Annotated in this window: 468 protein-coding genes, 6 tRNA genes and 1 pseudogene (1 of these 475 only partly in view); 253 read left to right on the plus strand and 222 right to left on the minus strand. The window is 64.9% G+C overall.

What is annotated here, in order from left to right:
• Positions 1-22: 22 nt before the first annotated feature.
• The 4 genes from DV733_RS03305 to DV733_RS03320 all read right to left on the minus strand — a co-directional run bounded on the left by DV733_RS03305 (position 23) and on the right by DV733_RS03320 (position 3,700).
• A complete protein-coding gene (locus tag DV733_RS03305; protein ID WP_049993772.1) occupies positions 23-886 on the minus strand; it encodes an ATP-grasp domain-containing protein in 864 nt (287 codons plus the stop codon).
• 120 nt (positions 887-1,006) lie between these two features.
• Positions 1,007-1,282: a ubiquitin-like small modifier protein 1 gene (locus DV733_RS03310; RefSeq protein ID WP_049993773.1), complete on the minus strand. Its 276-nt coding sequence runs from the start codon at positions 1,280-1,282 to the stop codon at positions 1,007-1,009.
• A 37-nt stretch (positions 1,283-1,319) separates the two neighbouring features.
• Positions 1,320-2,468 carry a hypothetical protein gene (locus tag DV733_RS03315; RefSeq protein ID WP_049993774.1) on the minus strand — a complete coding sequence of 383 codons (1,149 nt, stop codon included), beginning with the start codon at positions 2,466-2,468 and terminating at the stop codon, positions 1,320-1,322.
• Positions 2,465-3,700 (minus strand): potassium channel family protein, encoded by a 1,236-nt coding sequence (locus tag DV733_RS03320; protein ID WP_049993775.1) that lies wholly within the window; start codon positions 3,698-3,700, stop codon positions 2,465-2,467. Before DV733_RS03320 ends, DV733_RS03315 begins: the two co-directional genes overlap by 4 nt.
• Positions 3,701-4,099: 399 nt before the next feature.
• Between DV733_RS03320 and dpsA the strand changes: the two genes are divergently transcribed.
• The gene (gene dpsA / locus DV733_RS03325) at positions 4,100-4,636 is read left to right on the plus strand and encodes a DNA starvation/stationary phase protection protein DpsA (RefSeq protein WP_049993776.1); all 537 of its coding nucleotides are present in this window, start codon (positions 4,100-4,102) and stop codon (positions 4,634-4,636) included.
• A gap of 25 nt (positions 4,637-4,661) precedes the next feature.
• Here the strand turns inward: dpsA and DV733_RS03330 are convergent, their stop codons facing one another.
• From DV733_RS03330 to DV733_RS03390, 14 genes are all read right to left on the minus strand, one after another.
• Positions 4,662-4,970 (minus strand): amphi-Trp domain-containing protein, encoded by a 309-nt coding sequence (locus tag DV733_RS03330; RefSeq protein ID WP_049993777.1) that lies wholly within the window; start codon positions 4,968-4,970, stop codon positions 4,662-4,664.
• A complete protein-coding gene (locus tag DV733_RS17230) occupies positions 4,967-5,134 on the minus strand; it encodes a hypothetical protein (protein WP_170178682.1) in 168 nt (55 codons plus the stop codon). Before DV733_RS17230 ends, DV733_RS03330 begins: the two co-directional genes overlap by 4 nt.
• Before the next feature lie 49 nt (positions 5,135-5,183).
• Positions 5,184-5,591 carry a metal-dependent transcriptional regulator gene (locus tag DV733_RS03335; RefSeq protein WP_049993778.1) on the minus strand — a complete coding sequence of 136 codons (408 nt, stop codon included), beginning with the start codon at positions 5,589-5,591 and terminating at the stop codon, positions 5,184-5,186.
• Positions 5,592-5,747: 156 nt separating this feature from the next.
• Positions 5,748-6,650 (minus strand): ornithine carbamoyltransferase, encoded by a 903-nt coding sequence (argF, locus tag DV733_RS03340; RefSeq protein ID WP_049993779.1) that lies wholly within the window; start codon positions 6,648-6,650, stop codon positions 5,748-5,750.
• 2 nt (positions 6,651-6,652) lie between these two features.
• Positions 6,653-7,771 (minus strand): [LysW]-lysine hydrolase, encoded by a 1,119-nt coding sequence (locus DV733_RS03345; protein WP_049993780.1) that lies wholly within the window; start codon positions 7,769-7,771, stop codon positions 6,653-6,655.
• Positions 7,771-8,901 carry an aspartate aminotransferase family protein gene (locus DV733_RS03350; RefSeq protein ID WP_049993781.1) on the minus strand — a complete coding sequence of 377 codons (1,131 nt, stop codon included), beginning with the start codon at positions 8,899-8,901 and terminating at the stop codon, positions 7,771-7,773. Before DV733_RS03350 ends, DV733_RS03345 begins: the two co-directional genes overlap by 1 nt.
• On the minus strand, positions 8,898-9,758 hold the full coding sequence (locus tag DV733_RS03355; protein ID WP_049993782.1) for an acetylglutamate/acetylaminoadipate kinase: 861 nt from the start codon (positions 9,756-9,758) through the stop codon (positions 8,898-8,900). Before DV733_RS03355 ends, DV733_RS03350 begins: the two co-directional genes overlap by 4 nt.
• Positions 9,755-10,792 (minus strand): N-acetyl-gamma-glutamyl-phosphate reductase, encoded by a 1,038-nt coding sequence (gene argC / locus DV733_RS03360; protein ID WP_049993783.1) that lies wholly within the window; start codon positions 10,790-10,792, stop codon positions 9,755-9,757. Before argC ends, DV733_RS03355 begins: the two co-directional genes overlap by 4 nt.
• Entirely contained in the window at positions 10,789-11,667 is an 879-nt protein-coding gene (gene lysX / locus DV733_RS03365) for a lysine biosynthesis protein LysX (protein ID WP_049993784.1), read from the minus strand. The genes argC and lysX overlap by 4 nt, the downstream gene beginning before the upstream one ends.
• Positions 11,668-11,705: 38 nt before the next feature.
• Positions 11,706-11,870, minus strand: coding sequence for a lysine biosynthesis protein LysW (gene lysW, locus DV733_RS03370; RefSeq protein ID WP_049993785.1), 165 nt, complete (start codon positions 11,868-11,870; stop codon positions 11,706-11,708).
• A 186-nt stretch (positions 11,871-12,056) separates the two neighbouring features.
• Positions 12,057-13,553 (minus strand): argininosuccinate lyase, encoded by a 1,497-nt coding sequence (gene argH, locus DV733_RS03375; RefSeq protein ID WP_049993786.1) that lies wholly within the window; start codon positions 13,551-13,553, stop codon positions 12,057-12,059.
• Between the two features lie 3 nt (positions 13,554-13,556).
• On the minus strand, positions 13,557-14,798 hold the full coding sequence (locus DV733_RS03380; RefSeq protein ID WP_049993787.1) for an argininosuccinate synthase: 1,242 nt from the start codon (positions 14,796-14,798) through the stop codon (positions 13,557-13,559).
• Positions 14,799-15,083: 285 nt separating this feature from the next.
• The gene (locus DV733_RS03385) at positions 15,084-15,860 is read right to left on the minus strand and encodes a hypothetical protein (RefSeq protein ID WP_049993788.1); all 777 of its coding nucleotides are present in this window, start codon (positions 15,858-15,860) and stop codon (positions 15,084-15,086) included.
• Positions 15,861-15,993: 133 nt separating this feature from the next.
• Positions 15,994-17,079 carry a DUF7345 domain-containing protein gene (locus tag DV733_RS03390; protein WP_049993789.1) on the minus strand — a complete coding sequence of 362 codons (1,086 nt, stop codon included), beginning with the start codon at positions 17,077-17,079 and terminating at the stop codon, positions 15,994-15,996.
• Positions 17,080-17,176: 97 nt separating this feature from the next.
• On the opposite strand from DV733_RS03390, the gene DV733_RS03395 reads away from it, so the two are divergent.
• Together DV733_RS03395 and DV733_RS03400 are read left to right on the plus strand one after the other, a co-directional pair.
• On the plus strand, positions 17,177-17,356 hold the full coding sequence (locus DV733_RS03395) for a DUF7554 family protein (RefSeq protein ID WP_049993790.1): 180 nt from the start codon (positions 17,177-17,179) through the stop codon (positions 17,354-17,356).
• Between the two features lie 40 nt (positions 17,357-17,396).
• Entirely contained in the window at positions 17,397-17,897 is a 501-nt protein-coding gene (locus DV733_RS03400; protein ID WP_049993791.1) for a 2'-5' RNA ligase family protein, read from the plus strand.
• Between the two features lie 29 nt (positions 17,898-17,926).
• Here DV733_RS03400 and DV733_RS03405 read toward each other — a convergent pair whose 3' ends face one another.
• Complete coding sequence (locus tag DV733_RS03405) at positions 17,927-19,138, minus strand: site-2 protease family protein (RefSeq protein ID WP_049993792.1); 1,212 nt, start codon at positions 19,136-19,138, stop codon at positions 17,927-17,929.
• 317 nt (positions 19,139-19,455) lie between these two features.
• On the opposite strand from DV733_RS03405, the gene DV733_RS03410 reads away from it, so the two are divergent.
• The 3 genes from DV733_RS03410 (at position 19,456) to DV733_RS03420 (ending at position 22,382) form a co-directional block, all read left to right on the plus strand.
• The gene (locus DV733_RS03410; protein WP_049993793.1) at positions 19,456-20,076 is read left to right on the plus strand and encodes a hypothetical protein; all 621 of its coding nucleotides are present in this window, start codon (positions 19,456-19,458) and stop codon (positions 20,074-20,076) included.
• A 142-nt stretch (positions 20,077-20,218) separates the two neighbouring features.
• Positions 20,219-20,512, plus strand: a complete 294-nt coding sequence (locus DV733_RS03415) for a hypothetical protein (protein ID WP_049993794.1) — start codon at positions 20,219-20,221, stop codon at positions 20,510-20,512.
• Between the two features lie 4 nt (positions 20,513-20,516).
• A complete protein-coding gene (locus tag DV733_RS03420) occupies positions 20,517-22,382 on the plus strand; it encodes a right-handed parallel beta-helix repeat-containing protein (RefSeq protein ID WP_049993795.1) in 1,866 nt (621 codons plus the stop codon).
• Between the two features lie 29 nt (positions 22,383-22,411).
• Here DV733_RS03420 and DV733_RS03425 read toward each other — a convergent pair whose 3' ends face one another.
• Complete coding sequence (locus tag DV733_RS03425; protein WP_136342273.1) at positions 22,412-24,190, minus strand: hypothetical protein; 1,779 nt, start codon at positions 24,188-24,190, stop codon at positions 22,412-22,414.
• 155 nt (positions 24,191-24,345) lie between these two features.
• Between DV733_RS03425 and DV733_RS03430 the strand changes: the two genes are divergently transcribed.
• A complete protein-coding gene (locus DV733_RS03430) occupies positions 24,346-26,004 on the plus strand; it encodes an asparagine synthetase B family protein (RefSeq protein ID WP_049993797.1) in 1,659 nt (552 codons plus the stop codon).
• An 18-nt stretch (positions 26,005-26,022) separates the two neighbouring features.
• Here DV733_RS03430 and DV733_RS03435 read toward each other — a convergent pair whose 3' ends face one another.
• Positions 26,023-27,150, minus strand: a complete 1,128-nt coding sequence (locus DV733_RS03435) for a sugar-transfer associated ATP-grasp domain-containing protein (RefSeq protein ID WP_049993798.1) — start codon at positions 27,148-27,150, stop codon at positions 26,023-26,025.
• Between the two features lie 91 nt (positions 27,151-27,241).
• Here DV733_RS03435 and DV733_RS03440 point away from each other — a divergent pair, with 91 nt between their 5' ends.
• The 4 genes from DV733_RS03440 (at position 27,242) to DV733_RS03455 (ending at position 30,813) form a co-directional block, all read left to right on the plus strand.
• On the plus strand, positions 27,242-28,369 hold the full coding sequence (locus DV733_RS03440) for a GNAT family N-acetyltransferase (protein ID WP_049993799.1): 1,128 nt from the start codon (positions 27,242-27,244) through the stop codon (positions 28,367-28,369).
• A gap of 79 nt (positions 28,370-28,448) precedes the next feature.
• On the plus strand, positions 28,449-29,561 hold the full coding sequence (locus tag DV733_RS03445) for a GNAT family N-acetyltransferase (RefSeq protein WP_049993800.1): 1,113 nt from the start codon (positions 28,449-28,451) through the stop codon (positions 29,559-29,561).
• 80 nt (positions 29,562-29,641) lie between these two features.
• Positions 29,642-30,481: a BKACE family enzyme gene (locus DV733_RS03450; protein ID WP_049993801.1), complete on the plus strand. Its 840-nt coding sequence runs from the start codon at positions 29,642-29,644 to the stop codon at positions 30,479-30,481.
• 83 nt (positions 30,482-30,564) lie between these two features.
• Complete coding sequence (locus tag DV733_RS03455) at positions 30,565-30,813, plus strand: hypothetical protein (RefSeq protein WP_049993802.1); 249 nt, start codon at positions 30,565-30,567, stop codon at positions 30,811-30,813.
• On the opposite strand, the gene DV733_RS03460 is transcribed toward DV733_RS03455, so the two are convergent.
• The 3 genes from DV733_RS03460 to DV733_RS03470 are packed head-to-tail and all read right to left on the minus strand — an operon-like array spanning position 30,810 to position 35,425.
• Positions 30,810-32,291, minus strand: coding sequence for a lipopolysaccharide biosynthesis protein (locus DV733_RS03460; RefSeq protein ID WP_049993803.1), 1,482 nt, complete (start codon positions 32,289-32,291; stop codon positions 30,810-30,812). The genes DV733_RS03455 and DV733_RS03460 overlap by 4 nt on opposite strands.
• A 33-nt stretch (positions 32,292-32,324) precedes the next feature.
• Entirely contained in the window at positions 32,325-34,181 is a 1,857-nt protein-coding gene (gene asnB / locus DV733_RS03465; RefSeq protein WP_049993804.1) for an asparagine synthase (glutamine-hydrolyzing), read from the minus strand.
• Positions 34,181-35,425 (minus strand): glycosyltransferase, encoded by a 1,245-nt coding sequence (locus DV733_RS03470; protein WP_049993805.1) that lies wholly within the window; start codon positions 35,423-35,425, stop codon positions 34,181-34,183. The genes asnB and DV733_RS03470 overlap by 1 nt, the downstream gene beginning before the upstream one ends.
• Before the next feature lie 131 nt (positions 35,426-35,556).
• On the opposite strand from DV733_RS03470, the gene DV733_RS03475 reads away from it, so the two are divergent.
• Positions 35,557-36,690, plus strand: coding sequence for a glycosyltransferase family 4 protein (locus DV733_RS03475; RefSeq protein ID WP_049993806.1), 1,134 nt, complete (start codon positions 35,557-35,559; stop codon positions 36,688-36,690).
• A gap of 62 nt (positions 36,691-36,752) precedes the next feature.
• On the opposite strand, the gene DV733_RS03480 is transcribed toward DV733_RS03475, so the two are convergent.
• Together DV733_RS03480 and DV733_RS03485 are read right to left on the minus strand one after the other, a co-directional pair.
• The gene (locus DV733_RS03480; protein ID WP_049993807.1) at positions 36,753-36,947 is read right to left on the minus strand and encodes a cold-shock protein; all 195 of its coding nucleotides are present in this window, start codon (positions 36,945-36,947) and stop codon (positions 36,753-36,755) included.
• 71 nt (positions 36,948-37,018) lie between these two features.
• Positions 37,019-37,783, minus strand: coding sequence for a glycosyltransferase family 2 protein (locus DV733_RS03485; RefSeq protein WP_049993808.1), 765 nt, complete (start codon positions 37,781-37,783; stop codon positions 37,019-37,021).
• Positions 37,784-37,906: 123 nt separating this feature from the next.
• Here DV733_RS03485 and DV733_RS03490 point away from each other — a divergent pair, with 123 nt between their 5' ends.
• The 5 genes from DV733_RS03490 to DV733_RS03510 all read left to right on the plus strand — a co-directional run bounded on the left by DV733_RS03490 (position 37,907) and on the right by DV733_RS03510 (position 42,698).
• Positions 37,907-38,464 (plus strand): metal-dependent hydrolase, encoded by a 558-nt coding sequence (locus DV733_RS03490; protein ID WP_049993809.1) that lies wholly within the window; start codon positions 37,907-37,909, stop codon positions 38,462-38,464.
• Between the two features lie 47 nt (positions 38,465-38,511).
• Positions 38,512-39,495 (plus strand): NAD-dependent epimerase/dehydratase family protein, encoded by a 984-nt coding sequence (locus DV733_RS03495; RefSeq protein WP_049993810.1) that lies wholly within the window; start codon positions 38,512-38,514, stop codon positions 39,493-39,495.
• Positions 39,496-39,568: 73 nt separating this feature from the next.
• Positions 39,569-40,672: a GNAT family N-acetyltransferase gene (locus DV733_RS03500; RefSeq protein ID WP_049993811.1), complete on the plus strand. Its 1,104-nt coding sequence runs from the start codon at positions 39,569-39,571 to the stop codon at positions 40,670-40,672.
• On the plus strand, positions 40,669-41,676 hold the full coding sequence (locus DV733_RS03505) for a glucosamine inositolphosphorylceramide transferase family protein (RefSeq protein WP_049993812.1): 1,008 nt from the start codon (positions 40,669-40,671) through the stop codon (positions 41,674-41,676). The genes DV733_RS03500 and DV733_RS03505 overlap by 4 nt, the downstream gene beginning before the upstream one ends.
• Positions 41,677-41,726: 50 nt before the next feature.
• Positions 41,727-42,698 (plus strand): DUF1616 domain-containing protein, encoded by a 972-nt coding sequence (locus tag DV733_RS03510; RefSeq protein WP_049993813.1) that lies wholly within the window; start codon positions 41,727-41,729, stop codon positions 42,696-42,698.
• Positions 42,699-42,702: 4 nt separating this feature from the next.
• Here DV733_RS03510 and DV733_RS03515 read toward each other — a convergent pair whose 3' ends face one another.
• Positions 42,703-42,972 carry a hypothetical protein gene (locus DV733_RS03515; RefSeq protein WP_202594275.1) on the minus strand — a complete coding sequence of 90 codons (270 nt, stop codon included), beginning with the start codon at positions 42,970-42,972 and terminating at the stop codon, positions 42,703-42,705.
• A 116-nt stretch (positions 42,973-43,088) separates the two neighbouring features.
• Here DV733_RS03515 and DV733_RS03520 point away from each other — a divergent pair, with 116 nt between their 5' ends.
• The 4 genes from DV733_RS03520 (at position 43,089) to DV733_RS03535 (ending at position 47,658) form a co-directional block, all read left to right on the plus strand.
• Positions 43,089-44,033, plus strand: coding sequence for a glycosyltransferase family 2 protein (locus DV733_RS03520; protein ID WP_174876512.1), 945 nt, complete (start codon positions 43,089-43,091; stop codon positions 44,031-44,033).
• Positions 44,026-45,417 carry a right-handed parallel beta-helix repeat-containing protein gene (locus DV733_RS03525; protein ID WP_049993814.1) on the plus strand — a complete coding sequence of 464 codons (1,392 nt, stop codon included), beginning with the start codon at positions 44,026-44,028 and terminating at the stop codon, positions 45,415-45,417. Before DV733_RS03520 ends, DV733_RS03525 begins: the two co-directional genes overlap by 8 nt.
• Positions 45,418-45,500: 83 nt before the next feature.
• The gene (locus DV733_RS03530; RefSeq protein WP_049993815.1) at positions 45,501-46,298 is read left to right on the plus strand and encodes a hypothetical protein; all 798 of its coding nucleotides are present in this window, start codon (positions 45,501-45,503) and stop codon (positions 46,296-46,298) included.
• Complete coding sequence (locus DV733_RS03535; RefSeq protein ID WP_049993816.1) at positions 46,291-47,658, plus strand: glycosyltransferase family 61 protein; 1,368 nt, start codon at positions 46,291-46,293, stop codon at positions 47,656-47,658. Before DV733_RS03530 ends, DV733_RS03535 begins: the two co-directional genes overlap by 8 nt.
• A gap of 2 nt (positions 47,659-47,660) precedes the next feature.
• Here DV733_RS03535 and DV733_RS03540 read toward each other — a convergent pair whose 3' ends face one another.
• The 7 genes from DV733_RS03540 to DV733_RS03570 form a co-directional block, all read right to left on the minus strand.
• The gene (locus DV733_RS03540; protein ID WP_049993817.1) at positions 47,661-48,779 is read right to left on the minus strand and encodes a glycosyltransferase; all 1,119 of its coding nucleotides are present in this window, start codon (positions 48,777-48,779) and stop codon (positions 47,661-47,663) included.
• Positions 48,779-49,435 (minus strand): DHHA1 domain-containing protein, encoded by a 657-nt coding sequence (locus DV733_RS03545; RefSeq protein WP_161569335.1) that lies wholly within the window; start codon positions 49,433-49,435, stop codon positions 48,779-48,781. The genes DV733_RS03540 and DV733_RS03545 overlap by 1 nt, the downstream gene beginning before the upstream one ends.
• Positions 49,436-49,437: 2 nt before the next feature.
• Positions 49,438-50,472: a lipid II:glycine glycyltransferase FemX gene (locus tag DV733_RS03550; protein ID WP_237560483.1), complete on the minus strand. Its 1,035-nt coding sequence runs from the start codon at positions 50,470-50,472 to the stop codon at positions 49,438-49,440.
• A 315-nt stretch (positions 50,473-50,787) separates the two neighbouring features.
• A complete protein-coding gene (locus DV733_RS03555; protein ID WP_049993820.1) occupies positions 50,788-51,918 on the minus strand; it encodes a serine hydrolase domain-containing protein in 1,131 nt (376 codons plus the stop codon).
• Positions 51,919-51,930: 12 nt separating this feature from the next.
• On the minus strand, positions 51,931-52,353 hold the full coding sequence (locus DV733_RS17845) for an AbrB/MazE/SpoVT family DNA-binding domain-containing protein (RefSeq protein ID WP_336884734.1): 423 nt from the start codon (positions 52,351-52,353) through the stop codon (positions 51,931-51,933).
• A gap of 45 nt (positions 52,354-52,398) precedes the next feature.
• Positions 52,399-53,544: a pyridoxal phosphate-dependent aminotransferase gene (locus DV733_RS03565; RefSeq protein WP_049993821.1), complete on the minus strand. Its 1,146-nt coding sequence runs from the start codon at positions 53,542-53,544 to the stop codon at positions 52,399-52,401.
• Positions 53,541-54,029, minus strand: coding sequence for an Lrp/AsnC family transcriptional regulator (locus tag DV733_RS03570; protein ID WP_049993822.1), 489 nt, complete (start codon positions 54,027-54,029; stop codon positions 53,541-53,543). The genes DV733_RS03565 and DV733_RS03570 overlap by 4 nt, the downstream gene beginning before the upstream one ends.
• A 134-nt stretch (positions 54,030-54,163) precedes the next feature.
• On the opposite strand from DV733_RS03570, the gene DV733_RS03575 reads away from it, so the two are divergent.
• Together DV733_RS03575 and DV733_RS03580 are read left to right on the plus strand one after the other, a co-directional pair.
• Positions 54,164-55,222, plus strand: coding sequence for a glycosyltransferase family 2 protein (locus DV733_RS03575; protein ID WP_049993823.1), 1,059 nt, complete (start codon positions 54,164-54,166; stop codon positions 55,220-55,222).
• Positions 55,223-55,225: 3 nt separating this feature from the next.
• Positions 55,226-56,059 (plus strand): polysaccharide deacetylase family protein, encoded by an 834-nt coding sequence (locus DV733_RS03580; protein WP_049993824.1) that lies wholly within the window; start codon positions 55,226-55,228, stop codon positions 56,057-56,059.
• Positions 56,060-56,068: 9 nt separating this feature from the next.
• Here DV733_RS03580 and DV733_RS03585 read toward each other — a convergent pair whose 3' ends face one another.
• The 3 genes from DV733_RS03585 to DV733_RS03595 all read right to left on the minus strand — a co-directional run bounded on the left by DV733_RS03585 (position 56,069) and on the right by DV733_RS03595 (position 57,818).
• On the minus strand, positions 56,069-56,842 hold the full coding sequence (locus tag DV733_RS03585; RefSeq protein WP_049993825.1) for a GIDE domain-containing protein: 774 nt from the start codon (positions 56,840-56,842) through the stop codon (positions 56,069-56,071).
• Positions 56,843-57,011: 169 nt separating this feature from the next.
• Positions 57,012-57,085, minus strand: a tRNA-Ile gene (locus tag DV733_RS03590).
• 79 nt (positions 57,086-57,164) lie between these two features.
• The gene (locus tag DV733_RS03595) at positions 57,165-57,818 is read right to left on the minus strand and encodes a helix-turn-helix domain-containing protein (protein WP_049994317.1); all 654 of its coding nucleotides are present in this window, start codon (positions 57,816-57,818) and stop codon (positions 57,165-57,167) included.
• 84 nt (positions 57,819-57,902) lie between these two features.
• Between DV733_RS03595 and DV733_RS03600 the strand changes: the two genes are divergently transcribed.
• Positions 57,903-58,844, plus strand: coding sequence for an alpha/beta fold hydrolase (locus DV733_RS03600; protein WP_049993826.1), 942 nt, complete (start codon positions 57,903-57,905; stop codon positions 58,842-58,844).
• Here the strand turns inward: DV733_RS03600 and DV733_RS03605 are convergent.
• Positions 58,775-59,347 (minus strand): FxsA family protein, encoded by a 573-nt coding sequence (locus tag DV733_RS03605; protein WP_049993827.1) that lies wholly within the window; start codon positions 59,345-59,347, stop codon positions 58,775-58,777. The two genes, DV733_RS03600 and DV733_RS03605, sit on opposite strands and share 70 nt — an antisense overlap.
• 117 nt (positions 59,348-59,464) lie before the next feature.
• Here DV733_RS03605 and DV733_RS03610 point away from each other — a divergent pair, with 117 nt between their 5' ends.
• Together DV733_RS03610 and DV733_RS03615 are read left to right on the plus strand one after the other, a co-directional pair.
• On the plus strand, positions 59,465-61,075 hold the full coding sequence (locus DV733_RS03610) for a DUF255 domain-containing protein (protein WP_049993828.1): 1,611 nt from the start codon (positions 59,465-59,467) through the stop codon (positions 61,073-61,075).
• Positions 61,076-61,116: 41 nt separating this feature from the next.
• The gene (locus DV733_RS03615; RefSeq protein ID WP_049993829.1) at positions 61,117-61,920 is read left to right on the plus strand and encodes a TrmB family transcriptional regulator; all 804 of its coding nucleotides are present in this window, start codon (positions 61,117-61,119) and stop codon (positions 61,918-61,920) included.
• A gap of 2 nt (positions 61,921-61,922) precedes the next feature.
• Here DV733_RS03615 and mptA read toward each other — a convergent pair whose 3' ends face one another.
• Together mptA and DV733_RS03625 are read right to left on the minus strand one after the other, a co-directional pair.
• Positions 61,923-62,867: a GTP cyclohydrolase MptA gene (gene mptA, locus DV733_RS03620; protein ID WP_049993830.1), complete on the minus strand. Its 945-nt coding sequence runs from the start codon at positions 62,865-62,867 to the stop codon at positions 61,923-61,925.
• Between the two features lie 48 nt (positions 62,868-62,915).
• Positions 62,916-63,515 carry a HalX domain-containing protein gene (locus tag DV733_RS03625; RefSeq protein ID WP_049993831.1) on the minus strand — a complete coding sequence of 200 codons (600 nt, stop codon included), beginning with the start codon at positions 63,513-63,515 and terminating at the stop codon, positions 62,916-62,918.
• A gap of 151 nt (positions 63,516-63,666) precedes the next feature.
• Between DV733_RS03625 and DV733_RS03630 the strand changes: the two genes are divergently transcribed.
• Positions 63,667-64,728: an anthranilate phosphoribosyltransferase gene (locus tag DV733_RS03630; protein ID WP_049993832.1), complete on the plus strand. Its 1,062-nt coding sequence runs from the start codon at positions 63,667-63,669 to the stop codon at positions 64,726-64,728.
• A 5-nt stretch (positions 64,729-64,733) separates the two neighbouring features.
• Here the strand turns inward: DV733_RS03630 and DV733_RS03635 are convergent, their stop codons facing one another.
• Positions 64,734-65,339 carry an HAD family hydrolase gene (locus DV733_RS03635; RefSeq protein ID WP_049993833.1) on the minus strand — a complete coding sequence of 202 codons (606 nt, stop codon included), beginning with the start codon at positions 65,337-65,339 and terminating at the stop codon, positions 64,734-64,736.
• Positions 65,340-65,997: 658 nt separating this feature from the next.
• Positions 65,998-66,291, minus strand: a complete 294-nt coding sequence (locus DV733_RS03640; RefSeq protein ID WP_049993834.1) for a hypothetical protein — start codon at positions 66,289-66,291, stop codon at positions 65,998-66,000.
• A 73-nt stretch (positions 66,292-66,364) separates the two neighbouring features.
• On the opposite strand from DV733_RS03640, the gene DV733_RS03645 reads away from it, so the two are divergent.
• Together DV733_RS03645 and DV733_RS03650 are read left to right on the plus strand one after the other, a co-directional pair.
• Complete coding sequence (locus DV733_RS03645) at positions 66,365-66,910, plus strand: peptidylprolyl isomerase (RefSeq protein WP_049993835.1); 546 nt, start codon at positions 66,365-66,367, stop codon at positions 66,908-66,910.
• Between the two features lie 54 nt (positions 66,911-66,964).
• Positions 66,965-67,537, plus strand: coding sequence for a cupredoxin domain-containing protein (locus DV733_RS03650; protein ID WP_049993836.1), 573 nt, complete (start codon positions 66,965-66,967; stop codon positions 67,535-67,537).
• 29 nt (positions 67,538-67,566) lie between these two features.
• Here the strand turns inward: DV733_RS03650 and DV733_RS03655 are convergent, their stop codons facing one another.
• From DV733_RS03655 to DV733_RS03665, 3 genes are read right to left on the minus strand one after another with little or no spacing between them, the layout of a single operon-like run.
• The gene (locus DV733_RS03655) at positions 67,567-67,869 is read right to left on the minus strand and encodes a hypothetical protein (protein ID WP_049993837.1); all 303 of its coding nucleotides are present in this window, start codon (positions 67,867-67,869) and stop codon (positions 67,567-67,569) included.
• A gap of 55 nt (positions 67,870-67,924) precedes the next feature.
• Positions 67,925-68,206: a winged helix-turn-helix domain-containing protein gene (locus tag DV733_RS03660; protein WP_049993838.1), complete on the minus strand. Its 282-nt coding sequence runs from the start codon at positions 68,204-68,206 to the stop codon at positions 67,925-67,927.
• 44 nt (positions 68,207-68,250) lie between these two features.
• Entirely contained in the window at positions 68,251-69,090 is an 840-nt protein-coding gene (locus tag DV733_RS03665; protein WP_049993839.1) for an alpha/beta hydrolase, read from the minus strand.
• Positions 69,091-69,204: 114 nt separating this feature from the next.
• Here DV733_RS03665 and DV733_RS03670 point away from each other — a divergent pair, with 114 nt between their 5' ends.
• Positions 69,205-69,546: a hypothetical protein gene (locus tag DV733_RS03670; RefSeq protein WP_049993840.1), complete on the plus strand. Its 342-nt coding sequence runs from the start codon at positions 69,205-69,207 to the stop codon at positions 69,544-69,546.
• Here DV733_RS03670 and DV733_RS03675 read toward each other — a convergent pair whose 3' ends face one another.
• The 7 genes from DV733_RS03675 to DV733_RS03705 form a co-directional block, all read right to left on the minus strand.
• On the minus strand, positions 69,547-70,098 hold the full coding sequence (locus tag DV733_RS03675; RefSeq protein ID WP_049993841.1) for a DUF7529 family protein: 552 nt from the start codon (positions 70,096-70,098) through the stop codon (positions 69,547-69,549).
• Positions 70,099-70,151: 53 nt separating this feature from the next.
• Positions 70,152-70,571 carry a DUF7555 family protein gene (locus tag DV733_RS03680; RefSeq protein WP_049993842.1) on the minus strand — a complete coding sequence of 140 codons (420 nt, stop codon included), beginning with the start codon at positions 70,569-70,571 and terminating at the stop codon, positions 70,152-70,154.
• Complete coding sequence (locus tag DV733_RS03685; RefSeq protein ID WP_049993843.1) at positions 70,568-71,929, minus strand: ABC transporter ATP-binding protein; 1,362 nt, start codon at positions 71,927-71,929, stop codon at positions 70,568-70,570. The genes DV733_RS03680 and DV733_RS03685 overlap by 4 nt, the downstream gene beginning before the upstream one ends.
• Entirely contained in the window at positions 71,926-73,272 is a 1,347-nt protein-coding gene (locus DV733_RS03690) for an ABC transporter ATP-binding protein (protein ID WP_049993844.1), read from the minus strand. Before DV733_RS03690 ends, DV733_RS03685 begins: the two co-directional genes overlap by 4 nt.
• Positions 73,272-75,035 (minus strand): ABC transporter permease, encoded by a 1,764-nt coding sequence (locus DV733_RS03695; RefSeq protein ID WP_049993845.1) that lies wholly within the window; start codon positions 75,033-75,035, stop codon positions 73,272-73,274. Before DV733_RS03695 ends, DV733_RS03690 begins: the two co-directional genes overlap by 1 nt.
• Entirely contained in the window at positions 75,032-76,033 is a 1,002-nt protein-coding gene (locus DV733_RS03700) for an ABC transporter permease (RefSeq protein WP_049993846.1), read from the minus strand. Before DV733_RS03700 ends, DV733_RS03695 begins: the two co-directional genes overlap by 4 nt.
• 112 nt (positions 76,034-76,145) lie before the next feature.
• A complete protein-coding gene (locus DV733_RS03705; RefSeq protein WP_202594276.1) occupies positions 76,146-78,086 on the minus strand; it encodes an ABC transporter substrate-binding protein in 1,941 nt (646 codons plus the stop codon).
• A gap of 236 nt (positions 78,087-78,322) precedes the next feature.
• Between DV733_RS03705 and DV733_RS03710 the strand changes: the two genes are divergently transcribed.
• The 3 genes from DV733_RS03710 (at position 78,323) to DV733_RS03715 (ending at position 79,676) form a co-directional block, all read left to right on the plus strand.
• Positions 78,323-78,407: transfer RNA gene (locus DV733_RS03710), tRNA-Leu, on the plus strand.
• A gap of 556 nt (positions 78,408-78,963) precedes the next feature.
• Positions 78,964-79,113, plus strand: coding sequence for a hypothetical protein (locus tag DV733_RS17030; RefSeq protein WP_154019524.1), 150 nt, complete (start codon positions 78,964-78,966; stop codon positions 79,111-79,113).
• Between the two features lie 44 nt (positions 79,114-79,157).
• Positions 79,158-79,676: a DUF5813 family protein gene (locus DV733_RS03715; RefSeq protein WP_049993848.1), complete on the plus strand. Its 519-nt coding sequence runs from the start codon at positions 79,158-79,160 to the stop codon at positions 79,674-79,676.
• 14 nt (positions 79,677-79,690) lie between these two features.
• Here DV733_RS03715 and DV733_RS03720 read toward each other — a convergent pair whose 3' ends face one another.
• Positions 79,691-79,921: an Lrp/AsnC family transcriptional regulator gene (locus DV733_RS03720; protein WP_049993849.1), complete on the minus strand. Its 231-nt coding sequence runs from the start codon at positions 79,919-79,921 to the stop codon at positions 79,691-79,693.
• Position 79,922: 1 nt separating this feature from the next.
• Entirely contained in the window at positions 79,923-80,606 is a 684-nt protein-coding gene (locus DV733_RS03725; RefSeq protein ID WP_049993850.1) for a potassium channel family protein, read from the minus strand.
• Positions 80,607-80,746: 140 nt separating this feature from the next.
• Here DV733_RS03725 and DV733_RS03730 point away from each other — a divergent pair, with 140 nt between their 5' ends.
• The 12 genes from DV733_RS03730 to DV733_RS03785 all read left to right on the plus strand — a co-directional run bounded on the left by DV733_RS03730 (position 80,747) and on the right by DV733_RS03785 (position 95,243).
• The gene (locus DV733_RS03730; protein ID WP_049993851.1) at positions 80,747-80,977 is read left to right on the plus strand and encodes an Lrp/AsnC family transcriptional regulator; all 231 of its coding nucleotides are present in this window, start codon (positions 80,747-80,749) and stop codon (positions 80,975-80,977) included.
• Between the two features lie 65 nt (positions 80,978-81,042).
• Positions 81,043-81,390, plus strand: coding sequence for a hypothetical protein (locus tag DV733_RS03735; RefSeq protein ID WP_049993852.1), 348 nt, complete (start codon positions 81,043-81,045; stop codon positions 81,388-81,390).
• A 54-nt stretch (positions 81,391-81,444) separates the two neighbouring features.
• The gene (mvk, locus tag DV733_RS03740; protein WP_049993853.1) at positions 81,445-82,434 is read left to right on the plus strand and encodes a mevalonate kinase; all 990 of its coding nucleotides are present in this window, start codon (positions 81,445-81,447) and stop codon (positions 82,432-82,434) included.
• Entirely contained in the window at positions 82,431-83,207 is a 777-nt protein-coding gene (locus DV733_RS03745; RefSeq protein WP_049993854.1) for an isopentenyl phosphate kinase, read from the plus strand. The genes mvk and DV733_RS03745 overlap by 4 nt, the downstream gene beginning before the upstream one ends.
• Positions 83,208-83,262: 55 nt before the next feature.
• Entirely contained in the window at positions 83,263-83,883 is a 621-nt protein-coding gene (locus DV733_RS03750; protein WP_049993855.1) for a hypothetical protein, read from the plus strand.
• An 82-nt stretch (positions 83,884-83,965) separates the two neighbouring features.
• Positions 83,966-85,636: a glucodextranase DOMON-like domain-containing protein gene (locus tag DV733_RS03755; RefSeq protein WP_049993856.1), complete on the plus strand. Its 1,671-nt coding sequence runs from the start codon at positions 83,966-83,968 to the stop codon at positions 85,634-85,636.
• Positions 85,637-85,839: 203 nt separating this feature from the next.
• Positions 85,840-90,642 carry a glucodextranase DOMON-like domain-containing protein gene (locus DV733_RS03760; RefSeq protein WP_161569336.1) on the plus strand — a complete coding sequence of 1,601 codons (4,803 nt, stop codon included), beginning with the start codon at positions 85,840-85,842 and terminating at the stop codon, positions 90,640-90,642.
• Positions 90,643-90,720: 78 nt separating this feature from the next.
• The gene (locus DV733_RS03765; RefSeq protein ID WP_049993858.1) at positions 90,721-92,313 is read left to right on the plus strand and encodes a glucodextranase DOMON-like domain-containing protein; all 1,593 of its coding nucleotides are present in this window, start codon (positions 90,721-90,723) and stop codon (positions 92,311-92,313) included.
• A gap of 115 nt (positions 92,314-92,428) precedes the next feature.
• Positions 92,429-92,959: a transcription factor E gene (tfe, locus tag DV733_RS03770; protein WP_049993859.1), complete on the plus strand. Its 531-nt coding sequence runs from the start codon at positions 92,429-92,431 to the stop codon at positions 92,957-92,959.
• Positions 92,959-93,630 carry a DUF2110 family protein gene (locus tag DV733_RS03775; RefSeq protein WP_049993860.1) on the plus strand — a complete coding sequence of 224 codons (672 nt, stop codon included), beginning with the start codon at positions 92,959-92,961 and terminating at the stop codon, positions 93,628-93,630. Before tfe ends, DV733_RS03775 begins: the two co-directional genes overlap by 1 nt.
• Before the next feature lie 79 nt (positions 93,631-93,709).
• On the plus strand, positions 93,710-94,465 hold the full coding sequence (locus tag DV733_RS03780) for a DUF5803 family protein (protein WP_049993861.1): 756 nt from the start codon (positions 93,710-93,712) through the stop codon (positions 94,463-94,465).
• A gap of 58 nt (positions 94,466-94,523) precedes the next feature.
• Positions 94,524-95,243, plus strand: a complete 720-nt coding sequence (locus tag DV733_RS03785) for a competence/damage-inducible protein A (RefSeq protein WP_049993862.1) — start codon at positions 94,524-94,526, stop codon at positions 95,241-95,243.
• On the opposite strand, the gene DV733_RS17600 is transcribed toward DV733_RS03785, so the two are convergent.
• Positions 95,231-95,359 (minus strand): hypothetical protein, encoded by a 129-nt coding sequence (locus DV733_RS17600; protein WP_257217572.1) that lies wholly within the window; start codon positions 95,357-95,359, stop codon positions 95,231-95,233. The two genes, DV733_RS03785 and DV733_RS17600, sit on opposite strands and share 13 nt — an antisense overlap.
• 68 nt (positions 95,360-95,427) lie before the next feature.
• Complete coding sequence (locus tag DV733_RS03790; protein WP_049993863.1) at positions 95,428-95,826, minus strand: hypothetical protein; 399 nt, start codon at positions 95,824-95,826, stop codon at positions 95,428-95,430.
• A gap of 177 nt (positions 95,827-96,003) precedes the next feature.
• Between DV733_RS03790 and DV733_RS03795 the strand changes: the two genes are divergently transcribed.
• From DV733_RS03795 to DV733_RS03825, 7 genes are all read left to right on the plus strand, one after another.
• Positions 96,004-97,083 carry an ATP-NAD kinase family protein gene (locus DV733_RS03795; protein WP_049993864.1) on the plus strand — a complete coding sequence of 360 codons (1,080 nt, stop codon included), beginning with the start codon at positions 96,004-96,006 and terminating at the stop codon, positions 97,081-97,083.
• Positions 97,084-97,186: 103 nt separating this feature from the next.
• A complete protein-coding gene (locus tag DV733_RS03800; RefSeq protein ID WP_049993865.1) occupies positions 97,187-98,236 on the plus strand; it encodes a PhoU domain-containing protein in 1,050 nt (349 codons plus the stop codon).
• Between the two features lie 30 nt (positions 98,237-98,266).
• Positions 98,267-98,455 carry a DUF7525 family protein gene (locus DV733_RS03805; protein WP_049993866.1) on the plus strand — a complete coding sequence of 63 codons (189 nt, stop codon included), beginning with the start codon at positions 98,267-98,269 and terminating at the stop codon, positions 98,453-98,455.
• A gap of 53 nt (positions 98,456-98,508) precedes the next feature.
• Complete coding sequence (locus DV733_RS03810; protein WP_049993867.1) at positions 98,509-98,733, plus strand: DUF7123 family protein; 225 nt, start codon at positions 98,509-98,511, stop codon at positions 98,731-98,733.
• A gap of 67 nt (positions 98,734-98,800) precedes the next feature.
• Entirely contained in the window at positions 98,801-99,235 is a 435-nt protein-coding gene (locus DV733_RS03815) for an SRPBCC family protein (RefSeq protein ID WP_049993868.1), read from the plus strand.
• Positions 99,232-100,041 carry a carbon-nitrogen family hydrolase gene (locus tag DV733_RS03820; protein ID WP_049993869.1) on the plus strand — a complete coding sequence of 270 codons (810 nt, stop codon included), beginning with the start codon at positions 99,232-99,234 and terminating at the stop codon, positions 100,039-100,041. Before DV733_RS03815 ends, DV733_RS03820 begins: the two co-directional genes overlap by 4 nt.
• A 231-nt stretch (positions 100,042-100,272) precedes the next feature.
• Complete coding sequence (locus DV733_RS03825; RefSeq protein WP_049993870.1) at positions 100,273-100,716, plus strand: NUDIX hydrolase; 444 nt, start codon at positions 100,273-100,275, stop codon at positions 100,714-100,716.
• A 95-nt stretch (positions 100,717-100,811) separates the two neighbouring features.
• Here DV733_RS03825 and DV733_RS03830 read toward each other — a convergent pair whose 3' ends face one another.
• Positions 100,812-102,332, minus strand: coding sequence for an aldehyde dehydrogenase family protein (locus tag DV733_RS03830; RefSeq protein WP_049993871.1), 1,521 nt, complete (start codon positions 102,330-102,332; stop codon positions 100,812-100,814).
• A 120-nt stretch (positions 102,333-102,452) separates the two neighbouring features.
• Here DV733_RS03830 and DV733_RS03835 point away from each other — a divergent pair, with 120 nt between their 5' ends.
• A complete protein-coding gene (locus DV733_RS03835) occupies positions 102,453-103,559 on the plus strand; it encodes a YihY/virulence factor BrkB family protein (RefSeq protein ID WP_079979417.1) in 1,107 nt (368 codons plus the stop codon).
• Here DV733_RS03835 and DV733_RS03840 read toward each other — a convergent pair whose 3' ends face one another.
• Positions 103,560-105,662, minus strand: coding sequence for a CDC48 family AAA ATPase (locus DV733_RS03840; protein WP_049993872.1), 2,103 nt, complete (start codon positions 105,660-105,662; stop codon positions 103,560-103,562).
• 78 nt (positions 105,663-105,740) lie between these two features.
• Between DV733_RS03840 and DV733_RS17605 the strand changes: the two genes are divergently transcribed.
• Entirely contained in the window at positions 105,741-105,875 is a 135-nt protein-coding gene (locus tag DV733_RS17605) for a DUF7128 family protein (protein WP_049993873.1), read from the plus strand.
• Positions 105,876-105,890: 15 nt separating this feature from the next.
• Here the strand turns inward: DV733_RS17605 and DV733_RS03845 are convergent, their stop codons facing one another.
• On the minus strand, positions 105,891-106,811 hold the full coding sequence (locus DV733_RS03845) for a sodium:calcium antiporter (RefSeq protein ID WP_049993874.1): 921 nt from the start codon (positions 106,809-106,811) through the stop codon (positions 105,891-105,893).
• 334 nt (positions 106,812-107,145) lie between these two features.
• Positions 107,146-107,571 (minus strand): DUF5796 family protein, encoded by a 426-nt coding sequence (locus DV733_RS03850; protein ID WP_049993875.1) that lies wholly within the window; start codon positions 107,569-107,571, stop codon positions 107,146-107,148.
• 397 nt (positions 107,572-107,968) lie between these two features.
• Here DV733_RS03850 and DV733_RS03855 point away from each other — a divergent pair, with 397 nt between their 5' ends.
• From DV733_RS03855 to DV733_RS03865, 3 genes are all read left to right on the plus strand, one after another.
• Positions 107,969-114,283: a PKD domain-containing protein gene (locus DV733_RS03855; protein WP_161569337.1), complete on the plus strand. Its 6,315-nt coding sequence runs from the start codon at positions 107,969-107,971 to the stop codon at positions 114,281-114,283.
• Between the two features lie 78 nt (positions 114,284-114,361).
• Complete coding sequence (locus tag DV733_RS03860) at positions 114,362-115,240, plus strand: shikimate kinase (protein WP_049993877.1); 879 nt, start codon at positions 114,362-114,364, stop codon at positions 115,238-115,240.
• Entirely contained in the window at positions 115,198-115,503 is a 306-nt protein-coding gene (locus tag DV733_RS03865) for a chorismate mutase (protein ID WP_049993878.1), read from the plus strand. The genes DV733_RS03860 and DV733_RS03865 overlap by 43 nt, the downstream gene beginning before the upstream one ends.
• Before the next feature lie 6 nt (positions 115,504-115,509).
• On the opposite strand, the gene DV733_RS03870 is transcribed toward DV733_RS03865, so the two are convergent.
• The 5 genes from DV733_RS03870 to DV733_RS03890 form a co-directional block, all read right to left on the minus strand.
• Entirely contained in the window at positions 115,510-115,764 is a 255-nt protein-coding gene (locus DV733_RS03870; protein ID WP_049993879.1) for a DUF7123 family protein, read from the minus strand.
• Between the two features lie 171 nt (positions 115,765-115,935).
• Positions 115,936-116,331 carry a TRAM domain-containing protein gene (locus tag DV733_RS03875; RefSeq protein ID WP_049994318.1) on the minus strand — a complete coding sequence of 132 codons (396 nt, stop codon included), beginning with the start codon at positions 116,329-116,331 and terminating at the stop codon, positions 115,936-115,938.
• A gap of 96 nt (positions 116,332-116,427) precedes the next feature.
• Positions 116,428-117,102, minus strand: coding sequence for a YkgJ family cysteine cluster protein (locus DV733_RS03880; RefSeq protein ID WP_049993880.1), 675 nt, complete (start codon positions 117,100-117,102; stop codon positions 116,428-116,430).
• 36 nt (positions 117,103-117,138) lie between these two features.
• Positions 117,139-117,909: an MBL fold metallo-hydrolase gene (locus DV733_RS03885; RefSeq protein WP_049993881.1), complete on the minus strand. Its 771-nt coding sequence runs from the start codon at positions 117,907-117,909 to the stop codon at positions 117,139-117,141.
• Positions 117,909-118,187 (minus strand): helix-turn-helix domain-containing protein, encoded by a 279-nt coding sequence (locus DV733_RS03890; RefSeq protein WP_049993882.1) that lies wholly within the window; start codon positions 118,185-118,187, stop codon positions 117,909-117,911. Before DV733_RS03890 ends, DV733_RS03885 begins: the two co-directional genes overlap by 1 nt.
• Positions 118,188-118,443: 256 nt before the next feature.
• Between DV733_RS03890 and DV733_RS03895 the strand changes: the two genes are divergently transcribed.
• On the plus strand, positions 118,444-119,148 hold the full coding sequence (locus tag DV733_RS03895) for a class I SAM-dependent methyltransferase (protein WP_049993883.1): 705 nt from the start codon (positions 118,444-118,446) through the stop codon (positions 119,146-119,148).
• A gap of 76 nt (positions 119,149-119,224) precedes the next feature.
• Complete coding sequence (locus DV733_RS03900) at positions 119,225-120,799, plus strand: hypothetical protein (RefSeq protein ID WP_049993884.1); 1,575 nt, start codon at positions 119,225-119,227, stop codon at positions 120,797-120,799.
• 585 nt (positions 120,800-121,384) lie between these two features.
• Here DV733_RS03900 and DV733_RS03905 read toward each other — a convergent pair.
• Both DV733_RS03905 and DV733_RS03910 read right to left on the minus strand, forming a co-directional pair.
• Positions 121,385-122,428 (minus strand): dipeptide epimerase, encoded by a 1,044-nt coding sequence (locus DV733_RS03905; RefSeq protein ID WP_049993885.1) that lies wholly within the window; start codon positions 122,426-122,428, stop codon positions 121,385-121,387.
• The gene (locus DV733_RS03910; RefSeq protein WP_049993886.1) at positions 122,425-123,441 is read right to left on the minus strand and encodes a DUF1611 domain-containing protein; all 1,017 of its coding nucleotides are present in this window, start codon (positions 123,439-123,441) and stop codon (positions 122,425-122,427) included. Before DV733_RS03910 ends, DV733_RS03905 begins: the two co-directional genes overlap by 4 nt.
• A 99-nt stretch (positions 123,442-123,540) precedes the next feature.
• Between DV733_RS03910 and DV733_RS03915 the strand changes: the two genes are divergently transcribed.
• The gene (locus tag DV733_RS03915; RefSeq protein WP_049993887.1) at positions 123,541-124,290 is read left to right on the plus strand and encodes a nucleoside phosphorylase; all 750 of its coding nucleotides are present in this window, start codon (positions 123,541-123,543) and stop codon (positions 124,288-124,290) included.
• Between the two features lie 40 nt (positions 124,291-124,330).
• Here DV733_RS03915 and DV733_RS03920 read toward each other — a convergent pair whose 3' ends face one another.
• The gene (locus DV733_RS03920) at positions 124,331-125,227 is read right to left on the minus strand and encodes a Vms1/Ankzf1 family peptidyl-tRNA hydrolase (protein ID WP_049993888.1); all 897 of its coding nucleotides are present in this window, start codon (positions 125,225-125,227) and stop codon (positions 124,331-124,333) included.
• 25 nt (positions 125,228-125,252) lie between these two features.
• The gene (locus tag DV733_RS03925; protein WP_049993889.1) at positions 125,253-125,615 is read right to left on the minus strand and encodes a DUF5802 family protein; all 363 of its coding nucleotides are present in this window, start codon (positions 125,613-125,615) and stop codon (positions 125,253-125,255) included.
• Positions 125,616-125,842: 227 nt separating this feature from the next.
• On the opposite strand from DV733_RS03925, the gene DV733_RS03930 reads away from it, so the two are divergent.
• Both DV733_RS03930 and DV733_RS03935 read left to right on the plus strand, forming a co-directional pair.
• Positions 125,843-126,760: a hypothetical protein gene (locus tag DV733_RS03930; protein ID WP_049993890.1), complete on the plus strand. Its 918-nt coding sequence runs from the start codon at positions 125,843-125,845 to the stop codon at positions 126,758-126,760.
• A 120-nt stretch (positions 126,761-126,880) separates the two neighbouring features.
• Complete coding sequence (locus DV733_RS03935; protein WP_049993891.1) at positions 126,881-127,534, plus strand: ArsR family transcriptional regulator; 654 nt, start codon at positions 126,881-126,883, stop codon at positions 127,532-127,534.
• On the opposite strand, the gene DV733_RS03940 is transcribed toward DV733_RS03935, so the two are convergent.
• Positions 127,531-128,088, minus strand: a complete 558-nt coding sequence (locus DV733_RS03940) for a hypothetical protein (protein WP_049993892.1) — start codon at positions 128,086-128,088, stop codon at positions 127,531-127,533. The two genes, DV733_RS03935 and DV733_RS03940, sit on opposite strands and share 4 nt — an antisense overlap.
• 113 nt (positions 128,089-128,201) lie before the next feature.
• Here DV733_RS03940 and gatD point away from each other — a divergent pair, with 113 nt between their 5' ends.
• Entirely contained in the window at positions 128,202-129,446 is a 1,245-nt protein-coding gene (gene gatD / locus DV733_RS03945) for a Glu-tRNA(Gln) amidotransferase subunit GatD (protein ID WP_049993893.1), read from the plus strand.
• A gap of 20 nt (positions 129,447-129,466) precedes the next feature.
• Here gatD and DV733_RS03950 read toward each other — a convergent pair whose 3' ends face one another.
• A complete protein-coding gene (locus tag DV733_RS03950; RefSeq protein WP_049993894.1) occupies positions 129,467-129,793 on the minus strand; it encodes a helix-turn-helix domain-containing protein in 327 nt (108 codons plus the stop codon).
• Positions 129,794-130,269: 476 nt separating this feature from the next.
• On the opposite strand from DV733_RS03950, the gene pyrF reads away from it, so the two are divergent.
• Positions 130,270-131,103 carry an orotidine-5'-phosphate decarboxylase gene (gene pyrF / locus DV733_RS03955; protein WP_049993895.1) on the plus strand — a complete coding sequence of 278 codons (834 nt, stop codon included), beginning with the start codon at positions 130,270-130,272 and terminating at the stop codon, positions 131,101-131,103.
• A gap of 53 nt (positions 131,104-131,156) precedes the next feature.
• Entirely contained in the window at positions 131,157-131,840 is a 684-nt protein-coding gene (locus DV733_RS03960) for a YIP1 family protein (RefSeq protein WP_049993896.1), read from the plus strand.
• On the opposite strand, the gene DV733_RS03965 is transcribed toward DV733_RS03960, so the two are convergent.
• Positions 131,837-132,031 (minus strand): zinc finger HIT domain-containing protein, encoded by a 195-nt coding sequence (locus DV733_RS03965; RefSeq protein ID WP_049993897.1) that lies wholly within the window; start codon positions 132,029-132,031, stop codon positions 131,837-131,839. The two genes, DV733_RS03960 and DV733_RS03965, sit on opposite strands and share 4 nt — an antisense overlap.
• A gap of 82 nt (positions 132,032-132,113) precedes the next feature.
• Here DV733_RS03965 and DV733_RS03970 point away from each other — a divergent pair, with 82 nt between their 5' ends.
• Positions 132,114-132,719, plus strand: a complete 606-nt coding sequence (locus tag DV733_RS03970) for a J domain-containing protein (RefSeq protein ID WP_136342275.1) — start codon at positions 132,114-132,116, stop codon at positions 132,717-132,719.
• A gap of 12 nt (positions 132,720-132,731) precedes the next feature.
• Here the strand turns inward: DV733_RS03970 and DV733_RS03975 are convergent, their stop codons facing one another.
• Positions 132,732-133,352: a nitroreductase family protein gene (locus DV733_RS03975; RefSeq protein ID WP_049993898.1), complete on the minus strand. Its 621-nt coding sequence runs from the start codon at positions 133,350-133,352 to the stop codon at positions 132,732-132,734.
• A gap of 250 nt (positions 133,353-133,602) precedes the next feature.
• Here DV733_RS03975 and DV733_RS03980 point away from each other — a divergent pair, with 250 nt between their 5' ends.
• Entirely contained in the window at positions 133,603-133,875 is a 273-nt protein-coding gene (locus DV733_RS03980; RefSeq protein WP_049993899.1) for a type II toxin-antitoxin system HicB family antitoxin, read from the plus strand.
• On the plus strand, positions 133,876-134,127 hold the full coding sequence (locus tag DV733_RS03985) for a type II toxin-antitoxin system HicA family toxin (protein WP_049993900.1): 252 nt from the start codon (positions 133,876-133,878) through the stop codon (positions 134,125-134,127).
• A gap of 205 nt (positions 134,128-134,332) precedes the next feature.
• On the opposite strand, the gene DV733_RS03990 is transcribed toward DV733_RS03985, so the two are convergent.
• The 7 genes from DV733_RS03990 to DV733_RS04020 form a co-directional block, all read right to left on the minus strand.
• Positions 134,333-134,404: transfer RNA gene (locus DV733_RS03990), tRNA-Ala, on the minus strand.
• A gap of 109 nt (positions 134,405-134,513) precedes the next feature.
• Positions 134,514-134,825, minus strand: a complete 312-nt coding sequence (gene rpsJ / locus DV733_RS03995; RefSeq protein WP_202594294.1) for a 30S ribosomal protein S10 — start codon at positions 134,823-134,825, stop codon at positions 134,514-134,516.
• Positions 134,822-136,093, minus strand: coding sequence for a translation elongation factor EF-1 subunit alpha (tuf, locus tag DV733_RS04000; RefSeq protein WP_049993902.1), 1,272 nt, complete (start codon positions 136,091-136,093; stop codon positions 134,822-134,824). The genes rpsJ and tuf overlap by 4 nt, the downstream gene beginning before the upstream one ends.
• A gap of 198 nt (positions 136,094-136,291) precedes the next feature.
• On the minus strand, positions 136,292-137,239 hold the full coding sequence (locus DV733_RS04005) for a homoserine dehydrogenase (protein ID WP_049993903.1): 948 nt from the start codon (positions 137,237-137,239) through the stop codon (positions 136,292-136,294).
• Positions 137,239-137,772, minus strand: coding sequence for an amino acid-binding protein (locus DV733_RS04010; protein WP_049993904.1), 534 nt, complete (start codon positions 137,770-137,772; stop codon positions 137,239-137,241). Before DV733_RS04010 ends, DV733_RS04005 begins: the two co-directional genes overlap by 1 nt.
• A gap of 86 nt (positions 137,773-137,858) precedes the next feature.
• Complete coding sequence (locus DV733_RS04015; protein WP_049993905.1) at positions 137,859-138,752, minus strand: DUF7537 family lipoprotein; 894 nt, start codon at positions 138,750-138,752, stop codon at positions 137,859-137,861.
• Between the two features lie 53 nt (positions 138,753-138,805).
• Positions 138,806-140,077, minus strand: a complete 1,272-nt coding sequence (locus DV733_RS04020; protein WP_049993906.1) for a hypothetical protein — start codon at positions 140,075-140,077, stop codon at positions 138,806-138,808.
• 156 nt (positions 140,078-140,233) lie between these two features.
• Between DV733_RS04020 and DV733_RS04025 the strand changes: the two genes are divergently transcribed.
• The 5 genes from DV733_RS04025 to DV733_RS04045 all read left to right on the plus strand — a co-directional run bounded on the left by DV733_RS04025 (position 140,234) and on the right by DV733_RS04045 (position 145,223).
• A complete protein-coding gene (locus DV733_RS04025; RefSeq protein ID WP_049993907.1) occupies positions 140,234-141,673 on the plus strand; it encodes a peptidoglycan DD-metalloendopeptidase family protein in 1,440 nt (479 codons plus the stop codon).
• Between the two features lie 437 nt (positions 141,674-142,110).
• Positions 142,111-142,332: a hypothetical protein gene (locus DV733_RS04030; RefSeq protein ID WP_049993908.1), complete on the plus strand. Its 222-nt coding sequence runs from the start codon at positions 142,111-142,113 to the stop codon at positions 142,330-142,332.
• Between the two features lie 120 nt (positions 142,333-142,452).
• Positions 142,453-143,103, plus strand: a complete 651-nt coding sequence (locus DV733_RS04035) for a lipoate--protein ligase family protein (protein ID WP_049993909.1) — start codon at positions 142,453-142,455, stop codon at positions 143,101-143,103.
• A gap of 489 nt (positions 143,104-143,592) precedes the next feature.
• On the plus strand, positions 143,593-144,852 hold the full coding sequence (gene thrC, locus DV733_RS04040; protein ID WP_049993910.1) for a threonine synthase: 1,260 nt from the start codon (positions 143,593-143,595) through the stop codon (positions 144,850-144,852).
• A gap of 98 nt (positions 144,853-144,950) precedes the next feature.
• Positions 144,951-145,223 (plus strand): hypothetical protein, encoded by a 273-nt coding sequence (locus DV733_RS04045; protein ID WP_049993911.1) that lies wholly within the window; start codon positions 144,951-144,953, stop codon positions 145,221-145,223.
• Position 145,224: 1 nt separating this feature from the next.
• Here the strand turns inward: DV733_RS04045 and DV733_RS04050 are convergent, their stop codons facing one another.
• Both DV733_RS04050 and serA read right to left on the minus strand, forming a co-directional pair.
• Positions 145,225-147,093 (minus strand): ATP-binding protein, encoded by a 1,869-nt coding sequence (locus tag DV733_RS04050; protein ID WP_049993912.1) that lies wholly within the window; start codon positions 147,091-147,093, stop codon positions 145,225-145,227.
• 75 nt (positions 147,094-147,168) lie between these two features.
• Entirely contained in the window at positions 147,169-148,758 is a 1,590-nt protein-coding gene (gene serA, locus DV733_RS04055) for a phosphoglycerate dehydrogenase (protein ID WP_049994320.1), read from the minus strand.
• A gap of 294 nt (positions 148,759-149,052) precedes the next feature.
• On the opposite strand from serA, the gene DV733_RS04060 reads away from it, so the two are divergent.
• Positions 149,053-150,222 (plus strand): type I restriction enzyme HsdR N-terminal domain-containing protein, encoded by a 1,170-nt coding sequence (locus DV733_RS04060; RefSeq protein WP_049993913.1) that lies wholly within the window; start codon positions 149,053-149,055, stop codon positions 150,220-150,222.
• Positions 150,223-150,248: 26 nt separating this feature from the next.
• Here DV733_RS04060 and DV733_RS04065 read toward each other — a convergent pair whose 3' ends face one another.
• Positions 150,249-150,956: a hypothetical protein gene (locus DV733_RS04065; protein ID WP_049993914.1), complete on the minus strand. Its 708-nt coding sequence runs from the start codon at positions 150,954-150,956 to the stop codon at positions 150,249-150,251.
• Between the two features lie 123 nt (positions 150,957-151,079).
• Entirely contained in the window at positions 151,080-151,508 is a 429-nt protein-coding gene (locus DV733_RS04070) for a hypothetical protein (protein ID WP_049993915.1), read from the minus strand.
• 262 nt (positions 151,509-151,770) lie between these two features.
• Here DV733_RS04070 and DV733_RS04075 point away from each other — a divergent pair, with 262 nt between their 5' ends.
• On the plus strand, positions 151,771-152,544 hold the full coding sequence (locus tag DV733_RS04075; RefSeq protein ID WP_049993916.1) for a TrmB family transcriptional regulator: 774 nt from the start codon (positions 151,771-151,773) through the stop codon (positions 152,542-152,544).
• Positions 152,545-152,588: 44 nt separating this feature from the next.
• On the plus strand, positions 152,589-154,739 hold the full coding sequence (locus DV733_RS04080) for an alpha-amylase family glycosyl hydrolase (RefSeq protein ID WP_049993917.1): 2,151 nt from the start codon (positions 152,589-152,591) through the stop codon (positions 154,737-154,739).
• 49 nt (positions 154,740-154,788) lie between these two features.
• On the opposite strand, the gene DV733_RS17240 is transcribed toward DV733_RS04080, so the two are convergent.
• Positions 154,789-154,908 carry a DUF7556 family protein gene (locus tag DV733_RS17240; protein WP_449267309.1) on the minus strand — a complete coding sequence of 40 codons (120 nt, stop codon included), beginning with the start codon at positions 154,906-154,908 and terminating at the stop codon, positions 154,789-154,791.
• 217 nt (positions 154,909-155,125) lie between these two features.
• Here DV733_RS17240 and DV733_RS04085 point away from each other — a divergent pair, with 217 nt between their 5' ends.
• The 4 genes from DV733_RS04085 (at position 155,126) to DV733_RS17035 (ending at position 158,586) form a co-directional block, all read left to right on the plus strand.
• Complete coding sequence (locus DV733_RS04085) at positions 155,126-155,974, plus strand: CBS domain-containing protein (RefSeq protein ID WP_049993918.1); 849 nt, start codon at positions 155,126-155,128, stop codon at positions 155,972-155,974.
• A complete protein-coding gene (gene glyS, locus DV733_RS04090) occupies positions 155,971-157,728 on the plus strand; it encodes a glycine--tRNA ligase (protein ID WP_049993919.1) in 1,758 nt (585 codons plus the stop codon). The genes DV733_RS04085 and glyS overlap by 4 nt, the downstream gene beginning before the upstream one ends.
• 23 nt (positions 157,729-157,751) lie before the next feature.
• Positions 157,752-158,345 carry a lyase family protein gene (locus DV733_RS04095; RefSeq protein WP_049993920.1) on the plus strand — a complete coding sequence of 198 codons (594 nt, stop codon included), beginning with the start codon at positions 157,752-157,754 and terminating at the stop codon, positions 158,343-158,345.
• 76 nt (positions 158,346-158,421) lie between these two features.
• Complete coding sequence (locus tag DV733_RS17035) at positions 158,422-158,586, plus strand: hypothetical protein (protein ID WP_154019525.1); 165 nt, start codon at positions 158,422-158,424, stop codon at positions 158,584-158,586.
• A 58-nt stretch (positions 158,587-158,644) separates the two neighbouring features.
• Here the strand turns inward: DV733_RS17035 and DV733_RS04100 are convergent, their stop codons facing one another.
• Complete coding sequence (locus DV733_RS04100) at positions 158,645-159,214, minus strand: hypothetical protein (RefSeq protein WP_049993921.1); 570 nt, start codon at positions 159,212-159,214, stop codon at positions 158,645-158,647.
• A gap of 94 nt (positions 159,215-159,308) precedes the next feature.
• Between DV733_RS04100 and DV733_RS17610 the strand changes: the two genes are divergently transcribed.
• Positions 159,309-159,440 (plus strand): hypothetical protein, encoded by a 132-nt coding sequence (locus DV733_RS17610; protein WP_257217573.1) that lies wholly within the window; start codon positions 159,309-159,311, stop codon positions 159,438-159,440.
• Between the two features lie 73 nt (positions 159,441-159,513).
• The gene (locus tag DV733_RS04105) at positions 159,514-160,209 is read left to right on the plus strand and encodes a hypothetical protein (protein WP_049993922.1); all 696 of its coding nucleotides are present in this window, start codon (positions 159,514-159,516) and stop codon (positions 160,207-160,209) included.
• A gap of 31 nt (positions 160,210-160,240) precedes the next feature.
• On the opposite strand, the gene DV733_RS04110 is transcribed toward DV733_RS04105, so the two are convergent.
• The gene (locus DV733_RS04110; RefSeq protein ID WP_049993923.1) at positions 160,241-160,999 is read right to left on the minus strand and encodes an SAM hydrolase/SAM-dependent halogenase family protein; all 759 of its coding nucleotides are present in this window, start codon (positions 160,997-160,999) and stop codon (positions 160,241-160,243) included.
• Between the two features lie 53 nt (positions 161,000-161,052).
• Positions 161,053-161,607, minus strand: a complete 555-nt coding sequence (locus tag DV733_RS04115) for a nicotinamide-nucleotide adenylyltransferase (protein WP_049993924.1) — start codon at positions 161,605-161,607, stop codon at positions 161,053-161,055.
• A gap of 210 nt (positions 161,608-161,817) precedes the next feature.
• Here DV733_RS04115 and lonB point away from each other — a divergent pair, with 210 nt between their 5' ends.
• Complete coding sequence (gene lonB / locus DV733_RS04120) at positions 161,818-164,052, plus strand: ATP-dependent protease LonB (protein ID WP_049993925.1); 2,235 nt, start codon at positions 161,818-161,820, stop codon at positions 164,050-164,052.
• Positions 164,053-164,844, plus strand: a complete 792-nt coding sequence (locus DV733_RS04125; RefSeq protein WP_049993926.1) for a CPBP family intramembrane glutamic endopeptidase — start codon at positions 164,053-164,055, stop codon at positions 164,842-164,844.
• 21 nt (positions 164,845-164,865) lie between these two features.
• Here the strand turns inward: DV733_RS04125 and DV733_RS04130 are convergent, their stop codons facing one another.
• Both DV733_RS04130 and DV733_RS04135 read right to left on the minus strand, forming a co-directional pair.
• Positions 164,866-165,327, minus strand: a complete 462-nt coding sequence (locus tag DV733_RS04130; protein ID WP_049993927.1) for an MGMT family protein — start codon at positions 165,325-165,327, stop codon at positions 164,866-164,868.
• A gap of 43 nt (positions 165,328-165,370) precedes the next feature.
• Positions 165,371-165,751, minus strand: coding sequence for a DUF4260 domain-containing protein (locus DV733_RS04135; RefSeq protein ID WP_049993928.1), 381 nt, complete (start codon positions 165,749-165,751; stop codon positions 165,371-165,373).
• Between the two features lie 79 nt (positions 165,752-165,830).
• Here DV733_RS04135 and hmgA (DV733_RS04140) point away from each other — a divergent pair, with 79 nt between their 5' ends.
• On the plus strand, positions 165,831-167,042 hold the full coding sequence (gene hmgA / locus DV733_RS04140; protein ID WP_049993929.1) for a hydroxymethylglutaryl-CoA reductase (NADPH): 1,212 nt from the start codon (positions 165,831-165,833) through the stop codon (positions 167,040-167,042).
• A 295-nt stretch (positions 167,043-167,337) separates the two neighbouring features.
• Positions 167,338-168,549 carry a hydroxymethylglutaryl-CoA reductase (NADPH) gene (gene hmgA / locus DV733_RS04145; RefSeq protein WP_049993930.1) on the plus strand — a complete coding sequence of 404 codons (1,212 nt, stop codon included), beginning with the start codon at positions 167,338-167,340 and terminating at the stop codon, positions 168,547-168,549.
• 5 nt (positions 168,550-168,554) lie between these two features.
• Here the strand turns inward: hmgA (DV733_RS04145) and DV733_RS04150 are convergent, their stop codons facing one another.
• The 3 genes from DV733_RS04150 to DV733_RS04160 form a co-directional block, all read right to left on the minus strand.
• Complete coding sequence (locus DV733_RS04150; RefSeq protein ID WP_049993931.1) at positions 168,555-168,917, minus strand: hypothetical protein; 363 nt, start codon at positions 168,915-168,917, stop codon at positions 168,555-168,557.
• A 42-nt stretch (positions 168,918-168,959) separates the two neighbouring features.
• Entirely contained in the window at positions 168,960-169,379 is a 420-nt protein-coding gene (locus tag DV733_RS04155) for a hypothetical protein (protein ID WP_049993932.1), read from the minus strand.
• Between the two features lie 70 nt (positions 169,380-169,449).
• Positions 169,450-169,974 (minus strand): DUF5817 domain-containing protein, encoded by a 525-nt coding sequence (locus tag DV733_RS04160; RefSeq protein WP_049993933.1) that lies wholly within the window; start codon positions 169,972-169,974, stop codon positions 169,450-169,452.
• A 74-nt stretch (positions 169,975-170,048) separates the two neighbouring features.
• On the opposite strand from DV733_RS04160, the gene DV733_RS04165 reads away from it, so the two are divergent.
• Positions 170,049-170,387 carry a cupin domain-containing protein gene (locus DV733_RS04165; RefSeq protein ID WP_049993934.1) on the plus strand — a complete coding sequence of 113 codons (339 nt, stop codon included), beginning with the start codon at positions 170,049-170,051 and terminating at the stop codon, positions 170,385-170,387.
• On the opposite strand, the gene DV733_RS04170 is transcribed toward DV733_RS04165, so the two are convergent.
• Positions 170,384-171,103, minus strand: coding sequence for a hypothetical protein (locus tag DV733_RS04170; protein WP_049993935.1), 720 nt, complete (start codon positions 171,101-171,103; stop codon positions 170,384-170,386). The two genes, DV733_RS04165 and DV733_RS04170, sit on opposite strands and share 4 nt — an antisense overlap.
• Positions 171,104-171,145: 42 nt before the next feature.
• Positions 171,146-171,577, minus strand: coding sequence for a GNAT family N-acetyltransferase (locus DV733_RS04175; protein ID WP_049993936.1), 432 nt, complete (start codon positions 171,575-171,577; stop codon positions 171,146-171,148).
• Between the two features lie 81 nt (positions 171,578-171,658).
• On the opposite strand from DV733_RS04175, the gene DV733_RS04180 reads away from it, so the two are divergent.
• The gene (locus DV733_RS04180; protein ID WP_049993937.1) at positions 171,659-172,747 is read left to right on the plus strand and encodes an aminopeptidase; all 1,089 of its coding nucleotides are present in this window, start codon (positions 171,659-171,661) and stop codon (positions 172,745-172,747) included.
• A 77-nt stretch (positions 172,748-172,824) separates the two neighbouring features.
• Positions 172,825-173,121, plus strand: a complete 297-nt coding sequence (locus tag DV733_RS04185; protein ID WP_049993938.1) for a hypothetical protein — start codon at positions 172,825-172,827, stop codon at positions 173,119-173,121.
• 224 nt (positions 173,122-173,345) lie between these two features.
• Here DV733_RS04185 and DV733_RS04190 read toward each other — a convergent pair whose 3' ends face one another.
• The gene (locus DV733_RS04190) at positions 173,346-175,532 is read right to left on the minus strand and encodes an elongation factor EF-2 (RefSeq protein ID WP_049993939.1); all 2,187 of its coding nucleotides are present in this window, start codon (positions 175,530-175,532) and stop codon (positions 173,346-173,348) included.
• A 312-nt stretch (positions 175,533-175,844) separates the two neighbouring features.
• Here DV733_RS04190 and DV733_RS04195 point away from each other — a divergent pair, with 312 nt between their 5' ends.
• A complete protein-coding gene (locus DV733_RS04195) occupies positions 175,845-176,597 on the plus strand; it encodes a DUF5781 family protein (RefSeq protein ID WP_049993940.1) in 753 nt (250 codons plus the stop codon).
• 9 nt (positions 176,598-176,606) lie between these two features.
• Here DV733_RS04195 and DV733_RS04200 read toward each other — a convergent pair whose 3' ends face one another.
• From DV733_RS04200 to DV733_RS04215, 4 genes are all read right to left on the minus strand, one after another.
• Positions 176,607-177,683, minus strand: coding sequence for a histone deacetylase family protein (locus DV733_RS04200; RefSeq protein WP_079979420.1), 1,077 nt, complete (start codon positions 177,681-177,683; stop codon positions 176,607-176,609).
• Positions 177,680-178,120 (minus strand): histone, encoded by a 441-nt coding sequence (locus DV733_RS04205; RefSeq protein WP_049993941.1) that lies wholly within the window; start codon positions 178,118-178,120, stop codon positions 177,680-177,682. The genes DV733_RS04200 and DV733_RS04205 overlap by 4 nt, the downstream gene beginning before the upstream one ends.
• A gap of 74 nt (positions 178,121-178,194) precedes the next feature.
• Positions 178,195-179,625 (minus strand): single-stranded DNA binding protein, encoded by a 1,431-nt coding sequence (locus tag DV733_RS04210; RefSeq protein ID WP_049993942.1) that lies wholly within the window; start codon positions 179,623-179,625, stop codon positions 178,195-178,197.
• Positions 179,626-179,679: 54 nt separating this feature from the next.
• The gene (locus DV733_RS04215) at positions 179,680-180,195 is read right to left on the minus strand and encodes a hypothetical protein (RefSeq protein WP_049993943.1); all 516 of its coding nucleotides are present in this window, start codon (positions 180,193-180,195) and stop codon (positions 179,680-179,682) included.
• Between the two features lie 137 nt (positions 180,196-180,332).
• On the opposite strand from DV733_RS04215, the gene DV733_RS04220 reads away from it, so the two are divergent.
• The 3 genes from DV733_RS04220 to DV733_RS04230 all read left to right on the plus strand — a co-directional run bounded on the left by DV733_RS04220 (position 180,333) and on the right by DV733_RS04230 (position 182,513).
• Positions 180,333-180,405: transfer RNA gene (locus DV733_RS04220), tRNA-Arg, on the plus strand.
• 141 nt (positions 180,406-180,546) lie between these two features.
• On the plus strand, positions 180,547-181,782 hold the full coding sequence (locus tag DV733_RS04225; RefSeq protein ID WP_049993944.1) for an RNA-guided endonuclease InsQ/TnpB family protein: 1,236 nt from the start codon (positions 180,547-180,549) through the stop codon (positions 181,780-181,782).
• A gap of 119 nt (positions 181,783-181,901) precedes the next feature.
• On the plus strand, positions 181,902-182,513 hold the full coding sequence (locus DV733_RS04230) for a DUF309 domain-containing protein (RefSeq protein ID WP_049993945.1): 612 nt from the start codon (positions 181,902-181,904) through the stop codon (positions 182,511-182,513).
• Between the two features lie 33 nt (positions 182,514-182,546).
• Here DV733_RS04230 and DV733_RS04235 read toward each other — a convergent pair whose 3' ends face one another.
• The 3 genes from DV733_RS04235 to thsA form a co-directional block, all read right to left on the minus strand.
• Positions 182,547-183,089 (minus strand): redoxin domain-containing protein, encoded by a 543-nt coding sequence (locus tag DV733_RS04235; protein WP_136342277.1) that lies wholly within the window; start codon positions 183,087-183,089, stop codon positions 182,547-182,549.
• Between the two features lie 137 nt (positions 183,090-183,226).
• Positions 183,227-185,737 carry a DEAD/DEAH box helicase gene (locus DV733_RS04240; RefSeq protein ID WP_049993947.1) on the minus strand — a complete coding sequence of 837 codons (2,511 nt, stop codon included), beginning with the start codon at positions 185,735-185,737 and terminating at the stop codon, positions 183,227-183,229.
• A gap of 983 nt (positions 185,738-186,720) precedes the next feature.
• Positions 186,721-188,274, minus strand: coding sequence for a thermosome subunit alpha (gene thsA / locus DV733_RS04245; RefSeq protein WP_049993948.1), 1,554 nt, complete (start codon positions 188,272-188,274; stop codon positions 186,721-186,723).
• A gap of 159 nt (positions 188,275-188,433) precedes the next feature.
• Here thsA and DV733_RS04250 point away from each other — a divergent pair, with 159 nt between their 5' ends.
• Positions 188,434-189,252 (plus strand): amidohydrolase family protein, encoded by an 819-nt coding sequence (locus DV733_RS04250; RefSeq protein WP_049993949.1) that lies wholly within the window; start codon positions 188,434-188,436, stop codon positions 189,250-189,252.
• A 29-nt stretch (positions 189,253-189,281) separates the two neighbouring features.
• Here DV733_RS04250 and DV733_RS04255 read toward each other — a convergent pair whose 3' ends face one another.
• From DV733_RS04255 to DV733_RS04265, 3 genes are all read right to left on the minus strand, one after another.
• Positions 189,282-190,205 (minus strand): glycosyltransferase family 2 protein, encoded by a 924-nt coding sequence (locus DV733_RS04255; RefSeq protein WP_049993950.1) that lies wholly within the window; start codon positions 190,203-190,205, stop codon positions 189,282-189,284.
• Between the two features lie 95 nt (positions 190,206-190,300).
• Positions 190,301-191,872, minus strand: a complete 1,572-nt coding sequence (locus DV733_RS04260; protein ID WP_049993951.1) for an HVO_2922 family protein — start codon at positions 191,870-191,872, stop codon at positions 190,301-190,303.
• Between the two features lie 161 nt (positions 191,873-192,033).
• Positions 192,034-193,338 carry a hypothetical protein gene (locus tag DV733_RS04265; RefSeq protein WP_136342278.1) on the minus strand — a complete coding sequence of 435 codons (1,305 nt, stop codon included), beginning with the start codon at positions 193,336-193,338 and terminating at the stop codon, positions 192,034-192,036.
• A gap of 291 nt (positions 193,339-193,629) precedes the next feature.
• Here DV733_RS04265 and DV733_RS04270 point away from each other — a divergent pair, with 291 nt between their 5' ends.
• Complete coding sequence (locus DV733_RS04270) at positions 193,630-194,250, plus strand: DUF4255 domain-containing protein (protein ID WP_049993953.1); 621 nt, start codon at positions 193,630-193,632, stop codon at positions 194,248-194,250.
• Here the strand turns inward: DV733_RS04270 and DV733_RS04275 are convergent.
• Entirely contained in the window at positions 194,247-194,702 is a 456-nt protein-coding gene (locus tag DV733_RS04275; RefSeq protein ID WP_049993954.1) for an NYN domain-containing protein, read from the minus strand. The two genes, DV733_RS04270 and DV733_RS04275, sit on opposite strands and share 4 nt — an antisense overlap.
• A gap of 28 nt (positions 194,703-194,730) precedes the next feature.
• Here DV733_RS04275 and DV733_RS17850 point away from each other — a divergent pair.
• The 4 genes and pseudogenes from DV733_RS17850 to DV733_RS04290 form a co-directional block, all read left to right on the plus strand.
• Positions 194,731-194,877 (plus strand): annotated as a pseudogene (locus DV733_RS17850) (hypothetical protein); the annotation flags it as partial.
• Between the two features lie 24 nt (positions 194,878-194,901).
• The gene (locus tag DV733_RS04280) at positions 194,902-195,462 is read left to right on the plus strand and encodes an HNH endonuclease (protein ID WP_049993955.1); all 561 of its coding nucleotides are present in this window, start codon (positions 194,902-194,904) and stop codon (positions 195,460-195,462) included.
• Positions 195,463-195,548: 86 nt separating this feature from the next.
• Positions 195,549-195,623, plus strand: a tRNA-Glu gene (locus tag DV733_RS04285).
• A 314-nt stretch (positions 195,624-195,937) separates the two neighbouring features.
• Complete coding sequence (locus tag DV733_RS04290; protein WP_049993956.1) at positions 195,938-196,690, plus strand: SDR family NAD(P)-dependent oxidoreductase; 753 nt, start codon at positions 195,938-195,940, stop codon at positions 196,688-196,690.
• Positions 196,691-196,867: 177 nt separating this feature from the next.
• Here DV733_RS04290 and DV733_RS04295 read toward each other — a convergent pair whose 3' ends face one another.
• Entirely contained in the window at positions 196,868-198,112 is a 1,245-nt protein-coding gene (locus DV733_RS04295) for an aminotransferase class V-fold PLP-dependent enzyme (protein ID WP_049993957.1), read from the minus strand.
• Between the two features lie 87 nt (positions 198,113-198,199).
• The gene (locus DV733_RS04300; RefSeq protein WP_049993958.1) at positions 198,200-198,802 is read right to left on the minus strand and encodes a hypothetical protein; all 603 of its coding nucleotides are present in this window, start codon (positions 198,800-198,802) and stop codon (positions 198,200-198,202) included.
• Positions 198,803-199,048: 246 nt separating this feature from the next.
• Here DV733_RS04300 and DV733_RS04305 point away from each other — a divergent pair, with 246 nt between their 5' ends.
• The 3 genes from DV733_RS04305 (at position 199,049) to DV733_RS04315 (ending at position 201,434) form a co-directional block, all read left to right on the plus strand.
• Positions 199,049-200,125 carry a hypothetical protein gene (locus DV733_RS04305; protein ID WP_049993959.1) on the plus strand — a complete coding sequence of 359 codons (1,077 nt, stop codon included), beginning with the start codon at positions 199,049-199,051 and terminating at the stop codon, positions 200,123-200,125.
• An 87-nt stretch (positions 200,126-200,212) separates the two neighbouring features.
• Positions 200,213-200,743, plus strand: a complete 531-nt coding sequence (locus DV733_RS04310; RefSeq protein WP_049993960.1) for a CoxG family protein — start codon at positions 200,213-200,215, stop codon at positions 200,741-200,743.
• A gap of 31 nt (positions 200,744-200,774) precedes the next feature.
• The gene (locus tag DV733_RS04315) at positions 200,775-201,434 is read left to right on the plus strand and encodes a flavin reductase family protein (RefSeq protein WP_049993961.1); all 660 of its coding nucleotides are present in this window, start codon (positions 200,775-200,777) and stop codon (positions 201,432-201,434) included.
• Here DV733_RS04315 and DV733_RS04320 read toward each other — a convergent pair whose 3' ends face one another.
• The gene (locus DV733_RS04320; protein ID WP_049993962.1) at positions 201,435-202,223 is read right to left on the minus strand and encodes an ABC transporter ATP-binding protein; all 789 of its coding nucleotides are present in this window, start codon (positions 202,221-202,223) and stop codon (positions 201,435-201,437) included.
• 369 nt (positions 202,224-202,592) lie between these two features.
• Between DV733_RS04320 and DV733_RS04325 the strand changes: the two genes are divergently transcribed.
• Positions 202,593-203,747, plus strand: coding sequence for an ABC transporter substrate-binding protein (locus DV733_RS04325; RefSeq protein ID WP_161569339.1), 1,155 nt, complete (start codon positions 202,593-202,595; stop codon positions 203,745-203,747).
• Positions 203,748-203,754: 7 nt separating this feature from the next.
• Positions 203,755-204,528 (plus strand): ABC transporter permease, encoded by a 774-nt coding sequence (locus DV733_RS04330; RefSeq protein WP_049993964.1) that lies wholly within the window; start codon positions 203,755-203,757, stop codon positions 204,526-204,528.
• Positions 204,529-204,596: 68 nt separating this feature from the next.
• Here DV733_RS04330 and DV733_RS04335 read toward each other — a convergent pair whose 3' ends face one another.
• The 6 genes from DV733_RS04335 to DV733_RS04360 are packed head-to-tail and all read right to left on the minus strand — an operon-like array spanning position 204,597 to position 210,434.
• Complete coding sequence (locus tag DV733_RS04335; RefSeq protein ID WP_049993965.1) at positions 204,597-205,238, minus strand: MarR family transcriptional regulator; 642 nt, start codon at positions 205,236-205,238, stop codon at positions 204,597-204,599.
• Positions 205,239-205,288: 50 nt separating this feature from the next.
• The gene (locus DV733_RS04340) at positions 205,289-206,284 is read right to left on the minus strand and encodes a substrate-binding domain-containing protein (RefSeq protein ID WP_049993966.1); all 996 of its coding nucleotides are present in this window, start codon (positions 206,282-206,284) and stop codon (positions 205,289-205,291) included.
• Positions 206,285-206,339: 55 nt separating this feature from the next.
• The gene (locus DV733_RS04345) at positions 206,340-206,801 is read right to left on the minus strand and encodes a (2Fe-2S)-binding protein (RefSeq protein ID WP_049993967.1); all 462 of its coding nucleotides are present in this window, start codon (positions 206,799-206,801) and stop codon (positions 206,340-206,342) included.
• A complete protein-coding gene (locus DV733_RS04350) occupies positions 206,798-207,655 on the minus strand; it encodes an FAD binding domain-containing protein (protein ID WP_049993968.1) in 858 nt (285 codons plus the stop codon). The genes DV733_RS04345 and DV733_RS04350 overlap by 4 nt, the downstream gene beginning before the upstream one ends.
• Complete coding sequence (locus DV733_RS04355; RefSeq protein ID WP_136342279.1) at positions 207,652-209,988, minus strand: xanthine dehydrogenase family protein molybdopterin-binding subunit; 2,337 nt, start codon at positions 209,986-209,988, stop codon at positions 207,652-207,654. The genes DV733_RS04350 and DV733_RS04355 overlap by 4 nt, the downstream gene beginning before the upstream one ends.
• The gene (locus tag DV733_RS04360) at positions 209,985-210,434 is read right to left on the minus strand and encodes a CoxG family protein (protein ID WP_049993972.1); all 450 of its coding nucleotides are present in this window, start codon (positions 210,432-210,434) and stop codon (positions 209,985-209,987) included. The genes DV733_RS04355 and DV733_RS04360 overlap by 4 nt, the downstream gene beginning before the upstream one ends.
• A 99-nt stretch (positions 210,435-210,533) precedes the next feature.
• On the opposite strand from DV733_RS04360, the gene DV733_RS04365 reads away from it, so the two are divergent.
• A complete protein-coding gene (locus tag DV733_RS04365; RefSeq protein ID WP_049993973.1) occupies positions 210,534-211,646 on the plus strand; it encodes an XdhC family protein in 1,113 nt (370 codons plus the stop codon).
• Positions 211,647-211,656: 10 nt separating this feature from the next.
• On the opposite strand, the gene DV733_RS04370 is transcribed toward DV733_RS04365, so the two are convergent.
• The 3 genes from DV733_RS04370 to DV733_RS04380 all read right to left on the minus strand — a co-directional run bounded on the left by DV733_RS04370 (position 211,657) and on the right by DV733_RS04380 (position 214,562).
• Positions 211,657-212,286, minus strand: coding sequence for a nucleotidyltransferase family protein (locus tag DV733_RS04370; RefSeq protein ID WP_049993974.1), 630 nt, complete (start codon positions 212,284-212,286; stop codon positions 211,657-211,659).
• Between the two features lie 56 nt (positions 212,287-212,342).
• On the minus strand, positions 212,343-213,788 hold the full coding sequence (locus DV733_RS04375) for a hypothetical protein (RefSeq protein ID WP_049993975.1): 1,446 nt from the start codon (positions 213,786-213,788) through the stop codon (positions 212,343-212,345).
• A 228-nt stretch (positions 213,789-214,016) separates the two neighbouring features.
• A complete protein-coding gene (locus tag DV733_RS04380) occupies positions 214,017-214,562 on the minus strand; it encodes a DoxX family protein (protein WP_049993976.1) in 546 nt (181 codons plus the stop codon).
• A gap of 139 nt (positions 214,563-214,701) precedes the next feature.
• On the opposite strand from DV733_RS04380, the gene DV733_RS04385 reads away from it, so the two are divergent.
• Positions 214,702-215,247, plus strand: coding sequence for an NUDIX hydrolase (locus tag DV733_RS04385; RefSeq protein ID WP_049993977.1), 546 nt, complete (start codon positions 214,702-214,704; stop codon positions 215,245-215,247).
• Positions 215,248-215,269: 22 nt separating this feature from the next.
• Here the strand turns inward: DV733_RS04385 and DV733_RS04390 are convergent, their stop codons facing one another.
• Together DV733_RS04390 and DV733_RS04395 are read right to left on the minus strand one after the other, a co-directional pair.
• Complete coding sequence (locus DV733_RS04390; RefSeq protein WP_049993978.1) at positions 215,270-216,130, minus strand: ABC transporter permease; 861 nt, start codon at positions 216,128-216,130, stop codon at positions 215,270-215,272.
• Entirely contained in the window at positions 216,127-217,146 is a 1,020-nt protein-coding gene (locus tag DV733_RS04395) for an ABC transporter ATP-binding protein (RefSeq protein WP_079979424.1), read from the minus strand. Before DV733_RS04395 ends, DV733_RS04390 begins: the two co-directional genes overlap by 4 nt.
• Before the next feature lie 90 nt (positions 217,147-217,236).
• Here DV733_RS04395 and DV733_RS04400 point away from each other — a divergent pair, with 90 nt between their 5' ends.
• The 6 genes from DV733_RS04400 (at position 217,237) to DV733_RS17040 (ending at position 221,733) form a co-directional block, all read left to right on the plus strand.
• Positions 217,237-218,139, plus strand: coding sequence for an SDR family oxidoreductase (locus tag DV733_RS04400; protein WP_049993980.1), 903 nt, complete (start codon positions 217,237-217,239; stop codon positions 218,137-218,139).
• A gap of 20 nt (positions 218,140-218,159) precedes the next feature.
• Complete coding sequence (locus DV733_RS04405) at positions 218,160-218,555, plus strand: NAD(P)-dependent oxidoreductase (RefSeq protein WP_049993981.1); 396 nt, start codon at positions 218,160-218,162, stop codon at positions 218,553-218,555.
• 57 nt (positions 218,556-218,612) lie between these two features.
• Entirely contained in the window at positions 218,613-219,218 is a 606-nt protein-coding gene (locus DV733_RS04410; RefSeq protein WP_049993982.1) for a TetR/AcrR family transcriptional regulator, read from the plus strand.
• Positions 219,219-219,261: 43 nt separating this feature from the next.
• Positions 219,262-220,116, plus strand: a complete 855-nt coding sequence (locus DV733_RS04415; protein WP_049993983.1) for an aldo/keto reductase — start codon at positions 219,262-219,264, stop codon at positions 220,114-220,116.
• Between the two features lie 84 nt (positions 220,117-220,200).
• Entirely contained in the window at positions 220,201-221,376 is a 1,176-nt protein-coding gene (locus DV733_RS04420) for a M24 family metallopeptidase (protein WP_049993984.1), read from the plus strand.
• A gap of 189 nt (positions 221,377-221,565) precedes the next feature.
• Positions 221,566-221,733, plus strand: coding sequence for a hypothetical protein (locus DV733_RS17040; RefSeq protein ID WP_154019526.1), 168 nt, complete (start codon positions 221,566-221,568; stop codon positions 221,731-221,733).
• 11 nt (positions 221,734-221,744) lie between these two features.
• Here the strand turns inward: DV733_RS17040 and DV733_RS04425 are convergent, their stop codons facing one another.
• Positions 221,745-222,185 (minus strand): DUF5518 domain-containing protein, encoded by a 441-nt coding sequence (locus DV733_RS04425; protein ID WP_049993986.1) that lies wholly within the window; start codon positions 222,183-222,185, stop codon positions 221,745-221,747.
• Between the two features lie 101 nt (positions 222,186-222,286).
• Here DV733_RS04425 and DV733_RS04430 point away from each other — a divergent pair, with 101 nt between their 5' ends.
• On the plus strand, positions 222,287-222,496 hold the full coding sequence (locus DV733_RS04430) for a ribbon-helix-helix domain-containing protein (protein WP_049993987.1): 210 nt from the start codon (positions 222,287-222,289) through the stop codon (positions 222,494-222,496).
• A 13-nt stretch (positions 222,497-222,509) separates the two neighbouring features.
• Here the strand turns inward: DV733_RS04430 and DV733_RS04435 are convergent, their stop codons facing one another.
• On the minus strand, positions 222,510-222,926 hold the full coding sequence (locus tag DV733_RS04435) for an MPN domain-containing protein (protein WP_049993988.1): 417 nt from the start codon (positions 222,924-222,926) through the stop codon (positions 222,510-222,512).
• Positions 222,923-223,603 (minus strand): hypothetical protein, encoded by a 681-nt coding sequence (locus DV733_RS04440; RefSeq protein ID WP_049993989.1) that lies wholly within the window; start codon positions 223,601-223,603, stop codon positions 222,923-222,925. Before DV733_RS04440 ends, DV733_RS04435 begins: the two co-directional genes overlap by 4 nt.
• 85 nt (positions 223,604-223,688) lie before the next feature.
• On the opposite strand from DV733_RS04440, the gene DV733_RS04445 reads away from it, so the two are divergent.
• Together DV733_RS04445 and DV733_RS04450 are read left to right on the plus strand one after the other, a co-directional pair.
• Positions 223,689-223,868 (plus strand): ribbon-helix-helix domain-containing protein, encoded by a 180-nt coding sequence (locus DV733_RS04445; RefSeq protein ID WP_049993990.1) that lies wholly within the window; start codon positions 223,689-223,691, stop codon positions 223,866-223,868.
• Positions 223,855-224,562 (plus strand): queuosine precursor transporter, encoded by a 708-nt coding sequence (locus DV733_RS04450; RefSeq protein WP_049993991.1) that lies wholly within the window; start codon positions 223,855-223,857, stop codon positions 224,560-224,562. Before DV733_RS04445 ends, DV733_RS04450 begins: the two co-directional genes overlap by 14 nt.
• Before the next feature lie 318 nt (positions 224,563-224,880).
• Here the strand turns inward: DV733_RS04450 and ileS are convergent, their stop codons facing one another.
• From ileS to DV733_RS04475, 5 genes are read right to left on the minus strand one after another with little or no spacing between them, the layout of a single operon-like run.
• The gene (gene ileS / locus DV733_RS04455; protein WP_049993992.1) at positions 224,881-228,087 is read right to left on the minus strand and encodes an isoleucine--tRNA ligase; all 3,207 of its coding nucleotides are present in this window, start codon (positions 228,085-228,087) and stop codon (positions 224,881-224,883) included.
• A gap of 55 nt (positions 228,088-228,142) precedes the next feature.
• A complete protein-coding gene (locus DV733_RS04460; RefSeq protein WP_049993993.1) occupies positions 228,143-229,492 on the minus strand; it encodes a PAS domain-containing sensor histidine kinase in 1,350 nt (449 codons plus the stop codon).
• Between the two features lie 47 nt (positions 229,493-229,539).
• Positions 229,540-232,230: a glycoside hydrolase family 31 protein gene (locus DV733_RS04465; RefSeq protein ID WP_049993994.1), complete on the minus strand. Its 2,691-nt coding sequence runs from the start codon at positions 232,228-232,230 to the stop codon at positions 229,540-229,542.
• A gap of 56 nt (positions 232,231-232,286) precedes the next feature.
• On the minus strand, positions 232,287-234,959 hold the full coding sequence (locus DV733_RS04470) for a glycoside hydrolase family 31 protein (RefSeq protein ID WP_049993995.1): 2,673 nt from the start codon (positions 234,957-234,959) through the stop codon (positions 232,287-232,289).
• 26 nt (positions 234,960-234,985) lie between these two features.
• Positions 234,986-235,936: an oxidoreductase gene (locus DV733_RS04475; RefSeq protein ID WP_049993996.1), complete on the minus strand. Its 951-nt coding sequence runs from the start codon at positions 235,934-235,936 to the stop codon at positions 234,986-234,988.
• Between the two features lie 86 nt (positions 235,937-236,022).
• On the opposite strand from DV733_RS04475, the gene DV733_RS04480 reads away from it, so the two are divergent.
• Positions 236,023-236,289, plus strand: a complete 267-nt coding sequence (locus tag DV733_RS04480; protein WP_049993997.1) for a glutaredoxin family protein — start codon at positions 236,023-236,025, stop codon at positions 236,287-236,289.
• A gap of 15 nt (positions 236,290-236,304) precedes the next feature.
• Here the strand turns inward: DV733_RS04480 and DV733_RS04485 are convergent, their stop codons facing one another.
• The gene (locus DV733_RS04485) at positions 236,305-236,826 is read right to left on the minus strand and encodes an archaemetzincin family Zn-dependent metalloprotease (protein WP_049993998.1); all 522 of its coding nucleotides are present in this window, start codon (positions 236,824-236,826) and stop codon (positions 236,305-236,307) included.
• Between the two features lie 117 nt (positions 236,827-236,943).
• Between DV733_RS04485 and DV733_RS04490 the strand changes: the two genes are divergently transcribed.
• The 4 genes from DV733_RS04490 (at position 236,944) to DV733_RS04505 (ending at position 239,428) form a co-directional block, all read left to right on the plus strand.
• Positions 236,944-237,810, plus strand: a complete 867-nt coding sequence (locus DV733_RS04490; protein ID WP_049993999.1) for a TIGR01548 family HAD-type hydrolase — start codon at positions 236,944-236,946, stop codon at positions 237,808-237,810.
• The gene (locus tag DV733_RS04495) at positions 237,811-238,224 is read left to right on the plus strand and encodes a hypothetical protein (RefSeq protein WP_049994000.1); all 414 of its coding nucleotides are present in this window, start codon (positions 237,811-237,813) and stop codon (positions 238,222-238,224) included.
• 46 nt (positions 238,225-238,270) lie between these two features.
• Complete coding sequence (npdG, locus tag DV733_RS04500; protein ID WP_049994001.1) at positions 238,271-238,939, plus strand: NADPH-dependent F420 reductase; 669 nt, start codon at positions 238,271-238,273, stop codon at positions 238,937-238,939.
• 69 nt (positions 238,940-239,008) lie between these two features.
• On the plus strand, positions 239,009-239,428 hold the full coding sequence (locus DV733_RS04505; RefSeq protein WP_049994002.1) for a CopG family ribbon-helix-helix protein: 420 nt from the start codon (positions 239,009-239,011) through the stop codon (positions 239,426-239,428).
• Positions 239,429-240,065: 637 nt separating this feature from the next.
• Here DV733_RS04505 and DV733_RS04510 read toward each other — a convergent pair.
• Positions 240,066-240,332 (minus strand): thioredoxin family protein, encoded by a 267-nt coding sequence (locus DV733_RS04510; RefSeq protein WP_049994003.1) that lies wholly within the window; start codon positions 240,330-240,332, stop codon positions 240,066-240,068.
• Between the two features lie 142 nt (positions 240,333-240,474).
• Between DV733_RS04510 and DV733_RS04515 the strand changes: the two genes are divergently transcribed.
• The 3 genes from DV733_RS04515 to DV733_RS04525 all read left to right on the plus strand — a co-directional run bounded on the left by DV733_RS04515 (position 240,475) and on the right by DV733_RS04525 (position 242,560).
• Complete coding sequence (locus DV733_RS04515) at positions 240,475-240,630, plus strand: preprotein translocase subunit Sec61beta (RefSeq protein ID WP_049994004.1); 156 nt, start codon at positions 240,475-240,477, stop codon at positions 240,628-240,630.
• Positions 240,631-240,779: 149 nt separating this feature from the next.
• Positions 240,780-241,154 carry a DUF7532 family protein gene (locus DV733_RS04520; RefSeq protein WP_049994005.1) on the plus strand — a complete coding sequence of 125 codons (375 nt, stop codon included), beginning with the start codon at positions 240,780-240,782 and terminating at the stop codon, positions 241,152-241,154.
• A complete protein-coding gene (locus tag DV733_RS04525) occupies positions 241,151-242,560 on the plus strand; it encodes a DUF402 domain-containing protein (RefSeq protein WP_049994006.1) in 1,410 nt (469 codons plus the stop codon). The genes DV733_RS04520 and DV733_RS04525 overlap by 4 nt, the downstream gene beginning before the upstream one ends.
• 4 nt (positions 242,561-242,564) lie before the next feature.
• Here DV733_RS04525 and DV733_RS04530 read toward each other — a convergent pair whose 3' ends face one another.
• A complete protein-coding gene (locus tag DV733_RS04530) occupies positions 242,565-244,079 on the minus strand; it encodes an LVIVD repeat-containing protein (RefSeq protein ID WP_049994007.1) in 1,515 nt (504 codons plus the stop codon).
• Between the two features lie 70 nt (positions 244,080-244,149).
• Positions 244,150-244,860 carry a TIGR00266 family protein gene (locus tag DV733_RS04535; RefSeq protein WP_049994008.1) on the minus strand — a complete coding sequence of 237 codons (711 nt, stop codon included), beginning with the start codon at positions 244,858-244,860 and terminating at the stop codon, positions 244,150-244,152.
• 83 nt (positions 244,861-244,943) lie between these two features.
• Here DV733_RS04535 and DV733_RS04540 point away from each other — a divergent pair, with 83 nt between their 5' ends.
• A complete protein-coding gene (locus DV733_RS04540; protein WP_049994009.1) occupies positions 244,944-245,351 on the plus strand; it encodes a hypothetical protein in 408 nt (135 codons plus the stop codon).
• A 31-nt stretch (positions 245,352-245,382) separates the two neighbouring features.
• Entirely contained in the window at positions 245,383-246,120 is a 738-nt protein-coding gene (locus DV733_RS04545) for an SDR family NAD(P)-dependent oxidoreductase (RefSeq protein ID WP_049994010.1), read from the plus strand.
• Here DV733_RS04545 and DV733_RS04550 read toward each other — a convergent pair.
• Positions 246,117-247,427, minus strand: a complete 1,311-nt coding sequence (locus tag DV733_RS04550) for an MFS transporter (protein WP_161569340.1) — start codon at positions 247,425-247,427, stop codon at positions 246,117-246,119. The genes DV733_RS04545 and DV733_RS04550 overlap by 4 nt on opposite strands.
• A 109-nt stretch (positions 247,428-247,536) precedes the next feature.
• Between DV733_RS04550 and DV733_RS04555 the strand changes: the two genes are divergently transcribed.
• Both DV733_RS04555 and radA read left to right on the plus strand, forming a co-directional pair.
• The gene (locus DV733_RS04555; protein ID WP_136342280.1) at positions 247,537-247,971 is read left to right on the plus strand and encodes a hypothetical protein; all 435 of its coding nucleotides are present in this window, start codon (positions 247,537-247,539) and stop codon (positions 247,969-247,971) included.
• Between the two features lie 131 nt (positions 247,972-248,102).
• Complete coding sequence (gene radA, locus DV733_RS04560; RefSeq protein WP_049994011.1) at positions 248,103-249,152, plus strand: DNA repair and recombination protein RadA; 1,050 nt, start codon at positions 248,103-248,105, stop codon at positions 249,150-249,152.
• Between the two features lie 9 nt (positions 249,153-249,161).
• Here the strand turns inward: radA and DV733_RS04565 are convergent, their stop codons facing one another.
• Positions 249,162-249,914, minus strand: coding sequence for an MBL fold metallo-hydrolase (locus DV733_RS04565; RefSeq protein ID WP_049994012.1), 753 nt, complete (start codon positions 249,912-249,914; stop codon positions 249,162-249,164).
• 87 nt (positions 249,915-250,001) lie between these two features.
• Here DV733_RS04565 and DV733_RS04570 point away from each other — a divergent pair, with 87 nt between their 5' ends.
• Complete coding sequence (locus tag DV733_RS04570) at positions 250,002-250,706, plus strand: hypothetical protein (RefSeq protein ID WP_049994013.1); 705 nt, start codon at positions 250,002-250,004, stop codon at positions 250,704-250,706.
• 21 nt (positions 250,707-250,727) lie between these two features.
• Here DV733_RS04570 and ligA read toward each other — a convergent pair whose 3' ends face one another.
• Genes ligA through DV733_RS04585 form a run of 3 tightly spaced genes read right to left on the minus strand, consistent with a single transcriptional unit; the run spans position 250,728 to position 256,559 of the window.
• Positions 250,728-252,377 carry an ATP-dependent DNA ligase LigA gene (gene ligA / locus DV733_RS04575; protein WP_049994014.1) on the minus strand — a complete coding sequence of 550 codons (1,650 nt, stop codon included), beginning with the start codon at positions 252,375-252,377 and terminating at the stop codon, positions 250,728-250,730.
• 38 nt (positions 252,378-252,415) lie between these two features.
• Positions 252,416-254,926, minus strand: a complete 2,511-nt coding sequence (locus DV733_RS04580) for a type II secretion system F family protein (protein ID WP_079979426.1) — start codon at positions 254,924-254,926, stop codon at positions 252,416-252,418.
• Position 254,927: 1 nt separating this feature from the next.
• A complete protein-coding gene (locus DV733_RS04585) occupies positions 254,928-256,559 on the minus strand; it encodes a type II/IV secretion system ATPase subunit (protein ID WP_049994015.1) in 1,632 nt (543 codons plus the stop codon).
• 186 nt (positions 256,560-256,745) lie between these two features.
• Here DV733_RS04585 and DV733_RS04590 point away from each other — a divergent pair, with 186 nt between their 5' ends.
• Positions 256,746-257,369: a hypothetical protein gene (locus DV733_RS04590; RefSeq protein WP_049994016.1), complete on the plus strand. Its 624-nt coding sequence runs from the start codon at positions 256,746-256,748 to the stop codon at positions 257,367-257,369.
• A gap of 26 nt (positions 257,370-257,395) precedes the next feature.
• Here the strand turns inward: DV733_RS04590 and DV733_RS04595 are convergent, their stop codons facing one another.
• Positions 257,396-257,980, minus strand: coding sequence for a DUF7549 family protein (locus tag DV733_RS04595; RefSeq protein WP_049994017.1), 585 nt, complete (start codon positions 257,978-257,980; stop codon positions 257,396-257,398).
• Positions 257,981-258,092: 112 nt separating this feature from the next.
• On the opposite strand from DV733_RS04595, the gene DV733_RS04600 reads away from it, so the two are divergent.
• Entirely contained in the window at positions 258,093-258,512 is a 420-nt protein-coding gene (locus tag DV733_RS04600) for a DUF5793 family protein (RefSeq protein ID WP_049994018.1), read from the plus strand.
• Positions 258,513-258,740: 228 nt separating this feature from the next.
• On the opposite strand, the gene DV733_RS04605 is transcribed toward DV733_RS04600, so the two are convergent.
• On the minus strand, positions 258,741-259,493 hold the full coding sequence (locus DV733_RS04605) for an NAD-dependent deacylase (protein ID WP_049994019.1): 753 nt from the start codon (positions 259,491-259,493) through the stop codon (positions 258,741-258,743).
• A 256-nt stretch (positions 259,494-259,749) separates the two neighbouring features.
• Between DV733_RS04605 and DV733_RS04610 the strand changes: the two genes are divergently transcribed.
• The 10 genes from DV733_RS04610 (at position 259,750) to DV733_RS04655 (ending at position 269,924) form a co-directional block, all read left to right on the plus strand.
• The gene (locus DV733_RS04610) at positions 259,750-260,325 is read left to right on the plus strand and encodes a PH domain-containing protein (RefSeq protein WP_079979427.1); all 576 of its coding nucleotides are present in this window, start codon (positions 259,750-259,752) and stop codon (positions 260,323-260,325) included.
• A 167-nt stretch (positions 260,326-260,492) separates the two neighbouring features.
• Positions 260,493-261,644, plus strand: a complete 1,152-nt coding sequence (gene sucC / locus DV733_RS04615; protein ID WP_049994021.1) for an ADP-forming succinate--CoA ligase subunit beta — start codon at positions 260,493-260,495, stop codon at positions 261,642-261,644.
• Positions 261,644-262,516 carry a succinate--CoA ligase subunit alpha gene (gene sucD / locus DV733_RS04620; protein WP_049994022.1) on the plus strand — a complete coding sequence of 291 codons (873 nt, stop codon included), beginning with the start codon at positions 261,644-261,646 and terminating at the stop codon, positions 262,514-262,516. The genes sucC and sucD overlap by 1 nt, the downstream gene beginning before the upstream one ends.
• A gap of 112 nt (positions 262,517-262,628) precedes the next feature.
• Positions 262,629-264,005, plus strand: a complete 1,377-nt coding sequence (locus DV733_RS04625; RefSeq protein ID WP_049994023.1) for a PAS domain S-box protein — start codon at positions 262,629-262,631, stop codon at positions 264,003-264,005.
• 69 nt (positions 264,006-264,074) lie between these two features.
• Positions 264,075-264,311, plus strand: a complete 237-nt coding sequence (locus DV733_RS04630; RefSeq protein ID WP_049994024.1) for a hypothetical protein — start codon at positions 264,075-264,077, stop codon at positions 264,309-264,311.
• Positions 264,312-264,441: 130 nt separating this feature from the next.
• A complete protein-coding gene (locus DV733_RS04635; RefSeq protein WP_049994025.1) occupies positions 264,442-265,359 on the plus strand; it encodes an ABC transporter ATP-binding protein in 918 nt (305 codons plus the stop codon).
• Between the two features lie 2 nt (positions 265,360-265,361).
• Positions 265,362-267,203 carry an ABC transporter permease family protein gene (locus tag DV733_RS04640; RefSeq protein WP_049994026.1) on the plus strand — a complete coding sequence of 614 codons (1,842 nt, stop codon included), beginning with the start codon at positions 265,362-265,364 and terminating at the stop codon, positions 267,201-267,203.
• Complete coding sequence (locus DV733_RS04645) at positions 267,193-268,245, plus strand: ABC transporter permease (protein WP_049994027.1); 1,053 nt, start codon at positions 267,193-267,195, stop codon at positions 268,243-268,245. Before DV733_RS04640 ends, DV733_RS04645 begins: the two co-directional genes overlap by 11 nt.
• A gap of 79 nt (positions 268,246-268,324) precedes the next feature.
• Complete coding sequence (locus tag DV733_RS04650; RefSeq protein WP_049994028.1) at positions 268,325-268,909, plus strand: hypothetical protein; 585 nt, start codon at positions 268,325-268,327, stop codon at positions 268,907-268,909.
• A gap of 37 nt (positions 268,910-268,946) precedes the next feature.
• Positions 268,947-269,924, plus strand: coding sequence for an aldo/keto reductase (locus tag DV733_RS04655; protein ID WP_049994029.1), 978 nt, complete (start codon positions 268,947-268,949; stop codon positions 269,922-269,924).
• Position 269,925: 1 nt separating this feature from the next.
• Here DV733_RS04655 and DV733_RS04660 read toward each other — a convergent pair whose 3' ends face one another.
• From DV733_RS04660 to DV733_RS04670, 3 genes are all read right to left on the minus strand, one after another.
• On the minus strand, positions 269,926-270,423 hold the full coding sequence (locus DV733_RS04660; protein WP_049994030.1) for a macro domain-containing protein: 498 nt from the start codon (positions 270,421-270,423) through the stop codon (positions 269,926-269,928).
• 255 nt (positions 270,424-270,678) lie between these two features.
• A complete protein-coding gene (locus tag DV733_RS04665; RefSeq protein ID WP_049994031.1) occupies positions 270,679-271,410 on the minus strand; it encodes a DUF5806 family protein in 732 nt (243 codons plus the stop codon).
• Positions 271,411-271,461: 51 nt separating this feature from the next.
• Positions 271,462-271,866, minus strand: coding sequence for a hypothetical protein (locus tag DV733_RS04670; RefSeq protein WP_049994032.1), 405 nt, complete (start codon positions 271,864-271,866; stop codon positions 271,462-271,464).
• A gap of 88 nt (positions 271,867-271,954) precedes the next feature.
• On the opposite strand from DV733_RS04670, the gene DV733_RS04675 reads away from it, so the two are divergent.
• Together DV733_RS04675 and DV733_RS04680 are read left to right on the plus strand one after the other, a co-directional pair.
• Positions 271,955-272,323 (plus strand): universal stress protein, encoded by a 369-nt coding sequence (locus DV733_RS04675; protein WP_049994033.1) that lies wholly within the window; start codon positions 271,955-271,957, stop codon positions 272,321-272,323.
• A complete protein-coding gene (locus DV733_RS04680) occupies positions 272,320-272,850 on the plus strand; it encodes a GNAT family N-acetyltransferase (RefSeq protein WP_049994034.1) in 531 nt (176 codons plus the stop codon). Before DV733_RS04675 ends, DV733_RS04680 begins: the two co-directional genes overlap by 4 nt.
• A gap of 11 nt (positions 272,851-272,861) precedes the next feature.
• On the opposite strand, the gene DV733_RS04685 is transcribed toward DV733_RS04680, so the two are convergent.
• Positions 272,862-273,302 (minus strand): universal stress protein, encoded by a 441-nt coding sequence (locus DV733_RS04685; RefSeq protein ID WP_049994035.1) that lies wholly within the window; start codon positions 273,300-273,302, stop codon positions 272,862-272,864.
• A 140-nt stretch (positions 273,303-273,442) separates the two neighbouring features.
• Between DV733_RS04685 and DV733_RS04690 the strand changes: the two genes are divergently transcribed.
• Together DV733_RS04690 and DV733_RS04695 are read left to right on the plus strand one after the other, a co-directional pair.
• Positions 273,443-273,907, plus strand: a complete 465-nt coding sequence (locus DV733_RS04690) for a universal stress protein (protein ID WP_049994036.1) — start codon at positions 273,443-273,445, stop codon at positions 273,905-273,907.
• Between the two features lie 3 nt (positions 273,908-273,910).
• A complete protein-coding gene (locus DV733_RS04695) occupies positions 273,911-275,026 on the plus strand; it encodes a DHH family phosphoesterase (protein ID WP_049994037.1) in 1,116 nt (371 codons plus the stop codon).
• Positions 275,027-275,434: 408 nt separating this feature from the next.
• Here the strand turns inward: DV733_RS04695 and DV733_RS04700 are convergent, their stop codons facing one another.
• Positions 275,435-275,872: a DUF5807 family protein gene (locus tag DV733_RS04700; RefSeq protein ID WP_049994038.1), complete on the minus strand. Its 438-nt coding sequence runs from the start codon at positions 275,870-275,872 to the stop codon at positions 275,435-275,437.
• 112 nt (positions 275,873-275,984) lie between these two features.
• Here DV733_RS04700 and aroC point away from each other — a divergent pair, with 112 nt between their 5' ends.
• A complete protein-coding gene (aroC, locus tag DV733_RS04705; RefSeq protein WP_049994039.1) occupies positions 275,985-277,184 on the plus strand; it encodes a chorismate synthase in 1,200 nt (399 codons plus the stop codon).
• On the opposite strand, the gene DV733_RS04710 is transcribed toward aroC, so the two are convergent.
• The gene (locus DV733_RS04710) at positions 277,181-277,432 is read right to left on the minus strand and encodes a hypothetical protein (RefSeq protein ID WP_049994040.1); all 252 of its coding nucleotides are present in this window, start codon (positions 277,430-277,432) and stop codon (positions 277,181-277,183) included. The two genes, aroC and DV733_RS04710, sit on opposite strands and share 4 nt — an antisense overlap.
• A 76-nt stretch (positions 277,433-277,508) precedes the next feature.
• On the opposite strand from DV733_RS04710, the gene DV733_RS04715 reads away from it, so the two are divergent.
• Positions 277,509-278,138: a uracil-DNA glycosylase gene (locus tag DV733_RS04715; RefSeq protein ID WP_049994041.1), complete on the plus strand. Its 630-nt coding sequence runs from the start codon at positions 277,509-277,511 to the stop codon at positions 278,136-278,138.
• A 183-nt stretch (positions 278,139-278,321) separates the two neighbouring features.
• On the opposite strand, the gene DV733_RS04720 is transcribed toward DV733_RS04715, so the two are convergent.
• The 13 genes from DV733_RS04720 to DV733_RS04785 form a co-directional block, all read right to left on the minus strand.
• Positions 278,322-278,654 (minus strand): hypothetical protein, encoded by a 333-nt coding sequence (locus DV733_RS04720; RefSeq protein ID WP_049994042.1) that lies wholly within the window; start codon positions 278,652-278,654, stop codon positions 278,322-278,324.
• A gap of 162 nt (positions 278,655-278,816) precedes the next feature.
• On the minus strand, positions 278,817-279,248 hold the full coding sequence (locus tag DV733_RS04725; protein ID WP_049994043.1) for a CBS domain-containing protein: 432 nt from the start codon (positions 279,246-279,248) through the stop codon (positions 278,817-278,819).
• A 42-nt stretch (positions 279,249-279,290) separates the two neighbouring features.
• On the minus strand, positions 279,291-280,799 hold the full coding sequence (locus DV733_RS04730; RefSeq protein WP_049994044.1) for a PH domain-containing protein: 1,509 nt from the start codon (positions 280,797-280,799) through the stop codon (positions 279,291-279,293).
• Between the two features lie 2 nt (positions 280,800-280,801).
• Positions 280,802-281,284 (minus strand): PH domain-containing protein, encoded by a 483-nt coding sequence (locus DV733_RS04735; protein ID WP_049994323.1) that lies wholly within the window; start codon positions 281,282-281,284, stop codon positions 280,802-280,804.
• Between the two features lie 212 nt (positions 281,285-281,496).
• Positions 281,497-282,174 (minus strand): YqjF family protein, encoded by a 678-nt coding sequence (locus DV733_RS04740; RefSeq protein WP_237560484.1) that lies wholly within the window; start codon positions 282,172-282,174, stop codon positions 281,497-281,499.
• Positions 282,175-282,262: 88 nt separating this feature from the next.
• On the minus strand, positions 282,263-283,552 hold the full coding sequence (locus DV733_RS04745) for a dihydroorotase (protein ID WP_049994046.1): 1,290 nt from the start codon (positions 283,550-283,552) through the stop codon (positions 282,263-282,265).
• A gap of 46 nt (positions 283,553-283,598) precedes the next feature.
• Positions 283,599-284,513 (minus strand): hypothetical protein, encoded by a 915-nt coding sequence (locus DV733_RS04750; protein ID WP_049994047.1) that lies wholly within the window; start codon positions 284,511-284,513, stop codon positions 283,599-283,601.
• 3 nt (positions 284,514-284,516) lie between these two features.
• A complete protein-coding gene (locus tag DV733_RS04755) occupies positions 284,517-285,677 on the minus strand; it encodes an eCIS core domain-containing protein (protein ID WP_237560485.1) in 1,161 nt (386 codons plus the stop codon).
• A gap of 232 nt (positions 285,678-285,909) precedes the next feature.
• A complete protein-coding gene (locus tag DV733_RS04765; protein ID WP_049994048.1) occupies positions 285,910-286,764 on the minus strand; it encodes a CheF family chemotaxis protein in 855 nt (284 codons plus the stop codon).
• Between the two features lie 46 nt (positions 286,765-286,810).
• Entirely contained in the window at positions 286,811-288,046 is a 1,236-nt protein-coding gene (locus tag DV733_RS04770; RefSeq protein WP_049994049.1) for a HEAT repeat domain-containing protein, read from the minus strand.
• On the minus strand, positions 288,046-288,861 hold the full coding sequence (locus DV733_RS04775; RefSeq protein ID WP_049994050.1) for a CheR family methyltransferase: 816 nt from the start codon (positions 288,859-288,861) through the stop codon (positions 288,046-288,048). Before DV733_RS04775 ends, DV733_RS04770 begins: the two co-directional genes overlap by 1 nt.
• Positions 288,862-288,900: 39 nt before the next feature.
• Positions 288,901-290,883: a chemotaxis protein CheA gene (gene cheA / locus DV733_RS04780; protein ID WP_049994051.1), complete on the minus strand. Its 1,983-nt coding sequence runs from the start codon at positions 290,881-290,883 to the stop codon at positions 288,901-288,903.
• A 1-nt stretch (position 290,884) separates the two neighbouring features.
• Positions 290,885-291,958 (minus strand): protein-glutamate methylesterase/protein-glutamine glutaminase, encoded by a 1,074-nt coding sequence (locus DV733_RS04785; protein WP_049994052.1) that lies wholly within the window; start codon positions 291,956-291,958, stop codon positions 290,885-290,887.
• Positions 291,959-292,198: 240 nt separating this feature from the next.
• Here DV733_RS04785 and DV733_RS04790 point away from each other — a divergent pair, with 240 nt between their 5' ends.
• The 23 genes from DV733_RS04790 to DV733_RS04900 all read left to right on the plus strand — a co-directional run bounded on the left by DV733_RS04790 (position 292,199) and on the right by DV733_RS04900 (position 310,357).
• A complete protein-coding gene (locus DV733_RS04790) occupies positions 292,199-292,627 on the plus strand; it encodes a chemotaxis protein CheW (RefSeq protein WP_049994325.1) in 429 nt (142 codons plus the stop codon).
• A gap of 93 nt (positions 292,628-292,720) precedes the next feature.
• On the plus strand, positions 292,721-293,452 hold the full coding sequence (locus tag DV733_RS04795; protein ID WP_049994053.1) for an RAD55 family ATPase: 732 nt from the start codon (positions 292,721-292,723) through the stop codon (positions 293,450-293,452).
• 151 nt (positions 293,453-293,603) lie between these two features.
• Positions 293,604-293,939: a winged helix-turn-helix domain-containing protein gene (locus DV733_RS04800; protein ID WP_049994054.1), complete on the plus strand. Its 336-nt coding sequence runs from the start codon at positions 293,604-293,606 to the stop codon at positions 293,937-293,939.
• Between the two features lie 120 nt (positions 293,940-294,059).
• A complete protein-coding gene (locus DV733_RS04805) occupies positions 294,060-294,338 on the plus strand; it encodes a DUF7521 family protein (RefSeq protein WP_049994055.1) in 279 nt (92 codons plus the stop codon).
• A gap of 209 nt (positions 294,339-294,547) precedes the next feature.
• Entirely contained in the window at positions 294,548-295,156 is a 609-nt protein-coding gene (locus DV733_RS04810) for an archaellin/type IV pilin N-terminal domain-containing protein (RefSeq protein ID WP_049994056.1), read from the plus strand.
• A gap of 208 nt (positions 295,157-295,364) precedes the next feature.
• The gene (locus DV733_RS04815; RefSeq protein WP_049994057.1) at positions 295,365-295,997 is read left to right on the plus strand and encodes an archaellin/type IV pilin N-terminal domain-containing protein; all 633 of its coding nucleotides are present in this window, start codon (positions 295,365-295,367) and stop codon (positions 295,995-295,997) included.
• A gap of 85 nt (positions 295,998-296,082) precedes the next feature.
• Positions 296,083-296,739 carry a DUF7500 family protein gene (locus tag DV733_RS04820; RefSeq protein ID WP_049994058.1) on the plus strand — a complete coding sequence of 219 codons (657 nt, stop codon included), beginning with the start codon at positions 296,083-296,085 and terminating at the stop codon, positions 296,737-296,739.
• Between the two features lie 3 nt (positions 296,740-296,742).
• On the plus strand, positions 296,743-297,240 hold the full coding sequence (locus DV733_RS04825) for a hypothetical protein (protein ID WP_049994059.1): 498 nt from the start codon (positions 296,743-296,745) through the stop codon (positions 297,238-297,240).
• Positions 297,237-299,330, plus strand: a complete 2,094-nt coding sequence (locus DV733_RS04830) for a hypothetical protein (RefSeq protein WP_237560486.1) — start codon at positions 297,237-297,239, stop codon at positions 299,328-299,330. The genes DV733_RS04825 and DV733_RS04830 overlap by 4 nt, the downstream gene beginning before the upstream one ends.
• 126 nt (positions 299,331-299,456) lie before the next feature.
• Positions 299,457-299,816, plus strand: a complete 360-nt coding sequence (gene cheY / locus DV733_RS04835) for a chemotaxis protein CheY (protein WP_049994060.1) — start codon at positions 299,457-299,459, stop codon at positions 299,814-299,816.
• Positions 299,817-301,034, plus strand: coding sequence for a chemotaxis protein CheC (locus tag DV733_RS04840; RefSeq protein ID WP_049994061.1), 1,218 nt, complete (start codon positions 299,817-299,819; stop codon positions 301,032-301,034).
• Positions 301,031-301,549, plus strand: a complete 519-nt coding sequence (locus DV733_RS04845) for a chemotaxis protein CheD (RefSeq protein ID WP_049994062.1) — start codon at positions 301,031-301,033, stop codon at positions 301,547-301,549. Before DV733_RS04840 ends, DV733_RS04845 begins: the two co-directional genes overlap by 4 nt.
• A 261-nt stretch (positions 301,550-301,810) precedes the next feature.
• Positions 301,811-303,550, plus strand: a complete 1,740-nt coding sequence (locus DV733_RS04850; protein ID WP_049994063.1) for a FlaD/FlaE family flagellar protein — start codon at positions 301,811-301,813, stop codon at positions 303,548-303,550.
• Entirely contained in the window at positions 303,534-303,965 is a 432-nt protein-coding gene (locus tag DV733_RS04855; protein WP_049994064.1) for a hypothetical protein, read from the plus strand. The genes DV733_RS04850 and DV733_RS04855 overlap by 17 nt, the downstream gene beginning before the upstream one ends.
• The gene (locus tag DV733_RS04860) at positions 303,965-304,420 is read left to right on the plus strand and encodes a hypothetical protein (RefSeq protein ID WP_049994065.1); all 456 of its coding nucleotides are present in this window, start codon (positions 303,965-303,967) and stop codon (positions 304,418-304,420) included. Before DV733_RS04855 ends, DV733_RS04860 begins: the two co-directional genes overlap by 1 nt.
• A 54-nt stretch (positions 304,421-304,474) precedes the next feature.
• Positions 304,475-304,927, plus strand: a complete 453-nt coding sequence (locus DV733_RS04865; protein WP_049994066.1) for a flagellar protein G — start codon at positions 304,475-304,477, stop codon at positions 304,925-304,927.
• A complete protein-coding gene (locus DV733_RS04870) occupies positions 304,924-305,685 on the plus strand; it encodes an ATPase domain-containing protein (protein ID WP_049994067.1) in 762 nt (253 codons plus the stop codon). Before DV733_RS04865 ends, DV733_RS04870 begins: the two co-directional genes overlap by 4 nt.
• Before the next feature lie 2 nt (positions 305,686-305,687).
• Complete coding sequence (locus DV733_RS04875) at positions 305,688-307,367, plus strand: type II/IV secretion system ATPase subunit (RefSeq protein WP_049994068.1); 1,680 nt, start codon at positions 305,688-305,690, stop codon at positions 307,365-307,367.
• The gene (gene flaJ / locus DV733_RS04880) at positions 307,367-309,112 is read left to right on the plus strand and encodes an archaellar assembly protein FlaJ (RefSeq protein WP_049994069.1); all 1,746 of its coding nucleotides are present in this window, start codon (positions 307,367-307,369) and stop codon (positions 309,110-309,112) included. Before DV733_RS04875 ends, flaJ begins: the two co-directional genes overlap by 1 nt.
• Before the next feature lie 57 nt (positions 309,113-309,169).
• The gene (locus tag DV733_RS04885; protein ID WP_049994070.1) at positions 309,170-309,349 is read left to right on the plus strand and encodes an HVO_2753 family zinc finger protein; all 180 of its coding nucleotides are present in this window, start codon (positions 309,170-309,172) and stop codon (positions 309,347-309,349) included.
• 2 nt (positions 309,350-309,351) lie between these two features.
• Positions 309,352-309,618, plus strand: coding sequence for an elongation factor 1-beta (locus tag DV733_RS04890; RefSeq protein WP_049994071.1), 267 nt, complete (start codon positions 309,352-309,354; stop codon positions 309,616-309,618).
• 95 nt (positions 309,619-309,713) lie between these two features.
• Positions 309,714-310,004, plus strand: coding sequence for a 50S ribosomal protein L21e (locus DV733_RS04895; RefSeq protein WP_049994072.1), 291 nt, complete (start codon positions 309,714-309,716; stop codon positions 310,002-310,004).
• Positions 310,001-310,357, plus strand: coding sequence for an RNA polymerase Rpb4 family protein (locus DV733_RS04900; protein ID WP_049994073.1), 357 nt, complete (start codon positions 310,001-310,003; stop codon positions 310,355-310,357). The genes DV733_RS04895 and DV733_RS04900 overlap by 4 nt, the downstream gene beginning before the upstream one ends.
• Here the strand turns inward: DV733_RS04900 and DV733_RS04905 are convergent, their stop codons facing one another.
• A complete protein-coding gene (locus DV733_RS04905) occupies positions 310,358-311,719 on the minus strand; it encodes a RimK family alpha-L-glutamate ligase (RefSeq protein ID WP_049994074.1) in 1,362 nt (453 codons plus the stop codon).
• 94 nt (positions 311,720-311,813) lie between these two features.
• On the opposite strand from DV733_RS04905, the gene DV733_RS04910 reads away from it, so the two are divergent.
• The 8 genes from DV733_RS04910 to DV733_RS04945 all read left to right on the plus strand — a co-directional run bounded on the left by DV733_RS04910 (position 311,814) and on the right by DV733_RS04945 (position 320,186).
• Positions 311,814-312,821, plus strand: a complete 1,008-nt coding sequence (locus DV733_RS04910) for a succinylglutamate desuccinylase/aspartoacylase family protein (protein WP_049994075.1) — start codon at positions 311,814-311,816, stop codon at positions 312,819-312,821.
• Between the two features lie 49 nt (positions 312,822-312,870).
• Complete coding sequence (locus DV733_RS04915; protein WP_049994076.1) at positions 312,871-313,452, plus strand: DUF655 domain-containing protein; 582 nt, start codon at positions 312,871-312,873, stop codon at positions 313,450-313,452.
• A 1-nt stretch (position 313,453) separates the two neighbouring features.
• A complete protein-coding gene (locus DV733_RS04920; protein WP_049994077.1) occupies positions 313,454-314,341 on the plus strand; it encodes a 16S ribosomal RNA methyltransferase A in 888 nt (295 codons plus the stop codon).
• Positions 314,338-315,486 (plus strand): mechanosensitive ion channel family protein, encoded by a 1,149-nt coding sequence (locus DV733_RS04925; RefSeq protein ID WP_049994078.1) that lies wholly within the window; start codon positions 314,338-314,340, stop codon positions 315,484-315,486. The genes DV733_RS04920 and DV733_RS04925 overlap by 4 nt, the downstream gene beginning before the upstream one ends.
• A complete protein-coding gene (locus DV733_RS04930; RefSeq protein ID WP_049994079.1) occupies positions 315,486-316,082 on the plus strand; it encodes a HemK2/MTQ2 family protein methyltransferase in 597 nt (198 codons plus the stop codon). Before DV733_RS04925 ends, DV733_RS04930 begins: the two co-directional genes overlap by 1 nt.
• A gap of 95 nt (positions 316,083-316,177) precedes the next feature.
• Positions 316,178-318,058, plus strand: a complete 1,881-nt coding sequence (locus DV733_RS04935; RefSeq protein WP_049994080.1) for a restriction endonuclease — start codon at positions 316,178-316,180, stop codon at positions 318,056-318,058.
• A gap of 62 nt (positions 318,059-318,120) precedes the next feature.
• On the plus strand, positions 318,121-319,122 hold the full coding sequence (locus tag DV733_RS04940; protein WP_049994081.1) for a 5-methyltetrahydropteroyltriglutamate--homocysteine methyltransferase: 1,002 nt from the start codon (positions 318,121-318,123) through the stop codon (positions 319,120-319,122).
• Entirely contained in the window at positions 319,119-320,186 is a 1,068-nt protein-coding gene (locus DV733_RS04945) for a methionine synthase (RefSeq protein ID WP_049994082.1), read from the plus strand. Before DV733_RS04940 ends, DV733_RS04945 begins: the two co-directional genes overlap by 4 nt.
• Positions 320,187-320,457: 271 nt before the next feature.
• Here the strand turns inward: DV733_RS04945 and DV733_RS04950 are convergent, their stop codons facing one another.
• Entirely contained in the window at positions 320,458-320,931 is a 474-nt protein-coding gene (locus DV733_RS04950) for a hypothetical protein (RefSeq protein WP_049994083.1), read from the minus strand.
• A 342-nt stretch (positions 320,932-321,273) separates the two neighbouring features.
• Here DV733_RS04950 and DV733_RS04955 point away from each other — a divergent pair, with 342 nt between their 5' ends.
• From DV733_RS04955 to DV733_RS04970, 4 genes are all read left to right on the plus strand, one after another.
• A complete protein-coding gene (locus tag DV733_RS04955) occupies positions 321,274-322,179 on the plus strand; it encodes a methyl-accepting chemotaxis protein (protein ID WP_049994084.1) in 906 nt (301 codons plus the stop codon).
• 73 nt (positions 322,180-322,252) lie between these two features.
• Positions 322,253-323,284, plus strand: coding sequence for a DNA-methyltransferase (locus DV733_RS04960; protein WP_049994085.1), 1,032 nt, complete (start codon positions 322,253-322,255; stop codon positions 323,282-323,284).
• A gap of 36 nt (positions 323,285-323,320) precedes the next feature.
• Positions 323,321-324,037 (plus strand): type I 3-dehydroquinate dehydratase, encoded by a 717-nt coding sequence (locus tag DV733_RS04965; protein ID WP_049994086.1) that lies wholly within the window; start codon positions 323,321-323,323, stop codon positions 324,035-324,037.
• Between the two features lie 6 nt (positions 324,038-324,043).
• Positions 324,044-324,472, plus strand: a complete 429-nt coding sequence (locus tag DV733_RS04970; RefSeq protein WP_049994087.1) for a DUF7575 domain-containing protein — start codon at positions 324,044-324,046, stop codon at positions 324,470-324,472.
• Here DV733_RS04970 and DV733_RS04975 read toward each other — a convergent pair whose 3' ends face one another.
• The 4 genes from DV733_RS04975 to DV733_RS04990 form a co-directional block, all read right to left on the minus strand.
• Positions 324,473-325,690, minus strand: a complete 1,218-nt coding sequence (locus DV733_RS04975; RefSeq protein ID WP_049994327.1) for a cation:proton antiporter — start codon at positions 325,688-325,690, stop codon at positions 324,473-324,475.
• Positions 325,691-325,780: 90 nt separating this feature from the next.
• Positions 325,781-326,269 carry a cation:proton antiporter regulatory subunit gene (locus DV733_RS04980; protein ID WP_049994088.1) on the minus strand — a complete coding sequence of 163 codons (489 nt, stop codon included), beginning with the start codon at positions 326,267-326,269 and terminating at the stop codon, positions 325,781-325,783.
• A 46-nt stretch (positions 326,270-326,315) separates the two neighbouring features.
• The gene (locus DV733_RS04985; protein WP_049994089.1) at positions 326,316-327,491 is read right to left on the minus strand and encodes a 3-dehydroquinate synthase II; all 1,176 of its coding nucleotides are present in this window, start codon (positions 327,489-327,491) and stop codon (positions 326,316-326,318) included.
• Positions 327,492-327,585: 94 nt separating this feature from the next.
• Positions 327,586-327,996, minus strand: a complete 411-nt coding sequence (locus tag DV733_RS04990) for an SHOCT domain-containing protein (protein ID WP_049994090.1) — start codon at positions 327,994-327,996, stop codon at positions 327,586-327,588.
• A gap of 111 nt (positions 327,997-328,107) precedes the next feature.
• Here DV733_RS04990 and DV733_RS17045 point away from each other — a divergent pair, with 111 nt between their 5' ends.
• Both DV733_RS17045 and DV733_RS04995 read left to right on the plus strand, forming a co-directional pair.
• On the plus strand, positions 328,108-329,052 hold the full coding sequence (locus tag DV733_RS17045) for a hypothetical protein (protein WP_049994091.1): 945 nt from the start codon (positions 328,108-328,110) through the stop codon (positions 329,050-329,052).
• Positions 329,053-329,110: 58 nt separating this feature from the next.
• The gene (locus DV733_RS04995; protein WP_049994092.1) at positions 329,111-329,785 is read left to right on the plus strand and encodes an HAD family hydrolase; all 675 of its coding nucleotides are present in this window, start codon (positions 329,111-329,113) and stop codon (positions 329,783-329,785) included.
• On the opposite strand, the gene DV733_RS17050 is transcribed toward DV733_RS04995, so the two are convergent.
• Both DV733_RS17050 and DV733_RS05000 read right to left on the minus strand, forming a co-directional pair.
• Positions 329,782-329,952: a hypothetical protein gene (locus DV733_RS17050; protein ID WP_154019527.1), complete on the minus strand. Its 171-nt coding sequence runs from the start codon at positions 329,950-329,952 to the stop codon at positions 329,782-329,784. The genes DV733_RS04995 and DV733_RS17050 overlap by 4 nt on opposite strands.
• Positions 329,953-330,078: 126 nt before the next feature.
• Complete coding sequence (locus DV733_RS05000) at positions 330,079-330,873, minus strand: 2-amino-3,7-dideoxy-D-threo-hept-6-ulosonate synthase (protein ID WP_049994093.1); 795 nt, start codon at positions 330,871-330,873, stop codon at positions 330,079-330,081.
• Between the two features lie 124 nt (positions 330,874-330,997).
• On the opposite strand from DV733_RS05000, the gene DV733_RS05005 reads away from it, so the two are divergent.
• Positions 330,998-331,447, plus strand: coding sequence for a peroxiredoxin (locus DV733_RS05005; RefSeq protein ID WP_049994328.1), 450 nt, complete (start codon positions 330,998-331,000; stop codon positions 331,445-331,447).
• A 755-nt stretch (positions 331,448-332,202) separates the two neighbouring features.
• Here DV733_RS05005 and DV733_RS05010 read toward each other — a convergent pair.
• From DV733_RS05010 to DV733_RS05020, 3 genes are all read right to left on the minus strand, one after another.
• Positions 332,203-332,442 carry a hypothetical protein gene (locus tag DV733_RS05010; RefSeq protein ID WP_049994094.1) on the minus strand — a complete coding sequence of 80 codons (240 nt, stop codon included), beginning with the start codon at positions 332,440-332,442 and terminating at the stop codon, positions 332,203-332,205.
• Positions 332,443-333,276, minus strand: a complete 834-nt coding sequence (locus tag DV733_RS05015; RefSeq protein ID WP_136342282.1) for a hypothetical protein — start codon at positions 333,274-333,276, stop codon at positions 332,443-332,445.
• 79 nt (positions 333,277-333,355) lie between these two features.
• Positions 333,356-334,051, minus strand: coding sequence for a DUF7509 family protein (locus DV733_RS05020; protein WP_202594279.1), 696 nt, complete (start codon positions 334,049-334,051; stop codon positions 333,356-333,358).
• Positions 334,052-334,145: 94 nt separating this feature from the next.
• On the opposite strand from DV733_RS05020, the gene DV733_RS05025 reads away from it, so the two are divergent.
• Entirely contained in the window at positions 334,146-334,511 is a 366-nt protein-coding gene (locus tag DV733_RS05025) for an ArsR/SmtB family transcription factor (protein ID WP_049994095.1), read from the plus strand.
• Between the two features lie 47 nt (positions 334,512-334,558).
• Here DV733_RS05025 and DV733_RS05030 read toward each other — a convergent pair whose 3' ends face one another.
• Positions 334,559-335,455 carry an alpha/beta hydrolase gene (locus DV733_RS05030; protein ID WP_237560487.1) on the minus strand — a complete coding sequence of 299 codons (897 nt, stop codon included), beginning with the start codon at positions 335,453-335,455 and terminating at the stop codon, positions 334,559-334,561.
• Positions 335,456-335,494: 39 nt separating this feature from the next.
• A complete protein-coding gene (locus DV733_RS05035; RefSeq protein WP_049994097.1) occupies positions 335,495-336,040 on the minus strand; it encodes a hypothetical protein in 546 nt (181 codons plus the stop codon).
• 107 nt (positions 336,041-336,147) lie between these two features.
• Here DV733_RS05035 and leuS point away from each other — a divergent pair, with 107 nt between their 5' ends.
• Positions 336,148-339,033, plus strand: coding sequence for a leucine--tRNA ligase (leuS, locus tag DV733_RS05040; protein ID WP_049994098.1), 2,886 nt, complete (start codon positions 336,148-336,150; stop codon positions 339,031-339,033).
• Here the strand turns inward: leuS and DV733_RS05045 are convergent, their stop codons facing one another.
• The gene (locus DV733_RS05045; protein ID WP_049994099.1) at positions 339,034-340,446 is read right to left on the minus strand and encodes a sensor histidine kinase; all 1,413 of its coding nucleotides are present in this window, start codon (positions 340,444-340,446) and stop codon (positions 339,034-339,036) included.
• An 85-nt stretch (positions 340,447-340,531) separates the two neighbouring features.
• Between DV733_RS05045 and DV733_RS05050 the strand changes: the two genes are divergently transcribed.
• Positions 340,532-340,747 (plus strand): DUF7535 family protein, encoded by a 216-nt coding sequence (locus DV733_RS05050; RefSeq protein WP_202594280.1) that lies wholly within the window; start codon positions 340,532-340,534, stop codon positions 340,745-340,747.
• A gap of 108 nt (positions 340,748-340,855) precedes the next feature.
• Here the strand turns inward: DV733_RS05050 and DV733_RS05055 are convergent, their stop codons facing one another.
• From DV733_RS05055 to DV733_RS05065, 3 genes are all read right to left on the minus strand, one after another.
• A complete protein-coding gene (locus DV733_RS05055; protein ID WP_049994100.1) occupies positions 340,856-342,370 on the minus strand; it encodes a hypothetical protein in 1,515 nt (504 codons plus the stop codon).
• A 64-nt stretch (positions 342,371-342,434) separates the two neighbouring features.
• The gene (locus tag DV733_RS05060) at positions 342,435-342,806 is read right to left on the minus strand and encodes a universal stress protein (protein WP_049994331.1); all 372 of its coding nucleotides are present in this window, start codon (positions 342,804-342,806) and stop codon (positions 342,435-342,437) included.
• Positions 342,807-342,862: 56 nt separating this feature from the next.
• A complete protein-coding gene (locus DV733_RS05065) occupies positions 342,863-343,954 on the minus strand; it encodes a cache domain-containing protein (protein ID WP_049994101.1) in 1,092 nt (363 codons plus the stop codon).
• A gap of 83 nt (positions 343,955-344,037) precedes the next feature.
• Between DV733_RS05065 and DV733_RS05070 the strand changes: the two genes are divergently transcribed.
• Positions 344,038-344,790, plus strand: coding sequence for a ribonuclease H-like domain-containing protein (locus tag DV733_RS05070; protein ID WP_049994102.1), 753 nt, complete (start codon positions 344,038-344,040; stop codon positions 344,788-344,790).
• 111 nt (positions 344,791-344,901) lie between these two features.
• Here DV733_RS05070 and DV733_RS05075 read toward each other — a convergent pair whose 3' ends face one another.
• From DV733_RS05075 to DV733_RS05085, 4 genes are read right to left on the minus strand one after another with little or no spacing between them, the layout of a single operon-like run.
• On the minus strand, positions 344,902-345,525 hold the full coding sequence (locus tag DV733_RS05075; RefSeq protein ID WP_049994103.1) for a rhomboid family intramembrane serine protease: 624 nt from the start codon (positions 345,523-345,525) through the stop codon (positions 344,902-344,904).
• Between the two features lie 37 nt (positions 345,526-345,562).
• The gene (locus tag DV733_RS17245) at positions 345,563-345,721 is read right to left on the minus strand and encodes a hypothetical protein (RefSeq protein WP_170178684.1); all 159 of its coding nucleotides are present in this window, start codon (positions 345,719-345,721) and stop codon (positions 345,563-345,565) included.
• The gene (gene feoB, locus DV733_RS05080; RefSeq protein ID WP_049994104.1) at positions 345,718-347,598 is read right to left on the minus strand and encodes a ferrous iron transport protein B; all 1,881 of its coding nucleotides are present in this window, start codon (positions 347,596-347,598) and stop codon (positions 345,718-345,720) included. Before feoB ends, DV733_RS17245 begins: the two co-directional genes overlap by 4 nt.
• The gene (locus DV733_RS05085; RefSeq protein WP_049994105.1) at positions 347,595-347,828 is read right to left on the minus strand and encodes a FeoA family protein; all 234 of its coding nucleotides are present in this window, start codon (positions 347,826-347,828) and stop codon (positions 347,595-347,597) included. Before DV733_RS05085 ends, feoB begins: the two co-directional genes overlap by 4 nt.
• Positions 347,829-347,943: 115 nt before the next feature.
• Between DV733_RS05085 and DV733_RS05090 the strand changes: the two genes are divergently transcribed.
• Positions 347,944-348,372 (plus strand): GIY-YIG nuclease family protein, encoded by a 429-nt coding sequence (locus DV733_RS05090; RefSeq protein ID WP_079979432.1) that lies wholly within the window; start codon positions 347,944-347,946, stop codon positions 348,370-348,372.
• Between the two features lie 9 nt (positions 348,373-348,381).
• Here the strand turns inward: DV733_RS05090 and DV733_RS05095 are convergent, their stop codons facing one another.
• The 4 genes from DV733_RS05095 to DV733_RS05110 all read right to left on the minus strand — a co-directional run bounded on the left by DV733_RS05095 (position 348,382) and on the right by DV733_RS05110 (position 350,680).
• Positions 348,382-348,678, minus strand: coding sequence for a DUF7521 family protein (locus DV733_RS05095; protein WP_049994106.1), 297 nt, complete (start codon positions 348,676-348,678; stop codon positions 348,382-348,384).
• Between the two features lie 66 nt (positions 348,679-348,744).
• Complete coding sequence (locus DV733_RS05100; RefSeq protein ID WP_049994107.1) at positions 348,745-349,053, minus strand: DUF7521 family protein; 309 nt, start codon at positions 349,051-349,053, stop codon at positions 348,745-348,747.
• Between the two features lie 2 nt (positions 349,054-349,055).
• Positions 349,056-349,397 carry an ArsR/SmtB family transcription factor gene (locus DV733_RS05105; RefSeq protein WP_049994108.1) on the minus strand — a complete coding sequence of 114 codons (342 nt, stop codon included), beginning with the start codon at positions 349,395-349,397 and terminating at the stop codon, positions 349,056-349,058.
• 179 nt (positions 349,398-349,576) lie between these two features.
• The gene (locus tag DV733_RS05110) at positions 349,577-350,680 is read right to left on the minus strand and encodes an ABC transporter ATP-binding protein (RefSeq protein ID WP_049994109.1); all 1,104 of its coding nucleotides are present in this window, start codon (positions 350,678-350,680) and stop codon (positions 349,577-349,579) included.
• 227 nt (positions 350,681-350,907) lie between these two features.
• Between DV733_RS05110 and DV733_RS05115 the strand changes: the two genes are divergently transcribed.
• The 3 genes from DV733_RS05115 (at position 350,908) to DV733_RS05125 (ending at position 355,059) form a co-directional block, all read left to right on the plus strand.
• Positions 350,908-352,122 (plus strand): ABC transporter substrate-binding protein, encoded by a 1,215-nt coding sequence (locus DV733_RS05115; protein WP_049994110.1) that lies wholly within the window; start codon positions 350,908-350,910, stop codon positions 352,120-352,122.
• Between the two features lie 354 nt (positions 352,123-352,476).
• Positions 352,477-353,991: an ABC transporter permease gene (locus DV733_RS05120; RefSeq protein WP_161569341.1), complete on the plus strand. Its 1,515-nt coding sequence runs from the start codon at positions 352,477-352,479 to the stop codon at positions 353,989-353,991.
• Positions 353,992-354,066: 75 nt separating this feature from the next.
• Positions 354,067-355,059, plus strand: a complete 993-nt coding sequence (locus DV733_RS05125) for a substrate-binding domain-containing protein (RefSeq protein WP_049994112.1) — start codon at positions 354,067-354,069, stop codon at positions 355,057-355,059.
• 196 nt (positions 355,060-355,255) lie between these two features.
• On the opposite strand, the gene DV733_RS05130 is transcribed toward DV733_RS05125, so the two are convergent.
• Positions 355,256-355,328 (minus strand) — tRNA-Gln (locus tag DV733_RS05130).
• A 26-nt stretch (positions 355,329-355,354) separates the two neighbouring features.
• Entirely contained in the window at positions 355,355-356,197 is an 843-nt protein-coding gene (locus tag DV733_RS05135; protein WP_049994113.1) for a homing endonuclease associated repeat-containing protein, read from the minus strand.
• Between the two features lie 112 nt (positions 356,198-356,309).
• Between DV733_RS05135 and DV733_RS05140 the strand changes: the two genes are divergently transcribed.
• The 3 genes from DV733_RS05140 to DV733_RS05150 all read left to right on the plus strand — a co-directional run bounded on the left by DV733_RS05140 (position 356,310) and on the right by DV733_RS05150 (position 360,664).
• On the plus strand, positions 356,310-356,921 hold the full coding sequence (locus tag DV733_RS05140) for an IMP cyclohydrolase (protein WP_049994114.1): 612 nt from the start codon (positions 356,310-356,312) through the stop codon (positions 356,919-356,921).
• Positions 356,922-356,993: 72 nt separating this feature from the next.
• Positions 356,994-358,448, plus strand: a complete 1,455-nt coding sequence (locus DV733_RS05145) for an ATPase domain-containing protein (RefSeq protein WP_049994115.1) — start codon at positions 356,994-356,996, stop codon at positions 358,446-358,448.
• Positions 358,449-358,459: 11 nt separating this feature from the next.
• On the plus strand, positions 358,460-360,664 hold the full coding sequence (locus DV733_RS05150; protein ID WP_049994116.1) for a PAS domain-containing protein: 2,205 nt from the start codon (positions 358,460-358,462) through the stop codon (positions 360,662-360,664).
• 15 nt (positions 360,665-360,679) lie between these two features.
• Here DV733_RS05150 and DV733_RS05155 read toward each other — a convergent pair whose 3' ends face one another.
• Positions 360,680-361,690 carry an AAA family ATPase gene (locus tag DV733_RS05155; protein WP_049994117.1) on the minus strand — a complete coding sequence of 337 codons (1,011 nt, stop codon included), beginning with the start codon at positions 361,688-361,690 and terminating at the stop codon, positions 360,680-360,682.
• A gap of 669 nt (positions 361,691-362,359) precedes the next feature.
• Here DV733_RS05155 and DV733_RS05160 point away from each other — a divergent pair.
• Positions 362,360-364,015, plus strand: coding sequence for a bifunctional N(6)-L-threonylcarbamoyladenine synthase/serine/threonine protein kinase (locus tag DV733_RS05160; protein ID WP_049994118.1), 1,656 nt, complete (start codon positions 362,360-362,362; stop codon positions 364,013-364,015).
• Positions 364,016-364,060: 45 nt separating this feature from the next.
• Here the strand turns inward: DV733_RS05160 and DV733_RS05165 are convergent, their stop codons facing one another.
• Complete coding sequence (locus DV733_RS05165; RefSeq protein WP_049994119.1) at positions 364,061-367,291, minus strand: glycoside hydrolase family 97 catalytic domain-containing protein; 3,231 nt, start codon at positions 367,289-367,291, stop codon at positions 364,061-364,063.
• A gap of 86 nt (positions 367,292-367,377) precedes the next feature.
• Here DV733_RS05165 and DV733_RS05170 point away from each other — a divergent pair, with 86 nt between their 5' ends.
• Both DV733_RS05170 and DV733_RS05175 read left to right on the plus strand, forming a co-directional pair.
• Entirely contained in the window at positions 367,378-367,662 is a 285-nt protein-coding gene (locus DV733_RS05170) for a DUF5808 domain-containing protein (protein ID WP_049994120.1), read from the plus strand.
• Between the two features lie 60 nt (positions 367,663-367,722).
• Positions 367,723-368,367 carry a non-canonical purine NTP pyrophosphatase gene (locus DV733_RS05175; RefSeq protein ID WP_049994121.1) on the plus strand — a complete coding sequence of 215 codons (645 nt, stop codon included), beginning with the start codon at positions 367,723-367,725 and terminating at the stop codon, positions 368,365-368,367.
• A gap of 50 nt (positions 368,368-368,417) precedes the next feature.
• On the opposite strand, the gene DV733_RS05180 is transcribed toward DV733_RS05175, so the two are convergent.
• Entirely contained in the window at positions 368,418-369,011 is a 594-nt protein-coding gene (locus DV733_RS05180; RefSeq protein WP_049994122.1) for a MaoC family dehydratase, read from the minus strand.
• A 230-nt stretch (positions 369,012-369,241) separates the two neighbouring features.
• Between DV733_RS05180 and DV733_RS05185 the strand changes: the two genes are divergently transcribed.
• The 6 genes from DV733_RS05185 (at position 369,242) to DV733_RS17615 (ending at position 372,771) form a co-directional block, all read left to right on the plus strand.
• Entirely contained in the window at positions 369,242-369,556 is a 315-nt protein-coding gene (locus DV733_RS05185) for an AbrB/MazE/SpoVT family DNA-binding domain-containing protein (protein WP_049994123.1), read from the plus strand.
• Positions 369,549-370,109, plus strand: a complete 561-nt coding sequence (locus DV733_RS05190) for a hypothetical protein (protein WP_049994124.1) — start codon at positions 369,549-369,551, stop codon at positions 370,107-370,109. The genes DV733_RS05185 and DV733_RS05190 overlap by 8 nt, the downstream gene beginning before the upstream one ends.
• A 39-nt stretch (positions 370,110-370,148) precedes the next feature.
• Positions 370,149-370,694, plus strand: a complete 546-nt coding sequence (locus tag DV733_RS05195; RefSeq protein ID WP_049994125.1) for a poly(R)-hydroxyalkanoic acid synthase subunit PhaE — start codon at positions 370,149-370,151, stop codon at positions 370,692-370,694.
• A gap of 7 nt (positions 370,695-370,701) precedes the next feature.
• Positions 370,702-372,069, plus strand: a complete 1,368-nt coding sequence (phaC, locus tag DV733_RS05200; protein WP_049994126.1) for a class III poly(R)-hydroxyalkanoic acid synthase subunit PhaC — start codon at positions 370,702-370,704, stop codon at positions 372,067-372,069.
• Between the two features lie 50 nt (positions 372,070-372,119).
• On the plus strand, positions 372,120-372,563 hold the full coding sequence (locus DV733_RS05205) for a TIGR00725 family protein (protein WP_049994127.1): 444 nt from the start codon (positions 372,120-372,122) through the stop codon (positions 372,561-372,563).
• Between the two features lie 85 nt (positions 372,564-372,648).
• Positions 372,649-372,771, plus strand: a complete 123-nt coding sequence (locus DV733_RS17615) for a hypothetical protein (RefSeq protein ID WP_257217574.1) — start codon at positions 372,649-372,651, stop codon at positions 372,769-372,771.
• Between the two features lie 42 nt (positions 372,772-372,813).
• On the opposite strand, the gene DV733_RS05210 is transcribed toward DV733_RS17615, so the two are convergent.
• Positions 372,814-372,948, minus strand: coding sequence for a 30S ribosomal protein S27ae (locus DV733_RS05210; protein ID WP_049994128.1), 135 nt, complete (start codon positions 372,946-372,948; stop codon positions 372,814-372,816).
• A gap of 1 nt (position 372,949) precedes the next feature.
• Positions 372,950-373,258, minus strand: coding sequence for a 30S ribosomal protein S24e (locus DV733_RS05215; RefSeq protein WP_049994129.1), 309 nt, complete (start codon positions 373,256-373,258; stop codon positions 372,950-372,952).
• A gap of 107 nt (positions 373,259-373,365) precedes the next feature.
• Here DV733_RS05215 and DV733_RS05220 point away from each other — a divergent pair, with 107 nt between their 5' ends.
• The 4 genes from DV733_RS05220 (at position 373,366) to DV733_RS05235 (ending at position 375,545) form a co-directional block, all read left to right on the plus strand.
• The gene (locus DV733_RS05220) at positions 373,366-373,638 is read left to right on the plus strand and encodes a DUF7577 domain-containing protein (protein ID WP_049994130.1); all 273 of its coding nucleotides are present in this window, start codon (positions 373,366-373,368) and stop codon (positions 373,636-373,638) included.
• A 34-nt stretch (positions 373,639-373,672) separates the two neighbouring features.
• The gene (locus tag DV733_RS05225; RefSeq protein ID WP_049994131.1) at positions 373,673-374,377 is read left to right on the plus strand and encodes an Nmad3 family putative nucleotide modification protein; all 705 of its coding nucleotides are present in this window, start codon (positions 373,673-373,675) and stop codon (positions 374,375-374,377) included.
• 75 nt (positions 374,378-374,452) lie between these two features.
• Positions 374,453-375,139, plus strand: a complete 687-nt coding sequence (locus DV733_RS05230) for an RAD55 family ATPase (RefSeq protein ID WP_049994132.1) — start codon at positions 374,453-374,455, stop codon at positions 375,137-375,139.
• Position 375,140: 1 nt separating this feature from the next.
• Positions 375,141-375,545, plus strand: coding sequence for a hypothetical protein (locus tag DV733_RS05235; RefSeq protein WP_049994133.1), 405 nt, complete (start codon positions 375,141-375,143; stop codon positions 375,543-375,545).
• Here DV733_RS05235 and DV733_RS05240 read toward each other — a convergent pair whose 3' ends face one another.
• Positions 375,546-375,830, minus strand: coding sequence for a DUF5789 family protein (locus DV733_RS05240; protein WP_049994134.1), 285 nt, complete (start codon positions 375,828-375,830; stop codon positions 375,546-375,548).
• A gap of 131 nt (positions 375,831-375,961) precedes the next feature.
• Here DV733_RS05240 and DV733_RS05245 point away from each other — a divergent pair, with 131 nt between their 5' ends.
• From DV733_RS05245 to DV733_RS05255, 4 genes are all read left to right on the plus strand, one after another.
• Positions 375,962-376,753, plus strand: a complete 792-nt coding sequence (locus tag DV733_RS05245) for a PHP domain-containing protein (protein ID WP_049994135.1) — start codon at positions 375,962-375,964, stop codon at positions 376,751-376,753.
• 96 nt (positions 376,754-376,849) lie between these two features.
• A complete protein-coding gene (locus tag DV733_RS17250) occupies positions 376,850-377,014 on the plus strand; it encodes a DUF6757 family protein (RefSeq protein WP_170178685.1) in 165 nt (54 codons plus the stop codon).
• A gap of 37 nt (positions 377,015-377,051) precedes the next feature.
• The gene (locus tag DV733_RS05250; protein WP_049994137.1) at positions 377,052-377,534 is read left to right on the plus strand and encodes a cupin domain-containing protein; all 483 of its coding nucleotides are present in this window, start codon (positions 377,052-377,054) and stop codon (positions 377,532-377,534) included.
• A gap of 80 nt (positions 377,535-377,614) precedes the next feature.
• Complete coding sequence (locus DV733_RS05255; RefSeq protein ID WP_049994138.1) at positions 377,615-378,538, plus strand: hypothetical protein; 924 nt, start codon at positions 377,615-377,617, stop codon at positions 378,536-378,538.
• Here the strand turns inward: DV733_RS05255 and DV733_RS05260 are convergent.
• From DV733_RS05260 to DV733_RS17055, 4 genes are read right to left on the minus strand one after another with little or no spacing between them, the layout of a single operon-like run.
• Positions 378,497-379,015: a hypothetical protein gene (locus DV733_RS05260; protein ID WP_049994139.1), complete on the minus strand. Its 519-nt coding sequence runs from the start codon at positions 379,013-379,015 to the stop codon at positions 378,497-378,499. The two genes, DV733_RS05255 and DV733_RS05260, sit on opposite strands and share 42 nt — an antisense overlap.
• A gap of 4 nt (positions 379,016-379,019) precedes the next feature.
• The gene (locus DV733_RS05265) at positions 379,020-380,015 is read right to left on the minus strand and encodes an ornithine cyclodeaminase family protein (RefSeq protein ID WP_049994140.1); all 996 of its coding nucleotides are present in this window, start codon (positions 380,013-380,015) and stop codon (positions 379,020-379,022) included.
• A 56-nt stretch (positions 380,016-380,071) separates the two neighbouring features.
• Positions 380,072-381,376, minus strand: a complete 1,305-nt coding sequence (gene aglM / locus DV733_RS05270) for a UDP-glucose 6-dehydrogenase AglM (RefSeq protein WP_049994141.1) — start codon at positions 381,374-381,376, stop codon at positions 380,072-380,074.
• Between the two features lie 52 nt (positions 381,377-381,428).
• Positions 381,429-383,015, minus strand: a complete 1,587-nt coding sequence (locus tag DV733_RS17055) for a hypothetical protein (RefSeq protein WP_049994142.1) — start codon at positions 383,013-383,015, stop codon at positions 381,429-381,431.
• A gap of 108 nt (positions 383,016-383,123) precedes the next feature.
• Here DV733_RS17055 and DV733_RS05280 point away from each other — a divergent pair, with 108 nt between their 5' ends.
• The 8 genes from DV733_RS05280 (at position 383,124) to DV733_RS05315 (ending at position 393,098) form a co-directional block, all read left to right on the plus strand.
• Positions 383,124-384,713: an Hsp70 family protein gene (locus DV733_RS05280; RefSeq protein WP_049994143.1), complete on the plus strand. Its 1,590-nt coding sequence runs from the start codon at positions 383,124-383,126 to the stop codon at positions 384,711-384,713.
• A 74-nt stretch (positions 384,714-384,787) separates the two neighbouring features.
• Entirely contained in the window at positions 384,788-384,997 is a 210-nt protein-coding gene (locus tag DV733_RS05285; protein ID WP_049994144.1) for a hypothetical protein, read from the plus strand.
• A 203-nt stretch (positions 384,998-385,200) separates the two neighbouring features.
• Positions 385,201-386,397: a substrate-binding domain-containing protein gene (locus DV733_RS05290; RefSeq protein ID WP_049994145.1), complete on the plus strand. Its 1,197-nt coding sequence runs from the start codon at positions 385,201-385,203 to the stop codon at positions 386,395-386,397.
• A gap of 93 nt (positions 386,398-386,490) precedes the next feature.
• The gene (gene pstC, locus DV733_RS05295; RefSeq protein WP_237560488.1) at positions 386,491-387,750 is read left to right on the plus strand and encodes a phosphate ABC transporter permease subunit PstC; all 1,260 of its coding nucleotides are present in this window, start codon (positions 386,491-386,493) and stop codon (positions 387,748-387,750) included.
• A complete protein-coding gene (pstA, locus tag DV733_RS05300; RefSeq protein WP_049994146.1) occupies positions 387,747-390,473 on the plus strand; it encodes a phosphate ABC transporter permease PstA in 2,727 nt (908 codons plus the stop codon). The genes pstC and pstA overlap by 4 nt, the downstream gene beginning before the upstream one ends.
• Positions 390,466-391,401: a phosphate ABC transporter ATP-binding protein PstB gene (pstB, locus tag DV733_RS05305; RefSeq protein WP_049994147.1), complete on the plus strand. Its 936-nt coding sequence runs from the start codon at positions 390,466-390,468 to the stop codon at positions 391,399-391,401. The genes pstA and pstB overlap by 8 nt, the downstream gene beginning before the upstream one ends.
• A gap of 5 nt (positions 391,402-391,406) precedes the next feature.
• Entirely contained in the window at positions 391,407-392,084 is a 678-nt protein-coding gene (gene phoU / locus DV733_RS05310) for a phosphate signaling complex protein PhoU (protein WP_049994333.1), read from the plus strand.
• Positions 392,085-392,216: 132 nt separating this feature from the next.
• A complete protein-coding gene (locus DV733_RS05315; protein ID WP_218960985.1) occupies positions 392,217-393,098 on the plus strand; it encodes a PhoU domain-containing protein in 882 nt (293 codons plus the stop codon).
• Positions 393,099-393,201: 103 nt separating this feature from the next.
• Here the strand turns inward: DV733_RS05315 and DV733_RS17255 are convergent, their stop codons facing one another.
• From DV733_RS17255 to DV733_RS05345, 8 genes are all read right to left on the minus strand, one after another.
• The gene (locus DV733_RS17255) at positions 393,202-393,342 is read right to left on the minus strand and encodes a hypothetical protein (protein WP_170178686.1); all 141 of its coding nucleotides are present in this window, start codon (positions 393,340-393,342) and stop codon (positions 393,202-393,204) included.
• Between the two features lie 203 nt (positions 393,343-393,545).
• Positions 393,546-394,685, minus strand: coding sequence for a PQQ-binding-like beta-propeller repeat protein (locus DV733_RS05320; RefSeq protein WP_049994149.1), 1,140 nt, complete (start codon positions 394,683-394,685; stop codon positions 393,546-393,548).
• Between the two features lie 132 nt (positions 394,686-394,817).
• Positions 394,818-396,005, minus strand: coding sequence for a hypothetical protein (locus tag DV733_RS05325; RefSeq protein ID WP_136342285.1), 1,188 nt, complete (start codon positions 396,003-396,005; stop codon positions 394,818-394,820).
• Positions 396,006-396,155: 150 nt separating this feature from the next.
• Entirely contained in the window at positions 396,156-396,977 is an 822-nt protein-coding gene (gene nadC, locus DV733_RS05330) for a carboxylating nicotinate-nucleotide diphosphorylase (RefSeq protein ID WP_049994150.1), read from the minus strand.
• Between the two features lie 7 nt (positions 396,978-396,984).
• The gene (locus DV733_RS05335; protein WP_394346229.1) at positions 396,985-398,502 is read right to left on the minus strand and encodes an L-aspartate oxidase; all 1,518 of its coding nucleotides are present in this window, start codon (positions 398,500-398,502) and stop codon (positions 396,985-396,987) included.
• Positions 398,503-398,506: 4 nt separating this feature from the next.
• Complete coding sequence (gene nadA, locus DV733_RS05340; RefSeq protein WP_049994152.1) at positions 398,507-399,637, minus strand: quinolinate synthase NadA; 1,131 nt, start codon at positions 399,635-399,637, stop codon at positions 398,507-398,509.
• A gap of 185 nt (positions 399,638-399,822) precedes the next feature.
• Positions 399,823-399,969, minus strand: coding sequence for a hypothetical protein (locus DV733_RS17060; RefSeq protein ID WP_154019528.1), 147 nt, complete (start codon positions 399,967-399,969; stop codon positions 399,823-399,825).
• A 25-nt stretch (positions 399,970-399,994) separates the two neighbouring features.
• Entirely contained in the window at positions 399,995-401,518 is a 1,524-nt protein-coding gene (locus DV733_RS05345) for an amidohydrolase (protein WP_049994153.1), read from the minus strand.
• A gap of 157 nt (positions 401,519-401,675) precedes the next feature.
• Here DV733_RS05345 and DV733_RS05350 point away from each other — a divergent pair, with 157 nt between their 5' ends.
• Positions 401,676-402,614, plus strand: coding sequence for a spondin domain-containing protein (locus DV733_RS05350; protein WP_049994154.1), 939 nt, complete (start codon positions 401,676-401,678; stop codon positions 402,612-402,614).
• Positions 402,615-402,633: 19 nt separating this feature from the next.
• Here DV733_RS05350 and DV733_RS05355 read toward each other — a convergent pair whose 3' ends face one another.
• The 3 genes from DV733_RS05355 to DV733_RS05365 are packed head-to-tail and all read right to left on the minus strand — an operon-like array spanning position 402,634 to position 404,882.
• Positions 402,634-403,377, minus strand: coding sequence for a hypothetical protein (locus DV733_RS05355; RefSeq protein WP_136342286.1), 744 nt, complete (start codon positions 403,375-403,377; stop codon positions 402,634-402,636).
• Positions 403,370-404,116: a hypothetical protein gene (locus DV733_RS05360; protein ID WP_136342287.1), complete on the minus strand. Its 747-nt coding sequence runs from the start codon at positions 404,114-404,116 to the stop codon at positions 403,370-403,372. The genes DV733_RS05355 and DV733_RS05360 overlap by 8 nt, the downstream gene beginning before the upstream one ends.
• The gene (locus tag DV733_RS05365; RefSeq protein WP_049994157.1) at positions 404,109-404,882 is read right to left on the minus strand and encodes an ABC transporter ATP-binding protein; all 774 of its coding nucleotides are present in this window, start codon (positions 404,880-404,882) and stop codon (positions 404,109-404,111) included. The genes DV733_RS05360 and DV733_RS05365 overlap by 8 nt, the downstream gene beginning before the upstream one ends.
• A gap of 55 nt (positions 404,883-404,937) precedes the next feature.
• On the opposite strand from DV733_RS05365, the gene DV733_RS05370 reads away from it, so the two are divergent.
• On the plus strand, positions 404,938-405,462 hold the full coding sequence (locus DV733_RS05370; protein ID WP_049994158.1) for a GbsR/MarR family transcriptional regulator: 525 nt from the start codon (positions 404,938-404,940) through the stop codon (positions 405,460-405,462).
• Between the two features lie 6 nt (positions 405,463-405,468).
• Here DV733_RS05370 and DV733_RS05375 read toward each other — a convergent pair whose 3' ends face one another.
• Positions 405,469-405,666, minus strand: coding sequence for a hypothetical protein (locus DV733_RS05375; protein WP_049994159.1), 198 nt, complete (start codon positions 405,664-405,666; stop codon positions 405,469-405,471).
• A gap of 94 nt (positions 405,667-405,760) precedes the next feature.
• Between DV733_RS05375 and hisS the strand changes: the two genes are divergently transcribed.
• From hisS to DV733_RS05415, 9 genes are all read left to right on the plus strand, one after another.
• Positions 405,761-407,050 (plus strand): histidine--tRNA ligase, encoded by a 1,290-nt coding sequence (gene hisS, locus DV733_RS05380; protein ID WP_049994160.1) that lies wholly within the window; start codon positions 405,761-405,763, stop codon positions 407,048-407,050.
• A gap of 100 nt (positions 407,051-407,150) precedes the next feature.
• Entirely contained in the window at positions 407,151-408,158 is a 1,008-nt protein-coding gene (locus DV733_RS05385) for a hypothetical protein (RefSeq protein ID WP_049994334.1), read from the plus strand.
• A gap of 80 nt (positions 408,159-408,238) precedes the next feature.
• Positions 408,239-408,484 (plus strand): DUF7120 family protein, encoded by a 246-nt coding sequence (locus DV733_RS05390; protein ID WP_049994161.1) that lies wholly within the window; start codon positions 408,239-408,241, stop codon positions 408,482-408,484.
• Positions 408,485-408,528: 44 nt separating this feature from the next.
• Positions 408,529-408,804: a hypothetical protein gene (locus DV733_RS05395; protein WP_049994162.1), complete on the plus strand. Its 276-nt coding sequence runs from the start codon at positions 408,529-408,531 to the stop codon at positions 408,802-408,804.
• Positions 408,805-408,866: 62 nt separating this feature from the next.
• Positions 408,867-409,814 carry an NAD-dependent epimerase/dehydratase family protein gene (locus DV733_RS05400; RefSeq protein WP_049994163.1) on the plus strand — a complete coding sequence of 316 codons (948 nt, stop codon included), beginning with the start codon at positions 408,867-408,869 and terminating at the stop codon, positions 409,812-409,814.
• Between the two features lie 370 nt (positions 409,815-410,184).
• Positions 410,185-410,538, plus strand: a complete 354-nt coding sequence (locus DV733_RS05405; RefSeq protein ID WP_237560489.1) for an ArsR/SmtB family transcription factor — start codon at positions 410,185-410,187, stop codon at positions 410,536-410,538.
• A gap of 96 nt (positions 410,539-410,634) precedes the next feature.
• Positions 410,635-410,940 (plus strand): DUF7521 family protein, encoded by a 306-nt coding sequence (locus DV733_RS05410; protein WP_049994335.1) that lies wholly within the window; start codon positions 410,635-410,637, stop codon positions 410,938-410,940.
• 70 nt (positions 410,941-411,010) lie between these two features.
• On the plus strand, positions 411,011-411,169 hold the full coding sequence (locus DV733_RS17260; RefSeq protein WP_170178687.1) for a DUF7563 family protein: 159 nt from the start codon (positions 411,011-411,013) through the stop codon (positions 411,167-411,169).
• A 122-nt stretch (positions 411,170-411,291) separates the two neighbouring features.
• Positions 411,292-413,136 (plus strand): UvrD-helicase domain-containing protein, encoded by a 1,845-nt coding sequence (locus DV733_RS05415; RefSeq protein ID WP_049994165.1) that lies wholly within the window; start codon positions 411,292-411,294, stop codon positions 413,134-413,136.
• A 1-nt stretch (position 413,137) separates the two neighbouring features.
• Here the strand turns inward: DV733_RS05415 and DV733_RS05420 are convergent, their stop codons facing one another.
• Positions 413,138-414,610 carry an MATE family efflux transporter gene (locus DV733_RS05420; RefSeq protein WP_049994166.1) on the minus strand — a complete coding sequence of 491 codons (1,473 nt, stop codon included), beginning with the start codon at positions 414,608-414,610 and terminating at the stop codon, positions 413,138-413,140.
• A 103-nt stretch (positions 414,611-414,713) separates the two neighbouring features.
• Between DV733_RS05420 and DV733_RS05425 the strand changes: the two genes are divergently transcribed.
• Positions 414,714-416,543 carry a hybrid sensor histidine kinase/response regulator gene (locus DV733_RS05425; protein ID WP_049994167.1) on the plus strand — a complete coding sequence of 610 codons (1,830 nt, stop codon included), beginning with the start codon at positions 414,714-414,716 and terminating at the stop codon, positions 416,541-416,543.
• A 152-nt stretch (positions 416,544-416,695) separates the two neighbouring features.
• On the plus strand, positions 416,696-418,543 hold the full coding sequence (locus tag DV733_RS05430; protein WP_161569342.1) for a PAS domain-containing sensor histidine kinase: 1,848 nt from the start codon (positions 416,696-416,698) through the stop codon (positions 418,541-418,543).
• On the opposite strand, the gene DV733_RS05435 is transcribed toward DV733_RS05430, so the two are convergent.
• Both DV733_RS05435 and DV733_RS05440 read right to left on the minus strand, forming a co-directional pair.
• Positions 418,540-418,887 carry a hypothetical protein gene (locus tag DV733_RS05435; protein ID WP_049994169.1) on the minus strand — a complete coding sequence of 116 codons (348 nt, stop codon included), beginning with the start codon at positions 418,885-418,887 and terminating at the stop codon, positions 418,540-418,542. The genes DV733_RS05430 and DV733_RS05435 overlap by 4 nt on opposite strands.
• A 70-nt stretch (positions 418,888-418,957) precedes the next feature.
• Entirely contained in the window at positions 418,958-419,782 is an 825-nt protein-coding gene (locus DV733_RS05440; RefSeq protein WP_049994170.1) for a DUF7537 family lipoprotein, read from the minus strand.
• Positions 419,783-419,939: 157 nt separating this feature from the next.
• Here DV733_RS05440 and DV733_RS05445 point away from each other — a divergent pair, with 157 nt between their 5' ends.
• Entirely contained in the window at positions 419,940-421,052 is a 1,113-nt protein-coding gene (locus tag DV733_RS05445; protein WP_049994171.1) for a tRNA (guanine(26)-N(2))-dimethyltransferase, read from the plus strand.
• A gap of 20 nt (positions 421,053-421,072) precedes the next feature.
• Here the strand turns inward: DV733_RS05445 and DV733_RS05450 are convergent, their stop codons facing one another.
• On the minus strand, positions 421,073-421,459 hold the full coding sequence (locus DV733_RS05450) for a hypothetical protein (protein WP_136342288.1): 387 nt from the start codon (positions 421,457-421,459) through the stop codon (positions 421,073-421,075).
• Between the two features lie 104 nt (positions 421,460-421,563).
• Here DV733_RS05450 and DV733_RS05455 point away from each other — a divergent pair, with 104 nt between their 5' ends.
• A complete protein-coding gene (locus DV733_RS05455; protein WP_237560490.1) occupies positions 421,564-422,796 on the plus strand; it encodes a YihY/virulence factor BrkB family protein in 1,233 nt (410 codons plus the stop codon).
• A 2-nt stretch (positions 422,797-422,798) separates the two neighbouring features.
• Positions 422,799-423,746 (plus strand): phosphatase PAP2 family protein, encoded by a 948-nt coding sequence (locus DV733_RS05460; RefSeq protein ID WP_049994173.1) that lies wholly within the window; start codon positions 422,799-422,801, stop codon positions 423,744-423,746.
• A gap of 85 nt (positions 423,747-423,831) precedes the next feature.
• Here the strand turns inward: DV733_RS05460 and glnA are convergent, their stop codons facing one another.
• The gene (gene glnA, locus DV733_RS05465; protein ID WP_049994174.1) at positions 423,832-425,190 is read right to left on the minus strand and encodes a type I glutamate--ammonia ligase; all 1,359 of its coding nucleotides are present in this window, start codon (positions 425,188-425,190) and stop codon (positions 423,832-423,834) included.
• 128 nt (positions 425,191-425,318) lie between these two features.
• On the opposite strand from glnA, the gene lrp reads away from it, so the two are divergent.
• The 3 genes from lrp to DV733_RS05480 all read left to right on the plus strand — a co-directional run bounded on the left by lrp (position 425,319) and on the right by DV733_RS05480 (position 427,573).
• Positions 425,319-425,774: an HTH-type transcriptional regulator Lrp gene (lrp, locus tag DV733_RS05470; protein ID WP_049994175.1), complete on the plus strand. Its 456-nt coding sequence runs from the start codon at positions 425,319-425,321 to the stop codon at positions 425,772-425,774.
• A gap of 70 nt (positions 425,775-425,844) precedes the next feature.
• Entirely contained in the window at positions 425,845-426,087 is a 243-nt protein-coding gene (locus DV733_RS05475; RefSeq protein ID WP_049994176.1) for a hypothetical protein, read from the plus strand.
• Positions 426,088-426,199: 112 nt separating this feature from the next.
• The gene (locus tag DV733_RS05480; protein WP_049994177.1) at positions 426,200-427,573 is read left to right on the plus strand and encodes an ATP-binding protein; all 1,374 of its coding nucleotides are present in this window, start codon (positions 426,200-426,202) and stop codon (positions 427,571-427,573) included.
• Here DV733_RS05480 and DV733_RS05485 read toward each other — a convergent pair whose 3' ends face one another.
• Positions 427,574-429,313 (minus strand): radical SAM protein, encoded by a 1,740-nt coding sequence (locus DV733_RS05485; protein WP_049994337.1) that lies wholly within the window; start codon positions 429,311-429,313, stop codon positions 427,574-427,576.
• A gap of 161 nt (positions 429,314-429,474) precedes the next feature.
• Here DV733_RS05485 and DV733_RS05490 point away from each other — a divergent pair, with 161 nt between their 5' ends.
• The 4 genes from DV733_RS05490 to DV733_RS05505 all read left to right on the plus strand — a co-directional run bounded on the left by DV733_RS05490 (position 429,475) and on the right by DV733_RS05505 (position 433,230).
• Positions 429,475-429,663 (plus strand): hypothetical protein, encoded by a 189-nt coding sequence (locus tag DV733_RS05490; RefSeq protein ID WP_049994178.1) that lies wholly within the window; start codon positions 429,475-429,477, stop codon positions 429,661-429,663.
• 90 nt (positions 429,664-429,753) lie between these two features.
• The gene (locus DV733_RS05495; protein WP_049994179.1) at positions 429,754-430,656 is read left to right on the plus strand and encodes a DUF4129 domain-containing protein; all 903 of its coding nucleotides are present in this window, start codon (positions 429,754-429,756) and stop codon (positions 430,654-430,656) included.
• Positions 430,649-432,703, plus strand: a complete 2,055-nt coding sequence (locus tag DV733_RS05500) for a DUF58 domain-containing protein (protein WP_049994180.1) — start codon at positions 430,649-430,651, stop codon at positions 432,701-432,703. The genes DV733_RS05495 and DV733_RS05500 overlap by 8 nt, the downstream gene beginning before the upstream one ends.
• Entirely contained in the window at positions 432,700-433,230 is a 531-nt protein-coding gene (locus DV733_RS05505; RefSeq protein ID WP_049994181.1) for a DUF7519 family protein, read from the plus strand. Before DV733_RS05500 ends, DV733_RS05505 begins: the two co-directional genes overlap by 4 nt.
• Before the next feature lie 48 nt (positions 433,231-433,278).
• On the opposite strand, the gene DV733_RS17265 is transcribed toward DV733_RS05505, so the two are convergent.
• From DV733_RS17265 to DV733_RS05515, 3 genes are all read right to left on the minus strand, one after another.
• On the minus strand, positions 433,279-433,425 hold the full coding sequence (locus DV733_RS17265; protein WP_170178688.1) for a DUF7331 family protein: 147 nt from the start codon (positions 433,423-433,425) through the stop codon (positions 433,279-433,281).
• Between the two features lie 316 nt (positions 433,426-433,741).
• The gene (locus DV733_RS05510) at positions 433,742-434,401 is read right to left on the minus strand and encodes a potassium channel family protein (protein ID WP_049994182.1); all 660 of its coding nucleotides are present in this window, start codon (positions 434,399-434,401) and stop codon (positions 433,742-433,744) included.
• 67 nt (positions 434,402-434,468) lie between these two features.
• Positions 434,469-435,350, minus strand: a complete 882-nt coding sequence (locus DV733_RS05515) for a DUF4382 domain-containing protein (RefSeq protein ID WP_049994183.1) — start codon at positions 435,348-435,350, stop codon at positions 434,469-434,471.
• 117 nt (positions 435,351-435,467) lie between these two features.
• On the opposite strand from DV733_RS05515, the gene rnz reads away from it, so the two are divergent.
• Positions 435,468-436,391, plus strand: a complete 924-nt coding sequence (gene rnz / locus DV733_RS05520; RefSeq protein WP_049994184.1) for a ribonuclease Z — start codon at positions 435,468-435,470, stop codon at positions 436,389-436,391.
• Between the two features lie 24 nt (positions 436,392-436,415).
• On the opposite strand, the gene DV733_RS05525 is transcribed toward rnz, so the two are convergent.
• On the minus strand, positions 436,416-437,486 hold the full coding sequence (locus DV733_RS05525) for a radical SAM protein (RefSeq protein ID WP_079979437.1): 1,071 nt from the start codon (positions 437,484-437,486) through the stop codon (positions 436,416-436,418).
• 97 nt (positions 437,487-437,583) lie between these two features.
• On the opposite strand from DV733_RS05525, the gene DV733_RS05530 reads away from it, so the two are divergent.
• Genes DV733_RS05530 through lpdA form a run of 4 tightly spaced genes read left to right on the plus strand, consistent with a single transcriptional unit; the run spans position 437,584 to position 441,733 of the window.
• Positions 437,584-437,958 (plus strand): hypothetical protein, encoded by a 375-nt coding sequence (locus DV733_RS05530; RefSeq protein ID WP_049994185.1) that lies wholly within the window; start codon positions 437,584-437,586, stop codon positions 437,956-437,958.
• Between the two features lie 48 nt (positions 437,959-438,006).
• Positions 438,007-439,992, plus strand: a complete 1,986-nt coding sequence (locus DV733_RS05535) for a DUF460 domain-containing protein (protein WP_049994186.1) — start codon at positions 438,007-438,009, stop codon at positions 439,990-439,992.
• A gap of 38 nt (positions 439,993-440,030) precedes the next feature.
• Positions 440,031-440,264 (plus strand): hypothetical protein, encoded by a 234-nt coding sequence (locus DV733_RS05540; RefSeq protein WP_049994187.1) that lies wholly within the window; start codon positions 440,031-440,033, stop codon positions 440,262-440,264.
• A gap of 53 nt (positions 440,265-440,317) precedes the next feature.
• Positions 440,318-441,733, plus strand: a complete 1,416-nt coding sequence (gene lpdA / locus DV733_RS05545; RefSeq protein ID WP_049994188.1) for a dihydrolipoyl dehydrogenase — start codon at positions 440,318-440,320, stop codon at positions 441,731-441,733.
• On the opposite strand, the gene DV733_RS05550 is transcribed toward lpdA, so the two are convergent.
• Complete coding sequence (locus DV733_RS05550) at positions 441,727-442,200, minus strand: pyridoxamine 5'-phosphate oxidase family protein (protein ID WP_049994189.1); 474 nt, start codon at positions 442,198-442,200, stop codon at positions 441,727-441,729. The genes lpdA and DV733_RS05550 overlap by 7 nt on opposite strands.
• Before the next feature lie 128 nt (positions 442,201-442,328).
• Between DV733_RS05550 and DV733_RS05555 the strand changes: the two genes are divergently transcribed.
• Both DV733_RS05555 and arsM read left to right on the plus strand, forming a co-directional pair.
• On the plus strand, positions 442,329-442,667 hold the full coding sequence (locus DV733_RS05555; RefSeq protein ID WP_049994190.1) for an ArsR/SmtB family transcription factor: 339 nt from the start codon (positions 442,329-442,331) through the stop codon (positions 442,665-442,667).
• Positions 442,667-443,434 (plus strand): arsenite methyltransferase, encoded by a 768-nt coding sequence (gene arsM, locus DV733_RS05560; RefSeq protein WP_049994191.1) that lies wholly within the window; start codon positions 442,667-442,669, stop codon positions 443,432-443,434. Before DV733_RS05555 ends, arsM begins: the two co-directional genes overlap by 1 nt.
• Before the next feature lie 262 nt (positions 443,435-443,696).
• Here arsM and hisH read toward each other — a convergent pair whose 3' ends face one another.
• Both hisH and DV733_RS05570 read right to left on the minus strand, forming a co-directional pair.
• The gene (hisH, locus tag DV733_RS05565) at positions 443,697-444,347 is read right to left on the minus strand and encodes an imidazole glycerol phosphate synthase subunit HisH (protein WP_049994192.1); all 651 of its coding nucleotides are present in this window, start codon (positions 444,345-444,347) and stop codon (positions 443,697-443,699) included.
• Positions 444,348-444,478: 131 nt separating this feature from the next.
• A complete protein-coding gene (locus DV733_RS05570; protein WP_049994193.1) occupies positions 444,479-444,646 on the minus strand; it encodes a DUF1931 family protein in 168 nt (55 codons plus the stop codon).
• A gap of 133 nt (positions 444,647-444,779) precedes the next feature.
• On the opposite strand from DV733_RS05570, the gene larB reads away from it, so the two are divergent.
• From larB to DV733_RS05580, 3 genes are all read left to right on the plus strand, one after another.
• Positions 444,780-445,547, plus strand: coding sequence for a nickel pincer cofactor biosynthesis protein LarB (gene larB / locus DV733_RS05575; protein ID WP_049994194.1), 768 nt, complete (start codon positions 444,780-444,782; stop codon positions 445,545-445,547).
• 115 nt (positions 445,548-445,662) lie between these two features.
• Positions 445,663-445,812, plus strand: coding sequence for a DUF7563 family protein (locus tag DV733_RS17910; RefSeq protein WP_449267307.1), 150 nt, complete (start codon positions 445,663-445,665; stop codon positions 445,810-445,812).
• 4 nt (positions 445,813-445,816) lie between these two features.
• Entirely contained in the window at positions 445,817-446,068 is a 252-nt protein-coding gene (locus tag DV733_RS05580; RefSeq protein ID WP_049994195.1) for a GIY-YIG nuclease family protein, read from the plus strand.
• A gap of 34 nt (positions 446,069-446,102) precedes the next feature.
• Here the strand turns inward: DV733_RS05580 and DV733_RS05585 are convergent, their stop codons facing one another.
• Positions 446,103-446,284 carry the 3' portion of a TrmB family transcriptional regulator sugar-binding domain-containing protein gene (locus tag DV733_RS05585; RefSeq protein ID WP_049994196.1) on the minus strand. It continues 559 nt past the right edge of the window, so the window shows 182 of its 741 coding nt (coding positions 560-741); the start codon falls outside the window, past its right edge; its stop codon occupies positions 446,103-446,105.

Raw genomic sequence — 446,284 nt, forward strand, 5'->3', positions numbered from 1 at the left:
GGCTCCCTTCGGTCGCCGTATGCTACGACTCCGCCGCCTCCCGAATCAGTCCAGCCAGATTGTCCCAGAACCCCTCTTCGTACTTCGTCGCCGAATCGATCGTCGGCCGAGCGTTCGTCTCGTTGACGACGGCCCGATCGTCGGTCACCAGCAGGTCCACGCCGAGGTAGTCGACGTCTAAGACCTCGGCCGCGCGCTCGGCGAGATCGCGGAGTTCGGCGTCGAGGTCGACACCCGTCGCCTCGGCACCGCGGTGGACGTTGTGCTTCCACTGGCCGCGCTCGCGATCCTCGGCGGGCAATCGTCGTTCGACCGCGCCGGCGTACTCGCCGTCGACGAGCATGACCCTGTAATCGCGGGCGTCCGGAAGGTACTCCTGCAAGAGATACGACCGATCCCCAGTCGCCTTGTAATCGTGCACGAGGTCGAGATAATCCGTGACGCCGAGCAGCGAATCCAGATCCATGACTTTCGCCACGCCAGTCCCACGTGTCGTCGAGTTGGGTTTGATCACGACTGGCGGGTCGAACTGCCGGGCAGCGGCCGCGACGGCCTCGTCACTCACGGGATTGGAGACGAACGTGGTCGCGGGGACGGGAATCCCCGCCTGGGAGAGACGCGTGAGCACGTCGGCCTTGTTGCGCGACCGGAGGATCGCTTCGCGGCTGTTGACCCACGGCACGTCGAGGAAGGCGTCGATCACGCCGCCCTCCATGAGCCGCGAGGGATAGACGAAGCCGACGTCGGCGTCGGGAAGGTCGGGCTCCGAGAGCGAGAGAGTACGTTCCTCGGGCTGGACGGCGACGACCTCGATTCCGCGGTCGGCCAGCGGGTCACGCATGCGCTCGAAGGTCTCGGCCTGGGTCGTGACCGCGAGCCGGAGCATACCCTCGCGTTATCGCCGCCGGGAGAAAAGCTACCCGTTCATACGGTCGGTTGTAACGATTTACCAGTATGATCGCACGGCTCGTGCGGTCAATCAGGAACAGACTTACAACCGACCGTATCACCCACCGCTCACGGGCGGAAAGAGCGCGAGTTCGGCGTCTGCGTCGAGTACCGTCTCGTACCCCGCGGCAGTTTCGAAGGGATCAGCGCCGTCGACGAGCAGCCGGATGTGTTCGGCCAGTTCGCCGTCTTCGCGCACTTCGGCTTCGAGTTCGGGGTAGCGCTCGAACAGCGCGTCGAGGGCCTCGGCCACGGTCGCGCCCGAATCGAGATCGAGAACGACTTCCTTCTGGTCGGTGACCTCGGCCAGATTGGCGAACAGCTTCCAGTGCATAGCTGGATGACGGCGACGCGACACAAAGAGCGTTCCGCTACGCCGGCGTCGTCGCTGCGGCTTCGACTTTCCGGAGAGCCTCCGGCGTCGCGAGCACGTAGATCGACTCCTCGGCGTCGAGAACGCGTTCGCGGTCGGGGATCGTCTCGACGCGCTCGTCGGCGACCACGCTAGAGACAGCGATCACGGTCACGTCGAGCGAGCCGACAGGTGCTCCATCGAGGGCGCTTCCAGCATCGATCTCGACGACGCCCAGCGTCTCCGTGGCCGCCCGGAGCAACGAGGCGAACTCCCGATCCGGCCTGGAGTCGACCGACAGCGTCACGAGTCGGTAGCGCTCGCTGGAATCGAGTTTCGGTGTTTCGGCCGCGTCGATCGCGACCGTGACGATCTCGCCGGCGGTTCCCCGAACCTCGGCGTTGCAGATCCGTTCGCTGCCGTCACCGCGCCAGATCTGAACGATGTCACCCGCGCCGGCCGCGTAGGCCGGGTCGGCCCGGATCGCCATCGCCGCACTCTCTGGTGGGAGTGTGGGTCCGATCCCGGCTGCCCGGCGGCCCAGCGCGAGGTAGGTGACGGTCCCCTCGTCGTCGAGTTCGACGTCGACGTGGCCGACACCGTAGTCGGCCTTCAGGCGGGCGGTCAGGCGCTCGCGGAGCTCGGCGACGGTGAGTCGCCGCGGGAAGATGAACGACTCGCCGGCGATCTTCGTTTTGGTCTCCTCGGAGACGGGATCGTAGCCGACGATGTCGTCGATCTCCGCGGGCATCTCGACGGTGAGCACTCGCCCGACCGCCTTGACGACGCGTCCGACTTCGCCGGAGATCGTCGGGACGCCGGTCGTGGCGAACACGTCGGCTGCGAGTCGGTCGCCGGCCCGCTGGCCGGCCGCGCTGGCGAACGCGCCCGCGGCGATGACGCCGATGTGATAGAGGACTGTCCCGACGTCGACGACCGCCTCCTCGTTGATCACTGTGCCGAGTGCGACCCGCGTGTTGAGATCGATCGCGATCACGCTCAAACCGACGAGGACGACCAGCCCCAGCGGGGCTCGCTGGTCGGCGTACCAGCGATAGACGAACGCACAGATCCCGGCCACGAGACCAGCACCGATCGCCAGGCCGCCGGCACGAGCGACCGTTCGCAGCACCTCGCCCGTCACTTCGATCGTCTGGAGGGCGATCACGCGACCACCTCCCCAAACCGGTCCAGTGCGGCACTCGTCCCGACGACGAACAACTCGTCACCGGCCGCCAGCGTCGTGGTCCCCGGTGGCGCGAACTGCCAGCCGCTCGCCGTCCGGACGACGAGAACAGCGACGTCGTAGTTCTCTCTGGGCTTGGCGAGGCCGATGGAGATGCCGTCGAGCGCGCCGCCAGCCCGAACCGTCAGCCGCCGAAACCGCTTCCCGGAGCGGCGCAGCAACGAGAGTACCTCGTATTCGTGGCGTGTACCCTGGGACTCGACGACCAGCTTCGCGCTGTCGGTGCGGAGCAACGGACCCGCGTCCGTTCGCGAGACAGCGATAGTCGCCTGACCCTCCCCGCCGCTGGTCGTCGGTGCGCGGGACGGCGGCGGGGTCACCTCGGGCTCACCGGCCTCGCCCTTCGACTCGGTGGATGGCTCGGGCTGCGTCTCGGCGCTGGCTTCCGAGGAGCGCGCACTGACGATCTGACCTCGAACCTGTGCGCCGTCGGTGATCGCCGTGACGACGTCGCCGCGGGCGAGTCCAGTCGGCACGAGGCCGTCGACCGAGACAGCACGTCGCCCCGATTCGACGCGGCGGGACAGGCCCGAAAAGGGTGGCGCGGCCGCGACAGTCGCCCGGCCGCGTTCGTCGATCGAAACCGTCACGTCACCGAGATCGAACTCGGTGCGGAGACGCTCGGCCAGCCGTGATTCGAGTTCGGACACCTGCAGATCCGCGGGAAAGCGCCAGTCGGTGTCGCGGAGCTTCGCCCGGAGGTCATCGGGTAGCGGCGGGTAGCCTTCGATGTCCTCGATCTCGCCGACGACGTGGATCCGAATCTCGTTGCGTCCGGCGACGACGTCGACCAGATCCGTCGAGAGCGTCTGCTCGCCGAGTTTGCGCAACGAGATTCGTCGCGGGACTGACGCACCGAGCTGGTCGCCCTTGGCGTGGGCGTACAGCGACATCATCATCACGACGAGCAGGCCGGTCATGATCGTCGGCGCGTTGGCCGAGTCCAGGATCGTCGGGTCCGCCAGCGCGAGCAGCCCGCCGTTGATCCCCGCGAGCGCGACCGCGAGCACGACCACACCGAACCCCGGAAGGGTGACGTTCGTGATGTACTTGAACAGAAACCCCAGTGTGCCCGCGACCAGCGACGGGATGATCCCGGTCAGCACGCCGAGGTAGATCCCGTAGATGATCGCGATAGGAAGCGAGGTCGCCATACGACTCAGCCTCGGCCGCCCGGGGTTTAGCTTCTGCGACACCACTTTTTCCCGCTCGGGTATCCTCGGGCCTTCGGCCCTGTGGGTACCACTCGCGGCAAAAACATGGGGAAAAAAGGCCGCTCGCGCTCGGTAGAGCGCTCGCGGTGGTCCACGGAGTGCAGCGACGTGGACGTCGTCAGAGCGAAGCTCTGACGGAAAAACGCCTCGCGTTCGCTCGGCGTATGCTCGCCACTACGCCTGCTCGCTCAGCCACACGCAACCACTGTTTCCTCCGTCAGAGGGCGTCATAGAATAGTACTCACACCGTGGAAAGCCACCCGCATAAATTTAGGCCGTGCGAAAAATTGTTTGATGTCTGAAAGATATAAGAGGACGGAGTGCGAACAGAAAACTGTAATGAGCACCCAGAAGACCGTTCGTCAGGAGGCAGGGACCGTCGAGGAGAACCCGCTCCGACTCGACAGCGAAAAGGCCGAACAGATCATCGAAGCGCTGAACACCGACCTCGCGGACGCGTACGTGCTGTACCACCAGCTCCACAAACATCACTGGAACGTCGAGGGTGCGGAGTTCCGCGACATCCACGTCTTCCTGCAGGAAGCCTACGAGAACGTCGAGGCGGCCGCCGACGAGGTCGCCGAGCGTCTGCAGGCGATCGGTGGCGTCCCCCACGCCAGCATGGACGCCCTCTCGGAACACGCGACCGTCGAGCCCGAGGACGAGGACGTCTACGACATCCGGACCTCGCTCGAAAACGATCTGGAGATATACGGCGACATCATCGAGAGCTACCGCGATCACATCGAACTCGCTGAAGGGCTGGGCGACCACACGACGGCGCACCTCCTTCGCGAACAGCTCGAAGTCATCGAAGAAGACGCCCACCACTTCGATCACTACCTCGAAGACGACACGCTCGTCACCGGCAACTGAGCGGCACGCAGTAAAAACCGCCCTTCTATTCGACGTTCGGCGCGGTTTCGTCGGTCCGACCCGGAAGCGCCAGTTCGATCTCCAGTTCCGGTTCGTCGACGCCCTCGAAGTCGATTTCGAGTTCGACCGGCTCGCCGAACGCGAACGGGAGTTTCCACTCGTCGGTCGTGATCGTCAGTTCGTCCTCGGTCTGCAGTTGCTCGCCGAGATCGATCAGGAACTGCCCGGCTTCGCTGGCGTCGAGCCGAAACGTCTCCTCGTAGTCTCGACCCTGGCGGATGAGCGTCCGCTCGTCGTCCCGATGCTCGACGTCGCCCGCCCCCGCATCGCTCATCGTCGCACCTCGATCGTCGTGTCGCTGGCGATCCACCCGTCGGTGTTGTCCGATTCGAGAAACACGGACCTCCCGGGCGTGCTCTCACAGACGGCGATCTCCGGTCGCTCGTCCGACGCTCCTTCCACATCGGTACCAGGGCGTGACTGCGTCCCAACTGTCATTGTCCATTTTTAGGCTAGCCTAAAGAAAAAGGATGCGGTTCGAACGATGTCAGGTCGTCTCCGACTGTTGGCGTCTCGAGTGCGGTCGCTCGGCGAAGTCCTCCGTGTCGAGGAGGGTCGTCGCAAGCCGATCGGTGACGGTCTTGCTGAGGACGCCCACGAATTGGTGTGCCTCGGCCTCGGTGTCGTCTAGTTCCAGTACCTCTTCGAAAAACTGGACCAGGACCACGTAGGTTTCGTAGTACTCGCCAGCGCGCGCCCGGCCAGTAGGTGTGAGCGTCGCGCCTTCGTAGGGCTCGTAGGTGAGCAGTCCCCGGTCAGCCATCCGCTGGAGCATCTCCGTGACCGCCGCTGGCGAGCGGTCTAACCGCTCCGCGATCCGGCCCGGAGGCAGCGGCGGCGACCGCGCTCGTTCCTCGCGGTAGAGCGCGAGGAGATAGCGAGACTCGTCGCTCATCCCGCTGGCGCACCCGCGGGTACTCGGTCTCCGTCGCCCATACTTTTTAGGCCGGCCTAATACCATTTGAGTGTTCCGGAATTTTGGCGAGCCTAAATACTGGCACGTCAGCGGCGAGAACCCAAAGACGATCAGGATGTCACTCGCGATCCGCACTCACTCCTGCTCGCTCATCCACACCAGCAGCCCCTTCTGGGCGTGGAGCCGGTTCTCCGCCTGGTCCCACACGATCGCGTTCTCGCTCTCGATGGACTCGTCGGTGACTTCCTCGCCGCGGTGGGCCGGCAGGCAGTGCATCAGTTTGCGGTCGCCGATCAGGTCGGTCGTCACCTGGAACCCCTCGAACTCCGCGAGTTTCTCCTCGCGGCGGTCCTCCTGGCCCATGCTGACGAACACGTCGGTATAGACGACGTCGGCGTCCTCGACCGCTGCTTCCGGGTCGTGGGTCGTCGCTGGAGCCTCACCAACCGCGTCGGCTCGGGCCAGCACCTCGTCGTCTATCTCGTAGCCCTCGGGCGTCGCCACAGTGAGATCCAGCCCGACCATCGCCGCGCCGAGGACGAACGACTGGGCGACGTTGTTGCCGTCGCCGACCCACGCCACACGCACCTCCTCGAACCCGCCGAAGTGCTCGCGGATGGTCAGTAGATCCGCAAGCGTCTGGCAGGGATGGGCGTCGTCGGTGAGACCGTTGACGAACGGCACAGTGGCGTACTCGGCCAGTTCCTCGGCGTCGTCGTGATCGAACAGCCTGGCCATGACGACGTCGACGTACCGCGAGAGCGCGCGGGCGGTGTCTTTGACCGGCTCGCCGCTCCCGAGGTGGATGTCGTCGGGCCCCAGGAAGATAGCGTGGCCGCCGAGCTGGGTCATGCCGGTCTCGAAGGAAACCCGCGTGCGTGTACTGGGCTTCTCGAAGATCATCCCGAGGGTCTGGTTATCGAACGGTTCGTCGCCGTGCCCGGCCGCCTGAGCGGCTTTGATGTCGGCCGCGCGGTCGAGCACGGTTTCGAGTTCGGCTGGCGTGAGGTCGTCGACGTCGAGCAGGTGGCGTACCATTGTCAGTCCTCCAGTAGCGTCTCGGTGGCGTCGCGCAGGACCGCCACCGAGTGGTCGTACTCCTCCAGGGGAAGGTGTTCGTTCGGGGCGTGATCGAGGTCCGAGTCGCCCGGACCGTAGGTGACCATCGGGCAGTCCCAGACCTTCGCGTAGACGTTCATGTCGCTGGTGCCGGTCTTGCGGAGCAGTCGCGGGTCGCCCCCGCGCTTGCGGATCGCCGCCCGGAAGGCCCGGCCCGGTGCAGTTCGGGGGCTCATCATCACCGGTTCGACCTGGTCGTCCCAGTGCACAGTTCCGTTTTCGAGGTGGCCGTCGGTGATTTCGCGGATCTCCTCGGTGGTATACTCGGGCGGGACCCGGAGCTGGAGTCGCATCGTCGTCTCGACGGAGAGGCCGTCTTCGGAGACCCCGCCGTCGATACTTGTGGGTTTGGGCGTCACGCGCTCGAAGACGGGGACCCAATCGTCCGGTTCGAACTCCTCTTCGACCCGGTTCCACCAGTTGATCGCGTCCTGGATCGCGTTGTCGTCCGGTCGCGAGGAGTGGCCCGACTCGGAGGTGGCGACGTAGTTGCCACCCAGCAGGCCACGGTAGCCCAGCGTGATCCCCTCCCAGCCCGAGGGTTCGCCGTTGATCACGGCGTCCGGTTCCGAGTCGCGGTCGTCGACGAGGTGGAGCGCGCCGCGGGAGTCGACCTCCTCGCCGACGACGCCGACGAAGGAGGCCCCCGTCTCGACGGCGACGACGGCCATCGCCGCCAGCGGCCCCTTGGCGTCGACGCTGCCCCGTCCCCACAGCACGTCTACCTCCTCGCTCGTATCCTCGTCGGTGGGTTCGCCACCGAAACGGGCGTCCTCCCGGGGCAGCCGTTCGACCCGGACCGGGATGTCGCCCGGGACCGTGTCGATGTGGCTCGTCAGCAGTGCCCCGTCGTCGGCGGGCGCGCGGACGTTGCCGACGTCGTCGACCCAGACCTCCCGGTCGTGGGCCGCGAAGAACTGGACGAGTACCTCGCCGGCGTCTTCTTCTTCCGGAGTTACCGAGGGCGTCTCGACGAGGTCCACGAGCAACTGTCGGGCCTCGTCGGTCGGAACGGTCGTGGTGGGGATCGTGGTGCTCATTACTCTGTCAGCAGGTCTTCGAGGGCGTCGACGACCTGATCTGCCTCCGATTCGGTGATCGTCAGCGGCGGGAGCAGCCTGATGACGGTGCGTCCCGCCGGCAGCGCCAGGATCTGGTGTTTCATCGCGAGGTTCTTCAAATATCGGTTCGCCCCGCGCTTGACCTCGACGCCGATCATCAGGCCCTCGCCGCGGACGTCACGCACCTCTTCGCCGAGGGTGGCCTCGAGCTCGTTCACGAGGTAGTCGCCCACCTCGCCTGCGTGGGCGGGAATCTCCTCCTCGACCATCGTCGAGACGGTCGCGCCCGCTGCGGCCGAGATCACGGGCCCGCCCGAGAACGTCGAGGCGTGGCTGCCGTAGTTCTCCGCAACCCAGTCTCTGACGAGGGTCGCGCCGACCGGGAAACCATTGCCCAGACCTTTCGCGGAGGTGAGCATGTCCGGGACGACGCCGGCCTGTTCGCAGGCCCACAGCGACCCCGTACGACCCATGCCGGTCTGGACCTCGTCGAAAACGAGGGCTGCACCGGCGTCTTCGGTGATCTCGCGGGCGGCCTGGAGGTAGTCGTGAGAAGCGGGGTTGATCCCGCCCTCGCCCTGGACCGGTTCGACGATGAAGGCGGCGGTGTCCTCGTCGACGGCCTCGTCGAGTGCTTCGGCGTTGTCGTAGGGGACGAACTCCACGTCGCCGATCAGCGGCTCGTAGGGCTTCTTGTACTTGTCTTTCCAGGTCGTCGCGAGTGCTCCCATCGTCCGCCCGTGGAACCCCTGCATCGTCGCGACGATCTTCGAGTTGCCGGTGGCGCTCCGGGCGAATTTGAGGGCCGCTTCGTTGGCCTCGGTGCCCGAGTTACAGAGCCAGGTGTTGTCGAGGTCGCCAGGCGCGGTCTCGGCCAACAGTTCGTACAGCGCCGTGCGCTCGGCGTTGGGGTAGGATGCCTGGACGTAGGTCAGTTTCTCGAACTGCTCGGTGACCGCCTCGTGTACAGCGGGGTGGCTGTGACCCAGCGGGACGCAGGCGTAGGACGCGCCCATGTCGAGGTACTCGGTGCCCGAGTCGTCGTAGACGAAACTCCCGTCGCCGCGTTCGATCTGGATCGGCTTTTCGTTGAAGACGAATCCGGTCATGCATCTACCTCCTGTGTGTCGTCGACGTCGTCCGCGAGTGCACTCGCGTGGACGTGCGTGCCGCTTCCGTCGAGGGCAGACGTGATCGGCGCGTCGGCGTTGGCGTCGGCCACGACTGCCTCGGGAGCCCCCTCCGAGAGGGCCTCCTCGACGGCCATGATCTTCCGACCCATGAAGCCCTCCGCAGCGGCTTCGAGGGCGTCCCAGCCCTCGTCGGTCTCGACGCTCTCGATGAGGGTCGAGGAGTCGTCGGGATCTTCGTAGACGCCCTCGACGTCGGTCAGCAAGACCAGCGTCGCGTCGAGCGCGCCGGCGATGGCCGCCGCCGAGCGGTCGGCGTCGGTGTTGACCGGAATGATCTCGTCCTCGTCTTTTCCAGCCATAGGGGGAGCCGCCACGGGCGTGTAGCCGTCATCCAGCAGCGATCCGAGCAGGTCCGAATTCACCTGCTTGATCGTTCCGGAGTGGTCGCCGCGCTTGATCTTGCGCTTGCCGTCTTCGACGACGCGCACGGCCGACTTCCGGGGGCCGTACAGCAGTTTTCCGTCGACGCCGTTGAGTCCGACCGCGTCGACGCCCTGGGTCTGTAGCCCGGCGACCAACTGGGTGTTGAGGTGGCCGAAGGCCATCTCGAAGACCTCCATCGTGGCCTCGTCGGTGAACCGCCCGACGACGCCGCTGGGCGTCTCGACGTACTCGGGTTCGATACCGAGACGTTCCAGGGTGTCGTCGACCTTCGTGGAACCGCCGTGGACGACGACCACGTCTTCGCCCTGCTCAGTGAGACTGGCGACGTCCGCCAGCGCCCCTTCGGGATCGACCGCACGGGCGCCGCCGACCTTGACGACTACCGTCATGGTGCCCCCACGGGGTGTAGACCCTGGAAGTCCAGACCTGCGGTCTCCTCGATTCCCAGTGCGACGTTGGCGGCGTGGACGGCCTGGCCGGCCGATCCTTTCATCATGTTGTCGATGGCCGAGAACACGACCAGGCGCTTGTTTCCGGGGTCGAGTTCGAAGCCGACCTCGGCCTTGTTCGTGCCCGCGATGGCCTTCGGCTCGGGGTAGCGATAGACGCCACCGCCGCCCGCGACCATCTCGACGAACGGCTCGTCTTCGTAGGAGCCGCGATACGCTTTCCAGAGGTCCCCCTTCGACACCGGGCCGTCGGGGAAGACGTGACAGGTCGCGCTCGCGCCGCGGATCATATCGACCGCATGCACGGTAAAGGAGACGTCGATACCGAGGAACTGCTCGATCTCGGCCTCGTGGCGGTGGCCCGTCGGCGCGTAGGGACGGACGACGCCGCTGCGCTCGGGATGGCTGGAGGCTGCGCCGCCACCCGCGCCACCTTCCGAGGAGCCGACTTTCACGTCGACGACGACCTGCTCGTCGCCGGAGAGGATGTCGGCCTCGAACAGCGGCAACAGACCCATGATCGTCGCCGTGGCGTTGCAGCCACCGGAGGCGATCAGGTCCGCGCCTTCGAGGTTCTCGCGGTTGAGTTCGGGCAGGGCGTACTCGCTCTTCTCCAAGAGTTCGGGGCGGCTATGGCCGTCGTACCACTCGTCGTACTGTGCCTCCGTGTCGAGGCGGAAGTCAGCCGAGAGGTCGACGACGGTGTCGGCGGCGTCCTGGAAGGCGTCGATCTGCTCCATCGAGACGCCGTGGGGCGTCGCCGCGAACAGCACGTCGACCGATTCGAGGTCCTCGGGATCGGAGAAACGGAGGTCCAGCTCCCGGAGGTTCGGGTGGGAGTGACCCACGGTCTTGTTGGCCTTCGAGCGGCTGGTCGCCTGTTCGATCTCGAACTCGGGGTGGCCGGCCAGCAGGCGGAGCAGTTCCCCGCCCGTGAAGCCCGTGCCACCGACGACGCTTGCGGAATACGTCATGTTGCGTCCTCCTGTGCCTGCGTCTCGAGCCAGTCGACGACAGTCCCCGGGACGTCGACCTCGGTCACGTCGTTGAGGGCTTTGAATTCCACCGTGTGGTTGACCTCGTGGACGGTGTAGCCGGTCGGCTCACCGTTCTCGTCGACGCCAGTTTCCATGAGATCGATACCGAGAAGCCCCCCACCAACTGCTTCCGAGGCGCGTTCGACCAGGTCGAGCGCCTCGTCGTCCAGTTCGAACTCGGCGGTGTCGGCACCCTTCGCGGCGTTGGTCAGCCAGTGATCGGAGGAACGGACCATCGCGGCGACGGGTTCGCCGTCGGTCGCCAGCACGCGGATGTCGCGGCCGGGCTTGTCGACGAACTCCTGGACGTAGAAGATCTTGTGCTCGTAGTGACCCAGCGTCTCCTTGTGTTCGAGGACGGCTTCGGCCGCATCCCGGGTATCGAGTTTGGCCATCAGGCGGCCCCAGGAACCCACGACGGGCTTGAGGACGCAGGGATAGCCGAACTCCTCGACGATCTCGAGGGCGGCGTCCTTCGTAAAGGCGACTTCCGTGTTTGGCGTCGGGATATCCGCTTCTTCCAGTGCGAGACTGTTTTTCACCTTGTCCGCACAGATTTCAGCGGTCTCGGGCGAATTGACGATCGGCACGTCGTAGGCTTCGGCGAACTTCGTGGCGTAGAGACTGCGGGAGGTCGCGAGACACCGGTCGAGTACGAGATCCAGGCCCTCGAACTCGCTCGGCGGGTCAGAGAGGGAAAACTGCTGGCGGCGAACGTCGATCTTTTCGATCTCGTGGTCGCGCTCGCGGAGTTCGTTCAACAGGAGCTTCTCGTCCTTGCGGATGCGCGAGTAGAGAAGTCCGATCTTCATGGTGTCACCGTCCCGGGCGGGCCGCCCTCGAACATCGCTCACTCACCCCAGTCCTCTTGCAGTTCGGGTGCCGTGTCGAGTTCGACGGGATCGATCCCGACGACCTCCAGTTCGGCACCGCAGGTCGAACAATCGACGATCTCTCCCACTTCGAGGTTCTCGTGCAAGGACACCTCGGCCCCGCACTCGACGCAGTCTGTCATGGTATCCCCACCTCACGCGCGTATCTACTTAAAGGCGTCGAACCTATCAGGAAAAAGTATTGATCAGAGTGCCGACTAACGGCTATTTAGGCCGAATTAGCGCAACTCCAACGAAACAGTATACGTATTCTGGTATGTTAGGCCCCCGACGGGGGTCGTCGGTGTCGGGGTCGCCCGTGGAACGTCTCAGACATAGGATTCGACCTCCGAGTCGAGTTCGGCAGCGGCGGCCGCGAGTGCGTCCTGGCGTTCGGCCAGCGCGGTACCGTCCTCGTCCAGGCGTTGCTGGGCGGTGTCGAGCGCTTCGGTGACTGCCTCGGGGGCCGGCCCGCCACGGGAGTCGCGCATCGCGACGGACTGTACGGGATCGAGCGCGTCTTCGACGGCCTCACGGTCGACGAACTGCGAGAGTGGCTCTCCGACGATGTCCGCACAGACCGCATCCAGCGTCTCGTAGTCGGGAGCGTTCTCCTCCGGGCCGAGCGTCTCGGCCGCTTCTGCAACGACTTCGTGGGCCGTCCGGAACGGCATCCCCGCCATCGCCAGCAGATCCGCTACCCCTGTCGCCGTCGAGAATCCTTCGCCAGCGGCATCTCGGAGCGTCTCGACTGGCCACTCGGCCGTCGTAACCGCCCCGGCAGCGACTTCGACGCTCTCGGTGACGCTGTCGATGGCGTCCCAGGCGTGACGACCCGCCCGCTGCAGATCACGGTTGTACGCGCGGGGCTGGCCCTTCAGATTGGTCAGCAAGCCGTTCAATCCGGCGGTGGCGTCGCCGGAACGTCCACGGACCAGTTCCAGCGTGTCGGGATTTTTTTTCTGGGGCATGATCGATGACGTCGAGGAGTACTCGTCGGCCAACTCGACGTGGCCCTTGCTGGCCATGACGATGACGTCCTCGGCGAGTCCCGACAGCGTGGTCGCCAGGTTGGCGAGCGCTGCGGTGACCTCGACGAGGAAGTCACGCGTCGCCGAGGCGTCCATGGAGTTCTCGGCCACCCCGGCGAACCCGAGCAGTTCCGCGGTACGCTCGCGGTCGACGTCGAACGGCGTCCCCGCGAACGCCGCCGATCCGAGCGGGTTCTGGTTCACGCGACCGTAGGCGTCGAGTAGGCGGCTGGTATCGCGCTGGAGTGCCTGCTCGTAGGAGGCGATCCAGTGGCCGACCGTCGTCGGCTGGGCCGGCTGGAGGTGGGTGTAGCCGGGCATCACGATGCCACGCGTCTCCAGGGCCATCTCGACGAAGCGCTGGCGGGCCTCGATCACGGTCGCGATCGTCGCCAGCAGGTCCGCGCGCATGCGATAGCGGATGCAGGCCGCGACCTCGTCGTTGCGCGAGCGGGCCGTGTGCATCTTGCCACCGGCTGGTCCGACGCGCTCGATGACCGCCGACTCGACGGCCTCGTGGACGTCCTCGCCGTCAGTGAGCGCGTCGTGGCCGTCGGCCTCGATCTCGTCGAGCGCCGCCAGAATCTCGCCCGTTACGTCGTCTTCGATGATACCCTGCTCTGCGAGCATCACGACGTGAGCGCGGTCGACGGCCAGATCGGCCGCGAAGATGCGCTCGTCGTCCGAAAGAGAAGAGAGGAACCCGCGGGCGGGACCGCCGCTGAAGCGGTCCCGGCGGACTACTGTTTCGTCCGAGGACTCACGACGTTCGCCCTCGCTGGGTTCCTCTGCCATCGTTCACTCCTCCTGGCCGCCGTCGGTCGCCGCCTGCTTGGCCTTCAGGTCCTCGGTGACCTTCTTGGCGAGGCGGGACTGGAAGCCGTGGTACTTCGCGACGCCGGTGGCGTCCTGCTGGGTGATCCCGCCCGTGACGTCCGACTCGTCGAAGGAGGCCGCCGATTCACTGTAGACGGCGTAGTCGGACTCGCGCGAGACCGGACGACAGTGCCCGCCTTCGAGTTTGACGGTGACGGTGCCGTTCACGCGAGTCTGGGTCTCGTCGATGAACCCTTCCAGGGCGTCGACGATTGGCGCGTCGATCAGGCCCTGGTAGCCCTTCTCGGACCACTGCTGGTCGATCTGCTCTTTGAACGCGCGCTCTTCCTGAGTCAGGACGAGCCCTTCGAGTGCTTCGTGTGCGGTGAGGAGAACGGTGGCGGCGGGATGCTCGTAGTTCTCGCGCACCTTGAGTCCGAGCATGCGGTCTTCCATCATGTCCGTACGGCCGACGCCGTGGGACCCGGCCTGGGAATTGAGCTGTTCGATGAGTTCGACCGCGCCCAGATCCTCGCCCTCCAGTGCGACCGGAACGCCGTCCTCGAACTCGATCTCGACGAGCTCTGCCTCTTTGCCGGAGGGGTTCTCGGTCCACTTGTAGATGTCGTCCTCGGGGATCGTACTCGGATCTTCGAGTTCCGAGCCCTCGATGGAGCGACTCCAGAGGTTCGTGTCGATGGAGTAGCGACCACCGTCGCCGCCTTCGACTGGGAGGCCCTGCTCTTTGGCGTACTCGTTCTCCCACTCGCGGGTGAGACCGAGTTCGCGCACGGGTGCGATGACGTCCAGCTCGGAGTCGCGCCAGATCGCCTCGAAGCGAAGCTGGTCGTTGCCTTTCCCCGTGCAGCCGTGGGCGACCGCCGAGCAGCCCTGCTCCTCGGCGACTTCGAGGATCGACTTGGCGATGACCGGGCGTGCGAGGGCGGTCCCGAGCGGGTAGCCCTGGTAGTCGGCGTTGGCCTTGACGGCGCGGAGGCAGAGGTCGGCGAAGTCCTCGCGGGCGTCGACGACGAACTGCTCGACGTCGAGGGCCTCGGCGGTCTCTTCGGCCTCTTCGAACTCGTAGTCGGGCTGGCCGACGTCGACGGTGACGCCGATGACCTCGTCGAAGCCGTACTCTTCTTTCAGTAGCGATACGCAGACTGTGGTGTCGAGCCCGCCCGAGAAGGCGAGCGCGACGGTTCCTGAGTGTTCACCTGGCATTGTTGTTGATGTCGGGGTTCGGTTTTCCCGCCCAGAACCCGACGGGTGGGCGGTAGCAAGCGCGTGAGACGAATCCGTCGTGGGAAGTAGTGTAGTAGGGCCTAACGGCCCCGTCGTCGTCGGCGTCGGATGCCAAAGAAAGAGGCAGACGCCCCGCTGGAAGCCTCGCGAGCACCAGCCGAGTCGATCTGCGTCATGTACCCGTTGCTATCCCCAGAACAGTACTAATATCTTCCGAGACGCCCACCGCCGTGTGGCGTGTTCTCGTAGCACAGCAGAGCGGCACTACCTGGTCGACGTGCGGTTTCCGTGTCGATCAGAACCGCGGTCGCTTCCGGGGCCGCGATCGTTCGACGGACCCGTGTCATCGGAGGGGCCAGCATCGTCCGGCGGGCCACCCATGCCGGGGCCGCGCGTCCAGTTGCCGGGGACGCCCTCGGGCGGGCCGCCGCGCGGGACGTCCGGGATTCCGTGGCCGACGCCACGCCCGACCATGCCGCGGGCGATCTGTGCGACGTCACCGCCGCGGAGGGCACCGGCCTGCGATCGCAGCGTCTCGATGGCCGTGACGTTCAGCCCGGCCGCGTTCCGAGCCTGTGGCGGGAGCGCCATCGCCGTCCGCTGACTGCGATTCAGCTGGCGTTCGACCTGCTGGATCTGGGCCGCCAGCGCGGCCGTCCGCGCCCGGTAGGCCTGCCGGTTCATCGTGCCGTCCTCGGCCGCCGCCGTGAGGTTCGCGCGGCGCTGCTGCAGTCGGTCCAGGCGCGATTCCAGTCGCTGGACGTGGGCCTCGACGACAGCCGCCTTGCTCTCGTTGCTCTGGGCGGCCGCGATCGCCTGTCCGAACGCGCGGCCCTCGACAGCGCCGTCGATCTCGGCGTCGCCGACGCCGACGACGCTCGCCATCTGTGCGCCCGGCTGGGCGGTCTCGTTTGCCTGACTCGTCTCGGGGGTCGCCTGCTGGGCGGACTGACCCGGGAGCGCCATGGCGGCCGCTGGCGTCACGAACAGCGCCGCGACGAGCATCACGAGCACCGGCCGGGGAAGCGGAGTCTCTCGCATCGTATCTACACCTCGTACCGCTATCCCCCTATAAACACGAGTTTCTCACGCCCGATTAAGCTGGATTAAGCGGCCTTCGAGACGGCCCCAGTCGTGCGGTTTCGATACTGGCGAGCGTGAAAGGACGAAACAGTTATAACTCACTTTCCTCGGGATCGACGAGGACGTTCTCCCGGCCCAGCCGGAAGACGTCGATCTCGTCGTCTTCACGCAGACTCTTGACGACCTGGCTGGTCTTGGCGTCGGTCCAGTCGAACTCGCTGGCGACTTCCTGCTGTTTGACGCGGCCGCCGCGCTCGTCCAGCAGCCGGAGGACGCGCTCTTCGTTGCTCAGCAGTTCCTCGTCCGGCTGTGGATTCTCGCTGGCCGTCTCCGCGTCGGCTCGGTCGGCACCCGACCCGGGGGCGATCGCCTCCGTGTCGGCTCCGCCGCTGGAATCGGGAGTCGTGTCCTCGGCATCCGCAATGTCGAACAGGTCACGAGTGAACACGAGCCAGATCGTCCCGACCATCCCGACCGCGAGGAGAGCGGCAAACGCCAGCAGCGCTATGGGGAACGACGACCCAGAGGAAGCGGGACTGGCCGTGACCTGCGGACCCGCAGCACCGAACTCGATGGGGCCGCGCCAGGTGACGGTCTGATCCCGGCGGTCGTCCGGTTCGGGTGAGACGGTCGTCGCGTCGTATCCGTCGGGCCAGGTAGCGGTCAGTCGGGTGTTCGATTCGAGGAAGAAGCCGGCGAGTGCGTCGCCCATCCGGATCGTCTCGCCGTCGACGGCGGCGAAGTTCGTCCACCGGAACCGGTAGGTGACGGTGCCGTACTGCTGGACCGACTCGATACTGGTCGAGACGGAGAGTCCGCGGATCGACATCTCGCGGCCGGTGGTGTTCTCGGCGGTCCTGGCAGTGCGTTCCATCCGGTCACGAAATGCAGAGAGGTACGCCGAGGTGTTGGCCTCGATGTCGGACTGTAGCGACTCGAAGGCGGCCGTCTCGTTGTCGGTCGTGAGTTCGACCCGGTAGGAGACCTCCCAGGAGGCGGTCCCGTTCTCGGCGAGGTCGATCCCGAGGACGACGCTGTCGGGATCGACTTCAGTCTGGGCGAACGTCTCCGAACCGAGACCCGACTGGTGGGGATCGTCTATCGCGACAGCGACGCCGCTGAGGGTGCTTACCACGAGTGCGGCAACCAGGACTACGCGGGCGGCGTGACCAGTCATCGCCGGAGCGTACGAGCCCTCTCGGGAAAGGCGTAGTGGCCACCTCCGGGCTGGGATAGCCACAACACCTTTAGTTCTGCGGCGAGCACCGCCGAATATGGCCCTCGACGCAGAAGACGTCCTGAAGATCGTCCTCGTCCTCGTGGTGATCTGGCTCGCCCTCGAAATCGTCGGTGAAGTTCTCGGTATTCTCGCCTGGGTCCTCGGCCCGTTCCGGCCACTGCTGGGACTGATCGTCGCCGTCCTGATCGTGCTGTGGCTGCTCGATCGGATCTGAGGACGAGTGCTTTATTCGATGACAAGGGCTACACAACCGCGTGTATAGTCTGAACGTCCCGCTACCGTCCTCAGTGACGCGACTGGCGAGCCGCTTGGCCCGTGATCTCCCGCGGGCGCGGGCTCGACCACGTGGCGAGCACACGCTGGTCGTCAAACGACTCGGAAGTGGCGACGGTGCACGGCTCGCGACGTCCGTCGACGAGCACCTCTCGGATGTCGCACCGTTCGAACTCCGCGTTCGAGAGGTAGACTCCTTCGAGACGGCGGCGACGGGGGGAAGTCCCGTGAGCTATCTCCGTGTCGAAAGTCAAGAATTGCGGCGGCTCCACGAGCGGCTCTGTTCGCACTTCGAACCAGTCGACGGGATCGAGGGCAACGACTACGTCCCGCACGTCACGATCGCTCGCGGCGGCGACCTCGCCAGTGTGCGACGACTGGCCGACAGGGAGATCGATTCGATTCGCTGGACGGCCGAGGAGCTGGTCGTCTGGGACAGCGAGCGGAATCTGGATGTGCGACAGTTTTCGTTGCCGCGGTGAACGTCTGAGAGTCGTCGCGGGACAGTCGTCTAGCGCTGGTCGGACCCGCTCTGGGGGGTAGTTGTCTCGCCTAGCTCTTCGGGGAGGCGGCGACGGTTGATGTCGCCGCTCTCTTTGATGATGTTCAACGCGGTCAGCAGGTCCGAGCGGGTGAGCAGGCCGACGAACTCCTCGCCGTCGTAGACCAGCAGCCGGCCGATGTTGTTGCGCTGGAGTCGTTCCATGGCGTCCATCGCGCTGGCGGTCGGCTCGATCGTGTGGAGATCGGCCGTCATCACTTCCTCGACGCGATAGGCCTCGCGTTCGACCTCCCGGACTGCGCGGGCGTCGTCGAGCGTCACGAGGCCGACGATCCCGCCGTCGCGTGCGACCGGATAGCCAGTGTGGCGCTGTCTGAACATCTGCTCGATCAGATCGGCGACGGACATCTCCGCGTCGACGGTGTCGATCCGATCGGCCGGCGTCATGATGTCCTGGACCTGAAATCCCTCGAAGGCGGCTTTCATCATGGTCTGCTGGGCCTCGCCCGAGGCGCCGATGTAGATGAAGAAGGCGATCGCGACCATGAACAGCCCGCCCGGCCCGAACAGCCCGAACAGCCCGAGCAAGATCGCGAAGATCTTGCCGACCTCGGCGGCGATCTTGGTCGCGCGCGCATAGCCACGTCTGCGGGCCAGCAGCGCACGCAGGACGCGGCCACCGTCCATCGGGAAGCCCGGCAACATGTTGAAGATAGCCAGCGCGAGGTTCATCAACGCGAGATATCCGAGGACGAACTTGGTGGCTGCGAGTGTGACGCCGCTGCCGGCAGGGACGGCGAGAAAAGCCCCATACGAGAGGACTGCGAGGGCGACGCTGACGAACGGCCCGGCGAGAGCGATGAACAGTTCGTGCTTCCAGTCTTCGGGCATCTCGTCGAGCTGGGCGATCCCGCCGAACAGCCACAGCGTGATCGAAGAGATCGGATACCCGTACCGGATCGCGACCAGCGAATGGCCCAGCTCGTGCAAGACGACCCCGACGAACAGACCCAGGGCGGCCGTCAGTCCGAGCACCCACCTGATCGCACCCTCTTCGAGCGGGCCGACGGGCAGCCCCGCCCCCCAGACGTCGTTGAGCAGGCCAACGGTCTGGCCGACCTGTGCACCGATGATCCAGGCGAAGAGCGGAAGCACGAGCAGGAACGTGAGATCGAGTTGAATCGGAATGCCGAACGCACTGCCGATCCGGAAACGTGCCATGCTCGTGGATTGTCACGGAACCCCCATAAGCACGTGTGTCGAGTCGTCGACTCTCGACAACTCGTATATAGTTTCGAAGCGTTTTCTGACAATAGAACGTGTCTAGACACCAATAACAGCCGTTTCAAATTATCTCGATTGATATTTTCGGAGAGTATCTTAAGTAAGGGAAGTTGGTATCCGCAACTACCGGTCGCCGGGGATAGGGCGACCATGAACAACCGTGATCGACATCGTTTCACACGGCTGCGGCGCTGGCTGGTGGCCCACAGAGGTCCACGAGCGACTGTGAGACGAGCGTCATCACAGAGAGACGCATGAAACGACACCCAGAGCGGGACGAGAAGACGGGCATAGACAGACGAACGTACTTGCAGATCGCGGGTGGGGCCGCGATCGTCGGTGGAGCAGCCGGCTGTCTGGGTGGAGCACGGGCCGAAGAAGTCCGGTATGGCTACGGTGGCGAGCGATACGTGCTCGACTCGACAGCGCTCGACGCGGAGTCGCTCAACCTCACAGCCGAGAGCGAGCCGAACGACGCCTGTGCCGACGCGAATCCGATCGAACTCGACACGGACATCAGTGGAACGCTGGAGACGGCCGGCGTCGACTGGTACTCGTTCGACCTGAGCGCCGACACGGCCTTCGAGGTCGTCTTCGATCGCATCCCAGAGACCGGCGTCACCGGCGTCGTGGTCTACGGGCCCAACTGTGAGTTCATGCAGTTGCGCCAGGTCGGAACCTCGCAGTCGGTCCGACTGGCCGCGACCGCGAGCGAGGCCGGCACCTACACCGTCGAAGTGACGGACATCAACAGTGCCGACGGCGAATATACGGTCGCGGTCGACACCGGGTCGTACAACACGCCGACGCCGACACCCGAAGACGACTACGGCGAGGCTGGCTTCGGCGAGGCCGGCTACGGGGGCACTGCGTAAGCGCCAGCCCCATCGGTCGTACCCACAGCTGGACCCAGCGGCGTACCTGGTTCCGGCTGTGGTTCGGTACGTATGTGTTAGAGAACAACAATCAAACGATCACGATACATATCCTGACGACGTAGATAACCCACAACCACCCATGACAGACAATCACAACTACAAGACACCTGCACAGGGGACACTCGACTGGCACGTCCCGCTCAACGATAACTTCGCGTCACTCGACATCGACGTCGAGATCCGTGATACGGACGCGAACAAGGAGAACTACGAACCGAAACAGAACGCCAAGTTCCTCGCGACCGACACCGGCGACGTCTACCTCGGTGACGGGAGCGCCTGGCAACAGCTCGGCTCGATGACGAACGTGAACGTGGGGTCGACGGCCCCATCGAATCCGTCTGAAGGCGATCTCTGGATCGACACGAGCTAGGATCATGGCCGAGTACTACCTCGCGCCGGACGGCGACGACGCCAATCCCGGGACAGAGACCCAGCCGTTCGGAACGCTCCAGACACTCCTGAGTTCGCTCTCGGCTGGCGACACGGGATACGCCCGCGGCGGGACCTACTATCCGACGGGCTACGCCGATGGCTCCGCCCAGGAGGGGACGTCCGGCTCGCCCATCCGACTGGAGGGCTACCCGGGCGAAGATCCAGTCTTCGACTTCGGCAACGACACCTACGGCGGGCTCCGGCTGTGGAACTGCGCCTACTGGGAGCTCCGGAACTTCACCGTCCGCAACGCCCCGAGCTACGGGGTCTACCTCTTCGGCGGCACCCAACACTGCCTGCTGGAGGACCTCACGGTGATCGGGTCGGGCGGCGATTCCAGCGCCAGCGGTGCCGGGATCAACCTCTACAACGCCCCCGACACGACCGTCCGCAACTGCGTCTCCCGGGACAACTACGATCCCTCGAGCGGCGGCGGCAACGCCGACGGCATCGCCGCCGAGTCCTCGCCGCGCTGTGTGATCGAAGACTGTGTGAGCCACGGCAACTCAGACGACGGGTTCGACCTCTGGAAGGCAGAGGGCGAGACGATCCGCCGATGCGTGGCCTACGACAACGGCTGGGATCCGGACGGCAACACCGCCGGCGACGGCAACGGCTTCAAACTCGGCGGCGGATCGACCAGCGGCGGCCACCGCATCGAGCGGTGTGTCTCCTACCAGAATCGCTCGCGCGGGTTCCACTACAACGAGGCGAACATCCCCGTCGAACTGTTCAACTGCACCGCCTGGGACAACTCGACGAACTACTGGTTCGCCGAGGTCGAACACGTCCTCCGGAACAACCTCTCCTACCAGGGGTCGGTCTCGATGAGCAGCGCCACCGACCACCAGTTCAACTCCTGGAACCTCGGGATCGACGACCCCTCCTTCGAGAGTACCGACCCGACGAGTTCGGACTTCCTCCGGCTCTCGCCGGACAGTCCCGCTATCGACGCCGGGACCGACGTCGGTCTCGACTTCGCCGGCGACGCCCCTGATCTCGGTGCCTACGAGACCGACGGCGGGACAGATAGCGGGACGGCGACGAGCCCGACGCTGAAGGTCGCGACGGCCGACGGCAGCGGCGGCGTCGGGTTCCAGACGGCGACGGCGCGATACTACGACGGCAGCCAGTGGGTCGCCCCGCCAGTCTCCTACTACGACGGCAGCCAGTTCGTCACCGTCGCCGAGGGCGAGACGAGTGACAACAGTGGAGGTGGCTCGACCGACCCGAACCTGGTCGAGAGCTTCGAGAGCGGCGACCTCTCGGCGTACAACGGCGACACCGGGGCCTTCGCCGTGGCGTCCGACCGGGCCACCGACGGCTCGAACGCGCTCGTCAGTACGGCGGGCCAGTCGGCCTGGCAGAGCATCCGCTCGACGAGCGGCCTGGAGACGTACGTCCCACACGGCTCGACGGTTGCGGTCGACGTCTACGTCACCGACAGCAGCGACTGTGCGATCGTGCGCTTCGGCGTCGGTGGCGCGAACAACTGGATCGGCGCCGGCTGGAACGGCAACAACGGCGGTATCCAGGTCTCGGAAGCCGTCTCCGGCAGCTGGTCCCAGCTCACGATGGGATCGATGAGCGCAGTCCCCGGCGAGTGGATGACCTACGAAATCGCCTGGGGCGTCTCCGCGGACGACGCCGTCGACGTCACCATCACCGACGCCGCCGGCGAGGAGATCGGATCGGCCAGTACGAGCGCCGACGCCAGCCACCAGGGCGACGACGGCGTCGGCTTCGAGTACACCTTCCAGTACGGCGGCAGCGGGCCAGTGTACTTCGACAACATGCGTCTGGTCTAGGTCGGGACGCACTCTCTTCGGGCACGTACTCAGGACACACTCCCTTCAGGCACGTACCACAACTCGTAGCCGCCGTTGTCGTAGACGCGAGCGGCGGTCGGATCGGCGTTCAACCAGCGTAGATCCGACTGGCGGTAGGGAATCAGCGTCTCCCGCTGGGCGGGCGTGAAGTACGCGTCGGTGTAGAACACCCGGTCGAAGCGGTGGGTCGCGATGTACGTCTCGTTGTAGCGTGTGCCGACCGTCGTGTTGACCGCGTCGTAGCCGAATCCCCTGGGCAACCCGGTCTGGTAGTTCGGCGGCCAGAGATTGGGGTCGACGCTGCCGCGGACGTACCACTCCATCTTGTGACTGATCGAGTAGGTTCGGATCGGCAGCGTCTGGTCGCCCTCCGTGAGGACGAACTCGCTGCCCTCGTACTCGGCGTCGGTGAGTTGCTCGTTGGGCCAGTAAGCCCCGTGTGCGCCCAGGAGGGCCGCGACGACGATCCCTGCACCGAGAATGGCCACTGCGAGGTACTGTCGCCGCGGCCGCCACTCGGTCGTTCGTGCGAGCAACAGCCCGTAGAGGAAGACGGCCATCACGATCATGTATCGCGCGACCCGGATCGGCTCGAACTCGATGAGATACACCAGCAAGAACGCGACGGCGAGTCCGAAGCCGACGCCGAACTGTGCCGTCGCGAACGCCTCCGGATACCGCGAGCGCCGCCGCAGCACCTCGGAGACGACGAACAGGCCGAACAGCCCCGCCACGACGAGGTAGACGAACACCATCCCGTACAGTTCGACGAATCGGACGAGGAGTTCGGCCATCGAGAGCGGTGCCGAGGCGGCCTCCTCGGCGACGGCCTGGCCCGGCGAACTGCCCCCAGAGAGCCACGTGCCGACGATCTGCTCGATCGAGGTCCGGGTCTCCCGGAAGTTGATGTACCAGAGGTACGTCGCGGGGGCGACGACGAACGCCAGCGTCGGGCGGATCTTCCGGACCGACGCGCCCCGCAGCCACTCGTAGACGTACCCGAAGGCGGTCGTCGAGAGGATCAACACGACCAGAAAGCCCGCCGTCACGGGGTGGAAGAAGACGATCCCGATCCCGAAGACCACGAACAACAGCAGATACGTGTGTGAGTTGCTCCGGCGGTACTGTTCGAGGATCGCGAGCACTATCGGAAAGAGAAAGAGCGAGAGAAACGAGGGGATGATCGTCGTCTGGAATATCGTGAACACGAGCGGCGTCGCCGCCACCAGCCCGTAGACGACCGTCTCCCGGCGGCCAGTCGCGACCCGGACGAGATAGCCCATCGAGAGAATATACATCGCGGTGAACGCGAACTCGACGACGTACTCCGCACCTTGCAGGGGAACCCCGAGCAGGACCAGCTCCGAGACGAGGGTGTGCTGCATGGGATACCACGATCCCGCGGCGATCGTCCCCGTCTGGAGGATCCCCTTCACGTCGCCGATGTGGACGAGGATGTCCGACGCACCACGGCCGTACAGGCGGTAGCCGCGAGCCAGCGGCAGGAAGAAAAACAGCGCGTAGTCACCCAGTGCGAGCGCGACGGCGTGTCGCCAGTAGCCCGAGCTGTCGATCGCCGAGAGCAGCGCCACGACAATCGAGACGACGAGCACGCCGTAGAAACACAGCCAGAACAACAGGGGAAACTGCGCGGTCAGCGACGTCTCGAAGTCGGGAGCCGGCTCGACGGTCACGAACAGCCAGGTCGCGACGAGCAGGCCGAGGGCTGCGGCGACGAGCAGTCCCTCCTGAATTCGTCCAGACCGGGAGACGGGCACGCCGCTCACAGTCGGCTCCCCCTGCCCGAATCGCCGTCCATACCCGCTGTTCTCCACGGAGGCAGTTAACCCTTCGTTGCCGATCGCCACCTTTGGGCGGACATTAAAGCCCTCGCTGTCGTAGCTGTGGCCGTGAGAATCTCCGAACGTCGAGGTCGGGAAGCGTGATCGACGTCGTCTCCACGTCGTACCGCGAGTGGAACGAGTTCGACGGCGTCACCGTCTGCGGGTTCGCCTTCGACGGCGAGACGCTGCTCTCCGAGCAGTCGCTGTGTACGCACTTCGCCGACGTGGAGACGCTTTCGGGGTTCGCCGACGCGCTGGACGCGCTCGACGGCTTCTTCGCAGTCGCCCTCGAAGGAGAGGATGGACTGTTCCTGGGTGTCGATCACGTCCGCTCGATCCCGCTTCTGTACGCGCCCGAGGCCGGCCTCGCTGGCGACGACGCCGCAGGGATTCGCAAGCGACTGGGCGACCCGCCGAACGACCCGCTCGCCGAGAGCGAACTGCTCGCCGGTGGTACGGTACTGGACAACCGGACGCTCGTTTCCGACCTGTTCACGGTCCGCCCGGGCGAAGCGGTCGAACTACGTGACGGCGAGGCCGAGACCGAACGGTACTTCGAGTACTGTCCGACCGGCGGGACGGGCGTCGGTGACCGCGAGGCTCGCGAGCGCCTGCACGAGGCCCTCGACACGTCGTTCGATCGCTTCGTCGACTTCGTCGGAGATCGGCAGGTCGCCCTCTCGCTGTCGGGCGGGACAGACTCGCGGCTGCTCGCGACGGAACTCGCCCGCCGTGACTGTGACGTGCTCGCCTATTCGTTCGGTCGGCCCGACTGTGCGGACGTGACGGTCGCAGCAGAGATCGCTGCGGCACTCGACATCCCCTGGACGTTCGTCGAGTACACGATGGAGGGCTGGCGCGAGTGGTACTGCTCGCCCGAGCGCGAGGCGTTCGTCGCGGCGACGACCACCGACGACAGCATCCCCAACTACGGGCTCATGCCGGCGCTCGCCCACCTCCGGGAAGTCGGGCTACTCGACGACGACGCCGTCTGTACCGCGGGCCAGACCGTCGTCGGGATGAGCGAGAACGTGCCCGACCAGTTGACGGTGCCGGAGCCGACAGTCGACAGTCTCCGCGACGCAATCGTCGACTACTGGGCGCGCTGGCAGTGGGACAACCCGGCGTTCGATCGGGCCGTGCGCGAACGGATCGCCGACAGCGTCAGCGCCGAGGTGACGTCCCTGGAGTCAGGATTCAGCCAGTTCGAGCGCTGGAAGATGGCCGACCGCCACGTCAAGTACTTCATCGCAGAGGCCCGCCAGTACGACTTTCACGGACTCTCGTGGTGGTACCCGCTGTGGGATCGCGAGCTGGTCGCGGCCTGGGAGGCGACCTCCTTTTCCGATCGCCGCGGCAAGCAGTTGTACACGGCGGTCGCCGACGAGCGGTTCACCGACGTCGCCGGCGTCTCACCTGCAGCGGCGGCCGGGACCGTCGCCGGGACGGCCGCACCGTCGCTCGCCGGCCGGGCGTTCGACAGCGTCGCCGAGACCCTGGCGGACAGTCCGATCGCCCCCCTGATCGCACCCGTCTACTGGTGGCTCCAGCGCCGACGATCGACCTACGGCGACCACCCGCTGGCGTGGTACGGCATGATCCCGCCGGACCTGTTCGCCAGACTCTACAGCGGGCGCGAGGACGTCCACACCCTGCAGACGCTGGACGCCGTCGACCGAGCCTCGTTTCTGGACGGGACCGTGACCGATCCACCGAAAGACGGCGTGCTGTCGCTACCGTACGACGGACGCGAGTGATCTCTGCGTTCGTCTCGATCAGCAGACGCCGTGGCGTTCGTAGAACCGCCGGACCCGGGCGTCGGCGAGTAGCGGGCCGTGGACCTGCAGGCTCTCGACGCCGACGAGGTTGTTCAGTTCGAGCACCCGAAACGTTTCCTCGCCGGTGACGACGAGATCCCAGCCGAGATATGGGAGATAGGGCAGGTCGGCCGCGATGGCCGTGACGCGCTTGCGGATGCGGTCCCATCCCGGAACAGTCGTCCCCTCGATCCGCGCGTCGCTCTCGGGATGACTTGCGAACCACGGACGCTCGGTCGGGTCGATGGTCGTCGCCTCGCTCAGCCGGCCGGTCTCCAGGTCGATCGCAGCGGTGAGTCCGCCCTGCGAACAGTTGTCCGCCGGTGCCGATTCGGCAGTCCCGATGCGGTGGATGGACGCGGCGACGAACGCCTCGCCGTCCTCATGCACGGTCAGAACTCTGACCGTGTTCGTCGCGTCGGGATAGAGGGCGTCGGCGTACTTGGCCTGCTCGACGAACCCGGCGACGAGATAGCCGTCGAGGTCGCTCATCCGCCGGCGGAATTCCCGGTCGGTCACGAGTTCGTCGTTCAACCGGTAGCTGTCGTCCTCGCGGCTCGCGAAGTCGATTCCCTCGCCACGCCCGCCGAAGACGGGCTTGAGGACGATCTCGCCTTCCTCGTCGATCCGGTCGGCGACGAACTCGGTGGCCGGGGTCGCGTTGGCGACCCGGGGGGTGGTCATCTCGACGCCGTCTTCGGTTGCGACGCGATCGGCCGGGAACGCGCGGCCGTCGATCACGACGCCGTGGACGGGCTGGCGTTCGGCCTCGAAGGGAGACAGCAGCCAGTGGCCAGCAAGCTTGTTCTCGACGAGGTGGCGCCAGTGGCCGTTGATCTCCCTGGTCCGAACGTGCTGGCGCGTCGAGAGATAGGCGTCCACGCTGTGGGTCTCGAAGTCGTAGAGCCCGTCTGCAGAGGGCACGAATCCGCGCCGCCAGAGCCACGCGCGACGGCCGAGCGACAGGGCTGGCGAGTTCGCCCTGCGGGCGTACCGGGCCATCGCCACCTGTTCGCGGGCGGCGTGATACAGCGGTGCGGCGAGATTCTGCCGGAGTGCATTCCCGACAACGGATCCGAGTGTCATTCCTCTCACCGAGGTGCGAAGCGGTGTTGAAGGTCACGGTCACAGGAGGCAGTTTAATGGCCGCTGGCCGTCTCCATCTGGCAACTCACGCATGGATATCGAGCCGATCGGAACGGACGCCGGCGGCTACACCTACCGTCCGTACGAACCCGGGGACGAGGAGGCGATCGTCGACCTCCACAACGCGGTCTGGGACGGCGGGCGGACGCTGGCGTGGTTCCGCTGGAAGTACGTCGAGACGCCCGCCGTCGAGCACGTCCCGGTGTTCGTCGCCGAGCACGAGGGCGAGATCGTCGGTGCGCTGGGGTTGGCCGCCTATCAGATGTGGGGCGACGGCGAGGGCGGCCTGGGCGTCCTCGGGAGCGACCTCGTCGTCGCGGAGTCACACCGCAGGCGAGGGATCTTCACGTCGCTGTACCGCGACGGGACGGGTCGCTACCGCAGGGGAAAAGGCGTCCCCGACGCGGAGTGTCCGGACTTCTTCTTCGGGTACGCCAACCCCTCCTCACACCCGGGGATGCGGAAACTCGGCGCGGTCGACGTCGAGCCCCGTCGCTCGTTCTACCAGGTTCGACGACCCCGGTACTACGTTCGGGATCAGTTCGGGTCGACAGTTGCACGCGTCCTGGGACCCGTCGTCGACGCCGGCGCGCGCCGCTGGCTCCGGCGTCACGATCCGACACCGTCGGCCGGCGTCACGGTTCGACGTCACGAGGACGTCCCTGCCGAGACGCTGGCGACGCTCGCGGACGCCGCACGACCTACTGGCGTCTCGCCGCTGGCCGACGAGCCGTTCTATCGCTGGCGTTTCGACGGACCGCGCTGGCGACCCGACGGGACCTACGTCGCCAGTCGCGACGAGCGACCGGTCGCCGCGACGATCACCCGGACGACCACCGAAGCATCGACTGGCGCGGAGACGGTCTCACTGATCCACACCGTTCCATTCGGTCGGAGCGACGACCGTGACGAGGGTGTTGCTGCGATCCTGAATCGCGTCGCCGCCGACAGCCCCGACGCGGCGTTCCTCCGGGCGTGGAACCCCGTCTACCCGGAGCGCCTGCTCCGCGAGCGTGGATTCCTCTCCGATCAGCGTCGCCCGCTCTCGTGGGCCACTGGTTCGGACCTCCACCTCGTCGCCTTCGACCTGCCCGAGAGTCGCTATTCGAGGTCGAACTTGGAGGGCAGCGGCCCTGCACTCTGGTCGCTCGATAAGTGATCTCGAATGCTGATCTCGACCACACAGCTATGGGACAGGGAGTCGTTAGTTGTCCCATCCGACTGGAAAATCGTTCTACATGACAGACTCCGAATATACGATCCGACCGATAGAGCCGGACGACGGGGACGAGTTCATCGAGATCTTCAACCGGACCTGGTCGGCCGCAAAGACGAGCGAGTGGTTCGAGTGGCGCTACCTCGACAATCCCTACGTCGAGGAGATCCCGGGCTACGTCGCCGAACACGAGGGCGAGATCGTCGCCACCCGACCCTACAAGGCGATCACCGTCCGGTCGGGTGACGTCGAACGACTGGCCTTCCACGGCGTCGACTCGATGACCCTGCCCGAGCACCAGCGAAAGGGGTTGTTCACGCGGCTCAACGAAGCGGCGATCGAGGACTTCACGGATCGACCCGAGGGCGAACGCCCGGCGTTCGTCTTCACCCACTCCAACGAGAATTCCAAGCCGGGCCACCGGAAGATGGGCGTCAGGTACTTCGGCGAGATGGTGCGACACACGCGCGTCCAGCGTGCCGGGTCGTACGTCCGCGACCAGATCGGTGGTCTCCCAGGTCGAGTCGGCAGTGGCGTCGCGAACGCGCTCAACAGGGCCTATCTCCGGTCGCGTGACCGTCGCACCCCCTTCGAGACGGAACAGTTCGACGTCGAACGCCACGAGTCGGTCCCCGTAGCGACGCTCGCGGGGATCGCCGAGTCGAACCGACCCGACACCGCCCACGTCGTGTTCGACGAGGCATTTCACGACTGGTACTTCGCCGAGCCAGACAACCAGCCCGAGGCAACTTACGTCGTCCGGTGGGACGGCCATCCGATGGCGGGCGTGGTCCTCGGCCGCGACTACGACGAGCGCAACGACACGACGATGGTGCGGATCCGCCACGCCGTGCCCGCCGCCAGTACGCCGGAGCACGCCGCGGCGTTTGCGGCCGCGTTCGAGGTCCTGCTGGGCGACTATGGGGACGTCGATCTGCTCCGGACGCAACTGGACGTCGTCCCCGAGTCGGTGTTGCAGGCGTACGGATTCGTCCCCGACGACCGCTTCCCGATGTCGACACTGGCCGATCGCGCGGGCCTGACCTTCGGGTTGCGGCCGATCCCCGAGGAGTCCTGGAAACTCGACGGGCGGCCGATCCAGAGCGCCGAGTCGACCCTCTGGACGATTGCCTGACAGGAATCGAGGTCGGCGACGAGCACCCGACCTGCTCGCGTGGGACTACTGTTTTGTATCTCGCCTCCGTTGACCGGCCAATGGCCTACAAGGACTACCTCGCGGGGAAGAAGGTCATCCTCACCGTGGCGACGACCGGCGGGGTCCACGGGAAAGAGACCAACCCGAACGTCCCGGAGCAGCCCGAGGAAATCGCCTCGGAGGCGCGCCGCTGTGAACAGCTGGGGGCGGCGATCGTCCACGTCCACGGCCGGGACGAGCACGGCGAGAACAGCGCCGCGCACCTCCAGCAGGTCGACGACGCGATCCGCGAGCGCTGTGAGAACATCATCGTCCAGAACACGACCGGCGGGCAGGCGCCCTACGAGGAACGGGTCAAGGGGATCCGGACCGACCCCCGGCCGGAGATGGCCAGCCTCGACATGGGGCCGTTCAACCGCGGCCAGCACCTGACGACGACCCACACCCGCCACAACGTCGAACGCCTCGCCCGGGAGATGGTCGCACACGACATCAAACCCGAGATCGAGGTGTTCAACAACGGCCACCTCAACGAGCTCCACGGCCTCATCGAGAAGGACATTCTCGAAGAGCCCTATTACGTCAACCTCATCTTCGGCCGCGGGACCTTTGCGCCCCCTTCGCCGGAGAACGTGATGAACGCGGTCCGGAACCTCCCGGAAGGGACGATCTTCAACGTGCTGGCGACGGGGCCACACCAGTTGCCCCTGACGACCCAGAGCGTGCTGCTCGGCGGGCACGTCCGGGTCGGCATGGAGGACAACCTCTACTTCCGGCGGGGCGAGCAGGCCCGGGGCAACGCTCAGCTGGTCGAGCGCACAGCCGAGATCATCGAGTCGCTGGGGTGTGAGCTGGCGACGCCCGACGAGGCTCGCGAACTGCTGGGTCTCGCCCGCTGAGTGACGAGACATCTGGTGACGCCTCCTGGGCCTTCCGGGATCAGCTGAGGTACGTTGATACGTCTGGCGCACGACGTTGTGGTATGACCTGCCCACACCTGTCCTACCGCACGGAGGCCGGGGGCAAATCCTTCGATCACGAGCGCGCCTACTGTGCCGTCATGGAGGCGTTCTGCACGCCGATGCAGGCCGACGTCTGCAACGATCGGTTCGCGTTCGACCACCGAGATCACTGCGAGATCTTCCAAGAGCACGAGGCGGAGGAGTACCCGGTCGGAGAGACGACGCGCCCGCCGGAAGTCGAGGTGCTGAAACCCGATCGAGAGGGCTAACCACCCAGTGCCGAGCCGACCGACCTGACGTTCTGTTCGATCTCCCAGCCGGCAACGCGGACGAGCACCGCGGCGACGAGCAGATAGACGATCCCTCCGAGCGCGACCAGCCCGAGCAGTTCGACCAGCGGCGAGTCGACGACGACCGTCTCGCGGACGGCCCAGACGACCGCCCCCATCGTCCCGGCGGCGACGATCGGGTAGCTCACTTCCCTGAAAAAGCGTCGGAGTCGCATATCTAGCAGCCGCCGCGAGATGAGCAGATCCAGCGGCAGCGCCCCCAGGCCGAAGGCGGCGACGACTGCTGCACCCGTCCCGACCAGTCCGTACTCGGTGGTGGCCGGAACGATCAGCACTGCCATCACGATCACCCGGACGGCACCGATCTTCGCCGCGAAGTCCGGCCGCCCCATCGCCAGCCAGACCGGACCGAACGAGCCAGCCATCGAGAGGAGCAATCCGTAGACCGCGAGGATCTGCAGTGCGGGGATCATCGGAATCCACTGGGGGCCGAGGATCGCCTCGACGAACGGCGGGGCGACGACGAAGACCCCGACCCCCGCGGGGAACGTGAACGCCGTCACGAGCTGCAGCGTCCGGAAGTACGCCTCCCGCACGGCCGCCACGTCGTCCTGCAGTTTCGAGTACGCCGGGAACATCACCGTCCCGATAACTCCTGTGACTTCAGTCGCAGGTGTGAGTGCGAGCCGATAGGAGAGGCGATAGAACCCCAGCGCGGTGGTCCCCAGCAGCGCCCCGACGACGAAGTCGTCGCCCTCGTCGGCCAGGAAGTAGACGATGCCACTGGCGAAGATCCACTTGCCGAACCCGAACATCTCGCCGGCGGCCTCGCGGTCGAACGACGGACGCGGCCGGTAGTCGTGGACGACGAACGAGACCAGCAGGTTCGAGATCTCCGCGAGGACGCGGCCGACGACCAGTGCCCAGACGTTCCCCCACGCGAACGCGAGCGTGATCGTCACGGCCACGTAGACGAGCGTCGTGCTGGAGAGGTGAACGAACTGCTTGTGAAACTCCAGGTCCTTCTGGAAGTAGACGACGCCGGGATTCTCCAGACCCTGGAGGATCGGGACGACGGCGATTACCTGGATGATCGGCTCGACCTCGGGCGCACCGAAGAACTGTGCGGCCGGGCCAGCGACCACGAACAGGACGGCAGCCAGCAGGAAGCCACGGGCGATCTGTAGCGTCCAGGCAGTGTCGAGATAGCGGTCGACGTCGTCCTCGCGGTTCTGGATGAGCGCGCTCGTGAACCCGAGCTGGGAGAACCGCTCCAGGCCCGTGAGGATGAGCAAGGCGACGCCGATCAGCCCGAAGGCCGCGGGGCTGAGCAGCCGCGCGAGCACCAGCAGCGCGACCAGTTCGAGGACGCGCTGACTGATGTTCGTGACCGAGAGCCAGACGCCCGACCGGGCGGTCCGGGTCGCGAGGTCGCCCGTCGGAATCACAGCGCGCATCGCAGCACGCAAGCGGTTTCGTATCACGAGTGATCAGTCATCGATGAACCGCTGGTACCACAACTCGAGCCAGACCAGATCCCACAGTCGGAACCCGTGGTCGGCCCGCCCGGCGACGTGTTCGTCGAGCAGCCCCTGCAGGGCGTCCCGGTCGAAGGGCTCGCGCTGACCCAGTCGTTCGAGGTGCTCGCGGGCGAATCCCCGTAGCTCGCCGCGGAACCACTCGGTGATCGGGACGCCGAAGCCCTGCTTTGGTTTGTTGCGTACCTCCTCGGGAATCTCGGCCTCGAAGGCGCGTTTCAGGAGCCACTTGCCCTCGCCGTCGCGGCGTTTGTACTCCGCCGGCACGCTGGCCGCGAACTCGACCAGTTTGTGATCCAAGAAGGGTGAGCGACCCTCGACGGAGTGGGCCATCGTCGCCCGGTCGGCCTTCACGAGCAGGTCGTCCGGGAGGTAGGTCTCGATGTCGACCGAGAGAAGTCGGTCGAGCCGGGTCGGGCCGTCCGCGCGGTCGAACGCCGCACGCATCCGCGCGAGGTCGTCCTCGTGTTCAGGTCCCTGCCAGACTTCCCGGAGGTCGTCTTCGAGTGCGTGGCAGATGAACTCGGCGTAGCGTTCGACCTCGTCTCCCGCGGCCGCCCGGAGGAAGCGCCGGCCGTGCTGGACCGGGGTCTGTCGCTGGAGCCCCGTCGGCAAGTCGGCCGCGAGGTCACGGGCGTACTCCCGGAGCCGGCCCGGCGCTCTGCTGGCCAGCCCGGCAAGCCGGTCGTAGCGATAGCGGTCGTAGCCCGCGAAGTTCTCATCGCCGGCGTCGCCGTTGAGCGCCACGGTGATGTCGTCGCTGGCGACCTGCGCGACGTAGTAGGTTGGCAGCGCCGAGGGATCGCCAAACGGTAATTCGAACTCCTCGACCAGTTCGGGCAGCACGGTCGCGGAGTCGGTCGTAACGGTGAACTCGTGGTGGTTAGTGTCGTAGGCCTCGGCGACGACGCGGGCGTGTTCGAGTTCGTCGAACGCGGTCTCGTCGAAGCCGATGGAGTAGGTCTCGACGGACCGATCCGTGAGACTGTCCATCAGCGCAGCCACGATGGTCGAGTCGATCCCACCAGAGAGAAACAGGCCGACGGGGACGTCAGAGCGCATTCGCAGGCGGGTCGACTCCCGGAGTTCGTCCCGGAGGCGGCGAGCAAGCGATGCGGGCGAGGCGTCGTCGAGCTGGTCGGCGTAGGAGAGCGACCAGTAGCGCTCGGTTTCGAGGCCGTCCTCGTCGACGAGCATGTAGTGGCCCGGTTCGAGCGTCGCGATTCCCTCGAAGCCGGTCGCGGGCGCGGGGACGTAGCCGTAGGTCAGGAACTCCCGGATCGCGGGCAGGTCCGGTTCGGCCTCGACGGCGCTGTCGCTCAAAAGGGTTTGAATCGTCGAGCCGAACCACAGGGTCCCGTCGTCGTAGCGGTAGAACAGCGGTTTCTGGCCGAGTCGGTCTCGGGCGACGAACAGCCGCTCGCGCTCGTGATCCCAGATGGCAACGGCGAACATCCCGCGGAAGCGTTCGAGGCAGTCGACGCCGTACTCCTGATAGGCTGCGAGGACGACCTCGGTGTCGGTCCCGGAGTCGAAACTGTAGCCGTCGAGGTCCTCGCGGATCTCCTGATAGTTGTAGACTTCGCCGTTGAAGACGATGGTTGCGCTGCCGTCGTCGGCGTGCATCGGTTGCGCGCCGGCGTCCGTGAGGTCCAGAATGGCGAGCCGTCGGAAGGCCAGACAGACGGGGCCGTCGGCGTAGACGCCCTGTTGGTCGGGCCCGCGCTGGGGCATGCAGGCGGCCATCGATTCCCCAAGTTCGGCGGGCGGGTCGGTCTCGAAGTCCAGCTTCCCGCCGATTCCACACATTACCGGCCGTTCTCCCGGTCCCGACTTAGTTCGTCCGGCTGGGACCCGTCCTCGTCGACGTCCCTCGCCGTCCGCTCGCCGACCTCGAGGACGCGGTCGTACACCGCCTCGAAGCCCGCGACCATCGAGGTCACGTCGAACCCCTCCCGGGCGCGCTCGTGGGCCGCCGCGCCGAGGTCGTTCGCGAGGTCTGGGTGGGTCACCACCAGTCGCAGGGCGCTGGCCATCGCCTCGCTGTCGCCGGGATCGAAGAACAGCCCCGACTCGTAGGCCTCCAGTAGTTCGCTGTTACCGTCGACGGGCGTCGCCACGCAGGGCAGGCCCGCCGCCATCGCCTCCAGCAGCGCGCCCGGCAACCCCTCGTAGTGCGAGGGGAAGACGAAGACGTCCATCGCGGCCAGACAGTCCGGGACGTCGTCACGAATCCCCGCGAAGTGGACCGACGTCTCGATGTCCAGCTGTGCCGCTTGCGCTTCCAGCGCCGACCGCTCGGGTCCGTCACCGACGATCAGCAGGTGTGCGTCGGGCACGTCCTCCCGAACCGTAGTCCAGGCGTCGAGCAGTTCGTCGTGGCCCTTCCGGTCGATGAGTCGGCCGACTGTGCCGACGACCGGCGCGTCCTCGGGAATGCCGAGCGACGCACGAGATCCTGCGGGCGGGTCGTGGCCGAACCGCGAGAGATCACGGCCGTTGTTGACGACGCTGACTCGATCCTCGGGCGTCCAGTAGCGCTGGACGAACCGCTTGCCTGACTGGGAGTTCGAGACGACGTGATCCGCGAATCTGGTAGTGAGGTTATCCAGCCGCTGGGCCAGGTCGTGCTCGCCCGTCGGGACGAGCCGAACGCCAGTGATGACCTTCGTGTCGGGTGCGACGACGCCCGCCGCCCGGGCGATGAGGTTGTCGTAGGTCAGAAACGACTGGATGATATCGGGTCGCTCGCGCCGGACGATCCGGAGGAATCTGAGGGGCGCGGTGACGTACTCGCGGGGGTTCGCGGCCCCTTCGACCGCGAAGGCGTGGGTCTCGGAGGTGACGCCCTCGACGCCGAGCGTGCGAAGGGTCACTCGGTCGTCGAGGCGGTCGGCGAGGGGGTTCTGCTCGAAGATAGTCCAGACGGTGACGTCGTAACGGTCGTGGTCAAGACCGTTGGCGAGGTCGACGAGCGTGCGCTCGGCCCCACCGACCGACAGCGCAGTGACGAACAGCCACAGATCCACCCTGTCTTCGCGCCCCGGTTTCATTACCGCCACAGAGACGGCCCGACTGAAAATAGGTGCCGGTCGGTTCGTCGGTGGGCCGCGACGCTTCTCATCGCTGTTCACGGTCGCGCCGCGGGGGGAACTGTCATTAGGTGGCCAGTCGACGTCTCGCTATGGACGTCACGCAGATCACGCACCTCTATCACCCCTCTTTCGGCGGGATCGAGAACTACGTCGCCCGCCTCAACGCCGCGCTGGAAGCCGACGGCCACACCGCGCGCACGGTCACGACCGACCAGAGCCTCTCGCCGGCCGACGACCCCGCCGACTGGCCGGGCGTGACCTACTGCGAGACGACGTTCTCCATCGTGCGCAATCCCTTCTCGATCGAGCTCTATCGCCATCTGAAGCGGGACAAGAGCGACGTCTATCACCTCCACAGCCCCTGGTTCTTCCCGAGTCTCGAAGCCGTCCTCGCGCTGCCCGACGACGCCGCGATCACGATGACCATCCACGGCGTCCACGTCCCACACACCTCGCTCCTGTCCCGGGTCCTCGATACGGCCTACAAACCGATCGCCCAGTTCATCCTCGACAAGGTCGACCGGATCTTCGTCCTCGGGCCCGCAGAACGTCGCCGGCTGACCGACCGCTTCGACGTCTCCGACGAGCAGGTCGTCGTCGTCCCCAACGGGATCGATCCCGACGCCTACGACGTGCCCGACGAGCGTGTCGACGAGTTCCGCGAGCAGTACGGACTCGATCCCGACCGCCCGACGATCCTGTTCGTCAGCCGGCTCATCCCTGCCAAACAGCCCGAGATCCTGCTCGACGCCGTTCGAGACCACCTTGAGGAAGACGTGCAGGTACTGGTGATCGGCAAGGGCGACGACGAGTACGCCGGCTCGCTCCTCGGGCGCGCCGACGAGCGCACTCGCTTCCTCTCGAACCTCTCGTTCGGCGACCTCAAGGCCGCCTACCACGCCGCGGACTGCTTCGTCGCCCTGGGCACCTCCGAGGGACTTTCGACCGTCCTGCTGGAGGCCATGAACGCCCGCCTGCCCGTAGTCACGACGCCAGCCGGGGCCAACGCTGACGTCGTCTCCGGGCCCGAACACGGCCGCGTCGTCGAGATGCATCCCGACCCGCGCGAAGTGGCTGCTGCGATTCTGGAGATTCTCGCAGACGAGGACGAACGCCAGGCGATGGGCGAACGCAACCGCGATCTCGTCCGCCAGGAGTACGCCTGGGAGGTCGTCTACGAGCGAATCAGGGAGACGTACGAGGAACTACTCGACGAGCAGTAGCACCGCTACCGGGCTGAAATACGTGAAAAGTGTGGTCTCGTCTGCCGTGAAGCGAGAAGAGATTAGTTTCGAACGACGTTGGTCGCGCGCGGACCCTTGGGGGCCTGCTCGATGTCGAATTCGATGTCCTGTCCTTCCTCGAGGTCCGGTCCGCCAACGTCTTCCATGTGGAAGAAAACGTCCTCGTCCGCGTCCTCAGTCTCGATGAAACCGTAACCGCCTGTGTCGTTGAAGAAATCAACCGTTCCGTTTGCCATTGCCTTTGTTTGGAAGGGCGAGGGGTATGTAAGGCTTCTGAGGGTCGCGTTACCACGACCACCGATCCCCGCTACTCGGCGAGCCACGTCCGCAGGTACGCGAGACTCCGGTAGACGTTGCCGACGGTCGCGACTGCGGCGGCAGCGGGCGTCGGCCCCAGCCGCACGGGAAGCAGCGTCTCGACGACGCGCTCCGAAAACGGGGTGTCCCACTTGCGGTCGTACTGCAGGTCCGCGGGGCCGAACCGAGCCATCTTCCGCCAGTAGTCCCGCAGCGAGGTGGCGTACCAGTGCGTGACGGTCGCGTCCGGCTCGTAGAGGACGCGATAGCCCGCCTCCAGCGCACGGCGCGCGAGGTCGGTCTCCTCGTGGCCCCACAGGAACTGCTCGTCGAAGCCGCCGACGGTCTCGAACACTTCGCGACGGAAGGCCATGTTACAGCCCGTCAGGCCGGTCGACCCGCGGCGGAACGACGCCGGGACGGCCCGGACGTAGTGGCGGCGGTCGCCCTGATCGTAGCTCCCGACGAACCGCGAGATGACGCCGTCCCCGGGGTGGATGACGCGCCCGGCGACGATGGGGTTGGCCTCCAGGGCGTCGACCATTGCGGGAAGGTAGTCGGCGTGGGGGATCGCGTCGTCGTCGAGAAAGACCAGCCGATCCGAGCGAGCGGCCTCGATCCCGGCGTTTCGGGCGACCGAGATCCCCTTGTCGTCCCGGAGGATCACCTCGTAGTCGTCGAACGCCTGGGCTTCCAGAATGCGCAGGCAGTCGATCTGCTCGCGTGGCGCGAGCGAGCAGACGATCACGCTGACTGCGGGTGCGTCGTCGGTCACGGTCGACCTCGTGTCGTCACAGACGTCGTCGGCATGTCGATACAGGGCCTTCGTCGCCAGCGCATATAATGGCAGGCCCCAGCGGTCACGACGCTTATCCTCGCTGGACGCCTCCGAGAGGCTATGTGGCCCTGGGGACACCTCGCTTTGGGATACGTGCTGTACTCGCTCGGTCGCCGAGCGGGCCGACGAGCACCCCCTACGGACCAGCAAACCCTCGCACTCGCGCTCGGGACCCAGCTTCCGGATCTAATCGACAAGCCGCTGGCGTGGTGGGTCCCGATCCTTCCGGGCGGGCGAACGCTCGGACACTCGCTGGTGTTCGCGGTCCCGCTCGTGCTCGTCCTCGGCTGGGTCGCCCACCGACGTGGCCGACGCTCCTGGGTCGTCGCCTTCGCCGTCGGCTACGCGAGTCACCTCGCTGGCGACCTGTATCTGGCCGTCGCGTGGGGCAACTACTACGAACTGAACATCCTCCTGTGGCCGCTGACGCCGACCGTGCTCTACGACGCCCAGCCCAGCGTCCTGTGGCACCTCTCGTCGATCACGCTGACCCCGCTGTTCCTCGCGGAACTGGCACTGGGCGCGTTCGTCGTCGCGCTCTGGCTGGCCGACGGTCGTCCCGGAATCGGGTCTGTTCGGCGGCTGCTCCGTCGGGCGGGCCCCACTCCGAGCAAGTGACGACGGGGATTGGCAGTTTTTTGTACCGGTGGCGTCTCCCCACAGGTATGGATATTCTCGTCACCGGCGGTGCGGGCTTCATCGGCGGCCACCTCGCCGAGCGGTTCGTCCGCGACGGCCACGACGTCGTCGTGCTCGACAACTTCGACCCTTACTACGATCGGCGGCTGAAAGAGCACAACGTCAAGGTGGCCCGCGAGGCCACCGAAGCGAGCGAGGGCACCTACGAACTCGTCGAGGGCGACGTCCGCGACGAGAATCTGGTCGCCGACCTCGTCGGCGGTGTGGACTACGTCTACCACCAGGCCGCCCAGGCGGGCGTCCGGGCGAACATCGAACCCCGGAAGTACCACACCGTCAACGTCGACGGGACGCTGAACGTCCTCGACGCGGCGCGTGAGACCGACCTCGAACGGATCGTCTTCGCCAGTTCCTCCTCGGTCTACGGCAAAGCCCGCTATCTCCCCTACGACGAGGCGCACGTGACCGAGCCCGTCAGCCCCTACGGTGCCTCGAAACTCGCCGCCGAGCGCTACGGCCTCGTCTACGGCGACCGCTACGACGTCCCGTTCGTCTCGCTGCGGTATTTTACCGTGTACGGCCCCCGGATGCGCCCGAACATGGCCATCTCGAACTTCGTCTCCCGCTGTACGAACGGCGATCCCCCAGAAATCTACGGCGACGGCTCGAAGACGCGGGACTTCACCTACATCGAGGACGTGCTGGACGCCAACCGGACGCTCCTGCACGAAGACGCCGCCGACGGGGAGATCCTGAACATCGGGAGCACCGACACCATCTCGATCGAGCGACTGGCCGAAACGGTGCGAGACGAGCTCGCGCCCGACCTCGATATCGTCTACAGCGAGGGCTACGATATCGACGCCGAGCACACCCACGCCGACATCTCGAAGGCCAGCGAGCTGCTCGGCTACGAACCCTCTCGAACGATCGAGGAGGGCGTCCGGGAGTTCATCGCATGGTATCGCGACAATCGCGCGTGGTACGAGCCACTGGTTCGGGGCGAGTAGCCGGGATAGATCGACTGCCCGAACCCCGCGCCGAACGCTTATCCCCCAGTCCATCGAACACCGCTGACAACAGATGTCTTCGACGCTCTCACTCGACGTTCACGCCAGCGCGGCGACGCTGCCGCCGGCCTGGAACGACGTCGTCGCCCGCTCGCGCCTCGGAACGGTCTTCGCCCGAACGGAGTGGCTCCGCGCGGTCGAGCGCGGCACCGGCGCCGAACCCAGACACGTCGCCGTCTCGCGGGACGGGACTCTCGTCGGGATCTGCCCTAACTTTGTCTCCGAGCTCGACCTCCCGGTCTCGCTGCCCGCGGGGCTCAGACCGCGCGAACTCGTCTCGGTGTCGCCCGGCTTCGGCGGTCCGATCGTCACGGGCGACTACGACGCGGTGTTCGACCGGCTGCTGGAGGGCGTTCGAGCGGCCGCGACCGGCGGCGTCTGGGACCACCGGATCCGGGCGCTCGATGGCGACGTGAGCCAGTATTCCGAGCAGCTGGACGCTCGTGGCTACGTCCCGTCGGTGCCGACCTGCCAGCTTGTCGTCGATCTGACCCAGCCACTGGACGCCATTTTCGAGTCCTGGGACAAAGACCGACGCCGGACCGCCCGCAAGGCCCGCGAGGCCGGCATGTCCGTCAGCCAGCCCGACCCGACCTCTGGTGAGCGCGAGGCGTTCTACGACGCCTACGCGGCGATGATCGACCGCGTCGACGGCGTCCGCTTCGCGCCCGCGTTCTTCGACGCGCTGTTCGAAGCGCTCGGCGATCGGATCGTCCTCTTCAGGGCAGACCTCGACGGCGAGGCCGTGGGCTGGCACTGCTATCTCCGGGACGACGAGCAGGACGACCTCCATCACTTCTTCTCGGGACTGCGCGAGGAGCACTTCGGCCACCACCCATCCAGTCGGCTCCACGAGGCCGCCATGGAGTGGGGCCGCGAGCAGGGCTTTTCGACGTACAACTTCGGCGAGTCAAACGCCGACGTCACCGAAGGGGGCTTTCGCTACAAGTCCCAGTACGGCGGTGAGGTGCTGCCGGTACTGACGTTCGAGCGGGGGCTCGCACGCGGGCGCTGGGCGGTCTACCGCGCCGCGCGGCGGGCCTATCGAACGCTCGGCGCCCGCTCGGAACGCCGTGTTCGGCTGGCCGGACGGACGCCGGACCCGGGCGAGACATGACCGGCTGGCGCTGGCGAGCGGGACGAGCGGTCCACCATCGCCTGCCGGCCGCAGGTGGAAGCAGTCGTTCGTACCAGCCACCGACGGGGGCGCCGATTCCCGCCAGCGACGCCCGCGCGGCGACCGCCCCGCCGCCGATCGACCCCCAGCCCGCCGCCACGAATCCGATCCTGACCGCGAGTGATCTGGGAACCGATATCGAGTTCGTCGCCGACCCGTTCCTCTATCTCGACGACGACTGGCATCTGTTCGTCGAGGTCTACCGGCCCGCCGTCGACCCGCCCGCAGCCATCGCGCACCTCCAGAGCAGCGATCGCGGGCGCTCGTGGACCTACTCGGGCGTCGTCCTCGACCCCGGCGTCCACCTGGCGTTCCCCTTCGTCTTCGCCTGGGACGGCGAGCGCTACATGCTCCCGGACCCGTGGTCCGAGCGGCCGGGCGTCCCCGCGGATTTCACACTGTATCGGGCCAGCGACTTTCCGACGGCGTGGGAGCCGGTCGCGACGCCGATCTCACCCGAGCAGGAGTTGCACGATTGCGTCCTCCTCCGACACGAAGGACGCTGGTGGGCGTTCGCGGGCGAGGGTGGCGAGCTCTACGCCTTCTACGCCGACACGCTCGAAACGGACGACTGGACGCCCCACGCGGACAATCCTGTCGTGACGAATCGCCCCGAGGCTGTCCGGCCTGCGGGACGACCGATCGCTCGCGAAGACGGCTTCGTCCTCCTCTTTCAGGACTGCGCCCGGCGCTACGGCGAGCGCGTCTGGGCCTACGAGATCACCGAGCTGTCGCCGTCGACCTACCGCGACGAGCGCGTCGGAAGCGGCCCAGTGGTCGGGCCTGCAGGCGGAATCGGCTGGAACTCGGGGCGGATGCACCACGTCGACGCCTGGCTGTTCGAGGATCGCTGGCTCTGTGCCGTCGACGGGAACGTCGGCCTGGGTAAGCCGCTCTTCGGCGATCACTGGGCGATCGGACTCTACGAGCAGCGGCTGGCGTGACGCAAGCGACGACCGACACCTTTTCGCGCCGGCCATCGTAGAGGCAGTCAATGGGAACGGGCGACTCCTCGACGGCCAGCCTGCCAGCCGACCTTCTGCTCGTCGTTACGCTGGCGCTGTCGGTCGTCGCGGCGTGGCTGCTGGACGCGCCCGAGGCGATCCGGCTCGTGCTGGCGGTGATCGCCGTGTTTCTGCCCGGCTACGCGCTGATCGCGATGTTGTTCCCCCGTCGCCGACTCGGAACCGACGAGTCACCCGGGACGCTCGCCGAGCGCGTCGAGCAGCTGGACGCCTTCGACCGGGTCGCGCTCTCGGTCGCGGCGGGACTTGTCGTCACGCCGCTTCTGGGGATCGCACTCGATTTCACGCCGTGGTCGCTTCGTGAGGGACCGACGATTGTGACCATCGCCGGCTTCGTCGTCGTGACCGCCGCCGTCGCCGCAGTGCGCCGGCGTCGACTTCCCCCCGATCAGCGATACGCCCCGACGACGCGGTGGCGAGACGTCGTCGCCGATGGCGACCTCCTGTCCGGACAGGCGATCGTCACAGGAGTGGTCGCGCTCGCGGTCCTCGTGGCCGCTGGCGGCGTCTTCGGCGTCGTGGCCACCGACCAGCAGGGCGAACGATTCACCGAGTTCGCCGTCCTCGGTAGTGAAGACGGCCAGCCCGTCGCCGCGTCCTATCCCGACTCCGTGACCGCTGGCGAGGAGGTGTCGATCCGGCTGGAGATCACCAACCACGGGGGGGGCCAGCAGACCTACACCGTCGTCCCGCGCCTGGAGAACGTGACGCGATACGGCAATCAGACCGCCGTCCTGAGGCACGAGCGCTTCGAGTCCGTGACGATCACGGTCGACGAAAACGAGAGCGTCCAGTTCGAGCACACAGTTCGACCGACGATGACCGGCGAGGGCCACCGGCTGACGTTCCTGCTCTATCGGGGTGCCCCGCCCGAGCAGCCACGGACGGGCAACGCCTACCGGTGGACCCATATCTGGCTGGACGTGGCGCCAGCGGAGTAGGACCTCACGCCCCGCCCGCGACGATCTGCTGGATCTGCCAGCCGACGAGTACGACGAATCCCAGCCCGAGCAGAACCCCGGCGACCCTGACGCGGCGTCGCCAGGCCAGCTCCAGCCCCTCGGCGACGGTGAGTTCGGCGATCAAAAAGTAGCCGATCAGCGCGATGACGTAGAACTGCGTGAGCGAAAACTGTCCGAGAGAGACGAGCACGAGGATCGTCGCGAGCATCCACGCGACGTGATAGCGGACGAACTGCAGGCGCGACTCGGCCATATCGAAGTCTCTGCCCGGAGCCGACAAGGGTCTTCCCCTAACCGCAGCCACCAGTTGCGACCAGGCGCTTGCCCCAGTCGAAAGCGGTTTCGTCGGGCAGGCTGAATGACAGCAGTATGGAGACGCCGCTGGTGAGCGTCGTCGTCCCGACCTACAACCGGCCGGAAAAACTCCGCCGGGCGGTCGAGACGGTCCGCGCCCAGACCTACCGCCCCATCGAGCTCGTGGTCGTCGACGACCACTCCGCCGAGCCAGCGGCCGACGCCCTCGACGAGATCGCCCTCGACGACATCTCACTGACGGTGATCCGCCACGAGCAGAATCGCGGCGGCAACGCTGCCCGCAACACCGGAATCCGCGAATCGACCGGCGGGTTCGTCGCGTTTCTCGACGACGACGACCGCTGGGAGCCCGCGAAGATCCAGCGCCAGGTCGAGACTTTCGAGGCCAGTCCCGATTCGGTGGGCTTCGTCTACACCGGGTCGCGGTACGTCTACGACGACGGCGAGCGCGTCATCTGCAACGATCTCAGCGGGGACGTCACGCGGGCAATTCTGGAAGGAGCAAGCGTCGCCGAGTTCTCGGCGGTGATGGTCCGCGCGAGCGTCATCGAGGCGGCCGGGCTGCCCGACGAACGCTTCCCGAGCTGGCAGGACCAGGAGTGGTTCCTTCGGCTGTCGCTGCACTGTGCGTTCGCGGCGGTCGAGGAACCCCTGACGATCCGCCACTGGGACCACCCGGGTCGGATCGGCCAGAACTTCCAGAAGCGCCGCGACGTCTCGTTTCCGCTGTTCGTCGAGAAACACCGCGACCTCGCCGCCGAGTACGACCTGGAGCAGCGGTTCGTCGCCTCGCTGCTGGAGACGCTGGTCATCGACGCGGCCCAGAATGGCTACTACGGCGACGCCCGCCGGCTGGCGGTTCGAGCGATCCGCACGGATCCGACGCTGCCGACACCGTGGCTGTACCTGCTGTCGTGTCTCGGTGGCCGGGTGACCTATCGGCCGGCCCAGCGGCTGATGGCGCTGGTCCAGTCGAGTGGAGGCCGCGACGGTGACTGAGGACGACTACTCCCGGCGGAGATTTCTCAGCGCGATCGCAGCCGGGACGGCGACCGGGCTGGCGGGCTGTTCGTGGTCGGACGGCCCGACGAACACGCCGATCGGCGAGACGCCGACTGCGGCACCGATCCCGACGACGGCGGAGCCGCCGCTCTCCCCGACACCCACACCCGAACCGACACCCGGCCCGACGCCGACGCCGGAACCCACACCCGAGCCGACGCCAACGCCCGAGCCGACGCCAACGCCCGAACCGACGCCAACGCCACAGACGAAGCTGTACGTCGCGCCGGACGGTCGTCCGGGGGCGGCCGGGACCCGCGAAGATCCGCTCGACGACGTCCCGAGAGCGCTCAGATGGGCGGAACCAGGTAATTCAGTCGTCCTCCGAGGTGGGACCTACAGACCCACTCGACCGGTCGACGTCCGCGGGCTGGGCGGTGACGACGGTGAGCCAGTCACCCTCCGGGCGGCATCGGGCGAACGGCCGATCTTCGACTTCGAGCGTTTGGACGTCGGGGGTTTCCGCTTTCGGGATTGCCACTGGCTCGATATTCGCGGGATCGAAATCCGCCGTGCACCGAGCCGGGGGCTGTTCGTCGAGGCGGGATCGACGCACGTCACAATCGAGAACGTGACCGTCCGAAATTCAGGCGGCGATCCCGACGCCAGCGGCACGGGCCTGTTCGTCTTCAACTCCGAAGCGGTCACGATTCGAAACGTCGTCTCTAGCGGCAACTACGACCCGTCCTCTGGCGGCGGGAACAGCGACGGGATCGACGTCGAGGCCTCGCCCGGAACGCTGGTCGAACAGTGCGTTGCCGCCGGCAACAGCGACGACGGGATCGACCTCTGGGCGACGACCGACGTCACGGTCAGAAACTGCGTCGCCTACGACAACGGCTGGAAACCCGACGGGTCGAGAGGCGGCAACGGCGACGGGTTCAAACTCGGTGGCGGTGGTGACAGTGGCGACGCGCTGGTCGAGCGCTGTGTGGCCTACAACAACCGATCGCGTGGCTTCGACGACAACAGCGCGACGCGGAAGCTCACCCTTCACAACTGCACGGCCTGGAACAACCCCGTCAACTTCCGGCTGGGTTGTGTCTTCGACGCCATGCCGCCGCGCTGTCCGGCCCACCGGCTGCGCAACAACCTGAGCCACGAGGGGCTGGCGGTGCTCTCGCCGCTGGTCGACAGTCGGCGCAACTCCTGGGACCTCGACATCGACGATCCCGAATTCGCCTCGGTCGACCCGCGAGACGAGTCGTTTCTCCGCCTGCGCACCGACAGCCCGGCCGTCGACGCGGGCGTCGACGTCGGGCTTCCATACAGCGGTTCGGCACCGGACCTGGGAGCGTTCGAGTTCGAATCCGGTCGGTAGGTTTTATTCCCCGCTGGCCGTTGCCTCTACCAACGATGCAGCAAGTGTGGGCGCAGTCGATCGGGGACAGGTGGTTCGCGTAGATGGTGGCACGCGACGCGGGCCGACAGACCAGCAGCGTTCGGGCGTGGTACGCGAGCCGCCCCTATCGACTGACTGCTGTAGGACTGTTCCTGCTGGGGAGTGCAGCGGGTGCCCTCGCGATCGTCGGACCCTCCGACGGACCGAGAGACGTGTTGACGGCGTTCGCGGGCGTCGGGCTGTTCGGCGCACTGCTGTTGTTTTTTCTCCGTCCCAGCGCGACGAGTGCGACCGATCCGGTCGAAGAAGTCTACAGAGCCTACGCCGCAAACGCCGACGCGCTGGCTCGAAACGTTGATCTCGGCGAGCGCCGCGTCTACGCCCCGACGACCTACGCGACCGAGGGATTCACTGCAGTCGCGCTGACCGTGCCCACCGAGGAGCGCGAGCGGGTTTCGATCGATCGGAATCGCCGACCGGTGTTCGGCACAGCCGATCACGATGACTGGTCGGCGATCACGCTCTATCCGACGGGGGCAGCGCTGTTCGACGCCTTCGAGGGGATGGTCGTCGCCGACCTCTCGACGGATCCGGTCGAACTGGCCACCCAGCTCGCCGACGGTCTCGTACTCGGTCTCGAACTGGTCGAAGCCGTCGAGCCGGACGTCGACATCGAGACCGGGACGGCGACAATCGACGTCGTGGACCCACGATTCGGGTCGTTAGAGCAGTTCGACCACCCGGTCGCGTCGTTTCTCGCCGTCGGCTTCGCGCTCAGTCTGGACGTTCCCGTGACTGTCGAAACCGAGTCAGACCGCGTCGTCTGTCGGTGGCCATCCGACGAGGTGGGCGATGACTGATCCCCGGGAACGGCGGTCGCTTCGACGGTGGCTCGGAGACGTGGTCGGACACACCTATCGCGAGCGTGGCCTGCTGGGGTTGCTCGCCCGCGGCCCGCGGTTCGTCCGGGACGACCTCCTTGGCGAGCGTCTCCGATGGTGGCTGCTCGTCCACCCACTCCGGGGCCGACTCCTCGATCGCGGGACGCTGCGGTCACGCGCCAGCGAGGCCGAGCGGCTCTGGGACGGAGCGCAGCAAGAGCCGGTCACGGTCGAGGCCCCCACGGGGACGGAGGTGCCGAAACCCCTGGCCGAGACCACCGGAACGTACGACCCGGAACGACCGTTCGTCGCCGAGGTGGAGGACGCACGAGTGCTCGGCGAGCGTGGGATCGGACTGGTCGACGACGAAGTCGTGCTGGAGACGACCAACGCCAGCAGGATGTACCTCTACTTCGCGCTGGAGAATCTCTACGACGCGATCGAGGCCGGCCGGTCGACGCGTGACGCATACCGATCCTACCGTGCGGTGGTGCACGGGGCGTCGTCGCTCGAATTGCCCGACTCCATCGATGGAACGCCTCCCGAGACGGCCGCCATCATGCTCCCACACTGGCGAAGCTACTACCACTGGGTGATCGAGTACCTGCCGCGACTCAGAATGCTCGAACGCTACGAGACCGAAACTGGGCGGCGGCCGACGCTGTTGGTCCCGCCGGAGCCGAAACCCTGGATACGCGAGACCCTGCGACTGTGTGGGTGGGGGCCGGACGACTGTACCGAGTGGATCTGGCCCGAGGCACGGATCGAGCGCCTGGTCGTGCCGAGCCATCGCAACCAGTTCGTGTCACCCCACGACAGCCACTTCGGCGACGACTTCAACCCCGCCCCCGAGGACGCCCGCTGGGTCGCCGAGCGGATGCGCTCGAACGTCGACGGACTCGACCCGGGCGAGGGCAACCTCGACGCCGGGGCGTTCTCCTCGCGAGTCTACGTCTCCAGACGGGACACCGGAACGCGGCGTGTCGCGGACGAGGCGGCCGTTCTCGACGCGCTCGAACCGCTCGGCTTCGAATCCTACGCCCTCTCGGAGCTGTCGATTCCCGACCAGATACGGCTGTTCGCCCACGCTGACGCCGTCGTCGGACCTCACGGAGCCGGACTCGTGAACCTGATCCACTGTGAGGACGCGGCCGTGTTCGAGTTCTTTCCCGACGATCACGTCCAGCCCTATTACTTCTCTCTCGCCCGCCAGCTCGGGTTCGAGTACGACTGTGCCGTCTATCCCTCGCGAGACGACGAGACGGTCGTCGATCCCGAGGACCTCCGCGAGCGCGTCGCGGCGTTTCTCGATCGCTCGGGGCTCATCGAGCGGTCGTGAGATCAGCGATCAGCCTTTCCCGTGAGATCAGCGATCAGCGACTCGTACTCCCCGAGGACGCGGTCGCTGGCGAAGTTCTCGGCTCGCTCGCGAAGCAGATCCGGATCCGGCGGCTCGTCGAGGCTCGCAGCCAGCGCGTCGGCCAGCGCGGCGGCATCACCTACTGGAACGAGCCGCCCCCACTCCTCCTCGCCCAGAATCTCCCGGGGGCCGCTCGGACAGTCCGTCGAGACGACGGGACAGCCACACGCGAGTGCCTCGACCAGCACCGTCGGCAGCCCCTCGTAGGTCGAGGACAGGGCGAACACCGACGCCCGGGCCATGTACGGCGCGGGGTCGACGTACCCCGGGAAGGCGACGGCGTCTCCGAGGCCGCGCTCGCTGACCAGCCGCTCGACGCGCTCGCGTTCGTCTCCGGTGCCCGCGAGGACGAGTCTCGTCTCCGGCCGCCGGTCGTGCAGGCGGTCGAACGCAGCCAGCAGGGTCGGCAGGTCCTTCTCGGGCGCGAAGCGGCCGACCCACAGCACCACGTCGAGATCCGGATCGTCGAGCCACGGAACGATCACATCTCCGTCGGCTCGCTGGCGAATCGTCTCGACTGGCACGGGATTGGGGAGGACGACGACCTGATCGGGATCGACGCGGGTCCGCTCGCGAATGCTCTCGGCGACCCCCTCGGAGACGGCGATCACCCGATCCGCGAGGGGATAGATCCAGCGAGCGAGGTGGTTGGTCACGTCGCGTTTGCCCCCCATCTCCATCCCGACAGTGGTGTGCTCGACGATCGCGACGGGTGTTCCGCTGGCGGAGAGTCGCGCCGCGAGCGTCGCGACGACGTTGGCGTAAGTCATCGCCGAGAAGAGGATCCGGGGGCGCTCGCGCCGGAGATACCGGGCGAGCGAGGGGATACTGGCGACGATCCCCAGGCCCGGAATCGCTGGCGTCGCTAGCTCGACTACCGCGACGCTGTCGTCGACTTCCGGGCGCAACTGCCCGCCGGGGTAGGAGACGAGCAGGGCGACATCGTGACCGCGCTCGGCCAGCCCGTTCGCGAGGTCGACGGTCACGCGCTGGGCTCCGCCGGGTGTCAACTCCGGCAGGTAGATCGCGACGCCGGCCATCAGACCGCGAACCCGGCCTCAGCGCCGAGTCGATCCCGGACCGTTTCGGCCGCGTCGGCCAGTTGCTCGGCCTCGCCGCCGCCGGTCGCGAACTCCGCGCCGCCGCCCGCACCGCCGCCGGCAGCCTGGGCGACCTCACGGGCGATCTCGTCGGCCTGCTGGTCGAGGTCCGAGCCGACCGCGACCGCGAGCGAGCCGTCACCGCTGGCAGTGACGATGGTCACGCCGAGGCTGTCGGTGAGCGCCGCTTTGGCCAGCGCCTCGGCGTCTTCGAGCACACCGTCCGAGAGGTCGATCACGGTGACGTGTGGCTCGTCGGTCGCCGGCGGCTCCGAGCGACGGGCCGCCCACCAGCGAGCGACCCACGCCGAGCGGTTTTTGTCGAGTGTGCTGGTTAGCTCTCGGACCTTCGTATCGAGCGATTCGACGCGATCAGGGACCTCCTCGGGCCGGGCGTTCAGCAGCGTCGCGGCCCGTTCGAGTGCACTCGGATCGGTCGTCGCAACCGATTCGGGCGTGTGGCCCTCCTGCGGGGCGGCCCACTGCTGGCTGAGCGTGAGGCTCTCCCTGATCGTCTGTTCACGCCGTCGATAGTAGACGACGGCGGCGACGAGCGCGAGCGCGAGTACGAGCGTCTGGAATCTGTTTCGGGACATGGTCATTCGTGGATGAAGCGCTTGAGTTGCGGGCCGACGACGGGGTTGGTGACGACGGGGCTGAGTCGCTCTGCGATGGCTGCGGCGCGACCGTATCCCTCCAGCGAGGCGCGATTGGCACGATGGGGCGGCGTGACGAAACTCGACAGCGGCGAGGCCGTGCCACCGAACTGGCGCTTGAAGCCGTGGACGCCCGTTCCGGGGCGCGAGCGGCCGAAGTCGACGACGTCGATCCCGGTCGCGCAGGCGTCCTCGATGGCCGCGGCGTACAGCCGGTAGTTGGGATGATACTCCCAGGCGTCTTCTCGAGAGGCGTTCGACCAGATCATCCGGGTGTCGTCGAAGTCGAGCATGAGGATCCCGCCGATCGCGTCGCCGTCGTGTTCGACGACGAAGACCGCCAGGTCGTCGCCCAGTTCGCCCGCGAGGTCGACGAAGAAGTCCTCGGGAAACTGCGGGCTGCCGAGCCGACGCATCGTCGCCAGGTAGAGCGGATAGTACTCGGTCACCGTGGCGGGCCTGACGGTCACGCCGGACTCGACGGCCGAGCGGACACAGCGGCGGGCCTCGCCGCTGAACGAGCGCTCGCGCACGGCGTCGAACGCCCGGTCGGTGTCGAGACGGATGACTTCGCCCGTGCGGACGGCTCCGTAGCCTGCCGGATTGTAGCCCGAGACACCGGTCCAGCCGGCGTCTTTGACGATTCGCGCGCCGAGTCGGCCGAGGCCGTTCGCGAGGTCTCGCAGGACGGCAACGGTATCGACACCCTCGCCGAGCAGGGGAAAGCCGTACTCACAGAAGGGGTTGACCACTGTTCGGCCGCCGATGCCGGGGATCGCAAAGCCGGGGACGACGCCCACTGGTTCGTCCTCGCCGCGTTCGGTGACGACCCGGAAGGCCGGTTCGTAGCCGAAGGCGTCGCCGACAGCCTGGTGCCACTCCCAGGTGTGAAAGACCGTCGCCGCCGGGTGGTCGGCGACGAACTCGCGCCAGCGGTCGCGGTCCTCGGCCGCGGCGGGCCGGCTCTCGTAGGTCACGGCCGCTCCCCCGCGCAATGGCCCCGTTGCATACAGGCAGGATTCTCAGCAGACACACATAATCGTTGTCGTGGGTGGGTCGGCCGTTCGAATGGATTGTGGAAGTGGTGGGTAGTCTGGGCTATCGAACCGTCGTTTCGACGAACGGTGTCGCGATCCGTGCTGCATAGAGGGCGCCAATGAAGAATGGGGCGACGCCCGAGTCGGACTATTCGATTTGGGAGATACGGCCACCGTTCCGAATACTCACCGATGTGCCCTTGATGCTGGGACTCCTGACTGCGAACTCGAAAAGTGAGTCGAGGACCTGCGATCCTACTGTCCGGGTCGCTCTACCTTCGAAATCGAACGCAGGGTTTGGAAGAGGAACATCATGCTCTTTCGCATATACGACCACTGGTTGAAGGTCCCGATCAGATAGACGTCGATCGTGGGATTGTACACCATGAAGGCACTGCTCGCACCCAACCCGCCCCAGCAGTGGAAGCGTTTGAGAAACGGCAACGGGCGGATGCGGACGATGCCGTAGCCGTAATCGATTCCCTGCCATAGTTTGTTCCACTGCTGCATCTTCTGGAGCGTCTCCTCGGATACGAGCTCCCCCTCGACCAGGGCCCGATGGAACCGGAATAGTTCTTCTGCGGTGTTCACCGTCTGCCCGCCGGCGTAGAACGCGCTCAACGAGGGCACGTCGTCCACATCGATTTTCTTCTCGTCGATGTAAAACGGGGCCGTGGGAAGCTCATTTTCGACAGCAGGGTCAGAGAACGGCGGTAAGTACGAATGCTCCATCTCCAACGGATCAAAAAGGAACTCCGCCAGAGCCTCGTGATACGGTTGCTCAGTTACGTTTTCGATGAGCAATCCGAGCAGGTTGTACCCGAACTCCGAATAGTAGCAGTCCTCCCCGGGCGAGAAATGCGATTCCAGATTGTGTTTTGCCCACTCGATCGTCTCTTCCGGTTCCCATATCCGGTCGGGTTCCGCCATCATCTCGTCGAATAGCGTCTTCCCCTCGGGAGATTCCTCCAATCGCGTGTTGAAGAACATCTTTCCGCCTTCGGGAAGTGAATGGGGCAGTCCGGACGTGTGACCGAGGAGATGACGGATGCGGATATCGTCTGTGTAGTCTGTGCCGTTGATCGTGTGAAGACCGTCCAGAAGTGACTCGGACAGGTACTCCGATATCGGGTCATCAAAGCTCAGTTGCTCGTCCTCGGCGAGCATAGCCACAATCGTCGAAGTAAATGTCTTGCCAATGCTGGCTGCGTAGTATGGTTGCTCTGGATCGGCTTCGATACCCGCCGTCTGGCCGGTGGCAAGGTTCCAGTGGAGATCACGACTGTCGGAATGGACCAACAGGTACGCGGAGTGGAGCTCGGAGTTGTCTTCGACGGCAGATTGTAACCTGGATTCCAGACGGGATTTAGCTTCTTGACATTCCATAATGTTAGAATATTAGATATTGAGAATATTAAACGGTGGTATGGTTCCCGACTTCGAAGAAAGTCTTCTACAAAAACTCATACTCAGAGAGATTCTCGGGAAAGTCGGAGAATGAGTGGTTGCGTCGATAGTGGCCCGAACCGATGAGGACAAGGTGTCTCTGGGACTTTGCCGGCCCCTAGTAGAATGATCGTGTTCTACAGAACTATCGACCGGTTCGAGTTCGGAAAACGCGCCGAAATACTGCTCGACACGTTCAACAGAGAGTGTTCCGGCATCGTCAACACGCCAACGGAGCGGGTCGCCCGCCGAAAGACTAGCCTCCTCTCTAACGGAGGTGGGAATCGTCACAGAATAGTCCTCACCGACCGTCGTTTCGACTTCGATCTCGCGAGACATACGAGGCGGTCCGACCTGCGCGAAAAAGTACTTCATTCCGCGAAACACAGCCGAGCCGCTTTCCGAGAACCGACCCCTCCGTCAGGAGATGAACGCCTCGATCCGGTCCATCGCTTCCTTGAGATCCTCCAGCCCCGTCGCGTACGAAACCCGGAGGTGGCCCTCGCCGCCCTCGCCGAAGGCCGTGCCGGGGACCAGAGCGACTTTCTGCTCCTGAAGCAGCGCCTCGGCGAACTCGCCGCTGTCCTCCCACGGGCATTCCGGGAAGGCGTAGAACGCGCCTTTCGCGCGGAAGCACTCGATCCCCATGTCGTCGAACCGCGAGAGGACGAGCCGGCGACGGCGGTTGTACTGCTGGCGCATCTCCGCGACGGCATCCTCGCAGTTCTCCAGGGCCTCGATCGCCGCGAACTGCGCGGTGGTCGGTGCGGACAGCATCGTGTACTGGTGGATGCGGTTCATCGCGTCGATCGCTTCCGGTGGCCCCATCGCGTATCCGAGTCGCATCCCCGTCATCGCGTAGGCCTTCGAGAAGCCGTTGAAGACGACCGTCCGCTCGCGCATACCCGGGAACGTCGCGATCGAGGCGTGGTCGTGCTCGTAGGAGAGTTCGGAGTAGATCTCGTCGCTCAGGACCACGAGGTCGTGCTCGCGGGCGAACTCGGCGATCGGCTCCAACTCCGCGGCGGTCATCGTCGCGCCTGTCGGATTGTTCGGGTAGCAGAGGATCAGCACGTCGGCTTCCTCGGCTCCGGCCTCGTACAGTGCGTCGACGGTGAGCTTGAACTCCGTCTCCTGTGTGGTCGGCACTGGCAGGGGATCGCCGCCGGCGAAGATGACGCCCGGGACGTACGAGACGTAGCTGGGCTGGACAACTGCGACGGTGTCGCCGGGATCGACGACGGCTCGCAGCGCCAGATCGACGGCCTCGCTCGCGCCCGAGGTGACGAGAATCTCCTCGTCAGGGTCGTAGTCGAGTCCGTAGCGCTCGCGCTGGTCGTCGGCGATCAGTTCGCGGAGTTCGCGCTTGCCGCGGTTGGCAGTGTAGGAAGTCTTGCCCAGTTCCAGGGAGGTGATCGCGGCCTCGCGGGCCGCCCAGGGCGCGGAGAAGTCCGGCTCGCCCACGCCCAGGGAGATGATGTCGTCCATCTCCTCGGCGAGTTCGAAAAAACGCCGGATACCCGACGGCGGCACCGTCTCGACGCGATCGGAGGGCTCGATCGTCATGGCGAGATCGACAGGCGGTCGTCGTCGTCACCGTCGCCCATGACGATCCCCTGTTTCTTGTACGAATCCATGAGGTAGTGCGTCACTGTCTGGGTGATCTCGGGGATCGGCGCGATTTTGTCGCTGATGAAGTGGCTCACCTCGCGCATGGAGTCGCCCTCGACCTCCATGTCGAAGTCGTAGTCACCGCTCACGAGGCGGAGTTCCCGGACCTGTGGGAACTTCACGATGCGGTCTGCGATGTCGCTGTAGCTGGTCTCGCGATCGAGCGTGACGTTGAGTTCGACGATCGCGTGGACGCGCTCGCGGTCAGTCTCCTCGAAGTCGACGACAGCCTGGTAGCCGCGGATGACTCCCGATTCTTCGAGGTGTTCAATCGTGTCCTCGACTTCCTCGGGGTCGGCGTCGGTGAGTCGCGCGAGGTCGTCGATGCTGTAGCGGGCGTTCTCCCGGAGCAACTCCAGGATCTCCTCGCTGGTGTCCATACCGGGTGAGAGGCCACCGCGGACAAAAGGATTTGCCCCTTCGTGTGATGGATTTGCGGGGTGACTCGCGAATGCTGACCCAGTAGGCGGTCTTTAAGAGAGTTCCCGACGTACTCAGATGTAGTAGGTGGGACATGACTGACTTTGCTGTTACGGGGATCGGAGAAACGGCAGTTCGACGGGACGTCGAGGTGGACCTCACGTCGGTCGACGAGACGCTTTTGGATGAGGCCGGCTCGATCATGGTCGCCATCCCGGCGTTCGACGAAGCCGCGACGATCGCTGACGTCGTCGCGTCGGCAGCGATACACGCCGACACTGTGCTGGTCGTCGACGACGGGAGCAGCGACGAGACTGGCCGCGTCGCCAGCGAAGCTGGCGCGGACGTCGTCCGCCACCCCACGAATCGTGGGTACGGCGGCGCACTGAAGACGATCTTTCGGGAGGCCGCGCGGCGAGATCCCGTACACCTCGTCGTCATCGACGCCGACGGTCAGCACGACCCCGACGACGTCGTGTCGCTGGTGGCCGCCCGCCTCGAAACCCAGGCCGACCTCGTGATCGGGAGTCGCTACGCGAACGTCGAAAGTTCGATTCCGGCCTACCGTCGGCTCGGCCTGTGGCTGGTCAACGGTGCGACCAACCTCAGCCTCGGCACGCGCGGGGACGCCCGAATCACCGACACGCAGAGCGGCCTGCGCGCCTACGGCCCCCGTGCCTACCACTCGCTGGCGACCGACGCGACTATCGGCGAGGGAATGAGCGCGAGCACGGACATCCTCTATCACGTCGTCCGACGGGGCTACCGTGTCGTCGAGGTTGGTGTCACCGTCCGCTATGACCTGCCCGACACCAGCACGGAAAACCCGCTGGTCCACGGTGCCGAGCTCATGGCCAACATCGCGCGACTGACTGCCAGCGAACGGCCCGGGACAGTCGTCATCTTGCCAGTCGTAATGGCATCACTGCTCGGGATGCCATTCGCCCGCCGATTCAAGGGCTCCCCAAGCGAGCGGACGCGGCGCTGGACCGCCACCGCACTCGTGGGTGCGCTCGTCGGCCTCTGCACGTATCTCCTGCTGACCAGGCCACGTCAGGTTCCCGAGACGGCCGCTCCCCACGAGCTACAGGTCCGCCGGGTCGTTCGTGCAGCCGATCACCTCGAACCGGACGTCGACGTCGCCAGGAACTGACGAATGCCGGTACTCGACTGGCCGTCACGGCAACGCGCGTATCTCACACTCGACCTGGAGTGTGACTTCGGGACGCTGCTGGCCGCGAACGTTCCCTCACCCGGCGCCAACAGCTACGCCGCGGCCGCCCACACCGACCGCCTCGCCGACCTGCTCGATCGCCTGTCGGTTCCGCTCACCTGTTTCGTCCAGACGGACCTGCTCGACGAGCGCCCCGAGACCGTCGAAGCCCTGCAGCAAGCGGGCGTCGAGGTTCGCTTTCACCCCCACTCACACACCCACCGCCACCGCTCGCGGACGTCGATCGAATACGAAGTCGAGACCAGCACCGAGCGCTACCACGAGTTTTTCGGCGAGGAGCCTGTCGGCTATCGCTTCCCGAACGGTGACGTTCGGCGCGAAGACTACCGGCACCTCGCCGAGGCCGGCTACGAATTCGACGCCAGCGTCTTCCCGACCTGGCGACCCGGCCACTTCGACAACACCGACCAGCCCAGGACGCCCCAGTACCTCCCCGAGTTCGACCTCTACGAAATTCCCTTTACCGTGTATGCCTCCTGGCTCCCGATCCCGACGGCCCTGTCGTTCTGTCGGGTGTTCGGCCGGCCCTACACCGAACTGCTGGTCCGTCGACCGCCGCCGGTCGTGGTCTTCAACATCCACATGCACGACCTGGTGACGCCCCCGACCGTTCGAAATCTGCCACGGAAGTACCGGGCCGTGTATTCGCGCAACGACCGCGGGTTCGAGATGCTGGCGTCGATCCTGAAACGGCTGCAGGAGCAGGGGTATCAGTTCGGACACGTCGACGACGTCCACGACACGTTGCGTGAGTGAGGCTGGCGGTCAGCCGGCCACCCAGGGTCCGACCGCGACGGCGAGTCCGACGAGGGTAGAGATCCCGCCGAAAGCAAAGTAGACGAGCCCTGCTCGCTTGCCCTCACTGATGAGTTCGCGCTCGGACTTGTCCGAGAGGATGAAATCTCCGGACTGGGTGGGTTCGTCGATCACGTAGTCGCGTTCGCCCCAGCCAGCCCGCTCCTCGCGGGCCGTCCCGAGCACGTAGATCTCCTCGCCGGGCTCGATGACCCCCTCGGAGTAGCGCCGGCGGTCGCCGTAACTCAGCGGGCCGATACTCCCCCGGGAGGCGTGGTCGATCGCGCCTTCCCTGTCGAGAAACCGCGTGATCATCTCCGGTGGTTCGTCCCCGGCCCCGACCTTCGTCTGTGTCGTCTCGACGTTCAGATGTCCGTCAGAAGCGAGTTCGACCTGAACCTCGCCGGTGCCGTCGTCGACGAGAAACGGGACCGCCGTCGTATCCGCGTATTTGGTGTTCCAGCTCCCGCCGCCATCGCCGCTGCTCTCGTACTCCTCGACCTCGACGTAGGTCGCCAGCGACTCGGTCCGGGTGATCGGCGAGTTCAGGAGCGACTCTCCCTCGATCGACCGAGAAACACCCTTGATCTCGACCGTTCCGGGCCTGATTTCGCGGATCGGTGTCGTCTCGGTCTCGGCGATACGCTTGCTCTGGGCGCGCTGGGTGCGCCCCTTGTTTACCAGCAGGAGTCCAACGACGACGAAGACCGCGCCGAACCCCGAAATAAAGAGCCGCTCGATCATGTATCGGCGCTGTTCTGCTGGCACCGACAAAAATCCGGGTGGCGTGCGGCAACTCGGAAGTGTCGGAACCAGACGCGAGCAACCGCGCCAATCGATCGATGCGTCTCCGGAACGTGGATCAGAGATGAAGTGGCCGGGGAGGATTTTCGACCTGTCAAATTCTCGACAGTGGGCCAAACCGGATTTGAACCGGTGACCTCCCGGTTATCAGCCGAGCGCTCAACCTGACTGAGCTATTGGCCCAGGCGAGCGCAACTTCACGTACCGGGCAGGTATGTTTAAGCGTTACTTTTCGGCTCCCGTCCCGGGGACGGCTCCCGTGTCACTGTGGCCCATCCGTCTCGACGGCGCTGGTAACCAGCGTCTGCTCGGCCCGCCGGAGCAGTTCCCCGGCTGTACTGCTCGCACACCCCAGGCGGGCGGCCACGTCGTCGACGCTCCCGGCCCGAGGAATTTCGTAGTAGCCGACGTCGACCGCGGCCTCCAGCGCGGCTCGCTGGCGGTCGGTCAGCCCAGCAGTGGCGGGCCGCTGCTCGAAGGGACGGACGTGCTCGATCTCGACGATGAGTTCGTCGACGAGAGCGTCGTGGAACTCGCTCAAGGCAGCCTGTTCGCCGACGGCCTCGAAGCGGGCCACACCGCTGGCCTCGAAGACCACAGGTGGCAGAAAGGCCACCCGCGCCTGCCCGATCAGTTCCAGCACTGCGGCGTCGAGCCCGAACCGCTCCTGGATAGTGAACGCGTAGGTCCCGCCGTCGCCCTCGACGAGATGGGCCGTCTCGACGATGTCGACCGATTCGAGCAACTCTTCGACGACCGGGCGCGCGGCGTCGTACCAGACCAGCGACGTCACCGACGCCGTCGGTCCCCAGCCCAGCAACTCCATCCGCGTTACGACTGAGCCCTTCAGAATTTTGCGATGTATCGGATGGGCTCGCTCGGCCGGATAGGTCACCGCGAACGTGACTCGGCGCACGGCCGCCGTTCGCTCGGCCACTATTTAAATGGCCGGACGAGTCCGGGGACACGCTCTCCCCGATCGCGTCGCTACGGAGCAGCGATGGCAGTCGAGACGACCCGTCAGAAGAGTAGCGACGAGCGCGCGGCGACGCGGACAGTACAGACGCCGGAGGGGCGAACGGTCGCGTACGCGACGTTCGGATCGGCGTCGGGAGCGCCGTTGCTCGCGTTCCACGGAACGCCTGGGTCGCGGCTGTTCGGTCGCCTGCTCGACACGCAGGCTCGCGAGCAGGATGTTCGTGTGGTGGCGATCGACCGCCCAGGCTTCGGCCGGACGGAATCCGTTCCCGGGTTCGGGCCTGCCGACGTTCCCGACCTCGTCGATCCGGTTCTCGATTCACTCGGGTGCTCGCGGGTCGGCGTGCTCGGTTTCTCCGGCGGCGCGCCGTACGCGCTGGCGCTGGCTGCGGCGCGGCCCGACACGGTGCGGTCAGTAGACGTCGTCTCGGGGGCGGTCGCGCCGTCGCTCGTCGAGGAGCCGCCACGGCAGATGCGACTGCTCTCGGGGATGGCTCGGCGAACGCCGCGGGTGCTCGGCTGGCTGCTCCGGGGCCAGTCCTGGCTCGCTCGCCGCCGACCTGCGATCATTGCCAGCCAGTACACTGATCCCGAAGACGTCCGGGAGAGCGTCGTCGAAACCGTCGCTGCGGAGTTTCGTGAGGCGATGGCCGAGACGCGAGCGGGGACGATCCGTGAACTCCAGGCGGTCGGGACGACGTGGCCCGTCGATCTGGAGACGGTCGAGCCGTCGGTGCGGCTGTGGCACGGCGACCGCGACGAGAACGTCCCGATAGAGGGCGCCCGGCGACTCGAAACGCGCCTGCCGAACGCGACGCTGCTGACAGTCGAGGGGGCCGACCATCTACAGACGTTGCTGGAGTGTCGCGAAGAAGTTCTCGAAGGGGACGGCGATCAGCGCGAGTCGTCGTCGGAGTCGACGTCGTACGCGTCGTCGTCGACGTCGACCGTATCGTCGTCGTAGGGCTTTTGATCCTGCTGTCCGGCCTGATGCTGGCCGGGCTGGTTCTGCCCGGTGAACACCTGACCTTCGACGTTGACGTCGACGTTACCGGGGAAACCGCCGGTGTAGACCTTACCAGTGGCGAAGCCGCCGGTCTTGGCGTCGACGTAGGGCGTGACGACCCATTTCTTGATCGCGAGGCGAATCGGATACCGCGTGAACGGGACCACGAGCAGGAACCCGAGGACGTCCGTCACGATCCCCGGGGTCAGGAGGAACGCGCCCGCCGCAATCAGGAGCGCGCCGTCGATCAGCTCGTCGGTCGGCGGCTCCCCCTGGGCGAGTTTGCGCTGGATCTTCCGGATCGTGTGTCGCCCTTCGGCTCGAACGAGGAGCATCCCGATCAATCCCGTGAGGACGACGATGAGTACCGTCTCCAGTCCGCCGATGATACTCGCCACCCCCAGCAACAGCAGCATGTCCAGCAGCGGGATGAGCAGCAGGACCGCGATCAGCCGGAGCATTACCCTCACCTACCAGTCCGTGATGTATCAACCTTTTCGAGTGTGTCCGGGGGTGGAACATGGAAATAGTCGCCCAGGAGTGCAAGACTCTTTTCGGCGCGCCACCGAGTCGGGGGCATGGACGAGGACACGAAAGTCGAGTGGCGCGAGTGGGGCCCCGACGCCTTCGCGGCCGCCGAGCGCGCCGGCAAGCCGATCTTGCTCTCGCTGGCGGTTCCGTGGTCGCCCGAATGTGCCGAGATGGACCGCACGACCTATTCGGAGCCGCGAATCGCGGCCAACATCAACGACGGATTCGTTCCGGTCCGGGTTAACGCCGACCGAAATCCCCGGGTCCGGGACCGCTACACGATGGGGGGCTTTCCCTCGACGGTGTTCCTGACCCCGGAAGGCAAGGTCCTGACTGGCGCGACCTTCCTGGGGGTCGACGGCTTCCGCGGAATCCTCGACACCGTCCGGGAGACGTGGGACGCCCGCGGGGAGTCCGGCGGGTCGATCCCGCGAGCGCTCCGGGATCGGGAGCAGCCGGGAGGCGAGCTGACTCCGAGAGTGGAAGAACACATGATCGAACAGCTGCTCGCGGCCTACGACGAGGAGTTCGGCGGCTGGGGAAGCGACGTGAAGTTTCCCCTTCCTCGGACAGTCGAATTCGCGCTCGTCCGCGCTCGTGAGCAAGCCACGCGGACGCTGGAGGCGATCCGGGCACATCTGCTGGATACCTACGACGGCGGGTTCTATCGCTACGCGAGCGAGCGCAACTGGGCCAACCCGCGCCGGGCGAAGTTACTCGACGACAATGCGGCGCTCGTTCGAGCATTCGCCTACGGCTATCGCTACACCGGCGAGGGGGCCTATCGCGACGCCGCCGAGCGCACCGCCGAGTATCTGACGACGACGCTGTGGACCGACGACGCACCCGCGGGCGGCGCGTTCGCGGCCAGCCAGGCCGGCGACGACAGCTACTACCGCATGGAAGCGACCGAGCGCGAGGGGGCCGACCCGCCCGCGGTCGATCCGACTGTCCTCGCGGATCGCAACGCCCTGGCCGTCGACGCACTGCTGACCTACCACGGCTACGTCGGGGACGAGCGATCGCGACGCTACGCCGAGCGCGCGCTCGAGTCCGTCCTCGAACTCGTCGACGACGAGGGAGCGGTCGCTCACTACCCCGACGAGGGGAGTCCGCGCGGCACGTTGCTCGACCAGGCACGCGTACTCACGGGGCTGACGACGGCCGGGCAAGTGCTGGGCGAGCGCGGGCCGGCCGACGCGGTCGCCGACTGGACTATCGAGAACCTCGGCGAGGGCGGCCCGCTCCGGGACGGCCCGCCCGAGGACGTTGGCCTGCTCGACCGACCGCTCTACCCACTGGACTCGGCTGTGGAGTTCGCCGACGCGGCGCTCGATCTGGCGGCGTTGACCGGCGAGGATCGCTACCGAGAGGCTGCGCGTCGCGCTGTCGGGACCTATGCGGGCGCGGCCGAACGGATGGGCGTCGAGGCCGCCCACTACGCGACGGTGGTCGCCCGCGTCCGCGACCCACAGGTCGTCCGCGTCGGCCCCGACGCGGGCAGCGACCTCCACCGCGCCGCGCTCCGACTGGCCGACCACGAGACGACCGTCGTGCCGAGTGTCGGTGGCGAGACGGCGACGCTCATTTCGGATGGATCGCCTGCCGGCGAGGCGACGACACCGACCGAGTTGGAATCGCTGCTCACGGACGTGTAAACTCCCGGTGTGTTTTTAAACGTGGAACGTGTTTCGCCAGTATGGCGAGTCTGCGAGACCTGGGGTTGTCCGAGTACGAGACGCGGGCGTATCGATCCCTGTTAGAGACGGGGCCGACAACGGCCAAGGAGTTGTCCCGAGCCAGCGACGTCCCGATGGGGCGGATCTACGACGTGCTCAACAGTCTGGAGACGCACAACCTCGTGCGGAGTCAGACCGCGAGCCGGCCGAAGAAGTACGTCGCAGTGGAGCCGGAGACGGCGCTAGATCGATTGTTGGACGACAAGAAACGTGAACTCGAAGAGAAGGCCAGCCAGTACGAGGAGATCGTCGACACGCTGGCCGACGACCTGGAGACGGCCGAACCGGTCGGCGAGACGTTCTGGACGGCCGCGGTCGGCCCGGAAGAGACCTCGGACCTGCTCGTCGAGCGGTTGACCGCCGCCGACGATCGGATCGTCGTCGTGGTCTCGCAGTTCTCCCAGCAGTTCGACCTGGACGAACTGGGCGACCGCGTGGTCGAAGCGCTAGAAGACGCCCTCGACCGGGGTGTCGACGTCTCACTGCTCATGCGACCCAGCATGGTCGAGGCCCTGCCCCGCAGCGTCGGCGAGCGCTATCGGCAGTCACTGCAACCACACGAGAACTTCGAGACGCGCACCAGCGAGGACGTCATCGGGACCTTCGAGTTGATCGACGACACCGAGGTCTGTATCGAGGTCCCCCACCCGCTCCGCGCGGGCGAGACCTTCGCCGTCATCGACTTCAAGGACCCCGAGTTCGCCTCGACGGTCGAAGACGAGTTCGCCGAGCGGTGGGCTGGCGCGAAAGAACTGCGATTGTAGTATCAGTCGTCCGCGGGCGCGTCGCCGTTGACCTCGCCCTTCAGATCTTCGAACGTCGCGAGCCGTTCTGCGTGGGCGTTGTGCTGGTGGATCGACTCGTCGTTGGATTGCTTCATTCGGATCACGGCGTCCTCGGGGAGATCAGGGTAAGTCTCGATGACGCCCTCGGCCATCGCGCGGACGCAGTCCTCGACGAACTTCGCGTCGGCGTGTGACTCGTAGGTCATGTGGTCCTCGTCCGGTCGTTTCGCGAGGTTGTAGATCCGGGCGCTCATCGAGTCCCGGGCGACCTCGATGAGTTCGTTGAGGTCGACGGGCGGATCACCGTCAGTCTCGACGGTGAGCGTGGCGTGGCCGCGCTGGGAGTGACCCGGCTGGGGCACTTCATCGAGGAAGTCGTTGATGACGTCTTCTTCGACGTTCAGGTCTTCGAGTGTCTGCTTGGCGCGAGCGACCGACATCCCCTGGCTACAGGGACAGACCGTCATTCCCGTGACTCGAGCGCCGATCTCCTCGCGAGTCCCCTCTTCGGTCGCTGTCGCCGAGGCGATGATGTCGGCGGTCGATTGGGTGGGTCGATGACTCTCGGGCGTCTCCTCACGGGTGACGTACTCGGCTTCCATTCGCACCTCGGCCTTGCTGGTGTAGTCGTGCTTGTCGAGGAGGCGTTCTGCGGCCTCGCCACAGACTTCTTCGACGTGATAGGCCTCGTCGGCGACGGCGGCTTCGAGCGTCTCGTCGATGACCTCCATGTTGCGGCTCATGTCCGCGCCCTTGCGCCAGGACGGCAGGTCGACGAAGACTTCGAACTCGGCCATCAGGACGATGGGGCGTTTGTCCTCGCGACCGAGTTTGACGAGCTTCTCGACGCCGGTGACACCGACGCGGTTCAACCCCACGGTCACGTCCGGGCTGCTCGCCTGAACGTCCGGCAACTGCTTGCTCATTCGAACCCTCCTATGGAAGAAACGTGGTTAGGGCTTTCGGAAGCGTCGTTACTCCCCGAGTTCGTCCAGCGCGGACGGCCGCGGATTCATCTCGCGGAACATCGCCGCGAACCCCTCGTCGTCGAACTCCGCAATGGTCTCGTCCAGTTGATCGCGGACACGTTCGCGGTCGTCGTGAAGGTGTTCGAACTCCTCGCTGTTTTCCAGCTCGGCCTCGCTCTTGTTGGCCCGCAGGGTCGCGATCTTGCTCGTCAACGAGTAGAACTCCTGAAATTGATCCTCGTATTTCGCACACGTGAGCAGCCGCTCGACGGTCCGAAAGAGGTCCTCCCGAGAGACGGGCTTGGTCAGGTAGTCGTCGAACGGCATCTCGATGATGTCGAAATCGGGATCGACCGCAGTCACCATCGCGATCCGGGCATCGACGCCGCCTTCACGGAACTTGTCGAGGACCTCGTCGCCGGACTCGCCCGGCATCCGACGATCCAGCAAGACGACGTCGATCCCCTCGTCGATCACCTCCAGGGCTTCCCGTCCGCTGTAGGCAGTACGCACCGCATAGCGCTCTCGCAACTGTGCTGCGTACGCGTCGGTCACGTCCGGCTCGTCGTCGACGACGAGGACCGTCGGCACGTCACTGTCTGACATCCAATCATACAGTATACTCGTCCCAAGACGCAAAAGACTTCCGGCAATCCGAACCGAATCCGGCTTCCTTCCCCGACTCCGTGTTCCGTATTGACACGGAGTATTCGCCGCGAACACGGCCTCTTTAGGGTATGGGGCCGGACGTTCGGATATGACCGATACTACCGAGAAATGGCCGTTGAAGCGCCTCATGACCGAGGTCGTCGGCTCGGGACACAAGTCCGCCGACGACATGAGTCGTGAACAGGCCCGCGAGGCCTTCGCTCGAATCCTCTCGGGCGAGCCGGATCATACCACTCTGGGTGCGTTCTGGCTGGCGAACCGCTGGAAGCGAAACACCCCCGAGGAACTGGCAGCTTTCGTCGACGTCATGCGCGAGCAAAGCGTCGAGACCGCTGCACCTGAAGCCGACCCCGTCGACTGCGGCGCGAACTACGACGGCAAAGATCGAACGGCACTGCTCGGCGTCGCGGCGGGGGTCGTGGCTGCGGCAGCGGGCACGCCCGTCGTCGTCCACAGCGGCGATCGGGTCCCCACCCAGAAACACGACGCCTACAAGCACGTCCTCGATTCGTTGAGGGTTCGGACGGATCTCGAACCCGACGAGAGCGCCGCGATGGTCGACGAGGTGGGATTCGGCTTCTACTACCAGCCGAACTTCAATCCCGGCGTCCACGGACTGTTCGACCGACGCGACCAGATGGGCGTGCGCACGTTCGTCAACACGATCGAAACGCTGGCGAACCCGTCCGGGGCGCGGGTCCACCTCGGGAGTTTCTACCACCTCGCGTTCGCCAAGCGGATGACCGAGACGCTCGGGGCCTGCGAGACGCAGGACTTCGATCGTGTGCTCTTTTTCCAGGGTCTGGAGGGTTACGACGACGTCCGTCCCGGCGCGACGACTGTGGCCGAGTGGACGTCTGCGGACGGACTGGAGGACTACACCATCGAGACGGCCCAGTACGGGATGGACTTCACCGAGGAGGACGCACTGGCTGTCGAGGACGTGGCCGAGGATTCTGCCGAGATTACCGAATCCGTGCTGGCTGGCGAGCGGACGGATCAGTTCGCCGACGCCGTGGCGCTGAACGCCGCGTTGCGGATCTACGCGCGTGGTGATGTCGAGTCGCTCGACGATGGGCTGGAGACGGCTCGGAGTGTGCTTGAGGATGGGCGTGCCGCTGACGTGCTGGCGGATCTGCAGGCCTTCTGAGCCTCTCAGAGGACGGCCGGTAGCTCGGTCAGGTCCGCGATCCGAGTATCGGGCTCGCGGTAGGGCGTCTCCTCCTCGGTTTCGACCCAGATCGACCGCATTCCGAACGTCTCGCCCATCAGCAGATCCTCGTTGTACTCGTCGCTGACGAACGCGACTGGTCGGTCATCCTCGGGAAGGCACTCCACGTAGCCCTTCGGATGTGGCTTTGGCCGCTGGATGTCCGAGGAGACGACCAGCTCGTCGAAGCAGTCGAGGATTTCGTGTTCTTCGAGCACCGTCTCGATCCACGGCCGCGCCATGTTCCCGAACAGGACGAGTCGGTGCTCGCTGGCGAGGTCCCGGATGACGTCGGCGTGTTCGTCCGGAACGTCGGGATCGAGCCACGTCCGGTCGAGATACTCCCGACAGGCGTCGCGGGAGGCTCCAGTGAGCGTTTTCAGGAGGTCGAGATAGCCGTCGGTAGTCTGGACGAACCCATCACGGAACGCGAAGTAGGCGATCCAGCCAGGGTACGGGTCGCTGTTGGGATCGACGCCGAGAATGTCCGCATGGTCGCGTTCGTCGCCGTGCTCGACGATGACGCCGCCGTAATCGAGAACGAGCTGCATTGGAATTGTGAGAGACTGTCGTCGTCGTGATCAAGTCTTCGATACGGCGACTCTGGAACCTCCTCGACTCGCGGCTAGGACTCGGAGACAGCAACGTCACCAAGCAGGGAAAGCCCTCAACTCGCTGGCGGCCACTGAGCGGCATATCCTCACACCGTTCGGATAGGGGCCGCTCAGTGACTCTCTTCGCTTCGCTCAGCGCCACGCGAGTCTCGCCCTTTCATCCGCCAGGCTTCTACCGCAACAGCACCACCCCGCAAAGCAGGCCTGCCCTTCCCCGAGTCGGCCGATAAACGGCCTCCCGGCCACCGCGGGGCAGTCAGGAAGCGTGTCGCGCGCAGAACTGCGCGCGACCGGGGAGGTGCGGGAGGCGTGACCGAAGGGAACGCCTCCGGATGTCCGAGCGGGGAGGAACGACCCGCGAGGAGTGGGGACACGATAATGCGGTGCTGCCCTGGAGGACTGAAAGGGCGAACCACGTCTTCGAGCGGGCCAGCCGCCCGCTCGAATGGTCTGAGAGAGCTTTGCTCTCTCACTAGTCGCGCTGAAAGAGAGTCGCTGGGTGGGCACTATCCGAGTGGAGCGAGGGTATCCCACCCAGCGACCGCGAGCGTGGTGAGGGTTTTCGAGGAGTTGTCGCTACTAGTAGTGTCAGTTCCTAGCGGGCGTTTCGAAGATGCGTCAGCGCCTCCTCGTGAGTCATCCCGCGCACGCCACACGCACACGAGAGCAGTTCAGGATCGTTCAGTTCGTCCACTTGCTCGCGTTCGTCACGCACCAGCACCTCATTTTCTTCATCATATTCGAACGTCACGCGATAACTCACCTGTGCGACACCCTCGATCTCGTGCGCTTCCTCGGGATCGGGGTTCTCGATGGCCTCGGCGTGCTCGGCCTGCATGCTTTCTTTCCACTCCTCCAGGGTCGCCTCGGGATCACGACCGTCAGCCATACCAGAGCAGTCCCCAGCCGAGGGAGAAAAGCCCACCGCCACCGTTATGCCCGCCGGCCGTCCACTGGAGCACATGAGTGACCTGACTGCGACACTGCACACCTCCGAAGGTCCGATCGAAGTTCGACTGTTCGACGAGCGCGCCCCGCGCACAGTGGAAAACTTCGTCAATCTGGCCGAACACGACCCGGCAGCCGACGACGAACCCGGCGTCGAGACGACCACGTGGGAAGACCCCGAGAGCGGCGAGATCCGCGGCGACTCCCTGTACGCGGGCGTGGAGTTCCACCGCGTCATCGAGGACTTCATGGTCCAGGTCGGCGACCCGCTGGGCAACGGCAAGGGCGGCCCCGGCTACACCTTCGACGACGAGTTCCACGAGGACCTGCGCCACGACGGCCCCGGCGTCCTCTCGATGGCAAACCGCGGCCCCAACACCAACGGCTCGCAGTTCTTCATCACGCTCGCGGCCCAGCCCCACCTCGACGACAAACACCCCGTCTTCGGCGAAGTGATCGACGGCATGGACGTCGTCGAGAAGATCGGATCGACCAGCACCGACATGCACGATCATCCGACGAGTCCGATCACCATCGACTCCGTCGAGATCAACCGGTAGAATCAGGACGAATTTTGGACAACGCATTTGGGGATACAGTCACCAGTCAGCGGTATGCAACGACGAAAATTCCTGGCCGGAACGGCCGTCGCACTGAGTCCAGCGATCGCCGGCTGTGGCGGCGACGACAGCGGAAACGGAAATGGCAACGGCAATGGCAACGGCAACGGAAATGGTGGCGGTAATGGCAACGGCAACGGCGGAATGACCACCACGGATGGGAACGGAATGACCACTACCGACGATGGTGGAATGACCACGACCGACGGCGGTGGGACGACCACGACCGAGCCGCCGTCGGAACTGACGGTTACGCTGGCCAGCAGCACCTTCGACCCGATCGAGGCGCACGTCGCGGTCGGCGGCACCGTCGAGTGGGTCAACGAGGACGGCTACGGCCACGACGTGACCAGCGCCCAGTACTCCGACTCGGCCGAAAGCTGGGACTACAGCGAGTCACTCTCGGGTGGCGAGTCGGTCTCGCGAACCTTCGACAGCGCGGGCGTCTACGAGTACTACTGTACGATCCACGGCGAGAGCACTATGTGCGGGGTCGTGCTGGTCGGCGACGTCTCCTACGACGGGAGTCTCCCGTGCCGGGACGGCGGGAACGGGACGAACTACTGACTGAGACAGCGCCGGCAGCGAGTGGGCGACTACCGCCAGGTGATCCGCGCGACCGCCAGCAACGCGATTGTCTCCAGACCACAGAGCGCGGCCATACTCAGCTGGATCGTCGGCGTCGTGATCTCGTACCACCTGATGAACGCGTCGTCGAGCAGATAGAGGTACAGCCAGACGATGTTCTCGACGAACAGGAACGTGGCGAAGACGAGATACGCGAGCGTGTGACTCGCGCCGTGGCTGCGATAGTTGCCGACCCAGACCCAGCCGAGCGCGCCCAGCAACAGGAGGTTCGCGACGGCCGCGGCCTGCGCGACGGTCATCCAGACGCCCATCGATTCCTCCTTGTTCGTTCGCGAGTAAAGGTGCTTTCCAAAATTCCTCCCATAACTACGCCTCCGAGACGGTGTCGAAGATTTCCTCGACGGTCTCCCAGTGTGTGCGCACCTGCTCGGTCGGCAGGTAGACCGCCCCGTAATCGTCCGAGGAGGCCGTGACGACGTTGTTCTCTTCGAGCACGCGCAGGTGATGGGTGATCGTCGTGTAGTCCATTTCGAGGGCCTCTGCCAGCTGATTGGGGTTTCGCGGCCGCTCGTCGATCGCCCGCAGAATGCGGACGCGCGTGTCCGCCCCCCGGGAACTCGCGAGCAGCTGCCAGAGGATCCCCTCCATCGACTGGCGATTTTCCCGCCGCTAATGTAAAACAATCCGTTGCCCTACCCGAGCAAGAACCTGATCGCCTCGGGGAAGCGCCGCCCCCACGCGTCCTCGTGATGGATCGCACCGGGTTCGTGAACGTATCGCAACTGCTCGTCGTAGCCGATGTCTTCGAGGAGCGCCACGAGGCGCGCTGCACCGGCTTCGAACCGTTCGGATCGCTCGGGGTTGTCGGGGAATTCGTCGCCGCCGACGTCGACGTAGAGCCTGGCGTCGACGTACCCGGTCGACTCGATGTAGTCGAAGATTCCCGCCCAGGGACCGCCGGCAGCCGGGCTCATCGCGCCCGCGAACCCGAAGACATCGGGGTCGCGAAACAGCGAGTAGAGGCTCATCAGCCCGCCCATGGACGAACCGAAGACGCCGCGGTCGCTCCGATCCTCGCTCACTCGGAAGCTGTCTTCGACCAGCGGGACGACCGTCTCGACCAGCCACTCGGCGTATGCCTCCCCACACGAGTCGACCCCGCCGTAGCGGTCGCGTTCCTCTTCGGGAAGCGCCGAGGCGTCGAAGAACGGCGAATACTCGATGGTCCGATGCTCCCCGGCGTTCGGGATCGCGATCACGATCGCTTCGAGATCCGGGGCGAGTCGCTGCATCGTCTCGTCGACCTCCCACTCGCCGTCGTTGCTGGTCGCCTCGTCGAAGACGTTCTGTCCGTCGTGCATGTAGACGACCGGATAGTCTCGGTCGCTTTCGGCGTACCTCGGCGGAAGATACGCCAGCAGTTCGCGTTCGAGATCGAGATACGGGACATCGAGGGAGTCGGAGACGCGAACGTCGCCCGCAACAGTACTGTCGGGACCGCCGTCGTACGGGTGCCACGAGAGCTGTGCCATAGCGGTCGATCCGTCGGCGGACGCTTGAAGACTTGGATCGCAATCCCGGGTCGCCCGTGGTCGCATATTCGCCGTGACCGACACCCCGAAGAGGACCCCACTCCGAGTGAGACTATGAGCGACGCGGACGACCCGATCGATCCGGCCGACGTCGGCGAGGCAGACGCCCCGCCGATCGGCGAGAAACCCTACAAGGTGCTGTTCGAGGCCAACAAGTGCATCGGCGCGGGCAAGTGCGCCTCGGTCTCCCCGAACTGGTCGCTGGATATCGAGACGGGACTGGCCGTGCCCGAGACCTACTTCATCGACGAATCGGACCTCGACCACAACGTCCGCGCGGCGGAGGTCTGCCCAGCCAAGAAAGACCGGGGCGTGATTCACGTCATCGATCGGCGCACGGGCGAGGAGATCGCTCCCGACCCCCACGGCGACGGAACGGTCTCGGTCGAGTGGTAACTACTCGTCGGGGTTCTCCGAAGGGCGAGCGCCCTCCGGCGGCCGGGCCTGTTCGGGAAGCAACGGCCGGTACTCTTGGTGCTCGAAGACGGCGATTTCGGTCCCGTCGATCGTGCGAACGTACGTGAAGATCGTGTCCTCCTCGTAGACCGATTTGAACATCCCGCGCCCGATCGTCAGATCGTAGCGGAGTGCCAGCAAGACGCTCGTCTTCGAGTCGAGGTCGAGCACCTCGATGACGAGATACAGGTACCCCTCGACCTCGCTGCTGTACACCTGATACTGGTCGAGGTCGTGTTCCTCGTAGAGTTCGCGAAACTCCTCGGCGTGGTTGTCCGGGAGGACCGTCGAGATGCCGAACCGATCGGGGTTGTCGTTGTCGGCACGGCTGACCGGCGCGGTCTGGATCGTCTGGAAGGTCGCCGCCTCCCAGCCCTCCTCGCGACGTGTCTCGGCGATCGACTCCATGTCATCGAGCGTCCGCTGCCAGGCCTGATTGTGCAGGCCGGCGTTCTCGGTGACGCGTTCGATATACTCCGGCTTGTCCTCCATATGCCCAGTTGGGAGATGCGGATGGATAACTTTTGTCGCTGGTCGTGGACCGATCAGGCGACGACGCCACCGATCTCCATGAGAAACGACGCCACGAGGACGCCGACGCCACTGACGAACAGCTTCGTCGGGGGCGTGAGCCGCTCGTTCGGCCGAAGTTCCGATCGGAGCCAGCGCAGCGGTGAGATCCGATCGACATACTGCTGAAAGCGCCCCGGATTCCGTCCTGTCTTCGTCGGAGGTCCGACGTCGTCGGGCGAACTGGGCCACATCCGGGCCGTCGCGTAGCCGATCACCAGCCACCCGGACACGAACAACAGCGTCTTGACGAGCACGAAGTCCCCGCCGAGAACGATCGCCAGCAGGGTCGACGTGACCGTCATCACGACGACGACGCTCAGCACGTACGCGGCCGTGTCGAGGGCGACCAGCGCCGCGTGGCGAACCCGCGTGCCGGTCGAACGGGCGCTCATCGATGTCGGTTTTCGAGGACCGAGCTGACGTCGCGATACGCGTCGTCGTGGCGATGACAGAGGCTCTCTCGCCCCGACTCGCTGACCGTATGATAGTCGGGCAGGATCGGTTCCTCGCCCTCCGCAGCGTCGACGCTGTGACCCTCACAGACGCTCCCGAACTCGTCGTCGAGCAGCTCCAGTGCGTCTTCCTCGCGGTTGTTTCGAGCGAATTCCGCGACGGTATCCAGCAACTCCTGAACGTCCGCCGAGAGGTCGACACCGTCGAACAGTTCCTGGTAAGCGTCTTCGATGTTGCGGAACCGCGTCTCGCGACCGAGCGCCTCGCCGATCCGCTCGCGGACCGAGCGCTCCGCGCGCTCGCGCTCGCGCATGACCTCCCGAAGTGTGTTGATCCCCTCCCAGAACTCCTCGCTCTCGTCTTCGTACTCCGGGGGACGGATCCGAGCCGGACACCGCGTGCTGAACGGACACCCTGCGGGCGGATACCGCGGATTCGGCGGCGTCCCACGCAGCGTGAATCGTTCCTTGTCACTCTTCGGATCCGGTTCGGGAATCGCCGACAGCAACGCCTGCGTATACGGATTGGCGGGATCTTCGAACAGCTCTTCGGTCGGCCCGATCTCCATGATGTGTCCGAGATACATCACCGCCACGCGATCGCAGATGTGCCTGACGACCGAGAGGTCGTGGGCGATGAACAGGTACGTGAGGTCGAACTCGTTCTGGAGATCTTCGAGGAGGTTGATGATCTCGGCCTGGACGGAGACGTCCAGGGCCGAGACGGGTTCGTCGAGCACGATGAATTCGGGGTTGAGTGCGAGCGTCCGGGCGATCCCGATCCGCTGGCGTTGGCCACCGGAGAACTGGTGGGGATACCGGAAGTAGTGTTCGCGGTCGAGGCCGACGGTGTCCAGCAGATCACGGACTTTCTGCCGGCGTTCGCGCGGCGTCTTCCAGTCGTGGACGTCCAGCGGTTCGCGGATGATCTCGCCGATCGTCATCCGATCGTTGAGGCTCGAATCGGGATCCTGAAAGACCATCTGGGCGTTGCGCCGCCACTGGTAGAGGTCGTCCCCGCTCAGGGTAGTCACGTCCCTGCCGTCGAAGCGGATCGTCCCAGCGGTCGCGTCTTCGAGCTGGAGGAGTGTCCGACCGAGCGTCGTCTTCCCACAGCCCGACTCGCCGACCAGTCCGAGCGTCTCGCCGCGTTTGATGTCGAAATTGACGCCGTCGACGGCTTTCACCGGCCGGCCGCCGAAGATGCCGCCCTCCTCGTAGTAGGTCTTGAGATCACGGACCTCGACCATCGTGTCCGAGTCTGACTGTTCGGCCTCTTCGATTGCGTGCTGGCTCATTCGTCGTCACCTCCGTCCTGTAGCTCGACGTGTCTCCTGACTGCTGCGCCCTCGGTGAGATCCTCGGGGTAGAGGAGGCAGGCAGCGCTGTGTTCGCCGTCGCCGGCGTCGTCGACCGGTACCCGAACCGGGTGGACCTCCGTGCAGTCGTCGAAGGCCTTCGGACAGCGCGGGGCGAACCGACAGCTCGTCGCCTGCTCGTTGGGCGTCGGGACGCTTCCCTCGATCGTTCGGAGGCGCTCGCCGGGATGTTGGCCCGGGATCGACTCCAGTAGGCCCTGCGTGTAGGGGTGTTTCGGATCCTCGAACAGCGTCTCGACACCGGCCCGTTCGACGATCTCGCCCGCGTACATCACGTTCACGTAATCGGAGACGTCGGCGATGACGCCCATGTCGTGGGTGATGAACATGATCGCCAGATCCCGCTCTTCTTGCAGCTCCGCGAGGAGATCCAGAATCTGGGCCTGGATCGTCACGTCGAGCGCCGTCGTCGGCTCGTCACAGATCAAGACCTCCGGATCGCAGGCCAGCGCCATCGCGATGACCGCGCGCTGGCGCATCCCGCCGGAGAACTGGTGGGGATACTCCTTGACACGGCGGCGCGCGTCGGGAATCCCGACGTCTTCGAGCAGGTTCGCCGCGGCCCTGGTCGCTTCCTTGCCGCTGATCCCCTGGTGGAGGGTGAGCGCCTCCTTGATCTGGTTGCCGACCGTGTAGACGGGATTGAGGCTCGTCAGCGGATCCTGAAACACCATCGCGACGCGGTCGCCGCGCATCTGTCGCTGGGCCTCGCCAGTGAGTCTCGTGACCTCGACGAATCCCTCTGTGATGGTCTCGGGATCGTCGGGATCACCGCCGGTGACGAACACGCAGTCGTTGTCGTCGACGAGGTCGAACTGCTCGCCGTAGCCCGCAGCGACGATGTCCGCGATCGTGACTTCCCGGCGGGTGTCGCGATCGAACTCGCGCGGAGAGAGCCCCCCGCGTTCGCACAGCTCGGCGGGATCGTACTGCTGTTCGAGACGGCCGAGATCGACGGTCCGCTTCGGGAACGTCGCGGCGTAGTCCCGGACGGCCTCGAGGTGCTGGAATCGGATGCTGCTACCCTGGATAATCCGCCCCGGCGAGTCGACCAGGCCCATCAGCGACCGCGCAGTGACGCTCTTTCCGGACCCACTCTCGCCGACGATCCCGACCGTCTCGCCGGGGAAGATGTCGAAGCTGACACCGTCGACGGCCCGAATCGTCTCTTTCTCCGTGAAGAACGTCGTCTGGAGGTTCCGCACGTCGAGGATCGGGACCTCCTCGGACTCGGGAGACGTCTCGGGGGCTTCCATCGACATCAGCCACCACCTCCTCCGGCAGTAGCTCCGTCACCGATGTCGGCTTCGGGGTCGACGGCGTCTCGGATTCCGTCTCCGAGAGCGTTGAAACCCAATACGACGAGCGCGATCATGATGCCCGAAATCGTCGAGATGTGCACAGAGTCGCCCCCGATGAACGACCGCCCTTCGTTGATCAATCGCCCCCATTCTGGCGTCGGCTGAGCGATGCCGAGCCCCAGGAACGACAGTGCTGCGACGGTGATGATGATACCGCCGAGCAGGAGCGACGCGTAGATCATAATGTAACTCATGATGTAGGGTGCCATGTGTTTGCGCATGATGTTTCGAGGTGTCTGTCCGTACGTCTTGGCGGCGTCGACCCACTCTTCTTCCGCGACCTGTAAGGACGGCCCACGTATCGATCGCCACATCCCGGGCCAGTATGCGAACCCGAGAACTATCGCCAGCAACAGCCCGCCGTCCATCGGTTCTGCGAGCCAGTGCCCGGAGTCCTGGAAGACGACCAGGATCAACATCACGAGCACGAGTGCTGGAATCGAGATGATGGTGTCACTGAGGAAGATGACGACCACGTCTATCAGCCCCTTGTAGTAGGCTGTCAACAGCGACAGCGTGACCGCGACAGCGACGCCGATCCCGACGGCCGACAGCGCGATTACCAGTGACGTCCGTGCACCGAAGGCGAGATGCGTGAGCATACTCTGGCCACTCGGTGTCGTCCCGAGAGGCATCCACCGATCGTAGTTGTCGTAACTCCAGGGTCCGATGGTCTGTTCGTTGTCGGATTGGCTGAACAGGTTCGCTTCGAAGTGCTTCACAGTGACAACTTCGCCGCTCTCCTCGTCGAAGTGTTGGAACTCGTGGTTGTTCGGTTCGTAGATGTGCTCCTGTGCACCGACTGGGCTCACCGCAGGTGCGAACAGGGCGAGGACGACGAACCCGAAGACGACGAACAGGCCGAACAGTCCCCAGTAGTGGTTTCGGAACCGACGGACTGTGTCGTCACGGGGCGTCCAGTCGAGTTCACGATAGTGGTTCCGGTAGACGTTGTAGCCTTTCCAGGCCCAGACGAAACAAGCGAAGGCGTAGATCCAGACGAGTGCGAACCGGATCGCCCAGGCCCACTTCGGTTCGAGGCCCAGGAACGTGCCGTCCCAGCCGCCGGATTGCGTCTGGTGGCCCAGATTCGGAATCACCTCCCGGCTGGTCATCGTCGGGAGGTCAGAGAGTGCACCGACGACGCTCACCCAGGCACCGACCTCCTGATCGACGATGCCGCCGACGGGCGTGTACAGCAACACCGCTGCCAGCACCGCCAGCACGCCCGTCAGGATGAACCGCTCGGCGTATAGTTGTGCCCGCCGACTCAGATCGTGCTCGAAGAGGTCGTCGAGTCCTATCGGGGAGTAATCCCGCAGGAAAAACGCGACGAGGTACAACAGTAGCAGTCCCACGAGGTCGTGAGCCAGCGAACCAGCGACCAGACTGAGCGTCTCGCCGCTGAAGAAGCCTGCGACGTTTCCTTCGATCCAGCGTGGTATCGTCGTGATGCCGTCGAACAGGAAGTTCAGGCCGACGCCGAGTTTCAACACGCCGTCGAGAATGCGACCGAACTCCAGCGCGACGAGCACGAGCGCGCCGACCACCCAGACGAGGGCTGGAGCCGGGTTCGCTCGCACTCGTGCGCGAAGCGAGCGCATCTCTGCTTCGGCGTCCGATGCAACCTCGCCGTCCGGATCAGAGCTGAGAGAGTTACTCATTGTTGGGTACTGACTCGTGGGTCGACGATCGTATACAGGAGGTCCTGCACGAGGTTCAGGAAGATGATGAGCAGTGCGAACAGGAACACCAGCGCGGCCGCCAGCGGCAGGTCACCCTGGGTCAGCGAATCGAAGTACAGTCGCCCGATCCCGTTGAGATTGAAGATACTCTCGACGATGACCGAGCCACCGATCAGGATGAACGCCTCGTTGCTGATGATCGGGATCAGCGGGATCAGGGCGTTCCGGAAGATGTGCTTCCAGACGATCGTGCGGCCTTTCAGTCCCTTGGCCTTGGCCGTCTCGACGTAGTTGGCGTTTGCCGTCTCCAAAATTGCCGTCCGGCCGATCCTGAGTTCGGACGCCATGGCCGCCGAGCCGAGGATCAACGCCCCCGGTAAGATCAGTTTGATGTCGGCGGCGACGACCCATAGCGAGTCGAACGTCAACTGCGGATTCCCGATGATCGACTGGGTGTCCGGCCCGAGCGTATACCAGTTGAACAGACCGCTATCGGCTCGTCGGAGGACCGCAAGCGCCATGATGCACAACCAGAAGTTCGGCATCGACAGCCAGACGATGCCACTGACCGACGCGACGTAATCGCCCAGCGTGTTCGGGTTGAGACCGGCGTAAAATCCCAGCGGGATCCCGACGAACAGCGGGAGCATGATCGCCCAGAACCCGAGCCACATCGTCACGGGCGCGACCGACGTGATCGCTTCCGGGATGGGCTGGCCCGCGCGGACGACCCAGGATTCGCCCGAGAACGTGAGCAGGTCGCCCACGTATTCGACGTACTGATCCCACAACGGATCGTTGAGACCGAGTTCCTCCTCCAGCCTCGCGACGTCCGCCGGGTTCGCGTTTTGACCCAATCTCGCTGCGACCGGATTCAACGGCCCCATCCGGAGCATGACGAACAGAAATGTCATCACCGAGAACAGAATAGGGACCGAGAGCAGGAGGCGCTTGAAGAAGTACCTCCAGCGGCTCATACGATCTCACCCGCCGATTGTCTATACCACGGCGTACCGTGCATACGTATCATCTGAGAGCCTCCAAGTAAAATCTGTCTCACTCGAAACGGAGAGCGAGGTGGTTACGGCGTTATTCTTCGTAGTTTTCCGAGAGTTCGACCTGCCAGTCGAGGTAGTACCCGTTGTTTTCTTCAGGCATCCCGGAGGTGTCGGTGTTCTTCGGCTCGAAGCCGAAGTGGCCGTAGGCGACGCTCTGCCAGCTCCAGCCCCAGCCGAGGGTGTACATCTCCAGGTTCCCGTTGTACCCACGTTCCTGAAGGATGGCGAACCCTGCCGGGTCAACTTGGATTTCGACGCCGTTGCCCGCGAGGGAGTCACGCAGGTACCCGACTGCGTCCATGTATGTCTGGCTGTCGTAGGTCGTCGCCGTCATGCTGAACGGGTTGTCCGAGGAGTAGTCGCTCATCTCCAGCACCGCCTGGGCGCTTTCGAGATCGTTCTCGTTGGGGCTGAACGGATACTCGTCGGCGAACTCCTCGTAGCCGTCCTGTCCCGTGGGCCAGATACCACGCGGCGTGAAGCTGTACGCCGGGACCCCGCGTCCCGAGAACAGTTCGTTGACGATCTGCTCCTGGTTCAGCACGAACGCACACGCCCGGCGGACCTCGATCGGGACGCTCCGTGCGTTGAACGCCAGGTAGCGAGTGACCAGTTCCGGGACGCCGAGGTAGTTGACCGTCTCGCCGTTCTCCAGTTCGCCGTACGTCCCAACATCGCGACCGCGGTCGTCCGTCTCCGAGACGCTGACTTTGTCCGGATCGTAGTACTGGGTCGGCAGGCCGAAGATATCGGCGTTCTCCTCGATCGCGTAGGTGTAGGTCGGCTCGGTCCCCTCGATGATCGCCCAGTGGAGCGAATCGATACTCGCGGTCTCGCCGTGGTAGTCGTCGAACGTCGTGACGCGGAGTTCTTCGTCGAGCGTGAAGTAGTCGAACTGGAACGGGCCGGTCCCGTTGCCCATGTTCTGCCGGAATTCGTCGTGGGACACCTCGCCTTCGTAGCCGTCGATGTCGCCGACGATTCCCTCGGGGACGATCGAGAACGCCGTGTAGGTGAGCACGTCAAGCACCGACGGGTTCGCGGTCGTGATCTCCAGTTCCACGGTGTAGTCGTCGACGGCCGTCACGCCCAGCGAGTCCGGCACGACGTTGCCCTCGTCGTCGGTCTCGTGGACCGCGCCGACGCCTGTCGCGCTGGAGAGCATGAAGTTCGCACGGACGCTGTTGCCCGACTCGACGACGCGCCGCCAGGAGTAGACGACGTCGCCTGCCGTCAGTTCTTCGCCGCCGTGGAACGGCACGCCCTGTTTGAGGTTGAACGTGTAGGTCAACCCGTCGTCGGAGATGTCGACGCTCTCGACGAGCTTGTTGTTGACTTCTGCGACCCCATCGGGGTAGTTGACCAGCGGTTCGTAAATCTGGGTGATCACGTTCGACGAGGCTTCGTCGTCGGACTCGATGGGGTCGATGTAGTTGTGCGTGCTGTTGATCAGGTTCAGTTCCGTACTGTCGTCGGTCAGCTGCGTGCTATTGTGCTGCTGATAGGACGGCCCGAGGGCCCCATACTTCGGGACTTCGACGTGATCATACCAGAACCGCTCGCCGATGTCGTGCATGAAGTTCAGCATGATCGCGCTGTCCCGTGCCGCCTCCTCGATATCTACGAACGCCTGGTTGCGCGTCTCCTGGGCGTCGGGGGCGGGGTTGTTCTCTACTGTCTCCCAGGCGTCCTGGGCTTTGTCGGCGTAGATCGTCGGGTCCAGCGACAACCCGGACGGGGTGTCGGCGTTACCGTTACCGTTTCCGTTGCCGTTTCCGTTGCCGTTTCCGTTACCGTTGCCGTTACCGTTGCCGTTGCCGTTGCCGTTGCCGTTGCCGTTTCCGTTGCCACCATCGTCTCCGCCGAGGAACGCTGAACACCCGGCGAGGCTGGCTGCGGCCCCTCCGCCGAGGAGGGAGAGCATCTTGCGGCGCGTACTTCCTGTTTTTTCATTATCGTTTGGTCCCGACATACTGGACACACCTTCAAAGAGAGAAGATAAAAACCTGTCGCCGATTCTGGTTTCGAACTGCTATCCACCGGTTTCATAGGAAGGAGGGTAAATAAAGGAGATATTCAGGCGTGATAAGTGGAAGAATTATAATCAGACATCCCTGTTATTCGAGGAGATAATAATAAGAAAAACAGATTCATAGTTTCGAGGGGATTCGAAACCGCTTTTCGGCTGCCACTGTGAGAGAGGGGTGCGCGAGGGTGGCTGAGCTAGGCCAAAGGCGGCGGGCTTAAGACCCGCTCCCGTAGGGGTCCAGGGGTTCGAATCCCCTCCCTCGCATCTGCGACGAACGGACGTGAGGAGCGATGCGAGCGGGATTCGAATCACGGCAGACCGAACGCAGTGAGGTCTGGCATCGGGTTCGAATCCCCTCCCTCGCACTCCGTGGCGAACAAATCCGTGAGCCACGGGTGCGCTTGTGGGGATTCGAATCAGGGAGCGGGAGGTGAACGAGCGAAGCGAGTGAGCGGGAGCGACCGTGGTTCGAAACCCATCCCTCGCATGTTCCGACTCGAACGAACGTGAGAGTCGTGAAAATCGACTGGATGGGTTCGAAGTGGAGAAGACGCAGCGTGAGCGAAGCGAACGACCGTCTTCGCGTAGTTCGAGATCCCCTCCCTCGCATCGCGAGACACGAACAGGGTGAGCGTCTCGAAGAAAGCGAACGGCGAGCAACGCGAGCCGTGAGCAGCGCGACTCACGAGACACCGCCGAGGCGTCCGATTCGTCGACAATTTCCTTCAAACGCGTAAGTGACAATCAGATGTATAAAATGACTTTTACTACGTCAGTGAGTAGATCTACCACGGACAGAACTTCGTCCGGGGGAGATCAGATGGAGGCTGAAACACGCAAGCGTATGACCGAAGGACGTGGGGTATCCGAGCATCTCGAACAGGCACTCGACTGCACGGACGAGCAGACCAAGCACTATCACATCCGGCAGGCGCTCCAGTTACACATCGCCGAGAACGACTCGGAGTGATCGACACGACGTGCTTTTGAGGCGGAGACGCTTACAGCGGAGCGATGAGTGAGCTACTGCCGTCGGACGCCCGGGAGGCGTTCGAATCCCACGACGCGTACACGATTACCGACGATGCGGCGACAGTGACGACGACCGTATTCGACGGCGAGGTCACGGTCGAAGAAACCGAGCCCGAGTGGGCTCACAGCTACGTCGTGACTGTGACAGTGCCGACGCTGGCCGCGGCTGTCGCCGACGACGTCGGGGCAGCGGTCGAGTCCGGCTGGCTGGACACCTTCGAGCGCCGGCTCGAAGACGCACCGAAGGCGACCCGGGCGTCGGTCGACCTCGAAACCTTCGACGTCGAGACACGCGTTGGGGAGGTCGTGGTGACCTACGCGTTCACCAGCGGGACGCCCGCGCAGGCGGCCGCTATCGCGAAGGCGTTCGTCGAGTACGTCGAGGGAACCTACGTCGAGGGGATCGTGCCGGGCTACGACTACCAGCCACCGGTCTCGAAGCTATTGCAGCAGGCCCAATCCGGCGGTTCAGACGGCGAGCGCGGTGGGACGCCGCTATAGAATCAGAGCGATTGTTAGTCCATCGCGATGTAGGTCTGGGTGTCTTCGACGCCGTCGACCGCCTGGATGTGTGTCGCGGCGACGTCTTTGACTGCCGCTGGAGAGTCGACTTCGACTTTCGCGATGAGGTCGATGTCGCCAGCGACGATGTGGGCGCTCAGGACGCCTTCGACGGCTTCGATCTCTCGTTTGAGACGGTCCGCTTCACCAGTGTGAGCTTTGACCATGACGTATGCGATAACCATGTTAGGCACCTCCGACGGCCGCGCGGCCGGTTTCACCGACGACGATACTCCGGACGTCACCGAGCACGTCGAACCCGGCGACGATTACCAGTCGGTCGCCGTGCTCCAGGGAGACGTCGTCTGTCGGAATGTCGAGGGCTTCGTCGTCTTTCCCGAACGCGAGCAGTCGCGAGTTCGCGGGGAGTTCGAGTTCGCTGATGCTGTAGCCGCGGACGGGCGAGGCGTCGGTGATCGTAAATTCGACGAGCTGGACGTCGTGGGCGATGTCGGCGATCGCCCGGATGTTCCCGCCCAGGAGGGCGTTTTTCGCGGCGATCGCGCCCAGTCGCTCGGGGTAGATAACCTCGTCGACGCCGTCGGCGTACTTGCGGTAAATCTCCTCGCGGTAGTCCTCGTCGATGCGCAAGACGGTCCGGCAGCCGTAGTGGTTGGCGACCAGACAGGCCACGAAGTTCGTGTTGAGATCGCCCGTGAGCGCACCGAGCGCGTCCGCGTCGTCGACACCGGCTTCGAGCAGTGTCGCCTCCAGCGATCCGTCGCCTTCGACGACCTCGAACTCGGCCGTCCGTGCGCGCTCGACCTTCTGTTCGTCCCGCTCGACGACGACCACGTCGTGACCACTCTCCCGCAATGCACGGGCCGTCCTGAGCCCGACACGTCCCGCGCCCACGATAACGAATCGCATGTGCTACCGTATGACTACCCGAGGGATAAATGTATCCACGGGATAGCGAGACTCCGAGCGAAGCGAGGGCCGCGGGTCGTGTGTTCGCCCCGCCGACGGTCGCAAACTACTTGCCGTGCGGTGTTGTATCATGCGACACGATGGTGCGGGCATTTATCATGGTCAAGACGGCCGCAGGGAAGTCCGAGGAATTACTGTCGGCGATTCGAGACGAAGACGGAGTCGAGGAGGCACATATCGTCGCTGGTAAGTACGACATCATCGTCGAGGCAGTCGGACAAGAGGTCTACGACGTGATGCAGTCGGTCGCGACCGGGATCAGGAACATGGGTGGGGTCGCAGACACGCGGACGTACATCTGTCTGGAGTAGTTCGCGGCCCTGTCTGACCCGCACGTGAGCGACATGGCAAAGAACCTCCGGGACAAAGGACGAGTATGGTCAGTGCGGCCGACGCCATTGGACTCGTGGTCATTCTCCTGGTCAACAGCGCCGTCGCGGCGCTCCTGACGCGGTTTTTCCGGGTTCGTCTCCACACTGCCTGGGGCAGCGCGATCTACGTGCTGTTGCTCGGCCCCGTCGTGTTGCTCGGGCTGACACTGATCCTCAGTGGGGTCTTGAGTCTGGGCGCGAACCTCGGATCGCCAGCCGCCGTCCTCCTCCTGACGATCGCGCTTCCGCTGTCGCTCGGGGCGACGTTCGACTACTTCTGGATGCCAGCGCCCGACGAGGTCGAACTGCCGGGGACACGAGATTCTGACCGACGGGAAGAATCTCGCTTGTAGCGACTGGGAGAGAAACACGCAACACACTTTGCGTTCGGGCCTGCAACGACGGGCATGGTCACATCGAGCGCCCCCGGAAAGGTGTATCTCTTCGGGGAACACGCGGTCGTCTACGGCGAGCCCGCGGTCCCGTGTGCGATCGAGCGCCGGGCGCGTGTCACCGCCGAACAGCGCGACGACGACAAGCTCCGGGTCAACGCGACGGATCTCACACTGGACGGATTCACTGTCGAGTACGACGGCAGCGTCGCCGACACGCCAGATATCGACGTCGCAGAACCCCTGCTCGAAGAGGGGATGGGCTACGTCAATCAGGCGATCGAGCAAGCCCGCGACGCAGCCGGCGCGCAGGACGTCGGCTTCGACGTCACCGTCCAGAGTGCGATTCCACTCGGGGCCGGGCTGGGTTCGTCTGCAGCCGTCGTCAACGCCGCGATCGACGCCGCGACGCGCGAACTGGGCGTCGAACTCGACCCCCGCGAGATCGCCGATCGCGCCTACCGGGTCGAGTACGAGGTCCAGGACGGCCAGGCCTCACGGGCGGACACGTTCTGCTCGGCGATGGGCGGCGCTGTCAGGGTCGAAGGCGACGACTGCCGGCAGATCCCCGACGTCCCGAATCTGCCGTTCGTCGTCGGCTACGACGGTGGCTCGGGCGATACGGGCAAGCTCGTCGCAGGTGTCCGAGACCTCAGAGAGGAATACGGCTTCGCCGCCGACACCGTCGAGGCGATCGGCGATATCGTCCGCGAGGGCGAGGCGGCCCTCGAAGCCGACGACCTCGACGAGCTGGGCGAGCTGATGAACTTCAATCACGGCCTGCTCTCGGCGCTGGGCGTCTCCTCGCGGTCGCTGGACGCGATGGTCTGGGCCGCCCGGGAAGGCGACGCTCTCGGCGCGAAACTCACTGGTGCGGGCGGCGGTGGCTGTATCGTCGCGCTCGACCCCACGGAGGGCACCGAGACGGCGCTGCGGTACACGCCGGGCTGTGAAGCGACCTTCCGGGCCGAACTGGACACCGACGGCGTCCGGGTGGAGTCGTGACGACAGTCCTCAAACTCGGCGGGAGCGTCGTCACCGACAAGTCCGAACCGGAAACCGTCGACCGCGAGGCCCTCGACGACGCTGCAGCGGCAATCGCGGCCGCTGACACGACCGGCGGTTCCGACGCAGTTGGCACGGCCGACAGCGACGGACTGGTCGTCGTCCACGGCGGCGGCAGTTTCGGCCACCACCACGCCGCGGCCCACGGCGTCACCGACACCGAGGGAACCCACGACGTCGAGGGGGTTCTGGCGATTCACGACGCGATGCGGGAGCTGAACGACGCTGTCGTCGGAGCCTTACAGGACCGAGACGTTCCGGCACTGCCGGTCCATCCACTCTCGACAGCCCACCGCGATTCCGCGGGGGAGACGACACTCCCCAGCGAACAGGTCGAGACGATGCTCGCGGAGGAGTTCGTCCCCGTGCTCCACGGTGACGTGATCGCACAGTCGAACGAGGGGGCGACCGTCCTCAGCGGCGACGAGATCGTGACGCTGCTCGCGAGGCAACTCGCAGCCGACCGCGTGGGACTCTGTTCGACTGTCCCGGGCGTGCTCGACGCCGACGAGGTGATCGATCGGATCGAGCGCTTCGAGGCGGTCGCGGACGCGCTCGGAGCCAGTGACGCGACCGACGTCACCGGCGGGATGGCCGCGAAGGTGCGGGAGTTGCTCGACCTCGACACGCCGGCGTCGATCTTCGGGCCGGCGGATCTGGCGGCGTTTCTCGCGGGCGAGCAGCCGGGGACGCTCGTCCAGCGGCGTCGGTAGAAGTGGGCCAGCGAGAGGCACAAGGTACTTGCCACTTACTTCCGACGTCACACGCATGGCTGCCCTCTCTGTACGTGAGTCGGTTCGATACGGAGTGCGACTGTTCGGCTACTTGCTTGCGACGACGATCCTCGGCGGTGGACTACTCGCCGGCGGGGTCGTACTCTCGACGCGCGTCGACGTCCTGGGGACGCTCTCGGGGACGGGGAACGCCAGTTACGCTCTCGTCGCAGCCGCGATCGGTCTGTCGGCGCTGGGCGTGCTGGTCTTCGCGACTGGGCTGTTCGTCGTCGGATTCGTGGCCGTCGCCGACGCCGTCCGAGTCGGTGTCGAACGCTCGTCGCCCGGTCCGAGTGCGGTGGGGTCGCTCGAACCTGAGGCCACCGAGTCCCGATCCGACGAGACGACCTCGGACGACCAGTCTGACGCGGAGTCGAACGACGCCCAGTCGGACCCACTCGGGGGCGACACCGACCCGTTCGACGAGCGAGACGATCCGTTCGACGAACCCGAAACTGAGGACCCGCTCGGGAGGACGAACGACCAACCGCAGAACCCCCAGCGCGAGACGAGTCGCCAACAGGCCGGCCCGACGCGGAGCGGCGACGACGAAGCCTGGCGACGAGAGATCGAAGCCAAGCTCGACGAGGAAGAACAGTCCAGTCCACGGGAGTAGGAGTCGAAATCGACGTCCAACCTGCGCCTGCGGCCAAGTAGAGAACGGATGGTTTTACGTTCTACAGGTAGTTGACAGAAGCATGAATCGACGGCAGTATCTCGGAGCTGTTGCAGCCGGTTCGATACTGGGGCCGGCGACCACGTCGGTCACGACAGCGTCGACCGGATCGATGGCGAGCGATCTGACGATCGCCGACCCGGACGGTGACGACGACGGACCCGGGACCTACACCTATCCAACAGAGGATGCGTTCCCGGACGGATGTTACGACGTCTCAGAAGTCGTCATCACGGATACGACGACCCACTGGGAGTGGACTGTCCATATGAACGGTCCCGTCACGAACCCGTGGGGCGGCGACGAGGGGTTCAGCGTCCAGGCGTTCCAGCTGTATCTCCGTGACCCCGACGCCCCGAGCGACGTTCCACAGTCGATCACAGCACGGGCTGGACTGACCTCGACCTTCCAGAACGGCTACCACTACCGCGTGATCGTTCACGGCGCCGATGGACAGAAAGCCGTCGAGAGCGCGGACAACGAGCTGCTCGTCGACGGTATCGAAACCTCGGTCGACCAGCAAGCAGATACGATCGGCTTTCGCGTACCCAAATCAGCGTTCGAGACCGACGATATCGAGCGGATGAAAGCCGCATTTCTCGTGTTGAGTCAGGATAGCTTCGGGACCGGTGACGTCCGTCAGGCGTTCGGCGAAGAAGCCGGCGACTGGACGTTCGGCGGTATCAAAGAGGGGACAGCCGAGACTGCACCACGGATCGTCGATCTCGTCGGGCCGGAGACAGTGCTCGATCAGCAACGCCTCCTCTCGGAGTACGATGCCGGGTCCTCGCCGACGATTCCGCTGTATTCGGTCGAATCGCTAGTCACGGGCGAACCGCCCGACAGAGTTCGCGCGGTTGCGTCGCCGGGACCGACGCTGTTCGGCGGAACGGAGGGACGACTCGACGCGTCTGACTCCACTGACCCGAGCGGACAGGAGTTGTCCTTCCAGTGGGAACAGACGATGGGGCCGAGCGCGGAGTTGAGCAACGCCACGTCGCCACGGGCGACGGTTACCGCTCCGCGGGTCGACTCGGAGACGCGCGTGGAGTTCAGAGTGACGGTGACCAACGAGGACGGCGTTTCGGGGACTGCGACCACTGCCGCGGTGATCCGACCACAATCCGAGAACCCCGCTCCGGTCGCCCGAGTAGTAGTCGGCGACCGGGCAGTCGACCCCGGCGAGGTCGTTCTGTTGGACGGTGCACCCTCGGAGGATCCGAACGGCGGTGAGCTGGCCTTCCAGTGGGAACAGACCGGCGGCGAACCCACCGTCGACCTGTCCGCCGCCGACAGTTCCGGTGCAGCCTTCACCGCTCCCGACGTAGACGAAGACGCCACGCTGGAGTTTACGCTCGCCGTCAGCGACGGCCAGGGGAAAGTCGACACCAGGACCGTCCTCGTCACCGTTCGTGGCACGAGAACCGAGACGACGACCGTGCCGTCCACCCCACCAGAGACGACAGCCAGGCCACAGAAGACGACTGAACGCGGCGGCGGAAACGCCGTGACCAAAGACCCGATCGACAACTCGAAGACGCCGCCGAATCCGGACGACACCGCCCCGCTAGCCGATCCCGGTGAGGCAACCACCGGAAGCGGCTCCGGGCCAGGATTCGGCAGCCTCCTCGGCATGCTCGGTATCGCAGGCGGTGCGGTATACACACTGAAGCGACGCCTCAGCGACGAATAGGGGGATAATCCTGTTTCGATCCGCGACCGATTGTAATTATAGATGGACACTTTTATTTGGGTCCTCGTGAGAGACGGGAACACGATGCAGCACCCGTTGGTTCTCGGTGCCGCTCCGAAACCAGCCACTGCACGAAGCCCTAACAGGGAATGAAACGACGACAGTACCTCGGCGGCATGGCCACCCTCGGCACGTTTTCGGCCATGTCCACAGTTACAGAAGGCGCACAGTCACTGGCAACGACCCGATCGGTCGGCGACAGCCACCACCCGGGCCCGCCGCGTGTCATGCACGCTGGCGAGCGACTCGTCGATCCGCTCACCCCCGACTACAAGGGCGACGGCGCACCGGACGGCCGGAGCGCACTCGCGCCGCGGATCCCCGACCCCGAGCGCGACCCGGCCAATTACGGCGCTGATGCGTTCACCTGGCGCGTCGTCGACACGCCAGCCGACAGCGACGTCTCGCAATTTCACTCCAGAGACGAGGAGTACGACTACGGGACGAACACCGTGGAGTTCGACCCCGACGTGCCCGGGACGTACACGCTGGAGCTGGACGCGCCGGACGGCACCCATCGATTGACAGTCCGCGTGTTCCCCGACCCCGCCGACGGCGCGGCCGGCCCGCCGCGAGTCGACCCCGTCGCCACACTCGAGGACGGCGAGTTCGTCCTCGAAGCCAACGCCTCGCCGGCACCGGAGAGCGACACCGCTCCCGAAGCACTGGACGTCGAGTTCCTCGTCGACGACCGGGATGGCGTGAGCGAGAGCGACCTCACGATCGAGGGCGCGACCGCCCGAGTTCCAGAGAGTGCGATCGACGGCACGGCTCGCGTCCACGTCGTCGCGGCCGACGACCAGCCCGGGATCCTCGGGACGGTCGAACTCGACGCCGACGCGGGCGAGGCCACGCGGCCGGACACGCCCCCGGAGTGGATCCACGACTCGGTGATGTACCTGATCTTCGCTCGGTCGTTCGGCTCCGAGGCCGGCGAAGTTGACTTCCAGTACCTCCAGGACAGGGTCGACTACCTCGCCGACCTGGGCGTGGACATCGTCTGGCTGACGCCGATCGTCGAGGCGACCAGCCACCAGGAGGACAACCCGCCCGGCGGCCCGCACGGCTACGACACGACGAACTACTTCCAGACGACCGACGCGCTGGGCAGCGTCGAGGCCTACGAGGCGTTCATCGATGCCTGCCACGCCCAGGACATCAAGGTGTGTTTCGACCTCGTGATCAACCACACCGACGCCCAGCACCCCTTCTTCGCCGACGCCGACGCGAACGGCGAGTCCTCGAAGTACTACGAGTGGTACGAACGCCTCGCAGACGGCACACCGAACAACTACTTCGGGTGGACCGACCTGATGAACATCAACTACCAGGACGTCGCGATGCGCGAGCACGTCCTCAGCGTCGTCGACTACTGGGCCGACATCGTCGACGGCTTCCGGTGTGACATCGCCTACGGCGTCACCCACGACTTCTGGAAGGAAGTCCGGCAATTGGTCCGCGCCAAAGACAGCGACGTCTTCCTGCTCGACGAAGCGATTCCGTACGGTCCGCGCTTCAGCGAGGGCGAGTTCGACATGCACTTCGACGAGGTCCTCACCGAGCGCGTCCGCTCGATCGGGAAGGGCGGCGTCGACGCCGAAGAGTTGCTGGACGCGGTCAGCGAGCGCAAGAACCGCGGCGTCCCCGACCACTCCGTCTTCCTGCAGTACGTCGAGAACCACGACATGACGCGGTATCTCGACGAGGCCCCGAAGCCGGCCGAGCGCGCGGCCGCCGGCGCGACGTTCACGCTCCCCGGGATGCCGATGCTCTACTACGGCCAGGAACGAGCGATCACCGAGTACAGCGAGCCGCGCATCGAAGAGCGCGGTCACTTCCGCTCGTTCATGAACTGGGAGGAGTACGACGCCGAGCACCTGGCGTTCTACAAGGACCTCGTGACCGCACGGAAGGACGTCCCGGCACTCAGAGACGGGTCCGAACTCGTCGGCGCCTACTACGAGAGCGACAGCGAGCAGGTCGTCGCCTACGGCCGCGACGCCGGCGCCCAGAAAGTCGTCGTCGTGCTCAACTTCGCCGACGGCACCGAAGAAGTCGCGCTGCGCGGCCCGGTCTCGACGACCGACCTCGTCTCGGGCGCGGACGTCGGCGTCGACAGCGATGACGGGCGAACTCACGTCGCAGTCGACTCCGTGGCCGTGCTGGAGACGCCGTCGCTGTCGGGGCTGGGGAGCCACGTCGCCGGTATCGACGACGAGACCGGCGACGACCACGGTCCCGGATCGTACACCTATGCCAGTGCCTACCCCGAGGGCGCGTTCGACCTCACAGGAGTAGACCTCTACGAGAGCGAGACGAGCTACCAGCTTCGGTTCACGGTCGACGGCCCCGTCAGGCTGGACGACGGGCTCGCGGGCCAGCACTTCCAGATCTACGTCCGCGACCCGACCGACCCCGACGGCTGGGAACAGGCTCGCGAGGGGCTGGACGCACTGCTGACGGAGAACTACCAGTACCGGATCGTCGGTAACGAGGGCGACGGCGTCCGCGTCGAGACAGCCGACGGCGAACTCCTCGCCGGCGGCTCGCTGTTCGCCAGCCCGTCGACGAACTCGATCCGGCTCGATATCCCGAACCACGCCATCCCCGGCGGCCTGAGCGACAAGGAACTCGCGCCGCTCGTGCTCGGGTACGACCCCGACGCCCCCGGCAAGGTCGCTCGCGTCGGCGAGTCCGCGGGCGACCGTCAGTTCGGCGGTGGCGGCGAGAACTCCCCGCAGGTGATCGACCTGGCGACGCCCGACGACCGGAGTCAGTCCGAAGCGCTCGACCCCGGCGACGACCTGGCCGAGATCCCCTACGTCGTCCTCGCGGATCCCTTCGACGGCGAACTCGTCGAGCAGTGGGACGACGCAACCGGCGACGACCACGGCCCCGGCAGTTACACCTACCCGACCGACGAGGAACTGACGCAGGGCGAACTGGACGTCGAGGCGTTCGACATCCGCGAAGACGGTGATCGCTACCGGTTCACTTACCACTTCGCCGACGACATCTCTAATCCCTGGACCGGCCAGCACGGCTTCTCGTTCCACCACCTGCAGGTGTATCTCGACAATCCCGCAGCCGAGGCCCCGACGGCGACCGAGGGCCGTGCGGGGACGAACGTCGCCTTCGAGTCGCCGTACACCCATCGGATCAGAGTCGAGGGCTACGAGGGCGAGAGCGTCGTCGAGGACGGCGCTGGCGAGGTCGTGACCGAGGACGTCTCGGTCGGGGCGTATCAGGCGCTGAACGCGATCACAGTCACCGTCCCGCGAGAGGCACTCGGCGGCGAGATCGACAGCGCGTCGGTCGCGCCGCTGGTCTTCGGCTTCGACCCCGAGGCTCCCGGCCGCGTCATGCAGGTCGCGCCGGAGGCGACGGAGACGAGCTTCGGCGGCGGCTCGACGGGCGAGGACCCCGCAGTCGTCGACATGGTGACGCCGGAGGGAGTTTCCCAGAGCGACGTGCTCGCTGACGGGCAGTCGATCCCGTATCTCTCGCTTGCCGGATTCTCCGGGACGCTCGTCCACGCGTGGGACGACCCGTCCGGCGACGACCACGGTCCCGGTAGCTACACCTACCCGACCAGCGAGCAGGTCCCGGAGGGGACCTACGACATCCGATCGGTCGAACTCTACGAAGTGAACGACCGCTACCGGTTCGTCTACTACCTCAACAGCGAGTTGACCAACCCGTGGGCCGGCGCCGACGGCTTCTCGCTGTACGACCTGCAGGTCTACATCCGGGACCCCGCGGCCGGCAGTGGAGTCGCGAGCTCGACCGAAGCCCGCGAGGGAGTCAACGCGAAGTTCACACAGCCCTACCACTACCGCATCGCGGTCAACGGCTACAGCCGGCGCGTCGTCGAATCCGCGGACGGCTCTGCGATCACCCAGGACGTCGCCGCGCAGGGACATTCCGACCTGCAGGCCATCGCTTTCGACGTGCCCGCAGACGCCTTCGAGGGCGACCTGAGTGAGATGCGCTTCGCGCCGCTGTGTCTCGCTCACGACAACTACGGCACTGGCAAGCTCAGGGCCGTCAACGCCGAGGCCGGCGAGTGGCGCTTCGGCGGCGGCCGCTCGGACAGCATGAACCCCAACGTGATCGACATGATCACGCCCGAGGACGTTCCCCAGTCCGAGGCGCTCGCGTTCTCCGCCGAGAGTCAGGCCCGCCTGCCGTTCGTCCCCGAAGCACAGACGAATCCCGGCAAGCCGGTCGCGCTGGCGGAAGCCCCCGGCACCGCGTTCGCGACGACCGAAGTGACGCTCTCGGCTACGGGGTCGAGCGATCCTCAGGACCAGGACCTCGACTTCGAGTGGGCGCAAACTGGCGGCCCCAGCGTCGAACTCTCGAACGCGACGGCGGCCCAGCCGACGTTCACGGCGCCCGAGGTCGAAGAGTCGACGGACTTCACGTTCGAACTCACGGCGACCGACCCCGACGGCAACAGCGCCACCTCCTCGACGACCGTGACCGTCGAACCGCAGTCCGCCAACGCCGCACCGGTCGTCCAGACGAACGGTGCTCAGACGGTCTCGCCGGGCGACCCAGTCCTGCTGGACGGAGCGGCCTCGAACGATCCCAACGGCGGAACCCTGTCCTTCCAGTGGGAACAGACCGGCGGTCCGAGCGTCGACCTCTCGAACGCCGAGACCTCGGGCGCGGCCTTCACCGCACCCGACGTCGACGGAGAGACGACGCTGACGTTCGAACTCACGGTCGCGGACGGCCAGGGCAAGACCGTGACCGACACCGTCGCGATCACCGTCCGCGGAAGCGGTGACGGCGGCACGGAGACCGACGACGGCGGCGACACCGGCAGCGGGTTCGGGCCCGGCTTCGGTGCCGCTTCGGGCGCGCTCGGAACGGCCGGTGGACTCGCCTACGGTGCCCGCTCGCTGCTCGACGACGCGGGCGGGTCCGAAGACAGCTGAGATCGGCAGCAGAGCAGGGTAGCGCACCCCATTCATTAACCGTGATATTTATACCATCTATCTGTGTGGGATGCACTCATGAAACGGCGACAGTACCTCACCAGCGTGGCAGCGATCAGTGCGATTTCGACCGTCGGCGCGGTGCCGGCGAGCGCCCAGGAGTCACAGACGATCTCTGACCCGGAGGGCGACGACTACGGCCCTGGGACGTACACCTATCCGACGACAGACCAGCTTCCAGTGGGGTGTTTCGACGTGACGGGAGTCGACATCGTGAGCACGGACAGCGCGTGGGAGTTTACCTTCCAGATGGGGACCGTGCCCAACTCCTTCGGATCGAGCAGTGGATTCAGCGTGCAGGCGTTCCAGTTGTACTTCCACGACCCGAACGCGCCCGACGACGCGCCAGCGACGACCGAAGCCCGAGAAGGGGCCGTATCGACGTTCGAAGAGCCCTACCACTACCGCCGGCACGTCACTGGATTCGGCGAGGCATTCGAAGACGCCGAAGGCAACAGCGTCGGCGGGGACGTCTCCTCCTCGGGCAACACGAGCGAGAACACTGTCACCGTCCCCGTCCCAAAAGGTCCCTTCGAGACCGACGATGTCTCCGAGCTCAAAGTCGCCATCCTCGTGTTCAGCCAGGATGGGTCCGGAGGAGTTGGTGGGATCAGACAGAACCTAGCTGCGGAAGCCAGCGACTGGACGATCGGCGGGGTCAACGAAGACGCAATCGACAGTGCTCCCAGAGTGATGGATCTCGTCGCGCCCGACAGTGTCCTCGATCAGCAGGAGGCGCTGAGTTACTCCGCCGGCTCGCCGCCGGTCATCCCGCTGGTGCCGGTCGCGAATCTCGTCTCCGGGGAGGCTCCGAGCAGTGGAAGTCCGCCGACGGCGGCTGCGACGGCCGATCCCGGTTCGGTCTACGGTGGCGAAGAAGTCACCCTGGACGCCTCGGACGCGACAGACCCGGACGGCCAGACCCTTTCGTTCCAGTGGACCCAGACCAGCGGCCCGGAGGTCAGCCTCTCGAACGCCAGTTCAGCCCAGGCGACGTTCACCGCGCCAGAAGTCGACGCGGAGACGACCATGGAGTTCGAGGTCGAGGTGAGCGATCCCGACGGAAACGCCGCCACCGCCTCGGCGAGTGTCACCGTCCAGTTCAACGCGGCACCGACCGCCGACGCCGGCGAGAGCGTGACCGCCAGTCCCGGCGACTCGGTGACGCTCGACGGCAGCGGGTCGAGCGATCCCGAGGGGGGTTCACTGACCTACGAGTGGTCCCAGACCGGCGGCCCCGACGTCGAACTCAGTGATTCGACCGCTGCGAGTCCGTCGTTCACAGCGCCGGACCTCGACAGCACGTCGACGCTGACCTTCGAACTCACGGTCGAAGACGGGCAGGGCAAGACCGCGACTGCGACCGTCGAGGTGACCGTCGAAGTCGAGACGACGACCACGACGATGCCGACAGAAGAGCCAACCACCGACGAGCCAACGACTGACGAGCCGACTACCGAAAGCGGAGACGGCGACGGCGGTTCGGACGACACTGGAAGCGGGTTCGGGCCCGGATTCGGCGTCGTCTCGGCAGCAGTCGGGACCGCTGGCGGGGCGGCCTACGCGGCGAAGCGAGTGCTCGGAGACGAGCCAGCCCCCGAGGACGAATAGAGCACACGATCGGCTCGCCCCCTCGCGGCTTCGCCGCTCGGAGTGTCGAACGTCCGTGAGAGTCACGCGGGACAAAGCTAAAGACTTAACCGCCTTACAGGCCCAAGTACGGACAATGGCTTTTGAGGATCTCCTGGAGGACCCCGTCATACAGAAGTACCTCCACGAACTCGTCGGACCGAAAGGGATGCCCGTCGCCGCCGCGCCGCCGGACGGCGAAGTGACGGACGAAGAACTCGCCGAAGAACTCGGCCTCGAACTCAACGACGTGCGGCGTGCGTTGTTCATCCTCTACGAGAACGACCTGGCGAGCTATCGCCGGCTGCGCGACGAGGATTCGGGCTGGCTGACCTATCTCTGGACCTTCGAGTACGAGAACATCCCCGAGCAACTCGAAGAGGAGATGTATCGCCTGCTGGACGCGCTCGAACAGCGCCAGGACTACGAGTACAATCACGAGTTCTACCTCTGTGAGAACTGCGGGATCCGCTTCGAGTTCGGCGAGGCCATGGACTTCGGCTTCGAGTGTCCGGACTGTGGCTCCCAGCTGGAGGCCATGGAGAACACGATGCTCGTCGACGCGATGGAAGACCGAATCGAAGCACTGCGCGACGAACTCAACGTGGAAAACGACATCGAGGCCTGATGGTCGTCCTCGCTACCAAGTGTTACGTCGCCGGCGACGCCCGCGAGCGGACGATGGACTCGCTGCGCTCGCAAGTCCAGAACCTGCTGGGCGATCTGGACGTGACCTACGACGTCGGCGTTCGTGACGACGATTTTCCGACGGTGCCGGTCGAAGGCCCCGACGAGACGATCGCTCGAAATCTCCTGCGCGAGGAGTTCGGCGAGATTACGCCCCACCTCACGGCCGGGGAGGTCCACGTCGGAACCCTCGAACGCTGGGACGACGACGGCTTCTACCTGGACGCTGGTCAAACCGTGCAGATTCCGAGCGCGGAGATCGGCCTCGGTCCGGGGTCACCCGAGCAGATCCGAACCCGGTTCGGCCTCGTCCAGCACCTGCCGCTGCGGTTCGTCCCTCAGGAAGACGGCCCGGCGCGACTCGCGGACGAAGAGCGTGACCGGCTGTTCGAGTGGACCCGTGGGACGGGGCGCGTCAACGTCAACAGTGCGACGCGGGCGGAGGTTCGAGCGACGGTCAACCGGGCCGGCCACGCCCAGGACATCGTCACCGTCGAGCGACTCGGCCTGCTCGAACAGAGTATCGTCTGCAAGGAAGGGACCGATCCGCCGGGGCTGCTGTCCTCGATCGGCTCGTATCTCTCGGCGGAGTTGCTCGCAGTCGTTCCATGATAGTGGTTGCTGTACCGATGTGTCGGTACGACTGTGCGAGTTCGTGCAGTCGGTCCAAAGTCTACGGAGAGGAGCCACTATGAACCGTCGGTATCTCGTCCTGTTCGGACTCGGCGCGCTGGTCGTGCTCACGGGCTGTCTCGGCGGGAGCGGGCCGTCCGACGAGCAGTTGAACGAGAACGCGACCTACGACTGGGACACGAGCGCCAACGCGACCATCTACCTCTCGGGCAACTCCTACGCGTCTGTCTATCGACTGGACAACCGGTCTGGGCTCTCGATCTACCAGCGAGACACCTTCAACAACCGCGAGTCGATCTCGATCCGGGCGGTACAGTTCCGCTATCCCAACGGGACAGTCGTCAACGCGACGGCGTTCGAGGTCGATAGCAACGACGAGCGCGTCCGCCTGACCCCGCCGAATCGGACCGGGCAGGTCGCGTTCACCGTCGAGCAGTCGGGCAAGAACTTCCGGACACCGACGTTCGTCGGCGGCAGTTACGAAGTCGTCCTCCCGCCGAACACCGACGTCGGCATTCCGATCCTCTCACACGTCGTTCCCGGGGGCTACGAACGTGAAGTGATCGACGGACAGGTCCACCTGACCTGGGACGAGGTCGACGGTGACACGCTCGTCGTCGAGTACTACCTCGACCGGGATCTACTCATCTTCGGGGGGATCTTCGGTATCCTGCTGATCGTGGCGATCGGTGGGAGTGTCTACTACTGGCGACAGATCCGCGACCTGGAGAAACGCCGCGAGGAGGTCGGACTCGACGTCGAAGACGAAGACGACGATCCACGAGATCAGGGCCCACCGCCGGGAATGAAATGAGGCACTGGTCCGCCAGCCCGGTCGTCACGCCTTTGACGGCCGTCCACTTACAGAAGGTATGCGCGTCGCGCTGGTGACCGTCGGCGACGAACTGCTGGCCGGCGACACCGTCAACACCAACGCCGCCTGGCTGGCCCGTCAGTTGACCGACCGCGGGGTCACCGTCGAGCGAGTCACGGCCGTTCCCGACCGCGTCAGCGACATCGCCGCCGTGGTCAACGAGTATCACGCCGAATACGACGCCGTGCTCGTCACCGGCGGGATCGGGCCGACCCACGACGACGTGACCATGGACGGCGTCGCCGCCGCGGTCGGGCAGGAGCTCGCCCAGAGCGAGCCAGCCCTGGAATACATCGAGTCCCACCGCGGGTACGCTCGGGCGGATCTGACAGCGGGCACGGCGAACATTCCCGCTGGCGGGGAGTTCATTCCCAACCCTGTGGGAGTCGCGCCTGGCTGTCACGTCGAGAATATCTACGTCCTGCCGGGCGTCCCCGAGGAGATGCGGGGGATGTTCGGCGAGATCGAGGCACAGTTCAGCGGGACGATCCAGCACACCCGAACCGTCGCCGCCGCCGAACCGGAGAGCGCCCTGCTTGATCGGATCGAACAGCTCCGCGAGCGCTTCGACGTCACCGTCGGCGTCTACCCGGGCGAGCACGTCCGTGTGAAAGTGTCGGGGCCTGCAGAAGAGGCGGTCACGACCGCTGCGCAGTGGCTCGAACAGCGGGTCGAACCACCAGAGCAGTCGACGGATGTCGACGATCAGTCCCGGTAGAGATACGCGAGCCAGCCGACCGTCAGCGCGAGGCCGCCGACGCCGACGACGAGGCCGGCGAGGTTGACCAGCGGTTCGTTGACGGAGACCGCCGATTCTGCGAGTGGTGTGAACATAGTCGATCCTGCGAGCGCGGGGCTCAAAAAGTGTGCGTCTCGACCCCATCCCACGACGTCACGGCCGGTCACCCGGCTCGTCGGGAGCGTGCCTGCTCGTGGTGATGAGCTGCCTTGCGCGTCTCGCCTTTCTCGGCCAGCAACGCAGCGAACTCCTCGTGGACGGTGGCGTCGGGTTCGAGGTCGAGCGCCCGTTCGTAGTGGCAGGCCGCGCTCTCGTGATAGCCCGCCGCCGCGAGCACGTCGGCGTACTCCCGGTGGACGACGGCGTCCTCGGGCCGTTCGTCGAGCACCTGCTGGAGATGGTGGGCGGCCCGGGCGTGGTGGTCCGCGTCGGCGAGCGAGCGCGCGTGATCGAGCCGCGCCGCTTGATCGTCGAACTGTGCTGTGTGCGTCTGTCGTCCGTCGGATTGCTCCGAGGCCCCACCCCGGAGTCGATCGGCGAACTGCTTGAGTTTCGAAAGCATCTGTCCCCCCAGACGAGCGCGAATTCGACGACGTGATTGTTAAGTGTTCGTCATAGTGGTTGCTGTAGCGATTTACCGGTCCGATGGCACCGTTCCGTGCGATCGATCCGGAACAGACCGACAGCAACCACTATCAGACACCGAGGGGCTTTCCTGCCGGCGCACACAGGAGTGGATATGCGCAGAATCGGCGTCGTCGTCAACCCAATCGCCGGCATGGGTGGCCGGGTAGGGCTGAAAGGGACCGACGGAAACGTCCAGCAGGCGCGCGAGCGCGGTGCCGAGCCACGGGCGACCGACCGCGCCCGCGAGGCTCTGGAAGCGATGGCCGCGACCGACGCCGATGTCGAGATCGTGACCTACGCCGGCGTCATGGGCGAGGCCGTCGCCCGCGAAGCGGGATTCGACCCCGAGATCGTGGGCGAGGCCGCCGCCGGCCGCGACGCCGACATCGTGGAAACCACGGCCGACGACACTCGCGCGGCAGTTCAGTCGTTTCTCGATCGCGGGGTCGATCTCGTGCTGTTCGTCGGCGGCGACGGGACGGCCGTCGACGTCGCCGAGGCACTGGAGGGTGCGGAGGCCCCGATCTTCGGCGTTCCCGCGGGCGTCAAGGTCTACTCGTCGGTATTCGGGGTGACACCGCGAGCAGCCGGCCGGATCGCCGCGACCTTCGACGCCGTCGAGGAGGGCGAGGTCAACGACATCGACGAGGACGCCTATCGCGAGGGGACGGTCCGTTCGGAGTTGCGCGCGGTCGTGAACGTTCCCCGGGCCGAGGAGCGCCAGGCGAGCAAGCAACTGGCCGCCGGCACAGTGGAAGCCGTCGCCGAGGGCTTCGCCGACGAGATTCGAGCAGATGTGACCTACGTGTTCGGCCCCGGCAGCACCGTGGGTGCAATCGAACGCGAACTCGACTTCGAGGGGTCGCCGCTGGGCGTCGACGTCTGGCGCGACGGCGAACTCCTGGTCACAGACGGGAGCGAGCAAGAGATTCTGGACGCGCTGGGCGAGGAGAACGTGATCGTCGTCTCGCCGATCGGCGGCCAGGGGTTCGTCTTCGGCCGCGGCAACCAGCAGCTCTCGCCGGACGTGATCCGCCGCTGTGAGATCGAGGTCGTCGCCTCACGCCGGAAGGTCGACCAGCTCGGCGTCCTCCGGGTCGATACCGGCGACGCCGAACTCGACGGGCAGTTACGCGGGTGGCAGCGGGTTCGCGTCGGTCGGTTCGAACGGCGACTCATGGAAGTCGTGTAAGCTACCAGCAGGCGGTGGCGTCGTCTAGGTCGCGGGTGGACGAACGACCAGATATAGTCGTGTATGCACAAGGTTAAGGTACACTGCCGATCATAAAGGACGTATGGAAACCAGGAAAGTGCAGCGGCTGGGGCCATCGACGCTGGCGATGACCCTGCCGGCGGAGTGGACCTCCAACCAGGGCGTCGAGAAGGGCGACGAGGTGTCGCTGCGGATCGGCGACAAGGGAACGCTGACCGTCCTCCCCGAATCAGTGCAGTCCGAAGAGTCCGAAGCGATCATCCACGCGGCGGGGCTGGACGCCGACAGTCTCGAACGCGCGATCGTCGCCCAGTACGTCCTCGGGCGGCGGATCATCCACGTCGATGCCGGCGACGGCGCGACGCTGGCGAGCGAGCACATCAACGCCGTCTACAACGCCGAGACCCAGCTCATGGGCCTGGGCGTGATCGAGGAGACGCCCGAGCGGATCGCCATCCGCTGTTCGGTCGACCCCGAGGACTTCACGCTGGACAACCTCATCGAGCGGCTGGAATCGACCGGCTCGACCATGCGAAACGAGGCGATCAAGGCGCTGGCTCACGGCAACCCGGATCTCGCTCAGCGAGCGCTCAACCGGGAACGACAGGCCAACAAGATCTTCGTGCTCATGCTTCGGTTGATCTTCACCTCCTACCAGAATCCGAATCTCGCCCGGGCGGTCGGGCTGGATGACGGCTTCCCGCTGATCGGGTATCGCTCGATCGCGAAGAACCTCGAACTGACGGCGGACAACGCCGAGGACATCGCCGAGATCGCGCTGGAAGCCGAGGACCACTCGCTGAAGGTCGACTCCTCGACGATGCAGCGGATCCGCGAGTTCACCGATCAGGTCAACGAACTCACCGAGCAGGCCGCCCACGCGGCCGTCCAGCGCGACTACAACGACGCGATCGAGGTCCGCCAGCGCTACTCGGAAGTCGAGAATCGCGTTCGTGAGATCCTCGACGACCTCCCGGAGATGGCGAACACGGACTTGCTCGAAGTCCGGGAAGTGCTCGTGAGCCTCCAGCAGACCGCCGAGTACGCCGTCCGGAACGCCGAGATTGCGACGAACCTCGCGCTGAACGAGGAGAGCGAGCACACGACGATCCAGACGCCCGCCAGCGAATGACTTAAGTTTCGACTGGCGGTAGCGACGACCATGACCGAAACGGCGACGGGCTCAGACCTCGGAATCGGCCTCGCGATGGCCTTTGGCGCACTCGGGCTAGTCGGTGCGGCCGTAATGTATCTCGCAGCCGAAACACAGGAGATTGCGGCCGGCGGGTTCGCGCTGGCCGTCATCGCTGGTGGTCTGGCGGTCGCAGCGCTGCACGTCTACGGCGGGTAGGGCAATCCTGCCACAAACAAACGATTTTTACCGCCCAGCACGTACACGTAGGCATGGGCGAATTCAGCGAGGAGGAACGGCGCATTCTGGAGTACGTCCGCGAACGCGCTGCCGGTGGCGAGGCCTACCTCCGCGCCAAGCAGATCGCCGAGGGGATCGGCCTCTCGGCCAAACAGGTCGGCGTCCGCCTGCCCCGACTCGCGGAGAAGTCCGAGGATGTCGACATCGAGAAGTGGGGCCGCGCCCGGTCGACGACCTGGCGGGTCACCCGCGCGTGACAGCCGCCGTGCGGCGGACGGCTGGTCGTAGGCAGGCTTTTTTGCTCCCGGGACCCCTACGCCCGGTATGACGATTCGGGTCGAGCGCGTCGTGTCCGTGCCTGCACCGCCAGAACGGGTCTGGGAATTCATCGTCGACCCCGAGAAGCGCGCTCGACCGATCAGCGTCGTCGTCGACTTCGAGTTGAAAGACGGGGACGGACGAAAGGCGACCTGGCAGATCAAACTCCCGATCCCGGTGATCAACCGAACGATCACTATCGAAACCGAGGACGTCGAACGCGACCCACCCCGGTACGTCAAGTTCACCGGTCGCTCGAAAGTGATGCGCGTCGTCGGCGAGCACGAACTCGAACCCACCGAGGAGGGCACGCGACTGACCAACCGCTTCACCGTCGAGGGGCGGGTCCCAGGTGTCGAACGCTTCTTCAAGCGGAACCTCGAAACCGAGTTCGACAACCTCGAAGACGCGATCTTCGAGGATCTCGGACTGCGGCCATGAAGCTCGCGCTCGCCCAGCTGGAGATCGAGCCAGCCGCGAGAGACGAAAATCTCGAGCGAGCGCTCACAGCGATCGAATCGGCCGCAAGCGACGGTGCGGACCTCGTAATTCTGCCCGAGCTGTTCTCCGTGGGCTACTTCGCGTTCGATTCCTACGCTCGCGCGGCCGAGTCGCTCGTCGGCCCGACGCTCGAACGGCTCCGAGAGACGGCTGTCGAGCAGGAGGTTGCACTCCTCGCTGGGAGCGTCGTCGAAGATCTGGCCGAGACGGCTGCCGAGACCGATGTACTCGTGCCGGCCGGCGAGGGGCTCGCCAACACCGCGGTCCTATTCGATAGCGAGGGCGAGCGCCGGCTCGTCTACCGAAAGCACCACCTCTTTGGCTACGACTCGGCCGAACAGGAGCTGCTCACGCCGGGCGAGCGACTCCCCGTGGCCGACCTGGGCGGGCTCGGCGTGGCCGTCACGACCTGCTACGACCTGCGCTTTCCCGAACTCTATCGCGAGTTGGTCGAAACAGGGGCCGAACTGGTGCTCGTCCCGAGCGCCTGGCCCTATCCCCGCGTCGAACACTGGCGACTCCTTCCACGGGCGCGAGCGGTCGAGAACCTCTGTTACGTCGCCACGACCAACGGCGTCGGGACGTTCGACGACGCAGAACTTCTGGGCCGGTCGGCAGTCTACGATCCCTGGGGGACGACACTGGCCAGTAGCGGGGACCAGCCAGGGCTCGTGACGGCGACCGTCGAGGCCGAACGTGTGAGCGAGGTCAGAGCGGAATTCCCAGCGCTGGCGGACAGGCGATAGGTGAACAGTCGAGACACCCTCTTTTATGATGGCGTAGTCCTTACGCCTACTCGCCGGCACGACGCTTTTCTCGTCATCGCCGGCGAAAACCACGATCCGCCTCGCTGCTCGGCCGCGTCGCTCGCCTCGGCCACAGGTCGTCCGGACGACCTCTCCCGGTCGTCTCTCGTCCACCACGTCTCCTGTCCTCGCGGTCGTCAGGCTTAGTTCCCTCCCGCGACAGCGTTCGGTATGTCCTGGCGTGAGATCCGACCCGTCGCCCTCGGCGTCGTGCGGCGCGGCGACGAACTGCTCGTCGGCGAGGACTCCGATCCGGCGACCGGCGAGACGTTCTACCGGCTGCTCGGCGGCGGTGTCGAGTTCGGCGAGCACAGCCGCGAAGCCGTCGTCCGTGAGTTCGCAGAGGAGATGGGCGTCGAGTTTCGAGTGGAGCGCCACGTCGGTACTTTCGAGGACGTCTTCGACGTCGACGGCGAGACGGGCCACGAAATCTGGCGGGTCTACGCGGGCGAAATCGTCGAGGAGTGGCCCTACGAACGCGAGCAGTTCGAGTTCGACGAGCGCGAGCGCGGAGAGACGTGTCTCGCGCGGTGGCTGTCCGTCGAGACGCTTCGAAACGAGGTGACGTTCTACTCACCGGCGGTGCTGGACGCGCTGGAGGAATCTGCCCGGTAACACGGGGTCAGAAGAACTCGGGGCGGTGGCCGTGCGAGCGTTTCATCGCTCGCGTCGGGGAAAGGCAGGTCCGTTGTGGCGGAACCAGTGAGGTCCTACTCGTCGGTCTTGATCTCCGCGCTCAGCCCCTGAGCCATCTCGATCTCCTTGGAGTTGTTCAGCGTCCAGGCGGTGCGCTCGGTGACGGCCTCGATGACCTCGCGGGCGTGTGGCGGGCCCGACCCGGACATCTTCACGCCGCCGAAGGGCAACTGGACCTCCGCGCCGATACACGGAAGGTTCCCGTAAGCCAGGCCGACCTCGGCGTTGTCACGGTAGTAGTTGATCTGTCGGTAGTCCTCCGAGATGACCGCGCCCGCCAGGCCGTAGTCGACGGCGTTGTGGATCTCGACGGCGTCCTCGATCGTACCCGAGTACTCGATCAGCGCGACGTGCGGGCCGAACACCTCCTCGCGGATACAGCGCAGGTCGGGGTCGTAGTCGACCTCGTAGACGAACGGCCCGACCCAGAACCCATCCTGAAAGCCGTCCGGGATCTCCGCGTCGTCGAGTCGCTCGCGATCGACGAGGACGTTCGCGCCCTCGGTCCGGGCCAGATCGTTGTAGCGGCCGAACTTCTCGACCTGGCTCTCGTCGACGACCGGCCCCATGAAGGTGTCTTCATCGAGGGGATCGCCGACAGCGACGTCCTCGGCCAGATCGACGAAGCGGTCTTTGAACTCGTCGTAGACGTCCTCGTGGACGATCAACCGCTCGCTCGACACGCACCGCTGACCCGTCGTCTTGAAACTCGACATCACGGCGGAGTGAAGGGCGATATCGAGGTCGGCGTTCTCGGTCACGATGATCGCGTTCTTGCCACCCATCTCACAGCAGGCGCTTCTGCCGGGCTGGCCGCCGATCTTGCCTGCGACCTTGTGACCGACCTCCGCCGAGCCGGTGAAGAGAACGGTGTCGACGCGCTCGTCCTCGACGATGGCGTTGCCGGCGTCCCCGTAGCCCTGGACCATGTTGAACACACCGTCAGGAATACCGGCGTCGTCGAACATCTCGGCGATGGTCTGACCACACCACGGCGTCTGCTCGGCGGGCTTCCAGACCACGGTATTCCCTTCCACCAGTGAGACGGCCATGTGCCAGAACGGGATCGCGACCGGGAAATTCCAGGGCGTGATACAGCCGACGACGCCCTTCGGTTTGCGGCGCATGTAGCTGTCCTTGCTGGAGATCTCGCTGGGCACGATATCACCGTGGGGGTGGCGAGCGTTGCCGGCGGCCCACTCGACCATGTGCCAGGCCTCGGTCACGTCGGCTTTGCCCTCGCTGATCTCCTTGCCGCACTCTCTGGTGACGATCTCGCCCAGTTCCTGGTGGCGATCCCGGAGTTCGTGGAAGACGTCCCAGAGGTACTCCGCGCGGTCGATGTAGGACTCTGCACGCCACTCCTCGACGGCGTCTTCGGCAGCTGCGACGGCCTGCTGTACGTCGTCGGGCGTCCCGCGTGGGAACGTCCCCAGTGTCTCTCTGGTGGCCGGATCGACGCTGTCGAAGGTCTCGGTTCCCTCGCCGTCGATCCATTCGCCGCCAACGTAGTGCTGATAGGAATCTGACGCCATGCTCGGGAATTGGACGCCGGCTGATATAAAGATCATTATAAACCACCATGATAAAATCGCCGCTCGATATGCGCGGCGGGGGACGGCCATCCTTTTGGTCCGAGCAGCGAATCGGATAGTATGCAGATCGATCGGGCGCGGGTCGAGCGCGTGGTTCGGGCGATCGTCCACGAGGCCCGCGTCGAGAAGATCCCGTTTCTCGCCGGGAGTATCGCCTATCACGCGTTCGTCTCGCTGTTGCCGCTGTTCGCGCTCTTGCTGTACGTCGCCTCGGGCCTCGGAAATGCGTCGATGGAGGCCGGACTCATTCGATTGAGCCGCGCAGTCTTCACCGAGGGCGCCCAGGAGGTGCTAATCGCGGAGATGCGCGACGCCAGTCGCTCGACCGGCGTCTCGGTCCTCGGGATCGTCGTGTTGATCTGGGGGACGTTACGAATCTTCCGCGGGCTGGATACGGCGTTCTCGGACATCTACGAGACAGAAGCCGAGAACACCTTTTTCGACCAGCTCACCGACGGCGTGCTCGTGCTGGGCACGTTCGCCATCGCGATCCTGCTCGCGGTGCTGGTCTACCGGGTCGTCCCGACGGAGGGCGCTCTGGCGTTCGTCGAACCAGTGGTGGTCGTCTTCGGCCTGACGCTCGTCCTCCTGCCAATGTACTACGTCTTTCCGGACACGGACGTCAGCGTCCCCGAGATCCTTCCCGGGGCCGTCTTCGCCGCGGTCGGCGTGACGACCTTCCAGGCGGGCTTTCGCTTGTACGTCAGTTCGGGCGAGCAGAACGTCGTCGGCGGCATCCTGCTGTTGTTGACCTGGCTGTACGTCACCGGCCTCGTCATCCTGCTCGGGGTCGTCGTCAACGCGGTCCTCTCGAACCGGAGCGCGGACGTGAGCATCCGGCCTGTCATCGGCGGTATCAGCCCGATCGACGAGACCGGACGCTGGACGAAGACCGAGTTGCAGCACGCCCTCTCGACGATCGACGCACGAACCACCTCGCGGACGCCGCTCGGGCTGCGAATCGACGAGGAGACGATCGAGCTGCCGGCCCCCCAATCGATCGAGATCGCGAGCGAGGACGGACTGCTCGGGAGCGGGCCTGAATCGTCGACACTGACGCTCCGGTGGACGCCCGCAACGTTCGACGACGCGGCCGATGAGACGGCCGGAGACGAAGCTGACGAGGCATCCGAAGACGGAGGCGACGACGCACCCGACGACACCTGATCAGTCTTCGAGCGCTTCCTCGAAGTGAGCGGTCGTGATCGAAATCTCGTCGGCGTACTCGTTTGCTTTCTCGGGATCGTGTGCCAGTACGATGTCGTCGATGGCGGCCATGGCAGCCTCCCGGACGAGCGCCTCGATCTCCGCGCCGGAGTAGCCCTCTGTCTGTGCAACGAGGGCGTCCAGATCGACGTCCTCGGCCAGCGGCTTGCGATCGGTGTGAACGTCGAAGATCTTCCGGCGCCCGGCGGCGTCCGGCAGCGGGACCTCGACGTGTTCTTCCAGCCGACCCGGGCGGAGCAGCGCGTCGTCGAGTACGGCCTTGCGGTTCGTGGCGGCGACGACCACGACGTTTGGGTTGTCGACGACGCCGTCAAGCTCGGTCAGCAGCTGGGAGACGACCCGCTCAGTCACCTCGTGGGTCTCGCCACGCTTGCCCGCGACAGCGTCGATCTCGTCCAGGAAAATGATCGTCGGCGCGGTCTGGCGCGCCAGTTCGAACACTTCTCGGACTGACTCCTCGGACTCGCCGACGTAGCGATCGAGCAGTTCGGGCCCGTTGACGTGGACGAAGTTGACGCCGCTCTCGCCCGCGAGTGCCCGCGCGAGGAGGGTCTTTCCCGTGCCGGGCGGGCCATAGAGCAGGACGCCACTGGGCGGATCCGTGTCGGCGGCCTCGAACAGCGGCCCGTACAGCAGCGGCCACTCGACGGCACGTTCGAGGGTGTCTTTCGCGTCGTCGAGTCCGCCGACGTCCTCGAAGTCGACGGTCGGTGACTCGGCGACGTACTCCCGCATCGCGGAGGGCTCGACCGCGGCCATCGCCGTCTCGAAGTCCGCCCGCGAGACCGTCGGCTTCTCGCTGTCGCGTCGCAGCGCCGCCATCGCCGCCTCGGTCACCAGCGACGCGACGTCCGCGCCGACGAATCCATGTGTGCGTTCGGCCAGCCGATCGAGGTCGACGTCGTCGGCCAGGGGCATCCCGCGCGTGTGGACGTCGAGGATCTCACGACGGCCCGTAACGTCGGGGACGCCGATCTCGATCTCGCGATCGAAGCGACCGCCCCGGCGGAGTGCGGGATCGACCGCGTCGACGCGGTTGGTCGCGCCCATCACGACGACGCGGCCGCGATCTTCGAGGCCGTCCATCAGCGTCAGCAACTGGGCGACGACGCGGTTCTCCATGTCGCTGTCCTCGTCGCGCCGTCCCGCGATGGAGTCGACTTCGTCGATGAACAGGATGGACGGCGCGTTCTCTGCCGCCCGGTCGAACGCCTCACGGAGTTGCTCCTCGCTCTCGCCCTTGTATTTGGAGACGATCTCCGGCCCGGAGATGACGTCGAAGTAGGCGTCGACCTCGTTGGCGACCGCCCGCGCGATCAACGTCTTGCCCGTGCCGGGCGGGCCGTACAGGAGAACGCCGCTGGGCGGTGCTATCGAGAGCCGCCGGAAGACGTCGGGATTCGACAGCGGGAGTTCGACCATCTCTCGGACTTTTTCGAGTTCGTCGTCCAACCCGCCGATGTCCTCGTAGGTCGTCCCGCCGGGTTCTTGCTCGCTCTCATCACTATCGCTCGCGGCGCTGTCGTCACCCTCGTCGCGCTGTCGGACGGCCTCCTCGGGCGGGACGACGTCGACGTCGGTCCCGGGATCGACTCGGACAGACCCGCCGGGCGTCGTCTCCAGCACGCGGAACCCGCCGACGCCGTCGACGTGGAACTGTTCGTTCCGCCTGAGCGGGCGGTCGAGCAGCCCCTCTTTGACCAGCGGGCCGGCCGCCGTCGGCTCCATCTCACCCAGGTCCTCGGTCGGCGTGACGGTGATCGACTCGGCGTCAGTGACCGTCGCCGGACGGACCCTGACGGTGTCACCGATCGTCACCCCGGCGTTGGCTCGGGTGTCGGCGTCGATCCGGACGACGTCCTCGTCGCCGTCGTCCGGCCAGACCTTCGCCACCGTCGTCGAGTCCCCTTGGATGATCACCGAATCGCCGCTGAGGACCCCGAGCCGACTCCGTACTGGCTCGGGCAATCGTGCGATCCCGCGGCCTGCATCGCGCTTGCGCGCACCCGCGACCGTCAGCTCCACCCCGTTGCCGCCTGTCATGTGGGGGCGTTCGGGACCGACTCCCTTGAGGGTTTCAGTGGGGCAACGAATATACGGTACCACGACCCACACTCGTGTATGGTCGCCACAACCGAACGCGACGACATGACGTGGTACCAGTGTGAGGAGTGTGGGCTGATGTTCGACGACCAGTCCGAAGCCGAACAACACGAGACGAACTGCGATTCGGAAGACCCCTCCTACATCCAGTGAGCGGCCGGAGACCGCTCACACGACGAGAAAGGTCGGCAGATACAACAGGAGACAGACGACGGCAGCCCGCCGGTCGATCCCGCGCCGCCAGTAGAACAACCCGAGGACCGCAATCGAGACGCCGACCATGTACAGAAGCGATGGTCCCATCGCTGCGGGGTCATCGACCACGACATCGAAGAAGACCGCGCCGACACCGAGTGAGAACACCGGATCGGTGATGTTGCTGCCGAGGAGCGATCCGACGGAGATTCCACCTCGACCCTCGTAGGCCGCGATCCCGGCGACGACGACCTCGGGCACGGTCGTCCCGAGTCCGGTCAGTAGACCGATCAAGTACTCCGGTACGCCGAGCAGTTGGGCGATCGCCACACCGTTGGTGACCATCACCTGCCCACCGACGACGACCAAGAAGAGGCCGCCGACGATCCAGGGGACCGACTGCAGCGGCGTGCGTGGTTCTTCCAGAACCTCCTCGGTGATCTCCTCGCCCCCCTCGTTCGTGTAGAGGATGTAGATGAACTGCGTGTACGCGAGCATCATCAGCAGGCCCTCCGAACGGACGATCTGCCCGTCTTCGAGGGTCAAGAGCATGATAATCATCGAGAGGATCATCGCCGTCCCGTAGATGGCGATGTTTCGTCGTTTGGCGACGATCGGCGCAATGAAGGCGACGACGGCGATCGCCAGCGTGATCTGAGCAGTCTCAGAGCCGACGATGTTCCCGACGACGAGGTCGCCAGCCCCGTAGTAGGAGGCGTAGATCGACGTCACCATCTCCGGGACCGACGTCCCGATCGAAACGACGGTGACACCGATGAAAAACGGCGAGACGCCGTAGTAGAGCGCGAGATCGCCAGCCGCGTCGACGGCTCTATCAGCCCCGAACACGAGCGTCGCCAGTCCGACGCCGAATACCACCACCTCCGCGAGCATTCACGCCCGACTACTCCTGACAGCTATTTATCCATTCGCCCCATCTCGTCCTCCTGCAACCACCTTTTTCCGCTCCCCCCGTCGGTCGGTCGCGCAAAAAGCTGGACCAAAAACCGCTACTCCGCTACTATCTCCCGCCCCATCTCCCCCATCTCGTCCTCCTGCAACCACCTTTTTCCGCTCCCTCTCGCCGGTCGGTCGCGCAAAAAGCTGGACCAAAAACCGCTACTCCGCTACTATCTCCCGCCCCATCTCTCCCATCTCGTCCTCCTGCAACCACCTTTTTCCGCTCCCTCTCGCCGGTCGGTCGCGCAAAAAGCTGGACCAAAAACCGCTACTCCGCTACTATCTCCCGCCCCATCTCTCCCATCTCGTCCTCTTCGAAGACGAACACCCGCCCCTCGACAGCGTCGAAGTCGACCTCAATCTCGTAGCGGAAGCCCGTTCGGTGGACTCGAACACCGGGATAGAGACTCGTCGTCTCGCCCTTTTCGAGAAGGACCCGGCCGACGCCGCTGGATTCGAGGATGTCGCCGTCGGTCTTGCGCTCGTCGACGTACGTGAGGATTCCCTCGGTGCCGCTCTCGTCGGTGACGAGGGCGTGGACGTCCTTGCCGGGGCTCGTCGTCAGCGGCGTCTCGGCCGTGGCCGGCACGCCATGGTAGAACACCGTCCGGCCGTCGAGGTACTCGACGGCGATGCCGTCCTCGGTCAGTTCGACGGGCAGCGTCGAGGGTGCGACTTCGCTCGGGCGACTCATACCCCGGCGTTCGTGGCGGCAGTGCAAAAGAACCGCGTTCGAGTGCGCACGTACCGACCGAATTTTTCCCAATCAGATCGGCTGATAGAAGTGTCGAAGATACTGAAAGCGAAGAAAACCGAAAATACTTTGTGATAAACAATGTCGAATAAGGTAGAGACACGGTCAGGTTCGATACGAGGGGGCGTGTGTGACTTTCTCACACGCAGAGGCTTGAGATCGTGCCGATCGTGCTGAGAGTCCGCCCGCGACTACGGGCAGACGTGGACGGACCGATCGAGGTGGCGAGAAGAGCGCCACCATGGATCACCAGAAGACGATGACACGAACAATCGCCAACTCAAGGGGGCACCGAACGGTAAGTATTCGAGCAGTCTGTGTAGCACTACTGGCTGTCATGGGAGTCGTCGCACTCGGAGCGACGGCACCGGCAGGAGCGGGCGCTGACGGACCGACGTCGCTCGCTGGCGGCGCTACGAGTGGGTCGACCGTCAGCGGGACGGTAACGTCGGCGGCCCAGGACGGCGGGCTCTCCGGGCAGGCCAGCGTCGTCCTCAAACAGGGCGGGACGGTCGTAGACAGTACGTACACCAACAGTTCCGACGAGTACGCGTTCAACGGCGTCGCCGACGGGAGTTACACCGTCGTCGTGCGCGCAGACCAGCACCAGACGAGTCGGACGTCGATCTCGGTTGCTGGCGGCGACGTGACTGAAGACGTCACGCTCGACGCACGCGTGCTGAACACCGACTCGGGCAACAGCTACGTCAGCATCAACAACGCCGTCCAGAACGCGAGTTCCGGCGCGACGATCACAGTCGCGCCCGGGACGTACTCCGAGAACGTCGACATCGGAACCTCGGGGATTACACTCGAAGCGACCGGCAACGCTTCGGAGACGATCATCGACGCATCCAGCGGAGATGACTCGCTGCTAGTGACGGGTCAGAACGTCGTCGTCGAGGGCTTCACCTTCCGCAACGGCGGTGCAGCGTCGTCGGTGGCACTCGTCAATGACGGGATCACGCTCCGTGACAGCGTCATCGACGGGAATAATGTCATCGGAAACGGCATCTACACGAACGGCCAGATTACCGTCGAGAACGTCAATATCACCGAGGCCAATAACTACGGCATATTCGCAGACAGCGGATCTACCGGCACTGAAGTCGAACGGTCCGAACTCGTCCGAAACGGTGTCGGTGTGATCGTCAAAGATGCGATCACTCTTCGAAACAACACGATAGACAATTCCGACGGCGGGGCGGGCGCGGGTCACGGTGTCTGGCTCACGTCCGGCTCAGACGGCACCGTCGTCGTCGACAACGAGATCAGTAACAACGACGGCGGGACTGCCCTGCAGGTGAACCAGCAGGGCGGCGGAGCTGTCACCGTTACCAACAGTGTCGTCAACAACAACAATATCTTCGACAACGCGTATGGTTCCTACGTCAATTCTAACGGCAACCAGCTCGACGCCCGCTACAACTGGTGGGGAGCCAGCGACGGGCCAGGCAATCAAGGACCTGGGTCCGGTCAAGGACTCAACGGTGCTATCGACTTCGACCCGTTCCGTACCTCGGCCAACCCAGGAACGCCAGTCATCCAGGGAAGCGTCGACTCAGGTGCGGAGGACTTCACGGCCGGCAACGGCGAGGTGACGATTCAGCTCTACGCGGGTGGGTCGCTCGTCGACTCGACGACCAACGACGCCAGCGGGACCTACTCGTTCCGGAACGTCTCCGACGGGAGCTACACCGTCGTCGCCTCGGCACCCAACCACGTCAGTGCCAGCGCGTCGATGTCGGTTGAGGGCAGCGACGTCTCCCAGGATCTTACACTGGAGGGGATCGCTCAGAACGAGCGCAGCGGTCAGTCGTTCGTCTCACCCGCCAGCGCCATCGACTCGGGCAGCTACGACGTCCAGGCCGGCGACACGATCACGATCTATCCCGGCACCTACCAGACGTCGCTCGACTTCAACAGCATCACGACGGCGAGCGACCTGACGCTCACCTCGGCCAGCGCGGCCTCCGAGACGGTGATCGTCGGGCAGGGCGGGACGCCGACGATAAACTCCGGCAGCGCCTCCGACGGCCTGACGATCGACGGGCTGACGCTGAGGTCCAGTGGGTCACCGGTGGCGATCATCAACACGTTCAGCATGAACACCGTCGAGGTGCGCAACAGCATCATCCAGGCCAGCTCGGGCGTTTCGGGCATCTCCGCGAACGAGCAGCTCACCGCTGTGGACAACGAGATCCACAACGGCGACAAGACTGCTACCGGGATCGAACTCCGTGACGACGGTGGGACCGGAAGTATGATCTCCGAGAACGAGATCACCGGCTTCACCAACGGAATCGAAGCCACCGACTCCGACGGGCTGACGATCACCTACAACCAGATCCGGAACAACGGTGACGGCGGCGGCAACGGGATCGGAATCCTCGTGGGCGACGGGACTATCGACGGCTCGACGATCACCGTCAACTGGAACAACGTCGTCGGCAACAACTACGGGCTGTACGCGGGCACCACTACTGGGACAGTCGACGCCGAACTGAACTGGTGGGGCGACGCGGGCGGTCCCAGTGCAGGTGAGGGTGCCGGTGGTCAGATCGACATCGAGCCGTGGCTGACCGGTCCGGCACCCGACGGCCCGCCGACGCCGGCACAGCTCAGCCTCACGACGGCCGATCCGGTGCCGAGCGAGACCGGACAGGCAGGCACGTACGCGATCAATTTCACCTTCGGTCAGGTCGGCAACCCCGCGGGCGAGTACGTCTCGGTCGACTTCGGCTCGGCGACGGCCGATCTCTCGGGCGTGACGACCGGTGACGTCTCGATCGAGGGGCCAAGCGGCAGCCGGACCGTCGAGGCTGTCCTGACGCCCGATGGCCAGACGCTCGTGCTCGACCTCGCCGCGGGCGACGTCATCGACGACCCCGCGAGCGGCGACCAGTTCGACGTCACCGTGGGCAACGTCGGGAACGCCGACGACGGCACGCAGACGTTGACGCTGGGACTCCACGACGATAGCGGCGGTTCGCCCGCCGCGGCCTTCGTCACACAGTCCGGCGCCTACAGCGTGCAGGACACGACCGCACCGACCGCCGACGCGGGAAGCGACTTCACCGTCGACGAGGACACCTCGTTCACCTTCGACGGCTCGGCCTCGTCCGACAACGGTGACAGTCTCACCTACGAGTGGGATACCGACGACGACGGTACCTACGAAGTCACCGGTGAGACTGGCTCCGCGACCTATGCCGATCCCGGCTCCTACGCCGTCACGCTGCGGGTGACCGACAGCGGTGGCAACACCGCGACCGACGTGGTGAACGTCACCGTCAACGACGTAACGCCGCCGAACGCGGACGCGAGCAACAGCCAGACGTCCGGTGACGAGGACACCTCGTTCACCTTCGACGGGACGGCCTCGACCGACAACGTCGGCATCGACACCTACGAGTGGGACTTCGACGGAGACGGCACCGTGGAGACGACCGGCGCTACGCCTTCGTACACCTATGCCGACCCCGGAACCTACACGGTGACGTTGACTGCGACCGACGCCGCCGGTAACTCGGGAACGGACACGCTGACGGTGACCGTCAACGACGTGACGCCGCCGAACGCGGACGCTGGTACCGACTTCACCGTCGACGAGGACACCTCGTTCACCTTCGACGGGTCGGCCTCGTCGGACAACGGCAACATCGCCAGCTACGAGTGGGACACCGACGACGACGGCACCTACCAGCTGACGGGTGCGACCCCGTTGGCGAACTACGCTGACCCCGGCACCTACACCGTCACCCTGCGAGTGACTGACGGTAGTGGGAATACCGCGACCGACACCCTGACCGTCACAGTCCAGGACACGACTGCGCCGACTGCTGACGCCGGACCGGATCAGACTGTCGACGAAGACACCTCGTTCACCTTCGACGGCTCCGGCTCGTCCGATAACGTCGCTGTGACGAGCTACGAATGGGACTTTGACGGTGACGGTACGACCGACGCCACCGGGCCGGCTCCGAGTTACACGTACGCCGACCCCGGCACCTACACCGTCACCCTGACTGCGACCGATGACGCCGGCAACACCGACACCGACACCCTGACCGTCACGGTCCAGGACACAACTGCACCGACCGCCGACGCTGGCCCCGACCAGACCGTCGACGAAGATACCAGTGTCTCCTTCGACGGGACTGGTTCGAGTGACAACGTCGGCGTGACCACTTACGAGTGGGACTTCGACGGTGACGGCACGGCTGACGCCACCGGACCGACGCCGAGTTACACCTACGCCGACCCCGGCATCTACACCGTCACTCTGACCGCGACCGACGACGCCGGCAACACCGACACCGACACCCTGACCGTCACTGTCAACGACGTGACCGCACCGACCGCAGAGGCCGGTCCCGACCAGGCCGTCTCACAGGACACGGCAGTGGACTTCGACGGGACCGCTTCGAGCGACAACGTCGGCGTGACGAGCTACGAGTGGGACTTTGACGGGGACAGCACGACTGACGCCACCGGGCCGACGCCGAGTTACACCTACACGGCGGCAGGAAGCTATACAGTGACACTGACCGTCAGCGACGACGCCGGCAACACCGACACCGACACCCTGACCGTCACTGTCAACGACGTGACCGCACCGACCGCAGAGGCCGGTCCCGACCAGGCCGTCTCACAGGACACGGCAGTGGACTTCGACGGGACCGCTTCGAGCGACAACGTCGGCGTGACGAGCTACGAGTGGGACTTTGACGGGGACAGCACGACTGACGCCACCGGGCCGACGCCGAGTTACACCTACACGGCGGCAGGAAGCTATACAGTGACACTGACCGTCAGCGACGACGCCGGCAACACCGACACCGACACCCTGACCGTCACCGTCGGCGACACGACGCCACCGACCGCCGAGGCTGGCCCCGACCAGACCGTCGACGAGGGGTCGACCATCAACTTCGACGGCTCCAGTTCGAGCGACAACGTCGGAATCGACAGCTACGAGTGGGACCTCGATGGTGACGGCACCGTCGACGCCACCGGTACCACGTCGAGTTACACCTACGCCGATCCCGGCACCTACACCGTTTCCCTGACTGTCAGCGATGCCAACGGGAACACGGACACCGACACCCTGACCGTCACCGTTGAGGATACGATCGCCCCGTCCGCCGAGGCCGGTCCGAACCGGACAGTCATGGAGGAAACCGCAGTGAGCTTCGATGGTTCGGGATCCACCGACAACGGCAACATCGCGAGCTACGAGTGGGACGTCGACGACGACGGGACGGTCGAGGCGACCGGGGTGACACCCAGCTACACCTACGTCAACCCGGGAACCTACACCGTCACGCTGACGGTCACCGACGGTGGCGGTAACACCGACACCGACACCCTGACCGTCACTGTCGATGACGTCACGGGCCCGACCGCCGAGGCCGGGCCAGACCAGACGGTCTCGGAGGACACCAGCGTGACCTTCGACGGGACCGCTTCGAGCGACAACGTCGGGATTACGAGCTACGAGTGGGACGTCGACGGCGACGGGACCTACGAAACGACCGGCGAAACAGCGTCTCACACCTACGCCGATACTGGGACCTACACCGTCACGCTCCGTGTAACGGACGACGCGGGTAACACCGACACCGACACCCTCACTGTCTCCGTCGTCGACACGACGCCACCGACCGCCGAGGCCGGACCGGACCAGTCCGTCGAGGAGGGCACGACTGTCAACTTCGACGGCTCCAGTTCGAGCGACAACGGTGTCATCACGACGTACCGATGGGACGTCGACGGTGACGGCACGACCGACGCCACCGGGCCAACCGCGAGGTCCACGTTCGTCGACCCCGGCACCTACACGGTGCGACTGACGGTCACCGACAGCGGTGGCAACACCGACACCGACACCCTGACCATCACTGTCGGAGACCAGACGGCACCGACCGCCGAGGCTGGCCCCGACAGAACCGTCGAAGTCGGCTCGACCGTGAGTGTCGACGGGTCAGGGTCGTCAGACGACGTCGGGATCGACAGCTACCAGTGGAACTTCGGCGACGGATCTGCGGCGAGTGGTGTGACCGCCTCCCAGGCTTACGATCAGCCAGGCACCTACACGGTGACGCTGACAGTCACCGACGGCGCAGGGAACACCGACACCGACACCCTGACCGTCACCGTCGAAGACCGGACCGCGCCGACCGCCGAGGCCGGCCCCGACAGAACCGTCGAAGTCGGCTCGACCGTGAGTGTCGACGGGTCGGGGTCGTCGGACAACGTCGGAATCGACAGCTACCAGTGGAGCTTCGAAGACGGCACGTCAGCCGCGGGCGAGACGGCGGGTCACGCCTACGACGAAGCCGGCACCTACACGGTGACGCTGACCGCCACCGACAGCGCCGGCAACACCGACACCGACACCCTGACCGTCACCGTCGAGTCGACTGACGACTCGGAGACGGCGACACCGGGCGACACCACCACGACACCAGGCGAAGAGACGACTACGTCGGGCGAGGAAACGACCACGTCAGACGAAGATACCACGGGGAGCGGGACGACGACTACCGAAGAGTCGAGTGGGAGTGGCTCGGGCCCAGGGTTCACCGCAACGCTCGCAGTCCTGGCAGTCGCCCTCGCTGCGCTCCTCACCCACCGCCGCCAGCACTGACGGCCGTCCGGACCCGTCTCGATCCTTTTCAGTCCCGAATCACCACCCCTTAATACCGGCTCGTACGCACAGACGACCATGCAGGGACAGGCGAAAGCGCCGGCCGCCGGCACGGTGTTGAACGCACTCGCCAACGGCAAGGGCTCTGCGTTCGCCATCGACGCCTACACGACCGCGACCGTCGAGTTACTGACCGATTCCGAGGAGATCACCGGCGAAGTCGCCGAAGATCCCGAGGCCGACACCCGCCTCATCGAGACCTGCGTCGAGTACGTCCTCGATGCTCACGGTGACCCCGATGTGACCGGCCCGAACGCCGTCTCGGGCGCACACGTCCGGACCGAGAGCGAGGTCCCGATGGCCTCCGGCCTGAAGTCCTCATCGGCCGCGGCCAACGCGACCGTCATGGCGACACTCGACGCGCTCGGCAAAGAGGAGAAGATGACTCGCGAGGACGCCGCCCGCCTCGGCGTCATGGCCGCCCGGGACGTCGGCGTCACAGTGACGGGCGCGTTCGACGACGCTTCGGCGTCGATGCTCGGCGGCGTGACAGTCACGAACAACACGAGCGACGACTTGCTCGCTCGTGAGGAAGTCGACTGGGACGTCCTCGTGTGGACGCCCGACGAGCAGTCGTTCAGCGCCGACGCCGACGTCGAGCGCTGCAAGCAGGTCGCCCCGATGGCCGACCTCGTCGTGGACCTCGCCCTCGGCGGCGAGTACGGCCGCGCGATGACCGTCAACGGACTCGCGTTCTCGGCGGCACTCGATTTCTCGACCGAACCGATGGTCGAAGCCATGCCGCTGGTCGAGGGCGTCTCGCTGTCGGGGACGGGGCCGAGCGTCGTCGCTGTCGGGGATCGGGAGGCATTAGAGGGTGTACGCAAGACGTGGGAACAACGAGACGGATCCACATGGCTGACAACGACACAGAACTCCGGGACACAGACGAGATGAGCCTCGACGAGCTCCGCGAGGAGATCGAGACCATCGATCGCGAGATCGTCGAGAAGATTGCCCAGCGGACCTACGTCGCCGACACGATCGCCCAGGTCAAAGACGAACAGGGACTGCCGACGACCGACGAAGAACAGGAACAGGCCGTCATGGATCGCGCCGGCCAGAACGCAGAGCGCTTCGACGTCGACTCCAACCTGGTCAAGGCTGTCTTTCGTCTCCTGATCGAGCTGAACAAGGTCGAACAGCGCGAGAGTCGCTAAGAGCGTTCAGGTCGTGACCATCCACGTCGTCGAGGAGGAGTAGCCCCACTTCTCGACGTCGATGTCGAACTCGCCCTCCTGCAGCGGCGTCATGTTCGTCCCGACCTCCTTGGCGGACATGTCCAGTTCCTCGCCGATGAGTCGGGACTTGAAGTACGTCTGCGTGTCGGCGTTCTTCCGGAGATAGTCGAGGATCGCCTGCTGTTTGTCCGTCAACGTGGTCGGCGCCGCGGTCGCTGCCTGGGATGCCGTCGTGCTCATACTTTCAGGTACGGACGAAACTGTTATAGGGGGTTTGGTACAGTCTGTTAACACGCTGCAGTCTTGCGGTTTTCTCCAGAAACGGACGCCCGATCGGGAGGGACGACGAGCGTCAGCACTGGCGTTGGTACGAGCAGGAAACGCCGTCGAGGGACCCCCCACCAGGCCGGGTCAGATGTCTTCTTCGATGATCTCGCCGACGGCGAAGTTGGACTTGACTTCGGTGATCTCGACTTTGACCCGGTCGCCGATGTCGGCGCCAGGCACGATGATCACGTAGCCGCGTTCGACGCGAGCGATGCCGTCGCCCTGCTTGCCGATGTCCTCGATCTCGACGTACCGAATCTCCCCGTTCTCGACTGGGGGCTGGGGTTCCGAGGGCGCACTCTCGGTCGTCTCGTTTTCATCTTCCTCTTGCTCGCCGGAGATGAGCGCGACCCGGTAAGTTTCGCCGGGGTCGATCGAACCGGTCTCGACCTCGCGGCGGGGCACCTCGATCACGTAGCGGTCGTCTTCTGCTGATACATCCGCACTGAACAGACACAGGAGTTTCTCTGAGATCTCCAAGGCTATATCCTCCATTGGGCCGGTCGTAGGCCTCCATTAAGAACCTGCCGGCGGATCTGCAGCCCCAGTCTCGTTCGTTCCCACGTGTGCGAAAAATCAGTAGGGCGTCCCGTCGATACGTTTCGGTCCGTCCGAGTCGTAGACGACAACGTCGTCACTCTCGACAGGCTCGTAGTTCTCGCGGACTCCGATGGCCTCTTCGAGTTCGCGGATCGCCCGCTCTTTGAGCGTCCGGGCGAGGTCCTCGGCCTCCGCACGTGAGATGTCCCGACCAAGGCCTTCACACTCGTGGGCCCGGACCATCCCTTCCTCATCAACCGCCTCGCCCATCGGCTGGCTCGTCCCACCCAGCGCGACGCTGAACGGGTAGGTCTGACAGATCAGTGGCCGATCCTCGTGGACCGTACAGGCTCCCGTTCCGTCCTCGTCCTCGGCGTAGAACGTACAGTCCCCACAGGAGTCTGTCTGCAGCGCCCACTCGAAGGTTTCGCCCCCTGGCTCACCTTCGTCCTCGGTCAGTCCGTACGGCATCGGGCGAGCCACGTCGCGCCAGTCGTAGTCGTCACGCGCCTGGATTCGGCTGATCTCGTCGGGAAAAGCCGTCGCCGTGTGGGGTTCCGTGTCGCCGTCTTCGCCCTCGAGTCCACAGGTCTCGGCCTTGCAGCAGGCCCCACAGCGCGTACACTCGAAGCCGATGGATTCGATAGCGTCAGCCAGTTCGGCCACGTCGAGTTCCCTGGCTCGGTCGAGTTCGGCTTCGAGCGATTCCATAGCAGAAAAAGCGGCGCTGGCAACTAAAGGGCCGCGCTATGCCGGCCGCGCCCGCTGGCCGTTCCACCGAATCGCGCCCTCGACTGCCAGTTTTTCGAGGTGGGCAGCAACCGTCGCGCGAGCGAGATCCGCGACGCCGGAAACGTCTTTCTCGTAGGCGGCGTCGGTGATCGCTTCGAGTGTCTCGGTGCCGGCGTCGACGGCCGCCAGAACGCGGTCTTCGCGGTCGAGTCGATGTGCGATCAACCGTCCGAGTACCGCTCGTGGTGCCTCGATCACGGTGCCGTGGCCGGGGTAGAGGCGGGCGGGGTCGCGAGCGTGGAGTCGACGGAGACTACTCAGATAGGTCCGCATGTCACCCTCGGGTGCGCCCACGACGACGCTGCCCTCCGCGACGGCCAGGTCTCCGGTCACGAACGACTCACCGACCCGGAGCGCGACGTGTTCGGGTGCGTGGCCAGGTGTGTCGACAATTTCGACCGTGCCGCCACTGGTCTGGATCGTCGTCGCCGGGGTAAAGGTGCGATCGGGCGAGACGCCGCTGGCGCGTTCGAACTCGCTCTCGCGTCCACGACGGGCCCAAACAGTCGCTTCGTCGGCGTAGGCTGCGATTCCACCGACGTGGTCCGGGTGGTGGTGTGTGGCGAGGACGTGGGCGACGCCGGCCTCGGCGACGACCTCGCGAAGGCGATCGCTGTCGCCACCGGGATCGACGAGAATCACGTCGTCGTCACCGCACACGTAGGCGGCCACCCCACCACCGGGCGCGCGGGACGAGATATCGAGGTCGACCCGCTCGATCCGCATTATCGCGTGTCGGCGAGGAAGTAGACCTGCTTGCGGGCGTCGCGGAAGCTGTACCGGGAATCGACGAGCCCGACTTCTTCGAGGCGGTTCAGTGCGTACCGGACGGTTCGGTCGGGCAGCAGCGACTGCTCGGCGAGATCGCCCTGGGACAGCGGCGCTTCAGTTTCGAGTACTTTGGCGACGAGCTTTGCGCTCGGCGGGAGTTCGCGAAGGCGCTCGCGAAACTCGGCGTCGTTGAACGTGATCTCTCGGGCCACCCCATCGGTAGTCGTGCTCATACAGCACTCTCTGGGAAGCGCAGTGGTAAAACTTGGCTATATGGATGTGAAAACAATACAGTCTCCTAGAGGAGTATTAATCTCCTTTGTATATCTATGGATGACCATGAGAGATCCGAGGATTGCGGCACTGGCGTTCGTGCTGCGGTGCGAGCGAGAGGGGCGGACTGGTGGATGCGAGGGGGTCGGTAGCGATGGATTCTCGCCGGTCGTTTTCAGTATCGTTTTATTCCCGGGATGACGAGAGTCGGACACCGTGAAAGGACAGGAGTGGTACCAGGCGGACGACATCGCCGAGGAGTACGAAGAAAAGCGCTTCTCGCGCGGTGGCCGCCTGATCGACCGGCGGGAGAAACAGGCCGTGCTGGACGCGATCGGCCCAGTCGAGGACTCGAAAGTACTGGAAATTGCCTGTGGAACCGGTCGGTTCACCGTGATGCTGGCCGAACGCGGCGCCGACATCGTCGGTCTAGACATCTCGGGTGCGATGCTCCAGCAGGGCCGCCAGAAGGCCCAGGCCGCTGGCGTCGACGACCACCTGGAGTTCATGCGCGGGGATGCGGGTCGGCTCCCGTTCCCGGACGACCACTTCGACGCCGTGCTCGCGATGCGATTTTTCCACCTGGCCGATACGCCGGCCTCCTATCTCAGCGAGATGCGCCGGGTCGCGAAGGACGTCGTCTTCTTCGACACATTCAACCGTTTCTCGACGCGCTCGATCTACAACTGGGCACTCCCGATGGGCTCGCGGCTGTACTCCCGCTGGGAGGTCGGCCGCCTGCTCGACGAAGTTGGGCTGGATCTCGTCTCCGACGACCACGACTTCGTCCTCCCCTACGGCTTCTATCGGCAGATCCCCAACCGGACGGCCTCGACGTTCCGCAAGATCGACACCGCGCTCGGCGGGCTGCCGCTCGGTGGTCGGCTCGCCTCGGTTTCGTACTGGACCTGCCACGTTTGAATTCTCGGTCAGTTCGTGTTTCTCGGAGACCGCGGAGACACAACACTAACGTCACGGGCCGCCAACACCGTTTTTAATGACGGATCTCGCCGATCTGGTCGACCGCTCGCTCGCCCCCTCGACCCGCCGGGAGTTCGACGAGCGCGTCGACGAGCAGGCCGCGTTTCTGGAGGGGGAGTTCGCCGACGGCGCACTGGACAACGACGCGTTCGCGATCGGGCTGGAGATGGAAGTCTACGCCGTCGCCGGCGAGGCGACGGACGCCGCCAAGGATGCAGGCGGCGCGACGGCACCGTGTTCGTCCTGTCGGCTCCACCAGATCCCGGGCAGCGTCTTCGAGGATACCGACGCTGTCAGCAAGGAACTGGGCTTGCACAACGCCGAGATCAACACCGACCCCAACGTCTTCGACGACGCCGGCCTGGCCGCCCAGGCGACTGCCATCGAGATGGAGACCGAGAAGGCCCACGCCGCCGCCGGGGCCGAAGGCTGTGCGCTCGTGCTGGACGCGATGTGGACCGTCCCGCCCGACTCGGGATCGGTCGAATACCTCTCGGCCACGACGGACGTCGAGGGCGTCCAACTGGCCTCGAACATGCGCAGCGATCCCCGCTACGTCGCCATCGACAACGACATCGTCGAGCGCGCGGGCGGCCAGATCGACTTTTCGGTGCCGGGCGCGGACATCGCCTTCCCGTCGATCCTCTTCGAGTCGCTGGCGACGTCGATCCAACCCCACCTCCAGATCCCAGAGACGGCGAGCTTTCCGACCTACTACAACACCGCCATTCGGACGCTCGGCCCGCTGCTCGCGCTGGCGACGAACTCGCCGTTTCTGCCCGCCGACGTCTACGGCGACGTCGAGGATCCCGGATCCCTCGTCGAGGACACGCACCACGAACTCCGGATCGCCGTCTTCGAGCAGTCGGTCAACGAGACCGCGAACCCGAAAGTGCGGGTGCCGGTCGACATCGACGACGTGACGGACGTGGTCGACCGCGTGGTCGCAGACGACGTGATCGCCCCGTTCCTCCGGGAGTGGATCGCCGAGGAGCCGCCGACGGCATACACCGACGACTACTGGGAGTTCGAGCACAAGCGCGGGACCTACTGGCGCTGGCTCCGCTGTGTCGTCGGCGGCGACCCCGTCGAGGGCGCCGGCGACGAGCGCTCCGTTCGGATCGAGTACCGGCCGCTGCCCACTCAGCCCACCGTCGACGACGTCGTGGGGCTGCAGGCGCTGACCGTCGGGCTGATCCGTGGACTCGTCGTGGCCGATCATCCCCTCGCCGAGCTGGAGTGGGGCGCCGCCGAGCGCTGCTTCTACGACGTCGCCCGCAACGGGCTGGAGGCTGACCTGGCGTGGATCGATGCGGATGGCGAGCGCACCAGCGACCCCGACGAGATCTTCGCCGAGGTCTTCGAGTACGCCGAACGCGGGCTCGACGTGCAGGGGATCGACGACCCCGACGAGTACCTGGATCCCATCCGCGCACGCTGGAAAGCCGAGATGGCTCCGAGTGACTGGAAGAAGGCGCGGGTTCGGGAGTCGCTTGCGGACGGTGCGGATCTGGAGACCGCGATCACGGAGATGCAACGGGACTATATCGCCAAGAGTCGCGAGACTGAGTCCTTCGTCGAGTGGCTCTAGGACGCTGTTTCTCTCGCTCTTTCGCTGAAAGACGATGCTGGCGCGCGCTGGCGAGACTTCACGTCGAGCCGAAACTGCGCGAGGGATGAGCGAGTGACTGAAAGGAACGAGCGAATCGGCTGGGGAGGGTGTGGATGAATTCGGGTGGGACTGAGCCGAACGGTGTGAGGCGAAGGTCGAAAGACGAACGGAATGAGTCTTTCGGGACTGAAAGGGGCGACAGGCTCGGAGAGTGAGGCGAAGTAAGCACTGAGCGAACGAAGTGAGCGAAGCGCACAGCGAGCCGCAACCTCCGAGCCTGTCGGGGCTTTCTACGACTGCTTCACGGTGACCGCAACACCCAGAAAGCCCCCCGGACGCTACAGTCCCGCGACTCGCTGCGGTCCTCGCCTCACTCCGTTCGGCTGTGGTCCTTACGTCGTCGAGGTTCCTGTAGCGTCCGGCCCCTTTCAGACCCACCCACGGGACAGCAACCGCACCACATCCTCCCCAGCCGATTCGCTCGTTCCCTACGGTCGCTCGCTCATCCCTCGCGTGCGTTCGTCGCGGTACGGGGACCGCGACAGCACGCGCCAGAATCTCTCTTCACTGTTCACGAACACCGGTACCGGGACGATCGAGATCAGCAAGATTTGGCCGACCATCCACGAACGGCACACCCACGAAAGGATCCTCGGCGAGCAACAGCGAGCCGTCGAGATCCGCGTAGTCGGCGAGCGGCGAGCAATGCACGGCGGCCGCGAGCGAGGCGTTCGATTCGACCATACACCCGACCATGGTCTCCAGACCGTGCGCAGTCGCGGTTTCGAGCTGTCGCCGGAGCGCCCACGGACTCCCGCACTTGGCGATCTTGCCCACGACGATGTCGCACGTCCCGGCCACTCCCGGCACGTCCCCCGCGTCGACACAGCTCTCGTCGGCTGCGACCGGGATCGCACCGCGCTCGTGGACTTCCCGAAGCCCTTCCAAATTCCCGCCGGGCACGGGTTGTTCGAGGAACTCGACACCGAGGTCGGCCAGCCACCCACTCACCTCGACCGCCGTCTCGACGTCGTACCCGCCGTTGGCGTCGACCCGGATCGTCGCCTCGGGCACGGCCTCGCGCACGGCGGCCACGCGCTCGCGATCCGCCTCGGAATCGGTCCCGATCTTCAGTTTCAGGATCTTGAACCCCGAATCGACGCGATCGCGCGCCCGCTCGGCCATCGTTTCTGGAACTTCGACCCCCATCGAGTACGAGGTCACGGGCACCGCGTCGGGATCGAGTCCCCACTGCCGGTAAAGCGGAACCCCCAGTCGCGTACCAGCGAGATCCGCCAGCGCCGTCGTCGCCGCACTCTTCGCAGCTGTGTTTCCTTTGACGGTATTTTCGAGTCGCCGTTCGACGCGCTGGGCGGCGTGAGGATCGTCGACGTCTTCGACGACGGCCAGCAGATCGGGCAATATCTCGACGACTGTCTCGGCGGTCTCACCGTAGTACCGCGAAGGTGCGGCCGCACCGATCCCCTCGTTCTCACCGTCGCTGACCCGCACGACGACCGTCTCGGCGATTTGGGTCGTCTCCCGAGAGATCCGGAAGGTCTCGGCGAGGGGGAGTTCGTAGCGTTCGAACTCGGTTTCGAGGGTCATACCAGCGTGTCGAGCACCGCCGAAGCCTCGAAGCGGATAGGGTCGGTCGCCGGCGCGTCGATGGCCTCGGCGTAAGATTCGATGGCCTCCCGAGCCTGCTGGTCGTCGTCGATCCCCGACGTGTTCAACATTCCCGCGGCGACCGCACTCTCGGCCACCGGATCGGCGAAACGCTCGTACAGCGCGGCGTACTCCTCGGCCGGCGGGAGCGAGAACGACTCGTAGCCGTGGACGGCCTGCCGGCCGGCTTCGTGACAGAGGACCAGCTTCTCGGGCATCGAGCCGTGGACGATTCCGGCTGTGACGGCGGAGTATGCGGGATGGGCGAGCGCGCCCTGGCCCTCGACGAAGACCACGTCGTGATCCCCAACCGCCTGGACCATCCGCTCGACCGCACCAGCAGTGAAGTCGCTGATCGTCCGGTCGACGGCGATCCCCCAGCCCTCGATCAGGATCCCAGTCTGCCCAGTCGGGACGACCGCGGCGTCCAGCCCCTCCTCGCGTGCGGCCTCGCGCAACTCCATCGCCGCGGTCATCTTTCCCGTCGAGCAGTCCGTCCCGACTGCGAGGACGACCGTCGCGTCGACCTCGCGGGCCCGGGCCTCGCTGACGGTCAGATCGTCGGGCGGGTCGCGAACGTCGACCAGTTCGCAGTCGTGTTCGGCAGCCAGCCTCGCGAACTCCTCGTCCTCGTTGAGCTGGTAGTGCAGTCCCGCGTAGACGTCACAGCCGCGTTCGAGCGCGCCCCGGACGTCCGGCCGCCAGGACGCCTCGAAGCCACCGCCGATCGGTGCGATCCCAACGATCAGGGCGTCGAACTCGGGTGCGTCCTCGACGCCGGCGACGATCGGCGCGTTGGGAATTCGGGGCTCGTCGAGATACTCACGGATCGAGTCACCAGCGCGGTCGCGGTCGAGGACGGCGACGACCTCCTGGTCGCCGTAGCGGAGAACGCCGACGGCGGTCTTCGCGCGCTCGGGAAATTGCTCGTGGGCGAGGATGGCGACGCGCATACCGGACCCTCGGCGTCTGCGGGCAAAAAGCTTCGAATCACTGCCAGCCTCTCTCACCTCGGGGCAAACTACTTTCCTGCCCGTCGAAAACGAGTGGCTATGCCGTTCCCGAACTTCGAGGGGAAACACGACGCCCAGTCTGTCTTCACCCCCGAAGACCTGCTCGCTGGGGTCGAGGAGACGCTTCCGCCGGCGCTGGTCGTCTGCTATCAGGACGCCTTCTTCCGGGAGGTCGTCGAGACCTACACCGACGGGAACACGATCTCGGACGTCGGCATGGGCGATATCTACCGCGTGAACGACGACGTGGCCGTCATGGGCAACTTCGGTATCGGTGGACCGGCGACCGCGGGACTGGTCGAAGAGAAATCCGAACTCGGCGTCGAGGCGTTCTGCATCCTCGGTGGTGCCGGCTGTCTCGACCCGTCGATCACGCCCGACCAGCCCGTGGTCGCCACGCGAGCCATCCGGGACGAGGGAGCCTCCTATCACTACCAGCCGCCGGAGGCCCCCGCCGAACCGAGCCCGGCGCTCGTCGACTCTCTCAATTCCGAACTCGGCGCGGCGGGCCACCAGGTCGTCACCGGCTCTACCTGGACGACCGACGCGTTCTTCCGTGAGACCGTCCCGGAAGTCGAACACTACACCGAGCAGGGCGTCCTGACCGTCGAGATGGAAGCGGCGACGCTGTTTTCGGTCGCGGAGTACGTCGGCGTCGACGCCGCCGCGGTGTTCGCCATCGGCGACTACGTGACGGCAGACGATCGAACCGTCCCCGAGGCGAGTCTCGGACTCCTGCCCGAGTTGTTCGAGCCGGTCGTCGGGACGCTTTCGGCCAGCGTTCGGTGAGGTGCTTCAGGGCGCTCTCGGCCTGTGTCCGGGACGGAGATTAGATCCCGTACAGCGTGACGGTCCAAAACGAGTCGAAAGCGCTGTCGAGGGCCGCCTCTGGCTCGCCGGTGGCGTCGACAGCGGCGGTCGCGTCGGCTTCACGCGAGACTTCGTGCAGGACGCTCGACTCGCCGACGACGAACAGCGGCGCGTCTTCGGGACGTTCCTCCAGGGCCGCCCGACAGCGCTCCAGATGAGAGTCGATCTGACCCTCGCGGATGCGCTCGAACCGCGACTGTGAGAACCCGCCCTTGGAGTGTTTGCTCTTGAGGTCGCTGTCGAAGCCGTGGAAGGCTGTCTGTTCGCCACCCTCGTAGACGCCCATCGCGAACAGGTCCGAGCGGACGAGTGCGAGCGTGTATTCGCCCGTGGGTTCGAGCCACGACCGCTGGAGTTCGACGCCGTCGCTCCACGTGCTGAAGGCCTCGGGTGAGTTCGGCAGGTCGAACGCCGCCGAGACGAGCCCGGCGTCGTCGGCGACCGCCAGACAGGGAGCGGCCCGCGAGACCAGTGTCGCCCGTTCGCCGAAGGCCTCTCTGACTGGCTGTGGGATCTCCCGGCCGTCGGTGAGCACGGCCGTCAAGACGCTCTCGGGCCCACTGTCGATCGATTCGAGGCGATCGAGGATCCGCGAGAGACGGACGCCGGAGACCTCCTCGCGGCGGCGATAGTCGAGGGTATGTTCCTCGCCCTGGAGGCGTTCGACGCGGTCCTCGAGTTGGGTGATCCGGTCTTCGAGTTCGTTCACGCGGCGCTCGGCGTCCTGTCTGTCCGTCACGGCCTCCTTGCGACGGCGCTGTTCGGCTTCCAACTGTTCTTCGAGCGACTGTTTCTCGGCTTCGAGCGTCTCGATCCGCTCTTTGAGGGCGGCGCGGCCGAGCAACTCGTCGAGCATGAGCGAACCCGCGTCGCGGAGGGGCTTAAATCCCGGTCTGACCGGGCACCGACGCTTCGATATCGAGCAACTGGACGGCCCGGTCGGCTTTCGCCAGGAACACCTCCCGGAGGGCGGGCGGGTTGCGGATGCGCGAGTCTGCGTCGACGATCTCCGGCGGAACGGCCAGCGTGTCGGCCGGCACACCCCCCTCACCGTGGACGGGGAAGTGACGCGTCCCCAGTTTCATTACCAGCGGGAGATCTGTCCGTGATACCCCTGTCTCTTCGGCGTACAACTGCGTGGAGACCTGTTCGTACTGCTCGCGACACATCGCTGGTGAGCCCTCGTCCTGTGGCTCGACGTACAACCGCCCGAGGTAGTACCCCCGGGAGAACTGTTCGAACATACTGTGCGTGTGGATGTCTCACACGACGACTGATAAGTGTTCCGCGCAACGTTTGTGTCGGCGGACAATTCCAGCAGTGACTGACCCCGCCGACGAAGAAGAACACGGTCATACATTGAGAGCGAGATTTAAACGCTGATTCGCGATCTAGGCTCGTCTCGACAGGATTTGAACGGTTCGAACGAAAGTTCGGGTTTTTATTGGGGAGGGAAGTAGTGTGTGGTACGATGGGTGCCCGGCAGCGAGTCACGATCCTGGCGGTGGTGCTGGTAGCGGTCGCCGGGATGGTCGCACCGGCGATCGCTGCACAGGAGACTGCGCCGCCAGGCCCCGATCCGGTAGAACCGACGTCGGATGCTCCACTCACAGACGCTTTCGTAGTCGAGACGACCACGAACGAGACGACCGACCAGGCGACAAACGAGAGCGAAAACGAGACCGCGCCGCTGGGGAGCCAGATCAGCGCGTTCATGCAGTCGTCCTCGGTGACGGCCGACGAGAGCGTCGAGAGTGGGATGTGGCAGGCCCGGTTCGAGACGGCCAATCAATCGAACCAGTCGACGATGATCGATCGACGGACGGGAGTTCTGGAGACGCGATTGGATGAGCTACGAGGCGAGCTGACGACGCTGAACACTTCGGAGACGCCCGGACTGACCGACGTCAGTCACGCGGGCCGGGTGGCCTCGTTGACGGCTCGGATCAACGCGCTCGAATCGACGCTCAACCAAACGTCCACTGTCGCGGCCGAGGCTGGGGTCAACCATACCAGACTCGACCGACTCAGGGAGAACGCCTCGGCGCTGAACGGCCGAGCAGTCTCGGAGATCGCTCGTGGCCTCACTGTCGTCGAGAATCCAGGCCGTGGCCCGCCCGAAGATCGGGGGCCACCGGGCGATCGAAACCCCGGGAACGGCGAGGGGCCGGGAAACGACCAGGGCCCGCCAGCGAACGGTAACGAGTCCGAAAGCGGTGACGACCCACCCGCTGAGCCAGGGCCGCCTGCTGAACCCGGGCCACCGAAGGAAGACGAACCAGGAAACGGGCAAGATCCGTCGAGCGGCAACGGGCCACCACACGACGCAGACGAGAAGGATGCAGGGAGCGAGGGATCAGGCCCACCCGGGACCGTCTCCGGGCCCTAGAACGAGGTCACGGGAGTCCGCTCGTGATAATGCTGACATCCAGACGCTATTCGCTATCCAACGTCAGTTCCGTCCCCGCCCCCGATATCGTTATATACGAAGAGCAGTTACGTTAGGTAAATGGACTCCGCCGAACTGCTGGACCTCCTCGGGAACGCCAACCGGCGGCGGATCCTCCGACTGCTGGCTCGCAAGCCGTGTTACGTCACGGAGATTAGCGAGTACCTGGGCGTGAGTCCCAAGGCCGTCATCGACCACCTGCGAAAACTCGAATCCGCGGGGCTGATCGAGAGTCGCGTCGACGAACAGCGCCGGAAGTATTTCTATATCTCGCGCGGGTTCCGTCTGGAGGTGGCAGTGTCGCCCTATGACTTCGGGACAAAGAGCGCCTACCCCGCGAGTTCGGGACTGGACCTGACGAGCTGTCGACACCTCTCGATCGACGTCGAACCGACCGAAACGTCGGATCTGTCCGCACTGGCGGCCGACCTCAGGCGGTTCGAACGACTTCGAAACGAACTGTCGCTGGCCCAGCGGTGGGTGCAGGGTCGGCTGACCGACGTCATGGAACAACTCGGCGAGGCAGTCGACGACGGCGATTCCCGTCTGACGGTCGAAATCCTGCTCGAACTGGCCGACGGAAGCGCGAGCGCACAGGCGCTGAGCCGCCGGGTCGACGCGCCGCCGCCGCTGGTCGAGGAACTGTTGCGATTGCTCGCCTCGCGTGGCGTCGTCGAGCGGCAGGACGACGAGTGGGCGCTGGCAGACGTCTAGATCTCTTTGGTCAGCCCCGAGCGGAAGTCCCGCCCGAAGTAGTAGCCAGCGACGCCAGCGAGGGCGCTCGCGCCGGCGCCGAGTGCGATCATCGGAGCGCCGACACCGAGTAATGTCAGCGTCAGGTTGCTGAGCAACGCCGTGATCGCGCCAGTGAACAGCGTCGCGGTCACGACCTCGAAGTAGTGACGCTCGCTGCTGCCGGCGCCGAGTGCGAACCCGGCTCCGAGGACGCCGAGCAGTCCCCCGATGTTGTCCGGGAGTATCGGGATGAATCCACCGGCGAGAAACGAGAAGACGACTGTCAATACGAGCGTGAGGGTGAACGCCTCGACCGAGAAGAGACTGCCGAGACGGTCGCTGATCCGGCCCCGAATCCCGCCACCGCTGTCGGTCTGGGTGGCCGGGCCCTCTTCGACAGCCCCGACGTCCGAGCCGAACTCGGTCCCGAACTCCGAGCTGAAGTCCGACTGGACGCCTGTCTCGTCCAGCGTCGGATCGAGATCGGCACTGACGTCCCGGTCACGGGTCCGCTGATCCGTTCGCTCGGCCATACAATCCTGTCGTCTCTCCAGGGACATGGGTTTTTTCCTCGTGTTCAGGAGTGGTAGATCTCGCGCCCGTTCGAAAAGATGGTTTCAAGTCCGGGCGAGCGGTATCGAGATCCATGAACCCAGGCGATCGGATCCGCGTCGACCGCGGCGAGCAGTCCTACGACGGTGTCGTGCTGCCCTCCTCGACGCCCCAGCACCTCGTGGTGAAACTCGACAGCGGCTACAACGTCGGTGTCGACCGCGACGCTGCCGAGATCGAAATACTCGACGAAGACGTCTACGACGTCGAGAGTGCCCAGACCGAGCAGAGCCAGTCGGAGATCACCTTCGACGAAGATCTCCCGACCGTGTCGCTCATCTCCACCGGCGGCACGATCGCCTCGACGGTCGACTATCGGACCGGAGCCGTCACGGCACAGTTCGACGCCGAGGACGTTCTCCGGGCCGTGCCCGAACTCGCCGGCATGGCCAACTACCGCGGGCGCGTCGTCGCGAACATCCTCTCTGAGAACATGACGCCCGACGTCTGGCAGGATCTCGCGCAGGCAATCTACGAGGAGATCGAGGCCGGCGCGGACGGCGTCGTCGTCATGCACGGCACCGACACCATGCAGTTTTCGGCGAGCGCGATGGCGTTCATGCTCGATTCGCCCGTACCGATCGTCTTCACCGGCAGCCAGCGCTCTGCGGATCGGCCCTCCTCGGACAACGTGATGAACGCCGTCTGCGCCGTCGAGACCGCGACGAGCGACGCCGCCGAGGTCATGATCTGCATGCACGCCGACGAAAGTGACGACGCCTGTGCGCTCCACCGCGGGACCCGCGTCCGGAAGAATCACACCTCCCGCCGGGACGCCTTCGAGACCGTCGGCGCGAAACCGCTCGGAGAAGTCGACTACGACACTCGCGAGGTCTCGTTCCGCCGCGAGTATCGCGAGCGCGGCACGGTCGACCTCGCACTTCACGACGACATCGAAACCGACGTCGAACTCGTGAAGTTCACGCCCGGTTGTGATCCCGCGGTACTCGAAGTCTTCGACGACAAGGCGGGAATCGTGCTGGAGGGCACGGGATTAGGGCACGTCAACACCGACTGGATCGAGTACGTCGACGACCTCACGAGTTCGGGGACCGACGTCGTCATGACCAGCCAGTGTCTCGAAGGGCGGGTCTGTGATCGCGTCTACGATACAGGTCGTGACCTGCTCGACGCCGGCGTCATCGAAGGCGAGGACATGCTGCCCGGGACGGCCAAGGTCAAACTGATGTGGGCGCTTTCGAACGCCGAGGACATTCCCGAGACGATGGGGACGAGTCTAGCTGGCGAGATTCAGGATCGGTCTGTTCCGTGGACCTGACGCGGATCGTTCGTACTGTCTCACCAGAACGCTTCGAGTGTGCGCTCGACGAGCCGTGATTCGGCGCGCCGAAGCAGTGTCGAGGCAGTCGAGACGGCACAGTCGAGTTCACGCGCCACAGTTTCGATGTCGCCGGTCCGCGGGACCTCGTAATAGCCGACTTCGCGTGCGGCCTCGACAGCTTCTCGCTGGCGATCCGTCAGCGGCGTGGTCACGGCACGGTCGTACGAGCCGACGTCCAGAACCTCGACGTCGAGGAGACGTACGCTGCCGGCGTGTGCTATCGCGCCGTGGCGCAGAAACCCTGACCGGGATGGCTGTATGAATAGTGAGAGGGTGTTCGGCATGCGCTAGCTCGCTCTCCGTAGCGAGCCCCAACCAGAGAGGGACCGGAGGTCCCTCAAGCAGTCGACGCACAGCGCCGACGACTCCGAGCCTGTCGGGGCTTTCTGAGTGTTCTCCACGGTATCGTCCCAGAAAGCCCCCGGACGCTCGACTCGGGGGACTCGCTGCGCTCCTCGCCTCGCTACGCTCGGCTGCGGTGCTTACGTCGTCCGCCATCGTCGAGCGTCCGGCCCCTTTCAGTCCTGAAAGACTCGCGACGCTCGTCTTTCAACCCTCGCCTCACTTCGTTCGGCTCAGTCCCACCCACAGCACCACACCCTCCCCAGCCGACTCCCTCACTCGCGGCGCTCGTTCGGTCGTCCCTCGCACGCCGCCGCCTCGCGATGAAACGCGAGCCAGCGCGCGCCACATCGTCTGGATCATCGTGTTCGATATCTAGAGAGCAATCTTTGAGTAGCCCCCCCTCCACCCATCGGCAATGACCTTCTTCGACCGACTCGCCGACCGAATCGAGACGGTAGATAGCGTCGTCTCGGTCGGCCTCGACCCCGACCCAGGCCGCCTGCCCGAGCACGTCGCCGAGGCCGACCTGCCGCGCTGGCAGTTCAACAGGCGAATCATCGACGCGACCCACGAACACGCCGCCTGCTACAAGCCAAATGCGGCCTTCTACGAAGACGGAGACGGCTGGCGTGCACTCGAAGAGACCATCGCCTACGCCCACGGGAAGGGGGTCCCGGTCCTGCTCGACGCCAAGCGAGGAGACATCGGCAACACGGCCCGCCAGTACGCCAGCGCGCTCGATTCAGGCGGCCTGGACGCCGACGCGATCACCGTCAACCCCTACATGGGCCGCGATTCCCTGGAGCCGTTCCTCCAGCGTGAGCAGAAGGGCGTGTTCGTGCTCTGTCGGACCTCGAATCCTGGCGGTGCAGACCTCCAGAATCTCGAACTCGACTCCGGGGAGCCACTCTACGAGCGCGTCGCCGCCGTCGCGGACCTGTGGAACGCCAATGGAAACGTCGGGCTCGTCGTCGGCGCGACCAACCCCGAAGAGCTCGAAGCGATCCGCGATGTCGTCCCGGACATCCCCTTCCTCGTTCCAGGCGTCGGGGCCCAGGGCGGGGACGCCGAGGCGGCCGTCGAGCACGGACTGGCCGACCGCAGTGCGGGGGTCGACGTCGGCCTCGTGAACTCCTCGCGGGGAATCATCTTCGCGGGCGAGGACGCCCAACGCGGCGAGCAGGCGTACTTCCGGGCCGCCGGGCAGGCCGCCAAGCAGCTCAAACGGCGGCTCAACCAGTTCCGATAGCGCGAACCCGGTAACGCGAGGATTTTTGCCGACCCCAGACGACCACCCAGCCAGTGCCACTGCGACAGTTGCTGGTCGACCCAGCAGGATTTTTCGCGGCCGAACGGGACACGTGGCTCGGCGCCGGGCTGGCAGTCGGAACGCTCTGTCTGCTCGCGCTCGCGAGTCTTCTCGTCCCCATCGCAATCCTCGTGAGCACAGGGAAAGATCTGGGTATCGCCGAGTCGTTTCCCGCAGTGCGGTACGTCGCCGGCGAGGCGGCGTTCGTCCTCGACGGGCGCTCGCTGGGCGTTCTCGCCGTCGTCACGCTCGCACCGGTCCCGATCGTCGCCGGCTTCGCGCTGTGCTTTCACCTGCTGTCCTGGCCCGTCGCCTCGCGAGGATCGCTCGGCGAGACGGCCCGCGTCACCGCCTGGGGGGCGCTCCCACTGGCGATCGCCAACGCCCTGACCCTGGTGGGGACGCTGCTCGTGATCCCCCAGACGGTCGACGACCTGGGGTACGCCTACGTCACGCTCACTGGGCGGACGATCGTCCAGCACTCAGACCCGACCCTCGTGTTGCTCCTGGCGAACCTCCTCGGAGTCGCCTGCGTCTGCTGGGCTGCCGTGGTCTGGATACGTGGACTCGAACGCGTCCGCGGCTGTTCGATGTGGCAGGCAGCCCTCGTCGTTGGTATCCCAGTCGCGCTCGCAGTTGCGATCAACGCCCCGAACCTGCTGTACGGCTTTCTCTAGAGTTGGAACGTGTCGAAATCCTCGCCTTCGCTGGGTTCGTGCTCTTGCGACGGCCCCCTCGCGGGCGCACACCGCATGCAAGCTCCGAACTCCTCGTCGAAGTGCTTCTCACAGACGACCGCCCCACACTGTGGGCAACTGTACTCGGCCGTCCGGTTCTCGCAAATCTCACAGAGGCCCGTGACGCTCATGGCAGTCGATAGCACACGAGAGCGTTTAGGCTTTGGCTGCCGGCGGCGAGACGCTTACGGGACTGGCGACCCAAGGCGAGTCGTGGACGAATCGCGGCTCCTGCTCGGGATGGCAGCAGTGTTCGCCGGGACGACGGTCCTCTTTGCGATGTTCGGGATCGTCTACAGTCCCGTCTTGCTCGTCGTAGCCGCGCTGTTCGGCGTCGTGACGTACCTCTTCTGGACACATGGCACCGGCCGACTGGCCGCTCGCGTCTACGAGCGCGTCGAGCGCCAGGCCGCCAGTAACGCTGGAGGGAAACGTCGACGAACTACCGACCAGCGCCGTGGATCCGGCAGCCGTCAGCGCCGCGCTGGCGACGGCGGCTTCGGGGCCGGTCCACGCGAGGAGTGGATTCCACCAGGAGAGCGCCGTCGCGGTAGCCAGCGCGGGCGACAGCAATCAGATCCGAGCCAGCGCCGTCGAGAAACTGGCCGAGACCCGCGCGGCCGCGCGCCGCGTAGTTCCGACGGGCCGACTGCCGCCGAGGCCTACCGGACGCTCGGACTCGATCCCGACGCCGACCAGCAGGCGATCAAGCAGGCCTACCGCAAGAAAGTCAAGACCGTTCATCCCGACACCGACGGTGGCGACGAGGAGCGATTCAAAGAAGTCAAAGCCGCCTACGAACGACTCAGTGAGGACTGACCGAAACCGAAATCAGTCGAAGCTTCCGCGGAAAGTGAGGTCCTCGAGCGACTTCCGGTCGCTCGGCTGTTCCCGTTCCTGCAACTCCTCGGGCAGTGTCTCGGCATCGGCGCGCTGGCCGACCGCGACCATCGCCTCGGCGTCGAACTCCTCGGCTGGCACGTCGAGCGTGTCGTGGATCGATCCCCAGTCGAAGCCGGCCATCGGGTGGACCGCCAACTCGCGCCGCGTGGCCTCCAGCGCGAAGTTCTGCCACGCAGCGCCCGTATCGAACGACCGCGTCGTGGCTTCCTCGCCGTTGTGTTCGAGCGTCCGCTTCGAAAAGAGGGCCACGAGCGCGCCCGCGTCCTCGGCCCACGTCCGGTTGGCGTCGTTCAGCAGTCCGAGCAGCGTCTCGAAAGTCTCGTCCTCGCGTGTCGCGTAGACGAACCGCCAGTGCTGGTTGTTGAACGCCGAGGGCGCCCAGCGGGCAGCCTCGAACAGCGCGAACAGTTCCTCCTCGTCGACGACCTCGCCCGTCATCGCCCGCGGCGACCAGCGATTGACGAACAGCGGATCGACGTCGTGCTCGCGTGTTCGGTGTTCGGCGACCTCGTCTCGAAGCTCGGCGACCTGTCGGTGTTGCTGTTGCATCAGTTTCTCCTACGGTCTCCACCTACATGTATTGAGTTAGACAATAGTGTTACCGGGTGACGTCGATACCAGTGGGATAGAGCATAGCACGGTCTGCTCGAATCTTCGCTCGAACGATCAGAGGTGCGTCGCTCGCGAGTTGCGAGCGACAGTAAATATGGACTCGCGGGGATTTGAAGATTACACGAAATCGTACACGGTTGTGCGTGTGCCGAAAGCTTATCTGCGAAGTCGGCCCTAATTTGGAGTAATGGCGAGCTCCACGCGCGACCCCGATGCTGATCACGAGGACGAGATCAGAATGTGGCGAGGGGACGACGGGTGGGTCATCACCGATATCGAGACTGGCGTCACGACGCAGGGTGAGACTCGCGAGGAAGCGCTGGAGATGCTCGACGAAGCCGTCGCGCTTCACAAGGGGGAGATTGGACGGGAACCCACCGATGAAGAACTCCGGGAACTCGGTATCGACCCGGAAGACAACACGACCGGTGACGCCGAACTCCCGGACTTTATACAATAGATGGGGCGACGAACGTTCTCCGGCATGGAGGTCGTGAAGGCGCTGGTAAACGTCGGCGGCTTCGAATGGCGACGGATGAACGGTGACCACGCCCAGTTGTACTACGAGCATCCGACCAACGAAGACGACAGGCGACAGGTCACTGTCCCGCTGCACGACGAACTCCGGACCGGGGCGTTGCGAAATATCGCCGAGAGTGCCGGAGCCAACGACTTCGAAGCCTTCTGTGAGTGGATCGACCATCACGCATGAAACCACTCCGCTATCAGGTGGTTCGATCTATGCATGTATACGTGGTATCACGCAGCGAGCCGAAGGCTCGCGAGGAAACCCGAAGGAGGAAGAAGCGGTAGTGGACCACCGAAAGACCCACTCCGTTCGTCTTTCGAGCTCTCACTCGCTCACGGGACGCTGGCACACGCTACGCGGTGCTCGCCGAGTTGTTCGCGAGAGAATATGGACCGGCGGGGATTTGAACCCCGGGCCTCTTCCTTGCGAAGGAAGCGATCTGCCACTGATCTACCGGCCCGCGTATCATATCCCACGAAACGCAGGCGTTTGAATGAACCGATTCCCCCTGCGCGTGAGACGCATCGAAAGACGAGTCGTCCGACCGTCACACTCGCGGCGGCGAGTGCTCAGTCCTCGAGGACGATTTCGATGGAGACGTCGTTCGGGACCTGAATGCGCATCAGCTGGCGCAGCGCCCGTTCGTCGGCGTCGATGTCGATCAGCCGCTTGTGGACGCGCATCTCCCAGTGTTCCCACGTCGCGGTCCCCTCACCGTCGGGGGACTTGCGAGTGGGCACTTCCAGCGTCTTGGTCGGCAGCGGGACGGGCCCGCTGAGCTTGACGCCGGTCTTGTTCGCGATCTCGCGAACGTCGTCGCAGATGTCGTCCAGATCCTCGGGACTGGTGCCCGCGAGTCGAACGCGTGCTTGCTGCATTATTCGCGCTCGGTGACGCTCAGGACCTTCCCTGCCGCGATGGTCTGACCCATGTCACGGATGGCGAAGGAACCGAGCTCCGGAATCTCGCTGGACGGCTCGATGCTGAGCGGCTTCTGCGGTCGGACGGTCACGACTGCAGCGTCACCCGACTGGATGAAGTCGGGGTTCTCCTCGGCGACCTCGCCGGAGGAGGGGTCGATCTTCTTGTCGATGGACTCGACGGTACAGGCGACCTGTGCCGTGTGGGCGTGGAAGACCGGCGTGTAGCCGGCGGTGATCACGCTGGGGTGCTGCATGACGACGATCTGGGCCTGGAAGGTTTCCGCGACCGTCGGCGGGTCGTCGGCCGGACCACAGACGTCACCGCGTCGGATGTCGTCCTTACCGATGCCACGAACGTTGAACCCGACGTTGTCACCGGGGCCCGCGCTCGGGACTTCCTCGTGGTGCATCTCGACGGTCTTGACCTCGCCGCCGACATCGCTGGGCTGGAAGCTCACGTTGTCGCCGGGGGACATCGTCCCCGTCTCGATCCGTCCGACCGGGACAGTCCCGATACCGGAGATCGTGTAGACGTCCTGGATGGGGAGTCGCAGCGGCGCGTCCGTCGGCGGCTGGGGCTCCGGCAGGTTGTTGAGCGCTTCCAGCAGGGTATCGCCATCGTACCAGGGTGTGTTCTCCGAGGTTTCGGAAACGTTGTCGCCCTCGAAGGCGGAGGTCGGAATGAAGCTCGCGTCGTCGGTGTCGAACGCGACCTGCTTGAGCAGCTGCTTGACCTCTTCGACGACCGACTTGTAGTCGGATTCGCTGTAGTCGACGAGGTCCATCTTGTTGACGGCGACGATGAGCTCGTCGATACCCAGCGTCTTCGAGAGGAAGACGTGTTCCTGAGTCTGCGGCTGCACACCGTCGTCGGCCGCGACGACGAGCACAGCGTTGTCGGCCTGGCTCGCGCCAGTGATCATGTTCTTGACGAAGTCGCGGTGGCCCGGACAGTCGACGATGGTGAAGTAGTACTCGTCGGTGTCGAACTCCTGGTGGGCGATGTCGATGGTGACACCGCGCTCTCGCTCTTCGGCGAGGTTGTCCATGACGTAGGCGAACTCGAAGCCGCCTTTGCCCTTCTCTTCGGCTTCCTCTCGGTACTGCTCGATGACGTGCTCCGGCACGCTCCCTGTCTCGAACAGGAGGCGGCCGACCATCGTACTCTTTCCGTGGTCAACGTGGCCGATTACGGCCAGGTTCTGGTGCGGTTTGTCCTCACTCATTGGTATCTCACGCGCAGAGGCGCTGTGTCGGAATCTTTCGGCAGAAGCAATTAAAACCGTTTCGATACGCCGCAGGATCGATCCCGACGCTGTCTTGCGTTTTGGCAACTGGTGTCACGCCCGGTGCACGATTGGCGTCGCTGACGGGCCAACGTCGAAAAAACGGATCAAGTGCACGGAGCGGAAAGGGCGGTCCAGCTATTCGAGGCGACCGACGTCCGCCAGCACCGCTGTCGCCGTCTCGGGACCTCCTGCGCCACGACCGCTGACGTTCAGCCGGCCGGCGTTCTCGGTTTCGAGCTGGACGATGTTGCGGGTTCCGTCGGGCGCGAGGTCGCTATCCCGGGGGACGAGCCGCGGTCCGACCCGGACTTCACCACCGGACACCTCGCCGATCAGGCGGATCGTCCGACCGTCTTCCTGGGCGAGTTCGAGCGCGCTCGGCGGGATATCCTCGATTCCTTCGACGATCGCGTCGTCGAGCGTGTACTCGCGCGCGCCCTGGGAGAGTACGTTCGCGACGATGACACACTTCAGCGCGGCGTCGGTCCCCTCGACGTCGAAGGAGGGATCGGCTTCGGCGACGCCCAGATCCTGGGCTTCCGCGAGCACGTGCTCGTACCCTAATCCTTCGGCTGCCATCCGCGAGAGGATGAAGTTCGCCGTGCCATTCAAAATGCCGCGCGCGGCCGAGATTTTTCCTGGGCCGTAATCTTCGATCGTCGAGAGCACGGGAATGGCGCCGCCGACGGTCGCCTCGAAGCGAACCTCGCCGTCGCTCTCGGCGGCGAGAGCCATCACGTCGGCGTACCGTTCGGCGACCGGGCCCTTGTTCGCGAGCACGACGTGTCGATCCCGCTCCAGGGCGGCCTTAACGTGGCCGAAACCGGGCTGGGCGTCGCCCAGCGTCGTCGGCGTCGCCTCGACGAGGACGTCGTAGTCGGCCTCCAGCGCCGCCTCGGGGTCGGCCGTGCCGACAGCCCCCTCCGCCTCCTTGCGGTCGAGGACGGCCGCGACATCGAGTCCGTCTGGATCGACCGCGGCCGAAGAAGAGTCGGCCATGGCGGTGACGCGATGGCCGTAGTCACTGGCGAGGTCGGCGACGGATCGGCCGACGACGCCCGAGCCGACGATGGTGAGATCCATCAGGCCTCACCCCCTGCTGCGAGCGGCTCGATGACACGGAGGTCCTTCTCGTCGGCGACCACCCGGACGGCCGACAGCGTCGACTCGACCGACCCCTGCTCGGTCGCGAGCCGGACCCGCGCACTGGAGACGTCGTCGGCGCCCTTCGGTGCGGAGAGCGAGAGATCGGTGACTCGGCCCTCGGTCTCGTCGCGCAGGCGCGAGAGCGTATCCGAGAGGTCGGTGTTGACCAGGTGCCCTATCAGGACGACAGTGAGTTCGGCGCTGTAGCGTTCCTGGCCGGCCTGGATGACGTTGACGCCGGCGTCCTGAAGAGCGTTGACGATATCGTCGAAGCGTTCGGGCGTCGCTTCCAGATCGACCTCGACGGGGATGTGTCCCCGGGGTGTGACGTTGCCACGCTCGTGGAAGATCGAGAGGAGATTCCCGCCGTTGTTGGCGATCGGTTCCAGAGCTCGCAGGAGTTCGCCGGGCTCGTCGACGAGCTCCAGCCGGACTGTGTAGGCCCGGACCGTCTCCGCACGGTCGCTCATCGGTCCATCACCCCGAGAGAGGCAACGCTCATAGTGTGCGTCACTGACGCCGCTCGCCTATAAGAAACCAGCCATTCGAGCCGGATTCAGGACGCTTCCTGCTGGCTGATCGCCGTGTCGACCCACGGCGGACGCTCGACAGTGACCTCGCCCGTGGACAACGAGAACGTGACCCGTCGTTCGATCGTTCCGGTGACGCCGTCTTCAGTCGCAGTGACGCGGACCCGGACCGACGCCTCGTGGACGAGACCACGCTCGTCGACGATCACGGTCCCCTCTGCGATATCGACTGTCCCGTTCTCGGGGATCTGACTCTGGTTCACCGCCGTGAGTTCGTAGCGGACCAGCGTGCGATCATCGCGTTCGACCGCCGCGACTGGCTCGTACGAACCGATGCGGAAGACCTCCCGCAGGTCGGAGCCGAACTGGACGCTCTGATCGAACGGCTGGGCGTCGCGGACGCGATACTCGGTTTCGTCGTTCTGGACGAGTCGGGAGACGGTGGTGGTGCCGTTGTTGTAGCCGGCGCTCTCGCGGCGTTGCGGGGACTCCTGTCGGTTCGAGAACTCGACCAGGGAGGTCAAGATTCGCTGCTCGTCGGCGTCGACCCGGACCGTCACGTTCTCGGTGTAGCGTCCGGATCGATTCGCCGTTCCCTCCCAGGTCGTCCCGTTGTACTGTCCGGTGAAGTCGAGGCCGGTCAGTGCGTCGTTGTGGGCCGCGATCAGCGCCGTCGTGTTGGAGATGCCGTCGGCGCTCGTGCCGGGTGGATAGCTGACCTCCGAGAGCGGGATCGACGTCCCGGTTCTGGTAGGGGTAGCCGTCTCCGTACTATCTGGGGTCGCTCCAGTGGTCGATATCGGCTGGGCGACGGTGCTGTCGGTCGGCTCGTCGCTGGGCGTGTCGGTCCCGCCGCCGCTACAGCCCGCGAGCACGAGCAGGACCGAGAGCGCGATCGCGACGACAACGCGGTTCGACATATCTGATACTGTGTTCGAACTCAGAAATAGCTAGGCGACGTGAAACGTGTCGATCAGATGAACTGGAACAGCGTCGCGACCAGCAGGCCGACCCACAGGAGAAGCCCGGAGACCAACAATCGGTTCAGCCGACGCTCGCGAGTCGCCCGCTTTGCCGCACCGCCGGCGATCAACCCGAGCGCGAGGATGATACCCGTCCGCTGGACGACGATCTCGATGGGCAAGACCTCGACGCCGAGATAGCCGTAATCGAGCAGGAACGCGATCCCGAGCGCCCCGGAGGCGGTCACAGCCGCGTCCATTCGGCGAGTCAATCGATGTGAGAAGACGTAAGTCACGATGGGGATGCCCAGCGAGATGAACGGGTACAGCACCGCGGCGATGGCGTGCATCGAGAGATCGGTGGACCACTCCAGGAGGATACCACCGGCGCGCACGCCGAGGACGATCGCGACGATACTCAGCATCAGCAGTGCCTGCTGGACGCTGAGGCGGCCTCGGATTCGTCGCACTCGTGCCCGGTCGACCGACGTGAGTCGGCGTCGCCAGACGTCACGCATCGAGATCCAGCCGACCAGCAACCCAGGAAGCGTGATCGTCAACTCGACGAAGGTCGCCCAGCCATCGGCGTCCGAGCGGTCACCGTTCGAGAGATAGGCCCGCCAGACGACATCGACATTCTCCAGGGACATGAACTCCTGTTCGACCTGTCGCTGGCCCTCTTCGACGCCGTCGACGGCGTGTCTGAGCGTGAACCAGTCGAAGTGTTCCGTGTGGACCTGCATCGCGACCCACGGCTCCTCCTCGGGCACTGGCGACTCGTAGAGCCTGATGTGGGTCCGGTGGCCGTAGTAGTCACCGTTGTGAAGCTGGTCGGTCTCGCGGATCCACTCACCATCGGTCCACGGGTCGCCGGTTCCGTCGTAGACGTAGGCGTACCGGGCCGTCCCGGTGGTCTCCCCCCAGTCGATGGCGGTGTTCGAGAGGTTGATCTGCCGCGGGAACGGATCCTCGGGATCGGCGTGCATATCGGCTGGATCCGTCTGGTTCCAGGTCGACTCGCCACTGGACTTGAGCGCCGTGACGACGGTGTCGGCGTCCGCGCGTACGACGACGTTTATCGGGCTCCGCTCGCGGAATCCCTTCGAAGGACTCAGGTAGTTCCAGACGCCGCTCTCGTCGCCTTCGAACCGATACAGTTGTCGTTCGCCGGAGTCGGGTTCCGGCGCGTTCTGGATGGCTGGCTCCGTGAAGACCACGAAGATTCCCCCGAAGACGAGCGCCAGCGCCAGCACCGTCGCGGCGATGACGGCTGTCCGTCGCATATTCCCTACCCAGGAAGTCCAGTGACATGTCTCTGGTGGTCGTTCGTGCGTGCAGTACACTGGATTCTATCGAGATAGTATCGTGTTAAACGAATAAACTATTGTGAAAATGATTACCTTTATTGTTCCGCCATAATACCTGGACGTGGGGGCACGATGACAGACCATAGCAGGCGGTCCTTCCTGCGCCGAACGGCGGCGGGGGCAGGGGTAGTCGCGGGCCTGACAGCCGCGAGCACCGCCACGGCAGCGACGTACAGTATCGACACGAACCTCTCGAGCGACGCGTCCATCTCGGGAGCGGAACTGGACGACGCCATCGCGGCAGTCAGTCCAGGGAGCCCGCTCGTGGGCCTCGGAGACACGTTCATCGAGATGCAACATCAGACCGGCGTCAACGCCGTCTATCAGGCTGCTCACGCGGCCTGGGAATCGGCGTGGGGGACTTCCTCGATCGCCCAGTCGAAGTACAACATCTACGGCTGGTCGGCCTACGACTCCTGTCCGAGCAGTTGTGCGAAGACGTTCGACTCCTTCGCAGCGTGCGTGAAGTTCGTCATCCCACAGATCAAGGATCTGTACCTCGAACCCGGCGGGACCTACTACGAGGGCGCGACCCTCCGGGGGATGAACGTCAACTACGCGACCGACCCGAACTGGGCGGAGGGCATCGCGGGCGTGATGAACTCACTGGCTGATCACCTCGACCTCTCGGGCGGCTCGCCGAAATTCGAGACCGGCCAGCGCGTCGCGACCACGGCCGACCTCTCGGTTCGGGCAGGTGCAGGAACGAACGACGAGCGGATCACGGTCATCCCCGCCGGCGGCGCGGGCTACGTCCGGGGCGGCCCGGTCGAGGCCGACGGCTACACCTGGTTCAAAGTCGGCTACAACGCCGGCTACGAGGGGTGGTCGGCCGCACCGTGGCTAGCCACTGCGCCGCTCGACACGACGAAGTTCGACATCGGTCAGCGCGTCCACGCGACGACGGCGCTGAACGTCCGGGCCGCCGCCGGACTCGAGTACGACGTCGAGGCCACAGTGGGAGCCGACACCGGCGGCTGGATCAAAAACGGCATCATCACCAGCGACGGCTACACCTGGTGGGACGTCGCCTGGGACGACGGCTCGCGTGGCTGGTCGGTCCAGAAGTACGTCGAGGCCGGCGACGGGGCCGACGGCGACTTCGTCTGGCCCGTCTCGGGACCGATCACGGCCAACTACTACGACCAGCGAAGCTACGGCTATCACAGTTCGATCGACGTCGCGGCCGACCGCTGGACGCCGATCGGCGCGGCCCGCAAGGGCACGGTCAGCAACGTCCTGACGCTCGATGCCGGCGGTCGATCGGTGTTCGTCGACCACGGCGCGGGGTATCAGACCCGCTACATGCACCTGGTCGACTGGAACGTCTCGGAAGGTCAGGAAGTCACCCGCGGCGACACCGTCGGCTACGTCGGTTCGACCGGTCACTCGACCGGTCCGCACCTGCACTTCGAGGTGGAACGCTACGGCGAGAACCAGTACATCCCCGGTGCAGAGGGCGCGTCGGTGAGCAAGGGCGAGCCGATCAACTACGAGTACGACGGGTTGTGACGGGCATCGGCCGACCGCGACCGCCGAGAGTCACCAGAACCGTACACCAGCGCGTCGGCTCACGTAATCACTACCCCATATTTTCTCGGATTGAAATAGAATTATTTAACAATGATGAGCGAAAAGAGCAGAGTGCGTCCAGTGGCCGGACGTGCAGGGAGTCGCGTGCTGCGTGGACTCTGCTCAGTTCCCACACCCACATCTGTCAGGAAACGCGTGGCAGTACAACCCACCTCCGGCGCTGAACGCACGACGTCTCGCCTGCGGACCGCAACGATCCAGCCACCACCCACCACCCATCGTCGTTCCGTTGGGCGAGCCGACACCCGTCAGCGTCCCACTTTCGACGGTCACCCACGACTGACGCTGGCGGTTCTCCTCTCCCGTCTGTCCCTTCGATCAAAAGAGTGATAGTGACCGCTAGGAGAGAGTCAGCTATGTACGAAACGCTCTCGGAAATCGTTCCGGAACTGCTCTACGCTGTTCTCGCGAGTGCACTGACGCTGCTCGGGCTGTTCGTCGAAAACACCGGCATTCAGACTCTCGGCAGTGGAGACACGACGATGGGGCTCTGGATGACTGCCGTGGGGATCGTCGCGCTGTACGCCGGGTTCAAGCTCGCTCGCGAAAAAGTCGTGCCCGGTCTCCGGGCAGCCTGATCGTCGTCGACCACCGCAGCATTCTTTTTGGCGTTCTCCACGAGCAAGACCTGAACCTCGTATCGAGTCGGTCTGGAAGATTCACACAAACGTTTCCTCGGAAGAGCACCCAGCAACAGTATGGAGATTCGGCGCGGCCGTGCAGCGACGCCCGAAGCCGACCAGGGCGCGACCGAGGCAATCGTGACCGCGGCCGCCAGCGAGCGCGAGCCACTCGCTCGCGTGTGGCAGCCCCATCGGCAAGTCGCGTTCGGCCGCCGCGACGCTCGAAGCGATGGCTACGAGCAGGCCATGGAAGCCGCCGAACAGCACGGCTTTCCGGCGACGAGCCGGGATGTCGGGGGGCGAGCAGTCGCGTTCGCCGGCGAGACGGTCGCGTTCGTCCACGCGATCCCGGTCGAGAACGGCCGCGAGACGATTCAACAGCGCTACGACGACGCCACCGCGCTCCTTCGGGACGTCCTCATCGACCTCGGCGTCGACGCGCAGCCGGGCGAACCCCCAAACTCGTTCTGCCCTGGCAGCCACTCGCTGCAGGCTGAAGGGAAGATCGCCGGACTGGCTCAGCGCGTCCGGACGGACGTCGCCGTCGTCGCTGGCGTCGTCCTCACGAACGATCACGACGCCGTCGCCGCCGTCCTCGAACCCGTCTACGACCGCCTGGGAGTGGCGTTCGACCCGAAATCAGTAGGGAGCGTCGAGGCTGCCGGCGGGCCGGACGATCCCGCAGTCGTCGCCGACACGATCGCCGAGGCGCTGGCTACGTGCTAACTATTCTGCATTCGCGTAGTGTCTCGCCGCGTCCTCGATCTCGCCCCGTTCCCAGAGGAAGTAGCCGTACTCTGTCTGGACGATCGAATCCGATCCCCAAAGGTCCAGCGCGCGCTGGAAATGTTGTTCGGCGCGGGTCCCACAGTGACTGCTCGATCGCCCGTTCGAAACGACTCAGCGCCGCCTCGCGTTTGCCCTTGCGCAAGAGATACGCCGCCCGCTCGAACTCGGCAGCGGCCTCCTCGAGGTTCTCCAGCACCGGGAGCGAGTAGCCGCTGCTCGCACCCGCGCCAGCAGAATCGGCGTCGTGCGTCCATTCGAGCCCGACCGAGACCCTGACGCGGTCGCCGTCAGTCGCCCGAAGGTCGACCGAGACATCTTCGGGAGCCGACAGCGCCGAGCCGCGGCCGTCGGGGCGGGTGTGTTCAAGCTATTCCGGGCGCGGACGGAACCACGGCCCTTTTTCTCCCTGCCCCCGTTCGTCCGACAATGACCCACCTGCAACTCGACGAACCCGTCCCAGGGGAGGCCGACGACGGCGTCTGGCTCACCTGTATCGAATGCGGGGCCACGTTCGCCCCCTTCGAGGCGGTCCGCTACACCTGCGACGACTGCGACGGCCTGCTGGAAGTCCGCTACGCCGACCTGCCGACCTTCGAAGACTTCGACTCGGAAGCCCCCGCCGACGGCGTCTGGCGCTACAGCGCCGCCCTGCCCTTCGAGGAAGGTGTCTCGCTGCCCGAAGGCGGGACACCACTGCACGAGGTCCCCCGACTGGAAGACGACATCGGCGTCGCACGCCTCCGGGTGAAACACGAGGGAATGAACCCCACGGGGTCGTTCAAGGATCGCGGCATGACCGTGGGTGTCCGCGTCGCCGAGGAAGTCGGCGTCTCTCGGCTCGCCTGCGCCTCGACGGGCAACACCTCCGCCGCGCTCTCCGCGTACGGTGCTCGCGCCGGACTCGAAACGCTGGTCTTGCTGCCGGCGGGCAAAGTCGCCGCGGGCAAGGTCGCCCAGGCCAGCCTCCACGGCGCACGCATCCTCGAAGTCGACGGCAACTTCGATCGCTGTCTCGACATCGTCCAGGATCTCGCGGATCGAGGCGAGGCCTACCTCCTGAACTCGCTCAACCCCTTCCGCCTGGAGGGCCAGAAGACGATCGGACTGGAGATTCTGGAGCGGTTCGAAGTCGACGAGGGGACCTACCCCGACCGGATCGTCCTTCCCGTAGGCAACGCGGGCAACACCGCCGCGCTGTACAAGTGCTTCCGCGAACTCGTGCAGTCGGGCGCGCTGGACGAGGATGCTGTGCCGAAGCTCACCGGCGTCCAGGCCGAACAGTCGGCACCGATGGTCGAGGCCATCGAGAACGGCTGGGACCACGTCGAGCGCTGGGACCACGTCGAGACTCGCGCGACCGCGATCCGGATCGGCAACCCCGTCAACGCCCCGAAAGCGCTCCCGGGCATCCGCGAGACTGGCGGGACGGCCGTCGCCGTCAGCGACGAGCAGATCACCGCGGCCCAGCGCGACCTCGCCGAGGAAGGCGTCGGCGTCGAACCCGCCTCCGCTGCCTCCATCGCGGGCCTGCGAAAGCTCCGCGAGCAGGGCGTCGTCGACGCGGACGAACAGGTCGTCTGTCTCACGACGGGCCACCTCCTCAAAGACCCCGACGCCGCGGCCGAGGCCGGCAGCGAACCCGAGCCAGTCCCGGACGACACCGACGCCGTACTGGATCGGCTGTGAGGCCGATCCACACCCGCTGTGATCGAGCACCTCTCCTCGTAGCGCGCTGACGTGCGTCTGACGGGCCTTTATGCGACCGAATGACACACCTAGGGAGCATGGCGGCTCAACACGGACACCAGGGGGACGACGAGCGAGTCGACAGTGTCGCGCTCGCGGACCGACGAGAGGCAGATTCCGAGCGTGACGCTCGCGTCGCCGAGTTAGAGGCGGCACTCGACCGGAGAGACGAGCAGGTACAGGCACTGATCGATCAGTACGAACACCTCCTCGCGACCCGGGAACGGTTACGACGGGACGCCGGAGACAGCGAGTTCGTCTGGACGGACGACCGCGACGGATCGACGACGTTACTCGATCGACTGCGCTGATCTATCGATTCCGCTCGGCCGATTCTTCGAGCGACTCGATCGCCGCTCCGGTGACGTCGAACCGTGCGCCGCCCTCGTCGCTCTCGCCGGCCTCGATCGTCCAGCCGTGGGCTTCCGCGATCGTCGAGACGATGTACAGCCCGTAACCGGTGCCGTCGGCGTCCTCGGAGTAACCCATCTCGAAGATCTGCTCGCGAATCTCGGGATCGACTCCAGGGCCGTCGTCAGAGACGTAAAAGCCGTCGCCAGCATCGCGGACGCCGACGCGAACCGTCACGTCCGACCGGCCGTGCTCGATCGCGTTCCGAAAGAGGTTCTCGAACAACTCGACCAGTCGATTGCGGTCGGCGGCAACGACACCCGAGGAGTCGACATCGAGCGTCGCCTCGGGCGATTTGACGACCTGCCAGGCGTCTCTGGCGGCTGCGCCGACCGAGACGAACTCCGTCTCGCCGACGACTTTGCCCTTACGGGCGAGGGTGAGTAGCGCCTCGATCAGCCGATCCATGCGTTCGAGGGCGTTCTTGATCCGGACGACGTTGTCCGATTCGGTCTCCTCGTCGACGAGTTCGGCCGCGGCACTCGCGACGTTCAGCGGATTGCGCAGGTCGTGGCTGACGATGCTCGCGAACTCCTCCAACCGTTCGTTCTGCCGTTCGAGTTCGCGCTCGCGTTCTGCTCGGTCGAGTGCCGCCTCGACGTTCGACGCCAGGATGTGTGCCAGATCGATCCCGAAGTCGGTGAACACGTCCGCGTCGGCAGACAGCCCGAGCGCGCCGTGTTCCCCCAGCGGGAGAATCGCCGCCGTCAGGTCGTCGGCCGTCGACTTTCCGTTGGTCTCCGCTGCGGTGACGTACTGCGGATCGCCCATCTCGAACGCCCGCGTGTAGTACCGCTCGTACTGCTCGAAGAGGTCGCCGTCGGCGGCCGCACTCTCTTCGGGGACGCCCTGCAGTACGCCGTCCGATCGCAGGGCCATCTGGATGTGTGAGAACACCGGGATATCGGCCGTCAGGTTCCGTGCGACCCGTCCGATATCGGCCCGCGATTCGGCCCGGACGAGCTCGCGGCTGGCCTCGTGGACCTCCCGGACCATCTGTTCCTGGCGTTTCTCCTCGGTGACGTCACGGCTCGAACCGACGATCCCGATCGGTTCGCCGTCCTCGTCGTAGCGGGGCGCTTTCGTGATACTCATCCAGCGCGGCCGGCCCTTCTCGTCGATCCAGTGGTCGATCCGGTTGACTGTCGGCTCCCCGCTGTCCATCAGCGCCTGCTCTTCCTCGTAGGTCTCGCGGGCGGTCTGGGGGTCGAGCACCTCGTAATCGGTCAGCCCGACCAGTTCCTCGCGGTCGAAACCGTACTCACGGGCCGTTGCCGCACTCATCGCCTCGAATCGGCCCGCGTCGTCCTTGAGAAAGATGTGATGCGGGTAGTACTCCAGCAACGAGTTCAGGAGGTCGGGATCGGACTGGAAGTGCGTCTCCATTCCGGCGGCGTGTCTGAACTGCCGGTAGATCAACTCCGCTCGATCGGGCGTCGTCGAAACCACGGTCGCACCGGCGTCGATCGCACGCTTGAGACAGGCGTGATCGCAGTCGATCGAGTAGATGGCGACTGGAACCGACAGCCGCTCGGTCGCGTCAAGGTAGTTCTCGACGCCGTCGACGCCTTCGTCGGCGTCGTTCAGCGGGGGCGCGTCCAAGACGATAGCCAGATCGAACGCTCCATCGGCAGCCGCCACCAGGTCCTCGACGGTGGTCGTCTCGACGGGATAGTCGAGTTCCGCAAGGACTGACGCGACCGACGAAAGCCGGCCATCTTCGTCGACGAAAACGATGGACAACGACTCGACTGACGGCTCAACACCCATTGTGACTCGCTCTATCCCACCCTACACGCGCAGGCAAAAAATACTATCCCCCAAAGTATCAGGGGAGAGAATCGGTCATTCGCCGTTGTCCAGCGAGATATACGTCGTCTCGATGATCCGTTCGTCGGCGTGCAACTCCTCGATGAGTTCGTCGCTCGGCGCCGAATCGAGGTTGTACACCGTCAGCGCCTCGCCGCCCAGCGCCTCCCGCCCGTTGAACATGCCGGCGATGTTGACGTCGTAGTCACCGAACAGCGTCCCAATGAACCCGATGACGCCGGGTGTGTCGTCGTTCCTGACCACGAGCATGTGGCCGTGGGGCACTGCCTCGACGCGGTGGCCCTGGATGCGGACGATCCGCGGGTCGTCGTCCGCGAACTGCGTGCTCTCGACGGCAACTGTGCGTTCGCCGTCGCTGACCTCGACGGTCAGCAGGCTGTTGAAGTCCTCGATCTGTCGCGTCTTGGACTCGGTGACCTCGACACCGCGCTCCTCGGCGATCCGCTCGGCGTTGATCGTGTTGGCCTGCCACTCCAGGGGCGCGAACACGCCCTGCAGCGCGCTCGCGGTGACGACGTCGACTGTCTCCTCGGCCAGTTCGCCAGCGTAGGTTACCTCGACGCTCTCGACGTGGCCGCCCAGCAACTGCATCGCGATCTTGCCGGCCGTCTCGGCCAGTTCCACGTACGGCCGGATCGTCGGATAGACGTCCTCACCGAACGACGGCGCGTTCACCGCGTTGCTCACGACGTTTCCTTCGAAGGCAGCGATCACCTGTTCGGCGATGCTGATCGAGACGTTCTGTTTCGCGGACTCGGTGCTGGCGGCGATATGCGGCGTGACGATCACGTCGTCGACGCCCAGCAGTGGGTTGTCCGGCTCGACCGGCTCCTCCTCGAAGACGTCGACGGCCGCGCCGTAGAGGATCTCGTCCTCGACGGCCTCGGCCAGTGCTGCCTCGTCGACTAGCCCGCCGCGAGCGCAGTTGATGAGGTATCCGTCTTCGAGTTCCGCCAGCAGATCCTCGTCGACGATCTGCTCGGTCTCGGCGGTCTTTGGCGTGTGCAGCGAGACGAAGTCGGCTTGCCGGAAGCACGTCTCGATGTCCGCGACCAGTTCGACACCCAGCTGGCGGGCTCGCTCCTCGCTCAGGTAGGGATCGTACGCCACCAGATCCATCTCCAGATTCCCGAGGCGTTTGGCGACCTCCTGGCCGATCCGGCCCAGTCCGACCACGCCGAGGGTCTTGCCGTTGAACTCGCTCCCGAGGATGTCGCTCTTGGCCCAGTAGCCGTCTTTGAGCTGCATGTGGCCCTGTGGAATCTTCCGCGCCGTGGCGAAGGCCATCGCGACCGTGTGCTCGGCAGTCGCGCGGACGTTGCTCTCCGGTGCGTTGGCGACGACGACCCCCCGGTCGGTCGCGGCCTCGACGTCGACGTTGTCCACCCCGACGCCCGCCCGCCCGACGATGACCAGTTCCGGTGCCGCATCGAGCAGTTCGGCGTCGACGGTCGTCTCCGAGCGGACGATCACCGCGTGAGCGCCCGCGACCGCCTCTAGCAACTCTCCACGTTCGGCGTCGACGACCGTCTCGACGTCGTGGCCGGCCTGTCGCAAGCGTGCCAGCCCCGCGTCGTCGACGGCGTCCGTGACTACGACGTTCATATCTGTCGTGACTTCCCCGCCGGGCATAACGCTTACCTTACCACTTTTTCCGCCTCGGGCGTCCTCGCGCGCTCTACAAAGCGCGCTGCGGGCACCCTGCGGCGCAAAAACTTGGGGAAAAAGGCCGGAATCGCCTTATCAGGGCGATTCCGGGGAAACGGCGGCCTGGTGGCCGCCGTATGCTGGTGGTGGCCGCGACCGCAATGTCGGTAACATCACCGGGACCAATTCCAATTTATCCTGGGCCAGTTTTTCCACCATCTTATAAATAGGTGCGTTGTTGAACATTTACCAATGGATCGTCAAGAGATCGATGAGTACGTACGTCGCAGCCAGCAACTCATCGAATCCTCACCGCAGATGGACGAGGAGAATACGAAAGTCAAACTCGTTCAACCGTTTCTCGAATTACTTGGATGGGATCTCTACTCTACTGAAGTGTCGCTCGAATATACTATACCAATGGCCTCTGGCAGCACTCACGTAGATTATGCACTCCTTGTCGGAGACTCACCTGTAGTCTTTGTCGAAGCAAAGCCGGTTCGATCAAATCTCACTGATACCGAAGTGCAACAGCTTCGGAGTTACATGAGGCAGGAACTCGGCGTTGACTGGGGGATTCTGACGAACGGTAAATCGTTCGAAGTTCTGACCAAGAACCGCCACCAAAATGATGGTGAGGAGGTTTCCGTCGTTCAGTTTGATCTTGATGACCTCGTCGAGAACCCGGAAGTCTTGGAATTGCTGACGAAAGAGTCGATACGCTCCGGGAAGTCTGACGAGGTAGCCGAACAGGTCGCCCAGACGAACCGAGCAATCCGACGCCTGCAAGAAAACGAAGATCAAGTCACTGAATCTGTCACGGAGGCCATCGAGAGTGAGGTGGGTGAGGTAACTGTCGATCTTGAAGAACAGTCTCGCGAGTTTGTGCAAAATCTCGTCTCGGTACTTCGTGAACAGCGCCATTTCGTCAGCGAGGAACCGCCGGGAGAAACGGAAGAATCAGAGACTTCTTCTGAAGAGATTGAGCCGCTAAGGAACCGAGTAGCTGGGAAGATTGCCCGGAATGAAATCAAAGGTAACGACAACGCACGTCTGGCAGTGTTTCCAACAAAAAAATCAGGGCTTCCTTTCCTGATAGAGAACGAAGCGTGGGGATTCGTTCGAGTTGGAAGCGAGTTCGATTACATAGCGATGTACGTTACCGGAGATGTCCGAAAAGTGAGGTATTTCGCGAAGGTGAAAGACATCGTAGATCCTGACGAGGCCAACTTAGCGCGGGAGCCGGAAGACTACCAAGATGGAGCCAAAATCTCAGAAGGCAAGAAAGTAATCAGGTTCGAACCCGGATCGCTCTACGAACTTGAGGATCCAGTCCCGTACGAGACCGCCTATCCACAGTCACTCCAGTATTCTACAATCGGGGCATTCCGGACTGCGGACACAACAGACGATATGCTCTGATTTATTGAATTTCGTTCAAAACACCATCACACCATCGAACAGGTCGTCTCGACGACGTAGTCCTCCCCATCGACCTCGACCACTTGCTGGACGTACTCCGTCCGGGCCGAGCGCTCGGGGTCGCAGTCGACGCCAGTCTCTTGCTCGGACGCGCCCGCGCAGTCGACTATCCGTCCATCGGGGAGGACGAGCGTCTCCGCGCCGTCGCGGTCGAGGACGGCATAGGACTGGTCCCACTCGGGGATGGCGTGGACAGTGGCGATTCCGCCGTCGACCGGGGTCCGCGCGACGATCCGCCCGACGACACCCCCCTCGAAGACGTGCGGAAGCAGGGTCATCGCTTCTTCGAGGTCGGACTCGGTGAAGGTTTTGAGGCAGACCGCGGGATCGAGTGCGAAATCGTCGAGCGCGAGGTCGATTCCGACTGCGTCGAGCGCGTCGAAGAGTGCGGGTTCGACGGTCTCGCGGAAGGCCTCCCGAACGTCGCCGAGGTCCTCGTAGTCCGCTCTCAGGGCAGCGCGAGCCTCCTCGGTGTCGACTTCGGCGAGGACGCCGTCGACGGTCTCGGCCACGCCGCCGGCCAGCGCGTCGCTGGCGAGGAGATCACGGCGTGAGGTCTCGCTGCCCTCGCCTCGGAGGTCCGAGGTCGCGGCCATCGTCTCGACACAGCCCCCACCGTCGACGATCTCGTTGAGCGTGTTCCGGTACTCTTCGTACTCGCCCTCGTCGGTCATGCCAGCCGGTACGTGCCCGTGGTATTTTAGTTCGTACATTTCGACGCCGAAGCAACTCTGGTGGCTCGGGTCCCGAAGCGCTGCGTAGAGCAAGTGGGCGTCAACTAGACGGTGCGATGTGCGTTATTTTCCCCATCCGACGGCGAGCAGTAACTGCCGCTCAATTTTAGGGACGAATATGAACACAGAGACTACGCCCAGGGACACCACGCCTGCGAGTATTGGTTTCGGATCTACCGGGTAGCCCAGATAGTACGACAGTACAATTCCCCAAATCGCGACTACTCCTAAAACAGCCATTATCCCGAGACTCAGCAATCCACCGAGTACACCGGCAGCCCACTGAATCTTAGGCGACGATGGGAATGGATCTGGGGGTGGTGGTTGGACGTGTCGAATCCAGTCAGCGTGCTTCGAATGTACTGACTCATCGTAGGCGTTCCCAAATAATTCCTTGAGGCCTGCGATAGTCACAACTACCCACATTATCCCCCAAACTTGCTGAACAACCAGCGGCCCCCATTCGATGAGTCGAGCAATCATCGATGTCATCATCGGTATCACGCCAGCCAGTTTAATAAATGCACGTTCTAGATTGATATATCCATTTCCACCCCATACATCTCTGTCTCGAACCAACGCGTGTCAGGGAAATGCGCTGGGTGCAAAAGACCCATACGGGAAGGATAGTTTCGGACCCGACCGAACGTGTCAGCGATAGCGACGACGGACTTATGACCCATGCTACCGATTCTCTTCTGGTATAGCACAGTCGACGAATGCGGGGGGCTGATGACGACGACAACAGAGACATATGGACGACACCGACGCTGTCGAGACACTCACACGATTCGGATTGACGACCTACGAAGCACGGGTCTTTCTGGGACTACAGAAACTGGGGAACGGAACCGCAAGCGACGTCGCGGAGGTGACAGACGTCCCGCGCTCGCAGGTGTACGGGGCTGCGGAATCGCTCGAAGAGCGACGACTCCTGCGGGCACTCCAGACCAGACCGACAGTCTACGAGCCGGTCGACATCGAGACGGCCGAGACACGGCTGCTCGAACAGTTCGAGGCTGCAGGCCGGGAGCTGTTCGGCTACCTCGACGACGTCCAGCGAGCCGAAGACGAGGGCGGGGAGGTCAGCGAGGCGCTGTGGACGATCCGCGGTCGCGAGCAGGTCTCCCAGCGGGTCGCCGAGTTGATCGGCGACGCCGAGGATCGAGTCCTCTACGGGGCCGCCCGCGAGCCGATGTACGACGCACAGATCCGCGCAGCGCTAGAGGGGGCCACCGACGACGGCATCGTCCCGGTCGTGATGAGCACGAGCGAGCCGTTCCTGGACGAACTCGACGAGAAGGCGGTCCAGACGATCCACGAACCGGACGAGCACATCCCGCCGAGCACGTCGCGGGTGCTGATGGTCGACGACGACACGCTCCTGCTGGGGATGGTCACCGACCGCGGTGGCGGTGATGAACGGGAGATCGCCCTCTGGAGCGCCGAGACGACCTCCGCGGCCGTACTCATGCGACTGATCGTCGAGTTGTTCCAGACCGATCCGATATCGCTGGGCGGGGCCTAGCTCATATATTAATCCTTATCAATACCACCCACTACCGGCCGGGTATGGGACAGTCTGGCAACGACGACGTTCCCGAGTGGGTGACTCGACGGCGGCTGCTCGCCGCCACCGGATTCGCCGGAATCGGCGCACTCGCCGGGTGTACAGGCGACGGCGGAGACGGAACCGACACGCCGACGTCGACGACCGACGGACCGGCCGACGGGACGACGACCACGACGACGTCGGTCCCCCCGGGAGAGTTGCTCGGGCCAGCGGACCTCCCGGAAGCGGATATCCGCAGTTCTCATCATCCGGGTCCGCCGCGGTTCACCAGCGTCGGCGCGACGCCGCTGGGCGAACTCCTGCACGGCGAAGGGACGAACACCAACCTCTCGCCGCTCGACGTCGAGTTATCAGGCGTCGACGGCGACCTCGCGCCGTTCGATCCCGACAGGGACGCCTCCTACAGCTGGTCGGTCGCCGATTCGCCCTCCGGGTCGAGTGCCGGAACTGGCGACACACCCGTCATCCACTTCGAGCCGGACGTTCCGGGCGAGTACACGCTCGAACTAGACGCGCCTGACGGTACCCACGAACTCACAGTCAGGGCCTTCCCCGAGGAGAGTCAAGACGATCCGCAGCCACGGGTGACGCTCACCGCCGAACAAGACAGTGATCAGTTCGTTCTCGAAGCAGACGCCGAGCCAAGCCCCGAGGGCGACAACACGGTCGAAGATCTCGACGTCGAGTTCTACGTCGACGACCGCGATACCCTCGACGGCTCGCTGTCGGTCGACGGTCACACCGCGACCGTCCCCGTCGACGCCGTTTCCGACACCGCCCGGATCCACGCCGTCGCCATCGGCGACCGCCACAGCGTCGCCGACTACGTCAGCCTGGAGTCGGACGGGTCGACCGCGCATCCGAACGATCCGCCGTCGTGGGTCGAAGATTCCGTCATCTACGAGATCTTCGTCCGGCGCTTCGACGACGACGTGACCTTCCAGACCATCGAGGACCGACTGGACTACCTCGACGAACTGGGGGTCGACGCGCTCTGGCTGACACCGATGCTCGAATCACACAGCCACAGCAATCCCGGCGTGCCCGGCGGCCCGCACGGCTACGACATAAAGGACTACTTCGAGGCCGCCGACGCGCTGGGCAGCAACGAGGACTACCAGTCGCTGGTCGACGCCTGTCACGAGCGGGACATCAAGGTCATCTTCGACATGGTGATCAATCACACCGCGCGCGAGCATCCCTATTTCCAGGCCGCGAAGATCGGGACTGGTACCGACGACGCCGGCCAGGAGTTCTACCGCCAGCTCTACGAGTGGGAGTTCGGCAGCACGGCGCTGACCTACGCCTACTGGCAGGGCATCCCGGTCGTCGACTACGACTCGCTCGCGCTGCGGTCGTGGCTACTTGCCGTGATCGACCACTGGCAGGAAGTCGTCGACGGCTTCCGGTGTGACGTCGCCTGGGGCGTCCCCCGAAGCTTCTGGAAGAACGTCCGCGACCGCGTGAAAGCCCGTGACGAGGAGTTCCTCCTGCTGGACGAAACCGTCCCGTGGCACAGCGACTTCGCCGAAGCCCAATTCGACGCCCACTTCGACTACGGTTTCAACGAGACGGTGCGGGCGATCGGCCGCGGCGAGGAGGACGCGAGCGCCGTCAACGACGTCCTCGACGACCGGGACGCGATGGGCTATCCCGACCACACGACGTTCTTCAACTACGTCGAGAACCACGACATGAGTCGGTTCCTGTCGATCGGCGACAAAGCCTCCCAGATGGCCGCCGGCGCGGCGACGTTCACGCTCCCGGGCGCACCCATGATCTACTACGGTCAGGAGACCGGCGTCGGCGACCAGCGCGGCACGATGAACTGGGACAGCATCGACGAGGACCTCAAGGCCCACTACGAGAACCTCGTGAGTGCCCGCAAGTCGGTTCCTGAACTGGCCTCGGCCGCCGACACCCAGCCGGTCGAACTCGACGACCAGCCCGACGGTGTCGTCGCCTACGCTCGCCAGGGCGAAGACGGCCAGGTCCTGGTCGTGCTACACTTCGAGTCCGGCTCGGCGACCGTCTCACTGCCGGCTGGCGTCGAGACGACCGACCTGCTGACCGACAGCGACGTCGCCGATGGGTCGGGCGTCAGCGTCGACAGCGCGGTCGTCCTGCGAGCCGACGACGCGTCGTTCTAACGCTGACGCACCGCTGTCGAGACGCTCTTTTGGAATCGACGGCGACTGCCTACCGCCACTCGGGAAGCGCAGCGGCGTCTTCGAGTGGCAGTGTTACGAAGGCGTCGTCGCGCGTGATATCGGCGAGAATGAACGTGTCGCCCGTGGAACCGTGTTCGACCGAGGCCATGACCTCGGCGTCCTCAGCGACTGCCGCGACAGCCTCCGTCTCCTGCGACATGTTTGGTAATCTGTATCACTCCTACATAAACGTGCCGGAAACCAGGCGATTGCGTCGGGGTAGCGTCAGACACACATACGTTATCTGTTAATATTAACCCGTATGGGTCGCTCTCTCATCCAATGTGTAAGGTCTTAGTACGTGGGGGCGGGAGTAGTGGGCATATATGAACGTCGCAGACGCCATGACGCCACGCGAGGACGTCGTGACGGTAGAGATCCCCGGCACCCGAGACGACGTGCTCGAATACCTGCAGGAGCGGACCTTCTCGTCTGTTCCAGTCATCAAGGAAACCGAGGACGGCGAGGAGTTTCGCGGGATCGTCTCCCGCGACGCGCTGATCGACCGACCCGACGAGGACCAGCTCGCGCTGCTGGTCGAGGAGGTCCCGACCATCACCGCCGACGCCTCGATCCAGGACGCCGCGCGCCTGATGGTCGAGGAGAACGAGCGCCGCGTGCCGGTCGTCGACGGCCGACTGGAGGGAATCGTCACGATCACCGACGTCATCCGCGCGATCGCCGAGGGCAAAGTCGAGGGCGACGTGCCGGTCGGCGATCTCGCGCGCCGGGACGTCAACTGCGTCTACGCTGGGACGCCGCTGCCGGTCGCCGAACGCGAGCTTTCGCATGCCGACGTCCCCTACGGCGTCGTGCTCGACGACGAGAGTGAACTCTGCGGCATGCTCACCGAAGTCGACATCATCGACGTCGCCCAGGTCGTCGAAGGCGAAGCCGACACCGGCGAGTCTATCGCCGACGACGACAGCGACTGGAAGTGGGAGAGCGTCAAGGCAGTCGGCAACCGCTACATGCCGACCCGCAACGTCGAGATTCCAGCCGAACCCGTCAGCGAGTTCATGACCGCCGATCTGCTGACCGTCAACAAACGCCGGACGGCCAAGGAAGTCGCCCGGATGATGCTCAACAACGACATCGAACAGATCCCGCTCCTCTCAGGCGATTCCCTCGTAGGCATCGTTCGAGACATCGATCTGCTGGAGGCGCTCGTATGAGCGGGGGGAACCCAGTCGTCGAACTGGCGAAGCGACGCGGGTTCTTCCTCCAGTCGGCCGGCGCGTACGGTGGCGTCTCGGGCTTTTACACGTTCGGTCCGCAGGGCGCGGCCCTCAAGCAAAATATCGAGGACACCTGGCGCGAGCGGTTCACGATCCAGGAAGGTAACATGGAAGTCGACGCCCCGACCGTGATGCCCGAACCCGTCTTCGAGGCCTCGGGCCACCTCGATGGGTTCGACGACATGCTCGTGGAGTGTCCCGAGTGCGGCGAGTCCCACCGCGCCGACCACATCGTCGAGGACAACACCGACATCGAGGAGGCCGAGTCCCTACCGATCGAGGAGGTCGAGGAGATCGTCGCCGAGTACGAACTCGTCTGTCCGACCTGCGGCGCCGGCCTAGCCGGGCAAGCGATCCAGGACTTCAACCTCATGTTCGAGACGAACATCGGCCCAGGTTCGTCCTCGCCGGGCTATCTGCGACCCGAGACCGCCCAGGGGATCTTCGTCGAGTTTCCACAACTCGCGGAGTACGCCCGCAACCAGTTGCCCTTTGGCGTCACCCAGATCGGCCGCGCGTATCGCAACGAGATCAGCCCCCGGAAGTCCCTCCTGCGAGTGCGGGAGTTCACCCAGGCCGAACTCGAACTGTTCGTCGACCCCGAGGAAGACGAACCCGACATCTCGGCCGTCGCCGACGTCGAGGCACCGTTCTACCCCGCCAGCGAGCAGGAGGGCGACGACGGCGAGATTACCGAGGCCACCGTGGGCGAGGTCCTGGAGGAGGGCGTCGTCGGCGATCCCTGGATCGCCTACTACCTCGGGATCGCAAAACAGTGGTACGAGTCGATCGGCGTCGACATGGATCGGTTCCGCTTCCGACAGCACCTCCCCGGCGAACTCGCACACTACGCCGCCGATTGCTGGGACGCCGAGGCCGAGGTCGACGGCGACTGGATCGAACTCGCCGGCTTTGCCTACCGTGGTGACTACGACCTCAGCAAGCACGCCGAACACTCCGACGAGGAGTTCACCGTGTTCAAGCAGTACGACGAACCGATCACCGTCGAGAGAGCCACTGTGGACCCGGACATGAGCTACCTCGGGCCGGAGTTCGGCGGTGACGCCGCTGCGGTCGCCGACGCACTCGAAGTACTGGCCGAACGGAATCCGGATGCATTCGACGGCGAGGACGTCACCGTCGAGGTCGACGGTGCGTCCTACACCGTCCCGGTCGAGAGGGCCGGCTTCGCGGTCGAGGAAGTCACCGAGAGCGGCGAGCACATCACGCCCCACGTCGTCGAACCGTCGCTCGGGATCGACCGGGCGCTGTACACGGCGCTCGATCACTGCTACCGGGAGGACGAGATCGACGGCGAGGAGCGTACGTTCCTGCAACTCCCGCCCGAGGTCGCACCGACCACAGTGGGCGTCTTCCCGCTGATGGATCGGGACGGCCTCGCAGAGAACGCACAGGAGGTCGTCGACGACCTCCGGGCGGCGGGCCTGTCGGTCACCTACGACGACTCGGGTGCGATCGGTCGGCGCTACCGCCGCCAGGACGAGGTCGGCACGCCGTTCTGTGTTACCGTCGACTACGACACGCTCGGTGACGGCGACGATCCTGATCTGGAAGGGACAGTGACCGTCCGCGAACGGGACACGACCGCCCAGCGCCGCGTCCCGATCGACGCGCTGGCCGAGACGCTGACCGAGTTGCGGGACGGCGACCGACACTTCGACGACCTCTAACCGTGCGCGGGATTCTGGAAGGGATGGAGTCGGAGATAGCCCGCCGCGTGGTCCACGCCAGCGGCAGCCTCCTCCCGCTGGCGTACGTCGCGGGCCTGCTCACCTGGCGACACGTCCAGTTGCTGGTCACGGCTGGCTGTGCGCTCGCGGTCGCCCTGGAGGTGATCCGCCTGATCGTCGGCCTGGAGTGGTGGATCTACGACCACCTCACTCGCGAGTACGAGGAGGACAACCTCGCCGGCTACGCGCTGGCACTGATCAGCGTCACGATCGTCGTCTTCGCCGTCGAGCCGGCGATCGCGGTCCCGTCGATCCTCATGCTCACGCTCGGTGACCCTATCAGCGGACTGCTCGGCTCGGGCGACTCGGAAGTGCTCGGCGATCCCGGGACCTTCGAGGTGATCCGCAAACGCGGCTCCGTACTCGGAATCATGTTCGGCGTCTGTACCGCGATCGCGCTGCCATTTGTCACGCCGATCGCGGCAGTCGTCGGCGGCGCGGCGGCGATGCTCGCCGACGGACTCAAGCCCGTGATTGCCACCTATGTCATCGACGACAATCTCACGATTCCGCTGGCCGCGGCGGGCGCGATCTGGGTGACGCTGGCGTTGCTGTGAGCGGCGCAGCCATCCGACTGCCGTCTCGCGGTCGCCACCACGTTTTTTTGACTGGGCGGCGACAACATCGACCGCCATGACGACCACTGCGCTCGCACTGATCGAAGTACTGGGCGTGGAACTGGGTCTCGGCGCGGTCCTCGGTGGCGGCCTCGTGACACTGCTCGTGGTCTTCGGGGTCCTGTACCTGCTGGGCGGCGAGGAGATCCTGCTGGCAGCCGGGCTAGAACTACTCGATTGAGGATCGTCTCTCGACCAGGTGGCTCTCGAAAAGCGTTCCCGGCTGGGGTAACGACGACTCAGGCGTCGTCGAACGTCTCCCACTCGGCGTCGGTTCCCAGGATATCCATGAGCTGAGTGACCATCGACTGCAGTTCGTCGATCTGCTGATGCTGTTGATCGATCTGGTGCAGTTGATCGTCGATCTGCTGGCGCTGTTCGTCAATCTGGTGCTGTTTGTCCTCGAGTTGCTGCTGGAGATGGGTGATCTGATCTCCCTGTTCCCCGATCTGTGCCTGTTGGTCTTCGATCTGTGCCTGTTGCTCCTCGATCCGCTGGCGCTGTTGCTCGACTGTCTCCTGGAGTTCCTCGACGTCCGAGCGACTTTCCTCGTGCTTGTGGCCGACCTTCTCGACTTTCGTCGAGAGTCCCTCCATCGCCTCGGAGAGATGTGTGATGTCTTCGTCGGTCGCGAGTCCGTGCTGTTGGGGCTCGCGCAGCATCTCTCTGTTCGTGACGATGGCGTCGGAGACGCTCTCACACCCGTCCGGGAGTGCGAGTGTCAGTGCTGGTGGGCCTGCCGAATGCTCTGACTCGGCGTGTTCGTCCTGTTCGACATCCGGGTTCGACTCTCGTGGCTCGCTGCTCATGGTAACGACCCTGTTCCGAAGGGAGATAAACTACCGTCAGACAATGAATTCTCGATTGGTACTATCAGACTTCAATTATTTATGGGGTAGAAAAGTGCCCCCGGACCGACTGGCAAGTCCCGGGTGGCGGTCGAACCCATCAATCGTGTTGATCGTGCTGGCCGTCCTGTACTTCCTGGGCGGTGAGGAGATTCTGGTCGAAGCCGGCCCGGAGCTACTGGACTGATCCCCCGTCGGGGCAGCGGTTTTTCGAGCGCCGATCCGACAGCTACAGGACTCCAGGCCCCGGTGGCCGAACCATGCCGCCGTACGGCGAGAACGAGCGGACGCTGTCGGTGATCAACCGCTTCGAGGACGCTGTGGGATGGCTGGTCCATCCCGAGGAGACGCTCGCTCGTGCGAGCCATGCGCTCGAAACCGAGGACGGACTCTGGGTCGTCGACCCGCTTGACGCACCGGGGCTGGACGACCTGTTGGCCGAGTACGGCGAAGTCGCCGGCGTCGTCGTCTGTTCGAGCTGGCACGCGCGCGACGCAGGCGGTATCGCGACCCGGCACGATGTCCCGGTCTCGATACCGCAGTGGATCGAACGCGTGCCCGAGCGAGTCGACGCCCCAGTAGAGCGGATCGGCTGTCCGATCGGCGAGTTCGAATGCCGGCCGACGACCCCGCTGCCGAGCTGGCAGGAGGCGATTCTGTGGCGCGAGCGCGACGGGACGCTGTACGTCCCCGAGTCGATGGGGACGGCCGGGCACTTTCTGGTCGGCGACGAACGACTGGGCGTCTCGATCTATCGACGGCTGCTTCCGCCGCGGACAGCGCTCGCCGACATCGAGCCCGAGCGCGTGCTCGTCGGGCACGGCGAAGGGATCGTCGAGGACGCGACCGACGAACTCGACGTAGCGCTGCGGACGGCCCGGAAGCGAGCGCCCCGTGCGTTCGCGGCTCACGCGGCGGCGGCGATCCGCTCGCTGTGGGCATCACGGCGACACTGAAGAGAGAATCGAGGTCACGAGGCCGAGAGGGTCAGGTCCAGCGCAGCCGAATTCGTGATCCTGGACTCACCGAGAAACGCTCGTCGCCGCGGCCCTGGTTCACGGCGAGTTCGACGTTGCCGTGGCTGCCGACCGTCACGAGGCGGCTCCCGGTGTCGACCTCGGCGTAGGTCCGGCGCGCCGGGGCCCAGACGCCGTTGACGGTCACGTCCGTGTCGAACTGAGCCTGGAGATACCGGCCGGGGATGTTCGTGATCACGTTCCCGAAACTATCGACGACGAGGGCCTTACCCGTGATTCCGTCCTCGCGTTCGATCAGCTCCGGGAACGTCAGATCGACGTACTCCTCGGTCGGTTCGAACTGTTCGTGGGTCTCGAACCCGGCGACACCGGCCTCGTGGACGGTCGCCGCGGCGGGCGCGAAGACGTCCCGGCCGTGGAACGTGACGCTGCCGGGGTCGTCGTAGTCGATCTCGAAGACCTCGAAGTCGTCGGCGAGCGCCCGGGCGGCCGGAACGAGCACGCCGTTGTCCGGGCCGACGAGCGCGTGCTCACCGGCGCGGATGGCCAGCGCGGCCCGTTCGGTTCCCACCCCAGGATCGACGACGACGCAGTGGACTGCCGGCGGAAAGTACGGCAGGACCTCGCGCAGCCAGAACGCCGCGGCCTCGACGTTCTGCCGGGGGAAGTCGTGGGCGACGTCGACAATCCGGGCGTCCGATCGCTGGAGGACGACGCCTTTCATCGCCGCAGGATAGGGCGAGCCGAAGTCAGAACTGAGCGTGATCATCGATCGCGAGTTGGGACGGCAACGGCTTCAATCTCGGGACAACGCGGGCTGGACTACCGATCGTCCTCGCCGGCTTCCCAGCGCTCGGCCACGTCCTCTTGAACGACGGTCCGAAGCCGCTGGAGACCGTTGCACTCATGGATGACCTCGACGACCGGATCGGGAACGCGGTCTTCCCACTCTCTGCCCTCGATCATGCGCTGGCGGATATCCGTTCCCTCGAGGCGGCCGCGGTCGAACATCCCCGACTGGTGGACTTCGACGCCCCGCTCTTCGAACAGCCGGACGACCAGCGGGTTGTTCGAGTAGACGACGTCGAATTCAGGGCACATGCTCTGGACGTGGCCGACCCAGACGGCGTTGCGGTCGATGTCGACGATGGGGACGACGTAGGTGACGAGGTCGTGGTCGCGCTCGAACTCGGCGATCGACTTGGTGAGCATCATGATGCGCTCACCGGCAGTAAAGGGGTTGTGCTCGGTGTGGGAGGCGTCGGCGCTCCCGATCCCGACCACGAGTTCCTCTACCTCCGTGGCGATCTGTTCGATCATCGCGTGGTGACCGTCGTGATACGGCTGGAAGCGGCCGATGTAGAACCCGCGAGTCATGTCCCTACTGCCGAACTCGGAGCCGTATTTTAAAAAAGCCGCCGTGTCTAGCAGGTAGTCAACACTACCGGACACCTATACCCACCGAGAAGCCGGATATCCGGCGATTCAGCCAGTCTTCCACCGAGACGAGAGCGGCCCGAAGACGGATAGAGGGGAGAAAGTATATCAGTCGACAGACCCTGAGAAACGGGCACAGAACCGACTCAAATGAGCGACCACAACGATACCGACGACACCCCCGACGCCGACCGGGACGAGGCGGCCACGTCGGCTGACAGCGAGTCAGAGCGGGCCGTCCAGGACGAGGAGGCGCAGTCGTCTCCGCCGGCGGCCAGCGGCGGAGGTGAAGATACCGCGGGTGCGGACGACGAGCCAACCATCGAGGGACTCCTCGACGGCGACGAGCCAGTCGAGGCCGATTCCGCGACGGGCGGCGAATCGGACCCTGCCACCAACGGCGACGCGGACGCCACCGACGACGATGAGAGCCCATCCACCGCAGACGACGACCTCGGCAGCGACGTCACCGTCGACGGCGAGGAGTCGTTCGAGGGCGACGAGGACGATATCCTCGGTGGCCTCAACGTAAAGACGACCGAGGAAATCGAAGTTCCCGACCGACTGGTCGATCAGGTCATCGGCCAGGACCACGCCCGGGACATCGTCAAGAAGGCGGCCAAACAGCGCCGCCACGTGATGATGATCGGCTCGCCCGGGACCGGGAAGTCGATGCTCGCCAAGGCGATGAGCCAGCTCCTCCCCAAAGAGGATCTGCAGGACGTGCTGGTCTATCACAACCCGGACGACGGCAACGAGCCGAAAGTCCGGACCGTGCCCGCCGGCAAGGGCGAACAGATCGTCGACGCCCACAAAGAGGAGGCGCGCAAGCGCAACCAGATGCGGTCGTTTTTGATGTGGATCATCATCGCGATTGTCATCGGCTACGCGCTGTTCTTTGCAGGAAGCCTCCTGCTCGGCATCCTCGCGGCCGGGATCATCTATCTCGCCTTCCGCTACGGGGCCCGTGGCAGCGACGCCATGATCCCCAATCTGCTGGTCAACGCCTCCGGCCAGCAGACCGCGCCCTTCGAGGACGCGACCGGTGCCCACGCCGGTGCGCTGCTGGGCGACGTCCGCCACGACCCCTTCCAGTCCGGTGGCATGGAGACCCCGAGCCACGACCGCGTCGAGGCCGGGGCCATCCACAAGGCCAACAAGGGCGTGCTGTTCATCGACGAGATGAACACGCTGGACATCCGCTCCCAGCAGAAGCTGATGACCGCGATTCAGGAGGGTGAGTTCTCCATCACGGGCCAGTCCGAGCGCTCCTCGGGCGCCATGGTCCAGACCGAACCCGTCCCGACGGACTTCATCATGGTCGCGGCCGGGAACCTCGACGCCATGGAGAACATGCACCCCGCCCTGCGCTCGCGGATCAAGGGCTACGGGTACGAGGTGTACATGGACGACACCATCGAGGACGAACCGGAGATGCGCCGCAAGTACGCCCGGTTCGTCGCCCAGGAAGTCGAGAAGGACGGCCGCCTGCCCCACTTCACCGAGAACGCCGTCGAGGAGGTCATCCTCGAAGCCCGCCGCCGCGCCGGTCGAAAGGGCCACCTCACCCTCAAACTGCGTGACCTCGGTGGCCTCGTCCGCGTCGCTGGTGACATCGCCCGCGCCGAGGACAAGGAGTACACCACCCGCGAGGACGTCCTCCAGGCCAAACGCCGCTCGCGCTCGATCGAACAGCAGCTCGCGGACAACTACATCGAGCGCCGCAAGGACTACGAGCTCACCGTCAGCGAGGGCAGCGTGATCGGCCGCGTCAACGGCCTCGCAGTGATGGGCGAGGATTCGGGCATCGTCATGCCCGTCATGGCCGAAGTCACGCCCAGCCAGGGTCCCGGCGAGGTCATCGCCACCGGGAAACTGCAGGAGATCGCCGAAGAAGCGGTCCAGAACGTCAGCGCGATCATCAAGAAGTTCTCCGACGAGGACATCTCCGAGAAGGACATCCACATCCAGTTCGTCCAGTCCTACGAGGGCGTCGAAGGTGACTCCGCGTCCGTGACTGTGGCGACCGCGGTCATCTCCGCACTCGAAGACGTCCCCGTCGAACAGGACGTCGCCATGACCGGCTCGCTGTCGGTTCGCGGTGACGTGCTCCCCGTGGGCGGTGTGACCCACAAGATCGAGGCCGCCGCCAAGGCCGGCATCGACCGGGTCATCATCCCCGCGGCCAACGAGCAAGACGTCATGATCGAAGACGAGTACAAAGAGCAGATCGAGATCATCCCGGTCCAGCACCTCTCTGAAGTGCTGGAAGTCGCCCTCGCGGGCGAACCGGAGAAGGACTCGCTGGTCGACCGCCTGAAGTCCATCACGGGACAGGCCCTGGAACGCCAGGTCGGCCGCAGCGGCTCGCCAAGCCCCAACTAGATGGCCCCCCAGTGGGCCGCCTTCGTCGGGCTCACTGGTCTCGTTCTGACCGCGTTTCTCGGACTCGCGTGGATCTCACAGCAACTCATCACCGAACAGCTCCCGCTCTCCGAGCAGGTCACTCCAGCCGGCGTCGATCCCAGTATCTCTTCGACACCACAGCCCGTCTCGACGTCGACCGCGACATCTCCAGCAGGGGTGCAGTCGGTCTCGACCGGCGCGTTGCTCGCAAACGTCGCCGTCACGCAGGGACTGTTCGGCGTGGTGCTGGTCGGCGGCGCGGCCGGCTTCGCCATCCCGGCGTGGGCGTTCGGACTCGGGAACGACGCCCTCACACTCACGAATCTGGGGTGGGGTGTCGGACTCGGCGTCGGCCTGTGGCTGGCCAGCGAGTTCGGCAGTCGCGTCGTCGACGCCGCCGGGATCGAGTACGACGAGGGGCTCCGCGAGCTACTCGCACCCGACTCCCGGGGCGGCTGGGTCGTCCTCCTCGGGCTCGTGCTGCCCGTCATCGCCGGCGTCGAGGAACTGGTCTTTCGCGGCGCGGCCATCGGCGTCGTCGCCGCCGGACTGAACGTCTCGCCGTGGACGATGGCCGTCGTTTCCTCGTTCGGATTCGCGATGGGCCACGGCGCGCAGGGCCGGGCAGGTATCGTCGTCACTGGCATGTTAGGATTCGTGCTGGCGACGGCCTACGTACTCACGGGGAGTCTCCTGACGGTAATCGTCGCGCACTACCTCGTCAACGCCCTGGAGTTCGTCGTCCACGAGGGACTGGGAATCGCAGAGTAGAAGCGTCGACCGACGCGCGGCCTATAGCCGTTCGACCTTTCTGAGTTGCTGGACGACGCCCGGCGGCGCACCGCTGGGGCCGTCCCTGACGCGATGATCCGGGATGAGAAGCGGCGCGGGATTTGCGTCCAGCGCCGTCCGCACCTGCCGTCGGTCGTCGTCGTCCTCGGGGTCGAGTCCGGCAGTCATCCGCGTCAGTTGCTCGACGCTGACCTGCTCACCGTAGGGGATCTCCCGAACGGCTTCGAGCACTTTTCGCTGGTCGGTCGGCACGGTGAGCGCGACCGTCACGTCCGCGAAGCCGTCGTCTTCGCCCTCAAGATACGCCTCGATCCGGTCGAGTAGCGGGTGATCGGTCCCCGCCTCCGCGTCCGGTGTCCCTGGAAACGACACGGCGAGGACGCGCTCGCCGGCGGCCCCGATCTGAACGTAGCGGTCGAGTAGGTCCGATTCACGTGCGTAGATCCCGGCAGCGTCGGTCATGTCTGGGTGGTCGAGCGTGACGGACTTGAAGCTGGCCGTGAACCTATTCTTGGGTCAGTGCATCGAGCGGCGCAGGCTGTGTCGTGAGGTGCGTGTCTTCGAACCCGCTCGAATACTTCAGCCCGTAGCCGACCGCGCGGTCGGCGCCGATGTGGCCGGCCCAGATCAGCGCGAGGAGGACAGCCATCGAGACGTCGGCATATATTCCTGCCCCGCCGAGCGCGGCCGGGAGAACGTACGTGTGGGCAGTGTTGTAGCTCAGTGCGCCGACCTTCGGCCCGGCGAGATAGCCGACCATCGCCAGGTCCGGCGCGAGCGCGAGCACGACCAGCAGCCACCACGGGCCGCCGAGGGTGAAATAGACGGCGAGCGCGCCGGCGAAGACAGCCAGTCCTTCCAGACGAAGGTAGGTTCGCGGTTCCATAGCGACCGACTCGGTTTCGATCGGGAAAGAGCCACCGCCAAGAGCAACGCTTAGGGTGGCGGGGCTGTCACCTGCTGGCATGCCGAGTGCACAAGAGCTCGCGGATCGTGTCGAATCAGGCGACCTCCGTCTGTACGAACTCCAGGATCACGCCGACCCCAAGACGGCCGCCGAGGCCCGTCGACTGCTGTTGAAAGAGGAGACCGACGCCGACCTCGACACCGTCGCGGACTTCTCGTTCCCGGCCGAGCGCGCCGACCCCAACATCGAGAACATGATCGGGGCCGCCCAGATCCCGATGGGCGTCGCCGGGCCGGTCCCGGTCGACGGCTCCGCGGCCGACGACGACTTCTACGTCCCCCTCGCGACGACAGAGGGGGCGCTCGTCGCCAGCGTCAACCGCGGCATGGCCGCCATCCGCGACGCCGGCGGGGCGAACGCGGAAGTCCTGAAGTACGGGATCACCCGCGCGCCCGTGTTCTCCGTCGCCGACGTCAAGGAGGCCGCCGACGTCGTCGAGTGGGTCGAGGACAACGAAGACCAGATCGAGGAGGTCGCAAACGCCACCGATCCCCACATCGAGTACCAGGAAGTGACACCGTACGTCGTTGGCGACAACGTCTACCTGCGCCTGCACTACGACACCGGCGACGCGATGGGGATGAACATGGTGACCATCGCCTCCCGGTCGGTCGCCGAACTGATCGAGGACGAGACCCCCGCCTCGCTCGTCGCGGTCTCGGGCAACCTCTGTAACGACAAGAAGCCCGCCGCCATCAACGCCGTCGAGGGGCGGGGCTACACCGTCGCCGCCGACGTCTTCCTGCCCAGCGACGTGGTGGAGGACCGCTTCGGGACGACCGCCGAGGCCATCGCCGAGGTCAACACCCGCAAGAACCTCGTCGGGAGCGCGAAAGCCGGGGCGCTGGGATTCAACGCCCACGTCGCGAACATCCTCGGCGCGGCGTTCCTCGCGCTGGGCCAGGACGAGGCCCACGTCGTCGACGGCTCGAACGCCATCACCAGCGTCGAGGCGCGCGACGACGGGCTGTACGCCTCCGTGACCTTCTCGTCGCTCCCAGTCGGGACTGTCGGCGGCGGGACCGGCCTGCCGACCCAGAGCGAAGCCCTGGACGTGCTCGGCCTCGCAGGCGGCGGCGACCCCGTCGGCACCAACGGCGACGCGCTGGCGGAAGTGATCGCGAGCGCGGGCCTCGCTGGTGAACTCTCACTGCTGGGTGCGCTGGCAGGTCGACACCTCGCCAGCGCGCACGAGGAACACGGGCGGTAGACCCGTCCCGACGGCTGTACCGACCAGCCCGCCGTCCCGGGAAAGGTGATATATTTACTGCCGGTGGCGTACCATCATTCAAAAAAGGCCGAACAGTCGGGGGTGTACGTACTCTGCCTTGACTGCCATACCTACGTGTAGGTGGCACTTCCGACCCTGTCTACCGATGGCCCCGACATCCGTGTCTGACATGACTCCGTGGGGGTCGCGGGTGTCACCACACTTCTCACGGGAACGAGACGGAATCGGTCGGTGATAGAGTAACTGTTAGGCGTCTCGGCGGCCTGGCTCCAGTATGACCGACGCCGCGACCCTCGCCGCACGCGTCCGGGACGGCGACCTCCGCCTGTACGAACTCGAAGACCACGCCGACGCCGCCACCGCCGCCGCGGCCCGCCGCCATCTCCTGGCCGAAGAAGTCGGTGCCGACCTCGACACCATCGCAGACTACGCCTTCGACGCCGCTGTAGCCGACGCCAATGTCGAGAACATGATCGGTGCGACCCAGATCCCGCTCGCGATCGCCGGTCCGCTTCCGATCGACGGCGAATGCACGAGCGACGCCGTCTATCTGCCGCTCGCGACCACCGAGGGAGCCCTGGTGGCCAGCGTCAACCGCGGTGCGGCAGCGATCCGGGACGCCGGTGAAGCGAGTACACGGGTCCTCAAGCGCGGGATGACGCGCGCACCGGTCTTCTCGGTCGCGAACGTCGAAGAGGCGGCCGCAGTCGCAGACTGGGTCCGGGCCAGTTTCGACGACCTCGCCGCCGCGGCCGAGTCGACGACCAGCCACGGCGAACTACAGGAGGTGACCCCCTACGTCGTCGGCGACAGCGTCTTCCTTCGGTTTTCATACGACACCAAAGACGCGATGGGGATGAACATGGCGACGATCGCGACCCGCGCGGCCGCTGAAGTCGTCGAAGAAGAGACGCCGGCGTCGCTGGTCGCAGTCTCGGGCAACCTCTGTACCGACAAGAAGCCCGCCGCCATCAACGCCATTCAGGGCCGGGGCCGATCCGTGGCCGCCGACGTCTTCCTCCCCAGTGAGGTGGTCGAGGCCCGCTTCGGGACGACCGCCGAGGCCATCGCCGAAGTCAACACCCGCAAGAATCTGATCGGGAGTGCCAAGGCCGCGAGTTTCGGCTTCAACGCCCACGTCGCCAACGTCGTCGCCGCCGCCTTCCTCGCGACGGGCCAGGATATCGCCCAGGTCGTCGAGGGAGCCAACGCGATCACCAGCGTCGAGGCCCGCGAATCAGGGCTGTACGCCTCGGTGACGCTGCCCTCACTCGCGGTCGGGACCGTCGGCGGCGGGACGAAACTACCCACTCAGTCCGAGGCCCTCGACATCCTTGGGATCGCGGGCGGTGGCGATCCGCCCGGCAGCAACGGCGACGCGCTGGCGGAGGTCGTCGCCGCCGGCGCGCTCGCTGGCGAACTCTCGCTCCTGGGGGCGCTCGCCGGCCGGCACCTCGCCAGTGCCCACGCCGAGCACGGCCGCTGAGCAGGTCACTCCTCGCCCACGTAGTCGAAACTCTCGGCGAGAACGATCACCCCACCGACGCCGATTCCGAGGACACCGATGGCGAAGGGGATCAACGCGGGCGTGACGAGATAGGAGACGCCGAGAAAGATCGCACCGACGCCGGCCAGAATCTCGCCCATGCCGCGGTGGGTGTCCTCGATACGGAGGTGGCCGACGCCGACGCCGGCAAAGCCCGCGCCGACCAGCCCCATCGCAGCCACGCCGAGGTCCGCGTCACCGACGGTGAGCGGGCCGACGAAGCCGTTGGCGACGACGACGACTCCGGCGAAGACGCCGAAGAGGCTGCTCAACAGATCGAGCCACACCCGCTGGTTCGAGGCGCTCATCGACCGAATCCTCGCGAGCCACGGGCTTGAGAATGGCGGTCCCTAGCCGGCTTCGCCGTCACCTTCGAGTTCCGTCGCGGGTTCTTCGCTCGCCGAGAGGAGGTCCGCGACGAGGGCGAGCTGATAGCCGCCGCTGGCCAGTACCGCGAAGGCGCCGGCGGCGACGAACAGCCGCTCGGACGAGCCGTAGGGCGCGAGCAACGCCAGGACGATCCCGGCCCCGGTCACGAGATGGCCGACGCCGCGCTTGGGAATGCCGAGCGCGACGATGTCGTAGAGGCCGGCGATCCCATAGGCGAACGCACCGACCACGAGAACGGCCACGACCAGCGTCCCGGTGAGCGCTTCGAGGCTGTCGGTGAGGACCAGACCCACAAGCGCCAGCCCGAGCAAGAGGCCACCGACTGCTGCACCGGCACCGAGTACCAGATCGCGACGACTATCGGAAAGTGTCGATGCCATTGTCGGCCCTTCGACGCGAAAGCATTTGATACTGCCGGCTGTCTCCGAACGGCCGCGACCGGGCTGCTCGTCAGAGCAACCGATACGTCCCACGGGACTCCGAGACCTCACCGGCCCGGACGAGCTTTTCCAGGGCGCGCTCGACGTACTCGGTGTCGACGCCGTGTTCGCTCGCGTACGCGAGGACATCCTCAGTCGTCGGCTCCTCGAGTTCGGCCAGGGCGTCCCTGACGACCTGCTTGCGGCTCCGGGAGCCGCCCTGTCCGCGCTCGGCGCGCTCTCCGGCAGCGGTCGCCTCCTCGGGGTCGATCCCACTGGCTTCGAGATAGTCGGCGTCGTCGACCCCCGCCTCGTCGAGGTAGGTCTCCATGGTCGCGAAGTCGTCGAGGTCGGCGAAGGCCTCGGCCTGGCCCTGGCGTTTCGCCAGCATGGCGGCCCGGACCTGCTTTGCGTGGTCGGGGTCCTCGGTCGAGACGAACTGCTTGAGCCGGGCGAATTGCTTCCGGCTCCCACAGCGAGGGCACTGGGTGGTCTCGGGCCGGCCCTCGACGACCCAGAGCGCGCTGCAGTCGCTACACCCCACGACGGCGTACATACCCGAGCGTAGACGGCCGGCGTCAAGAAAGCGTCGGGCCATCGCTTAAGTCCGTGCCGGGAGTCGATCCGGTTATGCAGACAGCCGCACCAGCCGACGGCGAGACGGTCGAGGTCGTCGACGGCGTCCACCTCACACAGCTCGGCGCGGGCGAGCAGATGAGCGTCCAGCACTTCCACATCGAACCCGGCGCGACAGTTCCCGAACACAGCCACGAGCACGAACAGGCCGGCTACGTCACGCGCGGAACGTTTACGTTCGTCATCGACGACGAGGAGTTCGTCATCAGCCCAGGCGAATCCTACGTCATCCCCGGTGGCGTCCCCCACGAGGCCGAAAACAGGAGCGACGTCCCGGTCGACGGAATCGACGTCTTCAGTCCGCCCCGAACCGACCCCGACTGGATGGACTAGACGTCTTCGGCGTCCGGAGACGGCTGCTCGTCGCGGACGAGCCGGGCACAGTAGCGGATGTCGGCCTCCGGATCGACGAGGTGAGTCCGACGACAGAAGGCGTCGACCGGCTCGCCAGTCGTGGCGACGAACTCGCCGCCGTCGAGCAGTCGCTCGGACTGCTCGAAACTGCCCAGGTGCTCGCCGTCCCAGATGTATCGCGTCCGGATTCTGAGACTGCCGTCCGACTCGCTACAGAAGAACGACCGCTCGACACGAGCCTCGCCGGCCTCGTGCACACCCTCGTACTGCAATGCTGCACCGTCCTCGATTTCGACTGCGGTCGCCGGCTGGAAGGTCGAGGTGACGTCGGCGTCGGGGACCGGATCCCGACCCTCGGCGGCGGTCCCGTCGAGACAGAACTCGATATCGTCCTTGCGGTGCAGATAGTGGTGGTCTTCACAGAACGCCAGCAGTTCCTGACCTGTGTGTCGCACTCGCCGGCCATCGTCTTCGAGCAGCCAGCTCTCGTCGACGGTCGTCACCGTCTCCTCGCCGTCGACGTAGGCCGTCTCGACCGCCAGCACGCCTTCCGAGAGGTAGTAGGTTCGCTCGATTGTCGCGTAGCCGTACTGGTGAGTCCCCCGAAAGAGGGGGTCGCCGTCGGCAGCAGCCACCCGGGGGCGCAACTGCTCGAAGTCCGATCGAACTGCCGACAGCGGCACGTCGACACCCATCACTCTCTTCTGGGCGGTCGAGGAGCAAAAACTACCCGGCTCTCACAGTTCCGTGCGCATCTCGACGTGCGGGATCCCTGCTTCTTCGAACTCCTCGCCGACCTGCTCGTACCCGACCCGCGCGTAGAACGGCGCGGCCCGCGTCTGGGAATGAAGGACGAGCCGGTCGACGCCTTCCTCGCGAGCGATCTCCTCGATGCGACCCATGATCGCACGGCCAAGTCCCCCGTCGCGGTAGTCGGCCAGCACCGCGATTCGCTCGACTTTACCCGTCCGGTCGTCGAGTGTGCGGAATCGACCTGCACCGACCGGCTCGCCGTCGTCGTAGGCCGCGAGGTGGATCGCCGTCTCGTCGTGTTCGTCGACCTCGATCTCGGGGTCGACGCCTTGCTCCTCGACGAAGACCGTCTTCCGAACGGTGAGGGCGTCCTCGTAGATCGACTCCGAGCGGCCGACGCGGATCTCCCGCTGCATAGTCGTCGGTATGGGCCTCGGGCTGAAGAGCGTGACTCTCCGGGCGAAAATAGTTAGCCCACGCCGCCCGAGGGTGGGGATATGGACCCACGAATCCGTGAACACGCCGAGATCATCGTCAACCACTCCATCGACTGCGAAGACGGCGATCACGTCGTTATCGACGCCCACCCCGTCGCAGAGGACCTCACGACCGCCCTCGTCGAGGCCGTCGCCGACGTCGGCGGGCACCCGCTCGTGATTCAGGAACGGCTCGGCCAGCGCTTCCGCCGGGCGTATCTCAACAACTACGACGGTGAGTTCGAGACGCCCGAACACACCGGCGCCCTCTACGAGGCGATGGACGCCTACATCGCGATCAAGGGCAGCGACAACGAGACACAACTGAGCGACGTCGACACTGAAACCAAGGCCGACTACGAGCGTGCCTACGAACCGGTGAGAGAGACGCGCCTGAACAAACCCTGGAACCTCACGCTCTACCCCGCGCCCGCCAACGCCCAGGTGGCCGAGATGGCCACCGAGGAGTACGAGAACTTCGTCTGGGACGCCATCCTCAAAGACTGGGACGCCGTGCGCGAACACCAGCAGGAGATGGCCGACCGACTCACCGAGGCCGAAGACGTCCGCATCGTCTCGGGCGACACCCTGGACGTGACGATGTCCGTCGAAGGCAACAAAACCCTCAACGACTACGGCGAGGCCAACCTCCCCGGCGGCGAGGTCTTCACCGCGCCCAAAAAGTACAGCGTCGAGGGCGAGGCGTACTTCGACATCCCGATCTACCACGAGGGTCACGAGATCGCCGGCGCACACCTGGTTTTCGAGGACGGGAAAGTCGTCGAGCACAGCGCCGAGAAGAACGAGGACTATCTGACGGACATCCTCGACACGGACGAGGGCGCTCGGTACCTGGGCGAGCTCGGCATCGGGATGAACCGCGACATCGACCGCTTCACGCGGAACATCCTGTTCGACGAGAAGATGGGCGACACCGTCCACATGGCCGTCGGCCGGGCCTACCCCGAGACGGTGGGTGAGGACAACGAGCAGAATTCCTCGGCCGTGCACGTCGACATGATCGCGGACATGAGCGAGAATTCCTACATCGAACTCGACGGCGAGGTCGTGCAGCGCGACGGTGCGTTCTGGTTCGAAGACGACTTCTGAGTTCCCGGTGCTGCCAGTTTCACGTCCCGTGGTACCGAACGACACACATTACTCATAGTGGTCCCTTACGCACACCCATGGAGGGACTCCTCTGGCTGGCGTTCACCCTCGTGCTCTCCGTCTTGCCGTCACTGCTGTTTCTGGGACTGTGGCGCGGACTGATGGCGTTGCGGGACGACGAACTGGTCCAGCGACTCGACGCGGAACACTTCCCGGAGACGACGATCGCCCCGCGGCCGACGTTTCTCGGCAAGGATATCGAGGCTGTGTTGTCGATTCGAGGGCCGAGAGGTGGCTCGGAGTGCCCGAACTGCGGTGCGCAGAGCGCCAGCGGCGTGGACTACTGTGAGCAGTGTCTGGGCAGCGTCGAGTGAGAAAGTGTTCGAACCGCGGTCGCGGTCCAGCATACACCGACCACAGGGAGGCGTTTTTCCGTCAGAGCGAAGCTCTGACGACGTCAACGTCGTTACACACCGTTGACCACCGGAATCGCCCTCGCAAGGCGATTCCGGCTTTTTCCCCAAGTTTTTCTCGCGAGCGGTGCCCGCAGCGAGCGCGTTCATGCGCTCGCGAGGACACCCGAGCGAGAAAAAGTGGTTTAGAAGTAGTCGATCATCTCGGGCAGTTCCTGCTTCATGCCCTTGCGCTCGCGGATCTCGGCAATCTTCTCCGGCTGGAGGTTGTCGGCCATGACGCGGAAGCCGGCGTTCTCGGTGTTCCAGGAGGCGCGGCCTTCCGTGGCCGAGCGGATGTCACTGGAGAAGCCGATCATCTCGTCGACGGGCGCGATGCCCTCGACGACCATGAGGTCGCCTTCCTGGTACATGTCGTCGACGCGGCCACGGCGGCCCTGGATCTCACCCGATGCGGCGCCCATGTGCTCGTTAGGGACGTCGATACGGACGTCCTGAATCGGTTCGAGCAGGCGGATCTCGGCGTCCATCAGGGCGTTGTGGACGGCCTGGCGGACGGCCGGGATGACCTGGGCGGGACCGCGGTGGATGGCGTCCTCGTGCAGGCGTGCGTCGTGCAGGCGGATGAGCGACCCCTGAACCGGCTCGTTGGCCAGCGGGCCGTCGTCGAGGGCCTCTTCGAGGCCTTCGATGACGAGCTCCATCGTCTCGTTGAGGTGCTGGATCCCCTTCGTGTCGTCGATGAAGATGTTGGTGCCGTGGATGTGCTCGACTTCCTGGGAGGTGTCCTTGTCGAGGCCGGCGTCCTGGAGCGCTTCGCGGCGTTCCAGTTCGGGCATGTCCATGCTGGCCTCGCCGAGCTTGATCGTCTCGACGATGTCCTCGTCGAGGGGTTCGACGGTGATGTAAAAGCGGTTGTGGCGGTTCGGCGAGATACCCTCGACCTCGCGGCTCGAACTCTGGGGGGCCTCGCGGTAGACGACGATCGGTTCACCGGTGGTGATCGGAATGCCCTGGTTGCGCTCGATACGCTGGCCGATGACTTCGAGGTGGAGTTCACCCTGCCCGGAGATGAGGTGCTCACCGGTGTCCTCGTTGATCTCGATCTGGATCGTCGGGTCTTCCTTGGCGACCTGCTGGAGCGTCTGGATGAGCTTCGGCAGATCGTCCATCGACTGTGCCTCGACGGATTTGGTGATGACTGGCTCGGAGATGTGCTCGATAGACTCGAACGGCGTCATCTCGACGCTACTGACCGTGGAGCCGGCAATGGCGTCCTTGAGGCCGGTGACGGCGGCGATGTTCCCCGCGGGGACTTTCTCGACTTCCTCGCGTTCGCCACCCATGTAGATACCGACGCTCTGGACGCGGTTTTTGCCCGCAGTCCCGGAGACGTACAGCTCCTGGCCCTTTTCGAGGGTGCCCGAGAAGACACGGCCGGCGGCGATTTCGCCGGCGTGAGGGTCGATACCGATGTCGGTGACCATCAGGACGACTTCGCCGTTCTCGTCGACCAGACGCATGTCCTCGGCGAGTTCGGATTCGTCGTCACCACGCCAGATGCGCGGCACGCGCATCGGCTGGGCATCGATGGGGTTCGGGAAGTGCTCACAGACCATGTCGAGCACGACATCGCTGAGCGGCGTCCGCTCGTGGAGTTCCTGGCGTTTGTCGGCGCGTTCGAGCTCCATGATTTCGCCGAAGTCCATCCCGGTGCGCTGCATCGAGGGCATCGAGACACCCCACTTGTACAGCGCCGACCCGAAGCCGACCGTGCCGTCCTCGACGGAGACGGTCCAGTCGTCGATGTCGTCCATCTCCTCGGTCATGCCGCGGATGAGTTCGTTGACGTCGCGGATGACGGCCAGGAGACGCTCCTGCATCTCCTCGGGCCCTTCCTGGAGCTCGGAGATGAGGCGGTCGACCTTGTTGATGAACAGGGTCGGTTTGACACCCTCGCGGAGTGCCTGTCGCAGCACCGTCTCAGTCTGAGGCATGGCCCCTTCGACGGCGTCCACGACGACGAGCGCGCCGTCGACGGCGCGCATCGCTCGCGTGACGTCCCCGCCGAAGTCGACGTGGCCGGGGGTGTCGATGAGGTTGATGAGGTGGTTGGTGTCCTCGTACTCGTGGGTCATCGAGACGTTGGCCGCGTCGATGGTGATCCCGCGTTCCTGTTCGTCTTCCTCGGTGTCCATCATCAGCTTCGTCGCCTCGCCTTCGTCGGCGATCATGCCGGCACCGGCGAGGAGATTGTCTGTCAGCGTCGTCTTGCCGTGGTCGACGTGAGCAGCGATGGCGATGTTCCGGATGTTCTCCGGCTTGTCCATCAGTGTCTCACATTCCTGGACAATTTTCTTGCGTCGGCCCATTATGCGCGTCTCTACCGGAAGGAGGGTCAAAAGGGTAGTGTTTCGGCCTGAGGGCGACGGTTCAGAGCCCGAAGGCCGAAGCTCGGGAGGCGCCGAGGGAACGAGGCGTCTCCAGGTGTTTCCGCGTGAGCGCGACGATTGGAGCGCGAACGCGGAAGCTCGGCAGGGAGCGAGCCTGTCGAGCGGACTGCCGGTGTTTCCGCGTGAGTGCGCTATACAGGCGCACGAACGTCGAAGCCCGGTGGAGACGACCGGAAAGGAGCTATGCGTTCCCAAACAGTCATACGTCTCTGCCCCGTGTGACCAACACACATGGACATACGGGTCACAGGCGACGGCCCGGCAGAACCGTTCCTCGGTGCGGCGAGCCTCTTCGAGACCGAGCACGACCTCCAACAGCAGGTCCACATCGAGATCAGGGAGGATCCGGACGAGCGGACGCGGGTCAGCCACGACGACGACACACACCGACTGGTCATCTCCCGGCAGGCAGCCACGAGCGCGATGGCCCGCGAACTCGCATTGCACGAGTTCGGGCACATGCGTCACCACGAAGACGGCCACCCCTCGCACGTCCAGTCCCTGGAAGAAGTGCTCTTTCTGGCGCTGACGGGCCGCAGCGTCGAGCGGCGGAAAGTGACACACTGCTATCAGATAGCCAACCACGTCAAGGACATCTACGCCGACGACCTCTGGATCGGGCTAGCACCGACTGAAAAGCTCGTTCGATTCTTCGAGTCGACGCTGGCGGCGGCGGTCGCGGATCGACCGACTGCCACGTCCCCAGCGTGGAAACGGCTGACTCCTGCTGCCGATCCCGACATCACCGCCGTCAACGCCGCGTTCGCGCTGGCGCTGTGTGAGCGCCACGACCTCCTCGACCGCGGTCATCGGATCTACGAACTCGCCAGGGTGGCCGCCCGGGACGCCCCCGAGGTCGGCTTCGAGACGTTCAAACACCGGTTTCGGGCGCTCGATCCCGAGCCCGACGAGAGCGACTACCGCAAGTCGATGGTCGAGATTACCCGCGAGTACGTCCTGGGTGGCGAGCAGGCCGCGGATTGAACACGAGCGTCAAGAGTCGTCGCTGTCGACATCGTCGTCTTCGTCTCCATCTTCGTCCTCGACGTGATCGACGGGATCGGTCGACGGGAATCCCTCGTCTTTGAGGTTGTCGACGACCGAGCGACCGCTGTCGTCGACCGTCCAGTCGTGAGCGTGTGGTTCGTGGCCGTCGAAGACCTCGTGGACCATCTTCACACCATCCGAGAGCGTCTCCAGGCCGTAGCCGCCTTCGAGGACGAACCCGAGACCGGCGTCGATGCGATCACAGAGGTCTCGCAGGTAGGCGGTCTGGAGGCCGTAGCCGTCGGTCGTGACGACCATCCGTGAGATCGGATCGTGCTCGTGAGCGTCGAAGCCGGCGCTGACGAGCAGCAAGTCGGGATCGAAGTCCGCGATCGAGGGTCCGATCACCTCCTCCAGTGCGGCCATGTACTCGGCGTCGCCACAGCCGGGCGGGAACGGGACGTTCAGCGTCGTCATCTCGCCGCCGTCCTCGCCTGTTTCACCGAGTGCGCCCGTCCCCGGATACAGTCCTTCTTCGTGGATCGAGGCGTAGAAGACGTCCCCGCGATCGTAGAAGATGTCCTGCGTGCCGTTGCCGTGATGCACGTCCCAGTCGAGGATCGCCACGCGGTCGGCGCCGCCGACATCGAGGGCGTGCTGGGCGGCGACGGCGACGTTGTTGATGAAACAGAATCCCATCGCGTCGTCCTCGACGGCGTGGTGACCCGGCGGTCGTCCGAGCGCGAACGGCGTCTGTCGGCCGTCAGCGCCGTCGAGAGCGGCTTCGGCGGCCCACTGGGCCAGTCCGGCCGCGGCGAGCGCGGCGTCCCAGGTCTCCTCGACGGCGACGGTGTCGGCGTCCCAGTGGCCGCCGCCGTCGGCACAGAATTCGCGGATCTCTTCGACGTAGTCGGCGTCGTGGACTGCGAACACCGCCCCCTCACCCGCGGCGTCGGCCGCGACGTACTCGACGTTGTGACACTTCGAGAGCGTGCGCTTGATCGCCCGCAGACGGTCGGGACTCTCGGGGTGGCGCGCGCCGGTGTCGTGTTCGAGGCAGATGTCGCGGTAGCCAAACCTCATTCAAAGTACGGCCTGAGTTCGTCGTAACATTCGATGTCGTCGTCCTTAACAGTGCGGCGTCCGGCGTGGCGGGCCAGCAGCGCGGCCGCGGCGGCGACGGTATCTGCTTCGGCCTCGAGAATCGACGCGAGCGCGACGCGAGCGTCCATCGCCACCCGATAGCGGTCGTCGATGTCGAGGCGTGCGATCCGGTCGACAGGTGCGATCGGCAACTGCAGCGTGTCGGGATCAGGAACCTCGTCGACGCCGAAGTCCGCTGCCATCAGTGTCTTGCGGCCGTCCTCGCTCGCCCGCGCTGCTGCCTCGACCGCCAACCCAGCCCCACGGTCCTGAATCCGTTCGGTGAGTGCTTCGGTCGCGTCCGACCCGACCCGAAGCGAGCCGGCGTTTCGACGGATGATCGAATCCACCGGCGTAAACGGTAACTCGACGCTCATACGCCACATCGGGGCCGATGTCGGCTTAAGGGTTTCCTCATGGTGGTTCCTGTAGGTCTGTTTCGGGGTAACTCTCAGAGGATCTCGTCGGCCTCCAGTCGGTCACCCTGGCGGTGACCCCGGAGCGTGACCTGCTGACCCAGCTGGACACTCGCGTCTGTCTCGACGTTGATGGTCTCCTCGCCGTCGTCGACGATCACCGGATCGCCCGTCTGGACGACCGTCCCCGTAATCTCGACTTTTTCGACGGTCTCAGCGACCGCGTCGTCGCTGGACGAAGACGCCTCGGTTCCACTCTCGGACGCGGAGTCGCTACTCGCTCCACCGCCGCCCTCGGCGAACGCGTCCAGTCCGGCGCTCTGGTCCCCACCGCCGCCGCTGCTCGATCCGGCTGTCGCGCCGTCGTCGAGCACGACGACCGTCGCACCCCAGCCAGCGGAGGCTTCCAGATCGTCCTGCCAGCCGTCTTGAATCTCGGCGTCGGCGACGAACACCTCGTCGCCCGGCCCGAGGTCGGTGTCGGCCTTCTCACCCCACAGCGCCACGCGGATGTCGCCGGTGTCGTCCTGCACGCGGATATTTCGAACCTGGCCCTCGCTCCCGTCGTCGCGGTCGAACGTCCGTTTCGGGTCGACTGAACGGACGACGCCACCGATGTCGACAGTCGTCTCGATCTCGACGCTGTCGATCGGGTCAGTCTCGGGGCTGAAGTCGATCTCGTCGTCGATCTCCTCGACTGCGCCGCGGTCGCCGACGTGCAGTTCGAGGGAGCCGTCGCGCTCGCGGACGTAGCCGTCGACGACCTCGACCGCCGTGCCGGTGTCGAGTTCCTCGGCGCGGTCGGCCTGCTCGTCCCACAGCGTCACGCGAATTCGTCCGGTCTCGTCGCCCAGCGAGAGGTTCGAGACCCGCCCTTCCGAGCCGTCGTCACGGTCGAAGGTTCGGATCGATTCGGTCCCGAGGACGATCCCGCGGGCGTCGACGTCCGATTGGCCCATCGAAAGCGAGTCGATCGAACTCGTCCCGCCGATCTCGACGTCGATTTCGGCGTCATCGTCGGGTTCGGCCTTGTCGACGCTGACTTCCAGGCCGTTGTAGCCGTCTTTCGGGCGACCCTTGATCCGCAGGACTTGCCCGACTTCGAGACTGCCCTCGTCGATCGAGCCGGCCTGTTCGTCCCAGAAGGCAAGCCGGACCGACCCGGTCTCGTCGGCGGCCTCGACGTTGATGACCATCCCGTCGTCGTCCTCGCCGTCGCGTTCGAAGGTCCGGAGGTCACCGATCGACGTGACCTTCGCGAGGAATTTGACTTCCTCCATGCCGCTCTCGATGTCGGCGATCGAATTGACCTCGTTCTCGCTCAGTTCGTGCGCGATGAGCATCGCCGCCGTCTCCTCGTCGGCGAGGCCCCCCATCTGTTCGACTTTCTGCTCGACGGCCTCCCTGAAGTCCTCCTCGGAGACGTCGGCGTCGAGATCCTCGTAGACGTCCTCGATCGCACCCATATCTATGCCGTGTTCACGTCTGGATCGCGTTTAAACAATACGGTCGCCGATTCGCTACCGCATCACGTCGGCGACGGCCCCCGGGTTCGTGCCTCCGTGTTCGACCACGACGCGACCGGGAAGGCCGCCGATGAACCCGAGACTCGCGCGGTACTCGGCCTGGCCGAGACACTGCTCGCACATCTGGTTCGTCGACTCGACGCCGATCACGACCGTGAGCGTGTCGCTCGTGTCGTCGTAGTCGACGCTCGACAGCGTGGCAGTGTGACACGGATTGTTCGCCGCGATCACGCCCTCGATCGCGACCGAGCCATCACCAGAGGCGAAACCGACGGTCGCCGATCCGTCTGGAGTCCCGCAGCTCGTCTCCTCGGTTGCGATCGACTGGCCGACAAGCTGTGGCTGGGTCCCCGAGGTGGTCTCGATCGTCTGCTCCGACGTCGACGTGCCAATCGCCCCGTCGTCGGTCGGCGTCGAGCCGTTCTCGTCAGTCTCCCCAGTCCTCCCACATCCCGCGAGGCTGATCGTCGCAGCGACCCCACAACCCCCGAGGAACGTCCGTCTATCCATGTTTCGACAACGGTGAGAGAGCAAAAAGGTCTATCGGAGCGGCAATTACCCCTGTTTTTCGAGGCTGGTGTCACGCCGTGTCGTGGTGGTGGTCGAATCGTAACCCCTTTAGTCGACACCGGAGTACTGAGAGATGAGTCCGGGTAGGGTAGTGGACTATCCTCTTGGCTTGCGGAGCCAGGGACCAGCGTTCAAATCGCTGTCCGGACGTTCACTTCGTTCACGTCCGACGTGCCTCACGGTCGCGTGAGACGGTGTCCAGGCGTGTTCCACCGTTTCAGTTTCGCTAGAGTAGCCTGTGCGCTTCGCTCGAGCTGACATTTATATACGAGTTCGGCCCACCCGATTGTAGTGGCCGACTATCACCACCGGACGGCGATCACGCGCCTGGAGACCACCGATCGACAAGCGGCACGGCTAGAACACACGATCGCCGAATATCAGCGAGCAGCGAACATCGCCGTCGATGCCGGCCACGAAATCGGGGAACGACGGAAGACGAGATTACAGGCACGTGTTTACGAAGACATCCGTGAGGGGACTGAGCTCGCGAGTCAACATGCAATTCTCGCGATTCACCAAGCCGCCGAGGCACTCCGCGGTGTCCATCAGTTGCGAGCGCACGGTCGCTCACCCTCGAAGCCGAAATTCACCAGCCCGACTGTAACCTACGATTCGCGTACGATGACGGTCGACAGAGACGACGAATCGGTGTCGTTGACTACCACAGATCGTCGAATCCAGTGTCGCCTCGTCTTGCCCACAGATGACGACGGATATCAACAGCAGTATCTCTACAGCGACGAGTGGGAACTAACAGAATCAACACTGACCGCGCGTGACGGCGACTACTTTCTTCATCTGGGTTTTCGAACGGAGGCTACCGACGATACCACCGAGTGCGGAACGGTACTCGGGGTCGATCTCGGTATCGAAAACCTCGCCGTGACCTCAACGGCACAGTTCGTATCCGGTCGAGAACTGACACATGAACATCGAGAGTTCGAGAAAGTGAGTGGTGGACTCCAACAGACTGGAACACAGTCTGCCCACCGTACGTACGTCAAACGCGGAAGCGCCCAAGCGCGATTCAACAGGGACTATCTCCATCGTGTCTCGAACAAGATTGTGCACGAGGCAGTCGAATACGGGTGTACACACATCGCGTTCGAAGATCTGAGATACATCCGTGAAGGCATGCCCGGGAGACGAAAGTTCCATCAATGGGCGCACCGACAACTGGTCCGATGCGTCGAGTACAAGGCTAGAGCGGAGGCTATAGAAGTGGTCTTCGTCGAGCCAGCGAACACCTCACGACGATGCAGCGAGTGCGGATATACAAGCTCTGCGAATAGAATTGAGCGTGATCTCTTCGAATGCCAAGATTGCGGGAGCGAAGCCAATGCCGATTACAATGCGGCGAAAAACGTCGGCTTACGATACGTCCGTTCCGGGCAACAGACTTCGGGACGGACGGGCGACAGTCGACTCGCCCTGAAGTCGGGGACTGTGCATCCTGATTCGGGATTCGTCCAATACGGATCACAGGACACCGACAAGTCTACACCGTCGGAAGCGACATCGTGAGCGAGTAGGTGTCGACAGTCGATATCTCCGTCAGGACGTCTTTACAGACGACGGCCCCCGCACAGTGGTAACTGTACGAGCACGAAAGCACCATCCGGCTGGACCACCAACACCGGCGTATGGACGCCCATCTCCGGGCCGGGATCGCGATCTACAACACCGGGCACTATCACGCCGCCCACGACGCCTGGGAGGCCCACTGGCTGGACATGCCTCCAGGCGACGACCGGGACTTGCTTCAGGGGCTGATCCAGTTCACCGCCGCCGTCCATCACACGACGACCGACAACTGTGATGGCGCGCGTGGCCTCGCCGGGAGCGCCCAGACCTATCTCGACGGCCTCGGGGGCGTCTACCAGCAGGTCGCGCTCGATCCGATTCTGCGGTATCTCGCGGCCCTGGAACGCGATCCCGAACGCGTCGGCGCAACTCCACCACCCCCGATCGAGTATGACGAGCGCGCGATCGATCTGGAGTCACTCGACCTTCCTGCGACTGGCGTGGCGGCGACAATTCTGGCCGAGGAGTTGGGGTACGACGAGGCGACGATCGAGCAGGCAGTCGCGTACGCTCGTGCGGACGTGGCTGCTGGGGAGGCGACGAGTCCGTTCGTGACACTGGTGTTCGACTTCGTTCGTGACGACGAACACCGGGCAATCGTCGCTCAGCGACTGACCGAACACGTCAGGCGGCGACAGCACCGAGAATCAGACGTCGAGAATCTGTTTTGATCGGGTGTGCGCGGGTCGCACCACGGATCGGGATCAGACGGCCGGCGCGGGTTTTTTATTTGGGCTTTCCAGGCGCGTCTCCCTGGCGATTTCGAGCATCTCCTCGACCGAGGGGCAGTCCTGGCGGGTCGCGCCGCTGTAGATCTGCCCCACGGTGGGTTCGTCACCGTAGGTCTCGACGACGACGAGTGCCGGGGTCTGCGGGACCCACTCCTGAACGTCACCGAACGCCTCGAAACGATCGGGTGCGTCGTCGCCGGCGTCCGCGTCGGCCGGTGGATCCGCGAGCAGGGCGAACGGCGTCTCGTAGCGACGGCCCCACACCGACGCTCGATCGACCGTGTCCGGCAGGACTGCCACGACTGGCACGTGCTCGGACTCGAACTGGTCGATCCGCTCACCGAGGCGTCGAACCTTCCGCCGCGACAGCGGGCAGTAGTGATTGCGCAAGAGGAGCACGAGCGCGATTCCACTCCCGCTCTGTAGGTCGGCCGCCGTGTAGCGGTCCGACCCGTCCCCCACGTTCGGTAAGGTAAACTCTAAGGCCTGTCCAACTCCGTGGTGCGATTCGTACATCTGCACACCCCCACGTGGGGCATGTCAGACCGAGTATATAGGTATTTCGGCTGTCAGACGAGGAGTGTGTCGACCGGCAGTACAGCCGGGCGAATAGTTGTGTCGACCGGCAGTACAGCCGAGCAAGTCGCGAACCACTACGGGTCGTACGCGCTCGCGACGACCTCGCGGATCCGCTCGGCCGTCACTTCGCCGACGCCGTCGGTCGCCTGCAGTTCGTCTTCTTCTGCCGTCAGGACGGTCTCGACGCTACCGAAGTGTTCCAGCAGCGACTGCGCAGTCACGGGGCCGACGTCGGCGATCGAGGCGACGACGTACTCCTGCTGTTCGGCCAGTGTCTTGGCTGCTTTCTCGCCGTGGGCACTCACGGTTCGGTCGGCCTCCTCCTGTTCGCGCGTCGCCAGCACGTCGAGCATCTCGGTCGTGTCGGCCTCGTCGTCGGTCCGGACGACGCTGGCGCCGAAGTCCACCGCCAGCGAGGCCAGCGCCCCCCGGATCGCGTTGGGGTGGACGTTACGCTCGCCGTACAGTCCCGTGCCCTCGATGATCACGACCGGTCGGTCGTAGTAGCGGGCGTCGTCTTTGATCTGCTCGAACAGAGAGCGGTCACCGCCGGTGAGCGTATCCAGAAAGTCGCTGACAGTCTTGCGCTCGACGACCACGCGATCGGAGACGACGTAGTCGCCCACCTCCAGCGTCTCCAGGCGCGTCTCGATTCCGTCGCGCTTGGAGAGATCCCTGGCGATGGTCGAGTCTAACTCGCGCTGGTCGATCACGATCTCGACAGTATCGTCGTCGGTCCCGGCCGTGGCGACCGTGTCTTCGGGCTCGGGGTCGTCGGCGTCAGCGTCGGCGTCGTCGGGTTCGTCACCGGCGAACGCATCGAGACCGGTCTGGCCCTCGCCCTCGTCTGTGGTGTCGCGTTCGGGCGTGGCCGCGCCCCCGTCGGATTCGGCGGCCGTCAAGGCGGACGCTCCGCTGGTTCCGCTCTCGGTCGCCTGATGCGTTTCGCTCGCGGTGTCACCGCTCGCGGCTTCGGCGGACTCCCCACGGTCGTCCGCCCCCGTCTGGAACTCCTCGACGCTGGCCTGGGAGAGCTCGGCCTCGATCTCGCCTTTCATCGATTTGAGCGCCTTCAGTTCCTTGTACATCCGTTTCTCGTCCTGGCGAGCCTTCCAGAAGTACGCCTCGTCACGGGTGTCTTCGGCGATCAGGACGACGACTTTCCCCTCGGTCTGGCGACCGGTCCGGCCCTTGCGCTGGATGGATCGGATCGCCGTCGGAACGGGTTCGTAAAAGAGCACGAGATCAACCTCGGGGACGTCCAGCCCTTCCTCGGCGACGGAAGTCGAGACCAGCACCTCGAACTCGCCCGCCCGGAAGCGGTCGAGGGTCTCCTGCTGCTCTTTTTGGGTCATCCCGTCGCTGCCGTCGGTGTCGCTCTGGCCGACAAACTTCTCGGCATCGAAGTGATCGTTCAGGAAATCGGTGAGGGTCTCGGCCGTGTCGCGGGACTCGGTGAAGACGATGACGCGGTCGCCGTCCTCGATGCCCAGGGTCTCGGCCAGGAGCATCCGCGTGCGGCGGAACTTCGGGTGAAGGTCGTCGAAGTTCTCGGCCTTGCGCATCGCTTCGCGGACTTTGGGCTCGCTCACGAGGCGCTGGCTGGCCTTCGACGAACCCGAGGCCCGGGCGGCGTTGCGCTGGCGCTCGAAATAGCGACGGAGGGACTCGACGCTCTGTGTCTCGGCGTAGGTGACCGCCGTCCGGAGTTTCCGTACTTCCGCCAGCAGGCTCATCCCCTGGTAGCCCTCGCTCTGGTCGTTGTTCATCAGCTCCCGGAGCTTGCCCTGGATCTCGTGGATCTCCCGCTCGGACATGTCCGGCTGGGTCTTGTTCGTCACCCCGAGCTGCTTGAGCTGGGAGAGTCGATCCTGGATCACTTCGTGGAGGGCGTCGCGAATCTCGATGACCGTCTCGGGTAACTCGACGCGCTTCCAGTCCACGTCCGTACGATGGGTGTACTCGGCGACGTCGGCGTCCTCGTCGGTCATCACCGCCACTTCCCGGAGGCCGAGGTTCTCACAGACTTCGAGGATCGACTCCTCGTCGTCGCCGGGGGAAGCGCTCATGCCCGTGGCGAGGGGGTTCTCGGCCTGTTCGTGGTAGCGCTCGGCGATGTAGGTGTAGGCGTAATCCCCTGTGGCGCGGTGGCACTCGTCGAAGGTGACGTGCGTCACGTCGGCCATCGAGATCCGACTCCCCACGAGGTCGTTCTCGACGACCTGTGGCGTCGCGATCACGATCTTCGCGGACTCGAACAGCTCGGCGCGGTCGTCCGGCCGAACCTCGCCCGTGAAGACGACGATCTCGTCGTCGGGGATCGTCAGGGCCTCCCGATAGAAGTCGGCGTGCTGGGAGACGAGGGGTTTGGTCGGCGCGAGCAGGAGTGCCGTGCCGCCCACCTCGTGGAGTCGGTGGGCCGTGACGAGCAGCGAGACGGTGGTCTTGCCCAGGCCCGTGGGCAGGCAGACGAGGGTGTGGTTGCCCAGCGCCGTCTCGGCGAGTTCGAGTTGGTACTGTCGCTGCTGGAGGACGCCGGATTCGAGGAGCGGGCGATCGATCGTCGCACCATCGGATGCCGCCATTCATCTCCCGGTTCGACTGCGACGAGGTTAAGGGTTCCTTGACCGCGGTGAAAGTGATTTGGACCTCGTGATTGGTTTCGATACTGTGGCTCGACCGCTGGAAACGGCACCAAGCACGGAAAGCCCTCCACTCGCTGGCTAGGAATCGTTGCCTGCACCGCAAACAACAAGCACGGAAATCCCTCCACTCGCTGACTAGGAGACGGTGATAGTGACGCCACCAAGCAGGGAAAGCCCTCGCCTCGCTCGGGGCTCCGGGACTCGCTGCGCTCCTCGCATCCGCTGCGGTGCTTACTTCGTCCGGGAACCGCCGAGCGAGTCTCGCCCTTTCAATCCTCCAGGCACCGCACTGCGGCCGCAGGCCTGCCCTTCCCCGGGTCGCTCGATAAAACTCGCTCCCGGCCACCGCGGGGCGGTCAGGAAGCGTGTCGCGCGGCGGACGCCGCGCGACCGGGGAGGTGCGGGAGACGTGACCGAAGGAAACGTCTCCGAATGAACGAGCGGGGAGAGACGGCCCGCGAGTGTGGGGTCACAACAATGTGGTTGCGGTGCTGTCCTGGCGTCCTCGTGAGCAGGGCGGGACCTTCGGTCCCGCTGGCAGCCGGCGCAGAGCGCCGGCGACGAAGCGAACGAGGGCTCGGAAGACGAGCGGAGCGAGTCTTCCGGCGGACTGAAAGGGCGAAGCACGCTCGCGACGAAAGCGAGACGTGACCGAAGGGAACGTCTCGATAACGCGAACGGGGAGCGAAGCGACCCGTGGAGGGAGTGAAACGACCGAGGATATGCCGCGTAGCGACCGCGACCGTGGTGAGGGCTTTCGAGACGTTGTGAGTCTCTGCTGTGTAATCGACTGCAGGTAGCTAAGCCAGTCGAGAAAGTCAGTAGCGACTACCGAACAGCGTCACACACGAAAAAAGACAGGTCGGGTTAACTCGACGAGATGACGTCGTCGGACGGCAAGCCGCCCGACGTGCAATCAGCTCTTACGAAGAGCTGATAACGTCGTCGATACGGACGATCATCGTCGCGGCCTCGGTCGCGCTGTCGACGGCCTCGCGCTTGACAGCGGCGGGGTCGAGGACGCCGTATTCGAGGGGGTCGGCGACGACGCCGGTCTGGCCCTCGGAGATGAGGCCGGCGAGGTTGCCGCCCTCGTGTTCGGCACGCAGATCGACCAGCGCGTCGATTGGGTCCATGCCCGTGTTCTCCGCGAGCGTGCGCGGAAGGACGTCGACGGCGTCGGCGAAGGCGTCGACGGCAAGCTGCTTGCGACCCTCGATCGACGCCGACTGTTCGCGAACGTACGCGGAGATGGCGATCTCGGTCGCGCCCGCGCCGGGGACGACGCCGCCCTTGTCCAGGGCAGCGGTCACGACGTCCAGCGCGTCCTTCAGGGCGCGCTCGACCTCGTCGACGACGTGCTCGGTCGAGCCGCGAGCGAAGACCGTGACGGTCTCGGCTTCCGACCCTTCGACGAACGCGAGTTCCTCGTCGCCGTACTTCTCGACGTGGACGCTCGCACTCCCGAGATCGTCCGAATCGAGGTCGTTGACGCCGCTGACGCGGCTCGCGCCGGAGGCGGAGATCACGGCAGAGAGATCGTCGTCGGAGACATCCTCGAACGCGAGGATACCCGCCTTCGCGAGGTGGGCGACGACGCGGTCGTCGATGTCGTCGCTCGTGAAGACGATCTCGACGCCCAGCTCGGAGAGCGCTTCGGCGTAGCCCGCCAGTTCCTCTTCTTCGGCGTCGAGCGCGGCGTTGAGCTGGTCGACGTTGGTGACGTTGTACTCGGCGTCGATGCTGCTCTCGCGAAGCTCGATCGCGCCGTCGATCGCGGCCACGGCACCGTCGTCGACCGAACGCGGCATGTTCTCGTGGGCCGGCTCCTCGTCGACGATGACGCCCTCGACAAGTTCGGTCGCCGAAGAGGACGCACCGATCTGGGTCTGCAGTGCGATGGCGTCGCGATCGACGCCGTCGTCACTCTCGACCTGCCGGACGGCCTCGACGACCGCCTGGGCCAGCACGTCACCGGCGATGTCGCCGGTCCCCTTGCCGGTCATGCTGGTCTTGGCCACCTTGAGCAGCTGCTCGTCGTCCAGCTCGTCGGCCAGCACCTCGTTCTCGATGGCCTCCTGGGCGAGCTGGGCCGCCTCGTGGTAGCCCTCGACGATCGTCGTCGGGTGAACGTCGTCGTCCAGCAGATCCTCGGCCTGGGCCAGCAGCTGGCCCGCAAGCACGGACGCGGTGGTCGTCCCGTCGCCGACGTCCTCCTCCTGAGTCTCGGCGACCTCGACGATCATCTGGGCCGCGGGGTGCTCGATATCCATCTCCTGGAGGATTGTCGCCCCGTCGTTGGTGATGACGACGTCACCGTCGTCCGAGACGAGCATCTTGTCCATCCCGCGCGGGCCCAGTGTGGTCCGTACGGACTCGCTGACGGCCTTTCCGGCCGAGATGTTCGAACTCTGTGCGTCCTTGCCTTTCGTCCGATCGGCGTCTTCGTTGAGAATGAAAAGGGGCTGTCCGCCCATGCGTCGCTGGCCACTCTGAGACATATTTGTGATCCTCACCTGAATCATCGTTAGCGGTTCTATATAAAAGTACTGGATCCATGGCAGCCGGGCCGCCGGACAGAGTGGGCACAAACGCGCCCAACGCTTTATTACGGTTTGCCGCACATACCAGCGTGAATGCTCGAACTGGAGCACGGGTTCCGGGTCGTCGACGTCAACGCACGCCTCGAACCCGACGCCGACCGCCGGCCACGAGAGGGGACCGGCGATCCCGAGCGCCTCGAACGGGAGATGCACCAGGCCGGAATCGTCCGCTCGGTCGTCTACCCGCCCGGACGGGAGGAGAACTATCTCAAGGCCAACAACGCCGTCGCCCGGATGAGCGTCGGCCGGCCGCTCGTCCCGCTAGCCCGGATTACCGGCGCGCTCGATCCCGGCCAGGGCGCTGGCGCGAAGGTGAAAAACCTCGCTGCCTCCCGGAGCGAGCACCACACCTCGCCCGAGGACGTCGAGCAGTACGCCTACGACGACCGCTTCGAGGGGTTCGTCCTCCATCCCACACACGACGGCCTCCCGGACGACGAGGTCCTGTCGGCGCTGGCCGACGTCGAGCTACCCGTGCTCGTCCACGCCGGCCGCCAGTTTCCACCGGCCGCGCTCGCACGAACCATCCTCCCCTACGGGATCCAGACGATCCTGGCGAGTTTCGGTGGCTACCCGCTCCAGCAGGACCTCATGACCGCCGCAATCGACCTCCTGGAGGAGTTCGACACCTGCTATCTCGACACCAGTTACGTTCGGTTTCGCGAGCCACTGGAACGCGCACTCATGGAACACCCCGATCGAATTCTCTTCGGGAGCGGCGCGCCGAGCGCCCACCCTAACGTCGCGATCATGGAGATCCTGACGCTCGACGTGCCCGAAGACGCCATGCGAAAAGTGTTCTCGAACAACGCCGCCCGTGTGCTCGAGGAACTCGCACCGCGGTCGTTCTAGAAATAAACGCCCGTGGTCGGTCTAACCGATCACGGCGTGGACTGACCGGCGTCACGCCAGTCGTAGACGGTGATCGCGCGGTCGGTCCGTTCGGCCGCACCGTTGGGATTGCGTGCTACGCTCCGGTCACTCGTCCGGGCTTTCACTCCGTCTTTGAGACCGACTGCCGTCCCGCTGACGACACTGCGGCCGGTCCCGAACCACTCGGAGGGGTCGGTGTTACGCCGGAGAACGTCGCCAAGCGCACTCACGGCGTCGCTGGCGGCGTGTGCGGCCAGCCGCCCGACGACAGTCGGTCGAACGCCGTAGTTTTTGCTCAGGCGATAGGCCAGCGAGCGATACTTCCAGCCCCAGTCGCGCTCGGGTTCGCCGCCGTCGGAGCCGTAGGCCTGTTCGACGGCCATCTCGCCGTCCCAGGCGACGGTGTAGTCACCGCTGGCGACACGGTGGGCCAGGTCACGAGCGCTCCCGATATCGAGGTACTCGTCGAAGCCATCGAAGGCGTCCAGAACGGCCCGTCGAAAGGCGACGTTGCCGCTGTTGAAGAAGGTCACGTCGCGGCCGGCGATCGTCCGGGACTCGACGGTGTCGGTCGTCGCGCCGGCCCGCAGCGATCGGCGCGTCGGCCCCGTGACGACGTCGGCCTCGGCCAGTCGTTCCCTAACGGCGTCCTCCCAGCCGTCTCTGACAGCCAGTCCGTGATCGAGAAGCGCAACCGCGTCGCCGCTGGCCCGCTCGATCCCGGCGTTGCGGGCGACCGAGACCGTCCGATCGGCGATCTCGACGAGGACATCGACGTCGTCACGATCGCGCACCATCCCGGTCGTCCCGTCGGCAGAGGGACCGTTGACCACGACGACCTCTGCCTCGGGAGCCGCCCGCGACAACGAGTCGAGTGTCCGGGCGAGTTGGTCCCGGCCGTTGAGCGTCGGGACGACGACCGAGAGATCCATACCTACCCGTAACCCTCCCGACCACTAAAAAGATCGCGAAACGGCGGTTTCTCGAAAAATCGTCCACGTAGCGGGTTCGAACGCCAGGTTTTGGCCTATCTCTCGGTCTCCGCGCCGGGGGCGTTGCGCTTGACGCTCTCGATGGCGTCGTGTGCCTTGTTTCGCTCAGTGTAGCCCTCGCCGCTGTCGGCGATCACGTTGCCGTTGCGGTGGCGCAGCCGCCAGCGCCACTCCTCGGACTGGTCCTCGTACACCTCGAACGCCGCGAGGCCGACGTCGAGCGCGTCCGCGTCGGGCGCGAGTCGTTTGATGCGCTCGACCGCTTCTTCGGCGCTGGACTTGGAACTGTAGCCCTCACCGCTGGTGGCGACGATCTCGTTGTTGGCCGCTTTTAGCCGCCAGCGGTGGTCACCACGGTTGTCCTCGTAGACCTCGAAATCGGCGTCGGCGACGTCTTCGCGGATCGAGTCGACCGAACGTTTGGCGTCCCGGCGTCGGGTGTACCCCTCGCTGGCCGCCGCGAGGATGTTGCCGTTTTTGTGGACGAACCGCCAGCGCCACTCGCCGGCGCTGTCGCGGTAGATCTCGAACGACGCCGGGTCGAACCGCAGGTAACTCGCCGGGCCGGCGTTGTTTTTGACACTCTCGATCCCCTGAGTGGTCTTCTGCTTGCTCGAATAGCCCTCGCCGCTGTCGGCGATGATGTTCCCGTTGTCGTGGACGAGCCGCCAGCGGTGTTTGCCCCCGTCGTCCTCGTAGACCTCGAAGGCGGCCTTGCTCTCGTCAGCCACGTCGGGGATGATCGGCGTCTCCTCCAGTGCCTCTTCGACTTCCTCGTCAGGCTCGGGGACGATCTCCAGAAGCGTCGCACCGAGGGCGTTGCGCCGGACGCTGGCCATCCCCTTCTTGGCGTTGTGCTTGCGGGTGTAGCCCTCGCCGCTGTCGGCGATCACGTTGCCGTTGCGGTGGCGCAGCCGCCAGCGCCACTGCCCGCCGCGGTCCTCGTACAGTTCGAACTGCGCCTGGCTCGTGTGTAGCGAATCGTTCAACGCCTGGAGTTCGTCGACTTCCGTCTGGAGTGCCGACTGGGCGGCCTCGCCCGCAGCGCTCTCCTCACGCTCCTCTTCGAGTTCACGCGTTGCCGCGTCTAGTTCGCGCTGTGTCTCTTCGAGTTCGTCTTCGAGGGCCGCGGTACGGCCCTCGCTGGCCGTCAACGCTTCCTTGGTCGCGCCACCGACGAGCGAACCGGCGACACCACCGAGCAGGATGATCGCCAGCCCGGCAGCGTACAGGAAGATCACTGGCTGATTACCGGTCAGCGTCGACCACTCCGCAGGGAAGACGAACGTGAACCAGATCACCGCAGCGAAACAGATCGCCTCGCCCAGATAGGCCGCGTAGTTGGCCCACGCTTTCAGCGGGAGTCGGATGATCGGTCCCGCCACGAGCATCGCCAGCCCAACTGCCATGAAGATGATACTGCCCTCTCGAAGCGTGAACTCGTCGGCTCCAAAAGCCGACTCACTCGGCAGAAAGAGGATCACCCCGATCGCGCCGAACAGCAATCCGAGCAGGAACACCCAGTACCCCCGTACCTCGTCGTCCGTGTCTGGCTGGCCGATCCGACTCTCGTAGAACCCGTACAGTGGACCCTGATCTGTCGCCATATCAATAAGTAGATTCTCATTCAGAAGTAATAAAATGAGGTGTCGATTCGGCGAGAGAACCGATGAAGACATCAGACCTGTGTATGCACAGCGTTTTCGACAGTTCGTATAGGAATTATCGACTGCTGTCACGACAATCATTCGAGTAGTGTCCACTACCGTCAGTCCTGGCTGGCAGGTTCACCGCCGGCCGGCTCGCCACCAGTGGCAGAGCCCGACTCCGCTCGATACCAGTCGAACCCCTGGCTAGTCATCGCTTCGGCGTCGACGTCCTCCTTGTAGAGGGCAAAGGCGTCGCCGTCTCGTGTGTAGATGACCGGTGCGATCGCACCCTGCTTGAGCGTATACCCCAGCGGGAGTGTGTACCCGACATCGTTCGGTTCGAGCGAGAACGACGGCGGGATGTCGAACGTACAGCGCTCTCCGACGCCGATCGTGACCTCGACGCCGAGCCGATAGCGGTCGTACTCCGTATCCCGGATCTTGGCTCTCGCCAGCGAGATGGGGTCGTCGCCGTCATTGCGAATGGTGAGTTCGCGCGCGTCGCTCCCCTCGCGGTCAGAGACGGTGACTACGACCAGATCGCTCCGTTCGAGCGTCGTTCGTTTCTTTTCGAGGTGGCCGAAGACTGCGAGCGCGACCACCGGCCACAGGACGAGCGCGACCGCAGCGGCATAGGCCAGATCGATCCCCCACTGCCAGCAGCCGACACCAACCGCCAGCGCGACGACGAATCCAACCACGACGGCGACGGTGCGCGATTCGAGGCGTTCAAGCTGGGCGTAGCCGCTCTTGATCAACACCGTCGCGACGAACGGGTCGGAATCCTCGCGCTGCTTGCGGAAGGTCCGGACCAGCGCGAGCGCGAGGATTGGCCAGCTCGCCAGGAACGCGACCGTGGCGTAGTAGTCGGGAACGGCCGCGTAGTAGGTGTCGTAGGCGACGACGCCCCCGGCAGTCAGTCCCGCGAGAGCCCCGCCGACGACCAGCGCCTGGACCCACTCGCTCTCGGCCTCGTGGCGGACGTACCGTAACGTCAGAAACGCCACGAACGGGAACGAGAGCAGGAATATCGTCACCGGATACGCCAGCGACAGCGGCTCCCAGAGGATCTCGGTCACGAGCACGCTCTCGGTCGCCAACGAGGCCGCGAAGAACGCGACCACGACCATCCGTGCCCAGATCGGCAGCGAGAGCCACTTCGCGGTCGCCTCCTCGCCGTGTTTCTGCGAGAGGACGTAGAGCCCGCCCGCGAGCAACACCGTCGCGAACACTCCCCCGAAGAGCAAGACCGTCGGACCGACAGTCCCGACTAACGGAACCGTCACCGACGGCACGTACCCGTCTGCATCCACGAGCACCAACGCGAACGCCAGCACGCCCGCGACGAACGCCGCCGCGAACAGTATCCGCAGATACTTCGAGAGTGTGAACAGGACCTTCGTTTTGACTTTGTTCTTGAACATCCCTTTCACGGTCTTCTCACCCCACACCTGCGGACGGACGACTGGCTACTGCCAGCCGTACGACTCGACCCCCTGCTAGAGGGCCCAACCCCACGAACCATGATTTTCACCTCGAAACCGACCTTTAAATTCCTATCGGTAGTGTATACTATTTAAGATGGATGGGAGTTCGTTCGACCCGTTCGCTGTGAGAAATGCTGTGGGATTAAGAGGGGTGATCGTCTTGTGGACGAACATGGGGTGGCATCGACAGCAGTCGATCGAACAGCACACACAGCGAGGGGGTGGGCCGTGGCTGGCTACGGCATCATCGCGGACGTGAGCGAGGCGCTCGTGGGCCTGCTCAGCGATCGAATTCGTGAGCGCGAGGACGTCGGCACCGTCGACCCGGACTCCGTCGCGCTGATTTCCCCGGACGAAGTCGGCGAGGAGAGCGACGTCCGACTGGGAATATACCTCTACAACGTCACCGAGAACCCGACGATGAAAAACGCCGATCGGACGCGAGCCGAAGGGACGAACTATCGTGATCCGCCGCTGGCGATCGATCTGCAGTATCTGGTGACCGCGTATCCCGGAAGCGAAGACAGCGAGGACAGTGTTCGCAGCGCGACCCAGCACCGACTGCTCGGGCTGGCCATGCAGGTCTTTCACGACAACGCTCGCATCGACGCCGCGGATCTGCCCGGCGAAATTGGGGAGGACGCTCTCCCACAGATCGCCGTCGAGTCCGAGCCGATCGACGTCCTCACCGGTCTCTGGTCGAGTTTCGACGGGGCGTCGTTCGCCCCATCCGTGACCTACCACGTCGGTCCGGTGTTCATCGACTCGAACCGCGAGGAGTCGATCCCGGACGTCCACGAGCGCGAGACCAGAACGAACCCCAAGCCCGATCCGCGCCGCGACCGCTAGTCTTCGTCCAGCGTGACGGCCTCGGTTGCGGCCTTCCGGAGCGCGTCAGAGCGACCGTAGGAGCCGGGCGCGATCGCCACCGTCCGCAGGCCTTCTCTGCCGGCGATTTCGAGGACGGGCTTGAAGTCCGTGTCCCGCGAAGCGATCGCGAGGACGTCCGCCCGGTCGGTCGTCGCGATCGCGGTCGCGTCGACAGCCAGCTTCACGTCGACGTCGCCGCTGGTCGTGACGACCTCGTAGCCGTGTGCCTCCCCGGCCTGGATCAGTCCGGGCGTCGCGTGCTCGTCGAGATACAGTCGCGTCACGACCAGCCGGCCGTACTCGGTCGCGGTTGCCCGTACGTCGTCCAGATCGACGTCGAACTCCTCGCGGAGGACGTTCGGCCCGTCGACGAACAGCGCCACGCGGGGCTCGCCTCTCGCGGCACCGAACAGTCGGCCGAGCGGGTTCATATCCACTCATCTCGCTTCGCGGATATGGATGTTGCGAGATTCGAATGGCATTTATCGCAGTGGCATAAAATATAGAATTAAGAGCATATTGACGTACAGTGACCCGGACTGGCTACGAGAACAGTATTGGGAGAAGAGACTTACACAGAAAGAGATCGCGGAGAAGTGCGACGTTTCGGTTCGGACGATTCGACGCCATATGAAGCGGCATGGAATCGAGCGTCGTGATCTGGAGGGGGAAGATCACCCACTACACGGCACGAACCGATCGCCAGAGGTCACATCGAAGATCTCCGACTCGCTCGAAGGACGGACGTTCTCCGCCGAAGCGTGCGAGCGGATGTCCGAATCACACGTGGGAAACCCGATCCCAGAAGCGGTCCGGCAGAAGATTTCGGAGTCGCTGACCGGGATCGAGCGATCGGAACAGACGCGTCAGCGAATGAGTGAGTCGACAGCGGGTGCGTCGAATCCGAACTGGAAAGGCGGATATAGTCGCCGATACGGCCCGGGATGGGCGACAGCGAGAACTCGGGTCCAGAACCGAGACGAGGTCTGCCAGCAGTGTGGTCACGATGGACGCGACCGTCGACTGGAAGTTCATCACATCATCCCCGTTCGTGTCTTCCGTGACGATCCCGAGCGGGACTTGCAAGACGCCCACGATCTCGATAATCTCGTGTTACTCTGTCGTCGCTGTCACGGGAAGGTCGAGCACGGTGCTATCGAGGCTTCCTTCGCTGAGTCTGAAACCAGATAGTGTCGCACCCTATCACACCACTCGCCGACTCCGATTGGTGTGATTTATAAGCCCGCAACCCATCGTCCCGATTGCCGGACGCGGACGCTCGGTTAGTGTAGTCCGGCCAATCATACGGGCCTTTCGAGCCTGTGACCGGGGTTCAAATCCCCGACCGAGCATTCTGCGAGGAACAACGTGACGAGCAGAAGCGCAGGGAGCGGGATTTGAACCACGCGAGTCGCAGCGCCCGAACAGCGTGAGGGCGACCGTCTCGGCGTGTTCAAATCCCTGACCGAGTACATTCCTTCCGAAAACGTCGACGTTCGCAGTCCCACTATCCGAGACTCTCTCTGGCGTCGTCGATGGCGTCGATCTCCTCGCAGGTTCCCAGGCCTGCTCCGCGAGTTCAGAGACGAGGATGGTCGCTCTGCATTCCCATGTATTGAGAAAGATAATGGTGTATTATCTTCGATATAGCCGTATCGTAAAAGGCATGATAGATCTAGAGAACGAAGTCGCGATCGTGACGGGCGCTGGACACGGGATCGGGGAAGCAGTCGCGAAACTACTGGCCGAAAACGGGGCCAAAGTAGCAGTGACAGACGTGGTCGACGGGCGCGAAGCAGTCGCCGAGAGCATCGAGTCCGCCGGTGGGAGTGCGATCGCGCGGGAGATGGACGTGACCGATCCCGAACAGGTCGAGGCAGTTGTCGACGAAGTCGTCGAGGAGTGGGGGGCAGTCGACATTCTGGTCAACAACGCTGGGGTATTCCCCGCTCAGGAACTCGATGAGATGACTCGGGAAGACTGGGACCGTGTCATCGACGTCAACCTCAACGGGGTGTTCAACTGTACCGAGGCGGTGTTACCTGTAATGCAGGAACAGGAATACGGCCGCATCGTCAACATCTCGTCGGCTTCTGGCGGACACATCGGCTGGGCGGGGACACTGGCTCACTACGCGGCAAGTAAGGGCGGCGTCGTCGGTTTCACCCGCAGCGCGGCGATCGCGCTCGGGCCGGACGGGATCACGATGAACGCAGTTATCCCGGGCATGATCGATACGGGAGCCGCCCAGGAGGTCTCCTCCGAGGAGGAGATCGAAGCAGCAGTCGGCATGACTCCGGTCGGTCGTCAGGGGACGCCGCGTGAGCTGGCCGGAGCAGTCGCGTACCTCAGCTCCGATCTGGCGGCGTTCGTCACCGGCACGACACTGGTCGTCGACGGCGGATACACGCTCGTTTGAACGGGTTTCGGGCCACGCCGAAGGCGATCCACCCGGAATACCGTCCTCGATGGCGGTGCTCTCCCACCTTTTTCTCGTTGGGTGGCCTGCGGCCACCACGCCTCGAAAAAGCTGGATCAAAAAGCCGGTCTCTCACGACGCTCGAGACCGGAGAAACGCGGCCTCTGGCCGCGTATACTACCCGAAGATCTGACGCGCGTCGTCGATCGCGTCGATCAGGACGTCGATCTCCTCACGCGTGTTGTAGATGTAGAACGACGCTCGCGCGGTCGCAGCCACGCCGAGTTTGTCGTGCAGCGGCTGGGTACAGTGGTCGCCGGCCCGGATGGCCACGGCGTAGTCGTTGATGATCGACGAGAGGTCGTGTGCGTGAACGGAATCGATGTTGAACGAGACGAGGCCGCCGCGTTTCTCGCCGACGGGCGGGCCGAAGGTCTCGACGTCGTCGAACTCCGCGAAGCGTTCGAGGGCGTACTGGGCCAGCTCGTTCTCGTGGCGGGCGATCGACTCCATCCCGATGTCGTCCAGATAGTCACAGGCCTCCGCCAGCCCGATCCCCTGGGCGATGTTGGGAGTCCCGGCTTCGAACTTCCACGGCAACTCGTTCCAGCGTGACTCCTCGAAGGTGACCTTCTCGATCATGTCCCCGCCGTAGAGGAACGGCTCCATCTCTTCGAGCAGGTGCCGTTTTCCGTAGAGGACACCGCTGCCGGTGGGGCCACACATCTTGTGGCCCGAAAAGGCCAGAAAGTCCGCGTCGATGGCCTGGACATCGACCGGCCGGGTCGGGACCGACTGGGCGCCGTCGACGAAGATGTAGGCGTCGTGGTCGTGCGCGATGTCGGCGAGCTCGGAGACGGGGTTGATGGTTCCGAGGGTGTTCGAGACGTGGACGGCACTGACCATCTGGGTATCGTCGGTGATCAGCTCGCGGGCGTGATCCATGTCGAGCCGGCCCTCGTCGTCGATTCGGATGTACTTGTCCTCCGCGCCGGTCCGCTCGCAGATCTGCTGCCACGTCACCAGGGAGGCGTGATGTTCCATCTCCGTGAGGACGACTTCGTCGCCAGGGCCGAGTTCGCGCAGCCCCCAGGCGTAGGCGACGAGGTTCTCGCTTTCGGTCGTGTTCTTGGTGAAGACGATCTCCTCGCGGCCCTCGGCGCCGATGAAGTCGGCGACGGTGTCGTGGGCCTCCTCGTAGGCGATCGAAGCTTCCTGGCTGAGGTGGTGCAGCCCGCGGTGGACGTTTGCGTTGTAGGTGCGGTAGTACTCGGAGATGGCGTCGATGACCTGGTCGGGCTTCTGAGAGGTGGCTCCGTTGTCGAGATAGACCAGCGGCGTGCCATCGAACTCGCGATCGAGGATGGGGAAGTCCTCGCGGATCCGCTCGACGTCGAGGTGGTCGGATTCACTGACGGTCATTACGTACGTATCGGGCCCCCAGCCTGGTGATTCCTTCGGTTTGCCTAAAATAGTGCGACGGGAACGAACCGGAACGCACCCAGCAGGTCAGACGATAGTGATCTCGTCGACGATCCGCTCGGACCCTTCGACGCCGTCGCCCTCGACGACGATCTCGTAGGTATACGTTCCAGGGGAGACGTCTTCGTCCGTCGAGAGCTTCCCGCCCCACTCTTCGGGGCGGAACTCCTCGTGAGGACCCGACCAGTCGAGTTCGATCGGATCGAAATCGGCACTGGGGAACTCGACAGTGACCGATTCGAGCGACTCCGCGCCGAGGTGCTGGCCCGTTTCGCCATCGAAGACGTCGACGTTCATCGCGATATCCATACCGGCTGCGAACCGGCGGATACTCGCACAGCCGCCCCCGTTGCCGCCGCCCGGCGCCGTCGTGGTCGGAGCGTCGGTAACGGTCGTGTTTCCGGACGGCGTTCCCCCGTTTCCGTTCCCGTTTCCGTTCCCGTTCCCGTTCCCGTTTCCACCGTCGTCGTCGGGCCCCGGATCGGTGATGTAGTTACACCCTGCGAGGCCGACAGTTGCCCACGTCGCCGCACCTGAAGCGACGACTCGTCGCCGCGTAAGGTGCGCTCCTGTCTCCTCATCAGCGCCACCGTTCCGATTCGCGTCCGTTCCTTCCTCGTCGTGGCTCATTGTACTCGGCACTATCAGTGCAACCCACTTAAGAACCGCTGCCGTTCCGAGTTTGTGGGATTGCTCAGCTAGCAACTGACCGGAATTCCGATTATCCAAACCTAAACAGCTAAACGTTCACTCTAAGCCATATATTTTGCCAGTGTTAGGCTTTATAGACTCTAAAACGTCATAGATAGGCCATTCCCATCCGGCAAAAACACCGAAAGGGGTTAATATGTTGCCCCCAAACGTGTTTAGTACAAGATGACGCCTAGCACTGGACCGGAGACAGACGACGCGACAGACAGTTCAGACTCCAAGCAGTTGACGACGCGACGGAAACTGATGGCGACGGGTGCAGCGACCTGGGCGACGGTCGGCCTCGCAGGGTGCACCGGTAACGACGGCGGTAACGGCAACGGAAACGGAGACACGACGGAGCCGTCCGGCAACGGAAACGGCAACGGCGACACCACGACGGAACCGACACCCACGCCGACCCCGTCCCCACAGCCGGAGAACTACATCGTCTCGACGAACACCTACTGGAACGGTCACCCCGCACCCGAAGGGACCGGCGGCTACGTCGGGACGTGTTCGCCCGAACGACAGTTCCGCCGAGATATGGACGTGACGTTCGTCATCGGCGTCTGGGATCCCGACACCGGGGATCCAGTCACCGACGACGTCGTCGACTCGGCGACGGTCTCGTTCCCTGACCGACCGTTCGACGACGTCGAACTGGAGTTCGTCCCCGCCGAGGAAGAGGGCGACAAGCCCCAGTGGAACGGCACCTTCGACATCCCGGACGACGCCGAGAGCGGCTCGGTCGCCTACGAGCTTCAGGTCTCGGACGGCGACGCCAACTTCTACGAAGTCGGAATCGCATCGGCAGGGTTCACGATCATCGATCCCGAGCCGACCGGAGCGACGAACTACGTCGTCACGACCGAGACCTTCTGGAACGGCCATCCCGCGCCGGACGGAACCAACGGCTTCGTCGGTGCGTGTTCGCCCGAACGGCAGTTCCGCGCCAGCGACATGGATGTGACGTTCGTGATCGGGCTCTACAACGGGTCGTCCGGAGAGTTCGTGGGTGCGAGTGCCGTCGACTCCGTGATGGTCACCTTCCCAGACTCCGACCAGTTCGACGCCGTGGAACTCAGCTATCAGGAACCTGCCGAGAACACCGAAGAGCAGTGGAACGGCACGCTGGCGCTGACCGAGATGGACTCCGTCCCCCCGGGCACGTATACCTACGAAGTCGACGTCCAGGGTGCAGACGGCAACGTCACCGACCTCGGTGTCGCGTCGGATAGCTTCACCGTCATCGAAGAGTAGCCCGGTTGGGCCAGTTCTCAGTTTCTCGCATTCGCCGAAGGATAGTAACCCCCTCCCGTTGTACACGCAGCATAGAGCCATCTACGTATGAGCCAAGACAATGAGCAATCTCCCGAGGAAGAGCCGGTCGATGAGGGCAGCAAGCGTCTGGAGTTCGCCGACGCGGTCGAACTCGCGACGACTAAGGAACACCTCTGGTCGCTCATCTCCGATCCGGAGACGCTGACCGAGTGCGTCCCGGGCGCGGAGTCGATCGAGCGCGTCTCCGAACGGAAGTACGAGCTCGATATCACTCGCGGCGTGGCCTCGATGTCGCTGTCGCTGACCGGCGAGGCGGAGTTCGTGGAGATGAACCCGCCGGACTACATCGTCACGACCGGGTACGCGTTCGGTTCCAAGACTGGCAGCGAGTTCGACATCCTCGCGGCCATGGAGATGGAGGAACTCGACGCCGAGACTGTCGAACTGACCTACCGGGCGGAAGTCGAGTACAGCGGCGGCGTCGCGACGATTCCCAAACGCGTCATCAAGCCGATCGTCAAACGCGATGTCGACACCTACTTCGACAATGTCCGGACGCTCGTCGAGAGCGAGACGTCACAGTCCCCGGAAGCGTAACCCTTAGTTCGATCCGACAAAATCCACTCCTATGACAGCCACTGATCCGACCGACCACTTCGACGAAATCTCCCAGTTCGACTCGAAATCGCTGTTCAAACCCAAGGTCGTCTCGCTCGTCGTGACCAACAGCCCGGAGACTGGCCCGAACGTGATGACAGCCTCCTGGTGGATGCTGGCGGGGTACGACCCGCTTCGCTACCAGCTTGCGGTCAGTCACAAGACCCACACCTACGATATCATCGAACGTAATCCCGAGTTCGTCCTGGCCGCGCCTTCGACGGACATGATCGACGCGCTGACGCTCTGTGGGCAGGTCAGCGGTCGCGACCTCGACAAGATCGACCACCTCGGACTGGAGACGATTCCCGGACAGGATGTGGACGTCCCGCTCCTGGCCGACGCCGTCGGCAACATCGAGTGTTCGGTGATGGAGTCGTTCGAGTTCGAGAACTGCACCTACTACTTCGGGAACGTCGAGAACGCCTACGTGACAAAAGACGGGCTGGACGGGCGCATGCTCTCGCTGGACGATGCGGACGTGCTGGCGTACATGGGCAGCGACTGGGGCGAAGACGACACCGACACGAAGTACCGGTACTACGCCGACCTCGGTCCCGAGAACCTCGAACGGTATCCCGGCGACGAGGTCATCGAGTCGCTGCCGGACGACGTAGCCGAGGATCTCTGATCAGATCTCTTCGAGTCCCAGGTCAGATCTGAGGCGCGCTTTGATCTCTTGGAACCGGTCGCTGCTCTCGACGTCGAGCCGACGGTTCCACCGCGGCCGCTCGAAGTCGACGTCGATCCGGTCGATGATCGTCGCCGGCTTCTCCGAGAGGACCAGGATCGTGTCGGCCATGTAGATCGCCTCGTCGATGTCGTGGGTGACGAACACGACCGTCTTCCGGTCGTCGTGCCACAGTTTGAGCAGTTCCGTCTGGAGGCGGTCTTTCGTCTGGGCGTCCAGCGAGCCGAACGGTTCGTCCATCAGCAGGATGTCAGGGTCGACCGCCAGCGCTCGAGCCAGTCCGACCCGCTGTTGCATTCCTCCGGAGAGTTCCTTGGGGTAACAGTCCCCGAACCCCTCCAGCCCGACTCGGTCGAGCCACTCTCGGGCGATCTCGTCTCGTTTTCCTTTCTCGACGTCACCCTGCACCTTCAGCCCCGTGGATACGTTCTCCAGGACGGACTTCCAGGGTAACAACACGAAGTCCTGGAACACCATCGAAACGTCGGGGTGGGGACGCGATCCGTCGCCGGAGACGCCGGTGCCGTCGAGTTCGATCGTCCCTGCCGTCTGGTCGACGGTCCTCGCGATGGTCTTCAGCAGGGTCGTCTTTCCGCACCCGGACGGTCCCAGAACGACGACGAACTCCCCAGGATCGACGTCGAAACTCACGTTCTCGAAGACGACGAGCTCGTCTGCCCCCGACTCGAACGTTTTGGAGAGCCCGTCGACCCTGATCGACTTGCTCATGGTAGTGACCAGCCCCTCGAACACTTAAACGGATTGGGGACACTGCGGTGACCTCCGCTGCTGTCGGACATCGCACTGTTGCGTAGACCTATCCCCCGTGATCTCGATCGGTACGCGCGCGGCCTCCACGGGAAAGACCGCAGTGCTGTCTGGTGAATTGGGACGATCTCGGCGTGGCTGTGTGCTATTGCAGGAATGTAATATATAAAAGTTTCTTTTTAGGAGATTAATGTCCTCGACCACAATTCTGCTAAATGGCGTGTTTAGTCTTGTTAAGCGGTAAACACGGCAATTAGTCTATTGAGTCTCCCTTCCCAAATGACCGGAAACGGCACCCATTATAAGTTGCTCCCCGATAAATTTCGGTCCGTGACCCGAAACGAATACGCCAGTTCTGGAGCGGGACGGGCTAGAAGCGGCACTGAACACCGGTCGGCAACGACATCCCGGCGAGGGTTTCTCGTCGGCGCTGGCGCGACGACGCTCGCGACGCTCGCTGGTTGTATCGGAAATATCGGTGGCGACGACGGCTCGACGCAGCAAGTGACGTACCGTCACCGGTACAAGCGAACCGGGATCGGGACCGGCCTCAACGACGCCGGTGTCGAACTCGGCACGTGGGAAGAAGAAGGACTCGACGTGTCCTTCGAGACGTCCTCGGGGTCGAAGGCGGCAGCCCAGTCGGTCGCCAGTGGCAACGACATGTTCGGCAACGCCGGTATCAGCACCGTGCTCGGTCTCAACCAGGAAGGTGCCGACCTGGTCGTCATCGGGCAGCTTCTCGACCCGATGGGCGGTGTCGTGACGACGGGCGAGCAGGGGATTACGACGTGGTCGGATCTCGAAGGGAAGACCGTCGGGAAATACCCCTATGGATCGACTGGTCCCGAGGCGAAAGCGGCGATGCAGAAAGAGGGCGTCGACGTCTCGGCGATCACCTTCCAGAACGTCCAGCCAGGTAACGGCGAGCAGCTTCTATTCAATGGAAACATCGATGCGATGATCAAGTTCGTCCCATTGAGCAAGGCGCGGCTGCTCGACGAGGGATACTCTCCGAACGTTCTGATCACGTCACACGTTCTCGATCACCTCGGCATCTCACTGTACACGCGTCGGGAGGTCGTCGAGGAACAACCCGAAACCGTCGACAGCTTCGTTCGCGGGTGGCTGAAAGCCTACCAGATCTTCGCCAACCAGATCGACGAGGTCTTCGAAATCTACACGCCACTCGCCGTGGAAGGGTTCGACGAGGAGATTCAACGCGAAGCGCTCCCGGAGTATTACGCGGCACAGGTGCCCGACCCGTCGATCGGTACCGAATACGGGAAAGGCTGGACCGACTCCGAAAAGTTGGACCGGACGATCGAGACCTTCAGCGACGCCGGACTGATCGACGGTGGCGTCGACGCCGAAGCGATGTACACCAACGAGTTTATCGACGACAACCGGGAGCTGGCCGTCGAGACGGCAACGGAGATTTACGACCGTCTAGAGGACTTCGAAATCGGGCCAAACTACATCTAACTCCAGTATGCGCCGGCCGACTGTCCCCCGATGGCGGCAGTTGTTCTCCCGGAAGATCCAGCTCCCGGCAGCCGTACTGGTCGTCGTGGTGAGCGCCTGGGAGTACGGTGTGCCGGAGATGGGGATCCAACCGTTTATCCTCCCGACCCCGTCGGCGATCATCGTCGCGTTCGTCGAAAACCACGAGACGATCCTCGCGGAGTTGCAGGTCACGCTCCGGGTGTTCGCCATCGCGTTCGGGCTGACGCTCGTTACGGGATATCTGATGGCGCTCCTGATGTTCGAGTGGAAGGTCCTGGAAGCCACGTTCTTCCCGTACATCATCGTGATCCGGTCGATCCCGATCGTGACGCTGCTGCCGATCTTCATCACCTGGTTCGGGTTCGGCGGCCAGACCGTGATCGTCGTCAGCTACCTCATCAGTTTCTTCCCGATGGTCGTCAACACGCTGTCTGGCTTTCAAGAGACCGATGGGCAACTCGTGGAGATGCTGGAGAGTTTCTCGGCCAGCCGCTGGGAGGTCTACAGAGACGTCTACTTTTACTCGTCGTTGCCGACCGTCTTTGCGGGGATCAAGATCAGCGTTATCCTCGCGTTTACCGGTACGATCGTCGGCGAACTCGTCCTTGCTAACCAGGGGATCGGCGCGCTCATCATCGAGTACAACAGTACCTTCGCCACCCCCGAGATGTTCGCGGCGGTGTTCACGGTCTCGCTCTCCTCGCTGTGCTGTTTCGGCGCCGTGGTCGGCCTCGAACGGCTGTTCGTCGACTGGACCTGACGTTCGCTCCGGCGGCTGGACGGTGGCGCTCGACTCGTCGCTGCTGCACCGGGTTCTGCCGCGTCGTCTCACCGGCTGAGGAACGCCTGCAAGATCCGCTGTTCCTCCTCGTCGGTTATCTCCTCGGCCGCCATACAGACGTGAACGACCTTGCGGACGAGTTCGGGGTCGTCGAACGGTGACGCGCTGGAATCGTCTCCTGATTCGAGCCGTGATTCCAGTCGCTCGACACGATCACGGAGGTCCTGAACGGTCTTCTGCAGGTCCTCTGAAGTGTCGGTGTAGTGGGTCGCTCGCTCGCCGCCGGGGATGGTATCGAGATCGAGTACCGCTTTGACGAACCGGCGGCGGTCATCCCACTCGAATCCCGGGAGGCTGTTGACCCGGTTGCTTACCGTCGCGGCCGTCACGTCCAAAAAGCTCGCGATGTCCCGTTGGGTCGCGTCAGGATGGGCGGCGATCGCCTGGAGCGTCCTGATCTGCCTGTCCGAGATGTCCGCTTGATCCGGGTAGTCCGTTTCGGGACTGGACGGATCGGGTCTCTCGTGCTCTTCGGAGCCGCCGCCGTCGAGCACTTGCTCGACGTGCTCGGTCGAGGCGTCGGGAATCCTCTCGGCCAGTTCCGCGGACGAGGCGTCCGGATCCGCCGCTGCCTCTTCGAGAATTCGCTTGCGGTCGATCCGTGACGCGTCGTTGTCCCCGGAACTCATTACGTCTCGGGTATTGTCCGCTACGTGTTAAAAAGCTTCAGCTTGGACGCCTAGAGGTCCAGCGTCGTCTCGAAGAACAGTTCCTCGACGTCGTATTCCCGATCGATCAGTCCCTGGTCCCTCGCGTAGCCGACGAACGTCCGTAGCTCTTTCCGAGTCTTCGGTCGGAGGCCGTACGCCCAGGCGTCCTCGCCGAGGATCTCGTGCTGTTCCTTGTAGTGGAGGTGGTTCCAGGTCAACGAGGTGTGACTGCTGGGGCTGACGTTTCGCTGGATGCACCTCTCGAGGGCCTCGGCGAAGGCGTCGTAGACGCTGACGGCGACCCACGGATCGTCCTCGAGGATTTCGTCCCGGATGGCGACGGTGTGCATCGGCGGGTGCAGCCCCGTCTTCTCGAAGAAGGCAATCTCCTCGGCCTGCGGGTCTTCGAACATGAACTCTGCGTCGTCGTTGCGACAGACAGCCCTGAACAGCGACCCCGAGGGATCCATCGCCGCGTCCAACTCGCCCGAGAACAGCATATCCTGCATATCTCGGGGTTCGTAGATGGCGTCGCCGCCCTGCTTGCCGGGCACGCGCTGGATGTCGAACTTTTCGGGCAGGTCGACGGGGACGTCGTCTTCCCGACGGCGGAACCACTGCACTTCGGTGAGATCCAGATCGTAGTGTTCCTGGGCGATCCCGCGGACCCAGACGTCGGCGGTCGTCTGCCAGGACTGGGTTCCCACCTGTTTGCCTTCGAGGTCTTTTGGCTCCTCGATGCCGGCGTCGGCGTTCTTGTAGAAGAAGGCCAGCCGGAACTTCCGGTTAGGGAATACCGGGATCGCCGTGTAGGGGAACTCCTCGCCCTCGGCCATCGAGGAGACGTACGAGGCGATACACACTTCGCAGATATCGAACTCGCCATGCCGAAAGAACCGACGGTGTCGCTTGGGTGGGTACTCGCTGATCGGCGTCAGATCGATCCCCTCGGGTTCGACCTCGCCGGTCAAAAGCGGCTGTACCGTGTCCATGTCGCCGACGCTCAGCGAGAGGTCCAGGGCCATACAGACACGCGGGCCAGCACCATATTATCTGTTGTGGGTCTTCCTACTGCGTGACTCAGTCGCGGTCCTCGGCGACCGACTCGATCGCGTCGAGGATCGTCTCGTAGCCGGTACACCGACAGGCGTTGCCGGCGACCGCCGACCGGATCGCCTCGCGGTCGGCGTCGGGATCGTCTTCGAGATACGCCAGCGCCGTCAGCACGAAGCCGGGTGTGCAGTAGCCACACTGCAGCGCGAACGCCTCGTCGAAGGCCGCCTGAACCGACTCACCGAGCGACCCCTCCTCGATCCCCTCGACGGTCGTAATCGTCGCGCCGTCGGCCTTCCCTGCGGGGACGAGACAGGACTTGACGGCCTCGCCGTCGAGCAGCACCGTACAGACGCCACAGCGGCCGCTGTCACACCCGGACTTGACGCACGTCTTCTCGCAGGGGCCCCGAAGTACGTCCCGAAGCGGGGCGTCCGGGGCCATCTCGACCGTCCGCTGCTCGCCGTCGAGTTCGAACTGGATGTTCATCGCTCACCTCCTGTCCGTTCGAGGGCCGTCCCGATCGCCCGCTCGACCAGTGCCGGTGCCAGCGACCGCTTGTACGCGGCCGAACCCGAGAGGTCGTCGAGCGGATCGATGTCCTCGACGACCGCCTCGCTGGCTGCCTCGATCGCGTCTTCGGACACCGGCTGGCCCACCAGCGCGTCCTCGACGGCCGGCGAGCGAACGGCCGTGTCGGCGACTGCGGTCAGGCCAACGCGGACGTCCTCGAAGCGACCCGCTTCGGTCGTGACTGCGGCCGCGACGCCGACGGTCGCCCAGCCGTCCTCGACCCGAGAGTGTTTCTCGTAGGCCGTGCCCATCCGGGGATCGACGTCGAAGCGGACTCTCTCGATCAGTTCGTCGGGGTCGCGGTCGGTCCGCATGTGGCCCACGAGGTACTGCTCGATCGGGACCGTTCGCGTCCCTTCGGTGCTCCCGAGTTCGACCGCGGCGTCGAGACAGCACAGCGTCGGCAGCAGATCGAAGGCCGGATCGGCGTGCCCGAGAGCGCCGCCGACAGTCCCCATGGTCCGGACCTGGCGGTCGCCGACCACCGTCGAAGCCTCTCCCAGCATCGCGAGTTGTCCACCCAGATCGTGCTCGGACAACTCGCGATACGTGGTCGTCGCGCCGATCGTCGCCGTCCCGTCGGCCACGTCGATCCCCGAGAGAGCCGACACCCCGCTGACGTCGACCAGCGCGTCGGCATCGACGAATCCCTGTCGGACCAGCAGCATCAGAGTCTGGCCACCCGCGACGACTTTGACGAACTCCTCGGTAGCGAGGTGCTGGCGAGCGCCTTCGACTGTCTTCGGTGTGTAGTAGACCGTCTCGCTCATTCCTCAGCCTCCCGGAGTCCGAAGAAGACGTCTTCGTCGCGGACGGGCGCAGTCGTGAACCGAGTGCCGACGGCGTCCCGGATCGCGTTGGTGATCGCCGGCGCGACCGGCGTGATCGCGGGCGTCCCGACTCCTTTCGCGCCGTAGGGACCGGACTCCTCGTTGGATTCGATTATCTCGACGACAAGGTCGTCCGGCAGTTCGTGTGGCGAACTCACGGGGTAGTCCGCGAGGTTGGGGTTCTCCGGGATCCCGCGGTCGAGTTCTAGCTCGGCAAGGGTGGCGAACTCGACGCCGTGCTGGACCGCGCCGTGGAGCTGTCCTTCGACCATCGCGGGGTTGATCGCGTAGCCGACGTCCTGGGCAGCCACGTACGTCCGCAGATCCACGCCACCAGTCTCGGGATCGACGGCGACACTCGCGAAGTGGACTCCGTAGGAGGGCGGGGCGTAGTTGGTCTCGGCACGAGCAGTCGCCGAGACCGGTTCGGTGAGCACCGTCGAGAGGTCGGCGGTGTCTCCGTCTCCGTGGAGTTGCCCGCCCTCGATCGAGATTCGGTCGACCGGGACTGCGAATCGATCGCTCGCCCGCTGGCGGATAGCGTCGGTCAACTCCTCGGCGGCCTCGGCGACCGCGCGGCCGATGAGATACGTCGACCGATTGGCGACCGAGCCGTACTTGTCCTCGATGTCGTCGTCGTGGGTCTTGGATCGGACGGTGATCCGGTCGATCGAGAGACCGGTCTCCTCGGCGACGATCTGGGTGAGCGCGGTCTCGCTCCCCTGTCCCAAATCGATCGCGCCGACGATTGCAGTCACCGTCCCGTCGGGGTTCGCGACGAGTTCCGTCTCCGTGTAGTCGGTGTTGTGCTCCGAGGCGGGTGTCGACACTTGCGTGCCGGCGGCCATCCCCCACCCGTGGAGGTGACCGTCCTCGTCCGCGTCGCGGCGCCGTTCGAAGGACGCCTTCCCGCGGTCGAGACACTCGCGGAGTCCGCAACTCGTGATCGGCTGTCCGGAGTAGGGTCGTTCGTCTCCCGTCTCGACCCAGTTTCGTTCCCGGACTGCGATCGGGTCGAGCCCGGCCTGTCGGGCCAGTTCGTCGACGTGTGACTCCAGCGCCCACGTGATCTGGGTCACGCCGATCCCGCGGTACTCTCCCGAGGGCGTGTTGTTGGTGAACACGGAGACGCCCTCGAAGCGGTAGTTCTCCAGTCGGTAGAGGTCCAGGGGTCTGTGTCGGCAGCTATTCAGGACGATGTGGCCGACCGAGTTGGGGTATGCGCCGGTGTCGGTGACGACGTCCACGTCCAGTGCGGTCAGCCGCCCGCCGTCAGTGATCCCCGCACGGAGCGTGAGTGTCGTCGGGTGACGCGAGTCCCCCGCCGTGAACTCCGCCTCGCGGTCGAAGGCGAGCCTGACCGGCCGGTCGGTCTCGCGGGCGAGCGTCGCGGCGACGGGTTCGAGCGTCAGCGTCTCCAGGGAGTGCCCGCCGAAACTCGACCCGGCGGCCGGCGGCGTCAGGATCGTGACCTCGAAGCGGTCGTCGAACAGCGCTTCGAGGACGTGTTCGGTGTGGGTCCGGTTGCCGATCGTCTCGACCAGTTCGAGCCGGTCGCCGTCCCATTCGGCGAGACAGCAGTGTCGGTCGAGGTTGCAGTGGTTCACCCGCGGCGTCCGATAGGTCTCCTCGAGGATGTGATCGGCGGCCGCGAAGCCGGCCTCGAGGTCGCCGACCGACAGCTGGTGGTAGTCGTCGACGTTCTGCTCGTAGTCTGGGTTCTCGACGTTCCTGGGGTGGCGAACCGGCTGGCCGTAGTCGGGGACGCCGTCGGGTGTCCGGGATTCCTCGTGAAGCACGGGCGCCCCGTCGCGGACGCTCTCGGCGGGATCGTGGACCGACTCCAGCGGCTCCAGTTCGTACTCGATCGCGTCCAGGGCGGCCCGGACGCCAGCGCGCGACTCGGCCGCCACGGCTGCGATGGCGTCGCCGTAGTGGCGGACCCGGTCGTCGAACCCGCCCAGAAAGTCCGTTCTCGTGACAACGCAGGCGACGCCGTCGATCGACTCGGCCGCGTCTGTCCGAACGCTCGCGATCTCGGCGTGCGGCTGCTGCGAGCGGAGGACGCCAGCGTGGAGCATCTCGGGCCGTTCGAGATCCGTCGGGAACTGGGCCCGCCCGGTCAGTTTCTCCCAGCTGTCCCGCCGGCGGGTGTCCCGGCCGACGGCTCGGCGGGGCTCGCGGTCGGCGCCCCCTCGGGCAGACGCTCGCCCGCGCGCTCCGTCGGGAGACCGCTGCTCGTTTGCTCGGGGGGGTGACTCCTGCTCGCTCATCCCTCCTCACCGGCGTATTCCGCCAGGTTGTCGAAGTACGTCTCGACGTTGGCGTTGATCTGTCGACGGAGGAGCCGCGAGCCGAGCGTCGCCAGTTTGCCAGCGAACCGAATGTCGACGTGGTAGTCCATCCGCGTCTGGTCGCCCTCCTCGGCCAGGGTCACCTCGACGTCAGCGTCCATCCTGGCGTTCGTCCGTGAGTCGGTCCCGACCGCCGAAAAGGTCAGGCGCTCGGGCCGCTCCAGGGTCTCGATCCTCACGTCGCCTTCCATCGTGACGGTGATCCCGGCGACCGACTGGTGGATCACGCCCTCGTAGTGACGCTCGGAGACGCGTTCGATCTCCGTTGCGCCCATGACACAGGCCGTCAGCGCTTCGGGGTCGGTGACCGGCTCCCAGACGGCCTCCCGTGGTGCGGGGATGGTCGCCGTCCCGTCGTATTCCATACTGGTCGGTCGGGCGCGCCGATACTAAATCCCCTCGCACGATCCCCGTTGCCGGGAGCCGACGCAACGCTGAAACGAGTCCGTGGCCAAAGCCGGTGTATGTCCGCGCCGGCCGACCGCTGGCCCGCCGCCGATCCCACGCTCTATCGACGACTCCGCGAGCAGGACGACCCGGGCGTGCTCGCGACCGTCGTCTCCGTGGAGGGAGCGGCCTACCGCCGACCCGGCGCAAAGATGCTCGTCGATACCGATGGAGACGCCATCGGCGCGATCACCGCAGGATGTCTCCGCGATCGGATCGTCGAGGCGGCGCTGGCCGTCCGCGAGACGGCGACACCGCGAGTCGTGGCCTTCGATCTCGCCGACGACGACACCTGGGACCTCGCGAGCGGCTGTGACGGCCGGATCGAGGTCCTGCTCGAACCGGTCGGCGAGGCCATCCGTGACGCGCTCGGCGCGGTCGCCGACAGGCGGGCCGTGACGCTGATCACGGCGGTCGAGTCGAGCCATCCCGAGGTCGCTGTCGGCGACCGCGCGGTCGTCGATGCCGGGGTGAACAGCCACGACGAACGGGGCCGGACGCTGCCAGCTGACGTCAGTGAGGCCCCGCAGGTACAGTCCGTCGAGACGACGGCGATGCGAACGGTCGAGACGGCCGACGGCGAGGTGACAGTGCTGGTCGACCCGATCGAGCCACCCCCCCGGTTGCTGCTGTTCGGGAGCCGGCCCGACCTCCGCCCCGTCGCCTGGCTCGGCCGGGCGGTCGGCTTCGACGTCGTCGTAGCCTCGCCGCGGGGCGGGGCGGCGACCGACGAGACCGCCCCTGCGGCTCACGAGGTGCTCGCGAGCCATCCGACGGACCTACCTGCGCACACCGACCGGTGGACCTATCCCGTCGTGCTCTCTCACAACGCGATCGACGATCAGATCGCCGTCGAAGCGCTGTTGACCGACTCGCCGGTCCCGTACGTCGGGCTGCTCGGCTCGCGGGACCGGTCGCGCCGGCTGCTCGAAGCGATCGAAGACGACGGCGTCGAACTCACCGACGACCAACTGGATCGGCTCTCGACGCCGGTCGGGCTCGATCTCGGGGGCGACGGGCCGACGGCGGTCGCGCTCAGCGTGGTCGGCGAGGTCCACGCGGTCCACCACGGGGCTCCGGGTGGTCGACTGCGCGACCAGTCTGGGCCGATCCACGACCGACCACAGTGACCGACCGGCCCTACCGATCCGCGGGCCGGTCGACGTCCTGGAGTACGCCCGGATCTCCCGTCTCGACCAGCGCAGCGTCGGGGGCCGACAGGAGGATCTCCCGGCCGCCCCGGTCGCCGTCCAGTTCTGCCAGCGCGTCGAAGTGCTGTTCGTCGAAGACGACGGGATTACCGCGCTCCCCGTCACAGGCGGCCGCCAGCGCGCTCCCGGCTCCCGCCCGGTAGGCCTCGAGCAGGCCGGCGATCGAGTCGGGCGAGACGTGTGGCATGTCGCCGAGCGCGATCAGGACGGCATCCGCACCCCGTTCGCGGGCGGCCGCGACGCCCGTCGCGACCGAGGCTCCCTGTCCCTGGCGGTAGCGGCCGTTCTCGACGACCGAGACGGGGAGAGATGAGAGGTCGTTCCGAACCCGGTCGGCGTCGTGGCCGAGGACGACCGTCACCCCGTCGAGCGGGCTGGCACAGAGCGCGCGAACGGCGTGTCGGACGATCGACTCGCCGTCCAGCGACGCCAGCAGTTTGTTCCGGTCACCGTAACGCTCGCTGGTCCCGGCGGCGAGGACGACCCCGTGGACGGACGCGTCAGCCGTGGGCCGGTCGTCCCCGAAGTCTTCGGGGCGGAGTACCGGTAGTGATGCCATGCTATCGCCCGTTCGGACCGCGTGAAAATCAGTGTTGCCGCGACGGTCTCGGGTCGCTACTCCTCGGTCACTTCGAAGACGAAGTGGCTGGCCGGCAGCGGCCGGACGGGATGATTGTCCAGATACGAGAGGTGCGGGAAGATCTCGAAGTTCGGCTCGTCCTCCTGCATCTCGTAGATCGTCGGGTAGATGTCGATGAAGTGGTAGCCGGGTTCGCCGGCGGCCGGGATGTCCATCTTGATGACGCCACCTTTGTCGTCGCCGCTGGTCCCGCAGGCATAGCCCAGCGGCTTGTTGTCGTAGACGAGGAACGGGCCGTTCTCGTACATCGTCCAGCCGACACCGGACAACTCGATCTCGATCGTCGTTCCGACCGGCCCTTCCCTGGGTGTGAACTTCTCGATGCGGGGCTGGACGACGAAGCCAGTCACGGCGATCTCCCGGCCGTCTACTTCGGCCGTGATCGGGCGCGTCGCTCCTTCCTCCGGCGGGATCTCGATCTCGACCTGGAAGCGACCGTCGGCGTCGGTCTGGACGGTGGGGAGGACATCCCGATGTTGCTCGGGCGTGATCGGGATCCCCTTCACGCGGTGGCCTTCGTGGCGATACCAGATCAGGTCGACTTCTTTGTTCGGCGGGAAGTCTTCACCGGTGATGAACGCCTGCGTCCCGGCCTGACCGGAGGTTGGCGTGATCTCCAGGGTCGCGTCGCTCTGGGCGTCGAGGTCGGGGTAGTGGAGTTCGATCGGGTTCTCCTCGAACTGCTCGTCCATCCAGGCACCGCCCAGTTCCTGCTCGGGTTCAGTCACCTCGACGGTCCACCGAGAGGGGCGGTCCCCACACACTTTCCCGTAGGGCGACTGGGTGTTGTTCTGGAGGTAGGGGATGCCGCGGTAGTTGCGCCAGACCTCGATCACGTGCTTGCCGGGCGGGCCGACCGCCCGGATCTCGGCAGTCGCTGTCCCGCGGTTCATCACGCCGGTCATGAACCCGAAGGTAGAGTTGTCCCAGGAGACCTGGTAGTTGTTGGTGACGACGTTCGGGCCGAGGCCGTAGCCCTTGAACGTGAACGTCCCGCCGAGCGGGGCCGACTCCGTTTCCAGTTCGAACCAGGGATTGATCTCCAACTCGGCCTTGTCGATCGTCTCGCCGTCGTGCTGGATCTCGATCTTGTGCGCGCCGCCGTAGTCCTCGGGGATGGTCCACTCCTGGTCGAAACGTCCGTCCGCGTCGCTCGTGACGGTCATGAGGTGGTCGGTCCGGGGCCGATACTGCGGGCCGACGATCTCGTTGGCCTTGAGCACGCCCCAGTCACCCTCCGTGGAGTGCCAGAGCACCTCGAAGGCCTCTTCGGCCGGGAAGTTTCGTCCTTTGAGCGTGATCGTGTCGCCGACGTACCCTTCCTGATCGCTCAGTACCAGCGTTCCGGAGGTACCGCTACCAGTTCGGTGCTTCTCGAGCGTTTCCTCTAACTCCGAGGATAGTGAGGGGTCTTCGTCCATGAAATCGGGTTACAGGCGTACGCAGATATACTTACTGTCGGCTATCTATCTCTGGGAATCTACGACTGATACTGGTGGCTGTAACATCTCGAACTGACTCACCACCACGGCGTTCGAACACGGTCACGAACGTACAACCACCACTATGCGGATACAGAGATCGGGGTCTAGATCCCCCGTTGGGACCCCGACAGATCGGAAGCCACTCGGACGGTGAAGCCGCCAGCGTCAGCCCAACAACAACCTGAGTTGCGGATACTTTTCGACGATTTCCAACTCTTCGAGATACGCGTCAAGTCCGAGGATACGTCCGGCCCCGAACGCGCCGACCGCGAACAGCAGCAGGACGTACACGAGGTGGAAGTCGATGACGAACGCGTCCGTGAGCGGGAACGACGCGAGCCAGTAGAAGGTCATCATGAGCGCGCCACCGAATGCACCCAATCGGACGAATATCCCGAGGAGGAGCGCGATCCCGACCAGCGTCAATCCGACCTGGTTCAGCGGCGTCAGCAGCCAGTACCAGTCGTTGGCCATGATGCTCCAGACGTCGTAGCCGAGGAAGTCTCGGAGGGGGTTCTCCGGACTGATCGCGTAGTTCAGGTAGCCTCTGACGCTCCACTCGGGATCGATGACTTTCGACAGTCCGGCGTAGAGGAACACCCAGCCCATGATCAGCCGGAGGCTGAGCAGCGAGTAACCGATCCACCTCTCGGAGTATGCGAATTCGACGCCACGGCCGAAGATCTCTGATTCGAGTTTTCTGGAACTCATGTCTGCGCTCTCACAGCCACATATATACTGGCGGTTTCCATAAACCCCTGACCTGTTCCCAGGGTTCGGGAAGGGTGTGACGATCATTTCGCCCGGTCGACCCACAACCGGTTTGTATCGGCCCGACCGACCACCCGATATGTCCGACGACCTCGCGTGGGACCTGCTCGACAGCCAGACGGCCTACACCTGCCCCGGCTTCGACATCATCAACGAGACAGTCCAGTTGCCGGACGGTACCGAGACGGATTTCGACTACCTCACCGAGAGCGAGAGCGTCGTCATCCTCCCGTTCACCACGGATGGCGAGGTGGTCGTCATCGAGGAGTGGCGCGAACCGGTCAAGCGGGTCAATTTCGGCCTTCCAGCGGGCGGGCTCGAAAGCGAGGACGGCGACACCGCTGCCGCCGTCGAGCGTGAATTGATCGAGGAGACCGGCTACGAAGCGGGCGCTATCGAGCATCTCACGACCGTCGAACCGGCCAACGGCTTGAGCGATATGGTCTTTCACTACTTCGTCGCCGAGGACTGCACGGCGACAGCGGAGCAGAATCTCGACCACAACGAGTCGATCGGCGTGACGACCGCCGACTTCGAGGACCTCGTGGCCGCGATCCGGGAGGACGACCTCAGGGACGGGCGGAGTGCCCTGGCGATTCTGTACTACCACGCCTTCGAGCGATAAGACCCAATCAACTCGCCGACTCTCACCGAACGTCGGCGCTGGACGCGCGATTGATCATGGAGACGGCAATACCGCCCAGCAGGAGGGCAAGCGCGACCAGCACGCCGATCGAGGGGACGAGCGTGTTCCAGATTCCACCGAAGGCGGTAATATCCCAGACCTCCATGACGTCGGCGTCGAGCATGATCGCCCGGGCGGCGTCGACACCGTAGGTGATCGGGTTGAACTTCGCGACCGTCTGAATCCAGCCCGGCAGCGTCGAGATGGGGAGGAAGGCACTGGAGACGAACAAGAGCGGGAACTGCAGGAGGTTCGCGCCGATGATCGTCGACTCCTGGTCTTTCGTCAGCAGTGCGAGCGTGTTCGAGAAGGCGACGAACCACAGCGAGAAGAGGATGCCCACGAGCATGATCCCGACGACACCGACGATCCCGGTGGCGATCTCCGCACCGAGCAGCACGCCCAGTCCGAGGATGATCGCGATCTGGAGGACGATCCGGACCATCTCGGCTGCAGTCTTGCCGACGAAGACGGCAGCGCGATTCATCGGACTCACCAGCACCTTCTCGAACATCCCGCTCTCGATGTCGTTGACCAGCCCGATCCCGGAGGTCGCGCCCGTCGCCAGCGACACCTGAATGACGATCGCCGGCAGGAGATAGGTCTCGTAGTTGGGGATCCCCGGCGGTAGCGACTGGCCGGCGACGTTGCCGAACACCTGCGTGAACAGGACGAGGAAGATCACCGGCTGGACGAGCGACCCCACGAGGACGAAGCGGTTGCGCACGGCCTTGATGTTCCAGCGGACGAAGTTCACCCAGACGTCCCCGAAGAAGGTGTTTCCTCCCGACCGGGCGCTCTGCTCGGCCGTGTCGGTGCTCACTGTGACTCACCTCCGTCTGCCGCGGGCGGGCTGGCTGGCTCGGGTTCGGCCACCTCGTCGTCGAGATGCTCGCCGGTGATAGCCAGGAAGACGTCGTCCAGCGTCGGCGCACGGACGTCGAAGCCCGTCACCGTCAGCCCCTCGTCGCGCAGGGCCACCAGCAGGTCGGTCCCGTGCTGGCGTGCGGTCGGGGTCGTCACCGAGATCCCGTCGTCGGTCTCCTCGACGCTCGGCGTTCCGGGAAAGATCCCGGCGCTCTGGGCGACGGTCACGGCACGCTGGCGTGCTTCCGGACCATCTTCGAGCCGAACGTTCAAGATTTCGCCGCCGACCTCCTGTTTGAGATCGGCGGGCGAGCCCTCCGCGACGATCTCGCCGTCGAGGATGACCCCCAGCCGCTCGCACAGCTGGTCGGCCTCTTCGAGGTACTGCGTGGTGAGAAAGATCGTCGTCCCGCGGTCGTTGATTCGTCGGAAATAGTCCCACAACCGGTTTCGGGCTTTGGGGTCGAGGCCGGTCGTCGGCTCGTCCAGGAAGACGAGTGGTGGTCGATGGACCAGCGCCGTCGCGGCGTCCAGGCGCTTTTTCATCCCGCCGGAGAACTCCTTGGCTTCCTTGGTCGCGACGTCTGCCAGATCGACCAGCTCCAGCAGTTCCTCGATCCGCTCGGCGCGCTCGCCCTTTCGGACGCCGTAGGATTCACAGGCAAAGCGGAGGTTCTCCCGGGCCGTGAGTTCGGGATCGACGCTGGTCTCCTGAGCCATGTAACCGATCGACTCTCTGACCTTCCGCGGCTGTTCGAGCGCGTCGTAGCCGTTGACTCGAATCCTTCCCGAGGTCGGCTTGAGCAGCGTCGCCAGCGTCTTGATCGTCGTCGTCTTGCCCGCCCCGTTCGGGCCGAGAAAGCCGAAGAACTCCCCACGCGGCACCGACAGCGAGACGCCGCCCACCGCCTCGGTCCCGTCGCCGTACACCACCTCCAGGTTCTCGGCCTCGATCGCGAGTGATTCTGACATCTGTCTCGGATAACGTGAGCCGCCTGCATAAACGCGTTGATTGAATATTTATTCAACAGTGTTTTGTCGGTTGCACTCTTCCATTCAGGTATGACCACAACGATACTGGTGACGGGCGCGACGGGGACGGTCGGCTCGCGAGTGCTCGCTGATCTCGCCGACAGGGACGTCACCGTGCGCGCCGCACTCCGCAATCCCGAACGCGAGCAAGCGGCCCTACCCGAGGGCGTCGAGTGGGTCGAGTTCGACTTCGAGCGCCCCGAGACGTGGGGCGCGGCGTTCGAAGGCGTCGACGCACTCTTTCTCATGCGCCCGCCAGCGATCACGCGAGTCAGTGAGGCGATCCTTCCGGCGATCGACGCGGCCGAGCGAGTCGGGGTCGAGCACGTCGTCGTCCTGTCGGTCCTCGGAGCCGAGAAGAATCCCATTCTCCCGCACCGCAAGATCGAGAAGCACGTCCTCGACACCGGCCTCGACTGGACGTTCCTCAGGCCCTCCTTCTTCATGCAGAACCTCGTCCAGACCCACCACGAGGAGATCCGCGACGGAGAGATCGTCGTGCCCGCCGGGAGCGGCGAGACGAGTTTCGTCGACGCCGCCGACATCGCCGCGGTCGCCGCCACAGCCCTGGCCGAACCCGGCCACGAGGGCCAGGCCTACGATATCACCGGCCCCGAAGCACTGACCTACCACGAGGTCGCCCGAATCCTCTCCGAGGTGCTCGATCGCGAGATATCCTACGACGAGCCCTCGCTGATCGAGTTCGTCCGCCACTCTCGACGCCAGGGTCGGGACTGGCCGTTCGTGCTCGTGATGGCCGGGATCTACACGACCGCCCGAGTCGGCCTCGCCGGCCGGGTCACCGACGATGTCGAGCGCCTGCTCGGACGCCCACCCAGGTCGTTCCGCGAGTGGGCCGAGGAAAACACGGAGGCCTTCGAATCCGGCGAGAGGAACTCCGAAGCGGCCAATCCCACCGACAACGATATGTGATTAAACATTTATTCAATAGTATGAATCTCACAGTGTTCGGTGCGAGCGGTCGGACGGGCGTGCCGCTGGTCGAGCAGGTCCTGGCAGCGGGCCACACGGTCACGGCGTTCGTCAGGGCGCAGTCGAAACTCCCAGTCGAGCACGAGAATCTGACGGTGGTCGAGGGCGACGTCTACACCGGGGAGGGCGTCCGCGAGGCGGTCGCGGGGGCCGACGCCGTCCTGAGCGTTCTCGGGCAGACCGACAGCGGGCCGGACGACCTGCTGACGGTCGCTGGCGAGCACGTCATGGACGCGATGGAAGCCGCGGGCGTCGAGCGCTACGTCACGCTGGTCGGGGCGGGCATCCGGATGGAAGGCGAGTCCCGATCGCTGTTCGGCACGGTGATTGGGACGATGCTGAAGATGACCTACTGACCCACCGAGAAGACCCACAATGACAGCCTTAACACGACTCACCGAGAACGACTGACCATGCCGGCCGGAAACCCCTTTCCCGAGGAGCCGTCGGACACCCAGACGGCGATCATGAAAGCCACCTTCGACGCACTCGTCGCGTACGGGTACGCCGGGCTGACGATCGACCGGATCGGCGAGTTCTTCCCCAAGAGCAAGTCACTGCTGTATCACCACTACGAGGGCAAGGACGATCTCCTGCTGGACTTTCTCGAACGCCTCATCGAGAGTCGGGAAGCGGAGTTCAGCCCTCGCGAAGACGTCGACGCCCGGACGCGACTGGAGCGGCTGCTCGAGGGGATCGCCGCCTCCGAGATGAGCGACGCGGACCGCGGGTTCTCGCGGGCGCTGGTCGAACTCCGGGCCCAGGCGGCCCACGACGAGGACTACCGCGAACACTTCACGCGGAGCGATCAGTTCTTCCGCGAGTGGATCGCCGACATCGTCCGGGACGGGATCGAGGACGGCGTCTTCCGTGAGGTCGACCCCGAGCAGGTGGCAGCGACGATCCACGTGCTCGCGGGCGGGATCCTGACCGAGCGCGTCACCAGCGACGACCCGCAGGTCGAGGCTGTCCGCGCGGAACTGGACGCCTACGTCCAGGCGCGGTTGCTGGCGGAGTGATCCGACGTGGGAAACTAAGTGTCGATCGAACGACGGTCCCAGTATGACCGACGATCCGCCGTCCGTCCCGGTTCTCGACGCGGGAGGGGCGACGATCCCGAAACTCGGACTCGGGACGTGGCAGAACACGGGCGAGCAGTGCGCCGAGACCGTCGAGAAAGCCCTCGAACTCGGCTATCGCCACGTCGACACGGCCCAGGCTTACGACAACGAGCGGCAGGTCGGGGCGGGGCTCGCCGCGGCCGACGTCGACCGCGAGGACGTCTTTCTGACGACGAAGGTGTGGCGGTCGAACCTCCGGGACGCGGACGTCCGCGAGTCGGTCCGGGAGAGTCTCGACACCCTCGGCACTGACTACGTCGACCTGCTGTTGATCCACTGGCCTCATCCCCGGGTGCCGGTCGAAGAGACCCTCAAGGCCATGGCAGACCTGCAGGGCGACGGGCTGGTCTCCCATCTCGGTGTCTCCAACTTCACGACCGCGCAGCTCCGGGAGGCCAGAGCAGTCGTCGACAGTCCGATCGTGACGAACCAGGTGCTGTACAACGCGGTCAAGGATCAGTCGAAGCTCCTGTCGTACTGCAGAGAACACGACGTCGCGCTCTCGGCGTACAGTCCGCTGGCGCACGGCGACCTCATACGGGACGAGATGCTCGCTTCGATCGGCGAGGCCTACGACAAGAGTGCGCCACAGGTCGCGCTCCGATGGCTCGTCCAGCAAGACGGGGTCGTAGCGATCCCGAAAGCGACGAGTCGTGAACACATCGCGTCGAACCTCGCCGTCTTCGACTTCGAGTTGACCGACGAAGAGATGCGACGAATCCGGGACCGAACGCCGGGACTGGGGCGGCGGTTGCGGAACCGACTGCCGTCGGTGATGCGGCGGCTGCCACTCTAGATCGTGGTGATACTGGAGTCGGAGATGGCCGCCACCAATTCCGGCGGCGGTAGCTCTTTAGTCGCCGCCGCCCCACACGCGGGCATGGACCCGGATCTCTCGCAACTCGACGAGCGACTCGCCGACCACGACGTCGACGGCTATCTGATCGACGCCGCCTCCGAGGACGCCGACCAGTACTATCTCTCGGGGTTCGACGCGCCCGACCCCTTCCTGACGCTGTACGACGGCTCGGTCCGGCTGCTGTTCACCCGCAGTCTGGAGTTCGGCCGCGCGAAGCGTGAGAGCCACGCCAAGACCGTCGAACGACTCACCGACTACGGCTACGACGACCTGCTCGACAGCTACGACCCGGCCGAGGCGGTCGTCCGCGGTCGCGCCGCCTTCCTGGACGCCTACGACGTCGAGAGCGTGGCTGCCCCACCCCGGTTTCCCCTCCAGACCGCCGACGGTCTCCGCGAACAGGGTGTCGACGTGGTGGTCGACGATAGCGAGACTGTCACGGAGATCCGCGCGAGCAAGACTGACGAAGAGATCGAACACGTCCGGGCGGCCCAGGAGGCCAACGAAGCCGCGATGCAGGCTGCCGAGGACCTGCTCCGGCGGGCGGACGCCGACGGTGACCGCCTCGTCGTCGACGGCGAGGTCCTGACCAGCGAGTGGGTCAAAGAGACCATCGAGGTCACGTTGCTGCGCCACGGCTGTGCGCTCGACGAGACGATCGTCGCCTGCGGAGCCGACGCCGCCGATCCCCACGACCGCGGGAGCGGCCCCCTCGAGCCCGACGAGCCGATCATCGTCGACATCTTCCCGCGGGACAAGGCCACGAAGTACCACGCCGACATGACCCGTACCTTCTGCGCGGGCGAGCCCGACCCCGAAGTTCGGGAGTGGTACGACCTGACCGAACGCGCCTACCGCGCAGCGCTGGACGCCGTCGAGCCGGGGGCCACAGGCAAGGACGTCCACGACGCAGCGTGTGACGTCTACGAGGACGCCGGCCTCCCGACCCTGCGCAACGATCCCAGTACCGAGACGGGATTCATCCACTCGACCGGCCACGGCGTCGGGCTGGACGTCCACGAACTGCCTCGGATCGCGCCCGACGGCGGCGAACTGGAACCGGGTCACGTCATCACGATCGAACCCGGCCTCTACGACCCTGACGTGGGCGGTGTCCGCATCGAAGACCTCGTCGTCGTCACCGAGGACGGCCACGAGAACCTCACCGACTACCCCGTCTCGCTCGTCGTCGAATAGTGTGAGTCTCGGGCGTGTGCCACCCACCACGAACATCAGGAACAACCATTACATTTATTGTCTGGGGGGTTATCTGGGGTAGATACGATGCAGCCACTCCTCGTACGTGGTGCACGCTCCTTCTGAACGGCTAGCATCGTCGCCGAACCGATTGCGTTCCACCACGTCCCAATGAGTACGAATCCGACAATGACCCAGTATCGCGCCGAAACCACACCCGCGGACCCGACGCCCGAACCGGAGCCCCCGATGCGACGGAGTCCGGTCTCGCGGACGGCCCCGCGGACGTTCGAACCCACGAACACGGGCACGCTCCCGCCGATGTTCGAGACGGAGGCCGAGCAGCAGGATCGGTAAGTGACTCCTGCCTAGCTGTTACTCGACACGAAGCCACGACTGGCCAGCGACTCACCAGCCCACTCGCCGACGAGCGCGAGCAGTGCTCCGACGATTCCGAACAGTGCGACAGACATGACTATCACGACGCCGGTCAGCACGGCGGGCACGGCCCAGTGCTCAGCGGCCGTCCAGAATTCCGGGTACGCTTCGTACAGCCCCGCGATGATTGGGCCGAGCGATCCCACGAAACCAGCTCGGCGACCGGCGAGGGCGACGGTCGCCGCCCGGTCGCTGTAGGCGTACCCGACCAACAGACAGCCCACGAGAAACGGGATACCAGTGATCTCGGCAGTCGTACTCGATACCGGCCCGACCGAGAAGAAGACGGTCAGCGGGACTGTCACGAGACCGACGACTGTCGCCACCCGGAGTCGATCGTCCGTGAGCCACTCCCGGATCGATGGCCACATCCTATTTTGTGATCTCCATATCGAGTATTAAAACATGTGATTCGCTCAGTCTCGTAGTTCGTGACACAACGCCTATCCCGTCCGCGGGCCTGCTGTCGGGTATGACCGACTACACCACCGTTTCCATCCCGAAAGACCTGGCCGACCGCGTCGAAGAGACCATCGAGGGCACGAGCTTTTCGAGTACGAGCGACCTCGTTCGATTCCTGCTGCGGAGCATCGTCGTCCAGCACCAGCGCGAGGGCGAACTCACCGAAGCGCAGTTCGCCGAGATCACCGAGCAACTGCAGGACCTGGGATACCTGGAGTAGTCAGTCTGAACCCTCAAAGCAGTTCTTCCGGTGGTTCGATGTCCAGCACTTCGAGCGTCAGCCGTCTCCCGCTGCGGTCGAACGCCGCCAGCGACTCGCGATCCCACGGCGGGATCGCGACGAACACGACCGCGTGGAGGTCGTCGGTCTTCGACACGTCGAGGTTGCCGTTCGGGTGGGAGACGAACCGGCCCTTGGTCTGGCCAGCGGGCGTCCCGAGATCCATCCCGAAGACGGCGTTGACCGACCCGCCCGCCTCGGGCACGTAGAAGTGGGTGAACACGGGCGTCTTTTCTGGGAGGTCGGTGACGTCGAGTTCACCGGCGGGCGTAACCGCGAGCGAGACCGTCACCGACTGTGGCTCGCGCTCGCGGGCATGGTCGAGGAGGTACTCGACCAGTCCTGCCGTGGCGTAGCACTGCTTGGTCATCCGAACAGCATCGACCGGACCGTCTTAGCGTAGAGTCGCGGCGTCCGCCGGCGCGCCCCCGAGAACGCGGTCCGGATGGCTTCGCCTGCGTCCTCGTGGATCCCCGCACCGTGCCCCACGAGCACTCGCTCGGGGTCGAACCGTCGGAGCCGTTTCGGCGGTTTCAGCCGCAGGGCCGGGTGGACGCCGATCCGCTCCTCGCCGACCAGAAAGTACTCCGCGGTGCCGAGGGCCTCGGGGACCAGAAGCGTGTCGTCGTGCTCGCCGTACATGATCGCCTCCTTCCAGAACGCGTTGTCGATCAGCTCGTGGACACCGAAGCCCGACTCGCCGAGATCGGTGTAGACCCGCTCGACCGGGGCGTCCAGTTCCTGGGCGACCGCGTCCATGAAGTCGGGGACGTACACCGAGACGTCGTGTCGGGTCGCGATCGCGGCCGCGTCGCGCTTGTGCCTGTCGAGCAGGACGACAACCCCTGCGACCTCGCCGTACTCGGCGAGCAGTTCGTCCAGCCCCGCGGCATCGACGGGATCGACGACCCAGACGCCGCCGTTCTCGCCGACGACGGCGTGGCTCGCCCGCTGCATGTCCTCGTCGGGATAGGCGATCCAGCCCACTCCGCCATCGTAGCGGTCGATCTCCCGCAAAGACGCCTCGCCCGACCCTTTCATTGGCATACCTCGATCAAGGGCCGCGAGTGGTTTAAACGCCCGGACGTCGCGACCGATTAAATAAAGGATATGCCCAGAGTATGGCTCGAATATGCCCAAGATAAGCGTCGAAGTCCCACAGGAGTTGCTGGACGACCTCGACAGTCACGTCGGCGAAGAGGGGAAGTTCGTCAACCGCAGCGAGGCCATCCGCGCCTCCATCCGGAAGACGCTGGACGCGCTCGACGAAATCGACGCCCGCCACGACAGACTCGACGATGAGTACGAGTAACCACCGCCTGGCCGTCGGACAGGTCGCGCTGCTTTCGCTGTTCGTGACGGCGCTGGTGACCGCACAGGTGACCGCCTCGAAGGTCCTGGCGTTCGACCTGCCGCTGTCGGTTCCGATCGCCGGCGAGACGCTGTTCCTGCCGGGCGCGGCGCTGGCGTACGCGCTGACGTTCTTCGCGTCGGACTGTTACGCCGAACTGTACGGCCGCCGCGCCGCCCAGGTCATGGTCAACGTCGCCTTCGTGATGAACTTCGTCCTGCTTGCGCTGGTCTGGAGTACGATCTACGCGCCGATCGCGCCACCGTTCGTCACCGAGGTCGGCCAGGCTGAATTCACGAACGTGCTGGGCGCGTCGACCGGCATCGTCGTCGGCAGTCTCGCCGCCTATCTCGTCAGCCAGAACTGGGACGTGATCGTCTTCCACTGGATCCGCGACGCGACCGACGGCGAGTACCTCTGGCTGCGCAACATCGGCTCGACCGCCACGAGCCAACTGCTGGACACGGTGATCTTCATCACCGTCGGGTTCGTCGCCTTTCAGGGAGCATCGCTCGATACCGCGCTCCAGTTGATCGTCGGCCAGTACCTCCTCAAACTGCTGATCGCGCTCGTGGACACGCCGTTCGTCTATCTCGTCGTCGGGTTGGTCCGCTCGCACGAACGTGACGGACAGACGCTGTCGTTTGGCGGCTGAGGGCTCTGCTCTGTGCTCCAGAATCGTTCATCCGTTCGTCTGAGCCTCTTTCCCCGAGAAAACGTGCGGTAGTCGTCCTGCTCTACGCCTCTGCCTCAGCCACCGGCACGACCGCAATCTCGCGACCACTTTTTACTGCGTCGGATTCGCTCACCACGTTCGCGCACCGCACCTTGCAAAAACGTGGGGAAAAACACCTCGACCTCACTGCCTCACGGCTCCGCCGTTCGGCCATCCCGAGGCCGCTGACGCGGCCTCGCACCGCTCGGTCGAGCGAAACGGCGCTCGCTCCAGTCGCGCCGTATGCTGGTCCTCTACTTACGCCTCTGCTTCAGCCACTGGAACCACCGCAATCTCCATCTCGATCCCTTCGACCTCCCAGGTCTTGCGGTGGCCATCCGCAACCTCGCCGAGGACGTCCGCACGGACCTCCTCTTTGACGAGGTCTTCGTGCTGGCTCACGAGGTCGGCAACGCGCTCGTCGCTGACGTCCAGTTCGACGCGGATGCGTGCTTCGAGATCGAGTTCGAGGTCCTTGCGCATCTCCTGGACGCGCCGGATGACCTCCCGAGCGTAGCCCTCGCTCTCGATATCCTCGGTCAGCGTCGTATCGACGTAGACGACGCCCTCACCGTCGAGTGCCTGGAACCCGGTTCCGGCGACGCCCTCGGGGAGCTGCCGGACGAACTCGACCATCTCTTCGTCGAGGTCGACGCCCCGTCCGAGTTCCTCGGCGACGGCGCTTTCCAGCGCCGCGACCGAGGGCTCGGCGATCCGGGCCTCGTTGCAGGCCTGCATGATCTCCTGGGCGTCGCCGCCGAAGGCTGGCCCGAGCTTGCTCATGTCAGCCTCGGCGCTGTAGGTGAGTTCTCCCCAGTCGGCGTCGGGCCCGACGACCTCGATCTTCCGGGCGTTGAGGCGGTCGGCGATCAGGTCGGCGCGGAGTTCGATCGTCCCTGGCAGGTCGCCAGTCTCGTCGTTTTCGACGTCGACGACGACGCGCTTGACGGGCCAGCGAAGTTTCCGCTCGGCCTGCTGGCGGGCGTTCGAGCCGGCCTCCTCGACGGCGCGAACGACCTCGATGTCGTCTTCGAGGCCTGCGTCCTGCCAGTCGGCCTCGCGCTCTGGGAAGTCACACATGTGGACCGTCGGATGACCTGACTCTCCTGTGAGGTGCTGGTAGATCTGCTCGCTGACGAACGGCGCGTACGGCGCGAGCAGCGCGACGACCTCTTCGAGCACCTGATACAGGGTCGCGTAGGCGGCCAGCTTGCTCGGACTGTCCTCTTCTTCCCACATGCGCTCCCGTACCTCCTGGATGTAGAACCGGGAGACGTCCTCGACCACGAAGTCGAGGAGGGCGTGCAGTCCCTTGTCGTGCTCGAAGTCCTCGAAGGCGTCGTCCATCTCGGCCTTCACGGTCTGCAGGCGCGACAGGAGCCACTCGTCGATGAGTTCCAGATCATCATCGACCTCGTCGACTGTGGTCGCCTCGGGATCGAATCCGTCCGCCCGCATATATGGGAGCGGGAAGCGGAAGACGTTCCAGAGGATGTTGAGTCGACGCTGCATCTCGGCGGTCTCGTCCCAGGAGAAGCGCATGTCCTCGCCCTGCGCGGTGACGGAGAGCAGGAACAGCCGCATCGGGTCCCGGCCGTGGTTGTCGATGACCTCGTGGGGGTCGACGAGGATGCCCTTGGACTTGGACATCCCGCGGCCGTCGGGCATGTTGGCGTAGCCGTGCATCAGCACCTGCTCGTAGGGGATCTCACCGACCGACGCGCCACCCATCCCGAGCTGGGACCAGAACCAGCCGCGGGTCTGGTCGTGGGCCTCGATGATGAGGTCGGCCGGCCACAGCTCCTCGAAGGCCTCGCTCTGCTCGGGATAGTCGAGGGTGCCCCAGGTCGCGACCGACGAGTCGAGCCACACGTCGAAGACGTCGCCGACGCGGCTGTAGGTGCGGCCGTCCTCGGTGATCGTCAGTTCGTCGACGGTGTCCTTGTGCAGGTCCACCGTATCGGGGTCGATCTCCTGATCGACGCGCTCTGCCAGTTCCTCGCGGTCGCCGACCACGATCGCGTCGCTCATCTCCCCAGACCAATCTTCAGGAGTCCAGATGGGGATCGGGATCCCCCAGTAGCGCTGCCGGGAGACGTTCCAGTCGGGAGCCTCCTCGACGAAGTCTCTGAACCGGTTGTCCCGGGCCCACTCCGGATGCCACTCCGAATCCTCGATCAGATCGAGCAGTTCGTCCTTGATGTCGGTGATCGTGATGAACCACTGGTCGGTGACGATCCGGACGATGTCCGTATCGCAGCGCCAGCACTGCCCCTCGCGGACGGTGTGACCCGACTCGCTCGACAGGAGGTGCCCATTTGAATCGAGGTCGGCGATGATCTCCTCGTTGGCGTCCCGAACGAACGTACCGGCGTACTTGCCCGCCGATTTCTCGTAGGTGCCGTTCGGCCCCACGGGACAGAAGATCTCCAGGCCGAGTTCCTGGCCGCGCTCGAAGTCCTCCTCACCGTGGCCGGGCGCGGAGTGGACCAGCCCTGTGCGGTCGGCTTCGACGTACTCTGCAGTGTAGACCTGGCCCGAGCCCTCGCCCTGGGCGTGGTCGGGCACTTCCTCGGCCAGCGGATGGTCGTACTCCCAGCCGACGAGGTCCTCTCCCGAGAGCTCTTCGACGACCTCGTAGTCCTCGTAGTGACCGTGCTTGAGGACCTCCTCGACGACGGCCTCGGCGACGTAGAGGCGTTCGGTCTCTCCATCCCTGGTAGCATCCACACCGACGTACCCCAGATCGCCGTCGACGGCGACGAAGGTGTTCGCGACGATTGTCCACGGGGTCGTGGTCCAGATGACGAGGTTCCCCTCTCGATCGCTCAGGGGGAATTTGACGTAGATCGAGGGCTTGCCGACGTCGTGGTACTCGACCTCGTTGTTGGCGATGGCGGTCTCACACCGGGGACACTGATTGATCGAGCGTTTGCCCTGCTCGACCAGGCCGCGCTCGTGGGCGTTCTGGAAGCCCCACCAGGCGGCCTCCATGTACTCGGGGTTCACCGTTTTGTAGGGATCGTCCCAGTCCATCCAGACGCCGAAGTCCTGAAAGTCGCTCTGTAGACCTTCGAGTTGTTCCTCGGCGTAGGCCTTGCACTCGTCGATGAAGTTCTGCTCGCCGAACTCCTCGATGTCTTTCTTGTTCTGGAAGTCCAGGCGTTCCTCGACGCGCGTCTCGATCGGCAGGCCGTGCATGTCGTAGCCGGGCCGATCAGTCACGTCGTAGCCCTGCATGCGGAGATAGCGAATGTAGATGTCCTTCAGCGTCTTGTTCCAGGTCGTCCCCATGTGGGCGGCCCCGGAAGTGTAGGGCGGCCCGTCGACGAAGAAGAAGTCCTCGCCGTCGGCGCGGTGCTCCACGGTCTTCTCGTAGGCGTCGACCTCGTCCCAGTACTCGAAGACCCGCTCCTCGACGGCTTCGGGGTCGTACTGGTCGTCGACGTCGGCGAATCGCTCCATACCAGAATCCATCCGCGCCGGGATTAAAGGACAATCGGTTGTGTGCCACTCGTTGCTAGGGAGACTCGATCCCAGTCACGTCGAAGCGAGCGCCGCCCGCGTCGCTGGCCGAGACGTCGAGCACCCAGCCCTGTTCGTCGGCGATCTGCTGGGCGATATAGAGACCGAAGCCGCTCTCGCTGTCGACCGTGGTCGTGGCCGGTTCCAGCGCCCGCTCGGGCGGGTCGAACGCGATCCCGGGGCCGTCATCGGCGATGTAGAATCCCGACTCGGTCCCGCCGACTTCGACAGTGACCGCTGGCCCGCTGTGGACGATCGCGTTGTCGATCAGGAGCTCGACCAGCAGCTGCGTAGCGTCGCGATCGGCCACCAGCCGGCGGTCGTCGGCCAGCGCCAGCGCCGACTCGGGCGTCGAAAACGCCTCCCAGACGTCCCGGACGAGCGCCGAGAGCCACAGCGTCGTCGACTCGCGCTCGCGTTGGTTGAACGTCGCCAGCGAGACGATCTTGTCGACGATCGCCGCCACGCGCTCGATCGAGGCTCCGGTGTCGTCGACGGCGGCCCCCTCGCACTCGATCTGAGAGAGGTGGCCGGTCGCGACCTGCAACTCGTTGCGGAGTTCGTGGGCCGTCATCAACGCCACTTTCCGCAGCCGCCTGTTCTGTCTGCGGAGGGCCTCTTTCTGCTCGCGAAGTTCGCCCATGTCCTGGGTGATCCCGACGAGTCCGACGATCTCGCCCGAACCGTCGCGCCACGGGACTTTCGAGGTCCGAAGGAAGCTATCGGTCGAGTCGGCGTACTCGTCGATGTCGAGCACCGACTCCCCCGCCCCGATCACGCGCCAGTCGTCGGCATAGTTGGCCTCGTCGTACATCTCGTCGCCCGAGAGCGTCTCCATATCGGTCAGTCCGAGCAACGCCGAAGGGGCGATTAGCTCGTCACTGGTGATGAGGTGGCGCGCGTCGGCGTCCTTGGCGTAGAGATGGGCCGGAAAGCCCTCGAACATCGCCGCGAGCAGCGTCTCTCGACGGGTCGGTTGGCGTGCAGACGGGGGCCGATCGCCGTCGAGCACGTCCGCGACGGTCTCGACGACGGTCGCGTCGGTGAGTGTCGCAGCGTCGACCGCCACGGTGTCGACCTCGGGAAGGTCGGTCCCGAACACGACCGTCGGAAGTTCGGGATACAGCCCGTCGACGGCGTAGACGACGTTCGAAACGTCGGTGGCCGTGCTATCCGCGGGAACGACCAGACAATCGACTGCCGACCGGCACAGGCGGACCATCACGTCGTCGAGATCGACCGACTCGGCAGTCACGTCGCCGACTGACTCCTGCAGCCCCGAGGCGAACGCCTCGACCGATTGGCCCGCGCCGTCGACGACGAAGACCTGGCGACCGTCAGTCATCAATCCACGTAGGAGAGCCAGCCATATAATTCTCGGAGTCGAATCCGTCAGCGGACATCGCCCTCGTAGCGGTCTGCGACGCCCTCGCCGTCGAACGTGACGCTTCCGGCGTCGGCGTACTCGACGGTGAGCGTCCAATCTTCGCCGGCGAGGTCGTCGAGTTCGACGATCTCCAGCCCGGGCAGCGGGCCGCGCTCGGTCTCGCCCTCGACGGCCAGCGGGACGCCACCGCGCTCGAACGTCGACAGGCGGTAGGTAACGTCCGTCCGGCCGTCGTCGTTCCACAGCAGGAGACGCTCGCCGTCTGCGTTGTCGAGGTGGGCGACACCGACGTCACAGAGCGTCTCGACGATCGCACGGAGCTGCTCGCCGGTCGCCACCTCCGCGAAGTTATCGAGCCACGTCAGATCGGACCGCCTGCCGTCGAGAAACGCGGTCGCGTACTCCTCGATCCGTTGTTTCGAGCGGGCCGGCAGTTCGAGGTGGCGCAAGATCGCCTTCGTTCGGGCCAGTCGCCCGCTTCCGGGCGCTCGGAGGGTCGGCGCGTCGGTCGTGAGCGTCACTGTCACCGACTCGTCGCTGGAGTGGTCGTCGATCCGCACGATCTGGGTGCTGGTCTCGGCGTCGTACTCGATCGTTTCCTCACCGCCCCGCACCGCGACGTCGACGTGCTCGCGCAGGCCACGGAAACACAGTTCGAGGTCGCGGGTGTCCGGCACGTGTTCGAGCGCGCCCGTCGCGGCCTCGACGGTGAACTCCAGCCGACCCGATTCGTAGCTCTGACGGAGCGTCGTCGTGGCGTACTCGCCGTCGAGGTACGCCTGGCTCGTCCCGTCGTCCTCGTACAACTCGAAGGTGTTGTCCGCGCCGGGGAACGCGAGCACGCGAAGCGTCTCCGGATTGTCGACGTCGCCGAATCCGGGGTCGCCGTCTTGTGGAACGATCGCCCCCGCTTTCGCGAACACGGGCGTATCCGAGAGGTCGCCGTAGCAGGCCTCCAGACCGCCGTCGTAGCGGTCGCCGGACTCGAAGTCGTACCACTCCCCCTCGGGCAGCCAGACGGTCTGCCTGGCGAGATTGGTGTCGTCCGCGCGTTCGGAGACGTAGGGTGCGGCGAGCAGCTCGCTGCCGAAGTAGTACTGCTGGGGGACGTGGTAGGCCAGTTCGGTGTCGGGATGGGGGTAGTACATCGGCCGCACGAGCGGGACACCCTCGTCGTGGTTGTGCCAGGCCATCGTGTAGAGGTATGGCACCAGTTCGTGCCGGCGGCGCATGGCGTCGCCCAGTGCCTCCCGAACAGTTGGCTCGAACGTCCACGGCCGCTTGTCGATGTAGTCGATGTTGCCCGTGTGGAAGCGATTGATCGGGCTGAAGGTGCCGAACTGTGCCCAGCGGGCGTACAGTTCACCGAAGCCGGTCGGCGTGCCGGTGCCGCCGAAGTGCCCGCCGATGTCGTGGCTCCACCAGCCGAAGTCGACGTTGCTGCCCGTCGACGTCAGGTAGGGCTGGAAGGCCAGCGAATCCCAGGAGATGTAGGCGTCCCCGGAGAAACCGACGGGATAGCGATGACCGCCGAGGCCGCCCCATCGCGAGAGGATAAACGGCCGGCGGCCGTCCCGCGTGCGGTCGAGTGCGTGGAGGTGGTTGAGCGCCCACAGCGGGTCCAGTCCCTCCATCTCTGGTGATTCCTCCCACTGCTGCCAGTCGATCCACCAGAAGTCGACGCCGTCCTCGTCCTCCAGTGGATCGATCACGTGCTCGAAATACCCACGAAGGAACGTATCGTCGCTGGCGTCGAAGGGGATCGGCGTCTCACTGGCAGGGTCGATCCCCATGTGCTCGGCCAGCGCGTCGTAGCAGTCCTCGTGAGGGTAGACGCCCTCTGCGGGGTGGAGATTGAGCGTGGTCTTCAGGCCCGACTCGTGGAGCCAATCGACGAACCCCTCGGGGTCGGGAAAGAGGTCGCGATTCCACGACCACCCGGTCCAGCCGCCGTGGAATGCGTTGTCGACGACGTGCCAGTCCATGTCGATGACACAGACCGACAGCGGGAGGTCCTCCTCACGGAAGCGCTCCATCAGTTCCTGCAGTTCGTCGGCGCTGTAGTCCTCGTAGCGACTCCACCAGTTGCCCAGTGCCCACCTGGGAACCATCGGCACGTCGCCGGCGACGGCGGTGAAGTCGTTGAGGCAGTCGAGGTAGTCGTGTCCGTAGCCGAAGAGATAGAGGTCCTCGTACTTTCGGGGGGCGTCACGAGGTGTGACCCAGCCGTCGTCCTCGAACACGAGGCTCTCGGAGTCGTCGACGACAGTCCAGCCATCGCCGCCCAGCAGCCCGGGTTCGAGGTCGGTAGAGCCCTCGACGCGGTCGAGGGTTCGGACTGTCCCGCCCATGTTGCCGTCGTCGGCGTCGCCGTAGTGCCAGACCGTCCCCAGTTCGCGGACGTGCGCCGACAACGTCTCGGCGCTGAACGGCTCGCCGCGCTCGTACTGGAGTCTGAGCGCGTCGGTTTCGATCGCGATCCGCTGGTCAGTCTCCTCGACCGTGAAATCGGGCACGGGCTGGTCGCGATACCAGAACACCTGGCTCGGGCGGTCCTCGAACTCGCCGTCAGGATCGTACTCCGCACGGACGAGTCGTGGGGTGAGGACGGTGAACCGATAAGTGTCGCCGCGGACGACCGCCGCCTCGTCGGCCACGGAATCGAAATCCGGCACGTGGTACGCCGCGAGGGTCATTACACTGGCGTCCACGGCGCTCGGTTATAAGCGCGGCGTCACGCGACCACCGATTGTCACTCCTGGGTCGGGTCGTGACCCTCGCCCGCCTCCGAAATCGTGACGAGGTCGTCGTAGTTGAGCGTCAACTCCCAGTCGAAGGTCTCGAACTCGGCGAGATCGATCAGCTCGTAGGAGGGGGCCGTGCCACGGCGGGACTCGCCCTCGCGATCGATCGGCACGCCCCACTGATCGTAGGCGGCGAACTGGTAGGTGACGTCGGTCCGGCGGTCCTCGTTCCAGAGGACGAGCCGTTCGGTGTCGGCGTGGTCGATCCGCTCGACGCCGACGTCGACGAGCGTCTCGACGATCGCCCGAAGTTGCGGGTGGCTGAGCGCAGCCGCGAAGTTTCCGAGCCAGTCCAGATCGGCCCGCTCGCCCCGGCAGAACTGTTCGGCGTGAGTCGAAAGCGGCGGTTTCGCGCCGGCCGGCATCTCGAAGTGCCACAGCAGGTCCTCGAGCTGTCGCCGCCGCCAGTCCGTCTCAGCAGCGAGGGGCCCGTCCCCGTCGAGGTAGATCGTCACCTGCTCGCCCGGGTCGACGTCTTCGACGGCGACAGTCAGGGTCCGGGTCACCGGATCGTACGACTCGGCGTGACTGGCCGCACCGTCGACGGTCACCTCGACGGCGTCGTCGACCCCGCGGACGCAGAGTTCGTAGGACCGGCCGTCGGGAACGTGTTCGGTCGCTCCCCGGACCGGCCCGATCTCGAAGGCCAGCCAGTCGTCTTCCCAGTGGCTGGAGAGTTCGGTGATCGCGTACTCGTCGTCCTGATAGTCCTGAGTCGTCCCGTCGTCCTCGTACAACTCGAAGGTGTTGTCCGCGCCGGGGAACGTGAGAATCCGGAGGGTCTCGGGGGTGTCGACGTCACCGAATCCGGGCTCGCCGTCCAGCGGAACGATCGCCCCGGCTTTCGCGTAGACCGGGACGTCTTCGAGGTCGCCGTAGCGGGTGTGGAAGCCGCCAGTGTAGCGGTCGCCGGACTCGAAGTCGTACCACTCCCCCTCGGGCAGCCAGACGGGTCGTCGTGAGAGGTTCGTGTCGTCGCCCCGCTCGCGGTCGTGGGGTGTGACCAGCAGTTCGCTCCCGAAGTAGTACTCGTTGGGGCGGTTGTACGCGGCGTCCTGTTCGGGATGGTGGTAGTACAGCGGCTGGATCAGCGGCTCGGCCCGGTCGTGGTTGCGCCAGGCCATGGTGTAGAGGTACGGCACGAGTTCGTGCCGCCTGACGAGCGCGTCTTCGAGGGCGTCGGCGACGTCGCCGCCGAACGTCCAGGGCCGCTTGTCCACGTAGGGCATCTTCGAGGTGTGGATCCGGTTGATCGGACTGAACGCACCGAACTGCGTCCAGCGGGCGTACAGCTCCCCGAAGGAGTCCGGATCGCCGGTCCCGCCGAAGTGCCCGCCGATGTCGTGGCTCCACCAGCCGAACTGGACGTTCGACGCAGCGCTCGTCAGATAGGGCTGGAAGGCCAGCGAGTCCCAGGTGATGACCGTATCGCCGGAGAACCCGATCTGATAGCGGTGATTCCCGACGTCGGCCCACCGCGAGAGGATGAACGGGCGGCGACCGTCCCGCGTGCGGTCGAGTGCGTGGAGGTGGTTGAGCGCCCACAGCGGATCGAGCCCCTCCATCTCCGGCGATTCGCGCCACTGCTGCCAGTCGATCCACCAGAAGTCGATCCCCTCCTCGTCTTCCATCGGATCGATCACGTGATCGAAATACCCACGAAGGAACTCGATGTCGCTGGCGTCAAATTCGACTGGCTTCCCGGTGTTCGGGTCGATTCCCATATGCTCGGCCATCGCCCGGTACTGGCTCTCGTGGGAGTGGACGCCCTCCGCGGGGTGGAGGTTGAGCGTGGTCTGCAGGCCCGACTCGTGGAGCCAGTCGACGAAGCCCTCGGGGTCGGGAAAGAGGTCGCGGTTCCAGGTCCAGCCCGTCCAGCCGTCGTGATTCGGGTTGTCGACGACGTGCCAGTCCATGTCGATGACACAGACCGAGAGGGGCAGCTCGCGGTCGCGAAAGCCCGTCATCACGTCGCGGAGTTCGTCCTGGGTGTAGTGCCAGTAGCGACTCCACCAGTTGCCCAGCGCCCATCGGGGGATCATCGGAACGTCGCCCGCGATGTCGGTGTAGGCCCGGAGCGCGCCCAGGTAGTCGTGGCCGAACCCGAAGAAGTACAGATCCTCGTACTCGTCGGCCGCGTCCCGCGGGGTGACCCAGCCGTCGTCGAATACGAGGCTGTCGGAGTCGTCCAGCACGGTCCAGCCGTCGCGAGCGAGCAGGCCGTTCTGGAGGTCCGTCTTGCCGTCGACGCCGTCCAGCGTCCGGGTCGTACCGCCGAGGTTGTCTTCCTCGTCGCCGTAGTGGTAGGTCTCTTCGAATCCAGTGAGGGTGATCGACAGCGAGTCCGAGTTGAATCGCTCACCGACGTCGTAACGCAAGCGGAGGTGGTCGGTGTGGATTTCGAGGCGGCCGTCGACGCGCGTGACCTCGAAGTCGGGCACGGGCTGGTCGCGATACCAGACGGTCTGTGTCGGTCGGTCCTCGAATTCGCCGTCGGGGTCGTATTCGAGTCGCAGCAGCCGGGGCGTCAGGACGGTAAATCGGCAGTGATCGGTCGTCACGGTCGCCTCGTCGGCGGCGACCGGGTCGAACTCGGGCACGTGGTAGTCTGCGAGTCCCATTGGCCCCGGATTTGCGGGCGGACGGCTTAAGCCTGGGTGGCGGCTGCCAGCGACTCGAAGGTGACGCCAGTCAGTCCCTCCGAGACATCCCAGAGGCGTCGCGCGACCTCCTGATCGTACGATCGATCGCTGGAACGCTGGGGTTCGGGCGCGCCGCGCATGTTCATGAAGCCGCCGGGACCGACGTAGCTCCCGCCGTCGACGCCGTCGGCGACGGCCGCGTACACCATCGGGAGCGCGCCGTTTTCGGCCGACTGTGCGAGGACAGCGTTGGCGACTTTCATCGCGTACAGCCGCAGGGTCGATCCCGACTCCTCTGGACCGCGGCGCTGAAGATTGGTGTCGGCGTACCCTGGATGACAGGCGACGCTGAGTACGTCTGCGCTGGCGGCGTCGAGCCGCCGCTGCAGTTCGTAGGCGAAGAGGACGTTCGCGAGTTTGCTCTGGCCGTAGGCGTCCCACTTGGCGTAGGACTGTTCGCCCTGCAGATCCGAGAAGTCGATCTCGCCGCGCTCGTGCATGCCACTCGATTGAGTGACGATCCGAGCCTGCCCGTCGCTGGCTCGCAGGAGATCGAGTAGCTGGCCAGTCAACGCGAAGTGGCCCAGATGATTGACGCCGAACTGCATCTCGAAGCCGTCGGCGGTCTCCCGGCGCGGGATCGCCATCACGCCCGCGTTGTTACAGAGGACGTCCACCGCGTCGACATCCTCGTGGAGACGCTCGGCGAACGCCCGGATCGAGTCGAGATCCGCGAGATCACACTTGCGGACGTGCAGGTCGGCGTCGGGCAGTTCTTCGAGGATTTCCTCTTTGGCGTCGTTGCCGCGGTCGGTACTCCGGCAGGCCATCACGACGGTCGCGCCACGACCGGCGAACATGCGCGTCGCCTCGTATCCCAGCCCGCTGTTCGCGCCGGTGACGACGACGGTCTGGTCGTCGAGCGCAGAGACGTCCGAGAGAGTCCAGTTGCTCATACCGGACCGATGAACTCTGCGGATAGAAGGCTATCGCCTAGCCAGTTTGGAAGGACACAACCGTCCACAGGACCTAGTCAGGCGCGATGTCCGACCCAGTCCCGATCACGATCTACCGCCGCCATCCCTGCGAACTGTGCGAAGACGCCCTGGAGACGATCGAGTCCGTCGCCGAGGCGGCCGACGTCGAGGTCGCGATCGAGCAGATCGACGTCGACAGCGAGTCCGACCTCCGGGAGCGCTACGGCGAGACGGTGCCGGTCGTGTACGTCGACGGCACCAAGCAGTTCGAACTGTTCGTCGACGAGCAGGTGCTTCTGGGAGCGCTTCAGGACGCGAGAAAGTCGGCGTGAGACGAACGACCGAACTCAGAGGACCTGGCGCTGACAGGTGCCACAGAGGTTCTGCTCTTTGACGTCGACTTCGCGGACGGTGGGCGAGAAGTTCATCACGCAGCGTTTGTTGTCACAGTGTTCGAGCCCGAGGGTGTGGCCGATCTCGTGGACGACCTCCTTGCGGACGCGCTCGGCGAAGACCTCGCTCGAAGAGCGATTCGAGAGGCCGCCATCCGAAGAGGTCTGGAGGCGAAAGGTCGAGATGACGGAGCCGTTGCCGTCGAGGTAGGCGAGACCGAAGACGTAGTTGCGCCGGCGGTAGTACAGATCCTTGGGAGTGATGGCGATGTTTTTCTTTCCAGATCCGACGCGGCTGGCCAGTTCGATGAACTCCTCGGCACGGTACTGGTCCCGGTTGGAATCGTACGCGCCGGTCGGGATGGGCTGTGCGTCGTGGACCGTGACGTCACAGTTGTAGACCGTCCGGAGGCCGGTCGAAGCCTCGCGCTTGACGACCGCGGGGACGTCACCGACCGGCACGATGTCGACGTGCATGCACTCCTGTATGAGAGACACCGAAATAAAAATCCCGGCACTGGTCGGGCGCGGTGTCAGACCGCCGCTGGGGCCGAGGCCGGAACCGCCTTCAAGGAGGCACCCGAGTGAGCAGATATGGACGCCGACACAGTCGTCCTCGACATCGACGGGGTGCTCGTGGACGTGGCGGGATCGTACCGCCGGGCCATCGTCGAGAGCGTCGAGCGGGTCTACGGCGAGACGATCGCCCAACCCGCAATCCAGCAGTTCAAAGACGCCGGCGGGTTCAACAACGACTGGGAACTGACCGACGCCGTCGCGCTGTACGTGCTCGCGGGCCGTGAGGGGTTCCCGCTGAGCATCGAGACCTTCACCGATCGGATCGCCGAATCCGGTGGCGGCCTCGGCGCGGCCCGCTCGGTCGTCGACGACGAACTCGATCCGGCCGAGCGCGAGCGCGTCCTTGACGCCTGGGACCGCGAGCGCCTGCGCGACGTCTTCCAGCAACTCTACCTCGGAAGCGAACTCTACCGCGAAATCGAAGGCGGCTCACCCGAACTCCAGACGGAGGGCTACATCCACGACGAACCCGTGCTGCTCGACCCCGAGGTTCGGGACGAACTCCTGGAGCGATTCGACGTGGGCGTGCTGACTGGCCGACCCGCCGCCGAGGCCGACATCGCCCTCGACCGCGTGGGCCTCGATATTTCGGACGAGCACCGCTTCACGATGGACGACTGGGAGGCCGGCAAGCCCGACCCGGACGCACTGGTGACGCTGGCCGAGCGCTTCGACAGCGGATCGATCGTCTTCGTCGGCGACACCCTCGACGACGTTCGGACCGCGACCAACGCCGCCGAGGCCGACGCGAGCCGAACCTACCACGGCGTCGGCGTACTGACCGGCGGGCTGACGGGAAAGGAGGGTCGACGGAAGTACGAGCGAGAGGGCGCGAGTGCCGTGCTCGACTCCGTGAACGACCTGCCCGACCTCCTGGAATAGATGGCCCGCGACCGGATCGGGGTGGCCACGTGGGCGCTGGGGCTCGGGATGACGACCGGGCTGGTCGTCAGTGCAGTCACGCGACCACCGGCGGCGCTCTCGACGATCCAGTTTACCCTCCTGCTCGCGCTCGCGAGCGGACTCGTTCTCGCGGGCCTGCTGTGGACTCGCTGGGAGCAGTGGCTCGTCTTCGGCGGCTGGCTCGGGATCGCCGTCTACTTCTCGACGCTGTTCGTCGGGAGCGTCGTCCTCGGCGGGGTTCCCGGGCTCGCAGTCGCCGACGGACCGGCCCGGACTGTCGTCCAGTTGCTCGGGAGTACGGTCGCGTTCGCCATCACCGTCTGGGTGTGTTTCTACGGCGGCGCGCAGGTGATTCTCGACCGGGTGGCGTCGCGTCTCGACCTCGACATCTGATATCCGGTAGCGCTACGCTTATTCGCCTCTCGCCGAACAGTCGCGTATGGAGATCGCAATACTCGGCGGTACTGGAGACATCGGCCAGGGACTGGCGCTGCGGTGGGGCTACGACACCGACCACGACCTCGTGATCGGCTCGCGCGAGCAGACCAAAGCCCGAACCAAAGCCGAGGAATACGAGACGGAACTGGACAGCCGCAGCCGCGAGGTGTCGATCGGCGCGGCCGAGAACTCCGAGGCTGCCGCCGGAGCCGACGTCGTCGTCGCGGCCGTCCCGGCCTACCACCTCGCGGATACGATCGAATCCGTCGCCGACGCCCTGGATGATGAATCGATCCTCGTCACTCCAGCCGTCGGGATGAAACGCGACGAGGCCGGCTTTCACTACAACCGCCCCGGGGCCGGCAGCGTGACTGCGCTAGCCGCCGAGGCCGCGCCCGAGGAGGTTCCGGTAGTCGGCGCGTTCCACAACCTCCCCGCGGATCGGCTGGCCAACCTCGACGCCGACCTCGGGATCGATACGTTGCTGGTCGGCGAGGACGCCGATGCCAGGGACATCGTCGCGGATCTCGCCGCCGGGATCGAGGGACTGCGCCCACTGGACGCGGGTGGACTCGCCAACGCTGCCGAGATCGAAGGGCTGACCCCCCTGCTCATCAACGTCGCTCAACATAACGACGGCCTGCACGACCTCGGCGTTCGGTTCGACTGATCGCCGCCGGGCAGTCGGTTCGAGTGGCGAAGGTTGAAACTTATTAACTCGGCCCCTCTCTATTAGTACATGACTGTCGCGAGCGTCTCGATGCCAGAAGAGTTGTTGAATCGAATCGACGAGTTCGCAGAGGAGCACGGCTATACCGGGCGGAGTGAGGTCTTGCGGGAAGCCGCGCGGAACCTGATGGGCGAGTTCGAGGACAAGCAACTGGAGGACCGGGAGCTGCTGGGCGTAGTGACCGTCCTGTTCGACTACGAGACGACCAACGCCGAGCAGCGCATGATGCAGCTGCGCCACGAGTACGACGCGCTGGTCTCCTCGAACTTCCACAGCCACGTCGGCGACCACCAGTGTATGGAGCTGTTCATCCTGGAGGGGCAACTCGAAGACATCTCGACGTTCGTCGGGAAGATCCGGGCCACTCAGGGGACGACGACCGTCGATTATTCGGTCACGCCGATGGATGCGACTGGTCCCCTGGCCTAGGAATTGTTTTCGCTGCTGGCGATAGTTCGAGTATGGCGTGCGCTGGCGAGTGTGCCGAACGGAGTGAGGCCACGAGTCAGGAGCGAGACCGACGGTCTCGCTGGCCCTGCGGGCGACCCGTGAGTCGCCCGCAGAACAGCGTCGCGCGAGGGACGAATGAGTGACCACCGGGAACGAATGAGTCGGTTGGGGAGGGTGTGGCTGCGGTGGGTGGGACTGAAAGGGGCCGTACTCTCGGCGACGTCCGAAAATCGCGTACGCGATTTTCGGTTGACAACGGAGTGAGGAGCGCAGCGAGCCCCCCGAGTCGAGAGTACGGGGGCTTTCTGGACCTGCGGAACTGCAGAGTAGACTCAGAAAGCCCCGACAGGGTCGGAGGCTGCGGCTCGCTGTGCTCCTCGGCCTTCGGCCTGCGGTGCTTGCGTCGCCTCGCTCTCCGACCCTGTCGCCCCTTTCAGTCCCACCCACCGCACAGCGCCCACGCCACGCCCTCCCCAGCCGACTCACTCGCCTGCGGCTCGTTCGTCCCTCGCACGCTGCTGGCTCAGCAGAGACGCTTCGCCAGCGCGCGCCACATTCCGTCCAGCACCAACGACTAGCCGACTATCGTCAACGAGTCGAAAAGCGACAGAAATGCCTAGGCGCCGGCTTTCTGGAGGGCGGATTCGATGTCCTCGGCCTGGGTAACGCCGATGAAGCGCTCGACGATGCCGTCGTCGTTCTCGATGACGAGCGTGGGCAGCGAGCGGACCTGATATTCGTTGGCGACATCCTGTTCGGCGTCGACGTCGATCTTCTCGAACTCGACGTCGGGATACTCCGCTTCGAGGTCTTCGAGGATCGGATCCTGGGTCTTACAGGGGCCACACCAGTCTGCATAGAAGTCCTTGAGCGTGACAGTCATGCGTCCGTCGATAGTAGCCGAGCGGTTCTGATAAGGGTTTTCACTACGTGCGTCCGGGCGGCCAGACCACCGATCGCAGATCCAGACACGGCACCGATCCTGGGTCGAAACACTTAGGCCCCAGAACGCCCGAGAAGGGAGTATGAGCTCAAGCGACGGCGGCGGACTGATGTCCAGTGCCGGCCTCGTCCGGTACTTCGACGCCGAGGACCGCAACGCGATCCGAATCGACCCCAAGACGGTGGTCGCCTTCGGCGCGATGAGCGGCATCCTCATCCTCATGCTGAACGCCCTGTGATAGTGATTACTGTAGGTCTGTTCCAAATCGACAGCCCGGGGTCGGGCGGTCGGAGTGGTAAATCGCTACAGTAATCACTATAAATCGCCCCGACCCACTGGAGCCCGGACCGCGATATTTTCAACGACGGGCCGCCAACCCGCGGCCACATGCACTTCGACCAGCGCACCCAGCAAGCGCTCCGCGAGGCCGGCCTCGAAACCACCGAAATCGAGGCTATCTCCGAGTCTGTCGTCGCGGCCACGCGCGACGCCGCCGACGCACTCGAAGCCTTCTTCGATGGACGAGAGACCGTCTACTCCGATATGGACATGGCCCACAGCGCCGGTGACACCGTCGAGCACACGATCGAGTACTGCGATCTGTTCACCCACGCCGCCGACATCCGGGGCTACCTTCGCTTCGACACCTGGGGTGTGCCCGTCGAGGGCGGGCGCGTCCTCGACGACGATTTGATCGAACTCAGCCTCGGGCCGACCGTCAACGAACGCGTCCGATTCGCACCCGATCCCGGGGAGCTATGACCGACGCCAGCGAGTCGAGCGACGACCCCACCGGCGTCAAGATCCGCGGGATCTACACGACCGCGCTGACCCACCTGCTCGCCGAGCGCGACGGCGTCGAGGTCGTCCAGCCCTCCCCGGTCATCGCGGATCGATTCGGTCGGGACCTCCCGCTCGAACCCGCCGAGGCGACCGTCTGGACGACCGACGACCGGCAGGGCGTCGGGGTCGTCGGCCCCGCCGCGACAGCGATCCGTGAGGTCCTCGCGAGCGTCGGCCGCGACACCCTCACCTGGGAAGATTCCGCCCCACAGGGTGCGGTCGTCGACGGGACCGTCACCGAGACGAAAGGCAGCGGCGCGATCGTCGATCTCGGTGATCGGTCGGGCTTTCTCCCGTTCTCCAATAGCGACGACCACGTCGAGACCGGCGACGACCTGCGCGTGCAGGTGGCCGAGCCACGCGCGCCCTGGGATAACGGGCGCCCCGTCCTCGACACCGCGCTCGATGTCGAGCGCCCCCTGGTCACGCTCGTCCGCGACGGCGCGAGTCGAGCGAGCGGCCAGCCCGAACTCGCCGAACTGCTCCCGACCGACCCGCCCGAGGGCTGGCGCGCTCGCTGGGGCCGTGCCGCCGACGACGCCGGGCTCGACGCGCTCGGGGACGCCCTCGACGCGGCAGTCGAACGGGCAAACTCACTCGACGCCGCACTCGACGCCGCAGGCGACATCGCAGAGCCTCCCCGCACCGTCTTCGAGGGTCAGCCCACCGTCTGGGCGTGGTTCGGCCGGGAGTCCCGGTTCGCACTCGACGAGCAACGCCGCGAGGTGACGACGACCATGGCCGGCCACCACCGGATCAAGGCCGGCGACGAGCGCGCCAGCGCCGCCGTCGACTTCGTCGAGGCCGTCTGTGACGGTGACGGCGCGTTCCCCTTCGAAGCAGTCACGCGCCAGTTCGGGCCTACCGAGGGCGAGACGATCGCGATCGACCACGGCAAGCCCGCAGGCCACTGCATCCGCCTGGGGCGCGGTGAGATCACCGACTACGACTCGGACGGGACGGTCAGGGTCGAACGAGAGATGAGCCCCGGCGGGACCTACGACGGCCTCGGGATCGATCGCCAGGCCGGCGACGTCGCGATCACGAAACTCACCGAGGGTAAGTGGTGGTATCCGACGATCTATCGCGGGAGCGACGGCGAAAAGCGGGGGACGTACGTCAACGTCTGCACGCCGGTCGAGATCTTCCCCGACAGTGTGCGCTACGTCGACCTGCACGTCGACGTCGTCAAACACGCCGACGGCACAGTAGAGCGCGTCGACGACGACGAACTCGACGCCGCCGTCGAGGCCGGCCACGTCCCAGAAGCCCTGGCGGAGAAGGCGCGCGCGGTCGCCAGCGCCGTCGAGAACGCCCTGTCGTGACGCGCTACTGATCTCCTTCGCGTCGCTGTCGCAGTGCGTACCAACCGCCCGCTGCCAGCCCCGTCAGTGCCGAGAGCGTCCCGAATCCGGGACCCGAACCCGAGCCGGACTCGGAGGGCGTGGAGTCGTCGGTGGTCGGCGCAGCGTCGGATCCGTCGCCGGGCGATGTCTTGCGGTCGGCCGGCTCGGTGGTCTGGGAGGGGTCGTCGGCCGGCGTTTCCGTATCGGGCGTCGGCGACTCGGGCGTCGGCGTCGACGTGCGCGGTCGTGTGGCGACCGTTTCGGTCTCTGCGGTCGGAATCGGGAACGTGAACAGCCCGGCCGTCGTGTCCGCATTTCGACTACTGATCGAAGAGGCGATCACGCAGTCGTCGGTCGCCATCGCGGTGAAAAAGGAGACGCGATCGCGGTCTTCCCAAAAGACCATCTCCGCCGGTGTCTCGGAATCGGAGACGTCGTGGACCGAGACGCCACCGCGGTACCACGAGGCGTAGAGCCGGTCGTTCCGGAAGTCGAAGTTGTGCGCGGTCGTCCAGACCCCGGCAGTCGTCGGCTCGGGCGTCCGCGGAGGCTCGATCGCCGCCAACTGCTGGGGGTCGGTCGGCGTCGAGATGTCGTAGAGTTCGATCCCGCCCGGGCCGCCGACGTACTGGTCGTCGGGGTCGTAATCCCAGGCTTCCGAGCCGACCGCCAGCAGATCGGCGGACTCGTCGACGCTGACGTAGTGGTCGTTACCTGGGAGTTCGGTGTACTCGGAACCTGGATCGCTGATCGACGCCAGTTCCCCGTGCGATCGCCCCCGGACTTGCGAGACGGCCGACATCGCGGACGGATCGCTGACGTCGACGATCCAGGTGCCGGCGTCCCAGTGGGCGATGTACGCACGCCCCTCCTGAACGTAGACGTCGTGGATGACCCAGAGATACCCCTCGACGTCGGACCAGGCGTCGTCGTAGTCGAGCAAGGACCACCGCCCCACCTCCTGTGGATCGTCGTCACTGCAGTCGACGGCGACGAGTTCGTTCTCGACGAAATCGTTGCCGGTGAGATAGGCCACGCCGTCGTCGAAGGCCATGTTGTGAATCGGAAAGTCGGTCTCGTAGAAGGCCACCTGCTCGGGACTGGCGGGATCGGCGACGTCGTAGAGCAGAACGCCCGTCAGCTCCGGGCCGCCGTTCGCTGGCCCGGCGACGGCCAGTCGATCGCCGTCGATTTTGACGTCGTAGATTCCCTGGAGCGGCCCGTTCTCGCGATCGGCGAGCAATCCGCGCGGGTTCGCGAGCACCGTCGGATCGGCCGGATCGGTGATATCGACGGTCGCGAAGCCGTCGAGCGTGGCCACGTAGGCCGTCTCGCCGTCAGGTCCGGCGACGGCGTCGTGGGTCCCGTCGATCTCGATCGAGCCGAGTGGTTCGAACGTCTCGACCTGTGCGGCTGTGTCGGTACTCCCATACCCCCCACCCACCAGCGGTGACGCGAGGAGGGCGCCGGTCGTCGCGAGGTACGTTCGGCGTCGCATACCCACAGATAGGCCAGCACACACTTCAGCGTGACTCTGCGAAACGACGAGAAAGGACGTCCAGCCTGACTCAGAAGTTGACGCTGAACCCGCCGTCGCGGCCGCCGCCGTCGTTGCCACCGGGGAGGTTGGGCACGAGCCACGAAAGGAACGCGTCGGGGCTGCGCGTCTGTAGCCACACCTTCCCCGGCCCCGTAAACTCACAGACCAGCCCCTCGCCGCTGAACAGCGTCGACTTCAGCCCGCCGACCTTCTTGACGTTGAACTCTGTCGTCCCCTCGAAGGCGACGATGTGGCCCGTGTCGACGACGTAGGACTCGCCGGCGTCGAGTTCTTTTTCCTGAATCGCGCCGTAACTGGAGAGGAACGTCGATCCCGTCCCTGTGAGTTCGAGCAGGAACAGCCCCTCGCCGCCGAAGAAGGTCTTGCCGCCCCCGAACTTCGTGTCGATCTCGACGTTGGGCTCGGCCGCGACGAACGATCCGGACTGGACGTAGATCGTGTTCTGGTTCAGGCCGTACTGGATCACGTCACCCGGCAGCGGCGGCGCGAGCGTGACGTGGCCCGGCCGGTTCGCCGTGAACGTGTTCATGAAGAAGGACTCGCCGCCGAATGCCTTGCGCTTGAGCGATCCCAGCACCCCGCCGCTGGCGCTGGTCTGGATCTCGATCCCGTCGCTGTGGCTCACCATCGCGCCGGCCTCGGCGACCAGTTGCTCGCTCTGGTTCAACTCGGCCGTGATCAACGCGTAGGACGGCCGGTGCTGAATGTCGTACTCCATAGGCCAGGGTCGACCGGTGAAGACATATACTTACCCCAACATGTCGGGGCAGCTTGAAGCACCGATAAGTGGTATGGTATAGCATGGCGGTAGACGATCACCACACCACGGAGAGGCCGACCGAGACCGAACAGGAGGCGCTCCATCGCGTCACCCTCGGGATGGAGTGGCTCCATCGCGCACACGGACACCTGCTGGCGTTTCACCATAACGTCGGTCACGCGATGGATCACTTCGCGGCGGCCGAGCCCCTCCTGCGGGAGGCCGGCCACGTCGACCTCGCGGACGCGATCCGGGCGGAGTATCTGCCACGGGGCGTCGTCGACGAGAATCGATGGTCCTACGACGTCGTCGAGGACTTCGAGGACGGCGTGCTCGCGGACATGGACGCCTTCGAGACCACGGTCCGGGAGCAACTGGCCGACGGGCAGCGCCACGTCGCCGAGCGCGAACAGGAGCGTCGATGGAAAGAGCGAGCCAGCGAAGACTGAGTCTTTTACTGGCCCGGACCGAAGTCGGGATATGCTCGATCCCGACCTCTCCGGGCAGGTCGCGCTCGTCACCGGCAGCGCGAAAGGCGTCGGTCGTGACCTCTTGCTCGAACTGGCTCGCTGCGGCGCGGACGTCGCCGTCCACTACCGGACCAGCGGCGAGGCCGCCGCCGAGGTCGCCCGCCAAGTGAGCGACCTGGGCGTCCAGACCACCGCGCTGCAAGCCGACGTGACCGATCCCGACGAGGTCGCGGCGCTGTTCGACGGCGTCGAAACCGATCTCGGCACGGTCGATATTCTCGTCAACAACGTCGGCGCGTTCGCCCCCAGCCACTGGGAGGAGATCGACTTCGAGACCTGGAACACGGTGATCAAGACGAATCTCAACGGGACCTACCTCTGCTCGAAAGCCGCCCTCCCGGGGATGCGCGAGCAAGGCTACGGCCGGATCGTCAACGTCGGCTACGCCTCCAGCGAGAAGGGGCTGGTCAACCCGAAGAACTTCCCCTACTTCGTGGCCAAAGCCGGCGTCCTGATGTTCACGCGCATGCTGGCGGCCGACACACAGGACGATGGGATCACCGTGAACGCCGTCTCACCCTACGTCGTCGAGAACTCCGACGAATTCCCCGCGGAGGCCCCACGAGGTCGGTGGGCGACGGCCGCCGACCTCGCGCAGGCGATGCAGTTCTTCCTCGACCCCGACAGCGAGTACATCTCCGGGCAAAATATCGAAGTCGACGGCGGCTGGTTGCCCGAGCGCGTCTAGAAGTTCTCGATGCGCTCGTCGCGGCGCTCGACGCTCGCGACAGGCGGGAGTGCCCGGATCGAGGATCGCGCCAGGAAATACAGCATGACCAGAAGGTTCGCGGCGGCGGCGATCCAGAGAATCGCGACCGGGCCGACCGCGGCCGCGACGACGCCGCCCGCCAGCGAGCCGAAGGGCGTCGCGACGTTGGTCAGCGTCGCCATCGAACTCGACACGCGGCCGATGAGGTCCTCGGGGGCCACTGTCTGAACGAGCGTGTCGAAGAGGACACGATTCCCACCAGGATAGGCGATCGCGACCGCGAAGCAGCCGACGATCAGCGGCGTCCACTGGGCGATGGCCGCGCCGATCCACGCCGCCGCCGTCAGCGCCGAGCCGGCGATGATGAAGTGGCCGTACGGAACCGAATCGAGTCGCGCCGCGGCGATCGAACCGACGAGCGCGCCCGCCGCGAGCCCCGAGAGGAGGATTCCGTACAGTCCCGACCCGCCACGTAGCGCCGCGTAGGCCGGCAGGACAGCTAGCAACATCCCCATCGCGAAACTGATGACGATCTGGGGGAGGATGACGCCCAGAAACGCCGTCCCCCGGAGATACGAAATCCCATCCCGAAACTCCGCGACGTACGAGCGCGTCTCCGCGCGGATCTGTGCTCGCAGCGAGTTGGGCGCGGCCGACGACTCGCCCGCCTCGGGCGCCGCACGATCGGGTGCGTCTTCGCGGCGCGTTCGAGCGGGCAGCGTGAGCCCCGCAAAGAGGACGATCGCGAGCGCGAACGTCCCGACGTCGATCACGAGCGCGCCGACCGCACCGACGGCGGCCATCCCGACGAGCAGCCCGCCGACGGCGTTGAACGTCATGTTGACGCCCTCGTGGGCGGCGTTGAACACCGAGTTCGCCGTCGAGAGATGTTCGTCCTCGACGGCCCGCGGAAGCGCCGAGGACTGGGCGGGATAGGTCACCTGGTTCAACAGCGAGGCCAGCGGGATCACCACGAGCACGAGTTCGACCGACAGCAGGTCGTAGGAGGCCGCCAGCGGGATCGTCCCGATCAGCAACGCCTGGCCGGCCTGGGTGACGACCAGCGAGGTCCGCACTTGCAGGCGATCGACCAGCGGCCCGACGACGAACTGCAGCGTGCTCGGCAACAGGATCAGAAACGACGCGATTCCCGTGTACACAGTCGAGTTGCCGAGGTCGTGGACCAGCCACAGCGCGGCGACGTAATAGATACTGTCGCCCGCGTTCGTAACGAGTCTCCCGGCCAACAGCCGGAGAAAGGTCCAGTTTCTCGCCAGCGGATGCACACCCGCAGCATTTCTGACTAACCGGTTAATCAGTTTCGGTCCCATACCCTTCGAACGACATTTGACGGTTCGGGTCGATCTTCCGACAGAAACCATCCTGGTGAATACAGTGCCCGACATCCACGTCTACGACCACGTACGCCCCACGAGTGCCGACGTCCCCGACGGCGTCTACCGCGTCGTCGGCGTCAGTGAAACGGTGACGCTGCTGCGCGTCGGCGACGCCGATGGCCGCCGAGTCACGACCGGCGAGATCCACAGGATCGACCGCGACGCCCTCGACGGGTTCGAAACCGCCGAGAACCCGGACGACGGCTGGGCGATCACCGCGACGCTCGCCGGCCTCCCGAACTCGATCTACTGGCAACTCCGGACGTTCGTCCGCACGCTGGCAGCCAATCCGATCCCCGCCGCCATCGCCAGCGTACTCCTCGTGGTCGGCTCGCTGGAAGCCCCCGGAGTCACACTCCCCGAACCCGTCTCGACAGGGCTGGTATTCGTCGGCGCGCTCGGACTGGCCTACGTCGGCAGCGGGCGGCTCTAGCGCTCGCGAAGTCGCCCACCTCCTAATGAACCTGCGGATATTGTCTCGAATGGCCGCCGCCACGTCACGCGCTTTCACTTTCACTATGGTGTTAACGAGGCTTTATCACCCATCCGGTCCAAGCCAGTTCCATGGCAGCAACCGAAGACCTCGAAGACCTGCCGGGCGTCGGCCCGGCGACAGCCGAGAAGTTGCGCGAGAACGGATACGAATCCTACCAGGGCATCGCCGTCGCCTCCCCCGGCGAGCTCTCGAACACCGCGGACGTCGGCGAGTCCTCCGCCGCGGACATCATCCAGGCCGCCCGGAAGGCCGCCGACATCGGCGGCTTCGAGACCGGCTCGACTGTCCTCGAACGCCGCGAACAGATCGGCAAACTCACCTGGGGCGTCGAGGAAGTCGACGAACTCCTCGGCGGCGGTGTCGAGACCCAGTCGATCACCGAAGTCTACGGTGAGTTCGGGGCCGGCAAGTCCCAGGTGACCCACGAGCTCGCGGTCACCGTCCAGCTCCCCAGCGAGTACGGCGGGCTCGAAGGCAGCTGTATCTTCATCGACTCCGAAGACACCTTCCGACCTGAACGGATCGAGCAGATGGTCAACGGGCTCGACGACGAGGCCATCGAGGCGATGATGGCTCTCCACGGAATCGTCGAGGACGAGGGCGACGCCGACGCCGGCGACGAGGCCCTCGTGAGCGAACTCGTCGAGTCGGTACTGGACAAGATCCACGTCGCGAAAGCCTTCAACTCCAACCACCAGATCCTGCTGGCCGAGAAGGCCCAGGAGATCGCCAGCGAGTCCCAGGACGAGGAGTTCCCCGTCCGCCTGCTCGCGGTCGACTCCCTCACTGCGCACTTCCGCGCCGAGTACGTCGGTCGTGGCGAACTCGCCGAGCGCCAGCAGAAACTCAACAAGCACCTCCACGACCTGATGCGCGTCGGCGACCTCAACAACACCGCCGTCGTCGTCACCAACCAGGTCGCCTCCAACCCCGACTCCTTTTTCGGCGACCCGACCCAGCCCATCGGTGGCAACATCCTGGGCCACACCTCGACCTTCCGGATGTACCTCCGCAAGTCCAAGGGCAACAAGCGGATCGTCAAGCTCGTCGACGCGCCGAACCTCCCCGACGGCGAGGCCGTGATGCGCGTCGAGGAAGGCGGCCTGATGGACGAGTAAGGGGCGCCCTCACTCCCGCTCGTCCAGCACCACGGGCACGCCCGACTGGGCGACGTCAGCGGCGAATTCCCGCGAATCCGTCTCCAGTGCGTCGAACGTGTTGTAGTGGATCGGCACCACGAGTTCGGGCCGAAGGTCGCCAGCCAGCTCTGCGGCCTCGTGGCGGTCCATCGTGAAGGTGCCGCCGATCGGCGGGCAGAAGACGTCGACGTCGAGTTCCGCATGTCCGTCGAGGACGTCGGTATCGCCGGGCCAGAATACGCGGGTTCCGTCTACCGAGAGCAGGAACCCACAGCCCCGGCCCTCGGGATGATAGGGTGAGCCGTCGGCGCGGGTGTGCGGACCGTCGGGCTCGTTGTACGCCGGCAGCGTCCAGATCGGGACATCCGCGACGACCAGTTCGTCCTCGGCACCGACCGTGCGCACCTCGTGATCGAGGTCGGCCAGTCGCGGGAGGTCGCGACTCGACCCGCGGATATCCATGCCGTCGAAGGCGACGACCGTCGCGTCCGCGCTCGCGACGCGGTCGATCCCGTCGGGATCGTAGTGGTGAGCGTGGCTGATACAGACGACGTCGCCATCGCGGGGTCGGTAGTCCCGCGCCGGCGGGTGGGCGACGCCGGGCGTGTCCGGCTCCCACTCGCCGGTGAGCACGCCGTAGCGGCCGGGATCGAGATAGACGACCGTCCCGTTCGCCGATTCGAGCCGGAGGGTCGCGTAGCCGAGCCAGTCGACGGTGAGGCCGTCGTGAGTGCGTGTCATGACCGCGCGTAGGCAGGCCCCGGACAAAGGTCTGGCTCCAATTGCACGAACAGCGGTATTGATACTGTCTGGACACGGACGAGTCACATGCAACGAACACTTGCGCTGATCGCTGTGGCACTCATAGTGGGGCTGGCGGGCTGTAGTGGCGGCGGCTCGGCTGGGGGGAACGGAGACACGACCGGCGGCGACGTGCAGACGACGGCCGACAACGGAGAGGCGACGACAACCAGACCTGTCGTGACGACTGCCGCGAGTGACGAACAACGCCCGGAGATCGCGATGTTCCAGTTCGACCGCTCCGAGCACTACGAGTACGACGTCGTCTACGTCGACGGCGTCGCGGGGACGACGGTCGTCGACGTCGATGTCGCTGGTGGCGAGGCGACGATCAACGTCACCGGCGTGATCCGCGGTGAACCCGAGTCGAACGTTTACACAGTCCCGACGAACGATCCCGACGCCGTCGTGGACGCGATGGAGGACGACATCCGGCAGCCCGGACTCTTCCACGTCCTCCAGGCGCAGGACGTCAGCGGCATCTTCGTCGAGCAGGGGATCACCTACGAGGTCGGCGCGGAGTACCGGAGCTTCATGGGGAACGTCACGGTGATGGGAACGAACACAATCGGCGGCGTCGACTGTCTGAGCTACGAGTACGAGATAGAGGGGACGATCCTCGAACGTGGTTGTCTCTCGCCGGAACTGGAGCTGCCTGTCTCCTGGACGAAATATTTCAGTGACGGCACCGTCCGGACGTCGTTCACGCTGGTGAGCTACGCGGATCGCTGAGGGACCGCTAGCTGGGGCTGGCTACTGCGTCTCGGCCAATCGTTCGACCCGTTCGAGACTGTCTGCGCCGTCAGGGTCTTTGTCCTCGCGGACGCCCAGAAATCGCGGGAAGCGGAGCGCGTAGCCCGACTCGTAGGTGCTGGACGTCTGCAGTTCCTCGTAGCCGACCTCGAAGACCACGGTCGGATCGAGATCGACCGCAGTGCCGTCCTCGCTACGAATCTGCGGTTCGAGCCGGTCAGTCAGCGTCTCCAACTGTGCGTCGGTGATTCCCGTCGCGACGTTGCCGACTGTCGCGTATCCTGTGTCGGTCCGAGCCGAAACCTCGAACGTCCCGAGTAACTCGGCGCGGCGGCCCTCGCCCCACTCCGCGCCAGTGACGACGAGGTCGAGCGTCTCGACGTCCGGTTTGCGCTTGCGCCAGTGTTTGCCCCGGCGGCCCGGGGAATAGGTCGAGTCGGGATCTTTGAGCATGATCCCCTCGTGGCCCGCCTCCAGAGCGTCGGCCTCGATGTCGGCGACCGCCTCGGCGTCGTCCGCGAGCCACCAATCCGAGACGCCCGACTCCAGCAGGGTTTCGAGTCGCTCTCGACGGTCGACGAGCGGGGCGTCGAGCAGATCCTCGCCAGCCACATGCAGGCAGTCGAACGCCTGCAGACGAACAGTCACGTCCTCGCGTGCCTTCGCGACGTCGTGTTTCCGGCGGAAGCGTTTCAGGACTTCCTGGAAGGGAAGGGGATCGCCCGCGTCGTCGACGGCGACGACCTCCCCGTCGAGGATCGCCGGAACATCGAGGTTCGACTCGACGAACTCGACGACCTCCGGCAGCGGGTCGGTCACGTCCTCCATGTTGCGGGAGAACAGCCACACCTGCTCGCCGTCGTAGTGGACCTGAACGCGTGCGCCGTCGTACTTGACTTCGACTGCCGCCTGTTCCCAATCTTCGAGCGCCCCGGTGACGGTCCCGGCCTGGGCGAGCATCGCCTGAACGGGCCGGCCGATCTCGAGGTAGAGGTCGGCCAGCCCCGACTCGCCGTTCTCGCGGGCGACCTCGGCTACCAGCCCGTAGTCGTTGGTCACCTGCAGGGCTCGCTCGACGGCCTCGACGGACACGTCGAAAGCCGCTGCGATAGCGTCTCTGACTGTGCCCTCGCCGACGCCGATCCGCATCTCTCCGAGGACGAGTCGTGCGAGGTACTTCGCCTCGTCGGGGCTGGCCCGGTTGAACAGTCCAAAGAGGAGGTCCCCCTTCGTGTCCTGACTGCCCGACCCTTCGGTCGCAGCCAGTTCGCGCAGGTCGGCGTCGGCATCGGCGACGGTCAGCTCGTCGCTGTCCCCGCCGGTGAACGCACCGAGGCCGCGCTGGCCGCCGAAGTCGTAGCTCGCCGCGACCGCACCGATCTCGCCGCGATCGGCCAGCCGCCGTTCGATATCGTCGCTGGTCACGTTCTGGCCGGCTGCTCGGGCGATCGCCTCGTAGCACAGCGCCGGCCCGATATCCAGCGTCGTCGAGTCGTGGGCCGGAAACACCCGACCCTGCAGGAAGCGGACGATCGTCGGCAAGTCCTCGCCGGTGTCGGCCAGTATCGCCCGGACCTGCGCGGTGATCTCCGTGTCGGCACTCGCGGCCTCGATTTCGCTGGCTCGGTCGGCGAAGACGGAGAACTCCATCGGCGTCAGGTTCCGTCCTGACGCACCTAAAGCGTTCGCTACGGGGTGGGGGCCGTCGGCGAGCGCATCGAGAAGCCGCCCGACGTCACGTTGGCGTCGGGGTCGTAGGTGATCTCCGCCTGGACGGCCACCTTGTACGCGCCCTTGGGATAGGTGCGGTCGACCTCGCCGCCGGTGTAGTCGAACTGCCGGTTGTCGTTGGTGTCCAGATGCGGGACGGCGACCACCGTAAACTCGTCCGGCGGTGGGCCGTCGAGTTCGACGACGACGTTCCGGTGGGTCCCGGGCGGCAGGTACTCGGTGCGGCCGATCACCTTCCCGTCTTCGGCACGCTCGTGGAGGACGATGAACCCGCCGTCTGACATCGACACCGACTCGATCGTGACCGAGGCGTCGGTCGTCGTCTGCGGGCTCAGGACCATCGAGGCAACGGGCGAGGACAACAGCATGAACGCGACGTAGGCGATCCCGAGCATGATGGCGGCATGTTTCGCGCCGTCCTTGAGCGTCCCCTCGCCGAGCTGGCCAGCGATGAAGCCCGAGCAGACCGCCTGCACTAGCGCCGTGTGGAAGAAGACCATGGTGTAGGCCGCCTTGTCGACCTCGCCCAGGCGGGCGAACTGCTCGACGTTGACCCCGAGGCGATTCGGTCCCTCGGGCGTGTTGACCGACTCCGGTAAGCTGGGAATCAACACCTCCTGGACGGAGATGATGATCACGAGGAAGACGGCAAAGGAGACGTAAATGACGACCAGATAGGTGAACATCTGCTGGCGGCGCTTGCGACGCAAGCGGAGGTCCGACCACGCCTGGGTCGAGGCGATCCGCAAGACTGGACCAAGATTTCCACTGGCGCGCATCGCGTTCGTGAGCAGTGAGACGACCCGTGCGATCGAGGTCGTTCGGACGCGCTGGCCGAACCTGACCAAGGCCTCGTCGGCGTTGGCCCCCATCTCCACGTCGCTCCAGATCCGATCGACTTCGTCCGAAAGGACTTCCAGATCCGTGTCACGCACGCGATCGAGGCTCTCGACTATCGACATGCCGGCCTCGTTGAGGCTCGCCAGTCGTTCGAGCATCTCGGGCGTCGCGGCCTCGATCCGGTCGATCCGGCGTTTGTACAGTTCGCGGACGATAGCGAACGTCACGAGCAAGAACAGCGTCGCCTGGATGAGCACGTCGTCGAGGACGCGAATACTCACGCCGTCGGCGGCGAAGGCGGCGGGCCCGCGGAGTGCGATCCACGCCAGCGCGATCGGGACGGTGACATACAGCAGTTTGGTCGGATGCCAGAAGATCGTCTGCAGTGGCGAGCCGATCACGCTCTTGATTCGACCGACACGATCGTACAGCCGCAGTTGCGCGAGGTTCGACTCGGCGGCGTAGCTCCGCCCCCCGTCCGGTGAGGTCGTCGGCGTCTCCGGGACGGCGAGGCTGCGATCGTCGCTGCCGGCGTCGGGCGCGGTCGTGCTCTGGTCGCTGGCGTCGAGTTCGCCGACGCCAGTCTCGCGGGCGACCCCCAGCTGTTCGAGTTTCTGGGAGAGAAACAGCATGAAGGCGGCGTTGGCCAGCGGGATGATCAGATACGCCAGCATCTGGATGAACAGGAGGGTGTCAGTCGTCGTCAACCCGAACACCAGCAGGATCGTCACCAGAAAGAGCATCCCCGCGACCAGCACTGTCACGTAAGCCTCGGCGATCGTCGCCAGCAGTTCCAGCACCTCTGCCTGTCGTTCTTCTGCTTCCTCCTGGTATCGCTCGTACTGGTTCTGGAGGAAGGTCGGGAGGCTCTGGCCGCTCTGGAGGACGCTCGCGAGGTTCTCCGAGAAGGTCTTCCACTTCTCGCTCGGGGTTCGATAGGCCACCCGCCTGACTGCCGAGATGATGTCGGTGTTGAACAGGTCCATCTCCCGGACGCCGACCCGGACCTCTGCGGCGGCGTCGCCGTATATCGCCTGGTTGTTGCCCAGCGTCCGCATCACCGTCGGGAAGGTCGTCCCGCCGCGGGAGAGGGCGTACATGAACGCGACCGTCCGCGGCATGGCCTCGTTGATCCCGCGCCGCCGGACCTCGGCGTTGCTCTGGGGGATCTGCCAGCGAAAGACGTACGCGAGGGTCGCCGAAAGCGCTCCGAGGACGACCCCACCGGCGGCGCGCAGGAGGAACCGTTCGGTGTCGCTGAGAACGATGACCAGATCCGGGTTACCCAGGACTTCGCCCATCACCGAGGGCAACTGTGCGAGCGTCGCGAGTACAGCCGGGAGGACCGCCAGCGTCCCCGTGATCAGGTACGCGCCGAGGACGCCGCCGAGGATGCCGGCCAGCACGGTGTAGAGGATCGTCCGCGCGACGTAGACGCGATAGGTCTGGTCGATGTAGGCCGATTCGAGCGTCCGCTGGCGTCTGGTCGAGTCGGTGACGAACCGCGAGAACAGCAGTCGCGAGAGCCGCGAGAAGAAGGCGCTGACACCGCGGCTGATCGTCCCCACGAGCAGGAGGGCGAACACCGTCGCCGCCAACCCGAGCGGAAGGAACTGGATCGGCTCCATATCAGTCGGTCACAGCAGTCGTCTCGCTGGTCTGGATCTGATCCATCACCGCCGGCTTGTCGGCGTAGTAGCGGTTGATCCACGCGGTGAAGCGCCGATAGTCGGTCACGCCGTCTTCCCAGAGGTGTTCGAGGACGGCCCGCCGGTCTCTGAGTTCCTGCTGGAGTTCCGAACGACTCCAGCCGCGGTCGGTCTGGATCTCGTCGAGCAACTCGGAGTTACGCTGGCGGAAGGTGTCGTCGTCGGCGTTCCAGGAGAAGGCGTTGGAGTAGTCTAGCTCACCTGTCCGCTGGTCGATTCCTTCGATCTCCGCGAGAGTCTTGATCCGCCGGACGCGCTTGTCGTTGTGCCGGGTCAGGACTTGCACGCAGAGCAGATCCAGCGAGGCGACCATCGGTCGCGGGACGTTGATCGGCTCGTTCTCCAGCCGGTTGATCACCGTCTGCACCGAGTCAGCGTGCATCGTCGAGTAGGTCGTGTGCCCGGTGTTCATCGCCTGGAACAGCGTGACGGCCTCCTCGCCACGGACCTCCCCGACCACGATGTACTCGGGGCGGTGCCGGAGTGCGGACCTGAGGAGGTCGTACATCGTGATGTCGTCCTCGTCGAATCGTTCCCGCGTCACCGAAGACAGCCAGTTGTCGTGATACAGCGAGAGTTCGCGCGTGTCCTCGATGGTCAGGACCTTCGAGCGCGGCGGGATGAACATCGACATCGCGTTCATGCTCGTGGTCTTGCCCGCCGCGGTCCCGCCGGCGAAGATGAGCGACCGGTTGGACTCGATGGCCAGCCACAGGAACGCCAGCATGTCAAGATCGACGGTACCGAACTCCAGCAGATCCACGGGCGTGAACGGTTCCTCGGCGTACTTCCGGATCGTGAACGCCGACCCGCGCGGCGTGACTTCCTCACCCAGGGCCAACTCGATCCGCGAGCCGTCGGGCAGGGTCGTCGAGACGACCGGGTCCGAGACGGAGATGTGCCGGCCCGACCGCTGGGCGAGCTGGATGACGAAGTTGTGCAGTTCGCGCTTCTCGAAGGTGATGTTCGTCTCGATGTCGGTGTACCCCTCGTGATAGACGAAGATGGGCAGCCCGATCCCGTCACAGGAGACGTCCTCGATGGCGGGATCGTGCATCAGCGGATCGATCTTGCCGTAGCCGCGGAACTGCCGGTAGAGGTAGTAAAAGAGGCGGTAGAAGCTCTCGACGTCGACGACGACGCCGTACTCCTCCAGGCGTGCCTCCAGTTCCTCAGCCAGCGCCGTCTCGGGGTCGTCTTCGACGTCTTCGCGATACAGCAGCGGCGTTCGAATGTCCTCGAACAGGCGTTCGAGCAGGTCGCGTTCGAGTTCGTCCAGCGTCGGCTCGACGACGTGATAGCGGTGCTCGTTCTCCTCGGGATCGTGATTGATCGAGACGAACGCGAAGGGAGCGTTGACCCAGTAGCGCTCGACCTCGTCCATCCCGGCCAGCCCGTCGAAACTAACCAGCGGATCGTGTTCGCTGGGGTCGTAGTCGGCGACGTCGACCGACGACCCGGTGATGACCCGCACCGTCCGGGTGAGCCACCCTTTCGCGCTGCTCAGTGGCCCCCTCGATCGATCGTCGTTCCCGCGGTCAGATCCTGCCATAGCTGGGGGTCCGCCGCGTCACGCGACGGTGATTTGCCGTGAGTTGCGCACCCACACACTTAAATTGGATACCCCCAGCTATCGATTTCGGAAACGCCACCGTCTTCCCGGTTCCGTCGACGGGCGATCGGCGCGCAGTCGACCGATCCCAGAACAGTTATCTGAATGGTACGTTATCCGCCACGTATGGTCGTTCCGCGGGAGGCGTTGCTTCTGGTCATCGGACTGTTGCTCCTCGCTCAGCCAGTCGTCGGCAACGGCCCTGGTCCCGAAACGCAGTACACCTACGAAGTCGAGCCAGTCAATCTCTCGAACCACGAATCTGTCGAGATACTGTTCGAGCATCCAGCGGTGGCAGTTCAACGCTCATCTACTGTTCGAGTAGTTCGGAATGCAGCTACCGAGACGTTTTCAGAAGAAGCAGAGATAGTTGCGCCCGAGTTGCGAGATCTCGTCGATAGGCGGTTTTTTGCCGACGACAGTGGTGACCAGTACTACCGCGTCGACGCCCGGATCACGAACGGGACGTTCAAACTGGACGCGAGTCCTGTCTCGGCACGCGCCGTCGTCGAGGAACTGGGCGTCTCGCTGACAGACGCTCTCGAGCCGATCCGCAATGCAGTCGATGGCGACGTGACGAGTCGCACGGAAGCCCAAGCCACGGTCGTGACCGACGGCGACCGCGCACTACTGGTCAGGGTCGTCGATACCGAAAGCGTGCCCGACAGGCTCGCGATCGTAAAGATACCCGCCTACGCCGTGGGCGTCGCACTCGTCATCTACGCGGAACTCTCACTTCGGCGTGAGTAACCCACTCACGCCCCCTCTGCTGGAAGTCACGTCCGTTCGACTCGAAGCAACGCCACCGCGAGCGCGCCCATCACGACGACCCCGACCGGGATCGGGATGCCGGCGAAGTCACGCTCGAAGAAGTAGAACACGGAGGCCGCCGACAGCGCCAGCGTCGCGACGCCGAGCAGCCCGCCGATCAGTCTGACGGGATCGGCCGACAGTCGCTCCTGCAGTTCGTCCTCACGGAGATAGAAAGCGATGCTGACGGCGAACGCCGCCACAATAGCGAGCGCACCGAGCGTCCAGGCGAAACTCCCCAGTTGCATAGTGCCGCCGTAGTGGCTGCTCGCACCGACTGGTGTCGCCAGAAAGACGTCACCGAACAGCTGAAATCCAGGATACATCTGTTCGAGCAACCCCGCCGCCGAGGACGTCTGCCCATTGATCTCGATGACAGCCGGGGCACGGAACTGGATCGCAAACACCGGGAATCGAATGATCGTCATCTCACTTGCAAGCGGTTCTGTCGGCAGCGACGCGCGATAGACGATGTTCCAGGGCAACACCATCGACAGCCACGCCGAGAGGACGGCGAACTCGCCGGCGTACTCCGAACGAACCCAGGCCATTACACCAGAGGGGACGGGCCGGGCGTGTAAAGATATCGCTCCGTGGAGCGGGGTCCGAGAACCGGGGCGGCGTTACGTTCTTTGGCAGTGACTACATACACGCAACCAGCAAATGCGGCGGGAAGACTTCAGGACGGACGTCGACGTGGACGAGCCAGAGCCGGAACTGACGGTCACCTTCGAGGGAACGCCGCAGGTACTTCGCGAGCGCTTCGACGGCGACGATCCCCTCGACGCCGAGGACATCGACGTCGCCTACCGGGAGACGCCGACGGACGAACCCGGCGTCCTCAGCGTCACCGACCGCGTCACTGGCGAGTACATCTTCGAGGCGCCCCTCGAAGACAGCGCACTCCGCGACCTCGTCGAGACGGCCGCCGCCCGCGACGAAGACGAACGCGACTATCACCTCCGGATCGACCCCGGGGACGGCCAGGACTTCGTCTTCGAGAAGTCGACGCTACTGGTCTACGATATCGACGGGAATCTGGATCGCGACCGGAGTCTCATCCCCGGCGGCGTGGAACTCTAGTACCACTTTTTACTTCCTCGGGTTCGAGTCGCGCTCGCCGAGTGCGCTCGAGCCACTCTCTGCTCACGGCGGCGTCGCCGCCGTTCGCATGGTATGCGAGAGCGCCGCTCTCGCACTAGTCGCAAAAACGTGGGGAAAAACTACCTCCGAGTCGCGGCTTCGCCGCGCTCGGAGTGAAACCGCTCGCTCCGCTCGCGGTATGCTCGTCCGTGACCGCCCCCGCAACCGCTATTCCAACGCCTCGACCACCGCCGGCAGCACCTCGGTCACATCTGCCCGGTGGTCGTAGTCAGCTCGACTTGAAACTGAGGTCTCCTCCAGATTGATCACTGCCAGCGTCGCGCCCGAGCGCTGAGCGCGCGAGGGGAGTCCGGCGGCAGGCTGGACGGTCAGCGACGAGCCGATCGCGAGGAAGACGTCGCTCCGGCCGGCCAGTTCGTGGGCGCGGATCGTCGGCTCGTCGGGCATCGACTCGCCGAAGAGGACGACCGCGGGCTTGAGATCCCCGCTACAGTCGGGACACGTCGGTGGGAGTTCGCCGTCGCGTGCGCGCTCGAAGATCGGGTCCGCCGGCTCGCGGTGGCCGCAGTCGACGCACTCGACCTCGCGATTGGTCCCGTGGAGTTCGACCACGGATTCGGAGCCGGCGGCCTGGTGGAGGCCGTCGACGTTCTGGGTGAGGATAGCGTCGAGGTGGCCCGCGCGTTCGAGGGCCACGAGTGCCTCGTGGGCGGCGTTTGGTTCGATCTCACGATCACCGTAGAACGCCTCGCGGAGGTCGATCCGATCCGTCCAGAAGCCCGCGGGATCGGCCTGAAAACGTCGAAAGTGAAAGTCCCGCTGGTCGAAGCGTTCCCAGATCCCGCCGTCGCCCCGGAAGGAGGGGACCCCAGAGGCCGTCGAGACACCAGCCCCAGTGAGCGCGACGACGCTGTCGGCGCTTGCGATCTCGCTGGCGAGTGCGGCGATACGCTCGTCCATGCCGAACTGTCGCTGGCGAGCGATAAAATCCCCATCGGTCGTGCCGAGAAGTTCCGAGCAAGCGACAGCCACTGCAGAACTCATCGGGAAGTTCGTCATCATTTGTCGTTGCGGTCGGTCCTAATACAGTTCTAAGTATTCTAATACAGTTACCCGAAGATACTTGTGAAAAACACAGATATTATCCACCAATGAACGAAACGTTCGTCACCGAAATATCGGATTTAGATATTGAACAAGATAGTTACGAGAGTATATGAGCAACAAGTCCCCAATTACGCGTGCAAACCTTCTGGCACAGATGGTCTCGGACCCGTCGGTGACGACGGATGTTCTCGCCGACCAGGAGCGGCAGTTCGAAAACTCACGGTTGGCGGGACCGCCGCCAGTCGATCGCCTCGGGGAGAGCGAGTCACCGGCGTACGTGCTGACGAATCAAAAACGTGGCATCGGACTGGGAACAAAACGTCGAACGACTGAACCTGACAATGATCGCGGGACGATCTTTCTGGTGACTGGCCGGCGCATACTCTGTATCGTCGGTTCCGATCCGAACGACGAAGAGATCGACATCCCCTACGAGTCGGTCGCGTCGGTGACGGCTCACACAGGCTGGCTCGCGAACCGGCTCGAGATCAGAACGCCGACGAAAGCCTATCACTGCTGGGCCGACCGCAACTCCAACGAAGTCGTCCACGCGGCAGCCGAGTTCGTCGAGCAACGAATCGCAGAGGAGCCGACCGAACTGTCGCGGCAGGACGGAGCGAGCCGAGTCACCTATCGGGGCCAACCGGCGGACAGTCAGGCCGGCGACACAGGCGGCCTGAACTAAAGCGGTCGCAGGGCCGGGGCACGTTGCGAGCCCCGCTACAGTCGTTCCAACGCCGGTTGTGAACGTCGTATTCTGTGGCCGGTCGCCGACCGTCTGTCAACCGATCGAAGCCGACGGGCGGGCCGAAAGACTGGGATTTATGCACACGCCAGTCCGCAGTTCGTGTGATGAAGCTTCACGAATATCAGGCCAAGCAGGTCTTCGCCGACGCCGGGATTCCGACACCGGCGTCGACGCTCGCGACGACCGTCGACGAGGCGGTCGAGGCGGCCGAGGAGATCGGCTACCCAGTCGCGATCAAAGCGCAGGTACAGGTCGGCGGCCGCGGCAAAGCCGGCGGGATCAAGCTCGTCGACGACGCCGAGGAGGCCCGCGAGGCAGCCGAGTCGATCATCGGGATGGACCTCAAGGGAATCCACGTCGACCGCGTGCTCGTCGAGGAAGCGGTCGACTTCGTCAACGAACTGTACGTCGGCGTGACGATGGACCGCGGCCAGGGCGAGCCCGTGGCGATGGTCTCGACCCGCGGCGGCGTCAACATCGAGGAGGTCGCCGAGGAAGACCCCGACGCCATCGCGCGCGAGCACATCGACCCCGCCTTCGGGATGCAGCCCTACCAGGCCCGCAAGGCCGTCTACGACGCCGGCGTCGACCGCGAGGTCGCAAACGACGTGGCGAGCGTCCTGCGAACGCTCTACCAGCTGTGGGACGACCGCGACGGCGCAGACGCCGAGATCAACCCGCTGATGGTCACCAGCGACGGCGAGGTCATCGCTGCGGACGCGGTGATGAACATCGACGACGACGCGCTGTTCCGCCAGCCCGAACTCGCCGAGATGGAAGACGAAGCCGGCGACGGCGACGCACTCGAACAGAAAGCCGACGAGTACGGCTTCGACTACGTCCGACTGGACGGCAACGTCGGCATCATCGGCAACGGTGCCGGCCTCGTGATGACGACGCTGGATCTGGTCGACTTCTACGGCGGCTCGCCCGCGAACTTCCTCGACGTCGGGGGCGGCGCGAAGGCCCAGCGGATCGCCAACGCCCTTGACATGGTCTTTTCGGACGACAACGTCGACTCGGTCGTGTTCAATATCTTCGGCGGGATCACCCGCGGAGACGAGGTCGCAAACGGGATCAACCAGGCGCTGGAGCAGTTCGAGGAGATTCCCAAGCCGGTCGTCGTCAGGCTGGCAGGGACCAACGCCGAAGAAGGCATGGAGATTCTGAACGAGGAACTGGTCACGGTCGAGCACACCCTGGAGGACGCCGTCCAGCGTGCGGTCGACTACGCTGATGAGGAGGTCGAAGCATAATGTCTGTTCTCGTCGACGAAGACACCCGCGTCGTTGTACAGGGAATCACCGGTGGAGAAGGCAAGTTCCACACCGAGCAGATGCTCGAATACGGGACGAACGTCGTCGCCGGCGCCGTCCCCGGCAAGGGCGGCCAGGAAGTCGCCGGCGTCCCGGTCTACGACACCGTCGAGCAGGCCGCACGCGAGGAAGACGCCAACGCTTCGGTCGTGTTCGTCCCGCCCGCGTTCGCCGCAGACGCCTGTTTCGAGGCGCTGGACGCGAAGGGGCTCGATCTTGTCGTGGCGATCACCGAGGGTATTCCGACCCAGGACATGAGCAAAGTGTATCGAAAGCTCAGCGAGACTGACACCCACCTCGTCGGGCCGAACTGCCCGGGCGTCATCACGCCGGGTGTCGCAAAGTTGGGTATCCTGCCAGGGAACATCTTCTCCGACGGGAACGTCGGGCTGGTCTCCCGCTCGGGCACCCTCACGTATCAGGTCGTCGACAACCTCACCAGCCGCGGGATCGGCCAGACCACGGCAATCGGAATCGGCGGCGACCCGATCATCGGGACGGACTTCATCGACGCGCTCGAACTGTTCGAGGCCGACCCCGACACTCACGGAGTCGTGATGTGTGGCGAGATCGGTGGCGAGGACGAAGAGGAGGCCGCGCGCTACATCGGCGAACACATGGACACGCCCGTCGCCGGGTTCATCGCCGGCCGGACCGCGCCGCCGGGCAAGCGCATGGGTCACGCCGGCGCGATCGTCTCCGGCAGCGGGACTGGAACGGCCGAGTCGAAGATCAACGCACTGGAAGACAACGGCGTGCCAGTCGGTAACACCCCCGAGGAAGTCGCCGACCACATCGAAGACCTGCTGTAAGCAGGGCCTACTATCGGTTTCTACGAGAGAGAAGCGAGCAGCAGCGCTATCGAGGAAAAGACGCCACGGCGCGGGGAAGTTTGATAACCGTGACCACACAACGTCGTAGTCGATGACAGAGCGTGGGGCGATTCGCGTGTTGCACGTCGACGACGATCCGGACTTTCTGGAGGTCGTCGCGACGTATCTCGAAAGCGAGGAGGAGTCGCTCTCGGTCCACAGCGAGGACAGTGCCCAGGCGGGACTCGAACGGCTGACCGAGATGGAAATCGACTGCGTGGTCAGCGATTACAGAATGCCCGGGATGGACGGGCTCGGGTTCCTCGAATCAGTCAGAGACGAGTATCCGGAGATGCCGTTCGTCCTCTACACGGGCCACGGGAGCGAGGAGATTGCGAGCGAAGCCATCTCCGCGGGCGTCACCGAGTACATGCAAAAGGAAACGGGGACGGACCAGTACACCGTGCTGGCGAACACGATCGTCAACGCGGTCGAGCACACCCGCGCCGAGAAAGCCCTGCGCGAGAGCGAACAGCGCTACCGGACGCTGGTCGAACAGAGCCACGACGGGATCTACATCTACCGCGGCAGGCACTTCGAGTTCCTCAACGACCGGATCTGTGAGATCACCGGCTACGACGAGGAGACGCTCTATGGGATGGACATCTTCGAGTTGATCCACCCCGAAGATCGAGAGCGCGTCGGCGAGATCGCACAGCGTCGGCACGCGGGCGAGGACGCCCCGAATCGCTACGAAGCACGGATCATCACCGATTCAGGCGAGACGCGCTATCTGGAGTTCAGCGTTGAGACGATCACCTACGAAGGTGCGTACGCCGGAATGGGGTCGGTACGGGACGTGACCGAGCGCAGACGGCGCGAACAACGTCTCGACGAGTTCGCCAGCATCGTCGCCCACGACCTCCGGAATCCGCTGAACGTGCTCGCCGGTCGGCTCGATCTCGCGCGCGAGACCGGCGACGATACCCACTTCGACGCGATGGAGCGATCGGTCGACACGATGGAGACGCTGCTCGAAGACATGCGTGACCTGGCCAGACTCGGGATGCCGGTCCACGAGACGGGCGTCGTCGACATCGAGGAGGTCGCACGGACGGCCTGGAGACAGGTCGAGGGTGCCGAGACGGCGACGCTGGAACTCGACGACGAGCTGCCGACGATCGAGGCCGACGAGGATCGGCTCGAACGTCTCTTCGTCGAGTGTTTCGAGAACGCCGTCGTCCACGCCGCCGACGCGACGGTCCACGTCCGGACGACGGCCGGAGGGCTCGCGATCGACGACGACGGGCCTGGGGTCGACGAACCGGAACGGGTGTTCGAAGCCGGCTACACGACCGACACCAGCCGAACCGGGTTCGGGCTGGCGATCGTCGAGTGGATCGCCGACGCCCACGGCTGGCGGAGTGCGATCGAACAATCGCCGGCGGGCGGAGCCCGAGTCGCGATTTCGGATATCGAACAGATGTAGACCAATTGGGTCGACAAACGTCGTGAACGGTCCATAGTATCTATATAGGTTGGCGAAATAGCTGCAGGTATGGTCCACACCTGTCGGCACTGCAAGCGGACGTTCACAGACGAACTGGCCTACGAACTCCACCAGGATACGTGCTCGTCCGGGCAGCTGTACTGCGACGAGTGTGGCGAGCGCTTCGCCGAGCGGACGGCGACCCGGGACGGCTGGCACTACACCTGTCCCACCGAGGACTGCGACGGGACGGGAATCGGCGAGGACATTCACCAGGTACGGGATGCGCGTCTGGAAGCGCCCTAACGTCGTCCTACTGCACCGAAATACTGGATTAGTAGCGCTGCCGCCGACAGGTCGACGCGACGAACACGGTTTTCACGGGTGATAGTGCGGGTGCAAGCTATACATTGGGTCAGCCATTAGCGGCAGGTGAATGATCGAGGCTCGCGACCTCCGCAAGGAGTACGGCGGGTTCGCCGCCGTCGAAGGGAGCACCTTCTCCGTCGAGGCCGGCGAGGTGTTCGGCGTCATCGGGCCCAACGGGGCCGGCAAGACCACGACGCTGAAGATGCTCGCCGGACTGATCGAACCCACGAGTGGCAGCGTCTCCGTCGCCGGCTACGAGGCCGGCGAGACCGAGATGCGCTATCAACTCGGCTTTCTCCCCGAAGAGTCACCGCTGTACGAGGAGATGACCGCCCGGACGTACCTCCACTTTTTCGCCGATCTGTACGACGTTCCCGAGGACACCGCCGCCCGCCGGATCCACGAGACGCTCGACGAACTCGACCTCGAACACCGGGACCGACAGATCGGGGACATGTCAAAGGGGATGAAACGCAAGGTCGCCATCGCCCGCTCGCTGATCAACGATCCGGACGTGTTGATCTACGACGAGCCCGCGAGCGGCCTCGATCCCCTCACCACGAACTACATCATCGAGTTCACTAGCCGCCTCGCCGAGGAAGGCAAGACGATCGTCTTCAGCGCGCACAACCTCTTTCACGTCGAATCGATCTGTGATCGCGTCGCGATCATGAGCGAAGGAGAGATCGTCGCGAAGGGCGACCTCGAACAACTCCAGGAAGAGCACGGCGAGACGACCTATCACGTCTACACGACCGTCGAGGTTCCCGACAGCGTCGCCAAGAACGGCCGCTATCACCGGGCCGTCGAGACGATGGCCGAGGTCGAGTCGATCCGCGAGAGCGCCCAGCAAGCGGGTGGATCGGTCGCGGACATCCGAACCAAAGAATCGAGCCTCGAAGAGGTCTTCCTCAACGTCGCCGAGGACGGCCGAGAGACGCGCCGCCGCCGGCGACAGGGAGCCGAACCGGAACCGGAGGCCTGAGCGTGCGGCCGCGAAAGCTGCTGCGGATCGCTCGCTGGGAAGTGACGAAAAACGCCGGCGGGATCGACCGCAAGACGGCCGCCATCGTCGGCGTCACGCTGTTGCTGTTCGGCGCGGTCGCACCCCTGGTCGTCGCTCAGGGCGGCGTCGCCATCGATCAGGGGATCTACCGGGTCGGGGTCGACGAGGAGAGTCCCCTGTACCCGGTCGTCGAGGACGATCCGACGTTCGCGATCCGTGACCCCGGTGCCGAACTCGGTGAGGAAATCGACGTCCGCGTGTCGTTCACCCGGGCCGTCTCCAGCGGCACGACCAAGGGTGAAGCGGCCCTTTCGGAGTTGCGCAGCAGCGTCACCGCCTACAACGACCGAGTTATGCGCGGGGAAGCCAACCAGTCGGCGGCCTTCCCCGTCTCGGTGACGCTGAACTACGTCGAGCGTGACGTCCAGATCGGACCGGGTGGGAGCGGCGACGGCGGAACCGGCGACGGGACCGGTGACGGGACGGGTGGCGGAACCGGCGACGGGACCGGTGACGGGACTGGCGACGGGACCGGTGACGGGAGCACGGGAGGCGGTGGAACTGGTGACGGGAACGCGGGTGGCAACATCGGCGGGGGGTTGCCGAGCATCACGGGCAGCAGTGGAACGACGGGCGCGCCCTCGGACATCGCGCCGCCGTTCCCCTTCGAGTCGCTCGTGCTGGCGTTCCTGTTCGTTCTGCCGTTGAACTTCGTCATCCAGGCCTACGGGTCGACGATGCTGAGCGAGCGGATCAACCGTCGCGGCGAACTCATGCTGGTCTCGCCGGTCACGCGCGCGGACATCATCGGCGGCAAGACCCTCCCCTACTTCGCGGGTGCGATGGCCCTCGAGGTGCTGATCGTCGTCGGCATCGTCACGCTGCTGGGGGCCGAAGGCGGGCTCTTTTCGATCCTGGCGGTCGTTCCGCTCGTCCTGCTCTTTCTCTCGGCGACGTTCCTGGGAGCGATGTTCGCCCGGTCGTTCAAGGAGTTGACGTTCGTGACCGTCGCGATCACCGTCTCGCTGACGACCTACGCGTTCGTGCCGGCGATTTTCACCGAGGTGACGCCGATCGCACTCGTCTCGCCGCTGACGATCGTCGTCCGGGACATCCAGGGCGCGTCGATCTCGCTGTCGGCCTTCGGCTTCTCGATCCTGCCACCGCTGTTCACCGCGACGTTGTTCTTCGGTCTCGGTGCGGGCCTCTATCGCGAAGAGGACATGTTCACCCAGCGGCCGATCCCGCTGAAGGTGCTCGACTCGCTGGCCGGGCGGATCAAGCGCGCACGGAGCATCGTCGTCGTCGTCGCGATGTTGATCCCGCTGGTCATCCTCGCCGAACTGGTCGCGGTCGCGGCGATCTATCCCGTCTCGACGGCCGTCTCCCAGACGATCTGGCTCAGCCTGATCCTGCTGTCGATCGTCGCCATCGAGGAACTGGCCAAGAGCCTCCCCGTCTACGCCGGATTCGTCCACAACCGCTACGACCGATCACTGCGGTCGGCGCTGGTCGTAGGCGCGTTCGCGGGCCTGGGCTTTTTCGTCGCCGAGAAGGGGCTGTTGCTCGTCCGACTGGTCTTCCCCGACTCGCTGCCCGAAGTCCAGCAGTCGGCGGTCGCCTCCGCCGGCCCTGTCGCCGACATCGGTCCGCTAGTGGCGATCTTGCTGTTACTCGCGCCACTCCTGTTGCACGTCGTGACCGCCGCGACCTCGGCGATCGGCGGGCGACGGGGGAGACGCGGCTACGCGGTGGGATTGAGTCTCGCCATCGCGATTCACTTCGCGTACAACTACACGGTGGTGATGCTCTTTGTCTCGTGACGTCCGCATCGCCATCGCCCGGCGGGACATCGCCAGTCTCTCCCGCGAGAAGACGATCGTCCTCGCGCTGGTCATCCAGCTGTTCATCGCCGCGTTCTCGTCGTTCCTCGTCGTCGGTCTCACCTCGCTGTACGACCCGGGCAGCGTCGAATCAGATCAACTGACGTTTGGGATCTCCGGGGAGGCCCGCGAGGAACTCGACCGGGCGGCCCGGGCCGCGGAGGTCAACACCGAGATCTATCCGTCACAGGAGGCCGCCCTCGAAGCCTTCCGGGAGGGGGAGGTGATCGGAGTCCTCCACTCGACCGACACCGGGCCGACGATATCGGTGACGGCGACGGTCCCGCAGGGGAGCGTCCAGTCGACAGTCACCGTCGTCCAGGTCCGGGAGGTGCTCGAAGAACTGGAGCGTGACGAGCGGACGCGCCGGAGTGCTCACCTCTCGACCCAGCCCGTCCCGCTGCCGCCGGAAGCGGAAGCCAGCCCCTACTTCGGGTTCACCTACACCATTTTGCTACCCTTGCTGCTGTTCCTGCCGCCCTTTATCAGCGGCTCCGTGACCGTCGACGCCCTCACCGAGGAGATCGAGCGCGGGACCCTCGAACTGCTCCGGGTCGCGCCCGTCTCGCTGACGGACGTCGTCGACGGGAAGGCCCTGGGCATGGCCGTGCTCGCGCCGATCCAGGCGGTGCTGTGGATCGGGCTGTTGAGTATCAACGGGATCGCCGTCTCGAACGTCCTGGCGCTGGTGGCGCTGGTGTCGGCCATCTCACTGGTCGTCGTCGTCCTCGGGACGGTCCTGGCGCTACTACTGGGCCAGCGCCGGCAGGCCCAGTTGCTGTACTCGATCGTCGCGCTGGGGCTGTTCGGCGCGGCCGCGCTGCTGCCCGAGCACCCCGCGACCGTCGCCGCGAAACTCGCCGTCGGCAGCGCAACCCAGGTGACGACGCTGACTGTCGCCGGGCTGGCCGTCCTGGCCGTCGTCCTCTACGCGGGGACGCGACGGTACGTCGGTTCGATCGACCCCGAACGGTATTCGTAGTATCACCAGCGGATAGGTTCAATCATCGCTGTGGTCTTCAGAAGATTATACCACGAGATACCCATAGAGACAGGTACAGATGCGACGACGATCAGTCCTCGCGCTCGGCGGTTCGGCCCTCTCGATAGCAGTGACTGGCTGTCTCGGCGGTTCCGGGTCCAGCCCGGAGACGACACCGACCGCACGGCCTCTGGCGGAGCGGGAGCCGCCCGACGTCGACTGCTCGAACGTCTCCCGACCGATCCCACCGAGACAGCCCGACGAGAACACAGTACAGCCGGTCGACTACCCTGGCGAGCCGCCGTCGCCGCTCGAAGATAGCGCGGTCGACTACGTCACGCGCTTCGAGGAGGCCTATCGGCGGAACTACGAGATCCTCGAAAAGGGGCCACTCCGCGAGTACAGCGGTGGCGTCACCGAGACGTGGACCTACGACGCGCCACCGGGTGGCGCAGTCGTCCGACTGAAAACCGTCTACGGCGGCCAGGTACTCGACGACGATGGTCCCGGAGCCATCTACGACTCGCCGCAGGTCTTCGTCACCTACTACGTCGACCCGTCGAGGGTCGTCCGCGCCGAAACGAAGGGGCAGAGCCAACTCACCCCCGAGAGTCTCGATCCCGACCCCTGGGAGAACGGCGACGGACTCGCCTGCTTCGCGTAGCCGGGAGGTTTTTCGCCTCGCCGCCCACCGTTCCGGTATGGAGTATACGACACTCGGATCCACGGGGATCGAAGTCAGCCGCATCTGTCTGGGCTGTATGAGTTTCGGCACGCCCGAGTGGCGCGAGTGGGTCCTCGACGAAGCGGAGAGTCGCGAGATCATCGAGCGCGCGATCGACCTGGGGATCAACTTCTTCGACACCGCCAACATGTACTCTGAGGGCGAGAGCGAGCGGGTCCTCGGAAACGTCCTCGCGGAGTACGACCGCGACGGGCAGGTCGTCGCCACGAAAGGCTACTTCCAGATGGACGAGGACGATCCCAACTCCGGCGGCCTCTCCCGGAAGGCTATCGAGCAGGAGTTGTCGAACTCCCTCGACAGATTGGGGATGGACACCGTCGACCTCTATCAGACCCACCGCTGGGATGACGACACGCCGATCGAGACGACCATGCGAGCGCTGGACGACGCCGTCCGCCGCGGGCAGGCCCGCCACGTCGGCACCTCCTCGATGTACGCCCACCAGTTCGCCGAGGCGCTGCACACCAGCGAACGCCACAGTTTAGAGCGATTCCAGACGATGCAGAACCACTACAACCTCCTCTATCGCGAGGAGGAACGCGAGATGCTGCCGCTCTGTGAGAAGGCAGACGTCGGCGTCATCCCCTGGAGTCCGCTCGCGCGAGGCTATCTCACACGCCCGCACGAGGAGTTCGACGCGACGACCCGCGGCCAGAGCGACGACTACGCCCGCGAACACCCCTACTTCGAGGGCGGCGGCCGCGAGATCAACGAGCGTGTCGCCGAGTTAGCGGCCGAGAAAGGCGTCACGATGGCACAGATAGCCCTCTCGTGGCTGTTGCACCAGGAGGCCGTCGACGCGCCCATCGTCGGGACGACGAGCGTCGAACACCTCGAAGACGCCGTCGAAGCCCTGGAGATAGACCTCACGGCGAGCGAGCAGGCCTATCTCGAAGACCCCTACGAACCCGTCCCGATCTCCGGGCACGAGTAGGTCACTCGACCGACGCGGCCACGCGCTGGAGGACCTCGTAGTCCTCGTCGCTGTAGGCGATCAACGCCACGTCCCTCAGCGAGACAGGGTCGAAGCCGGCGATCTCCTCGGCGATGATTCGACCGCCATCGTCGAGGTCGAAGCCGGCGATCCCACAGCCCAGCGCGGGCATGACGAGCGATTCGGCGTCGAGTTCGTCGGCAGTCTGGAGCGTGTTCCGCGTGGCCTCGCGGATACTCTCGGCTGTGGCCTGTCCGCCCGCGGGCATCGCCGCGGCGTGGATGACCCACTCGGCGTCGAGGTCGTAGGCGTCAGTCGCGGCGACGGCGCCGAGATCGACTGGTCCCTTCGCGACCGCTTCTTTGGGGAGGCCGCTGCCGGCCGCGCGTTTGAGCGCGCCCGCGACGCCCGACCCCATCCGCAGGCTGGTGTTGGCGGCGTTGACCAGCACGTCCGCCGACTGTGCCGCGATGTCCCCCTGGATGACGCGGAAGTCCATACCTGAACGGTCGGCTGGCACGCACTAAACTGTGGGTGTGAACACGAGTGTTCGGCCACGAGGGCCTCGATGGCCTGACTCACGGCTTCGCCGTTCGTCTCTGGCGAGCCTCACTTCGTTCGCCTCGCCCTACTCACCGGCCTCACTCGGCAGTGGAGAAGAGTTCTCGGCCACGAGGGCCTCGATGGCGCTACTCTCCTGCCTCTCCGAACCGTGAGACTACGAACTCAGACACGCTTCGCGGTCTTCGGTGGCCTACTCTCCCGCTTCGAACTCGTGGCCACATTCGGGACAACACACCTCGTCGTGACGCAGCGCCGCCGAGTGCTCGCGAACGTCGCGCATCACGCTCGAGATCCGGTCCTCGGCCTCTAACTCTTCCTCGACCGAGAGATCGACCCCCTCGACTTCCAGCAGAAACTTCGCGACCTCGGTTGCCTCGTACATCACGTCGTCCAGTTCCTCCGCGGTGAAGAAGTCACACATCGCGCCGTAGAGGAAGGTCGCACCCGCTTTCCGCACTTTCTCCTCGAAGGACGCGCGGGCCTGATTGACCGCCTGGGGCGTGTAGGTGTCGGTCATGAACGGGACGAGTTCGGGCAGATTCTCGCCGATCTTGGTCATCTCCACACCTGTCTCGGTCCGGAAGTCCGCACAGAGCCGCGCGATGGCCCACTCCCGAGCGGTGATGTAGGTTCGCTCGCGCAGGAAGTCGTTCGCGCGGTCGTAGGTCCCGCTCTCGATCTTCGTGAATCGCTCGTACTTCTGCACGTCTTCAGGCACGTCCCGCTCAGCCGCGGAATCGGCTGCTCTCTCGGCGTCCCCGGGAGCGTCGTCCGGTGAGGAGGACTCCGCCGCCGCAGCTGTGGAGTCGTCCGACGGGGCGCGCTCGTCGGGTTCGGCTGCCGTGGCCGTCGAGTTTTCGGGTGGCTGGCTCTCGGTCTCGCCGGGGTCGGTCTGCTCGGCGGACTGCTCGTCGTCTGTCATTGGTAGCAGTGGGTGGGCCCGGTGAAAAAGCGTGTCGCCGCCGGAGCGGTATCAGGGGATCGTCCCGTTGCCGTAGCGCTCCCAGGACGAACACTTCTGGAGGAGGGGCTTGGCCCGGTAGAACGTCCCGTCGTAGGCGACGTAGTGGATCGGCTCGGGTCGTTCGTAGAGGCGGTTCCAGAGGGCGACGTCGAGTTCGGCTGCCCCGTCGCCGGTGTCGAGGTACGTGTCGAACGCTGTCCGCCGGGCATCCGAGAGGTTCTCGTAGGCGATCGCCGACGCGCGCTCGTCGTCAGTCGGGTCTGTGACCTCGAAGACGAGGTAGGTGTACTCACAGTCGGGGCGGAAGTCGTCGCCCTCGCTCGCGTCGACCAGCCCCGGCAGCGCGGTGGTCGATCCCCACACGACCAGCGCCAGCAGGATCACCAGGGTCGCGAGACGACCGAGTCGGTGCATACCGTACCGTTCGGAGTGGAGACGCCTATGTCGTTCGGTCGGCGATTCGATCCAGAGATTTAACCCGCCGGACGACGACAGCAGAGCTATGAAGGTGCTGCTGGGCCACAGCGGGGGCGAACTATCGTGGGAGGCCCTCCGGCAGACCGTCGAGCGAGCGGCGGCCGCCGGCGACTCGCTGACGGTCGCGATCTACGACGACGACGCTGTCGGCGACCCGCTCGAAGACATCGAATCACAGGTCCGGGCCGAACTCGCCGACGCCGGGATCGACGCCGCCGTCCGACGCCTGGAGGGCCACGTCGGCGGTGCACTGGTCGAACTCGCCGACGGCGAGGACTTCGACAGATTGGTCGTCGCCGGTGGGAGTCGGAGCGCGCTCGGGAAGATCCAGCTGGGCAGCGTCGCGGAGTTCGTCGTCCTCAACGCCGAAACGCCGGTGACACTCATCAGATGACGAGCAACCGAACCTATCCCGACGAGGCGGCCGGGACGTTCCCGCGACCGCCGCGGACGATCACGGATCGGGACGGCCGTGAGATCGACCTCCGGGCAGCCGACCGCGACGACCGCGAGACGCTGCTGTCGATGTACGAGGCGTTCGACCCTGCCGACCGGGCCCAGGGGATCCCGCCCGTCAAGGAGTACGCCATCGAGAACTGGCTGGAGACGGTGCTGGAGGCGGAGAATCTGAACGCGATCGCCTGGCACGACGGGGACGCAGTCGGTCACACGATGCTGGTCGCCGATCGGGAGGGCGAGCACGAGCTGGCGATCTTCGTCCTCAGCGAGTACCAAGGGGCCGGGATCGGAACCGAACTCATCGCGACGCTGCTCGGCCACGGCCAGCGCGAGGGACTCGAAAAGGTCTGGCTGACCGTCGAGCGCTGGAACAAGGCCGCGATCGCGCTCTATCAGAAGGTCGGCTTCGAGATCTGTGACACCGAGAGCTTCGAGATCGAGATGACGATCCGCCTCGACTGAACAGACCTCGCTTAGACTGACAGGACGGGCTGGCTGGCGTAGGAGAGAACGTACTGGGCGACCTTGCCGAGCATGGCGGTGGGCTGTTCGCGGACGGACTCGCGCGGGACGACGACGAAATCCGCGCCGATCTCGTCGGCGGTGTCGAGGACGACGCCGACGGGGTGCTGGGTGAGTTTTGTCGCGGAGAATCCGAGTGCAACTGACTGGGTCACCGGGACACCGTTTGCGTACCCGCGGACAGTGTCCATGAACGCCTGGTGGTCGTCGGCGACGTCGTCGGCGTCGATCGCACCGTGCTGGACGCCTCTGGCGACCGACTCGCCGACGACGTGCAAGACGTGCACGCCCGCGTCGTACCGCTGTGCGACCGCGACGGCATACTCGACGGCGCGTTCTGCCTCGGACGTCCCGTCGACTGGGACCAGCACCGTTTCGATTTCGACGGCCATCGAGTAGTCCTGCGACCGGCGCCGGCAAAAAGCCACCGAGCCGATCACCGCCGGTTCGACGTGCCCGCTCGCCGCTCGTCAGCAGACACCCGCGACGTTCTCCTGCCCATTTATACCTCGGACCCACGATAGGTGAGTACATGTTCGACACGATCGTCCTCGCGACAGACGGCTCCAAGAGCGTCGAGCGGGCCGTCACGGTCGCGCTGGACCTCGCCGAGCGCTTCGACGCCACAGTCCACGCACTGTACGTCGTCGACGAAACCGAGGTCGAGGCCGCGCCCGACCGCGTCCGCGACGACCTCCAAGACGCACTGCACGAACAGGCCGAGGAGGCGCTCGGCGAAATCGAATCGCGGGCCGACGACGTCCAGACGGCCGTCCGAGATGGAACGCCCGCCACAGAGATCTGTGCCTACGCCGAGGACGTCGACGCCGACCTCGTCGCGACCGGGACCCGCGGTCGCCACGGCGAACATTCCTTCCTCCTGGGTAGCGTCGCCGAAGCCGTCGTCCGGCGCTCGCCCGTGCCCGTCCTGACCGCCCGACAACTCGAAGCCGGCGAGGATGGAGCAGTTCCAGACCCGGCGGATCTGGAGGCCTGAGCGATGGACGAATGGCTCATCGACAGCGATCGGCTCTCGCTCGAACGCAAATCGGTCCTCCCGGGCGAGGGCTTCTTCCGCCCCGACGACGTCCAGCAAGCCCAGCGAGAACAGGAAGCCGCCGAGTCGCTTGCGGGCGCGGAGACGGTCGTCGTCGCCGACCCGGACGCCGACGGCCTTGCCTGCGTCGCGCTGGTGCGGGCCGCCCACGGCGAGGCCGCGCTCGTCCCCGCCAGTCCCCACGACCTCGAACGACGACTCGCCTGGGTCGCGGAGTATCTGGAGACCGACGCCGACGTCTACGTCTGTGACCTCTGTCCCGACCGGGAATCCGATCTGGCTGCACTCCCGAATCTGGCCGAGCGAGCGGGCTCGGTCCGGTGGTTCGACCACCACCAGTGGAACGACGACCTCGCCGCGTTGGTCGAAGAATCGGGCGTCGATCTCGTCGTCGGCGAGTCAGACGAGGAGTGCTCCGCGGACGTCGCCCTGCGCGAACTCGACGCCGAGTTCGACGACGTGCTCGTCGATCTCGTGGCCGCGACGCGTGATCACGATCTCTGGATCCGCGACGATCCCCGCAGCGACGATCTGGCCGACTTCTCACACTGGAGCGAGCCCGAGGAGTACCTCGAAGTCGTCACGGAACACGGCGCGGACCTCTCGCCCGCTGCTCAGGACTTTCTGGCCGAGCGCCGCGTCGAGAAGGAGGCCCTCATCGAGAAGGCCGTCGAGCGCGCTCAATTGCGGGAGGTCGGTCCCTGGACCGTCGGCGTGACCTACGGTCGGTGCTCGCAGAACGAAGTCGCCGAAGCCCTCCGCGAGCAGGGTGCCGACGCCGCCGTGATCGTCAAGCCCGCCGGCAGCGCGAGTCTCCGCGGGACCGAGGGCTTCGAGCGCTGTCACGAGGTCGCCGAACAGGTCAACGGCGGCGGCCATCCGCGCGCGGCAGGGTGTAAACCGGACGTCTACGACGACATGCTCGACTACGCCCACCACTGGACGACCCGGGGAGCGGTGGCGAAGCAAGCGATCGTGGATGGATTTCGGCGACTAGACTGGGAGAACGAGGACGCGACCGAAGAAGCCGTCGACGGCCTCGACGATAGTGACCAATAAGGATTTGAGGCGCGCGCTGGCTCGACCCTGTGTCGAGCCGACATTGTGCGAGGGATGAGCGAAGGAGTCAAACGACTGAGCGAATCGGCTGGGGGGGTGTGGTGCTGTTGCGGTACGTGTGGGGTGGGACTGAAAGGGGCCATCTCCTCGACGAACCCGGACGACGTAAGCACCGCAGGAGTGAAACGACGAGGAGCGCAGCGAGTCCTGGGAGTCGAGAAGATGGGGGCTTTCTGGGACACTGCCTCAGAGATGACCATCCAGAAAGTCCCGCCCGAATTCAGCCACATCTTCCCCAGCTGACTCACTCGCCTACGGCTCGTTCGTCCCTCGCATGAGTGTGTCACGACACGAGGTCGTGACCGTACGCGCCAACGGAAAAATCAGAATCTGCTGTCCAATCAGAATCTACTCGCGATCCCCGACGACCCACTTGTCCGAATACCGTTCACCGCAGGTACAGACCGCGTAGGCGTGAATCACGTCGCCCTCGGCGTAGATCCCACCAGCCTCTTCGGTCCGTTCCTGGGCGAACGCGAAGACGATCCGCGCAGTGTGATTCGCCTCGGGCTCGTCGTCTTCGGCCGGACAGAAGCCACCCGTCAGCTCGGCGTCGATGGTCCCCTCGGTCTCCATGGCCTGCTGGGCCAGCTCCATCGGGTCGATACCGGCGGCCTTCTGGAAGGCACTCCGCCCTTGCTCACCGGGCAAGACCAGCACCACGCCGTCGGCGACGGATTCGGCGTAGTCCTCGAGCGCGTCGATGTTGTCGACGGCGTCGTCGTGCAGGAAGAACGCGACGTCGTCGGGCCGCTCGCCGGCGAGAAACTCGGATCGGTCGGTCATACAGAATCGAGTCGAGCCGAGTGGAAAAGTCCCGCGATGGAGCCGCGAACGGCGGAGCGCCGAGAAACGGAAAGTGGTAGTTTCAAATGCACCCAACCCCCACGGAGTGATAATGAATGGCAATAGCTTCGGTCGGCTCTTCCAGGTGACGACCTTCGGAGAGAGCCACGGCGAGGCGATGGGTTGTACGGTCTCTGGCGTGCCGGCCGGCGTCGAGTTGGACGAAGACGACATCCAGAAAGACCTCGACCGGCGCAAACCCGGCCAGTCGATGATCACCACCTCCCGTGGCGAACCGGACAAGGTCTCGATCAAGTCCGGCCTGCAGGACGGCTACACCACAGGGACGCCCATCGGGATGGTCATCCAGAACAAGGACGCCCGCTCGGGCAAGTACGAACCGTTCGTCACCGCACCGCGACCCTCCCACGGCGATTTCACCTACTCCGCAAAGTTCGGCACGCGAAACTGGGGCGGCGGCGGCCGGTCCTCGGCACGAGAGACGGTCAACTGGGTCGCTGCCGGCGGGATCGCGAAACAGGTCCTCGAACAGAGCGAGTACGACGTCCGGATCAAAGCCCACGTCTCACAGCTGGGCGACATCGAAGCGCCTGAAGTCAGCTTCGAAGAGATGCTCGAACACAGCGAGGAAAACGAGGTCCGGTGTGCCGACCCCGAGACGGCCGCGGAGATGCGCGACCTCGCGGATCAGATCCAGAAGGAAGGCGACTCCATCGGCGGGGCGATCTACTTCGAGTGTCGGGGTGTCCCGCGTGGGCTGGGCGCGCCGCGGTTCGACAGCTTCCCCTCGCGGCTGGCCCAGCTCATGTACTCGATCCCGGCGGTCAACGACTTCGAGTACGGGATCGGCCGGGAGGCCCGGACCACGCGCGGGATCGACTACAACGAGGACTGGGAGTTCGACGAGAACGGCGACCCCGTTCCCGTCGGCAACGACCACGGCGGCATCCAGGGCGGGATCACGACCGGCCAGCCCATCTACGGCGAGGTCACGTGGCACCCGCCGGTCTCCATCCCCAAGAAGCAGGAGACTGTGGACTGGGAAACCGGCGAGAAAAAGGAGATTCAGGTCGTCGGTCGCCACGACCCGACCCTCCCGCCGCGAGCGGTGCCGGTCGTCGAGGCGCTGCTGTACTGCCAGGTGCTGGACTTCATGCTGCTGGGTGGCCGGATCAACCCCGACCGACTCGACGGGCAGGCCGGCGAGTACGACACCGACTACCACCCGTCTAGTCCTGTGAACGACCCCGAGGACGCCGACACGCACGCCGAGACCGTCGACGAGGACTAGCAGCCTGGATCCGAGGCTTCGTCCTCGCTCAACTCGCTCTTCACCACGCGCCAGCGCCGCCGCGCACAGATCACGGCGTCGAAGAAGACGACGACGAGACCGAACAGTCCGAGCCACTGCAACAGTGGATACTGGGCGAACAGCTCTGTCCCGTAGTAGAGGACGACGAAGACCCCGAGATAGCAGACGCGGGCGAGACTCCGGCGGCTAAAACCCTGCAAAATCTCGTTCGTGGTACTGTTGCTCATCTCCCGAAGCTTAGGAATCGTCCGACAAGAGTCTAGGGACCGGTCGAGTTTTGGACGTTCGGACGAACACGGAGGTATGGACGCCAATCAGGACTCCCCGTTCAATCCCTTCGGGATGGACGAGACCTGCGAGAACTGTCCCGAGCTGGCCGAGACGCGATCGAACGTAGTCCACGGCTACGGCGACGTCGGCGCGGAGTTCGCGTTCGTCGGCGGCTTTCCCGATTCGGGAGCCGACGAGGTCGGGATTCCCTTCATGGGTGCGGACCGGGAGACGATGCTCGAGATTCTGTACGCGACCGGCTTTACCGAGTCCTCGCCAGAGACGACCGAACCAGACCTCGAAAACGCCGTGCTGACGTACGCGGCGCGGTGTCACCACCCCGAGCGCAAGCCGACCGACGCGGAGTTCACCAACTGCGAACCCTACCTCAACAGCGAGGTGCGGATGATCAACCCCGAGATCATCGTCGCCGTCGGCCAGCACGCCCTCGAAGCGCTGGCCTGGGAGTACACCACCCGTAGCGCGGAGGACTTCGACGTCGAGGACGAACACGCCACGACCATCCGCGGCCGTGGCTTCGAGATCGTCCCAATGGTCGAACCCGCCGACCAGTCCGAGAAGCAGACTGACGCAATTATCGACCACCTGCTCGACGTGCTCGGGCGGGACTATCGACAGACGAAGGGAAGGCGCGGCCGGTAGTTCGACCGGGCGCGTAGGTGGCGTATGCCGGTAGTTCGACCGGGCGCGTAGGTGGCGTATGCCGGTAGTTCGACCGGGCGCGTAGGTGGCGTATGCCGGTAGTTCGACCGGGCGCGTAGGTGGCGCGGCCGTCTAACGCAACGCGTCGGAGGGGGCGAGCGGCAATGTTTCTGTGGTCCGTGACTACGCGGTCGCTTCGACCGGTTCGGCCACGGCCTCGAACGCCTCGGCGGTGAGTCGCGTCGGGTCGTCGGTTTCGTCCTGCCCCGGTTCGAACGCCAGGTCGTACTCGTGCCAGTCGCCGATCCGTGCCGTCGGATCGAGGATCTCGTCTTCGCTGAATCCAGCGTCCGACTCCGTCACGACCAGCTTGCTCGGGGACAGCGGCGACTCACTTCGAGGTTCCAGTTCCAGGTCGGCGACGTGCCAGTCACCGAAGCGAGCGGTCACGTCGAGTATCTCGCCCTCGGGGAACTCCGACACCGGTTCGGTCAGTCGATAGGCGTCTCGGCTCATTACGGTTGTATATATTAACTCGAAGTTGAAAAAACTTTTCGTGGCCGTCTCACGTTCGCCTGATGACGCTCCCGCGGACAGCAGCGGCTGTCTTCCGGTGATCGGCCACGACGCGACGACCAGAATCGCAGTCAATGCGGAACGGACCGACAGCGATCACTATCAGTCGTGGGGGCCCCATTCCCGGCCCATCTCGGCGAACTCGGCGGCCTCCGAGCGGAGGTCCGAGAGGTGCCAGACAATATCGGTCAGCGTGACGATTCCGACCAGATCGATATCATCCATCACGGGGACTTTCTTGACGCCCTCGTCGGCCATCCGGCGGGCGACGTGCTGGACGGTCTCGTCGGGCGCGGCCGTCACGACCGCACGGTGGGAGAGTTCGGATACCTGAATCTCCGAGAAGGGACGGTCGGTCTCGTATCCCGCACGGAGGGCGTCCGACTCGGTCACTATTCCGGTTGGATGACCCTCCGGGCTCAGGAGGATCACCGACCCGACGCCGTGCTCACAGAGCTTGCCGACCGCCTCCCGCAGCGTCGCCCCGACCGGGCAGGTCACGACATCGCTACTCATTAGCTCCCGGACGAGCATACACGACCTTCGAGGCGAAGCGGGAAAAGACTGCTCGCCCGATCAGGCGTCACCAGCAGTGGCGACGGCGTCCGCACCATCGCGCTGTTCACGCTCGTGGCGATACGCCAGGATCGCGTCCTGCAAGTCCTCGGCCAGATCCTCCCGGAGCGCGTCGGCCACGTCGGCGTCGATGTCGACGGCCTGGGCGTCGTCACCGAGCAGGCTGTAGGTGCCGGCAGTGTCGACGACCAGCGTCGCCAGGCTGCGCCGGCGCTGGAAGACCGTCGCCGACGTGACGACCGTCTGGATCCGGTAGGCCGGAACGATGGTGATCCGACGCGACCAGAAGCCGTTGCGCGTGATCACGTGGTCGTCCTCCAGTCGATACCCGCGCTGAGACCACTTGAGATGGGCGGCAGGCGGGACCAGCACCAGCCCCAGCAGCAGCGCGTACCACGGGAACGAGAGTTCGGTGAACCGGACGACTCCGTAGGCGACCGCGACGAAGAACGCCACCACCAGCGAGTACCGGACTGCGTAGCGTTCCCGGGCGCGCTTGGGCGGGCGCTCGAAGTCCAGGCCTTCGAAATCATCGATCCGGTGGGCCAGCGAGACGACGCGCTCGCGATCGGCGACCGGGATCGCCGCCTGTGAGCTCGACCCGCTACCCTGATTGCCGCCGGCGTAGCCAGCCGTCTCGATCGAGAGACTGGCGTAGCCCAGCCACCGGGCGATGACGTTCTCGGTGAGCGTGATCGTCTGGACCTTGTCCTTGGGGATCGAGCCGCTGAACCGCTGGAAGAGCCCGCGTTCGTAGCGGTACTCCTCCGCCCGGTCGCTGAGGACGAACCCGTAGTAGCGCGCCATCGAGAGCAGCCCGCTGAAGATCGCCGAGGCGACGACGAGCGCGAGGAGGCCAGCGACGACGACGAAGAGCGTCAGCCCATCGGGCGTGAACTCGGCGAACACCGAGGGACCGGCGAACGACAGCGGAATCGCCAGGATCGAGAGCAACCGCAAGTCCATCGAGACGATCCCCAGGATCACCAGCTCGCGCGGGGTGAGTTCGAACAACTTCGTCGCCGACTCCTCGACGGCCACCTCGTCCGCGTCGGCCTCGCCGGACTCGCCACGCTTGCGTCGACTGACTTCTTCCTGGACGGTCTCGGCGTCGTCGAGACTGACGTACCGCAGCTGGGCTTCGGTCTCGCCGCCGCCCGCGGTTTCGAGTCGAATCTCGGCGATCCCCAGCACGCGCTGGATCACGTTCTGTCGGATGTCGACGTTCTGGATGCGGCCGTAGGGAATCTCGCGAGCGCGGCGCGAGAGCACGCCCGAGTCGATGTCGAAGGTGTCCTCGGTGAGCCGGTACTCGAAGCGGCGGTAGTAGGCGACCTGCCAGCCGACCGAGAGCGCGATCCCGACGACGACGATCACGGCGAAGACCGCGAGCCCTTCGAGACCGCCGACCGATCCCGCACCAGCGATCCCGGCGATGGCGATCCCGATGACCGCCTGGAGACCGCGTTCGACCGCCCGGTAGGGGATCGAGAGTGGATCGAGTTGCATGGTCAGACGGCGTCCTCACCCTCGGACTCGATCGCGAGTCGCTTCAGTCGCGTCTGGAGGTCGTCGGCCTCCGGCGGCGTCAGCCCCGGAATCGTCACGTCGGCCCCGCGCGAACCCGCGGTGTAGACCACGAGTGTCGAGAGCCCGACTGACCGCTCGATCGGTCCGCGACTGGTGTCGATGTGCTGGACGCGAACGTAGGGCACGACGGTCTGGACGCGCGTGATCACGCCGCGATCCAGAAACAGCGAATCCTCGCGGACCTCGTAGCTCCAGGTTCGATACAGCAGGATCGAGTGGGTAACTCCAAGCCCGGCGATGAAGACGCCAACGACCGGACCGACCCACAGCCACGACCGGTCGACACCGAAGGCCACGGCCGTCGCGACGCCACCGACGACCAGCCCGATCAACAGTGCACGGCCGATCCACAGCCACCGGACCCGCGAGTCGAGCGTCCGCTCGTCGGTCGTGTAGGTGGCCACCTCGTCGGGTGCGGCTGTCGTCTCGTCGGGCTTGGCCGCCCGCTCGGTGGGTGAGTCGACGCCGCCACCCGCACGCGAGTCGTCGACACCGTCCGCAGGCGAATCGACTCCGGTCCCCGAATCCGGTTCGTCCTCGCCCTCCGGCTCGGCCCCCGAATCCGGCTCTCCGGCTCGTTCGTCAGTCATTGTCGACCACTGGGGCCGTCTGCGGTTTATAAACTGCGTTCGGCCCGCCGAAGACGGCCCGCGGTCACCTCGACGCCGGGTGAGTACTGTACCAGCGGATCACCCGCGGGCTGGTCGAAACCCGCCGCCTCGAACAGCGTGTTCTCCTCGATCGTGAGGTCGGCGGGCTGGACCGCCCACGGCCCGTGATCGATCTCGCCACAGTAGAGTCGCCCGTCACCGGCGACCAAAAAGCGGTAGTTCTCGACCAGAAACGCTTCAGTCGACTCGGGGTCGGCCGGCTCGGGAGTAGCGCGGGGTTCGATCGTCGCCTCGAAGTCCGCGGGCGAAACGCCCTCGTGCGTGCGGTGACTCTCGAAAGAGATCGTCCCGTCGCGTTCGGTGACGTCCATCTCGGCCCGGTAGTACGGGAGCCGAAAGAGCCGGCGTGCGATCGGCACGCCGATCCGGTCGTCGGCGTCGAGGTTGTAGAAGTAGATCCCCGAGTCGTCACGGTGGCGGACGTACGTTCGGAGATTGAGTTCCGGAAACGAGAGTCCGAACGGGACGAATCGAGGGCGGATGTCTTCCATCACGAATCCGACGACGCTCAACCAGGCCTGCCCCTCCTCGTCGGTGTCGGCCGCCAGCCCATCCGGTAGTGTCGGCTCGACAACCGACGGATCGACGGGCCAGCTCGCGAAAAAGGCGTCGCGCCAGGTCATCGCGAGCAGCTGTCTCGACCTCCGAGAGCGCCTCGACATACCGGCCGTAGGGGCCGGCGACAGTTGTACGGCCCGCCTCTCTGTTCGATCAGCGAACGCCCGTCTCGCGAACGTTCTGTCCCACGGGCTCGGCGAACAGTTCCTCGCGTCTGTTCTCGTAGACCACGGTCCCACGAACCATCGTGAGTTCGGGGAAGATCCCGTCCATCCCCTCGAATGGCGTCCAGTCGCACTTGGTGTGGGTGTCCTCGCCGCGGATCTCGCGGACCTCGTCGGGATCGAACAGCACCAGATCGGCGTCGAAGCCCTCCTCGATCCGCCCCTTGTTCGGGATGTCGAAGACGCTCGCGGGATTGGCGGCTGTCAGATCCCGGACGCGCTCGTAGCCGAGCGTGCCTTCACGAGCCTCGTTCAACAGCAGCGGCAGCGCCGTCTCGACACCCGGCACGCCGCTGGGAGCGTCCCAGATGGAGGCGTCTTTCTCTTCGCGTGTGTGGGGTGCATGGTCGGTCGCGATCATGTCGACTGTCCCGTCCGCGACTCGCTCGAAGACCTTCTTGCGGCGGTTCTCCCGCCGAAGCGGGGGGTTCATCCGCCCGAACGTCCCCAGTTCGGGCAGGTCGTTGCGCGAGAGGAAGAGATGGTGGGGGCTGACCTCGCAGGTCATGCCCGCCTCGCTGGCGATATCGATCGCCTCGGGCGTCGACGTGTGAGCGATGTGTATCCGTGCGTCGTGCTCGCCAGCCACCTCGCAGGCCCGTCGAACGGCCTCGATCTCGGCCTGGGCGGCGCGGTAGGCACTCCAGGCGTCTGCGTCCCCGCGCTCTCTCGCGCTCTCGTTGAACCGCGTCGCGTCCTCGGCGTGGACTGTCACAGTGATTTCGCGGTCGGTCGCTTGCTGGAGCGCGTCGGCAAACAGGTCGGCGTCGATCCCCATATTCCCGGTCGAATCCGCGAGGAAGACTTCGCCGAGGGCAAAGAGTGGGCGTCGCAGGAGGATGTTGGGCAGCCACTCGGCGGTGACGCCGCCGTTGATCCCGAAGTCGACCAGCGAGTCCGCGGCAAAGTCGCGTTTCTGGTCGAACGTCTCGCCGTCGATCGTCGGCGGATCGGTGTTTGGCTGGTCGACGACGGTCGTCACGCCGCCCGCGGCGGCGCTCTTACTTCCGGTCTCCCAGGTCTCCTTGTGGGCGTAGCCGGGCTGGCGAAAGTGGACGTGGACGTCGATCATCCCCGGGGTGAGCCGCTTGCCCGAGCCGTCGACCGTCCGCTCGTCCGGTGTGGTCGAGAGCGTCTCGCCGATCTCGGCGATCGTCTCGCCGTCGACCCGGACGTCCCGCGTGCGGCCGTCCGGCAGCGTGGCGTCGGTGATGAGCATACGACTGGCTGTGGCCGGTGCGCCCCTAAGTGTCCCGGTCCGACCCTCAGCGGCTGAACAGCGCGCCCCTGATCTGGTCGTAGATCGATTGGTCGCTTCCCGAATCGACCAAGCCACCGAGTTCGTCCCAGGTGATCGGCAGGTCCGGGCGGAACTCGTGGCTATACCCGGGGATCTCCGCACTGGTATCGTGATACGGAGGGTAGAGATCGAAGCTATCGTACTTGCCGGTGAAGCGATACTGGCCGTGGCCCAGCACCCGGTACTCTTCAGGTGGCTCCAGACCCATCATGAGATAGCAGTCCCGGATCTGACAGCGGAGGTTGTACACGAGGTAATCCCGAAGCGAGACGGGATCGACCAGTGGTGCCGGGAACAGTTCGACTCGAGCGTCTGGGTCCCGGTCCGGTTTCTCACCGCACCAGACCGTTTTGCGTTCGCCTCTGGCGACGTAGTAAGTGATCCCAATACCAGACACTGCCTCGATTTTTTCCTCGTCGTCGAGGTAGATCTCTTGCTTGTAGAAGACCGCATCCTCGCCGCCCGCCATCTCGTCGGGCAGTGCTTCCGGGCGCGTCGTCTCGCCGATGTCGACCTCAGGGTCGTCCGCGTAGTGACTCAGACTCTGCTCCAGCAGGTCGCCGAAGTACGTCTCGATCTCCGCTTCAGAGAGATCCGCGAGCGCCTGCCGAACCGTCTCGAAACGATCCGCGTCGATATCCCACGGGAGTGTGTCGTAGTCCGTCTCCTGATCGACGTAGTACTGGGCATACTTTCGAGCGTGGCCGACGTGTTCACCCTCGTTGTGTGTGCGCTCGTCCGCTTTGTCGGGGTAGCCGTCTTGCCCATGCCCTTGAATCTCTCCATCAAATCCAACTGAGATAGTATGCTCCACTGAATTGTTATCGATGACTCTGACACCCATTCCCCTTTCATCATCTCCAATAATTTTTGCTTCCATGGCTTATTCCTCCTCGAAACGACTCGAGTCGGTATCGTCTTCGAGGTCGAACTCTTGGTCGGTCTTCATCCCGAGCACGTTGCGGATGATCTTCTGGACTTTGCCCGCGATGTCTTCGCCGAGTTGGGTCGTCAGAGCGACTCCGAGGGCTCCGCCAGCGAGGGCGCCAGCCACGCCGCCAACCGGTCCGGCGACTGCCGACCCCGCTGCCCATCCTTTCGTGCCTCCGGTGGTCGCGCCCTTGATCGGGCTGCTGGCCGAGTCCTGCACGCGACTCGCCACGTCGATATCGTGGTGTTCGATGTACTCGACGACCCCTTTCGGCGTTTCGACCGACTGCACCAGATCTACCAGTTGCTCTTTGCTCAGGCGGTAGGTTTTCGAAGTGGCGTCGTCGACTTTCTCGGTTCCCGTATCGAGGAGTTCCTTGCCCTTCTCGACGACCGCTTCTCCCGGGTACCGCTGCACGTGTACCTCGGTCTTGCGCATCCGCTGAATGCCCAACTCGCCACCTTCCATCACGCGCTGGGCCGTTTCCTCGGCCTCGCGCTCTAACGCCGGGTCGGGATCGATTTCAAGTCCAACGTCTTCCTGGGGCAGCATCGACACCGCCCCGCCAGTCTGCTGGCGAACGTGCGCCAATTCATGCGCCAAAACGTGCTGACCCTCCGCTGACTCGGGATCATACTCACCGGAATTGAACGCGACATGATTCCCGACCGTGAACGCCCGCGCGTTGATCTCCTCACACGCACTCGCGGCCTGCGGTCCGGTATGGATCCGCACGTCACCGAGCGAGTCCCCCATCCGGTCTTCCATCGCGCGCTGGATACTCGCGTCCAGTGACTGCCCGGACGACGAAATCACGTCCCGAACGGAGTCGAGGACTCCTGTCTCGCCAGCGGGTCCCATCCGCTGGACCGCCTCTTCGCTGCGCAACTCCGAGTGTCTGTTGCGCCGTTCGATATCATATGGGATCTCCGCGGAACGTTCGGCCTGGCGCTTGCGAAACGCCTGCATGTCCGGCGGAATGCCCATCGTCTCGACTTTCATGCCTTCGGCGGCCCACTGTTTGACCTTGTGTGTGCCGTCGCGCTGTTCGAGGCGCTGGAGGCGCGCTCGGGTCTCGCCATCGGGCACTTTCACGCCCAGGCGCTCACCCATCGCCTCGCGCGACCGGTCGGGCTTCCACCTCGACGATCGCCGCCGCTCGTTCGTCGTTCGATCCCCCCGCGAGGACCCCCGCCCTCGCTCGGATTTCGTGTCGGCCTCAGACCGCCGACGTGACCCAGACCCCATCTCTAGTCTCGACTCGCGTTTCTCCAGCACCCCTGATAAATCTTCCTGAAGTAGTAGATTTAATATAGAATTCCGAGGAACCAACCACCTCGTGGAGTCACTGATTCGCGATGACGTCGCTGGCGATGTTTCGGCCGCGGGCTTTCAGCGAGACGTCCCGACGGGTGCGGACTTCCTGCAACAGCCCTGCTTCGACCAGATTATTATAGATCTCCTCGACCTGTTCGACGTCCATCCCGACGAACTCGGGGATCTTGAACGGCGAGACACCGGAGTACAGTGCCATCAGGACCTCCTGTTCGGCCTGGGAGATGTCGGCGTCGATCTCCTGTTGCTGGCGGACCAGCCCGGCGAGGACCCCGACGACCTGGCTCCCGCCGGAGACGTACGTCTGGACCACTGCGTCTTCGACGGAGTGTTCGATCTCGACGGCGCGCCGCTGCTTCCCCCGGACCTCCTGTTCGGTCACCTCGACGGTCCCGACGTCGTCGCGTTCGATCTCGACGAACTGGCCCGAAGCGATCGCCAGGTCGACCGTCCCCTCGCTGAGTTTGAGCCGGGCCTTCTCCCAGCCCGCGTCCTGGACGACGCCGCCTTTGACCGCGGGGTGTTTGACGAGGACGACCCGCTGGTCGAGGATCGCGCCGTAGAGCTTCTCCTCGAAAGACTCGCTTTGCGTGGCCGAGACGAGATAGACGTCTTTGCCGATCTGGATCGAGAGGTAACTCGACACCTGCGCGATCGCCTCGTTGACGTCGCCGCGCGATTTGATGCTCGCGATCTTCGACAGCGGCAGGGTCTGTTTGCCCTCGTTCGTGAGGATGAGCAGGCGTTTGGTCGACAGCAAGAGCCGACAGCGCTGCCACTCGACGCCACTTGCTTTGCGGCCGTCTTCGACGACCTGCATGAACTTCCCCTGCGCGTCCGCGAGTTTCTGCTCGCCCTCGCTCATCGCTCGATCACCGAACGTTGGACAGTCACAGTCTTAATGGTTCGTCTCACAGCACGTCACTGGCGCGGCCACCAAGCTTCGACAGCGCCGAGAACGCCCGCTTGCGCACCTGCTCGTTCTCGGTGTCGTCGATGATCGACTCCAGGGCCTCCCGCGAGCGCTCGCCGCCGACTTTTCCCAATGTGAATATCGCCTGCGCACGGACGTCGCTCGGCTGCTCGTCGTCCTCAACGACCTCCAACAGCTTGGTCTCGACCGTCTCACCGTCGAACTCCGCGAGACTCGTCGCGGCGAACTGCCCGGTCATCTGATCCTCGTCGTCCAGACACGAGATCAGGGCGTCGATCACACGCTCGTGCTCTCCGTCGGTGACCCGGCCCAGGAGCCAGGCGGTGTTGCGGCGCTGGGCGACCTGCGTGCTCTCTTCGAGGATCTCGACCAGCGGCACCACGACCGTCGCGTCGTCGGTCTCGGAGAGTTCGTCGACGATGGCCTCGCGGATCTCGTGGCTCTTCTCGGTCGGGACGTTCGCGAGCAGTTCGATCAGCGAGTAGACGGCGGTCCGGCGGACGGTCGCGGCGTCGTCGGAGAGGGCATCGACGAGATACTCGACCGGCTGGCCGTTGTCGAAGTTACCGAACGCGCCGACAGCGATCCGCCGGACACGTTCGTCGCTGTCGTCGTACATCCCGAGCAGGGCCTGTAGGGCCTGTCGGTTGCCGATCAGCCCGAGCGCCTCGGCGGCCTCGCGTCGCACCGCGGGACTCCGATCGTCGAGCAAGGTCTCGAGCGGGTCACAGGCACGCGGATCCGCGATCGCACCCGCGGCCCGGGCAGCACGAGCCCGGACACGATGATCGTCGTCGTCGAACGCCTCGACCACGTTCGAGAGGGCGTCCGCGTCGCCGAACTGGCCGAGCCCATTGGCGGCAGCCATTCGTAACTCGGGCACGTCGCTGTCCAGGGCCCGGACGAACGCCTTGGCCTTGACCCAGTCGGCTTCGTCCTCGAAGTCGATCCCGGCCATGCTGGCGATCAACTGCTCGATGGCGTCGCCACCCAGTTCCTCCAGCGAGTCGACGGCCGCGGCAGTCACGCTGCCGTCGTCGTCCGATTGGGCGGCCTGGACCAGCGCGCTCACGATATCTCGGCGATCGTCGTGGTCGGCGAACCCACCGAGGAGAGTGGCGGCCCGCTGGCGAATCTCGGGATTGTCACTCTCGCGGAGCACGCGGGTGAGTTCCTGGACGTCGCCGTCGCGTTCGAGCTGGTACAGTGACATCAGCCTTTCTGGTAGATCCTGTGGGACTTGTCGTGCGGTTCGAAGGCGTCGCGCATCTCCGAGGGGATGGTCTCGGTCATCCCGATCATGAGATACCCGTCCTCGCGGAGCGAGCCTTCGATGGTCTCGAAGATGGGAACCTTGTAAGAGGCGTCGATGTAGATCAGGAGATTCCGACAGAGCACGAGGTCGAAGTCCCGCTTTGGATCCCCGCGGATGAGGTCGTGCTGCTCGAAGGAGATCATCTCCCGGACCGAGTCTCGGACCTGAAAGGTCGACCCCGACTGCTGGATGTAGGGTTCCAGTTCGGACAGCGGCTCCAGTTCCTCGGCGATGTCGGTCGTCTTCGAGGTCTCGTAGGTCCCCTTGCGAGCGGTTCGAAGGATGTCGCGGTTGATGTCGGTCGCGGTGATCTCGACTCGGTCTGCGTCGATCCGGCGGTCGTCCAGCGCCAGCATCGCCAGCGAGTAGGGCTCGCGGCCGTCCGCGCAGGGGGCGCTCCAGATCCGTACCTGTCGGTGCTCGTCGGTCAGCGTCCGCAACACTGGCCGGAGGCGCTCCCACGCCTCGGGGTTGCGGAAGAACCCGGTGACGTTGATCGACAGCGAGTCCAGCAGTTCCTCGCGCTCGCCGTCGTCGCGTTCGAGCAACCGACGGTAGGCACGGTAACTGTCAGTCCCGGTCCGGCGCATCCGCGCGGTGATCCGCCGGTCCATGTAGGCGTCGTTGTAAAAGCCCGATTCGAAGTCCAGTTCCTCGCCGATGTACTCGATCAGGTAGTCGAACCCGCGCTCGGAGCCCGATCGACGCGTCATCGTCGCACCTCCGCGGGGACCGACAGTGCCACCGACATCTCAGAGCGTCACCACGTCGAGGATGTGCACGATGTTGCCGTCACCCAGCACCGCAGTTCCCGACAGTCCGGGTGTCCCGCTGAGGATCCCCTCCAGGGGTTTGACGACGACCTCCTCCTGGCTCTCGACCGAATCACAGTGCAGTGCGATCTTGCGTTCGGACTCACGAATGCGGACGAGCATGCCGTCGCCGTTTTTCGTCTCGCCGGGGACGTCGAAGGCGTCGTCTAAGTGGACGATCGGGTAGATCTCGTCGTTGTGTTTGATCACTTCGCTGCCGTTGATCGTCCGAGCGACGGTCGCACGAGTGATCTCGTCGACGTTCTTGATCGGGATGCCGTACTGCTCGTCGCCGACCTGGACGAAGAGGACCTTGACGATGGCCATCGTCACCGGCAGGCGCAGCGAGACGGTCGTCCCCTCTCCGGGCGTGGACTCGACGTTGACCGACCCGTCGAGTTTCGTCACCGTGTCGTGGACGACGTCCATCCCGACGCCGCGGCCGCTGGTGTCGGTGACCTCCTCGGCAGTCGAGAATCCGGGATGGAAGACGAGGTCGTAGATATCCGAGTCGCTCATCGTCTCGATCTCGTCGACCGACCGGACGCTCTTCTCGATGGCCTGCTCTTTGATCGCCTCGACGTCCAGGCCACCGCCGTCGTCGCGCACCTCGATGATGACGTGGTCGCGCTCGCGCGAGGCGGACAGTTCGATGTGGCCAGTCCGCGGTTTGCCCGCAGCCTCGCGCTCCGCGGGAGGTTCGATCCCGTGGTCGACGGCGTTCCGGAGGATGTGCATCAGTGGATCCGAAATTTCAGTGAGGATCGTCCGGTCGAGTTCGATGTCCTCGCCCTCGATCGTGAACTCGACGTCCTTGTCCAGATCCCGCGAGAGATCCCGCACCAGTCGCGGGAACTTCCCGACGACCTTCTTCAGCGGGATCAGGCGCATGTCCATCACCGTGTTCTGGAGGTTCGCGGTGATCTTGTCGAGTTCGTTGAGGTTCTCGGAGGCCGAATCGAGGTTCTCCTCCTCGACGGCCCGGCGGAGCTTGATCCGGCTCGTGACCAGTTGCTCGACCAGCCCGTGCAGATCGTCGAGCTGGTCGACGTCGACCCTGACGGACTTGATCTCGTCGACGGAACTGGTGTCACTGCCACCGGAGGTCCCGCCCGACGATCCGCCAGCGCCGTCCTCGGTGCTCTCGCCGGTCGCGGACTCGGTAGCCGTCCCGGCCGCGTCGGTGACGTCGGTGATCGTCGCCTCGTCGATCTTGCTGGTGGCGGCCATCGCCGCCTCGACGGCCGAACGCTGCGCACCAGTGACGAACACGGCGAACGTCTCGTCGTACTCGCCGTCCTCGATCGCGTCCCACGCCGGATCGGTCGCCAGGATGTCCAGTTCCTCCTCGATCGACTCCAGCGTCAGCATGCCGTCGACCCCCGGCATGTCCGAGTCGCCGACGGAAATCTCGACGTGATAGACCGGCCCCTCGGCGTCGGGAATCTCGATGTCGCCGACCAGCGCGTCGGCGTCGGCTGCCGCGGATCCGCCGCCAGCACCGGGCTCGTCCCCGGCACCGGTCCCGCCTTCGGAGACGCCTTCGTCGCCCTCCATGAGCCCGCGGATGTCGGCGACGATGGCGTCGGTGTCGACCGTCGATTCGCCGGTCTCTTCGACTTCGTGGATGATCGCCTCGATCTGGTCGACACCGGCGAAGACCAGGTCCATGATCTCCGGCGTGACCTCGCGTTCGCCCTCGCGGATCTCGTCGAGGAGGTCCTCGATGGCGTGGGCGAGGTTCGAGGCGTCCTCGAAGCCCATCGCACCGAAGTTGCCCTTCAGCGTGTGGGCCGTCCGGAAGATGGCGTCCATCGCCTGCTGGTTTTCGGGATCCGATTCGAGTTCGAGCAGCGAGTTGTTCAGCTCCGTGATGGCCTCCTCGCTCTCTCGAATGAACGCGTCGAGATATTGGTCGTCCATGTCAGTGAACCTCCTGTGTGATCGCATCGAGTATCGCCTGCGGGATCGCCGCCACCGGTGAGACGGTGTCGATACAGCCCGTCTCGATCGCTCGCTTGGGCATGCCGAAGACGGCCGAACTGGCCTCGTCCTGGGCGATCGTCTTCGCCCCGCCCGCTTTCAGCGCCTGGATGCCGTCGGCCCCGTCCTCGCCCATTCCCGTGAGGATGACGCCGATGACGTCGTCGTCGACGACCGAGGCGGCCGTCCGCATGGTCACGTCGACTGCCGGACGAACGCTGTTGACCGGCGGGTCCTCGGTCAGCGCCACGCGAAGCCGACCGTGGGTGTAGTTGACGACTTCCATGTGCTTGCCGCCGGCCGCCACCAGTGCCTCGCCAGCACCGATCCGCTGGCCGTCCCGTGCCTCGCTGACGTCGTACTCCGAGCGGTCGTTCAGTCGCTGTGCGAATCGGCCAGTGAAGCCGTCGGGCATGTGCTGGACGATCAGTACCCGCAGCGAGGCCGCCGCCGGCAGATTCGACATGAGCCGTTCGACGACTGTCGGACCACCGGTCGAAGAGCCGACGATCAGCGTCGGGCGCTCGACGTAAGTGTCGCCGACGGCTTTCGACGGCGTCGGTCGCTGGCCCGCAGCGCCAGTCGTGCTCGGGCCGCGACTGCGCGGCTCGGCCTCGGCGACCGAGAGGACGATCTCGACCAGCTGGTCTTTCAGCCGGGACATCTCCATCGAGACCTCGCCACCGGGCTTGGTGAAGAAGTCGACCGCGCCCTTCTCCAGGGCCTCGAAGGTGACGTCGGCGTCCTCGTCGGTGTGTGCGCTCAGCATCAGGATCGGCGTCGGGTGCTCGGCCATGATCCGCTCGACTGCCTCGATGCCGTCCATCTCGGGCATCTCGACGTCCATCGTGACGACGTCCGGTTCGTGTTCGCGGACGGCCTCGACTGCCTCGCGACCGTTTTTCGCCTGTGCCACGACGTCGATGCCGCCTCCGGAGAGGATGTCAGAGATGACGCTCCGCATGAAATGAGAGTCGTCGGCGACGACAGCCCGCGGCGATGATCGTGCTACCATAGATCGATACGTGTGAGATTGCCTGCAGGCGGCTTAAACGTCACCCGCGAGGGCCTCACGTTGGCCGAAAATATCGCTAGCGCCAAAATAAAGACACCGCCCCGGTAATCAATTGTGATAGCACAGGAGACACGCTTAAGGGAATTTGCCGGGTGGGTTGAGATATCGACCACGAGACAACGGGACGTGAAAACGGTGGCAAACACAGCGCGTGAAGACGACGGCGAACACAGCAGGACTATGACAGACGCAACGAACCAGGTACTCGAGTTCGAACTCGGGGAAGAGACCTACTGCGTGAGCATCGACTACGTGACGGAGATCGTCGACGTCGGCGAGTTGACGTCGGTCCCGAACTCGCCCCCTCACGTCGAGGGAGTGATGGACCTACGCGGGCGAACGACCTCGATCATCGATCCCAAGGTCGTCTTCGACATCGGAGACGAGGGCGAGGCCGCACGGATCATCGTCTTCGACCCGGAGATCGCCGGCGACGACCAGGGAGCCGTCGGCTGGCTCGTCGACGAGGTGTACCAGGTCAGCCAGGTCGACCCCGGGAACGTCGACCGCTCGCCGACCAGCGAGGACGTCCGCTCGATCAAAGGGGTGGTCAAACGCGACGGCGAGTTCATCATCTGGGTCGATCCGACGGCGATCCGGACGTCCTGATTCCCGGCTGGAGCGGGCTCCTATGAACAAGGCTTTTTTACTCAGCCAACTGAGGTACATCCAATAATCGCCGCGGGACGCGGCAGGAGACCTATGATCGAACTCACAAAGACAGGGATCGAAGGACTCGATTCGATCCTCAACGGTGGCATCGTGAAGGACTCGACGACGCTCGTCAGTGGCAACCCCGGGGCCGGCAAGAGCATCCTCGGCCTGCAGTACGTCTACAACGGCGTGGACATGTTCGACGAGAAGGGGATCTACCTCTCCTTCGAGGAGAACAAGGCAGATCTCCGGGAGGCCGCAGAGGCCATCGGCTTCGACAAGTGGCCCGAGTACGTCGAGAGCGGCGACATTCTCGTCTACGACAAGAAAGAGCTCCTCCGAGAGAACGACTTCTCCTCGTCGCTCGACCTCCTGCTCGAAGACTTCCAGGACAACGACTACGAACGGCTGGTGCTGGACTCCCTGGCGATGTTCAACCTCTTTTTCGACGACGAGAAAGAGCGCCGGACCTACCTGCTGAAGTTCTCTGACATCCTCAAGCAGAACGGTCTCACCACGCTCATGACCAACGAGCAAGGCGCGGTCTTCCCGAAGGCTGATATCGGCCTCGAAAACTACCTCACCGACGGGAACATCTACCTCCTGCAGACGCCCACCGAATCGGGCGTCAACCGCTACGTTTGGGTCGCGAAGATGCGCAAACAGAACATCGAGACCGACATCTTCCCGATGGAGATCTCCTGGGGCGGCATTACCGTCCACGAGAACGCCAGCGCCTTCTCGATGATGAACCAGGGCGAATCCTCGCCGATCAAATAGCGATTTCGTTCGTTCTTATCTTCGAGAATAGTCGTTTCAAGCCCCGATACGCCTATATTCACCAGCCAGACCGAAAATACTGCGGGGGTATGAACAGACTCAGAAACCAGACGGTACCTTTATTTGCTGCAGAATTCAAAAGTTGATAACGATGGCTTCGGTGGATCTGCTTCGGACGTTGGGGAACAAATACAGTGCGGAAATTCTGGACGCTGCGGACGAACCGCGATCGGCACAGGATCTCAGCGACGAACTCGACATCCCCATCGCGACGTGTTACCGCCGAATCGACGAGCTGACCGAACACGGACTCCTCGAACTGCACGACAGTATCCTTTCGGACGACCGTCGACGGATCAAAGTCTATCGCCGAAACGTCGAATCGGTCTCGGTTCAGTTCGACGAAGCGTTATCAATCGCTGTGGAAGAACGGTCGGAAGTGACGAACAAGCTAGACGAAGCCTGGCGGACGTTATCCGAGGGGTGACGGCCAGATAGTTCTCTCGACGCAGCTCGGAATAACCGACAGGTGACACACCAGTTATCACCGACGATATTTTCGAGGGTGGATTTAATAGACGGTGCTCAGGACTAGAATATAGTAACGATGATCGAACTCCTCTACGCCGTCCTGACGCTCATCTTCGTCGTGGCTGGCCTGACGATGGTCGGTATGGCCATGCGCGCGTACGTACAAACCTCTCGCCAGGCGATGTTACACCTCTCGCTTGGATTCGCTCTTGCCGTCGCGGGCGCGGCCGCGACGATGATCAGTGCGTTCCTGAACGACTTCGAACAGACCCAGTCACTGCTACTCGTCAACAGTGGGTTGACGACGTTCGGCTATCTCTTCGTGATGTACAGTCTCGTCAGCTACGAGTCCTGACGATCGCTCCAGCTGCGGCCTGAGTTTCCCGGTTTTCTCGAACTATCGATACAGGCCACTCTAAGGCCATCTACCACTCTTTTTCGTTGCTGACAATGAGAATTTCCGCCCTCAAATAGATTTTCAGGCGTGATAACTAGGGGGGTACCATTAAGTCCGATAGGCAGAAAGTCGGAGGTAGAGCCTGTTGAACCAGGCGTGATTCACCAATGTTCGAACGAACTGACGACGAAGACACTGACCGCGGGCAGGTCGGGATCGGCACCCTCATCGTGTTCATCGCGATGGTGCTGGTCGCCGCCATCGCCGCGGGCGTACTGATCAACACTGCTGGGTTCCTCCAGAGCAGTGCCGAAGAGAGCGGCGAACAGGCATCCAACCAGGTCACCAACCGACTCGTCGAAGTCAGCACCGTCGGGACTGTCAACGGTGACACAGTCGATTCGATCGAGATCACGACGCGACTGGCGCCGGGATCGAACGACGTCGACCTCGACGGCGCGACCATGCAGTGGGTCACCGCCGGCTCGAGCAGCAACCTCGTCTCGGACAACAGCGGCGACTCGGGCAACGCTGACGGTACCTTCACCTACGAGACGCTTCGAGACGACGACAGCTCCATCAGCAACGACAACACCCTCAACGACCCAGTCGACCGCGCGATCATCACGGTCGACCTGTCCGGTAGCAATATCGACTCTCCGCTCGACGCCGGTGAGAGTGCAACGCTCACCGTCAGCACCCAGTCCGGTGGCGAGACCACCCTGACGCTGGTCGTGCCCGACTCCCTCTCCGGAAAGTCCTCGGTCAGCCTGTAAAACCGAGCCGATTTCTCCTGTTTTTCGTCGCTATCCGATAGCTGCGGCCCAACCCTCGTTCACCCCCTTCAAACGCCTATTTTCGTTTCTGACAACCACAGTTATCTCGTCTAAATTGGATTTCATCTGTGATAACTAGGGGAGTACCATTAAGTCCGATAGGCAGAAAGTCGGAGGTAGAGCCTGTTGAACCAGGCGTGATTCACCAATGTTCGAACGAACTGACGACGAAGACACTGACCGCGGGCAAGTCGGGATCGGCACCCTCATCGTGTTCATCGCGATGGTGCTGGTCGCCGCCATCGCCGCGGGCGTACTGATCAACACTGCCGGGTTCCTCCAGAGCAGTGCCGAAGAGAGCGGCGAACAGGCATCCAACCAGGTCACCAACCGACTCGTCGAAGTCAGCACCGTCGGGACTGTCGGCGATGTCAGCGGTGACGCTGCTGTCACCGAAATCGAGATCACGACGCGACTGGCTCCCGGCTCGAACGACGTCGACCTCGACGGCGCGACCATGCAGTGGGTCACCGCCGGCTCGAGCAACAACCTCGTCTCGAGTAATATTTACGAAAGTGGAGACAACGCCGACGGCGTCTTCAGCTACGAGACGCTCCGGGACGACGATACCTCGATCAGCGGCGACAACACTCTCAACGATCCCGTCGACCGTGCGATCATCACGGTCTCGATAAATGATCAGAATACGGAGGATATAAATTCCCCGCTCGAGCCCGGTGAGAGTGCAACGCTCACCATCAGCACCCAGTCCGGTGGCGAGACCACCCTGACGCTGGTCGTGCCCGACTCCCTCTCCGGAAAGTCCTCGGTCAGCCTGTAAAACCGAGCCGATTTCTCCTGTTTTCGATCCGATAGCGGCAGCGCTCGGCGACGGAATTATATCTGTCTACCATGATCTAGTAGATATGACGCCCGGGGACGACGATTCGGAGGATGCCGATGGTCGCGTACTCGCCCCTGAAGAGATCGACATCTCCGACGACGAGCACGTCGCAGAGATCGACGATGGGCGATACGTCGTCTCTCCGGACGACCCCATCGACGACGTTCCGAACGTCCAGTCTGACCAGTCCGAGTCGACGACCACAGGCCGGGCTGGCCCGGACTCTCGATCCGAAGATCGATCCGAAGCCTCGTCCGGGGGGAGAGAACAGGCCGGGACGGACCCGATCACCGCGGCGAGCGGGAATCGGACCGATGACGTCGACCTCTCGGCACTGGGCGAGCGGGAGATCTCGCGGTGGCTCGAGCGCGACTTCGAAGCGGCCGAGTCCCGGTACGGCTTCCACGTGACCGCAACGTTCGACGGACGGGTGTTCCAGCGGCGGATGATGTCCAACGACGTCGTGACGATTTTCGAGAGTCTCATCCTGTGGTACGCCCAGCACATCGACAGCGACACGCCGGTCGAGGAAATCCTGGGAATCCTCCTGACCGAGACGAACGTCCCCATCACCTACCCACCGGAGACGCTCGCGCGTGTTCTCAAGACCACTGATCTCGGACCCGAGGACACGATCGGTGACCTGCTGGCCGAAATCGACGACGGTTTCGAACTCTGAGCGATGGGGAAGGGTATCGCGTCGCTCGGGCCGACCGAACTCGCTCAGCTACTGCTGATCGCCGCCGTCGTCGTCACCCTCGTCTTCTCGAGTCCGTTGGTCGGGCTATCGCTGACACAGGCCGAGTCGACGACACTCGGGGATGGAAACGCGACCGTCGCTGCCGTGTCTGTCGACGTCACTGCCGTCCAGATCACGCCCGGCCGGTTCGGAACCGACGTCCCCTACCTCCGGCTCCCGGACGCAGAGATCGACGTCGACGACCTCGAAGGCTACCCGCGCCTCGTCTATCGAGTCGAAGTTCCGGCACTCGATCTCGACCTCGCAGCGACGAAACGCATCCAGGAGACGGGGCCGACGACCGTTCGACTCTCCGACGCCGCACTCGCGGCCGAGCAACTGGCCGATAGCTACGGGGGTCGAGTGACAATCCGAGTGCAATCGCTATCGAGCGACTACACCGTGTTCAACGAGTCGACGACGATCGAGGTGACATCGTGACGCCGCCCGCGGATCGGGACGAAACCGAGCGGACGGTGACGAGCGATCGAGAGCGATCCGTGACCGACACGGAGGATAGCGGCCGTCGGTTGTCGGCACGTCTCGGGGGATTCGACCGGTTTCTGAGTGGACGAACGCGGGCCGCCCGCCGGCGTCTCGTGGCTGCTCTGTTCGGGGATCGAATCGGGTTGACGCTGTTTCTCGGCGTCGTCCTGGCGCTGTCTCTGTGCTGGCGGGTCGGTTTCTTTATCGCTGACACCTACGCCATCGCGAACACGGTCGTCAACGTCGCGGAGGGGCACTTCGATATCCAGCGGATCGAGTACTCACTGACACTGGGATCACAGCCGGGGCTGTATCGAAACGGGTCACAGGTTTTTGGCCGGAATTATGCGGTAGCAATACTCTCACTCCCGTTCTATTGGATTCTCGAAGGTGCGTCTGCGCTGGTCGAGCTCCGTCTCGTCCTCGCTGCCGGCTGGAGCGTGCTCGCAGCGGCGTTCGCCGCACAGCTCGGACGCGTACTCGCCAATCGCCGGGTCGCGTTCTGGGGGACGCTGTTCGCGCTCGGGATGTTCGTCTGCAACGTCTGGCTGGCGCGCCCGCTCGACCCTCACTGGACGGCACTGCTGGCGCTACAGGTGTCGACGCTGCTGGCGGCGGGTGTCGTCGCCGTCGCGGTGTATCGCTTGCTCGGGGAGTTCCACGATCGGCGCGTCGGCCTGGCTGCGGGACTGTTGTCGACGCTCGCACTGCCGATCGCGTTCTGGGCGACGATCCCAAAGCGACACGTCGTCTCTGCGGCATTGATCACGATCGTCGTCTGTGCGTTCGCTCTCAGCCGGCATCCGGAGCGCTCGTCGCTCGTTCGAGCGAGCGCGTACGCGGCGGTCGCCGTGTTGGCGTGGCTGCACGCCGCGGAAGCACTCGTCGTGTTCGTCGTTCTCGCCCCGGTCGATCTGGCGACGGCTCCGCGAAACGACCGGCGGACACTGAGCGTCGTCGCCGCCGTCTTCGCCCTCTCGCTCGTTCCATTCGTCGTGACGAACCTCGCGGTCACCGGCAGCCCCTTCGAGACACCCCGGATGCTCGATAGCCTCGGCAGCGCGGGCCAGATCGGTCCAGACGGCCGCGTGTCGATCGAACCCGAAGCGCCACCGACTACCCCGACACCCACCACCCCGGCAGAACCGACAGCGCCCGGGACGACCCCCGGTACTGCACCACCATCTGATCCCGACGGAGGCCCACTCGGGTGGTTCGTCGGTCTCGTCGAGGGACTGGTCGCGACTGGAGCCGCGATACTGGTGGCCGTGCCGGGCCGACTCGGACAGCTCTGGGGATTCGTCGACGAGGGGATCTCGATCGTGCTCGGCGACCCCGAACGGCTTGGCCACGTCTTCCTCCGGAGCGGTCGGGTTCCCGGCATCGAGTATACGATCAACGACCAGGAGGCGATCGAGCTCACGGTACTGGAGTCCGCACCAGTCCTGGGTCTGCTCGCGGTCGCGCCACTGGTGTGGGGCCGCCAAGCACTGACGGCGAGCCTCGCGTCGGTCCGAAGAGCGCCGGCCGCGATCCGCTCGAATCCACGCTACCAGACCGACCTGCTGGCGGGCGGGATCGTCGTCATGTTTACCCTGCTGTATCTCCCGCGGCTGCCGCTGTATTCCCAGATCACGATGCGGTATCTGGTCCCCGCGATGCCGGTCGCGCTGTACGGCGTCGCCCGGGTTCCCGCCGTCCGGCGGGCACTCGACGAGCAATTTCACGAGTTCGTTCGGGCATATCTCACGGCGTCACTCGTCGGCGTCGTCGGCGTCGTCGTCGCCTTGGGCTGGATCGACCCTGCGCTGGGCGAGGCCATGCAGTTTCACGCGCTATTGAACCTCGCTGTCGCCGGGGTGGCGGCCCTGATCGTCGTCGTCGCGACTGCCCGCGACCGCGAGGAGGGAGTGGCCACGGCGGTGGGAACTGCCGGCGGGGCAGCGACGACGCTGTTCGTCCTCGCGGGAGTCGAATACTTCGACTACGGCGAGTACACCTTCGCGATCACGCGCTGGCTGTCGGAACTACTCCCGATATTTTGATCGGGCAGTAGTCCAAACCGCCGCGGGAGCGTCCCAGCCAGACCGCCGCAGTGCTGTGGTATCAATGGCGATAATCCGGCGGAAGCATTTATTTAGGTAATTCCGGTAGACTCAGAGTGACTACTAATGCCTGAAGTATTGATCGCTGACGATTCGGAGTTCATGCGAAACCTCCTGCGGGAGATCCTCGAGGAGGACCACCAGATCGTCGGTGAGGTCGAAAACGGAGTCGAAGCAGTCGAGACGTACAAGGAGAAACGACCGGACCTGGTGATGATGGACATCGTCATGCCGATCCGAGACGGGATCGAAGCGACGGACGAGATCAAGAATTCCGACCCGAGCGCCAACGTGATCATGTGCACGAGCGTCGGCCAGGAAGAGAAGATGAAAGAGGCGGTCAAGGCCGGTGCGGACGGGTACATCACCAAGCCCTTCCAGAAACCCAGCGTGATGGAAGCCATCGAGGACGTCGTTCCCTCATAGATGAAAGTCGACATCCAGTCGTTAGAGACGTTCAACCAGCTTGCCCACGAGGGCGCAGAGCAAGCGACGGCGTCGATGACCCAGATGACCGGCATCGACGCGATCGTGGACGTGACGAAGATCTCGCTGGTCAACCGAGCCGACGTGGGCGAGGAGCTCGACGCCCAGGAGTTCGTCGGCGTACAGTTCGACTACACGGGCGAACTCGCTGGCGAAACCGTCCTCGTGTTCGACCGCGACTGTAGCGAGACGATGATCGAAGCGTTGCTGGGCGGCGCCGGCAGCGAGGAGATGGCCCGCAGTGGCGTCAAAGAGATCGGCAACATCATGATGAGCGGGTTCATCGACGGCTGGGCCGACTACCTCGGGACGACGATCGATCACTCCCCGCCGACGTACATCGAAGGCGTCGGCCCGGACGTGCTGCCCGACGCGCCCGAAGGCGACGAGAACGACCACATTTTCGTCTTCAAGAGCCAGATCGAGTGGCCCAACGAGTCCCTGGAGTTTTACATCTACATGCTCCCGGAGTACGAGCCGCTCGCGGACGTGATGAGCGAGCACGCCGACACCGAGGACGACGCCATCCCGATCGACAAGCTCGAAGTGTTCAACGAGATGACGATGCGCGGGACCGAGACGGCCGCGGAGAACGTCACGATGATGACGGGTATCGAGACCGAGGCGGAGGTCTCTCAGATCAGCTTCGCGCCGATCACCGACGTCCCGAAACAGGTCGGCAACGAAACCTACGTCGGGACGGTCGTGGAGTTTACCGGCATCCCCAGCGGGTTCATGATGGTCCTGTTCGACGAGACCTCGGCCAAGAACGTCGCCGAGGCGATGATGCCGGTCGAGGTCGAGGACGACGAACTCACCGAGCAGCACAAGATGGCCATCGAAGAGTTGGGGAACATCATGACCTCGGGGTTCGTCGACGGCTGGGCGAACGTCCTCCAGACGAGCGTCGATCACACGCCGCCGCGACTGGTCCACGACATGGGGCGGGCGATCATCGACCCGCTGGCCGCCCAGGTCGGCCAACATCAGGAGCACGCGTTCATCATCGACTCGACGATGCAGACCGAGGACATCGAGTTCGAGGCCGAGATCCACGCGCTGCCCAACGAGCAACAACTCCGCGAGGCACTGGACGAACTGCTGGTGGAACGAGCGGACGAGACTGACGCCGATCCCGAAGAGATATTCCACAAATGAAGGTCTACGGAGGGGAATCGAGTGCCGGTGCCAGTAGCAAGCCCGAGCGGATCAAGGTCGGGATCGCCGAGTACGACGTAACGAAAAACGGGGCCGTGCTGACGACCAGCGGCCTCGGGTCGTGTATCGGCGTCGCGATCCACGACGAGACGGCCCCGGTCTCGGGGCTGGTCCACGTCATGCTCCCCTCGGCCGAGGAGATGGACGACGACAACCCCGCGAAGTTCGCCGACACTGGGGTCGAGACGCTGATCGACGAGCTCGAAGCCGCCGGTGGCGACCGCGCGAACATGATCGCGAAGATCGCTGGCGGCAGCGACATGCTCGACTTCTCCGAGAGCGGCTCTGGTATCGGCCAGCGCAACGTCGAACAGGTCAAAGCCACGCTCGACACGTACGACATCCCCCTCGTCGGGGAGGACGTCGGTGGCGATCACGGCCGCTCGCTCCGGTTCGAAGGAACCAGCGGCGATCTGATCGTCAAGAGCGCCAACAAGGACGCCCAGACTCTGTGAGGGCAGAAAGGATAGTCTATTGATGATTTCTCATAGACCCCCGATATCGTATCCAGATTCCGAGAAAAAGACCGTGTGAACCACCAGACCACCAGCGGTTCGTGATACCAATAGACACGTCCGAAACCCCGTGCAGGCCCCGATCCGGTCCGGCGTCTGACGCTTGTTTCTACTTAAAGCAGGCTGAATACACACGTCAGTTATCAAATACGATACTCTAAACGGTACATTGAAGAGTCTGAAACCCGCTTTTTCATAGTAATGAGCGACTTCGCCGCTGTCGTCACACTGTTGAGTCTGGTCAGTGTGGCGACGCCGCTGAGCGACGCTGCGCCCTGGCTGGCTCGTCCGCTGGTGGCGCTGCCGGTAGATCCGGCCGTCCTGACGCTGTTCTCGGCGGGTGTGGTCGGGATGAGCATCAAGAACGTCTTCGACTCGATCCTCTCGGACGACGAGAGCGACGACGCCGAGGGCGGCGAGCAGATGGGTGACGGCTCGGGCCTGATGGGCGAAGAGGGCGACGACGACCTCGGCGGGCTCGGTGGCTTCGACGAGGGCGGCGACGACGAGTTCGGTGACTTCGGCGACGACGAGTTCGGCGACATGGACGGCGGCGGTGGTGGCGCCGACACCGACGAACTCCAGCACCGCCTGGACGAACTGGAAAACGAGGTCGGCAGCCTCTCCTCGACGGTCAACACCGTTCGCAACGAGAACGAGCAGATCAGCGAAACCGTCGACGACGTCGAGGAGAACGTCCGGAAACTGCTCGACATCTACGAGATGGTGACCCGCGGGGTCAACCCCTTCGCCGACGATATCGACGGGGGCGGCCTCGGCGGTGGTGGTGAGGACTCCTTCGGCCTGTTCGACGGTGACGACGAAGAGGAAGAGGAAGAGGAACTCGACGAGGACATCGCCAACGCCGACGCCGAAGGGTTCTTCGACGACGACCTGGTCGAGGACGAAGGCGACGACTTCGGCGGGTCGGTCGAGGACGTGATGGGCGGCGGTGGCGGCGACAGTGGCCCGAGCGCCGAGGACGCCTTCGAGGAGGAATTCAACGACGACTTCGAGATGGGAGACGGTGACGACGTGGCGATGGACGACGGCTTCGGTGACGACATGGCAATGGACGATGACTTCGACGACGGCGCATCGATGGACGACAGCGGCAGCGACGACGGTGGCGACGGTGGTGGCGGCAAGTCTTTCCAGGAACTCAAAGACGAATACGAGTCCGGCGACGCGGAGTGGGCCGAGGGCGAGGAACCAGCCGAGGGGGGGGACGCCGGGGCGTTCGACGACGAGGCCGACCTCGACGGCGTCGACGGTGGGTTCGGCGACGACCTCGTCGAGGACGACAGCGACGACGCGGGCGACGAGGACCTCGCCGACGACGACCTGTTCGACACCGTCATCGAAGAGGAACCCGACGACGAAGAGACCGCCGAGGCCGCACAGACGACCGAACCGGAGCCGGAGCCCGAACCGACCACGGAGGCGGAGCCAGCGACCGAACCAGAGCCGACCACGGACACCGATCCCGAGACGGCGCCCGGATCGGCCGCGGAGTCGGAGCCGACTGGCGAGACAGCGCCCGAACCGACGACGGAGACGACCGCCAGCCAGACGGGGTCGGCCGACACAGCGACGAACGGCGGCGAGGGCAAGCCATACCTCGGGACGTTGCCCGAGGGCTTCGGCATGGAGCTGATCGTCGTCGAGTGGCTGGAGTACCTCGTCGAGGAAGTCGGGATTCGCTCGACGGCCGAGGCGATCGACTACTACGAGCGGATCGACTGGATCAGCGAGTCCGTCGCCGACGACCTCCAGAACTACTTGCGTGGGTTCGAAACCGAGGGGGCGAGCGGGGAGTTGACCATCGATCATCACACCCAATCGTTGCAGTTCATCGGCCAGCTCAACGGTGGCGCCCCCGAGACGTCGGTGATGGGGCACCTGTTCTCCGGAGGTGGGTCCGATGGGCTTCAGCGTTAGCGGGTCGGCAGCCATCATCTTCGCCAGCCTGTTCATCGCCTTCGGGATGTTCTACACCGCCTCGGCCAACTCCTTCGAGTCCGTCTCGGACGCCCAGCAAGAGCGAGCCGATCTAAATCTCGACGAGCAAAACACCGCGATCGAGATCACCAACGCGACGACGAGCGGCGGCACGCTAACGGTCTGGGTCAACAACACCGGCGGCAGCTACGTGACGCTCTCGGGAACGTCGATCCTCGTCGACAACGACCTCCAGACCGGCTGGCGCTCGAGCGCAGCAGTCGACGGCGACGGGAGCACCGATCTCTGGTCGCCGGGCGAGCGTCTCGAACTGTCGCTGTCGGTCGAGACCGTTCCCGACCGAGTGAAAGTCATCACGAAGACCGGTATCGCAGACACGGAGGTGATCAACTGATGGGGTTCAGTGTCAGCGGTTCGTGGGTGCTGCTGTTCGTCGGTACCTTCGCTGCGTTCGGGTCGCTCTATTCGGCGACGGCGAACACCACCGAACACTACACGGACGCTCGCGATTTCCAGCGCAACCATCTCGCGGAGATCCAGGGGACCGACGTCTCGATCACGTCGGTCTCGCTGGCTGACGGCGTGGGGTGTGGCGTCAACGTCACCGTCGAGAATACCGGCGAGACCACGCTCGACAGCAACGAGACGGACCTGCTGTACGACAACGACTATCAGGCCAACTGGCAATCGAGTGCCCAGATCGAGGGTGACGACTCGACGGACATCTGGGAGCCCGGCCAGACCCTCTCGATCAGCGACGACGATGTGCCGGAAGCGCCCGACAGGATCAAGGTCGTCACGGGGCCGGGCGTCGCCGACACTGCGGAGGTGACGGGGCTGCAATGCTGACCGACAGCCACCGCGTTGGGTCGGCGACCGCGGCGACCGGGGAGGTGAGCCACCATGGCTAGCGTCTCCGCGTCGCATCTGATCCTGTTCATCGCCTCGATCCTTGTCGCTGCCTCCGTCTCAGGGGTGTTGACGAGCACGGTCGGGGACCTCTCGAACGCCATCGACGACACGGGCTTGCAGGTCAGTGACGACGTCCGGACCGATATCGAGATCATCAGCGACAGTGGTTCCGATGCCGTCTACAACGACACCGAGGGTAACATCACGCTCTACGTCAAGAACACGGGATCCTTGCAGTTGGCCGCCGATAGTAACACGATGGACGTGCTGGTCAACGGCCAGTACGAGACGGACGTGACTGTCACGCTGCTCGAGGATTCCGTCACGTGGGATTCGGGCGACGTCGTCCGCCTCGACATCAGCAGGAGTCTGGCGACCAACGAGGACCACCGGATCCAGCTGACGGTCAACGGTGACGAGGAGGTGTTCCAGTTCAACACATGAGTGTCGCAACGAACGATCTCTTCTCGCTCGGCATGGACGAACGGGACCGACTGAACAAGGAACTCGGCGGGGGCATCCCGCCCGGGAGCATCGTCCTCGTCGAGGGCGACTACGGGGCCGGGAAGTCCGCCATGAGCCAGCGCTTCTCCTACGGACTCTGTGAGACTGGCCACCGCGTGACGATGCTCTCGACCGAACTCACGGTCGGGAGCTTCCTCGACCAGATGCACAGCCTCGATTACGGGATGGTCGAGCACATGCTCGACGAGAACATCCTCTTTCTACACGCCGACATCGGCGACTCGAACAACTTCTCCAGCGAGAGCAGCGACGACGACCGCAAGGACCTGCTGCGCCGCCTGATGGAGGCCAACGTCATGTGGGACGCCGACGTGATTCTCATCGACACCTTCGACGCCATCCTGCGGAACGACCCCAAGTTCGAAGCCCTCGTGCGAAAGAACGAGGAACGGCAGGCCGCCCTGGAGATCATCTCCTTTTTCCGTGAGATCATCGCCCAGGGGAAAGTCATCGTCCTGACCGTCGACCCCTCGACGCTGGACGAGGACGCCATCGGGCCGTTCCGGTCGATCGCCGACGTTTTCCTCGAACTGGAGATGATCGAGGTCGGCAACGACGTCCGTCGTCAGATCTCGGTCAAGCGGTTCGCCGGCATGGGCGAGCAGGTCGGGGACACCATCGGATTCTCCGTCCGTTCTGGGACCGGGATCGTCATCGAATCACGGAGTGTGGCCTAACCATGACCGAGCAAGGACGTCCAAAACCGTCGGACGAACTGCGCCAGTACGCAGCCAAACGACCGCATCTGCGTGACCACCTGAAGAAGTTCAAGCAGATCACCGGCGAGTTCCCGATGTTCGTCGAGGAGGCCAAAGGCGAGTACGAGACCGATCGTCCCAACGTCCTCTATCCCGTCGGTGGGCCGATCTTCTGTCACATCTACGGCGACGTCGGCCAGGACATGAAGTACTACGCCATCGAGCCGGAACTGGCCGACGAGGAGCGCGTCGTTTTCAACAAGGTCCGGGATCGGCTGCTCGAACGCAGCGTCAACAAGCCTGCCCCGACAGACGAAGCCGAGTACGACGACCGCATCGAGGAACTGCTCGGCGAGACCACCAACGTCAAGAAAAACGAGAGTGGCAACGGTGTCCTGAGTCGCCTGCGAAACCTCTCTAGCGTGGGCAAAATCGATGTCAAACCCGAAACCTACGAGAACATCCGCTACCGTCTCAACCGGGACATCGTCGGTCTGGGCCCGCTGGAGCCGATCATGCGTGATCCGGCCAACGAGGACATTCACGTCATCGGCCGCGACGAGTGTTACGTCGACCACGGCGTCTTCGGCATGCTCGAGACGACCGTCGAGTGGAACAGCAAGGAGGACTTCGACCAGTGGCTCCGGAACATGGGCGAGCGCATCGGCGACCCCGTCTCCGATTCGGATCCCATCGTCGACTCGACGCTCCCCGACGGATCGCGTCTGAACCTGATCTACTCCGACGACGTGAGCCTCAAGGGACCCTCCCTGACCATCCGGCAGGGCGACGAGACGCCGCTGTCGATGTTCCAGATCACGAAGTGGGGGACGCTGTCCCCGCAACTGGCCGCGTATCTCTGGCTCTGTCTCGAGAACGAGCAGACGGTGTTCGTCGTCGGAGAGACCGCGTCCGGGAAGACCACCACGCTGAACGCCTCCTTCGCGTTCATCCCCCGTGACCACAAAATCTACACCGCAGAGGACACCGCAGAGGTCATTCCACCCCACGATACCTGGCAACAACTGCTGACCCGTGAGGGTGACGAGGAAGACGGCGGCACCGGCGTCGACATGTTCGACCTGGTCGCGGCCGCACTGCGTTCGCGCCCCGACTACATCATCCTCGGCGAGGTCCGTGGTGAGGAGGGGCGGATGGCGTTCCAGGCCGCCCAAACTGGCCACCCGGTCATGCTGACGTTCCACGCCTCCGATATCGTCTCGATGATCCAGCGCTTTACCGGCGAGCCGATCAACGTCCCAGAGACGTTCATGGACGTCGCCGACGTCGCGCTGTTCCAGAACCGCGTCAAGCAGGGCGACGACGTGCTGCGTCGCGTGACGTCGGTCCAGGAGATCGAGGGGTACTCCAAGGAGATGGAGGGCGTGATCACTCGGCAGGTGTTCTACTGGGACCCGGTCGAGGACGAGATCGTCTTCCAGGGGATGAACAACTCCTACGTGCTCGAAGAGCAGATCGCGACCCTGCTGGGCTACGAGGACACCCGCGAAATATACGACGACCTGCAGTTCCGTGCGGACATCATCCAGCGCGCCATCCAGGAGAACATCCTCGGCTACCACGAGGTCAACGAATTCATCGCGAACTACCAGCGTGACGGCCTCGAAGGAATCCCGTTCGACATCCACCGCCCAGACTGATGGCGACGAAAGACTCTGCGTCGGCGGACCTCTCGCTGTCGAGCACCTTCGCAGGACTGCTCGATTCGTACCGGCGGATGGACATCCCGCTGCAGCGGTACCTCCTGACGATCCTGTTGCCGGCGGTCGTGTTTTTCTTCGTGACGATCCTGGCCGCGCTGTTTCTGGACCTCCCCGCGGTGGCGACGGTCCCGATGCCCCTGCTCGGTGTGTTGATGCTCGTGACCGCGGTGTTCTACCCCAAGATCCAGCTCTCCCAGCGCAAGCGCGAACTCAACAACCGTTTTCACCTGATGGTCACGCACATGACCGTCCTCTCGACGACGAAGATCGACAGGATGGAAGTCTTTCGCGCACTCGCAGAGGAAGACGAGTACGGGGAACTCGCCACCGAGCTGGGTCGGATCGTCGAACTGGTCGACACATGGAACCAGAGCCTCGACGACGCGCTGCGCCGTCGCGCCAAGCAGGTGCCCAGCGACACGCTCTCTGATTTCTTCGATCGGCTGGCGTACAACCTCGGGGCCGGACAGGCCCTGGAGGACTACCTCGTCAGCGAGCAGGACATGATAATCGAGAACTACACGACAGTCTACGAGGGGACCCTGGGGAACCTGAACGTCATGAAGGACCTCTACCTGTCGATGATCCTCTCGATGACGTTCGCGCTGGTGTTCGCGGTCGTCCTCCCGGTGCTGACTGGGACGAACCCGACGATGACCGTCAGCGCCGTCATCCTCCTCTTTATCTTCGTGCAGACGGGGTTCTACATCGCCATCCGCTCGATCGCCCCTCACGACCCGGTCTGGTTCCATCCCGAGGAGTACCCGTCGCCGGTCGACGGTCGGCTCAACAAGATGTTCGCGATCGGGATCGGGCTGTCGCTCCTGCTGGCGTTTATCACCTACGGCGGCCGGATGGGAATCAGCCCCATAACACTCGACATGATCACGCCGTTCTGGTCGCCGCCACCGTTGCCGCTGTACGCCGCGGTCCCGATCACGCCGCTTCTCATCCCGGGGCTGGTGATCCGGGCCGAAGAACAGCGGATCCAGGGCCGCGACGAGGAGTTCCCCAGTTTCATCCGCGGACTCGGTGCCACCGAGGGCGCAAAGCAGTCGACGACCTCGACGGTCCTGAAGACACTCCGCAAGAAGGACTTCGGCCCGCTCACGCCCGAGATTGACAACCTCTACAAGCGGTTGAACATGCGAATCGAACCCGCCAGCGCGTGGCGACACTTTACTGCGGAGTGTCGGTCCTACCTCATCCAGACGTTCTCGGAGATGTACCTCGTCGGGCGCGGGATGGGCGGCGACCCCAAGCAACTCGGTGAGTTGATCGCCGAGAACATGAACCAGGTGCTACAGTTGCGCCAGCAGCGCAGACAGGAGACGACGACCCTGATCGGCCTCCTCTATGGGATCACCGCCGCCTCGACCTTCGCCTTTTTCATCGGGCTGCAGGTCGTCAACCTCCTGACCGAGCTGAGCCTCGATCTCGCCAGCAGCAGCGAGTTCAACGTCGCTTCACTGATCAACACCAGCGTCTACAACATTCCGTTCATCGAGTTCCTGCTGATCATCATCGTCGTCTTCAACGGGTTGCTGTCGGCGCTGATGATCCGCACCCTCGACGGCGGCCACAAAATGAACTCCTACATGCACTTCGTCATCCTGACGTGGCTCGGTGCGCTGACCGCCATCTTCACCAAGTGGATGGTCACGCAGTTCCTCGGGATCTGAGGGTGACAATCCGCTTTGGCAACCGTTAAAAGCCGCGATGTGAAAGGACGTGTACGGATGAGCGAGAGCCAACAGAAGCGGCGGCAAAAGTGCATCTCCTGTGGGATCAACATCTCCGGGACCAACGCCGCTGCGTTCAAGTGCCCCGACTGCGGGCACCAGATCTACCGCTGTGCGAAGTGCCGCAAGCAGAGCAACCTCTATGAGTGCCCCGACTGCGGGTTCACCGGACCATAACCATGGGAAAAGTCGCTGCCAAGATCAAGGTCATGCCGAACAGCCCGGACGTCGACCTGGACGCCCTCCAGGACCGTCTCGAAGCAGCCCTCCCCGAGGGCGCGAAGATCAACGGTTTCGAGCGTGACGACGTGGCTTTCGGCCTCGTCGCACTGCTTCCGACCGTGATCGTCCCCGACGAATCCGGCGGCACCGAAGCCGTCGAAGAGGCCTTCGGCGAGGTCGAGGGCGTCGAGAGCGTCTCCGTCGAGAACGTCGGCCGCGTCTGATCGAGTCGTTTTCCCGCGCCGTCCGTGTCACCGCCGGCCACGACAGTAGCGGAACGCACGTTTTATATGGCCGACCGGACTACCGAACGGCAAGAATGCCCAGTTCGAACGGTCCGCTCAAGGGAACACGCAACAAGCTCAAAAACGACCCCCGCGACCGGGGGACCTCGCCGCCACAGCGCGCCGTCCAGCAGTTCGAGGCGGGCGACACCGTCCACCTCGCGATCGACCCCAGCGTCAACGAGGGTCGCTTCCACCCGCGCTTCAACGGCCACACCGGCACCGTCGCCGGTAGCCAGGGCAAGGCCTACAAGGTCGAGATCACGGACGACGGCGTCGAGAAGACGCTGATCGTCAAGCCTGCGCACCTCCGACGACAGGAATGACGATCTTCAAAGAGATCGTCGACGAGGAGTACCTGACCCTCGCGGAGGCGAAGGAGCACCTCGAAGACATCGAACGCGAGCGCGCACTCGACGAGGATCGCGAGATGCGCTACGAGCTCACGCGGGCCGTCGAGCACGTCAACCGCTTCGCGGTGTTAGACGTCGAAGAGTCCGAGGAGTTCGTCGCCGAACTCCAGGAGCTGGAAAAGATCGACGAGGCGACCGCCTACAAGATCGCCAACCTCCTGCCGCAGGATCGAGACGAACTCCGTGCCGTCTTCGCCCAGGAGCGGTACTCGCTGTCTGGCGAGGAACTCGACGACGTGCTCAACGTCGTCGCGAAGTACGTCTGATCACTCCTCGGCGCTCTCTTCTTCCTCGTTGTCCTCGTCTTCGCCGTCGACGTCGACCCGGCGAGAGACGTCGACGCGATAGTTCTGGAGGATATCCCGGCCGAGCAGGACGGGGTACTGCATGTGACTACGGTCTTCGACGCTGGCGGTGACGGTGTGGCGGCTCCCGCCGACGGCGACGACCAGATCGACGACCGGCCGGCTCTTGGAGGCCTTGCGGCTGCCGGATTTGACCTTCGTGATCGACTTGATCGGGCCAGCACCGATGTCGGCGGCCAGTCCGGTGTCGATGCTGGTCCGGGTCGCGCCGGTGTCGGATTTCGCCAGAACGGTCTTCGAGCCGCTCGTGCCGCTGACGATGACTTCCTCGATGTAGCCGATGGTCTGTGGCTCTCGGGTGCTGGCCGTGACGGTGCTGGGCCGGCAGTCGGGCACCGAGTCGTCCAGTACCGCGGCCAGTTCCGCGACTCGATCCTCGTCGATCGTGCCACCGCCCCGCTCGATCGCGTGCGCGGCGATGTAGGGCGCGGGGCTGTGCCCGGTCGCCTCGTAGAGACCCTTGAATCCCGCCGTCGGATTGACTTCGAGGACGAGCCAGCCGTCCTCGCTCTCGACGAGGTCGACGCCGGCGTAGTCCAGTTCGACGGCGTCGGTCGCCCGGCGCGCGATCTCCAGCACCGAGTCGGGGACGTCGTCGGTGGCGTCGACGACCTCACCGCCGAGGGCGACGTTGGTCCGCCAGTCGTTCTCGGGGGCGTAGCGATACATCGCGCCGACAACCGTGTCGTCGACGACGTACACCCGGAGGTCACGAGCCCGCGCGTCGGGGTCGCGCTCGACGAGCGACTGGAGGAACGCGTAGCGGTTGCCGACCCGGGCGTTGACGCGGTCACCGGGACCGACCTTCCAGGTGCCGCCGCCGTTGGTTCCGATGGCAGTCTTGTAGACGGCCTCGGTGTCTGCGTCGGTCAGCCAGGCGTTGAGGCGTTCGGACTCCAGGGCCAGCAGCGCGTCGGGGACGGGGACGGCTGCGTCTGACAGCGCTGCGGCCGTCGTGACCTTGTGCATCGCGGTCAGCGTGGCGGCGGGTTCGTTCAGCGTCGGCCGCAGGCGGGCGAGCGTGTTCGCCAGCCCGAGTTCCTCGCAGGGTTCGGTCGACTTCGAAAGCAACAGGCGATTGACGACGACGTCGACGTCAGGCTGGAGAGTCACCTCGCCGTCGGTGACGTCGACGACGAGATTCTCCCGGCGGAGCCACGCGGGATCGTGGCCCAGTGCCTCGACGGCGTTGCAGATGGCCTTGGTCTCCTTGCTGTTGTGAAGGCTCAGGACACCCACGGTGACGGGCCTCGGTGCGGTCATAGACAGACGTGAGTCGGCGGCGGTGAAGAACCCTCGGCCGACCCGTCCCGGAGTGGGCGTCACACGTTTTACTATTCCGCGCCACGGGAACTGTATGGACGACGAGGAACCGTTCACCTACGACGGTGGGCGGGTCGATCCGGGCGAGACCCAGAACCTCCGATATACGGTCAGCGAGACGTATCTGGGCGACCCAGTCAAGATGCCGGTGACGATCGTCAACGGCGAGCGGCCGGGACCGTCGATCGCGCTCACGGCCGCGGTCCACGGGGACGAACTCAACGGAATCGAGGTCGTCCGCGAGGTCGCCCACGAGTGGGATCTCACGGACCTCGCTGGAACGCTCGTCTGTCTCCCAGTGCTGAACGTCCCGGGGTTCGTCGCACAGGAGCGATACCTCCCGGTCTACGACAGGGATCTCAATCGCGCGTTCCCGGGCGAAGTCGGCGGGACCAGTTCCAAACGGATGGCCCGGTCGATCTTCGACAACTTCCTCGAGCCCTGTGACCTCTGTGTCGACTTCCACACGTCGACCCGAGGACGTTCGAACATGCTCCACGTCCGGGCGGAGATGGCCAACAAGCGCGTCGAGCGGTTGGCCCGCGCGTTCGCCTCGAACGTGATCATCGACACCGAGGGGACCGCCGGGACGCTCCGCCGGGAGGCCACCAGGGCCGGCGTGGCGACAGTCACGATCGAGATGGGTGAAGCCCATCGGTTCCAGCGCTCGCTCATCGATCAGGCACTGGAGGGTATCCGGAGCGTCTTTGCCGAGTACGGCGTCCTGAAAACCGAGGTCGTCAGGTGGCCCGGGTGGCGGACCGTCGTCGACGGTTCCAGCGAGAAGACGTGGGTGCGGGCCGACGCGGGCGGTCTCGTGGACATGCACGCCGACCGCGGCGCGTTCGTCGAAGCTGGGTCGACCATCTGTACGATCGCCAACCCCTTCAAGACCGCGACAGTGAGGGTCCACGCGCCGTTCGACGGCGTGTTGATCGGCGTCCTCGAGAACCCCGTCGTCTACCCCGGCAATCCCCTCTGTCACCTGGTGAAAGTCGACCAGCCGACACAGCGCGCGATCGAGCGCAGTCAGTCAGCGTGATGGCGCGATCTGCGGGTCTTTAAGTGTATTCTCGTCGTAGCGTTCGAGCATGACCAACGGGGACACCGACGACAGTTCGTCGGACGTACCGACAGCCGTCGTCCTCGACTATCTGCCACACGGCCGTTCGAGCGACGACCGACCCCAGTACGAGAAAGAGCCGCTCGCCTTCGCAGTCTCGACCGGCGCGTTCCGACTGTACGAGATGGTGCTGACCGACGACGCCGACATCTCGATCGGTGACCGCGTCCCCGTCGACCGCGGCGCGGGAGTCGAACGCCTCCACCAGATCGACTACGAGGACCTGCCGGGTGGCGCTCAGTCCGAACTTGCGTACGCAATCGAGGACATCATCGACGCCGACACCCAGCGGTTCGTCGACTTCTACAACGACGCCCAGCCGATCACGACCCGCCTGCACGCGCTGAACCTCCTGCCCGGGATCGGCAAGAAGCTGCGGAACAACATCCTCGACAAACGCAAGCGCCGCCCCTTCGAGAGTTTCGAGGATCTGGAAGCCCGCGTCAGCGGCCTCCACGATCCCAAGGAGGTGCTGATCGAGCGCATCCTCGAAGAGATCAGCGAGGAAGATCTGAAGTACCGGATCTTCGCCCAGCGCGACAGCGAGTAAGATGGACGGACCCGACCACGAGGGGGACGCTGGCAGCACCCTCGACGACGACCGCGAGTTTCGCGACCCCGACGCACTGCTCGCTCGCGCCGGTTCGCGCGGCGACCCCAACCGCGACCAGCACTTCCTGGTCGACGACCGCGTGCTCGACCGGCTGCCGAGCTACGCGACCGAGATCGACGCCGACCTGAGCCACGTGCTGGAGATCGGCGCGGGCAACGGCGCGCTCACCGATCGACTGCTCGCGGTCGCCGAGAAGGTCACCGCGGTCGAACGCGACCCCGACCTCGCCGCGTTCCTCCGCGAGGAGTTCGCCGACGAGATCGCGGCCGGTCGCCTGACCGTGATCGAGGGCGACGCGCTGAACGTCGACCTGCCCGAGTTCTCCGCGTCGATCTCGAATTTGCCCTACGGCGTCTCCAGCGAGATCACCTTCCGACTGTTGCCTCGTGGCGTCCCACTGATCCTGATGTTCCAGCAGGAGTTCGCAGAACGGATGGCCGCCGACCCCGGGACCGACGAGTACGGCCGCCTGTCGGTGACGACGGGCCACTACGCCGACGTCGAGGTGGTCGAGCCCGTTCCCAAAGAGGCGTTCTCGCCGCCGCCGGCCGTCGAGAGTGCGGTCGTCCGGGCGCTGCCCCGCGAGCCCGACTACGAGGTTCCTGACGACGAAGTGTTCATGGACTTCGTGAAGGCCGTGTTCACCCAGCGCCGGAAGACGATGCGCAACGCGATCCGCAACACCGGCCACATCTCGGGGCTGGACGACCCCGACGCGGTGGTCGACGCTGCCGAGAAATCGCTGATGAGCAAACGGGCAGGTGACGTCACGCCCGCCGAGTTCGCGAACCTGGCACGCCTCGCGGTCGAGGTGGGCGAGCCGTGAGCGCGGCCGGGACTGTCCCTGTCGACGTCCCACTCGCTGCCGTCGGTCAGCTATTCTCGACTCCGACCGAGCGGTGGGCGGGGACCGCGGCGGTGCTGGTCGGCGTGCTCCTCGCCAGCTGGGCCATCCGCCAGGTCGGACTGGTGTTGCGGGACCGCTACGATCCGAGCGGGAGTCTCCTCGAAGCCGCGCAAGCGGCGCTGATCGTCGTCCTCTCGGCGGCCGCGATCGCCGCCGTCCTGAACATCTGGGACGCCAGCGCGGAAGCGACGGCCATCTCGGAGACATTCGACCCCAGCCCGACGACGGTCGTCCGGGCGCTGGTGTCACTGCTGTTGTTGCTGGGGGCGTGGGGCGCGACCGTGTTCGCGAAGCGGCTGATCAACGTCGTCTTCGAGGAACACGACGCCTTCTCGCGCCACCAGCGCGAGGTCGGCTACCACGTCGTCCAGCTCTCGCTGTACCTGCTCGCGCTCGTCGCCGGCGTCGCCGTCTGGGGGATCGATCTCTCTGACATCCTGCTCGGGGCCGGCTTCCTGTCGGTCGTCGTCGGACTGGCAGCCCGCCAGACGCTGGCGTCGGTGCTGGCGGGATTTGTCCTCCTCTTTGGCCGGCCGTTCGACATCGGCGACTGGATCGCCGTCGACGAACACGAGGGGATCGTCACCGACGTCTCGATCTTCAACACCGAAGTGCGGACGTTCAACGGCGAGTACGTCACCGTGCCAAACGACGTCGTGACCGCGAAGAGCCTCGTCAATCGCTCGCGGCGGGGCCGCCTCCGGATCGACGTCGAGGTCGGCGTCGACTACGACGAGGACGTCGAGCAGGCCCGCGAGCTGGCGACCGAAGCCATGCGCGACATCGACATCGAGGAGATCCGCGACCACCCCAAACCCAGAACAGTCCTGACGGGATTCGGCGACTCTGCGGTCGTCATGGAGCTTCGATTCTGGGTCGACGACCCGACGGCCGAGCGACGGTGGACCGCCCAGACCGCGGTCGTCAGGTCGGTCAAGGACGCCTTCGAAGAGAGCGAGGTGACGATCCCGTTCCCACAGCGGACGCTCAGCAGTCGCCCGCCCGACGGGCTGCAGCTTCGAGGCGAGAGCCGGGCCGTCTCCGAGTCGGGTGAGGCTGAATGATGGGAGACGAGGAAGTTGACGAGGGAGTGCCGGCGCTGGCCGAACGGCGCGACCTCGAGCAGGTCTATCAGCCGGCCGAGGACTCACACCTGCTGGCCGAGGCCGCCCGCGAGGCCGTCGAACCGGGCGAGCGCGCACTCGACGTCGGGACCGGCTCGGGCTACGTCGCCAGTGCGCTTGCCGAGGCCGGTGCCGAAGTGGTCGCGACCGACGTCAATCCACTGGCCTGCGAGCAGGCGCGTGAATCGGGAGTCCCGGTCGTCCAGGCCAACCTCGCCGACCCCTTTCGAGCGTCGGTGTTCGACCTCGTGACGTTCAACCCGCCCTATCTGCCGACGCCACCCGAGGAAGCCATGAACGACTGGATGGAACGGGCGCTGTCGGGCGGCGAGAGCGGCCGCGTAGTGATCGCACCCTTTCTGGAAACCGCCGGTCGCGTGCTCGCGCCCGACGGGCGGGTCCTCCTGCTCGTGAGCACGCTCACGGACGTCGAGGCGGTCGAAGAGCTGGCAACTGCGGCCGGCTTCACCACCCGAGAGGTCGCCGACGAATCCCATCCCTTCGAACGACTGGTCGTCCTCGAACTCCGTCGCTGAGACGCTCGCTCGATTATTTCCGCTCGAACGTGTCTGATCTGTTCCACAGGCGTTACGTAGTATTGGTGTCACTATAGTACGATACGGAGCCGGGCATGGGGACAGTTATCGACGTCCACGGATCGGGAAAGGCAGGCCTCGACGCGGCGACAGACGAGCGTCTGAGCGGGCAGTATCTGGCAGACAGGCCGCTCTCGGCGTCGGTCGGCGACAACGAGCAGGTGGCGTTCGTCATCGTGAACAAGCGCGGTGGTGTGACCGTCGAGCGAAAAAGTGGGAGCGAGAGCTACAAGCCGGGCCGGAACTACCGGACACTGGTCGCAGTGACGGACGTCCGGCTGTTGATCGCAGTCGGCGGTGCGGGCGAGAGCGGCGACCGGATCGTCTCGGTCCCGCTGTCGACGATCACTGGCGTCGACACCGAGAGCAGCTTTCTCGGCGGGGCGCTGGTCGTCGCGACCGACGCGGGCGAGCGGTGGTCGATTCCGTGTCGGGACGACCTCGATCCCGTCGTGTCGTATCTCCAGCACGCCAAGCGAGCGTGGTCGAAGGTCGACCGGCTACTGGCGGAAGTCGACGAACGGATCGGGGCGGCCGAAGACCGTCTCGAAACCGGGGACCACGAGGGGGCACTCGAAGCGGCCGACGACGCCATCTCGGTCGTTGCCCACGCCCGCGAGGAACTCGGGACGTTCGAGATGGGGCGTGGCGTCGTCGCCAACGCCGATTTCGAGCGTCGCGAGGCGTCGATACGGACGGTCCAGCGGCGGGTCCACGCAGGCGTCGCCAGCGAACAGGTGGAGCAGGCCCGAGACACGGCCGAGGCCGACCGCTACCGCGAGGCACACGACCACTTCGAGCGCGCCAGAGCGGCCTGCGAGCGGGCGCTGGCGATCGACGCCGACGAACCGAGCGAGGACGACCTCACTGAACGACAGGGCGAGATCGAGCGCGAACTGCGCGATCTCGAAGGCGCACCCGCCGCGGCCGCGGCCGACGTGCTCGACGAGGCCCGCGAGATCGACGACCCCAGCGAGCGAGCGGCGGCGCTGGAGGACGCTCTCGAGGCCCAGCGCGACCTGCTGGGGCTATGCTGGGGGCCCGAGGCAGCGTTCGACGGTGACCCCGAAGAGATTCGCGAACGGATCGTCGCGATCGTCGAGGAGATCCTCGCAGCCCGTCTCGACGCAGTCAGACGATCGCTGGTCGCAGCCGATCGCCTGGACGTCCGTGATCGGGGAGACGACGCGCTCGCGGAGTGCGCTCGTGCTACCGAGCATATCGACGCGGCGCGTGCGGTCGCCCGCGAGCTACTGCCCGAACGGGTCGAGGCGCTGGACACCTGGGCCGAAACGGTCGACGAACAGCGCGCCAGAGTCCAGAAAGACGATTCCGGAACGACGGCCGCCGTCTCCGGTGTGAGTAGCGACGCCGCGGCGGCCGGACCAACCACAGCCGAGTCCACGGAACCGACAGACGCAGTCGTTGCCGGAATCGCGACCGTCGACGACGCGTCGGCCGGCAGCGAGGACGATACTGGACCGCCAGTGGCGGGCGAAGAAATCGAGCCCGAATCGCTGGCCGAACGGTTGGCGACACTCGATAAATCGGCATTCACCAGCCTGATCGCGGACGTCTGGCGAGACCTGGGCTGGCGGACGACGGCGTTCACCGAATCGATCGACCAGTACGACGTGATGGCGACCCGGGCAGACCCGGTCGAACTCCGCATGCTGATCTGGGCAGTCCACCGTCCCGACGGCGACCTCGACACCGCGGTCGTCGACCGATGTGCGACCGATCGGGCGAACGTCGACCGGGCCGACGTCGCCGCGCTCGTGACGACCGGCGCAGTCCCGGAGGCAGTCCGCGAGCGCGCGAGCGAACACAACGTCAAACTCCTCGAACGAACGGACCTGCTCGACCTGCTCGAACGCGAGCAGTTGGCCCACCTGATCGACGGTCTCCGCCAATAATTACTACAGGGCATTTCTCGAAGTAGTAAATATTAAAGCTCGTCATTTCGTAGTCCACTCCAATGACAGACATCGTATCGACGACACCGGGTCTGTATCCGTTGCCGGACTGGGCGAAAGACGACCTCTCGGGGCTGAAAGGCCACCAGAAAGACGACCTCATCAGCGGTGACGAGGGCGAGGAGATCGTCTCCGTCTACGACGAAGCCCGCGCCGACGTGATCGAAACTCAGCAGGCCGCCGGGCTGGATCGCGTGGTCGAGGGTCAGCTCCGCTGGGACGACATGCTGGCCCACCCGCTGGCAGTCCACGACAGCGTCGACACCCGCGGGATCGTCCGCTACTACGACAACAACAACTTCTATCGGGAGCCGGTCGTCACCGACTCCCTCTCGAAGGACGGCGGTGACGTCGCCGCCGACCTCGGTGCGGCCGCCGATCTGGTCGACGACGAGGCTCTGCAGGCTGTGCTGCCGGGTCCCTATTCGCTGGCGGATCTGGCGACTGACGAGTACTACGAGGACGAGGCGGAGTTCCTCGACGCCGTCGCCTCGTTCCTGCGCGAGGAAGTGAACGAGTTCCCCGAGGTCGAGACGCTGTTCCTGCTCGAACCGTCGCTCGTGACCGACGCGCCCGGCGACGGCGCGGACGAACGCGCCAGCGAGGCGATCGATTCGGTCGCCAGCGCCGCCGACGCCGAGGTCGTCGTCCAGACCTACTGGGGCGCGCTGGAGGAGAAGGTCCACGCCCATCTGCTCGACGCCGACGTCGACGCCGTGGGCTACGACTTCGTGACCGACCACGAGGCCAACCTCTACAACATCAACGAGTACGGCACGAAAGACGACATCGCCTTGGGCGTCGTCGACGGCCAGAACACGCTGGTCGAGACGCCCGGCGAGATCCGCGAGCGGATCGAGTGGGTCGACGAACAGACCGCCAACGACTTCGAGACCGTCTACGCGACTGCCAACACCGAGCTGTTCTACCTCCCCGTCAACAAGTTCGAGGAGAAACTCCAGGCGCTCGCTGGCGTCGCCGAAGTCGAGGAGGTGCAAGCATGAGTACACGAGAGCAATTCCGACCGGAGGATCACGAGAACGACCACTTCCTGCTGACGACCGTCGTCGGCTCCTATCCCAAGCCCAAGTGGCACGACCGCGCCCGCGAACTGTTCGAGGATGACGACTCGGACTTCGATCTCGACGACTGGGAAGAGTCCAAAGACGACGCCGCCCGACTCATCACTGAAGAGCACGAACGCGCGGGCGTCGACGTCGTCACCGACGGCGAGATGCGCCGCAACGAGATGGTCGAGTACTTCGCCCACCGGATCGACGGCTACGACTTCAACGGCCGCGTCAAAGTGTGGGGGCACAACTACTTCGACAAGCCCTCCGTGGTCGACGAAGTCGAGTACGACGAGCAGTGGCTGGTCGAGGAGTTCGAGTTCACGAACGACGTCGCCGACGCCCCAGTCAAAGTGCCGATCACTGGCCCGTACACCCTGGCGTCGTGGAGCTTCAACGAGGTCTACGACGACGAGGAGCAGTTGACCTACGCGCTGGCCGACCTCGTGAACGAGGAGATCGAGGCGCTCGTCGATGCGGGTGCCCGCTACATCCAGATCGACGAGCCCGCGCTGGCGACGACGCCGGACGACCACGCCATCGTCGGCGAGGCCCTCGAACGGATCGTCGACGACGTGCCCGAGGACGTGCGCCTGGGCTTGCACGTCTGTTACGGCGACTACTCGCGGATCTACCCCGAGATTCTGGACTACCCGGTCGAGGAGTACGACCTCGAACTGGCCAACGGCGGCTACGAGCAACTGGACGTCTTCAAGGACGACGAGTTCACCAAGGACTTCGCGATGGGCGTCGTCGACGTCCACACCGCCGAGGTCGAGTCCGTCGAGGAGATCAAGGAGAACATCAAGAAGGGGCTGGAGGTCGTCCCGCCGGAGCAACTGACCGTCTCGCCGGACTGCGGTGTGAAGCTACTGCCCCGAGAGGTCGCCTACGGCAAGATGGAGAATATGGTGAAGGCGGCTCGCGAGATCGAGCAGGAACTCGACGCTGGCGAGATTGATGTTGTGGCTGGTGCGGAAGCGAGTGCGGACGACTGAACTAGCGTACGCGGCTGAAGGCCACGTTTCACTGAACCGAGCGGAGCGAGGTTCAGCCTTTTTCCCCACGTTTTTGCGAGGAGTGGTTCCCACAGCGAACGCAGTGAGCGAGGAAACCCGACGAAGTAAAAAGTGGGTGTAGATCGATGTCGTGAGTGGTGCAGCGACTGCTGACGACTAGCGAGATTCCGAGTGTAGCGAGGACTCTCGATGGAGCGAGCGGGGAGCGCCAGCGACCCGCGAGCAAGAACGTACGCGCCGAAGGCGCGTTTCATTCGACCGGGCCACAGTTCGTCGTGACGTCGGTGAGTGGGGCGACATCGGTCACGGGGTCCCGGATGAACCAACTCACGGTGAGACAGTGGTCACCGAGCGTCTGCCCTTCGTACTGCGTTCCCCGCTGGCGATGGTCGAGGGTGTATCGCTGGTCGGACTCGATTACAAGCTCGGAGGTGTACGAGAACGCGTCGACGGCACCCTCGGGCGTGACGACCCACTCTGCTGAGGGGCCCACAGAGATCGGGCGGACCTCCTGGGTGTAGCTGTCGGTACTGCCGTTGCCGGTGGACGCTATCGATAGCGCGACCTCAAGCGGTGACTCGGTGAAATTGAGCACTCGTTCGAACCGCAATGGAATCTGTGGGATGTCTTCGGATTCGGAGAGGCAGCCGACTGTGGCGAAAGCGCCGGACAGGAGACCGGCTCGCAGAACCGTGCGGCGACGCAGTCGGAGAGGGCCAGGCATGCGGGTGTCTGGATTCGTATTCGGAAGGTGGAATTAAATTATGTCTGGTTTCAGAGCGCACGAGATCAGTGACTGTCGTCCACACGGATACGGCGGTGACCGCGCCGCTACAACAGTCAAATCATCATAGCCATCGCCACACGCCTCCCCAACCGACTGCGTTACTCGCTTCGCGTCGCTCGCTGTGTTACTCATCCCTCGCACGTCGCTGTCGGCGCACCAGCGAGCCGACAGCGCGCGCCAGCGCGGAATTGGACGTTTGACACCTTCCCCGCCAAGTCCTATCAGGCATGATAACTGAGGGGGCACGTTTAATCTGCAGGCGCTACCGTTGGGAGATATATGGCTTCAGATACTGGTGGCTCCGGCGACGGGTTCGGAGCCGCGAGCACGTCAGACGTCGACGCGGCCGAACTCGGCAGCGCGATCGACGAACTGTTGCGCGCCTCCGAGAACGTCTCCCAGAGCTCACAGCAGATCAGCGATCTCGCCCAGGAACAGTCCGACAACATGCGCGAAGTGGCGGGCGAGGTATCGAACCTCTCCGCCACCGTCGAGGAAGTCGCCTCCAGTGCCAACGAGGTCAAGGCTGTCTCCCAGCAGGCCCGCCAGTTGGCGAATCAAGGCCGTGACGTCGCCGACGAGGCGATCACCGCCATGGAGGCCGTCGACGACGCCAACGAGGAGGTAAGCGACGACGTCATCCAGTTGCGCAACCGCATCGACGAGATCGACGAGATCGTCGACGTCATCAACGACATCGCCGACCAGACCAACATGCTGGCGCTGAACGCCTCGATCGAGGCCGCACGAGCTGGCGAGGCCGGCGAAGGCTTCGCGGTCGTCGCCGACGAGGTGAAGTCCCTGGCCGAGGAGTCCCAGCAGAACGCCGCCGAGATCGAGGCGATGGTGAGCGACATCAAAGACGACACCGAGAGCACCGTCGACTCGATCAAGGAGGCCAACGAACAGGTCGACGAAGGGATCGAGCAGGTCGGCGAGGCCGTCGAGATCCTGAAGAAGATCGACCAGGCCGTCAAGGAGGCCGCCCAGGGCGCCGAAGAAGTCGCCGAGGCCACCGACGACCAGGCCGCCTCCACCGAGGAAGTCGCGAGCATGGTCGATCAGACCGCCGAGTCCGCCGACCGCGTCGCCAGCGAGATCGAGCAGATCGCCGCCGCCAACGAACAGCAGGCCGCGAAGGTCAACGAGATCCAGAGCATGATCTCGCGGCTGGATCTGGACTAATACTGTCGGGCAGACGTATTTCTCGCGCTCCCGGACCACAACACACCTAAAGGGGCCACTCTACCGGGCAGACGTGGAGACGACCCATCGAATCGTCACGGGCGACGCACGCGACCTCGACCTCCCCAGCGACAGCGTCGACCTCGTCGTCACCTCACCGCCGTACCCGATGATCGAGATGTGGGACGACGTCTTCGCCGCTCTCGATCCCGCTATCGGCGCGGCGCTCGACGCCGGCGACGGCGACCGTGCCTTCGATTTGATGCACGACGTTCTGGACTCGGTGTGGGCCGAACTGCAGCGCGTGCTCGCACCCGGCGCGATCGCGGCGATCAACGTCGGCGACGCCACCCGCAATCTCGATCGCTTTCGGCAGTATCCCAACACTGCGGAGATCACGCGCCGCCTTCGCGAGCGCGGCTTCGACGTGCTCCCCGATATCGTCTGGCGAAAACCCGCAAACAGCGGCGCGAAGTTCATGGGATCGGGGATGATTCCGCCGAACGCCTATCCGACGCTCGAGCACGAGTCGATCCTGCTCGTCCGCAACGGCGGCCGCCGGTCGTTTCCGGCCGGGGCCGATCGCCGCTACGAGAGCGCGTACTTCTGGGAGGAGCGCAACCGCTGGTTCTCGGACCTGTGGACCGACGTCCGTGGAACCGGCCAGGACCTCGACGCGGGCGTCCGAGACCGCTCGGGTGCGTTCCCGGTCGAGATCCCGCTACGCCTGATCCGGATGTTTTCGGTCTACGGCGACACCGTCCTCGACCCCTTCTGGGGGACCGGCACGACCAGCCTGGCCGCGATGTTCGCGGGCCGACACTCGGTGGGTTACGAACGCGACGCCGACCTCCGGGCGGCGTTCGACCACCGCATCGACGGGGTCAGCGTGCGTTCGCGCGAACGTGCTCGCGAGCGACTCCAGCGTCACGAATCGTGGGTCGCCGATCACGAAGCCGACGGCGGCGACCTCGAATACGAGGCCGACTATTACGACACGCCTGTTCGGACGAAACAGGAGCGCGGAATCCGCCTCTATACCGTCGCGGACGTTCGCGAGACTGCGGACGGATACACGGCGACCCACGCGCCCTACGACCCCTAACGGGGAGCTTTTGTCCCGGCCGGCACAACGACGCCTATGAACTTCGACTCGTTCGTGCTGGCGGCCGCAACCGCCGACCTGCACGACGAACCCGACGCCCGCGAGCACGCCGACTGCGTGGAGTTTCGGATGGATCTGGCCGACGATCCCCTGACCGCGCTCGACGCCTACGACGGTGAACTACCGATCCTCGCGACGAACCGTGCCGAGTGGGACGGCGGCGAGGCCGACGACGACGCGACACGACTGGACGTACTCGAAACCGCGGTCGAGTACGACGCCGTCGAGGCGGTCGATATCGAACTGAAGACCATGCGCGACGGCGGGACGACCGGCACCGGACAGCCGGGCGTCGACGGCGAGCGCGTGGCCGCTCACGCCCGCGAGCACGGCGCGAACGTGGTCGTCTCATGGCACGACTTCGAGGCCACGCCCGGGATGGGAGAGTTACAGGAGACGCTGCGTGAGGCCTGCGAGTACGGCGACGTCGGCAAAGTCGCCGTGACGGCCCAGGCACGAGCGGACGTGCTGGACCTGCTGGTCGCGACCCGGGCTGCGACCGCCGAGGGCGACACCGTTGCGACGATGGCGATGGGCGAACCCGGCCGTCACTCCCGGGCGGTCGCGCCCCTCTACGGCTCGCGGATCGGGTACGCGCCCGTCGATCCCGCCGAGGCGACCGCGCCGGGGCAGTACGATCTGACGACGCTGCGGAAACTGATCGACACGCTCGCGGGAGAAAGTCAAGCTTAACAACGTATGACCGAGAATTCCAGCGATACGGTGTCAGGATCGCAAAAGCGCCCGTGGCTCGCGGCTGCTCTCTCGTTGCTCTACCCAGGTGTGGGCCACCTCTACTTGCGGGAGTGGGTTCGAGCAGCGCTGTGGTTCGGGCTGCTCGTCACGGCTGCGCTCGTGCTCTTTCCCGCCGATATCACGCCGGAGACGGCCAGCATCGATGCACTGATCGAGATGAGCCGACAGCTCCCGCTGTACGCCCAGTTGACCATGCTGGTACTCACGGTGTTGTGCATGCTCGACGCCTACGCGCTGGCGAGCCGGCACAACGAGACTGTCTCCCGGGAAGCTGGCGAGGCCGCCAGTCGCTGTCCGTCATGCGGCCACGACCTCGAAGACGAAGAACTCGATTTCTGCCCGTGGTGTGCCGAACCGCTGAGTGAAGAGTAATCAGTCTCCATCGGACTCGAACCGCCGCATGACGGCCGTCTCGATCGGTTTCGAGTACGACATCAGCGTCGTGCCGATGATCGCCATCACCAGCACGTAGCCGACGGCGAACGCGCTGATCTGATTCGCAGTCTCCTGCGGGATCGTCCCTGCGGCCGCACCCGAGACCGCGAGCGTTGCGATGATGAGTGAGAACTCCCCGCGAGTCGTCATCGCGAGCCCGACTCGCGTGGACCGGCGAGCGTCCAGATCGAAGGCCCGACCGCCGAGAAAGCCACTGAGGAACTTCGTGGGCGTACTCGCGAGCATGGCGACGGCGATCAGGCCCGCGACGCCGGCGACCAGGTACGGGTCGGTCACCAGCCCGATCCAGAAGAAAAACACCGCGGCGAACGTGTCCCGGAACGGTTCGAGCAACTCCTCGATCTGCTGGACGTGGCCAGTCGAGGCGAAGCCCATCCCGACGAAGAAGGCCGCGACCGCCTCGCTCACGCCCAGCGCCAGCGCGGCGCCGGCGACCAGCACAGTGAGGCCGATCGTCCGCAACACCACGAACTCGTGTGAGTTCGTCCCGAGCAGGCGCTCGAACAGGGGCGTCCCGAACTGGACCGCGACGAGCAAGAGGGCGATGAATCCGAGCCCGACCCCGACCGACGTCGCGGCTGCGGCGACGTCGCCACCGCCGAGGACGACGGCGGCGGTCACCGCCAGATAGACCGCGATCAGGAGGTCCTCGTAGACCAGTACGCCGAGGATCGGCTCGGCCTCGTCGTTGGCGATCCAGCCCAGATCGAGCAGCGACTTGGTGATGATCGCGGACGAGGAGATGTAGACGATCCCGGCGACCAGAAACGCCGGCAGTAACGAACCGAAGAACAGCCAGCCCAGCGCGAACCCGACGGGGAAGTTGATCAGGGCGTCGATCGTCCCGGCCCGTCCGATCTGTTTGCGACGGGCGAGCAGTCGCTCGATGTTGAACTCCAGCCCGAGGAAGAAGAGGAGAAAGACGATCCCCAGTTCCGCGCCGAGTTCGACGAACTCCGTCTCGGCGATGTACAGGCCCTCTCTCGGGAGCGCGGTGCCGGCGACCGAACTCGGGAGGTCGAGCCGACCGACGACGTACTCACTGGCGACCATCCCGGTCACGATGTAGAAGGGGATGACCGACTGGCCGAGCCGGTTCGCGAACCAGCCGACAGTCGCGATCGACGCGAACATGACGCCGACTTCGAGGAGGTTAGCCACGGCTCTGCACCCCCGCGCGGTACGGTCTCGATCGCGGTCGCCGTCGCCCTGTCACACCTGCGTTCATCCGTCACCGACCAGCAGGTCCTCGAAGGCGTCACACTCCTCGCCCGTCCCGATGACGACGACCGTGTCTCCCTCCCGGAGTTCGGTTTCGGGACTCGGGCTCTCGAGCGTCTGGCCACCCCGCTCGATCGCGACGATGATCACGCCCGTCTCTCTGCCGACGTGCGCGCCCCCGATCGTCTCGCCGGCCAGCGGCGAGCCGGGCTGGATCTCGTACCACTCCAGCAAGATCCCACCGGGAAGCGTCGTCTTCTGTTTCTCGGCCTCGACCGGCTGGAAGTACGCCCCCTCCAGAATCGTCCCGACCGTCCGCGCGAGGTCGTCGTTCAGTTCGAACAGTTTCTCTGAGTCTGCGTCCGGCGTCGGACGCCGGAACACCTCCCGCTTGCCCGTGTTGTGTGTGACGATGATCAGATCGACGTCCCCGTCGAGGTCGACGACGTGTTTCTTGCCCACGCCGGGCAGGTCGCTCTCTTCGATTGTCATGGTCGTACTCGCGGCGGCACGCCTATAAAAACTCAGATGGGCGCGGTCACTTCTCGATGATCGACTCTTCGACGGCCTCGCCGAAGTGTCGCGCGGTATCCTCGTAGTAGATCAGAATCTCGTCGCCGGGTTCGAGGTCAGTGACGGCTTTGCGCCCCTCGCGGGTGCGAACCTTGATCGTCTCGGCGTTCTGCAGCAGTGTCTCTATGCGGTCGACGTCGCCGTCCTCGCGCTGTAGTTTCGCCTGCACGCGAAACATCGGTCGTTTCTCGATCTTCGCGCGGCCGACGATGGCCTCGCGGGTGTGGCCCTCGCTGTCGACGACCTGGACCTCGTCGCCGCTCTGCAACTCCGAGAGGTACTTCGTGCCGCCGTCGGGCGTCCGGACGTAGGCGTGGACCGCGCCGGCGTTGACCCGGAAGGGGCGGGAGGCGACGTAGGGTGACTCGGCGGTCTCTGCGTGGACGAAAAAGAGGCCACGGGACATCGATCCGACGAGCATCCCCTCGTCGTGTTCCAGCAGGCTCCCGGTGTCGATACAGACCCGGTCCGCGGAGCCGGTCTGCTCGACAGCCGTCACTTCGGCGTACGTGAGTTCGAGGGACTCGCGGCCGGCCTCGTCCCGAACTTCGACGGTCTTTCTGATCTCGTCGGGGTCGTCGGTGTCCAGCAGGACGCCGTCCGCGCCGATCTCGAGCGTCTCGTAGGCGGTGCGGGCGTCCCCGGCGGTCTGGACGCCGGTGATGAGGTCGGTCTCCTCGCCGACGCGGGCGATCAGATTCTCCAGGGGGATGATCTGCCAGTCGTCGCCGATGACGATGGTGTAGTCGGCTTCCGTCGCGACTTCTTCGGCGAAGCCCTCGTAGTCCTTGCTCAGGATGCGGACGTAGCCGCCGTCGGGACCGTCCTCGGCCCGCAGCGCAGAGAGGTCCGCAGAGCCCGAGAAGTCCGCAGGTAGCTCGACAGTGCCGTCGCCCTCGCCGTCCTTGCCGACGATGGTGGCGTCCGGTTCGGGTTCGTCGCCCTCGGCCTCCATCACGTGGACGTCGCCCCCGGCGAAGGCAGCGATGTTGACCTGCCCGAGTTCCCGGACGCGGTCGACGTCGTGTTTGTCCACCAGAACCCAGTCGACGCCGGCCTCCAGCCCGGCAGTGATCCGTCGCTTCCGTGTCTCCCAGTCGCCGACGTCGCTGTCGGCCTTGAGCCAGACGGTCCGTGTCATTGTCCCTACGCTCGCAGTCGGGGCGCTTGAGAGTGGCGGTTGCTGCCGACCGTGCCGACGACGAGCCGACATCGACACCTCCGCCTGTTCAGTCTCAGTCCACTCGTCGCTGGCCGACTGGTCGCTGTGAGTCGCCGACGGCGGCGCGTGCGTCCGCAACCGATTCCGTCTCCAGAAGCCGTTCGAGTCGGCGCTCGAACTCGGCGTCGGTGAGTTCGCCGCGGGCGTAGCGCCGCCGGAGGTCGTCCAGCGCGTCTGCCTGCCCGGACTCCGCCGTGCCATCTCTTCCCCGCTCGCGGTCCGCCTCGGCGCGTTTGGCCAGCCCGACCGCGATAGGCATGACGACACCGAAGCCGACGATGAAAGTCACCCAGAAGAACTCGAAGCCGGCCGCGAGTAGTCCGAACGCGACTGTCAGCGTGAGTACGGTGACGGCACCTGGAACGAGCGGCGCGAGCGAGTCACTGTCCTCGAGATCGAATGCGCATCTGTCTGCGTGTTTCATGTCTGCATCGAGGGCCGCAAGTACGGTGAGTCTTCTACCAACGTGTTGGGCTCGATGATCGCGGATCGCGAACAGGTGTTTATTTATCTCCAGTTTGTGGAGTGGATAGATATGCGACGGATAGCCCTCCTGCTCGTCTGTGTGTTCGGACTCGCGCTGGCGGGGTGTTCAGGTCCGAGCGACGGGACGGGTGGCGGCCCTGCCGCGGATCTCACTGCCGCCGAGCCGCCGCCGATCACGACCGAACGGACTCCTTCGGACGGTCCGCGAGGCGGAAAGACAGTCGAGACGGCGAGGCCCGACGCGACCTTCGAGGGCGTCGAGATGCCGCCTGGCACCGACAGACGGGGGATCGTCAATAGCGACGCGCTCGCACGAGCTAACGAGCGACTGTTGGGCGGGACGGACTTCGTGCTCGAAATCAACGAGACCACCGCAGAATGGACGAACGGAACGGTCGAGTTCCGTCGTGTTACCCGGGGAACAATCGCCGTGAGCGACGACGTAGCCACGTACCAGTCCAACTACGTCCGCCTGCACGCCGAGGAGCGACGCGTACTACAGAGGGAGGGGTACATCGAGAACGGGACCGAGTACAGCGTCGAGAACGAGACCAGATACGACGCCGAAAACGGGACCATCCAGCACACCGAAAACGAGACGTATCGAAGTATGAGTAGATCAGTCTCGAGACTGAGCGAATCGACCGCTCGGTTCACGCTCAAGGGGCAACTCGACAGTGGTCACTGGGTGCCGACCGACACCACGACTGTCGACGGTCGCCCAGCGATCGCCTTTATTTTCAGCCCCAGTGACGATTCCGAGATGTCCTTTGGAGGACGAATGGTGGTCGATACGCGCGGGCTCGTCCACGAACTCAGCTATCGGGTCGACCGTCGAGATGGACCAGAGCGGCGGGTCGTCTCGGTCACCTACGATCTCGACACGCCCGCCAGCGTCGATCCCGACCCGCCGCCGTGGCTACCGGCAGCCATCGATGCCACCGAGAGTGCGGACCGACCAGCCGAACCGACCGTCACGACGGTCCCAGAGTGAGCCGTTCCCGACCGTCGAGACCCAGAAACTCTTGTACTGTGGCCGACTAGGCCTTCCAATGACTTACGACACCGTCCTGTTCGACCTTGACAGCACGCTGTGTCGCTCGACCCAAGACGACGCGGAGGTCCACGCCGCGGCCTTCGAACGGGCGGGGATCGATCCCTTCTGTGACGTCCAGACCATCCGCGAGGTCGGACCCGGGGTCGGCAACGCCGACAGCGACCACGATTTCTTCCGACGACTGTTCGGCCTCGCGGCCGAGCGCGTCGACGCCGGCTCGGTCGACACCGACGCGCTCGCCAGGGCGACCCTCGCAGTGAAAGACGACACGGCCGTCGAATGGCGACCCGGTGCCCGGCAAGCGTTCGAAGCGGCCCGCGAACGAGCGACAGTCGGCCTCGTCACCAACGGCAGCCGAGAGACACAGCAGACCAAACTCGACGTACTCGGGCTCGACGACGCCTTCGAGACGGTCGTCTACGCCGGTGACGGCCCCGCTCCCAAACCCAGTCCCGATCCCTTTCACGAGGCGCTCGACGCGCTCGACCGCGATCCCGCGGAGGGGCTGTACGTCGGCAACGACTACCGGGCGGACGTGATCGGCGCGAAACGCGCCGGACTGCGAGCCTGCTGGGTCCCCGACGAACATGACCTGGGCGCGCCTGCCGACCCGGCGCACACGCCGGATTATACGTTCGACTCCCCGGACGGGCTGGCGACCATCTTCTAGGCGAGATCGCCGACCGGATCGCTGAAGATATCGTCCGGATCGATCTCGGAGTGCCTCGACTCGATGTGGCGATAGACGGCGATCCGCGCGCCCTCGAAGGCACAAAATGGACACGTCCCGATAACGGGATCGACCACACGTCGCTCGACGGCGGGTGCGTCTGTCATCTATAGTAGCCATTGAAAGTCAATGCACACACGATCGCACGACAACAGTGCGATCGGTGTGTAAATCGTTTCAATTGTTACTATAGTCTGTGTTGTGTACCCGGGCGGAAAACTGTGTCCGCGAGATCAGGGCTCGACGGTCAGCCCGGCGGCTTCCAGCGCGTCGCGCGCCCTGGCGTCGTCGTGGATGACGCTCGCGACGGCGCTGGTGATCTCCTCGGGGTCGTCGTGCTGGAAGATCGACCGCCCCATCGAGACGCCCGCCGCGCCGGCGTCCATCGCACCGCGGACCATCTCCAGGGTCTGCTGATCGGTGCCTTTCGAGCCGCCGGCGATGACGACCGGTTTGGCGGTCGACTCGACGACGTGGGCGAAACTGTCGGCGTCGCCGCTGTAGGAGGTCTTGATTACGTCCGCGCCCAGTTCCTCGGCCAGTCTGACGGCGTGGCCCAGGGCCTCGGGATCGGAGCCGTCGATACCCGGCCCGCGGGCGTAGGCCATCGCCAGCACGGGGATGTTGAATCGTCCCGCTTCAGTGGTCAGCTCACCTAGCTGGGTGATCTGCTCGGGTTCGTACTCGGAGCCGACGTTGATGTGAAAGGAGACGGCGTCGGCGCCCGCTCGGATGGCGTCTTCGACCGTTCCAGTGAGGCGTTTGTCGTCCTCGTCGGGGCCGATGGTCGTCGAGCCGTTGAGGTGGACGATGTAGCCCGCGCCGTTCTTGTTCGGGTGGACCCGCTCGGCCAGCCCCTTCTGGGTGAGGACGGCGTCCGCGCCGCCCGCAGTGATCCCGTCGATGGTGGACTCGATGTCTTTGAGGCCTGTGACAGCCCCCATTGTGATCCCGTGGTCCATGGGGACGATGAGGTGGCGCCCCCCTGTCCCGATGCGCGCGAGTCGTGCGTCTTTCCCTGCGCTCATTAGTATGTGACTCTGTGGCAAGTGACGGTTAAAACGATTTCGAGACGCCGACCCGCTGGCGACACGCTCGGCGGGACAGTGCCGGACCGAAACGTCTGTGTCGCTGGCGCACGCACCCGTCGGTGTGCCACTGACACCCGGTGACGACGCGCCGACGTTCGCCGCCCAGAATCAGCACGACAAGCGGGTCGTCTGCCAGTACGACCGCCCGACAGTCGTCTACTTCTACCCCCGCGACGACACGCCCGGCTGTACGATCGAAGCCGAGGGATTCGACGACTCGCTTTCGGCCTATCGGGAGGCCGGCGTCACTGTCTACGGCGTCTCGACCGACGACGTCGAGAGCCACCGCGAATTCGCCGACGAATACGACATCGCGTTCGACCTGCTGGCCGATCCCGACGGCAATATCGCCGACTCGTTCGATGTCCCGGTCGAGAACGGCGCGGCCGCCCGGACGACGTTCGTCGTCGTGGACGGCCAGGTCGTCGCGACCTACGAGGGCGTCCACCCCGAGGGCCACGCCGCGGACGTGCTGGAAGATCTAGTCGAGACTGGGATCGTTTCGCCGTAGGGGCCACTTCGTCAGTTGATTTCCCGATACGGTTCTTCATATTTGCTTCAGGGAGGTTCACAACTTTCTCCTGACGGGAGGGAACTGATAGTTAGTCGTTCCAGCAAGCCTGTCGCACGTTCGCTAGGAGTTGACCTCGAAACCCTTGGAACCCCCACCGGTGGAAAGCCCTCACCTCGATCGCTAGGAATCAGTGACAACTTCACCAACTCGGGAAAGCCCTCACCTCGTTCGCGGTCGCTACGCGGCATATCCTCGCTCGCGGTGCTCGCTCGGATAGTGGCCGCCGTAGCGACTAGATAAACGCGAGCGAGGTTCGCCCTTTCATCCACCAGGCTTCCGACCGCACCGCATTATCGTTCCCCCACACCTCCCCGGTTCCGGCGCGAGTGCGCCGCGAGAGCAAGCTCTCGCGAGCCCTGCGTCGCTTCGCGCCGCAGGACGCCGGAACACGCTTCCTGACCGCCCCGCAGTGGCCGGGAGCGCGTCTTGTCGAGTGACCTGGGGAAGGGCAGGTTTGCTGTGCTGTTTCCTGGAGGATGAAAGGGCGAGACTCGGTGGCGGTGAGCGTAGCGAACAGATGCGCTCAGCAACAGGGTTCCCGTGAGTGGAACGAACGGGATGCTGCTGAGCGTGCGCCAGCGAGTCGAGGGCTTTCCTGCGTTATCAGCGTTGCAGTTATTGTCTCCTAGCCAGCGAGGCGAGAGGGTACGCCAAGGACCATTCCATCGATATCGAGAACCTCAGCCACGTTCTCAAGTATTCTCGTCGGACGAAGAGCGCAACAGGATGTCCGGTAGCACGTCCGACGGGTACTTTCCGGTTGCAACTCGCCACACGACGTACGCCGGAATCAGATAGATGAGCGTGAGGCCGATGGCATTTACGACTGTATTGAATGAGGATGAATAATATGGTTCGGGAAAAATCTCAAAAAATATGAAGACGATGAACCAGAGCTGTGCACCATTGAATAGAACGCCTTCGTTGTCCATTTATCGTTTCAGAGCATCCTCGGGGTCATTGAACTTTCCGATATCCCACAGAGTATCGGCATCAGTGTTGATATCTATGCTCAGGGGGTCTATCCCGATCGACACATTGTCGATTGGAATACTATGCTCAACCCAAAATGCTTCTGTGTGTTTGTAATACCCCAATATTGAACCTGCAACACCATCCAAGTTCTCTAATTCAGCATAGAGTTCAACGTATGAATTGTTTGGGAGAACTAACGGATCTGCCGATAAATTGATTTCTCCAACAAGTCCTCCTCCGCTGCCACCTGTGGAATCAGAAAAGAAGCTTGCTGAATGAGGATTCTCGGCGTAGACATCCGGCTCACCTACCAACGACCAGTGGTCACCATTAAACGCCATCCCGACGGCATCATTTGCATATGTCGCTGACCCTACTGAAGACTCGACATTCTCAAGATCGACCATCACATGGACGCTTATTTGATCTGTATGCGGAATCGTAACGGAAGCCACACTTAATTCCGAGTCACTTTTTTCATATCGATCCATCGTAGACACTTCATCGTCCGTCTCAAAGCTACTCTCTGGCGTGCCGGAGTCATGTACATATGCTAGATCGGCACGTTCCAACACGGACTCCACTTCATCTGAACCTCCCTCTCGAAATGCTGAACTCATTTGTTCGTGTAGCTCACCATTCGCTCCAGAAGGTCTGAACGCGGCTCCTTCACCTGGGGAATGAGACCTTCCACTGTTTTCTCTTTTTCCGCTTGCGATACCAATACTACTAATCAGTGAAAGTGAGCCGACTGATTTGATGAATTTTCGTCTTCTCTCTCTCTCATACATCAACAACCAAAAACAAATACACATATAAATACTATCATTCGAATATAGTTAAATAGTTTATTCTCATGGTGACGATCGTTCACAATTGGTCATCCCCGTGTAAGGGAATGACGTACGCCTCGACAAACGTGACCAACTTCTCGACCAGTTCCTCGCGAGTCTCGAAGTACATGAATCTGAGGTCGTAGGCGTCGTCCATCTCGTCGATAGACGCACTACTGAATCTCGGATCGTACGTTCCGTTGTCTCTTCGTTCCCCCTCTGCGAAGATGCAGAACATCCGTGGATCCCGCAGGGACTCGCCGGGTTTCCGGAGTCGAAAATGTTCAGGGATCGCACCCGTTTCTGCTCCGACACCAGTCGTGAGTCCTGCCTTGGTGAACACGAACGCGTTTCCTGCACTTGCTCTGGCAAAGGCCACGGACTGATCGATGACGGCCATCCCTGGCTCGTCCAGCCCTTTGTCCGCTACTTCCTTCCGCGTCGGGATATCGACGTCACTCGCGATGAACGCAGTCGCCGCTGTTGCCTCGGAGATTCGCGATGCTATCTCCCGGAGAGTCGTCTCGATGAGATCCGGCTGTGGAACCTCATTACTCGGCGCGAGCGGATCCGTCGGAAGCGGGAACTCCCCCTCTGCATAGACGTATTTCGGATCCAACAACCGATACGGCCCCATCAAGAACAACAGTGGTGCTGACTCAGGGGCAGAAATAGAACGCTCGATGATGTCTCCCACCGACTCCCCCCGGTATCTCATCTGCTCCATCGACATCGTTTCGAGAGAGTCCCCCCAATATATAAATTAGTGTTGGAGACGCGTCTTAACCAGCGTTAAGATTTTAACGATAGGATCACGAGTAATCAGTATGAGCGAGCGAGAGACAGTTCGAGACGACCGACCAACTGCGCGCGAGCGAGTCGAGGAGGAGTTGCTCGGGGAGGACCTCGATCTCGGACGAGAGGTGGCTCGGCTCAGCGCGATGGGTGAGGCGACGCGGTTTACGATTCTCTATCTGCTCGCGACCGACGGTGAGACCTCCAGCGGCGAACTGGCGACGTTGCTCGACAGACGCCAGAACGACCTCTATCACCATCTGAACAAACTGGAAGAAGCGGGGCTCGTCGGGAAGTACCGCGAAGGTGGCGATCGCGTGTACGAACTGTCACCGCTGGCAGAAGCGATCGTTCCACAGATATTCGACTCGATCCGGGATCGGGCAGTCGTCGCCTGACTTGCCCTACTGAAGTGCGGTCAGGTCGCTGATAGCTGGTGGGCGTATCACTCTGCCAGCAGTGCCGTCCGCAGGCCTTCGGCCACGTCCGCGATCGCTTCCGTCGAACGGTCGATCTGATCGGTCATCGAGACGAACCCGTGGATCATGTCTTCGTACTCGACGTGGCGGACAGCGACGCCCGCCGCCTGGAGTTGTTCGGCGTAGGCACGTCCGCCGTCTCTGAGCGGGTCGAACCCGGCCGTGATGACCGTCGCCGGCGGCAGTCCCGAGAGATCACAGGCTCTCGTGGGGTCGGCGTAGGGGTTCTGGAGGGTGATCTCGCTGCCGTAGTAACAGTCCCGAAACCACTCCAGGTCCGCGCGCGAGAGCACGAGATCGGCGTGTTCCCGAACTGACTCCTGGTCTTCTCTGGTCCCGACACCCGGGTAGATCAGCGCCTGGTAGTCGATCTCGGGGCCGCCGCGGTCGCGGGCGGCCAGTGTCGTGACCGTAGCCAGATTCCCGCCCGCGCTGTCGCCGACGACCGCCAGTTGGCCCGTCCCGCCAAGGGAGTCGGTGTGATCGGCGACCCACTCGGTCGCGGCGATGGCGTCCTCGACAGCACCAGGAAACGGGTGTTCGGGCGCGAGCCGATAGTCTACCGAGACGACGACACACTCGCTCTCGCGGGTCAGATACCGACAGAGGGCGTCGTGACTCTCCAGATCGCCGCTGACGAACCCACCGCCGTGGAAGTAGACGATCGTGGGAAAAGGTGTCTCACCCTCGGGGCGGTAGATTCGGATCGAAATCTCGCCGTCGGGACCGGCGATCGCCCGGTCGTGGACGGTCCCGACGGATGGGGCGTCCCGGAGCCACGCGCCCAGGCGTGTGAGCCAACGGAGCCCCCGGACGCTCTGGTCTGGCAACAGGCGCTGCACCCGCCGCTGACGTCGGACCATCGTCGCTGCCTGCGGGTGGAGGCCGTCCGGTAGCATCGGCTAGGCGAGTGTGACTTCGATTCGACCTCGCCGGAGCCGGTGAACGACGGTCTCGATCTCGACGCCGGCCGGCAATTCCTCGATCAGCGTCACGACCCGGGCACGGCGACCGGGTTCGATCGTCACCGATCGGGTGTGACAGCCCGGCCCGAACCGATCGGGGTCCAGCGAGAGCGACGACGGCTGGTAGGTGTAATCGTCGGTGCCGAGAAACCGTGTCCGATTGGGATTCCAGCGTAGTGGCTCGTCGCCGGTGTTCTCCAGATCGAGCAGTATCAGCAGTCGCTGCTGGGCTTCCTCGGCCGCGTCGAGCTGGTGGTCGTAGGCGACTGCGCCGAGTTCGACGTTTGGGACGGCCAAGATCGTTCCCGAGATGCCGTCCGTCCGGATCGCCGCCGAGCGGCCAGCCAGTTGTCCGGCCAGTTCGGCGTTCGACCGACCAACGGGGCCGGTGGCCTCCCGCGACGGTTCCCCACCGCTATCGTGGAAGTCGACGCGCCGGACCGACCGTTCCGGTCCGGACCCACGTCCCTGATTGCGTCGCACGTGTTGGCCATTCACACGGCCCCTATGAATATCCTCCGGCGTCGCACTCTGTGGACGGTTCGGCCGCTATGGGAGGTCTTTTTACTGAGAGTGCCGGACAGGGGAATATGACCGCTCCGCCACGCAACGACGAGTACGAACCGGGTGCCCTGGAGCACAAGTGGCGCACCCGCTGGGACGAACAGGGGCGCTACGAGGCCGACCCCGAAGAGGGCGAGGAGGACCCCACCTTCATCACGGTCCCCTACCCCTACCCCAGCGGCGGAATGCACATCGGCCACTGTCGCACGTTTACTGTGCCCGACGTCTACGCCCGCTATCGCCGCCTGCAGGGCGATAACGTCCTCTTTCCGCTGGCCTGGCACGTCACCGGCACGCCCATCATCGGCGCTGTCGAGCGCCTCAAAGAGGGCGAGGAAGAACAGCTGTCGGTCCTGCGAGACACCTACAACGTCCCTGAGGACACCCTGCAGGACCTGGAGACCCCGATGGGCTTCGCCCGCTACTTCATCGAGAACCACTACAAGAAGGGATTCAAGCAACTCGGCCTCTCGATCGACTGGCGCCGGGAGTTCACCACGAACGACGAGCGCTACTCGAAGTTCATCACCTGGCAGTACGAGACGCTCAAGGAGCGCGGGCTGCTGGAGAAGGGGCTCAATCCGGTCAACTACTGTACCAACGAGGAGCAGCCGGTCACGACCCACGACCTCCTCGAAGGTGAAGACGCGGAGTTCCAGGAGTTCACGCTCGTGAAGTTCGGGGCCGAGATCGACGGTCAGGAGGTCGTCGCGCCGATGGCGACCCTCCGGCCCGAGACGGTTCGCGGTGTGACAAATGCGTACGTCAATCCCGGCGCCGAGTACGTGCTCGCCGACGTGGACGGAGAGACGTGGTTCTGCTCGGCCGAGGCCGCCGAGAAGTTCGAGTTGCAGGCCCGCGACGTCGAGATCAGAGTGGAGGTCGCTGTCGAGGACATCATCGGCCAGACGGTCACCAACCCCGTCACCGGCGACGAGGTGCTGATCCTCCCGGCGGACTTCGTCGACGCCGACAACGCCACCGGGGTCGTCATGTCCGTGCCCGCCCACTCGCCGGACGACTACGTGGCGCTGCAAGAGGCGAAAGCTGACGACGAGCGCATGCGCGAGTACGGGATCGACCCCGACGCTGTCGAAGCTATCGAACCGGTCCCGATCCTCTCGATCGAGGGCTACGGCGAGATCCCAGCGAGGGACGCCGTCCAGGCCGCCGGAATCGAATCCAGCGACGACCCCAAACTGGAAGACGTGACCGCGGATCTCTACCAGGACGAGTTCCACGCTGGGCGACTCCTCGATTCCTACGGCGAGTTCGCGGGCGAGGTCATCGAGGACGTCCGGGAGCGGTTCCGCGATCACTACCGTGACGAGAATCTGTTCGACCTGATGTACGAGTACACCGAAGAGGTCGTCTGCCGGTGTGGCGGCGACGTCGAGGTGGCGCGTGCGGACACGTGGTTCCTCCGCTACAGCGACGAGGAGTGGAAGCAGAAGGCCTACGACGCCGTCTCCCAGCTGGAGGCGATCCCAGAGAGCACCCGCGAGCAGTACGACCACACCATCGGCTGGCTCGAAGAGTGGCCGGCCATTCGTAACTACGGCCTCGGCACGCGACTGCCGTGGGACGAGGACTTCGTCATCGAGCCCCTGAGCGACTCGACGATCTACATGTCCTACTACACCGTCGCCCACCGCCTGCAGGACGTGCCCGTCGAGGAGATGGATCACGACTTCTTCGACACGCTGTTCTACGGCGAAGACGCGGTGGACGAGCCGGACGAACGGGCGCTGGACCTTCGCGAGGAGTGGGACTACTGGTACCCCGTCGACTTCCGGTGTTCGGGCAACGACCTGATCCAGAACCATCTGACCTTCTACCTGTTCCACCACGCCGAGCTGTTCGACCAGGCCAACTGGCCCCAGGGGATCACCGTGATGGGGATGGGCCTGCTCGAAGGTGAAGCGATGTCCTCCTCGAAGGGGCACGTCGTGCTCCCCGGTGAAGCGATCGACGAGTACGGGGCCGACACCGTCCGGTTCTTCCTTCTCAACAGCTCCGAACCGTGGCAGGATTTCGACTGGCGAGCCGACCAGGTCGGGACGACCCGGAACCAGCTCGAACGGTTCTGGTCTCGGGCCCAAGAAGTCATTCAGACACCCGTCCCCGAGGGCGCTCGCGACGAACTGAAACACGTCGATCGCTGGCTGCTGTCGAAACTGCAGAGTACAGTCAGGGAGGCTACGGGGTCGATGGATCGTTTCGAGACGCGCAGTGCCTCCCAGGCTGCGTTCTACCAGTTCGACGAGCACCTGAAGTGGTACCGCCGCCGGACCGACACCGACCGGCCGGGCGCGAAGTGGGTGCTGCGCGAGGTATTGCGGACCCGGCTGCGGCTGCTGGCTCCGTTCGTCCCGTTCATGGCCAACGAACTCCACGAACAGCTGGCGGGCGAACCCGTCGAGGACGCCGCCTGGCCCGAACCCGACCCCGAGTTCGAGTCGAAACGCACCGAGGTCGAGGAGTCGCTGATCGCCGACGTCACCGACGACGTGGCCGACATCGTCGACGTCACCGACACCGACCCCGAGACGATCCGGCTGTACGTCGCCGCCGACTGGAAGCGGACGGTCTTCGATACCGTCGTCGAGACGGGCCCGGACGTCGGCGCGGTCATGGGGAAGGTCATGCAGCACGAATCGCTGCGGGAGAAGGGGAACGAGGTCAACGACCTCGCTCAGGAGATGGTCAGCGTCGTGCGCGAGCGCGACGACGAGACGCTCCAGGCGATGGGCGAGATCGACGAGCAGTCGGTCTACGAGGCCGCCCGGTCGTTCCTCGCCGGGGAGTTCGACGCCGACGTCGAAGTGTACGCCGAGGACGAAGATCCGTACGACCCCGCCGGGAAGGCGAGCCAGGCCGAGCCGTTCCGGCCGGCCGTCCACCTCGAATAACTACGCCCGAGGGAGTTCGACCCGGAAGACTGCCCCGGTCGGCTCGTTGTCGGTGACAGTGATCGTCCCGTCGTAGCGATCGATCAGCAGATCCACGAGATACAGCCCCATCCCGGTCTCGGGGGCTTGCCCGCTCGTCGCGTCGCTCTCGAACAGTCGCTCTTTCTGGGTGTCCGACAGCCCCGGCCCGTCGTCGGCGACTCCGAGTGTGACCGTCGCAGCCTGTTGCTCGACCGAGACCGTCACCGTCGGCTCCTGGCAGTCGTTGTGCCGGATCGCGTTGTCGAGCAGGTTCGACACGACGGCGTCGAGGAGGTCGTCGGCACGGACGGCGACAGCCGGGAGGTCACGACAGTCGATCGTCGCCTCGGGGTAGTGCTCGCGCGCCTCGTCGATGGCCGCCTCGACGATCGGCCGGAGGTCGACTGCGGCCAACTGCGGTTCCTCCTCGGCGTCGATGCGATCTGCCAGCCGCCCGGCAGTCTCGGTCAACTCGACGATGTGTTCGGTGGCGCGTTCGAGCCGCGCGAGGACGTCGTCGTGATCGTCGTTCTCCGCGCGGAGGTGTTCGATCCCACCCCGGATCGTCGTGAGGTCGTTGCGCACGTCGTGGCGCAGGAGTCGATTCAGCAGCCGTAGCTGGTGACTTCGGCGTTCGAGGGTCCGCTCGTGTGCTCGCTGGTCGGTGATGTCCCGCCCGATCCCGCAGGCGACCTCGCCGAGTTCAGGGTGCTCGAATGCGTGGGTCCTGAACGAGAACGGAATGCGATCGCCATCGGCGCTCTCGATCGTCCCCTCGGTGGTAGCGGCCCCGGTCTGGAAGACTGTTTCGAGGTACGTCTCGACAGCGTCGGCGTCGGTCTCGGCGAACAGCGACGCGACGTGCATGTCGGCGATCTCGGCGTCGGTATACCCCGTGACAGCGGTGAGGCGGTCGTTCCAGCGGTGCAGCGACCCGTCGGGGTCGACCAGGTAGAACACGTCGTCGATGGTCTGGACGACGGCGTCGGCGGTCCGGGCCTGCGTCTCCAGTTCGTTCCGAAGATCGGTGATGTCTCGCGAGATCCAGACGACGTGCTCGCGGTCGGCGCTCGTCTCGATCGGGGCGACCCGCGCCTCGAACCAGCGCCGCCCCTCGACGACCTCGAGCGGGTAGCGGATCGTCTGAAACTGCCCTGTCCGGATCGCGTCGCTGATGACGTTCATGAACCGCGTCGCCGTCTCCGCGGGCAGCAGGTCGGGGATTCGCTCGCCCTCGAGGGCCTCGGGATCTTCGTAACCCAGTGATTCGGTCTCGGGACCCGCCAGCACCTCGACGTAGGTCCCCTTCTCGTCGAGGACGAACCCGATGTCCGGGAACGTCCGGAGGACGGCCGTCAGCAGTTCGTCAGTCGTCGCCGGCGGCTCTCCCATGTGGTTGCCTTCCGTGTCCACCCGGTTGAAAGTATTGCCCAGACCAGCGCCAGTCTTTATGCTCCGACCCGACCTAGCTGCACGTATGAGTGCTTCCGAGATGGAATCAGCCGACGAGACGCCGGCCCCGGTCGTGAAAAAGATCATCAGGACGGTGACGCCGGGGTACGGGAGTCACGAGGACGCTGGGATGAACGCCGTCGGGTGGACCCTGTTTCTCGGGCTAGTGATCATTATGCTCCCCTTCCTCCCGCTGCTGGTCATCGTCTGGGCCATCTCGAAGCTGCTGGAGAAACTGTGACTGCAACGCGAATACCGCAGGAACACCCTCGACTCGCTGGCTCGGAATCGATGACAGCAACACGAACAAGCAGGGCTTTCGAGAAGGTGGCTGCAGTAGTGACGGTTCCTAGCTCAGCCAGTCAGTGAAGTCGCCGTCGACGAGCGTCGCCTCCTGTTCGCGAATGTACTGGGCCTGCATGCCCCAGATCGCCTCCGCAAGCGGGACACCCTCCTGCACCCGGCGACGGACGTAGCCGAACTTCCAGCGCGCGGGCGTGATCCGGCGGTCGACGCGCTCGCGCAGCGGCCGGATGTACCGGCGGGCGGCCTCGGTCGAGAGGCCGTGCAACTCCAGGCCGTCGCGGGCGTGCTCGAACAATTCGCCGTATATCTCGTCGAGATCGGTCGTCTCGCCGCCCCCGGTGATCCAGGTGAGGTGGGCGTCGAGTCCGTCCCGCATCGCGTTGTAGAAGTTCGCCTCGGCGGTTTTCCAGTCGAGCGTTCGGACAGGGTGCTCGCGCCGAACCAGACTCTCGAGCAGGCCGGCGAACACGGCCTGAAAGGCGATGGCGTCGCGGATCGTCGGCTGGCCGGGCAGGGGTCGAAACTCGATGCGGGCGTTGGCCTGCGAGCGGGTCGCGCCGTCGAAGACTGGTCGAATCCACCGCCAGTACGAGCCGTGTTTGTGCCGGACGTGGGCGAACTGGTCGTCGAAGCGCTCGCCGTGCGTCACCTCCATGGGGACGATGGTCTCGTCGGCGACGATCGAGTCGATGGCGTCCTCGACGCTCTCGAAGTCCGAGGGGAAACACACCTTCTTCGGGACGGACTCGTCGGTGGCGTTCAGCACCGACTCGAACACCGAGATGCGATGTTCCATCCAGGCGTCGTCCAGGATGGTCGCGTCGGGCACGTCGTCGTAGAGATCCGGCGGGAAGAAGGGTGAGTTGACACCCATCGCCAGCAGCGGGCCGGCGATGCGCAGCGCGTAGGCGAAGTATTCGGGGAGGTCAGGTGCGTGGGGGACCTGGACGTGGGGCTGGATCGACGTGATGAGGCTCTCGGGCATCACAGTGTCTGCTTCGAGCGTGACGTTCGGGGCGTCCAGACACAGCCCGGAGGGGTAGTCCGTGTTGGCCATCGCGTGGTAACGAACGGCGTCGGACATGTTGGTCCCGATCCTGACGCCGTCCTGTTCGATCGAGTCCGAGAGGTACTGCCGGGCGGTCTCGCCCGTCGGCGGGACTGTCCACATGCCGTCGCTGACCAGCCGGATGTTCTCCGCGCGGGTCCGCTCCTGGGCGGGCACGAGATTGGCCTGCAGTTCCCGCTCCTGGGCCTCCAACCCGAAGGAATTGAGGGGCTGGGGACTGGTCTGCATCTCGGCGTTGTGCAGCCCGAGTTCCTTCTCGAAGCCGATTCGCTCCAGGAGGGGTCGTGGGACGCGCTGGAGGGCGTCAGTCCGGTCGTCCACGGCGTAGAGTTCGAGTTCGAGACCGACGATGGCCTCGCTGTTGTCGAAGGTCCCCTCCCGCACCTCGTCTTTGAGCCACTCGGCCTCCGCGGCCGCCCGTTCCTGGAAGGATTCAGCGTCGACTTCCAGTGATTCCTTGACGGCGGCCGCGAGTTCGGATGCCGACATATCCCCGGGTTGTGCGCCGGAGGTGTTGACTGTGGCGGTCGAGTGACGGCTGTCCCCGAGCGAACTACACCGGAACGACCACGACTGGCCGGTCTGTCTCGCCCGCGACCGCCGCGACCGTGCTCCCCAGGCCTGTCGTCTCGCCCTCGGGGTCGCCGCCGCGCTGGCCGAGTACGAGTTCGTCAGCCTCGACGTCCGCCGCCAGATCGAGAATCTCCGCGACGGGGTCGCCCTCGCGCTGTTCGCTCCACACAGTAGCGGGCGCGAGCCGCGCCCGGGCGACGTTGATCGCGTCGCCAGCGTCCCGTTCGGGGGCGTCAGGTTCGGCAACGCCGAGCACCATCACCGTGTCCTCGTCGCCCAGCCGGTCGGCGAGGTAGTCACAGGCCGCCGCGCTCGTGTGGACGGAGCTACTCGCGAGCAGGTACGTGGTCATGGTCGAGACGAAGCGTGCCAGGCCCATAGGCGTGACCGCCGGTCGCGTCGTGGCTGTCACGCCCGGCGACCACAGGCCGTCACGACCGCGATCCCGAGCAGCGAGACGGCCAGGATCGCGACGCCAAGGCCGTATCCCGGGCCGAAGCCGCTGCCGGTCTCTCCGTTAGCGTCTCCGGATTGCTGTTCGTCTCCGTCGAGACTCGACGAACACGGCGAGTGCACGAGGACGATCCACTGGACGTCCTGAGCGATCCCGGTCTGGGCGATGGTGGGTACTTTCGCCGACGCGACGAGGTAGCGCTCGCCGCGGAGACCGTATTCGGTGACGCGACCGTTCACCTCACCGCTCAGGATGCCACTGGCGGGTTCCGGTGCTCGCTGGACGGACGTCTCGCCACCGCCGGCCGCTCGCGCTTCGAGGATCGGCTGTTCCCACGCGCTCGCCGAGTAGCTTCGAAGCTGCAGTCCAGTCGATCCGGTGTGGTCCATGAGGATGCGGTTCTGTGCGTCGACGACCATCGTCACGCCGCTGTCGCCCGGTTGATCCAGCAACTCACTGGCTGCCGCGTGTGGCGCGACCGAGTAGACGATGGCGCGCGTCGTCTCCGAATCGCCAGCGATCACCTGGACGAACGAGACCCGGACGGTCCCCGACTGGTCGACGTAGGCGTCCGTTCGGCTCACGCCCTGACCGATCCGTGCGTCTTCGAGGACCGCACTGAGACTGTTGTTCAGCTCGCTCGTCGAGGAACCTTCGTAACTGGTCGGGTCCGTGCTCGCAAGCACCTCCTCCCGGTCGAGGTCGACGTAGTGGACCGTCGCACCCGACCTACCCCAGTCCGCGTTCTGGTTTCGCTCTGAGAGAAACCACGACTGGATCTCGGAGGCGTTGCCCCGCTCGACGATCGGCTGCCGTCCCAACTGGGCTACCTCCTGGCTCTGGGTTCGAATCCACCGATTCACCGCATCGGCCGCGTTGCTCGCCTGTTGGCTCGCGGTCGCCTCGACCTGCTGCTCACAGACCGTCTCCTGTCCTGCGTCCGAACTACCAGCGCTCACGACCCCGAACGACGCCACGAGCACCGACAGAAGCATCACGACCGCCAGTGATCGACGGCTCGCGATCCCCCACTCAGATACGTTCATATCCACTGCCACTTCACCCCATCTGATAAATCGGCCGAAAGCGAGAGCGCGAGATTTACGTCCCCCCACGACCCAGGAGTGGTGTGCGCGTCGAGAACAGCTTCATCCCGGTCGAGGGTGTCGGCGAGACGACCGAGCGACGGCTCTGGGAACAGGGGATTACTCACTGGGAGGACTTCGACCCCGACGCTGTCGGCGAGACCACGGCCCAGCGAATCCAGTCGTTCATCGACGAGGGACGCCGCCATCTCGATTCGGATAACGCTGCCTTCTTCGGCCAGACGTTCCCCAGCGCCGAGCAGTGGCGGCTGTTCGAGACCTTCCGCGAGAACGCCTGTTTCTTCGACATCGAGACCACCGGCCTCGACCAGCATCGGAACGACGTGACGACCGTCAGCGCCCGCATCGGCGGCGAAACCGAAACCCTGGTCCAGGGCCGGGACCTCCACGCCGACGCCCTGTCGGACCTGTTCGGCGACGCCGACCTGCTGGTCACCTTTAATGGCAAGCGCTTCGACGTCCCTTTCCTCGAAGCGAACTTCGACGTCTCTCTCGCCGAGAAGCCACACCTCGACCTCATGTATCCCTGCCGTCGACTCGACCTCACTGGCGGGCTGAAGACGATCGAGCAGGAGATCGGAATCGAGCGCGAACGCCCGGACATCTCCGGGAAGGAAGCGGTCGACCTCTGGTATCAGTACGAGCGCGGCGACGAATCTGCATTGGAAACGCTGGTCTCGTACAACCGCGAGGACGTCGAGAACCTCGAACCCCTCACCGAACGGGTCAACGAACGCCTCGAACGGACCGTTCTCCCGGACACGACGACTATTTGACTGCTCTTGCTGTCGGATTCTAAACCCCTTCGATTCCGTTGGAGATTTCGATATATGAGTCGTGGTGGCATCCGACGAGAGACGGTATCGGGGCTGGTCGCCAGCGCGGGATCAACGGCCCGGTACGTCGGTACCGACCCTGTCTGTCGGCTCCGGTTGGCCGGGCCGGAGCAGGTGGTCTCGGCCGGCGACGATCCCGAGCACGAGGCCAGTGAAGTGTGCAATCAGGGCGTCGCGCTGGCCCGCGGTCACGACCGTCAGGACGACAGCGACGGTGACGATCGCGAGCAACTGGGTTCGCGGGCGGATCGAGATCCCGGACGCGGCGGCTTTCGTCAGGCGATTACCGGCGAGCACGTAGCCGAAGAGTGCGAAGACCGCGCCGCTGGCCCCGAGGACGGCTGCCGGCTGGCCGAGGACGTGCGTGGCGACCGTGACCTGCATCACGCCAGCGACGATCCCGGTCGCCAGGAAGAACGTATAGAACCGTATCGGCGAGGTCCGGCGTTCGAGCAGTAGTCCGAGTATCGCCAGCCCGACCAGATTCGTCAGGAGGTGACCGAACCCGGCATGGGCGAACACGCTGGTCACGAGCGTCCAGGGTCGTTCGGTGAGCGGCCAGGCGAGGGCAAACGTCCACGGATCGACGCCGAACAACCGGAGGAACGTCTGGACCGCCACGACGACGACCATGAGGAGGGCCAGTGTCAGGGTCGGACTCGCTGAATCGTCCATACTCGTTCCACGTGGTCGACGGGAAAAAAGTGGGTGGTCACTTCGGCCGGATGCGCTGTCCCAGTTGCTCGAAGAGGCTGTCACAGGCGTCACAGTTCGAACACCCGATCTCCCCACAGTCGAGTGCCTCCCCACATCGCGGACACTGGAGCCCCCGCGAGGGATCGAACTCGTAGTCACAGGTCGGGCAGTTCATAGGACCACCGCCAGCAGGCCGCCGACGCCGAAGGCCGCGATCCACGACCCGAGCCACATCACCAGCGCGCTCCTGGCGTCGCGTTCCTTGAGGATCATCACCATCGAGAGAATACACGGGACGAACAGCGTGATCACGACCAACCCGACGAACACCTCGGCCGGCCCGAGTGCCAGATCCGTCATCCCCGCGGCCGCGAAGTCCCTGCGGATCAGCCCCAGCAAGAGTACGCGCCCGAACTCCTGTGGCAATCCGAGCATGCCAGTGACAGGCGAGAGTGCCCGCTGGATCGCTGCGAGGCCACCGACGTACGCCAGCGCCGAGACGACGAGTGCCGTCGCCCCGAACAACGGGACCGCCTCCCGGAGGAACAGCTTCGTCCGGGTGGCGGTCTTCCGGAGGATGTTCCGCGCTCGGGGGACGCGCATCCGTGGGAGTTCGGTCACCAACGGTGTGCTCTCACCCGGCAGCGTCCGGTCGAGGAACACGCCGGCCACGCCGAGGACGACCAGCAGCACGCCGACGTACCCGAACCACCAGACGAGCCCCAGGCCAGCGAGCAACCCCATGATCACGCCCAGCTGGGCCGAGCAGGGGACCGCCAGCCCGAGCAACCCGGTCGAGATGAGTCTCTCGCGCCGGGAGCCGACCATCCGGGTCGTGATGATCGCCATCGTCACACAGCCGACGCCGACGATCATCGGGACGATCGCCCGACCGTTCAGCCCGATCCGAGTGAGCCCGCGATCCGTGAGAACGGCAAGCCGGGGCAACACGCCCGAGTCTTCCATGACGGAGATGACGAGATAGAACGCCACGACCAGCGGCAGCAGCACGCCGACGAGATACTGGACGGTTATCGTCAGCAGGCCGAGGTTGTCGTTGAGCAGCAGGAACTCGATCGGCTCGGCCCAGCTCGCGTTCGGGAGCAGTCCGCCCACGAACGATTCTACTGTAGGGTTGTAGTATGCCCCGAAGACCGTCACTTCCATGAAGTCGACCAGCCGCTGAGCGACCAGATCGCCGATGAGGTAGTAGATCACTCCGAGCATCGCCAGCGCGATCGGCGTCCCCGTCAGCGGATTCAACATGTAGTCGCTGAGCCGTTCGGCCCACGAGGACCCACGCTCGCGCCGTGCAACAGCATCCGCGACGACGTCTTCGACCCGACGTCGCCGATGGGTATAGACGTCCTCACGCTGGCCCGCGTCCACGAAGGTCAGAGCACCGCCGTCGGCCACGATATCGCCGTCAGCCACCTGCGAAGCCGTCGGTTCGTCTTCCTCGACAAGCAGCGTCTTCTCGGCTCGTGTCGCCCCGACGTCTTCCGGAAGGTCGTCGAACCACCGCTCGATCGGCGTCGACTCGGGCGCTGTGGCCTCGGGAAGTCGCGCACGCAGCCGATCGATCCCCGTCCCATCGACCGCTACCGTGGGAACGACCGGAACGCCCAGAGACTCTTCGAGCGTCTCGGCGTCGATGTCGATTCCGTCCGCGTCAGCCTCGTCCATCATATTCAGTGCGACGACCGTCGGGATCCCCATATCCAGCAATTGTAACGTCAGAAAGAGATCACGCTCGAGGCGAGTGGCATCGACGACGTTGATCGCGACGTCAGCCTCGAGAACGATCTCACGAGTGATCCGCTCTTCCTCGTCGAAACTGGAGACGCCGTAGACGCCGGGCGTGTCCGTGAGTTTCGCGTCCTCGAAGGCCGCCTCGGTGACGTCGACGGTCGTCCCCGGGTAGTTCGAGACGTCGACGTAGCGCTCGGCCAGCGCGTTGAACACGACGCTCTTGCCGACGTTCGGACATCCAACCAGCGCGATCGTCTCCTCGGCGTCGACCTCGGTGGGGCCGTGGTCGTGACAGCTCATCGATCGTCTCCTGCGAACGTGATCTCGATCTCGCGGGCCAGATCGGCTCCGAGTGCGAGTTCGGTCCCGTTACGACGCAGCACGATCGGCCCCTTCCGGAGCCGATGGCGGCACTCGACAGCCCCGTCGAGAAACCCCAGCCTGAGCAATCGCGCTCGGACGTCGTCGTCCGGAACGCGCTCCAGCATTACTGTCTCGCCTGGAGTTGTGTCCGCAAGTATCTCGGACATTTAGGTTCACCTAAGAGTACCTACTCCGTACCCTCGATTAAGTAGCGGGCCGTGTTCCCAGCGACTGAGAAGGGTCGTCGCAGCCGTTTTCGTGCCGGCGGCCACAGTGGCGTGTATGGCGAGCGGGACCTATACCCTCTTGATCGATCTCCCGGAGGCGGCGACGATCACGTTCGGCGCGGCTGGCGAGCGCGACCTCGACGAAGGGATCTACGCCTACACCGGGAGCGCGTTCGGCCCGGGCGGTTTCTCCCGGATCGATCGCCACCGCCGGGTCGCGACCGGCGACAACGACGCCCGCCACTGGCATGTCGACTATCTGCTCGGCCACCCCGGAACCCGGGTCGCCGCCGTCGTCCGCTCGGTCGACGCCGATATCGAGTGCGCCGTCAGCCGGCGTCTCGCTGGCGAACCCATCCCCGGAATCGGAGCCTCCGACTGTGACTGCGATAGCCACCTCGTCTCCTGCGGGCAGGGGTCAGGAATCGTCGGCGACGTTCGACGTGTGCATGCGGCCGTGCGAGAGTCGTCACGCCCAAGGTGATCGACGGCTTCACGCGCGAGTCAGCGAGTACAGGATCAACCCGAGACCGACGATATCCAGTAGTTGATTCACCAGTCCGGCGAGGGCCGACCGCCCAGGCACGAGCGCGACGCCGAAGTAGATCGGGCCGAGGATCAGGAGTCCGAGCGCCAAGAATAGCATCGCGCGGCTGTCGTTGCGTCGGTACCCGCGGACGGCCTGGTAGACCACGACGCTGCCGACGAGGACTCCAAGCAGCTGTATCAGCACCTCGACCACCCCGATATCGAAGGTGAACTGCACGATCTGGCCGACGACGCCCGTCACGACCGCTCACCTCCGGCCGGGGCTGTCGCTCCCGCAGGCGGGCGTTCCTCGACGGCCGTGACGGTGTCACTCCCGAGCATAGATCGTTCCCAGAATTATCGCGAGTCCGGCCACGCGGCAGGTCGCGGTGAGCACGCCGATCGTCGGCGTCGAGACCGTCGTCGCCGTCGCCAGCCCCAGGTTCGCGAGTTTGGGGACGGCGACGATCAACAGCAGCCCGCCGCTGAGCGCGAGTAGCCGTGGACTCCGCGTCCGCCGGTAGCCACGATAGGCCCGGACCGCGAGCAACAGCGCCAGCACGATCGAGACGAACACGCCGGCGAACAGGCTCACCACGACGAGTGCGTCCCCGCCGACGGTCGTGATCGATGCCATAGCTATCTGAGTTCGTCGTAGAGTTTGGTGAACCGGTCGGCCGGATCCGTCGTGCGCGTCACCTCGACGGCGTACTCGCCGGCGTCGAGTTCGACGGTCACTTGCTCCAGATTCGCCGCGTAGACTTTGTAGTGGTGGCCGTCCGGGTCGAGCTGTTGCTCTTCGGTCAACAGGTCGTGTTCGTTCAATCGCTCGATGCGGCGGTAGATCGTCGGCGGCGAAGCCCCGCAGGCGTCGGCCAGTTCGTTGGCCGACTGGGCCTCGACGCTCGTGTGCGCGAGGATCTCTCGTGCGTAGTCGTCCTCCAGCAGGGAGGCGATCGCCACGAGGTCCTCGTCACTCATCGACCACCCCTTCGAAACGATCCGACAAAAAATCCCCACACGTCGATCGACCCACCTACCGCTGTGCGATCCGCAGTCGACGCTGTCCGCGACCGTCGTTCGGTCTGTGCCCACACCCTGTGCAACGGCACCCACATATAAAGGCAAGCGACCAGACTTTCAGGGTCTGAAAGTCGGTCCTAGTCGGCCGCGTCGTAGACTTGTATCGCGCCGGGTTCGAAGTAGATCGTGATCTCGTCGCCCTGCTGGAAGTCGCGACTGGGCTCGGTGTGAACGATCAGGTCGGTCTCGCCGAACTGGACTGTCACCTCGTAGCGCTCGCCGAGCAGTCCGTCGGCAACGACCGTCCCGGTGATCTCGAGGATGTCCGTTCCGCCGGGATCGAAGCGGCCGATCGAGATATCGGCTGGCCGGACGAAACAGCGGACTGACCCCGAGCCGACGTCGTCGGCCACATAGTCGCCACTGGACAGCGGGAACTCGATGAAACCGGCATCGACGCGTTCCTCCTCTGGCGTGGTCCTGACGGTACCCGTGAATCGGTTTCGATCGCCGACGAACCGGCGCGTGAACGACGATTTCGGTCGCTCGTACAGCTCTCGGGGGCTGCCACGTTCGACAATTTCTCCGTCGCGCATGACGAGGATCCGGTCGGCCAGGTAGAAGGCTTCCTCCTGATCGTGGGTCACGTACAGCATCGAGACGCCGATCTCGTGCTGGAGGCGCTGGAGTTCGTAGCGCATGTGCTTGCGCAATCCCTTGTCGAGGTTGCTCAGTGGTTCGTCGAGGAGGAGCAGTCCAGGATCGTGGACCAGCGATCGGGCCAGTGCCGTCCGCTGTTGTTGGCCACCGCTGAGATCCGTCGCCGGCGAGTCCTTCAGGTCGCCGATCTCGACGAGGTCGAGGATCTCCTGGACGCGTTCCTCGTAGCGATCTTTCGGCACGTCGTGGTCGGAGTGTTTCAGCGGGAAGACGACGTTCCCGTAGACGGTCTTGTGCGGCCAGATCGCGTAGTTCTGATAGACCATCCCGACGTCGCGAGCCTCGGGCGGGATCGAGACTCCGTCGCCCTCGACGAGATCGTCGCCGACATGGATCGTTCCATTGTCCGGTGATTCGACGCCGGCGATACATCGCAGTGCCGTCGTCTTCCCGCAACCGCTGGGGCCCAGTAACGCGACAATCTCGTCGGTTCCGACAGTGATATCGACTCCCGAGAGCTCGAACTCCTCGCCGAAAGACTTTGTGAGTCCTGTCACAGCCAACTGTGGATCCGCGGCCATCGTGTCGGTCCCTATACGCCTGTCCCCACAAAAGGCCTATCGACGATTCTATACACGCTACAATACAGTTCATTTGAACATCACTAAACACATTTGTTAAATTACTAAACGGGTTTTTGGTTATATGCTAGCGTTCGAACCCCATTCGCTAGAAAACGGGGGTCTGTGTTCCTATTAAGACAGAATTTCCCCAAATCCTTTTATGTTATAGAAAAAATGGCTCTGGTATGACTAATCGGCCCAACCACGATCGGCGAACGTTCCTCAAGATTGGCGGCTTGTCGGCAGCGGTCGTCACTGCAGGCTGTCTCGGTGGGGATAATGACGAGTCTGGCGCGGAGACGACTCCAGACCGTGATCAAGACCCCGAAGAGTGGCGTGCGGAAAAGAAAGAACAAGCACGCGAGGAGCTGAGCGGGGATAAGCTACAAGTCTGGATCGAAGGTGCGAGTTCTGAGGACATAGAGCGGTCCGTTTATAATGGACACCCAGTCGATTCGTTGCCGGAGTCGATGCAAGGGGAGCCACTGATCCCGGACGGGAGTCCGTGGGAACCGCTGAAGGACAACGTAGAGGTCATCCCCCTCAATTCACAGGAGCAAGCGAGCCGCTACCGACGTGAGCAACAATCCGGCAACGTGACTGCAGATATCCTGACGACGGTGTATCTCCCACGGCTGATTTCGAGAGACATCCCGCTTGCGAACCTCTCTGGCGTCCCTGGTTGGCAAGAAAACGTCCCGGAGGAACTCCAGTCGAAGACGTCCCGAATCGGCTACTATCAGCAACAAGTCTACGGCACCTTTTATAATAGTTCCACGGTCGAGAGCGCCCCAGAAACCCTCCTAGATCTTCTGGACCCTCAATTCAGTGACGATAGTATTATCCTGGACGTGACGCCCAATCCCGCGTCAGCCACGCCATTCATAGGCGAGGAGTACGTCGACAGTGTACCGCCTCGCTTGGAGGCGGTCGATTCAGACATGACCGGCGGCGAATTCATCGAAGCGCTGGCGAATCAGAACCCGAAATTCGACGAGAGTGCTTACGGGATGACACTCGATACCGCCCAAGGGGGCTCGGACATTACGTTCCTCGGGCCGCTGAGCGTGATGTACGACCAGCAGGCCGAAGGCCTACCGATCGAACCCCTGGAACATCCGAGCGGCTACGTGTTCGTTCCCTCGGGGATCGGTGTCCCCGACGACCCACCACACCCCAACGCCGCGAAACTCTTCGCCGACTACCTGCTGTCGACCAGGGGTGCCCAGGTATTCCAGAAGGGAATCGTCACGGCCGACTTCGAGATGTCGAACCCCCAGGGAGCGCTCGATTGGCTGTACGCTGACTGGCAGCAACCGTACGCGCAACTGGATATCGATCGGGACCTCTCGGAAGTCGAATCCGAGTGGAAAGACTACTTCGGCGTCCCGAACGTATAGACGAGGCCCGAATATTCACAGGTCGACTGTCTGAAGTCACTCACTTCCCCGTGGCTGATCGTCTCATCCCGGCTGCTCTAGCCACGGCACGTCGGCTGTTCCAGACCTATGGATAACGACACATTGAAACGGTTTGCGAGGGCGTTCGACAGCTTGCAGACGTATCTTCGGTCGGCGCTAACCAGCCGGGTCGGACTATTCTTGGTCCCCTTCGTCTTCCTCCTGACGCTGATCGGGATCCCCCTCGCGTTCTTCTTCTGGAGTTCGCTGTGGACGACGACTCCCGGGTTCGGCGGCGAGGTCACACTTTCGGGGTACGAGACGCTGTTGACGCACCCCGACGTTCACCAGACGTTGTGGAACACAGCGATCCTCACCATCTTCGGGACGCTCGTGGCGCTCGTCATCGGGATAAGTGCAGTGATCTTCACACTCAAGATGGATCTCCCTCGATGGGTGCAGAGTACGGTTAGCGCGCTGATGATCGTGCAATTTCTGATCCCCGATTTCATCCAGGGCTTGGCTTGGGATTTTTACCTCGATCCGTACGGTCCGATCAATCGGATACTCGTGTTGTTCCCGATGATCAACGAACCGGTCGTCAGCGCGAACAATATCTGGACGATCGCATTCATCTTCGGGACGCACTACGCCGGGCTCGTGTACCTTCTCACGAGCGGGGCTGCTCGCTCGATCCCGCCACAGCTCGAAGAGATGTCACTCATCTCCGGTGCTGGTCGTCGCACGATCTTTGCCCGGATCGATCTTCCGCTGATCGTTCCTTCACTGCTCGTCGCGACCGTAATCGTCTTCGTCCGCGGTGTTCAGTCGTTCTCGTTGCCGCTGGTACTCGGCCTCCAGAACCAGGTATATACGGTCGCGAGTCTGATGTACCTCGAACTGTCTGAGTTTCCGGTCAATTTCACCTTCGTCGGCTCGTTGGGCGTGACGATCTTGTTCGTCAGCCTCTGGCTGTTAGCGATACAGCGCCGGCTCGTCGGGAGCGACGCACGCTACGAGACGATCACCGGCCACGGAGAACACACTGATTCGTTCCGTTATTATCATAACAACTACTTCACCGTCTCCTTCGTGCTTCTGCTAGTAATTGTATATATACTACCGATCACGATGATATTTATCGGGAGTCTCCAACGTGCCTGGGTCGGATTTCGATTCGAATTCGTTCAGTGGTCGCTGGAAGGGTACCGTGGACTCCTCTTCGGGACGTGGACAGATGTCTTCCAGGAGTCGTTGCTCAACTCTGCGATAGTAGGTGTGGCTACCGGCACCCTGGCGATTATACTCGGTCTCATCATCTCGTATCTGAGTGTGAAGACTGACTGGGGTGGTGGAACGGTGTTAGGTTATCTGTCGTACGCTCCGATCGCGATTCCAGGCATCGTCCTCGCCTCGGCGCTCCAGTGGCTGATACTCGAGTACAACGATCTACTTGGCTTCCTCTATGGGTCGCTGATAATCATCGCGATAGCCTTTGCCGCAAAGTTCCTGGTCTACGGCGTTCGCGCCGCGAACTCCTCGCTTCGATCAATCGGCTCGAACCTAGACGAAATTGCGCGGGTGTCGGGGGCAAATCGATCCGTATTGCTACGGGAGATATACGCGCCACTGATTGCACCTGGATTACTCGCTGGATTCATCATTATCGTGGTAGATACAACCAAAAGTCTGTCAATTCCGATAATCCTGGGCGGAAATCAGGATATGATCGTCCAATCTGCGATCTGGTACTTTATTTCACAGGGTGAACTCAACGTCGCAGCCGCGTACTCAGTGTTGTTGATCTCTGGTGTAACACTTCTCTACATGCTCGCGTATCGACTCGGATTCGACCTGACGAGTATTTGACCGGTGCTGCGAGGCGATTCCCACATTCGTACGCTGCACACTGGTTTTTATGTAGGTTCCAGATCATCTCCGACCATGACAGTCGATCTCTCGATTGCGTGTTGGCACCGAGACCTCTCCCACGCACTACAGACTGGCGAGGTCGAATTGGAGGGGATCGACACAACCGTCCTGTCGGAATACCCTCCAAAACGCCATCGACGGTTCTTCGAACGCGGGGATTACGACGTCGCGGAAGTTTCCCTGGCTTCGTATCTCTCGGCTCGCAAAGACCGCGAGCGATATCCGTTCACGGCGATCCCGGTGTTCCCCGCAAAACGGTTTCCACACTCGTTTTTCTACAAACGGACGGATACGGATATTCAGAAGCCAGCTGATCTCGAAGGAAAAAAGGTGGGGATCCAGTCCTGGCAGACGACCAGAGACGTCTGGATGCGCGGGATCGCACGTGAATATTACGACCTTGATCTCACCAAAGTCCACTGGTATCAACGGAAGGAGAACGACGTTCCGCTCTCGATTCCGGACCGCTATGATATCCAACCACTCCCCGAGAAGCCTGAATCGGTCGATGATCCGGATACGATTACCGAGGTGTTCTTCGATGGGGAGTTAGACGCTGTCATCGAACCCGCGGGGCGGCTATTCTGGGACGTCGTCGAATCCGACGTTGCAGAACTCTTCTTTGACGATCCACTGACTGAAGAACGAGACTACTTCCGTGAAACCGGCATCCATCCCGTGTTGCACGTGATCGCATTACGCGAGGAGATCGTCGAAGAGCATCCGTGGGTTGCGGTGAATCTCTTCGACGGATTCTGTGAGGCCCGCGACGTGTGTCTGGATGGGCTCAAAAGCCCCGCCAGGAACACTGCGATCACCTGGAACCATCTCCACCTCCGGGAGCAACGTGAGGTACTCGGCCCTGACGCGTGGGAGTACGGCCTCACGGACCGAAATCGACGGGAAGTGAGCAAGTTCATCGAGTACGCCGACAATCAGGGATTGATTCCTCGTCCGTACGATGTCGACGAACTGTTCGTCGATTGTTCGGTCGCCAGGGACTGATCGTCGACAGGCACCGTCTGGGTATTTCGGACCGATGGAAGACCCTGGCTCTCCGAGACTCCTCTGTGTCGGGCTTCTGAGTTTGCTCTCCGTGACCCAACAGTCTATCCTGGACCGGACGAAGGCTCACGTCGCTCGTCTTCTAGGTTCGAATCTCCGACGATATTTACGGCTCACGAGTTTGTTCGCCGAAAAGTAGTCCTGGGAGGATTCGAACCTCCGTCGTAGCCCCCAGAAGGCTACATGATTGGCCACTACACCACAGGACTGCATTCGTGAGAAGACCGTGGGTTTACTAAATCCTGTCGCTTTCACCCGCTGCCGTCTCTGGAATTGTGAAGTGTTCTTTTCGATGGCAATTCGCACACAGGACGACACACTTCTCCATCTCCGCACGAACGTCGGTTTCAGGACAGCTGTTCGCGATCATCTCGCCGACACCCATTCGCTTCGACTCGACGTGATGGAATTGAAGACAGACGGGGTCTGTCTCCGAACAGCGCTGACATCCCCGGGTCCGTTTGTACTTGCGCGTCATCCTCCGAAGTCGCTGTTCGTTCGTCGCTGGCTCGCCTCCAGGATCCGGCGACGACACCGACGCGTGTTCTTTCCGATGGCAATTTGCACACAACAGTTGGCACTTTCCTATCTCCGCTTCGATATCGGCTTTCGAGTAACCATACGGAACCATCTTGTTCACGGCCATCTCCTTGTCCGATGGCGATTCGTGATGGAAGTCCAGACAGGCTGGGTCCGTCTCCGCACAGCGGCTGCACCCTTCGCTTTCGGCTTTCTTCCTGTGGATCCACTGCCGAAGTCGTCGTCGACGTTCGAGTGATCGTTCTGTATTCCACTCGCGATTCTTGTAGTGCCAGCGTTGGTATTGTGTGAGTTCGTCCCACTCTTTACCCTCCGGTAACTCGACATCGTCGGGCTTCGGCTGGACACGCGAGCCGGATGATGGATTCGTCTCCAGCCCCGCCGCTTCCTTCGCCTCGTTCCAGCCGCCCATCACGCGCTGGATCGTCCCTGAAGCGGGCGTCAGCCCCAGCTGCTCGTACTGGGATTTCGTCGGCGACTCGCCCAGCTGTTCGGCGGCTTCGCGCAGCGCCCCGATACACTCGGCTTCCGTGCGCACGGCCCGGAGTGTGCCGACTTCGTATATATACCTCGGGACGAGGGGGTGTGATTCCTTCACAGTACGGCTCGGGACCGATACGTCCTTGCCAGCGGGGCCAGCACAGAGAGATATGTACGTCGGACGATTCGTGGTCGTCGGCCCGGAGGTCGGCGCCTACCGCGTCTCCTCGCGCTCGTTCCCGAACCGCCAGGCCGTCGCCCGCGACGGCACCGTCACCATCGAACCCACCCCGGACGCACCGCCGTCGGACAACCCCTACATCTCCTACAACGGGCTGCGCGTCACTTCGCGGGGCGCGGTCGTCGGCAACGGCAGCCACGTCGACCCCATCGCCGAGAAACTCGAACTCGGCTATCCCGCCCGGGACGCGCTCGCCGAACCGCTGCTCGCGCTGGACTTCGAGAAAGACGACTACGACACCCCTCGTATCGCCGGCATCGTCGGCCTGGAGGACGATCCCACCGCCGACGACGCGGTGATCGGGACGGTCCGCCGGGACGCCCTGTTGGTCGAGGAAATCACCGAGCCGACGCTAGTCGCGACCTACGAGAAGAACAGTCCTGAGTCGTTCGACTTCGAAGCGGCTGACGCCGCCAGCGCGGCCCGCGAGGCCTACGACCTGGAGTTCGAACACGCCGTCTGTGCCGCGGGCGTCGCGGTCGACGACGACGGCTTCGAGACGAGTGTCGTCAATGAATCGCTCGCCGGACACCACGACTGACAGCTATCACCACGGAGAACCCGGGGGAAATACTAAACGGTTACAATACCGACTAGCCGATAGTGGTTACTGATGTCATCGGGTATTGATCGTCGCCTCTCGACAGGCGTGGCTGGTCTCGACGAGATACTGCAAGGCGGACCCCTCGCTGGCCGGAGCTATCTCGTCAGGGGGCCGCCCGGGGCCGGCAAGACAGTGCTCGGCTACGAATTCCTCACGGCCGACCCCGAGGCGGACGCGCTGTGCATCAATCTCGAAGAGAGCGAGGACGACGCCCGCGCGAACGCCGATTCGCTGGGATTCGACCTGTCGAACGTCTCGTTTCTCGATTTGAGTCCCGAGTCGGACTTCTTCGCCGACGATCAGTCCTACAGCGTCTTCGCACCCGAGGAGGTCGAACAGAACTCGCTCACCGACCAGATCGTCGACGCAGTACGGGATCGTAAGCCTGATCGGGTCTTTCTCGATCCGGTCACGCAGTTTCGCAATCTGACCAGCGACGAGTTCCAGTTCCGCAAACAGGTCGTCTCTTTCATGCGCTTTCTGACCGAGTCAGAGGCGACAGTACTCTTCACCTCCCAGCGGACGCCGAGCACGCCCGACGACGACCTGCAGTTTCTGAGCGACGGCATCGTCGAACTCGACCAGACTGACCACGGCCGGACGATCACGGTCCCGAAGTTCCGTGGGTCGGACCGCCGGGAAGGCACCCATACGTTCCGTATCACCGGCGACGGAATGGTCGTCTTCCCCAGACTCGTCCCGGACGAACACGGGGCCGCGGTCGATACAGAGGCGATCGGCTCCGGACTGGACGGGCTGGACGCGCTGCTCGGCGGCGGGATCGAGCGCGGGACGATCACGATCGTCAGCGGTCCGACGGGCGTCGGCAAGACGACGACGGCGACGCTGTTCGCCCAGGCTGCGGCCCAGCGCGGCGAGCGGGCGGCGATCTACATGTTCGAGGAGTCACCGGCGACGTTCCGCCAGCGATCGAGCGCGCTCGGGATACCCGTCGAGGACCTCGAAGCGAGCGAGGACCTGCACGTCCAGGAGGTCGAGCCGCTGACCCGCTCGGCCGAGGAGTTCGCCCAGATGGTCCGCGAGCAGGTCGAACAGCGGGACACGGAGGTGGTCGTCCTCGACGGGATCAACGGCTACAAGCTCTCGATCCAGGGCGACGAGGAACCGCTGATCCGGAAACTCCACGCGCTCGGTCGGTATCTCAAAAACATGGGCGTGACGGTCATCTTCGTCGACGAGGTCGACACCGTGACGGGGAATTTCCAGGCGACGAACGTCGGGATCAGCTACCTGGCGGACAACGTCCTGTTCCTCCGGCACGTCGAACTCGACGGCCGGCTCCGAAAGGTGATCGGCGTCCTCAAAAAGCGAGTCAGCGACTTCGAATCCACACTCCGGGAGTTCGAACTGGCCGAGGGTGAGATCAGCGTGGGCGAGCCGATGACCGACGTTCGCGGCCTGCTCCGGGGGACGCCCGAACGCATCGGCGACAGAGGTGAGTAAACACGGGATCGATGTCGACGGTCACGCTGTTCGTCGCCGAGGACCGCGACCGCCAGCTCCTCGCGGAGTGGCTCGGCGAGGAATACGAGGTCTCGACGCCCGTCGAGCCGCGCGTCGGCGTCGGCACGGATCTGGTGATCGTCGACGCCGCGTCGTTCCCGCAGCTCAAAGACGGGCTCCGCGAGTGGAAGACGGAAGCCGAACCGGTGTTCGCGCCGGTGTTGCTCGTGGCCGAACAGGCCCAGAGCGAGGCCTTCGATCCCAGCGACTGGGAGACGATCGACGGGCTGTACATCGTCGACGACATCGTCTCGATCCCCATCGAGAAGGCCGTGCTCTACCGACGGATCGAGAACCTGCTGGAGCGGCGTGACCTCTCGGGACAGCTGGCGAGTCGCTATCGGCGGAGCGAACGGCGCTTCGAGCGGCTGTTCGACGGCGTTCCCGATCCCGTGTTCGTCCTCAGCGAGGACGGCGCGCTCACCTCGGCCAACGAGGCCTTCCGGACGCTGACGGGGCTCGACGACGTGCCGGAGCGATCAGTTCGGCTCGCGGACGTCGACGTGCTCTCGGCGACGACCGCCGACCGGATCGAAGAGCAGGCTGCGGCCGCCTTCGCTGACGAGCCGTTGCCCGACCAACAGCCAACAGTGCGCCTGGAGACGCCTGACGGCGAGGTTCGCTACGCGTCAGTATCGGCGGCGACGCTGGACGTCGAGGGTCAGCGAGAGGCCGTCGTCGTCCTTCGGGACGTGACCGAGCGCCGAGAACGCGAGCGCGAACTGGAACGGATCGAGCAGCGCTTCCGCCAGATCGCAGAACACGTCTCGGAGATCATCTGGCTGACGACCATCGACGGCGACCTGCTGTACGCCAGCCCGGGCTACGAGGAACTGACGGGCCGCAGCGTCGAGGACCTGGCTAGCGATCCGGGGGAGATTGCGCTCGAACACGCCCACCCGGACGACCGGGAACGTCTCGAATCGTACATCGATCGAATTTTCTCCGATCCGGGCCAACAGGACGTCCACACGATCGAGTACCGGCTGCTGACCGCCGACGGCCAGACGCGCTGGATCGAGACGGACACCTACCCCGTCTACGGTCCCGACGGCCAGGTCACGCGACTGGTCGGCATCCTCGAAGACGTGACCGAGCGCAAGCGACGCGAGCGCCGCTTCGACGCGATCTTCAACCAGACCTTCCAGTTGACCGGCCTGCTCGATCCCGACGGACGCGTGGTCGAGCTCAACGACCAGGCCGTCGCGTATCTGGATCTCGACCGGGAGGCGGCCGTCGGGGCCCGCGTCTGGGACGCTGCGAGCGGCATCTTAGACGCTCAGCGGCGCGATCGACTCGTCGAGCACGTCGAGCGAGCCGCTGCGGGCGAGTTCGTCCGCTACGAAGAGCGCGTCGTGGCCGCCGACGGCGTCGCCACACTCGACGTCTCGATCAAACCGATCAGGGACACCTTCGGAGAGGTCGTCCTGCTCGTCGTCGAGGCGCGGGACGTCTCCGAGCGAAAAGAGCGCGAACGCGAACTCGCCCGCCAGAACGAGCGCCTCGAGGAGTTCGCCAGCATCGTCAGCCACGACCTGCGCAACCCCCTTCAGATCATCCGCGCCCGACTGGGCATCGCCCGGGACACCGGCGACCTCGATCACCTCGAACCGGCCGAGGACGCCGTCGACCGGATGGACCGACTCATCGACGACCTGCTGGATCTGGCCCGCCACGGCGACCTCAGTGTCGACGTCGAACCCGTCTCGATCGAGGAGGTCGCGACCCGGGCCTGGCTGAGCAGCGACGAGGGCGACGCGACGCTCGACGTCGCTGCGCCCGAACCCATCCGGGCCGACCCAGACCGGGTCGCACAACTGCTCGAAAATCTCTTTCGCAACAGCGTGGAACATGGTTCCACGGGCAGTCGGACGCAGTCCGACGACGCCGTCGAACACGGCGGGACGAACGTCACCGTCCGGGTCGAACAGACCGCCGACGGCGTCGCGGTCGTCGACGACGGTCCCGGGATCCCGCCCGAGGAACGCGAGTCGGTCTTCGACCTCGGGCACACGACTGCCACTGACGGAACCGGCTTCGGACTGGCGATCGTCAAAGAGATCGTCGACGCCCACGGCTGGTCGATCGCCGTCGAGAACGATCCCGAGACTGGCGGGGCTCGCTTCGAGATCACCGGCGTCGAACGCCTGGAGTAGGGGTCAGACACCCACTCAGGCGCGCGTCTCGGCCGGAATCGCCGCCAGGAAGTGCGAGAGGTGCAGGCGCTCGTTCGTCCCCTCGACCAGATCGAAATCGATCTCGCCCGCCAGCCGGTGGACTCTGGCCAGTTGCGGGCCAGTGTATCGCGAGCGCGACGCCCGGAGGATCGCTTCCATCAACTCCGCGCCGCTGTAGCCCTCGTCGACCAGGAGATCGTCGAGCGTCGAGCGCGCGTCGTTGAACCGCCCGTCCTCGGCGGCGTCGAGCATCGCCTCGACGTCGTCGTCGGCCTCGATGTCGCCCAGCACCTCGTAGGCCGTGTTCATCGTGATCTCGCCCTCGGCCTCGGCCGTGGTCTGGGCGCTCAGGATCGCCGTCCGGATGTCGCCGTCGGCGTAGCCCGCGACGTACTCCAGCCCCTCCGCGTCGTGAGCGACGCCTTCGGCCTCGACGATCCGTTCGAGGACGGAGACGAGTTCCTCGTGCGTGGGCGCACGGACTGGGACCGGGAAACACCGCGAGCGGATCGGTGCGATGATCGAGGTGGGCTGGCGCGTCGCGACGACGAACTGCGTGGCCTCGTAGTACTGTTCCATCACCCGGCGGAGGGCCTGCTGGAAGTCCTCGCGCATGGACTCGGCGTTGTCCAGCAGGATCGTCTTGTACGACCCCGACATCGGAGTGTAGCTCGCGGATTCTTTGAGGACGTAGTTGATCATCTCCCGCTTGGTGAGGTCGCTCTTGCCCTGGAGGAAGGATCGAAAGCGGGGGTCGTTTTTGATCTCGGTCTTCGAGCGGTCGAAGAAGTCCGCGACGTTGAGTTCGATGAAGTCGTTCTCGGGGTCGTCGTGGACCGATTCGGCGAGTGCGCGGACAGCGGCGGTCTTGCCGCTACCCTTTGGACCGTGGACGAAGAGGTTCATCGGCTCCTCGCGAGCGCGTTCCAGTCGCTCACGAACCGTCGACTGGGGCAGGTCCTCGATCGCCGGCGCGTGCGTCTCCGTCCACAGCGGCCCGTCCATCGATTCCTCGTAGGTGATCGGGTGTGATGAATCCTGCGAGCTAGGACTCGTAGCTACTGCCCTCGCCTACTCCTCGAAAGCGCGAGCGAGGTTCGCCCTTTCATCCGCCAAGAGGACAGCGTTGCGAGCGCGACGGAGCGCGCTCGTGATATTCCACCACTCCTCCCCGGTCGCTCGTCATCCGACGAGCGACACGCTTCCTGACCGTCCCGCCGTGGCCGAGAGCGAGTGTCACGACGACAGTCGTGACCGACGACCCGGGGAAGGGCAGGCCTGCTGTGCGGGTGCGGTGCTGTCCTGGCGGATTGAAAGGGCGAGACTCGCTTGGGCCGAACGGAGTGAGGAGCGTCGCTGTGCAGGCTTTATCTGAAGGATGCGAGGGCGACCGGAGGGAGCCCTCGATACGGAACGGGGAGCGAAGCGACCCGTGGAGTGAGTGAAACGAACGAAGATATCCTGCACAGCGACCCCGAGCGAGTCGAGGGCTTTCCCGAGTTGCTGTCAGCGATGTTGTAGCCTAGCCAGCGAGTCGAGGGCGTTCCCTGCTTGGTGGCAGTGCTGTCTCTGTCTCCTAGCCAGCGAGTCGAGATCGATCACGTAACGAGCCGACGAAAACAGAAATCCCATATCGAAGTGGTCTTTTCCGGCCGCGACAGACCACGATCCAACGTGACCTGCAGCCGACTTCGCGTCCTCGCGATCGAAGGCACCGCCTGGGCAGCCTCGGCTGCGGTCTTCGAGACGACCGACCCCACCGAACGAACCGACGACGAACGAGTCGACATTTTCACCGACGCCTACGCGCCCGACAGCGGCGGCATCCACCCCCGCGAAGCCGCCGAGCACATGCACGAGGCGATCCCCAAAGTCGTCGCACAGGCTCGCGAGACGGCCGAAACATGGGCAGCCGAACACGACGAGCAGACGCAGAATCCCGTCGATGCAGTCGCATTCTCCCGCGGCCCCGGCCTCGGGCCGTGCCTGCGAATCGTCGCCACCGCAGCGAGAGCGACGGCCCAGCGATTCGACGTCCCACTCGTCGGCGTCAACCACATGGTCGCTCACCTGGAGATCGGCCGCCACCGCTCGGGGTTCGAATCGCCCGTGTGCCTCAACGCCTCCGGAGCCAATGCCCACATTCTCGGCTTCCGGAACGGCCGCTATCGCGTGCTCGGCGAGACGATGGACACCGGCGTCGGCAACGCCATCGACAAGTTCACCCGCCATCTCGGCTGGTCCCATCCCGGCGGCCCCAAAGTCGAGCAGCGAGCCAAAGAAGGAGACTTTCTCGATCTGCCGTACGTCGTCAAGGGGATGGACTTCTCGTTTTCGGGGATCATGAGCGCCGCCAAGCAAGCGGTGGACGATGACGAGCCAGTCGAAGACGTCTGTTTCGCCCTGCAGGAGCACATCTTCGCGATGCTTACGGAGGTCAGCGAGCGTGCCCTCTCACTCACTGGTAGCGGCCAGCTCGTCCTCGGGGGCGGAGTCGCTCAGAACGCCCGCCTGCGGGGGATGCTCGAATCGATGTGTGCCCAGCGCGGGGCCGAATTCTACGCGCCCGAGCCGCGATTTCTGCGGGACAACGCCGGCATGATCGCCGTCCTCGGCGCGAAGATGTACGACGCGGGCGACACCCTCCCGATCGCGGAGTCACAGATCGATTCGAACTTCCGGCCCGATCAGGTCCCGGTCACCTGGCGCGAGCGAGAGGCGTGGACGGCAACGGGCGACAACGTCCGGGCCGGCGACGCTCTCCAGGGCGCGGAAGCGACGGTCACCTTCGAGGACGGCATCGTCACGAAGCGACGCCTCCCACGCGAGTATCGCCACGAGATCCTCGACGCGCGACTCCGCCGGACACGGACTCGACTGGAGGCCCGACTCACCAGTCAGGCCCGGCGCGCTGGCGTTCCGACGCCCGTCCTCCGGGACGTCGACCCCGATGAGGGCATGCTGGTCTTCGAGAAAGTAGGCGAGGCCGACCTGCGCGACCGACTCACCGAGGCGTCCGTCCGGGACGTGGCCGGTCACCTCGCGACGATCCACGACGCCGGGTTCGTCCACGGCGATCCGACGACTCGAAATGTGCGCGTCGACGGTGACAGGACCTATCTCATCGACTTCGGGCTGGGCTACTTCACCGACGATCCCGAGGACTACGCGATGGACTTGCACGTCTTCGACCAGTCGCTGACCGGGACTGCCGACGATCCCGAGTCGCTGATCGCGGCCGCTCGCGAGAGTTATGAACGCGCCAGCGCCGATCCCGAGTCCGTCCTCGACAGCCTCGCCGAGATCGAGGGGCGCGGCCGGTATCAGTAGCCCAGAAGGCGCGACAGGTATCGGAGACCACCGTCGACAGGTGCCTCAGAAGTCGAATAGCTCTCGGTAGAGCGCGAAGACGTCGCCGGCAGTCCCGCTCTGTCCGTCACCGTCGAAGTCGAACTGCGGCGGAGCCGAACGGATACGGTCGCCGTCACGACGTTCGAAGTAGGTGAAGACATCCGAGATCGTCGCCTTCCCGTCGCCGTCAATGTCTTCGAAGTGGCCATCGCCGTCGATATCCTGCGGCGCATTAGTGCCGACGATCGGGCCGTCCTCGACCGTCGCGTCCCCGACAGTGCGATAGGGGATCGTCGCGGGCTGGTCGTCAGTGTGGGCGAGCGCCTCGGCGTTGCTCGTCCCGTCGGGCGTCATCAGATCGATGACGTTCGGCGCGTCCTCGCTGCCAGCGCCACCGAAGCGCCAGGTGCTGGCCTCGCTTTCGACGGGGCGGACGTTGCTCTCGGTGTGGCCGTCGTAGCCCAGCACGAGGACGGCAAGCGCGCTCGTCGAGAGGGGCCCGACCGCGTCGGCGGGAACTGTGAGGACGATCGTCTCGGTGTCGACGCGGGTGCTTCCGGTCGCGATCTCCTCACCGTCGGGAGCCTCGACGGTCACCCCGTGTTCGCCGTTCGCGAGGATGCGACGGTGATACGGTGCCTCGAAGGCCGCGTCGACACCGGCTCTCGCGTCCGTGGTCCCGCCGGATCGTGCAGGGTCGCGGACGTACACCTGGAGGAACTGTGTGCTGAACCCTCCCTCGAACTGCCAGGGATTTTCGAGCGTTCCACCGATCGAGACGCCGATCTCGTAGCTCGCGCCGACGCGATCGATTGTGACGCGCGTCAGGTCGAACGACCCCGCAGTGAATACGTGATTTCCAGGGTAGGTGTAGCTGCCCGGCCCGTGGTCGTCGCCCGTCGAGTCAGACCAGTCGGCGAGGCGGTCGACGCCCTGGATCACGGCCGTCTCGCGACAGCGCTCGTCGGCGTTCCGTTTGGGCACTGAGACGGTGATCGAGTTCTCGCCCGCGGTGATCGGGACCGCGGCGCTGAACTGTCCGTCTTCGACAGCGGGTTCGAAGACCGAGTCACCGACTTCGACCCTGACGGAGTCGGCGTCGGTCGTTCCCGAGATCGTGGTCGTGCCGACGTCTGCCCGCTGCGGTGCGTCGACCGACAGCGACGGGCAGTAGGGCACGTCGCCCTCGGCGGGGACGAGCCGCATCGCGTGGCCGCCCCCGCGTGCCAGCTCGACCGTGATCGTCTCGCCGCCGGAGACGGTGCGCTCCTCGACTGCGACCGCTTCTGGGTTGCTCCCGAGGCTCGTCTCGGGTGCGTCGGCGTAGATTTCGGCAACGTAGGCCTCGTCGTCCAGAAAGTCGAGCGCGAGATCGAGTGATCGGGACTCCCCGGACTGGGTGCCGACGTACCAGACGCCCTCTCGCTTGCGGGCGATCGAGACGTACGAGCCGAGTTCGGTGTCGACGACCCGGGTCTCGTCCCAGCTTGCGGGCACGTCCGCGATGAATTCGAACTCGGGGTAGACCTCGCCGTCGTCGTCGCGGTAGTTCTTCGGGAGGTCGGCGACCATCTGCAAGCCCGAGAAGAGGACGGGATAGTGGCTGAGCTGGCGGGCGCGCGTGCTGTTGACGTTGCTCCCGTCGTCGGTCAGGTCGAAGATTCCGGGCGTGTAGTCGACCGGCCCGGCGAGCATCCGGGTCTGGGCGACCAGGACGCTGTGATTGGCCGGCAGCCCACCAGTAAAGTTCTGATACTCCATTCCCTGGACGCCCTCGCGGGTCATGAAGTTGGGCCAGGTCCGGCGCTCGCCGGTTGGTTTGATCGGCTCGTGTGCGTTGATCATCACCTCGTTTTGGGCCGCAGTGGCCACCATCCGCCGGTAATGCTTGACGGCCCACTGCGATTGCTGTTTCTGCCCGTTGTGGAACGGCGGATTGACGTAGCCGTTCTTGACCGCCGGAATCCCCCACTCGTTGTACTGGGCGAAGATGTCGGCCATATTCTCGTCGTAGCGAGCGGCCTGTGCGCCGGTCTCGTTGTGCGCGACGAAGCTGACGCCGCGCGAGCCGCCGTAGTCCAGAATCTCCTGCAGGTCGAAGTGCTCGGTCGGCCTGGTAAAGTCCTGGTCGTCGAAGCCCGCGAGTCCGCCGGGGTCCCAGCCGACGTTCCAGCCCTCCGCCAGCAGGTTCGGGATATCGTGGGCGGCACAGAAGTCGATATACTGTTTGGCGTTCTCGGTCGTCGCACCCACGCGGTCGCCGGGATGCCAGGTCGACTCGCCGATGTGTAGCTCCCACCAGATGCCCATGTACTTGCCCGGCTCGACCCAGCTCGGATCCTCGATTTTCGATTCCTGGGCGAGATTGACCACGAGATTCGACTCGATCAGGTCGCCGACGCCGTCGCCCACCTCGACAGTGCGCCACGGCGAGACGTGCGGGGCCGTTCCCCGGACTTTGGTCACCCCGTCAGGCCAGGTGACGAGAGTGGACTCGAAGGTCGTCCCGCCGACAGCGGCGAGTCGCATCGCCGCGTAGTCTGTGAGGTCGGCCTCGTGGATCGACAGTGCGGGGCCGTCGTCGAGGGCCATCGTGATCGGCGTGTTCGCGCCGCCGACGTCGCTGATCGCTGTCTCTCTGATCCGCTGTTCGTACTTGTTCGGGTCGTCGTTGTACCACGCCGCGTCGCCGTCGCCCGCCACCGCGAACGTCGTCCGCTCGTCGACGATCTCGAAGTCGTCCTCGCCGTGGATCGTGTACCGCAAGCCGACGCCCTCTTCGAAGACGCGAATCGTGACCGTTACCGTTCGCTCGTCCTCGACGGTGACGGCCAGTTCGCGGTAGCGTTCGCGGATCTCGCTGTAGCGTCCCCACGGCGGCTCCCAGGTCCGGTCGACGCTATCGGTCGCCGAGCCGAGGACGGTGGCGTCGGTCCCGAAGGTCGATCCGTCGGCGAATTCCAGGCCGAGTTCGGAGTCCTCGATGACGGGTTCGCCCGCGCGCTCGACTCGATAGGACAGCGCACCGTCGTCCGCGTCGAGCGTCACTGAGAGCGTTCCGCCGGGTGACTGTATGGTCTGGGTCGTCGCAGTCGGGCCGGACGTAATCGGGTCGGGGTGGGAGATCTGCTGGCCGATCTCCTCGGGGGCGGTCGCCATCGCAGTCGGGAGTAGCGTCGCCCCGCCGGCAGCCGCGAGCGCTCCGAGAAAGGTCCGCCGACGAAGTGGTGATCGCTCCGCCTCGCGTGCGCACATGGAGCGAAATCTATCGGGCCGGTCCCAATAGCCTGTCGAAGTGCTGGAGGACAAACGACTTAGTAGAGGCCGACCTATCATCGCGCATGGCAGACAAACCACAGTCTGGAGAGATCTTCGGCGTGCCGTACAACTTCGAGCGACCGAGTCTGCGCCGCCTGCTGTCCTCGTACTGGCAGCCCGGTGAGGGCATGCTCGTCAAGAAGCCCTTCGGGATCGGCTACACGCTCAACCTGGCCAACTGGCGCTCGTGGATCGTGCTCGCGGCCGCCGGCGCCCTGCTCTACCAGGAACGCGGCAAGTCCGAGGACAGCGAGTCCGAGGAGCTCGAAGACGAATCCGACGAGCCCGTCGAAGTCATCGTCGACTAGCTGTTTCGTCCCGATCCGGATATCGACGTGTCTTTTTGAGCGCCCTCCCATCGAGCAGGCATGCTGCATTTCGTCACGGGCAACGCCGGGAAAGTCCACGAGGTCCAGTCCCTGCTCGACGCCGAGGTCGAGCAGTTCGAGTTCGACTACACGGAGATCCAGAGTCAGGACCTGCGAGAGATTGCTGCCCGCGGGGCGCGCGAGGCCTACCGAGAGGTTGGCGAACCGGTCATCGTCGACGACTCGGGGCTGTTCGTCGAGTCGCTCGACGGGTTCCCGGGACCCTATTCGGCGTACGTCGAGGATACCGTCGGCGTCGAACGGCTCTGGCGACTCGTCGAACCCGAAGCCGACCACAGCGCAGCGTTCCGGGCGGTCGTCGCCTACTGCGACGGCGGGGAGTTCGAAGCAACGCCCGAACCGGTCGACCGTGGCGAGCGACGCGGCCCGGATCAGGCTGCCGCCGAGCGATCGAGCGCGACCACTGACGACCAGGTCGATGCGGACGACCTCTCGGTCAAGTTCTTCGAGGGGGTCGTCCCCGGCGAGATCGTCGCGCCGCGGGGCGACGGTGGGTTCGGCTACGATCCCATCTTCGAACACGGCGGCCAGACCTTCGCCGAGATGGACACCGAACAGAAAAACGCCGTCTCCCACCGCGGCCGCGCCCTCGCACGCTTTGCCGAGTGGTACGAGCAGTCCTGATTCTCTCGAAGGAAACCAATCACGTAGTATTCCGATACCGTCGAAGGAAACTACTCGTCAGGTCGCTCGTCGATGAGGACGACGGCCTCGCCGTCGATGACGGCTTCTTCGCCGTCGGTGACGGTCGTCGTCAGCCGATACTGGTTGTGACCGAGGTCCTCGACGATCTCACACTCGGCGGTGACGCGGTCGCCGATCCGGACTGGGGCGTGGAATTCGAGGTCCTGAGAGAGGTAGATCGTGAGGCCGGGCAGGCGCGCGAGCGCGGCGCTGATGAGGCCGCCGACGAGTGTCCCGTGGGCGATCCGGCCCTTGAACCGTGTCTGTTCGGCGAACTCCTCGTCCAGATGGAGGGGGTTGGTGTCGCCGCTGGAGAGGGCGAACCGGCGGACGTCGGCGTCCGAGATCGTCTTCGAGAACTCGACACCGTCACCGACGCTGAGGTGATCCTCGGCGTCGACCGTGACGTGCCAGGTCGGCAGGTCCTCTTCGGCTTCGATCTCGGGTCCGCTGGCAGGGTCGTCGCTGCGAGCGCCGACGCCGAACGCAGCGAAGGCGGCCCGGTTGGCCTCCATCATGCTGTTTACGACGTGTGAGGAGGTTTCTGTCCAGGTGTTCAAAAGATCGTGAGGTTCCGAACTCATTGCAATGGCGTTTGGGACCACCGCTAATAAATCATGCCCCTGTGGGCCGTTCAGGTACAACAGCCGTGAAAATATCCCACGTGCGCGGTCTGCGTGCCGCCTCGGCGGCCCCAGACCGCTCGGCTCTGTGGCCCAGTTTGCGACTGGATGGTTTCTTTTGGTACTGAATGGTAGCAGATGGTATTCAACGCAATCTTTATCTGTTTGGCGGGAGTATCTGTAGGTACGAGATGACGGAGAGCAACGACGCGATGGACATGATGTGGCCGCCTGCGATGTGGAAAGAAATGCAGGAAGCCGGCGAGCAGGCCGTCGAACAGCAGCAACAGATGATGCAGCAGCTGTTCAGCGGCTCCGCGAGTGGGATGGACATGAGTAGTCTGGGCGCGATGCGCCAGTTGGCGACGTTCAAGACACGCGTCCAGAGCGGGGGGCGTATCAGCATCCCCGACGCCGAGCGCGAAGCCCTCGACATCGAGGAAGGCGACATCGTCCAGGCCGTCGTACTCCCCGTCAAACGTAACCGAGATGATACAAATGAGTGACGCATACACCACGCCCGTAACGACCGCTTTCGAAATGCAGCGCCGCACGATCGAACAGAGCCAGCAGGCCTTCAAGCAGAGCCTGGCGTTCCAGCAGAACGTCAACCAGGCGATGCTCGACAGCCTCGACAGCCAGGAGTCGGCCCAGCGCCGTGGCGTCGAGCTAACCCAGACGATGTTCCACAGCTACCTCGACGCCGTCGAGGCCGCCGTCCCCGGTGTCGATAGTTCCGTCGAGGAGCTTCGCGCCACCGTCGACGAGCAGGTCGCGTTCCTGCTGGAGAACCACGAGGAGGCGTTCGACACCGTCGAGAGCGAGTTCGCCGAAGGCCTCGACGCCTACGACGAGCTTTCGGAGGACTACGTCGCCGCCCTGGACGAGCAGGTCGAACTGCTGGTCGAGGCCCACGAAGACCTCGAAGGCCAGTCCGTCGAGGCCGTCGAACAGCTCGCAGACCAGTTCGAGAACCTTCAGGAACAGGTCGAAGAGGTTCAAGAGCAGGTCCGTGACGTTCAGGAGCAGGCCGCCGAGGCCGTCGACGTCGAAGCGTAAAACCGCCGTTTTTTCTTTGCGCACGCACGAGATACACCCATGAGCGATACAAACGACGTACAAGAGGAGTGGAGTCGAATGGTCGAACAGATGAACGACGCGGTCGCGGACTCCGTCGAGCAGAACATGCAGGCCCAGGCGGCCTTCATGGAGTCGTGGGCCGACGCCGTCGAGGATTCGGTCCCCGAAGAGGACGTCCTCGCGGAGGGAATGCAGGGCTACAACAAGGCCTACGAGGTCTGGATGGACGCCGCCGAGCGGATGTTCGAGCGATCCACCGACGCCGCCCAGGGCGAGGACGTCGAACCCAGCGAGTTCCGCGACATCTGGCTGCAGTCGGCCAACGAGGCCTTCAAAGAAGTGATGGGTACGTCCGCCTTTGCCGCCGCGAACGGCCAGCTCGTCGAGTCCATGCTGGAGATGCGCCAGGAGGCCGACGAGATCGGCCAGGACACGATCTCCCAGCTCGGCTTCCCGACTCGCGACGACATGGACGAGGTCGGCGAGCGCCTCGTCGAACTCGAGCGCCGCCAGCAGGCAGTCGAACAGAAGCTCGACCGCGTCCTCGACGCCCTCGAGGAGTGATCTCGCCATGATGAATCCGCTCAGTGCGGCCCTGGACATGCAACGCCAGGGCCTGGAAGCGATGACGGGCGCCAGCGAGAAGAGTCAGGTCCTCGACGACCGCATGGAGACCCTCGAGAGCGTCGAGGTCGGCGAGACGCCCAGCGAGGTCGTCTACACCGAGAACAAGCTCGAACTGCTGCACTACAAGCCCGAGGACGCCGGTATCGAGGTTCCCGACGACGAGAAAGAGCCCGTGCCGATCCTGATCATCTACGCGCTGATCAACCGGCCGTACATCCTCGACCTGCAGCCCTCCCGCTCCGTGGTCCGACGCCTGCTCGAAGCCGGCCACGACGTCTACCTCATCGACTGGAACGAGCCGACCCGACTCGATCAGCACCTCACGCTCGACGACTACGTCAACCGCTACATCGAGAACTGCGTGAACGAGGTCGCCGAGCGCTCCGGCCAGGATTCGATCAACATCCTCGGGTACTGCATGGGCGGCACCATGTCGACGATGTACGCCGCACTCCACCCCGAGAAGGTCAACGCGCTCGGCCTGATGGCCGCCGGTCTCTGCTTCGACCAGACCGGCGGGATGCTCGAAATCTGGGGCGACCAGGAACACTACGATCCCGAACTACTGACCGAGACCTACGGGAACGTCCCATCGGAGATGCTCGACGTCGGCTTCGCGCTGATGGACCCCGTCAACAACTACGTCTCCAAGTACATCCGGCTGTACGACAACCTCGAGAACGAGGGCTTCGTCGAGAACTTCGCCCGGATGGAGAAGTGGCTCGGTGACGGCGTCGACGTCGCCGGTGCCGCCTACGAGCAGTTCCTCGAAGACATCTACCAGGAGAACAAGCTCTACAAGAACGAACTCGAACTCGACGGGAAACACGTCGACCTCGGGAAGCTGGAGATGCCGATCCTCCAGATCATCGGCGAGTACGACCACCTCATCCCGCCGGGCGCCTCCAAACCGTTCAACGAGGTCGTCCCGAGCGAGGACGTCCGGACGATCGAGTACTCGACCGGCCACATCGGCCTGTCGGTCTCCTCCTCGTCCCACGAGAACGTCTGGCCCGAGGTCTGTGACTGGTACGCCGCACGCAACGAGGGCGGTCCCGACCACGTCGAACCCGACGAACCCGACCTCGACGCGTCCACCGACGAGGCCGTCGAGGCCGAAGAAGCCGAAGACATCGCGGAAGCCGCCGACGTCGAGAGCGTCGCCGGCATCGGCCCGACCTACGCCGAGCGCCTCCACGAGGCCGGCATCGAGACCACCGAGGATCTCTACGAGAGCGACGTCGACCACGTCGTCGAGGTCTCGCAGGCCTCTCGCAGCCGCGTCGAAGACTGGTTCGAGCAGGTCCAATAGGACCACTCGCGTCACTCATTCTTTTGTCACCGCGTCCCGGAGCCACGGCTATGCGTGTTTCCGTCATCGGGAGTTCGAGCGTCACCAACGAGCACTACGCCACCGCCCGCGAGGTCGGGCGGCTGCTAGGCGAGCGCGGCCACGAGATCGTCTGTGGCGGCCGCACAGGGGTGATGGAAGCAGTCTGTCGCGGCGGCCAGGAGACGGGGGCGCACACCATCGGTATCCTCCCGGGCGAGCACCGGAGCCAGGCCAACGAGTACGTCGAGACGGCCATCGCCACAGGGCTCGGAAACGCCCGGAACGCGCTCGTGGCGCTGAACGGTGACGCCGCCATCGCAGTCGACGGCTCGACGGGCACGCTCTCGGAGATTGCCCTCTCGCTCGACCGCGGGATTCCTGTCGCGGGGCTGGATAGCTACGAGATCGAGGGCGTCGAGAGCGTCGCGACGCCTCAGGAGGCCGTCGACTACGTCGAGAGCGCGCGGGATTAGCGCCTGGTGGCGACTGGTAATTGTGTGGTTCTTCGGATCTGCCTACAGACGCCACCGATAAGGCCCGGGCGGCCGAACCACCGGTATGGTCGTCGATCGCAACGAAGCCGTCTCCACCGAGGACGACGAGGAGGAAGACGGCGATCCTTCGCTACTCGAGCGAGTCAAGAACTACTACCGAAGCGTCTTCTCTCCCGCTCGATACTGAGGCGCAACGGCGAGAACGAAGCTGTCGAAAGCGACGGCGTCGCTATTCCCACTCGGTATAGCCGCACTTTCCACAGTGCAGGCGGTCGCCGTGGTCGGCGAGGAACGAGTCGCCACAGCGGGGACACTGTTCGCGGTCGCTGGTGCCGTCGTCGTTGTAGAGTTCGTGTCGGGGCATCTTATGCCTCCTCGGCCTCGCTGTCGCCGTCGGCGGTGATCTTGTTGCGTTCGAGCATGTGCTCCTGCTCGACGTCCAGGGCGGCCTCGGGACTGTCGTAGACCTTCGCGTAGCCGACGGTCTTGCGCATGCCGAACTTCGTGTCCAGCTTGTGGACGACGACTTCCGCGGAGTCTTTGTTCAGTTTCGCGGCCAGCGAATCTCGGACAGAGAGCCGCGACGGCGTCGCTTCGTCGTGGACGACCTCGAAGCGGACGTCCGTCCGGTGCAACATTGGATTCTCGTCTTGCTCGATAATATCGACTTCCATGGTTCGTTGCCCATATCTACCCCTCGAAACGCCTAAAAGGATTTCGAAGCCGCCGACAGCCCCGTCTCGCCCCAAAACCCAAGTTTCGTGCCAACGTATACCACAATATGGCCGCGGCCTGGCTGTGGGTCCTGCTGTACGTGCTCGCGTTCGTCGCGTTCCAGTTGCTGCTCTATCGGTACCTCCAGCGCGGGAGCGGGCCCACGGTCGAACAGGCCGCCCCGGACTACGGCGAGGGCGAGTCAGCGCCACAGCGGCCCGCCCAGTCGGCCGTCGAGGCCGACGATCAGGAGGGTGTTCGCTGTCGCCACTGCGGGACTCTCAACGATGGCGAGTCATCCTACACGTTCTGCCGGGAGTGTGCCGAACGGCTGCAGTGACAGCAGATAAGTACGCCGGACACCAGCGACGGGTATGCGCGCGATCGCCATCAACGTCGGCGCGAACACCAACGAGCCCGGTTTTCGCGGGCCGGTTACTGGGGACGGGCGCTTCACGTATCTCCCGATCCCGGAGTCGAAACCGACCCGCGAGTCCGTGCCGACCTACGGCGATCTCGATCCGCAGTTGGATTTCGACGTTCCCGAGCATGTCCACGAGACGCCTGTACATCTCGACCCGGAGTTCGCTGGCTATCCCGGTTGTGAGCGCTACACCTACGGCGACGAACACGGCGTGAAGGCCGGCCCGCTCTCGACGCTCGAACCCGGCGACTATCTCTTCTTCTACGCGACGCTCACAGTCGAAGAGGCGGCCAACTGGCTCCCGCCGACGTGGGGCGCGTTCGTGATCGGGCACTTCCGGCTGGCTCGCGAGCCCACGAGTAGTGACGCACTCGGCGAGGACGAGCGAGCGGTCTTCGCGAACAACGCCCACCAGAAGCGCGACCAGCCCGACGCAGCGGTCCTGATCGAAGGCGAGCCCGACGAGTCGGCGCTGTACGATCGGGCGATCCCGCTGAGTACGCCCGAGGCCGGCACGAGCGCGAACCGACTGGTGACCGAGTATTCCAGTGATTCCGGGAAGGGACCGTGGTGGCGTCGCGTCCTCCGGTACGAGACAGGGGGAACCGAGCGACTGCTGGACGCTCGGCGTGAGGAATGGACGCCGTCCCGGTGATCGTCCCCACGAGAGTTATCAGCCCTGAGAACGGTGAGGAAACATCTATGACTGGCGGCGACCCTCTTTGTGGATATGCGCGTTTCGAGCGGCGTTCCGGGGTTCGACGAACTCGTCCAGGGGGGGCTGTTGCCACGGCGGCTCTACGTCGTCAGCGGCCCACCTGGCAGCGGGAAGACGACCTTCTCCTCGCAATTTATCACCCAGGGCGCAAAGCAAGGCGAGAACTGCCTGTACGTGACGATGCACGAGACGAAAGAGGAACTGATGCAGGACATGGCCGGCTTCGACTTCGGCTTCGACAAGGCCATGCAGTCCGACGCCGTTCAATTCCTGAATCTCGTGACCGAGAGCGGCAAGCGCACCATCACACAGTTCGGTCATGAAGGTGGGCTGACGAATCGCCTCGTGGCTTTCCTCGATTCGAACGATATCGATCGGGCCGTGATCGACTCCACGATGCTCTTGCAGCACTTCTTCTCGGACGCGAACCAGGAGATCACGGGCTTTCTCTCCGCCCTCAAGCAGACCGACGCGACGATCCTGCTCATCTCGGAGATGACCGATCCCACGGCGTATTCGGACGAACACTACCTCGCACACGGGGTCATCTTCTTCCACAACTATCTGGAGTCGGGCGGGATGACCCGCGGGATTCAGGTCATCAAGATGCGCGGGACGGCAATCGACTGTGACATCCGTCACATATCGTTCAGTGACCGCGGCTTGACGGTCGATCCGGACACGAAACTCCAGGGGTAGCATGTACGAGCAGACCTACGACACCGACTGGGATTCGCTCGACCGTGACGAGGCGATGAGTCGCGCGTTCGCCATCGGTGTCGCAGCGTCGCTCGGCCACGACCACGCAGAGGAGTACGACCGGATTGTCCAGTCGATGGATACCTCCTACAACCGAAGTATCGTCGAACTGGCGTTCGAGGAGGGCAAGAACAAAGCGAAAAAGAAGCAGTACGAGAGCGACGACGACGAAGCCGCGGTCTGGTCGGAACTCGTCGAGGGCGAGAAAGTCACCGTCGAGAAAGACGACGTTCCTACTGGCGGGCAGAACAGACTCCCCGCAGCGCTGGACAAGGCGAAGATTCTCGACCGGCCGAAAACTGACAGTCGCGATCGGGTCTCGCGACCGGACTTTCTCGAAAAGTAACTACAGCGACACCGGGTCGGGGCCGTTCTCACCCGGTGCGATCGGGTCCCGGTCGCTGTAGTGCTTGCGGCCGATTCCCTTGCTCGAGACCACGCTGTAGGCGGCCGTGTTCGCGTCTTCGGCCGACTCGAAGGTCTCGCCGGGCAGCCGACCCAGAATCTCGCCCAGGGTCTCGGTCCCATTGGCCAGCGTGAGTTCCGTCTCGCCGAAGGCCTCGATCAACTCCTCGGTCGTCGCCGGATAGCTGTGTGTCTCGAACTGCTCTGTTGCGTCTGTGAGTCGCATGGAAATAGAGAAAGATGGTGGTCGATGATAAACCTTCACTATTAATCATACGAGTTTGTGGAAAGAATGGCTATGTGTATAAGGTTCGCGGCAGTCGGAACTCGCTTGGCGCTGGCGCGGGAAGCGATGGTATGGTTCTGGCGGATCTGCACGTGCACACGACGGTCTCGGACGGGCGACTCGAACTCGCGGACGTGCCGGCAGCCGCCCGGGAGGCAGGTGTCGATATCGTCGCGCTCACCGACCACGACCGGATCCAGCCCGCACTCGACGCACCCGTCGTCGAGCGCGAGGGGGTGACGCTGATCCACGGGATCGAGTTGCGCGTCGACGCAGGCCAGCAGAAAGTCGACCTGCTGGGGTACGGCCTCAAACCGACGGCCGCTCTCGAATCCGAGTGTGCACGCATTCAGGAAAATCGCGTCGAGCGCGCGCGAGCCATCGTCGAGCGTGTCGAGGATAGCCTCGGGGTCGACCTCGATCTCGACCTCCACCCCGGGGTCGGCCGGCCCCACATCGCTCGGGCTATCGACGACAGCGACGCCGACCTCACCTACCAGCAGGCTTTCGACACGCTCATCGGCAGCGACGGCCCCTGCTACGTTGCCCGAGAGATCCCGGACTTCGAAACCGGACGGGGCCTGCTCGCGGAGGCCTGCGCGTTCGTCGGGCTGGCCCATCCGCTGCGGTACGGCGACACCGAGCACGCGCTCGCGCTCACGGCGGATCTCGACGCCGTCGAGCGATACTATCCCTACGGCCGCGAGGTCGACCCGGCGCCGGTCGAGCGGGCGATCGAGCGCCACGACCTGCTGGCGACGGGCGGCAGCGACGCTCACGATGACCAGCTCGGGATCGCGGGACTGGGCAGCGAGGCCTACGAACCGATCCGCGAGCGCCTGCCGCGTTCGACTCGTGGATGAACCGTCCCGCCGTCCGACTCACGGATGATCGATCGCGTCGGACACGCGGCTGACGACAACGCAGGGTTCAATGTGGTTCGCGTTGTACCCCGCTATATGAAGTGTCACTACTGCGACCGCGACGCCGACATCGCGGTCGAGAAAGACGGGATCAAGGTCGGCGTCTGCAAGGAGCACTTCCGCGAGCAGATGGAGGACCTCGCGGACTCGGAGTGGCTCCAGGGCATCGACGAGGACCTGGACATCGACCGGACTGAGTGACCCGACCCTTTTCTCGCTGGCCTGCGGACTGCGGTCTATGGAACGCATCGCGATCGACGACGTCGACTCGTACATGGGTCCGGCCGACGTCAAGCGCCCGCTGACCGACGCGCTCGGTGCGAGTGACCTGGCGATCAACTACTACGAACTCGCGCCGGGCGAGAGTTTCGCCTTCGGTCGCCACCGCCACGAGAATCAGGAGGAAATCTTCTATATTCAGGAGGGCACCGCCATCTTCGAGACCGGCCCGCCCGAGGCCGACCCCGACCGCGTCACGGTCAAGTCCGGCGAGGCGGTTCGCTTCGGGCCAGGCGAGTGGCAGCGTGGCGTCAACGAGGGTGACGAGCGCGTGGTCGCACTGGCGCTGGGCGCACCGCAGGAGACCGGCGAGACGACCGTCACGCGGGAGTGTCCCGACTGCGGCGAGCGCACCGAGGCGACCATCGAGATGGCCGACGACCGAGACGCCCTGGTCACGAGATGTGTCGAGTGCGGGGCCGAGACTGATCGATTCGACTGACTGGGGAATCTCTCCATCCGGTTCCCGTCGTGTGAGAAGAACAACCGGTATTCTTCGGCTCCGGACGCGTCTAGGGAGCGATGACTACCACCCTGCAGAGCGACGAAACTGAGGCACAGCCCCCGGCGTACGGCACGGCCGGGACCGCCCGGATCGACCGCTGGCTCGCCGCCGGACTCGTCGTGCTGGCGGGCGCGCTCGCCCTCAACACGCTGCTCGGTCCCCTGTTCGCCGACGCGATCGCCTACCCCTTCTCCGAGACGATGGTCAACCAGACGCTCGGCCTGGAGGTCGTCACGCTCTTCGTGGTCGCGCCCTGGGCGCTCGTGGCCGCGACCCTCCTCTCTCGGGGTCACCGCGCGGCCCCGTTCCTGGCGATCCCGCCGGCCGCCTACGCCGCCTACATGTTCGTTCAATATGTGCTCGGCCCGACCTATCTGACTTACCAGCCGGCCGTGGTCTTCCACCTCGGAATCTTCGTCTGTAGCTGGCTCGTGCTCGCGGTGGCCTGGCGGCGGACTGCCGACGTGTCGCTCCCAGCCTGCACCGCGCGATGTGCGCGCCGGACCGCCATCGGGCTGGTCGCGCTGGCCGCGTTCACTACGTTCCAGTACGTCCCGACGTTCGCGGGATTCCTCGACGCCAGTCCCCTCTCAGCGGAGGCCGCCGCCGACCCGACGATGTTCTGGTCGATTGTCTTCCTCGATCTCGGCGTCGTCGTGCCCGCCACGATCCTCGTCGCCTGGGGCCTCCTTCGCGAAGCCGGGTGGGCTCGCCGGGCGGCCTACGGCGTCGCCGGCTGGTTCGTCCTCGTCCCCATCTCCGTCGCGACGATGGGGCTGGTCATGCTGGCCAACGACGACCCCAACGCCGCCGTCGCACAGGTCGTCGTCCTCTCGGTGGCTGCCCTCGCGTTCTCCGCCTTTGCGGTGTGGGTCTTCCGACCGCTGTTCGGCGGCGACTCACAGCCGGCGACGGAATCGGACGCCCAGGGTGCCGAGTAGCCCCGGGCCGACGAGGACGACGACGCCCCACGCCAGCCACGCGAGGACGGCCGCTGCACCGGAAAGAAAGGTGATGTTATATCGTGCGAAGCCGCCGGGCGCGACGAACAACGCGAAACTGCCGGCGAGCGCGACCGGCCAGGCCGTCACCGCGACACGGAGGGCGTCCTCGCGCTCGATCCCGGTTCGCCATCTGACGACCCCGCGGCCGACGAGCACCGGGATCACTGCCAGTCCCAGAAGGGCTCCCTGCCCGGCGAGAAAGAGGACGATCCCTGCCCGCCATGACAGTAGCGCGAATCCGGCGGTCGCGCCCAAAGTGACGATCCCGGCCACTGCGCCGACGATCGACCCGAGCGCGGCCGTGGTCGAGCGCCGCCGTGAGAGGAGGACGATCGCCAGCGCTAGCACTGGCGACAGCCCCACCGTGAGCACGTAGACGAAGAAGACGAGCGTCCACAGGATCGATTCGGCCATCGGTTCAAATTTCGGTCCCGACCAGCGAGAACAGTGTGCCGGCGTCGACGGCCTCGGCCTGCTCGTAGGCGACATGAGAGGCCGCGACGTCCTGGATCGCCAACCCCGTCGAATCGAAGACCGTCACGCCCTCCGGGCCGCCGGGTTCGCCCCGCCCCGAGACGGTGTCGGTGACGATGTCGCCCAACTCGGCGTAGATGTCTTCGTCGTCCAGTCGGCCCTCGCTCCAGGGGACGTTGATCTCCCCGGAGTGGGTGCACTGCTCGTAGTCGTCGATCACGATCGCGGCGTCTTCGAGGACCGAATCGGCGATCTCGTGTTTCCCCTTGGCGTCCGCGCCCATCGCGTTGACGTGCGTGTTCGGCCCGACGTCGTGGACGATTGGCTCCTCGACCGGCGTCAGCGTCGAGACGATATCGCAGGTGGCAGCTTCCTCGATCGATCCGCCTCGGACGTCGTAGGCGTTCTCGAAGACGTCGACGAAGTCCGCGACTGCCTCTGGATCGACGTCGGTGACGACGACCTCGTCGATGTCTCGTACTGTGGCGATCGCCTCGAGCTGGGCGTATGCTTGCGTCCCCGCACCGACGAGCCCCAGCGAGGACGCGTCTTCGGGCGCGAGATGGCGCGTCGCGACCGCAGCGGCCGCGCCCGTCCGCAGCCGGGTGATCGTCGTCCCGTCCAGAAGGGCGAGGGGGAAGGCGTTGCGCGGGTCCGAGTAGACGATGACGCCCATCACCGTCGGCAACTCGAAGCGGTCCTCGTTGTCGGGGTGGACGTTGACCCACTTGACCGCGGCGGCGTCCCACTCGCCCGCGTCCATGTAGGCGGGCATCGACCGGAAGTCGCCGTTGTACCGGGGCAGGTCGATGTAGGACTTGGCGGGCATCTGGACGTCCCCGCGAGCGTAGGCCCCGAAGGCCTCTTCGACGGCGTCGACTACGTCGGCTGTCGTCGTGTGCTCGGTGACGTCCGCGGCCGAGAGCAAGCGCGTCTGCATGGTCGTGGGTCGTTCTGGAAGCGACTTATAAATAGGGTCGAGTTACGCTCGAACAGCTACCACGTGATTCCTTCGTAGGTGAGCCCATCGCGGCGCTCGATCACACGGCGGCCGTCGATCACGACGGGATCGGCCATCGCGTCGAACTCGCCGTCGAGAGCCTCGAACTCGTCCCAGTCGGTCGTGACGAGCGCGGCGTGGGCACCCTCCAGCGCCGCAGCCGCCGAATCGGCGTACTCGATGTCGGGGAAGTGCTCGCGCATGTTCTCGGTCGCGACGGGGTCGTAGCCCACCACGTCGGCTCCCCGCTCGATGAGGCCCTCGATGACGGGGATGGCTCGCGATTCGCGGATGTCGTCGGTACCGGGCTTGAACGCTAACCCGAGCACTGCGACGCGCTTGCCCGCGACGTCAGTGTGTGTATCGAGCAGGCCGAGCAAGCGCTGGGGCTGGCGCTCGTTGACGGCGACGGCGGCCTCCAGGAGTTCGGGGGCGTAGCCCTTCTCGCGGGCGGCGTGGATGATGGCGGCGACGTCCTTTGGAAAACACGATCCGCCCCAGCCAACTCCAGAACGGAGGAAGTGCGGGCCGATCCGGTGGTCGAGCCCGATGGCGTCGGCGACCTCGTAGGCGTCGACGCCGTACTCCTTGCAGATGTTTCCTAACTCGTTGATGAGGCTGATCTTCGCCGCCAGGAAGGCGTTGTTGGCATATTTGATCATCTCCGCTTCCCGGAGGCCGGTCTCGACGACGGACGCGTCGTGGTCGGCCAGGATCGGCTCGTAGACCTCGTGGAGGGTGTCCAGCGCGCGCTCACCGGCAGCCCCATCTTGTACGCCGAGGACGATCTTGTCCGGCTCCTGGCAGTCGTAGACTGCGGTTCCTTCCCGGAGGAATTCGGGGTTCATCGCGACGTCGAAGCCCTCCCCAGCGGTCTTGCCCGACGCCTCCTCGACGGCCGGGACGACGACCTCCTCGGTCGTGGTCGGGACGACTGTCGACTTGACGACGACGAGGTGGTCGCCGTCCTTCTCGGCGAGGATCTCGCCCACGGATCGCGAGCCGGCGCGCATCGCCGCGAGGTCGATCTTGCCCTCGTCGTCGGTCGGCGTGGGCAAGGCGAGGAAGGTCACGTCGGTGTCGGCGATGTCGTCGTAGTCGGTCGTGGCTCGCAACTGCGTGCCGGCGTGTTCGGCGACGAGTTCGTCCAGTCCAGGCTCGAAGATCGGCGCGACGCCGTCGTTGATCTGGGAAACGATCTCCTCGTCGAGGTCGACGTTCACGAGGTCGTGGCCGGCGTCGGCCAGCACTGCAGCGAGTGTCGTCCCGACGTAGCCGCTCCCGATGACGCTAATTTGCATGCCACGACGTACGCCGCCCTGCTATTTGTAAGTAGGCGAGTAGCAGTGGGGATCAGCTGTACGCCTGCGAGCGGATCCGCAGCGCCGCCGACTCGATCGCGTAGGCCAGACTGTACAGCGTCGTCAGTGCGAGTGGGACGAACGCCAGTGCACCCGCGGCGACGACCAGCAACTCGGCGTTGGCTGTCGATTCGAGCGGGTGCTGGACCAGCGGCGCGCTCGCGAGTACGTCGGCGTAGGCGTCGAACACGGCCGGCCGGAACGTCGCGAGTACGATCCCGACGCCGGCCAGCGCGGCGGCGGAACTGGCCAGCCCGAACGCGATCGTCGCGACGCTGCGACAGAGCAACGACAGCAACCGCGGCGCGCCGACGTCCATCGCCGCCTGGAAGGTGAACAGCGTCAGGACGGCGGTGAGGGCGATCCCCGGCCGCTGGGACAGTGCCGACTGGCCGACGCCGACGAACAGCGCGCCCGCAAGCGCCGGCAGGACCAGCCCGAAGACGAGCCAGGCGTCACGCGGCAGGGCAGTCTCTTTTCGCTCGCGGATCGCGGGCACGACATAGCGGGCAGTCAGTCCCGCGGGAACGCAGACTAACAGTCCGGCCGCCAGATAGTGGACGACGCCCACAGTAGAGAGGGGCGCGTCGACCGCGACTAGCGGGACGCCGCCGACCGCGAGGCCGCCGGTCGAGGACTCGAGTAGCAGCGCCGCCGCCAGCAACGGGACGAACAGGACACCGACCAGCAGCGAGCCGGCGACGCCACTTCCAGCGGTGCCGAGGAGGCTCCCGCCGGTCCAGAGCCCGGTCGAACCGACGTAGGTGAGGACACTTGCGAGGCGTTCTGCCGGCGTCGACAGCGCCGAGGTGACCGCAGTCAGGTGGCCATCCTCGTCGGTTTCGGATTCGGGAGTTGGGTAGCCCGTCGTGACCGAGCCGGCGGAACTGGGATGTCCGAGGCTGATCTGGGTGGCCGGGGTATCGTCGTCTTCGACCGTGTCCTCCTGCTCGGGGACGCTGGCGGGACCGTTGTTTCGGAGCGAATCGAGCTGGTCGTCGATCGACCCGGGTTCGAGCAGGGCCGTCCGCCAGAGCTGTCGACCGCCGGTGAGCCACAGCGAGAACTCGCTGGGCTGTTCGGACTCGTGCCAGCTCCAGGCGGCGACGCCGAAGCCGACGTCGTCGACCGCGTAGCCGTTCGGCAGGTCGGTGTCTCCGATGTCCTCGGGGATCGGTGTCGAGAGCTGGTCGTGATAGCGTTCGAACTCCCGGGAGCCGGCTTTCGGGCCGAGTACCTCGACGAAGCCGCGGAGGTGGTCCAGGAGCGTCTCGCTGTCGCGAACGTCGTCGACGACCCCAGTAGAGAGCGTCTCGTAGGCGAGCGTGCCGTTGATCGGGCCGAGCGCGTCGTAGCAGTCGTCGTATCGCGCTCGCTCTTCGGGGTCTTCGAGGACGGTGCTAGCCCGGTTGATCTGCATGTGCCGCTTCTCGTCGGCGTCGGGACTGGCCCCCATCGGAGAGAAGCGCCGGTCGGCCTGCTTGCGCCGTCGCTGGATCGTCTCGGCGTCGGCCTCGCGACTCGCGCCGATCCGGGCGTAGTAATCGACCGCGTCGGGATCTGGGTCTCGCTCGCGCATGCGGGGGCTGTCGTTGTGCTAGTTCGGATAGCACCCACCGTAAAAGCACCCGATCCAATCGGCCGAACAACGAAAAACCATTTACGATATGACCGAGCACGTACCGATATGGTAGACGGGTACACAGTGGGGATCGACCTCGGCACGACCAACAGCGCGATCGCAGCAGTGACTGGGGATCAACCCGAGATCATTCCCAATAGCGACGGCGAGCGGACGACACCGTCAGTCGTCATGATCGACGAGAACGACGAGACGGTCGTCGGCCAAGCCGCGGCCAACCAGGCCGTCAGCAAGACCGCTCGCACAGTACAACACATCAAACGCCACATGGGCGACGAGGACTTCGTCGTCGAGATAGACGGCGAGGAGTACCGACCCGAACAGATCTCGGCGCTCATCCTCTCGCGACTGCTGGCCGACGCCGAGGCCTACCTCGGCCGGGACGTCGAGTCCGCGGTCATCACGGTGCCGGCGTACTTCGGCGACGCCGAGCGCCAGGCCACCCGGAGCGCGGGCGAGATCGCCGGCATCGACGTCGAACACGTCATGACCGAGCCGACCGCCGCCTGTCTCTCCTACGGCCTGCAGGAGGCCGCCGACGCCGACGACGAGGAGACCCACGAGCAACGCCACGTTTTCGTCTACGACCTGGGTGGGGGCACCTTCGACGCGACGCTCGTCGAGATCGACCTCGAACACAACCACATCGAAGTCAAAAACACCGACGGCGACCGTGACCTGGGCGGCGAGGACTGGACGCAGCGAATCGTCGACCACCTCGCGTCGATCGCCGCCGAGGAGGGTGACGTCGAGGTCGCCGGCGACGCGGAACAGGAGCAGCGCCTCTACGACGCTGCAGTGCGGGCCAAACACGACCTCTCCAGTCGCGAGCAGACCGAGATCACCGTCCCGTACCTCGGGCCGGACTACAACCTGGAGACGACGATCACTCGCGAGACGTTCCAGGAGCTGACCGCGGACCTGCTCGATCAGACGATCGACTCGGTCGACGAGCTGTTCGAGCGGTCCGAACTGGAAATCGAGGAGGTCGACGAGGTGTTGCTGATCGGTGGTTCGACCCGGATGACCCAGGTGCAAGAGACCGTCGAGAGCTACTTCGGGATGGAGCCGCTTCGATCCGTAAACCCTGACGAGGCCGTCGCGCTCGGCGCAGCCACGCAGGCCGAACTGATGTCCGCGGGCGGCGAGACGACCGCTGACGACGTGCTGCCCGGCGACGAGGAGGACCTGCTGCTCGTGGACGTCACGCCCCAGCCGATCGGAATCGAACTCCACGACGGCGACTTCGCTGCCGTGGTCGACCAGGACGAGAAGGTGCCGATCAGCCAGAGCGACGACCGCTTTACCACCGTGATGGACGACCAGACCGGAGTTCGGTTCCCGATCTATCAGGGCCAGTCCGAGGCGGCCGAGGAGAACACCAAACTCGGCGAGATGGTCCTCTCGGGGATTCCGAAAGCGCCCGCGGGCGAACCCACACTCGAGATCGACTTCGAGGTCCAGTCCGACGGGACCCTGGAAGCCTCCGCGACTCACGTCGAGTCCGGTGAGTCGGTCGATACGACCATCGAATCCGGTGTGCGCCTCTCCGAGAAGGAGATCGAGCAGATGAAAGAGGCCCTCCCGACCCTGAAGGATCGGGACGTCGCCGGCGCAGATCAGAAAGAAGCCTGAGCCGCGCAGCGAGACGCGAACCGACTCACATTCGAACCGACACACGCTTTTCCGGGCGCACAGGATAGGTAGCTATGACCGAGGACGACCCCACTGTACCGATCATTTGCGAGGAGTGTGGGACCGAGACACGGGTCCCACTGGAGACGCTGGCTGACACCCTGGAGCGGCACAACGACAATCGCCACGACGGCGAACAGGTCGCACAGGTCGACCCCGACATCGCCGACCGGATCGCCGATCTGGTCGCCGACGATCTGGGGCTGCTCGAAGACGCCGAGTGATCGCGCGAACGTTCACCGACGCTGAACGACCGACGGCGGAACCTTCTCACCGAATCCAGCTCGGAACAGACTGCTCCGTGCAGCTATATAGTGCTATATCACGAACATTCGAGTCCGTCCGAGAAATAGTGGTATGTCGCCCTCGTACCCGAAAATACCCCTATTATAAGCGGTTTTATTAGTCACTCACCCCCGTACAGGTGATGGCAGACGATCCAGACCAGTCAGACTTCGTATCGCGACGCAAGTTCATTGCCGCGGGCAGCGTGGCAGGCGTTGCGGCTGTCGCCGGGTGTGGCAGTGGTTCGGGCGACGGCAACGGAAACGGCAACGGGAACGGCAACGGCGGCAACGGGAACGGCAACGGCAACGGCAACGGCAACGGAAACGGCAACGGCAACGGGAACGGCAACGGCAACGGGAACGGCAACGGCAGCATGAGCCAGCAGGACACCTCCGTGCTCGAATCCGGTGGGTCCTCGACGGTCTACCCCGTCGCCAACACCGCGGCTTCCTACTGGCAGGGTAACCGACCCGCCAGCGACTCCGAATACTGGCCGTGGCAGGAGTACAACATCGACAACAGCGACGAGAAGGCCCTGGCCGATTACTGGGCTGGTCTGTACGGTTTCGAGCCGAGCGACGGCAGCTCGCCGCCGTTCAAGTGGACCGTCGGCCTGAGCCACTCCGGGACGGGTGTCCGAAAGGTTCGTGACGGCCTCTACGACATCGGGAACTCCTCGGGGAACGTCGAGGACGAACTGCCGGATCGGGACTCCTACGAGAAGTTCGTCGACCACGTGGTCGCCGTCGACGGCCAGCCGATCGTCGTCTCCAGCGAGATCGCCGAAGCCGGCGTCGACCAGATCACCGGTCAGGATCTCAAGGACCTCTACAAGGGTCGTATCGACAACTGGAGCGAACTCGGCGGGCCGGACAAGCCGGTTCGCGTTCTCGGTCGCGCGAAAGACTCCGGGACCCGGACGTCGTTCGTCAGCAACGTCTTCAACAACCCCAAGGAGAACACGCAGGTCGCGACCCGCTACGGCCAGAACCAGCGCCTTGCGCAGGCGATCTCCCAGGCCGACAACGCGATCAGCTACCTCGCGCTCGCCTTCCTCGACACCGACGGCGTCACGCCGATCGCCCTCGAGTGGGAGGGGACGACCTACGCCTACGAGGACCCCGAGAACGGCCTCGACTCCAAGCAGTACCCGCTCAGCCGTGACCTCCACATGTACACGTGGGACGGCACCTCGATGAAGGAAGCGTCGGTCGTCAACATGATGCTCTCGGACTTCGGTCAGGACACCTTCGTCGCGCCGAACAACTACTTCACGCTCAACGATCGCCGCCTCGAAGAGCAGAAGGCGAAGCTCCCCGACCAGAACCCGGTCTGATCCCGCCGGCAGTGAATCGCTGAGAAGCCACCAAGCGGGACCATCTATGATTTTCAGTACGATATCATCGAGACGGGACACACGGAGGGAATCGTGAGACGAACATGGGCGCTGCTGCTCGTCGTGCTAGCTGTGCCGACGCGGATTGTGGGCTATCTGCGCGAGTTACCTGGACGCGTCGCGGCCTACCTGCAGGCGCTGCCGGGACGGCTCCGGGAGGCACTGTTGGACACCTGGCGCGTCCTGGTCGGCAGTGACTCGGGCCCGATAGAGATCGCGTTCAGCCTGTTGTTGCTGGCCTCGATCGCGGGCGTCGTCGGGACGTTCCTGTTCGATCAGTCCCTGGTCGCCTACCCGCTCGTGGGGATGGTCGGCCTCGCCCTGCTCGGCTGGGGAACCTACCAGGCCCGGACCGCGAAGTTGCTGATGCTGTTCGCGACGATCGCGACGGTCCTCACCGTCGGCTTCATCACGTACTTCCTCTTCGAGCGTGCGTGGACCCCGATCCAGGAGTTCGGACTGGAGCTGCTGGCGATCCCACGCCATCAGCAGACCGGCGAACCGCGGTGGTTCTTCTTCCTGGACTGGCTGAACGTGCTCCCGGTCAGCGAGATCGAACTCGGCTCCGGCTGGGACCCGCGAAACGGCTACTACTCGCTGCTCGCTGCGGCGTGGGCGACGATCGTCGTCACGATCATCGCCGTGCTCGTGGCGGGTCCACTGGGCGTCCTCGGCGCGCTGTTCATCGCCGAGATCGCCAGCGCTCGCGTGCGCAGCCTGGTCAAACCGGCGATCGAAATCCTCGCGGGGATCCCTTCGATCGTCTACGGGTTCATCGGCTTCGCCGTGCTGCGGACGTTCACGTCTGATGTCTTCCTCGATCCCGGGGCGAGTTTCCTCATCGCGGGCCTGGTCGTCGGGATCATGGCGCTTCCAACTGTGGTTTCGATCTCCGAAGACGCGCTTTCGGCCGTCCCTGACTCGATGCGTGACGGCTCGGCCGCGATGGGCGCGACGAACTGGCAGACGATGAAGAGCATCTCGATCCCGGCGGCGTTCTCGGGCATCTCGGCGGCGATCATCCTGGGGCTGGGACGTGCCCTGGGTGAGACGATGGCCGTCGCGGCGATCATGGCCGGCGGGACGAACTTCGCCCGGCCGCTGTACGACATCTTCGACCAGAGCGTGACGCTGACCAGCCGGATCGCGACCAGTTACGGGAGCGCGACCGGCATGACCATCGACGTCCTGTTCGTCGCCGGCGTGATGCTCTTTAGCATCGTCGCGGTGATGAGCCTCCTCGCACAGTACGTCGAACGGCGGATGGAACGCAAACTGCAGGGGAACCAATGAGCGACGCATACGCACAGGAGACGGAACTCGTTCGCGAGGACTCGAACTACGTCGACCGAGCGCTGGACACGACGATCGCACTGACGATCGTGAGCTTCCTCCTCGGGCTGGTGACGGCGATCCAGGTCGTCGGCTTAGAGACCAGCGGGGGCGCGCTGACGACGCTGCACCTGCAGTTGCTCGCCGTTGTCGGCGGCGGCGTCGGCACTGTCGGCGCGCTGTCGTGGCTCGGAGTCGTCCCGATCACCGACCAGCGCGTTCGTGGAATCGGGATCGGGCTCGTCGTCTCGCTGCTCGGGCTGACGATACTCTCTGTGGCCCTCCCGGTCACGATGGCGAATCTCCTCGGGATCGTCCTCCTGCTCGAAGCCGGTGCCGTCCTCGCGGCCGGTATCCTCTCTTGGCAGGGTCTCTTCGACACCGATCCCAGTCCCAGTGCCGGCCTGCTGGCCGGCATCGCATTCGGGATCATCGGGTTGCTCATCGGGGCCGCCTTCGGCGGCGCGTTCCTCCCGAGTATCGCGTTCTCGCTCGGCCTGCCGGACGGAGCACAGGTCTCCATCGACTTCGCGCATCTGTTGCCGGCGCTGCTCGTCGGCCTGGTGCTCGCCGCGATCACCATCGCCCCGCCGGAAGACCTCGGGACTGCGATCCCGACCGCGGTGCTGGTCGGTGGCCTTGGCCTCGTCATCCTGACGGGCGCGATCGGTCCCGGCTGGACGTGGTCGCCCGGCGAGGACATCGACGGTGCGTTCACCGGACAGATCGTCATTCCGCTGTTCGTTCTGACCGGTTCGATCGTCTCTAGCTGGGGCGCGGCGAAAGCCCGCGCGGGCTACGGTGCGGTCGGCCGGCAGTTCGGCTCGTATCTGGTGATCTATCTCAACGCGGCGATGATGGTCGCGATCATGATTTCGATCGTCGCGTTCGTCCTGATGAAGGGCCTGAACTACGCCTTCCACGGCTTCACCATCGGCGCGCTGTCGGCGCTGGTCCTGCTGGCTCCGTTGCTGGCAGTGGTCGTCGACTGGGCACGGACGCCAGCGGGGACGCCCGACTGGCACTCCGGCGCTCGACAGGCCGTTCGCGCGATTCCGGTCGTGCTCCTCGGCGGGCTGGCCGGCTGGCTGGCGTTCCTCCAGGTGACCGGCGGTCGCTTCGCGGCTCCGTTCGAGTACACAGTCAAACTCCCGAACGAGAACACGACGAAAGTGCTGGACACGGCCGCGTCGATCACGACCGAACCGACGGTCGGGACGCTCGTGGTCGTCTTCTCCGGGCTGTTGCTGACGTGGTACTTCCTCCGCAAGTACGGCAGCCTCCGCAGCGTGGGGACCCAGACCGAGCGACTGGCCGCCGTCGAGCGCTGGGTCGGGATCACCGTCGGTCTGACGCTGTTGCTGTCGGCGATCCTGCTGGCGCTGCCGCCAGTACTGGAACTCGGCGTCCTGTCCCTCTGGCTGAACGTCGACACGTTCGCGCAGCCGATCGTGAGCGTCCTCGTCCCGGTCGGTGCGGTCGCGGCAGTCGGTCTGGCTGCCCTGGCCGTCCAGACACTGGCGGTCGGCAGTGGTCGGATGGCCGAGCGCGCGATCGAGGGTGCACACCGAATTCGCGTCGGCCTGCTCGGCGGCGTCGGACTGCTGGCGGCCGTCACGATCGCCCAGCCGAGCGTCGGGGTCAATCCGCGAGTGGGTCCGTGGGATATCGTTCCCGCGGTCGCACTCGTCGGGGCGGGCGTCGCGCTGGCCGTCGCGATCACGACGGCAGCGCTGGCCCGCTCGGAGGCGGGCCGACTCGAACGAGTCCTCCGCAAGCAGAGCGCGCTCGGTCTGGCGGCGACGTCGGCCTACGTCGTCGTCGCGGCCCTGCACGTCGCGGTGACGTGGGTCGACTTCACGGTCGCGGGCGTGACCGTCGGCGTCACCGGGACGCTCTCTTGGCCGATGACGATGTCGGCGTACATCCCGCTGGTCCCCGAACCGGGCGGGATCTTGCCCGCCGTCGTCGGAACGACCTGGCTGGTCGTCGGGGCTGCGCTGTTCGCCGTCCCGCTGGGCGTCGGCGCGGCCGTCTTCCTCACGGAGTACGCCGAACAGGGCAAGTTCACCGGGCTGGTCGAGGTCGCGACGAACTCCCTGTGGAGTACCCCGAGCGTCGTCTTCGGGCTGTTCGGGGCCGCGTTCCTCATCCCGCGGCTCGGCGAGCAGGAGTCGCTTTTGACCGGGATGCTCGTGCTCGGATTCATGCTCCTGCCGCTGGTGTTGATCACCAGCCGAGAGGCGATCAAGTCGGTCCCCGACGAGTATCGGGACGCCAGCGCCGCGCTGGGCGTCAGCAAGTGGGAGACCGTCAAGAGCGTCGTTCTGCCGGCGGCAGTGCCGGGCGTGATCACGGGCGTCATCCTCGGCGTCGGCCGGATCGCAGGTGAGACCGCGCCGCTGATCCTCGTGCTGGGATCGACGCTCAACGAGACGTCGGCCGTCGACGTTCTCGGCGCATTCAAGTTCGTCGGGCATCCGCCGTTCGTCGCCAACGACATGCTGTTGAGCAGTTCACCGGCGGTCCCGACCCAGATCTGGGCGATCATCTCCGCCGGCGTCGCCGGCTCGACCTCGATGGGATGGGGCTCGGCACTGGTACTGTTGCTGATCGTGCTCACGTTCTACGCCGTGGGTATCGTCACGCGGACCTACTTCAGGAAGAAACTCAACTATGAGTAACGCACTCAACGAAAGCAAGACGGAATCGAGTAGCGAATCGGCGGGCGTCACAGCAGACGTCTCGACGGGCACGACCACCGCGGGCGAGAGCGACGAGCAGATCCGAGAGGAGTGGTCGAACTACCACTTCGACGGGCCCGCGAAACTCTCCGTCGAGGATCTGAACGTCTACTACGGCACCGACCACGCCCTCAAGGACGTCTCGATGGAGATTCCCGAGAAGAGTGTCACGGCCCTGATCGGCCCCTCCGGTTGCGGGAAGTCGACGTTCCTGCGGTGTCTGAACCGGATGAACGACCGGATCAAGACCGCCCGGGTCGAGGGCTCGGTCGAACTCGACGAGACGGAAATCTACGACGCCAACGCCAACCTCGTCGAACTGCGCAAGCGGATCGGAATGGTGTTTCAGCAGCCCAATCCATTCCCCAAATCGATCCGGGACAACATCTCCTACGGCCCGCGCAAGCACGGCGACATCGACACCGGCCTGCTGGCGCGACTGCTCGGCCGCGACGACACCGAGGAAGAGTCCGAACTGGTCGAGCGTTCGCTCAAACAGGCCGCTCTCTGGGAGGAAGTCTCGGATCGCCTGGACGACAACGCGCTCGGGCTCTCCGGCGGGCAACAACAGCGTCTCTGTATCGCCCGCTGCCTGGCGGTCGATCCCGAAGTCATCCTGATGGACGAGCCGGCGAGCGCACTCGATCCGATCGCGACCTCGAAGATCGAGGATCTGGTCGAAGAGCTGTCGAAGCAGTACACGGTCGTCATCGTCACCCACAACATGCAACAGGCTGCGCGGATCTCTGATCAGACCGCCGTGTTCCTCACGGGCGGGGAACTGGTCGAGTACGACGACACGGACAAGATCTTCGAGAACCCCGAGAGCCAGCGCGTCGAGGACTACATCACCGGGAAGTTCGGGTGATCGCGATGTCCCGTGAATCCTATCAGCAGGAGCTGTCGGCCCTCCGGGAAGGAGTCGTTGCGCTCAGCGAGACCGTCGTCGACCGTCTCGAACTGGCGCTGTCGAGTCTGGCGACGGGCGAGACGGCAGCCGCCAGACGAGTCGTCGATGGCGACGGCGAGATCAACGACCGCTATCTCGAACTGGAGGGCGACTGTATCGACCTGTTCGCCCTCCAGCAACCGGTCGCGAGTGACCTCCGGTTCGTCGCGGCGTCGTTCAAGATCCTGACCGATCTCGAACGGGTCGCGGATCTGGCGACGAATCTCGCCGAATACGCACTCGAAGCGAGTCGTGAGGTCTTCCCCGAGGTCGACGTCCAGGCGCTGGGCGTCTCGGCGATCGAGATGGTCGAGTTGGCCGTCGAGGCCTACACCGAGGCCGACACGGCGGCCTGTTTCGCTATCGACGAGTACGACGACAGCCTCGACCAGCGATGTGCGGAGGCGTCCGACGCGGTCGTCCGCCACCTCATCGAACGCGAGACGGCGATGGCTGACGACGATACGGTCCAGCGCCTGCTGGACGACGCCTCCCGGCTACTGCTCACGATCCGGGATCTCGAACGCGTCGGCGATCACGCCGTCAACGTCGCCGCCCGAACGCTGTACATGGTCGAGAACGACGACGCACTCATCTACTGACATGGATACCCGCAAGATACAGTCCGTCGGCGGGGGACATACACCGTTTCGCTGCCGAAAGACTGGGCGCAGTCGGTCGACATCGCCGCCGGATCGGTCGTCGAACTCCACACGCACATCGACGACCTGCTCGTGATCCAGCCACGGGAGTGTGAGACGGACGCCGTCACGACGATCGAGATTCCGGTGGTCGACGACGACCCGACCCACGTCGAGCGGATGCTCCGGGCCGCCTACGCGACTGGCCTGCGAGAGATCGTCCTGACGGGGGCACTGATCGATAGCCAGCGCCGGACCGTCGAGCGCGTCACACGGACGCTGACCGGCGTGACCGTCGCCAGCGAGAGCCACGACCGGGTGGTCGTCCAGTCGATGCTCGACGCTAGCGAGGTGTCGATCCAGCAGTCGGTCCGGCAGTTGCAGTTCGTCGCCCTCTCGCTCCATCGGGAGGCGACGGCGGCGCTGACCGGCGGGTCCCGAATCGACGACCCTGCCGAACGCGACGATCAGGCCGACCGACTGTACGCGCTGGTGGATCGATACTTCTGGCGCGGGCTCTCGCGACTGGACGAGGTCGACGCGCTCGATCTGACCCGCCCGGAACTGTTCACGCTCTGGTCGACCGCGCGCGAACTCGAACGGGTCGCCGATCACGCCGAGCGGATCACCAGACTCGCCGCGGCAGCGACGGCCGAGGAGGCGACTGCCGCCGAACTGCAGCGACTCGCTGCGGACGCCCGCTCGGTCGTCGAGGACGCCGTCAGCGTCGCATTAGGCGACACGGGGATCGACACCGCCAAAGCGGCGCTGGAGACACGCCAGCGCGTCCGCGAGGACGCTCCCGCGCTCGAACGGCGGCTGTTCGAGGCCAGCGACACCGACTACCGGCTCGCGCGGATCCTCGACAGCCTGACGCGAACGGCCGAACACGGCGGCAACATCGCGGAGTTGGGGCTGCAAAGTGTCATCCGCGAGGACGGGCTGGTCGAGGGTGCCGAACTGAGCACGGCGTGAGCGCGGTACTCGTGGATCGATTCTCGCACGCGTCGCGGCTGTCCGGCCTGACGGCTGTGTCTGGCTGTCGCGCTCGCCGAAAATACCGTCCTCTATCGCCTGCCTATCGTCCCGTCTCGGCCTCTGGATTGTTCTTCCGGCGGTAACTCCCGACCATCTCCCAGAGGGTCGCCTCGATATCGTCGTCGCCGGCCTCCGTTTCTAACTGCCGGTACAGGTCTTTCGACACCGATATTTCAGGCATCACCAGATTCTTCACGGCTAATAATTATAAATCTGTTCGTGGACGTCTCAATGGCGAAATTCGTCCCGGACCAAACTATTATTTTACTGCTGCTCGATTTCGGAATCGAATGGGTGGGAGAGTCGGTCACCGTGGGCGGGCACTGGTCTTCTCGTCGTCTTAGCCCGTCCGGAAGGACAGATCCAGCGTCTGCGCGGAGTGAGTCAGACTGAATTACTACTCCGGACGGCGACGATTCGATCGTCGGTGAGCGCGTACACGTCACCGAATGCGACGGCCGGCGCGCCTCGTAGACGCAGGTCTTCCTGCCAGCGAATCTCGCCGTCGGTCGCGTCGACGATTGCCAGTCCCTCGGGGCCGCCGAGGACGACAGCGTCGTCGGCAACTACCGGTGGATACGCCCAGGCAGGATCGCCAATCAGATCTCGGAGTGGCTCGTCCAGGCTCCACTGGCGAGACCCACTGGACGTGGCGAGTGCGATCAGTCCATCGTCCTCGTGGGGTGCGTACAGCGTCTCCGTGTCGACGCCGACACCGATCCTCGCACCGGAGAGATCAGCTCGCCAGTTCTCAGAGCCGTCGTCGCTGTCGAGTGCGACGACCGTGCCGGGTTCGGAAGACGGATCAGGTCCACCGCGGCTGCCGTCGGTGAGCACGAATACCTGACCCTCGTGTATCGCTGGTGCTTCGTAGATCGGCTCGGTGAATTGCTCTTCCCACTCAACACTCCAGTCGTCGGTGTCGAAGCCGACGACCAATCCGGATCGACTGCCGTCGACACGCAACGCGTGGGCTGCGACATCGTCCCCGACTGCGAGGCCGCCGTCGCTTCCGTTCTCGCGAGTCCGTTCGGTCGAAATGGAGTTCCCCGTCTCGGGATCGATACGTGCGACGGACCCCGAGAGGTACAGTTTCTCGTGATTTCCGGTCAGCCTGTCGCCGTATAAGAGCCCTGTCTCGTCCGTCCAGACCAGTTTCTCCTCTGCTGGGTTGATTCGGTCCCGTCGATACTTACTGTGGATGAAGACCTCACTTCCGGCGACGACAGGTGCCGGTGTCCGGGCGAACGCTGATGATTTGAGGTCGTCGTCAGCGATGTCGGTGAGGCGCCACAGCTGTTCCGGCTCCGTGCGGTGGACGGCCGTCGGCTCGTAGTCGGTATCGACCGCAGTCGCGTAGACGGCGCGGTCTGTGACTGCAATCCCGGGTCGAGATACGTAGTCCAGCGATCGGTGATCTGGGATCGTCAGTGACTCTCCGTATCCCCAGAGTCGTTCGACTTCGTAGGGAGCTTCAAGCCGTGTTTTCGCCTGACCGGTCTGGGCGAGGTCGCCTCGATACATCGGCCACTTTTCGGTGTCGGACGCATCAAGCGGTTCTCCCGGGGTCTCTTTGCCTGAGAGCATCGAACACCCGGAGAGCGTAAGCATCCCGCCTGTTGCGAGAACTTGCCGACGAGTTAGTAGCCTCATATATTATATAGTGAATTTGACTTGATCCATTAGATCAATGAAGTGCGAATCAATATATCGGTTAAAATCCATTCCTTCTAATTCATACCATGTTGCTTTCGAGTGGACCCTGCCAACTGGCTGGTATGATCCAAACCAAGAGCTTTTTTGAACCGTTCTATCAACATCAGCCAACGAACCAGGATTAACGCTAGCTGTGTACTTCTGGGTATGGTTGCTTCCTATTGACACTCTCCATTTGCCAAGATCTTCCCATGGATCACTCTCGTCGTAAGTTTGCACATCGTGCTGAGTGTAGGTGTTGCTGGTAGACACATTGATTCCCGGAGGCCAGGAGATACTAATTCCTGCACTCCAAGTTTCACTCACTTGGCCAGTCACATCCGACCTAGGGTATCGACTTTCATGTTTCATATCTGCATTGTCGTCCCATTCGTGCTCAAGTACCAACTCAGTATTTCTGATTGAGTCATCAACACCATCCAGGGCTCCACCACCCATCTCTGAGAAGGAAACAATTCCGTATGCATCGTTTTCAGTGTCAGATTCGTGATACCTATAACAATCCACCTTGGTGAAGAATTTCCCGTAATCTTCGACTGTATTTGTTTCTATAGTTTCTGTAATCTTGTTCCAGTCGTTAAAGTCACCTGTTGAACTTGTTCCAATACTGTATTCAGATTGTGTTTGTAGTCTATCTGAACCACTATCTCGGGAGCCAATTCGATCAAGGTGTTTATCAGCTTCGTTAAATGTGTCTTCTATTTGTTGTTTGTTAGTCGTTAGCTCCCGTGATCGCCTCCCATTATCCCTTCCCTGACGTGAGGCTGGTATGTCATATCCAATGAATTCTTTGATAATCCCATCATCCACCCCAAGGTTGTAAGCACGAATTGGTTTTTGCTTGGGAAGCGAAAGCGCAATCCCATCGTTGTTCAAATCACTTTCTTCGACAAACTCGTCAAAGTACTTGGCTCTGATAGTCTGTAGGTTTCGCCGTGAAAGCGGTATCGAAGGCGCACGGGACCGGACAAAGGCTTTCCCATTTCGCTTGACGATAGGTGCTTCTTCACTCTTTCCTGGTCTGGCCTCGGCAGCACCGGTCGTGCCTATTGAACTCACAAACAGGCCAAGGCCCGTTGAGCCCAATAATTTGAGTGTCTTTCTACGGTTATAATTGTCTTCAGACATCAAATGGCAATTTAACAAAGAGTGAAAAAATGTTTCTATATGAGTCTAATATATTATGTTCTGGGTGCTCTTCTATTTAATTGCTCTACAGTACTACAGTAGCAAGAATTTGAATTGAAAATCCGATAGCCAATGATGTTCAGCGAAGCCTCACAACCCGCCTGACCGGAAGGACAGATCCAGCGTCTGCGCGGAGTGGGTCAGACTGCCCATCGAGATGACGTCGACGCCCGTCGCCGCGTAATCGGGCACGTCGGCGACGGTGATCCCGCCGGAGGCCTCCGCGAGCACGTCCGCCTCGGCCGCACGGAGTCGCTCGACAGCCCGCTCGGTCTCGTCGGGGGACAGATTGTCCAGCAAGACGATATCTGCGCCGGCCTCGGCGGCCCGAGGCGCGTCCTCAGGGCTCTCGACCTCGACTTCGATCTTGGTCGTGAACGAGGCCCGCTCTCGAAAGTGCTTGATTGCTCCGGTCAGCCCCATCTCGGCGACGTGGTTGTCCTTGACCATCACCATGTGCGAGAGATCCAGCCGGTGGGTGTCGCCGCCCCCCGCCACGACCGCCCGTTTCTCGATGCCGCGCAGACCGGGCGTGGTCTTTCGAGTGCAGGCGATCCGGACCGACTCGTCGACTTCACGAGCGCGCTTGACAGCCTCGCGCGTCTTCGTCGCGACTCCGGAGGCGTGTCCGGTGATATTGACGGCAACGCGCTCGCCCCGGAGCGTTTCCTGTGCAGGGCCGTCGGTCCTGAGAACGACGTCACCGGCGTCGGCTCGGTCGCCGTTCTCGACAGTCGTCTCGACGTCGACGTCGAGATACTCGAAGACGGCCGTCGCGGCGTCGAGGCCGGCGACGACGCCGTCCTCTTTGGCGACGAGTCGACCCTGCGTTTCGCCTGGAACGTGGTTCGTGACGTCGTGATGGCCCAGGTCTTCCTGAAGCCAGCGTTCGATTGTGCTGTCTGGAATCATCGGCGTGTCAGTCCGCGGTCGTCTCAGCGGCCTCGGCGAGGTAGTGCGTGCCGCGGCTTTCGGGGTTCTCGCTGGCGGCGCGAGCGATCAGGAGTGCGGTGATCGAGGCGTGGCGGAGTTCGTACAGCGAGCGCGATGTTCGAGTGCGGACGTAGGCGTCGACCTCGCCCTTCAGGCGGCGGAGGACGCCCTGGGCGCGGTTGAGATCCTCGGGCGTGCGTTCGAGTCCGACGTACTCGTCCATCACGCGGCGGAGGCGGTGGAACTTGTCGCGGGCGAACTTTTCGGGAAGTTCGGGGTCGCGGTTCAGGAGTTCCGGTGCCTCCATCGTCTGGACCTCGCGACCGACCGCGTCCTCACCGGCGCGGAGACCCCAGACGAGGCCTTCGAGCAAACTCGTGCTGGCGAGGCGGTTCGCGCCGTGGACGCCCGTGCGGGCGGTCTCGCCGACGGCGTACAGATCGTCTAGCGAGGCGCGGCCGCGGTCGTCGACGGCGACGCCGCCACACAGGAAGTGCTCGGCAGCCGCGACCGGGATACCGTCCGTGTAGTCGATCCCACCGTCCTCGCACAGCTCGACGAGGTCCGGAAACTCCCTTTCGAAGTCGAGCGGCGAGACGTCGAGCCGGACCTCGCCCGTCTGCTCGCGTTCGGTCTCGACGGCTCTGGCCACGACGTCCCGCGGCGCGAGTTCGGCGTCGTCATGATAGTCAGGCATGAAGCGCTCGCCGTCGCCATTCTTGAGGAGCGCGCCCTCGCCGCGAACCGCTTCGGAGACGAGGAACTGTTCCTCGGCGTCTACGCATACAGTCGGATGGAACTGGACGTACTCCATATCCGCGACGTCCGCACCGGCCAGCGCGGCCATGCCGATCCCGTCGCCGGTCATCCCCACGGGATTCGTGGAGTTGGGGTAGAGTTCGCCGATCCCGCCCGTGGCGAGGATCGTCGCGCCCGCGAAGGTGGGTTCGACCTCGCCGTCGTGTTCGAGCATCGCACCGTAGACGCGACCTTCGTGGCGAACGAGGTCGAGAGCGGCGGTGTCCTCGCGGATCTCGACGCTGTCGTGGGCGTCCAGATAGTTCAGGAACGGGACGTGGATCGCCTTGCCGGTCGAGGCGTCGACGTGCAGGATGCGCTCGTCGCTGTGGGCGGCCTCCTGACCGAAGTCGAGGTCCTGTTTGCTCGCGGGTGAACCCGCGCCGTCAGCCCGGTCGAATTCGACATCGAGCGTCTCCAGCAGGACGTCCCGGACGGCGTCGTTGGCGTTCTCGACGAGGACGTCGACGGCGTCGGGGTCGGCGGTGCCGTCGCTGGCCTCGATGATGTCTGCTTTGAACTGCTCGGGGTCGTCCTTCGAGACGGCGATGCCGCCCTGGGCCCACCACGACGAAGAGCCCTCGGGCTGGGTGGCTTTGGTCGCCATTGTCACGTCGGCACCCTCACGGACAGCCGCGAGCGCGGCCGCACAGCCGGCGATACCCGAGCCGATCACGAGGACGTCGGTAGTGGTCTCGCTCATCATCCCATCAAATCTCCAGCATCCGATCGAGGGCCAGTTTGGCCAGTTCCTTCTCTTCGGGCGCGACCTCGATGACGTTGCGCTCACGGCCTTCGACCAGCTCTTCGAGCACCCACGTGAGGTAGTTGGGGTCGATCTGGCGCATGGCGTTGCAGTCCATGCAGGCCTCACCGCACAGCGGCAGGACGTTCACCTCGGGATGCCAGCGCTGGAGGTGGTTGGTGAGGTGGATCTCGGTGCCGATCGCCCAGGTGTCACCCGGATCGGCGTTCTCGATGGTCTCGGTGATCGTCGCGGTCGAGCCAGCTTTGTCCGCCGCTTCGACGACTTCGCGGCGGCACTCGGGGTGGACGATGACCTTGGCGTCCTCGTGCTCGGCGCGGATCTGCTCGATGTGGTCGACCCGGAAGCGCTCGTGAACCTGACAGTAGCCGTCCCAGAGGATGACGTCGTTCTCGACGGCCTTGGCAGCGTCCTTCGATTCGGGGTCCCAGGGGTCCCACTCCACGGTTTCATCTTCCATCCCCAACCTGTGGGCGGTGTTCTCCCCGAGGTGTTTGTCCGGCAGAAAGAGGACCTTGTCGCCCTTCTCGAAGGCGTACTCGAAGGCCTTGTGGGCGTTCGAGGAGGTACAGACCAGTCCGCCCTGCTCGGCACAGAACGCCTTCAGGTCGGCGTAGCTGTTCATGTAGGTGATCGGGATGATGTCGGCGTCGGTCTCGGCAGTGATCTCGGCCCAGGCGGCGTCGACCTGCAGCGCTTCGGCCATGCCCGCCATCGGGCAGGAGGCCTCCATACTCGGGAGGATCACCGACTGGGAGTCGTCGATGATGATGTCGGCGGACTCGGCCATGAACGTCACCCCGCCGAAGATGACGTACTTCGCGTCAGAGTTGGCGGCTTCCTTGCTCAACTGGTAGGAGTCGCCGATGAAGTCCGAATGATCGACGATCTCCCGGCGCTGGTAGTTGTGCCCCAGGATGACGACATCCTCACCCAGTTCCTCCAGGGCAGCGTCGATCCGGCGGGTTCGCTCGTCCTCGTCGAGGTCCCGGTATTCCGGCGGGAGCTGTTCGAGGTTGTCGTACTTGAACAGACTCAGATCAGTCTCGAACGCCGCCGTTTCCATTGCTGGCATTACAGGTCACCTGTGATATCTCGCCGTACGGACTGGCCGATTGAAAAGATTTTGCCTTCAATATCGAACTCGGCAGAGTATTTTTCACCTCGTGTCGCTATCGAACACGTATATTTTGGCACTCACTCACACGGGAGTTGACACTCAAGATGGCCGTTTCGCGAACGGGTCGAGAAGGGGGCGTCCTACTGCTCGCGGTCGGATTGGCGCTGTTCGATCTCCTCGATGGCGGGGTCTTTGACGCTATCGCCGTCGCGGCCGTAGACAAAGAAGACGGGGAGGAGGAACGCCGCAAGGCCGGTGGCCGACAGCGCGAATGCGATCTCCCACATACCAACTCCTACTGTCGCGAGCGGGTTAGCCGTTTCGAACGACGATCTCGCCGTCGACGACCGTCATCGCCACGTCGATCCTGCCGATCTCGGCGTCCGGAACCTCCCAGGGAGACGCATCGAGCACCACGAAGTCCGCCCGCTTGCCGCCCTCGATCGTGCCCAGCCGGCCCTCGTCGAAGCCCGCGTACGCGCTCCCGAGCGTGTACGCCTGCAGCGCCTCGGTCACCGACAGTCGCTGGCTCGGCTCGGGTGCCGTGACGGCCTGTTCGATCCCGTAGAGCGGGTCCAGGGGCATGCAGTCGCTGCCGAACGCCAGCGTCGCGCCCGCCGCCCGGAGCGCGCCGAACTGATTGGTTCGCTCGCGTCGCTCGACGCCCAGGGCCGTGTCGTAGAGCCCACCTTCGCGCGCCCAGCGGTGGAAGTTCGGCTGTGCCGAGACGACGACCTCGTTCGCCCCGAGCCGTTCGATCAACGCCTCGGTCAGTACTTCTGCGTGCTCGATCCGATGCCGTCGAGGGTCGATTCCGTCGTAGGTATCGAGCGTCGTCTCGATCGCCTCGTCGCCGATGGCGTGGGTCGTCATCTGGAGTCCGGCGGCGTCGACCCGGTCGGCCAACTCGCGGAGCTCGTCGGGGCCGACGACCCACGCCCCAGTGTCGTCGGTGTCGGCGTAGGGCTCCGAGAGTTTCGCCGTCCGGCCGCCGATCGAGCCGTCGGTGTAGGTTTTGATCGCACCCGTTCGGACGCGGTCGCTGCCGTGGTTGGTCCGCAAGCCGGCCTCGCTGACGGCGTCCAGAAAGTCCGACCAGTAGTTGCAGCGCACCCGAAGGTCGAGTTCGCCTGCGAGATCGAGATCGCGGTAGATCCCGGGGACGTGGGGGTTGCGGATCATGTCGTGGACGCCGGTGACGCCGCGTTCGAGCGCGACCGACTGGGCGGCCAGCAGGTACTCCCGAGTCGTCTCGGCGTCGGGCGCGATGGCGTCGGTGATCACGCCGACGGCGTCTTCGACGAGGACACCAGTCGGTTTGCCATTGGTGGTACGGACGTCTTGCTCCGGTAGATCCCCGGCGAAGCGATCGAGGACGACGCTGTTGACCGAGACGACGTGCAGATCTTCCCGGAAGGCCGCGACTGGGCGCTTCTCACTCACGCGATCGAGATCCTCGCGGGTGAGATAGCGCGACTCCTCCCAGGTCGACTCGTCGTAGCCGAACCCGAGCACCCAGTCGTCGGCGCCTTCGGCGTGGGCGGCGAACGCGTCGACTGCCTCCTCGGGTCCAGCCACGTCGGCGAGGTCGGCCTCGACGGTCCGCCGGCCGAGGACATCCATGTGAGTGTGGGCGTCGATGAAGCCAGGGAGCAGCGTCCTGCCGCCGAGGTCGACGACGTCGGTTTCGACGCCCTCCAGGAACTGGACCTCCGACGCCCGGCCGACGCGGACGATCCGGCCGTCCCGGACGGCCACCGCCTCGAAGCACTCGTCGGGATCGGTGAGCGTGTGGCCGTCGGCGTTCGTGAAGATGCGGTCTGCGGCCGCTGTCATGTCCCACTCGCCGTGGCCGAGCGACTTACCCCTTGTGCCGGGCGGGCGGTTGGCGAATGTCGGCCCTATGTTGGCGCAATTCTAGAGAGTCTTTGCCGCCACTCTGCACAAATGTTGAAAATTTTACTTGAGGTGGGCTGTCGTCGGATAGGGTGCTATGGCAGAACACACGAATCGGCGACGGTTCATCGCGCTGGCAGGAAGCACGGCGGCAGTCGCGATCGCTGGCTGTCTCGATGGCGGGTCGGACGAGGAGACGACCGAGGGTCCGATGGACACCGGGATGACCGAGTCTCCTGGTATGGATGGCGGTATGACCGAGACGCCAGGGATGGACGACGGCATGACCGAAACCCCTGGAATGGACGATGGGATGATGGAAGGGCCGGTGACGGTCACGGTGCGGATCGAGAACGTCGCACCGACGGACTACTACGACTCGATGACCTCGACCAGCGGCGCGATCTGGCTCACTCCGGGGGCGTTCGCGATCCACACCGGACAGAACCCGATCTACACCGAGGGCGAGGCCGCTTCGATCGGCCTGGAAGCACTCGCTGAGGCGGGTCTGTCGACTGGCTTCGAGGGCGAGACCGGGCTGGTCGAGGAACTCCAGGGCATGGAGATGGGCGTCCAGTCGGCCGGCGCGTTCACGCCCGCAAACACGGTCGCGGATCCCAACGACCCGATGGGCGAGGTGCCCGGCGCGCCGCCGATCGCTCCCGGTGGCGCCTTCGAGTTCGACGTCGAGGTCGAACCCGGTCAAAAGTTCTCTTTCGCGATCATGTACGTCCCCTCGAACGACCTGTTCCTCTCGCCCGATCCTGCGGGGATTCCGCTGTGGCCCGAAGACGGCGAGCCCGTCTCGGGAGACGTCACCGAGCACGTCGCGCTGTGGGACGCCGGCACCGAACCCAACGCCCAGCCGCCGGGCGAGGGTCCAGATCAGGCACCCGCACAGGACAGTCCCGACCAGGGTGACGACGAGATGGGGACCGTCCGGCGCGTGAGCGGGATGATGGACACCTACGACTACCCCGCGGTCGAGGACGCGATCCGGGTGACGCTGACGCCCCACGAGACGATGGACGGCTGAGCCCCCGCAGGCGCCCCGGTCAGCGGACGCGCGTCGTCCGATAGAACGCCGCCGTCGCGAGCGCGCCGACGACCGCGAGCGCCGCCAGTGCCCGGGCGAACGGATCGAGTGCGACGCTCCCGGAGAAGCCAGCGTCGACGGCGAGTTCGGTGACGGCGTGGCCGGGGAGGTACGTCGCGAGCCACAGCTGGTCGTCCACGGTCGGGTTCTGGAGGAAGAACACGTCGAACATCGGAACGAACAGCATCGTGTAGACGCCGGCCAGCCGCCCGAGGACGAGCCCCACGAGCACGCCGACGAGGCCGTAGGTCAGGCCCGCGAGCACACTCGCCGCGACGAATACGGCAAGAGATTGGGGGACGTACCCGACCGCGAGGACCGCCAGCCCGACCGCCGTGGCGACGACGCTCGCGACGACGAGTAGGCCGATCCGCGCGGCGATCACCTGTGCAGGGTGGTAGCCGGCGAGGACGAGCCGTCCGTCGGCCTCGCGAGCGGCCTGCATCAAGAACAGGCCGGCGATACCGCCGATCAACCCGGCCAGCAACGGGATCAACAGGACGCCGTACAGATCCGCCGTCGCGACGACGCGCTGGCCGTCGCCGGGAACGGTGATCGCCATCTCGCTGGCGGGCAGCACGTAGACGAAGATGCCGACGAAGTACACCGGCAAGAACAGCAACAGGGCGAGCAGGACGGGCGTGCGGGCGTACTCGCGCAGCCCCATCTCGAAGGCCCGGCTCACCCTGGCGACGCTACCCACGCAGGACACCTCCGTTTCCGGTCACCCGGACGTAGACGGCGGCGACGACCCCGAGCAAGCACAGGATGTACGCGCCCGTCACCAGCGCATCGCCCGTCGCGATCGAGCCGTCGACGGCCGACTGGAAGACCTGGTGTGGGTGATAGAGGGGGAACAGTTCGACGAGTCGGGTGTCGATCTCGACCATCCCCGAGGAGAGAAAGTCGTCGGCGTCGACCAGAAAGACGAGGACGAGCGACCCCTCCAGCGCCCGGGGGAGGACCGCGCCGACGAGCATCCCGAGCAGGCCGTAGACCAGTGCCGCGGCCGCGAGCGCGAGAAACGCGACCGCCGGCAGGGCCACGTCGACGCGCCAGAGCAGCACCGCCAGCGAGACTGCGGCGACGATCAGGCTCGCCGCGAGCACCGTCGCCAGTCTGGTCACGAACAGTTCGGCTCGCGAGTACCCACACAACTGCAGCCGTTCGTCGGCCTGGACGGCGCTGATGACCTGGAACAGTCCCATCACGCCCGAGAGGAACGCCGCGGCGTAGATCGCGCCGTTGAGTCGCCCCATCGTCTCGGCGTTCATCTCCATGAACGGGAACTCCGGAAACGCCGTCATCGCGTAGCCGTACCCCTCGATCACGACCAGCGGCAAGGCGAGCAAGACGGCGACCTGGATCGGTTCCCGGAGGAACGCCCGGACCGCCGCGCCGACGCCGACGCTGATCCGGTCGGCGCGACCCACGTCAGTCACCGGCGTTCACCCCCGGCGTCGACCCGTCCTCGCTCGCGGCGACGCCCGAGCCGCGACCGCTCGACGCATCGGGCTCGCGGTCGGTCACGTCCGTCAACGCGCCGTCGGCGAGTTCGACGATCCGGTCGAAGCGCTCGCGCTCGCTGACGAAGTGGGAGATGATCGCGATGGCGGTTCCCTGCTCGGTCAACTCCTCGGTGAGGTTCCAGAACGCCAGATACGTCTCCCAGTCGAAGCCCGTGTAGGGTTCGTCCAGCAGCAGGACGTCCGGGTCGTGCATGAGCGCGACCGAGAGGTTGATCTTCTGTCGGTTGCCGCCGCTGAGGTGGTCGACCCGGTAGTCCAGGAACTGCTCGAAGCCCAGCAGGTCGGCGTAGTGATCGCGTGCCTCGGCGATCTCGCCGTCGTCCATCCCGTAGGCGGTCCCGAACAGTCGGAACGTCTCGCGGACGGTGAGTCGATCGTACAGCAGCGGCTCCTGGGGACACCAGCCGACCGCGCCGTCGACTGCGACCGCGCCCTCGTCCGCGCCGAGCGCGCCGACGAGGATCTGCATGAGCGTCGACTTGCCCGCACCGTTCTCGCCGACGATCCCGACGATCTCGCCGGCCTCGATCTCGACACCTGCACCCTCCAGCACCTCGACGGTCCGCCCGACGAACGGGAGCACCGACTCGTAGGTCTTCGAGATCTCGTCCGCGCGGAGCACGACCTCGCCGTCGAGTTCGCTGTCGCCGTTTCGAAGTCGTTTCTCTATATTCGGCATATACCGAATATTCTGTACAAAACGATTTATTACTTGTGGTCACCTAGGTCCGGCCATGAGCGAGACAGACGAGGCAGTCGCGGCGGCACGCGAGGAGGTGATCGAGGCGCTGGCCCGCTCGGCCGACGTCTACGGACTCAAACGGAGTTACGGCCGGCTGTACGGGATCCTCTTTTTCGCCGAGGAGCCGCTGAGTATGGACGACCTAGCCGAGCGCAGCGAGTACGCCAAATCGACGGTGAGCACGGCGATGAAGACGCTCGAACGGTATCACTTCGTCCACCGTCGCTCGATCCCGGGCGAGGGAAAGAAGGCCTACTTCGAGGCCGAGACGGACTTCTGGCACATCTTCCAGGAGTTCCTCCAGCGCGAGGCCACCCGCGAGATACAGATCATGACGCGCGCGCTCGACTCGGCGGCCGAGGAGTTGGCAGACGCCGACAGCGACCAGGCCCAGCGCGACCTCCAGAAGATCCGGAGGCTCCAGTCGGTGTACAGCCAGTTCGAGACGCTGGTGAACGTCTTCACGAGTCAATCGACGGAGCGAGTGATGAGCATGGTCAAGAAACTGCGGTCCTGATAGTGGTCATCGCGGTGGTCGGTACTGTTCGGCCTCGTAGATCGCGCCCGCAATCACAGCCAGCACGAGTATCAGTCCGACGAAGAACTCGATCGCCGGCAGATCGCCGCTGTTGAGCCAGACGAGGACGTCCTCGAACCCCAGGATCACGAACAGGATCGCCAGCAGGATCACCCCGTGTCTACCGATGTGTAGATCGACCATACTTGGCCTTGGTCGCCGGACCACTACAATCCCACTCCCCGATCCGAGACGTATTTCCGAACCCCTATGGTGGTCCCGGGGCCACACACAGCCAATGAGTGACATCGAGAGTCTCAAGGGCTTCTACGATCGCTACCCCGAGGAGTTCGCTGCCTGGCGGGAAGTCATCGACGTCGTCGAGACCACCGCCGCGGAGTTCGGCTTCCGGGAGATCAACACCCCTGCGGTCGAGCGCCAGAAACTCTACGAGATCAAATCCGGCGAGGAACTGCTCGAACAGACCTACTCCTTCGAGGACAAGGGCGGCCGGAAGGTGACGTTGACGCCCGAGCAAACCCCCACTCGCGCCCGGCTGGTCCAGCAGCGTAAAGACCTCAAAACGCCGATCAAGTGGTACGACACCTCGAAACGCTGGCGCTACGAGAACGTCCAGAAAGGGCGCGATCGCGAGTTCTTCCAGACCGACATCGACGTCTTCGGCATCGAGAGCGTCGAGGCCGACGCCGAGGTCATCGCCGTCGCCGCCACCATCTACGAGCGTCTCGGCGTTGCCGACCGCGTGGAATTTCTGATCAACGACCGCACGCTGCTCGACGCCCTGCTCGACGCCGAGGGGATCGAGAATACGGACGAGGTCATGGGCGTCATCGACGACAAGGAGAAGCTCTCCCGCGAGGAGTTCCTCACTGCGTTGCGGAACGCGGGCGTCACTCACGAATCCGCCGAGCGAGTGGACGAACTTACCTCGATTCGGGGACCGATCGCCGAGGAGGTCGACCGGTTGCGCGACCTCGCACCCGACGACGAGGCCGCTCAGGATGCAGTCGACCGGATGGCCGACCTCGCGGCGGCCCTGGAATCGTACGGCGTCGCCGACGTGTGCAAACTCGATCTGTCGATCGTCCGCGGCCTCGCGTACTATACAGGACTGGTGTTCGAGGCCTTCGACAGCGAGGGCGAGTTGCGGGCGCTGTTCGGCGGTGGGCGCTACGACGACCTCGTCAGTCTGTTCGGCAGTCAAGACGTGCCGGCCGTGGGCTTTGCCTTCGGCTACTCGACCACGCGCGAGTTGCTCAAAAAGGAGGGCGAGTGGCCCGCCGAGGAACTCTCGACGGACGTCTACGTCGCCGCCGTCTCCGCGGACGTTCGGGACGAAGCACTCTCGTTTGCCAGTGATCTCCGGATGGAGGGGCTGGTGGTCGAGACCGACCTCGCGGACCGCGGCCTGGGCAGTCAGTTCGGCTACGCCGACAGCATCAACGCCGACACCGTCCTGATCGTCGGCCAGCGCGACCTGGACAACGGCGAAGTCACGGTGCGGGACATGGACAGCGGCGACGAAGAACAGGTCCCGATCGAGGATCTGGTCGACGAAGTGGCCTAGTCACGCCGTTTTTTGACACTGCCGCCAGTCTCTCTCACCAGTGAGCGACGACCGCGACCAGTCTACGGCCAGTGACGGCCGCGACCAGCCAGACGACACGATGCGCGAGCGTGCGAGCACCAGCGGGACGTGGTTCGACCTGCTCGTCGAGACGAATCGCCTCCTGCTGGTCGCGGGGCTGTTCGTCACCATCTTCGGGGCGCTGCTGGCCCTCGGAGTGGTCATTCCCAGCGCGGGCCCGCTGTTCATCAGCGGCGACCCGATCGAGACCGCCTTCCAGGCGTTCGTCGGGGCGACGATCACCGGCGTCACGCTCGTGGTGACGCTCAACCAGCTCGTGCTCTCCCAGGAGTTCGGGGCTGTCGGCGACCAGCGCGAGCGCATGGACGCTGCCGTCCAGTTCCGCGAGGACGTCGAGTCGACCCTCGACGCGGCGATCAGCCCGCCCGAACCCGCCGCCTTCCTCCGGGCGCTCGTCGACGTCACAGGCGAGCGCGCCGAGACGCTACGCGAGCGCGTCGCCGAGGACGACTCGCTGGACGAGGCGGTTCGCGACCGAGTGACGACGCTGGCCGCGGACATCGCCGCGAACGCCGACGCAGTCGGTGAGGCGCTCGACGGTACGCAGTTCGGGACTTTCGAGGTGGTCTCTTCGGCACTTGATTTCAACTACTCCTGGAAGCTCTACAGTGCCCGCCGCGTCCGGGCCGAAGACGGCCAGCAACTCACCGACGAGCAGTCCGAAGCGGTCGAGGAGTTGATCGACGCTCTGGAGTTGTTCGGCCCCGCCCGCGAGCACTTCAAGACGCTCTACTTCCAGTGGGAACTGACGGCACTCTCGCGGATCATCCTCGCGGCCTCGCTGCCGTCGCTGGTGGTCTCGGTGTCGATGGTGCTGTTCTACGATCCGGCCGCAATCGCCGGGTCGATCGCGGGCGCTCCTCTTTCGCTGTGGATCGTCGCAGGCGCGGTCGCGGTCGCGCTGGTCCCGTTTCTCGTCTTACTCTCGTACGTGCTCCGGATCGCGGTCGTCACGCAACGGACGCTGTCGATCGGGCCGTTCACACTCAGGGAGACCGATCGCGAGGAGTCGATCGACTGGGAGTGACTCCCCGGAGTGGCTGACGGGCGTTCACTTTCCGAGGACCGCCCGGGGGATTTATACACGGCCCGCCTAGAGCCTCACACATGCCAAAAGTCGAAGTTTCGTTGCCGGATCGGATCGAGACCGAGATCGCTCGGCTGGTCGAACAGGGCGAATTCGTCAATCGTGACCAGGCCGTCGAGGAGTTGCTGACGATGGGCGTCTCCGCGTACGACGTCGAAGAAGAGTCAGAGACGACCGTCGAGGAAGACCTGTTCACCCAGACCGTCGAGGACCAGCAAGATCCCGCGATGCACGACGAACCGCAGGACGACGGCTACACGTTCTGATCGTTTGGGTCAACAGTCAAGAGGAACACGCCGTACCATCAGCCGTGGACAGAACTGCACTCGAAACGGAACTCCAGGACATCTTCGACGCCGACCAGCGGGCCGCTCGCGTCGTCGCTCGCCAGGCCCGTGACCTCGCCGACTCCGGCCGGTTCGCCGACGATCTCGGGATGGAACTGTCGGTCGAAATCGTACGCTCGAACCTCGAAGACGCTCCCGCCGACTATTCCCTGGTCGAGCGGTGGAACTGGTGGCTCGGCTCTCTCGAACTGTCTCACGGTGGCTACGAACGGTTCCAGATCCGTGACGGCGCAGTGTAGCGCTCCCTGTCCGGCGTCGCCGGGTCCGATACCTATTTTGGCCTCACAACGAAATCACAGGTATGGATCTACAGGGAAAGCGAATTCTCGTCACCGGGGGTGCGGGACTGATCGGATCGCGACTCGCGACCCGACTCGTCGCGGACAACGACGTCCGCGTCGTCGACGACCTCTCGAACGGCATCCGTGAATCGGTGCCCGAGGCCGCCGAGTTCCTCCAGGGCGACCTCACCGACGAGGCCGTCGTCGCCGATGTCGTCACCGAAGACCTCGACGCAGTCTTTCACCTCGCGGCGGACAAGTACGTCAACACTGACCGCCCGCGCGAGCAGATGGAAGTCAACGAGGCGATGACGTTCAACGTCCTCGAACGCATGGACGAGGTCGGCGTCGACAACGTCCTCTTTACCTCGTCGTCGACAGTGTACGGCGAGGCCCCGATGCCGACGCCCGAAGACTACGCGCCGCTGGAACCCATCAGCGTCTACGGCGCGAGCAAACTCGCCGAAGAGGGGTTGCTGTCGGTGTACGCCCACAGTCACGACGTCACGGTGTGGAACTTCCGCTTCGCCAATATCGTCGGCCCGCGCTACGGCGCCGGGGTCGTCCCCGACTTCGTCTACAAACTGCAGCAGGACCCTGAATCGTTAACTATCCTCGGGGACGGCCGCCAGGAGAAATCGTACATGCACATCGAGGAGTGCATCGACGCGATGTGTCACGTCGTCGAACGTTCTGAGGGAGAGATGAACACCTACAACCTGGGGACGCGAACGACGACGTCGGTCACGCGGATCGCCGACATCGTCAGCGAGGAGATGGGGATCGACCCGGACTACGAGTACACGGGCGGTGACCGAGGCTGGACTGGTGACGTCCCGAAGATGCGACTGTCGGTCGAGAAACTGTCGGCGATCGGCTTCGAGCCCGAGCTATCGAGCGACGAATCGGTCCGGCGGGGCGTGCGTGACTTACTCGATGGTGCGGAGAACGAGCCCCACCTGGGCTGATCGCTCCGAGACGTAGTTTGAAGGGGAGAAGTACGGTGACGTGCCTCGGCACGTCCTGAACGGATCGTATCCAGCGCGTATCCTGGCGCTCGACTCGCGTGTCGGCCCTGGCGGGCGAACGCCCGTCGGGCCGACCCAACGTGTAGCCGGTATGCGCCGGTGGCGTACAGACCGGCGCACCACCCACGACGCCGACACCTGGGGGGATAGGGGGAGAGCGTCCCGGGATCTGTCCGGCCGCAATCACTGGATTCGATCCATCCGAGTCGACTGTCCCCGCGACATTAATTCCCCGTCAGCGTTTTCTCGTTGTGAAATGACCCAGTGGGTGAACAATCCTTTTTTGCCCTCTCGCATGAAAGGGCCACTCGTGTCCGACGACGACAGGAGTATCGAAGAGATCCTCGATACCATCGGCGATAAACACGCCCGACGGGTCCTCGCCGCAATCAGCCGCGAACCCAAGTCCGCCAAGGAGCTCAGCGAAGAGTGTGATCTGTCGCTGCCGACGGTCTACCGACGAATCGAGATGCTCGAAGAGTACAAACTGGTAACCGACCGAACGCTCGTCGCCGAGGACGGCAATCACTACAAGGTGTTCGAGTCGAACTTCGAGAGCACCGTCATCAGCCTCGAAGACGACGAGTACAAGGTCCGGATCTACCGCACTGAGAACCTCCCCGACCGCTTCAGCCAACTCTGGGACGAACTCGGCTCGGAGTGAGAGCACTCGCCCGTCTGACGCTCGGCTGACGCCCGTCTCCCGAGCGATGGAAATAGCTTAGTGGCTCACGAGCGCTTCTTCACGCAGACGATTGGTATGGCCGACATCACTATCTGGATCGCGAGGGGCGTACTGATCCTGCTCCGGCTGGCGCTGTTCGGACTCTCGTTGGGGCTGACAGTCATCAGTTTTCAGGCCTACACGAAACAGCAGAGCGAGCGCTTGCAGTACGCGTTCGTCGGATTCGCGTTCATCAGCATGGGCGTAGCCGTCAGCAACGTCATCGCACAGATCGGCTGGATCGCCAGCGACCAGGAACTCGTCCGGATCTTCTTCCAGGCCTCCGAGACCATCCCCTTCATCGTCGGGTTCGCCATGCTGTATCTCTCGCTGTACCGCTGATCTGTGAGGAAATTTGTAACGAAACTTTCTTTACTGATACTGTTGACTCTCGGACAACGGGGTGAGGGAGATGCCAGAATGCCAGAACTGCGGTTCGTTCGTCACGAAAGCGTACGCACGAGTGTTCACGCCACGTGGGGTGACCGACCCACGCGTCTGTCCCGACTGTGAGGACAAACTCAGAGACGGAGCCGATGTCCGCGAAGCGCGGTCGCCGCGCCACTCCTGACGGCGGGGCGGTCGCTCGCCGACATCGCGTCCAGGTGGGGACACACAGGCGCCCGTAGCGGCGCTGGAACCGGGAGCCGAAAGTCACGTTGCTTATGAAGGAGCAGCCCGTTTCTAGGTGCAATGACTGAGGCAAGTCCCCAGATCGTCCGCCTGTTCGGCGGACCGGGGAGCGGGAAGACCACTGCGCTACTCGACCGCGTCGAGGAGTTGCTCGAAGACGAGGACGTCGACGTTCGGGACGTGCTGGTCGTCTCCTACACCCGGGCGGCCGCCGCGGAGATCCGCGAACGCCTCGCCGAGCGCCTCGACATCTCGCCGCGGACGCTGAAAGGCAACGTGTGCACGATGCACGCGAAAGCTTACGAACTGCTGAATCTCTCTCGCGGCGACGTCGTCGGCGAGAAGGACAAAAAGGAGTTCTGCGAGCAGTTCGGCCTGGATTTCGAGGACGAGTACGAGGGCGCACGCCGCCGGACCGCCCGCTCGACGACGATGGGGAACAAGATTATCGCCACGAGCCAGTGGCTCCAGCGCACCCGCCGTGACGTCGCCGACTGGTACGACGTCCCCTTCCAGTGGAACGACGAGGAAGTCCGGCTGCCACCAGACATCGACGACAACGCCCAGACCGGGAACAAGTATACTCCCACGTGGCCCTCAGACGACGACCGGATCGACGTCCCCGAGGCCATCCGCGGGTGGCGAACCTACAAGGGCGAGAACGGGCTGGTCGGGTTCGCGGACATGCTCGAACGCGTCAAGCAGCGCTCGCTGCTGCCGAGCGTCGATTACCTGATTATCGACGAGTTCCAGGACATCACGACCCTGCAGTACGACGTCTACGAGGAGTGGAAACCCCACATGCGGAAGATCCTCATCGCGGGCGACGACGACCAGGTCGTCTACGCCTGGCAGGGCGCCGACCCCGACCTGCTGCTGGACGAGGACGTTACGGACGACGAAATTCTGCCGAACTCCTACCGCCTCCCGTCTCGCATTCTGAACGTCGTCAACCGGCAGGTCAGCCACATCGACAAGCGCCAGGAGAAAGACCTCAATCCCCGCAAGGAAGGCGGTTCCGTCGAGGCTGTCCAGAGCCCGTCGATGCTCGATCTGTCGCGAAACGTCAAAGCGACCATCGAGGAAGACGAGGACGGGACGGCGATGGTTCTCTTTCGGGCGCGCTACCAGATGTTCCAGTTCATCGATGAGTTCATCGGCGAGGGCATTCCGTTCAAGTGCCTGACCGACCAGCGGATGTGGACCGACCGGCTCACCCAGTACGTCCGCGGGATCGAACATCTGGAGGCCGAGGAGCAACTGACCGCGCTGGAGGCGCGCCGACTGGCTGATATGCTGGTCGACTCGGCCTTTGGTACGGGTGAACGCGACGATCTGTTCGACGCGATCGACGAGATCACCGACGCTGCCGAGACCGAGGATCTGGAGGAGATCGCGGTCAATCCCGACGTGATCAGCGACCACGTCCCGTTCGCGCCCGACGCCGCAGCGGCCTCGGACATGCTGCGGAAGGTGACGAGCTTCCAGGAACGCACAGTCGACGCGTACTTCGGTGGCGACTACGAGGGGATGGACCCCAACCGCCTGCGCCTGGGGACGATCCACTCCGCGAAGGGTCGCGAGGCCGATCACGTCTTCGTCGCGACGGATCTGACCGAGAAGGTGGTCGAGCAGATGGCCGCGACCGTCGAACAGGAGGGAATCGATGTCCCGGAAGTCGAGGAGTTCACCAAGCACACCTCGCCCGTCCCGACGCTGACCGACAACGAACGGCGTGTGTTCTACGTCGGGATGTCCCGGGCTCGCGAACGCCTGGTCATCCTCGAGAACCTCGTCGACGGCGCGCCGACGCTGCCGCTGGACGTGCTGCTGGACAACGAACCCGTCGAAATCGACCCGCAGCAGTTACTCGACGAGGCTCAGGGGATCGCCCCCGCGAAGTAGGTCACTCTCGGGCTACGTCGCGAGCACCGACCTCTGATTCTTTCGCGACTTCCGTCCACGCCCCGCTGTAGAACCGCCCGGTGTTGACGGCTGCTTTCACGTAAAAATCGGCCACGATCGCGACATAGATCGCCGGCAGACCGAATCCGAGGCCGACAGGGACCGAGACCCCGAAGACTGCGACCGCGAACCCGGCCGGCAGCGCCACGGCAGCGATCGGGAGTCTGACGAGGTATGTCCCCAGGAACGTCCCGTAGAGTGGGAATCGAGTGTCGCCGGCTCCGCGGAGGCTGCCGCGCATGGTTCGCGAAATCGAGAAACCAGCGATCGCGACACCGAAGACGCGGACGAACGTCACCGTCAGGTCGACGTGGTCGGTCCCGAACGCCAGCGCGATCGGACGGGCGAAGAAGACGATCACGACGCCGATCAGCAACTGGGAGATCAGCGCGATTCGGAGGGTCTGCCAGCCGTAGTCGGCGGCTTCCTGATCGTTGCCGGCGCCGATCGCCTGGCCGACGAGGGTCGAAGCGGCGGTCGAAAAGCCCCAGGCTGGCATCAGCGCGAGCAGAACGACCCGGCGACCGATGGCGTAGGCGGCAAGCACGGGCGTCCCGAACACCCCGAGAACGAACAGGAAGGGGAATCGGCCCAGCGACTGCAACAGCCGCATCCCCGCGAGCGGGCTGGCGACGCGGGCGATCTCGCCGAGGAGGTCGAGATCGAACAGGGGACGCTGGAGGCGTAACTGGACGGTGAAGCGCCCGGAGGCAAGCAGCGCGAAGAAGACCACGGCGGCGACGGCGTTGGCGACGGCGGTCCCGATGGCAGCGCCGGCGATCCCGAGTCTCGGGGCGGGACCGAGCCCGAAGATGAGCACGGCGTTGAGGAGGACGTTCGTCGGGAGAGTGAGCAGGCGGACGTACATCGGCGTGCGGGTGTCGGCCCCGCCCGCCAGCGCTCGGGAGGCGATCAGGCTGAAGAACCGAAAGGGCAGCGAGAGCATGACGATCGCGAGGTAGGTCGCGCCGAGAGTGACCGTCGCTGGGTCGTCGGTCAGGACGCCGATCAGGGGTTCGGCGTAGAGCCAGGAGACCGCGGCGAGCGGGAGCGAGATGGCGAGCGAGAGCCACAGCGACTGGGTGACAGCGAGGTCGGCGCGGGCGTGTTCCCCTGCGCCTTTCAGTCGGGAGACGACGCTGATCGTGCCGCTGGTGACCGCCAGCGACAGACCGAAACCGACGAAGTAGTACTGAAAGCCGAGTTCGAGCCCGGCGATGGCCGTGTCGCCGAGCGCGAGCCCGACCATCAGGAAGTCGGCCATCCGAAGGAGCACGCGCAACCCACCGGTGACCATCACCGGTGCGGCCAGATCGAGCGCGTCCGTGGCTTTGACCCGGTCGAGAAGCCCGAGCCGGGACAGGGCGGCGGGATACCACTCCAGCACGGCGCGCAGCGACTGACGAATCCCCATTCACTCGCGGATGGGACGGCACCGACAGGTGTCTTTCGACATTTCCGAATCTGAAACTGCACGAGACGCTTATACGCTTCGGGGCTGAGGTTGGGATAGGCTGATGGCAGGAGATCCAGTGGTAACCGTCCTCGATTTGGACGGGCGGCTCGACGAGATCGTCGAGGCGACCCGCAGAGGTGGGATCGAGGACGTCCGGACGGTAGCGACGGTCGAGGGGATCGACGAGGCAACCGACTGCGTGATCGTCCCGGACTCGAAGTCCGCTGGCGTCGACGGGATCGAGCTTTGCCGGCGGGTCCGCGAGTTGATCGGCGACGTTCCTGTCGGAGTGTATGCGTTCGAGGGAGAGATCGACCACACGTTCGGGCTCCTCGAACACGGTGCGGACACGGTCGTGTCGGTTCCGCCGGAACGACCGGCGTTGCTGGCCACGCGAGTACGCCGGCTGGCCGGTGTCGCAGACACCGAACCGCTCGAACAGCAGTTCCGATCCTTTCTGGAGCACTATCCCGAACAGATATTCTTCAAGGACCGCGAAGGGACGTTCGTCAACGCGACGCGGTCGGACGTCTTCGACGGCTACGACATCAGCGCCGAGGACGTGTTCGGGCTCTCGGACTACGAACTCTACCGCGACGAACTGGCGGAAGAACTCTTCGCGGAGGAACAGGAACTCCTGGCACGTGCAGAGAGCCTCGACGGCAAGATCGAACACTATCTCGAAGACGGCGAGGACAGGTGGGTCTCGACGACGAAAGTCCCGCGATACGACAGCGACGGGGAGTTGCTGGGGCTGGTCGGCAACGTCCGGGACGTCACCGACATCAAGCGTCAGGAGCGGACGATGGCGGCGCTGCACGAGGCGAGTCGGCGACTGGTCAGAGCCGAGACCAGCGAGGACGTCGCGCGGACGGCGATCGACATCGCCGCGGAGAGTGGACTGCTCCCGGAGGCCCGTGTCGATCTCTTCGAGACGGGAACGTTACAGACGGTTGCGACGACGGATACGGCCCTCGACTGGGACGACACGTCGTTCCGTCGGGCGGGAGCCGCTGGCGTCGCGCAGTACCGGACAGCGACTGATGCGTTCGTCTCGATCGACGTCGACGACCACGATCATCGAGAGTTGTCGTTGCCGGCGGGAATCGAGTCGGTGGTCGGACTCCGGATCCCGCTGGGCGAGCACGGCGTTTTCGGCGTGGATACGACTGGGGAGACTCTCGATCCGTTCACCGTCGAACTGGCGTACGTACTCGCATCGAATACCGAGGCGGCGCTCGACCGAGCCGTCCAGGAGCGACAGCTGGACCAGCAGGCAGCACGCCTGGAGGAGTTCGCAGCGTTGAGTTCCCACGAGCTACGCAATCGCCTGCAGATCGCGCTGGGGACTGCAGAGCGCGCGCAGGCGCAGGGGGACCTCGACGCGGTCGAAGACGTGATCGAGACGCTGGGACGGATGAATCGGCTGGTCTCGCAGTTGCTCGCGCTGGCGCGAACGGGCTCTGCGGCCCGGGGTAGCGAGTCGATCGCGCTCTCGGGGATCGGCGATGTCGCCTGGACTGCCGTCGAGAGCGCGACGGCGACGCTGACCGTCGAGAGCGACGGAATTGTCACGGCTGATCGGGACGGGCTGTTGGAGGTACTGGAGCTGGTGTTCCGGACGGTCGTCGACGGCGGTGGTAGTGACGAGGCCCGAGTCGGGACGCTCGAGGATGGCTTCTACGTCGAGGACGACGGGACTGCGATCACGCCCGAACAGCGAGAGGAGTTGCTCGAACCGACTTACTCCGCCGTCAACGAGGCGACTGGCGACAGCGTCCACCTCGTGGCGACGATCGCCGACGCCCACGACTGGGAGGTCTCCGTGACCGAAGCCGGCGGGAAGACCCGGATCGCTTTCCGGAACGTGGAGATCGCACACGTGAAGTAGCAGTCCAAAGTGCACGGCCGGCCGACAGAACGAAGTGACCTACACCCGGGGCAGAATCGTGACGTGAAACGGCCCGAGAACTTTTTGCTATCGTACTGCGAATACGAGTCACTGCCTCAATGACGGCGGGCGAATTACCGGGAGCGCTAGTGGTGGTCGATCCGGATGGTCGACTCGAACCGATCACCGAGGCTCTCGAACTGGCCGGGATCGAGCCGATACGATCGGTCGAGCGACCGGCGGGCGTCCCTCGATCGAACGTCGCGGCAGTTCTCGGTATCGACGCGCCAGCGAGTGGGACTCTCCCGAAACAGGACGGTCTCGACCTCTTCAGGCGGGTCCGAGACCACTTCGACAGCCCGCCACCGATCGCACTGTACGTGCTCCGCAGCGAGCGCACGCGGATCAACGAACTGCTGGACGCGGGTGTCGACGACGTCATCAGAGTCCCGCCGAAGCGTGAGGCGTTGCTGACGGCCCGCATCGAGCGCCTCTGTGGACTCGATCCGGTCGAACCGCCCGAACAGCAACTGGAGTCGATGCTCGAAAGCTATCCGGAGACGGTGTACATCAAAGACCGCGAGGGACGGTTCGTCAACATCTCCGGACACTCGCTGGACAACCGCGAGATGACTCGCCCCCAACGGGTCGGGCTGACCGATTACGAGCTGTTTCCGGGCGACCTCCCGGATAGACTCTACGAGGAAGAACAGGAGTTGCTGGCCCGCGAGGAGACGCTGTTCGAGAAGATCGAACACTGGGTCGAAGACGGCGACGATCACTGGGTGTCGACCACGAAAGCACCGCGATACGACGCCGACGGGGAGTTGCTGGGGCTGGTCGGGGACGTCCGGGACGTGACCCACCTGAAACGCCAGGAACACGCGCTGGCGGCGCTGCACCAGGCTAGCAGGCGGCTCATCCGTGCGGATGACCGAGAGGAGATCGCCGCGGTGACGATCGATATTGTCGCGGGGATCGATTCGCTGCCTGCCGCCCGGCTCGTGCTCGACGCCGAGGATGGCGAGGGAGACGGGCGTGCTGTCGAAGGCGGGGGCGAGACCGGCGAGGACAAACGGATCGAGGAACGCTCCGAGAACGGGGAAATCGCCTGGGACGAGACGTCGTTCGAACGGGCGGCGACGAGCGGTGAGACGTTGTATCTCGCCGACGACGGATCGGTGTTGACCGGGCCACAGCGACGGGAGTACGAGGACACCTGGATGCCAGATCGCGGTGTCGTCGGGGTTCGACTGCCGCTTGGCGAGCACGGCGTCCTCGGGATCGAAACGCCCGAGGGACTACTGGAGCCGTTCACGATCGAACTCACGCACATCCTGGCGGCGAACGTCGAGGCCGTTCTCGACCGCCAGCGCCAGGAGCGGCGCGTCACGCGACAGGCCGACCGGATCGAACAGTTCGCGCGGATCGGCTCGCACGAACTCCGGAACAACCTCCAGATCGCGATGGGGGCGGTCGAGCGAGCGCTGGCGGGCGAGGACGAGGCCGGCGAGCAGGCGCTGGCGACGCTCGAACGGATGGATCGACTCACCTCGCAGTTGATGACGCTCGCTCGAACCGGCTCGATGGTCCGCGGGAACGGCCAGGTCGATCTCTCTGAGGCCGCCGGCACGGCCGCCGAGTCGATCGACGGCGATCTGACTGTGCTGGCGGACACCAGCGCGACGGTGCAGGCAGATCCCGACGCGCTGGTCGAGGTGCTGTCGGTGCTGTTTCGCAACGTCGCCGATCGCGACCCGGCGGCGACTATCGAGATCGGTGTCATCGACGAGGGGTTCTACGTCACCGACGACGCGCCGACGCGACTCGATCCCGACGCGAGCGACCTGTTCGAGCCGGTCTACTCGGAGACCTCCGGCGAGAGCGATGGCAGCCTCTATCTCGTGTCGGTGCTGGCGGAGGCGCTCGACTGGGAGGTTTCGATCACTGCCGAGGACTCCGGAACGCGGATCGCTTTCGAGGGCGTCGTCGTCGACTAGAGCAGGTCACGGACCTCGGAGTAGAACATGTCGTGGCTGTCGACGGCGTCGATCTCGCGGGCGATCTTGACCGCGAGGGCGTGCCAGCACAGTTCGGTCGGGTCTTCGGGATCGAGATTGTACTCGGCGTCCTTGCAGGTGCAGCCGTCGTCTTCGACGATGTACTCGTCGTCGTAGCCTACGACCACGGTAAAATCGTTGTAGGCTTTGACCCGCCCCTCGGCGACGGCTTCGATGGCTCTGACGCCGCGGGAGCCGTGGACGGAGGTGATACGGTCGACTACGTCGGCGTCGAGTTCTCCCGCGTCGGCGAGGGCCGCTTGCCACTGCTCGACGGCGTTCACGCACTCGACTATGGAAGGCCGGGACAAAACGCTTCGGTGCTGGTGTCGGCGCGACTCGTGAAGTGACAGACTACTGGCGAGCCTGCTGGACCCAGTCGGGTTCCTCGACGGTCGTCGAGCCGACGTTCGTGACGGTCAGCTCCCACTCGAACCACTCGGTCTCCCCGTCGCTGTTAGTCCCCTCGACCTCGTAGAACTGGTAGCGCGGGACGCCGTCGCGGTCGACGAGCAACTCGAAGCGAGCGCTACTCACGTCGAACTCCGAGTCGGGAGCCTGCCCGCCGAGGTACTGGTCGGTCGCCTCGTAGACGTAGCGGCGGACGGTCACGCCGTCGTAGGTCTCGGTGCCCTGATCGGTCCATTCGTCGAAGTCAGACGTGTCGTAAGCGAAGCCGTAGCCCCAGATGGACCCACTTTGCTCGAAGGCGGCCTCGGTCTGCATGTACGTGGCGTCCGACCCGTCACCGGAGCCGAACCGGGTGTACTGGAAGCCGTCGGCGTAGTAGTAATCGATGCGGCTGTTCTCCTGGCCGCCGACTTCGATCGTGTTGTACGCCCGCTCGGCCCCGAAGTCGACCCGGGTCGTGAACGTCATCTCGTCGGTGTCGTCGACGTTCGAGCGCCAGGTCCAGGTGCTGGTGTAGCTCCCGGCCGACTCCAGTGCGGTCTGGGCGTTGGTGCGTTCCCACTCGTCCGGTTCGTCGGTGGTCGGTGGCTCGTCAGTGGTCGGTGGTTCGTCAGTGGTCGGTGGCTCGTCGGTGGTCGGTGGTTCGTCGGTGTCGTCCGTGGTCGTCGTGACGTCTGCCGGTGACGAACCGTTCCCCCCACCGCCGGCACAGCCCGCTAGCACGACGACGAGTCCGAACAGCAATGCGACTAGAACCTTTCGTGACATACACGCTATACACTCCGCGAGAATATAATATTTCTTATATTAGATCGCATAGGAATTCCGCGGGCAGGAGACGGGTAGACCAGTTCCGTCTCGGCTGGGTCCGTGCCGCCCTACCCCAGAGCGCAACGGCTTTGCACGCCGCTCTGCGAGAACGGATATGCGCGTCACGGAAGGGAGCGTCGAGATCGAGGTCCCCGAGCAGGCCGATTCGGGCGTTGGTGAAGGTGTCTTCTACAATCCCGTTCAGGAACTCAACCGCGACCTCACGGTGGCGGTCCTGCGGGCCGCCCAACAGCGCTTCGAGTACGCCGATTCGTATCTCGACGCGACTGCCGCGAGTGGTATCCGCGGCGTCCGAGCGGCCGCTGATGGCTGGGACGCCGCCTGCTGTGACCGGGACGCGGACGCGGTCGAACTCTGCCGAGCCAACCTCGAACGAAACGACCTCGCGGGCGAGGTTCACCAGCGCGACGCCAACGCGCTCATGCACGAACAGCGCTTCGACGTGGTCGATCTCGATCCGTTCGGGACGCCGATCCCCTTCGCCGACGCCGCCAGTCGGAGCGCGATCGACCTGCTCTGTGTGACTGCGACTGATACCGCGCCCCTCTGCGGTGCCCACTTCGAGAGCGGCGTCCGATCCTACAGCGCCGTCCCACGGAACACGGAGTACCACCAGGAGATGGGCGTCCGGATCCTGCTGGGAGCGATGGCCCGGACGGCCGCCCGCTACGACCGCGCGGTGACGCCGATCCTGACCCACGCCACGAAACACTACGTCCGGACCTACCTCGCCCTGAACGACGGCGCGACGGTCGCCAACGAGGCCCTGGACGAACTCGGCCACCTGCATCACTGTCAGCACTGCCTGTGGCGAACGCACGACTTCGGACTCGTTGCCGACCCACCCGAGTCCTGCCCACACTGCGACGAGCACCTCCAGACGGCGGGACCGCTGTGGCTCGGCCCGATCCACGATACCGATTTCGTCCGTGCAGTGGGTGCGTCCGTCAGCGAGGACATGGGGACCGCCGAAGAGGCACGCGACCTGACCGAGCGGCTCGCGGGCGAACTCGACACGCCGACGCACTACGATCAGCACCGACTCACCAAACGCTGGGGGACGGGCGCGATGGCGATGGACGAGTTTCTGGACTGTCTGCGGGCGGCCGGCTACGCGGCGTCACGCACGCACTACGGCGGGACGACGTTCAAGACCGACGCCGACGTGACCGAGATCCGCGCGGCGGCGATGCCGACAGGTAGCTGAACGGCAGTCGAGTGAGCGCGCTACAGCGCGCGATTGAGCCGCGTGAGCAGGCCGCCGACGAAGAAGTAGAGCGGCCGCAGCAGGTAGTTGAACATCCCGATCAGGCCGACGACAGCTCCGAGCGTCTGCAGTTCCGCTGGTGCCGCGTCCCGGTAGAGGGCGAAGACGGCCGCGGCGACGAGCGGGCCGACCCAGGCGATCTCGAGATGGGGGCGGACCCACGACGTGTCCGAGAGAGCGACCAGTCGGTCCCGGTAGACGAACGTGAGGATGGCGAGTCCGAGCGCGACGGCGGCGAACCCGAGCGACGAGCCCACGCCGGCGAATCCGGGCGCGAGCAACAGCGCACAGGCGACCAGCGAGACGGATGTTCCGACGCGGGTCACCCACTCGATGCGGTCGTTCATGCCCGGGTCTTGTTCAGTGGAGGCGAAACCGGTTTCGGTCCGTGGACCGCGGCTCGTCTCGGCGATCCGCAGGTATTTGCCACCGACGAACGACACGTCTACACGTGCACCAACGGATCGCGCGGCCACTGGCCGTCGGGACGACGCTGCTACGCGTCGTGCGTCGCTCGGAGGTGACGCTGCTGGCGGCGGCGATCGCCTACTACGCGCTCGTCTCGCTGTTTCCGCTCTTGCTGTTGAGTCTGGTCGTCGCCTCGACACTCGGCGGGCAGACGTTCGCCGATACCATCGTGGCCTCACTGGGGAACGTGCTCTCGCCGAGCGGCGAGACGCTGGTCCGGGACGCGCTGACGAACGCACGCGGTCGTGGCGGGGCGACCGTCGTCGGGATCGCGCTCCTGTTGTGGGGCGGTCTGAAGCTCTTTCGCGGGCTGGACGTGGCGTTCTCGATGGTCTACGGCGAGCACGAGGCCGAGCCACTGCTCGAACAGTTGCGGAACGCGATCGCCGCGCTGGCAGCCGTCGGCGTCGCGATCGGCCTGACACTGGCCGTCGGGATCGTCGCGGGCGCACTCGGCTTCTCGTTCGGCGTTCTCGGCCTCCCGGTCGTGCTGACGGCGGCGTTTCTCCCGCTGTTCTACATCTTTCCCGATACCGATCTCACGATCGGGGAGGCGCTGCCGGGCGCGGTGTTCGCGGCGGTCGGCTGGACGGTGCTGAGCGCGGGCTTCCAGATCTACGCGGCCACGGCCGACAGCGCGGCGCTGTACGGCGTCGTCGGCGGCGTGCTCCTGCTGGTGACGTGGTTCTACCTCGGCGGGATCGTCCTCCTGCTGGGGGTGATCCTCAACGGCGTGCTCGCCGGCGACGTCGAGCAGACGGCCATCGAAGACCGGCAACTACAACACGATCCGCTTCGAGATGTCGGACAACGAATGAGCGAGACGGGGGCCGACACCGCCGACGACGCGACGGCGTCCAGCGGAGACGTCGACGTCGCGGAGCTACGTGCCGAGATCGACGAGCTCGAATCCCGAATCGAAGAGCGGACGCTCCACCGCGACGAGATCGAACGCGATCTCAAACGCTACGTCCGAAAGCGCGTCCGCCGCGGCCACGCCACTGGCTGGGGCCCCTACCTGGTGTTGCTGTACGGGACGGCGATGACGTTGGGGGCCTTCTACTTCCTGTCGGGCTGGGTCGCGTTTCTCACCATGCTGGTCGTCTGGCTGTCGACGCTCGGGCTGTACGTCATGATGTTGCTGGTCGGCGTCACCGTCAACGCGGTCGGACTGCCCGGCAAGCTACTCGACAAAGTCCGTGACTTCCGTCGCTGACGATGGCACAGTCCACTCTCGGGTCTGCCGCCCGTGAGATCGGCGCGATTCTAGCTGCGCGCGGCGTGGGCGTCGAATCGCTGCTGTCGTCGCTCCCGGGACTCGTCGTCGTCGCGTTCGCGCTCCTGACACAGCTCGGTGACGTCTGGTTTCTCACAGCTGTCGTGACACTGCTGTACTGGCTCGGGCCGCACACGCCGCGGCTCGGTGACGCCGTCGACCGCCAGCGGGGTGGGCGGCTCCTCTCCGTGCTCGTGCTGTCGGTCGTCGTCGTCGCCGTCCTCAAGCCGCTGCTGGCGTTCCCACGGCCGCCGGGAGCAGCCGTTCCACCGCACGCTGATCTCGTCCCGGAAGCACTGACAGGAGTCTACGAGTGGCTCTCGACCAGCGAGAGCTACGGCTTCCCGAGCGGCCACGCGTTCGGCTCGACGCTGGTCTACGGCGGGCTCGCCTGGACGATCCGGGTCGGATCACGGCGCGCCAGGGCAGCCTTCGCGGCCGGAATGGTCGCACTGCTCTCGGTGTCGCGGCTCGTCCTCGGACTGCACTATCTCGTGGACGTCCTCGCCGGAGCGACTCTGGGAATCGTCGTGCTCGTGGTCGCGATGGCGCTCCGGACCCGGGACGTGTTCGGTATCGCGGCCGTCGTCGGGCTCGTCGGTGCCGTCACCGTCGAGCCGTCGACGAAAGTGCTCGGCGCGGCAGGGCTCGCTTCGGGATGTCTGCTGACGTGGCTGGCAGTCGGCGACTCGATCCCGAGCACGCCCTCGCGGACGAGCGCCCGGGCAACGGTGGTCCTGGGCGTGATCGTCGGCGGAGTACTCGGCGTGGCCGGATTGCCGGGTCGTTCGGTGGCACCGGCCGTGCTGCTGCTCACGCTAGCCGGTGGCGCGAGTCTCGTCGCGATGCCACTGCTCGGCGAGCACGTCGCAAAAAACGGGCGTAGGTAGCCTTATAGTGATTCCTGTAGCGATTTACCGGTACGACCGCACAATGTCGTGCGGTCGATCCGGAACAGACCTACAGTAATTACTATCAGAAGGTCTCGAGGTAGCGGTCGAGTTCCCACTGGGAGACGTCGACGAGGTAATCCTTGAACTCTTCGCGCTTGGCTTCGACGAACTTCTCGGCGATGTGCGGGCCGAGAGCGTCGCTGACGACCTCGTCCTTTTCGAGCTCGTCGACGGCCTCGCCGAGGTTGGTCGGCAGCGTGTCGATGCCGTACTCCTCGCGCTTGGCTTCGTCGAATTCGTAGATGTTCTCCCGGACGGGGTCGGGGCAGTCGAGCCCCTGCTCGATGCCGTCCAGCCCGGCGTGGATGAGGACCGCAAACGCCAGATACGGGTTACACGACGGGTCGGGGAAGCGAGCCTCGATACGCGAGGCGGCCGGGACGCGAGCGGCCGGCTTCCGGATGAGTGCCGAGCGGTTGCGGTCGCTCCAGGCGACGTAGACGGGTGCCTCGTAGCCGGGCACCAGGCGCTTGTAGCTGTTGACGGTCGGGTTGGTGACCGCGGCCAGCGCGGGCGCGTGTTCGAGGATCCCGGCAGTGAACTGCTTTGCCGTCTCACTGAGGTTGAACTCGTCGTCCTCGTCGTGGAAGGCGTTGCCGTCGTCGTCGAACAGCGAGATGTGGGTGTGCATGCCCGACCCGTTGATACGCGGGATCGGCTTGGGCATGAACGTGGCGTGCAGGTCGTGTTCGGCCGCGATGGCGCGGACGACCGACCGGAAGGTCGCGACGTTGTCAGCCGTCGACAGGGCGTCGTCGTAGGTGAAGTTGATCTCGTGCTGGCCCTGGGCGACCTCGTGGTGGGAGGCCTCGATCTCGAAGCCCATGTCCTCCAGGCCGTAGATGATGTCACGGCGGACGTCGCTGGCGAGGTCCTTCGGTGCGAGGTCGAAGTAGCCACCGGCGTCGTTGGTCTTGGTCGTCGCGCGGCCGTCCTCGTCTTCCTCGAACAGGAAGAACTCGGGCTCGGGCGCGGCGTTGACCTCGTAGCCCATCTCCTCGGCGCGGGCGAGGGCGTCCTTCAGGACGCCACGCGGGTCGCCGGAGAACGGCTGGTCGGTCGAGGTGTCGTGGACGTCACAGATGAGTCGGGCGCTGTTGCCGCCCTCGATGTCCTCGCGGCTGCGCCACGGCAGGATCGAGAACGTCGACGGGTCCGGAACCAGACGCATGTCCGACTCCTGGATGCGGACGAAGCCGTCGATCGAAGAACCGTCGAAATAGATCCCCTCTGTAAATGCTTTTTCGGCCTGTTCAGCAGGAACCGAGACGTTCTTGACGACCCCAAGGATGTCCGTGAACTGGAGACGCAGGAAGTCTACGTTCTTTTCCTCGATCTCCTCGAGGACTGCCTCTGCCTCCGCTGAGAGTTCGCTTGTCATGGTTATCGACAGCAGAGAGATATACTCCCGTCATAAAAACCCTGCTGTTTTGCGCAATTCTCAGATTAGGTATCGACGGAAGTGGATATTCGTAAAATTCTAATGGGTGGGTGCCGATGACGCTTATAATGACGTACGAAAATCTCGACCGGAAGTTAGTGAATGCCCTGCTGGGCGACGGGCGCGCAAGCCTCCGGAGTCTCGCAGACGACCTGGATGTGTCAGTAACGACCGTGTCGAATCACCTCTCGAACCTCGAAGACGAGGGGATCATCCAGGGGTACACCCCGAAAGTCGACTACGACAAACTCGGTTACGACGTAACAGCCATCGTCCAGCTAAAAGTCGAAGGGAGCGCGCTGCCGGACGTCACCGACAGCCTCTCCGAGCACGAACAGATGGTCAGCGTCTACGAGGTTACCGGCGACTACGACATCATCGCCGTCGGGAAGTTCCTCGACACCGACGACATGAACAAGCAGATCAAGAACATGCTGACCGACCCCGAGATCAACGAATCGAACACCAGCGTCGTGCTCAACGCCGCCAAAGAGCACGAACAGTTCACTCTCGAAGTCGAGTAGCGACCGAGAGCGCGGGCGGTCGCCCGATATCGTGTGTTTTTATCGCTGGGACGGCCATCCGTCAGTACTGATGTGTGAGTTATTCGGGGTGGGGTTCGTCCTGCTCCCGTTCGGCGTGGCGCTCGGGCGCTACCCGTTCGAGATCGCCGAACTCAGCGAACAGCACGACGCAGTCGGGAGTTTGCGGGACGTCGACGACGTCGAGCCCGCCGACTGGAAGGTCAGCATGACTCGGGCGGGCGGGTACGGGCTGCTCACCATCGCGGGGCTGCTGCTGGTCGCCGGCCTGGGCTGTGCGCTCCTGTCTGTGTGATCAGTCCCTCCCTTCGGGCTGTTCGATCGCCGTCTCCCGATCGGTACGATAGGCAACTCGGCTGATTGTCCGGCAAAATCCTTATGCACAAGATAATATTATCGTATGCATAATGATCGACAGAGACGACCAGCGCGAATGGTTGGAATCGCGACTGAAGGACAGCAGTCGGGACGTACTGGTTCTGTATGGACGCCGTCGCGTCGGAAAAACGACGCTTGTAACTTCAGTCCTCGACGCGATCGAGACGCCATCAGTCTACTACCTCTGTGACCAGCGCGGGACCGAATACAACGTTCGTGCGTTCGCGAACCGCTGTGCCGAGCGACTCGACGACGTTCCGCCGGCGGTCGACGGCTTCGAGGGCGCGTTTCGGTATCTCGCTGGACGAGTCGAGGGGCCATTCGTCGTCGCGCTCGACGAGTTCTCGTATCTCGTCGAAGAGGATGAGGGGATTCCGTCGGTGTTCCAGCGGGTTGTCGACGACGTGCTCGCCGAGACCGAGATTTCGCTCGTCCTATTGGGGTCGTCGATCTCGATGATGGAGGAGGGGGTTTTGAGTTACGAGAGTCCACTGTACGGACGACGAACCGGCCAGTGGCGACTCGAACCGATGTCGGTCGGTGACGCGTCGGGCTTTTTCCCAAACTACGATCCAATAGCGTTGATCCGTACCTACAGCGCCGTCGGCGGAATCCCGGCGTATCTCGAACAGTTCGATCCCGATGTCGATCTGCTATGTAACGTCGAACAACATGTACTCTCGAAGGGTGCGTTCCTCTACGAGGAGCCGGAATTTCTCCTCAGACAGGAACTACGAGAGCCGGCGACGTACATGGCGATCCTCGAAGCGATCGCGAACGGTGCAGCACGCGTCACCGAGATCGCCGGCGAAATCGACCGCGACGCCAGTTCACTGTCACGGTATCTGGACAACCTCACCAGACTAGCGCTCGTCGAGCGGGAGACGCCAGTAACGGACCCCGATGGCCGGGGAGTTTACCAGGTGACCGACCATTTCCTCCGGTTCTGGTTTCGGTACGTCTCTCCCAACCGCTCACAGCTCGAACAAGGTCACGTCAAACCCGTCAGTGAGTCGATTATCGCGACATTCCCCGAGCACGTGAGCTATACGTTCGAGGACGTCTGCCGGCAGGCCGTCCGCACGCCTGCGTTTCCGGTCGCGTGTTCGCGCGTCGGGCGATGGTGGTACGACGGTCAGGAGATCGACATCGCCGGCCTGAGTGCAGAGACCGAGACGCTGCTGCTCGGGGAGTGCAAGTGGACGAGCGACCCCGTCGGCACGGGCCTGCTCGATGATCTCGAAGCGCTCGAACCGGAGGTGCGCTGGCACGGCTCGGAGCGGTCGGTCGTCTACGCGCTGTTCTCGAAGTGTGGGTTCACGGATTCGCTCGAAGCGACCGCGGCCGAGCGAGACAACCTCGTTCTGTTTACTCCGGGAGACGTTCTCGAACTGTTCGGTTGATCAGTCCGCGCCTTCGGGCTGTTCGGCGACCGCGAACTTCGAGAGGTCCTGTTCTTCGACGTTCTCCACGGAGTCGTAGGGTCGATTGACGACGATGTTGCCCGCGCGCTGGCGACCCAATCCGGGAATCGCCTGCAGTTCGTCCATCGACGCCGAGTTGAGGTCGAGCGGATGGGGAACACCGGTCACGGAGCGATAGCCGTGGTCCGTGACGGCGACGTCGAGCACCTGGCCGAGTTCGCGCTCTCCCGGGATCGCCACCAGGAGCGGATAGGTCCCCAGCTGACGGCCGAAGGTCTTGCCGTCCTGGTGGTATTCGAGGTGGACGTCGGGCAGGACCGTTCCAGGCGGCGCGACGCGCTGGAGCATCGGGTTGTCGATCGCTTCCCGTACTTCCTTCTTGTACTGTTTGAACAGCTGTTTGTGGTCCCTGGCGATCTCTGCCCCCGTCTCGGCCATGTCGGTACCCTCGAACGCCATGACCTGCCGGATGTTGACCCGCCGGAGCAGCAGGCCCGCGTCGAGCACGCGCTGGAGGAAGCGCTTGTTGTGCTCGAAGGTCTCGGCGGTCTCGCCCTTCAGACCGTGGACGAGGTTGATCCCCGGCAGGAGCTTCGGCAGGCGCGGGGCGGCGTCCTCACCGAAGTTCGGGGCCGACCCCTCGACGTCGGTCCGGGGGTCGCCCGCACCGCCGGGTCGCCAGCCCGCGACCTCGTTGACGATCTTGACCGCCTCGAAACACTGGTCTGCGGTGACGTTGAGGTTGTTGTCGCTCATCACGGCGGGATCGGCGGATTCGAGGCCGAAAGCGGCGGTGTCCCCGGGCGTGTTGTGCTCGGCGATGATCCGGATCCCCTCTTTGGCCTTCTCGGGCCACTTCACGATCGTGATGGGGTTCATGTTGTCCAGATGGAGGGTCTCCAGATCGGGCGCGACCTCGCGAATCCCGCCGTAGAGTCGCCGGAGCGCCTCGGGATTCGGAGCCTCGCCGTCACCACCGTAGGCCAGGATGTCGGCCTGCCGGCCGAGTCGGAAGTGTTTGACGCCGTGATCCGAGAGCGCGTCGACCTCGTCGACGACACTTTCCGGTGGTCGGAAGTCCGGATCGCCGTACAGTGGCTCCGTGCAGAACGAACAGCGGTACGGACAGCCCCGGGAGGTTTCGAGTTCCGCCAGCAGGTAGTCGGGATGATTCGGATGCTGTTCGACGATGAAGGCACCGTTGCGCGCCCACCGCGTCTCCTCGGGGATGCCGCGATATCGGGGCTCGAACCCCTCCAAGCCGTTCTCGACCAGATCGAAGACTGCAGCCTCGATATCGGCACCGGCGACGAAGTCGAAGTCCAGGTCGTCGCGCTGGGTTTCGCTGGCGCCGACGTTCTCTTCGCCCACGCCGAAGCGGACTGGGCCGCCCATGATCGAGGTGCCGTCGGCGGTCCAGGCGATCTTGCGCACCTCGTCGGGTTCGGCGGGGGTGCCGCCGACGTACTTGCCGGGGACGGTCATGCCGCCGACGTACACCGTCAGATCGGCGTCGCTCACGTCCCGCCAGCGGGTGGTCTCCTCGCGCAGCGCGTCGATCGTGTGGTAGGTGATCCGTTCGCGTGGGACGCCCGCGTCGACCAGCGCGCCGGCGACGTATCGAGGATACGTCGAGATGTAGGGAGGGACGCCGAAGTGAGCGGGTTCGTCGACGTAGCCGTCGACGATCGTCACCGAGAGCGCCGCAGGGTCGGTCATCATCCCTGCTTCTCGCTCGACGGCCAAAACGGTGTCTCATGCGAGTCGACGGCCGACAAACTGGGAGTCAGCACCGACGCGACATGATCGCCAACTATTATTTACGGAGCGTGTTTTCGCCTCTATATGCAGAGACGTTACGGAGACGTGCGGGTGGGACGATGAACAAGTACGGGGTGTATCTCGCTGTGGGATTGGCGGTGACTGCTGCACTCGTGGGCGGTCTGATCACTATCAACGGCTCGGTCACCGAACTGATAATGTTGGTTCGGCTCCTCGGGGCGGGAATCGTTCTCGTGGGGCTGTCGGTGGTCACACTTGCGGTCGTCGTCCTCCGACAGCACGATTGATCCGGACCGATCCCCGAGGATGTGGCTGTCCGCTTTCCTACCGGTGGAATCTCGAAGAATTTTTCATCCGTTGCTGACAGGGTACGGACAGTGGATCGAAAGCGGGTCATCGTCTTCGGGGTGGGACTCGTCTGTGCACTCACGTTAGCGACGGCCGCAGCGTCTATCGCTTCCGAGTCGTCAGGTTCGTTCGCTGGATCACCGACGGTCGACGTCGAGGGCGGGCTGTTCGGTGATCTGCTGGGAGCGCTCCAGTTCGACGGCGGTCCGGTCGCGAGCGTGCTGAACGTGCTGGTCTTTCTCCCCGGACTCGTCGGACTGGCGGTCATCGGCTACGGGATCGCGAACTATCTGGGCGCCGCGGAGATGGCTGGGCCAGTGGTGATGGTCCTGTTTGGGCTGGCTGCGATGGCGCTGTTCCCGATGGCGAGCGTCAGCCAGGATTTTCTGCGGAAGGCGGAGGGAACAAGCGGCGAACTGGCCCCGACTGTCGAGTCGGCGGTCAGCAGTGGTCCCGAGATCACGGTGTTTCTGACTCCACTGGTCGGGCTCGTCGTACTCGTCGGCCTGGGCGTCGCCGCGGTGGTGTTGACGCGCGGAGACGAACCCGAGGACCCGTCGACGGAGCCGACGGAGCTGCGAGAGATGCGCGATCTCCAGGGGGTCGGTGCGGCCGCCGGCCGCGCTGCCGAGGAACTGGCGGCCGACGAATCGTTCGAGAACGCAGTCTACGAGGCCTGGACGCGGATGACGCGGTCGCTGTCGGTCGAGAACCCAGAGACGACGACGCCCGGCGAGTTCGCCGACCACGCCGTCGCGGCCGGAGTCGATCCCGGCGATGTCGAGGAACTGACGCGGCTGTTCGAGGTCGTCCGGTACGGACAGACACCGGTCACCGACGACCGCCGTGAACGTGCCCGGTCGGCACTCGAACGGATCGAGGCGACCTACGCGGGGGACGACGGGACCGACACGAGGGAGCACGATGAGTAAGTCACTGTTCGACGAGGCGTCGGTCGAGGGAGACGAGGAACCGTACCGGTACGAACCCGCCGACGCTGACGAGAAAGCAGATGACGAGACCGTCGAATCGACCACGGAATCGCGGTTGGCGACCCGGCCGGTCCTGGCGTTGCTCACCGGCGCGGCGTTCTGTCTGGTCGGGCTGGTCGTCGGCGTCGGCTCGCTTCCGGGGTCGTCGCCGACCCTCGAAGTGTTCGTCGTCCCGACGATCGGCGTCGTGGCCGTGCTCTTCGGCCTGGGCTGGCTCGCAGACCAGTTCGGCGGGGCGGGCGGCGGTGTGGATCTTCCGGCAGTCGAACGGATCGAGACGGTCGTTCCCGGAGCCGACATCGACGAGACGCTCGCGGCCGAGCGAGCTTCGCGAGCACCGTACAGCGAACGGACAGCAGTGCGAAAGCGACTCCGGCAGGTCGTGCTCGCGGCGCTGCAGAAGGCCGGTCACGACCCCGAACGGGCCGAACAGTTGCTCGACGAGGAGGCCTGGACCGACGACCCGCGCGCGGCGTCGTTTTTCACTATCTCGGGGGCGACAGCTTCACGCATGGCCCGGATAACTGAGCGGGTACGCACCCGAATCCGGCGGCTACTCGGCCGTGACTCGCCGTTCGGGCGCGACGCCAGATACACGGTCGACGCGGCGGCCGAGTTGGTCAGCGTCGGTGAGCGGGCGTGGAACGACCCCGAGAATCCGGACGTGATCGACGAGACGGCAGCGGAGACGCGGCGGACCCGCGACCTGCAGCCGGGCCTGGTAGCGACACAGCGCGTCCGACTGGTCGGCGGTCTCGTCCTGGTTGCGGTCGGAGTTGGGATCGCGCTCCAGCAGCCGGCGCTACTGCTGGTCGGGGCCGTCGGGACGGGCGTGCTCGCACACCGGTACGCCGGTGGCGTTCCCGACCCCGACCTGCACGTCAGGCGGACCGTCGCGGCCGAGGACCCGGACCCAGGTGATGTCGTGACTGTCACCGTGACTGTCGAGAACACGGGCGAGTCGACGCTGTTCGACCTCCGACTGGTCGACGGCGTCCCGCCGACGCTGGAAGTAGTCGACGGGTCGCCCCGCCGGTACACCGGTCTCAGACCGGGCGCGAGTGAGACGATCAGCTACGACGTGACCGTCGAGTCCGGCCAGCATACGTTCGACCCGCTGGGCGTCGTCGCTCGCAGCGCCAGCGGGGCGGTCGAGCGAGCACTGACTGTCGGGGTCGATGGCGAGACGATGCTCACGTGCGAGACGTCGCCGACGCCCGACGTCGAGCGGCCGATCTCGGCGACGGTCGATCGCACGGTCGGGAGCGTCGTGACCGACACGGGCGGGGCGGGCGTCGAGTTCCACTCCGTCCGGGAGTACCGCTCGGGCGACCCGCTGCGGCGGATCGACTGGCGGCAACTCGCGAAAGGGGGTGAGCTGGCGACGAGGCAGTTCAGCGTCGAGCGCTCGACGACGGTCGTACTCGTCGTCGATACGCGAGCCGAGGCATTCGTCGCATCCGGGCCGGACGCACCCACGGCCGTCGATCGGAGCGTTCACGCCGCCGCCAGCATCGTCCACGAGTTGCTCTACAGCAACGACCGGGTCGGGCTGGCGACGGTCGGCCCCCAGCGGTGCTGGGTCGACCCGCGCGGCGGGGCGAGCCAGTGGCCGCTGCTCAAGGAGGCATTCTCGACTCACGAGGCGTTCGTCTACCCCACTGGCGAAGAACGATTCCTGCGGTTGAGTACGCTCCACTGGCTGGAGACGCGGATTCCCGACGGCGCGCAACTGGTCTTTTTCTCGCCGCTGACCGACGACGGGGGACTGCAGATCGCACGAGGACTGCAGGCCCGTGGCTACCCGCTCTCGGTCGTGAGCCCGCGAGTGACCGGCACGGAGTCGCCAGGCCGGCTCGTCGCTCACCTCGAACGACAGCTCCGGCTGTCGCGGCTGCGCCAGTGTGGTCTCTGGGCGGCCGATTGGCGGGCTGACGAGCCTCTCGGTGCCGCGTTCGACCGTACCGAACGCCGGAGGCAACGATGACTGAAACGTACGAGTCGAGGCGGAACGCCGACGCCGGGGCGACGACCGACGAGTACACACCGTCGACGGCAGGAATCGGTCTGACGGTGGCAGTCGGTCTGTTCGGAGCGGTGAGTACACTCCTGGCGGGCGTCTGGCTCGGGCTGGCCGGCGTCGTACTCGCGGGCAGCGGTGTCTATCGAGGGTCGCGACAGCTCCTGGGCGTCGGCGTCGTCGTGCTGTTCGGTAGCGTCGTCGTGGCCGGGTTACTGTCGGTTCCTGGCGTCGTGCTGGTCCCGGCGATGGTGGGGACGGTACTTGCGTGGGACGTCGGCGAGAACGCGGTCACCGTTGGTGAGCAGTTCTCCGCGGCGGCCGAGACCTGGCGCGGCGAGCTGGTGCACGCTACCGTCAGCGCGCTCGTCGTCACGTTGTTCGCCGTCGGCGCGTTCGCCGTCTACACGATCTCGACCGGCGGCTACCCGCTCGCAGCGGTGGCGCTGGCTGTCGTCGGCGCGCTAGTCGTACTCGTTGGGCTCGGTCGCTGAAGCGGGAGAACAGACTGGACGCGGGCGGACGGGCCTGCGCGGTCGCCGTTATGTGCCTACCTCGAGGGCGTAGTTCGACTGTACCCACGCGTCGGGGTTGTCCCGGTCGTAGATCATCGTCTCGCCGTCGCCGGTCTCGATGGCGGCGTACCGTTCGTCTTCCGTCACTTGCTCGCTCGCGTCGTTCGTGGTCATAGTTCGATCCGGTGTGGCATTATTTAGCACACCACACGTGTCTGTTCCTTTGCGACCGGTCGATAAAACCTTTCTGGCTGTGGCAGCGTTCGCGTCGGGTGGTCCAGGGAGATACCGGGGCAAAACCGACAGCAAACGCGGGGAATCCCGCTGCCGTCACGCGCTCGTCTGACGTGACTTTAAGTTCAATCGCAGACACCGACTCGATGGGCGCGCACCACCGGCTTCGGTATGCCTCCCATCCTCCCAGCGCGCCCGGGCACCCATTACCACCCCTCTCGTTTCCCTTTCTCTCGGGTGGTTCGACGACGCCACCTCACGCGCTCGCGCCGAGCCCCTGCCGGACCTGCTGGAGCGTGTCGGGATCGGTCATCACGGCGATGCTGTCACCGGGTTCGATCGTCGTCTGTGGCAGCGGGATCGACATCGGTTCGTTCTCGCGACCGTGGGCGTAGATCCGGGCGTTGCCGGGGAGTTCGACCTCGACGACGCGCCGGCCCACGATATCTGCGTCTTCGGGGACGTCGATGGTCGCGACCGAGAGCTGTTCGGTCAGATCGGCCAGGACGTTGAAGTTGCCGCCGAGCAGCGCGGTCTTGGCCCCTGCCGCGCCGAGTTGTTCGGGGTAGATCACCTCGTCGACTTCGCCGGCGTACTTCTCGTAGATCTCCTGGCGATAGTCTTCGTCGATGCGCATGACCGTCCGCGCACCGTAGTGCTTGGCGATCATACACGCCGAGAAGTTGACGTTGAGGTCGCCCGAGAGCGCGCCGATGGCGTCGGCATCAGCGACGCCGGCCGCTTCGAGTAGCGACTCGTCGTCACCGCTGCCCTCGTAGGCTTCGAATCCCTCTTTGTGGGCGCGTTCGACCTTTTTGGGATCGATCTCGACGATCGCGACGTCGTGGCCCTCGCTGCCGAGGATCCGCGCAGTGCGCATGCCGACCCGACCGAATCCGACGATGACGAACTTCATGCGTGTGGGGTACGCCAGCATGGGTAAAAACACTAGGCCCCTCCGGTACGTCTGGAGACGACCGCGATCAGTCCTCGCGGCGGTCGGTCTCCTGATCGGTGCCGGACTCGCCGGCGACTGGTTTGAGGATGTACTTCCCGCTGTTGCCGGCTTTGTGGACCGTGATGTCGAAGACGAAGTCCACGCTGGTGTTCGGGCCGAGCGTAAACGGTTTGTTGAGTTTCAGCCGCCCGCTCGGGAGCTTGACCCGCTGGTCGCTCCCGTCCGTCAGCGTTGCGTTAATCTCGCCGACGACCAGCCGGACCTGCGTGTACTCGCCGGCCGGCACCGAGAAGTTCTCCAGCAGCGTCGCGTTCGCGCCCTGCAACTCGGTCAGGTCGATCGACGTCCCGTTGACTTCACGGGTGATCCAGCGCCCCTCGCCCTCGCTGTCGTCGTCATCGTCCGCACTCGCTGCTGACTCACTCTCTTCTTCACGCTCCTCGTCGGTTTCCGACTCGCCCTCTTCGTCGGCGTCGTCGTCCTCGCTTTCGTCGTCCTCGACAGTCTCAGCGTCGTCATCCTGGGCAGCAGCGGCCGCCATTCCGGGCGTCGTCGTGGCCGTAAGCACCGGCGTCGCTTCGGCGGTCATCTCTGTCGTGGTCGGCTCTGGGGTCACCGTGCCCGTCGGCTCCTCGTCGGAACCGTTGCCGGCGTAGTGGAACTGGACTTCCGTGACGGTGACGTTCAGGTATCTGAAGTCGTCGATGTCGTTCGGGTCGTCGCTGAGGTAGAACGCGACCGTTCCCGACTGGGTGCCGTCACCCGTCTCTCCGGGTGTGTCGGCGGTCGAGTCGTCGGCTGGCCCGCCCTCGGTCGGGGCGGCGCTGTCGGTTCCGGGGCCCGCGCCGGCACAGCCGGCGAGGACGAGCATCGTCGCGACGGCCGCGAGGAGGACTGTTCTGCGCATAACTAGAGAAGGTGAGTGCAGTCTGAAGGCCGTTGTGGCCGATCTGACAGTCGGCCTGCATTCGCGACCCGCGATTCGAAGGGCGTTTACTACGCGGCGACCGAGCAATGGCACACGATGCGCGTGACGTTTCTGGGAACCAGCGGCGCCGTCCCGACGGTCGAGCGCAACCCCTCGGCCGTCCTCCTCCGGCGAGAGGGCGAGCGCCTCCTGTTCGACTGCGGCGAGGGCACCCAGCGCCAGATGATGCGCTACTCGACCGGCTTCGGGATCAGCCACATCTTCGTCACGCACCTCCACGCCGACCACGTCCTCGGGATTCCCGGCTTGCTCCAGACGCTCGATTTCAACGACCGGACCGAGCCGCTGGCTATCCACGCTCCGCAGGGGACGCGCAGGCGGCTCGAAGACCTGATCACGGCCGCCGGCGACCGCCCGACCTACCCGCTTCGCATCAATCAGGTCCAGCCCGGCGAGACCGTCCTCGACCGCGAGGACTACCGCGTCGAGGCCTTCGAGACCGACCACCGGACGACCTCGGTCGGCTACGCGCTCGTCGAAGACGACCGCAAGGGGCGGTTCGACCGCGAAAAGGCAGAGGAAGAGCTGGGCTTGCCGCCCGGGCCGGAGTATTCGAAACTCCACGCCGGCGAGCCGGTCGAGCACGACGGACGGACGATCAGGCCCGAGCAAATCGTCGGCCCGCCCCGCCCCGGACGCCGAGTCGTCTACACCGGCGACACGCGGCCGACAGCGGCGACGGTCGAAGCCGCCACCGATGCCGATCTGTTGATCCACGAGGCCACCTTCGCCGAGGACCGTCGCGACCGCGCTGGCCAGACGGGCCACACGACCGCCAAACAGGCCGCCGAACTGGCCAACCGGGCCGGCGCGAAACAGCTCGTCCTGACGCACATCTCCACGCGCTACGCCGGCAACAGCGACCAGCTCGAACGCGAAGCCCGCGAGGTCTTCGAGGGCGACCACGCCGAGGTCGCCGACGACGGTCTGAAACTGGACGTCCCGTTCCCGAGCGAGTGAGAACGCCACGTCCGGCAGGCACCCTCACTCCGCGACCAGCGGACAGAGCGGATCGCTGCCGAACGGATCGCCGGTCGCGGCGTGGGCACGTGATCGGGAGCCGCCACACAGGTCGCGATACTCGCAGTCGCCGCAGGGGCCCGAGAACGTCTCGGGGTCGCGCAGCCGTTCGAACAGCGGCGCGTCGCGGTACAGTTCGACGAGACTCTGTTCCCGAACGGAGCCGGCAGACTCGGGGAGGAACCCGGAGGGATAGACCCGGCCACGGTGGCTGACGAAGACGAACCCCGATCCCGCACGGGTCGAGCCGACGGTGACGTCGCCGTCGATCTCGCGGGCGACTCGGCGGTACTGGGGCGCTTCGACGGTGATCACCCGATAAGGGACCTCTCGCTGGTGGCGATAGAGCCAGGCCAGTACCTCGTCGGCTTCAGTGGGAGACAGCTGGTCGAGGTCGGCACCCCGGCCCGTGGGCACGAGGAAGAATACCTCCCACATAGCCGCACCCAGTCGCGAGACGTGCTCGGCGATCCCGGGGAGGCCGGTGACGGTCGTCGCAGTGACAGTCGTGTTGATCTGGATCGAGAGGCCGGCCTCGCGGGCCCACTCGGCCGCGCGCTGGATCCGCTCGTAGCTCCCGGACTCCCCACGAAAGGTGTCGTGACTGTCCGCGTCCGGGCCGTCCAGCGAGAGGGCCATCCGACGGACGCCAGCTTCGGCAAACCGCTCGACGACGTCCCGGGTGAGATTCCCGGTCGGGGCCGGCGTGACCGCCGTCGGGAGGCCGCGCTCGTCGGCGTAGTCCAGTAGTTCGAACAGGTCCGGTCGTTCGAGGGGGTCGCCACCCGAGAAGACCAGGACGGGCGCGGGATGGCCGAACGATGCGACCTGATCGATCACCGTCCTGGCCTCCCCGGTCGTCAGTTCGTCGGGGTCGCGTTCGGGTTGGGCCTCCGCCCGGCAGTGGTCACACTCCAGCCCGCAGGCCTGCGTGGTCTCCCAGGAGACGATCAGCGGCGTTCGGGCGAAATCGCGGGCGACCGGCGAGCCGCCGGGGTGGCCGTCCGTCTCCGCCCCGTGGTGGTCGTGTCTCATGGCCGTCCCTCACGGCCGTGTAGTGCTGTGTGTTCGGGGGATTCCCACTCGCTGGGACACCAGCACGCTTACAGCCCCCTCTCACCACGGGTCGTACATGAGCCGAGGACTCACAGACCCGATCGTCCGTCGCGAGCTGGGCGCCTCGGTTTCGAACGCACTCGTCGGCGTCTTGCTGGCGCTGGTCGTCGGCATCGCGCCGACGCTCACGTGGCTGGTCCCGGTCGTCGCCGGGTTCGCCTTCGGCGTCGCGGCCGTCACCGATCGCGCTCCCGGCGGGATGGGGCTCTCGTACTCGGTGATCGCGCTCGCCGCGCTGCTGTTCGCGGGGCTGTGGCTCACCGGGCGACCAATCCTCGGGGCCATCCCGCTGGTGCTTTTCGGGACCGCCCTCGGGTTCGGCGGCAATCGACTCGTCTTCGGTCTGCTCCTTCCGGTCCCGGAATCGCGTCGGGCGCACGTACGCGAGTGACCCAGCCCCGCAAGAGGTTTATATCGATTCGAGACCCTACGTGGAGGCGTGAGCACGCGAACAAGTGCCCTCGACGCGCTCGTCTTCGGGGTGGACGTCCAGAGTGGGGACGTCCGCGGCGACGCACCCTCCTACGCACTCGTGGTCTTCGACGGCGAGTCGATCGACCGCGACGTCGTCTCTCACCGGAAGCTCCGGCGGCTGATCGACAGCGAGGAGCCCGCCATCGTCGCCACGGACAACATGTACGAACTGGCCAGCGACAAGGACGCGCTGGTCCACTTCCTCCGTAACCTTCCTGCAGGGACCAGACTCGTGCAAGTGACCGGTGACGAGCGACCCGAACCCCTTTCGAGAGTTGCCAAGCGCCACGGCGTCCCCTACGGCAAGGACCCGATGGACGAGGCCGAGGCCGCCGCCCGTCTCGCGGCCGCCAACGTCGGCTACGAGGTCTCGGCGTTTACGAACACGACCGAAGTCAAGGTCGCCCGCGGGCGCTCGACCGGCGGTGGAGGGGGCTGGTCGGAGGATCGATACACCCGCAAGATTCACGGCGCAGTCAAGACAACAGCGAGGGAGGTCGAATCCGAACTGGACGACGCCGGCCTCGAATACGAGAAAGACGTGACCGAGAAGTACGGCGGCTATTCGAACGCCATCTTCGAGGTCGAGGGGCGTCCCCAGGACATCCCCGTCAGCGAGCACCGCAGCGGTGACACCCGAATCGAGATCGAACGCGAGCGCCGGGACGGCATCGAGTTCCGCCCCCTGGCCAAGCGTCGGGATCACGTTCTCGTCGGGATGGACCCCGGGACGACGACCGCCGTGGCCATCGTCGGCCTCGACGGTGAGGTGCTGGACGTCTACTCCACCCGGACGGACGACGCCGCCGCAGTCACGGAGTGGATCGTCGAGCGCGGCCGCCCGGTCGTCGTCGCCGCCGACGTCGAGCCGATGCCCAACACCGTCGAGAAGCTGCGACGGAGCTTCGACGCCGCGGGCTGGATCCCCGACTCCGATCTACCTGTGGACGAGAAACAGCACCGCACGCGCGAGGTGGCCTACGACAACGACCACGAACGTGACGCGCTGGCCGCCGCCCTCTACGCCTACGACGACCACGAGGACCAGATCGACCGCATCGCGAGCAAGGTCCCGCCGCAGGAGGAGGTGGGGCCGATCGTCGCGGACGTGATCGCGGGCGAGCACTCCGTCGAGAGCGCGCTGGAGGCCCGGAACGAAGACGACGGCAGCGGGAGCGACGCGGAATCGAAGGGGCCCGAACCGCGGGAACTCACCGACGAGGAGAAGAAGATCAAGCGCCTCGAGGCACGGGTCGAGCGCCTGGAGTCGCACGCTGACGATCTCAAGGACACCATCTCGCAGAAGAACGACCAGATTCAGGAGTACGAGCAGAAACTGAAAGAGGCTCGTAGTCAGGAGCGCACCGAGGCGCGAAAGCGCCGGGAAGTCACCCGTCTCGAACGCGAGAACGATCGGCTGGAACGCGAACTCGACGAAGAGCGTGATCGCGTCGAGGAACTCGAAGGCAAATTAGAGCGGCTCAAGGCGCTCTGGAAGCTGGATCACTCGAACTTCGCGGACGTCTCGGAGAAACAGGAGGGGCTCGTCCCCGTCAAAGTGGTCGAGAAGTTCACGACCGAAGCCATCCGGGACGCCGAGGAGCGCTTCGGCCTCGCCCGGGACGACATCATCATGTTCCGGGACGCGACCGGGGCCGGCGAGTCGACCGCCGAGCGACTCGCTGAGATCGAACCCCGGCTCGTGCTTCGCAACGGTGGACTCTCCGACGCCTCCGACGAGGTGCTGTTCGAGGAGCGCGTTCCGGTGGCGGATGCGGAAAAAGTCACAGTCCAGGAGGTCGACGAACTCGCTGTCGCGCGCGAACGCGAGGTCGAGGACGCCATCGACGACTGGGACGACTGGGTCGAAGAACGCAAGGAAGAGCGCAACAAGGAGATGGTCGACCAGATCATCAGCGAACACCGGGCGTCGGATCGCGGCGAGGGCTGATCGAAACGGATTTTCCACAGCCGGCGGGCCTTCCGGATATGCTTCCGCCACCGTTCCACTCGATGTCGCCGTCGCTCCTTGCGGTGTTCAGCCTGCCCGTGATCGTTCTCCTGGGGACGATCTTCGGCGGGATCGGCTACGCCGTCTACCGCGATGCTCAGGGTCGCGAAGTCGGCCCGCCCGAACTGTGGGGTGTGCTGCTCCCGAGTCTGCTAGCTGCGGGCGTGGTTCCGGGGATCGTCGCCGGGATCGGCTATCTTGTCGTGCGGTAGGCACGCCGACGGTTGCCCCCCGAGTTATGTGCCCGCCGCCCCACCACCCGAATATGGTCGTCGGAGACGTCACGACAGGGACGGACGTACTGGTGATCGGCGCGGGCCCAGGCGGCTACGTCGCCGCGATCCGCGCCGCACAGCTCGATCTCGACGTCACACTGGTCGAGAAGGACGCCTACGGCGGGACCTGCCTCAACTACGGGTGTATTCCGTCGAAGGCACTTATATCTGCCACCGACCGCGCGCACGACGTGCGCGAGGCAGAACACATGGGAATCTACGCCGACCCCGCCGTGGACGTGGCGGCGATGAACGAGTGGAAAGACGGCGTCGTCACGCGACTCACCCGCGGGGTCGAGGGTCTCTGCAAGCGCGCCGGTGTGAATCTCGTCGAGGGTCGCGCGGAGTTCGCCGGTGAGAACCAGGCCCGGATCGTCCACCTCGGCGAGGGCGAGGGCTCTGAAACCGTGGAATTCGAACACGCCATCGTCTCCACAGGAAGCAAACCGATCGAACTCCCCGGACTCGAATTCGACGGCGAGCGCGTCCTCACTTCCCGCGACGTGCTCGCGCTGGAGTCGCTGCCGGAGTCGATGATCGTCGTCGGCGCGGGCTACATCGGGATGGAACTGGCGACCGTGCTGGCGAAACTCGGGACCGACGTGACCGTACTGGAGATGGAAGACGACGTCCTTCCGGGCTACGAGGACGACGTCAGCAAAGTCGTGAGAGAACGGGCCGAAGACCTCGGCATCGAATTCCGATTCGGGCTGGCTGCGAGCGGAGCCGAGCGTACGGGCGACAGCATCAGAGTCGAGGCAACGGACGAGGACGACGAGCACACTGCCTTCGAAGGTGACAAATCGCTCGTCGCGGTCGGTCGCCAGCCCGTGACGGACACGCTGAACCTCGACGCAGTGGGACTCGAACCCGATGAGCGAGGGTTCCTGGAGACCGACGAGCAGTGCCGGACGGACGTCGAGCACATCTTCGCGGTGGGTGACGTCGCTGGCGAGCCGATGCTGGCACACAAAGCGAGCGCCGAGGGCGAGGTCGCCGCCGAAGTGATCGCCGGCGAGCCCGCGGGCATGGATCAACAGGCCGTGCCGGCGGTGGTCTTCACGGACCCCGAGATCGGCACCGTCGGGATGACCGAAGCCGAGGCCGAGGCGGCGGGCTTCGAGGTGATCGCCGAGACGGCCCCGCTCCGCGGGAACGGACGGGCGCTGACACTCGACGATCGTGAGGGGTTCGTCCGGATCGTCGCCGACAGCGAGGACGGGTTCGTTCTGGGGGCCCAGATCGTCGCGCCGGAGGCCTCGGAGTTGCTGGCGGAACTGGGGCTAGCAGTCGAGATGGGCGCACGACTGGAAGACGTCGCCGCGACGATCCACAGCCACCCGACGCTCTCGGAGGCCGTGGCGGAGGCGGCCAAAGGCGCACTCGGGCGGGCGATCCACTACTGATCTCTCGATTCCATCTCGGCAGCTAGCCCCGTGTGCTTGATCCCGGTCACCTCGTCCACGTCGAGTGCGTAGATCTTGACGTTCCGTGACGGGCTCGCGATCTGGAACAGCTCGGGTCGCCACGCGCCTTCGAGCACCTCACCCAGGTCTCCCCAGCGGTGCGGCGGAATCTTGCGGAACTCCCCCTCGAGAAGAACACTCCGCCAGTTGAACCTCGTCTCGGCACTGTAGACCAGAAAACTGGCTCGCTCAGAGTGGTCGGTCAGTCGCTCCTTGCGACTCTCGTCGCCGAGGAGGTAGGTGAAATACAGCGACTCACCGTCGTAGCCGTACGACAGCGGGAGCAGATATGGCACCGGACCATCTATCAGTCCCAGGACACCGACCGACTGGCTGTCGAGAAACGTGTCGATCTCCTCGCGCCGCATCGTTTCGAGGCCGTAGGGCTTGAGCTCCGGAACCGTCATACAGTACGTTCGAGCCAAGTCATGAAAACCATCTATTCGATTGTCAGTGTGTGAGAACTGTTCAGCGACGTCTCGCCACTTCTCCCAAAGAGCTATAACAGAATACGCTAATATTAGTAATATCTAATATGGGCGCAGAGAGTGAGCGAGAAACGACGTGTTGTGAGACAGTCGGACGAGTCGACGCCGAGGCGCTCGCGACGGACGTGCAGTTGCTCTCGGCGATGGGCAACGATACGCGCTACGAACTGTTGCGGCGGATCGCTGGAGCCGATGGAGAGGTCTGTGTCTGTGACCTCGAAGCCGCAGTGGGTGTGAGCCAAAGCGCGGTCAGTCAGGCGCTCTCGCGGCTCTATACGGCTGGCCTCGTGACGCGTCGCAAGGAGTCGAACTGGCGGTACTACGGGCTGACCGAAGACGCGCAGGTCCTGCTTGCCGCACTCGATCAGATCAGGGGTGAAGACTGATGACCGACGACGACGAGACTCGCCAGATCGTCCGGGAGCGCTACGCCGAGACTGCCAGTGAGGGGTGCTGTGGCGGGGGTGTGGAGGCAGCAGCGCGAGCGGTCGGCTACGACGACAGCGAAATCGCAGCCGTCGACGGCGAGGCCAACCTGGGACTCGGGTGTGGCAATCCGACCGCCATCGCGAATCTGGCAGCGGGCGAGACGGTCCTCGATCTCGGTTCGGGGGGTGGCTTCGACTGTCTGCTCGCCGGCCGGGAAGTCGGCCCCGACGGGCAGGTCATCGGCGTCGACATGACGCCCGAGATGGTCGAGAAAGCTCGCGGGAACGCCCGCGAAAACGACGCCGAGCACGTCGAGTTCCGCCTCGGCGAGATCGAACACCTTCCGGTGGCGGACGAGACGGTCGAGGTGATCATCTCCAACTGTGTCGTCAATCTCTCGCCCGCGAAGAGACAGGTCTACCAGGAGGCGTTTCGAGTGCTCCGGCCCGGCGGCCGGGTGGCGATCTCCGATCCGGTTGTGGTCGGGGACCTTCCCGACGGTGTCCGGGACGATCCGGGCTCGCTGGCGGGCTGTATCAGTGGGGCCGAATCGCCAGAACGTCACCGCGAGCTACTCGCAGCTGCGGGGTTCGAGGCTATCGAGATCACCGTCGATCCAGAGAGTAGCGACGCCATCGACGAGTGGCACGAGACGTACGACCTCGGTGGCTCGTTGCTCTCAGCCCGGATCGAAGCCAGAAAACCGCCTGCAGACGATACCTGACTACCGCTCGACGCAGTACTCGACGAAGTTCTGGAGAATTCGCAGTCCCGTCTCGCCACACCACTTTTTCCTCCTCGGGTTTCCTCGGGCCTGGGGCCCTGCGGGAACCCCTCTCTGCTCACGGCGGCGAAGCCGCCGTTCGCATGGTATGCGAGAGCTTTGCTCTCGCACTAGTCAGAAAAACGTGGGGAAAACTGCCGGACGCTCCTTTACAGTCACGTCCGGTGAAACACCTCACTTCGTTCGGTGTACGCTTGCCCTCTTACCGCTCGACGCAGTACTCGACGAAGTTCTGCAGGATCTGGAGCCCCGTCTCGCCGCTCTTTTCGGGGTGAAACTGCGTCCCGAAGACGTTGCCAGCGTCGTTGGCCACGACGCTGGCGAACTCGGTGCCGTAGTCCGTCGCGGCGACGACGGCATCACTGTCTTCGGGGTCGGCGTAGTAGGAGTGGACGAAATAGGCGTACTCGCCATCGACGCCCTCCACGAGGGGGTGCTCGCGCTGGACGTCCAGTTCGTTCCAGCCCATGTGGGGAATCTTCTTCTCGCCCGTGAAGCGGCGGTTTGCCCCCGGGATCAGGTCCAGCCCTTCGACGTCACCCTCGCCGGCGTGGTCGGCTTCCTCGCTCGTGGTCAACAGCATCTGCATCCCGAGACAGATCCCGAAGAGCGGTTTGCCCTCGGCGGCGAGATCGACGAGTGTCTCCCGGAAGGGGCCGGCGTTGTCCATGCCCTCGGAGAACGCGCCGACACCGGGAAGGACGACACCATCGGCCGCGTCGAAGTCGGCGGGGTCCTCGCTCAACGCGACGCTCGCGCCGGCGCGTTCGAGTCCGCGCGTGACGCTGCGGAGGTTCCCGAGGCCGTAGTCGACGACGACCACCTCGGCGGCAGTCTGGCGAGTCGTGCTCATACGCCTGCTTGGTGGAGTACGCTGAAGGCCCTTTCCGTTCGCGCCACGTCTTGCCGCCTCGGAGCCGACACGAGCAGAGACCTGCGGCTACCGTACTGGTTCGATAAAAAAGCGAGGGTCGAGTGCCCGACTTACAGGTCGCGCGGCTGGACCGTCTTGCGGTCGTTGGCCTCGGCGCGTCGCGCTGCGTCTTCGAGCAGCTCGTCGACTTCCTCGTCGAGGGCATCGTAGAAGTCCGAGGCGACGTTCATGTCATCGAGCGCTTCCTTGACGGCGGCTTTGACGATTAGGTCTGCCATACAGGGCAGCTATTCCAGAGGGTGATTTATAAACGTTCCCGTTTGTCCCCGCTCTCGGGGCCGCTCGCGGCGGTTTGCGACCCCGATTGCCGGAAAATATAAAAAGCGATGGGGCGGAGTGGCCCCAACACGAATGCGCGACCTCCTCGAAGCCGTCGCCGCGGGCGAGCTCAGCCCCGAGGCGGCACAGGCACAGCTCCAGGGCTACGTCGTCGGCGAGTCCGGCCGTTTCGACGCGACCCGCGAGACCAGAAGCGGCGTCCCCGAAGCAGTCCTCGCGGAGGGCAAGACACCCACGGAAGTCGCCGATCTGATAGCGACGGGCCTGGAGACGACCGGGCGCGCGATCGCGACGCGCCTCACCCCCGACCACCGCGAGGCAGTCCACGACCACCTCGACGAGAGCCACCCCGGGGCAACCATCGAGGACGACCAGCGCGCGCGAACGCTCGTCGCGCGCGCTCCCGACTTCGAGAGCCCGAATCTCGACGCCACGGTCGGCGTCGTCACCGCGGGCACGAGCGACGCGATCCCCGCCGGAGAAGCCACGACGCTCCTCGAAGAGATGGGTGCGTCCGTCGAGCGAATCGACGACATCGGCGTGGCCTCGCTGGCCCGTATGCTCGACCAGCTCGGCGTGCTCCGCGAGCAGGACGTTCTGATCGTCGCAGCCGGCCGCGAAGGTGCACTACCCACCGTGATCGCCGGCCTCGTGGACGTCCCCGTCATCGGACTCCCAGTCTCGACTGGCTACGGCCACGGCGGCGAAGGTGAGGCTGCACTCTCGGGAATGGTACAGTCCTGCACTGCGCTCTCGGTCGTGAACGTCGACGCGGGGTTCACCGCGGGCGCACAGGCCGGCCTGATCGCCAGACAGCTCGACGACGCCCGGGAGTCGTGATCGTCTGTGTCACTCGTTCTCGATCCTGAAGCGTTCGCATACCCAATTATGTTGGGGCAACGGTATTCCCGATACGTATCCAAAGAAACGTGCCGGGAACGTCCGGTGGTGACGAATGCCAAAGTGCAATCATTGCGGCGCGCACGTGTCGGACCAGTTCGCACGCGTGTTCGCCGACGAATTCGGCGACGTTCGCGCGTGCCCGAATTGCTCAGCGAACGCCGGAATCGCAGAAGTATCGCGAGAGCGAACCCGCGAGGCGTGAATCGATGACGGGGGACCACCACGTGTACGTCCTCGAATGTGCGGACGAGACGCTCTACACCGGATACACCACCGACGTCGACAGACGTCTGGCCGAGCACGAGGCCGGTGACGGAGCGAAGTACACACGTGGCCGGACCCCCGTCGAACTCGTTCACGTCGAATCCTACGCGAGCCGCAGCGACGCCATGTCCCGCGAATACGAGATCAAACAGCTCTCACGCGCCCAGAAAGAGCGACTCGTAGAGTCGAAGTAGGAACCGTAGCGACATCGACGCCCAGTGACGACGCCTACTCCAGTGACGTCAGCGTGATATTACGGGCCTCGTAGTCCTCGAAGTACGCGCCGGTCCCGCCCATAGTGACGCGGCCGTCGTCGGTGTAGCCGATGAGTCCGATCTCGCCGAAGAAGGAGTTCGTACTCGGATCGACGAAGCTCTGGCGAGTCGCGGTGAGTTGTCCCTGGAGGGATT

Origin of the sequence: Halapricum salinum, from assembly GCF_004799665.1 — an archaeon.
Lineage (GTDB): Archaea > Halobacteriota > Halobacteria > Halobacteriales > Haloarculaceae > Halapricum > Halapricum salinum.

Excerpts from the sequence above, each read along its gene's own strand:
- DV733_RS03305 (WP_049993772.1), bottom strand. The coding sequence starts at position 886 with ATGCTCCGGCTCGCGGTCACGACCCAGGCCGAGACCTTCGAGCGCATG.
- DV733_RS03310 (WP_049993773.1), bottom strand. The coding sequence starts at position 1,282 with ATGCACTGGAAGCTGTTCGCCAATCTGGCCGAGGTCACCGACCAGAAG.
- DV733_RS03320 (WP_049993775.1), bottom strand. The coding sequence starts at position 3,700 with ATGGCGACCTCGCTTCCTATCGCGATCATCTACGGGATCTACCTCGGC.
- dpsA (WP_049993776.1), top strand. The coding sequence starts at position 4,100 with ATGAGCACCCAGAAGACCGTTCGTCAGGAGGCAGGGACCGTCGAGGAG.
- DV733_RS03330 (WP_049993777.1), bottom strand. The coding sequence starts at position 4,970 with ATGAGCGATGCGGGGGCGGGCGACGTCGAGCATCGGGACGACGAGCGG.
- DV733_RS17230 (WP_170178682.1), bottom strand. The coding sequence starts at position 5,134 with ATGACAGTTGGGACGCAGTCACGCCCTGGTACCGATGTGGAAGGAGCG.
- DV733_RS03335 (WP_049993778.1), bottom strand. The coding sequence starts at position 5,591 with ATGAGCGACGAGTCTCGCTATCTCCTCGCGCTCTACCGCGAGGAACGA.
- argF (WP_049993779.1), bottom strand. The coding sequence starts at position 6,650 with ATGGTACGCCACCTGCTCGACGTCGACGACCTCACGCCAGCCGAACTC.
- DV733_RS03345 (WP_049993780.1), bottom strand. The coding sequence starts at position 7,771 with ATGAGCACCACGATCCCCACCACGACCGTTCCGACCGACGAGGCCCGA.
- DV733_RS03350 (WP_049993781.1), bottom strand. The coding sequence starts at position 8,901 with ATGACCGGATTCGTCTTCAACGAAAAGCCGATCCAGATCGAACGCGGC.
- DV733_RS03355 (WP_049993782.1), bottom strand. The coding sequence starts at position 9,758 with ATGACGGTAGTCGTCAAGGTCGGCGGCGCCCGTGCGGTCGATCCCGAA.
- argC (WP_049993783.1), bottom strand. The coding sequence starts at position 10,792 with ATGACGTATTCCGCAAGCGTCGTCGGTGGCACGGGCTTCACGGGCGGG.
- lysX (WP_049993784.1), bottom strand. The coding sequence starts at position 11,667 with ATGAAGATCGGACTTCTCTACTCGCGCATCCGCAAGGACGAGAAGCTC.
- lysW (WP_049993785.1), bottom strand. The coding sequence starts at position 11,870 with ATGACAGACTGCGTCGAGTGCGGGGCCGAGGTGTCCTTGCACGAGAAC.
- argH (WP_049993786.1), bottom strand. The coding sequence starts at position 13,553 with ATGGCAGAGGAACCCAGCGAGGGCGAACGTCGTGAGTCCTCGGACGAA.
- DV733_RS03380 (WP_049993787.1), bottom strand. The coding sequence starts at position 14,798 with ATGCCAGGTGAACACTCAGGAACCGTCGCGCTCGCCTTCTCGGGCGGG.
- DV733_RS03385 (WP_049993788.1), bottom strand. The coding sequence starts at position 15,860 with ATGCGAGAGACTCCGCTTCCCCGGCCGGTGCTCGTGATGCTCGTCGCG.
- DV733_RS03390 (WP_049993789.1), bottom strand. The coding sequence starts at position 17,079 with ATGACTGGTCACGCCGCCCGCGTAGTCCTGGTTGCCGCACTCGTGGTA.
- DV733_RS03395 (WP_049993790.1), top strand. The coding sequence starts at position 17,177 with ATGGCCCTCGACGCAGAAGACGTCCTGAAGATCGTCCTCGTCCTCGTG.
- DV733_RS03405 (WP_049993792.1), bottom strand. The coding sequence starts at position 19,138 with ATGGCACGTTTCCGGATCGGCAGTGCGTTCGGCATTCCGATTCAACTC.
- DV733_RS03410 (WP_049993793.1), top strand. The coding sequence starts at position 19,456 with ATGAAACGACACCCAGAGCGGGACGAGAAGACGGGCATAGACAGACGA.
- DV733_RS03415 (WP_049993794.1), top strand. The coding sequence starts at position 20,219 with ATGACAGACAATCACAACTACAAGACACCTGCACAGGGGACACTCGAC.
- DV733_RS03420 (WP_049993795.1), top strand. The coding sequence starts at position 20,517 with ATGGCCGAGTACTACCTCGCGCCGGACGGCGACGACGCCAATCCCGGG.
- DV733_RS03435 (WP_049993798.1), bottom strand. The coding sequence starts at position 27,150 with ATGACACTCGGATCCGTTGTCGGGAATGCACTCCGGCAGAATCTCGCC.
- DV733_RS03440 (WP_049993799.1), top strand. The coding sequence starts at position 27,242 with ATGGATATCGAGCCGATCGGAACGGACGCCGGCGGCTACACCTACCGT.
- DV733_RS03445 (WP_049993800.1), top strand. The coding sequence starts at position 28,449 with ATGACAGACTCCGAATATACGATCCGACCGATAGAGCCGGACGACGGG.
- DV733_RS03450 (WP_049993801.1), top strand. The coding sequence starts at position 29,642 with ATGGCCTACAAGGACTACCTCGCGGGGAAGAAGGTCATCCTCACCGTG.
- DV733_RS03455 (WP_049993802.1), top strand. The coding sequence starts at position 30,565 with ATGACCTGCCCACACCTGTCCTACCGCACGGAGGCCGGGGGCAAATCC.
- DV733_RS03460 (WP_049993803.1), bottom strand. The coding sequence starts at position 32,291 with ATGCGCGCTGTGATTCCGACGGGCGACCTCGCGACCCGGACCGCCCGG.
- asnB (WP_049993804.1), bottom strand. The coding sequence starts at position 34,181 with ATGTGTGGAATCGGCGGGAAGCTGGACTTCGAGACCGACCCGCCCGCC.
- DV733_RS03470 (WP_049993805.1), bottom strand. The coding sequence starts at position 35,425 with ATGAAACCGGGGCGCGAAGACAGGGTGGATCTGTGGCTGTTCGTCACT.
- DV733_RS03475 (WP_049993806.1), top strand. The coding sequence starts at position 35,557 with ATGGACGTCACGCAGATCACGCACCTCTATCACCCCTCTTTCGGCGGG.
- DV733_RS03480 (WP_049993807.1), bottom strand. The coding sequence starts at position 36,947 with ATGGCAAACGGAACGGTTGATTTCTTCAACGACACAGGCGGTTACGGT.
- DV733_RS03490 (WP_049993809.1), top strand. The coding sequence starts at position 37,907 with ATGTGGCCCTGGGGACACCTCGCTTTGGGATACGTGCTGTACTCGCTC.
- DV733_RS03495 (WP_049993810.1), top strand. The coding sequence starts at position 38,512 with ATGGATATTCTCGTCACCGGCGGTGCGGGCTTCATCGGCGGCCACCTC.
- DV733_RS03500 (WP_049993811.1), top strand. The coding sequence starts at position 39,569 with ATGTCTTCGACGCTCTCACTCGACGTTCACGCCAGCGCGGCGACGCTG.
- DV733_RS03505 (WP_049993812.1), top strand. The coding sequence starts at position 40,669 with ATGACCGGCTGGCGCTGGCGAGCGGGACGAGCGGTCCACCATCGCCTG.
- DV733_RS03510 (WP_049993813.1), top strand. The coding sequence starts at position 41,727 with ATGGGAACGGGCGACTCCTCGACGGCCAGCCTGCCAGCCGACCTTCTG.
- DV733_RS03515 (WP_202594275.1), bottom strand. The coding sequence starts at position 42,972 with ATGGCCGAGTCGCGCCTGCAGTTCGTCCGCTATCACGTCGCGTGGATG.
- DV733_RS03520 (WP_174876512.1), top strand. The coding sequence starts at position 43,089 with ATGGAGACGCCGCTGGTGAGCGTCGTCGTCCCGACCTACAACCGGCCG.
- DV733_RS03530 (WP_049993815.1), top strand. The coding sequence starts at position 45,501 with ATGGTGGCACGCGACGCGGGCCGACAGACCAGCAGCGTTCGGGCGTGG.
- DV733_RS03535 (WP_049993816.1), top strand. The coding sequence starts at position 46,291 with ATGACTGATCCCCGGGAACGGCGGTCGCTTCGACGGTGGCTCGGAGAC.
- DV733_RS03540 (WP_049993817.1), bottom strand. The coding sequence starts at position 48,779 with ATGGCCGGCGTCGCGATCTACCTGCCGGAGTTGACACCCGGCGGAGCC.
- DV733_RS03545 (WP_161569335.1), bottom strand. The coding sequence starts at position 49,435 with ATGTCCCGAAACAGATTCCAGACGCTCGTACTCGCGCTCGCGCTCGTC.
- DV733_RS03555 (WP_049993820.1), bottom strand. The coding sequence starts at position 51,918 with ATGGAATGTCAAGAAGCTAAATCCCGTCTGGAATCCAGGTTACAATCT.
- DV733_RS17845 (WP_336884734.1), bottom strand. The coding sequence starts at position 52,353 with ATGAAGTACTTTTTCGCGCAGGTCGGACCGCCTCGTATGTCTCGCGAG.
- DV733_RS03565 (WP_049993821.1), bottom strand. The coding sequence starts at position 53,544 with ATGACGATCGAGCCCTCCGATCGCGTCGAGACGGTGCCGCCGTCGGGT.
- DV733_RS03570 (WP_049993822.1), bottom strand. The coding sequence starts at position 54,029 with ATGGACACCAGCGAGGAGATCCTGGAGTTGCTCCGGGAGAACGCCCGC.
- DV733_RS03575 (WP_049993823.1), top strand. The coding sequence starts at position 54,164 with ATGACTGACTTTGCTGTTACGGGGATCGGAGAAACGGCAGTTCGACGG.
- DV733_RS03580 (WP_049993824.1), top strand. The coding sequence starts at position 55,226 with ATGCCGGTACTCGACTGGCCGTCACGGCAACGCGCGTATCTCACACTC.
- DV733_RS03585 (WP_049993825.1), bottom strand. The coding sequence starts at position 56,842 with ATGATCGAGCGGCTCTTTATTTCGGGGTTCGGCGCGGTCTTCGTCGTC.
- DV733_RS03600 (WP_049993826.1), top strand. The coding sequence starts at position 57,903 with ATGGCAGTCGAGACGACCCGTCAGAAGAGTAGCGACGAGCGCGCGGCG.
- DV733_RS03605 (WP_049993827.1), bottom strand. The coding sequence starts at position 59,347 with ATGCTCCGGCTGATCGCGGTCCTGCTGCTCATCCCGCTGCTGGACATG.
- DV733_RS03610 (WP_049993828.1), top strand. The coding sequence starts at position 59,465 with ATGGACGAGGACACGAAAGTCGAGTGGCGCGAGTGGGGCCCCGACGCC.
- DV733_RS03615 (WP_049993829.1), top strand. The coding sequence starts at position 61,117 with ATGGCGAGTCTGCGAGACCTGGGGTTGTCCGAGTACGAGACGCGGGCG.
- mptA (WP_049993830.1), bottom strand. The coding sequence starts at position 62,867 with ATGAGCAAGCAGTTGCCGGACGTTCAGGCGAGCAGCCCGGACGTGACC.
- DV733_RS03625 (WP_049993831.1), bottom strand. The coding sequence starts at position 63,515 with ATGTCAGACAGTGACGTGCCGACGGTCCTCGTCGTCGACGACGAGCCG.
- DV733_RS03630 (WP_049993832.1), top strand. The coding sequence starts at position 63,667 with ATGACCGATACTACCGAGAAATGGCCGTTGAAGCGCCTCATGACCGAG.
- DV733_RS03635 (WP_049993833.1), bottom strand. The coding sequence starts at position 65,339 with ATGCAGCTCGTTCTCGATTACGGCGGCGTCATCGTCGAGCACGGCGAC.
- DV733_RS03640 (WP_049993834.1), bottom strand. The coding sequence starts at position 66,291 with ATGGCTGACGGTCGTGATCCCGAGGCGACCCTGGAGGAGTGGAAAGAA.
- DV733_RS03645 (WP_049993835.1), top strand. The coding sequence starts at position 66,365 with ATGAGTGACCTGACTGCGACACTGCACACCTCCGAAGGTCCGATCGAA.
- DV733_RS03650 (WP_049993836.1), top strand. The coding sequence starts at position 66,965 with ATGCAACGACGAAAATTCCTGGCCGGAACGGCCGTCGCACTGAGTCCA.
- DV733_RS03655 (WP_049993837.1), bottom strand. The coding sequence starts at position 67,869 with ATGGGCGTCTGGATGACCGTCGCGCAGGCCGCGGCCGTCGCGAACCTC.
- DV733_RS03660 (WP_049993838.1), bottom strand. The coding sequence starts at position 68,206 with ATGGAGGGGATCCTCTGGCAGCTGCTCGCGAGTTCCCGGGGGGCGGAC.
- DV733_RS03665 (WP_049993839.1), bottom strand. The coding sequence starts at position 69,090 with ATGGCACAGCTCTCGTGGCACCCGTACGACGGCGGTCCCGACAGTACT.
- DV733_RS03670 (WP_049993840.1), top strand. The coding sequence starts at position 69,205 with ATGAGCGACGCGGACGACCCGATCGATCCGGCCGACGTCGGCGAGGCA.
- DV733_RS03675 (WP_049993841.1), bottom strand. The coding sequence starts at position 70,098 with ATGGAGGACAAGCCGGAGTATATCGAACGCGTCACCGAGAACGCCGGC.
- DV733_RS03680 (WP_049993842.1), bottom strand. The coding sequence starts at position 70,571 with ATGAGCGCCCGTTCGACCGGCACGCGGGTTCGCCACGCGGCGCTGGTC.
- DV733_RS03685 (WP_049993843.1), bottom strand. The coding sequence starts at position 71,929 with ATGAGCCAGCACGCAATCGAAGAGGCCGAACAGTCAGACTCGGACACG.
- DV733_RS03690 (WP_049993844.1), bottom strand. The coding sequence starts at position 73,272 with ATGTCGATGGAAGCCCCCGAGACGTCTCCCGAGTCCGAGGAGGTCCCG.
- DV733_RS03695 (WP_049993845.1), bottom strand. The coding sequence starts at position 75,035 with ATGAGTAACTCTCTCAGCTCTGATCCGGACGGCGAGGTTGCATCGGAC.
- DV733_RS03700 (WP_049993846.1), bottom strand. The coding sequence starts at position 76,033 with ATGAGCCGCTGGAGGTACTTCTTCAAGCGCCTCCTGCTCTCGGTCCCT.
- DV733_RS03705 (WP_202594276.1), bottom strand. The coding sequence starts at position 78,086 with ATGTCGGGACCAAACGATAATGAAAAAACAGGAAGTACGCGCCGCAAG.
- DV733_RS17030 (WP_154019524.1), top strand. The coding sequence starts at position 78,964 with ATGGAGGCTGAAACACGCAAGCGTATGACCGAAGGACGTGGGGTATCC.
- DV733_RS03715 (WP_049993848.1), top strand. The coding sequence starts at position 79,158 with ATGAGTGAGCTACTGCCGTCGGACGCCCGGGAGGCGTTCGAATCCCAC.
- DV733_RS03720 (WP_049993849.1), bottom strand. The coding sequence starts at position 79,921 with ATGGTTATCGCATACGTCATGGTCAAAGCTCACACTGGTGAAGCGGAC.
- DV733_RS03725 (WP_049993850.1), bottom strand. The coding sequence starts at position 80,606 with ATGCGATTCGTTATCGTGGGCGCGGGACGTGTCGGGCTCAGGACGGCC.
- DV733_RS03730 (WP_049993851.1), top strand. The coding sequence starts at position 80,747 with ATGGTGCGGGCATTTATCATGGTCAAGACGGCCGCAGGGAAGTCCGAG.
- DV733_RS03735 (WP_049993852.1), top strand. The coding sequence starts at position 81,043 with ATGGTCAGTGCGGCCGACGCCATTGGACTCGTGGTCATTCTCCTGGTC.
- mvk (WP_049993853.1), top strand. The coding sequence starts at position 81,445 with ATGGTCACATCGAGCGCCCCCGGAAAGGTGTATCTCTTCGGGGAACAC.
- DV733_RS03750 (WP_049993855.1), top strand. The coding sequence starts at position 83,263 with ATGGCTGCCCTCTCTGTACGTGAGTCGGTTCGATACGGAGTGCGACTG.
- DV733_RS03755 (WP_049993856.1), top strand. The coding sequence starts at position 83,966 with ATGAATCGACGGCAGTATCTCGGAGCTGTTGCAGCCGGTTCGATACTG.
- DV733_RS03760 (WP_161569336.1), top strand. The coding sequence starts at position 85,840 with ATGTCCACAGTTACAGAAGGCGCACAGTCACTGGCAACGACCCGATCG.
- DV733_RS03765 (WP_049993858.1), top strand. The coding sequence starts at position 90,721 with ATGAAACGGCGACAGTACCTCACCAGCGTGGCAGCGATCAGTGCGATT.
- tfe (WP_049993859.1), top strand. The coding sequence starts at position 92,429 with ATGGCTTTTGAGGATCTCCTGGAGGACCCCGTCATACAGAAGTACCTC.
- DV733_RS03775 (WP_049993860.1), top strand. The coding sequence starts at position 92,959 with ATGGTCGTCCTCGCTACCAAGTGTTACGTCGCCGGCGACGCCCGCGAG.
- DV733_RS03780 (WP_049993861.1), top strand. The coding sequence starts at position 93,710 with ATGAACCGTCGGTATCTCGTCCTGTTCGGACTCGGCGCGCTGGTCGTG.
- DV733_RS03785 (WP_049993862.1), top strand. The coding sequence starts at position 94,524 with ATGCGCGTCGCGCTGGTGACCGTCGGCGACGAACTGCTGGCCGGCGAC.
- DV733_RS17600 (WP_257217572.1), bottom strand. The coding sequence starts at position 95,359 with ATGTTCACACCACTCGCAGAATCGGCGGTCTCCGTCAACGAACCGCTG.
- DV733_RS03790 (WP_049993863.1), bottom strand. The coding sequence starts at position 95,826 with ATGCTTTCGAAACTCAAGCAGTTCGCCGATCGACTCCGGGGTGGGGCC.
- DV733_RS03795 (WP_049993864.1), top strand. The coding sequence starts at position 96,004 with ATGCGCAGAATCGGCGTCGTCGTCAACCCAATCGCCGGCATGGGTGGC.
- DV733_RS03800 (WP_049993865.1), top strand. The coding sequence starts at position 97,187 with ATGGAAACCAGGAAAGTGCAGCGGCTGGGGCCATCGACGCTGGCGATG.
- DV733_RS03805 (WP_049993866.1), top strand. The coding sequence starts at position 98,267 with ATGACCGAAACGGCGACGGGCTCAGACCTCGGAATCGGCCTCGCGATG.
- DV733_RS03810 (WP_049993867.1), top strand. The coding sequence starts at position 98,509 with ATGGGCGAATTCAGCGAGGAGGAACGGCGCATTCTGGAGTACGTCCGC.
- DV733_RS03815 (WP_049993868.1), top strand. The coding sequence starts at position 98,801 with ATGACGATTCGGGTCGAGCGCGTCGTGTCCGTGCCTGCACCGCCAGAA.
- DV733_RS03820 (WP_049993869.1), top strand. The coding sequence starts at position 99,232 with ATGAAGCTCGCGCTCGCCCAGCTGGAGATCGAGCCAGCCGCGAGAGAC.
- DV733_RS03825 (WP_049993870.1), top strand. The coding sequence starts at position 100,273 with ATGTCCTGGCGTGAGATCCGACCCGTCGCCCTCGGCGTCGTGCGGCGC.
- DV733_RS03830 (WP_049993871.1), bottom strand. The coding sequence starts at position 102,332 with ATGGCGTCAGATTCCTATCAGCACTACGTTGGCGGCGAATGGATCGAC.
- DV733_RS03835 (WP_079979417.1), top strand. The coding sequence starts at position 102,453 with ATGCAGATCGATCGGGCGCGGGTCGAGCGCGTGGTTCGGGCGATCGTC.
- DV733_RS03840 (WP_049993872.1), bottom strand. The coding sequence starts at position 105,662 with ATGACAGGCGGCAACGGGGTGGAGCTGACGGTCGCGGGTGCGCGCAAG.
- DV733_RS17605 (WP_049993873.1), top strand. The coding sequence starts at position 105,741 with ATGGTCGCCACAACCGAACGCGACGACATGACGTGGTACCAGTGTGAG.
- DV733_RS03845 (WP_049993874.1), bottom strand. The coding sequence starts at position 106,811 with ATGCTCGCGGAGGTGGTGGTATTCGGCGTCGGACTGGCGACGCTCGTG.
- DV733_RS03850 (WP_049993875.1), bottom strand. The coding sequence starts at position 107,571 with ATGAGTCGCCCGAGCGAAGTCGCACCCTCGACGCTGCCCGTCGAACTG.
- DV733_RS03855 (WP_161569337.1), top strand. The coding sequence starts at position 107,969 with ATGGGAGTCGTCGCACTCGGAGCGACGGCACCGGCAGGAGCGGGCGCT.
- DV733_RS03860 (WP_049993877.1), top strand. The coding sequence starts at position 114,362 with ATGCAGGGACAGGCGAAAGCGCCGGCCGCCGGCACGGTGTTGAACGCA.
- DV733_RS03865 (WP_049993878.1), top strand. The coding sequence starts at position 115,198 with ATGGCTGACAACGACACAGAACTCCGGGACACAGACGAGATGAGCCTC.
- DV733_RS03870 (WP_049993879.1), bottom strand. The coding sequence starts at position 115,764 with ATGAGCACGACGGCATCCCAGGCAGCGACCGCGGCGCCGACCACGTTG.
- DV733_RS03880 (WP_049993880.1), bottom strand. The coding sequence starts at position 117,102 with ATGGAATCGCTCGAAGCCGAACTCGACCGAGCCAGGGAACTCGACGTG.
- DV733_RS03885 (WP_049993881.1), bottom strand. The coding sequence starts at position 117,909 with ATGCGGATCGAGCGGGTCGACCTCGATATCTCGTCCCGCGCGCCCGGT.
- DV733_RS03890 (WP_049993882.1), bottom strand. The coding sequence starts at position 118,187 with ATGAGCACGACTACCGATGGGGTGGCCCGAGAGATCACGTTCAACGAC.
- DV733_RS03900 (WP_049993884.1), top strand. The coding sequence starts at position 119,225 with ATGACGGATCTCGCCGATCTGGTCGACCGCTCGCTCGCCCCCTCGACC.
- DV733_RS03905 (WP_049993885.1), bottom strand. The coding sequence starts at position 122,428 with ATGACCCTCGAAACCGAGTTCGAACGCTACGAACTCCCCCTCGCCGAG.
- DV733_RS03910 (WP_049993886.1), bottom strand. The coding sequence starts at position 123,441 with ATGCGCGTCGCCATCCTCGCCCACGAGCAATTTCCCGAGCGCGCGAAG.
- DV733_RS03915 (WP_049993887.1), top strand. The coding sequence starts at position 123,541 with ATGCCGTTCCCGAACTTCGAGGGGAAACACGACGCCCAGTCTGTCTTC.
- DV733_RS03920 (WP_049993888.1), bottom strand. The coding sequence starts at position 125,227 with ATGCTCGACGAGTTGCTCGGCCGCGCCGCCCTCAAAGAGCGGATCGAG.
- DV733_RS03925 (WP_049993889.1), bottom strand. The coding sequence starts at position 125,615 with ATGTTCGAACAGTTCTCCCGGGGGTACTACCTCGGGCGGTTGTACGTC.
- DV733_RS03930 (WP_049993890.1), top strand. The coding sequence starts at position 125,843 with ATGGGTGCCCGGCAGCGAGTCACGATCCTGGCGGTGGTGCTGGTAGCG.
- DV733_RS03935 (WP_049993891.1), top strand. The coding sequence starts at position 126,881 with ATGGACTCCGCCGAACTGCTGGACCTCCTCGGGAACGCCAACCGGCGG.
- DV733_RS03940 (WP_049993892.1), bottom strand. The coding sequence starts at position 128,088 with ATGGCCGAGCGAACGGATCAGCGGACCCGTGACCGGGACGTCAGTGCC.
- gatD (WP_049993893.1), top strand. The coding sequence starts at position 128,202 with ATGAACCCAGGCGATCGGATCCGCGTCGACCGCGGCGAGCAGTCCTAC.
- DV733_RS03950 (WP_049993894.1), bottom strand. The coding sequence starts at position 129,793 with ATGCCGAACACCCTCTCACTATTCATACAGCCATCCCGGTCAGGGTTT.
- pyrF (WP_049993895.1), top strand. The coding sequence starts at position 130,270 with ATGACCTTCTTCGACCGACTCGCCGACCGAATCGAGACGGTAGATAGC.
- DV733_RS03965 (WP_049993897.1), bottom strand. The coding sequence starts at position 132,031 with ATGAGCGTCACGGGCCTCTGTGAGATTTGCGAGAACCGGACGGCCGAG.
- DV733_RS03975 (WP_049993898.1), bottom strand. The coding sequence starts at position 133,352 with ATGCAACAGCAACACCGACAGGTCGCCGAGCTTCGAGACGAGGTCGCC.
- DV733_RS03980 (WP_049993899.1), top strand. The coding sequence starts at position 133,603 with ATGGCGAGCTCCACGCGCGACCCCGATGCTGATCACGAGGACGAGATC.
- DV733_RS03985 (WP_049993900.1), top strand. The coding sequence starts at position 133,876 with ATGGGGCGACGAACGTTCTCCGGCATGGAGGTCGTGAAGGCGCTGGTA.
- tuf (WP_049993902.1), bottom strand. The coding sequence starts at position 136,093 with ATGAGTGAGGACAAACCGCACCAGAACCTGGCCGTAATCGGCCACGTT.
- DV733_RS04005 (WP_049993903.1), bottom strand. The coding sequence starts at position 137,239 with ATGGATCTCACCATCGTCGGCTCGGGCGTCGTCGGCCGATCCGTCGCC.
- DV733_RS04010 (WP_049993904.1), bottom strand. The coding sequence starts at position 137,772 with ATGAGCGACCGTGCGGAGACGGTCCGGGCCTACACAGTCCGGCTGGAG.
- DV733_RS04015 (WP_049993905.1), bottom strand. The coding sequence starts at position 138,752 with ATGTCGAACCGCGTTGTCGTCGCGATCGCGCTCTCGGTCCTGCTCGTG.
- DV733_RS04020 (WP_049993906.1), bottom strand. The coding sequence starts at position 140,077 with ATGCGACGGACAGCCGTCATCGCCGCGACGGTGCTGGCGCTGGCGCTC.
- DV733_RS04025 (WP_049993907.1), top strand. The coding sequence starts at position 140,234 with ATGACAGACCATAGCAGGCGGTCCTTCCTGCGCCGAACGGCGGCGGGG.
- DV733_RS04030 (WP_049993908.1), top strand. The coding sequence starts at position 142,111 with ATGTACGAAACGCTCTCGGAAATCGTTCCGGAACTGCTCTACGCTGTT.
- DV733_RS04035 (WP_049993909.1), top strand. The coding sequence starts at position 142,453 with ATGGAGATTCGGCGCGGCCGTGCAGCGACGCCCGAAGCCGACCAGGGC.
- thrC (WP_049993910.1), top strand. The coding sequence starts at position 143,593 with ATGACCCACCTGCAACTCGACGAACCCGTCCCAGGGGAGGCCGACGAC.
- DV733_RS04045 (WP_049993911.1), top strand. The coding sequence starts at position 144,951 with ATGGCGGCTCAACACGGACACCAGGGGGACGACGAGCGAGTCGACAGT.
- DV733_RS04050 (WP_049993912.1), bottom strand. The coding sequence starts at position 147,093 with ATGGGTGTTGAGCCGTCAGTCGAGTCGTTGTCCATCGTTTTCGTCGAC.
- serA (WP_049994320.1), bottom strand. The coding sequence starts at position 148,758 with ATGAACGTCGTAGTCACGGACGCCGTCGACGACGCGGGGCTGGCACGC.
- DV733_RS04060 (WP_049993913.1), top strand. The coding sequence starts at position 149,053 with ATGGATCGTCAAGAGATCGATGAGTACGTACGTCGCAGCCAGCAACTC.
- DV733_RS04065 (WP_049993914.1), bottom strand. The coding sequence starts at position 150,956 with ATGACCGACGAGGGCGAGTACGAAGAGTACCGGAACACGCTCAACGAG.
- DV733_RS04070 (WP_049993915.1), bottom strand. The coding sequence starts at position 151,508 with ATGACATCGATGATTGCTCGACTCATCGAATGGGGGCCGCTGGTTGTT.
- DV733_RS04075 (WP_049993916.1), top strand. The coding sequence starts at position 151,771 with ATGGACGACACCGACGCTGTCGAGACACTCACACGATTCGGATTGACG.
- DV733_RS04080 (WP_049993917.1), top strand. The coding sequence starts at position 152,589 with ATGGGACAGTCTGGCAACGACGACGTTCCCGAGTGGGTGACTCGACGG.
- DV733_RS17240 (WP_449267309.1), bottom strand. The coding sequence starts at position 154,908 with ATGGCCTCGGTCGAACACGGTTCCACGGGCGACACGTTCATTCTCGCC.
- DV733_RS04085 (WP_049993918.1), top strand. The coding sequence starts at position 155,126 with ATGAACGTCGCAGACGCCATGACGCCACGCGAGGACGTCGTGACGGTA.
- glyS (WP_049993919.1), top strand. The coding sequence starts at position 155,971 with ATGAGCGGGGGGAACCCAGTCGTCGAACTGGCGAAGCGACGCGGGTTC.
- DV733_RS04095 (WP_049993920.1), top strand. The coding sequence starts at position 157,752 with ATGGAGTCGGAGATAGCCCGCCGCGTGGTCCACGCCAGCGGCAGCCTC.
- DV733_RS17035 (WP_154019525.1), top strand. The coding sequence starts at position 158,422 with ATGACGACCACTGCGCTCGCACTGATCGAAGTACTGGGCGTGGAACTG.
- DV733_RS04100 (WP_049993921.1), bottom strand. The coding sequence starts at position 159,214 with ATGAGCAGCGAGCCACGAGAGTCGAACCCGGATGTCGAACAGGACGAA.
- DV733_RS04105 (WP_049993922.1), top strand. The coding sequence starts at position 159,514 with ATGCCGCCGTACGGCGAGAACGAGCGGACGCTGTCGGTGATCAACCGC.
- DV733_RS04110 (WP_049993923.1), bottom strand. The coding sequence starts at position 160,999 with ATGATCACGCTCAGTTCTGACTTCGGCTCGCCCTATCCTGCGGCGATG.
- DV733_RS04115 (WP_049993924.1), bottom strand. The coding sequence starts at position 161,607 with ATGACTCGCGGGTTCTACATCGGCCGCTTCCAGCCGTATCACGACGGT.
- lonB (WP_049993925.1), top strand. The coding sequence starts at position 161,818 with ATGAGCGACCACAACGATACCGACGACACCCCCGACGCCGACCGGGAC.
- DV733_RS04125 (WP_049993926.1), top strand. The coding sequence starts at position 164,053 with ATGGCCCCCCAGTGGGCCGCCTTCGTCGGGCTCACTGGTCTCGTTCTG.
- DV733_RS04130 (WP_049993927.1), bottom strand. The coding sequence starts at position 165,327 with ATGACCGACGCTGCCGGGATCTACGCACGTGAATCGGACCTACTCGAC.
- DV733_RS04135 (WP_049993928.1), bottom strand. The coding sequence starts at position 165,751 with ATGGAACCGCGAACCTACCTTCGTCTGGAAGGACTGGCTGTCTTCGCC.
- hmgA (WP_049993929.1), top strand. The coding sequence starts at position 165,831 with ATGCCGAGTGCACAAGAGCTCGCGGATCGTGTCGAATCAGGCGACCTC.
- hmgA (WP_049993930.1), top strand. The coding sequence starts at position 167,338 with ATGACCGACGCCGCGACCCTCGCCGCACGCGTCCGGGACGGCGACCTC.
- DV733_RS04150 (WP_049993931.1), bottom strand. The coding sequence starts at position 168,917 with ATGAGCGCCTCGAACCAGCGGGTGTGGCTCGATCTGTTGAGCAGCCTC.
- DV733_RS04155 (WP_049993932.1), bottom strand. The coding sequence starts at position 169,379 with ATGGCATCGACACTTTCCGATAGTCGTCGCGATCTGGTACTCGGTGCC.
- DV733_RS04160 (WP_049993933.1), bottom strand. The coding sequence starts at position 169,974 with ATGTACGCCGTCGTGGGGTGTAGCGACTGCAGCGCGCTCTGGGTCGTC.
- DV733_RS04165 (WP_049993934.1), top strand. The coding sequence starts at position 170,049 with ATGCAGACAGCCGCACCAGCCGACGGCGAGACGGTCGAGGTCGTCGAC.
- DV733_RS04170 (WP_049993935.1), bottom strand. The coding sequence starts at position 171,103 with ATGGGTGTCGACGTGCCGCTGTCGGCAGTTCGATCGGACTTCGAGCAG.
- DV733_RS04175 (WP_049993936.1), bottom strand. The coding sequence starts at position 171,577 with ATGCAGCGGGAGATCCGCGTCGGCCGCTCGGAGTCGATCTACGAGGAC.
- DV733_RS04180 (WP_049993937.1), top strand. The coding sequence starts at position 171,659 with ATGGACCCACGAATCCGTGAACACGCCGAGATCATCGTCAACCACTCC.
- DV733_RS04185 (WP_049993938.1), top strand. The coding sequence starts at position 172,825 with ATGGAGGGACTCCTCTGGCTGGCGTTCACCCTCGTGCTCTCCGTCTTG.
- DV733_RS04190 (WP_049993939.1), bottom strand. The coding sequence starts at position 175,532 with ATGGGCCGACGCAAGAAAATTGTCCAGGAATGTGAGACACTGATGGAC.
- DV733_RS04195 (WP_049993940.1), top strand. The coding sequence starts at position 175,845 with ATGGACATACGGGTCACAGGCGACGGCCCGGCAGAACCGTTCCTCGGT.
- DV733_RS04200 (WP_079979420.1), bottom strand. The coding sequence starts at position 177,683 with ATGAGGTTTGGCTACCGCGACATCTGCCTCGAACACGACACCGGCGCG.
- DV733_RS04205 (WP_049993941.1), bottom strand. The coding sequence starts at position 178,120 with ATGAGCGTCGAGTTACCGTTTACGCCGGTGGATTCGATCATCCGTCGA.
- DV733_RS04210 (WP_049993942.1), bottom strand. The coding sequence starts at position 179,625 with ATGGGTGCGATCGAGGACGTCTACGAGGATCTCGACGCCGACGTCTCC.
- DV733_RS04215 (WP_049993943.1), bottom strand. The coding sequence starts at position 180,195 with ATGGATAGACGGACGTTCCTCGGGGGTTGTGGGGTCGCTGCGACGATC.
- DV733_RS04230 (WP_049993945.1), top strand. The coding sequence starts at position 181,902 with ATGGACGCCCATCTCCGGGCCGGGATCGCGATCTACAACACCGGGCAC.
- DV733_RS04235 (WP_136342277.1), bottom strand. The coding sequence starts at position 183,089 with ATGTACGAATCGCACCACGGAGTTGGACAGGCCTTAGAGTTTACCTTA.
- DV733_RS04240 (WP_049993947.1), bottom strand. The coding sequence starts at position 185,737 with ATGGCGGCATCCGATGGTGCGACGATCGATCGCCCGCTCCTCGAATCC.
- thsA (WP_049993948.1), bottom strand. The coding sequence starts at position 188,274 with ATGGGCGGACAGCCCCTTTTCATTCTCAACGAAGACGCCGATCGGACG.
- DV733_RS04250 (WP_049993949.1), top strand. The coding sequence starts at position 188,434 with ATGCTCGAACTGGAGCACGGGTTCCGGGTCGTCGACGTCAACGCACGC.
- DV733_RS04255 (WP_049993950.1), bottom strand. The coding sequence starts at position 190,205 with ATGGATCTCTCGGTCGTCGTCCCGACGCTCAACGGCCGGGACCAACTC.
- DV733_RS04260 (WP_049993951.1), bottom strand. The coding sequence starts at position 191,872 with ATGGCGACAGATCAGGGTCCACTGTACGGGTTCTACGAGAGTCGGATC.
- DV733_RS04265 (WP_136342278.1), bottom strand. The coding sequence starts at position 193,338 with ATGTTCAAGAACAAAGTCAAAACGAAGGTCCTGTTCACACTCTCGAAG.
- DV733_RS04275 (WP_049993954.1), bottom strand. The coding sequence starts at position 194,702 with ATGAACCCGCTCGGCCGACTGTTCGGTGCCGCGAGAGGCGAGCCCCGC.
- DV733_RS04280 (WP_049993955.1), top strand. The coding sequence starts at position 194,902 with ATGAAGCGGCATGGAATCGAGCGTCGTGATCTGGAGGGGGAAGATCAC.
- DV733_RS04290 (WP_049993956.1), top strand. The coding sequence starts at position 195,938 with ATGATAGATCTAGAGAACGAAGTCGCGATCGTGACGGGCGCTGGACAC.
- DV733_RS04295 (WP_049993957.1), bottom strand. The coding sequence starts at position 198,112 with ATGACCGTCAGTGAATCCGACCACCTCGACGTCGAGCGGATCCGCGAG.
- DV733_RS04300 (WP_049993958.1), bottom strand. The coding sequence starts at position 198,802 with ATGAGCCACGACGAGGAAGGAACGGACGCGAATCGGAACGGTGGCGCT.
- DV733_RS04305 (WP_049993959.1), top strand. The coding sequence starts at position 199,049 with ATGACGCCTAGCACTGGACCGGAGACAGACGACGCGACAGACAGTTCA.
- DV733_RS04310 (WP_049993960.1), top strand. The coding sequence starts at position 200,213 with ATGAGCCAAGACAATGAGCAATCTCCCGAGGAAGAGCCGGTCGATGAG.
- DV733_RS04315 (WP_049993961.1), top strand. The coding sequence starts at position 200,775 with ATGACAGCCACTGATCCGACCGACCACTTCGACGAAATCTCCCAGTTC.
- DV733_RS04320 (WP_049993962.1), bottom strand. The coding sequence starts at position 202,223 with ATGAGCAAGTCGATCAGGGTCGACGGGCTCTCCAAAACGTTCGAGTCG.
- DV733_RS04330 (WP_049993964.1), top strand. The coding sequence starts at position 203,755 with ATGCGCCGGCCGACTGTCCCCCGATGGCGGCAGTTGTTCTCCCGGAAG.
- DV733_RS04335 (WP_049993965.1), bottom strand. The coding sequence starts at position 205,238 with ATGAGTTCCGGGGACAACGACGCGTCACGGATCGACCGCAAGCGAATT.
- DV733_RS04340 (WP_049993966.1), bottom strand. The coding sequence starts at position 206,284 with ATGGCCCTGGACCTCTCGCTGAGCGTCGGCGACATGGACACGGTACAG.
- DV733_RS04345 (WP_049993967.1), bottom strand. The coding sequence starts at position 206,801 with ATGAACATCCAGTTCGAACTCGACGGCGAGCAGCGGACGGTCGAGATG.
- DV733_RS04350 (WP_049993968.1), bottom strand. The coding sequence starts at position 207,655 with ATGAGCGAGACGGTCTACTACACACCGAAGACAGTCGAAGGCGCTCGC.
- DV733_RS04355 (WP_136342279.1), bottom strand. The coding sequence starts at position 209,988 with ATGAGCGAGCAGGAGTCACCCCCCCGAGCAAACGAGCAGCGGTCTCCC.
- DV733_RS04360 (WP_049993972.1), bottom strand. The coding sequence starts at position 210,434 with ATGGAATACGACGGGACGGCGACCATCCCCGCACCACGGGAGGCCGTC.
- DV733_RS04365 (WP_049993973.1), top strand. The coding sequence starts at position 210,534 with ATGTCCGCGCCGGCCGACCGCTGGCCCGCCGCCGATCCCACGCTCTAT.
- DV733_RS04370 (WP_049993974.1), bottom strand. The coding sequence starts at position 212,286 with ATGGCATCACTACCGGTACTCCGCCCCGAAGACTTCGGGGACGACCGG.
- DV733_RS04375 (WP_049993975.1), bottom strand. The coding sequence starts at position 213,788 with ATGGACGAAGACCCCTCACTATCCTCGGAGTTAGAGGAAACGCTCGAG.
- DV733_RS04380 (WP_049993976.1), bottom strand. The coding sequence starts at position 214,562 with ATGAGTTCCAGAAAACTCGAATCAGAGATCTTCGGCCGTGGCGTCGAA.
- DV733_RS04385 (WP_049993977.1), top strand. The coding sequence starts at position 214,702 with ATGTCCGACGACCTCGCGTGGGACCTGCTCGACAGCCAGACGGCCTAC.
- DV733_RS04395 (WP_079979424.1), bottom strand. The coding sequence starts at position 217,146 with ATGTCAGAATCACTCGCGATCGAGGCCGAGAACCTGGAGGTGGTGTAC.
- DV733_RS04400 (WP_049993980.1), top strand. The coding sequence starts at position 217,237 with ATGACCACAACGATACTGGTGACGGGCGCGACGGGGACGGTCGGCTCG.
- DV733_RS04405 (WP_049993981.1), top strand. The coding sequence starts at position 218,160 with ATGAATCTCACAGTGTTCGGTGCGAGCGGTCGGACGGGCGTGCCGCTG.
- DV733_RS04410 (WP_049993982.1), top strand. The coding sequence starts at position 218,613 with ATGCCGGCCGGAAACCCCTTTCCCGAGGAGCCGTCGGACACCCAGACG.
- DV733_RS04415 (WP_049993983.1), top strand. The coding sequence starts at position 219,262 with ATGACCGACGATCCGCCGTCCGTCCCGGTTCTCGACGCGGGAGGGGCG.
- DV733_RS04420 (WP_049993984.1), top strand. The coding sequence starts at position 220,201 with ATGGACCCGGATCTCTCGCAACTCGACGAGCGACTCGCCGACCACGAC.
- DV733_RS17040 (WP_154019526.1), top strand. The coding sequence starts at position 221,566 with ATGACCCAGTATCGCGCCGAAACCACACCCGCGGACCCGACGCCCGAA.
- DV733_RS04425 (WP_049993986.1), bottom strand. The coding sequence starts at position 222,185 with ATGTGGCCATCGATCCGGGAGTGGCTCACGGACGATCGACTCCGGGTG.
- DV733_RS04430 (WP_049993987.1), top strand. The coding sequence starts at position 222,287 with ATGACCGACTACACCACCGTTTCCATCCCGAAAGACCTGGCCGACCGC.
- DV733_RS04435 (WP_049993988.1), bottom strand. The coding sequence starts at position 222,926 with ATGACCAAGCAGTGCTACGCCACGGCAGGACTGGTCGAGTACCTCCTC.
- DV733_RS04440 (WP_049993989.1), bottom strand. The coding sequence starts at position 223,603 with ATGCCAATGAAAGGGTCGGGCGAGGCGTCTTTGCGGGAGATCGACCGC.
- DV733_RS04445 (WP_049993990.1), top strand. The coding sequence starts at position 223,689 with ATGCCCAAGATAAGCGTCGAAGTCCCACAGGAGTTGCTGGACGACCTC.
- DV733_RS04450 (WP_049993991.1), top strand. The coding sequence starts at position 223,855 with ATGAGTACGAGTAACCACCGCCTGGCCGTCGGACAGGTCGCGCTGCTT.
- ileS (WP_049993992.1), bottom strand. The coding sequence starts at position 228,087 with ATGGAGCGATTCGCCGACGTCGACGACCAGTACGACCCCGAAGCCGTC.
- DV733_RS04460 (WP_049993993.1), bottom strand. The coding sequence starts at position 229,492 with ATGACTGACGGTCGCCAGGTCTTCGTCGTCGACGGCGCGGGCCAATCG.
- DV733_RS04465 (WP_049993994.1), bottom strand. The coding sequence starts at position 232,230 with ATGACCCTCGCGGCGTACCACGTGCCGGATTTCGATTCCGTGGCCGAC.
- DV733_RS04470 (WP_049993995.1), bottom strand. The coding sequence starts at position 234,959 with ATGGGACTCGCAGACTACCACGTGCCCGAGTTCGACCCGGTCGCCGCC.
- DV733_RS04475 (WP_049993996.1), bottom strand. The coding sequence starts at position 235,936 with ATGAGCAACTGGACTCTCTCGGACGTCTCTGCGCTCGACGACCAGACC.
- DV733_RS04480 (WP_049993997.1), top strand. The coding sequence starts at position 236,023 with ATGTCCGACCCAGTCCCGATCACGATCTACCGCCGCCATCCCTGCGAA.
- DV733_RS04485 (WP_049993998.1), bottom strand. The coding sequence starts at position 236,826 with ATGCACGTCGACATCGTGCCGGTCGGTGACGTCCCCGCGGTCGTCAAG.
- DV733_RS04490 (WP_049993999.1), top strand. The coding sequence starts at position 236,944 with ATGGACGCCGACACAGTCGTCCTCGACATCGACGGGGTGCTCGTGGAC.
- DV733_RS04495 (WP_049994000.1), top strand. The coding sequence starts at position 237,811 with ATGGCCCGCGACCGGATCGGGGTGGCCACGTGGGCGCTGGGGCTCGGG.
- npdG (WP_049994001.1), top strand. The coding sequence starts at position 238,271 with ATGGAGATCGCAATACTCGGCGGTACTGGAGACATCGGCCAGGGACTG.
- DV733_RS04505 (WP_049994002.1), top strand. The coding sequence starts at position 239,009 with ATGACTGTCGCGAGCGTCTCGATGCCAGAAGAGTTGTTGAATCGAATC.
- DV733_RS04510 (WP_049994003.1), bottom strand. The coding sequence starts at position 240,332 with ATGACTGTCACGCTCAAGGACTTCTATGCAGACTGGTGTGGCCCCTGT.
- DV733_RS04515 (WP_049994004.1), top strand. The coding sequence starts at position 240,475 with ATGAGCTCAAGCGACGGCGGCGGACTGATGTCCAGTGCCGGCCTCGTC.
- DV733_RS04520 (WP_049994005.1), top strand. The coding sequence starts at position 240,780 with ATGCACTTCGACCAGCGCACCCAGCAAGCGCTCCGCGAGGCCGGCCTC.
- DV733_RS04525 (WP_049994006.1), top strand. The coding sequence starts at position 241,151 with ATGACCGACGCCAGCGAGTCGAGCGACGACCCCACCGGCGTCAAGATC.
- DV733_RS04530 (WP_049994007.1), bottom strand. The coding sequence starts at position 244,079 with ATGCGACGCCGAACGTACCTCGCGACGACCGGCGCCCTCCTCGCGTCA.
- DV733_RS04535 (WP_049994008.1), bottom strand. The coding sequence starts at position 244,860 with ATGGAGTACGACATTCAGCACCGGCCGTCCTACGCGTTGATCACGGCC.
- DV733_RS04540 (WP_049994009.1), top strand. The coding sequence starts at position 244,944 with ATGGCGGTAGACGATCACCACACCACGGAGAGGCCGACCGAGACCGAA.
- DV733_RS04545 (WP_049994010.1), top strand. The coding sequence starts at position 245,383 with ATGCTCGATCCCGACCTCTCCGGGCAGGTCGCGCTCGTCACCGGCAGC.
- radA (WP_049994011.1), top strand. The coding sequence starts at position 248,103 with ATGGCAGCAACCGAAGACCTCGAAGACCTGCCGGGCGTCGGCCCGGCG.
- DV733_RS04565 (WP_049994012.1), bottom strand. The coding sequence starts at position 249,914 with ATGACACGCACTCACGACGGCCTCACCGTCGACTGGCTCGGCTACGCG.
- DV733_RS04570 (WP_049994013.1), top strand. The coding sequence starts at position 250,002 with ATGCAACGAACACTTGCGCTGATCGCTGTGGCACTCATAGTGGGGCTG.
- ligA (WP_049994014.1), bottom strand. The coding sequence starts at position 252,377 with ATGGAGTTCTCCGTCTTCGCCGACCGAGCCAGCGAAATCGAGGCCGCG.
- DV733_RS04580 (WP_079979426.1), bottom strand. The coding sequence starts at position 254,926 with ATGGAGCCGATCCAGTTCCTTCCGCTCGGGTTGGCGGCGACGGTGTTC.
- DV733_RS04585 (WP_049994015.1), bottom strand. The coding sequence starts at position 256,559 with ATGGCAGGATCTGACCGCGGGAACGACGATCGATCGAGGGGGCCACTG.
- DV733_RS04590 (WP_049994016.1), top strand. The coding sequence starts at position 256,746 with ATGGTCGTTCCGCGGGAGGCGTTGCTTCTGGTCATCGGACTGTTGCTC.
- DV733_RS04595 (WP_049994017.1), bottom strand. The coding sequence starts at position 257,980 with ATGGCCTGGGTTCGTTCGGAGTACGCCGGCGAGTTCGCCGTCCTCTCG.
- DV733_RS04600 (WP_049994018.1), top strand. The coding sequence starts at position 258,093 with ATGCGGCGGGAAGACTTCAGGACGGACGTCGACGTGGACGAGCCAGAG.
- DV733_RS04605 (WP_049994019.1), bottom strand. The coding sequence starts at position 259,493 with ATGGACGAGCGTATCGCCGCACTCGCCAGCGAGATCGCAAGCGCCGAC.
- DV733_RS04610 (WP_079979427.1), top strand. The coding sequence starts at position 259,750 with ATGAGCAACAAGTCCCCAATTACGCGTGCAAACCTTCTGGCACAGATG.
- sucC (WP_049994021.1), top strand. The coding sequence starts at position 260,493 with ATGAAGCTTCACGAATATCAGGCCAAGCAGGTCTTCGCCGACGCCGGG.
- sucD (WP_049994022.1), top strand. The coding sequence starts at position 261,644 with ATGTCTGTTCTCGTCGACGAAGACACCCGCGTCGTTGTACAGGGAATC.
- DV733_RS04625 (WP_049994023.1), top strand. The coding sequence starts at position 262,629 with ATGACAGAGCGTGGGGCGATTCGCGTGTTGCACGTCGACGACGATCCG.
- DV733_RS04630 (WP_049994024.1), top strand. The coding sequence starts at position 264,075 with ATGGTCCACACCTGTCGGCACTGCAAGCGGACGTTCACAGACGAACTG.
- DV733_RS04635 (WP_049994025.1), top strand. The coding sequence starts at position 264,442 with ATGATCGAGGCTCGCGACCTCCGCAAGGAGTACGGCGGGTTCGCCGCC.
- DV733_RS04650 (WP_049994028.1), top strand. The coding sequence starts at position 268,325 with ATGCGACGACGATCAGTCCTCGCGCTCGGCGGTTCGGCCCTCTCGATA.
- DV733_RS04655 (WP_049994029.1), top strand. The coding sequence starts at position 268,947 with ATGGAGTATACGACACTCGGATCCACGGGGATCGAAGTCAGCCGCATC.
- DV733_RS04660 (WP_049994030.1), bottom strand. The coding sequence starts at position 270,423 with ATGGACTTCCGCGTCATCCAGGGGGACATCGCGGCACAGTCGGCGGAC.
- DV733_RS04665 (WP_049994031.1), bottom strand. The coding sequence starts at position 271,410 with ATGACAGACGACGAGCAGTCCGCCGAGCAGACCGACCCCGGCGAGACC.
- DV733_RS04670 (WP_049994032.1), bottom strand. The coding sequence starts at position 271,866 with ATGCACCGACTCGGTCGTCTCGCGACCCTGGTGATCCTGCTGGCGCTG.
- DV733_RS04675 (WP_049994033.1), top strand. The coding sequence starts at position 271,955 with ATGAAGGTGCTGCTGGGCCACAGCGGGGGCGAACTATCGTGGGAGGCC.
- DV733_RS04680 (WP_049994034.1), top strand. The coding sequence starts at position 272,320 with ATGACGAGCAACCGAACCTATCCCGACGAGGCGGCCGGGACGTTCCCG.
- DV733_RS04685 (WP_049994035.1), bottom strand. The coding sequence starts at position 273,302 with ATGGCCGTCGAAATCGAAACGGTGCTGGTCCCAGTCGACGGGACGTCC.
- DV733_RS04690 (WP_049994036.1), top strand. The coding sequence starts at position 273,443 with ATGTTCGACACGATCGTCCTCGCGACAGACGGCTCCAAGAGCGTCGAG.
- DV733_RS04695 (WP_049994037.1), top strand. The coding sequence starts at position 273,911 with ATGGACGAATGGCTCATCGACAGCGATCGGCTCTCGCTCGAACGCAAA.
- DV733_RS04700 (WP_049994038.1), bottom strand. The coding sequence starts at position 275,872 with ATGACCGACCGATCCGAGTTTCTCGCCGGCGAGCGGCCCGACGACGTC.
- aroC (WP_049994039.1), top strand. The coding sequence starts at position 275,985 with ATGAATGGCAATAGCTTCGGTCGGCTCTTCCAGGTGACGACCTTCGGA.
- DV733_RS04710 (WP_049994040.1), bottom strand. The coding sequence starts at position 277,432 with ATGAGCAACAGTACCACGAACGAGATTTTGCAGGGTTTTAGCCGCCGG.
- DV733_RS04715 (WP_049994041.1), top strand. The coding sequence starts at position 277,509 with ATGGACGCCAATCAGGACTCCCCGTTCAATCCCTTCGGGATGGACGAG.
- DV733_RS04720 (WP_049994042.1), bottom strand. The coding sequence starts at position 278,654 with ATGAGCCGAGACGCCTATCGACTGACCGAACCGGTGTCGGAGTTCCCC.
- DV733_RS04725 (WP_049994043.1), bottom strand. The coding sequence starts at position 279,248 with ATGCTCGTCCGGGAGCTAATGAGTAGCGATGTCGTGACCTGCCCGGTC.
- DV733_RS04730 (WP_049994044.1), bottom strand. The coding sequence starts at position 280,799 with ATGCAACTCGATCCACTCTCGATCCCCTACCGGGCGGTCGAACGCGGT.
- DV733_RS04740 (WP_237560484.1), bottom strand. The coding sequence starts at position 282,174 with ATGACCTGGCGCGACGCCTTTTTCGCGAGCTGGCCCGTCGATCCGTCG.
- DV733_RS04745 (WP_049994046.1), bottom strand. The coding sequence starts at position 283,552 with ATGCTCATCACCGACGCCACGCTGCCGGACGGCCGCACGCGGGACGTC.
- DV733_RS04750 (WP_049994047.1), bottom strand. The coding sequence starts at position 284,513 with ATGGAAGCAAAAATTATTGGAGATGATGAAAGGGGAATGGGTGTCAGA.
- DV733_RS04755 (WP_237560485.1), bottom strand. The coding sequence starts at position 285,677 with ATGGGTGAGCGCCTGGGCGTGAAAGTGCCCGATGGCGAGACCCGAGCG.
- DV733_RS04765 (WP_049994048.1), bottom strand. The coding sequence starts at position 286,764 with ATGAGCGAGGGCGAGCAGAAACTCGCGGACGCGCAGGGGAAGTTCATG.
- DV733_RS04770 (WP_049994049.1), bottom strand. The coding sequence starts at position 288,046 with ATGTCACTGTACCAGCTCGAACGCGACGGCGACGTCCAGGAACTCACC.
- DV733_RS04775 (WP_049994050.1), bottom strand. The coding sequence starts at position 288,861 with ATGACGCGTCGATCGGGCTCCGAGCGCGGGTTCGACTACCTGATCGAG.
- cheA (WP_049994051.1), bottom strand. The coding sequence starts at position 290,883 with ATGGACGACCAATATCTCGACGCGTTCATTCGAGAGAGCGAGGAGGCC.
- DV733_RS04785 (WP_049994052.1), bottom strand. The coding sequence starts at position 291,958 with ATGGTAGCACGATCATCGCCGCGGGCTGTCGTCGCCGACGACTCTCAT.
- DV733_RS04790 (WP_049994325.1), top strand. The coding sequence starts at position 292,199 with ATGACAGACGCAACGAACCAGGTACTCGAGTTCGAACTCGGGGAAGAG.
- DV733_RS04795 (WP_049994053.1), top strand. The coding sequence starts at position 292,721 with ATGATCGAACTCACAAAGACAGGGATCGAAGGACTCGATTCGATCCTC.
- DV733_RS04800 (WP_049994054.1), top strand. The coding sequence starts at position 293,604 with ATGGCTTCGGTGGATCTGCTTCGGACGTTGGGGAACAAATACAGTGCG.
- DV733_RS04805 (WP_049994055.1), top strand. The coding sequence starts at position 294,060 with ATGATCGAACTCCTCTACGCCGTCCTGACGCTCATCTTCGTCGTGGCT.
- DV733_RS04810 (WP_049994056.1), top strand. The coding sequence starts at position 294,548 with ATGTTCGAACGAACTGACGACGAAGACACTGACCGCGGGCAGGTCGGG.
- DV733_RS04815 (WP_049994057.1), top strand. The coding sequence starts at position 295,365 with ATGTTCGAACGAACTGACGACGAAGACACTGACCGCGGGCAAGTCGGG.
- DV733_RS04820 (WP_049994058.1), top strand. The coding sequence starts at position 296,083 with ATGACGCCCGGGGACGACGATTCGGAGGATGCCGATGGTCGCGTACTC.
- DV733_RS04825 (WP_049994059.1), top strand. The coding sequence starts at position 296,743 with ATGGGGAAGGGTATCGCGTCGCTCGGGCCGACCGAACTCGCTCAGCTA.
- cheY (WP_049994060.1), top strand. The coding sequence starts at position 299,457 with ATGCCTGAAGTATTGATCGCTGACGATTCGGAGTTCATGCGAAACCTC.
- DV733_RS04840 (WP_049994061.1), top strand. The coding sequence starts at position 299,817 with ATGAAAGTCGACATCCAGTCGTTAGAGACGTTCAACCAGCTTGCCCAC.
- DV733_RS04845 (WP_049994062.1), top strand. The coding sequence starts at position 301,031 with ATGAAGGTCTACGGAGGGGAATCGAGTGCCGGTGCCAGTAGCAAGCCC.
- DV733_RS04850 (WP_049994063.1), top strand. The coding sequence starts at position 301,811 with ATGAGCGACTTCGCCGCTGTCGTCACACTGTTGAGTCTGGTCAGTGTG.
- DV733_RS04855 (WP_049994064.1), top strand. The coding sequence starts at position 303,534 with ATGGGCTTCAGCGTTAGCGGGTCGGCAGCCATCATCTTCGCCAGCCTG.
- DV733_RS04860 (WP_049994065.1), top strand. The coding sequence starts at position 303,965 with ATGGGGTTCAGTGTCAGCGGTTCGTGGGTGCTGCTGTTCGTCGGTACC.
- DV733_RS04865 (WP_049994066.1), top strand. The coding sequence starts at position 304,475 with ATGGCTAGCGTCTCCGCGTCGCATCTGATCCTGTTCATCGCCTCGATC.
- DV733_RS04870 (WP_049994067.1), top strand. The coding sequence starts at position 304,924 with ATGAGTGTCGCAACGAACGATCTCTTCTCGCTCGGCATGGACGAACGG.
- DV733_RS04875 (WP_049994068.1), top strand. The coding sequence starts at position 305,688 with ATGACCGAGCAAGGACGTCCAAAACCGTCGGACGAACTGCGCCAGTAC.
- flaJ (WP_049994069.1), top strand. The coding sequence starts at position 307,367 with ATGGCGACGAAAGACTCTGCGTCGGCGGACCTCTCGCTGTCGAGCACC.
- DV733_RS04885 (WP_049994070.1), top strand. The coding sequence starts at position 309,170 with ATGAGCGAGAGCCAACAGAAGCGGCGGCAAAAGTGCATCTCCTGTGGG.
- DV733_RS04890 (WP_049994071.1), top strand. The coding sequence starts at position 309,352 with ATGGGAAAAGTCGCTGCCAAGATCAAGGTCATGCCGAACAGCCCGGAC.
- DV733_RS04895 (WP_049994072.1), top strand. The coding sequence starts at position 309,714 with ATGCCCAGTTCGAACGGTCCGCTCAAGGGAACACGCAACAAGCTCAAA.
- DV733_RS04900 (WP_049994073.1), top strand. The coding sequence starts at position 310,001 with ATGACGATCTTCAAAGAGATCGTCGACGAGGAGTACCTGACCCTCGCG.
- DV733_RS04905 (WP_049994074.1), bottom strand. The coding sequence starts at position 311,719 with ATGACCGCACCGAGGCCCGTCACCGTGGGTGTCCTGAGCCTTCACAAC.
- DV733_RS04910 (WP_049994075.1), top strand. The coding sequence starts at position 311,814 with ATGGACGACGAGGAACCGTTCACCTACGACGGTGGGCGGGTCGATCCG.
- DV733_RS04915 (WP_049994076.1), top strand. The coding sequence starts at position 312,871 with ATGACCAACGGGGACACCGACGACAGTTCGTCGGACGTACCGACAGCC.
- DV733_RS04920 (WP_049994077.1), top strand. The coding sequence starts at position 313,454 with ATGGACGGACCCGACCACGAGGGGGACGCTGGCAGCACCCTCGACGAC.
- DV733_RS04930 (WP_049994079.1), top strand. The coding sequence starts at position 315,486 with ATGGGAGACGAGGAAGTTGACGAGGGAGTGCCGGCGCTGGCCGAACGG.
- DV733_RS04935 (WP_049994080.1), top strand. The coding sequence starts at position 316,178 with ATGGGGACAGTTATCGACGTCCACGGATCGGGAAAGGCAGGCCTCGAC.
- DV733_RS04940 (WP_049994081.1), top strand. The coding sequence starts at position 318,121 with ATGACAGACATCGTATCGACGACACCGGGTCTGTATCCGTTGCCGGAC.
- DV733_RS04945 (WP_049994082.1), top strand. The coding sequence starts at position 319,119 with ATGAGTACACGAGAGCAATTCCGACCGGAGGATCACGAGAACGACCAC.
- DV733_RS04950 (WP_049994083.1), bottom strand. The coding sequence starts at position 320,931 with ATGCCTGGCCCTCTCCGACTGCGTCGCCGCACGGTTCTGCGAGCCGGT.
- DV733_RS04955 (WP_049994084.1), top strand. The coding sequence starts at position 321,274 with ATGGCTTCAGATACTGGTGGCTCCGGCGACGGGTTCGGAGCCGCGAGC.
- DV733_RS04965 (WP_049994086.1), top strand. The coding sequence starts at position 323,321 with ATGAACTTCGACTCGTTCGTGCTGGCGGCCGCAACCGCCGACCTGCAC.
- DV733_RS04970 (WP_049994087.1), top strand. The coding sequence starts at position 324,044 with ATGACCGAGAATTCCAGCGATACGGTGTCAGGATCGCAAAAGCGCCCG.
- DV733_RS04975 (WP_049994327.1), bottom strand. The coding sequence starts at position 325,690 with ATGTTCGCGTCGATCGCGACTGTCGGCTGGTTCGCGAACCGGCTCGGC.
- DV733_RS04980 (WP_049994088.1), bottom strand. The coding sequence starts at position 326,269 with ATGACAATCGAAGAGAGCGACCTGCCCGGCGTGGGCAAGAAACACGTC.
- DV733_RS04985 (WP_049994089.1), bottom strand. The coding sequence starts at position 327,491 with ATGACACGGACCGTCTGGCTCAAGGCCGACAGCGACGTCGGCGACTGG.
- DV733_RS04990 (WP_049994090.1), bottom strand. The coding sequence starts at position 327,996 with ATGAAACACGCAGACAGATGCGCATTCGATCTCGAGGACAGTGACTCG.
- DV733_RS17045 (WP_049994091.1), top strand. The coding sequence starts at position 328,108 with ATGCGACGGATAGCCCTCCTGCTCGTCTGTGTGTTCGGACTCGCGCTG.
- DV733_RS04995 (WP_049994092.1), top strand. The coding sequence starts at position 329,111 with ATGACTTACGACACCGTCCTGTTCGACCTTGACAGCACGCTGTGTCGC.
- DV733_RS17050 (WP_154019527.1), bottom strand. The coding sequence starts at position 329,952 with ATGACAGACGCACCCGCCGTCGAGCGACGTGTGGTCGATCCCGTTATC.
- DV733_RS05000 (WP_049994093.1), bottom strand. The coding sequence starts at position 330,873 with ATGAGCGCAGGGAAAGACGCACGACTCGCGCGCATCGGGACAGGGGGG.
- DV733_RS05010 (WP_049994094.1), bottom strand. The coding sequence starts at position 332,442 with ATGGACAACGAAGGCGTTCTATTCAATGGTGCACAGCTCTGGTTCATC.
- DV733_RS05015 (WP_136342282.1), bottom strand. The coding sequence starts at position 333,276 with ATGTATGAGAGAGAGAGAAGACGAAAATTCATCAAATCAGTCGGCTCA.
- DV733_RS05020 (WP_202594279.1), bottom strand. The coding sequence starts at position 334,051 with ATGTCGATGGAGCAGATGAGATACCGGGGGGAGTCGGTGGGAGACATC.
- DV733_RS05025 (WP_049994095.1), top strand. The coding sequence starts at position 334,146 with ATGAGCGAGCGAGAGACAGTTCGAGACGACCGACCAACTGCGCGCGAG.
- DV733_RS05030 (WP_237560487.1), bottom strand. The coding sequence starts at position 335,455 with ATGGTCCGACGTCAGCGGCGGGTGCAGCGCCTGTTGCCAGACCAGAGC.
- leuS (WP_049994098.1), top strand. The coding sequence starts at position 336,148 with ATGACCGCTCCGCCACGCAACGACGAGTACGAACCGGGTGCCCTGGAG.
- DV733_RS05045 (WP_049994099.1), bottom strand. The coding sequence starts at position 340,446 with ATGGGAGAGCCGCCGGCGACGACTGACGAACTGCTGACGGCCGTCCTC.
- DV733_RS05050 (WP_202594280.1), top strand. The coding sequence starts at position 340,532 with ATGAGTGCTTCCGAGATGGAATCAGCCGACGAGACGCCGGCCCCGGTC.
- DV733_RS05055 (WP_049994100.1), bottom strand. The coding sequence starts at position 342,370 with ATGTCGGCATCCGAACTCGCGGCCGCCGTCAAGGAATCACTGGAAGTC.
- DV733_RS05060 (WP_049994331.1), bottom strand. The coding sequence starts at position 342,806 with ATGACCACGTACCTGCTCGCGAGTAGCTCCGTCCACACGAGCGCGGCG.
- DV733_RS05065 (WP_049994101.1), bottom strand. The coding sequence starts at position 343,954 with ATGAACGTATCTGAGTGGGGGATCGCGAGCCGTCGATCACTGGCGGTC.
- DV733_RS05075 (WP_049994103.1), bottom strand. The coding sequence starts at position 345,525 with ATGGACGATTCAGCGAGTCCGACCCTGACACTGGCCCTCCTCATGGTC.
- DV733_RS17245 (WP_170178684.1), bottom strand. The coding sequence starts at position 345,721 with ATGAACTGCCCGACCTGTGACTACGAGTTCGATCCCTCGCGGGGGCTC.
- feoB (WP_049994104.1), bottom strand. The coding sequence starts at position 347,598 with ATGAGCTGTCACGACCACGGCCCCACCGAGGTCGACGCCGAGGAGACG.
- DV733_RS05085 (WP_049994105.1), bottom strand. The coding sequence starts at position 347,828 with ATGTCCGAGATACTTGCGGACACAACTCCAGGCGAGACAGTAATGCTG.
- DV733_RS05090 (WP_079979432.1), top strand. The coding sequence starts at position 347,944 with ATGGCGAGCGGGACCTATACCCTCTTGATCGATCTCCCGGAGGCGGCG.
- DV733_RS05100 (WP_049994107.1), bottom strand. The coding sequence starts at position 349,053 with ATGGCATCGATCACGACCGTCGGCGGGGACGCACTCGTCGTGGTGAGC.
- DV733_RS05105 (WP_049994108.1), bottom strand. The coding sequence starts at position 349,397 with ATGAGTGACGAGGACCTCGTGGCGATCGCCTCCCTGCTGGAGGACGAC.
- DV733_RS05110 (WP_049994109.1), bottom strand. The coding sequence starts at position 350,680 with ATGGCCGCGGATCCACAGTTGGCTGTGACAGGACTCACAAAGTCTTTC.
- DV733_RS05115 (WP_049994110.1), top strand. The coding sequence starts at position 350,908 with ATGACTAATCGGCCCAACCACGATCGGCGAACGTTCCTCAAGATTGGC.
- DV733_RS05125 (WP_049994112.1), top strand. The coding sequence starts at position 354,067 with ATGACAGTCGATCTCTCGATTGCGTGTTGGCACCGAGACCTCTCCCAC.
- DV733_RS05140 (WP_049994114.1), top strand. The coding sequence starts at position 356,310 with ATGTACGTCGGACGATTCGTGGTCGTCGGCCCGGAGGTCGGCGCCTAC.
- DV733_RS05145 (WP_049994115.1), top strand. The coding sequence starts at position 356,994 with ATGTCATCGGGTATTGATCGTCGCCTCTCGACAGGCGTGGCTGGTCTC.
- DV733_RS05150 (WP_049994116.1), top strand. The coding sequence starts at position 358,460 with ATGTCGACGGTCACGCTGTTCGTCGCCGAGGACCGCGACCGCCAGCTC.
- DV733_RS05155 (WP_049994117.1), bottom strand. The coding sequence starts at position 361,690 with ATGGACGGGCCGCTGTGGACGGAGACGCACGCGCCGGCGATCGAGGAC.
- DV733_RS05165 (WP_049994119.1), bottom strand. The coding sequence starts at position 367,291 with ATGTGCGCACGCGAGGCGGAGCGATCACCACTTCGTCGGCGGACCTTT.
- DV733_RS05170 (WP_049994120.1), top strand. The coding sequence starts at position 367,378 with ATGGCAGACAAACCACAGTCTGGAGAGATCTTCGGCGTGCCGTACAAC.
- DV733_RS05175 (WP_049994121.1), top strand. The coding sequence starts at position 367,723 with ATGCTGCATTTCGTCACGGGCAACGCCGGGAAAGTCCACGAGGTCCAG.
- DV733_RS05180 (WP_049994122.1), bottom strand. The coding sequence starts at position 369,011 with ATGAGTTCGGAACCTCACGATCTTTTGAACACCTGGACAGAAACCTCC.
- DV733_RS05185 (WP_049994123.1), top strand. The coding sequence starts at position 369,242 with ATGACGGAGAGCAACGACGCGATGGACATGATGTGGCCGCCTGCGATG.
- DV733_RS05190 (WP_049994124.1), top strand. The coding sequence starts at position 369,549 with ATGAGTGACGCATACACCACGCCCGTAACGACCGCTTTCGAAATGCAG.
- DV733_RS05195 (WP_049994125.1), top strand. The coding sequence starts at position 370,149 with ATGAGCGATACAAACGACGTACAAGAGGAGTGGAGTCGAATGGTCGAA.
- phaC (WP_049994126.1), top strand. The coding sequence starts at position 370,702 with ATGATGAATCCGCTCAGTGCGGCCCTGGACATGCAACGCCAGGGCCTG.
- DV733_RS05205 (WP_049994127.1), top strand. The coding sequence starts at position 372,120 with ATGCGTGTTTCCGTCATCGGGAGTTCGAGCGTCACCAACGAGCACTAC.
- DV733_RS17615 (WP_257217574.1), top strand. The coding sequence starts at position 372,649 with ATGGTCGTCGATCGCAACGAAGCCGTCTCCACCGAGGACGACGAGGAG.
- DV733_RS05210 (WP_049994128.1), bottom strand. The coding sequence starts at position 372,948 with ATGCCCCGACACGAACTCTACAACGACGACGGCACCAGCGACCGCGAA.
- DV733_RS05215 (WP_049994129.1), bottom strand. The coding sequence starts at position 373,258 with ATGGAAGTCGATATTATCGAGCAAGACGAGAATCCAATGTTGCACCGG.
- DV733_RS05220 (WP_049994130.1), top strand. The coding sequence starts at position 373,366 with ATGGCCGCGGCCTGGCTGTGGGTCCTGCTGTACGTGCTCGCGTTCGTC.
- DV733_RS05225 (WP_049994131.1), top strand. The coding sequence starts at position 373,673 with ATGCGCGCGATCGCCATCAACGTCGGCGCGAACACCAACGAGCCCGGT.
- DV733_RS05230 (WP_049994132.1), top strand. The coding sequence starts at position 374,453 with ATGCGCGTTTCGAGCGGCGTTCCGGGGTTCGACGAACTCGTCCAGGGG.
- DV733_RS05235 (WP_049994133.1), top strand. The coding sequence starts at position 375,141 with ATGTACGAGCAGACCTACGACACCGACTGGGATTCGCTCGACCGTGAC.
- DV733_RS05240 (WP_049994134.1), bottom strand. The coding sequence starts at position 375,830 with ATGCGACTCACAGACGCAACAGAGCAGTTCGAGACACACAGCTATCCG.
- DV733_RS05245 (WP_049994135.1), top strand. The coding sequence starts at position 375,962 with ATGGTTCTGGCGGATCTGCACGTGCACACGACGGTCTCGGACGGGCGA.
- DV733_RS17250 (WP_170178685.1), top strand. The coding sequence starts at position 376,850 with ATGAAGTGTCACTACTGCGACCGCGACGCCGACATCGCGGTCGAGAAA.
- DV733_RS05250 (WP_049994137.1), top strand. The coding sequence starts at position 377,052 with ATGGAACGCATCGCGATCGACGACGTCGACTCGTACATGGGTCCGGCC.
- DV733_RS05255 (WP_049994138.1), top strand. The coding sequence starts at position 377,615 with ATGACTACCACCCTGCAGAGCGACGAAACTGAGGCACAGCCCCCGGCG.
- DV733_RS05260 (WP_049994139.1), bottom strand. The coding sequence starts at position 379,015 with ATGGCCGAATCGATCCTGTGGACGCTCGTCTTCTTCGTCTACGTGCTC.
- DV733_RS05265 (WP_049994140.1), bottom strand. The coding sequence starts at position 380,015 with ATGCAGACGCGCTTGCTCTCGGCCGCGGACGTCACCGAGCACACGACG.
- aglM (WP_049994141.1), bottom strand. The coding sequence starts at position 381,376 with ATGCAAATTAGCGTCATCGGGAGCGGCTACGTCGGGACGACACTCGCT.
- DV733_RS17055 (WP_049994142.1), bottom strand. The coding sequence starts at position 383,015 with ATGCGCGAGCGAGACCCAGATCCCGACGCGGTCGATTACTACGCCCGG.
- DV733_RS05280 (WP_049994143.1), top strand. The coding sequence starts at position 383,124 with ATGGTAGACGGGTACACAGTGGGGATCGACCTCGGCACGACCAACAGC.
- DV733_RS05285 (WP_049994144.1), top strand. The coding sequence starts at position 384,788 with ATGACCGAGGACGACCCCACTGTACCGATCATTTGCGAGGAGTGTGGG.
- DV733_RS05290 (WP_049994145.1), top strand. The coding sequence starts at position 385,201 with ATGGCAGACGATCCAGACCAGTCAGACTTCGTATCGCGACGCAAGTTC.
- pstA (WP_049994146.1), top strand. The coding sequence starts at position 387,747 with ATGAGCGACGCATACGCACAGGAGACGGAACTCGTTCGCGAGGACTCG.
- pstB (WP_049994147.1), top strand. The coding sequence starts at position 390,466 with ATGAGTAACGCACTCAACGAAAGCAAGACGGAATCGAGTAGCGAATCG.
- phoU (WP_049994333.1), top strand. The coding sequence starts at position 391,407 with ATGTCCCGTGAATCCTATCAGCAGGAGCTGTCGGCCCTCCGGGAAGGA.
- DV733_RS17255 (WP_170178686.1), bottom strand. The coding sequence starts at position 393,342 with ATGCCTGAAATATCGGTGTCGAAAGACCTGTACCGGCAGTTAGAAACG.
- DV733_RS05320 (WP_049994149.1), bottom strand. The coding sequence starts at position 394,685 with ATGTATCGAGGCGACCTCGCCCAGACCGGTCAGGCGAAAACACGGCTT.
- DV733_RS05325 (WP_136342285.1), bottom strand. The coding sequence starts at position 396,005 with ATGTCTGAAGACAATTATAACCGTAGAAAGACACTCAAATTATTGGGC.
- nadC (WP_049994150.1), bottom strand. The coding sequence starts at position 396,977 with ATGATTCCAGACAGCACAATCGAACGCTGGCTTCAGGAAGACCTGGGC.
- DV733_RS05335 (WP_394346229.1), bottom strand. The coding sequence starts at position 398,502 with ATGATGAGCGAGACCACTACCGACGTCCTCGTGATCGGCTCGGGTATC.
- nadA (WP_049994152.1), bottom strand. The coding sequence starts at position 399,637 with ATGCCAGCAATGGAAACGGCGGCGTTCGAGACTGATCTGAGTCTGTTC.
- DV733_RS17060 (WP_154019528.1), bottom strand. The coding sequence starts at position 399,969 with ATGTGGGAGATCGCATTCGCGCTGTCGGCCACCGGCCTTGCGGCGTTC.
- DV733_RS05345 (WP_049994153.1), bottom strand. The coding sequence starts at position 401,518 with ATGACAGCGGCCGCAGACCGCATCTTCACGAACGCCGACGGCCACACG.
- DV733_RS05350 (WP_049994154.1), top strand. The coding sequence starts at position 401,676 with ATGGCAGAACACACGAATCGGCGACGGTTCATCGCGCTGGCAGGAAGC.
- DV733_RS05365 (WP_049994157.1), bottom strand. The coding sequence starts at position 404,882 with ATGCCGAATATAGAGAAACGACTTCGAAACGGCGACAGCGAACTCGAC.
- DV733_RS05370 (WP_049994158.1), top strand. The coding sequence starts at position 404,938 with ATGAGCGAGACAGACGAGGCAGTCGCGGCGGCACGCGAGGAGGTGATC.
- DV733_RS05375 (WP_049994159.1), bottom strand. The coding sequence starts at position 405,666 with ATGGTCGATCTACACATCGGTAGACACGGGGTGATCCTGCTGGCGATC.
- hisS (WP_049994160.1), top strand. The coding sequence starts at position 405,761 with ATGAGTGACATCGAGAGTCTCAAGGGCTTCTACGATCGCTACCCCGAG.
- DV733_RS05385 (WP_049994334.1), top strand. The coding sequence starts at position 407,151 with ATGCGCGAGCGTGCGAGCACCAGCGGGACGTGGTTCGACCTGCTCGTC.
- DV733_RS05390 (WP_049994161.1), top strand. The coding sequence starts at position 408,239 with ATGCCAAAAGTCGAAGTTTCGTTGCCGGATCGGATCGAGACCGAGATC.
- DV733_RS05400 (WP_049994163.1), top strand. The coding sequence starts at position 408,867 with ATGGATCTACAGGGAAAGCGAATTCTCGTCACCGGGGGTGCGGGACTG.
- DV733_RS05410 (WP_049994335.1), top strand. The coding sequence starts at position 410,635 with ATGGCCGACATCACTATCTGGATCGCGAGGGGCGTACTGATCCTGCTC.
- DV733_RS17260 (WP_170178687.1), top strand. The coding sequence starts at position 411,011 with ATGCCAGAATGCCAGAACTGCGGTTCGTTCGTCACGAAAGCGTACGCA.
- DV733_RS05415 (WP_049994165.1), top strand. The coding sequence starts at position 411,292 with ATGACTGAGGCAAGTCCCCAGATCGTCCGCCTGTTCGGCGGACCGGGG.
- DV733_RS05420 (WP_049994166.1), bottom strand. The coding sequence starts at position 414,610 with ATGGGGATTCGTCAGTCGCTGCGCGCCGTGCTGGAGTGGTATCCCGCC.
- DV733_RS05425 (WP_049994167.1), top strand. The coding sequence starts at position 414,714 with ATGGCAGGAGATCCAGTGGTAACCGTCCTCGATTTGGACGGGCGGCTC.
- DV733_RS05440 (WP_049994170.1), bottom strand. The coding sequence starts at position 419,782 with ATGTCACGAAAGGTTCTAGTCGCATTGCTGTTCGGACTCGTCGTCGTG.
- DV733_RS05445 (WP_049994171.1), top strand. The coding sequence starts at position 419,940 with ATGCGCGTCACGGAAGGGAGCGTCGAGATCGAGGTCCCCGAGCAGGCC.
- DV733_RS05450 (WP_136342288.1), bottom strand. The coding sequence starts at position 421,459 with ATGAACGACCGCATCGAGTGGGTGACCCGCGTCGGAACATCCGTCTCG.
- DV733_RS05460 (WP_049994173.1), top strand. The coding sequence starts at position 422,799 with ATGGCACAGTCCACTCTCGGGTCTGCCGCCCGTGAGATCGGCGCGATT.
- glnA (WP_049994174.1), bottom strand. The coding sequence starts at position 425,190 with ATGACAAGCGAACTCTCAGCGGAGGCAGAGGCAGTCCTCGAGGAGATC.
- lrp (WP_049994175.1), top strand. The coding sequence starts at position 425,319 with ATGACGTACGAAAATCTCGACCGGAAGTTAGTGAATGCCCTGCTGGGC.
- DV733_RS05475 (WP_049994176.1), top strand. The coding sequence starts at position 425,845 with ATGTGTGAGTTATTCGGGGTGGGGTTCGTCCTGCTCCCGTTCGGCGTG.
- DV733_RS05480 (WP_049994177.1), top strand. The coding sequence starts at position 426,200 with ATGATCGACAGAGACGACCAGCGCGAATGGTTGGAATCGCGACTGAAG.
- DV733_RS05485 (WP_049994337.1), bottom strand. The coding sequence starts at position 429,313 with ATGACCGACCCTGCGGCGCTCTCGGTGACGATCGTCGACGGCTACGTC.
- DV733_RS05490 (WP_049994178.1), top strand. The coding sequence starts at position 429,475 with ATGAACAAGTACGGGGTGTATCTCGCTGTGGGATTGGCGGTGACTGCT.
- DV733_RS05500 (WP_049994180.1), top strand. The coding sequence starts at position 430,649 with ATGAGTAAGTCACTGTTCGACGAGGCGTCGGTCGAGGGAGACGAGGAA.
- DV733_RS05505 (WP_049994181.1), top strand. The coding sequence starts at position 432,700 with ATGACTGAAACGTACGAGTCGAGGCGGAACGCCGACGCCGGGGCGACG.
- DV733_RS17265 (WP_170178688.1), bottom strand. The coding sequence starts at position 433,425 with ATGACCACGAACGACGCGAGCGAGCAAGTGACGGAAGACGAACGGTAC.
- DV733_RS05510 (WP_049994182.1), bottom strand. The coding sequence starts at position 434,401 with ATGAAGTTCGTCATCGTCGGATTCGGTCGGGTCGGCATGCGCACTGCG.
- DV733_RS05515 (WP_049994183.1), bottom strand. The coding sequence starts at position 435,350 with ATGCGCAGAACAGTCCTCCTCGCGGCCGTCGCGACGATGCTCGTCCTC.
- rnz (WP_049994184.1), top strand. The coding sequence starts at position 435,468 with ATGCGCGTGACGTTTCTGGGAACCAGCGGCGCCGTCCCGACGGTCGAG.
- DV733_RS05525 (WP_079979437.1), bottom strand. The coding sequence starts at position 437,486 with ATGAGACACGACCACCACGGGGCGGAGACGGACGGCCACCCCGGCGGC.
- DV733_RS05530 (WP_049994185.1), top strand. The coding sequence starts at position 437,584 with ATGAGCCGAGGACTCACAGACCCGATCGTCCGTCGCGAGCTGGGCGCC.
- DV733_RS05540 (WP_049994187.1), top strand. The coding sequence starts at position 440,031 with ATGCTTCCGCCACCGTTCCACTCGATGTCGCCGTCGCTCCTTGCGGTG.
- lpdA (WP_049994188.1), top strand. The coding sequence starts at position 440,318 with ATGGTCGTCGGAGACGTCACGACAGGGACGGACGTACTGGTGATCGGC.
- DV733_RS05550 (WP_049994189.1), bottom strand. The coding sequence starts at position 442,200 with ATGACGGTTCCGGAGCTCAAGCCCTACGGCCTCGAAACGATGCGGCGC.
- DV733_RS05555 (WP_049994190.1), top strand. The coding sequence starts at position 442,329 with ATGGGCGCAGAGAGTGAGCGAGAAACGACGTGTTGTGAGACAGTCGGA.
- arsM (WP_049994191.1), top strand. The coding sequence starts at position 442,667 with ATGACCGACGACGACGAGACTCGCCAGATCGTCCGGGAGCGCTACGCC.
- hisH (WP_049994192.1), bottom strand. The coding sequence starts at position 444,347 with ATGAGCACGACTCGCCAGACTGCCGCCGAGGTGGTCGTCGTCGACTAC.
- DV733_RS05570 (WP_049994193.1), bottom strand. The coding sequence starts at position 444,646 with ATGGCAGACCTAATCGTCAAAGCCGCCGTCAAGGAAGCGCTCGATGAC.
- larB (WP_049994194.1), top strand. The coding sequence starts at position 444,780 with ATGCGCGACCTCCTCGAAGCCGTCGCCGCGGGCGAGCTCAGCCCCGAG.
- DV733_RS17910 (WP_449267307.1), top strand. The coding sequence starts at position 445,663 with ATGCCAAAGTGCAATCATTGCGGCGCGCACGTGTCGGACCAGTTCGCA.
- DV733_RS05580 (WP_049994195.1), top strand. The coding sequence starts at position 445,817 with ATGACGGGGGACCACCACGTGTACGTCCTCGAATGTGCGGACGAGACG.